The organism is Mycetocola sp. Y719 (assembly GCF_056713205.1).
Genome location: NZ_JBWYGY010000002.1, coordinates 56,468 through 511,144, shown reverse-complemented (window position 1 = coordinate 511,144; position 454,677 = coordinate 56,468). Strand labels below are relative to the sequence as shown.

Annotated in this window: 426 protein-coding genes, 2 tRNA genes, 2 pseudogenes and 1 riboswitch (2 of these 431 only partly in view); of the genes and pseudogenes, 269 read left to right on the top strand and 161 right to left on the bottom strand. The window is 66.8% G+C overall.

What is annotated here, in order from left to right; genetic code table 11:
• The 3 genes from AC1M0F_RS08745 to AC1M0F_RS08735 form a co-directional block, all read left to right on the top strand.
• On the top strand, window positions 1-138 hold the end of the coding sequence (locus tag AC1M0F_RS08745) for a DNA polymerase III subunit delta' (RefSeq protein WP_480237840.1). It extends 1,005 nt beyond the left edge of the window; only the last 138 of its 1,143 coding nucleotides appear in the window; the start codon falls outside the window, past its left edge; it ends in the stop codon at window positions 136-138.
• Window positions 139-201: 63 nt separating this feature from the next.
• Window positions 202-1,764 (top strand): alpha/beta hydrolase, encoded by a 1,563-nt coding sequence (locus AC1M0F_RS08740; protein ID WP_480237839.1) that lies wholly within the window; start codon window positions 202-204, stop codon window positions 1,762-1,764.
• Window positions 1,765-1,833: 69 nt separating this feature from the next.
• Window positions 1,834-1,909, top strand: a tRNA-Thr gene (locus tag AC1M0F_RS08735).
• Window positions 1,910-1,962: 53 nt separating this feature from the next.
• On the opposite strand, the gene AC1M0F_RS08730 is transcribed toward AC1M0F_RS08735, so the two are convergent.
• The gene (locus AC1M0F_RS08730; protein ID WP_480237838.1) at window positions 1,963-2,742 is read right to left on the bottom strand and encodes an IclR family transcriptional regulator; all 780 of its coding nucleotides are present in this window, start codon (window positions 2,740-2,742) and stop codon (window positions 1,963-1,965) included.
• 102 nt (window positions 2,743-2,844) lie between these two features.
• Between AC1M0F_RS08730 and AC1M0F_RS08725 the strand changes: the two genes are divergently transcribed.
• Genes AC1M0F_RS08725 through AC1M0F_RS08710 form a run of 4 tightly spaced genes read left to right on the top strand, consistent with a single transcriptional unit; the run spans window position 2,845 to window position 6,928 of the window.
• Window positions 2,845-4,305 (top strand): GntP family permease, encoded by a 1,461-nt coding sequence (locus AC1M0F_RS08725; protein WP_480237837.1) that lies wholly within the window; start codon window positions 2,845-2,847, stop codon window positions 4,303-4,305.
• Window positions 4,305-5,531: a CaiB/BaiF CoA transferase family protein gene (locus AC1M0F_RS08720; protein ID WP_480237836.1), complete on the top strand. Its 1,227-nt coding sequence runs from the start codon at window positions 4,305-4,307 to the stop codon at window positions 5,529-5,531. Before AC1M0F_RS08725 ends, AC1M0F_RS08720 begins: the two co-directional genes overlap by 1 nt.
• Window positions 5,528-6,439, top strand: a complete 912-nt coding sequence (locus AC1M0F_RS08715; RefSeq protein ID WP_480237835.1) for a beta/alpha barrel domain-containing protein — start codon at window positions 5,528-5,530, stop codon at window positions 6,437-6,439. Before AC1M0F_RS08720 ends, AC1M0F_RS08715 begins: the two co-directional genes overlap by 4 nt.
• Window positions 6,440-6,481: 42 nt before the next feature.
• Window positions 6,482-6,928, top strand: coding sequence for a hypothetical protein (locus AC1M0F_RS08710; protein ID WP_480237834.1), 447 nt, complete (start codon window positions 6,482-6,484; stop codon window positions 6,926-6,928).
• Between the two features lie 10 nt (window positions 6,929-6,938).
• On the opposite strand, the gene AC1M0F_RS08705 is transcribed toward AC1M0F_RS08710, so the two are convergent.
• Entirely contained in the window at window positions 6,939-7,457 is a 519-nt protein-coding gene (locus AC1M0F_RS08705; RefSeq protein WP_480237833.1) for a GNAT family N-acetyltransferase, read from the bottom strand.
• 39 nt (window positions 7,458-7,496) lie between these two features.
• Between AC1M0F_RS08705 and AC1M0F_RS08700 the strand changes: the two genes are divergently transcribed.
• Both AC1M0F_RS08700 and dacB read left to right on the top strand, forming a co-directional pair.
• Entirely contained in the window at window positions 7,497-8,483 is a 987-nt protein-coding gene (locus tag AC1M0F_RS08700; RefSeq protein WP_480237832.1) for a Gfo/Idh/MocA family protein, read from the top strand.
• A 43-nt stretch (window positions 8,484-8,526) separates the two neighbouring features.
• Window positions 8,527-10,053 (top strand): D-alanyl-D-alanine carboxypeptidase/D-alanyl-D-alanine endopeptidase, encoded by a 1,527-nt coding sequence (gene dacB, locus AC1M0F_RS08695; protein WP_480237831.1) that lies wholly within the window; start codon window positions 8,527-8,529, stop codon window positions 10,051-10,053.
• Window positions 10,054-10,071: 18 nt separating this feature from the next.
• Here the strand turns inward: dacB and map are convergent, their stop codons facing one another.
• On the bottom strand, window positions 10,072-10,845 hold the full coding sequence (gene map, locus AC1M0F_RS08690) for a type I methionyl aminopeptidase (RefSeq protein WP_480237830.1): 774 nt from the start codon (window positions 10,843-10,845) through the stop codon (window positions 10,072-10,074).
• Between the two features lie 62 nt (window positions 10,846-10,907).
• On the opposite strand from map, the gene AC1M0F_RS08685 reads away from it, so the two are divergent.
• Window positions 10,908-11,204, top strand: coding sequence for a helix-turn-helix domain-containing protein (locus AC1M0F_RS08685; RefSeq protein ID WP_480237829.1), 297 nt, complete (start codon window positions 10,908-10,910; stop codon window positions 11,202-11,204).
• Window positions 11,205-11,292: 88 nt separating this feature from the next.
• Complete coding sequence (locus tag AC1M0F_RS08680; protein WP_480237828.1) at window positions 11,293-11,895, top strand: isochorismatase family protein; 603 nt, start codon at window positions 11,293-11,295, stop codon at window positions 11,893-11,895.
• 118 nt (window positions 11,896-12,013) lie between these two features.
• Here AC1M0F_RS08680 and AC1M0F_RS08675 read toward each other — a convergent pair whose 3' ends face one another.
• The 4 genes from AC1M0F_RS08675 to AC1M0F_RS08660 are packed head-to-tail and all read right to left on the bottom strand — an operon-like array spanning window position 12,014 to window position 15,156.
• Window positions 12,014-12,790, bottom strand: coding sequence for an alpha/beta fold hydrolase (locus tag AC1M0F_RS08675; protein ID WP_480237827.1), 777 nt, complete (start codon window positions 12,788-12,790; stop codon window positions 12,014-12,016).
• Window positions 12,791-12,793: 3 nt separating this feature from the next.
• On the bottom strand, window positions 12,794-13,114 hold the full coding sequence (locus tag AC1M0F_RS08670; RefSeq protein WP_480237826.1) for a biotin/lipoyl-containing protein: 321 nt from the start codon (window positions 13,112-13,114) through the stop codon (window positions 12,794-12,796).
• Complete coding sequence (locus AC1M0F_RS08665) at window positions 13,107-14,105, bottom strand: alpha-ketoacid dehydrogenase subunit beta (protein ID WP_480238439.1); 999 nt, start codon at window positions 14,103-14,105, stop codon at window positions 13,107-13,109. Before AC1M0F_RS08665 ends, AC1M0F_RS08670 begins: the two co-directional genes overlap by 8 nt.
• Before the next feature lie 19 nt (window positions 14,106-14,124).
• Window positions 14,125-15,156 (bottom strand): thiamine pyrophosphate-dependent enzyme, encoded by a 1,032-nt coding sequence (locus AC1M0F_RS08660; protein ID WP_480237825.1) that lies wholly within the window; start codon window positions 15,154-15,156, stop codon window positions 14,125-14,127.
• A 249-nt stretch (window positions 15,157-15,405) separates the two neighbouring features.
• Between AC1M0F_RS08660 and AC1M0F_RS08655 the strand changes: the two genes are divergently transcribed.
• Together AC1M0F_RS08655 and AC1M0F_RS08650 are read left to right on the top strand one after the other, a co-directional pair.
• Entirely contained in the window at window positions 15,406-15,870 is a 465-nt protein-coding gene (locus AC1M0F_RS08655) for an Lrp/AsnC family transcriptional regulator (protein WP_480237824.1), read from the top strand.
• A 19-nt stretch (window positions 15,871-15,889) separates the two neighbouring features.
• On the top strand, window positions 15,890-16,693 hold the full coding sequence (locus tag AC1M0F_RS08650; RefSeq protein WP_480237823.1) for a TrmH family RNA methyltransferase: 804 nt from the start codon (window positions 15,890-15,892) through the stop codon (window positions 16,691-16,693).
• Between the two features lie 46 nt (window positions 16,694-16,739).
• Here the strand turns inward: AC1M0F_RS08650 and AC1M0F_RS08645 are convergent, their stop codons facing one another.
• Window positions 16,740-16,913 carry a hypothetical protein gene (locus AC1M0F_RS08645; protein WP_480237822.1) on the bottom strand — a complete coding sequence of 58 codons (174 nt, stop codon included), beginning with the start codon at window positions 16,911-16,913 and terminating at the stop codon, window positions 16,740-16,742.
• A 22-nt stretch (window positions 16,914-16,935) separates the two neighbouring features.
• On the bottom strand, window positions 16,936-18,378 hold the full coding sequence (locus tag AC1M0F_RS08640) for a helix-turn-helix domain-containing protein (RefSeq protein WP_480237821.1): 1,443 nt from the start codon (window positions 18,376-18,378) through the stop codon (window positions 16,936-16,938).
• Window positions 18,379-18,490: 112 nt separating this feature from the next.
• On the opposite strand from AC1M0F_RS08640, the gene AC1M0F_RS08635 reads away from it, so the two are divergent.
• Window positions 18,491-20,356, top strand: coding sequence for a phosphoenolpyruvate carboxykinase (GTP) (locus AC1M0F_RS08635; RefSeq protein ID WP_480237820.1), 1,866 nt, complete (start codon window positions 18,491-18,493; stop codon window positions 20,354-20,356).
• A gap of 127 nt (window positions 20,357-20,483) precedes the next feature.
• The gene (locus AC1M0F_RS08630) at window positions 20,484-20,912 is read left to right on the top strand and encodes a GNAT family N-acetyltransferase (protein ID WP_480237819.1); all 429 of its coding nucleotides are present in this window, start codon (window positions 20,484-20,486) and stop codon (window positions 20,910-20,912) included.
• 4 nt (window positions 20,913-20,916) lie between these two features.
• Here AC1M0F_RS08630 and AC1M0F_RS08625 read toward each other — a convergent pair whose 3' ends face one another.
• Both AC1M0F_RS08625 and AC1M0F_RS08620 read right to left on the bottom strand, forming a co-directional pair.
• Window positions 20,917-22,845 carry an ABC transporter ATP-binding protein gene (locus AC1M0F_RS08625; protein ID WP_480237818.1) on the bottom strand — a complete coding sequence of 643 codons (1,929 nt, stop codon included), beginning with the start codon at window positions 22,843-22,845 and terminating at the stop codon, window positions 20,917-20,919.
• Between the two features lie 29 nt (window positions 22,846-22,874).
• Window positions 22,875-23,090: a hypothetical protein gene (locus AC1M0F_RS08620; protein ID WP_480237817.1), complete on the bottom strand. Its 216-nt coding sequence runs from the start codon at window positions 23,088-23,090 to the stop codon at window positions 22,875-22,877.
• A 123-nt stretch (window positions 23,091-23,213) separates the two neighbouring features.
• Here AC1M0F_RS08620 and AC1M0F_RS08615 point away from each other — a divergent pair, with 123 nt between their 5' ends.
• From AC1M0F_RS08615 to AC1M0F_RS08585, 7 genes are all read left to right on the top strand, one after another.
• Complete coding sequence (locus AC1M0F_RS08615; RefSeq protein WP_480237816.1) at window positions 23,214-23,885, top strand: GAP family protein; 672 nt, start codon at window positions 23,214-23,216, stop codon at window positions 23,883-23,885.
• Window positions 23,886-24,083: 198 nt separating this feature from the next.
• Window positions 24,084-25,307 carry an ROK family protein gene (locus tag AC1M0F_RS08610; protein ID WP_480237815.1) on the top strand — a complete coding sequence of 408 codons (1,224 nt, stop codon included), beginning with the start codon at window positions 24,084-24,086 and terminating at the stop codon, window positions 25,305-25,307.
• A 140-nt stretch (window positions 25,308-25,447) separates the two neighbouring features.
• On the top strand, window positions 25,448-26,632 hold the full coding sequence (locus AC1M0F_RS08605; RefSeq protein ID WP_480237814.1) for a glycoside hydrolase family 76 protein: 1,185 nt from the start codon (window positions 25,448-25,450) through the stop codon (window positions 26,630-26,632).
• Window positions 26,633-26,734: 102 nt separating this feature from the next.
• Window positions 26,735-28,090: an extracellular solute-binding protein gene (locus AC1M0F_RS08600; protein ID WP_480237813.1), complete on the top strand. Its 1,356-nt coding sequence runs from the start codon at window positions 26,735-26,737 to the stop codon at window positions 28,088-28,090.
• A gap of 97 nt (window positions 28,091-28,187) precedes the next feature.
• On the top strand, window positions 28,188-29,042 hold the full coding sequence (locus tag AC1M0F_RS08595) for a carbohydrate ABC transporter permease (RefSeq protein ID WP_480237812.1): 855 nt from the start codon (window positions 28,188-28,190) through the stop codon (window positions 29,040-29,042).
• A gap of 1 nt (window position 29,043) precedes the next feature.
• Window positions 29,044-29,880: a carbohydrate ABC transporter permease gene (locus AC1M0F_RS08590; RefSeq protein ID WP_480237811.1), complete on the top strand. Its 837-nt coding sequence runs from the start codon at window positions 29,044-29,046 to the stop codon at window positions 29,878-29,880.
• 27 nt (window positions 29,881-29,907) lie between these two features.
• Entirely contained in the window at window positions 29,908-32,955 is a 3,048-nt protein-coding gene (locus AC1M0F_RS08585; protein ID WP_480237810.1) for an alpha-mannosidase, read from the top strand.
• Between the two features lie 153 nt (window positions 32,956-33,108).
• Here AC1M0F_RS08585 and AC1M0F_RS08580 read toward each other — a convergent pair whose 3' ends face one another.
• From AC1M0F_RS08580 to AC1M0F_RS08555, 6 genes are all read right to left on the bottom strand, one after another.
• The gene (locus AC1M0F_RS08580) at window positions 33,109-34,464 is read right to left on the bottom strand and encodes an MFS transporter (protein WP_480237809.1); all 1,356 of its coding nucleotides are present in this window, start codon (window positions 34,462-34,464) and stop codon (window positions 33,109-33,111) included.
• Window positions 34,465-34,616: 152 nt separating this feature from the next.
• Window positions 34,617-35,087 carry a 6,7-dimethyl-8-ribityllumazine synthase gene (gene ribH / locus AC1M0F_RS08575; protein ID WP_480237808.1) on the bottom strand — a complete coding sequence of 157 codons (471 nt, stop codon included), beginning with the start codon at window positions 35,085-35,087 and terminating at the stop codon, window positions 34,617-34,619.
• Entirely contained in the window at window positions 35,084-36,379 is a 1,296-nt protein-coding gene (ribA, locus tag AC1M0F_RS08570) for a GTP cyclohydrolase II (protein ID WP_480237807.1), read from the bottom strand. The genes ribH and ribA overlap by 4 nt, the downstream gene beginning before the upstream one ends.
• Window positions 36,376-37,035 carry a riboflavin synthase gene (locus AC1M0F_RS08565; RefSeq protein ID WP_480237806.1) on the bottom strand — a complete coding sequence of 220 codons (660 nt, stop codon included), beginning with the start codon at window positions 37,033-37,035 and terminating at the stop codon, window positions 36,376-36,378. Before AC1M0F_RS08565 ends, ribA begins: the two co-directional genes overlap by 4 nt.
• Before the next feature lie 2 nt (window positions 37,036-37,037).
• Complete coding sequence (ribD, locus tag AC1M0F_RS08560; RefSeq protein ID WP_480237805.1) at window positions 37,038-38,099, bottom strand: bifunctional diaminohydroxyphosphoribosylaminopyrimidine deaminase/5-amino-6-(5-phosphoribosylamino)uracil reductase RibD; 1,062 nt, start codon at window positions 38,097-38,099, stop codon at window positions 37,038-37,040.
• 96 nt (window positions 38,100-38,195) lie between these two features.
• Window positions 38,196-38,354, bottom strand: a riboswitch (FMN riboswitch).
• 70 nt (window positions 38,355-38,424) lie between these two features.
• Complete coding sequence (locus AC1M0F_RS08555) at window positions 38,425-39,396, bottom strand: sugar-binding transcriptional regulator (protein ID WP_480237804.1); 972 nt, start codon at window positions 39,394-39,396, stop codon at window positions 38,425-38,427.
• Window positions 39,397-39,534: 138 nt separating this feature from the next.
• Between AC1M0F_RS08555 and AC1M0F_RS08550 the strand changes: the two genes are divergently transcribed.
• The 3 genes from AC1M0F_RS08550 (at window position 39,535) to glpK (ending at window position 43,766) form a co-directional block, all read left to right on the top strand.
• Entirely contained in the window at window positions 39,535-41,274 is a 1,740-nt protein-coding gene (locus tag AC1M0F_RS08550; RefSeq protein ID WP_480237803.1) for a glycerol-3-phosphate dehydrogenase/oxidase, read from the top strand.
• Window positions 41,275-41,412: 138 nt separating this feature from the next.
• Window positions 41,413-42,174 (top strand): MIP/aquaporin family protein, encoded by a 762-nt coding sequence (locus tag AC1M0F_RS08545; RefSeq protein WP_480237802.1) that lies wholly within the window; start codon window positions 41,413-41,415, stop codon window positions 42,172-42,174.
• Window positions 42,175-42,251: 77 nt separating this feature from the next.
• Complete coding sequence (gene glpK, locus AC1M0F_RS08540; protein ID WP_480237801.1) at window positions 42,252-43,766, top strand: glycerol kinase GlpK; 1,515 nt, start codon at window positions 42,252-42,254, stop codon at window positions 43,764-43,766.
• A 162-nt stretch (window positions 43,767-43,928) separates the two neighbouring features.
• Here glpK and AC1M0F_RS08535 read toward each other — a convergent pair whose 3' ends face one another.
• The 4 genes from AC1M0F_RS08535 to AC1M0F_RS08520 form a co-directional block, all read right to left on the bottom strand.
• The gene (locus tag AC1M0F_RS08535) at window positions 43,929-44,660 is read right to left on the bottom strand and encodes an HAD family hydrolase (protein WP_480237800.1); all 732 of its coding nucleotides are present in this window, start codon (window positions 44,658-44,660) and stop codon (window positions 43,929-43,931) included.
• Window positions 44,657-45,253, bottom strand: a complete 597-nt coding sequence (locus AC1M0F_RS08530) for a GNAT family N-acetyltransferase (RefSeq protein WP_480237799.1) — start codon at window positions 45,251-45,253, stop codon at window positions 44,657-44,659. The genes AC1M0F_RS08535 and AC1M0F_RS08530 overlap by 4 nt, the downstream gene beginning before the upstream one ends.
• Before the next feature lie 25 nt (window positions 45,254-45,278).
• Complete coding sequence (gene trpS / locus AC1M0F_RS08525; RefSeq protein WP_480237798.1) at window positions 45,279-46,280, bottom strand: tryptophan--tRNA ligase; 1,002 nt, start codon at window positions 46,278-46,280, stop codon at window positions 45,279-45,281.
• 90 nt (window positions 46,281-46,370) lie between these two features.
• On the bottom strand, window positions 46,371-47,222 hold the full coding sequence (locus tag AC1M0F_RS08520) for an exodeoxyribonuclease III (RefSeq protein ID WP_480237797.1): 852 nt from the start codon (window positions 47,220-47,222) through the stop codon (window positions 46,371-46,373).
• Window positions 47,223-47,375: 153 nt separating this feature from the next.
• On the opposite strand from AC1M0F_RS08520, the gene AC1M0F_RS08515 reads away from it, so the two are divergent.
• The 7 genes from AC1M0F_RS08515 to ptsP all read left to right on the top strand — a co-directional run bounded on the left by AC1M0F_RS08515 (window position 47,376) and on the right by ptsP (window position 62,264).
• Entirely contained in the window at window positions 47,376-48,518 is a 1,143-nt protein-coding gene (locus tag AC1M0F_RS08515; RefSeq protein WP_480237796.1) for an FHA domain-containing protein, read from the top strand.
• Between the two features lie 100 nt (window positions 48,519-48,618).
• Entirely contained in the window at window positions 48,619-50,046 is a 1,428-nt protein-coding gene (locus tag AC1M0F_RS08510) for a serine/threonine-protein kinase (RefSeq protein ID WP_480237795.1), read from the top strand.
• Window positions 50,046-55,865, top strand: coding sequence for an Ig-like domain-containing protein (locus AC1M0F_RS08505; RefSeq protein ID WP_480237794.1), 5,820 nt, complete (start codon window positions 50,046-50,048; stop codon window positions 55,863-55,865). Before AC1M0F_RS08510 ends, AC1M0F_RS08505 begins: the two co-directional genes overlap by 1 nt.
• A 50-nt stretch (window positions 55,866-55,915) precedes the next feature.
• The gene (locus AC1M0F_RS08500; protein WP_480237793.1) at window positions 55,916-56,884 is read left to right on the top strand and encodes an AAA family ATPase; all 969 of its coding nucleotides are present in this window, start codon (window positions 55,916-55,918) and stop codon (window positions 56,882-56,884) included.
• Window positions 56,885-56,891: 7 nt separating this feature from the next.
• Window positions 56,892-58,295: a DUF58 domain-containing protein gene (locus tag AC1M0F_RS08495; protein ID WP_480237792.1), complete on the top strand. Its 1,404-nt coding sequence runs from the start codon at window positions 56,892-56,894 to the stop codon at window positions 58,293-58,295.
• Window positions 58,292-60,571 (top strand): transglutaminase TgpA family protein, encoded by a 2,280-nt coding sequence (locus AC1M0F_RS08490; RefSeq protein WP_480237791.1) that lies wholly within the window; start codon window positions 58,292-58,294, stop codon window positions 60,569-60,571. The genes AC1M0F_RS08495 and AC1M0F_RS08490 overlap by 4 nt, the downstream gene beginning before the upstream one ends.
• A gap of 58 nt (window positions 60,572-60,629) precedes the next feature.
• Entirely contained in the window at window positions 60,630-62,264 is a 1,635-nt protein-coding gene (ptsP, locus tag AC1M0F_RS08485) for a phosphoenolpyruvate--protein phosphotransferase (RefSeq protein WP_480237790.1), read from the top strand.
• Window positions 62,265-62,441: 177 nt separating this feature from the next.
• Here ptsP and AC1M0F_RS08480 read toward each other — a convergent pair whose 3' ends face one another.
• The 4 genes from AC1M0F_RS08480 to sdhC are packed head-to-tail and all read right to left on the bottom strand — an operon-like array spanning window position 62,442 to window position 65,918.
• Window positions 62,442-63,209 carry a succinate dehydrogenase iron-sulfur subunit gene (locus AC1M0F_RS08480; protein WP_480237789.1) on the bottom strand — a complete coding sequence of 256 codons (768 nt, stop codon included), beginning with the start codon at window positions 63,207-63,209 and terminating at the stop codon, window positions 62,442-62,444.
• A 1-nt stretch (window position 63,210) separates the two neighbouring features.
• On the bottom strand, window positions 63,211-65,010 hold the full coding sequence (sdhA, locus tag AC1M0F_RS08475) for a succinate dehydrogenase flavoprotein subunit (protein ID WP_480237788.1): 1,800 nt from the start codon (window positions 65,008-65,010) through the stop codon (window positions 63,211-63,213).
• A 28-nt stretch (window positions 65,011-65,038) separates the two neighbouring features.
• Window positions 65,039-65,485 carry a succinate dehydrogenase hydrophobic membrane anchor subunit gene (locus AC1M0F_RS08470; protein ID WP_480237787.1) on the bottom strand — a complete coding sequence of 149 codons (447 nt, stop codon included), beginning with the start codon at window positions 65,483-65,485 and terminating at the stop codon, window positions 65,039-65,041.
• Between the two features lie 13 nt (window positions 65,486-65,498).
• On the bottom strand, window positions 65,499-65,918 hold the full coding sequence (sdhC, locus tag AC1M0F_RS08465; RefSeq protein WP_480237786.1) for a succinate dehydrogenase, cytochrome b556 subunit: 420 nt from the start codon (window positions 65,916-65,918) through the stop codon (window positions 65,499-65,501).
• Window positions 65,919-66,107: 189 nt separating this feature from the next.
• On the opposite strand from sdhC, the gene AC1M0F_RS08460 reads away from it, so the two are divergent.
• Window positions 66,108-67,223: a mannose-1-phosphate guanylyltransferase gene (locus AC1M0F_RS08460; RefSeq protein WP_480237785.1), complete on the top strand. Its 1,116-nt coding sequence runs from the start codon at window positions 66,108-66,110 to the stop codon at window positions 67,221-67,223.
• 14 nt (window positions 67,224-67,237) lie between these two features.
• Here AC1M0F_RS08460 and AC1M0F_RS08455 read toward each other — a convergent pair whose 3' ends face one another.
• Entirely contained in the window at window positions 67,238-68,167 is a 930-nt protein-coding gene (locus tag AC1M0F_RS08455) for a 5'-3' exonuclease (RefSeq protein WP_480237784.1), read from the bottom strand.
• Window positions 68,168-68,431: 264 nt separating this feature from the next.
• On the opposite strand from AC1M0F_RS08455, the gene AC1M0F_RS08450 reads away from it, so the two are divergent.
• The 6 genes from AC1M0F_RS08450 to AC1M0F_RS08425 all read left to right on the top strand — a co-directional run bounded on the left by AC1M0F_RS08450 (window position 68,432) and on the right by AC1M0F_RS08425 (window position 75,400).
• Window positions 68,432-69,517 (top strand): BMP family lipoprotein, encoded by a 1,086-nt coding sequence (locus AC1M0F_RS08450; RefSeq protein ID WP_480237783.1) that lies wholly within the window; start codon window positions 68,432-68,434, stop codon window positions 69,515-69,517.
• An 85-nt stretch (window positions 69,518-69,602) separates the two neighbouring features.
• Window positions 69,603-71,117, top strand: a complete 1,515-nt coding sequence (locus AC1M0F_RS08445; protein WP_480237782.1) for an ABC transporter ATP-binding protein — start codon at window positions 69,603-69,605, stop codon at window positions 71,115-71,117.
• The gene (locus tag AC1M0F_RS08440) at window positions 71,114-72,388 is read left to right on the top strand and encodes an ABC transporter permease (protein WP_480237781.1); all 1,275 of its coding nucleotides are present in this window, start codon (window positions 71,114-71,116) and stop codon (window positions 72,386-72,388) included. The genes AC1M0F_RS08445 and AC1M0F_RS08440 overlap by 4 nt, the downstream gene beginning before the upstream one ends.
• Window positions 72,385-73,668: an ABC transporter permease gene (locus AC1M0F_RS08435; protein WP_480237780.1), complete on the top strand. Its 1,284-nt coding sequence runs from the start codon at window positions 72,385-72,387 to the stop codon at window positions 73,666-73,668. The genes AC1M0F_RS08440 and AC1M0F_RS08435 overlap by 4 nt, the downstream gene beginning before the upstream one ends.
• A gap of 12 nt (window positions 73,669-73,680) precedes the next feature.
• Window positions 73,681-74,106, top strand: coding sequence for a cytidine deaminase (locus tag AC1M0F_RS08430; RefSeq protein ID WP_480237779.1), 426 nt, complete (start codon window positions 73,681-73,683; stop codon window positions 74,104-74,106).
• Window positions 74,093-75,400 (top strand): thymidine phosphorylase, encoded by a 1,308-nt coding sequence (locus AC1M0F_RS08425; RefSeq protein ID WP_480237778.1) that lies wholly within the window; start codon window positions 74,093-74,095, stop codon window positions 75,398-75,400. The genes AC1M0F_RS08430 and AC1M0F_RS08425 overlap by 14 nt, the downstream gene beginning before the upstream one ends.
• A gap of 97 nt (window positions 75,401-75,497) precedes the next feature.
• Here AC1M0F_RS08425 and uriH read toward each other — a convergent pair whose 3' ends face one another.
• The gene (gene uriH, locus AC1M0F_RS08420; RefSeq protein WP_480237777.1) at window positions 75,498-76,442 is read right to left on the bottom strand and encodes a uridine-preferring nucleoside hydrolase UriH; all 945 of its coding nucleotides are present in this window, start codon (window positions 76,440-76,442) and stop codon (window positions 75,498-75,500) included.
• An 80-nt stretch (window positions 76,443-76,522) separates the two neighbouring features.
• Here uriH and AC1M0F_RS08415 point away from each other — a divergent pair, with 80 nt between their 5' ends.
• From AC1M0F_RS08415 to AC1M0F_RS08405, 3 genes are all read left to right on the top strand, one after another.
• On the top strand, window positions 76,523-77,653 hold the full coding sequence (locus tag AC1M0F_RS08415; RefSeq protein WP_480237776.1) for an adenosine deaminase: 1,131 nt from the start codon (window positions 76,523-76,525) through the stop codon (window positions 77,651-77,653).
• Between the two features lie 81 nt (window positions 77,654-77,734).
• Window positions 77,735-78,181, top strand: a complete 447-nt coding sequence (locus AC1M0F_RS08410) for a PTS sugar transporter subunit IIA (protein ID WP_480238438.1) — start codon at window positions 77,735-77,737, stop codon at window positions 78,179-78,181.
• Window positions 78,182-78,204: 23 nt separating this feature from the next.
• Window positions 78,205-78,477, top strand: coding sequence for a PTS sugar transporter subunit IIB (locus tag AC1M0F_RS08405; RefSeq protein ID WP_480237775.1), 273 nt, complete (start codon window positions 78,205-78,207; stop codon window positions 78,475-78,477).
• A 19-nt stretch (window positions 78,478-78,496) separates the two neighbouring features.
• Here the strand turns inward: AC1M0F_RS08405 and AC1M0F_RS08400 are convergent, their stop codons facing one another.
• Together AC1M0F_RS08400 and AC1M0F_RS08395 are read right to left on the bottom strand one after the other, a co-directional pair.
• Complete coding sequence (locus AC1M0F_RS08400) at window positions 78,497-80,188, bottom strand: phospho-sugar mutase (RefSeq protein ID WP_480237774.1); 1,692 nt, start codon at window positions 80,186-80,188, stop codon at window positions 78,497-78,499.
• Entirely contained in the window at window positions 80,188-81,021 is an 834-nt protein-coding gene (locus AC1M0F_RS08395) for a purine-nucleoside phosphorylase (RefSeq protein WP_480237773.1), read from the bottom strand. Before AC1M0F_RS08395 ends, AC1M0F_RS08400 begins: the two co-directional genes overlap by 1 nt.
• Before the next feature lie 170 nt (window positions 81,022-81,191).
• Here AC1M0F_RS08395 and AC1M0F_RS08390 point away from each other — a divergent pair, with 170 nt between their 5' ends.
• A complete protein-coding gene (locus tag AC1M0F_RS08390) occupies window positions 81,192-82,628 on the top strand; it encodes an NAD(P)H-quinone dehydrogenase (protein WP_480237772.1) in 1,437 nt (478 codons plus the stop codon).
• Between the two features lie 233 nt (window positions 82,629-82,861).
• Here the strand turns inward: AC1M0F_RS08390 and AC1M0F_RS08385 are convergent, their stop codons facing one another.
• Together AC1M0F_RS08385 and AC1M0F_RS08380 are read right to left on the bottom strand one after the other, a co-directional pair.
• Entirely contained in the window at window positions 82,862-84,631 is a 1,770-nt protein-coding gene (locus tag AC1M0F_RS08385; protein ID WP_480237771.1) for an acetyl/propionyl/methylcrotonyl-CoA carboxylase subunit alpha, read from the bottom strand.
• A gap of 79 nt (window positions 84,632-84,710) precedes the next feature.
• Window positions 84,711-85,358, bottom strand: a complete 648-nt coding sequence (locus AC1M0F_RS08380) for a Maf family protein (protein WP_480237770.1) — start codon at window positions 85,356-85,358, stop codon at window positions 84,711-84,713.
• Between the two features lie 75 nt (window positions 85,359-85,433).
• Here AC1M0F_RS08380 and AC1M0F_RS08375 point away from each other — a divergent pair, with 75 nt between their 5' ends.
• The 4 genes from AC1M0F_RS08375 to AC1M0F_RS08360 are packed head-to-tail and all read left to right on the top strand — an operon-like array spanning window position 85,434 to window position 89,736.
• Window positions 85,434-86,702, top strand: a complete 1,269-nt coding sequence (locus AC1M0F_RS08375) for a class I SAM-dependent RNA methyltransferase (RefSeq protein WP_480237769.1) — start codon at window positions 85,434-85,436, stop codon at window positions 86,700-86,702.
• A gap of 49 nt (window positions 86,703-86,751) precedes the next feature.
• A complete protein-coding gene (locus tag AC1M0F_RS08370; protein ID WP_480237768.1) occupies window positions 86,752-87,405 on the top strand; it encodes a response regulator in 654 nt (217 codons plus the stop codon).
• A complete protein-coding gene (locus AC1M0F_RS08365; RefSeq protein ID WP_480237767.1) occupies window positions 87,398-88,720 on the top strand; it encodes a sensor histidine kinase in 1,323 nt (440 codons plus the stop codon). The genes AC1M0F_RS08370 and AC1M0F_RS08365 overlap by 8 nt, the downstream gene beginning before the upstream one ends.
• Complete coding sequence (locus tag AC1M0F_RS08360; protein ID WP_480237766.1) at window positions 88,717-89,736, top strand: hypothetical protein; 1,020 nt, start codon at window positions 88,717-88,719, stop codon at window positions 89,734-89,736. Before AC1M0F_RS08365 ends, AC1M0F_RS08360 begins: the two co-directional genes overlap by 4 nt.
• 269 nt (window positions 89,737-90,005) lie before the next feature.
• Here AC1M0F_RS08360 and AC1M0F_RS08355 read toward each other — a convergent pair whose 3' ends face one another.
• Window positions 90,006-90,308 carry an acyl-CoA carboxylase subunit epsilon gene (locus tag AC1M0F_RS08355; RefSeq protein WP_480237765.1) on the bottom strand — a complete coding sequence of 101 codons (303 nt, stop codon included), beginning with the start codon at window positions 90,306-90,308 and terminating at the stop codon, window positions 90,006-90,008.
• The gene (locus tag AC1M0F_RS08350; protein WP_480237764.1) at window positions 90,305-91,912 is read right to left on the bottom strand and encodes an acyl-CoA carboxylase subunit beta; all 1,608 of its coding nucleotides are present in this window, start codon (window positions 91,910-91,912) and stop codon (window positions 90,305-90,307) included. The genes AC1M0F_RS08355 and AC1M0F_RS08350 overlap by 4 nt, the downstream gene beginning before the upstream one ends.
• Window positions 91,913-92,011: 99 nt before the next feature.
• Between AC1M0F_RS08350 and AC1M0F_RS08345 the strand changes: the two genes are divergently transcribed.
• Window positions 92,012-92,809: a biotin--[acetyl-CoA-carboxylase] ligase gene (locus AC1M0F_RS08345; protein ID WP_480237763.1), complete on the top strand. Its 798-nt coding sequence runs from the start codon at window positions 92,012-92,014 to the stop codon at window positions 92,807-92,809.
• 88 nt (window positions 92,810-92,897) lie between these two features.
• Window positions 92,898-93,455: a PH domain-containing protein gene (locus AC1M0F_RS08340; RefSeq protein ID WP_480237762.1), complete on the top strand. Its 558-nt coding sequence runs from the start codon at window positions 92,898-92,900 to the stop codon at window positions 93,453-93,455.
• Here the strand turns inward: AC1M0F_RS08340 and AC1M0F_RS08335 are convergent.
• Window positions 93,416-93,940, bottom strand: coding sequence for a GtrA family protein (locus AC1M0F_RS08335; protein ID WP_480237761.1), 525 nt, complete (start codon window positions 93,938-93,940; stop codon window positions 93,416-93,418). The genes AC1M0F_RS08340 and AC1M0F_RS08335 overlap by 40 nt on opposite strands.
• 152 nt (window positions 93,941-94,092) lie before the next feature.
• On the opposite strand from AC1M0F_RS08335, the gene AC1M0F_RS08330 reads away from it, so the two are divergent.
• Genes AC1M0F_RS08330 through AC1M0F_RS08315 form a run of 4 tightly spaced genes read left to right on the top strand, consistent with a single transcriptional unit; the run spans window position 94,093 to window position 99,214 of the window.
• A complete protein-coding gene (locus AC1M0F_RS08330) occupies window positions 94,093-95,226 on the top strand; it encodes a 5-(carboxyamino)imidazole ribonucleotide synthase (RefSeq protein WP_480237760.1) in 1,134 nt (377 codons plus the stop codon).
• A gap of 17 nt (window positions 95,227-95,243) precedes the next feature.
• Window positions 95,244-95,753 (top strand): 5-(carboxyamino)imidazole ribonucleotide mutase, encoded by a 510-nt coding sequence (gene purE / locus AC1M0F_RS08325; RefSeq protein ID WP_480237759.1) that lies wholly within the window; start codon window positions 95,244-95,246, stop codon window positions 95,751-95,753.
• Window positions 95,750-97,117 carry an LCP family protein gene (locus AC1M0F_RS08320; protein ID WP_480237758.1) on the top strand — a complete coding sequence of 456 codons (1,368 nt, stop codon included), beginning with the start codon at window positions 95,750-95,752 and terminating at the stop codon, window positions 97,115-97,117. The genes purE and AC1M0F_RS08320 overlap by 4 nt, the downstream gene beginning before the upstream one ends.
• A 42-nt stretch (window positions 97,118-97,159) precedes the next feature.
• Entirely contained in the window at window positions 97,160-99,214 is a 2,055-nt protein-coding gene (locus AC1M0F_RS08315) for an acyltransferase family protein (protein WP_480237757.1), read from the top strand.
• Here AC1M0F_RS08315 and AC1M0F_RS08310 read toward each other — a convergent pair.
• On the bottom strand, window positions 99,211-100,347 hold the full coding sequence (locus tag AC1M0F_RS08310; RefSeq protein ID WP_480237756.1) for a glycosyltransferase family 4 protein: 1,137 nt from the start codon (window positions 100,345-100,347) through the stop codon (window positions 99,211-99,213). The two genes, AC1M0F_RS08315 and AC1M0F_RS08310, sit on opposite strands and share 4 nt — an antisense overlap.
• 111 nt (window positions 100,348-100,458) lie before the next feature.
• On the opposite strand from AC1M0F_RS08310, the gene AC1M0F_RS08305 reads away from it, so the two are divergent.
• The 5 genes from AC1M0F_RS08305 (at window position 100,459) to AC1M0F_RS08285 (ending at window position 107,472) form a co-directional block, all read left to right on the top strand.
• Entirely contained in the window at window positions 100,459-102,549 is a 2,091-nt protein-coding gene (locus tag AC1M0F_RS08305; RefSeq protein ID WP_480237755.1) for an LGFP repeat-containing protein, read from the top strand.
• Between the two features lie 82 nt (window positions 102,550-102,631).
• Window positions 102,632-103,585 (top strand): glycosyltransferase, encoded by a 954-nt coding sequence (locus tag AC1M0F_RS08300; protein WP_480237754.1) that lies wholly within the window; start codon window positions 102,632-102,634, stop codon window positions 103,583-103,585.
• Window positions 103,582-104,445, top strand: coding sequence for a glycosyltransferase (locus AC1M0F_RS08295; RefSeq protein WP_480237753.1), 864 nt, complete (start codon window positions 103,582-103,584; stop codon window positions 104,443-104,445). The genes AC1M0F_RS08300 and AC1M0F_RS08295 overlap by 4 nt, the downstream gene beginning before the upstream one ends.
• Before the next feature lie 44 nt (window positions 104,446-104,489).
• Window positions 104,490-105,473 (top strand): UDP-glucose 4-epimerase GalE, encoded by a 984-nt coding sequence (gene galE, locus AC1M0F_RS08290; RefSeq protein WP_480237752.1) that lies wholly within the window; start codon window positions 104,490-104,492, stop codon window positions 105,471-105,473.
• A 37-nt stretch (window positions 105,474-105,510) separates the two neighbouring features.
• A complete protein-coding gene (locus tag AC1M0F_RS08285) occupies window positions 105,511-107,472 on the top strand; it encodes a DUF6541 family protein (protein WP_480237751.1) in 1,962 nt (653 codons plus the stop codon).
• 54 nt (window positions 107,473-107,526) lie between these two features.
• On the opposite strand, the gene AC1M0F_RS08280 is transcribed toward AC1M0F_RS08285, so the two are convergent.
• Window positions 107,527-107,886 carry a DUF2304 family protein gene (locus AC1M0F_RS08280; protein WP_480237750.1) on the bottom strand — a complete coding sequence of 120 codons (360 nt, stop codon included), beginning with the start codon at window positions 107,884-107,886 and terminating at the stop codon, window positions 107,527-107,529.
• Between the two features lie 10 nt (window positions 107,887-107,896).
• Window positions 107,897-108,607, bottom strand: coding sequence for a glycosyltransferase family 2 protein (locus AC1M0F_RS08275; protein WP_480237749.1), 711 nt, complete (start codon window positions 108,605-108,607; stop codon window positions 107,897-107,899).
• A gap of 72 nt (window positions 108,608-108,679) precedes the next feature.
• Between AC1M0F_RS08275 and AC1M0F_RS08270 the strand changes: the two genes are divergently transcribed.
• The 6 genes from AC1M0F_RS08270 (at window position 108,680) to AC1M0F_RS08245 (ending at window position 115,171) form a co-directional block, all read left to right on the top strand.
• Window positions 108,680-109,291: an acyltransferase gene (locus AC1M0F_RS08270; RefSeq protein WP_480237748.1), complete on the top strand. Its 612-nt coding sequence runs from the start codon at window positions 108,680-108,682 to the stop codon at window positions 109,289-109,291.
• Entirely contained in the window at window positions 109,284-110,384 is a 1,101-nt protein-coding gene (locus AC1M0F_RS08265) for a DegT/DnrJ/EryC1/StrS family aminotransferase (protein WP_480237747.1), read from the top strand. The genes AC1M0F_RS08270 and AC1M0F_RS08265 overlap by 8 nt, the downstream gene beginning before the upstream one ends.
• Window positions 110,384-111,370, top strand: coding sequence for a Gfo/Idh/MocA family oxidoreductase (locus tag AC1M0F_RS08260; RefSeq protein ID WP_480237746.1), 987 nt, complete (start codon window positions 110,384-110,386; stop codon window positions 111,368-111,370). The genes AC1M0F_RS08265 and AC1M0F_RS08260 overlap by 1 nt, the downstream gene beginning before the upstream one ends.
• A 4-nt stretch (window positions 111,371-111,374) precedes the next feature.
• Complete coding sequence (locus AC1M0F_RS08255; RefSeq protein ID WP_480237745.1) at window positions 111,375-112,529, top strand: glycosyltransferase family 4 protein; 1,155 nt, start codon at window positions 111,375-111,377, stop codon at window positions 112,527-112,529.
• Between the two features lie 2 nt (window positions 112,530-112,531).
• Window positions 112,532-113,944 (top strand): glycosyltransferase family 4 protein, encoded by a 1,413-nt coding sequence (locus AC1M0F_RS08250; protein WP_480237744.1) that lies wholly within the window; start codon window positions 112,532-112,534, stop codon window positions 113,942-113,944.
• Window positions 113,945-114,040: 96 nt separating this feature from the next.
• Window positions 114,041-115,171, top strand: coding sequence for a glycosyltransferase family protein (locus AC1M0F_RS08245; RefSeq protein ID WP_480237743.1), 1,131 nt, complete (start codon window positions 114,041-114,043; stop codon window positions 115,169-115,171).
• Between the two features lie 31 nt (window positions 115,172-115,202).
• Here AC1M0F_RS08245 and wecB read toward each other — a convergent pair whose 3' ends face one another.
• On the bottom strand, window positions 115,203-116,264 hold the full coding sequence (wecB, locus tag AC1M0F_RS08240; protein ID WP_480237742.1) for a non-hydrolyzing UDP-N-acetylglucosamine 2-epimerase: 1,062 nt from the start codon (window positions 116,262-116,264) through the stop codon (window positions 115,203-115,205).
• 105 nt (window positions 116,265-116,369) lie between these two features.
• Here wecB and AC1M0F_RS08235 point away from each other — a divergent pair, with 105 nt between their 5' ends.
• Genes AC1M0F_RS08235 through AC1M0F_RS08220 form a run of 4 tightly spaced genes read left to right on the top strand, consistent with a single transcriptional unit; the run spans window position 116,370 to window position 121,658 of the window.
• Window positions 116,370-118,151 carry an ABC transporter ATP-binding protein gene (locus AC1M0F_RS08235; protein WP_480237741.1) on the top strand — a complete coding sequence of 594 codons (1,782 nt, stop codon included), beginning with the start codon at window positions 116,370-116,372 and terminating at the stop codon, window positions 118,149-118,151.
• Between the two features lie 4 nt (window positions 118,152-118,155).
• Window positions 118,156-119,256, top strand: a complete 1,101-nt coding sequence (locus AC1M0F_RS08230; RefSeq protein ID WP_480237740.1) for a glycosyltransferase family A protein — start codon at window positions 118,156-118,158, stop codon at window positions 119,254-119,256.
• 37 nt (window positions 119,257-119,293) lie between these two features.
• Window positions 119,294-120,475, top strand: a complete 1,182-nt coding sequence (locus AC1M0F_RS08225; protein ID WP_480237739.1) for a hypothetical protein — start codon at window positions 119,294-119,296, stop codon at window positions 120,473-120,475.
• A 37-nt stretch (window positions 120,476-120,512) separates the two neighbouring features.
• The gene (locus AC1M0F_RS08220; RefSeq protein ID WP_480237738.1) at window positions 120,513-121,658 is read left to right on the top strand and encodes a glycosyltransferase; all 1,146 of its coding nucleotides are present in this window, start codon (window positions 120,513-120,515) and stop codon (window positions 121,656-121,658) included.
• On the opposite strand, the gene AC1M0F_RS08215 is transcribed toward AC1M0F_RS08220, so the two are convergent.
• Window positions 121,655-122,872: an acyltransferase family protein gene (locus tag AC1M0F_RS08215; RefSeq protein WP_480237737.1), complete on the bottom strand. Its 1,218-nt coding sequence runs from the start codon at window positions 122,870-122,872 to the stop codon at window positions 121,655-121,657. The two genes, AC1M0F_RS08220 and AC1M0F_RS08215, sit on opposite strands and share 4 nt — an antisense overlap.
• A gap of 92 nt (window positions 122,873-122,964) precedes the next feature.
• Here AC1M0F_RS08215 and AC1M0F_RS08210 point away from each other — a divergent pair, with 92 nt between their 5' ends.
• The 6 genes from AC1M0F_RS08210 to glf all read left to right on the top strand — a co-directional run bounded on the left by AC1M0F_RS08210 (window position 122,965) and on the right by glf (window position 130,449).
• Window positions 122,965-124,230, top strand: a complete 1,266-nt coding sequence (locus AC1M0F_RS08210; RefSeq protein WP_480237736.1) for a glycosyltransferase — start codon at window positions 122,965-122,967, stop codon at window positions 124,228-124,230.
• Window positions 124,227-125,309, top strand: coding sequence for a glycosyltransferase family 2 protein (locus tag AC1M0F_RS08205; RefSeq protein ID WP_480237735.1), 1,083 nt, complete (start codon window positions 124,227-124,229; stop codon window positions 125,307-125,309). The genes AC1M0F_RS08210 and AC1M0F_RS08205 overlap by 4 nt, the downstream gene beginning before the upstream one ends.
• 79 nt (window positions 125,310-125,388) lie before the next feature.
• Window positions 125,389-127,410, top strand: a complete 2,022-nt coding sequence (locus tag AC1M0F_RS08200; RefSeq protein ID WP_480237734.1) for a serine hydrolase — start codon at window positions 125,389-125,391, stop codon at window positions 127,408-127,410.
• A 26-nt stretch (window positions 127,411-127,436) separates the two neighbouring features.
• Window positions 127,437-128,738: a nucleotide sugar dehydrogenase gene (locus AC1M0F_RS08195; RefSeq protein WP_480237733.1), complete on the top strand. Its 1,302-nt coding sequence runs from the start codon at window positions 127,437-127,439 to the stop codon at window positions 128,736-128,738.
• A gap of 17 nt (window positions 128,739-128,755) precedes the next feature.
• Window positions 128,756-129,187: a hypothetical protein gene (locus AC1M0F_RS08190; RefSeq protein ID WP_480237732.1), complete on the top strand. Its 432-nt coding sequence runs from the start codon at window positions 128,756-128,758 to the stop codon at window positions 129,185-129,187.
• A 104-nt stretch (window positions 129,188-129,291) separates the two neighbouring features.
• Window positions 129,292-130,449 (top strand): UDP-galactopyranose mutase, encoded by a 1,158-nt coding sequence (glf, locus tag AC1M0F_RS08185; protein ID WP_480237731.1) that lies wholly within the window; start codon window positions 129,292-129,294, stop codon window positions 130,447-130,449.
• 63 nt (window positions 130,450-130,512) lie between these two features.
• Here the strand turns inward: glf and AC1M0F_RS08180 are convergent, their stop codons facing one another.
• From AC1M0F_RS08180 to AC1M0F_RS08150, 7 genes are all read right to left on the bottom strand, one after another.
• Window positions 130,513-132,426 (bottom strand): glycosyltransferase, encoded by a 1,914-nt coding sequence (locus AC1M0F_RS08180; RefSeq protein WP_480237730.1) that lies wholly within the window; start codon window positions 132,424-132,426, stop codon window positions 130,513-130,515.
• Window positions 132,427-132,516: 90 nt separating this feature from the next.
• Window positions 132,517-133,851 (bottom strand): O-antigen ligase family protein, encoded by a 1,335-nt coding sequence (locus AC1M0F_RS08175; protein ID WP_480237729.1) that lies wholly within the window; start codon window positions 133,849-133,851, stop codon window positions 132,517-132,519.
• Window positions 133,848-135,191 (bottom strand): O-antigen ligase family protein, encoded by a 1,344-nt coding sequence (locus AC1M0F_RS08170; RefSeq protein WP_480237728.1) that lies wholly within the window; start codon window positions 135,189-135,191, stop codon window positions 133,848-133,850. Before AC1M0F_RS08170 ends, AC1M0F_RS08175 begins: the two co-directional genes overlap by 4 nt.
• Window positions 135,188-136,420, bottom strand: coding sequence for a lipopolysaccharide biosynthesis protein (locus AC1M0F_RS08165; protein WP_480237727.1), 1,233 nt, complete (start codon window positions 136,418-136,420; stop codon window positions 135,188-135,190). Before AC1M0F_RS08165 ends, AC1M0F_RS08170 begins: the two co-directional genes overlap by 4 nt.
• A gap of 145 nt (window positions 136,421-136,565) precedes the next feature.
• Window positions 136,566-138,056, bottom strand: coding sequence for a glycosyltransferase (locus AC1M0F_RS08160; protein WP_480237726.1), 1,491 nt, complete (start codon window positions 138,054-138,056; stop codon window positions 136,566-136,568).
• 139 nt (window positions 138,057-138,195) lie between these two features.
• Window positions 138,196-139,026, bottom strand: coding sequence for an ACT domain-containing protein (locus AC1M0F_RS08155; RefSeq protein ID WP_480237725.1), 831 nt, complete (start codon window positions 139,024-139,026; stop codon window positions 138,196-138,198).
• 85 nt (window positions 139,027-139,111) lie between these two features.
• Window positions 139,112-140,290 carry an acyl-CoA dehydrogenase family protein gene (locus AC1M0F_RS08150; protein WP_480237724.1) on the bottom strand — a complete coding sequence of 393 codons (1,179 nt, stop codon included), beginning with the start codon at window positions 140,288-140,290 and terminating at the stop codon, window positions 139,112-139,114.
• Window positions 140,291-140,465: 175 nt separating this feature from the next.
• Between AC1M0F_RS08150 and manA the strand changes: the two genes are divergently transcribed.
• Window positions 140,466-141,659: a mannose-6-phosphate isomerase, class I gene (gene manA / locus AC1M0F_RS08145; protein WP_480237723.1), complete on the top strand. Its 1,194-nt coding sequence runs from the start codon at window positions 140,466-140,468 to the stop codon at window positions 141,657-141,659.
• Between the two features lie 9 nt (window positions 141,660-141,668).
• Here the strand turns inward: manA and AC1M0F_RS08140 are convergent, their stop codons facing one another.
• A complete protein-coding gene (locus tag AC1M0F_RS08140; protein WP_480237722.1) occupies window positions 141,669-142,637 on the bottom strand; it encodes a GlxA family transcriptional regulator in 969 nt (322 codons plus the stop codon).
• Window positions 142,638-142,727: 90 nt separating this feature from the next.
• Here AC1M0F_RS08140 and AC1M0F_RS08135 point away from each other — a divergent pair, with 90 nt between their 5' ends.
• The 5 genes from AC1M0F_RS08135 (at window position 142,728) to AC1M0F_RS08115 (ending at window position 149,146) form a co-directional block, all read left to right on the top strand.
• Window positions 142,728-142,898, top strand: a complete 171-nt coding sequence (locus tag AC1M0F_RS08135; RefSeq protein ID WP_480237721.1) for a hypothetical protein — start codon at window positions 142,728-142,730, stop codon at window positions 142,896-142,898.
• Between the two features lie 75 nt (window positions 142,899-142,973).
• Window positions 142,974-143,948, top strand: a complete 975-nt coding sequence (gene galE, locus AC1M0F_RS08130) for a UDP-glucose 4-epimerase GalE (RefSeq protein WP_480237720.1) — start codon at window positions 142,974-142,976, stop codon at window positions 143,946-143,948.
• Between the two features lie 211 nt (window positions 143,949-144,159).
• On the top strand, window positions 144,160-144,477 hold the full coding sequence (locus AC1M0F_RS08125; protein ID WP_480237719.1) for a WhiB family transcriptional regulator: 318 nt from the start codon (window positions 144,160-144,162) through the stop codon (window positions 144,475-144,477).
• Between the two features lie 162 nt (window positions 144,478-144,639).
• The gene (locus AC1M0F_RS08120; protein WP_480237718.1) at window positions 144,640-147,735 is read left to right on the top strand and encodes a glycosyltransferase family 2 protein; all 3,096 of its coding nucleotides are present in this window, start codon (window positions 144,640-144,642) and stop codon (window positions 147,733-147,735) included.
• Window positions 147,725-149,146 (top strand): DUF5719 family protein, encoded by a 1,422-nt coding sequence (locus AC1M0F_RS08115; protein ID WP_480237717.1) that lies wholly within the window; start codon window positions 147,725-147,727, stop codon window positions 149,144-149,146. The genes AC1M0F_RS08120 and AC1M0F_RS08115 overlap by 11 nt, the downstream gene beginning before the upstream one ends.
• 8 nt (window positions 149,147-149,154) lie before the next feature.
• On the opposite strand, the gene AC1M0F_RS08110 is transcribed toward AC1M0F_RS08115, so the two are convergent.
• Entirely contained in the window at window positions 149,155-149,595 is a 441-nt protein-coding gene (locus tag AC1M0F_RS08110) for a metallopeptidase family protein (protein ID WP_480237716.1), read from the bottom strand.
• Window positions 149,596-149,675: 80 nt separating this feature from the next.
• Here AC1M0F_RS08110 and AC1M0F_RS08105 point away from each other — a divergent pair, with 80 nt between their 5' ends.
• Together AC1M0F_RS08105 and ahcY are read left to right on the top strand one after the other, a co-directional pair.
• A complete protein-coding gene (locus AC1M0F_RS08105; protein WP_480237715.1) occupies window positions 149,676-149,897 on the top strand; it encodes a DUF3499 family protein in 222 nt (73 codons plus the stop codon).
• Between the two features lie 41 nt (window positions 149,898-149,938).
• Window positions 149,939-151,441 carry an adenosylhomocysteinase gene (gene ahcY, locus AC1M0F_RS08100; RefSeq protein WP_480237714.1) on the top strand — a complete coding sequence of 501 codons (1,503 nt, stop codon included), beginning with the start codon at window positions 149,939-149,941 and terminating at the stop codon, window positions 151,439-151,441.
• Between the two features lie 209 nt (window positions 151,442-151,650).
• Here the strand turns inward: ahcY and AC1M0F_RS08095 are convergent, their stop codons facing one another.
• Window positions 151,651-152,499, bottom strand: coding sequence for an RDD family protein (locus AC1M0F_RS08095; protein ID WP_480237713.1), 849 nt, complete (start codon window positions 152,497-152,499; stop codon window positions 151,651-151,653).
• A gap of 17 nt (window positions 152,500-152,516) precedes the next feature.
• Here AC1M0F_RS08095 and AC1M0F_RS08090 point away from each other — a divergent pair, with 17 nt between their 5' ends.
• On the top strand, window positions 152,517-153,512 hold the full coding sequence (locus AC1M0F_RS08090; RefSeq protein WP_480237712.1) for a stage II sporulation protein M: 996 nt from the start codon (window positions 152,517-152,519) through the stop codon (window positions 153,510-153,512).
• A gap of 138 nt (window positions 153,513-153,650) precedes the next feature.
• Here the strand turns inward: AC1M0F_RS08090 and AC1M0F_RS08085 are convergent.
• Window positions 153,651-154,514, bottom strand: a pseudogene (locus AC1M0F_RS08085) (DMT family transporter); the annotation flags it as partial.
• A 33-nt stretch (window positions 154,515-154,547) separates the two neighbouring features.
• Here AC1M0F_RS08085 and AC1M0F_RS08080 point away from each other — a divergent pair.
• The 3 genes from AC1M0F_RS08080 (at window position 154,548) to AC1M0F_RS08070 (ending at window position 157,205) form a co-directional block, all read left to right on the top strand.
• Window positions 154,548-155,141: a TetR/AcrR family transcriptional regulator gene (locus AC1M0F_RS08080; protein ID WP_480237711.1), complete on the top strand. Its 594-nt coding sequence runs from the start codon at window positions 154,548-154,550 to the stop codon at window positions 155,139-155,141.
• An 87-nt stretch (window positions 155,142-155,228) separates the two neighbouring features.
• On the top strand, window positions 155,229-155,666 hold the full coding sequence (locus tag AC1M0F_RS08075) for a Fur family transcriptional regulator (protein WP_480237710.1): 438 nt from the start codon (window positions 155,229-155,231) through the stop codon (window positions 155,664-155,666).
• Window positions 155,667-155,741: 75 nt separating this feature from the next.
• Window positions 155,742-157,205, top strand: coding sequence for a catalase (locus AC1M0F_RS08070; RefSeq protein ID WP_480237709.1), 1,464 nt, complete (start codon window positions 155,742-155,744; stop codon window positions 157,203-157,205).
• Window positions 157,206-157,266: 61 nt separating this feature from the next.
• Here AC1M0F_RS08070 and AC1M0F_RS08065 read toward each other — a convergent pair whose 3' ends face one another.
• From AC1M0F_RS08065 to AC1M0F_RS08045, 5 genes are all read right to left on the bottom strand, one after another.
• Complete coding sequence (locus AC1M0F_RS08065; protein ID WP_480237708.1) at window positions 157,267-158,574, bottom strand: DUF58 domain-containing protein; 1,308 nt, start codon at window positions 158,572-158,574, stop codon at window positions 157,267-157,269.
• Window positions 158,575-159,735 (bottom strand): AAA family ATPase, encoded by a 1,161-nt coding sequence (locus tag AC1M0F_RS08060; RefSeq protein WP_480237707.1) that lies wholly within the window; start codon window positions 159,733-159,735, stop codon window positions 158,575-158,577.
• A gap of 61 nt (window positions 159,736-159,796) precedes the next feature.
• Window positions 159,797-161,020, bottom strand: coding sequence for a DUF4350 domain-containing protein (locus tag AC1M0F_RS08055; protein WP_480237706.1), 1,224 nt, complete (start codon window positions 161,018-161,020; stop codon window positions 159,797-159,799).
• Window positions 161,017-161,685 (bottom strand): DUF4129 domain-containing protein, encoded by a 669-nt coding sequence (locus tag AC1M0F_RS08050; protein WP_480237705.1) that lies wholly within the window; start codon window positions 161,683-161,685, stop codon window positions 161,017-161,019. The genes AC1M0F_RS08055 and AC1M0F_RS08050 overlap by 4 nt, the downstream gene beginning before the upstream one ends.
• A complete protein-coding gene (locus tag AC1M0F_RS08045) occupies window positions 161,676-163,073 on the bottom strand; it encodes a DUF7847 domain-containing protein (protein WP_480237704.1) in 1,398 nt (465 codons plus the stop codon). Before AC1M0F_RS08045 ends, AC1M0F_RS08050 begins: the two co-directional genes overlap by 10 nt.
• 201 nt (window positions 163,074-163,274) lie before the next feature.
• Here AC1M0F_RS08045 and mtrA point away from each other — a divergent pair, with 201 nt between their 5' ends.
• From mtrA to secA, 7 genes are all read left to right on the top strand, one after another.
• Window positions 163,275-163,961, top strand: coding sequence for an MtrAB system response regulator MtrA (gene mtrA, locus AC1M0F_RS08040; protein WP_480237703.1), 687 nt, complete (start codon window positions 163,275-163,277; stop codon window positions 163,959-163,961).
• Between the two features lie 7 nt (window positions 163,962-163,968).
• Complete coding sequence (gene mtrB, locus AC1M0F_RS08035) at window positions 163,969-165,621, top strand: MtrAB system histidine kinase MtrB (RefSeq protein ID WP_480237702.1); 1,653 nt, start codon at window positions 163,969-163,971, stop codon at window positions 165,619-165,621.
• Window positions 165,618-167,303 (top strand): LpqB family beta-propeller domain-containing protein, encoded by a 1,686-nt coding sequence (locus tag AC1M0F_RS08030; RefSeq protein WP_480237701.1) that lies wholly within the window; start codon window positions 165,618-165,620, stop codon window positions 167,301-167,303. Before mtrB ends, AC1M0F_RS08030 begins: the two co-directional genes overlap by 4 nt.
• A gap of 100 nt (window positions 167,304-167,403) precedes the next feature.
• Window positions 167,404-168,174 (top strand): CYTH domain-containing protein, encoded by a 771-nt coding sequence (locus AC1M0F_RS08025; protein ID WP_480237700.1) that lies wholly within the window; start codon window positions 167,404-167,406, stop codon window positions 168,172-168,174.
• Window positions 168,175-168,275: 101 nt separating this feature from the next.
• The gene (locus AC1M0F_RS08020) at window positions 168,276-168,977 is read left to right on the top strand and encodes a ComF family protein (RefSeq protein WP_480237699.1); all 702 of its coding nucleotides are present in this window, start codon (window positions 168,276-168,278) and stop codon (window positions 168,975-168,977) included.
• A gap of 91 nt (window positions 168,978-169,068) precedes the next feature.
• Entirely contained in the window at window positions 169,069-169,731 is a 663-nt protein-coding gene (hpf, locus tag AC1M0F_RS08015) for a ribosome hibernation-promoting factor, HPF/YfiA family (protein ID WP_480237698.1), read from the top strand.
• A gap of 212 nt (window positions 169,732-169,943) precedes the next feature.
• Window positions 169,944-172,760 (top strand): preprotein translocase subunit SecA, encoded by a 2,817-nt coding sequence (gene secA, locus AC1M0F_RS08010; RefSeq protein ID WP_480237697.1) that lies wholly within the window; start codon window positions 169,944-169,946, stop codon window positions 172,758-172,760.
• A 77-nt stretch (window positions 172,761-172,837) separates the two neighbouring features.
• Here the strand turns inward: secA and AC1M0F_RS08005 are convergent, their stop codons facing one another.
• Window positions 172,838-173,290, bottom strand: a complete 453-nt coding sequence (locus AC1M0F_RS08005; RefSeq protein WP_480237696.1) for an Rv3235 family protein — start codon at window positions 173,288-173,290, stop codon at window positions 172,838-172,840.
• A gap of 282 nt (window positions 173,291-173,572) precedes the next feature.
• Here AC1M0F_RS08005 and AC1M0F_RS08000 point away from each other — a divergent pair, with 282 nt between their 5' ends.
• Window positions 173,573-174,175 carry a hypothetical protein gene (locus tag AC1M0F_RS08000; protein ID WP_480237695.1) on the top strand — a complete coding sequence of 201 codons (603 nt, stop codon included), beginning with the start codon at window positions 173,573-173,575 and terminating at the stop codon, window positions 174,173-174,175.
• A gap of 29 nt (window positions 174,176-174,204) precedes the next feature.
• On the opposite strand, the gene AC1M0F_RS07995 is transcribed toward AC1M0F_RS08000, so the two are convergent.
• Window positions 174,205-174,492 (bottom strand): helix-turn-helix domain-containing protein, encoded by a 288-nt coding sequence (locus AC1M0F_RS07995; protein WP_480237694.1) that lies wholly within the window; start codon window positions 174,490-174,492, stop codon window positions 174,205-174,207.
• 127 nt (window positions 174,493-174,619) lie between these two features.
• Here AC1M0F_RS07995 and AC1M0F_RS07990 point away from each other — a divergent pair, with 127 nt between their 5' ends.
• Genes AC1M0F_RS07990 through AC1M0F_RS07980 form a run of 3 tightly spaced genes read left to right on the top strand, consistent with a single transcriptional unit; the run spans window position 174,620 to window position 178,007 of the window.
• Window positions 174,620-175,222: a flagella basal body P-ring formation protein FlgA gene (locus AC1M0F_RS07990; RefSeq protein WP_480237693.1), complete on the top strand. Its 603-nt coding sequence runs from the start codon at window positions 174,620-174,622 to the stop codon at window positions 175,220-175,222.
• Between the two features lie 3 nt (window positions 175,223-175,225).
• On the top strand, window positions 175,226-176,464 hold the full coding sequence (locus tag AC1M0F_RS07985) for a CpaE/TadZ family protein (RefSeq protein WP_480237692.1): 1,239 nt from the start codon (window positions 175,226-175,228) through the stop codon (window positions 176,462-176,464).
• Window positions 176,465-176,513: 49 nt separating this feature from the next.
• A complete protein-coding gene (locus tag AC1M0F_RS07980) occupies window positions 176,514-178,007 on the top strand; it encodes a sensor histidine kinase (protein WP_480237691.1) in 1,494 nt (497 codons plus the stop codon).
• A 17-nt stretch (window positions 178,008-178,024) separates the two neighbouring features.
• On the opposite strand, the gene AC1M0F_RS07975 is transcribed toward AC1M0F_RS07980, so the two are convergent.
• Window positions 178,025-178,273, bottom strand: coding sequence for a WhiB family transcriptional regulator (locus AC1M0F_RS07975; RefSeq protein ID WP_090711166.1), 249 nt, complete (start codon window positions 178,271-178,273; stop codon window positions 178,025-178,027).
• A 182-nt stretch (window positions 178,274-178,455) separates the two neighbouring features.
• Here AC1M0F_RS07975 and AC1M0F_RS07970 point away from each other — a divergent pair, with 182 nt between their 5' ends.
• Window positions 178,456-178,908: a hypothetical protein gene (locus AC1M0F_RS07970; protein ID WP_480237690.1), complete on the top strand. Its 453-nt coding sequence runs from the start codon at window positions 178,456-178,458 to the stop codon at window positions 178,906-178,908.
• Here the strand turns inward: AC1M0F_RS07970 and bcp are convergent.
• The 3 genes from bcp to aroA are packed head-to-tail and all read right to left on the bottom strand — an operon-like array spanning window position 178,905 to window position 181,808.
• The gene (gene bcp / locus AC1M0F_RS07965; RefSeq protein ID WP_480237689.1) at window positions 178,905-179,378 is read right to left on the bottom strand and encodes a thioredoxin-dependent thiol peroxidase; all 474 of its coding nucleotides are present in this window, start codon (window positions 179,376-179,378) and stop codon (window positions 178,905-178,907) included. The two genes, AC1M0F_RS07970 and bcp, sit on opposite strands and share 4 nt — an antisense overlap.
• Before the next feature lie 19 nt (window positions 179,379-179,397).
• On the bottom strand, window positions 179,398-180,450 hold the full coding sequence (gene rsgA / locus AC1M0F_RS07960; RefSeq protein WP_480237688.1) for a ribosome small subunit-dependent GTPase A: 1,053 nt from the start codon (window positions 180,448-180,450) through the stop codon (window positions 179,398-179,400).
• Window positions 180,447-181,808 (bottom strand): 3-phosphoshikimate 1-carboxyvinyltransferase, encoded by a 1,362-nt coding sequence (gene aroA, locus AC1M0F_RS07955; protein ID WP_480237687.1) that lies wholly within the window; start codon window positions 181,806-181,808, stop codon window positions 180,447-180,449. The genes rsgA and aroA overlap by 4 nt, the downstream gene beginning before the upstream one ends.
• Window positions 181,809-181,855: 47 nt before the next feature.
• Here aroA and AC1M0F_RS07950 point away from each other — a divergent pair, with 47 nt between their 5' ends.
• From AC1M0F_RS07950 to AC1M0F_RS07940, 3 genes are read left to right on the top strand one after another with little or no spacing between them, the layout of a single operon-like run.
• The gene (locus AC1M0F_RS07950; RefSeq protein WP_480237686.1) at window positions 181,856-182,530 is read left to right on the top strand and encodes a sigma-70 family RNA polymerase sigma factor; all 675 of its coding nucleotides are present in this window, start codon (window positions 181,856-181,858) and stop codon (window positions 182,528-182,530) included.
• Complete coding sequence (locus AC1M0F_RS07945; protein ID WP_480237685.1) at window positions 182,527-182,769, top strand: alpha-ketoglutarate decarboxylase; 243 nt, start codon at window positions 182,527-182,529, stop codon at window positions 182,767-182,769. The genes AC1M0F_RS07950 and AC1M0F_RS07945 overlap by 4 nt, the downstream gene beginning before the upstream one ends.
• Before the next feature lie 53 nt (window positions 182,770-182,822).
• Window positions 182,823-185,069 carry an MMPL family transporter gene (locus tag AC1M0F_RS07940; RefSeq protein WP_480237684.1) on the top strand — a complete coding sequence of 749 codons (2,247 nt, stop codon included), beginning with the start codon at window positions 182,823-182,825 and terminating at the stop codon, window positions 185,067-185,069.
• Between the two features lie 8 nt (window positions 185,070-185,077).
• Here the strand turns inward: AC1M0F_RS07940 and AC1M0F_RS07935 are convergent, their stop codons facing one another.
• From AC1M0F_RS07935 to AC1M0F_RS07925, 3 genes are all read right to left on the bottom strand, one after another.
• Entirely contained in the window at window positions 185,078-186,796 is a 1,719-nt protein-coding gene (locus AC1M0F_RS07935; RefSeq protein ID WP_480237683.1) for a cation:proton antiporter, read from the bottom strand.
• Between the two features lie 50 nt (window positions 186,797-186,846).
• Window positions 186,847-187,881, bottom strand: coding sequence for an alpha/beta hydrolase (locus tag AC1M0F_RS07930; RefSeq protein WP_480237682.1), 1,035 nt, complete (start codon window positions 187,879-187,881; stop codon window positions 186,847-186,849).
• Between the two features lie 106 nt (window positions 187,882-187,987).
• Window positions 187,988-191,671 carry a multifunctional oxoglutarate decarboxylase/oxoglutarate dehydrogenase thiamine pyrophosphate-binding subunit/dihydrolipoyllysine-residue succinyltransferase subunit gene (locus tag AC1M0F_RS07925; protein ID WP_480237681.1) on the bottom strand — a complete coding sequence of 1,228 codons (3,684 nt, stop codon included), beginning with the start codon at window positions 191,669-191,671 and terminating at the stop codon, window positions 187,988-187,990.
• 134 nt (window positions 191,672-191,805) lie between these two features.
• Here AC1M0F_RS07925 and guaB1 point away from each other — a divergent pair, with 134 nt between their 5' ends.
• The 3 genes from guaB1 (at window position 191,806) to AC1M0F_RS07910 (ending at window position 195,830) form a co-directional block, all read left to right on the top strand.
• Window positions 191,806-193,245, top strand: a complete 1,440-nt coding sequence (gene guaB1, locus AC1M0F_RS07920) for a GMP reductase (protein ID WP_480237680.1) — start codon at window positions 191,806-191,808, stop codon at window positions 193,243-193,245.
• A gap of 226 nt (window positions 193,246-193,471) precedes the next feature.
• Complete coding sequence (locus tag AC1M0F_RS07915) at window positions 193,472-194,788, top strand: hemolysin family protein (protein WP_480237679.1); 1,317 nt, start codon at window positions 193,472-193,474, stop codon at window positions 194,786-194,788.
• Window positions 194,781-195,830: a hemolysin family protein gene (locus AC1M0F_RS07910; RefSeq protein ID WP_480237678.1), complete on the top strand. Its 1,050-nt coding sequence runs from the start codon at window positions 194,781-194,783 to the stop codon at window positions 195,828-195,830. The genes AC1M0F_RS07915 and AC1M0F_RS07910 overlap by 8 nt, the downstream gene beginning before the upstream one ends.
• A gap of 45 nt (window positions 195,831-195,875) precedes the next feature.
• Here the strand turns inward: AC1M0F_RS07910 and AC1M0F_RS07905 are convergent, their stop codons facing one another.
• Together AC1M0F_RS07905 and AC1M0F_RS07900 are read right to left on the bottom strand one after the other, a co-directional pair.
• Window positions 195,876-196,958, bottom strand: a complete 1,083-nt coding sequence (locus AC1M0F_RS07905) for an NADH:flavin oxidoreductase/NADH oxidase (protein ID WP_480237677.1) — start codon at window positions 196,956-196,958, stop codon at window positions 195,876-195,878.
• 2 nt (window positions 196,959-196,960) lie between these two features.
• On the bottom strand, window positions 196,961-197,584 hold the full coding sequence (locus AC1M0F_RS07900) for an HAD family hydrolase (RefSeq protein ID WP_480237676.1): 624 nt from the start codon (window positions 197,582-197,584) through the stop codon (window positions 196,961-196,963).
• A 41-nt stretch (window positions 197,585-197,625) separates the two neighbouring features.
• Here AC1M0F_RS07900 and AC1M0F_RS07895 point away from each other — a divergent pair, with 41 nt between their 5' ends.
• From AC1M0F_RS07895 to AC1M0F_RS07875, 5 genes are all read left to right on the top strand, one after another.
• Entirely contained in the window at window positions 197,626-198,477 is an 852-nt protein-coding gene (locus AC1M0F_RS07895) for an ADP-dependent NAD(P)H-hydrate dehydratase (protein WP_480237675.1), read from the top strand.
• 115 nt (window positions 198,478-198,592) lie between these two features.
• Complete coding sequence (locus AC1M0F_RS07890) at window positions 198,593-199,033, top strand: FMN-binding protein (RefSeq protein ID WP_480237674.1); 441 nt, start codon at window positions 198,593-198,595, stop codon at window positions 199,031-199,033.
• The gene (locus AC1M0F_RS07885; RefSeq protein ID WP_480237673.1) at window positions 199,023-199,904 is read left to right on the top strand and encodes an FAD:protein FMN transferase; all 882 of its coding nucleotides are present in this window, start codon (window positions 199,023-199,025) and stop codon (window positions 199,902-199,904) included. The genes AC1M0F_RS07890 and AC1M0F_RS07885 overlap by 11 nt, the downstream gene beginning before the upstream one ends.
• Window positions 199,901-201,394: a ferredoxin--NADP reductase gene (locus AC1M0F_RS07880; RefSeq protein ID WP_480237672.1), complete on the top strand. Its 1,494-nt coding sequence runs from the start codon at window positions 199,901-199,903 to the stop codon at window positions 201,392-201,394. The genes AC1M0F_RS07885 and AC1M0F_RS07880 overlap by 4 nt, the downstream gene beginning before the upstream one ends.
• Window positions 201,395-201,430: 36 nt before the next feature.
• A complete protein-coding gene (locus AC1M0F_RS07875) occupies window positions 201,431-202,702 on the top strand; it encodes a glycosyltransferase 87 family protein (RefSeq protein WP_480237671.1) in 1,272 nt (423 codons plus the stop codon).
• Here the strand turns inward: AC1M0F_RS07875 and AC1M0F_RS07870 are convergent.
• From AC1M0F_RS07870 to AC1M0F_RS07840, 7 genes are all read right to left on the bottom strand, one after another.
• A complete protein-coding gene (locus AC1M0F_RS07870) occupies window positions 202,642-202,947 on the bottom strand; it encodes a thiamine-binding protein (RefSeq protein WP_480237670.1) in 306 nt (101 codons plus the stop codon). The two genes, AC1M0F_RS07875 and AC1M0F_RS07870, sit on opposite strands and share 61 nt — an antisense overlap.
• A 27-nt stretch (window positions 202,948-202,974) precedes the next feature.
• Entirely contained in the window at window positions 202,975-203,622 is a 648-nt protein-coding gene (locus AC1M0F_RS07865; RefSeq protein WP_480237669.1) for a LuxR C-terminal-related transcriptional regulator, read from the bottom strand.
• A gap of 26 nt (window positions 203,623-203,648) precedes the next feature.
• A complete protein-coding gene (locus AC1M0F_RS07860; RefSeq protein ID WP_480237668.1) occupies window positions 203,649-204,824 on the bottom strand; it encodes a hypothetical protein in 1,176 nt (391 codons plus the stop codon).
• A complete protein-coding gene (locus AC1M0F_RS07855; protein WP_480237667.1) occupies window positions 204,821-206,017 on the bottom strand; it encodes a sensor histidine kinase in 1,197 nt (398 codons plus the stop codon). Before AC1M0F_RS07855 ends, AC1M0F_RS07860 begins: the two co-directional genes overlap by 4 nt.
• 74 nt (window positions 206,018-206,091) lie before the next feature.
• Window positions 206,092-207,324: a homoserine O-acetyltransferase MetX gene (gene metX, locus AC1M0F_RS07850; RefSeq protein WP_480237666.1), complete on the bottom strand. Its 1,233-nt coding sequence runs from the start codon at window positions 207,322-207,324 to the stop codon at window positions 206,092-206,094.
• Between the two features lie 91 nt (window positions 207,325-207,415).
• On the bottom strand, window positions 207,416-208,321 hold the full coding sequence (locus AC1M0F_RS07845) for an oxygenase MpaB family protein (RefSeq protein WP_480237665.1): 906 nt from the start codon (window positions 208,319-208,321) through the stop codon (window positions 207,416-207,418).
• 80 nt (window positions 208,322-208,401) lie between these two features.
• A complete protein-coding gene (locus tag AC1M0F_RS07840) occupies window positions 208,402-209,727 on the bottom strand; it encodes a bifunctional o-acetylhomoserine/o-acetylserine sulfhydrylase (protein ID WP_480237664.1) in 1,326 nt (441 codons plus the stop codon).
• A gap of 128 nt (window positions 209,728-209,855) precedes the next feature.
• Between AC1M0F_RS07840 and AC1M0F_RS07835 the strand changes: the two genes are divergently transcribed.
• Both AC1M0F_RS07835 and AC1M0F_RS07830 read left to right on the top strand, forming a co-directional pair.
• Complete coding sequence (locus AC1M0F_RS07835; RefSeq protein WP_480237663.1) at window positions 209,856-210,623, top strand: SDR family NAD(P)-dependent oxidoreductase; 768 nt, start codon at window positions 209,856-209,858, stop codon at window positions 210,621-210,623.
• A gap of 2 nt (window positions 210,624-210,625) precedes the next feature.
• On the top strand, window positions 210,626-211,351 hold the full coding sequence (locus tag AC1M0F_RS07830) for an aminoglycoside phosphotransferase family protein (RefSeq protein ID WP_480237662.1): 726 nt from the start codon (window positions 210,626-210,628) through the stop codon (window positions 211,349-211,351).
• A gap of 7 nt (window positions 211,352-211,358) precedes the next feature.
• On the opposite strand, the gene AC1M0F_RS07825 is transcribed toward AC1M0F_RS07830, so the two are convergent.
• Window positions 211,359-212,645 (bottom strand): GNAT family N-acetyltransferase, encoded by a 1,287-nt coding sequence (locus AC1M0F_RS07825; RefSeq protein ID WP_480237661.1) that lies wholly within the window; start codon window positions 212,643-212,645, stop codon window positions 211,359-211,361.
• Window positions 212,642-213,847 (bottom strand): benzoate/H(+) symporter BenE family transporter, encoded by a 1,206-nt coding sequence (locus tag AC1M0F_RS07820; RefSeq protein WP_480237660.1) that lies wholly within the window; start codon window positions 213,845-213,847, stop codon window positions 212,642-212,644. Before AC1M0F_RS07820 ends, AC1M0F_RS07825 begins: the two co-directional genes overlap by 4 nt.
• Window positions 213,848-213,930: 83 nt before the next feature.
• Between AC1M0F_RS07820 and AC1M0F_RS07815 the strand changes: the two genes are divergently transcribed.
• The 5 genes from AC1M0F_RS07815 to AC1M0F_RS07795 are packed head-to-tail and all read left to right on the top strand — an operon-like array spanning window position 213,931 to window position 216,897.
• Window positions 213,931-214,440, top strand: coding sequence for a phosphoribosyltransferase (locus tag AC1M0F_RS07815; RefSeq protein WP_480237659.1), 510 nt, complete (start codon window positions 213,931-213,933; stop codon window positions 214,438-214,440).
• 9 nt (window positions 214,441-214,449) lie between these two features.
• Complete coding sequence (locus tag AC1M0F_RS07810; protein ID WP_480237658.1) at window positions 214,450-215,175, top strand: Type 1 glutamine amidotransferase-like domain-containing protein; 726 nt, start codon at window positions 214,450-214,452, stop codon at window positions 215,173-215,175.
• Entirely contained in the window at window positions 215,172-215,882 is a 711-nt protein-coding gene (locus AC1M0F_RS07805) for a uracil-DNA glycosylase (RefSeq protein ID WP_480237657.1), read from the top strand. Before AC1M0F_RS07810 ends, AC1M0F_RS07805 begins: the two co-directional genes overlap by 4 nt.
• A 35-nt stretch (window positions 215,883-215,917) precedes the next feature.
• Window positions 215,918-216,496, top strand: a complete 579-nt coding sequence (locus tag AC1M0F_RS07800; protein ID WP_480237656.1) for an N-acetyltransferase family protein — start codon at window positions 215,918-215,920, stop codon at window positions 216,494-216,496.
• Window positions 216,497-216,528: 32 nt separating this feature from the next.
• Window positions 216,529-216,897 (top strand): hypothetical protein, encoded by a 369-nt coding sequence (locus tag AC1M0F_RS07795; RefSeq protein ID WP_480237655.1) that lies wholly within the window; start codon window positions 216,529-216,531, stop codon window positions 216,895-216,897.
• 66 nt (window positions 216,898-216,963) lie between these two features.
• On the opposite strand, the gene AC1M0F_RS07790 is transcribed toward AC1M0F_RS07795, so the two are convergent.
• Genes AC1M0F_RS07790 through AC1M0F_RS07780 form a run of 3 tightly spaced genes read right to left on the bottom strand, consistent with a single transcriptional unit; the run spans window position 216,964 to window position 219,013 of the window.
• Window positions 216,964-217,749, bottom strand: a complete 786-nt coding sequence (locus tag AC1M0F_RS07790) for a hypothetical protein (protein WP_480237654.1) — start codon at window positions 217,747-217,749, stop codon at window positions 216,964-216,966.
• Window positions 217,746-218,654, bottom strand: a complete 909-nt coding sequence (locus tag AC1M0F_RS07785) for an ABC transporter ATP-binding protein (protein ID WP_480237653.1) — start codon at window positions 218,652-218,654, stop codon at window positions 217,746-217,748. Before AC1M0F_RS07785 ends, AC1M0F_RS07790 begins: the two co-directional genes overlap by 4 nt.
• Window positions 218,651-219,013, bottom strand: coding sequence for a GntR family transcriptional regulator (locus AC1M0F_RS07780; protein WP_480237652.1), 363 nt, complete (start codon window positions 219,011-219,013; stop codon window positions 218,651-218,653). Before AC1M0F_RS07780 ends, AC1M0F_RS07785 begins: the two co-directional genes overlap by 4 nt.
• Before the next feature lie 105 nt (window positions 219,014-219,118).
• Between AC1M0F_RS07780 and AC1M0F_RS07775 the strand changes: the two genes are divergently transcribed.
• The 3 genes from AC1M0F_RS07775 (at window position 219,119) to AC1M0F_RS07765 (ending at window position 221,594) form a co-directional block, all read left to right on the top strand.
• Complete coding sequence (locus AC1M0F_RS07775; protein ID WP_480237651.1) at window positions 219,119-220,552, top strand: amidase; 1,434 nt, start codon at window positions 219,119-219,121, stop codon at window positions 220,550-220,552.
• Window positions 220,553-220,586: 34 nt separating this feature from the next.
• Window positions 220,587-221,048, top strand: coding sequence for a carboxymuconolactone decarboxylase family protein (locus AC1M0F_RS07770; RefSeq protein WP_480237650.1), 462 nt, complete (start codon window positions 220,587-220,589; stop codon window positions 221,046-221,048).
• A 72-nt stretch (window positions 221,049-221,120) separates the two neighbouring features.
• On the top strand, window positions 221,121-221,594 hold the full coding sequence (locus tag AC1M0F_RS07765) for an SIP domain-containing protein (protein ID WP_480237649.1): 474 nt from the start codon (window positions 221,121-221,123) through the stop codon (window positions 221,592-221,594).
• A gap of 25 nt (window positions 221,595-221,619) precedes the next feature.
• On the opposite strand, the gene AC1M0F_RS07760 is transcribed toward AC1M0F_RS07765, so the two are convergent.
• Window positions 221,620-222,192: a uridine kinase family protein gene (locus AC1M0F_RS07760; RefSeq protein ID WP_480237648.1), complete on the bottom strand. Its 573-nt coding sequence runs from the start codon at window positions 222,190-222,192 to the stop codon at window positions 221,620-221,622.
• A gap of 31 nt (window positions 222,193-222,223) precedes the next feature.
• Here AC1M0F_RS07760 and AC1M0F_RS07755 point away from each other — a divergent pair, with 31 nt between their 5' ends.
• Window positions 222,224-223,051 carry an aldo/keto reductase gene (locus AC1M0F_RS07755; protein ID WP_480237647.1) on the top strand — a complete coding sequence of 276 codons (828 nt, stop codon included), beginning with the start codon at window positions 222,224-222,226 and terminating at the stop codon, window positions 223,049-223,051.
• 7 nt (window positions 223,052-223,058) lie between these two features.
• Here the strand turns inward: AC1M0F_RS07755 and AC1M0F_RS07750 are convergent, their stop codons facing one another.
• From AC1M0F_RS07750 to AC1M0F_RS07735, 4 genes are read right to left on the bottom strand one after another with little or no spacing between them, the layout of a single operon-like run.
• Window positions 223,059-224,096 carry an LLM class flavin-dependent oxidoreductase gene (locus AC1M0F_RS07750; protein WP_480237646.1) on the bottom strand — a complete coding sequence of 346 codons (1,038 nt, stop codon included), beginning with the start codon at window positions 224,094-224,096 and terminating at the stop codon, window positions 223,059-223,061.
• A 33-nt stretch (window positions 224,097-224,129) separates the two neighbouring features.
• Window positions 224,130-224,501, bottom strand: coding sequence for a Fe-S oxidoreductase (locus AC1M0F_RS07745; RefSeq protein ID WP_480237645.1), 372 nt, complete (start codon window positions 224,499-224,501; stop codon window positions 224,130-224,132).
• Window positions 224,502-224,506: 5 nt separating this feature from the next.
• Window positions 224,507-225,931, bottom strand: coding sequence for a dihydrolipoyl dehydrogenase family protein (locus AC1M0F_RS07740; RefSeq protein ID WP_480237644.1), 1,425 nt, complete (start codon window positions 225,929-225,931; stop codon window positions 224,507-224,509).
• Window positions 225,932-225,969: 38 nt separating this feature from the next.
• Window positions 225,970-226,788 carry an arginase family protein gene (locus AC1M0F_RS07735; RefSeq protein WP_480237643.1) on the bottom strand — a complete coding sequence of 273 codons (819 nt, stop codon included), beginning with the start codon at window positions 226,786-226,788 and terminating at the stop codon, window positions 225,970-225,972.
• A 152-nt stretch (window positions 226,789-226,940) separates the two neighbouring features.
• Here AC1M0F_RS07735 and AC1M0F_RS07730 point away from each other — a divergent pair, with 152 nt between their 5' ends.
• A complete protein-coding gene (locus AC1M0F_RS07730; protein ID WP_480237642.1) occupies window positions 226,941-227,693 on the top strand; it encodes a gamma-glutamyl-gamma-aminobutyrate hydrolase family protein in 753 nt (250 codons plus the stop codon).
• A gap of 125 nt (window positions 227,694-227,818) precedes the next feature.
• Here AC1M0F_RS07730 and AC1M0F_RS07725 read toward each other — a convergent pair whose 3' ends face one another.
• Together AC1M0F_RS07725 and AC1M0F_RS07720 are read right to left on the bottom strand one after the other, a co-directional pair.
• Window positions 227,819-228,607, bottom strand: a complete 789-nt coding sequence (locus AC1M0F_RS07725; RefSeq protein WP_480237641.1) for a PspA/IM30 family protein — start codon at window positions 228,605-228,607, stop codon at window positions 227,819-227,821.
• Window positions 228,608-228,647: 40 nt separating this feature from the next.
• Window positions 228,648-230,681, bottom strand: coding sequence for a TPM domain-containing protein (locus tag AC1M0F_RS07720; protein ID WP_480237640.1), 2,034 nt, complete (start codon window positions 230,679-230,681; stop codon window positions 228,648-228,650).
• A 147-nt stretch (window positions 230,682-230,828) separates the two neighbouring features.
• Here AC1M0F_RS07720 and AC1M0F_RS07715 point away from each other — a divergent pair, with 147 nt between their 5' ends.
• Window positions 230,829-231,665, top strand: coding sequence for a DUF3097 domain-containing protein (locus tag AC1M0F_RS07715; protein WP_480237639.1), 837 nt, complete (start codon window positions 230,829-230,831; stop codon window positions 231,663-231,665).
• 105 nt (window positions 231,666-231,770) lie between these two features.
• Here AC1M0F_RS07715 and AC1M0F_RS07710 read toward each other — a convergent pair whose 3' ends face one another.
• Window positions 231,771-233,201 (bottom strand): gamma-aminobutyraldehyde dehydrogenase, encoded by a 1,431-nt coding sequence (locus tag AC1M0F_RS07710; protein ID WP_480237638.1) that lies wholly within the window; start codon window positions 233,199-233,201, stop codon window positions 231,771-231,773.
• Between the two features lie 80 nt (window positions 233,202-233,281).
• On the opposite strand from AC1M0F_RS07710, the gene AC1M0F_RS07705 reads away from it, so the two are divergent.
• Both AC1M0F_RS07705 and AC1M0F_RS07700 read left to right on the top strand, forming a co-directional pair.
• Window positions 233,282-234,655, top strand: a complete 1,374-nt coding sequence (locus tag AC1M0F_RS07705; protein WP_480237637.1) for an aspartate aminotransferase family protein — start codon at window positions 233,282-233,284, stop codon at window positions 234,653-234,655.
• A gap of 48 nt (window positions 234,656-234,703) precedes the next feature.
• A complete protein-coding gene (locus AC1M0F_RS07700; protein ID WP_480237636.1) occupies window positions 234,704-234,991 on the top strand; it encodes a DUF1905 domain-containing protein in 288 nt (95 codons plus the stop codon).
• A gap of 40 nt (window positions 234,992-235,031) precedes the next feature.
• Here the strand turns inward: AC1M0F_RS07700 and AC1M0F_RS07695 are convergent.
• Window positions 235,032-235,104: transfer RNA gene (locus AC1M0F_RS07695), tRNA-Arg, on the bottom strand.
• Window positions 235,105-235,202: 98 nt separating this feature from the next.
• Here AC1M0F_RS07695 and AC1M0F_RS07690 point away from each other — a divergent pair.
• Window positions 235,203-235,997, top strand: a complete 795-nt coding sequence (locus AC1M0F_RS07690; protein ID WP_480237635.1) for a transglutaminase-like domain-containing protein — start codon at window positions 235,203-235,205, stop codon at window positions 235,995-235,997.
• A 94-nt stretch (window positions 235,998-236,091) separates the two neighbouring features.
• Here the strand turns inward: AC1M0F_RS07690 and AC1M0F_RS07685 are convergent, their stop codons facing one another.
• A complete protein-coding gene (locus AC1M0F_RS07685) occupies window positions 236,092-236,715 on the bottom strand; it encodes an iron ABC transporter ATP-binding protein (RefSeq protein WP_480237634.1) in 624 nt (207 codons plus the stop codon).
• A 107-nt stretch (window positions 236,716-236,822) separates the two neighbouring features.
• Here AC1M0F_RS07685 and argS point away from each other — a divergent pair, with 107 nt between their 5' ends.
• The 8 genes from argS to prfA all read left to right on the top strand — a co-directional run bounded on the left by argS (window position 236,823) and on the right by prfA (window position 248,047).
• Window positions 236,823-238,490 (top strand): arginine--tRNA ligase, encoded by a 1,668-nt coding sequence (gene argS / locus AC1M0F_RS07680; RefSeq protein ID WP_480237633.1) that lies wholly within the window; start codon window positions 236,823-236,825, stop codon window positions 238,488-238,490.
• Window positions 238,491-238,593: 103 nt separating this feature from the next.
• Complete coding sequence (locus tag AC1M0F_RS07675; protein WP_480237632.1) at window positions 238,594-239,316, top strand: LmeA family phospholipid-binding protein; 723 nt, start codon at window positions 238,594-238,596, stop codon at window positions 239,314-239,316.
• 140 nt (window positions 239,317-239,456) lie between these two features.
• Complete coding sequence (gene lysA, locus AC1M0F_RS07670; protein WP_480237631.1) at window positions 239,457-240,860, top strand: diaminopimelate decarboxylase; 1,404 nt, start codon at window positions 239,457-239,459, stop codon at window positions 240,858-240,860.
• A complete protein-coding gene (locus tag AC1M0F_RS07665; protein ID WP_480237630.1) occupies window positions 240,857-242,164 on the top strand; it encodes a homoserine dehydrogenase in 1,308 nt (435 codons plus the stop codon). Before lysA ends, AC1M0F_RS07665 begins: the two co-directional genes overlap by 4 nt.
• Before the next feature lie 2 nt (window positions 242,165-242,166).
• Window positions 242,167-243,249 carry a threonine synthase gene (gene thrC / locus AC1M0F_RS07660; RefSeq protein ID WP_480237629.1) on the top strand — a complete coding sequence of 361 codons (1,083 nt, stop codon included), beginning with the start codon at window positions 242,167-242,169 and terminating at the stop codon, window positions 243,247-243,249.
• Window positions 243,246-244,175 carry a homoserine kinase gene (gene thrB / locus AC1M0F_RS07655; RefSeq protein ID WP_480237628.1) on the top strand — a complete coding sequence of 310 codons (930 nt, stop codon included), beginning with the start codon at window positions 243,246-243,248 and terminating at the stop codon, window positions 244,173-244,175. Before thrC ends, thrB begins: the two co-directional genes overlap by 4 nt.
• 433 nt (window positions 244,176-244,608) lie before the next feature.
• Window positions 244,609-246,852, top strand: coding sequence for a transcription termination factor Rho (gene rho, locus AC1M0F_RS07650; protein WP_480237627.1), 2,244 nt, complete (start codon window positions 244,609-244,611; stop codon window positions 246,850-246,852).
• Window positions 246,853-246,967: 115 nt separating this feature from the next.
• Window positions 246,968-248,047, top strand: coding sequence for a peptide chain release factor 1 (prfA, locus tag AC1M0F_RS07645; RefSeq protein WP_480237626.1), 1,080 nt, complete (start codon window positions 246,968-246,970; stop codon window positions 248,045-248,047).
• A 282-nt stretch (window positions 248,048-248,329) separates the two neighbouring features.
• Here prfA and epsC read toward each other — a convergent pair whose 3' ends face one another.
• Window positions 248,330-248,893: a serine O-acetyltransferase EpsC gene (epsC, locus tag AC1M0F_RS07640; RefSeq protein ID WP_480237625.1), complete on the bottom strand. Its 564-nt coding sequence runs from the start codon at window positions 248,891-248,893 to the stop codon at window positions 248,330-248,332.
• 3 nt (window positions 248,894-248,896) lie between these two features.
• Window positions 248,897-249,835 (bottom strand): cysteine synthase A, encoded by a 939-nt coding sequence (cysK, locus tag AC1M0F_RS07635; protein WP_480237624.1) that lies wholly within the window; start codon window positions 249,833-249,835, stop codon window positions 248,897-248,899.
• A gap of 176 nt (window positions 249,836-250,011) precedes the next feature.
• Here cysK and prmC point away from each other — a divergent pair, with 176 nt between their 5' ends.
• Window positions 250,012-250,884 carry a peptide chain release factor N(5)-glutamine methyltransferase gene (gene prmC / locus AC1M0F_RS07630; protein WP_480237623.1) on the top strand — a complete coding sequence of 291 codons (873 nt, stop codon included), beginning with the start codon at window positions 250,012-250,014 and terminating at the stop codon, window positions 250,882-250,884.
• A 12-nt stretch (window positions 250,885-250,896) separates the two neighbouring features.
• Here prmC and AC1M0F_RS07625 read toward each other — a convergent pair whose 3' ends face one another.
• Window positions 250,897-251,829, bottom strand: coding sequence for a TetR/AcrR family transcriptional regulator (locus tag AC1M0F_RS07625; RefSeq protein WP_480237622.1), 933 nt, complete (start codon window positions 251,827-251,829; stop codon window positions 250,897-250,899).
• Between the two features lie 117 nt (window positions 251,830-251,946).
• On the opposite strand from AC1M0F_RS07625, the gene AC1M0F_RS07620 reads away from it, so the two are divergent.
• From AC1M0F_RS07620 to AC1M0F_RS07555, 14 genes are all read left to right on the top strand, one after another.
• A complete protein-coding gene (locus AC1M0F_RS07620) occupies window positions 251,947-252,843 on the top strand; it encodes an ATP-binding cassette domain-containing protein (RefSeq protein WP_480237621.1) in 897 nt (298 codons plus the stop codon).
• Window positions 252,840-253,622: an ABC transporter permease gene (locus tag AC1M0F_RS07615; RefSeq protein ID WP_480237620.1), complete on the top strand. Its 783-nt coding sequence runs from the start codon at window positions 252,840-252,842 to the stop codon at window positions 253,620-253,622. Before AC1M0F_RS07620 ends, AC1M0F_RS07615 begins: the two co-directional genes overlap by 4 nt.
• A gap of 84 nt (window positions 253,623-253,706) precedes the next feature.
• Window positions 253,707-254,393 (top strand): L-threonylcarbamoyladenylate synthase, encoded by a 687-nt coding sequence (locus tag AC1M0F_RS07610; RefSeq protein ID WP_480237619.1) that lies wholly within the window; start codon window positions 253,707-253,709, stop codon window positions 254,391-254,393.
• Window positions 254,390-255,673: an MraY family glycosyltransferase gene (locus AC1M0F_RS07605; RefSeq protein ID WP_480237618.1), complete on the top strand. Its 1,284-nt coding sequence runs from the start codon at window positions 254,390-254,392 to the stop codon at window positions 255,671-255,673. The genes AC1M0F_RS07610 and AC1M0F_RS07605 overlap by 4 nt, the downstream gene beginning before the upstream one ends.
• Window positions 255,670-256,116 (top strand): Cg1360 family ATP-synthase-associated protein, encoded by a 447-nt coding sequence (locus tag AC1M0F_RS07600; RefSeq protein WP_480237617.1) that lies wholly within the window; start codon window positions 255,670-255,672, stop codon window positions 256,114-256,116. The genes AC1M0F_RS07605 and AC1M0F_RS07600 overlap by 4 nt, the downstream gene beginning before the upstream one ends.
• Before the next feature lie 165 nt (window positions 256,117-256,281).
• Window positions 256,282-257,079, top strand: a complete 798-nt coding sequence (gene atpB / locus AC1M0F_RS07595) for a F0F1 ATP synthase subunit A (RefSeq protein WP_480237616.1) — start codon at window positions 256,282-256,284, stop codon at window positions 257,077-257,079.
• A 47-nt stretch (window positions 257,080-257,126) separates the two neighbouring features.
• Window positions 257,127-257,363, top strand: a complete 237-nt coding sequence (atpE, locus tag AC1M0F_RS07590) for an ATP synthase F0 subunit C (protein ID WP_452041330.1) — start codon at window positions 257,127-257,129, stop codon at window positions 257,361-257,363.
• A gap of 29 nt (window positions 257,364-257,392) precedes the next feature.
• A complete protein-coding gene (locus tag AC1M0F_RS07585) occupies window positions 257,393-257,944 on the top strand; it encodes a F0F1 ATP synthase subunit B (protein ID WP_480237615.1) in 552 nt (183 codons plus the stop codon).
• Entirely contained in the window at window positions 257,944-258,738 is a 795-nt protein-coding gene (locus tag AC1M0F_RS07580; RefSeq protein ID WP_480237614.1) for a F0F1 ATP synthase subunit delta, read from the top strand. The genes AC1M0F_RS07585 and AC1M0F_RS07580 overlap by 1 nt, the downstream gene beginning before the upstream one ends.
• Window positions 258,739-258,787: 49 nt before the next feature.
• Complete coding sequence (atpA, locus tag AC1M0F_RS07575) at window positions 258,788-260,425, top strand: F0F1 ATP synthase subunit alpha (RefSeq protein WP_480237613.1); 1,638 nt, start codon at window positions 258,788-258,790, stop codon at window positions 260,423-260,425.
• A 3-nt stretch (window positions 260,426-260,428) separates the two neighbouring features.
• Entirely contained in the window at window positions 260,429-261,328 is a 900-nt protein-coding gene (locus AC1M0F_RS07570) for a F0F1 ATP synthase subunit gamma (protein ID WP_480237612.1), read from the top strand.
• A gap of 26 nt (window positions 261,329-261,354) precedes the next feature.
• Entirely contained in the window at window positions 261,355-262,821 is a 1,467-nt protein-coding gene (gene atpD / locus AC1M0F_RS07565) for a F0F1 ATP synthase subunit beta (protein ID WP_480237611.1), read from the top strand.
• 2 nt (window positions 262,822-262,823) lie between these two features.
• Window positions 262,824-263,087 (top strand): F0F1 ATP synthase subunit epsilon, encoded by a 264-nt coding sequence (locus AC1M0F_RS07560; protein ID WP_480237610.1) that lies wholly within the window; start codon window positions 262,824-262,826, stop codon window positions 263,085-263,087.
• Between the two features lie 28 nt (window positions 263,088-263,115).
• Entirely contained in the window at window positions 263,116-263,856 is a 741-nt protein-coding gene (locus tag AC1M0F_RS07555) for a YaaA family protein (RefSeq protein ID WP_480237609.1), read from the top strand.
• A gap of 13 nt (window positions 263,857-263,869) precedes the next feature.
• On the opposite strand, the gene AC1M0F_RS07550 is transcribed toward AC1M0F_RS07555, so the two are convergent.
• On the bottom strand, window positions 263,870-264,451 hold the full coding sequence (locus AC1M0F_RS07550) for a DNA-3-methyladenine glycosylase I (protein ID WP_480237608.1): 582 nt from the start codon (window positions 264,449-264,451) through the stop codon (window positions 263,870-263,872).
• 63 nt (window positions 264,452-264,514) lie between these two features.
• Window positions 264,515-265,048 carry a methylated-DNA--[protein]-cysteine S-methyltransferase gene (locus tag AC1M0F_RS07545; RefSeq protein WP_480237607.1) on the bottom strand — a complete coding sequence of 178 codons (534 nt, stop codon included), beginning with the start codon at window positions 265,046-265,048 and terminating at the stop codon, window positions 264,515-264,517.
• Window positions 265,049-265,158: 110 nt separating this feature from the next.
• Between AC1M0F_RS07545 and AC1M0F_RS07540 the strand changes: the two are divergent.
• The 7 genes and pseudogenes from AC1M0F_RS07540 to AC1M0F_RS07510 all read left to right on the top strand — a co-directional run bounded on the left by AC1M0F_RS07540 (window position 265,159) and on the right by AC1M0F_RS07510 (window position 275,617).
• Window positions 265,159-266,135, top strand: a pseudogene (locus AC1M0F_RS07540) (aldo/keto reductase).
• Between the two features lie 46 nt (window positions 266,136-266,181).
• Window positions 266,182-266,799, top strand: a complete 618-nt coding sequence (locus tag AC1M0F_RS07535) for a TetR/AcrR family transcriptional regulator (protein WP_480237606.1) — start codon at window positions 266,182-266,184, stop codon at window positions 266,797-266,799.
• A complete protein-coding gene (locus AC1M0F_RS07530) occupies window positions 266,789-268,522 on the top strand; it encodes an ABC transporter ATP-binding protein (RefSeq protein ID WP_480237605.1) in 1,734 nt (577 codons plus the stop codon). Before AC1M0F_RS07535 ends, AC1M0F_RS07530 begins: the two co-directional genes overlap by 11 nt.
• Window positions 268,519-270,489, top strand: coding sequence for an ABC transporter ATP-binding protein (locus tag AC1M0F_RS07525; protein ID WP_480237604.1), 1,971 nt, complete (start codon window positions 268,519-268,521; stop codon window positions 270,487-270,489). Before AC1M0F_RS07530 ends, AC1M0F_RS07525 begins: the two co-directional genes overlap by 4 nt.
• Window positions 270,490-270,577: 88 nt before the next feature.
• Window positions 270,578-271,723, top strand: a complete 1,146-nt coding sequence (locus tag AC1M0F_RS07520) for a DUF4192 family protein (RefSeq protein WP_480237603.1) — start codon at window positions 270,578-270,580, stop codon at window positions 271,721-271,723.
• An 80-nt stretch (window positions 271,724-271,803) separates the two neighbouring features.
• Entirely contained in the window at window positions 271,804-272,619 is an 816-nt protein-coding gene (locus AC1M0F_RS07515) for a PP2C family protein-serine/threonine phosphatase (protein WP_480237602.1), read from the top strand.
• A gap of 91 nt (window positions 272,620-272,710) precedes the next feature.
• Window positions 272,711-275,617, top strand: a complete 2,907-nt coding sequence (locus tag AC1M0F_RS07510; protein ID WP_480237601.1) for an FtsK/SpoIIIE domain-containing protein — start codon at window positions 272,711-272,713, stop codon at window positions 275,615-275,617.
• Between the two features lie 19 nt (window positions 275,618-275,636).
• Here AC1M0F_RS07510 and ald read toward each other — a convergent pair whose 3' ends face one another.
• On the bottom strand, window positions 275,637-276,749 hold the full coding sequence (gene ald, locus AC1M0F_RS07505; RefSeq protein ID WP_480237600.1) for an alanine dehydrogenase: 1,113 nt from the start codon (window positions 276,747-276,749) through the stop codon (window positions 275,637-275,639).
• A gap of 120 nt (window positions 276,750-276,869) precedes the next feature.
• A complete protein-coding gene (locus AC1M0F_RS07500; RefSeq protein WP_480237599.1) occupies window positions 276,870-277,892 on the bottom strand; it encodes an asparaginase in 1,023 nt (340 codons plus the stop codon).
• A 52-nt stretch (window positions 277,893-277,944) separates the two neighbouring features.
• Here AC1M0F_RS07500 and AC1M0F_RS07495 point away from each other — a divergent pair, with 52 nt between their 5' ends.
• The gene (locus AC1M0F_RS07495) at window positions 277,945-278,415 is read left to right on the top strand and encodes an OsmC family protein (protein WP_480238437.1); all 471 of its coding nucleotides are present in this window, start codon (window positions 277,945-277,947) and stop codon (window positions 278,413-278,415) included.
• Between the two features lie 23 nt (window positions 278,416-278,438).
• On the opposite strand, the gene AC1M0F_RS07490 is transcribed toward AC1M0F_RS07495, so the two are convergent.
• Entirely contained in the window at window positions 278,439-279,119 is a 681-nt protein-coding gene (locus AC1M0F_RS07490; protein ID WP_480238436.1) for a lysophospholipid acyltransferase family protein, read from the bottom strand.
• Window positions 279,120-279,353: 234 nt separating this feature from the next.
• Here AC1M0F_RS07490 and AC1M0F_RS07485 point away from each other — a divergent pair, with 234 nt between their 5' ends.
• Both AC1M0F_RS07485 and dxr read left to right on the top strand, forming a co-directional pair.
• A complete protein-coding gene (locus AC1M0F_RS07485) occupies window positions 279,354-280,328 on the top strand; it encodes an FKBP-type peptidyl-prolyl cis-trans isomerase (RefSeq protein WP_480237598.1) in 975 nt (324 codons plus the stop codon).
• Between the two features lie 48 nt (window positions 280,329-280,376).
• On the top strand, window positions 280,377-281,459 hold the full coding sequence (gene dxr / locus AC1M0F_RS07480) for a 1-deoxy-D-xylulose-5-phosphate reductoisomerase (protein WP_480237597.1): 1,083 nt from the start codon (window positions 280,377-280,379) through the stop codon (window positions 281,457-281,459).
• On the opposite strand, the gene AC1M0F_RS07475 is transcribed toward dxr, so the two are convergent.
• Entirely contained in the window at window positions 281,456-282,988 is a 1,533-nt protein-coding gene (locus tag AC1M0F_RS07475; RefSeq protein ID WP_480237596.1) for a Mur ligase family protein, read from the bottom strand. The genes dxr and AC1M0F_RS07475 overlap by 4 nt on opposite strands.
• Window positions 282,989-283,074: 86 nt before the next feature.
• Between AC1M0F_RS07475 and AC1M0F_RS07470 the strand changes: the two genes are divergently transcribed.
• The 4 genes from AC1M0F_RS07470 to AC1M0F_RS07455 all read left to right on the top strand — a co-directional run bounded on the left by AC1M0F_RS07470 (window position 283,075) and on the right by AC1M0F_RS07455 (window position 286,810).
• A complete protein-coding gene (locus AC1M0F_RS07470; RefSeq protein ID WP_480237595.1) occupies window positions 283,075-284,460 on the top strand; it encodes a M50 family metallopeptidase in 1,386 nt (461 codons plus the stop codon).
• A 76-nt stretch (window positions 284,461-284,536) separates the two neighbouring features.
• The gene (locus AC1M0F_RS07465; protein ID WP_480237594.1) at window positions 284,537-285,733 is read left to right on the top strand and encodes a sensor histidine kinase; all 1,197 of its coding nucleotides are present in this window, start codon (window positions 284,537-284,539) and stop codon (window positions 285,731-285,733) included.
• Entirely contained in the window at window positions 285,730-286,395 is a 666-nt protein-coding gene (locus tag AC1M0F_RS07460; protein ID WP_480237593.1) for a response regulator, read from the top strand. The genes AC1M0F_RS07465 and AC1M0F_RS07460 overlap by 4 nt, the downstream gene beginning before the upstream one ends.
• A 115-nt stretch (window positions 286,396-286,510) precedes the next feature.
• Complete coding sequence (locus tag AC1M0F_RS07455) at window positions 286,511-286,810, top strand: SHOCT domain-containing protein (RefSeq protein WP_480237592.1); 300 nt, start codon at window positions 286,511-286,513, stop codon at window positions 286,808-286,810.
• A gap of 29 nt (window positions 286,811-286,839) precedes the next feature.
• Here AC1M0F_RS07455 and AC1M0F_RS07450 read toward each other — a convergent pair whose 3' ends face one another.
• Window positions 286,840-287,112, bottom strand: a complete 273-nt coding sequence (locus AC1M0F_RS07450; protein WP_480237591.1) for a DUF2277 domain-containing protein — start codon at window positions 287,110-287,112, stop codon at window positions 286,840-286,842.
• 146 nt (window positions 287,113-287,258) lie between these two features.
• Window positions 287,259-288,641: a pyridoxal phosphate-dependent decarboxylase family protein gene (locus tag AC1M0F_RS07445; RefSeq protein WP_480237590.1), complete on the bottom strand. Its 1,383-nt coding sequence runs from the start codon at window positions 288,639-288,641 to the stop codon at window positions 287,259-287,261.
• 83 nt (window positions 288,642-288,724) lie between these two features.
• Between AC1M0F_RS07445 and AC1M0F_RS07440 the strand changes: the two genes are divergently transcribed.
• Window positions 288,725-290,767 carry a prolyl oligopeptidase family serine peptidase gene (locus AC1M0F_RS07440; RefSeq protein WP_480237589.1) on the top strand — a complete coding sequence of 681 codons (2,043 nt, stop codon included), beginning with the start codon at window positions 288,725-288,727 and terminating at the stop codon, window positions 290,765-290,767.
• Between the two features lie 2 nt (window positions 290,768-290,769).
• On the opposite strand, the gene AC1M0F_RS07435 is transcribed toward AC1M0F_RS07440, so the two are convergent.
• Window positions 290,770-291,954 (bottom strand): acetyl-CoA C-acetyltransferase, encoded by a 1,185-nt coding sequence (locus AC1M0F_RS07435; protein ID WP_480237588.1) that lies wholly within the window; start codon window positions 291,952-291,954, stop codon window positions 290,770-290,772.
• A 219-nt stretch (window positions 291,955-292,173) separates the two neighbouring features.
• On the opposite strand from AC1M0F_RS07435, the gene AC1M0F_RS07430 reads away from it, so the two are divergent.
• From AC1M0F_RS07430 to ispG, 3 genes are all read left to right on the top strand, one after another.
• Window positions 292,174-292,953, top strand: coding sequence for a CoA transferase subunit A (locus AC1M0F_RS07430; RefSeq protein ID WP_480237587.1), 780 nt, complete (start codon window positions 292,174-292,176; stop codon window positions 292,951-292,953).
• A 3-nt stretch (window positions 292,954-292,956) separates the two neighbouring features.
• The gene (locus AC1M0F_RS07425) at window positions 292,957-293,595 is read left to right on the top strand and encodes a CoA transferase subunit B (protein WP_480237586.1); all 639 of its coding nucleotides are present in this window, start codon (window positions 292,957-292,959) and stop codon (window positions 293,593-293,595) included.
• A gap of 80 nt (window positions 293,596-293,675) precedes the next feature.
• Complete coding sequence (ispG, locus tag AC1M0F_RS07420) at window positions 293,676-294,830, top strand: flavodoxin-dependent (E)-4-hydroxy-3-methylbut-2-enyl-diphosphate synthase (protein ID WP_480237585.1); 1,155 nt, start codon at window positions 293,676-293,678, stop codon at window positions 294,828-294,830.
• Window positions 294,831-295,107: 277 nt separating this feature from the next.
• Here ispG and AC1M0F_RS07415 read toward each other — a convergent pair whose 3' ends face one another.
• A complete protein-coding gene (locus AC1M0F_RS07415; RefSeq protein ID WP_480237584.1) occupies window positions 295,108-295,446 on the bottom strand; it encodes a hypothetical protein in 339 nt (112 codons plus the stop codon).
• Between the two features lie 235 nt (window positions 295,447-295,681).
• Between AC1M0F_RS07415 and AC1M0F_RS07410 the strand changes: the two genes are divergently transcribed.
• The 9 genes from AC1M0F_RS07410 (at window position 295,682) to AC1M0F_RS07370 (ending at window position 304,695) form a co-directional block, all read left to right on the top strand.
• Window positions 295,682-296,533: an SAM-dependent methyltransferase gene (locus AC1M0F_RS07410; protein WP_480237583.1), complete on the top strand. Its 852-nt coding sequence runs from the start codon at window positions 295,682-295,684 to the stop codon at window positions 296,531-296,533.
• A 246-nt stretch (window positions 296,534-296,779) separates the two neighbouring features.
• Window positions 296,780-296,971 carry a hypothetical protein gene (locus AC1M0F_RS07405; protein ID WP_480237582.1) on the top strand — a complete coding sequence of 64 codons (192 nt, stop codon included), beginning with the start codon at window positions 296,780-296,782 and terminating at the stop codon, window positions 296,969-296,971.
• 124 nt (window positions 296,972-297,095) lie between these two features.
• Entirely contained in the window at window positions 297,096-297,566 is a 471-nt protein-coding gene (locus tag AC1M0F_RS07400; RefSeq protein WP_480238460.1) for a hypothetical protein, read from the top strand.
• Between the two features lie 453 nt (window positions 297,567-298,019).
• Complete coding sequence (locus AC1M0F_RS07395; protein ID WP_480238435.1) at window positions 298,020-300,272, top strand: ATP-binding protein; 2,253 nt, start codon at window positions 298,020-298,022, stop codon at window positions 300,270-300,272.
• Complete coding sequence (locus tag AC1M0F_RS07390) at window positions 300,272-300,661, top strand: response regulator (RefSeq protein ID WP_480237581.1); 390 nt, start codon at window positions 300,272-300,274, stop codon at window positions 300,659-300,661. The genes AC1M0F_RS07395 and AC1M0F_RS07390 overlap by 1 nt, the downstream gene beginning before the upstream one ends.
• Window positions 300,651-301,787: an adenylate/guanylate cyclase domain-containing protein gene (locus AC1M0F_RS07385; RefSeq protein ID WP_480237580.1), complete on the top strand. Its 1,137-nt coding sequence runs from the start codon at window positions 300,651-300,653 to the stop codon at window positions 301,785-301,787. The genes AC1M0F_RS07390 and AC1M0F_RS07385 overlap by 11 nt, the downstream gene beginning before the upstream one ends.
• A complete protein-coding gene (locus AC1M0F_RS07380) occupies window positions 301,784-303,373 on the top strand; it encodes a peptide ligase PGM1-related protein (RefSeq protein ID WP_480237579.1) in 1,590 nt (529 codons plus the stop codon). Before AC1M0F_RS07385 ends, AC1M0F_RS07380 begins: the two co-directional genes overlap by 4 nt.
• Before the next feature lie 11 nt (window positions 303,374-303,384).
• Window positions 303,385-303,993: a histone deacetylase gene (locus AC1M0F_RS07375; protein ID WP_480237578.1), complete on the top strand. Its 609-nt coding sequence runs from the start codon at window positions 303,385-303,387 to the stop codon at window positions 303,991-303,993.
• 417 nt (window positions 303,994-304,410) lie between these two features.
• The gene (locus tag AC1M0F_RS07370; RefSeq protein ID WP_480237577.1) at window positions 304,411-304,695 is read left to right on the top strand and encodes a hypothetical protein; all 285 of its coding nucleotides are present in this window, start codon (window positions 304,411-304,413) and stop codon (window positions 304,693-304,695) included.
• Between the two features lie 116 nt (window positions 304,696-304,811).
• Here AC1M0F_RS07370 and AC1M0F_RS07365 read toward each other — a convergent pair whose 3' ends face one another.
• Window positions 304,812-306,152 (bottom strand): DUF1214 domain-containing protein, encoded by a 1,341-nt coding sequence (locus tag AC1M0F_RS07365; RefSeq protein ID WP_480237576.1) that lies wholly within the window; start codon window positions 306,150-306,152, stop codon window positions 304,812-304,814.
• A gap of 24 nt (window positions 306,153-306,176) precedes the next feature.
• Entirely contained in the window at window positions 306,177-307,586 is a 1,410-nt protein-coding gene (locus AC1M0F_RS07360; protein ID WP_480237575.1) for a DUF1214 domain-containing protein, read from the bottom strand.
• 698 nt (window positions 307,587-308,284) lie between these two features.
• On the opposite strand from AC1M0F_RS07360, the gene AC1M0F_RS07355 reads away from it, so the two are divergent.
• Window positions 308,285-308,869 (top strand): GNAT family N-acetyltransferase, encoded by a 585-nt coding sequence (locus tag AC1M0F_RS07355; protein WP_480237574.1) that lies wholly within the window; start codon window positions 308,285-308,287, stop codon window positions 308,867-308,869.
• A gap of 104 nt (window positions 308,870-308,973) precedes the next feature.
• Here the strand turns inward: AC1M0F_RS07355 and AC1M0F_RS07350 are convergent, their stop codons facing one another.
• The 4 genes from AC1M0F_RS07350 to AC1M0F_RS07335 form a co-directional block, all read right to left on the bottom strand.
• Window positions 308,974-309,621 (bottom strand): HAD-IA family hydrolase, encoded by a 648-nt coding sequence (locus AC1M0F_RS07350; protein WP_480237573.1) that lies wholly within the window; start codon window positions 309,619-309,621, stop codon window positions 308,974-308,976.
• 197 nt (window positions 309,622-309,818) lie between these two features.
• Entirely contained in the window at window positions 309,819-310,607 is a 789-nt protein-coding gene (locus AC1M0F_RS07345) for a helix-turn-helix domain-containing protein (RefSeq protein ID WP_480237572.1), read from the bottom strand.
• Window positions 310,608-310,621: 14 nt separating this feature from the next.
• Window positions 310,622-311,452 carry an alpha/beta fold hydrolase gene (locus AC1M0F_RS07340; protein ID WP_480237571.1) on the bottom strand — a complete coding sequence of 277 codons (831 nt, stop codon included), beginning with the start codon at window positions 311,450-311,452 and terminating at the stop codon, window positions 310,622-310,624.
• Between the two features lie 180 nt (window positions 311,453-311,632).
• Complete coding sequence (locus AC1M0F_RS07335) at window positions 311,633-312,088, bottom strand: SRPBCC family protein (RefSeq protein WP_480237570.1); 456 nt, start codon at window positions 312,086-312,088, stop codon at window positions 311,633-311,635.
• 116 nt (window positions 312,089-312,204) lie between these two features.
• On the opposite strand from AC1M0F_RS07335, the gene AC1M0F_RS07330 reads away from it, so the two are divergent.
• Window positions 312,205-312,585: a winged helix-turn-helix transcriptional regulator gene (locus AC1M0F_RS07330; RefSeq protein WP_480238434.1), complete on the top strand. Its 381-nt coding sequence runs from the start codon at window positions 312,205-312,207 to the stop codon at window positions 312,583-312,585.
• A 175-nt stretch (window positions 312,586-312,760) separates the two neighbouring features.
• Here the strand turns inward: AC1M0F_RS07330 and AC1M0F_RS07325 are convergent, their stop codons facing one another.
• Together AC1M0F_RS07325 and AC1M0F_RS07320 are read right to left on the bottom strand one after the other, a co-directional pair.
• Complete coding sequence (locus tag AC1M0F_RS07325; protein ID WP_480237569.1) at window positions 312,761-313,510, bottom strand: GAF domain-containing protein; 750 nt, start codon at window positions 313,508-313,510, stop codon at window positions 312,761-312,763.
• Between the two features lie 6 nt (window positions 313,511-313,516).
• Window positions 313,517-314,179 carry a GAF and ANTAR domain-containing protein gene (locus tag AC1M0F_RS07320; RefSeq protein WP_480237568.1) on the bottom strand — a complete coding sequence of 221 codons (663 nt, stop codon included), beginning with the start codon at window positions 314,177-314,179 and terminating at the stop codon, window positions 313,517-313,519.
• A 222-nt stretch (window positions 314,180-314,401) separates the two neighbouring features.
• On the opposite strand from AC1M0F_RS07320, the gene AC1M0F_RS07315 reads away from it, so the two are divergent.
• Window positions 314,402-314,677 (top strand): hypothetical protein, encoded by a 276-nt coding sequence (locus AC1M0F_RS07315; RefSeq protein ID WP_480237567.1) that lies wholly within the window; start codon window positions 314,402-314,404, stop codon window positions 314,675-314,677.
• Here AC1M0F_RS07315 and AC1M0F_RS07310 read toward each other — a convergent pair.
• Entirely contained in the window at window positions 314,652-315,017 is a 366-nt protein-coding gene (locus tag AC1M0F_RS07310; RefSeq protein ID WP_480237566.1) for a DUF7882 family protein, read from the bottom strand. The genes AC1M0F_RS07315 and AC1M0F_RS07310 overlap by 26 nt on opposite strands.
• An 877-nt stretch (window positions 315,018-315,894) precedes the next feature.
• Between AC1M0F_RS07310 and AC1M0F_RS07305 the strand changes: the two genes are divergently transcribed.
• On the top strand, window positions 315,895-316,818 hold the full coding sequence (locus AC1M0F_RS07305; protein WP_480237565.1) for a DMT family transporter: 924 nt from the start codon (window positions 315,895-315,897) through the stop codon (window positions 316,816-316,818).
• A 213-nt stretch (window positions 316,819-317,031) separates the two neighbouring features.
• Here AC1M0F_RS07305 and AC1M0F_RS07300 read toward each other — a convergent pair whose 3' ends face one another.
• Both AC1M0F_RS07300 and AC1M0F_RS07295 read right to left on the bottom strand, forming a co-directional pair.
• Window positions 317,032-317,319 carry a hypothetical protein gene (locus AC1M0F_RS07300; protein ID WP_480237564.1) on the bottom strand — a complete coding sequence of 96 codons (288 nt, stop codon included), beginning with the start codon at window positions 317,317-317,319 and terminating at the stop codon, window positions 317,032-317,034.
• 196 nt (window positions 317,320-317,515) lie between these two features.
• The gene (locus AC1M0F_RS07295; RefSeq protein WP_480237563.1) at window positions 317,516-318,028 is read right to left on the bottom strand and encodes a hypothetical protein; all 513 of its coding nucleotides are present in this window, start codon (window positions 318,026-318,028) and stop codon (window positions 317,516-317,518) included.
• Window positions 318,029-318,136: 108 nt separating this feature from the next.
• Here AC1M0F_RS07295 and AC1M0F_RS07290 point away from each other — a divergent pair, with 108 nt between their 5' ends.
• Window positions 318,137-319,048 carry a phosphotransferase gene (locus AC1M0F_RS07290; protein ID WP_480237562.1) on the top strand — a complete coding sequence of 304 codons (912 nt, stop codon included), beginning with the start codon at window positions 318,137-318,139 and terminating at the stop codon, window positions 319,046-319,048.
• A gap of 149 nt (window positions 319,049-319,197) precedes the next feature.
• On the opposite strand, the gene AC1M0F_RS07285 is transcribed toward AC1M0F_RS07290, so the two are convergent.
• Window positions 319,198-320,064 carry an alpha/beta fold hydrolase gene (locus tag AC1M0F_RS07285; protein WP_480237561.1) on the bottom strand — a complete coding sequence of 289 codons (867 nt, stop codon included), beginning with the start codon at window positions 320,062-320,064 and terminating at the stop codon, window positions 319,198-319,200.
• 217 nt (window positions 320,065-320,281) lie between these two features.
• On the opposite strand from AC1M0F_RS07285, the gene AC1M0F_RS07280 reads away from it, so the two are divergent.
• The 4 genes from AC1M0F_RS07280 (at window position 320,282) to AC1M0F_RS07265 (ending at window position 322,582) form a co-directional block, all read left to right on the top strand.
• On the top strand, window positions 320,282-320,737 hold the full coding sequence (locus AC1M0F_RS07280) for a VOC family protein (RefSeq protein WP_480237560.1): 456 nt from the start codon (window positions 320,282-320,284) through the stop codon (window positions 320,735-320,737).
• Window positions 320,738-320,863: 126 nt separating this feature from the next.
• Window positions 320,864-321,523 carry a class I SAM-dependent methyltransferase gene (locus tag AC1M0F_RS07275; RefSeq protein WP_480237559.1) on the top strand — a complete coding sequence of 220 codons (660 nt, stop codon included), beginning with the start codon at window positions 320,864-320,866 and terminating at the stop codon, window positions 321,521-321,523.
• Window positions 321,517-321,921, top strand: a complete 405-nt coding sequence (locus AC1M0F_RS07270; RefSeq protein ID WP_480237558.1) for a hypothetical protein — start codon at window positions 321,517-321,519, stop codon at window positions 321,919-321,921. Before AC1M0F_RS07275 ends, AC1M0F_RS07270 begins: the two co-directional genes overlap by 7 nt.
• A gap of 4 nt (window positions 321,922-321,925) precedes the next feature.
• Complete coding sequence (locus tag AC1M0F_RS07265; RefSeq protein ID WP_480237557.1) at window positions 321,926-322,582, top strand: hypothetical protein; 657 nt, start codon at window positions 321,926-321,928, stop codon at window positions 322,580-322,582.
• 40 nt (window positions 322,583-322,622) lie between these two features.
• Here AC1M0F_RS07265 and AC1M0F_RS07260 read toward each other — a convergent pair whose 3' ends face one another.
• A complete protein-coding gene (locus AC1M0F_RS07260) occupies window positions 322,623-323,183 on the bottom strand; it encodes a dihydrofolate reductase family protein (RefSeq protein WP_480237556.1) in 561 nt (186 codons plus the stop codon).
• A gap of 350 nt (window positions 323,184-323,533) precedes the next feature.
• Here AC1M0F_RS07260 and AC1M0F_RS07255 point away from each other — a divergent pair, with 350 nt between their 5' ends.
• A complete protein-coding gene (locus tag AC1M0F_RS07255) occupies window positions 323,534-324,358 on the top strand; it encodes a hypothetical protein (RefSeq protein ID WP_480237555.1) in 825 nt (274 codons plus the stop codon).
• A gap of 89 nt (window positions 324,359-324,447) precedes the next feature.
• Entirely contained in the window at window positions 324,448-324,675 is a 228-nt protein-coding gene (locus AC1M0F_RS07250; RefSeq protein WP_480237554.1) for an RNA-binding S4 domain-containing protein, read from the top strand.
• 12 nt (window positions 324,676-324,687) lie between these two features.
• Here the strand turns inward: AC1M0F_RS07250 and AC1M0F_RS07245 are convergent, their stop codons facing one another.
• Window positions 324,688-325,410 (bottom strand): MBL fold metallo-hydrolase, encoded by a 723-nt coding sequence (locus AC1M0F_RS07245; RefSeq protein ID WP_480237553.1) that lies wholly within the window; start codon window positions 325,408-325,410, stop codon window positions 324,688-324,690.
• Between the two features lie 53 nt (window positions 325,411-325,463).
• Here AC1M0F_RS07245 and AC1M0F_RS07240 point away from each other — a divergent pair, with 53 nt between their 5' ends.
• Complete coding sequence (locus AC1M0F_RS07240; protein WP_480237552.1) at window positions 325,464-326,006, top strand: TetR-like C-terminal domain-containing protein; 543 nt, start codon at window positions 325,464-325,466, stop codon at window positions 326,004-326,006.
• A 71-nt stretch (window positions 326,007-326,077) separates the two neighbouring features.
• Window positions 326,078-326,440: an iron chaperone gene (locus AC1M0F_RS07235; RefSeq protein WP_480237551.1), complete on the top strand. Its 363-nt coding sequence runs from the start codon at window positions 326,078-326,080 to the stop codon at window positions 326,438-326,440.
• Between the two features lie 36 nt (window positions 326,441-326,476).
• Here the strand turns inward: AC1M0F_RS07235 and pdxR are convergent, their stop codons facing one another.
• Entirely contained in the window at window positions 326,477-327,943 is a 1,467-nt protein-coding gene (gene pdxR, locus AC1M0F_RS07230; protein WP_480237550.1) for a MocR-like pyridoxine biosynthesis transcription factor PdxR, read from the bottom strand.
• 83 nt (window positions 327,944-328,026) lie between these two features.
• Here pdxR and AC1M0F_RS07225 point away from each other — a divergent pair, with 83 nt between their 5' ends.
• Genes AC1M0F_RS07225 through AC1M0F_RS07215 form a run of 3 tightly spaced genes read left to right on the top strand, consistent with a single transcriptional unit; the run spans window position 328,027 to window position 330,329 of the window.
• On the top strand, window positions 328,027-328,866 hold the full coding sequence (locus AC1M0F_RS07225; RefSeq protein WP_480237549.1) for an EamA family transporter: 840 nt from the start codon (window positions 328,027-328,029) through the stop codon (window positions 328,864-328,866).
• A 52-nt stretch (window positions 328,867-328,918) separates the two neighbouring features.
• Entirely contained in the window at window positions 328,919-329,719 is an 801-nt protein-coding gene (locus AC1M0F_RS07220; protein ID WP_480237548.1) for an MBL fold metallo-hydrolase, read from the top strand.
• A 46-nt stretch (window positions 329,720-329,765) separates the two neighbouring features.
• Window positions 329,766-330,329 (top strand): GrpB family protein, encoded by a 564-nt coding sequence (locus tag AC1M0F_RS07215; protein ID WP_480237547.1) that lies wholly within the window; start codon window positions 329,766-329,768, stop codon window positions 330,327-330,329.
• 38 nt (window positions 330,330-330,367) lie between these two features.
• Here AC1M0F_RS07215 and AC1M0F_RS07210 read toward each other — a convergent pair whose 3' ends face one another.
• The 3 genes from AC1M0F_RS07210 to AC1M0F_RS07200 are packed head-to-tail and all read right to left on the bottom strand — an operon-like array spanning window position 330,368 to window position 333,090.
• Complete coding sequence (locus AC1M0F_RS07210) at window positions 330,368-331,237, bottom strand: alanyl-tRNA editing protein (RefSeq protein WP_480237546.1); 870 nt, start codon at window positions 331,235-331,237, stop codon at window positions 330,368-330,370.
• A 36-nt stretch (window positions 331,238-331,273) separates the two neighbouring features.
• On the bottom strand, window positions 331,274-332,152 hold the full coding sequence (locus tag AC1M0F_RS07205; RefSeq protein ID WP_480237545.1) for an NAD(P)-dependent oxidoreductase: 879 nt from the start codon (window positions 332,150-332,152) through the stop codon (window positions 331,274-331,276).
• A 23-nt stretch (window positions 332,153-332,175) separates the two neighbouring features.
• Complete coding sequence (locus tag AC1M0F_RS07200) at window positions 332,176-333,090, bottom strand: SDR family NAD(P)-dependent oxidoreductase (RefSeq protein ID WP_480237544.1); 915 nt, start codon at window positions 333,088-333,090, stop codon at window positions 332,176-332,178.
• Window positions 333,091-333,217: 127 nt separating this feature from the next.
• Between AC1M0F_RS07200 and AC1M0F_RS07195 the strand changes: the two genes are divergently transcribed.
• Together AC1M0F_RS07195 and AC1M0F_RS07190 are read left to right on the top strand one after the other, a co-directional pair.
• Window positions 333,218-334,033: a helix-turn-helix transcriptional regulator gene (locus AC1M0F_RS07195; protein ID WP_480237543.1), complete on the top strand. Its 816-nt coding sequence runs from the start codon at window positions 333,218-333,220 to the stop codon at window positions 334,031-334,033.
• Window positions 334,034-334,153: 120 nt separating this feature from the next.
• A complete protein-coding gene (locus tag AC1M0F_RS07190) occupies window positions 334,154-335,173 on the top strand; it encodes a DUF808 domain-containing protein (RefSeq protein ID WP_480237542.1) in 1,020 nt (339 codons plus the stop codon).
• Here AC1M0F_RS07190 and AC1M0F_RS07185 read toward each other — a convergent pair.
• Window positions 335,170-335,667, bottom strand: a complete 498-nt coding sequence (locus AC1M0F_RS07185) for a P-loop nucleotide/nucleoside kinase family protein (protein ID WP_480237541.1) — start codon at window positions 335,665-335,667, stop codon at window positions 335,170-335,172. The two genes, AC1M0F_RS07190 and AC1M0F_RS07185, sit on opposite strands and share 4 nt — an antisense overlap.
• A 189-nt stretch (window positions 335,668-335,856) precedes the next feature.
• On the opposite strand from AC1M0F_RS07185, the gene AC1M0F_RS07180 reads away from it, so the two are divergent.
• From AC1M0F_RS07180 to AC1M0F_RS07170, 3 genes are all read left to right on the top strand, one after another.
• Entirely contained in the window at window positions 335,857-336,174 is a 318-nt protein-coding gene (locus AC1M0F_RS07180; RefSeq protein WP_480237540.1) for a hypothetical protein, read from the top strand.
• 371 nt (window positions 336,175-336,545) lie between these two features.
• Window positions 336,546-337,067, top strand: a complete 522-nt coding sequence (locus tag AC1M0F_RS07175; protein WP_480237539.1) for a hypothetical protein — start codon at window positions 336,546-336,548, stop codon at window positions 337,065-337,067.
• A gap of 32 nt (window positions 337,068-337,099) precedes the next feature.
• A complete protein-coding gene (locus AC1M0F_RS07170; protein WP_480237538.1) occupies window positions 337,100-338,260 on the top strand; it encodes a DUF1963 domain-containing protein in 1,161 nt (386 codons plus the stop codon).
• A 27-nt stretch (window positions 338,261-338,287) separates the two neighbouring features.
• On the opposite strand, the gene AC1M0F_RS07165 is transcribed toward AC1M0F_RS07170, so the two are convergent.
• From AC1M0F_RS07165 to AC1M0F_RS07150, 4 genes are all read right to left on the bottom strand, one after another.
• Entirely contained in the window at window positions 338,288-339,334 is a 1,047-nt protein-coding gene (locus tag AC1M0F_RS07165) for a hypothetical protein (protein WP_480237537.1), read from the bottom strand.
• 315 nt (window positions 339,335-339,649) lie between these two features.
• Window positions 339,650-340,087: a VOC family protein gene (locus AC1M0F_RS07160; RefSeq protein WP_480237536.1), complete on the bottom strand. Its 438-nt coding sequence runs from the start codon at window positions 340,085-340,087 to the stop codon at window positions 339,650-339,652.
• 65 nt (window positions 340,088-340,152) lie between these two features.
• Window positions 340,153-340,569: a pyridoxamine 5'-phosphate oxidase family protein gene (locus AC1M0F_RS07155; protein ID WP_480237535.1), complete on the bottom strand. Its 417-nt coding sequence runs from the start codon at window positions 340,567-340,569 to the stop codon at window positions 340,153-340,155.
• A 48-nt stretch (window positions 340,570-340,617) separates the two neighbouring features.
• Window positions 340,618-341,226 carry a hypothetical protein gene (locus AC1M0F_RS07150; protein ID WP_480237534.1) on the bottom strand — a complete coding sequence of 203 codons (609 nt, stop codon included), beginning with the start codon at window positions 341,224-341,226 and terminating at the stop codon, window positions 340,618-340,620.
• A 299-nt stretch (window positions 341,227-341,525) separates the two neighbouring features.
• On the opposite strand from AC1M0F_RS07150, the gene AC1M0F_RS07145 reads away from it, so the two are divergent.
• Entirely contained in the window at window positions 341,526-345,266 is a 3,741-nt protein-coding gene (locus tag AC1M0F_RS07145) for an SCO7613 C-terminal domain-containing membrane protein (RefSeq protein ID WP_480237533.1), read from the top strand.
• A 113-nt stretch (window positions 345,267-345,379) separates the two neighbouring features.
• On the opposite strand, the gene AC1M0F_RS07140 is transcribed toward AC1M0F_RS07145, so the two are convergent.
• The 6 genes from AC1M0F_RS07140 to AC1M0F_RS07115 all read right to left on the bottom strand — a co-directional run bounded on the left by AC1M0F_RS07140 (window position 345,380) and on the right by AC1M0F_RS07115 (window position 350,476).
• Window positions 345,380-346,102: a hypothetical protein gene (locus tag AC1M0F_RS07140; RefSeq protein ID WP_480237532.1), complete on the bottom strand. Its 723-nt coding sequence runs from the start codon at window positions 346,100-346,102 to the stop codon at window positions 345,380-345,382.
• 95 nt (window positions 346,103-346,197) lie between these two features.
• Window positions 346,198-347,124: an alpha/beta fold hydrolase gene (locus AC1M0F_RS07135; protein ID WP_480237531.1), complete on the bottom strand. Its 927-nt coding sequence runs from the start codon at window positions 347,122-347,124 to the stop codon at window positions 346,198-346,200.
• 79 nt (window positions 347,125-347,203) lie between these two features.
• Complete coding sequence (locus tag AC1M0F_RS07130) at window positions 347,204-348,070, bottom strand: AraC family transcriptional regulator (protein WP_480237530.1); 867 nt, start codon at window positions 348,068-348,070, stop codon at window positions 347,204-347,206.
• 94 nt (window positions 348,071-348,164) lie between these two features.
• A complete protein-coding gene (locus tag AC1M0F_RS07125) occupies window positions 348,165-349,250 on the bottom strand; it encodes a hypothetical protein (protein ID WP_480237529.1) in 1,086 nt (361 codons plus the stop codon).
• Window positions 349,247-350,026, bottom strand: coding sequence for an alpha/beta fold hydrolase (locus AC1M0F_RS07120; protein ID WP_480237528.1), 780 nt, complete (start codon window positions 350,024-350,026; stop codon window positions 349,247-349,249). Before AC1M0F_RS07120 ends, AC1M0F_RS07125 begins: the two co-directional genes overlap by 4 nt.
• Window positions 350,027-350,056: 30 nt before the next feature.
• Entirely contained in the window at window positions 350,057-350,476 is a 420-nt protein-coding gene (locus AC1M0F_RS07115; protein ID WP_480237527.1) for an SRPBCC family protein, read from the bottom strand.
• Between the two features lie 82 nt (window positions 350,477-350,558).
• Here AC1M0F_RS07115 and AC1M0F_RS07110 point away from each other — a divergent pair, with 82 nt between their 5' ends.
• The 13 genes from AC1M0F_RS07110 (at window position 350,559) to rbfA (ending at window position 364,207) form a co-directional block, all read left to right on the top strand.
• Window positions 350,559-351,449: a helix-turn-helix domain-containing protein gene (locus AC1M0F_RS07110; RefSeq protein ID WP_480237526.1), complete on the top strand. Its 891-nt coding sequence runs from the start codon at window positions 350,559-350,561 to the stop codon at window positions 351,447-351,449.
• Window positions 351,450-351,526: 77 nt separating this feature from the next.
• Window positions 351,527-352,576 carry an AAA family ATPase gene (locus AC1M0F_RS07105; protein WP_480237525.1) on the top strand — a complete coding sequence of 350 codons (1,050 nt, stop codon included), beginning with the start codon at window positions 351,527-351,529 and terminating at the stop codon, window positions 352,574-352,576.
• 8 nt (window positions 352,577-352,584) lie between these two features.
• Window positions 352,585-353,481 carry a DUF58 domain-containing protein gene (locus tag AC1M0F_RS07100; protein WP_480237524.1) on the top strand — a complete coding sequence of 299 codons (897 nt, stop codon included), beginning with the start codon at window positions 352,585-352,587 and terminating at the stop codon, window positions 353,479-353,481.
• Complete coding sequence (locus tag AC1M0F_RS07095; RefSeq protein ID WP_480237523.1) at window positions 353,468-353,941, top strand: hypothetical protein; 474 nt, start codon at window positions 353,468-353,470, stop codon at window positions 353,939-353,941. Before AC1M0F_RS07100 ends, AC1M0F_RS07095 begins: the two co-directional genes overlap by 14 nt.
• Window positions 353,932-354,927, top strand: coding sequence for a VWA domain-containing protein (locus AC1M0F_RS07090; protein WP_480237522.1), 996 nt, complete (start codon window positions 353,932-353,934; stop codon window positions 354,925-354,927). The genes AC1M0F_RS07095 and AC1M0F_RS07090 overlap by 10 nt, the downstream gene beginning before the upstream one ends.
• On the top strand, window positions 354,924-355,943 hold the full coding sequence (locus AC1M0F_RS07085; protein ID WP_480237521.1) for a vWA domain-containing protein: 1,020 nt from the start codon (window positions 354,924-354,926) through the stop codon (window positions 355,941-355,943). Before AC1M0F_RS07090 ends, AC1M0F_RS07085 begins: the two co-directional genes overlap by 4 nt.
• A complete protein-coding gene (locus AC1M0F_RS07080) occupies window positions 355,933-356,832 on the top strand; it encodes a hypothetical protein (RefSeq protein ID WP_480237520.1) in 900 nt (299 codons plus the stop codon). Before AC1M0F_RS07085 ends, AC1M0F_RS07080 begins: the two co-directional genes overlap by 11 nt.
• A gap of 59 nt (window positions 356,833-356,891) precedes the next feature.
• Window positions 356,892-358,658 carry a proline--tRNA ligase gene (locus AC1M0F_RS07075; RefSeq protein WP_480237519.1) on the top strand — a complete coding sequence of 589 codons (1,767 nt, stop codon included), beginning with the start codon at window positions 356,892-356,894 and terminating at the stop codon, window positions 358,656-358,658.
• 188 nt (window positions 358,659-358,846) lie between these two features.
• Window positions 358,847-359,377 (top strand): GNAT family N-acetyltransferase, encoded by a 531-nt coding sequence (locus AC1M0F_RS07070; protein ID WP_480237518.1) that lies wholly within the window; start codon window positions 358,847-358,849, stop codon window positions 359,375-359,377.
• A gap of 113 nt (window positions 359,378-359,490) precedes the next feature.
• The gene (gene nusA / locus AC1M0F_RS07065; protein WP_480237517.1) at window positions 359,491-360,480 is read left to right on the top strand and encodes a transcription termination factor NusA; all 990 of its coding nucleotides are present in this window, start codon (window positions 359,491-359,493) and stop codon (window positions 360,478-360,480) included.
• Window positions 360,407-360,784: a YlxR family protein gene (locus tag AC1M0F_RS07060; RefSeq protein WP_480237516.1), complete on the top strand. Its 378-nt coding sequence runs from the start codon at window positions 360,407-360,409 to the stop codon at window positions 360,782-360,784. Before nusA ends, AC1M0F_RS07060 begins: the two co-directional genes overlap by 74 nt.
• Before the next feature lie 83 nt (window positions 360,785-360,867).
• The gene (gene infB / locus AC1M0F_RS07055; RefSeq protein WP_480237515.1) at window positions 360,868-363,663 is read left to right on the top strand and encodes a translation initiation factor IF-2; all 2,796 of its coding nucleotides are present in this window, start codon (window positions 360,868-360,870) and stop codon (window positions 363,661-363,663) included.
• Window positions 363,664-363,766: 103 nt separating this feature from the next.
• Window positions 363,767-364,207 (top strand): 30S ribosome-binding factor RbfA, encoded by a 441-nt coding sequence (gene rbfA / locus AC1M0F_RS07050; RefSeq protein WP_480237514.1) that lies wholly within the window; start codon window positions 363,767-363,769, stop codon window positions 364,205-364,207.
• A gap of 29 nt (window positions 364,208-364,236) precedes the next feature.
• Here the strand turns inward: rbfA and AC1M0F_RS07045 are convergent, their stop codons facing one another.
• Entirely contained in the window at window positions 364,237-365,112 is an 876-nt protein-coding gene (locus AC1M0F_RS07045; RefSeq protein WP_480237513.1) for an HhH-GPD family protein, read from the bottom strand.
• Window positions 365,113-365,185: 73 nt separating this feature from the next.
• On the opposite strand from AC1M0F_RS07045, the gene AC1M0F_RS07040 reads away from it, so the two are divergent.
• Complete coding sequence (locus AC1M0F_RS07040; protein WP_480237512.1) at window positions 365,186-365,860, top strand: nucleoside/nucleotide kinase family protein; 675 nt, start codon at window positions 365,186-365,188, stop codon at window positions 365,858-365,860.
• Window positions 365,861-365,960: 100 nt separating this feature from the next.
• Here AC1M0F_RS07040 and AC1M0F_RS07035 read toward each other — a convergent pair whose 3' ends face one another.
• The gene (locus tag AC1M0F_RS07035; RefSeq protein ID WP_480237511.1) at window positions 365,961-366,959 is read right to left on the bottom strand and encodes a ketopantoate reductase family protein; all 999 of its coding nucleotides are present in this window, start codon (window positions 366,957-366,959) and stop codon (window positions 365,961-365,963) included.
• A gap of 83 nt (window positions 366,960-367,042) precedes the next feature.
• Between AC1M0F_RS07035 and truB the strand changes: the two genes are divergently transcribed.
• The 4 genes from truB to AC1M0F_RS07015 are packed head-to-tail and all read left to right on the top strand — an operon-like array spanning window position 367,043 to window position 369,762.
• Window positions 367,043-367,972: a tRNA pseudouridine(55) synthase TruB gene (gene truB / locus AC1M0F_RS07030; protein ID WP_480237510.1), complete on the top strand. Its 930-nt coding sequence runs from the start codon at window positions 367,043-367,045 to the stop codon at window positions 367,970-367,972.
• Window positions 367,969-368,337 carry a hypothetical protein gene (locus AC1M0F_RS07025; RefSeq protein WP_480237509.1) on the top strand — a complete coding sequence of 123 codons (369 nt, stop codon included), beginning with the start codon at window positions 367,969-367,971 and terminating at the stop codon, window positions 368,335-368,337. The genes truB and AC1M0F_RS07025 overlap by 4 nt, the downstream gene beginning before the upstream one ends.
• A gap of 46 nt (window positions 368,338-368,383) precedes the next feature.
• A complete protein-coding gene (locus AC1M0F_RS07020; protein WP_480237508.1) occupies window positions 368,384-368,836 on the top strand; it encodes a hypothetical protein in 453 nt (150 codons plus the stop codon).
• The gene (locus AC1M0F_RS07015) at window positions 368,833-369,762 is read left to right on the top strand and encodes a bifunctional riboflavin kinase/FAD synthetase (RefSeq protein ID WP_480237507.1); all 930 of its coding nucleotides are present in this window, start codon (window positions 368,833-368,835) and stop codon (window positions 369,760-369,762) included. The genes AC1M0F_RS07020 and AC1M0F_RS07015 overlap by 4 nt, the downstream gene beginning before the upstream one ends.
• Before the next feature lie 16 nt (window positions 369,763-369,778).
• On the opposite strand, the gene AC1M0F_RS07010 is transcribed toward AC1M0F_RS07015, so the two are convergent.
• Complete coding sequence (locus AC1M0F_RS07010) at window positions 369,779-370,456, bottom strand: maleylpyruvate isomerase family mycothiol-dependent enzyme (RefSeq protein WP_480237506.1); 678 nt, start codon at window positions 370,454-370,456, stop codon at window positions 369,779-369,781.
• Between the two features lie 63 nt (window positions 370,457-370,519).
• Between AC1M0F_RS07010 and AC1M0F_RS07005 the strand changes: the two genes are divergently transcribed.
• From AC1M0F_RS07005 to AC1M0F_RS06985, 5 genes are all read left to right on the top strand, one after another.
• Window positions 370,520-371,725: an MFS transporter gene (locus tag AC1M0F_RS07005; RefSeq protein ID WP_480237505.1), complete on the top strand. Its 1,206-nt coding sequence runs from the start codon at window positions 370,520-370,522 to the stop codon at window positions 371,723-371,725.
• Window positions 371,726-371,848: 123 nt separating this feature from the next.
• The gene (locus AC1M0F_RS07000) at window positions 371,849-372,811 is read left to right on the top strand and encodes a sugar-binding transcriptional regulator (protein WP_480237504.1); all 963 of its coding nucleotides are present in this window, start codon (window positions 371,849-371,851) and stop codon (window positions 372,809-372,811) included.
• Between the two features lie 25 nt (window positions 372,812-372,836).
• A complete protein-coding gene (deoC, locus tag AC1M0F_RS06995; protein ID WP_480237503.1) occupies window positions 372,837-373,847 on the top strand; it encodes a deoxyribose-phosphate aldolase in 1,011 nt (336 codons plus the stop codon).
• 8 nt (window positions 373,848-373,855) lie between these two features.
• Entirely contained in the window at window positions 373,856-375,376 is a 1,521-nt protein-coding gene (locus AC1M0F_RS06990; protein ID WP_480237502.1) for an aldehyde dehydrogenase family protein, read from the top strand.
• Window positions 375,373-376,233 (top strand): aldehyde dehydrogenase family protein, encoded by an 861-nt coding sequence (locus AC1M0F_RS06985; protein WP_480237501.1) that lies wholly within the window; start codon window positions 375,373-375,375, stop codon window positions 376,231-376,233. The genes AC1M0F_RS06990 and AC1M0F_RS06985 overlap by 4 nt, the downstream gene beginning before the upstream one ends.
• 243 nt (window positions 376,234-376,476) lie before the next feature.
• On the opposite strand, the gene AC1M0F_RS06980 is transcribed toward AC1M0F_RS06985, so the two are convergent.
• Both AC1M0F_RS06980 and AC1M0F_RS06975 read right to left on the bottom strand, forming a co-directional pair.
• Window positions 376,477-377,256: an ABC transporter permease gene (locus AC1M0F_RS06980; protein ID WP_480237500.1), complete on the bottom strand. Its 780-nt coding sequence runs from the start codon at window positions 377,254-377,256 to the stop codon at window positions 376,477-376,479.
• A complete protein-coding gene (locus tag AC1M0F_RS06975; RefSeq protein ID WP_480237499.1) occupies window positions 377,253-378,287 on the bottom strand; it encodes an ABC transporter ATP-binding protein in 1,035 nt (344 codons plus the stop codon). Before AC1M0F_RS06975 ends, AC1M0F_RS06980 begins: the two co-directional genes overlap by 4 nt.
• A gap of 62 nt (window positions 378,288-378,349) precedes the next feature.
• Between AC1M0F_RS06975 and AC1M0F_RS06970 the strand changes: the two genes are divergently transcribed.
• The 5 genes from AC1M0F_RS06970 to AC1M0F_RS06950 all read left to right on the top strand — a co-directional run bounded on the left by AC1M0F_RS06970 (window position 378,350) and on the right by AC1M0F_RS06950 (window position 385,579).
• Entirely contained in the window at window positions 378,350-379,315 is a 966-nt protein-coding gene (locus AC1M0F_RS06970) for a helix-turn-helix transcriptional regulator (protein ID WP_480237498.1), read from the top strand.
• A 343-nt stretch (window positions 379,316-379,658) separates the two neighbouring features.
• Complete coding sequence (locus AC1M0F_RS06965) at window positions 379,659-380,549, top strand: glycerophosphodiester phosphodiesterase (protein WP_480237497.1); 891 nt, start codon at window positions 379,659-379,661, stop codon at window positions 380,547-380,549.
• 71 nt (window positions 380,550-380,620) lie between these two features.
• The gene (locus AC1M0F_RS06960) at window positions 380,621-382,846 is read left to right on the top strand and encodes a heavy metal translocating P-type ATPase (RefSeq protein ID WP_480237496.1); all 2,226 of its coding nucleotides are present in this window, start codon (window positions 380,621-380,623) and stop codon (window positions 382,844-382,846) included.
• A gap of 187 nt (window positions 382,847-383,033) precedes the next feature.
• On the top strand, window positions 383,034-385,223 hold the full coding sequence (locus AC1M0F_RS06955; RefSeq protein WP_480237495.1) for a DEAD/DEAH box helicase: 2,190 nt from the start codon (window positions 383,034-383,036) through the stop codon (window positions 385,221-385,223).
• A 2-nt stretch (window positions 385,224-385,225) separates the two neighbouring features.
• On the top strand, window positions 385,226-385,579 hold the full coding sequence (locus AC1M0F_RS06950; protein ID WP_480237494.1) for a DUF6804 family protein: 354 nt from the start codon (window positions 385,226-385,228) through the stop codon (window positions 385,577-385,579).
• Window positions 385,580-385,650: 71 nt separating this feature from the next.
• Here the strand turns inward: AC1M0F_RS06950 and AC1M0F_RS06945 are convergent, their stop codons facing one another.
• On the bottom strand, window positions 385,651-385,869 hold the full coding sequence (locus tag AC1M0F_RS06945; protein WP_480237493.1) for a hypothetical protein: 219 nt from the start codon (window positions 385,867-385,869) through the stop codon (window positions 385,651-385,653).
• A 64-nt stretch (window positions 385,870-385,933) separates the two neighbouring features.
• Window positions 385,934-386,191, bottom strand: coding sequence for a mycoredoxin (locus AC1M0F_RS06940; protein ID WP_480237492.1), 258 nt, complete (start codon window positions 386,189-386,191; stop codon window positions 385,934-385,936).
• Between the two features lie 140 nt (window positions 386,192-386,331).
• Here AC1M0F_RS06940 and AC1M0F_RS06935 point away from each other — a divergent pair, with 140 nt between their 5' ends.
• Complete coding sequence (locus AC1M0F_RS06935) at window positions 386,332-387,360, top strand: 6-phosphofructokinase (protein ID WP_480237491.1); 1,029 nt, start codon at window positions 386,332-386,334, stop codon at window positions 387,358-387,360.
• 183 nt (window positions 387,361-387,543) lie between these two features.
• On the opposite strand, the gene AC1M0F_RS06930 is transcribed toward AC1M0F_RS06935, so the two are convergent.
• A complete protein-coding gene (locus AC1M0F_RS06930; RefSeq protein WP_480237490.1) occupies window positions 387,544-389,670 on the bottom strand; it encodes a S9 family peptidase in 2,127 nt (708 codons plus the stop codon).
• Between the two features lie 30 nt (window positions 389,671-389,700).
• On the opposite strand from AC1M0F_RS06930, the gene AC1M0F_RS06925 reads away from it, so the two are divergent.
• The 4 genes from AC1M0F_RS06925 (at window position 389,701) to AC1M0F_RS06910 (ending at window position 394,112) form a co-directional block, all read left to right on the top strand.
• Window positions 389,701-390,540, top strand: a complete 840-nt coding sequence (locus tag AC1M0F_RS06925) for an aldo/keto reductase (protein WP_480237489.1) — start codon at window positions 389,701-389,703, stop codon at window positions 390,538-390,540.
• Between the two features lie 18 nt (window positions 390,541-390,558).
• Entirely contained in the window at window positions 390,559-392,445 is a 1,887-nt protein-coding gene (locus AC1M0F_RS06920) for a DUF2207 domain-containing protein (protein WP_480237488.1), read from the top strand.
• Between the two features lie 159 nt (window positions 392,446-392,604).
• Window positions 392,605-393,780, top strand: coding sequence for an inorganic phosphate transporter (locus tag AC1M0F_RS06915; protein WP_480237487.1), 1,176 nt, complete (start codon window positions 392,605-392,607; stop codon window positions 393,778-393,780).
• Window positions 393,777-394,112, top strand: coding sequence for a peptidase (locus AC1M0F_RS06910; RefSeq protein WP_480237486.1), 336 nt, complete (start codon window positions 393,777-393,779; stop codon window positions 394,110-394,112). Before AC1M0F_RS06915 ends, AC1M0F_RS06910 begins: the two co-directional genes overlap by 4 nt.
• A 162-nt stretch (window positions 394,113-394,274) precedes the next feature.
• Here the strand turns inward: AC1M0F_RS06910 and AC1M0F_RS06905 are convergent, their stop codons facing one another.
• Window positions 394,275-395,552, bottom strand: a complete 1,278-nt coding sequence (locus AC1M0F_RS06905; RefSeq protein WP_480237485.1) for a uracil-xanthine permease family protein — start codon at window positions 395,550-395,552, stop codon at window positions 394,275-394,277.
• A 169-nt stretch (window positions 395,553-395,721) separates the two neighbouring features.
• Between AC1M0F_RS06905 and AC1M0F_RS06900 the strand changes: the two genes are divergently transcribed.
• Together AC1M0F_RS06900 and AC1M0F_RS06895 are read left to right on the top strand one after the other, a co-directional pair.
• Complete coding sequence (locus tag AC1M0F_RS06900) at window positions 395,722-397,158, top strand: NCS2 family permease (RefSeq protein ID WP_480237484.1); 1,437 nt, start codon at window positions 395,722-395,724, stop codon at window positions 397,156-397,158.
• Window positions 397,159-397,191: 33 nt separating this feature from the next.
• Entirely contained in the window at window positions 397,192-398,088 is an 897-nt protein-coding gene (locus AC1M0F_RS06895; RefSeq protein WP_480237483.1) for a phosphodiesterase, read from the top strand.
• Window positions 398,089-398,140: 52 nt separating this feature from the next.
• On the opposite strand, the gene AC1M0F_RS06890 is transcribed toward AC1M0F_RS06895, so the two are convergent.
• Entirely contained in the window at window positions 398,141-398,971 is an 831-nt protein-coding gene (locus AC1M0F_RS06890) for a hypothetical protein (protein ID WP_480237482.1), read from the bottom strand.
• A gap of 246 nt (window positions 398,972-399,217) precedes the next feature.
• Window positions 399,218-399,616 (bottom strand): DUF6855 family protein, encoded by a 399-nt coding sequence (locus tag AC1M0F_RS06885; RefSeq protein WP_480237481.1) that lies wholly within the window; start codon window positions 399,614-399,616, stop codon window positions 399,218-399,220.
• A gap of 219 nt (window positions 399,617-399,835) precedes the next feature.
• On the opposite strand from AC1M0F_RS06885, the gene AC1M0F_RS06880 reads away from it, so the two are divergent.
• The gene (locus tag AC1M0F_RS06880) at window positions 399,836-401,332 is read left to right on the top strand and encodes an aspartate ammonia-lyase (RefSeq protein WP_480238433.1); all 1,497 of its coding nucleotides are present in this window, start codon (window positions 399,836-399,838) and stop codon (window positions 401,330-401,332) included.
• A 4-nt stretch (window positions 401,333-401,336) separates the two neighbouring features.
• Here AC1M0F_RS06880 and AC1M0F_RS06875 read toward each other — a convergent pair whose 3' ends face one another.
• Window positions 401,337-402,218, bottom strand: coding sequence for a fumarylacetoacetate hydrolase family protein (locus AC1M0F_RS06875; RefSeq protein WP_480237480.1), 882 nt, complete (start codon window positions 402,216-402,218; stop codon window positions 401,337-401,339).
• Window positions 402,219-402,293: 75 nt separating this feature from the next.
• Between AC1M0F_RS06875 and AC1M0F_RS06870 the strand changes: the two genes are divergently transcribed.
• The 3 genes from AC1M0F_RS06870 (at window position 402,294) to AC1M0F_RS06860 (ending at window position 404,702) form a co-directional block, all read left to right on the top strand.
• Window positions 402,294-403,469 carry a PrsW family intramembrane metalloprotease gene (locus AC1M0F_RS06870; protein WP_480237479.1) on the top strand — a complete coding sequence of 392 codons (1,176 nt, stop codon included), beginning with the start codon at window positions 402,294-402,296 and terminating at the stop codon, window positions 403,467-403,469.
• Between the two features lie 327 nt (window positions 403,470-403,796).
• The gene (locus tag AC1M0F_RS06865) at window positions 403,797-404,171 is read left to right on the top strand and encodes an FKBP-type peptidyl-prolyl cis-trans isomerase (RefSeq protein ID WP_480237478.1); all 375 of its coding nucleotides are present in this window, start codon (window positions 403,797-403,799) and stop codon (window positions 404,169-404,171) included.
• Window positions 404,172-404,174: 3 nt separating this feature from the next.
• Window positions 404,175-404,702: an adenine phosphoribosyltransferase gene (locus AC1M0F_RS06860; protein ID WP_480237477.1), complete on the top strand. Its 528-nt coding sequence runs from the start codon at window positions 404,175-404,177 to the stop codon at window positions 404,700-404,702.
• 37 nt (window positions 404,703-404,739) lie between these two features.
• On the opposite strand, the gene AC1M0F_RS06855 is transcribed toward AC1M0F_RS06860, so the two are convergent.
• Entirely contained in the window at window positions 404,740-405,135 is a 396-nt protein-coding gene (locus AC1M0F_RS06855; protein WP_480237476.1) for a DUF1304 domain-containing protein, read from the bottom strand.
• A 10-nt stretch (window positions 405,136-405,145) separates the two neighbouring features.
• Window positions 405,146-406,369 carry a trans-sulfuration enzyme family protein gene (locus AC1M0F_RS06850; RefSeq protein ID WP_480237475.1) on the bottom strand — a complete coding sequence of 408 codons (1,224 nt, stop codon included), beginning with the start codon at window positions 406,367-406,369 and terminating at the stop codon, window positions 405,146-405,148.
• A 107-nt stretch (window positions 406,370-406,476) separates the two neighbouring features.
• Here AC1M0F_RS06850 and AC1M0F_RS06845 point away from each other — a divergent pair, with 107 nt between their 5' ends.
• From AC1M0F_RS06845 to AC1M0F_RS06835, 3 genes are all read left to right on the top strand, one after another.
• Window positions 406,477-406,956 carry an Lrp/AsnC family transcriptional regulator gene (locus AC1M0F_RS06845; RefSeq protein ID WP_090710930.1) on the top strand — a complete coding sequence of 160 codons (480 nt, stop codon included), beginning with the start codon at window positions 406,477-406,479 and terminating at the stop codon, window positions 406,954-406,956.
• Between the two features lie 89 nt (window positions 406,957-407,045).
• On the top strand, window positions 407,046-408,095 hold the full coding sequence (locus AC1M0F_RS06840) for an LLM class flavin-dependent oxidoreductase (protein WP_480237474.1): 1,050 nt from the start codon (window positions 407,046-407,048) through the stop codon (window positions 408,093-408,095).
• Between the two features lie 35 nt (window positions 408,096-408,130).
• On the top strand, window positions 408,131-409,507 hold the full coding sequence (locus AC1M0F_RS06835; RefSeq protein ID WP_480237473.1) for an MFS transporter: 1,377 nt from the start codon (window positions 408,131-408,133) through the stop codon (window positions 409,505-409,507).
• Between the two features lie 3 nt (window positions 409,508-409,510).
• Here AC1M0F_RS06835 and AC1M0F_RS06830 read toward each other — a convergent pair whose 3' ends face one another.
• Both AC1M0F_RS06830 and AC1M0F_RS06825 read right to left on the bottom strand, forming a co-directional pair.
• Complete coding sequence (locus tag AC1M0F_RS06830; protein WP_480237472.1) at window positions 409,511-409,846, bottom strand: protealysin inhibitor emfourin; 336 nt, start codon at window positions 409,844-409,846, stop codon at window positions 409,511-409,513.
• A 19-nt stretch (window positions 409,847-409,865) separates the two neighbouring features.
• Window positions 409,866-410,987 carry a M4 family metallopeptidase gene (locus AC1M0F_RS06825; RefSeq protein WP_480237471.1) on the bottom strand — a complete coding sequence of 374 codons (1,122 nt, stop codon included), beginning with the start codon at window positions 410,985-410,987 and terminating at the stop codon, window positions 409,866-409,868.
• Window positions 410,988-411,071: 84 nt separating this feature from the next.
• Between AC1M0F_RS06825 and AC1M0F_RS06820 the strand changes: the two genes are divergently transcribed.
• Window positions 411,072-411,959: an LLM class flavin-dependent oxidoreductase gene (locus tag AC1M0F_RS06820; protein ID WP_480237470.1), complete on the top strand. Its 888-nt coding sequence runs from the start codon at window positions 411,072-411,074 to the stop codon at window positions 411,957-411,959.
• A 126-nt stretch (window positions 411,960-412,085) separates the two neighbouring features.
• The gene (locus tag AC1M0F_RS06815) at window positions 412,086-412,544 is read left to right on the top strand and encodes a PaaI family thioesterase (protein ID WP_480237469.1); all 459 of its coding nucleotides are present in this window, start codon (window positions 412,086-412,088) and stop codon (window positions 412,542-412,544) included.
• 19 nt (window positions 412,545-412,563) lie between these two features.
• On the opposite strand, the gene AC1M0F_RS06810 is transcribed toward AC1M0F_RS06815, so the two are convergent.
• From AC1M0F_RS06810 to AC1M0F_RS06800, 3 genes are all read right to left on the bottom strand, one after another.
• Window positions 412,564-412,767, bottom strand: a complete 204-nt coding sequence (locus AC1M0F_RS06810; protein WP_480237468.1) for a DUF5302 domain-containing protein — start codon at window positions 412,765-412,767, stop codon at window positions 412,564-412,566.
• A gap of 81 nt (window positions 412,768-412,848) precedes the next feature.
• Window positions 412,849-413,532, bottom strand: a complete 684-nt coding sequence (locus tag AC1M0F_RS06805; RefSeq protein ID WP_480237467.1) for a hypothetical protein — start codon at window positions 413,530-413,532, stop codon at window positions 412,849-412,851.
• A gap of 125 nt (window positions 413,533-413,657) precedes the next feature.
• Window positions 413,658-414,314: a pyridoxine/pyridoxamine 5'-phosphate oxidase gene (locus AC1M0F_RS06800; protein ID WP_480237466.1), complete on the bottom strand. Its 657-nt coding sequence runs from the start codon at window positions 414,312-414,314 to the stop codon at window positions 413,658-413,660.
• Between the two features lie 181 nt (window positions 414,315-414,495).
• On the opposite strand from AC1M0F_RS06800, the gene rpsO reads away from it, so the two are divergent.
• Window positions 414,496-414,765 (top strand): 30S ribosomal protein S15, encoded by a 270-nt coding sequence (gene rpsO / locus AC1M0F_RS06795; RefSeq protein WP_196834161.1) that lies wholly within the window; start codon window positions 414,496-414,498, stop codon window positions 414,763-414,765.
• 69 nt (window positions 414,766-414,834) lie between these two features.
• Here the strand turns inward: rpsO and AC1M0F_RS06790 are convergent, their stop codons facing one another.
• Window positions 414,835-416,523: a glycoside hydrolase family 13 protein gene (locus AC1M0F_RS06790; RefSeq protein WP_480237465.1), complete on the bottom strand. Its 1,689-nt coding sequence runs from the start codon at window positions 416,521-416,523 to the stop codon at window positions 414,835-414,837.
• 88 nt (window positions 416,524-416,611) lie between these two features.
• Here AC1M0F_RS06790 and AC1M0F_RS06785 point away from each other — a divergent pair, with 88 nt between their 5' ends.
• Together AC1M0F_RS06785 and AC1M0F_RS06780 are read left to right on the top strand one after the other, a co-directional pair.
• Window positions 416,612-418,120 carry an amino acid permease gene (locus AC1M0F_RS06785; protein ID WP_480237464.1) on the top strand — a complete coding sequence of 503 codons (1,509 nt, stop codon included), beginning with the start codon at window positions 416,612-416,614 and terminating at the stop codon, window positions 418,118-418,120.
• A 4-nt stretch (window positions 418,121-418,124) separates the two neighbouring features.
• Complete coding sequence (locus AC1M0F_RS06780; protein WP_480237463.1) at window positions 418,125-418,586, top strand: VanZ family protein; 462 nt, start codon at window positions 418,125-418,127, stop codon at window positions 418,584-418,586.
• A gap of 3 nt (window positions 418,587-418,589) precedes the next feature.
• On the opposite strand, the gene AC1M0F_RS06775 is transcribed toward AC1M0F_RS06780, so the two are convergent.
• The gene (locus AC1M0F_RS06775) at window positions 418,590-419,747 is read right to left on the bottom strand and encodes an acyltransferase family protein (RefSeq protein ID WP_480237462.1); all 1,158 of its coding nucleotides are present in this window, start codon (window positions 419,745-419,747) and stop codon (window positions 418,590-418,592) included.
• Between the two features lie 144 nt (window positions 419,748-419,891).
• Between AC1M0F_RS06775 and AC1M0F_RS06770 the strand changes: the two genes are divergently transcribed.
• From AC1M0F_RS06770 to AC1M0F_RS06750, 5 genes are all read left to right on the top strand, one after another.
• Window positions 419,892-421,004: an LLM class flavin-dependent oxidoreductase gene (locus tag AC1M0F_RS06770; RefSeq protein ID WP_480237461.1), complete on the top strand. Its 1,113-nt coding sequence runs from the start codon at window positions 419,892-419,894 to the stop codon at window positions 421,002-421,004.
• The gene (locus AC1M0F_RS06765) at window positions 421,004-421,630 is read left to right on the top strand and encodes an FMN reductase (protein WP_480237460.1); all 627 of its coding nucleotides are present in this window, start codon (window positions 421,004-421,006) and stop codon (window positions 421,628-421,630) included. Before AC1M0F_RS06770 ends, AC1M0F_RS06765 begins: the two co-directional genes overlap by 1 nt.
• Before the next feature lie 91 nt (window positions 421,631-421,721).
• Window positions 421,722-421,916, top strand: a complete 195-nt coding sequence (locus AC1M0F_RS06760) for a hypothetical protein (protein ID WP_480237459.1) — start codon at window positions 421,722-421,724, stop codon at window positions 421,914-421,916.
• 53 nt (window positions 421,917-421,969) lie between these two features.
• Entirely contained in the window at window positions 421,970-423,028 is a 1,059-nt protein-coding gene (locus AC1M0F_RS06755) for an FUSC family protein (RefSeq protein WP_480237458.1), read from the top strand.
• Between the two features lie 323 nt (window positions 423,029-423,351).
• Window positions 423,352-425,625, top strand: a complete 2,274-nt coding sequence (locus AC1M0F_RS06750; RefSeq protein ID WP_480237457.1) for a polyribonucleotide nucleotidyltransferase — start codon at window positions 423,352-423,354, stop codon at window positions 425,623-425,625.
• 200 nt (window positions 425,626-425,825) lie between these two features.
• On the opposite strand, the gene AC1M0F_RS06745 is transcribed toward AC1M0F_RS06750, so the two are convergent.
• Window positions 425,826-426,296, bottom strand: coding sequence for an Lrp/AsnC family transcriptional regulator (locus AC1M0F_RS06745; protein ID WP_480237456.1), 471 nt, complete (start codon window positions 426,294-426,296; stop codon window positions 425,826-425,828).
• A 183-nt stretch (window positions 426,297-426,479) separates the two neighbouring features.
• Here AC1M0F_RS06745 and pdhA point away from each other — a divergent pair, with 183 nt between their 5' ends.
• The 5 genes from pdhA to AC1M0F_RS06720 all read left to right on the top strand — a co-directional run bounded on the left by pdhA (window position 426,480) and on the right by AC1M0F_RS06720 (window position 433,322).
• Window positions 426,480-427,634: a pyruvate dehydrogenase (acetyl-transferring) E1 component subunit alpha gene (gene pdhA / locus AC1M0F_RS06740; protein WP_480237455.1), complete on the top strand. Its 1,155-nt coding sequence runs from the start codon at window positions 426,480-426,482 to the stop codon at window positions 427,632-427,634.
• Entirely contained in the window at window positions 427,631-428,644 is a 1,014-nt protein-coding gene (locus tag AC1M0F_RS06735; RefSeq protein WP_480237454.1) for an alpha-ketoacid dehydrogenase subunit beta, read from the top strand. Before pdhA ends, AC1M0F_RS06735 begins: the two co-directional genes overlap by 4 nt.
• On the top strand, window positions 428,641-430,098 hold the full coding sequence (locus tag AC1M0F_RS06730; RefSeq protein ID WP_480237453.1) for a dihydrolipoamide acetyltransferase family protein: 1,458 nt from the start codon (window positions 428,641-428,643) through the stop codon (window positions 430,096-430,098). The genes AC1M0F_RS06735 and AC1M0F_RS06730 overlap by 4 nt, the downstream gene beginning before the upstream one ends.
• 77 nt (window positions 430,099-430,175) lie before the next feature.
• Entirely contained in the window at window positions 430,176-431,528 is a 1,353-nt protein-coding gene (locus AC1M0F_RS06725) for an MFS transporter (RefSeq protein ID WP_480237452.1), read from the top strand.
• 186 nt (window positions 431,529-431,714) lie between these two features.
• Entirely contained in the window at window positions 431,715-433,322 is a 1,608-nt protein-coding gene (locus AC1M0F_RS06720) for an ABC-F family ATP-binding cassette domain-containing protein (protein WP_480237451.1), read from the top strand.
• 3 nt (window positions 433,323-433,325) lie between these two features.
• Here the strand turns inward: AC1M0F_RS06720 and AC1M0F_RS06715 are convergent, their stop codons facing one another.
• The 4 genes from AC1M0F_RS06715 to AC1M0F_RS06700 form a co-directional block, all read right to left on the bottom strand.
• Window positions 433,326-433,688, bottom strand: a complete 363-nt coding sequence (locus AC1M0F_RS06715; RefSeq protein WP_480237450.1) for a hypothetical protein — start codon at window positions 433,686-433,688, stop codon at window positions 433,326-433,328.
• 18 nt (window positions 433,689-433,706) lie between these two features.
• Window positions 433,707-434,396: a DUF6584 family protein gene (locus AC1M0F_RS06710; protein WP_480237449.1), complete on the bottom strand. Its 690-nt coding sequence runs from the start codon at window positions 434,394-434,396 to the stop codon at window positions 433,707-433,709.
• A gap of 23 nt (window positions 434,397-434,419) precedes the next feature.
• Window positions 434,420-435,298: a carbohydrate kinase family protein gene (locus AC1M0F_RS06705; protein WP_480237448.1), complete on the bottom strand. Its 879-nt coding sequence runs from the start codon at window positions 435,296-435,298 to the stop codon at window positions 434,420-434,422.
• A gap of 61 nt (window positions 435,299-435,359) precedes the next feature.
• Window positions 435,360-435,986 (bottom strand): SACE_7040 family transcriptional regulator, encoded by a 627-nt coding sequence (locus tag AC1M0F_RS06700; RefSeq protein ID WP_480237447.1) that lies wholly within the window; start codon window positions 435,984-435,986, stop codon window positions 435,360-435,362.
• Window positions 435,987-436,219: 233 nt separating this feature from the next.
• Here AC1M0F_RS06700 and AC1M0F_RS06695 point away from each other — a divergent pair, with 233 nt between their 5' ends.
• From AC1M0F_RS06695 to AC1M0F_RS06660, 8 genes are all read left to right on the top strand, one after another.
• Entirely contained in the window at window positions 436,220-437,827 is a 1,608-nt protein-coding gene (locus AC1M0F_RS06695) for a carboxyl transferase domain-containing protein (protein ID WP_480237446.1), read from the top strand.
• A gap of 4 nt (window positions 437,828-437,831) precedes the next feature.
• Window positions 437,832-439,886: an acetyl/propionyl/methylcrotonyl-CoA carboxylase subunit alpha gene (locus AC1M0F_RS06690; RefSeq protein WP_480237445.1), complete on the top strand. Its 2,055-nt coding sequence runs from the start codon at window positions 437,832-437,834 to the stop codon at window positions 439,884-439,886.
• Window positions 439,883-441,049: an acyl-CoA dehydrogenase family protein gene (locus AC1M0F_RS06685; protein WP_480237444.1), complete on the top strand. Its 1,167-nt coding sequence runs from the start codon at window positions 439,883-439,885 to the stop codon at window positions 441,047-441,049. The genes AC1M0F_RS06690 and AC1M0F_RS06685 overlap by 4 nt, the downstream gene beginning before the upstream one ends.
• Window positions 441,050-441,094: 45 nt before the next feature.
• Window positions 441,095-441,580, top strand: coding sequence for a MaoC family dehydratase (locus AC1M0F_RS06680; RefSeq protein WP_480237443.1), 486 nt, complete (start codon window positions 441,095-441,097; stop codon window positions 441,578-441,580).
• On the top strand, window positions 441,577-442,422 hold the full coding sequence (locus AC1M0F_RS06675) for an HpcH/HpaI aldolase/citrate lyase family protein (protein WP_480237442.1): 846 nt from the start codon (window positions 441,577-441,579) through the stop codon (window positions 442,420-442,422). The genes AC1M0F_RS06680 and AC1M0F_RS06675 overlap by 4 nt, the downstream gene beginning before the upstream one ends.
• Before the next feature lie 265 nt (window positions 442,423-442,687).
• Window positions 442,688-443,635, top strand: a complete 948-nt coding sequence (locus tag AC1M0F_RS06670) for an aldo/keto reductase (protein WP_480237441.1) — start codon at window positions 442,688-442,690, stop codon at window positions 443,633-443,635.
• Between the two features lie 77 nt (window positions 443,636-443,712).
• Window positions 443,713-445,101 carry a M16 family metallopeptidase gene (locus AC1M0F_RS06665; protein ID WP_480237440.1) on the top strand — a complete coding sequence of 463 codons (1,389 nt, stop codon included), beginning with the start codon at window positions 443,713-443,715 and terminating at the stop codon, window positions 445,099-445,101.
• 5 nt (window positions 445,102-445,106) lie between these two features.
• On the top strand, window positions 445,107-445,709 hold the full coding sequence (locus AC1M0F_RS06660; RefSeq protein WP_480238432.1) for a histidine phosphatase family protein: 603 nt from the start codon (window positions 445,107-445,109) through the stop codon (window positions 445,707-445,709).
• Window positions 445,710-445,717: 8 nt separating this feature from the next.
• Here the strand turns inward: AC1M0F_RS06660 and AC1M0F_RS06655 are convergent, their stop codons facing one another.
• Entirely contained in the window at window positions 445,718-446,176 is a 459-nt protein-coding gene (locus tag AC1M0F_RS06655; RefSeq protein ID WP_480237439.1) for a GNAT family N-acetyltransferase, read from the bottom strand.
• A gap of 46 nt (window positions 446,177-446,222) precedes the next feature.
• Between AC1M0F_RS06655 and dapB the strand changes: the two genes are divergently transcribed.
• Both dapB and AC1M0F_RS06645 read left to right on the top strand, forming a co-directional pair.
• Window positions 446,223-446,963 (top strand): 4-hydroxy-tetrahydrodipicolinate reductase, encoded by a 741-nt coding sequence (dapB, locus tag AC1M0F_RS06650; RefSeq protein ID WP_480237438.1) that lies wholly within the window; start codon window positions 446,223-446,225, stop codon window positions 446,961-446,963.
• Window positions 446,960-447,400, top strand: coding sequence for a hypothetical protein (locus tag AC1M0F_RS06645; protein ID WP_480237437.1), 441 nt, complete (start codon window positions 446,960-446,962; stop codon window positions 447,398-447,400). Before dapB ends, AC1M0F_RS06645 begins: the two co-directional genes overlap by 4 nt.
• Before the next feature lie 183 nt (window positions 447,401-447,583).
• Here AC1M0F_RS06645 and AC1M0F_RS06640 read toward each other — a convergent pair whose 3' ends face one another.
• From AC1M0F_RS06640 to AC1M0F_RS06625, 4 genes are all read right to left on the bottom strand, one after another.
• The gene (locus tag AC1M0F_RS06640; RefSeq protein ID WP_480237436.1) at window positions 447,584-448,477 is read right to left on the bottom strand and encodes a TIGR01777 family oxidoreductase; all 894 of its coding nucleotides are present in this window, start codon (window positions 448,475-448,477) and stop codon (window positions 447,584-447,586) included.
• Window positions 448,478-448,505: 28 nt separating this feature from the next.
• Window positions 448,506-448,931 carry an OsmC family peroxiredoxin gene (locus AC1M0F_RS06635; RefSeq protein ID WP_480237435.1) on the bottom strand — a complete coding sequence of 142 codons (426 nt, stop codon included), beginning with the start codon at window positions 448,929-448,931 and terminating at the stop codon, window positions 448,506-448,508.
• 79 nt (window positions 448,932-449,010) lie between these two features.
• Complete coding sequence (locus AC1M0F_RS06630) at window positions 449,011-449,484, bottom strand: DUF4395 domain-containing protein (RefSeq protein ID WP_480237434.1); 474 nt, start codon at window positions 449,482-449,484, stop codon at window positions 449,011-449,013.
• Complete coding sequence (locus tag AC1M0F_RS06625) at window positions 449,471-449,950, bottom strand: TlpA family protein disulfide reductase (RefSeq protein WP_480237433.1); 480 nt, start codon at window positions 449,948-449,950, stop codon at window positions 449,471-449,473. Before AC1M0F_RS06625 ends, AC1M0F_RS06630 begins: the two co-directional genes overlap by 14 nt.
• 121 nt (window positions 449,951-450,071) lie before the next feature.
• Between AC1M0F_RS06625 and AC1M0F_RS06620 the strand changes: the two genes are divergently transcribed.
• From AC1M0F_RS06620 to AC1M0F_RS06600, 5 genes are all read left to right on the top strand, one after another.
• Window positions 450,072-450,881, top strand: coding sequence for a thymidylate synthase (locus AC1M0F_RS06620; protein WP_480237432.1), 810 nt, complete (start codon window positions 450,072-450,074; stop codon window positions 450,879-450,881).
• Window positions 450,878-451,396, top strand: a complete 519-nt coding sequence (locus AC1M0F_RS06615; protein ID WP_480237431.1) for a dihydrofolate reductase — start codon at window positions 450,878-450,880, stop codon at window positions 451,394-451,396. The genes AC1M0F_RS06620 and AC1M0F_RS06615 overlap by 4 nt, the downstream gene beginning before the upstream one ends.
• 53 nt (window positions 451,397-451,449) lie before the next feature.
• Complete coding sequence (gene dapA, locus AC1M0F_RS06610) at window positions 451,450-452,427, top strand: 4-hydroxy-tetrahydrodipicolinate synthase (protein ID WP_480237430.1); 978 nt, start codon at window positions 451,450-451,452, stop codon at window positions 452,425-452,427.
• 22 nt (window positions 452,428-452,449) lie between these two features.
• Complete coding sequence (locus tag AC1M0F_RS06605; RefSeq protein WP_480237429.1) at window positions 452,450-454,126, top strand: ribonuclease J; 1,677 nt, start codon at window positions 452,450-452,452, stop codon at window positions 454,124-454,126.
• 116 nt (window positions 454,127-454,242) lie between these two features.
• Window positions 454,243-454,677, top strand: the 5' portion of a protein-coding gene (locus tag AC1M0F_RS06600) for an N-acetyltransferase family protein (protein WP_480237428.1). It continues 57 nt past the right edge of the window; 435 of the gene's 492 nt are visible here — the first part of the coding sequence; its start codon is at window positions 454,243-454,245; the stop codon falls past the right edge of the window.

The window sequence follows — 454,677 nt, the reverse complement described above, 5'->3', positions numbered from 1 at the left end:
ACGGCAGCGGGCGAGGCAAGCACCCCGGCCGAGACGATGGCGACGATGGATGCCATCCAGGAGGCCCGCCAGCGCATCGAAGGGAACGTCGCTCCGGCGCTGGCCCTCGAATCCATGCTTGTCACAGCCATCAGATGATCTAATGGCCGTAGGCCGACGCCGCACACCACCGAGCCCCGACCACGCAGTGGAGACTATTCCGTGACCAGCCAGACCACGACCATCCGTCGACGCACCCGGATGGCCCTTCTCGCACTGTCCGCCGGGCTGGCACTCACCCTCACCGGATGCGTCACCGCGTTCTTCCCGCCCGCGAACGGGACCGCTGCGACCTCCACGCCGACCGGCGAGGACGTTGCCGAGAACCTCCGCCCGTTCTACGAGCAGCAGCTCGACTGGTCGGGCTGCGAGAACGGGATGCAGTGCGCGACTGCCACAGCACCGATGGACTGGGAGAACCCGGAAGCCGGCGAGATCGAGCTGGAACTGGTGCGAAAGCCTGCAGGCGGAAATCCGATCGGCTCCCTCCTGGTCAACCCCGGCGGCCCAGGCGCCTCCGGGTTCGAGTTCGTGTCGCAGTCGGTCGACTACGCGACCGACGCGCGGCTGCAGGACAACTTCGACGTCGTCGGCTTCGACCCTCGCGGTGTCAGCCGGTCGACCCCCGCTGAATGCCTCGACCCCGAGGAGATGGACGAGTACCTCTACGGCATCGCCGACGGTGAGCGGGGCAGCGACGAGTGGATCGCCGAAGTCACCGCGAGTGCGAAGAACTTCGGCGCGGCGTGCGCCGAGAACACCGGCGACCCCCTCGAATTCGTCGACACGGTGAGCGCAGCCCGTGACCTCGACCTGCTCCGTGCGGTCCTCGGCGACAAGAAACTCAACTACCTGGGCTACTCCTACGGAACCTTCCTCGGTGCGACATACGCCGAGCTCTACCCGGAGAAGGCGGGCCGGCTCGTCCTCGACGGCGCCATCGATCCGTCGTCGAGCAACTACGAGGTCAACGAGACACAGGCGAAGGGATTCGAGAGCGCCCTGAGCGCCTACCTCGACGACTGCATCGGCGCGAGCGACTGCCCCTTCACCGGCAGCACGGAGAAGGCGCTGACGACGATCGGTGACCTGCTGGCATCCGTGGGGGAGACGCCGATCACGAGCGGAGACGGCCGCCAGCTGGGCGCAAACACCCTGCTCACCGCCATCATCTACCCGCTGTACTCGCCGGATCAGGGCTGGCCGCTGCTCAGCGAGATGCTCGCCGACGTGATGAACGGCAACGCCGAGTACGCGCTGTCGTTCGCAGACGCCTACAACGGCCGCAACGAAGACGGCACGTACGCCGACAATTCGACCGAGGCGTTCAACGCATACAACTGCCTTGACTACACCTACGACGACGACCCGGCGCGGATGGCGGCCGAGGCCGAGCAACTGGCAGAGGCCGCACCGGTGATCGGGCCGTACTTCAGCTACGGCGACATCGGATGCTCCAACTGGCCGTACACGGACGGCGCCGAACGCGACGAGATCCACGCCGAAGGCGCCGCGCCGATCCTCGTGATCGGGACGACCAACGACCCGGCGACACCGTACATCTGGGCCGAAGCGCTCGCCGACCAGCTGGAGAGCGGCGTGCTCGTCACCTACGAGGGCGAGGGTCACACCGGCTACAACAAGGGCAGTGATTGCGTGAACGACGTGGTCGACGATTACCTCATCAGCGGCACCGTGCCCGACGCGGATCCGGAGTGTTCGTAACCACTCCGAACCTCGGGTAAGATCGATAGCTGTGCGTCGCAGCAGCCCCAGGGCAGCAGCGAATCACGCGCCGCCTTAGCTCAGTCGGCAGAGCGTTTCACTCGTAATGAAAAGGTCGTGGGTTCGATTCCCACAGGCGGCTCCATCAAACCCCCTCCCCGGAGGGGGTTTTGTGGTTCCTGCGGCCTGCTGACATTGCTAGACGGTGGCGAGGCCGGGCGTTGACGGCTTGCGACCCCCGAGGGCTGCCGTGAGGCCGTCCGCCGCAGTGACGACGGCGTCGACCATTCCCTCGCAGACTTCGCGCGGCATCCGCAGGGTCGGTCCCATCACGGTGAGAGCACCGACCAGGGCTTCGTGCGGGTCGAAGACCGGGGCGGCCAGGCCTGACGCCGACTCGAGTCGCTCGCCGACGGTGATCGCGTACCCCGCCGTCCGTGTTTCGGCGACGACCTGGCGCAGGACGGCCGGATCGGTGATGGTCACACCGGTCATCTGGGGGAGCGGGCCCGATGCGACCTCTTCGAGAAGGTCATCGTTCCAGGCCAGGATCACCCGGCCTGAGCTTCCCACGTGAAGCGGCTGCAGACGGCCCACGTACATCTCCTGCTTGAGGCCGTGACGGGTCTCGGCGAGACCGATGCAGACGCGGGTGCCCTGTTCGGCCCGGAAAAAGCACGCCGTCTCGCCGGTCTCATCGCGCAGGGCGTTCAGCTGGGGGGTGAGGATCTCGGTGAGATCGCGGCTGCGCGCCGCCGGCCCGGCCCAGTAGGCCATCCGCGCGCCGATCCGGTACTTGTCACCGGTGCGATCCAAAAATCCGTTGTCGACGAGGTTCGCGACAAGCCGGTGTGTGGTGGATGTCGGCAGCCCCGTGATCGCGCGGATCTCCGCTGCCGACCGAACGGGCTCGACGAGCGTGAACGCGTCGAGAATCGCGGCGATCTTCCCCAGCACGAGGAGGGGTTGTTCCTTCATGGCTTGATCCTATGGCTCATCGTTCCTCGAAGTCTTCCCAAATTGTGAGAACTGGCTTACGATGTGAGAAGCGCAACGAAGCGCACTCACAAGGAGGTCCTCGTGCCCGACTGGTACACACTCGGCGTCGTCGCGCTCGTGATCATCGCCGTGGTCATCGTCATCGTTCGGTTCCGCATCAATCCCGTCATCGCCCTCGGACTCGGAGCTGCCGCCATCGGCCTGCTGACCGGGCTCGGCCCCGTCGACACCGTCACGACCATGACGCAGGGGTTCGGCGACGTGATGATGGAGGCCGGACTGCTCATCGCGTGGGGGGTCCTGATCGGCGCCATGCTCAACGAGATGGGCGCGATCACGAGGCTCGTCGAGAGCCTCATGCGCGTCTTCGGCAAGCGCGGCATCCCCTATGCACTCGGGCTGTCCTTCGCGACGTATCTCCAGACGATCTTCATCGACGTCATGATCGTGATCGCGGCCCCTCTGGCGCGGCGGATCGCGCCGCGGCTGGGCAAAGCCGGCACAGGCATCATGGGCGTGACCTTCGCCGTCGGGCTCGAGGTCGGCATCGTGCTCATGGTCCCCGGCTTCGCCGCTGTCGCGCTCGCCGGACTGCTCGGCGTGCCGCTTGGCGTGATGATGCTCAGCGGATTCGCGGTCGTCGTCCCCACCGTCGTGCTGACCATCCTCATCATGGGCATCGCCTTCCGGCTCGGGTTCTGGAACCCGGAGAAGGACGAGGAGGTCATCGTCAGGGATGAGGAGGTGGAGGCGCCGGTGGCCGTCGCCGCGATGGCCGGCGAATCCGCGCCGAACCAGCCGACACCGCTCGACCGCACTCTCACCGGGACGGTTCGGACCTCGCTCGGAGGCGTTCCACGGGGCGTCGGCTCGTCCACGACAACGACGACCGAGCACGAGCGGCCTCTGATGCTGCTGTTCGCCCCGATGCTCGTCGCGCTCCTCCTGATCGCCGCACAGGCCGTCCTGACGATCGTCGGAGCAGAAGTTCCGACGATGCAGTTCCTCGGAAGCCCGGTGATCGCACTCCTGCTCGCCGTCATCGCCACCGGACTCATCGGGCGGTCAGCGATCGGCACGAAGCGCATCGAGAAGTCGCTCGTGAAGGGCTTCCAGGACGGCGGACAGATCTTCGTCCTCACCGGGATCGGCGGCTCGCTTGCCGCCGTGATCTCCGAGGGCGACCTCGGCGACGTCCTGCAGGGCTACTTCCAGGCCACCACGTTCGCGCCGCTGCTCGTCGTCTGGGCGATGGCCGCTGTGCTGCACATCGCCGTCGGGTCCGTGACCCTCTCGGCGATCACCGCCGCAGGAATCATCGCCCCCGTCGCCGCGACCATGGGGCTCAACCCGGTCCTGATCGCGCTCGCGGCAGGGGCAGGTGCGCTCTTCTGCATCCACGTGACATCCAACACGTTCTGGCTGCTCCAGACCTTCCTCGACCAGTCCGTCCGTGGCGCCCTGAAAACCGTCACTGTCGGCGTCTCCCTCGCATCGGTCATCGCGCTGAGCATGACCCTGATCCTGGCGGTGTTCCTCTGATGATCGACAATTCCCCCCTCCGCGGCATCCGCGTCGTCGAACTCGGCAACTACATCGCCGCGCCCACCGCAGGACGGATGCTCGCCGACTTCGGCGCCGACGTCATCAAGATCGAACGACCCCGCACCGGCGACGAACTCCGGCGGTGGCGCCTGTACGCCGGCGACACATCCATGCTCTACCGCACGATCAATCGGGGGAAGCGCTCACTGGTCGTCGACCTGCGCACCGAAGAGGGACGCGACATCGTGCTCGACCTCATCCGGTCCTCTGACGTCCTGCTCGAGAACTTCAGACCGGGGACGCTGGAGAAATGGGGACTGGACGACCAGACCCTCGAGGCCGCGAACCCCGATCTGATCGTCGCGCGCATCTCCGCTTTCGGGCAGACCGGCCCGCTCTCGCACCGGCCGGGATTCGCAGCGGTCGCAGAGGCCTACGGCGGATTCAGGGAACTCGTCGGAGAGCCAGGGCGACCGCCCAGCCGCACCGGGGTGTCCATCGGCGACACGATCGCGGGGATCTATGCCGCATTCGGCGTGGTGATGTCGCTGCTCGACCGGCAACGCCATTCCGAAGACCCCCAGCGTCTCTCGTTCTCGCAGAGGGCCATCGACGTCGCCCTGAACGAAGCGATGCTGTCTGTCACCGAGTCGCTGGTTCCGGACTGGGAGGCGTACGGCGTGCGGCGCGAGCGCACGGGAGGACGGATGCAGGGGATCGCCCCGTCGAACGCCTACCTGTGTGCCGACGGCAAGAGCATCGTCGTCGCCGGGAACGGCGACGCCATCTACCAGCGTTACATGACCCTGATCGGCCGTCCGGATCTCGCCGACGATCCGACGCTGCAATCGAACGAGGGTCGCTGGGCCGCCCGTGACCGGCTGGATGCCGCGATCTCGGAGTGGGCCGTCACCCGCTCCAGCGAGCACGCGCTCGAGGAACTGGATGCAGCGGGCGTACCATCAGGCCCGATCTACACGGCCGAAGACGTCGGGAGCGATTCGCAGTACGCGGCGCGCAACATGATCCAGCGGTTCGACGTCAATGACGGCGAACAGCTCCGCACCAACGTCGGGTTCCCCGGCATCGTGCCCGTCTTCGGCGGGCAATCGCAGCCGATCCGCAGCATCGGGCCGGACCTCGGAGAGCACACCCGCGAGGTCCTCTCCGAGCTGGGATGGAGTGACGACCGTATCGACACCTATGAGGAGGCAATGAGATGAGCATCGCGTACCGCGACGTCACCCTGCGTGACGGCCTGCAACTGGCAGGGAAGAATCTGCCAACCGAGCGGAAGGTCGAGCTGGTCCGCGAGCTGTTCGCGCTCGGGATCGAGCAGATCGAGGTGGGGTCGATGGCCAGGCCCGACCTGGTGCCGACGATGGCTGACACGCTCGACGTCGTTGCAGCGCTGACCGAAGAGGAACGCGCCAGGGTGTGGGTCTGGGTGGCGACACCCAGGCACGTCGAACGGGCCGCAGCGGCAGGGGCACGCAACTTCCAGTACTGCTTCTCCGCATCAGACAGCCACAATCGCGCCAACATCGGCCGCGACACCGCGACGTCCCTCGACGCGATGCCCGACGCCATCGCCGCGGCGTCAGCCGTCGACGGGAACGTGCAGCTGTGCATCGCCACGTCCTTCACCTGCCCGTTCGAAGGCGTGATCCCGATCGAGCGGTTCACGAGCATCCTCGACGACCCGCGCACGGACGGCGCCGTCGACGTCGTCGTGTGCGACACCCTCGGGCAGGCACACCCATCCGAGGTCGAGCGTCGCGTCGGGCTGGCCTCCCAACGGCGTCCAGGCCTGGGGGTCGTCTACCACGGTCACGACACCTGGGGGCTCGGAGTGACGAACGCCGCTGCCGCCGCCGACGGGGGAGCGACCGTCGTCGACGGGGCCCTCGGCGGACTCGGCGGCTGCCCGTTCGCCCCAGGCGCCTCGGGGAACACGGCAACCGAGGACCTCGTCTTCGCCTTTCGCCCGGAGTGGCTGAACCCCGGCCGGTTCGGCGAGCTCGTCCGCCTCGGCGAAGAGATCACGTCGACCCTGGACGAACCCAATCGGTCACGGTCCCGAGCCGGAGCGCGAAGCAAGGCCGAGGCATTCGAGTGGGTGATCCGCTGACGGCTCCCGCCTGATGTCGGCCGCTGCACGTACTGTCGGGGCATGCCCGACCTCTCCAACGTCACCACTCCCGTTGAATGGGTCGTCACGCACTCGGCAGCAACAGGACCGATCGCGGTCGTGCGGCGGCTCCGGCTCGGCCCGGATCGCGAGCTGTATTTCCGGGCCGTGACCTGGCACGCAGACCCGGCGCGCCGCGAGCTCGTCGGCTACTGGGGGTCGGTCGAGGAGGCCGTGCAAAATGTGTACGGGCTCTACGAGCGGTCGCTTCCACCCCAGTTCCTCATGACCGGCGGTGGCACGACGCGCGAACCACAGCCGCTGACGAAGCCGAAAGCACCGCCTGCCGTTGTGCCGCAACAGGATGCCCCGTCCCACCGGCCGATATCACCGCAGCGCGGCGGCGCTGCACGTGCGGGCACGGGACGAACGTCCGGCGCCGACGCGCGGCGCTCACCGTCGCGCGAGCTGTCACCGGCCGGCCGGTGAGCCGAACGGCTCAGCCGACAGGGAGCTCGAAGACCAGCTCGAGGCCGTCGATCTCATCCATCTGGTCGCCGACATGGACGAACGGGAACTTCGCCAGCGTGGCGAGTGACGCGGCGTTGTCCGGACTGATCGACGCCCGCAGCACACGGACATCCCGCTGCTTCCTCGCGTAATCCACGAGGAGCCGGACGATCGCCGTCGCGTAGCCGCGGCGCTGGAACTCGGGCAGCACCGAGTAGCTGAGCTCCACCATGCCGTCGGCATCGGGAGCCCCATGAAAGCCTGACCGCCCGATCACCCGCCGGTCGTCCTCCCGCGCGACGATCCAGGCCACCCACGGTTCGTCATCCGGCGTCTCCTGCAATTGCTCGAGGCGCAGCTCCCACAGCCACGTGTTCGCGTCGAGGTACTCATCGGGCAGGTCGTAACCGGTGATCCTGGACGCCTCTGCCAGGTCGCCGGCCACGAGCGCGCCCAAACCGGCGACACCGATCGGGGCGACGACGAGATCGTCGGGGTGTGCTGTCATATGTGGCCTCCGAGCCGTGGTCGCCAGTAGTCTAAACCGGTGACTACAACTGGGCTCCGCTGGGGCATTCTCGGGCCGGGCGGCATCGCCCAGGCATTCGCCAACGACCTCGTCCTCGCGGGCTTAACCGTGCAGGCGGTCGGTTCCCGCCGGATCGAGACCGCGACTGCGTTCGCGGAGAAATTCAACGTCCCGAATGTCCACTCGAGCTACGAGGCGCTCGTCGCCGACCCCGAGGTCGATGTCATCTACATCGCCACGCCGCACCCGTTCCACGCGGCGCAGGCACTCCTGGCACTCGAAGCAGGCAAGCACGTCCTCATCGAGAAGCCGTTCACGCTGAACAAGCCGGAGGCCGAAGCCGTCGTCGCCCGCGCCCAGGAACTCGGCCTCGTCGTGCTCGAAGCGATGTGGACCCGGTTCCTGCCGCACATGGCCCGGGTCCGCGAGATCCTCGCTGAAGGCACCATCGGTGAGCTCCGCTCGGTCGTCGCCGACCACACGCAGCACCTCCCGTCTGACCCGAACCACCGGCTCAATGCGCTCGAGCTCGGCGGTGGAGCGCTCCTGGACCTCGGGATCTACCCGATCTCCTTCACGAACGCGGTCTTCGGGACCCCAGCGCAGATCGCGGCATCCGCCACGTTCCGCGAGACAGGGGCTGACGCCGCCGTCGCCACGATCTTCACCTACGGCGACGACCGCATCGCCACCACGTTCTCGGCGAGCAACGCCCACGGCCCCAACGTCGCGAGCATCATCGGTTCCGAGGGTCGCATCGACATCGACGCCGTCTGGTACACCCCGACCTCGTTCACCGTCTACAACAACGCGGACGAGGTCCTCGAGACCTACACCTCGACGGTTGTCGGGCGAGGCATGCAGTTCCAGGCGATCGAACTCGAGCGTCTCGTCGCCGAGGGCCTGCTCGAAACCGATCTTCTCCCGCTCGCCGAGACGGTGTCGATCATAGGCACCCTCGACGACATCCGCCGACAGATCGGCCTGGTGTACCCGGGCGAATAGCCCGGAAGGTCACCTCGACGGGCGCACCCGGTAAAATCATCGGGTGCGCGACTCCCCCCAGGACGATCCCGCCGACGATGGGCTGACCGGTCCGTCGATCGAGGCGGATGCTCCGGCGCGCGCCGATACCCCCGCTCGCGCGACAGCGCACCGCAGGGCAGGCATCGGAGCGGTCTTCGGCAGGCGCCGCACGGCGTGGCTCGTCGTCGCCTCGGCCGCGGCCTTCGCCGTACTCGGCGGAGGAGCCGTCGCGCTCGGAGCGACGACCGTAGCGCCGGCGGCGGTGACCGCCGCCCCGACACCGACGGCCACCCCCACTCCGACCCCCACCACACCACCGCCCCGCCCGGTCTCGACGATCGAACAGGCTGCGACTCCTCTGCGGACCTGCTCGGTGGCCGGGCTGCTCGGCGACTCGAGGTTCGGCACACTGCAGGCTCAGGTGCTCAACGCGGCCGGCGGCCAGCTCATGTTCGACAGGAACGCGGGAACCGCCTCGCAGACCGCGAGCTCGATGAAGGTTCTCACGGCGGCAGCGGCGCTCAACGTCCTCGGCCCCGACTTCCGGGCATCCACCCGCGTGGTCGCGGGTGCAGAGGCAGGCACGATCGTGCTCGTCGGCGGCGGAGACCTCACCCTCTCGCGGCTGCCATCAGGCCAGGAGCCCGTGTACACCGGCGCGGCGCACCTCGACGACCTCGCCGCGAAGGCGAAGACGGCGTGGGAGGCCCGGTTCCCCGGCACCCCGATCACCCGGATCGTGCTCGACTCGACCTACTTCGGCGGCAAGACCTGGGGGGACACCTGGCCACCGACCGAGCGCGGAACCGGCTGGCTGTCGCACATCACGGCACTGCAGGTCGACGCGGACCGCGCCGACCCCCGGGTGTTCCTCTCCCGCCGTGGCGACGACCCGATCGGACGGGCGGGTTCCGCCTTCGCCCAGTACTTCAGCGGCGTCTCCATCGAACAGGGGACCGCTCCTGCCGGCGCTGCCGAACTGGCATCCGTCTCGTCACAGCCGCTGTCCGTCCTCATTCCCCAGTTCCTCATCCCCTCGGACAACTCGCTGGCCGAGATGGTCGCGAGGCATGTCGCCATCGAACTCGGCGTCGGCAACACGATCGACGCGCTCGCGACGGCGATCCCGCAGGCTTTGCAGGTCTACGGAATTCCCACGAGCGGGTTGCGGATCGCCGACGGTTCGGGGATGAGCCGGAACAACGCCGTCCCCCCGTCGTATTTCACCTCGCTCTTCCTCAAGATCAACGCCCGCGAGGGAACGCTCGGCATCATCCGCGACGGGCTGCCGGTCGCGGGCCAGTCAGGCACCCTCAATTACGCCAACCGGTTCTTCGGCGACAACGCGGTGGCGAGGGGCCATGTGCGCGCCAAGTCGGGGTCGATCTCCTCGGCATACACGCTCACCGGGATCATCGACGCTGCCGACGGTTCCACCCTGATCTTCGCGATCTTCGCAACCGGCCGCGTCGGCGCCAACGCCAGGACCGCGATCGACACCCTCACGACCGCGTTCTACCGGTGTGGGAGCAATCTCTCCAACACCTAGCTGAGCCCAGCGCCCTTCTCACGACCTCCGAAGGGTGAGGATCTCGGCTCCGTCGTCGGTGATCGCGATGGTGTGCTCACTGTGCGCCGTCCGCGAACCCGTCGCACTCCTGAGCGTCCAGCCGTCGGCATCGGTGACGAGTTCTGCGGTGTCCGCCATGACCCATGGCTCCAGCGCGAGCAACAGTCCTGGGCGCAGCGTGTATCCGCGCCCGGCGCGCCCCGTGTTCGGAACGTGCGGGTCCTGGTGCATGGTCGATCCGATGCCGTGACCGCCGAACTCGGTGTTGATCGGGTATCCCGCTTCGCTGAGGACAGCGCCGATGGCGGCGGAGATGTCGCCGATGCGTGCCCCTGGCCCTGCTGCGGCGATCCCCGCGGTCAGCGCGCGTTCCGTCGCCGCGATCAGCGCCACGCTCTCCGGGGGCCTCGAGTCGCCCACGACGAAGCTGATGGCCGAGTCTGCGGCGACCCCGCCCAGCGAGACGGCGAGGTCGAGGGTCAGCAGGTCGCCGTCGGCCAGACTGTAGTCGTGCGGCAGCCCGTGGAGCACGGCGTCGTTGACCGCGGTGCAGATGTAATGACCGAACGGCCCGCGCCCGAAGGATGGCTCGTAGTCGACGTAGCAGGACTGCGCGCCGGCCTCCACGATCATGGACTGTGCCCACCTGTCGATGTCCAGGAGGTTCGTTCCGACGGCGCTCCGGCTCTTCAGCGTCTGCAGGATGTCGGCGACCAGGGCGCCTGTCTCTCTCGCTCTGGCCAGTTCTGCGGGGTTGAGGATCTCGATCATGCGGCGCCTTTCGTTCGCCAATAACTATACCGGTCAAACTATCCCGTACTAGAATCGGAGCCATGGTCAGGTTGCCGCACACCCCAGCAGAGGTCGATCGTGGAAAGCGCCTCGGCGCCCTGCTGCGGAGCGCCAGGGGAGAGCGTTCGATGCTCGAGACCGCGCTCGATGCCGGTGTGTCGCCCGAGACCCTTCGGAAGATCGAGTCCGGCCGCGTCGCGACTCCCGCCTTTTCGACCATCGCCGCGATCGCCGACGTCCTCGGGCTCTCCCTCGACGCGGTGTGGACCGCGATCGCCGGGCCGGAGCGAGGCGCCGAACCGGCCGACGCCAACGCACACGAACGGCTGGTCTCGTAGGTCGTGCGGCTGCGTCGCTTCAGCGGGGCAGACGACGCACCGAGCGCGGCGGTACCCTGAAACGACTGCGGAAACGGGGAGGCCACTCATGACCAGGGCACTGTTCATCATCGACGTCCAGAACGATTTCACCGAGGGCGGTGCGCTGGGAGTCGACGGGGGAGCGGCGGTCGCTGCACACCTGACCGGCTACCTCGAGCGGTCAGCCGGCGATTACGCCGTGGTCATCGCGTCGCGCGACTGGCACAACGCGGAGGGCGACAACGGCGGGCACTTCGCCCCGACCGGTGAGGAACCGGACTTCCTCGACACCTGGCCGGTGCACTGCGTCGCAGGCACCGCCGGAGCGGAATACCACCCGGCCCTCGACACCTCCAGGATCACCCTGCACGTGAAGAAGGGGCAGGGTGAGCCGGCCTACTCGATCTTCGACGGGCACGTCGACGGCGGCGCGTCTGACGGCGCCACGATCACCGAGGTGCTCGACGAGCACGGCGTCACCGAGGTGGACGTTGCCGGGATCGCCACCGACTACTGCGTGCGGGCATCCGTCCTGGACGCCGTCGAACACGGCAGACACGTTCGGGTCTTCACCGATCTCATCGCCGGTGTCGCCAGGGAGACGAGCGACACCGCCATCGCCGAGATGGGTCACGCGGGCGCGGTCCTCGTCGCGAGCGACGCCGACTAACGTCCCCAACTGCGGAGAAACTCGCTGACACGGCCGTCTGACGGCCATTCCCGGTCGTCGACGCGGAAATCTCCGCAGTTCGACACGGTGCCGCCGGAACCCGACGGCGCGCAGGACGTCAGTCGAGCGAGCCGAGGAACTCGAGCGTCGCCGTCTTGAACGCCCGCGCCGACACCGTGTTGACGTGGGTGCGCCCCGGGATGGCGACGAACCGCCCATCCGCCACCCGATCCACGAGGCCGATCCCGTCCCTGGCGACGTCGTCGTTGTCGCCGGTGACGAGCAGGGTCGGCACGGCCGGAGCCTCATCCGATCGGGGGCTGACGCGCACCCCAGCGGCGAGGGCGACCAGTGCGGGCGCGTCGTTCCCCGGCGCGGCAATCATCGCCAGGAAAGACCTGGTGGCGTCATCGGCGACCGATTCCCCGCCGGCCAGGTCGGCGGATGCCGCAGCCACGTCGAACGCGAGCAGCGGCTCGGTCGCGGGGAGGCCGCCGAGGCTGAGCGACCGGACAAGCTCCGGATGCCGAACGGCGAGTTCCCAGCCCAATCGCGAGCCGAGGGAGTAGCCGAGGTAGTCCACCGGGTCGACGGCAACGCCGTCGAGAACGGCCACGAGGTCGTCGACGAGGATCCCGATCCCGTACGCGGAGGCATCCGTCGGCTTGTCGCTCTCGCCGTGGCCGCGGAGGTCGACAGTGAGAACCTGCCGTCCGTCTGCGGTCAGCCCCCTGATCCAGCCGGAGGTCTCCCAGGTCAGCGTCGATGTCGACGCGAATCCGTGCACGGCGAGGACGAGCGGGTCACCAGGCGCGCCGAACCGCCGATACGCGATGCCGACCCCGTCCGGCCGCTCGACCCTGCCGGCTTCGAACGGTTCAGCCGCGTCTGTCACTGGTCACTCCGGGGGAGCCAGCCGCACGCGGCGGGTGGCGGCCTTCTCTGCGGGCACCGTGCCGATGATCCCGGCCTCCGCGTCAGGAACGGTGAAGGTGATCAGCGGTTCGCCGACCTTCACCGTGTCGCCGTCCGTTGCGTGCAACCGCAGCACCGTGCCGCTCAGCGGCGACGGCAGCTCGACGGCCGACTTCGTCGTCTCGACCTCGACGAGAGGGGCGTTCCGCTCGACGAAGTCGCCTTCGGCGACGAGCCATTCCAGCACGGTGGCATCGATCAGGCCCTCACCGAGGTCGGGCAGCGGGAAGGAGCGCTCAGCCACGGCCGTACTCCAGAACCCGCTGCACACCGAACAGGATGCGGTCGACGTCGGGGATGTGCTCGTCCTCGAGGTCGCCGGACGGGTAGGGGACGTCGAAGCCGGTGACGCGTTCCACAGGGGCCTTCAGCTTTCCGAAGCAGTGCTGGGAGATGAGCGCGGCGAGTTCCCCGCCGAGCCCGCCGGAGAGCGGTGCTTCGTGCACGATCACGGCGCGTCCGGTGCGTCCGACGCTCTCCGCGAGTGCCGCTTCGTCGATGGGCTTCAGCCAGCGCAGGTCGAGGACCTCGAGGTCGACACCGTCCTCGGCGGCGAGCTCGGCGACCTGCAGGCACCGCGCGACCATGGCGCCCCATGCGACGAGGGTGGCGTGGCGGCCGGTCCGCGCGATCCGGGCGCCGTCGAGCTTCCCGGGCTCTGTGTCGACCTCTCCCGGGTTCCAGTAGCGCGCCTTCGGCTCCATGAAGATCACCGGGTCCTGCTCAGCGATCGAGTGCCTGAGCAGGTGATACGCCTGGTGCGGGTTCGACGGAGAGACGACCTTGAGTCCCGGCACGTGCGCGAAGTACGCCTCGAGGCTTTCGCCGTGATGTTCTGGCGCACGGATCCCGCCGAAGCTCGGCACGCGGACGGTCACCGGCATCGGCATGGTGCCTCTGCTGCGGTAGTTCATCCTCGCCAGCTGGCAGACGATCTGGTCGAACGCGGGGAAGGCGAAGCCGTCGAACTGGATCTCGGGCACCGGACGCCAGCCCGCCATCGCGAGACCGACGGCCATGCCGATGATGCCCGATTCGGCCAGCGGGGTGTCGAAGACGCGAGTGTCGCCGAAGCGCTTCTGCAGCGTGTCCGTGACCCGGAACACGCCGCCGAGTGTTCCGACATCCTCACCGAAGACGAGGACGCGCGGGTCCGCTGCCATCTCGTCGGCCAGCGCGGCATTGAGTGCCTGCTGCATCGACAGCGAACGGATGCCCGTCGGTGTCGTCGGCATGGGAGCCTCCAGAAGGGTGTCAGACACGGTCGGTCTCCTCTCGCCAGCGGCGTTCCTGCGCGGCCAGTTGTGGGGTCGATGACACGAAGACGTGCTCGAACAGATCGGAGCCGGGGCGATGGGGCTCGGCGACGAGAGCCCGGTGCAGGTCCTCGACTTTCGCGGCGACGTCGGTGTCGACCGCAGCGAACCAGCCGGCATCCGCAGCGCCGGTCGTGGTGAGCCTGTCGCGGAGCCGCTCGATCGGGTCCGGTCCAGCGGCGCGCTCGTCGTCGAGGCTGCGGTAGCGCCCGGGGTCGTCGCTCGTGGCGTGTGGGCCGCGCCGGTAAGTCATCGCCTCGAGGACGACCGGCTGCCGTGCGGAGCGAGCGTGCTCGACCGCAGTGGTCATTGCCTGGTAGACCGCCGCGACGTCGTCGCCGTCGACGGTCAGGCCAGGGATGCCGTATCCGGCTGCCCGGGCGGCGACCGATTCGCCGGCCACCTGGCGGTGCAGCGGGACGGAGAGCGCCCAGCGGTTGTTCTGCACGAAGAAGACGACGGGGGCGTCGAGCACCGCGGCGAAGTTCATGGCCTCGTGCACGTCGCCCTGCGAGCTCGCGCCGTCGCCGAGGTAGGCGACCGCGACGGCATCCTTCCCGTCGAGTGCGCGACCGAGCGCCCAGCCGACGGCGTGGAGGACGCTGCCGCCGACGACGGCCTGGATCGGCGCGAATCCGGAGGCGACCGGGTCGTAGAGCCCGCCGTTCCACAGTCCGAGGTGGTTGCCGAAGTAGCCGGGAAGGTCGACTCCCGCGGCGACGGCGACGCCGAGCTCCCGGTAGGTCGGAAAGAGGAGGTCTGCGGTGAGGTCGACGCCAAGGACGCTTCCGACCTGTGCGGCTTCCTGCCCCTTGAGTGGCGGGTAGGCGGGGAGGAGCCCTTGTCGCTGCCAGGCGACCGCGTTCGCATCGAGTGCGCGGGTGTGCACCATCAGCTCGTATGCGCGGCGCAGCAGGTCGTCGTCGACGACGCGGACGTCTGCGGGGTCCGGGAGGGGTGCTGTGGTCATGCCAGGTCCCTGCTCGTGTTCGGATCGCGCCCACCCGGGAGGGCAGGCCGACGGCACGCGACGGTGCGGTGCCGTGGAGCCGACACTAGCCTCGCGTCCGGAACCGAGCAATCCAGACCCTTGATCGCAGTCAGGTTGTACTGTTTGTGTGTATGAATGCCGGATTGACCACGCAGTCTGCCTAGTCCGGCAACAGGCTGGCTCCGACCGATCGCGCTACACTGTGCAGCGGACCCGAAGGGATGGCCCATGACCCCCGATTCTCTCGATGTGCGGCTGGTCACGTTGATGACCGAGGAGCCGAAGGTCGGCGTGCTCGAGGCGAGCAGACGACTCGGCGTTGCCAGGGCGACCGTCCAGTCCCGCCTAGACAAGCTGATCGGTTCAGGCGCGATCTCGTCGCTTGCGCCCCAGCTCGACCCCGCACGATTCGGGTTCCCCGTGACGGCGTTCGTCTCGCTCGAACTCACCCAGAGTCTCGGCGCTCCTGCCGCGAGTGAACTCGAGCAGATCCCCGAGGTGCTCGAGATCCACAGCGTCTCAGGCGCCGCCGACCTCCTGCTCCGTGTCGTGGCCCGTTCCAACGACGACCTCCAGCGCGTCCTCGACACCGTCCTCAGCGTCGAGTCTGTCGTCAGGGCGTCATCGTCGATCGCCCTGACCACGTTCCTCGATCACCGCACGCTCCCCGCGTTCGTCGAGGCCGCCGGGTAGCGCTCGGTAAACTCGCCAGGTGCCCGTTCTCGAGATCTCCGACCTCTCCGACCCGCGGCTCGCCGACTACGCCCACTCCACCGATGTCGCCCTGAAGAAGGCCAGGGGAACCGAGCACGGGCTCTACCTGGCTGAGTCCCTCCTCGTCTTCGAGCGGGCGCTCAGGGCCGGTCACCAGCCGCGCTCCGTCCTCGCCCTCGGCGCGACCGTCGACGAGGCGCTCGACCTGCTCGGTGACAGCGACGTTCCCGTCTTCGTCGGACCGGGCGAGCTTCTCGCCGAACTGACCGGCTACGTCCTCCACCGCGGCCTCATCGCGTCGATGCACCGGCCGGCCCTCCCCGATCCAGACCAGTTGCTCGAGGGCGCCCGGCGCGTCGTCATCCTCGAGAACGTCGCCGATCCCACGAACGTCGGTGCCATCTTCCGCTCGGCAGGCGCAATCGGGGCGGATGCCCTCCTCGTGACCCCGCGCTGCTCCGACCCGTTCTACCGCCGAGCCATCCGGGTGTCGATGGGCACGGTGCTCCAGGTGCCGTGGACGCGGGTCGGCGACTGGAACGACACGAGGGCGCTGCTCACCCGCCACGGTTTCCACGTCGCCGCCCTCGCGCTGACCCCGGATGCGGTCAGCCTGCGAGACGTCCATAGTGCCGACCACGACCGCCTCGCACTCGTGCTCGGGGCGGAGGGCGACGGGCTCACGGATGCCGCGATCGCAGCATCCGACAGCGTCGTGATGATTCCGATGAAGCACGGCATCGACTCACTCAATGTCGCAGCGGCGAGCGCCGTCGCGATGTGGGCGCTCGGCGCCTCTTGAGGGCGGATGCGTCCGCCTGGCCGTCTCAGGTTCTGACCGGGTCGCTTCAGTCCTCTGTGGGGTCGCTCGGCCGCACGGGGGCGTCGTCGGCGATGTCGATCCGAGTCGCGCCGTTCTCGCCCTCGCTGACCTCGATCCGCGGGGCGGCGTCTGCCTCGGTGGCATCCGGTGCGCTCGTGAGCTGGTCGTGCCGCTTCTCTTCGTGTGTCGGTTCAGCCATGACGCGACACTAGCACCGGCGATCAGCCGTCGCTGTGCCTGTCGAGGAACTCGTATACTTCGGAGTCGTCGACCCCGGGGAACGTTCCGCTGGGCAGCGGCGAGAGGATGTGGGCGTGCAGCCTGGCGCTCGGCCAGGCCTGGTCGCGCCAGCGCGCGGCGAGGCCGTCGGGCGGGCGGCGGCAGCACGACGGGTCCGGGCAGGTCGACACAGCCCTCGCCGTCGTCTCCCGCCCGCGGAACCACTTCGCCTGGTTGAACGGGACGCCCACCGAGATGGAGAACTCGCCGGCGCTCGTCGCTCCGGTCTGTGTCGCGCACCAGTACGTGCCAGATGGCGTGTCGGTGTACTGGTATAGCTCCGTCGTGCGGTTGGTGCGCTCGAATGCGCTCCTCGCACTCCACTTGCGGCAGACGATCTGCCCTTCGATCGCACCGGTGACGTCCATCGGCAGCGGGAGCCCGTCGTTCTCATAGCCCTTGGCGAGCGAGCCGTCCTCTGAGACCCGGAGGAAGTGCAGCGGCATGTCGAGGTGGTGCGTGGCGAGGTTCGTGAACCGCAAAGCGGCTGCCTCATGGGTGACGCCGAAGGCGTCGCGGAAGTCCTCGACGGCGAGGTTTTTGTCACGTTTGGCCTGGCTGAGGAACGCGACCGCCGCCTCCTGCGGCATGAGGCAGCACGCCGCAAAGTAGTTGATCTCGAGCCGCTGGCGGAGAAAGGCGGCGTAGCTCGTCGGACGGGTGTGCTCGAGCAGCCGGTGCGCCATGGCCTGCAGCGCCATCGAGCGGAGGCCGTGCCCACCGGGGATCGACGCGGGCGGAAGGTAGATCCGCCCGTTGGCCAGGTCAGTGACGCTGCGTGCGGAGTGGGGGAGGTCGTTGACGTAGATCAGGCTGAGCCCGAGCTGCTCGGCCATGATGCTCACGGTGCGGTGGGTGACAGCGCCACGGACGTGGCCTGCCGCCTTGATCTTCTCCTCGGCGAGGTTCTCGATCTCCGGCAGGTAGTTGTCCCGTTCGCGCATCCATTCCCGCAGCTCGGTGTTCGCACGCCTCGCCTCTTCGGGTGTGGCGATGGCCTCCGTCGCCTTGCGCTGGAGTTCCCGGTGCAGCCCGACGAGGGCGGTGAGCGCGTCGTCGGTCATGCCCTTGCTCGGTTTCACGGCCGGCAGGCCGAGTTCCGTGTAGAGCGAACTCCGCTGGGCAGATCGCAGTTCGATCTCCAGGGCCGCGCGCGGATTCGGCGGTTCGGCGGCAAGAAGGTCGGTCAGGTCGACATCGAGCGCCGACGCGATCGCCTGCAGCGCGGACAGTTTGGGTTCACGCTTCCCGTTCTCGATGAGCGAGAGCTGGCTGCCGGCGAGACCTGCCCGCTCCCCGAGCTCGTCCAGGGTCAGGGACCGCTCCGACCGGAAATGACGGATGCGATGTCCCAGCGTCGACAGATCGGACGTCGTTCGATTCATTCCTGAACAATATCGTAAGAACGGCGATTCTTAACGCCCCTCATCGTGTTATCTCTGGCGATTTATGCGTCATCGTTGACTCAAGCCACCACAGCAGAGGAGCCCAGAGGACATGAGCATCGCCGAGATCAGCCAGCACACGCACTCAGACGCGGACCACGACGCGGACGTCGTCGGAGCGCCGACCGGCGAGGCATCCGCACCGCTCTCAGCGCTGCGGGACTGGGTCGACCAGATCGCCGCGCTCGCCCAGCCTGACCGGGTTCTCTGGTGCAACGGCTCGAAGCGCGAGAGCGACCTGCTCACGAAGCAGATGGTGGCAGAGGGCAAGCTGATCAAGCTCAACCCGGAGTGGCGCCCCAACAGCTACCTGGCCCGCAGCGCCCCCAGCGACGTCGCGCGCGTCGAATCCCGCACGTTCATCTGCTCCGAACGCCAAGAGGATGCCGGGCCCACGAACAACTGGCAGTCGCCTCAATCGATGCGCGACGAGCTCGACGGTGTCTTCGCCGGCAGCATGCGCGGCCGCACGATGTACGTCGTGCCGTTCTCGATGGGTCCCATCGGCGGTCCGTTGTCCCAGCTCGGTGTCCAGGTCACCGACTCCGCATACGCCGTGCTCTCGATGGGCGTCATGACCCGCACCTCGGATGCCGTCATCGACCTCATCGCCGACGGCACGCCGTGGGTCAAGGCCGTGCACTCGGTCGGCGCCCCGCTCGCCATGGACGAGGAAGACGTGGCGTGGCCGTGCAACGAGACCAAGTACATCGTCCAGTTCCCCGAGGCCCGCGAGGTCTGGTCGTACGGCTCCGGCTACGGCGGCAACGCGATTCTGGCGAAGAAGTGCTTCGCCCTTCGCATCGCCAGCGTGATCGGCCGTGACGAAGGCTGGCTGGCCGAGCACATGCTCCTGGTGCGGATCATCTCGCCAGAGGGCAAGAAGTACCACGTGGCGGCTGCGTTCCCCTCCGCCTGCGGCAAGACCAACCTGGCGATGCTCCGCCCCACCATCCCCGGCTGGCGGGTCGAGACCCTCGGCGACGACATCGTCTGGCTGCGCCCGGGCGACGACGGCCGCATGTGGGCCATCAACCCTGAGGCCGGTTTCTTCGGAGTCGCCCCCGGCACCGGTGCATCGACGAACGTCACCGCAGTGGAGACCCTCTGGGGCAACACGATCTTCACCAATGTCGCGCTCCGCGACGACGGCGACGTGTGGTGGGAGGGACTCACCGATAAGGCGCCCGAGCACCTCATCGATTGGGAGGGCAATGACTGGACGCCGGATTCAGACCGCCCTGCCGCCCACCCGAACTCACGGTTCACCGTCGCCGCCGCCCAGTGCCCGGCGATCGCCTCGGACTGGGAAGACGCGGTCCCGCTCGACGCCATCCTGTTCGGCGGGCGTCGCGCCACGAACGTGCCCCTCGTCGTCGAGGCCACCGACTGGACCCACGGCGTGTTCATGGGTGCGACGATCTCCAGCGAGAAGACCGCTGCTGCTGAGGGCACGGTCGGCGAACTCCGCCGCGACCCCTTCGCCATGCTGCCGTTCTGCGGCTACAACATGGCCGACTACTGGGCCCACTGGCTGAGGATCGGACAGAAGCTCCGCTTCGACCGGGCGCCGCGGGTCTACCAGGTCAACTGGTTCCGCAAGGACGACGACGGCAGCTTCCTCTGGCCCGGCTTCGGCGACAACGCCCGCGTGCTCGAGTGGATCGTCCGTCGGCTCGAGGGCGAGGTCCCGGCCACCGAGACGCCGATCGGACGGATTCCCGTCACTTCGGACCTCAACCTCGACGGAACGGACGTGACCGAGGACGCGCTAGCGAAACTGTTCGCCATCGACCCGGTCTCGTGGCAGGCGGAGGCCGACCTGACCGAGCAGTTCTTCGGGCAGTTCGGTTCGAAGGTTCCGCCGGCGTTGCGCGCCGAGCTGGCGTCGCTGAGGTACCGCCTCCGCGCCGACTGAGCAGATGGCCGTCGCGAGCGGCCAGGAAGTGTTCTGAAACGACCTTGGCGGGATAGTTTCAGATCACTTCCTGGTCGCTCGCGGCGTTTCGCCGCGAGTCGTCGCCGATCCACGATTCGATCGGAGGATGGATACGCGCCGCTACGCCTTCTCCGACGATTCCACCCGCATCGACCGTGACCTCGTTCACCGCTGGCTGAGCGAGGAGTCCTACTGGGCCGAGGGGCGATCGCGCGCGGTCCAGGATGCCGCGATCGACGGGTCGAGGAACTTCGGAGTGTACGACACCGAGACCGGACGCCAGGTCGCGTACGCACGGGTGATCACAGACGGCGTGACGTTCGCCTGGCTGTGTGACGTCTTCGTGGATGCCTCCGTGCGCGGCGACGGGGTCGGCGTCGCGCTGATCGAGCAGTTGCTCGCGACCCTCGAGCCGCTCGGGCCTCGCCGCATCGTCCTGTCCACTGCTGACGCCCACGGTCTCTATGAGAAGTCGGGCTTCAGGGCCCTCGACGATCCGGCGCGCTGGATGTGGCGCCCGGGGACAGCGATCTGACGCGTCAGACCAGCAGCTGGTGCTTGGCGAGGTCGCGGTAGAGCGGCACGGATGCCACGAGCTCGGAGTGCGTTCCCGTCCCGATCACCCGGCCATGGTCGAGCACGACGATCGTGTCGCTGTCGACGACGGTCGAGAGCCGGTGCGCGATGACGATGAGCGTCCTGTTCTCGGCGACGGCGTCGATGGCCAGACGCATCTTCTGCTCGTTCACGCCGTCGAGTGAGGACGTCGACTCGTCGAGCAGCAGGATCGGCGGCGCCGCAAGGATCGCCCGCGCGATGGCCAGGCGCTGGCGCTCCCCGCCTGACAGCATGATCCCGTCCTCGCCGACGGGCGCGTCGAGTCCCTGCGGGTTCCTGTCGAGCACCTCGGTGAGGTTCACGGCGTGGAGGACCCTGATGCAGTCCTCGTCCGTGGCGTCCGGCGTCGACAGCAGGAGGTTGTCGCGCAGCGAGCCGGCGAGCACGGGGGCATCCTGTTCGACGTAGCCGATCTGCGAACGCAGGGTCGTGCGGGGCATCGTGCGGATGTCCACCCCGCCGAATCGGATCGAGCCGGCCTCAGGGTCGTAGAAGCGCTCGATCAGCCCGAGGATCGTGGACTTGCCTGCGCCTGACGGCCCGACGAGCGCAGTGCGCTGGCCCCGCGCGGCCGTGAAGCTGACTCCGCGGAGCACAGGCTCGTCCTGGCCGCCGGTGGTCCCGACCTGAGCGCTCTGATCGAGCTCGCCGGGATCGGCATCGCCGGGGACGTCGAGGGGCCCGGCCGGTGTGGCGCCATCCGCAGGTGCCTCCGGCGGCACCGCGCCTGTCGGGTAGGCGAATACGACGTCATCGAACTCGATGGCAGCAGCATCGGCCGACGCGATGCCCGGGGCGGTCACTGACGCGGCGATCGTCGCATCCGCTGAATCCTCGACAGGAAGGTCGATGATCTCCTGGATCCGCCCGAGGGCGCCGAGGGCCTGGTTCGTCGCCGAGATGGCGCCGAAGGCCTGGCCGAGGGGCATGACCATCATGAACAGGAAAAGGATGAAGGTGACGAGGCTCGCGACGGTGATGGCGCCGCTGGCCACACGGAATCCGCCGACGCCGAGGACGACGAGGAACGACACCTGAAGCGCGATCCCGGCGACAGGAACGACGAGGGCCGAGATGCGGGCGACCTGGAGTCCCATCTCCCACGCGCCGGTGGCATCCTTGTCGATGCTCGCGACCTCACGCTCGGTCGCGTTGGAGGCACGCACAGTTCTGACGGCGCTGATGGCCCGTTCGACGCTGGCGGCGAGGTCGCCGACCTTGGTCTGTGCACGCTGGCTGGCCACACGGATGCGGCCGGAGAGGAGGGTGACGACGACGATCGACACGGCGATGACGAGTGAGGTCAGGCCGAGAAGCACCGGGTCGATGATCAGCATGGCGATGAGCGCGCCGACGAAGGTGATCGTTCCGCCGACGGCCTCGATCAGGCCCTGGGTGAGGACGGCCCGGAGGAGCGTCGTGTCACTGCCGACGCGCGAGACGAGGTCGCCGGTGCGGCGGGTGTCGAACTCCGAGATCGGGAGATTCAGCATCCGTCCGACCAGGCGGCGCCTTGACGACAGGACGACGCCTTCGCCGGTGCGCTGGAGCAGGTAGTGCTGGTAACCGGCGATGACGCCTGAGATGACGACGAGGGCGATGAGTCCCCACACCAGTCCGTCCAGGGGTTCGCCCTTCTCGACGACGCCGATGACCTGGCCGACGAGGAGCGGCTGGGCCAGCGAAGCGGCGGAGCCGAGGATGCTGAGCAGGATGACGAACCAGAGCACGCGCTTGTGCTCGAACAGGTAGGGGACGAGCTGGCTGAACCGTGCCCGTGGGCCGTCGTCTGGTCGTGGTCTCGCGAACGGGGAACGACGCGGAGGGCGGGTGGAGGTGGAGGCAGACATCCGGGTCCTGACGGTGGAACGGGTGGGGGTCACTTTCGGCCATACTTCTTGTGCACGGCCTGGCGGCTGACGCCGAGGGCGAGGGCGATCAGTTGCCAGGAGGCGTTCTGGTTGCGCGCACGGCGCACGGCGACCGCTTCGACGCGATCGAGCTCTGTATGAAGTTTAGCGATCGCCCGCAGGGCCGTGTATGGGTCGTCCGACCCGGCCTCCGCGGCGAGTGTGCCGATGGTTCCTGTGCTCATGCCGTCAACCGTAGTTGACGGCATTCGCGATGTCAACTTGTGTTGACGTGGGGTCGTTAGGCAACGCCCCGCAGTGCCCGCACGATTATGCTTGGGGGCCTATCCGTTTCGAAGGAGCGCAGCATGGGTTCGATCATCGGTGACATCCTCACCAGCGCGCTCGGTATCGCCCTCAGCCCCATTCCGCTGTTCGCGGCCATCACCCTCGTGCTCTCGCCCCGCGGCAACGCGGCAGGCCTCGGCTTCCTCGGCGGCTGGCTGATCGGCGTCATCGTCCCCGTGCTCGTCATCTCGGTCCTCGCCGGTCTCCTTCCTGAGAGCTCACCGGATGCCTCGCGGCCGGTCGCAGGGACGATCCTCCTTCTGCTCGGGGCGCTCCTGCTCTCCCTCGCGCTCGGCGAATGGCGGATCCGGCCGCTACCGGGGCGGGCGCCGGTGCTTCCGCCGTGGGTCGCGGCCCTCGACTCGATGACCGTGCCGCAGGGGCTCGCGCTGGGTTTCGGCCTCGCTGCCGCCTCTCCGAAGAACCTCACCCTGGGTGTCGCAGCAGGACTCACCATCGGTGGCGCGGACTTCCGGCCGCGTGAGGTGATCGTCGTGCTCCTCGTCTTCGTGGTGATCGCCGCGTCGAGCATGCTCATCGTCGTCGTCGGTGGAATGGCCGCGGTCGAGCCGTGGCGCCGGCCGCTCCTCGAACTCAGGGACTGGCTCGGGCGGAACAGCGCGACCATCCTGACGGTGCTGTACCTCGTCCTCGGTGTCAGCCTGATCGGTGGGGGCATCAGCGCCTACTGACCGGTGTCCGCACCGCGCGATCGCGACCGCCCCGCGCGGGTGAATCGGCCCCGCGCGGGTGTTTTTTCACCCGCGCGAGGCCGGAAGACCCGCGCGAACGGCCCTGTTGCTCCGCAGAACACCGGATGCCACCGCTCCCGACGGCATACTGGTCACGTACCGGCCGCACGCGCTGGCCGTGGGCGATGAGGAGGTCGGATGAGACGGGGCACGAACGTCCACGCGCTAGGCGGGTTCAATCAGACCGTCATTCTTGACACGATTCGCCGGACCCGCGACGGCGTCAGCCGGGTCGAGATCGCACAGCAGACGGGGTTGAGCGCACAGACCGTCTCCAACGTCTCCCGCCGTCTCCTCGACGCCGGGATCGTCGTCGAGGGCGGACAGAAGATCAACGGCGTCGGCAAACCGCGCACGATTCTCCGGCTGGACCCGTCCGGATGCTTCGCCATCGGTGTGCACATCGACCCCGCCGTGATCACATACGTCATCCTCGACCTCGACGGCCGTGTCGTCGCCAGCGCGTCGACTCGAACGCCGTCCGATGTGAGTCCCGAGCGCGTGATCGACGGGATGAGCGAATCCATCGAGTCCCTCATCGTGGACTCAGGCGTGGAGCGCGCCCGCATCCTCGGAGTGGGGATCGCGGCGCCGGGACCCGTCGACCTGGACAGGGGAGTGGTGCTCGACCCCCCGCTGCTCGAGGGCTGGCACGTCGTGGCCCTCCGGGACGCTCTCGCCGAGGCCACCGGTTTCCTCGTCCTGCTCGAGAAGGATGTGACGGCCGCGGCGGTCGCCGAATTGTGGACGAGCAAGGCGCACGAACGCGACGACTTCATGTTCTTCTACTACGGCACGGGGGTCGGCGTCGGCCTCGCCCTCGGGCACGAGGTCGTTCGGGGAGCGACGAAGAACTCGGGAGACGCCGGGCACATCATCGTCGACGCCGACGGGCCCGTGTGCTCCTCATGCGGGCGCCGCGGATGCCTCGGCGACTCGATCATGCCCAGGCGGCTCGTCGACCTCGCCGTGGCCCGTGGTGTGCTCGCCGCGGCAGACGGTCCGCTCAGCGTCGACGACGGGCTCGCGCAGCTCGCGACCCTCGCCGCAGAAGGCGACGCGGGCGCCACACGCATCCTCGACGAGGTAGCCGACCGGGTGGCCGTCGCCGTCGTGACGATCGCCAACCTTCTCGACCTCGACCGGGTCGTCTTCGGCGGGCCGTACTGGACCCAGGTGGCCGGTGTGTTGCTGCCCCGGCTTCCCGAACTGATCAACACATCGAAGGCCCTCGTCACGACGCATCCCGTCGCCGTGGGCGAGTCGACGGGCGGCGACGACGTCGCGGCGATCGGGGCCGCATGTCTGGTGCTCGACAACGTCCTCTCGCCGCGGCCTTCTGCGCTTCTCATCTCCGGTTGACCTCCTGAGGCGACCCACCCCGTCCGGGGGACGGAGGAAAAGGCTTGACATTAATAAATCCATACGATTTATTTATACGAGACACGCGGCCACCGGCACTGACGCCAGGACGGGACGCGTTCGGAATCAAAGGAGAATCCGTGAAAATCTCGCGCCCAGTCACGACCGCGGTCGCTGCCGCCGTCCTCGTCCTCATCAGTCCTCTCACCCCAGCAGGCGCCACGCCTGGAGGGCACCCCGGTTCCGACGACAACAACACGGTGAAACGCGCCGCTGCATCCCTCGACGCGATGGAGACCTACCTGGCGGCCGATGACGGCTCCGGCCTGTACCACGAGCAGTACCCGTTCGAGTCGGGCGACAACCCGTACTCGTACGAGTGGCCGTTCTCCCAGGCGCACATCGCCATCGCCGACCTCGCCAACCTGCCCGGTGCCCACGGCCGGGCGTACGACAAGCCGCTCGCGGTCGCCGCAGCCGCCCAGGAACATTATTGGGACGCTGACGGAGGATCGACCGGTCTGCCCGGATACGCGTCATACCCCGTCGGCGAGTACGGCAACGGCGGCGACTACTTCTACGACGACAACCTCTGGGTCGGGCTCCTCGACGCTCAGCGGTACCTGACCGACGGAGACGAGTTCGCGCTTGAGCGTGCCGAGCAGATCTTCGAGCTCACCGTTTCCGGTTGGGACACCGACACCAGCCACGCGAACCCCGGCGGCGTCTTCTGGACGCAGGCCCCGTGGAGCACAGACAGGAACACGGTCTCGACCATGCCTGCCGCCCAGCTCGGACTGCGGCTCCACGAGATCACCGGCGAGAAGCACTACCTCGACTGGGCGCTGCGGATGTACGAATGGACGAACACCTACCTGCAGCGGCCGGACGGGCTCTACAACGATCACATGAGCCTCGACGGCACCATCGAATCGACGGTCTGGTCCTACAACCAGGGCGTGCCGATCGGCGTCAACGTGCTGCTCTACGAAGCGACGGGGGATCGTGGCTACCTGACCGAAGCCAAGAGGATCGCCAGCGCGGCCGAAGCGTTCTACGCCGACGGACGTCTGGAAGCCCAGCCGGCATTCTTCAACTCGATCTACTTCAAGAACCTGCTGCTGCTCGAGTCGGTGACAGGCGGATCCCACTACCGCGGCGCGATGAAGGACTACGCCGACCACGTCTGGGAGACCAACCGCGACGCGGCGACAGGCCTGTTCTCGTTCGACGGGGAGACCACCCAATTGCTCGACCAGGCGGCCATGGTGCAGATCTACGCCGTGCTCGGCTGGGCTCCCAGCCAGTGGCGCAACCTGTACTGACCACGTCAGAGACCTTTCCATTTCGACCACGTTCCATTCAGGCACCACCCGCTCGAGCCGGCACCGACGCCGGTCCGAGCGGCCAGGATCACAGGAGAATCGATGAAGAAATCACTGTTCACGATCGTCGCAGTCAGCGCCGTCGCGGCGCTCGCCCTGACCGGATGTTCGGCAGGCGGTTCAGAAGGCGACGGCAAGACCGTCAAGGTCGCCTACCAGAAGTTCGGCAACTTCACGCAGCTCGATGCCCACATGAAAGAGGTCAAAAAGACCTTCGAAGCGGAGAACGAGGGGCTCACGGTCGAGCTCGTCCCGATCGAAGCACAGCAGAACGACTACTTCACGAAGCTTGCGCTGATGAACCAGTCGGCAGCGACGGCACCGGATGTGATGTACGAAGACACGTTCATGGTGCAGTCGGATGCGGACGCCGGCTACCTCGCGCCGCTCGACAAGTACACCGAGGACTGGTCCGACTGGGACATGTTCTACGACAACGCCAAGGCAGCCGGCCTGGGCAGCGACGGCAAGACGTACGGCATCCCGATGGGAACAGACACACGCGCTCTCTGGTACAACAAGGACCTGTTCGCACAGGCAGGTCTGGACGTGCCGTGGGAGCCGAAGACGTGGGCGGACGTGCTCGACGCGGCGAGGACCGTCAAGTCCGAGCTGCCGGACGTGATCCCGCTCAATGTCTACTCGGGCAAGGCCCAGGGTGAAGCCGCTGCGATGCAGGGCTTCGAGATGCTGCTCTACGGCACGGACGACACCCTGTACGACACCGATGAGAAGAAGTGGGTCACCGGCTCGCAGGGCTTCGAGGACTCCCTGACCTTCATCGGGGACCTCTACCAGGGCGGCCTCGGCCCGACCCCGGAGCAGGCACTCGACAAGAACGTCGGCACCGTCGTGTCGAACGAATGGTTCCCGCAGGGCAAGCTCGCCATCAGCCTCGACGGATCGTGGCAGAGCGGCACCTGGCTGGAAAGCGGAACCTCACCGTGGCCCGAGTGGAGCGACGTGCTCGGCCAGGCTCCGATGCCCACCCAGGACGGCCAGGAGCCCGGCGCGACGAGCATGTCAGGCGGCTGGACCCTCGCCATGGGATCCAAGTCGGCAAACAAGGATGCCGCGTGGGACTTCATCGCCATGGCCCTCAACAAGGACAACTCGCAGGCGTACGATGTGGCCGCCAGCCAGATCGCCGTGCGGAGCGATGTCTCCGAGGACCCGGAATACCAGGGCGCGAACCCCACCTTCGGCTTCTTCTCGGAGATCGTCGAGGTGACGCACTTCCGACCGGCCACGAGTGACTACGGCAAGATCTCCAACGAGATCACGATCGCCATGGAAGCGGTCATGACCGGCCAGCAGAGTCCGGCGGATGCTGCCGCAGCGTACGACAAGGCGGTCGTCGGCATCGTGGGCGACGAGAACACGACGAGTTCGAAGTAACCCGGTGGCCACGCTCAACCCGGCGCGGCCCACGGAACGACCCGGACGGGGCGACCAGCCCCGTCCGGTTCGGCCGAGGAGAACCGCCCGTCGATCGATGATCCGCAGCATCCCGCTGCTGCCGGCGATCGTCCTCCTGACGATCTTCCTGCTCGGCCCCGTGATTAGTTCCTTCTACGGATCGCTCACGGATGCCTCACTGTCGGGGGCCGCCGCGCAGAACTCGTCCTTCGTCGGCTTCGACAACTACATCGAGTTGTTCGCCGATCCGGACTTTCCCAAGTCGGTGATGCTGACCCTGGTCTTCCTGGTCGCATCGGCGATCATCGGGCAGAACGTCCTCGGCCTGGGGCTCGCCATCCTGATGCGCTCGGGGAACCGCCTCGTGCGCGGTCTCGTCGGAACGTTCGTTGTGACCGCGTGGGTCCTGCCGGAGATCGTGGCATCCTTCGCGGCGTATGCGTTTTTCAACGACACAGGAACGCTCAACAGCATGCTCGCAGGTCTCGGGATCGATGGGCCGAACTGGCTGTACACCTTCCCGATGATCTCCGTGATCCTCGCCAACATCTGGCGCGGGACCGCGTTCTCGATGCTCGTCTACTCGGCGGCGCTGCAGGACGTGCCGACCGAGATCACCGAATCGGCCGAGGTCGACGGAGCGCGCGGCTGGCAGAGGCTCGCATTCATCACCCTGCCGATGATCCGTCGGAGCATCTCGACGAACCTCATGCTGACGACACTGCAGACACTGTCCGTGTTCACGCTGATCTTCGTGATGACGGGCGGAGGGCCTGGCACGGACAGCTCCACCCTCCCGATCCTCGCCTATCAGGAGGCGTTCAAGTTCGGCGAGCTCGGCTTCGGCACCGCGATAGCGACGATCCTGCTGCTCGTCGGCGCCGCATTCTCGCTCGCATACATCCGAGCCCTCAAACCGGAGGTGGACTGAAATGGGACTGACTTCACCGAGCAGGAAAAGCCTGCGCGCCGTATCGAACAGCGTGCTCGTCCTCATCACGATCGCCTTCGCCCTCCCGCTCGTCTGGCTGGTGCTGGCATCCGTCGACACGACGGCGACGCTGTCGATCGCGCTCCCCGAACGATTCTCGCTGCAGAATTTCATCGACGTGATGACACCGGAGAAGGCGTTCATCCCGCTGCTCAACTCCCTCGTGCTGTCCGCCGGATGTGCGATCATCACCGTGGTCGTCGCCGTGCTGGCCGCGTACCCGCTGTCGCGCTACCGGATGCGAATCAACAAGCCGTTCCTGTACGGGGTTCTCTTCGGCACCTGCCTGCCCATCACGGCCATGATGGTGCCGGTGTACAGCCTGTTCGTGGCGTTCAACCTCATCGACTCGACGGCGGGGACGATCCTGTTCCTGGCCGCGACGAGCCTGCCGATGGCCATCTACATGACGAAGAACTTCATGGACGGCGTCCCCGTGAGCCTCGAGGAGGCGGCCTGGATGGACGGCGCCTCGATGATGTCTACCCTCACCAGGATCGTCGTCCCCCTGATGCGACCCGGGATCGCCGTGGTCTTCATCTTCGTGTTCATCGGGGCGTGGGGGAACTTCTTCGTCCCCTTCGTTCTGCTGCTCTCCCCGGACAAACAACCGGCAGCGGTGAGCATCTTCTCGTTCTTCGGGCAGTACGGCACGGTCGCATACGGCCAGCTCGCCGCGTTTTCCCTTCTCTACTCCGTACCGGTGATCGGCCTGTACGTCATCGTCTCGCGCCTTCTCGGCGGTTCGTCGGCTCTCGCCGGCGCCGTCAAGGGCTGATCGTCACGAACAACCAAGGAGCACCATATGCACAAGAATTCCACCCTGGTCCGAGCCCGCATCGAACGGTTCATCGACGAGCGCGTGCGCCCGGCCCTCTACCGCGACTCGGTCGGGCTGGACCTTCGGGCGTGGGAGATTCCCGACGAGCCGGTTCCGTTCGCGGATGCCATCGAGAACGACTTCGAACCGTTCGAGACAGGGCGGACCTGGGGCAAGCCGTGGGGAACGACGTGGTTCCACGTCACCGGCACCGTCCCGGCCGGCTGGGCGGAGATCATGACCGACGGCTTCGACGGCAGGGTGGAACTCGTCATCGACCTCGGCTTCCTCTCCGGCCAGGCCGGATTCCAGGCCGAGGGACTGGTCTTCAGCCCCGACGGTCACATCCTCAAGGCGATCGAACCGTTCAACAACTACGTGCCGCTCACCGTCGGGCCGGGCGAGAAGATCGACATCTACATCGAGGCGGCATCCAACCCGGATGTCGGCAGCGACTGGAGCTTCAGGCCCACGTCGGTCGGGGACAAGGCGACGGCGGGGACCGACCCGATCTACCGGCTCCGCCGTGTGGACGTCGCCCTCCTGGACACGGCGGTCTGGGAACTGGACAGGGATCTCTGGACCCTGACAGGACTCGTCGACGAGCTCAGCGCCGATCTGCCTCGGCACGCCGAGATCCTGCGCGCGCTGGAGAACGTCGTCGACGGGATGGACCCGGACGACATCAGCGGGACGGCGCTTGAGGGCAGGGCCATCCTCGCTCCCGTCCTCTCCCAGCCCGCATACGCCAGCGCCCACCGGGTCATCGCTGTCGGCCACGCCCACATCGATTCCGCCTGGTTGTGGCCTCTGCGCGAGACGATCCGCAAGTGTGCGCGCACGTTCTCGAATGTGCTCGACCTGATGGACCAGGACCCGGACTTCGTATTCGCCTGCTCGTCCGCCCAGCAGTACTCGTGGATGAAGCAGCACTACCCCGACCTGTTCGAACGGATCCGGGTTCGGGCGGTCGAGGGCCGGTTCGTCCCTGTCGGCGGCATGTGGGTCGAATCGGACACGAACATGCCGGGAGGCGAAGCGCTGGCCAGGCAGCTCCTCGCAGGCAAGTCGTTCTTCATGCGGGAGTTCGGCGTCGAACCTCTCGAGGTGTGGCTGCCGGACTCGTTCGGCTACACCGGCGCGCTTCCGCAGATCGTGGCGGCCGCCGGGTCCAGGTACTTCCTCACCCAGAAGACCAGCTGGAACGAGACGAACCTCATGCCGCACCACACCTTCTCGTGGGAGGGCATCGACGGGTCACGGGTGTTCACCCACTTCCCGCCCGTCGACACCTACAACTCCATTCTGTCCGGGCAGGAACTGGCCAAGGCCGAGCGCCAGTACTCGGAGAAGGGCGCGTCGAACGTGTCCCTCGTCCCGTTCGGGTACGGCAACGGAGGGGGCGGCCCGACCCGGGAGATGCTCGCCGCTGCCAGCAGGCTCGGCTCCCTCGAGGGGTCGCCGACCGTCGAACTGGCGACACCGCTCGCCTTCTTCGAAGAGGCCGAACGCGACTATCCGAACCCGCCGGTGTGGTCTGGTGAGCTCTACCTCGAGTTCCACCGCGGCACGTACACCTCCCAGGCGAAGACCAAGCAGGGCAATCGGAGAAGCGAGCACCTCCTTCGGGAAGCGGAACTCTGGGCTGCGACAGCCGCCGTGCGCACCGGCGCCGAGTACCCGTACGAGAAACTCGCCGATGCGTGGCACACCGTCCTGCTCCTGCAGTTCCACGACATCCTCCCCGGCAGTTCGATCGCGTGGGTGCACCAGCAGGCGGAGTCCAGCTACGCGGCAGTGGCGGAGCAGCTCGAGGCGATCATCGCCGATGCCATCGCGGCACTCGGCGGACGCGGGCCGGCCACCGGGGCGGATGCCGTCGGCTACAACGCCTCCCCGTTCGCCGTGTCAGGCGTGCCAGCGCTGTCTGCCGGGCGGATCGTGAACAGCGGAACCGTCACAGCGGAGGAGCGCGACGGCGGGTTCGTCCTCGCCAACGGCGTGGTCACCGTCACCATCGACCGCGATGGTCTCCTCACCTCACTCCTGCACGAGGGAACCGGCCGGAACGCCATCCCCGACGGGCAGTCAGGAAACCTCCTGCAGCTGTTCAGGGACACCCCGACCCAATGGGATGCCTGGGACCTCGACGACCACTACCAGCGGTCGGGCACCGACCTGCGCGCGGCCGAGTCCGTCGAGCTGAGCCACATCGACGACGCGCGCGCCGTCGTCCGTGTCGTGCGCCGGTTCGGGGGGTCGACGGTCGAGCAGCTGCTGTCGCTCGACGGCGACTCCTCTGCGGTCGACATCGTCACGACGGTCGACTGGCACGAACGGCAGAAGCTCCTCAAGCTGGCGTTCCCGCTCGACGTGCACGCCGACCGGGCCGCGTCAGAGATCCAGTACGGCCACATCTACCGTCCCACCCACATGAACACGTCGTGGGATGCCGCCAGGTTCGAGACCTGTGCGCACCGCTGGGTGCACGTCGGCGAGCCCGGGTTCGGTGTGACGGTGGCCAACGACTCGACCTACGGTCACGACATCACCCGGAAAGCGAGCCAGGGAGGCGGCACGTTCACCCTGGTGCGGCAGTCCCTGCTGCGGGCGCCGGTGTTCCCCGACCCGACCGCCGACCAGGGCAGGCATGTGCTCCGCACCTCGCTGAAGATCGGCGAGGACATCCTCGACGCGGCAGACGAGGGGTACCGGCTGAACCTCCCGCTGCGCATCGTCGAGGGGTCGGCGTCATCGCCCCTCGTCGTGAGCGGCTCCCCGGCGATCGTGGTCGAGTCCGTGAAGCTCGCCGAGGACCGCTCAGGCGACCTCATCGTGCGGGTCTACGAGGCGAGGGGCGCGAGGGGCTCAGGAGCCATCACCGTCGACGGGTCGGTCGGCCGGGTCGTCGAGACGGACCTGCTGGAGCGCGAGATCGCCGAACCGACAGCACTCGCCGGGGTCGACGGCGCTACCGCGACCCTGCGGGTGCGTCCGTTCCAGATCGTCACCCTCCGGGTGTCGCTCGACTAGTGGCGCGGGTGAATCGGCTTCGCGCGGGTGTCTATTCACCCGCGCGGGGCCGAAAGACCCGCGCGAGGCGCCCATCGCTCAGGCATGGCGCAGAAAAACGGATGCCGTCCAGCAATCACCTCGCTGGACGGCATCCGTTTTCGGTTCGACGACCTAGCGGTTGATGTCGATGTCCTTCGTTTCCTTGCTGATGATCAGCGCGGTGAGCGTGATGAGGCCCATCACAGCGAGGTAGACGCCGACGAGGACGGGGCTGCCGTCAGCGACGGCCCACAGCCACACGGCGATGAACGGCGCAACCGCGGCACCGAGGATCGACGACACGTTGTACGAGATTCCCGAGCCGGTGTAACGGACGTTCGTCGGGAACAGTTCGGGCAGCAGCGCGCCCATCGGTCCGAAGGTCATGCCCATCAGGCTGAAGCCGATGATGAGCCACGCCATCACGCCGATGAAGCCGGCACCGAGCAGCGGCACCCAGAGCAGACCGAACACGATGATGCCGGAGGTGACGATGATGAGCGTCTTGCGACGGCCGAACTTGTCAGCCCACGGACCGGACAGGAGCGTGAAGATTCCGAAGAACACGACACCGGCGATCAGCATGAGCACGAAGGTGTTGTAGCTGTAGCCGAGGCCGGGCTGCTGGCCCTCTGCCGGCTCGATGGGCGCACGGCCGTAGCTCAGCGAGAACGTGGTCATCAGGTAGAACAGCACGTACGTGGCGAGCATGAAGAAGGTGCCGAGGATGAGCTCGCGCCAGTTGCTCTTGAAGACGAGCTTCAGGGGAAGCTTGACGACCTTGCCTGCCTTCACCGTGTTGGTGAATGCGTCGCTCTCGACGAGCCTGAGGCGAACCCACAGGCCGACGATGACCATGACGGCCGAGAACAGGAACGGGATGCGCCAGCCCCAGTCGAGGAACTCGTCTGACGGACGCGACGGGTCGTCTGAGGGCAGGGCGAACGCGATGATCAGGAACAGGCCGTTGGCGATGATGAAACCGATCGGGGCGCCGAGCTGGGGGAAGGTGCCGTACCAGGCACGCTTGCCGGCAGGGGCGTTCTCCGTGGCCACCAGGGCTGCACCACTCCACTCGCCGCCGAGCGCGAAGCCCTGGGCGAGACGGAGGATCACGAGCAGCAGCGGGGCGAACCAGCCGATGACGAGGTACGTGGGGAGCAGACCGATGAGGAAGGTCGCGATCCCCATCGTGAGCAACGCGGCGACAAGGGTGGTCTTGCGCCCGACCTTGTCGCCGAGGTGCCCGAAGAACACAGCGCCGAGGGGGCGTGCGACCATCGCGGCGCCGAAGATGGCGAACGACGACAGCAATGCCGTCGTCTCGTTCCCCGGCGGGAAGAAGAGGTGAGGGAAGACGAGCACTGCGGCCGTGGCGTAGACGTAGAAGTCATAGAACTCGATGGTCGTCCCGATGAGGGACGCGAGGATGACCCGTGACTTCGGGTTGGCCGGGGCCGTTGGGGGTGTTGTGGCAGTGAGTGACATGGCGCTTTCTGAAACGGACAAACAGGAAGCCCTCGGATGCCGGCTGGCCGGTCACGTCTGCCACCCCGAAGACAGGAAAAATCGTGCGTGTCCGCTTGTGGCAGACCAACACACCTTACGCCGGGTTCACCCGGCGGCAAAAAGGGATCAGGTCAGACGCGCAGTTCCCGCAGGAGGACCGCCGTGGCGACGGCGGCCTCAGCTGCTTCGCGTCCCTTGTCCTCTTTCGAGCCGGGGAGCCCGGCACGGTCGAGCCCCTGCTGCTCATCATCGAGGGTGAGCACGCCGAAACCGACGGGCTTGCCGGTCTGGATGGTGACCTGCGTGAGGCCGCTCGTCGCGGCATCCGACACGTACTCGAAGTGCGGTGTGCCACCGCGGATGATGACGCCGAGAGCGACGACGGCGTCCGCGCCAGCATCGAGTGCGGCCTTCGCAGCGACCGGCAGCTCGAAACTGCCCGGCACGCGTACCAGCCGGTGGGATGCCCCTGAGTCGTTGAGTGCGGCGGTCGCCCCGGCGATCAGGCCGTTGCTGATCTCCTCGTGCCACGTTCCCGCGATGACGACGATGTCGAGTCCCGTTCCGTCGACGTGGAGTTCGGGTGATCCCTGACCGCTCATGATGTTGTCCTGCTTTCCTGGCCTGCGGCCGTAATCGCCGTCGGGGTGAATTCGTGCCCCATCCGGTCGCGTTTTGTTTCGAGATACGACTCGTTGAAGGCGCCGACGCCGACGACGAGCGGAACACGTTCGCTGACGCGCACCCCGTACTCCTCGAGCTGGCGGACCTTCTCCGGGTTGTTGGTGAGCAGCCGGATCTCTTCGAGACCGAGGTCCTGGAGGATGGCCGTCGCTGCGAGGTAGTTCCTGGCGTCTGCGGGGAGCCCGAGAGCCAGGTTGGCGTCGAGGGTGTCGAGCCCGTCCTCCTGCAGCCGGTACGCCCTGAGCTTGTTGATCAGGCCGATGCCGCGCCCTTCGTGCCCTCGGAGGTAGATGACCACACCTCCGTGTCGCTGCACGGCGTCGAGCGCCGTGTCGAGCTGCGGACCGCACTCGCACTTGAGTGAGCCGAACGCCTCACCGGTCAGGCACTCCGAGTGCACGCGGACGACGGCGCCCGGGCCGTGGATGTCCCCGGCGATGATCGCGACGTGGTCCGCCCCGGTGTTCCTGTCGCGGTAGGCCCGGATCGTGAACGTACCGTGCGTGGTGGGAACCTTGGTCTCCACTTCGAACAGCACGGGGGAGGACTGGGCGATGTCGTCGATGCTCTTCCGCGTGCCCGAGCAGGTGTCAGACGCTTCAGGGTGGGTGTTGATGTACTCGATGAGTGCGGCGATGGTGATCACCGGCAGGCCGTCGCGCTCGCCGAGGGCGATGAGCCCAGGCAGGCGCATCATGTCGCCGTTGTCGTCGATGACCTCGCAGATGGCGCCGACAGGGGTCAGCCCGGCGAGCTTCATCAGGTCGACCGCCGCTTCGGTGTGACCTGGGCGCTGCCGGACGCCGCCGTCGACGGCCCGGAGCGGGACGATGTGGCCGGGGCGGATGAGCTGTGAGGGGACCGCCTGCGGGTTGCCGAGGGCGCGCAGGGTGTGCGCGCGGTCGGCGGCGCTGATTCCCGTCGTGATCCGGTCGGCGGCGTCGACGGTGATCGTGTACGCCGTGTGACGCAGGTCCTGGCTGTCGCTGACCATGATCGGCAGTTCCAGCCGGTCGGCGATCTCGTTCGTCATCGGGGCGCAGATGTATCCGCTCGTGTTCCTCACCGTCCAGGCGACCCAGTCGCGGGTGGCCAGTTCGGCGGAGAGGATGACGTCACCCTCGTTCTCGCGGCCTTCATCGTCGGCGACGAGCACCGGTTTGCCCTGACGGAGCGCCTCGAGCGCCTCGGGGATCGTTGCGATGCTCATGCGTCGCTCCTTCCGCCGGCGGACTGTTCCGCCGGAATCCATTTCTGCGCCGCCTGCATCGCGAGCATACGCTCGACGTGCCTGGCCAGGATGTCCGTTTCGATGTTGACCCGGTCGCCGACGCTCCGCTGCCCCAGCGTCGTCGCGACAAGGGTCTCGGGAATGAGGGAGACCTCGAACCACTGCTCTGGCGCGGTCGCAGGCGAGACGGCACTCACTGTGAGGGAGATGCCGTCGACGGCGATCGATCCCTTGTCGGTGACGAGCCTGGCAAGGTCGTCGGCGATGCTGAACCGCACGACGCGCCACGCGCTCCCCTCGGTGATGGCGAGGATCGTCGCCGTTCCGTCGATGTGCCCCTGGACGATATGGCCACCGAGCCGGTCACCGACTTCGGCGGCCCGCTCCAGGTTGACCCGTCGTCCTGGCGCGACGCCGTCGAGTGTCGACATGTCGAGGGTCTGGGCCATCACGTCTACGGTGAACGAGTCCGGCGTCTGGTCGACGACGGTGAGGCAGACGCCCGAGACGGAGATCGAGTCTCCGTGCCTGGCCCCCGTCACGGCCAGCGGACCGCGAACGGTGATGCGTGCGGCGTCCGCGGTGCGGTCGACCTGGGTGACCTCGCCGATCTCCTCGATGATTCCGGTGAACATGATCAGTGGTGTCCTTTCGGCCTGGCGACGATGAGCATGTCGTCGCCGAGAGTGTGCACGCCATCGACGGCGAGCCGCCTGGCGTCGGAGATGGAGCCGACGCCGATGTCGGTGAGAGCGGTGCGCGGGCCGCCGAGCAGGGCGGGCGCGAGGTAGATGAGGTATTCGTCGACGAGGCCGGCAGCGATGAAGGAGCTGATCAGCGTCGGGCCACCCTCGAGGAACAGCGAACGGATGCCGCGGGCGTGCAGGTCGGCGAGGTCGGCAGCGAGGTCGTCACCGGTGAATCGGAGCACCGGGCGCGGGTGCCCGTGCAGAGTCGCGGTGTCGGGCAGCTCGCGGTGACCGAACACGACGGGGACGGGCTGGGCCGGGTAGAGCGAGCCCGTCGCGGTTCTGGCCGTCAGGGAGGGGTCGTCGCTGTAGACAGTTCCTGTGCCCACTCCGATGGCGTCCGCGGCGGCGCGGCGCGAGTGCACGTCTGCGCGGGCGTCCGGCCCGGTGACCCACTGGCTGCTGCCGTCGGCCGCGGCGGCGCGGCCGTCGAGGCTCTGGGCCCACTTAGCGGTGACGAGCGGTCGCCCGAGTCTGGCCGTGACGAGCCAGTCGCCGAGCAACGCTTCGCCGGCAGCGCGCAGGACACCGGGGAGGACATGGACGCCAGCCGCACGGAGGCGATCCGCCCCTCCCCGCGATCGCTCGCCAGGGTCGTCGACCGCGTAGACGACGCGCGCGACACCTGCGTCGATGAGGGCCTGGGCGCATGGCCCCGTCCTGCCGGTGTGGTTGCAGGGTTCGAGCGTGACGACCGCTGTCGCCCCAGCCGCCTGGCCGGGGGAGAGGGAGGTCAGGGCGTCGACCTCGGCGTGCGGTGTCCCTGCCCCGCGGTGCCAGCCTTCGGCGAGCACCGTGCCGACGCTGTCGAGGATCACACAGCCGACCTGCGGGTTCACGCCCCTGGCCGGTCCGTTGTGGGCGAGCTGGAAAGCGCGACGCATGGCGTCACTGAGCACGTCGGCGTCAGGCGCGCCTGTCTGTGCCTCGCTCGTGTCGCTCACACCCATTGGATCTCTTCTCGTCGGGGAACGAGCTCCGGGGTGTCGCGATCGGCGCGAGCGCCGTCGACGATCGCGCTGCAGGCATCCGAAGATTCTGCGACGCGCGTGCTGCCTCCCATCCGGACTCGGGCCGCACAGCTTTCGCCACACAACCCATAACCGTCGGTACCGGAATTCCACCGGTTCAATCGCGTGCATTGCTGCGTGCGACTCGCGGACTATCACCGCCGGTTCGGACTCTCACCGACCCCGGAGCACGTTTCGTTGTTCTATCGTATGGCCAACGCGTCAGGGCGCGCAGTATTCCTGCGTATTGTGACAGGCGTCAGGATCAGGCCGCGAGGATCTTTCGCGCGGTGCCGGAATCGACGATCAGGTCGGTGACCAGGCCGGCGGCCAGCGCCCCCCTGAGGCTCTGCAGTTTGCTCTCGCCCGACACGACGCACACCCGGCGGGCGATGCCGCGCAGCACGTCGAGGCTCGGCCCGCTCGAGCGTTCGTTCAGGGGGATGCCGTCCGTCGAGCCGTCCTCCCGGTAGAACACTGTCGCGATGTCGCCGACGGCGCCGGTCGAGCGCAGCTGGGCGAAGTCGTCGTCGTCGAGGTAGCCGCCGATGTAGACGTGGCTGGGGACGCCTGCGAACGGCGACCCGAGACCGAAGACGATCACGTCGAGCGTCTTCTGCATCTCGACGACCCGGCTGATGCTGCGCTCACGCCAGAGCGCTGCCTTCGTGTCGGGGTCGTCGAACACGGCGGGCACCGGGAATTGCTGGACGGTCGCGCCGTACGCCGAGCCGAATCGCTGCAGGATCTCGCTGGCGTAGAGGATGCCAGTCGTGCGGGGGTTCGCCGCACCGTTGAGCTGGACGATCGTGGAGTTGTGCGTCGCCTTCGCCAGCAGGTGGCGTGAGAGGGCGCTCATCGTCGAGCCCCATGCGACGCCCATCGACATGTTCGAGTCGAAGAAGCCGCCGAGAATCCGTGCAGCCGAGAGCGCGACGCGGTCGAGCCGGTCGACGTCGCTCGTCAGGTCGGGGACCGGGACGACATGGGCGGTGACGCCGAACCGTGTCCGCAGATCACCCTCGAGCTGCCGGGGCATGTCGAGGGGTGAGCGCACCTGGATCTCGACGAGCCCGGTCTCCCTGGCATGGCCGAGCAGGCGGGAGACCGACGACCGGGAGGTGTGGAGCTCGTGCGCGATGGCATCCATCGTCAGGTCCTGCAGGTAGTACAACTGGGCGGCGGTGAGGGCGTCCCTGGTCTTGGGATTGAGGTGAGCGGCGGCTGAGGGATTCATGTGACTCCTTGCACGTTTGTGCAGTGGGTTTGCACGTTGGTGAATATACCCCAAGAATCGCAGAACACGAGAAAGTACGCGATCCGGATGCCGGTGGCCCAGCCACGACACCGGTCAGCAGACAGGAGCATCAGGGCAATGAAGCAGCCAGCACAGCAGCCGGGAAACCGCCGCGCATCCGTCGAGTCCCTCACCAGCCGCCCCGGCGCCAGCGTTCTCGTCATCGGCGGAGGCATCAACGGCCTCGCCGCTTTCCGCGACCTCGCGCTCCAGGGCGTCGATGTCGCCCTCGTCGAGCGCGGTGACTACTGTTCAGGAGCTTCGGCCGCATCGAGCCACATGATCCACGGAGGCATCCGTTACCTCGAAAACGGCGAGTTCCGGCTCGTCAAGGAATCGGTGACCGAACGCAACGGCCTGCTGAAGATCGCACCGCACTACGTGAAGCCGCTACAGACGACGGTGCCGATCTTCTCCACGTTCTCCGGCATCATCTCTGCTCCGCTCCGGTTCCTCACCCACAAGCAGGGCAAGCCGCAGGAACGCGGCGCCCTGCTCATCAAGGCAGGGCTCGTGCTGTACGACTCCTTCTCGCGTGACGGCGGCTCGGTTCCGCGTCACCGCTTCGTGGGGAAGAAGAAAGCGCTGACGGCACTGCCCCAGCTGAACAGCGACCTCAAGTACACCGCCACATACTTCGACGCCTCCGTGCACGACCCCGAGCGCCTCGCTCTCGACGTGCTCCGAGACGGGCTCGACGCCGGTCCGCACGCTCGAGCGGCGAACTACGTCGAAGCCGTCGATTTCGACGGCGGTGCCGTCCGGCTGCGCGATGGCGTGACCGGAGACGAGTTCTCCTTCACCGCAGACGTCGTCATCAACGCGTCAGGGCCGTGGACGGACCTCACGAACGACGCGCTGGGCCAGTCGAGCGCGCTCATGGGCGGTACGAAGGGCTCGCACATCGTGCTCGACAACGCCGAGCTGCTCGCTGCGACCGGCGGCCGCGAGATCTTCTTCGAGCACGAGGACGGCCGCATCGTGCTGATCTACCCGCTCAAGGGCAAGGTCATGGTCGGCACGACGGACATCGACGCCGATCCGAGAGAGCCGGCCATCTGCACCGAAGAGGAAGTGGACTACTTCTTCGACCTCGTGAAGCACGTCTTCCCCGCGATCTCGGTCGACCGCGGCGACATCGTCTACCGGTTCAGCGGCATCCGCCCGCTGCCTGGCCACGGTGACCTCGAACCCGGCTTCGTCTCCCGTGACTACCGGATCGTGCCCACCCCGCTCGGTGACGGGACGATGCTCAGCCTCGTCGGCGGCAAGTGGACGACGTTCAGGGCGCTCGCCGAACACCTCTCCACCGAGACCCTCGACCTGCTCGGCCGCAAGAGGACGGTCTCGACCGTCGGGATGCCGATCGGTGGAGGAGCAGGCTACCCGTCATCTGACGCCGCACTCCAGGTCTGGCTCGCCGACAACTCCCGTGAGGTGGGCAGCGCTCGCGCGCTGCAGCTGCTCGAGCGGTACGGCACGCGCGCCACCGGCCTCATCGAGGAGCTCGCCGAGGCCGGGGACACCCGGCTGGATGCCGCGCCCGACTACAGCAGGCAGGAGATCGCCAGGCTCATCAGGACCGAGCACGTCGTGCACCTGCTCGACCTGCTCCAGCGCCGGACGAGCATCGCGTTCACCGGGGGAGCATCGACGGCGGTGCTCGAGGAGCTCGCCGGGATCCTCGCCGACGCCCTCGGCTGGGCGGAAGAAGAGGCGCTTGCAGAAGTCGATGCGGCGGCGACGATCCTCCGAACTGTGCACGGCGTGCAGCTCGAACCGCGCTCAGTGGGTGTCGCGGCGCAAAACGGCCAGTGAACAGGGCAATACCTGCACGCATTCTCACCTGACCCTCTTGTTTCGCTGTGAGAAAGCTCGATACGTTTCACAGGGGATTGAAAATCCATCACCGGCCGGGGCGTCAGAACCCGGGCCTGCACACCAAGGAAGGTCAACGTGGACGTAACTTTAGGCTCTATCTTTCTCTCGGAGGTCGTCGGAACGGCTCTCCTCATCCTGCTCGGTGGTGGCGTCGTCGCCAACGTCGTGCTGGCGAAATCGAAAGGCTTCAACGGCGGCTGGCTCCTGATCACCTTCGGGTGGGGTCTTGCTGTCTACGTCGGTGTGATCGCCGCGTACGTGTCGGGGGCGCACCTGAACCCGGCCGTCACTCTCGGGCTGGTCACAGCGGGGACCGAGGAGTTCAAGCCGGGCATCCCGGTCGACTTCGCCTCGACGTTCACCTACTTCGGCGGTGAGATGCTGGGTGCCTTCATCGGTGCTGTCCTCGTCTTCCTGACGTACAAGAAGCACTTCGACGAGTCAGAGGATGCCGGTGCGAAGCTCGCCGTGTTCTCCACAGGTCCGGCCATCCGCACATACGGCTGGAACCTTCTGACGGAGTTCGTGGGCACGTTCGTCCTCGTCTTCATCGTCCTGGCCTTCGGACGACAGGGTGACGCAGGCGGCCTCGCTGCCCTCGGCGCACTGCCGGTGGCACTGCTCGTTATCGCGATCGGTATCTCACTCGGTGGGCCGACCGGTTACGCGATCAACCCTGCACGTGACCTCGCCCCCCGTATCGCGCACGCCCTCCTCCCGATCAAGGGCAAGGGAACAAGCGACTGGAGCTACTCCTGGGTCCCGGTCATCGGACCGCTGCTCGGAGGTGCCGTCGCCGGCTGGGCCTCCATCGCCCTCCTTCCCGTCCTCGGCTGACCCATCGATGCCGGCGGCCTCGTGCTGCCGGCACCTCACCTCTGTGAACCACCGCACTGCCAACAAAGGAGTTACTCATGGCGGATTACGTCATCGCAATCGACCAGGGAACGACCAGTTCCCGGGCCATCGTGTTCGACAAGGCCGGATCGATCATCTCGACCGGGCAGCTCGAGCACGAGCAGATCTTCCCGAAGGCCGGCTGGGTCGAGCATGACCCCGCCGAAATCTGGAACAACACCCGTGAGGTCATCGGCCAGGCACTCTCGAAGGCCAGCCTGACCCGGCACGACATCGCTGCCATCGGCATCACCAACCAGCGTGAGACCGCTGTGGTGTGGGACAAGACCACCGGCAAGCCGGTGTACAACGCGATCGTCTGGCAGGACACGCGCACCCAGTCGATCGTCGACCGTCTCGCCGCAGACGGAGGTGTCGAGCGGTTCAAGCCCAAGGTCGGGCTCCCGCTGGCGACCTACTTCTCCGGCACGAAGATCGTCTGGATCCTCGAGAACGTCGACGGCGCCAGGGAGAAGGCCGAAGCCGGCGACCTGCTGTTCGGAACGACGGACAGCTGGGTGCTCTGGAACCTCACCGGCGGCACCGACGGCGGCGTCCACGTCACCGACGTCACCAACGCCAGCCGGACGCTGTTCATGGACCTCGAAACGCTCCAGTGGGACGACGAGATCCTCTCGGTGTTCAACGTGCCGAAGTCGATGCTCCCCGAGATCAAGTCCTCGAGTGAGGTCTACGGCCACGCGCACAGCTCGAGCCTGCTCCGCGAGACTCCGATCGCCGGCATCCTCGGAGACCAGCAGGCCGCGACGTTCGGTCAGGCCGCATTCGACACCGGTGAGTCGAAGAACACGTACGGCACGGGTAACTTCCTCATCTTCAACACGGGGGAGGAGATCGTCCACTCGAAGAACGGCCTGCTCACGACGCTGGGCTACAAGCTGGGCGACGCGAAGCCGCACTACGCCCTCGAGGGCTCGATCGCCGTGACCGGTTCGCTCATCCAGTGGCTGCGTGACAACCTCGGCATCATCAATTCGGCTCCAGAGGTCGAGACGCTCGCCACGACCGTGGACGACAACGGCGGGGTTTACATCGTCCCGGCGTTCTCCGGATTGTTCGCTCCGTACTGGCGCCCCGAGGCCCGCGGCGTCATCGTCGGTCTGACCCGGTTCGTCAACAAGGGACACATCGCCAGGGCCGCACTGGAAGCCACGGCGTTCCAGACCCGCGAGGTGCTCGACGCCGTCAACGCCGACTCCGGTGTCGACCTGACCGAGCTCAAGGTCGACGGCGGCATGGTCGCGAACGACGCCCTCATGCAGTTCCAGGCCGACATCCTCAACGTCCCGGTCGTCCGACCGGTCGTCGCGGAGACCACGGCACTCGGAGCGGCGTACGCGGCAGGCCTCGCGGTCGGCTTCTGGGCCAACCTCGACGACCTGCGCGGCAACTGGCAGGAAGACAAGCGCTGGACGCCGTCCATGTCAGACGAAGATCGCGACCGCCAGATGCGGCTGTGGAAGAAGGCCGTGTCGAAGTCGTTCGACTGGGTCGACGAGGACGTTTCGTAACACACAGGCAGTGCACTGACGGGTCCGTCCTCTTCCGAGGGCGGGCCCGTCGGCGTGTGCGGCGGGGCCGGGCGTCGATCGGTCCGGAAGGGCCGTCCACACCGGTGCGCCGTGACCCTTCAGGACCGACCGATCCATCGGGTGACTCTTGGGGACCGATCGCTACAGTTCGGCGAGCGTGGCGATGGTCCGCACGCCGGACTCCCCGGCGAGCTCGAGTGGGTCCGTCGTGCTCGCGCCGTGGCCGACCGCACCTGGCACGACCTCGTCGCCGAAACGGTTGAGCCACACACCGGTCAGTCCGGCGGATGCCGCGCCGACGGCATCCGTCAGCAGCCGGTCGCCGACGTACACGGCGTCGACCGGCCCGACCCCGAAGAGCGCGCAGGCGTGTTCGAAGATCCGCGGATCCGGCTTGGCGACGCCGAGCGAACCTGAGGCGACCACGTGCTCGAAACGGTCGGTGAGCCCTGTGCGCTCGAGCTTCACCCGCTGGTAGTCCAGTTCGCCGTTGGTGATCACGCCGAGCCGCCATCCGGCATCCGCCAGCCGATCGAGGCAGGGGAGCGCGTCGTCGAAAAGCTCCCACGCTCCCCGGTAGTTCTCGAAGTAGCTGTCGAACCAGAGGTCGGCTTCGACGTCGGCGAGGGTGACGCCGTGGGCGGCCGCGAAATCGAGTGCCCGTGCGCGCCGCTGACCGGCGAAACTCAGCTCGCCGGCGAGGTAGCGGTGGTAGTGCCGGTCCTCGAGCTCGTGCCACAGCGCAACGGAGCGTTCCTGATCCTCGACGACGAAGTCGTCGAGACCGCCGACGTATTCGACGATGCCGCGCGAGACCGCCCCGCGATGATCGAGCAGCGTGTCGTCGAGGTCGAAGAGGGCGAGCCGCGTCACCGCGCGAGCGCCTCGGGTGGCCAGCCCTGTGCGGGGCCGGGGCGATCGGCCGGTCGGAGTTCGGCGCGGTGGCTCGACGGGAACTGGCCGAAGTGCTCGATTTCGCTGCGTCCGGTCCCGGTGAAGCGGAAGCCGACCCGCTGGGCGACGACCGCTGACCCGACGTTGCCGACCATGGCTTCCCAGAGGATGGTCTTGTTCGGTGCGTGATCGCGGAAGGTCCACTGGTTGGTGAACACCCAGTCGGCGATCGCGCCGACGGCCTCTGGCGTGTAACCCTTGCCACGCCAGGGAGCGCCGAGCCAGTAGCCGACCATCGCCTGGGTGTCGTTCCAGTCACGCATGGCCACGACGCCGAGGATCGTGGGCTCTTCCTTACGGCGGAGCGCCCAGGTGAGTTCACGGCCGCTCGCCCAGCCGGGCTTGACCAGCTTCGAGATGAACCCTTCGGCATCGGCGAGCGAATACGGCTGCGGCACTGTCGTGAACTGCTGGATCAGCGGGTCCTGGCAGTAGGCGTAGATGTACGGGATGTCCCGTTCGTTCGGCGCGTCGAGAATCAAACGGTCGGTTTCGAGACGCACGACATCCATGCGCTCAGCTTACCGGCGGGCGGGCCTACGGACGGAGCAGGCCGATTCGCTCATACGCGACGGCCAGCGTCTTCTCCGCGACCTCGTTCGCCTTCGCCGCGTTCACGGCGAGAATCCGGTCGAGCTCTGCCGGGTCGTCGAGCAACTCGAGAGTGCGCGCACGAATCGGCTCGAAGACGGCGTTGACGGCCTCGACGACGCCCTTCTTCAGGTCGCCGTATCCACGGCCGGCGTACTCGTCCACGATCGCGTCGATGGTCCACCCCGACATGGCCGAGAAGACGGTGAGCAGGTTCGAGACGCCCGGCTTGGTCTCACGGTCGAATCGGATGCTTGCGTCGTCGTCGGTGACCGCCCGCATGATCTTCTTCTGGTTGACCTTCGGGTCGTCGAGGAGCTTGATGAGGCCGGCTTCACTCTCGGCAGACTTCGACATCTTCGCGGTGGGGTGCTGCAGGTCGTAGATCTTCGCCGTCTCCTTGAGGATGACCGGCTCCGGCATGGTGAAGGTCTCCCCGAACCGGCTGTTGAACCGGCCGGTGAGGTCACGGGTCAGCTCCAGGTGCTGGCGCTGGTCTTCCCCGACCGGAACGGCGTTGGTCTGGTACAGCAGGATGTCAGCGGCCATGAGCACGGGGTAGGTGAACAGGCCGACCGTCGTGGAGTCGGCCCCGAATCGCGCCGACTTGTCCTTGAACTGGGTCATCCGGCCGGCCTCGCCGAAGCCGGTGATGTTGTTCAGCACCCAGGACAGCTGGGTGTGAGCCGGAACGTGCGACTGCACGAAGAGCGCACTCTTCGACGGGTCGATGCCTGCGGCGATGTACTGCGCTGCCGTTGACCGCGTCCGCGCACGGAGCTCATCCGGGTTCGGTGAACTGGTCAGGGCGTGCAGGTCGACGACGCAGTAGTACGCGTCGTACTCCTCCTGCAGGGCGACCCACTGCTGGAGCGCACCGACGAAGTTGCCGAGGTGGAGCGAATCGTTCGAGGGCTGCATTCCCGAGAACAGGACGGGCTTGGTCATGAGGTGATCCTTCTCTCGCAGCGTGAAGGCGGCGAAGCGGTGAATTCGAGTGGATGTTTCGGCGAGTGCGGGCGACCGCCTCGTGGCGTCTCAGATCGCGTAGTCGACGACGACGGGGGCGTGGTCCGACCAGCGTTCGTCATGGCTGGCTGCCCGGTCGACACGGTAGTCGACGACGGTGGCGGCAAGGGCGGGTGTGGCGACCTGGTAGTCGAGTCGCCAGCCCGTGCCCGTGTCGAACGCGCGCCCACGCTGCGACCACCAGGTGTACGGCCCGTCGACCTCTCCGGCCCACCTGCGGCCGACGTCGACCCAGCCGAGTCCGGTGCCGACGGAGCCGTCGACGCCCGTGACCGGCTCGCCCTCGGCTCCGAAGAAACGGTCGAAGTACGCGCGTTCCCGGGGGAGGAAGCCGGCGTTCTTGACATTGCCCTTCCAGTTCTTGATATCGAGTTCGCGGTGCCCGACGTTGAGGTCGCCGAGGACGACCGCGTACCCGGAGTGTGCGGCAAGCTCCGGCAGCCGTTCGGTCATGGCGTCGAGGAACTTGTACTTCTCGACCTGCTTGGGGGTGTCGACCGAACCGGAGTGCACGTAGGTCGAGACGACGGTGACGATCGAGCCGTTGACCTCATAGTCCGCCTCCAGCCAGCGCCCGGCGCTGTCGAAGTCGACGGGGCCCAGTTCGACCCGGTGAATGGAGGCCTTCGCGCGGCTGAGAATGGCGACGCCCGCCCGGCCCTTCGCCGTTGCGGGGTCGTGCAGGATGTCCCAGTCCGGACCGAACAGCCCCTCGAGGTCGCTCGTGGCTGCACGGACCTCCTGCAGGGCCAGGATGTCGATGTCCGAAGCATCGAGCCAGTCGCCCATGCCCTTCCGGAAGGCCGCGCGAACCCCGTTGGTGTTGACGGAGGCGATTCGGAGAGGTGCGGCAGAAGACATGAATCCAAGCTTAGATCAGGGCACCGACGCCCGTTCGGCGAGCTGGAATCGCAAACGGGTCGCCCAAAACGGGGGCAGAGGGCAGAATAGGACGACAGGCGCGACGCCCCTTCTTCAGGGGAACTCGCCTGCACCGCATTTTCGAGGGGCACCGTGAACACTGCAGAGCGCGACCAGCCGTCCACCTATCGCTACGCGATGACGAATTCAGGCACTCCCTGGATCTACATCGTCAGTCAGAAGTTCCTGATCGCACTGCGGACGCCGTCTGAGCCGGCGATCGTCGAACGGCTCTGGTCGATGGTCCAGTCGGCCCAGACGACGTTCGACGACACGCTGCGTGCCATCCCGAACTCGTCAGGGGGCCAGCCGGCATCCTTCGTCGCCCTCGAGCGCGACGGCGAGAGCCAGGCGACTCTGAAGCTTCTGGTGCACGGGGACGCGGTCGTCGACGCCCACGCTGACGGCGCCTGGACGAGGATCACGAGCGGCGACCAGCCGTGGCGCCGAGACGAACTGAGCGGCGTCGAGGCCGTGGCAGCAGGGGGGCTCACTGGCGAACCCGGTGCCCCGGTCTCCGGTGTCTCGTTCCCGCTCGGGTCGGGGGTGATCGTCGCCAACCGGATCGACTGGGTGGCGGACGCGCAGCAGGCCGCAGCAGCTCCCGTTACGGATGTCGCCACTCCCGTCTCCCCGTTCGCCCCTCCAGCCGCCGCCGCACCTGCCGCTGCACCGGCGATGACCCACGCCCCTGCGAGCCATTTCCATCCGTCCCCGGCCGAGACCAACACGATCATCAGGCCGCCGGTGCAGCGCGTCCGCCCTGAAGACGACCCGGCCATGCGTCACGACGGCGAGACGGTGCTCCGCAGGGACATCGCGCCACCGATCCAGGACGAGACCGTCCTCAGGGAAGCCCCGCTCGTCGCCAACGACCCGAAGACCCTGCTCTACGGGTTCCGGATCAACGGCGGTCAGGCCTATCCGCTCGACGCCGTCCACTACTTCGGCAGGAACCCGCGGCAGCCGCGCATCCCGTTGCCTGACCCCTCCCGTCTCGTACCCGTGGTCTCCGGGTCGAAGTCTGTCTCCGCCACCCACCTGGAGATCAAGCAGATCGGTGATTCCATCGTCGCCACCGACCTCAAATCCACGAACGGAACCTCGGTGATCCCGCCGCAGGGCCACTGGCGCCGCCTGCGTCAGGGGGAGTCGGTCGTGGTCATCCCCGGCACATTCATCGACATCGGAGACGGTAACGTCATCGAGATTTTGCCCCCCTGGCCGGGGGCATAGCGCCCTCGCGCTTTTGTCTACAATGGGGAAGGTTGGGGGATCGGGCGATTCTCTGCACTCGAAACCTTTCCCTCTCGTCGATCAGTGAAGGGAGAGCCCAGTGACCCGACGTCTGCCATCGCAGCCGCCTCAACTGCCCGGCTTCTCCTTCGTGCGCATCCTCGGCTCAGGGGGCTTCGCCGACGTGTTCCTGTACGAGCAGGACAACCCACGTCGCCAGGTGGCCGTCAAGGTGATGCTGAGCGAATACGTGAACGCGGACGTCAGGCGGATGTTCCAGGCCGAGGCGGACCTGATGGCCCAGCTCAGCGCGCATCCGGCGATCCTCACCGTCTATCAATCGGGTGTTGCGGCAGACGGGCGGCCGTACCTCGTCATGGAGTTGTGTTCGTCGGCGATCGGTCAGCGATACCGCGAAGAACCCCTGTCGGTTTCCGAGGCGCTCCGCATCGGGATCAAGATCGCCAGCGCCACGGAGACCGCGCACCGCGCCGGTGTCCTGCACCGTGATATCAAGCCGTCGAACATCCTCATGACCGCATACGGCAATCCCGTTCTCAGCGACTTCGGCATCGCGGGGACAGTGGGAGAGTCGACGCCAGACGAGACGGTCGGGATGTCGATCCCCTGGTCGGCGCCCGAGGTTCTGCACAGCCAGACGAACGGCACCGTGCCCAGCGAGGTCTGGTCGCTCGGCGCCACGATCTACTCTCTGCTCGCCGGTCGTGCACCGTTCGAGATCCCCTGGCAGAACAACTCGTCCGCAGACCTCATCGCGCGGTCGAGCAAGGGGAAGCCACAGCCGATCGGGAGGGAAGACGTTCCCGAACGACTCGAGAACCTGCTCGCCCGGGCGATGTCCAGGCGACCGGAGGCAAGGCAGCAGTCCGCGATGGAACTCATCCGCGAGCTGCAGTCGGTTGAGGCTGATCTCGGACTGCCGCCGACACAGCCGGACGTCGCCGTCGATGACTGGGCGTTCACGGCCGTGCACGACGCAGGCGACCGGACCAGGGTCAACCCGATCCGCACCGTCGAGCCCGGGCGCAGGCGCAGGAAGACCCCTGACGACGCTGCCAGGCAGCCCGGCGCCACCCGTGTGGCCGTGGCCGAGCAGGCCACGCCGCTCAGTGACCGCAGCGGCGTGAGAAAGGGCCAGCCGCTCGGCCGGCCGTTCGTGCTGGCCATCGTCGCCTGTTCGGCGCTCATCGTGCTGCTCGCCGTGACCACCGTCTTCGTCGTCCTGCGGCTGGCTCCGGAGAACAGCATCCCGACCGTCGTCGACATCGCGGCCGAGGTCCAGGACTCGAGCGTGCAGTTCACCTGGGCAGACCCCGGCCTCGAGGAGACGGACTCGTACGAGATCCGTCCGGAGGGCGGGACCACGAGTATCCAGCGTGCCGCTGAGTTCACCGTCGACGGTGAGGCGGGCGAGCAGGTCTGCCTGACCGTCCTGGTGAACCGTGAGGGCAAGCTCGGCCCGCCGAGTGCCGAGAAATGCGTCGACATCCCCGAGGGCTCCGGCTGATGTCCTGGTTCCGCTCCCGGCGCCAGCTCCTCGCCACCCTGACGAGCGGCACGGCGATCTGTGCGCTCATCGCCACGGTCGCCGTCATCTCCACCGGGTACAGGGCCCAGCAGCTCGACCTCGGTGACGGCGCCGTGTGGGTGGTGAACGAATCCCGGCAGGCAGTCGGGCGGGCGAACACCCAGGTCTTCGAACTCAATGCGGGCATCACAGCCGGCTCCGCGCGCCTGGACATCCTTCAGGAGGGCGAAGCAGTGCTCGTCTTCGACGCGGGTCAGAGCTCGATCGACATCATCGACCCGGCGACGGCAGCCATTCTCGAGAGCGTGCCGCTCCCGCCTGGCACGACCGATGTGAGCCTCGCAGAGGGGCGGGTGACCATCGCAGGGGACGGTGATTTCTGGCTGGTGTCCGTCGAAGACCTGGCGACCTTCGACGCGGAATCGGACCCGACACTGTCACTCGGCTCAGGTGCGATCGGGTCGGTGAACCCGTCAGGAGACCTCTTCGTCTTCTCGCCGGACGAATCAGAGATCTACCGCATCGGACCGGATGAGGACACCGTCGGCGACACCACATCGGTGGATGTCGGCGAAGATTCGGAGCAGTTCCAGCTCAGCTCGGTCGGCTCGGATCCCGTGGTTCTCGACGAATCGGCTGGCCGGGTGATCGTCCGCGGAAAAGCCGTCGACCTCCCTGGTGCCGTCGATCCCGTCCTGCCCCAGCCCTCCGCGGATGGTTCAGCCGTGCTCGTCGGCATCGACGGCGGGCTGCTCTCCGTTCCGCTCTCAGGCGGCGAACCGACTGAGACCGTGACCGATGTCTCAGGCCTTCCTTCCCGCCCGGTCACCGTCGCCGACTGCGACTACGCCGCGTGGGAGGACGGCACGGTCTTCGAACGGTGCGAAGGACAGACCAGGCGGTCGACGGTCGACGCCACGGGCGGCGCCGACCTCGAGTTCCGGAGGAACGGCACTCATCTCCTCCTCAACGACTCCGTCGGAGGAGCATCCTGGGCGGTCCAGGCCGACAACCAGCTCATCGACAACTGGGATGAACTCCTCGACGTCGAGGAGGATGAACAGGAGGTCGACGACAATCAGGAGGACACGCCGCCGGAATACGAGCAGACGCAGTTGCCGCCGACGGCCGTCCCCGATGCCTTCGGGGCGCGCCCTGGCAAGACCTCCCCGCTGCCCGTTCTCCTGAACGACATCGATCCCAACGGCGACGTGCTGATGATCAGCAGGTTCACCGAGCTCGACGAGACCGAGGGGCGGCTCGAGCTCGTCAACAACGCCCAACAGCTTCAGGTCACCCTGACACCGGATGCCGCAGGCGAGCTCACGTTCGATTACACGATCACCGATGGTCGCGGCGGCACATCGACGGCGACAGTGACCCTTACCGTCAGACAACCAGGGGAGAACGGGCCGCCGGCGCAGATCCGCAAGTCGAAGGCCTCAGTGAACGCCGGAGGCCGCCTCACCGCGCAGACGCTCGGGGACTGGGTCGACCCGGACGGAGATCCGTTCTACCTCACCCAGGCGGGCGTGCCTGCGCCTGACACGGTCCAGTACACGCCGGACGGGACGATCATCTACACCGACGCGGGTCTGGGCGGCACGCTCAAGCAGATCGGGCTGACCGTCTCGGACGGCGTCGCAGAAGGGGCAGGCGGGTTCGCCGTCACGGTGTACCCCACAGGAGAAGTCCCGATCATCGCCGAGCCGTTCCCCGTGCTCGCGTATGCCGGCCAGGAGGTCGTCGTCTCGCCGCTGCCGCACGTGCGCGGCGGATCGGGACCGCTCCGTCTCGCGAACGTCCCGGCCAAGGAAGGCGCGACCATCACCGCGGACTACGACGGCGGCACCTTCCGGTTCGTCAGCACAGAAGTGCGCACGCACTACCTGGAGTACTCGGTCACAGACGGCAACCGCACCCAGACCGGTACGGTCCGGATCGACGTGATCACGCCGCCTGACGCAGGAGAACCTCCCGTCACCGTGCTGCACACCGTCTACATCCGTGAGCAGAGCACCGAGCGGGTCGACGTGCTCGCCGGCGACTTCGACCCCGCAGGCGGTGTCCTCGTCGTCACCGGTTTCACCAACGTCCCCAGAGACTCCGGCCTGCGGGTCGAGATCCTCGAGCAGCGGATCCTCCGCGTCAGCCTGACCACTCCGCTCGACGTGCCGGTGTCGTTCAACTACAGCGTCTCCAACGGCACGGCCGAATCGCAGGGAACGGTGACGGTGATCGAGATCCCGACGCCGATCGTCCGGCAGCCCCCTGTCGCCTACCCGGACTCCGTGTCCGTGCGGGTCGGCGACGCGATCGACATCCCCGTCCTCGCGAACGACACCCACCCGGACGGCGACACCCTGAGCCTCGACCCGAAGCTCAGCAAGAACCTGCCTGACGGCGCAGGATTGCTCTTCACCTCCGGTCGCGTCCTCCGCTACCTGGCGCCGGAGATGCCGGGAAACTTCACGGCCACGTACCGGACCGCCGCCCCTGACGGCCAATGGGCGGATGCGCAGGTGACACTCAACGTCCGCGAGGTGGATGCCGCGTCGAACGCGGCCCCCGTGCCGAAGACGGTCACCGCCCGTGTCCTCAGCGGGGAGCGGGTCCGCGTCACCATTCCTCTCTCAGGCATCGACCCTGACGGCGACTCCGTCCAGCTCATCGGACAGGCCTCCAACCCGGACAAAGGTGCGGTCGTCGGCGCAGGCGAGGACTGGTTCGACTACGAGGCCGGTGCGTACTCGACGGGCACGGACACCTTCACGTACACCGTCATCGACGCGCTCGGCAGCCAGGCCGTCGGAACGGTACGCATCGGTATCAGCGGCAAGCTCGACGGCTCGCGCGTCCCGATCGCCGTCGCCGACGAACTGATCACCAGGCCTGACAGGACTGTTGCGGTGCAGGTCCTGGCCAACGACTCAGATCCTGACGGCGGCCCGCTCACCGTCACATCCGTCGAACCGACCACCGACGGTGCGACAGCGGTCATCGACGGCGAGCTCGTGCGGGTCACCGTGCCGAGCGCCGAGGGTCGTTTCGGGTTCGTCTACGAGATCGAGAACCAGTGGGGAAACACCTCGACCAACTTCATCACGGTCATCACCAGGGACGATGCCCCGCTGGCCCGTCCGGTCGCCGGGGACGTCGTGCTCACGCTCGACGACATTCTCGAGCGGTCGACCATCGACGTCAACGTGCTGTCACGGGTGTTCTGGGCAGACGGCGACGTGTCGAAGCTGCGCGTCTCGCTGCCGATCCCCGACGGGGACGCCGAGGTCACCTCGAACAAACGGGTTCGGGTGTCCGTGACGAACGATTCGCAGATCGTCCCGTTCCGGGTCACCCGACCGGACGACGACAGCGTGAGCGCCATCGCCTTCATCTGGGTGCCCGGGCTCGACGACGCGCTCCCGCAGCTGCGCGCAGGAATCCGGCCGATCAGCGTCGTCAGTGGCGAGCCGGTGACGATCGACATCAACGACTACGTCGTCGCGGTCGGGAACAGGGATGTCCGGTTGACGGATGCTGCCAAGGTTCGTGCCTCCCACTCCAACGGCAGTGAGCTGGTCAGCGACAGCGACACCATCGTCTACACGAGTGCCGAGCGCTACTTCGGGCCGGCTTCCGTCTCATTCGAGGTGACGGACGGCTCGAGCGCCTCCGACCCGAACGGCAGGATCGCGACGATCGTCCTGCCGATCGACGTGACCCCTCGGGACAACCAGCCACCGGTCTTCGCCGGAGGCGTCATCGATTTCGAACCCGGTCAGAACAAGGTCATCGAACTGCCCAGGCTCACGACGTATCCGTACGACGACGACATCGACGAACTGGTCTACACGATCCTCGAGCCGCGCCCCGCGGGATTCAGCGCCAGCATCTCGGGACAGAAACTGACGCTCACGGCCGACGAGACGGCGCCGATCGGTGCGAAGCCCGGGATCATCATCGGTGTCCGCGACGCGGTCAATGAGGGTGATGCCGGGCGGATCGTCCTCAACGTCGTGCCGTCGACCCGCCCGCTTGCCGTGCCCGCCACGGACAGCGAGGTGGTTCGCCGGGGGACGACGACGGTGATCGACGTCCTGGCCAATGACCAGGCCACCAACCCGTTCCCGTCGACCCCGCTGCGTGTCGTCTCCGTCAGGGGACTCGGCGGCGCGCTTCCTGCGGGCGTCTCCGTGACGCCGAGCGCTGACAACAGGCGATTGAGCGTCACAGTGTCCCAGGATGCCGCCGCCGCCGACACGACACTCCAGTACGAGGTGGCGGATGCGACGGAGGATCCGTCGAGGAACGCGTGGGGCACGGTGCAGATCTCGGTCCAGGACCGCCCGGACCCGGTCACGAACGTGAGGGTGACCGGATTCGACAACCGGTCGGTGACCCTCGCGTGGGAGCCTGGGGCCGCGAACAACTCGCCGCTCACCGGCTTCACCGTCGAGATGACCGGAGCCGGCGGCGAGTCCCTCGGCTCGACCGCGTGTTCGACGACGACGTGTGAGATCCGCACACCGGGCAACGGAAGCGACAACGCCGTCCGCCTCCAGGTCACGGCATCCAACGCGATCGGTACGTCAGACGCGCAGCGGCTCCCAGACGCCGTGTGGAGCGACGTCATCCCCCCAGCGCCGACCGGGCTGTCCGCCGCACCGCTCGACGGCGGACTGCGGTTGAGCTGGAACGCCGTCTCCGCCGGTGAAGGCAGCTCGGTGAAACGGTACGCGATCACCGTCGGCGGAGTGTCGCGGGGGGAGGTCGGAACCAACATCTGCTCAGCTTCCCGCTGCTCCCTCGACGTCTCAGGGCTGACGAACGGCACGACGGTTCCGTTCTCGATCTCGGCCAGGAACGACGCCTATCCGGCCCTGTCGACCTGGAATTCGGCGTCAGGAGAGGGCGTGCCGTACGGCCCGCCGCGCGCGGGCACCATCTCGGTGAGCGGAGACTCGGCGAACGGTGCCGTCGCCGTCAGCTGGGGCGCATTCACGGCCAACGGCGACGCCATCGGCGGCTACTACGTCCAGATGCTCAGCTCGAACGCTGCGCCGTCGCCGTGCACGGTGTCGTCGCCCGCCCCTGGCTCGCCGAGCCCGCCCGGCGGCGCGAACGCCCTCGAGACCAGACTCGTCGGGGGTGGAACGACGAGCACGACATTCACGGGCCTGAACGAAGGGAACAGTTCGTACTACTTCATCGTCTGGGGCTACAACCGTGCAGGATGCGTCTCGACGGAGATCAGCGGCGTGACGCTTCGTCCCACGCCGACTCCTGTGACGGACGTCATCGGGTCGATGGAGCGGATCAACTCATCAACTGAGTACGACTACGTCGTCTCGGGAATCGCGTCAGGAAGCGCAGGTTTCTACCAGATCAGTCCGGCGGACGCCGACTCGTGGACCAATTTCTCGGGCACCGGAGTGCCCCGCTCGATCTTGAACCTGTCGTTCGGCCAGACGGTGTCGTTCGATGTGCGCGCCTGCAACGACTGGGGAGGGCTCGTCCTCTGTACCAGCCCGTACAGGCAAACCGCAGGCGGTGTCTCGGTCAGCCTCGTGCCGCAGGGCCTCAACTGGGATGCCGCGACGGCGACCTGGACCTGGACCGCCGATCCGCCCAACGGCGCCGCCTATCCGGCGAGCTACAGCTGCGCCGCCGTGAACGATCCGACGATCATCGGAGTCGCCACGCCCAACTCGTGCAGCCTCAGCGCGGTCCCCGCGGACGGACAGGCGTCCATCACCGTCGCTGTCAATGGGCAGTCCCACTCCTATTTCGCGCCATGATGGTCTCACACAGTCCACTGACAGCGAACCGACCGGGGAAGGCCCGATAGATGACGATGACGCCCGAACAGGCAACCTGGTTCGCCGGGGTCTGCGACCAGCTCGTTGAGAACGTCGAGCAGGTGCTCCTCGGCAAGAACCACGTCATCAGGCTGTCGTTCACCGCCCTGCTCAGCCGCGGCCACCTGTTGCTCGAGGACGTCCCTGGCACAGGCAAGACCTCTCTCGCCCGAGCCATGGCCGAGAGCATCGCCGGGACCGCGAGCCGCGTGCAGTTCACGCCCGACCTGCTGCCCGGCGACATCACCGGCGTCAGCATCTACGACCAGCGCAGTGGAGAGTTCGCCTTCCACCGCGGGCCGATCTTCGCGAACATCGTGCTCGCCGACGAGATCAACCGGGCCAGCCCGAAGACCCAGTCCGCCCTGCTCGAAGTGATGGAGGAGCAGCACGTCACCGTCGACGGCATCACGCACCCCGTTGGCTCGCCGTTCATGGTCATCGCCACCCAGAACCCGATCGAGCAGGCAGGTACGTACCGCCTGCCCGAAGCGCAGCTCGACCGATTCATCATGAAGACGTCCATCGGCTACCCCGACCACCAGTCGACGATTCGCATCCTCGAGGGTTCAGACTCGACCGGGGACGGCACGATCTCGCCTGTGGCCTCCGCGAGCACCATCACGGAGATGACGCGACTGGCCACGACCGTCCACGTCGACGCCTCCATCAACGACTACGTCGCCCGCATCATCGACGGCACGAGGACGGCGACGGAGATCCGCCTCGGCGCCAGCGTGCGCGGCGCGCTCGCGCTCATCCGCACGTCGAAGACGCTCGCGGCAGCATCCGGCCGCCCCTTCGTGATCCCCGACGACGTGAAGGCGCTCGCCGACACGGTGCTCTCCCACCGCCTCATCCTCGACCCCGAAGCAGAGTTCGACGGTGTCAACCCGTCGAACGTCATCGCCCAGGTCCTCATCGACACCCCGCCTCCCACCGACAGCCGGGTGGCATAGGCCCGAGATGGTCAAGAAGAGCATCTCTGGCGGGACGACGACACGAAGGAACGGCTCCCGCCTGACCCGTGCCGAGTCGCAGACGGTGCTCGGCGAAACCCAGCTCAACAACGCGAGAACCAGGCTTGTCGGGTCGCGGGAAGGGGCGCTCGCCGACGTCGTCGTGGCTGTCGTCCGATTCTGGCGGCGGGTCCGCCGTGGCGCCGGCGCCTGGTGGGCTGCGGTCGCCTCCGTCGTGACGCCACTGGGCTGGGGAATCGTCGCGACCGTCGCCATCACCTTTGCCGCCGGGTACGGTCTCGGCTGGCTCGAACTCGTCGCGGTCGGCTGGGCCGGCCTGCTCGTGATCCTCGCCGCCGCCCTGTTCCTCATCGGCAGGACCTCCCACGACGCGTCGCTCAGCGTCCCGGTGAACCGTGTCGTTGCCGGTGAAAGCGCCGTCGGACAGCTCACAGTGACGAACCCGACCCGCAGACTCCTCACCGGCACGCGGATCGAGGTCCCCGTCGGTGAGGGCCTCGCAGACTTCCAGATCCCCGGCCTGGTCGCCGGCGAGACCTACGAGGACGTGTTCACCGTGCCGGCGCTGCATCGCGGGGTGATCCCCGTCGGCCCGGTTCGTGCCGTCCGGGCCGACCCGATCGGCCTGGTCCGCCGGGAACGCGAATGGGACGAGCGGATCGACCTGTTCGTCCACCCGCGCACGATCTCGGTTCCGAGCATGAGCACAGGGTTCGTGCGAGACCTCGAGGGCAACCCGACACGGGACCTCACGGCGAGCGACGTGTCGTTCCATGCTCTCCGCGAGTACATGCCTGGCGACGAACTGCGCAGCATCCACTGGAAAAGCACGGCGAAGACCGGGCAGTACATGGTTCGCCAGTTCGAGGAGACCAGGCGCAGCCACCTCATGCTCGCCCTCAGCCTCGCCGACGAGGATTACGCCGGAGACGAGGACTTCGAGATGGCGGTGAGCGTCATCGGGTCCATCGGGGTGCGCGCCATCCGTGACGCCAGGACGATCTCGGTCGTCGCCAGCGAATCCACGCCCGAGTTCGCCACGAGGCGACTCCTCGCCGTGAAAGAGCTCACGTCGGTGTCCGGGTCACGGCTCCTCGACGACCTCAGCCGCGTCGACCGGTCCGGCACCGCCCTCGGACTCGGCGACCTGGCCAGGGTGGCCGCGGACTCCATCGCCGGCATCTCGCTCGCCTTCCTGGTCTGCGGGTCGACCGTGAGCGTCACGACGCTGCGCCACGCGGCCCAGCACTTCCCCGCCGGCGTCGAAGTGGTCGCGATCCTCTGCGATCCGGATGCCGTTCCGAGTTTCAAACAGGCCGGCGGCCTCACCGTGCTCACGATCGGGTACCTGGAAGACCTTCAGCAGTCGATGGCCAGGGTGACGGCATGACGACGAAGACCAGGGCAGGTTCCGTCATCGTGACCGTGATCTTCACGATCGCCTCCGTCGCCGTGGCGTCGAGCGTGTGGTGGCCGGTCTACCAGTCGCCACCTTTCATCACCCTCGCCGTTTCCGCGATCCTCCTCGGCGTCGCGGTGGCGCTCATCGGCTGGTTGTTCCGGCTCCACGGCGTTTTCGTCATCGCACTCACCGTCCTGGTCTACCTGCTCGCCGGGGTGCCACTGGCGATGCCCGACCGGATGACGGCCGGCATCCTGCCGCCGCCTGACGCCTTCCTGGACCTCGTGAGAGGAACCGCCGAGTCATGGAAGCAGCTCGTCACGATCCTCGTCCCCGTCGGGTCGTACCAGACCCTGCTGATCCCCGCCCTCATCTCCATCCTCGGCACGACGGTGATCACGTTGTCCGTCGCGCTGCGTGCCCGGTATCCCGAATGGGCTGTCCTGTGGCCGATCATCCTCCTGGTGGTCGGAATCACCTTCGGCCGCGACGACTCGTGGTACCCGCTCGCGATCGGCCTGAGCCTTCTCGTGATCACGCTCGGCTGGCTGATCTGGCTCCGCGGCGCGCGCCACAGAGAACACTTGCGGCAGCACGCCAGCGCCGTAGCAAGCGTCGCGCCGTCGCGGCGGGAGCGCCGCCGTGCCGCGCTGGTCGGTGCTGTGAGCGCGGGGCTCATCCTCGCAGTGGCGACCACCGGCGGTGCCGTCCTCGCCACAGCGCTTCCGGCGGAGAACGACAGGAACGTGATCCGCAGCCACATCGAACAACCGTTCAACCCCCGTGACTACCCGAGTCCGCTCTCCGCGTTCCGGCGGTACCTGCTGCCTGACGTCGTCAACGAACCGCAGTTCACGGTCACAGGGATGCCCCAGGACGGTCGGATCCGCATCGCCACGCTGGACACGTACGACGGCGTCGTCTACAGCGTCGGCAGTGCGGAAACCGCAAGCGCTTCAGGCACGTTTGTCCGGGTGCCGTACCGCCTCGAGCAGGCCGCGCGGGGGGAGCGCGTGTCGCTCTCCGTTGCGATCGACGGCTACACGGGTGTGTGGGTACCCGGGGCCGGGCATCTCGCCGAGATGCAGTTCACCGGTGAGAACAGGGACGCGCTGTCCGCCAGGTTCTTCTACAACGACCTCACCGGGACCAGCGCCGTCGTCGAGGGCCTTGTCGTCGGTGACGGTTACCGGATGACGTCGGTCGTCACCCCGACGCCGTCGACGTTCCAGCTCGCCGAGATCGCGCCGGGAACAGCGGAGCTTCCTCCGATCGACGACCTCCCCGCCGTCATCCGCGACAAGCTCGACACCTACACCGAGGGCATCACGGCTCCGGGGGAGCAGCTCGTGGCGATGCTCGACGGACTTCGCAACGACGGCTACATCAGCCACGGAATCGGCGTAGACGAACCACCCAGCCGCTCGGGCCACGGCATCGACCGGATCGAGGAACTGCTCACAGACAAGCCGATGATCGGCGACGCCGAGCAGTACGCGGTGACCGCCGCCCTGATGGCCAGGCAGCTCGGCTTCCCCGCGCGCGTCGTCGTCGGTTTCCTCGCTCCTGAGCCCACGGCGACCGTCACATTCACCGGTGGGGACATCAGCGCCTGGATCGAAGTGCAGGACTCGACCGGTCGGTGGCTGACGGCAGACCCTGTGCCCGCGCTGCGGGAGATCCCCGAAGAGGAGCCGGAGGATCCGCTGAAGGTCTCCCGTCCGCCCGCGATCGTCCAGCCTCCCGTGGAGGAAGACGACGAAGAGATCGAGCAGGCTCCGCCCGCAGACAGCGACCAGAACGACGACGCGGCCGAGAACCCGCTGCTGGCGACCCTGCTTCTCGTCGCCCAGATCGCGGGTGTCACGCTCCTCGTCCTGGCCGTGATCGCTGCCCCTTTCCTCGCCGTGATGGCGGCCAAGCTGCGTCGCAGGGCGCTGCGCAGGAAGAGACCCCACCCGGCCGACCGGATCCGAGGCGGCTGGCAGGAGTTCGCGGACTCGGCCGTCGACTACGGCATCGAACCACCTCCGTCGGCGACGCGCAGGGAGGTGGCGGCGACCGTCGGAGGCAAGCGCGCCATTGCGCTGGCATCCGTCGCCGACCGGGCGACGTTCTCGACCGAGCGGCCGAGCCACGAAGACGCCGACCGGGTCTGGGCGGCCGTCGACGACCTCAGGCGCTCGCTCGGCGCAGGGCGGACGAGGCGGCAGAGGTTCCGCGCGGCGAGTTCGCTCCGGTCGCTCCGGATCAACAGGCACTAGATCGGACGCGGCCGGTACCGGTCGCGATAGGGTCGAGGTCAATCCGGAAGGAGACCCCATGCGGTTACAGGGAGTCGGCGTCGGTCGCGGCGTCGCACACGGCCCGGTGATCCGGATGCCTGATCCGATCCCCGAACCGGGAACGGGTCACCGGACCGCGGAAGCAGACGCGGAATTCGATCGCGCAGCCGGGGCGCTTCAGGAGGTCGCCGCCGACCTCGCCGAGCGTGCAGACCTCGCAGGAGGAGAAGCTAAGGGTGTCCTCGACGCGCAGTCGATGATGGCGCAGGACCCCGCTCTCCTCGACGACGTTCGCTCGCGGATCTCGACGGGGCGCACCGCCGAACGGGCGGTCTTCGAGGCGTTTCACGGTTTCCAGCAGATGCTCATCTCGATGGGCGGCTACATGGCCGAGCGCGCCGCCGACCTCGGCGACGTCTCGCAGCGCACCATCGCGAGGCTGCAGGGGGTCGCTGCGCCCGGCGTTCCCGATGTCGATCATCCGTTCGTCCTGGTCTGCCACGACCTCGCCCCCGCTGACACCGCATCGCTCGACCTCAGCAAAGTGCTCGGCCTCGTCACCATCGGGGGAGGACCGACGTCGCACACCGCGATCCTCGCCCGCTCGCAGGCCATCGTCGCCGTCGTCGGTGTGACGGATGCCGCGTCGATCTCCGAGGGGACGGTCATCCTCGTCGACGCGTCGGACGGAAGTGTGATCGTCGAGCCGACCGACGAGGAGGTGGCGGCAGCACAGCAGCGCCTCGCCGCACGGCGCGTCGAGGTGCCGATCGGGCCGGGGAAACTGTCTGACGGCACCGAGATCCCCCTGCTGGCGAACATCGGCAGCCCGGCGGACACAGCCGCTGCGCTGCTTCATGGGGCTGAGGGAGTCGGGCTCTTCCGCACCGAGTTCATGTTCCTCGGTTCGGACGCCGCGCCGACCATCGCCGAGCAGCAGGAACAGTACCGGAACGTGTTCACGGCGTTCGCTGGCAAGAAGGTGGTCGTCCGCACCCTCGACGCCGGCTCGGACAAACCGCTCTCGTTCCTGGCCACCGGCCACGAGGATAACCCAGCGCTCGGGTTGCGAGGGCTCCGTGCCACGCGCGCCAATGAGGCGATCCTCCGGGATCAGCTCACCGCCATCGTCGCTGCCGAGGCGGAGACAGGCGCCGAGGTATCCGTCATGGCGCCGATGGTGGCCGACGCGGGCGAGACCGAGTACTTCGTCACCCTCGCCAGGTCGCTCGGCGTGAAGACCGCCGGCGTGATGGCCGAGATCCCATCGTGTGCTCTCATGGCCGGTCAGGTGCTCGGCATCGCCGACTTCGTGTCGATCGGGACCAACGACCTCACCCAGTACACGCTCGCCGCCGACCGCCTGCTGGGTTCGGTCGCGTCGTACCAGGACCCGTGGCACCCGGCCGTTCTCCGGCTCGTCAAGCTGCTCGGCGACGCCGGCATCCAGTCGGGACGGCCGGTCGGGGTGTGCGGCGAGGCGGCCGCGGATCCGCTGCTGGCCGTCGTGCTCGTCGGCCTCGGTGCGACGAGCCTGTCGATGGCCCCCTCTGCCCTCGCCGAGGTGCGGACGGAACTGCGCCAGCACACACTCGAGCACGCGCGTGCACTCGCTGTCCGTGCGCTGGACGCCTCGAGCCCGGCCGAAGCGCGGGCCGCCGCCCGCGACTGACGCCTCGGGCTCCGGTCGCTGTCGAGTCGTCCCGAACGGCTGTTGTGGGGCACCTCGAACGCCGCTCCAGGACCACTCGATCGGGCGAACGACCCTTCGGGACCGATCGACCCGCCCCGTCACGCACGAACCCCTCGCTCCCGGAGGAGCGAGGGGTTCGGAGCACGCGGCCGGGCCTTACGGCTTGCCGCGCATGATCGCCTGCTTCACCTCGGCGATCGCCTGCGTGACCTGGATGCCGCGCGGGCAGGCATCCGTGCAGTTGAAGGTCGTGCGGCAACGCCAGACGCCTTCCTTGTCGTTGAGGATGTCGAGGCGCACCTTGGCAGCGTCGTCACGCGAGTCGAAGATGAAGCGGTGAGCGTTGACGATGGCGGCAGGGCCGAAGTACTGGCCGTCTGTCCAGAACACCGGGCACGAAGAGGTGCAGGCCGCGCAGAGGATGCACTTGGTGGTGTCGTCGAACCGGGCGCGGTCGGCGACGGACTGGATCCGCTCCTTGCCCGCACCGGGCTTCGAAGACGGGATGAGGAACGGCTGGACCTCGCGGAAGGACTCGAAGAACGGGTCCATGTCGACGATGAGGTCCTTCTCCAGCGGCAGGCCCTTGATGGCTTCGACGTAGATCGGCTTCGAGATGTCGAGGTCCTTGATCAGCGTCTTGCAGGCGAGGCGGTTGCGGCCGTTGATGCGCATCGCGTCCGAACCGCAGATGCCGTGCGCACAGGAGCGGCGGAAGGTCAGCGACCCGTCCTGCTCCCACTTGATCTTGTGCAAGGCGTCGAGGATGCGGTCGGTGGCGTACATCTCGACGTCGTAGTCGACCCACTTGGGCTGCTCGTCGACCTCCGGGTTGAACCGGCGGATGATGAGGGTGACCGTGAACGACTCGATGACCTCGGGGGCGGGAGCGGGGGCTGCCGCGTCCAGTGTGGCTGTCGACATCTCAGTACTTCCTCTCCATCGGCTGGTAGCGGGTCATCACGACGGGCTTCCAGTCCAGGCGGATGTGATCGGCGGCGTCAGAGGACTGCGCGTCTCCGGTCAGGTACGCCATCGTGTGCTTCATGTAGTTCTCGTCATCGCGGTCGGGGAAGTCGTCACGCATGTGACCACCGCGGCTTTCCTTGCGGTTACGGGCGGAGTAGACGACGACCTCGGCGAGGTCGAGCAGGAACCCGAGCTCGACGGCCTCGAGCAGGTCTGTGTTGTACCGGCGGCCCTTGTCCTGCACCGAGATGTTCCGGTAGCGGTCCCGCAGCAGGTGGATGGTCTCGGTGACCTCTGCGAGGGACTCGTCCGTACGGAAGACCTGGGCCTTCATGTCCATCTGTTCCTGGAGCTCACGACGGAGAACGGCGATGCGCTCGGTCCCGGTGTTCGACCGGATGCCTTCGATCGCTTCGCGGACCTCCCTGGCCGGGTCCTCGGGCAGCGGGAGGAACTCGGCGGTCTGCACGTATTTGACGGCGTTGTTGCCTGCGCGTTTGCCGAACACGTTGATGTCCAGCAGGGAGTTGGTACCGAGACGGTTGGAACCGTGGACGGAGACGCATGCGCACTCGCCTGCGGCATAGAGCCCGGGCACCACCGTCGTGTTGTCGCGGAGGACCTCGGCGTTGACGTTGGTGGGGATGCCACCCATCGCGTAATGCGCCGTCGGCATCACGGGGACCGGCTCCGTCACCGGGTCGACACCGAGGTAGGTTCGGGCGAACTCGGTGATGTCAGGCAGCTTGGTCTCGAGGACCTCGGCGCCGAGGTGGGTGCAGTCGAGGTAGACGTAGTCCTTGTTCGGGCCGGCACCGCGTCCCTCGGCGACCTCCTTGACCATGCAGCGGGCGACGATGTCTCGAGGCGCGAGGTCCTTGATCGTGGGGGCGTAGCGCTCCATGAACCGCTCGCCGCTGGCGTTGCGGAGGATCGCTCCCTCGCCGCGGGCGCCTTCGGTGAGCAGGATGCCGAGACCGGCCAGGCCGGTCGGGTGGAACTGGAAGAACTCCATGTCCTCGAGGGGGAGCTTCTTGCGCCAGATGATGCCGACGCCGTCACCGGTGAGGGTGTGCGCGTTCGAGGTCGTCTTGTAGATCTTGCCGAAGCCGCCGGTGGCGAAGATGATCGCCTTCGAGTGGAAGACGTGGAGCTCACCGGTCGACAGCTCGTATGCGACGACGCCCGCCGGCTGTTCGACACCGTCGACCACGCTCATGACCACGTCGAGCACGTAGAACTCGTTGAAGAAGTTGATGCCGAGGCGCACGCAGTTCTGGAACAGCGTCTGGAGGATCATGTGGCCGGTGCGGTCGGCCGCGTAGCAGGCGCGGCGGACGGGGGCCTTGCCGTGGTCGGAGGTGTGACCGCCGAACCGTCGCTGGTCGATCTTGCCCTCAGGTGTCCGGTTGAACGGAAGGCCCATGTTCTCGAGGTCGATGACCGCGTCGATGGCTTCCTTGGCGAGGATCTCGGCCGCATCCTGGTCGACGAGGTAGTCGCCGCCCTTGACGGTGTCGAAGGTGTGCCACTCCCAGCTGTCCTCTTCGACGTTGGCGAGGGCTGCGGCCATGCCGCCCTGGGCCGCGCCGGTGTGGGAGCGGGTCGGGTACAGCTTCGAGATCACCGCGGTCTTCGCGCCGGGTCCGGCCTCGATGGCCGCGCGCATCCCTGCGCCTCCTGCCCCAACGATCACGATGTCGAACTGGTGGTAGTGAACTCCGTCGATGATCGTGGAGTCGTTTTCTACAGTCACAGATGCTTCCAAAATATTCAGTTGGTCGTTACGCAGCGCAGAACGAGGGGAGGAGGTCGGCGGGCTGTCCGGCCGGGCACGGGTCGAAGGTGAAGACGACGAGGGTGCCGAGGATGATGAGGATCGCGACGGCCGCGAAGATCGCCGCCTTGAGCGCCAGCCTGAGTTTCGGTCCCCTGGCGTAGTCGTTGACCAGGGTACGCATGCCGTTGCCGCCGTGGATGAGGGCGAGCCACAGCATCGTGACGTCCCACACCTTCCAGAACGGGTCAGACCACTTTCCGCCCACGAAGGCGAAGTCGATGGCCTTCACGCCTTCACCGACGACGAGGTTCACGAACAGGTGGCCGAAGATCAGCACGACGAGGACGACGCCGGAGACGCGCATGTAGATCCAGCCCCACTTCTCCCAGTTCACGCCCTTCTTGCGAGCGGGGCGAACGGGGCTGCGGGGAGTGTCGAGAGTTGCAGACATGGTGCTTCCCCTCCTAGTGGCTGAAGACGTTGATGAGGTGCCGTGGCACGAAAGCGATCATCGTGATGACCCAGAGGGCGATCACGATGTAGAACATGGCCTTCTGGTAGCGGGTGCCCTTCGACCAGAAGTCGATGAGGATGATCCGCAGGCCGTTGAAGGCGTGGAAGACGATGGCGCCGACGAGTGCGACCTCACCGAGGCCCATGATCGGCGTCTGGTAGGTGCCGATCACGGCGTTGTACGCCTCCGGCGAGACCCGGACCAGTGCCGTGTCGAGGATGTGCACCAGGAGAAAGAAGAAAATGGCGACACCGGTGATGCGGTGCAATACCCAGGACCACATTCCCTCGCGGCCCCGGTACAGCGTCCCGGCTGGGCGAGGGGAGGTCGTGGAGTCCAACGGTGGTGTCCTTGCAGTCTTCACTGACAACGAACGGCCCTCCCTGCTTGAAGCGTTCTCGACCGCCGGTCGCAGCGATCGTGCGTCACAAACGGCGCGTTTGTTCAGTCTACGGGCCCGAACCGCCTGCCCGCCGGTAAGGACAGCCTAAGTATCTTGACGTCGAGAGACCTGCTCCGTTTCCCGTTCCCGACCGGCCCTGCCGGTACTCTGAGGGGCATGACCAGTCCTCTCGAACGCTTCTACAGCGTGATCCCCGCCGGCGGCATCGGATCCCGGCTCTGGCCGCTGTCCAGGGCGGACGCGCCGAAATTCCTGCACGACCTCACCGGGTCCGGCAGCACACTGCTCAGGGCCACCTGGGACCGACTCGCCCCCCTCTCGGGCGAACAGCGGATCATGGTCGTGACCGGCAGGGCCCACCGGGCGGCCGTCGAGTCGCAGTTGCCGGACCTCGCCGACCACAACGTCGTGCTCGAGAGCGACCCGCGTGACTCATCGGCGGCGATCGGACTGGCCGCCGCCATTCTCGTGAATCGCGAACCGGATGTCATCATCGGCTCGTTCGCTGCCGACCACGTGATCCGCGGCGACCGGCTGTTCAGGGCCGCGGTGACCCAGGCGGTCGCGGTGGCAGACGCCGGGTACATCACGGCGATCGGGATCCAGCCCACCGAGCCGGCCATCGGCTTCGGCTACATCCACTGCGGTTCTCCGCTCGCGGTGACGGGAGCGGACTCGGCTTTGCTCGTCGACTCGTTCGTCGAGAAGCCGAACCTCGTGACCGCCAAGAAGTACGTGTCAGGGGGAACGCACCTCTGGAACGCAGGCATGTTCATCAGCAGGGCGGACGTCCTCCTCCAGGAGCTGCGGCGCAATCAGCCGGACCTCCACGACGGGCTCGTCGAACTGGCATCCGTGTGGGACGACCCGGCGAAGCGCGGCCCCGCTGTCGACAGGATCTGGCCGACTCTCACCAAGATCGCCATCGACTACTCAGTCGCCGAACCCGCTGCTGCTGCTGGCAGGCTGGCCGTCGTTCCCGGCCACTTCGACTGGGACGACGTCGGGGACTTCGCGTCCCTCGCCAAACTGAACTCCGGTGGTCGCAAAACCGACCTCGCCATTCTCGGCGAGAACGCCCGCGTGCTATCCGATGCCTCGAGCGGCATCGTGGTCAGCCAGAGCAACCGCGTGATCAGCCTGATCGGCGTGAAGGACATCGTCGTGGTCGACACCCCCGATGCGCTGCTCGTGACGACGAGCGCCAACGCGCAGCGGGTGAAGAGCGTCGTCGACGCACTCAAGCTCTCCGGCAGGGACGACGTCCTCTAGGGCTCGACGGCGGGTCACACGTCGTTGCCGAGCGCACGGAGGGCGCGATCGGCGGCTCCGCCGAGCCCGAGGTCCGCGGACAGCCGGCGGGCCTCGCCAAGCGCATCGGAGGACAACGGGCGGATCTGCGTGTCGGTCTGCGGAAGGTCGAGGGTGCGGACGACCTCGACCACCGTCGGGGCGACGGCGAGGTAGTCGGCGGCGCCCCGGATCTTCGCGCGGAATGCCTGGGACATCTCGGCATCCGGATCCGACGCCGCGGAGATGATGGCGTCGAGGGTCCCGAACGTCCCGAGCAGACTCGCGGCCGTCTTGTCGCCGATGCCGGCGACGCCGGGGAGCCCGTCAGAGGTGTCACCCCGAAGCGCGGCGAAATCGGCGTACTGGGCGGCCGTCACCCCGTACTTCTCGAGGACGACGCTCTCGGTCAGGACCTCGAGCTTGCTCATTCCCCTGGCGGTATAGATGACGCGGACGCCGCTGTCGTCGTCGATGAGCTGGAAGAGATCACGGTCGCCTGTGACGACGTCCACAGGGATGCTCGATTGGGAGGCGAAACTGCCGATCACGTCGTCCGCCTCGTGGTGCGCGGCGCCGACCACGGTGACGCCGAACGCGGTGAGCATCCGGCGGATGAGGGGGATCTGCGCCACGAGGAGGTCAGGGGTCTCCTCGATGTCCGGTCCGTCCGCCATGACCCGTTCCACCCGGTGCTGCTTATAGCTGGGGATGAGGTCGACCCGCCACTGGGGGCGCCAGTCGTCATCCCAGCAGGCGATGAGGTGCGTCGGCTCATAGTCGGTGACCAGCCTGGCGATGAAATCGCAGAGTCCGCGAACGGCGTTGATCGGCGTGCCGTCGGGCGACTTCAGCGTGTCAGGCAGGCCGTGAAATGCGCGGAAGTACAGCGAAGCGGTGTCGAGGAGCATCAGTCGCTCATTCATGAGTCGATCATGGCACGCCGCTCGAACGCCCGGGGTGCTCTCATGCGGACCATCGTGCTCATCCGAGCAGACGCGCTTCTGAGCGATGCTCATGAGAGCGGACGCCTGATGTAACGCGATGCTTCCCTCTAGGCTCGCGTCGAACAGCTATGTAACGCTTCTGTTTCGAGAGTCATCCACAGCGTCGTGGCCTTCGTAACATTCGGTAACGTATGCCCATACCCGCCCTCGCGAGTCCCGCAGGGCTGCATCCTGGAGGTCACATTGACAATCAATACCCGTAAGGTCGCTTTCGCCGGCCTTGCCACTGCAGGCGTCATCGCCCTGCTTGCCGGCTGTGGACAGGCTCCAGCCAGCAACGGAGATCCCACAGAGGCAGCTCCCGACTTCCTCCCATGCATCGTCTCAGACGCTGGTGGGTTCGATGACAAGTCCTTCAACCAGTCCAGCTACGAGGGCATGGTCCAGGCCGCTGAAGAGCTCGGCGTGGAGATGAAGGAAGTGGAGTCAGACACCGAGGACGACTACGCACCGAACATCACCAGCCTCGTCGACCAGGGCTGCGACCTGATCGCGACCATCGGCTTCGCGCTTGCTGACGCAACAGCAGCGGCAGCTGAAGAGAACCCCGACGTCAACTTCATCATGCTCGACGACAGCTCGATCGAGGCAGACAACGTCAAGCCGATCATCTACGACACGGCCCAGGCCGCGTTCCTGGCCGGCTACGCCGCTGCTGACTTCTCGACGACCGGTGTCGTCGGAACCTTCGGTGGCATGCAGTTCCCGACCGTCACCATCTTCATGGACGGGTTCGCTGACGGCGTCGCGTACTACAACGAGCAGAAGGATGCCGCTGTCAAGGTCGTCGGCTGGGATGTCGCAGGCCAGACCGGTTCATTCACCGGTGGCTTCGAAGCCAACGACACCGCCAAGCAGCTCGCAACGACGCTCATCGGACAGGACGCAGACGTGCTCCTCCCGGTCGGTGGACCGATCTTCCTCAGCGCCATCGAGGCCATCGCGGACTCCGGCAAGGAAATCGCCATGATCGGTGTCGACGCCGACCTGTACGAGACGGCAGATTCGGGCCAGGAGCTGTTCCTGACCTCCATCCTCAAGCAGATGAAGTCCGGCGTCTACGACGTCGTCATCGCTGCTGGCGAGGGTGACTTCGACGCCACCCCGTACGTGGGCACGCTCGAGAACGACGGTGTCGGAATCGCTCCGTTCCACGACTTCGAGGACAAGGTCAACGACACCCTGCAGGCTGAACTCGACGAGATCAAGGCCGGCATCATCGACGGATCCATCGAGGTCACCTCGCCGTCGTCGCCTGCGGCCGAGTAACACCTCTCGACGTCAACCCGTAAACAGATTCGGGGAGACCGGCTACGGCTGGTCTCCCCGAACTGTTGGAACGTAGGATTCACCCATGAAGCTCGAACTTCGCGGCATCACCAAACGATTCGGTGCGCTGGTTGCCAACGACCACATCGACCTGACCATCCAGCCCGGCGAGATCCACTGCCTGCTCGGCGAGAACGGTGCAGGCAAGTCCACCCTGATGAACGTCCTCTACGGCCTCTACCAGGCCGAGGAAGGTGACGTCCTGCTCGACGACGTCGTCCAGCACTTCGCGGGACCGGGCGACGCCATGCGTGCAGGCATCGGCATGGTGCACCAGCACTTCATGCTCATTCCCGTCTTCACGGTCGCCGAGAACGTCATGCTCGGACACGAGCAGACGGGCTTCGCCGGCAAGCTCGACCTCGATGCTGCTCGCGCAAAGGTGCGCGAGATTTCCGCGAGGTTCGGATTCCACGTCGACCCTGATGCCCTCGTCGGCGACCTTCCGGTCGGCGTGCAGCAGCGCGTCGAGATCATCAAGGCGCTCTCCCGCGACGCCCGCGTCCTCGTCTTCGACGAGCCGACCGCCGTGCTCACCCCGCAAGAGACCGACGAGCTCATGGCCATCATGCGCCAGCTCAAGGAGGACGGAACCTCCATCGTCTTCATCACCCACAAACTGCGCGAGGTGAGGGAAGTCGCCGACCGGATCACGGTCATCCGCCTCGGCAAGGTCGTGGGGGAGGCATCCCCGACGGCATCCAATTCGGAACTGGCCGCACTCATGGTCGGTCGCGCCGTCGAGCTCACCGTCCACAAAGAGGTGGCGGTCCCCGGCGCAGCCAGTCTCATCGTCAAGAACCTCGACGTCGTCGACCCGCTCGGGCTGAAGGTCGTCAACAACGTCAGTTTCGAAGTTCGCGAAGGCGAGATCCTCGCCATCGCCGGCGTCCAGGGCAACGGCCAGACGGAGCTCACCGAGGCGATCATGGGCCTTCAGCCACGCGTCTCGGGTGAGATCAGCCTCAACGGCGAACCGCTCACCGGACTCAGCGTGCGTAAGATCCTCAACGCCGGGGTCGGCTTCGTTCCAGAGGACCGCACCGAGGACGGCCTCGTCGGCGAGTTCACCATCGCCGAGAACCTCATGCTCGACCGCTCGGACCGGCCGCCCTTCGTCCGAAACGGCAACCTGCAGCTCGGCTACCTCGCCGAGTTCGCGCAGGAGAAGAAGGACGAGTTCGACATCCGGGCCGAATCGATCAGCACCCGCGCCGGGCGGCTCTCCGGGGGCAACCAGCAGAAGGTCGTGCTCGCACGGGAACTGAGCCGTGAGCTCAAGCTGTTCGTCGCGTCGCAACCCACACGGGGAATCGACGTCGGCTCGATCGAATTCGTTCACAAGAGGATGGTCGCGACGCGGGATGCAGGAATCCCCGTCGTCGTCGTCTCCACAGAGCTCGATGAAGTCGTCGCGCTCGCAGACAGGATTGCAGTGATGTACAGAGGATCTATCGTCGGAATCGTTCCGGGGGACACCCCCAGGGACGTCCTCGGACTCATGATGGCCGGCGAGCACCCGAGCGGAGCCGCCGCGTGAGCGACACGACGGCGACGACGGCTCCGTCGGGCAACGAGCCGAAGCGGGCACCCGACCAGGAGGAGGTGCCTCGCAGCAACCAGATCATCTCCGACATCCTCAACGGCAACCTGATCATCTCGGTCCTCGCGGTGATCTTCGCCCTGCTGATCGGCGCTGTCCTGATCGCGGTCACCAACGAAGACGTCCAGACGGCATCCGGATACTTCTTCGCAGCCCCTGGTGACACGCTCGCCGCCATCTGGAATGCGGTGTCCGGAGCGTACGGCGCGTTGTTCCAGGGCGCGATCTTCAACTTCCGTCGCGACAACTTCCTCGACGCCATCAAACCGCTGACGGAGACCCTCACCTTCGCGACGCCGCTGATCGCCGCTGCGCTCGGTATCGGCATCGCCTTCCGCGTCGGACTGTTCAACATCGGTGGTCGAGGACAGATGCTCATCGCCGCCGCGTGCGCCGGGTGGGTCGGTTTCTCCTTCGAACTCCCGTGGGGGGTCCACCTCGTCGTCGCCCTCATCGCCGGAATCATCGGCGGTGCCCTGTGGGGTGGCATCGTCGGGCTGCTCAAGGCCCGCACAGGCGCCCACGAGGTCATCCTGACGATCATGCTGAACTACGTGGCGTTCTACCTCATCTCCTGGATGCTGCGGACCCCTGGCCTCCTGCAGGCGCCGGATTCGGTCAACCCGAAGTCGCCGCCGATGATGGAGACGGCGATTCTGCCTGACATCCTCGGACCCCGGTACAACCTCCACCTCGGCTTCCTGCTCGTCATCGCTGCGACGATCTACGCGTGGTGGCTGCTCAACCGGTCGAGCCTCGGCTTCCAGTTCAGGGCCGTCGGTGAGAACCCGAACGCCGCCCGCGTCGCCGGTATCAACGTGAAGAACACCTACGTCTACGCGATGCTCATCTCCGGTGGCCTCGTCGGCCTCGCCGGGGTGATGCAGGTGCTCGGAACGGTGACCACCGGCTTCTCCGCCGGCATCGACGCCGGCATCGGCTTCGACGCCATCACCGTCGCCCTGCTCGGCCGGAGCAAACCGTGGGGCATCTTCGCCGCGGGAGTCCTGTTCGGTGCGTTCAAGGCCGGTGGGTTCGCCATGCAGGCGGCCGAAGGCATCCCGATCGACATCGTCACCGTCGTGCAGTCGCTCATCGTCCTCTTCATCGCAGCGCCGCCGCTCATCCGTGCCGTGTTCTTCCTGCCGAAGCAGGGCCGAACCCGCAGAGCGCTGCCGAGCGTCTCGAAGGAGGTGGAGGCGAAGTGACCACCACCACGACCGCATCCGAGTCCATCTCTGCCAGCCTCGAATCGGCAACGATCAAGAGTTGGAAGGCGCCGATCGCGTACGCGATCTTCTCCCTGATCGCGATCATCCTCTTCGTCGTCAACGGACGGGACGGCATCAGCCGGTTCCGTCTCTCCAACGAATCTGATGTCATCCAGCTGCCGCCCATCGACAACCCGACCCGGGTCACCTGCATCATCGTGGTCGTCATCCTCATCGCCATCACCGCGTACGCGACCTGGCTGGCCAGCCAGGCGAAGCGCATCCCGTTGTGGCTGACGATTCTCTTCGCCATCGCGTTCATGTGGGGGTTCCTCACCTGGGCCGCAGCAGGCGAGACCATTCCGATCACCGGGCTGCTGCTCGGAACCGTCGCGCTCAGCGCACCGCTGATCTTCGGATCGCTCGGCGGCGTGATCTCCGAACGTGTCGGTGTGGTGAACGTCGCGATCGAGGGCCAACTCCTCGCCGGGGCGTTCCTCTCGGCGTTCGTCGCATCGCTGACCGGCAACCCCTGGGTGGGCCTCGTCGCCGCGATGGTCGCCGGTGTGCTCGTGAGCTTCCTGCTCGCCGTCTTCTCGATCAAGTACGTCGTCGACCAGGTCATCGTGGGTGTCGTGCTCAACGTACTCGTCGCCGGGCTGACGAGCTTCCTCTATTCGACGGTGCTGACGAGCAACACCCCGCTGTTCAACTCGCCGCCCCGTTTCCCGAGGATCAGCATCCCGATCCTCAGCGAGATCCCCATCATCGGGCCCGTGCTGTTCAACCAGACCGTCATCATCTACTTCATGTACGTCGCGGTCTTCGTGGTCTGGTGGGCGCTGTTCCACACCAAGTGGGGCCTGCGGCTCCGCTCGGTCGGCGAGCACCCCCAGGCCGCTGACACGGTCGGCATCAGGGTCAACCCCACCCGGTTCTGGAACGTCGCCCTCGCCGGCGCGATCGCCGGGTTCGGCGGTGCGTACTTCACGCTGGGTTCCGTCGGAGGCTTCACCAAGGAGATGACGGCCGGTGCCGGGTTCATCGCACTCGCCGCGGTCATCTTCGGCCGGTGGGATCCGATCCGGGCGACCCTTGCCGCGCTTCTGTTCGGCTTCGCGACGAACCTGCAGAACGTCCTCGGTGCCATCGGTTCCGGTGTTCCGAGCGAGTTCCTGCTGATGCTGCCGTACGTCGTGACCATCTTCGCGGTCGCCGGGCTCGTCGGATACGTCCGCGGCCCTGCGGCATCCGGCAAACCGTACATCAAGTCATAAGGGGCGAGTGTGATGGGTGATTCAATCGACTGGGGCGCGCTGCGAGAAGCGGCGACGGATGCCATGGCGAAGGCATACGTGCCGTACTCGAAGTTCCCCGTCGGGGCGGCCGCGATCGTCACCGACGGACGGATCATCGCCGGGTGCAACGTCGAGAACGCCAGCTACGGCCTGACCCTGTGCGCCGAGTGCGCCCTCGTCTCAGCCCTGCACATGTCAGGGGGCGGGCAGCTCGTCGCGTTCACGTGTGTCGACGGCGAGGGCAACACGCTCATGCCGTGCGGCCGCTGCCGTCAGCTGCTCTTCGAGCACGCGGTGCCTGGGATGCTCCTCGAGACCGTGTCAGGCATCCGCACCATCGACGAGGTCCTCCCGGACGCCTTCGGCCCCCGCACGCTCAACGAATACGCAGGGGTACCCAGCGATGACCGCATCTGACGCCGCACTCGAACCGTTCGACGCCGTCGACCTCATCCGCACCAAGCGCGACAAGGGCGAGCTGTCGACCGACGAGGTCAACTGGCTGATCGACGCGTACACGCGCGAATACGTGGGAAACGAGCAGATGGCGGCGATGGCCATGGCCATCCTGCTCAACGGGATGAGCCGTCGCGAGATCCGCGACATGACGCTTGCCATGATCGCCTCCGGCGAGACCATGGACTTCTCCACCCTCGGCAAGACCACCGTCGACAAGCACTCCACCGGCGGTGTCGGCGACAAGATCACCCTCCCGCTCATGCCGCTCGTGGCATCCTTCGGTGTGGCCGTCCCTCAGCTCTCCGGCCGCGGTCTCGGGCACACCGGTGGAACCCTCGACAAGCTCGAGTCGATCCCCGGCTGGCGCGCCGACCTCTCCAACGAGGAGATGTTCGACATCCTCCGTGACGTCGGCGGTGTGATCTGCGCAGCGGGCGCAGGGCTGGCTCCGGCGGACAAACGTCTGTACGCGCTGCGCGACATCACCGGAACGGTCGAGGCGATCCCGCTCATCGCGTCATCGATCATGTCGAAGAAGATCGCCGAGGGCACGAGTGCGCTGGTGCTCGACGTGAAGTTCGGCTCGGGCGCGTTCATGAAGGACTATGCCAAGGCCGAAGAGCTCGCACGCACCATGGTGTCGCTCGGGCAGGATGCCGGGGTGAAGACCTCAGCGCTGCTCACGAACATGAGTGTGCCGCTCGGCCTCGCGATCGGCAACGCCAACGAGGTGCGCGAGTCGGTGGAAGTGCTCGCCGGTGGCGGACCTTCCGACATCGTGGAACTCACTGTCGCGCTCGCGCGGGAGATGCTCACCCTGGCCGGGCTGCCGGACGCCGACGTCGAGGAAGCCCTCGCGGATGGACGTGCCATGGACACCTGGCGCCGGTCGATCCAGGCGCAGGGTGGCGACCCGGATGCCGAACTTCCGGTCGCGCGCGAAACCCACACGGTGACGGCTGACGCCGACGGGGTGCTGGTGCGACAGGAGGCGTTGCCGTTCGGCATCGCCGCGTGGCGCCTCGGTGCCGGCCGTGCGCGCGCGCAGGACCCGGTGCTCCACGCTTCAGGTGTCGATCTGCATGCGAAGCCCGGCGACACCGTGCGCGCTGGTCAACCGCTGTTCACCCTTTCGGCCGACGATGCAGGTCGTTTCCCGCGGGCGCTCGAGGCGATCGAGGGCGCGTACGAGATCGCGGCGCCCGGTACCGCGTTCACGCCCGAGCCGCTGGTGCGCGCCCGCATCCAGTAGGCACGCGTACCGTCCCGTTCATCCGTCACCATGAAGCGGTTTGCGGCGGTGTTCTCGACATTTGCGACGGATGAACGCCCGCCCGCAGCATCAGTCGCTACGCCGGGTCGCCCACGCGCACCAGCGCGTCGACCACGAGATCCCAGAACCGCTCCACGTCGAGCCCGACCGCGACCTGGGTGGTGCAGTCAGCCGGCGCAGGAGCACGGAAGTCCGCCACCGTCATACCGAGCGTGAGCGATCCCGAGAGTTCGACATCGAGGGGCACCCGGCGCACCTGCAGCACCGACGGGTCGATCACGTACGCCACAGCGCACGCGTCGTGCACAGGGGGAGCGTCGAAGCCCTGCACCTCGCGGTAGGTCTCGGCGAAGAAATCCAGCAGTTCACCGACGAAGCGGGCCGGAGCGGTGCCGATCGCAGCGATGCGCTCGACGACGTCCTGGGTTGCCAGCGCCTGATGGGTGACGTCGAGTCCGACCATGGTCAGCGGCCAGCTCTCGTTGAAGACGACGTGCGCAGCTTCGGGGTCGATGACGATGTTGAACTCCGCCACGGCCGACCAGTTCCCGGTGCTGTACCCGCCGCCCATCAGGACGACCTCCTTCACCCGGCCGACGATCCGCGGCTCCTTCCTGGCTGCAAGGGCGATGTTCGTCAGCGCGCCCGTCGGCACCAGCGTGACAGTGCCTGCAGGGCGTTCCATGATCGTGTCGATGATGAGGTCGACGGCGTGACGCTGATCGAGCTCGAGCACCGGTTCGGGCAGCACCGGCCCGTCGAGCCCCGACTCACCGTGGATCGACGGGGCCGTCCTCAGCTCGCGAACCAGCGGGCGGGCGCATCCAGCAGCGAACGGGATGCCGGTGATCCCGGCGACACGGGCGACCGAGAGCGCGTTCCTGGTCACCTTCTCGAGCGTCTGGTTGCCCATCACCGTGGTGACGCCGAGCAGTTCGATGTCAGGATTTCCGTGGGCGAGCAGCAGGGCGATCGCGTCGTCGTGGCCGGGATCGCAGTCGAGCAGGATGGGAGTCGGCATTGCCCAAGCCTAGATCGCGACGGGCGCGAACGGATGCCCCGACCAGTGCGCGGCACGGGGCTGAGCGGTAGTCTTGGCGGGTGACTTCTGAGAACCAGTACCAGCTTCCCAACGGCGTCGACATCGCCGCTCTGCCGAAGATCTCGCTGCACGATCACCTCGACGGAGGCGTGCGCCCACAGACCATCATCGAACTCGCGGATGCCGTCGGCGTCGACGTCCCAGAGCCGGATGCCGGACGGCTCGCCGCCTGGTTCCTCGCCCAGTGCGATGCCGGAAACCTGGTCGACTATCTCAAGACGTTCGACCTCACCACGGCCGTCATGCAGACCGAGGAAGGACTCGCCCGCGTTGCCCGCGAGTTCGTGCAAGACCTCGCGGCCGACGGCGTCATCTACGGTGAAGTCCGCTGGGCGCCCGAGCAGCACCTGGCCCGTGGCCTCAGCCTCGACCAGGTCGTCGAAGCCGTGCAGGAAGGCATCGACCAGGGAATGGAAGACGCCGAACGCGCCGGCCGCGGCATCCAGGTCGGGCAGCTGGTCACCGCGATGAGGCACGCCGACCGTGGGCTCGAGATTGCCGAGCTGGCCGTCCGCCACCGCGGGAACGGCGTCGTCGGCTTCGACATCGCCGGCGCCGAAGCCGGCTTCCCGGCCAGCCGTCACCGCGTCGCCTTCGACTTCCTCGCCCAGGAATACTTCCCGGTCACCGTCCACGCCGGCGAGGCCGACGGCGTCGACTCGATCAAGAGCGCGCTCTTCGACGGCCGGGCCCTGCGCCTCGGACACGGCGTGCGCATCGCCGAGGACATCACCGTCGAACGCAGCGACGACGAGGGCACATACGTCTCCCTCGGTCCTGTGGCCCAGTGGGTGAAGGACCGCGAGATCGCCCTCGAGCTGAGCCCGTCGTCGAACCTGCAGACCGGGGCGATCGCGGCGTGGGGAACCGACCTCGTCGACCACCCGTTCGACCTGCTCTACCAGCTCGGATTCAAGACCACGGTCAACGTCGACAACCGCACGATGAGCGGCACGTCGCTGACCCGCGAACTCAGCCTGCTCGCGGATGCATTCGCCTATGACATCGACGACCTCGAGGTGTTCCAGCAGAATGCGGCGAGTGCCGCGTTCCTGCCCCTGGAGGACCGGGAGGAACTCGCCGAGATCATTTCGGCAGGCTTCGAGGATGCCGAGAGTTACCGCCCCTGACCTGCGCGGCGATCGGGGGAGAACATGGAGCCGATACGCTGAAGCCGGTTGACCACCCCCACCCTTCGAAGTGAGACCACGATGTCCCTGCCCCCTCTTCCGGATTCCGCCATCGAGCTCGGCGCGACCGCGTCGGACTGGCGTGAAGCGGTCCGGCTCGCCGGCGCCGCACTCGTGCGAAGCGGGGCGACCCAGGACGCATACACCGAGCGGATGATCCAGGTCATCGACGAGTTCGGCGCGTACATCGTGATCGCACCGGGCCTGGCGCTCGCACACGCGCGGCCGGGCGCCGACGTGACGCGTGAGGGGCTCTCCGTCGTCACACTCGCCGAACCCGTCGCCTTCGGGCACCCGCACAACGACCCGGTGAGCGTCGTCCTCGGACTCGCCGTCACCACCCCGGAGTCGCACGTGACCTCCGTGGCGGACCTCGCCAACGTCTTCAACGACCGGGAGGCGATCCCGGCCGTCGCATCAGCCGCAACCCCTGACGACGTCCGCCGCGTGCTCAACGCGACTGAATAGTCAGCAACGAGCCGGGAGACCCCATGAAAATCGTCGCCATCTGCGGTGCCGGTGTCGGAACATCCGGCATCCTCAAGGTCAACGCCGAACGTGTGCTCCAGCGACTCGAGATCGAAGCGGACGTGACGGCGTCCGACGTCGCGGGCCTCGCCGCCGCCGCTGCTGACGCGCAGGTCATCCTGACGTCGCCCGAGCTGGTCGACAAGATCGGCAAGACCTTCGCCGACATCGTCGTCATCAACAATTACTTCGACCTCGAAGAGATCACCGAAAAGCTCGAGCGCGCCCTGGGTTGACGCCTCACGTCGCCGGGTGTCAGGCGGTCGCCGTCGCAGCGATCTCCTGCAACTCGGCCTTGACGGCAGCGAGGACATCCGAGGCCTCGCCCCGCTGCTCGATCGGGCGGTGCACGTCCAGATAGAACTTGATCTTCGGTTCGGTGCCGCTCGGCCGCGCCATCACGCGTGAGCCGTCCTCGAGCCGGAACCGGAGAGCATCCGTCGGAGGAAGGTCACCGGACCCGTCGCGCAGGTCGTCGATGCCGGAGACGGCGATACCGCCGAGGCTCTCGAGCGGCTCCGCCCTCAGGTGGGCCATGATCGCCGCGATGTCGTACAGGTCGGTGACCCGCAGCGAGAGCTGGTCGCTGGCGAAGTAGCCGAACTTCTCTGCGAACGCCTCGAGCACGCGCTCGATGGTGATGTTCTGCGCCTTGAAGAAGCAGGTCATGGCGAGGAAGTCGATGGCTGCGGAGATGCCGTCCTTGTCGCGGACAGTCCCCGGATTGACGAGGTAGCCGAGTGCCTCCTCGTAGCCGAAGATCAGGTTCGGCACACGGGAGACCCACTTGAAACCGGTGAGCGTCTCGACGAAGTCCAGCTCGTACTCCCTGGCGACGGCGGCGAGGGCCGGGGAAGACACGATCGAGCAGGCGAGCACGCCGCCGGGCTTCGGCTGTTCGGCGTTGAGGACGGCTGCGCGCCAGCCGAGGATGGCACCGACCTCGTTGCCGGAGAGCTGCCGGTACCCCTCCGGATGCGACGCGTCAGGGACCGCGATCGAGAGCCGGTCGGCGTCGGGGTCGTTGGCGACGATGAGCTCGGCGCCGGTCTCACGTGCGAGAGCGTACGAGAGGTCGAGCGCGCCTGGCTCTTCCGGGTTGGGGAACGCCACGGTCGGGAAGTCCGGGTCTGGTTCCTGCTGCTCGCGCACCGAGTGCGGGAGGGTGAGACCGGCCTTCGTGGCGACGCGGGAGAACGTCTCCCAGCCGACACCGTGCATGGCCGTGTAGACCACGTTGAGCTCGACCGGTTCAACCGGGATGCTCGCCACCGTCGCGTCGACGTATGCGTCGACGACGTCGTCGCCCGCCGTGGCGTATTCGGTGCTCCTGGCCAGTTCGAGGACGTTGCCCGAGGTGGCCACGCGCGAGATGTGGGCCTCGATCTCTGCGTCGGCGGGGGACACGATCTGGGAACCCTGGTCGGCGCCGCCGAGGTACACCTTGTATCCGTTGTCTGCGGGCGGGTTGTGACTCGCGGTGACCATCACGCCGGCGGAGGCGTCGAGGTGGCGGACCGCGAAGGCGAGCACAGGTGTCGGAAGCAGGCGGGGAAGCAGGATCGCGCGGATGCCGGCGCCCGCCATGATCTCGGCGGTGTCCGTCGCGAAGACCCGCGAGTTCCTCCGGCCGTCGTAGCCGATGACGACACTGGGCGTGACCCCAGGCTCGCGCTCGAGCAGGAACGCGGCGAGACCGGCGGCGGCCTGCGAGACGAGCACGCGGTTCATCCGGGCGGATCCCGCTTCGATACGACCGCGGAGCCCTGCGGTCCCGAACTCGAGGCGGGTGTCGAACCGGCTGTGCAATTCGTCGAGGGCCGGTTCACTGCCGCCCTGGGCATCCCGGATGAGTGTTCCGAGTTCGTCCCTGGTCTCCGGGTCCGGGTCCTGGTCCAGCCAGGCCTGGGCCACGGTGAGGATGTGGCCGGCTCCGGCGTCGTTCATCACAGTGCTGCCACGATCCGGGCCAGGAGCGCGCTGATCACCGGTTCGGCGTCGCGGCCGGCCTCGAGGACCTCCTGGTGGCTCAGCGGCGTCGACTGGATGCCCGCCGCGAGGTTGGTGATGAGTGAGAGGCCGAGGACCTCCATGCCCGCCTGCCGCGCGGCGATCGCCTCGAGCGCGGTCGACATGCCGACGATGTGGCCTCCGATCGTCTTCGCCATCTGCACCTCGGCCGGGGTCTCGTAGTGCGGCCCGCGGAACTGGCAGTACACACCCTCATCGAGGGTGGCGTCGATGCTGTGGGCCAGCGCCCGCAGGCGGGACGAGTACAGGTCGGTGAGGTCGATGAAGGTCGCGCCCTCGAGCGGTGAATCGGCGGTGAGGTTGATGTGGTCGCTGATCAGGACAGGGGTGCCAGGAGCCCAGGTCTCCTTGATGCCGCCAGCACCGTTGGTGAGGATCATCGTCGTGGCGCCAGCGGCCGCAGCGGTCCGCACGCTGTGCACGACCCTGCGCACGCCGTGGCCTTCGTAGTAGTGGGTGCGTGCGCCGATGACGAGGGCGCGCTTACCGCTCGGCAGGAGCACGGACCGGAGCGTGCCGACGTGACCCTCGAGGGCCGGGCGGGAGAATCCCTCGATCTCGTGTGCGGGGATCGTTGCCGTCGTCTCACCGATCAGCTCAGCGGCCTTGCCCCAGCCTGAACCGAGGGTGAGGGCGATCTCGTGGCGTTCGACGCCGGTCTTCTCGGCGATCTGGGCGGCAGCGCGCTGCGCGATGGCGAAGGGATCGGCGGAACGATCGTCGAGCGGGTTTCCTGGAGCGTCTGACATTCCCCCATCATATTTGCCGCGCAGCTGCGGGGACGGGAATTCGAACGGATGCCTGCGACGGGCAACATCTGAGCACGACGCGACGCTGTTGTCCCGGATCCGCGCGCTCATGCGGATCTGCCGACCGTCCGCGTTTTGGTGACGGTGTTCCGGGCTGCGACAATGGAGCAATGACCTACGAGTTCGAGCGCAAACAACGGATCGCTGTACTCGGAGGTGGCCCCGGCGGCTATGAGGCCGCCCTCGCGGGCGCACAGCTCGGCGCCGACGTCACGCTCATCGAGCGCACCGGTGTCGGTGGAGCAGCCGTCATCACCGACGTCGTGCCGTCGAAGACCCTCATCGCCACCGCCGAAGCCACCAACGCCGTCCGCGGCGCCAGCGAGCTCGGCGTCCAGTTCTTCGCCCGGAGTGCAGACGGGAAGCCGGTCAAGCCTGAGGTCACCGTCAACCTCGCCGCCGTCAACAAGCGGCTGCTCGGCCTTGCCCGCCAGCAGTCCGAGGACATGCGCTCCAACCTCGAGCAGGCCGGTGTGAGGATCGTCAACGGCGACGGCCGACTCGACGGCCGCGACGCCGTCATCGTGTCGACCGAAGCAGGTGGCCGCGGAACAGACTTCGACCGCGTCGAGGCAGACACCATCGTCGTCTCCGTCGGCGGCAGCCCCCGCCAGCTCCCGTCGGCCATGCCGGACGGCGAACGCATCCTCAGCTGGACCCAGCTCTACAACCTCAAGGCCTGCCCCGAGCACCTCATCGTCGTCGGTTCCGGCGTCACCGGCGCCGAGTTCGCCTCCGCCTACCGGGCGCTCGGCTCTGAAGTCACCCTTATTTCCAGCCGCGACCAGGTCCTGCCTGGGGAGGACGCCGACGCCGCAGCGGTGATCGAGAAGGTCTTCAAACGGCAGGGCATGACCGTGCTCTCGAAGTCGCGAGCGTCGAGCGTCGTGCGCACAGAGAACGGCGTCGTCGCCACGCTCTCCGACGGCAGGACCGTCGAAGGAAGCCACTGCCTCATGGCCGTCGGCGCCATTCCGAACACGGCAGGCATCGGGCTGGAAGAGGCCGGCGTGCAGATGACAGAGTCCGGTCACATCCGGGTCAACCGTGTCGCCCGCACGTCGATCCCCAACATCTACGCCGCCGGCGACTGCACGACCTTCATGCCGCTGGCATCCGTCGCGTCGATGCAGGGACGCTCAGCGATCTTCCACGCCATGGGCGACGCCGTGAACCCCACCGAGCTGCGCAACGTCGCGGCGAACATCTTCACCCAGCCGGAGATCGCCACGGTCGGCTGGACCCAGAAGCAGATCGAGGACGGCATCGCCCAGGGCGTGATCTACAAACTGCCGCTCAAGTCGAACCCGCGGGCCAAGATGCTCGGCATCAAGGATGGCTTCGTCAAGCTCTTCGCCCGCACCGGCTCCGGCACGGTCATCGGAGGCGTCATCGTGGCGCCGAAGGCCAGCGAGCTCATCTTCCCCCTCGCGATCGCCGTCGAGCACCGGCTCAACGTCGACGAGATCGCGCGAGCGTTCGCCGTGTACCCGTCGCTGACCGGCAGCATCACGGATGCCGCGAAAGCGATGCACATCGTCAACTGACGTCGCGTCTGCCGTGGCGGCCGTATGTCGCTGGGGGTTCGTCCGTCGCAACTGTCGACCCGTGGGTCCAGGAACCGGCATATGCGACGGATGACCGCCCACAGCGCTGTTCGGATGAACGCCGGTGTCGGTTTCATGTGTCACGAAGCGCGCCGAACGGGTCGCGTCACCGCCGTTGGTGACAGATGAGCGCGACCGCCGGCATCCGCCGACCGAACGTGATGGGGCGCCGGCTACGCCGAGGTGATCGTCAGCAGCTGGTGCCCGCTCGACACGGTCGCGCCGACGTCGGCGTTCACGTTGCCGATGGTGCCGTCCTTGTGGGCGGTGATGGGCTGTTCCATCTTCATCGCCTCGAGCACGACCACGAGGTCGCCCTTGACGACTTCCTGGCCGTCGATCACAGCGAGCTTCACGATCGTGGCCTGCATCGGCGATGCGACTGCGTCGCCCGTCGCCGAGCTGACCGTTCCCGATCCGCCGTGCCGTTTCGGAGCGGGGGCGAGCGCGCGTCCCGTACCGCCGACGCCGGGGATGAGACTCGTGGGGAGGCTCACTTCGATGCGCTTGCCTTCGACCTCGACGACGACGCTGTGCCGTGTGGTCGATGCCTTCGGGCCGTCGAACTCGCCGTCCCAGGGCTCGATGTCGTTGTCGAACTCGGTCTCGATCCAGCGCGTGTAGATGCCGAACACGCCGTTCTCAGCGGTGAAGGCAGGGTCGCGCACGATCTTGCGGTGGAACGGGATCACGGTGGGAAGGCCGGAGACCTCGAACTCGTCGAGGGCACGGCGGGAGCGCTCGAGCGCCTGCTCGCGGTCCGCGCCGGTGACGATGATCTTGCCGAGCAGCGAATCGAACGCACCAGAGATCTCGTCGCCGGCGGTGACGCCGGAGTCGAGGCGGATGCCTGGACCGCCGAAAGTCTTGAACACGTGGATCGGTCCCGGCTGGGGGAGAAAGCCGCGACCCGGGTCTTCACCGTTGATGCGGAACTCGATCGAGTGGCCCTGCGGGATGGGGTCTTCATAGTCGAGGATGCCGCCCTCGGCGAGCCTGAACTGTTCGCGCACGAGGTCGAGCCCGGTGATCTCCTCTGAGACCGGGTGTTCGACCTGCAGCCGGGTGTTGACCTCGAGGAAGGAGACGGTGCCGTCCTTGCCGATGAGGAACTCGCAGGTCCCTGCGCCGACGTAGCCGACCTCTTTGAGGATCGCCTTCGAGGCGCTGTACAGCAGGTCGTTCTGTTCGTCGGTCAGGAACGGCGCGGGCGCCTCCTCGACGAGCTTCTGGTGTCTGCGCTGCAGGGAGCAGTCGCGCGTGGAGACCACGACGACATTCCCGTCGACGTCTGCCAGGCACTGCGTCTCGACGTGGCGCGGCTGGTCGAGGTACTTCTCCACGAAGCACTCGCCGCGACCGAAGGCGGCGATGGCCTCCCTGGTGGCCGAGTCGAACGCCTCGGCGACCTCGTCACGTTCGCGGGCGATCTTGAGGCCGCGGCCCCCGCCACCGAATGCCGCCTTGATGGCGACGGGAAGGCCGTGCTCATCGACGAACGCGAGCACTTCTTCGGCTCCTGAGACGGGGTTGAGAGTGCCAGGGGCGAGCGGGGCTCCGACCTTCTGGGCCACGTGGCGTGCTGAGACCTTGTCGCCGAGCTTCTCGATCGCTTCTGGCGACGGTCCGATCCAGATCAGCCCCGACGCGATCACGGCACGGGCGAAGTCGGCGTTCTCGGCGAGGAAGCCGTAGCCGGGGTGGATGGCGTCTGCGCCTGAGCGGCGGGCGATCGACAGGATCTTGTCGATGACGAGGTAGGTGTCAGCGCTCGTCGAGCCGTCGAGCGCGTACGCTTCGTCGGCCAGCTTCGCGTGCATGGCGTCACGGTCCTGGTCGGCGTAGACGGCGACCGAGCCGATCCCGCTGTCGCGCGCTGCGCGGATCACTCGGACGGCTATTTCGCCCCGATTGGCAATGAGGACCTTGGATATACGCGACACAGTTCCCTAGCCTATTGCCCACAGCCGCGAGGTTTTTGGTCGGTGCCCACAGAAATGCCCGGAGAAGCACTGCGGATGCCTACAACGCGCCGCCGCGGTTCCACAGTGCGGTCCACTCGAATCCGAGTTGCCTGACGAGTGTGCGGAGGGTGGGGAGCGACAGCCCGACCACCGTCGATGGGTCGCCGGAGATGTGCTCGATGAACGGGGCGCCGAGGCTGTCGATGGTGAACGCCCCTGCCACCTGCAGCGGTTCGCCCGTGGCGATGTACGCGTCGAGCTCGGCATCGGTGATGTCGCCGGCGAACGTGACATCCGCCCATGCGACAGCGCCGACGGCACCCCCTGCGCTGCCGTCCGCACGGTGTTCGATCAGCCAGTGCCCCGAGTAGAGGCGTCCCGTCCTCCCGCGTTGCGTCTGCCAGCGGTCGCGCGCGGCCTCAGCGGTATGCGGCTTGCCGTAGATCACTCCGTCGACCACGAACACGGAGTCGCCGCCGAGGATCAGGCCGTCCGCGCCGTCGAGGTCTCGCCACACCGACTCCGCCTTCGCCTGAGCCAGCAGGGCGACAGTGTCCTCAGGGCTGAGCGCGGAACCGGCAGCGGATTCGGCCGCCGCAACGGCGGCGTCCTCATCCACGTGCGACGGCACGATCACCGGTTCGATCCCGCTCTGGCGCAGCAGCATGAGGCGGGCGGGAGAGGTGGAGGCGAGGTAGAGCTGCAACTTCGGTCCCTTCGGCGGTGCCGGCCGGCACGACAGGCGCGAGCGAGCGGCGCACATCCGTGGGACGATTCAAGGGTGAATGCGCAATCCAACACCCCAGCAGATGTCGAGCTCGAGATAACCAACGTAGCCCACGGCGGTGTCTTCGTTTCGCGGCTCGACGGCCGCGTGGTCTTCGTGGCGGACACCCTGCCGGGGGAGCGCGTCAGGGCGAGGATCACGGAGAGTTCGAAAAAGAGTTTCTGGCGTGCCGAGACCATCGAAGTCCTGGATGCCTCGCCGCACCGGCAGTCCCATGTCTGGGCGTCGTCGTCCATCGACGTCGCCCCCGCCGACCGGGCAGGCGGCGCCGAGTTCGGGCACATCGAGCTGTCGCACCAGCGTGAACTCAAGCGCCAGGTGCTCGCCGACTCGCTGCAGCGGTTCGCCGGAGTCGAGAGCGGCGTCGTGGTCGAGGCCGCGCCAGGTGACGACGACCGCGACGGCCTGGCCTGGCGGACCCGGGTCAGCCTGCACGTCGACGAGGACGGCAACGTCGGCCCGTACGCCGCCCGCAGCCACAAGGTGATCAAGGTCGGCGACCTTCCGCTCGCCACAGACGAGGTGGCATCCGCCGCCCCGCTCGACCAGCGCTTCCGCGGTGCCGAATCCGTGGACATCATCTCGCCGAGCAGCACGAACAGCGCCAGGATCGTCGTCCGTGAGCCGGTGAAGAAGGGCGTGAGCCCGGCGAACAGGCGTGAGCAGACCATCATCGAGCGGGTCGGCGACCGCGACTTCTTCCTCGACGAGGGCGGGTTCTGGCAGGTCCACCGCTCTGCGGCCGAGCTCTTGACCTCGCTCGTGCAGTCCACCGTCGACGAAGCACTCTTCGACCCCCGGGCAGCCAACCTCGACCTGTACGGCGGCGTCGGCCTCCTCGCGGCGGCCATCGGCGACAAGTTCGGCAGCACGACGAGGATCACGAGCGTCGAGTCGTCGGTCCGCGCGACCGACCACGCCGCCGAGAACCTCTCCGACTGGGTCGGGGCACAGAGCATCACCGCCCGGGTCGACTCCTACCTGAGGGGCCTCGTGGCGCAGTCCAGCGCCGCTGAGCGCTCGAGACTCGCCGCTGGGACCGTCGTCCTCGACCCGCCGCGCTCAGGCGCAGGCAAGGAGGTCGTGGCCAGCCTGGCCGAGCTCGGCCCGGCCCAACTGGTCTACGTCGCCTGCGACCCCGTCGCCCTGTCTCGTGACATCGGGCTCCTCGCCGCTGAGGGCTACCAACTCAGGAGCATCCGTGCGTTCGACCTGTTCCCGCACACGCACCACATCGAGTCGATCGCGTTGTTGACCCGATGATCGCGTCGCGACGACCGAAACCGTCCGTGCAGCGCCTACGATGGGCACTGTGGTGCGCATAGCGGTTATCGATGATCATGAGTCCGTCCGGATGGGCCTGACGGCCGTCTGCGAGTCTGCGGGGCACACCGTGGCGCACAGCGTCTCGACTGTGCAGGAGTTCGTCACCGAAGCGGGCGGCGTTCCGTGTGACGTCGTCGTGCTCGACCTCAACCTCGGCGACGGCAGCAACATCACCGACAACGTGCGGGCCGTCCACGGCTCAGGGTCTGCCGTCCTCATCCACAGCATCGCCGACAGGGTCGCCTCGGTCCGTGAGGCGCTCGCCGCAGGTGCAGCAGGTGTCATCCCGAAGAGCGCGCCGACGGATGCCGTCGTGGCCGCCATCGAGACCGTCGCCAGCGGTGAGGCGCTGAACAATCTGGAATGGGCGAGTGCGATCGACGCGGACGGCGACTTCAGTCGGGCCCAGCTCGGCCGTCGCGAACGCGACGTCCTGCACCTGTACGCGTCAGGTCTCCCGATGAAGGACGTCGCCGTCCAACTCGGCATCGCGCCATCGACGGTGAAGGAATACCTCGACCGTATCCGCGGGAAGTACGTCGAGATCGGGCGCCCAGCACCGACCAAGGTCGACCTGCTGCGCCGCGCCGTCGAAGACGGCATCCTTCCCGAACTCAACCCCGGCACGGGCGATGACTAACCAGCCGCGGTCCGGCGCGATCTTCTCGCCGATCCCGCGTGGTCCTGTCCTCGACAACCTCGACCGCGTCGCGCGCGATGCCGCGCACACGCAGCCCAGGTTCAGCGTCGCCAGGATCGAACGGCTGATCGCCAGGTCGATCAGCCTGATGGCCTTGGTTTTCGGTGCACAGACGCTGAGCATCGCACTCGGGAGCGGCGTCGTCGTGCCAGAACCGCTCGGTACGGTCTACCTGCTCACCCTGCTCGGGCTTCTCGTCATCGTCATCCTCACCGGCATCGTGGATGCCCGCGTGCAGCGCGTGGCCAACATCGTCTTCGCCGTCACCTACCTCGTCGCCGTCGCGCTGTGGCCCGTCGTCACGGCGGGGGCCGGTGCGGATTCCAAGGCCGAACCGTGGACCTGGTACCTCTGTGCGATCGCCTGCGGCTGCATCTCGCAGGCCGTCCGGCCCTGGCTGGCGGCCACGTACATCGTGATCACGCCTGCCGTCTACGGCGTGGCCCGGGTGATCGACGGCGAAGGGAACATCACCCACCTCGACATCGCCGTGCAGGATGCGCTCTACGGCACGATGATCGGGCTCGTCATCATGGTGCTCATCACCATGTTCCGCCGCGCGGCGCGAACCGTCGACGAGGCACGCTCAGCGGCGTTCGCCCGCTATGACGAGGCGGTCAGGCAGCACGCGCTCGAAGCAGAGCGGATCGAGGTGGACGCGCTCGTCCACGACACCGTCCTCGCCTCGCTTCAGGCGGCGGACCGCGCCTCCACACCTGAGCAGGCCCGTGCGGCCGTCGCGATGGCCAGCGACGCCATCAGCCGCCTCGCCGCGCTCGACTCCCCGCCGGCAGGACCGGCGCCGGCGATCACCGTCGGCTGGGTCGTCGACCTCCTCCGGCAGCACGCCGAGCACCTCGAAGCACCGTTCGACGTCACCGTGATCGGGCCGATCGATCGCGAAGTGCCGTTCCGCGTCGCCGAGAGCCTCTACCTGGCCGCTGCCCAGGCCATGACCAACAGCGTGCAGCACGCAGGCGAACCGGACACCCGCAGCGTGACCGTCGAGGTCGGCGGCGACCGGGTCGTACACGTGTGCGTGAGCGACGACGGCATCGGCTTCGACCGCGGGGCCGTCGACGCCGACCGGCTCGGTCTCCGCGTCTCGATCATCGAGCGCGTTCTCGCCGTCGGCGGTTCGGTCGACCTCCGTTCCTCGCCGGGAGCAGGGACGACGATCAGCATCCGCTGGGCCGACGACCCGGCCTCAGGGCAGGACGTCCTCGAGACGACTGGAGGGGTGACGGCACCGTGATCTCCCTCAACAGGTACACCATGATCGCCCTCGCTGCGGCGTTCTCGTTCTACCACGTCGTCCGTGGCTTGCTGACGCTGCCGCAGGCGGAGTCTCCGTGGCCGAGCCTCGCGGCCATGGTGCTGTACCTGGCCGCGACAGTGATCGCCCTCTGGCCGTCCAGCCCGACGGCGATGCCTCCATGGCTCGCCGCCTTCTGCCTGGCGACAGCGGTGTCAGTGCCCCTGCTCGTCACCAGCCAGCTCGACCCATCCGTCAACAACGGATACGCGACCTGGCACGTCTCCGCCATCGGCACCCTGATGACCATCACCGTGGTGCGCAGGCAGGAACTCGTCGGCTGGATCGGCGTCATCTTCCTCACCGTCCAGTCGGTCGTCTGGTGCGGGCTCGGCACGTCGATGGAGATCGGCGTCACCGGGAGCCTCATGTGGGTCTTCGTGGCCGGCGTCCTCACTCGGTCCCTCGCGAAGGTCGGGCACGACGCCCAGACGCTTACCGTGGCCGAGCAGGAGGCCGCGAAGTGGCAGGCGGCCCAGGATGCGCACGAGCAGGAGAGGCGCACACGTCTCGAGCAGACCGGCAAGCGCGCACTTCCCATCCTCCGCGACATCATCCTCGCCGGCGGAGAGCTCAGCGAGGCACAGCGGATCGAATGCCGTGTGCTCGAAGCAGGGCTCCGGGACGAGATCAGGGGCAGGCGGCTGCTGAACGACCGGGTCAGGAACAGCGTCCTCGCAGCCAGACGCCGCGGCACCGCGGTGAGCATGCTCGATGAAGGCACCCTCGACCACATGTCCGAGGACGAGCTCGATGTCGTCCTCGGCAAGGTTGCCGATGCAGTGGACCGCACAGAGGCGGACCGGATGATCGTCAGGACCGCCCCGGCCGACTCCGACGTTGCGGTCACCCTGGTTGCGCTGAGCGCGTCGACCGACCCGGATGAGCCTGGCGACGCGGTCCGGTTGTGGCTGGAGATCCCGCGGGAGACCAGCGACGCCGCCATCCGTCGCTGACACCCACGTCGCTATCCGCCGTCGACGGCACCGAGCTCTCGCCCTGATACAGGAAAAGACAAAGGGAAAGGGCCGGTTCTTGTCGAACCGGCCCTGTGAAGCCCCGGGTCAGAGCAGTAACCCGAATAATGCCCTGACCCGCCCCCAAACGCCGCTGCTACCCTAATCGAGCGAATCGTTTGGTGGTGTAACCCTCAAAGAGAGACACCTTGCGGTTTTATTCTGGAGGCATTGCACCCCGGCCGCTAGTCGTCTCTTTGGGGGACCGGTCAGACGGAGAAGTTCCGCCACCGTCCTGCGCCTGCGGTGAGCGGTGAGCGCATCGTGCGCTGGCTCCTCTGCCAGGCCGAAGGGCCATCGGACGGAACGGCCTCCGAACGGCCCGCCTCCTCGACGACGGCTGCGGTCAGCACCGCGGTCACGGCCGCGATCTCCTCGGGGGTCGGGGAGCCGCGGAGGATGCGGACGTTCACGCCGTGCTCTGCCGTCTCGTCCGTAGTGAACAGCCCGGTACGGACCGGCGCCGCCGCATGCCGCCTCGCGCGTCGCGGGAGCGGTTCCTGCCCGGTCACAGCGGGATGTTCCCGTGCTTCTTGGGCGGAAGGCTGGCGCGCTTGCCCTTGAGCGAACGCAGTGCCTTGATGATGGCGACGCGGGTCGCTGCCGGCTCGATCACGCCGTCGAGCTCACCGCGCTCTGCGGCGAGGAACGGGCTGGCGACGTTGTAGGTGTACTCGTTGGCCAGCTTGGTCCGAACGGCGGCGACGTCCTCGCCTGCGGCCTCAGCGCGCTTGATCTCGCCGCGGTACAGGATGTTGACCGCTCCCTGGCCGCCCATCACCGCGATCTCCGCTGTCGGCCAGGCCAGGTTGATGTCGGCGCCGAGTTGCTTGGAGCCCATGACGATGTACGCCCCACCGTAGGCCTTGCGCAGGATGACGGTGACGAGCGGCACTGTGGCCTCGGCGTAGGCGTAGAGGAGCTTCGCGCCGCGGCGGATCACGCCTGTCCATTCCTGGTCGGTGCCTGGCAGGTAACCGGGGACGTCGACGAGGGTGAGGATCGGGATGCTGAATGCGTCGCAGAACCGCACGAAGCGGGACGCCTTCTCACCGGCCTCGATGTTGAGGGTACCGGCCATGGCGTTCGGCTGGTTGGCGATGATGCCGACGGTGCGGCCCTCGACCCTGGCGAAGCCGATGACGATGTTCGGGGCGAACAGCGGCTGGACCTCGAGGAAGTCGCCGTGGTCGACGACGTGCTCGATCACCGTGGTGACGTCGTATGGCTGGTTCGGCGAGTCGGGGATGATCGTGTTCAGCTTGCGATCGGCATCCGTCGTCTCCAGCTCGACCTCGCTCTCGTAGACCGGGAGCTCTGCGAGGTTGTTGTCTGGAAGGAAGCCGATGAGCGTACGTGCGTAATCGAGGGCGTCCGACTCGTCGCTGGCGAGGTAGTGCGCGACTCCCGACCGGGTGTTGTGGGTGAGCGCGCCTCCGAGCTCCTCCATGCCGACGTCTTCGCCGGTGACGGTCTTGATCACGTCCGGGCCGGTGACGAACATCTGGCTGGTCTTGTCGACCATGATCACGAAGTCGGTGAGGGCGGGGGAGTACACGGCGCCACCGGCTGCGGGGCCCATGATGATCGAGATCTGCGGGATGACTCCCGATGCGGCGGTGTTGCGGCGGAAGATCTCGCCGTACTTGCCGAGGGCGACGACGCCCTCCTGGATCCGGGCGCCGCCAGAGTCGAGCATGCCGATGATCGGGACGCCGGTCTTCAGGGCGTGGTCCATGATCTTGATGATCTTCTCGCCGGCGACCTCGCCGAGCGATCCGCCGAAGATGGTGAAGTCCTGCGAGTAGACGGCGACCTGGCGGCCGTGGATGGTGCCGGTGCCCGTGACGACGGCATCGCCGTACGGCCGGGACTTCTCCATGCCGAAGGCGTGCGTGCGGTGCCGGACGAACTCGTCCAGTTCGACGAAGCTGCCCGGATCGAGGAGCTCGGCGATCCGCTCCCTCGCGGTCATCTTGCCCTTGGCGTGCTGCTTGGCGATGGCGGCGTCCCCTGAGGCCGTCACGGCTTCGTGGTATCGCTGCTTCAGATCGGCCAGCTTCCCGGCGGTCGTGTACAGGTCGGGGGCGTCGGGCGTAGCTGCGTCTTCGGTCACTTATTCACTCTACTGTGCAGGGATACTGGCATACCGTTGGCGGATGCCTACAAGGAGGTCGTCGGCACCTTGTGGAATTACGGCGCGTATCGTGGTGCCATGACTGTCGAGTTCCCCCGTTCTTCCGCCGTCGCCTCCCGCCTCGTCGTGCTGTCCGAGACCCCGTCCACCAATGACGTGCTCGTCGCAGCTGCCGCAGATCCGGATGCGTGGCCGGACTTCTCCGTCGTCGTCACCGACAATCAGACCGCCGGCCGTGGTCGTCTCGGTCGGTCGTGGGTGAGCCCGCCAAGCACGACGCTCGCCGTCTCCGTCCTCGTCCGGGCGGATGCCTCGCTTCGGATCGACGCGCTCGGCTGGCTTCCGCTCGCCGCCGGGCTCGCGATGACCCGCGCCGTGCGGGAATCCCTCCCCGCGAGCGACGGTGTCTGGCTGAAGTGGCCGAATGACGTGCTCGTCGACGGACGGAAGATCTGCGGTGTGCTCAGCGAGCTCGTCGTCGGCGAGACGCCCAGCGTCGTCGTGGGCGCCGGAGTGAACCTCAGCATGACCGAGGATCAGCTGCCTGTCCCGACCGCGACCTCGCTCGCCGTTGCCGGGGCGGAGCATCCGGACGCCGACCTCGTGCTGGAGACCTACCTCAGAGAGTTCCGCGGCCTGCTCGACGCCTTCCGCGCCGCGGGCGGGGACGCTCAGGCCAGCGGACTGCAGGCGGCCGTCACCGAGGCGTGCGGCACGATCGGTGCGAGGGTCAGCGTCGAACTCCCCGGCGGCAACGTGCTCGCGGGGATGGCCCGCGGTATCGACGTCTCCGGACGGATCGTCGTCCAGGCCGACGGGTCCCCGGATCTCACGCCGATCTCGGCCGGTGACATCACCCACCTCCGTTCGCGGTAGCCGGCTGGGCTCGCGGATGCCGCGATCAGAACGCCGGGAGGCGGCGGTGCGGTCGGTCGCCCGGCATGGCCGGTGGTAGGAATGAAGCATGGTCGAGTACCCGAGCGCTCCGTCGAGCCTGCCTCATGACGGCCAGCGATCCGTTGTCCCCACCGAACGAGTGGTCGCTCGACTGCGCCCCAACGCCCGCGCCCTGTTCTGGCCGGCTCTCCTGCTGATCGTGCTTCCCGGCGTCGCCGTCTACGGCATCAGCCTGTTCTCCGAGACCTGGCAGCACATCGCGATCGTCGCGGGGGCCGCTGCGCTCTTCGTCCTGCTCGTGCTCTTCCCATACATCTTCTGGCTCAACCACCGCTGCACCATCACGACCAGGCGGGTGATCGCGCGTCGCGGGTTCTTCGTCCGGGAGCGCAGGGAGATCTTCCACAGCCGCGGCTACCACGTCACGCTCAAGCGCACGTGGCTGCAGAGCGCGTTCCGCTCGGGCGACATCGTGATCAGTTCGGGGGTGGAGAAGCCGCTCGTCCTCCGCGACCTCCCCGGAGCGGACCAGGTGCTCGACACCCTGCAGGATCTGATCGAGAAGAACCAGGTGGTCCTCGGGAATCAGGCCGGTTCGCTCGGAACGGTGACCACCGCGTTCTGACCCGCCCGAACGCCTCCCGTGTCTGGCGACAGTTGCCTGCCCGGTGCGAACACCCAGTAGCGGTAGAGCGTGAACCGGAAGACGGCGCCGAGGCCGAGCCCGATGACGTTCGCCGAGATGTTGTCTGCGAGAACGGACGTGAAGCCGAGCCCGTAGTGCGACAGCCACAGGCAGCCCAGGCCGATCCCCATCCCGGCTAGCGACACCGCGAAGAACTCGACACCCTCCCTGGCGGTGTTCGACTGGCGCTCGCCGGAGAAGGTCCAGTAGCGGTTCCCCAGCCAGTTGGTGACGATCGCGAGCAGCGTGGAGATGATCTTCGCGATGAGTGGACCCGTATGCACGTTTTCGGGCGAGAGCAGGGTCAGCCGGAGCGCGTTGAAGACCATCAGGTCGACGAGCAGCCCGGCGGCGCCGACGATACCGAACTGGATCGCCTGGGTCATGAGGCGTCGCGCGCGGCCGGGCGGCGCGGTTCGGGTCATGTCCTGCTCCGGTTCGGAAGGGGCTCGAGTGGATGCCGGTGCGCCGTGCGCGAGGATAGGCTGGCGTACGCAGTTTATGCGACTCTCCGGTGGTTCCCGCTGGGAGTTCCCTGCGCTGCAGAAGTGACATCTACCGCTGGGAGGCGACGGCCGTGGTCCGTGTTGGAGTGATTGGCGGCGGACAGCTCGCCCGGATGATGATCCCGGCAGCGGTGAACCTCGGCATCGAACTCCGTGTGCTCGCCGAGGCGGACGGCATGGCCGCCCAGCTCGCAGCGACAGGCGTCGGCGACTATCACGACGCCGACACCGTGCTCCGGTTCGCCGAGGACGTCGACGTCATCACCTTCGACCACGAGCACGTTCCACAGGACGTTCTCCGCCGTCTCGTCGACGCCGGCGTCGCCGTCCACCCCGGACCTGACGCACTGCTCTACGCGCAGGACAAACTGCTCATGCGCCAGAAGCTCAGCGACCTCGGCCTGCCCGTCCCCGTCTGGGCCCGTGTCGAGACGCCGGACGAGCTGCAGGCGTTCCTCGACGACAACGGCGGACGTGCCGTGGTGAAGACCCCACGGGGCGGATACGACGGCAAGGGCGTCAGGGTCGTCTCATCCGCCCGCGACGCGGACGACTGGTTCACGGTCCTCGCCGAGAACGGAGCGGGTGACGCCCTGCTCGTCGAGGAACTCGTCGACTTCCGCCGTGAACTGGCCCAGCTGGCCGCACGCCGGCCGTCGGGCGAGCTCGTGCTCTGGCCGGTCGTCGAGTCCGTCCAGCGCGACGGAGTCTGCGCCGAGGTCATCGCCCCCGCGCCCGGCTCCGTGGGGCGTGTCGCCGAGGTGGCTGCCCAGATCGCCACAGACGTCGCAGGGGGGCTCGGTGTCACCGGGGTCTTCGCCGTCGAACTGTTCGAGACGACCGACGACAGGCTCCTCGTCAACGAACTCGCCATGCGGCCGCACAACTCGGGGCACTGGACCCAGGACGGGTCGACCACGAGCCAGTTCGAGCAGCACCTGCGGGCCGTGCTCGACCTCCCGCTCGGTGCGACAGGATGCTGCGAACCGCACACCGTGATGGTCAACATTCTCGGAGGGCCGGTCGGGGGCGCGCTCGCCGACCGGTACGCGAGCGCGATGGAGTTCCATCCGACGGCGAAGATCCACAACTACGGCAAGGACCCCAGGCCGGGGCGCAAGGTCGGCCACGTCAACGCGAGCGGCCGCGACCTCGACGTGGTCGCCTATGAAGCGCGCGCCGCAGCGGCGTTTTTTCAGGACTGACATTTAGCATGGGCTTCATGCCATTTCACGATTCTCCGCGCCCTCTTGTCGGCGTCGTCATGGGCAGCGACTCCGACTGGTCGGTGATGGCTGCCGCCAGCGAGGTCCTCTCCGAATTCGGGGTCGGCCACGAGGTCGAGGTCGTGAGTGCGCACCGTACGCCGGAGAAGATGATCGCGTACGGTCGGGATGCCGAGTCGCGCGGACTGAAGGTGATCATCGCCGGAGCAGGCGGTGCCGCCCACCTGCCAGGGATGCTGGCATCCGTCACCACTCTTCCCGTCGTCGGCGTGCCTGTGCCGCTGGCGAAGCTCGACGGCCTCGACTCCCTGCTCTCCATCGTGCAGATGCCGGCGGGCGTGCCTGTCGCCACGGTGTCGATCGGCGGGGCCAGGAACGCCGGCCTGCTCGCCGTGAAGATCCTCGCAACCGCCGACCGTGAGCTCACGGTCAGGCTGGCGGACTTCTCGTCCGCGCTCGCCGCGCAGGTCGACGAGAAGAATCGCGCCCTCAAGTCCACCCTATGAGCGTCTACGCGGCCAGTCCGATCCGCCATCCGGACCTCAAGGCCACCGCACTGATGACCAGGCGTGCCTGGTGGCTCGTCACCCTCAACTTCCTCATCCCCGGCTCGGTCCAGGTGCTCGCAGGCAACCGCCGCCTCGGCCGGCTCGGACTCGCCGCCACCCTGTTCATGTGGCTTCTCGGCATCCTCGCCGTTCTGGCCTGGTTCCTCTGGCGGACGGCAGCGCTCACCATCGTGACCAACTCGTGGGTGCTCACCGGCGTCCAGCTGCTCCTGGCGGCGTACGCGGTGCTCTGGCTCGTGCTCACCATCGACACGCTCAGGCTGGTCCGGATCGTCCGCGCGGCGCCTGGCGCACGATTCTGGATCGCGGCGTGCACCGTTCTGCTCCTCGTCGTCTCCGTCGGCACGGCGACGGCAGGGGCCTACTACGCGGGAATCACCCGCGGTACCCTGCAGTCCATCTTCGGGAACGGGGCATCCGTTCCCCCCGTCGACGGCCGATACAACATCCTCCTTCTCGGCGCAGACGCCGGACCGGACCGTGAGGGACTCCGCCCCGACAGCATCTCCGTGGTGTCTCTTGACGCTGAGACCGGCCGGATGACGATGATCGGCCTGCCCCGCGACATGCGGAACGTGCCGTTCTCGGAAGACTCCCCGATGGCAGAGCTCTACCCGAACGGCTACCGGGAGTGCGACGTGAGCGCGTGCAAGCTCAACTCCATCTACACCGAGGCGGATCTGCGCCACAAGGATCTGTACCCCGATGCCGCGTCGAAGACGTCGAGCGCGGGTGTCGAAGCGACGAAGGAAGCAGCCGAGGGCATCACCGGGCTCGAGATCCAGTACTACGCGCTCATCGACATGCAGGGCTTCAGTGCCCTGATCGATGCGCTCGGCGGAGTGGAGATCACCGTGAAGAAACGACTGCCGATCGGTGGGGACGAGAACCTCCAGGGGGTCGACGAGTGGATCGAACCCGGGACGAGGACCCTCAACGGGTATTACGCCCAGTGGTACGCCCGGTCGAGGCACAACACGAGCGACTACGACCGGATGGCGCGGCAGCGTGAACTGCAGGCCGCGATCCTCGACCAGTTCACCCCGGCGAACGTGCTCTCGAAGTTCCAGGCCATCGCGCAGGCCGGAACCCAGGTGATGCGCACAGACATCCCGCAGGACATGCTCGGCTATTTCGGCAACCTCGCGATGAAGTCGAAGGAACAGCCGACGAGTTCGGTCGAGCTCACCCCGGCGAACGGCATCATCCCCGACGAACGCGACTTCGACGACTTCGACGCGATCCGCGCCCTCATCCGGGCAGACCTCTACCCGCCGACATCGACGCCGACCCCGAAATAGTGCGGACAGGGGAGCACAGCTGCCCCGTCTAAACTTCTTGTCGTGTCACTGAAAGAAACCGTGGAGCCCCGCCACAGCGAGAGCGTCCCCGGATTCCGCCCGGTGAGGTTCCGCCCGGACATCCAGGGCCTCAGGGCAGTGGCCGTCCTGCTGGTCGTCCTCTACCACGCGCACCTCCCTGGTCTGTCCGGCGGGTACATCGGTGTCGACGTCTTCTTCGTGATCTCCGGGTTCCTGATCACAGCGCACCTGCTCGGCTCGATCGCCGGGCGCGGGCGCGTGGATTTCGGTGACTTCTATGCACGGAGGATCCGGCGGATCCTCCCCGCATCATTCGCGGTGCTCGTGCTGTCGACGGTGGCAGCCCTGGTCTTCATCCCACCGCTGATCCTGACGCCGGTTCTCAAGGACGCTCTCGCGACCGCGCTGTACGTGCCCAACTTCCAGTTCGCCACCCGCAGCGTCGACTACCTGTCGGACCCGAACCCGTCCATCTTCCAGCACTACTGGTCCCTCGGAGTCGAGGAACAGTTCTACCTGCTCTGGCCCGCCGTCCTCGTCGTCGCTTTCCTGCTCATGCGGAAGTCGAACAGGGGCATCCTGATCGCACTCGCTTCGACCTTCGTCCTGTCGCTCATCCTGTGCGTGTGGCTGACGGCGCGCGCCCAGCCGTGGGCGTTCTTCATGATGCCCACTCGTGCGTGGGAGTTCGCACTCGGCGGGCTGATCGCGTACGCCGTGACCTCCACCAGGATCAGGATGCCCGCGCGCGCGAGCGGGATTCTGGGCTGGCTGGGACTCGCCGGTGTCGTGGCCTGCGGCGTGCTCTACGACGACACCACCGTCTTCCCAGGCACAGCGGTGATCCTCCCTGTGGTGGCAACGGGGATGGTCATCCTCGCCGGCTCGGCGCCGACCGGCCGCTGGACGGCAAGCTCGGCGCTCAGCGTCAGGCCCATGGTGTTCATCGGGGCTCTGTCCTATTCCATGTACCTCGTCCACTGGCCGCTGCTCATGATCCCGCAGATCGCCCTGAGCGACCAGGAGGAACTGCCACTGGCGTTGACCCTTCTGCTCGGGCTTGCGAGCCTTCCGCTGGCCTGGCTTCTCTACCGCTTCGTCGAGAATCCGGCGCGCACCTGGAAGCCGCTCACTTCCAGGCCCCCTCGCGCCACCCTTTTCGCCGCGCTTGCGACCACTCTCGTCGTCGTCGTCCTGTTGGTGGGAGCCGCGCGGGCCGTCGACGCCCTGCCGCTGCAGGCCGGCCGGAGTGCGCCCACCCTCGACGTCTCCGCCGGACTCGATGCCACGACATTCGTCCCGGACAACCTCCGTCCGAGTCTGCGGGAGGCGAGCTCAGACAACCCCGAGATCTACGCCAGCGGATGCCACCTCTCCGAAACGGAGACAGACGTCACCGGCTGCACGGTCGGGACCGAGGCGGCGCCTCTCAGCGTCGCTCTCTTCGGGGACTCGCACGCAGCGCAGTGGTATCCGGCCTTCGCCGACCTCGCCGAGCGCGGCGACATCCTGCTCACCAGCCACACGAAGAGTTCCTGCCCGTCCGCGATCACGCCGACAGGGGTCCCCGAACTGCCGTACCCGGAGTGTGGGCAGTGGCGCGACGGCGTCATCGACGCTCTGGTGGCCGATCCGCCAGACATCGTCGTCCTGTCCAATTTCGCCGTGAGTGTCGGTGACCCTGATGAGGACTCGTTCGCCCCGATGTGGCGCGACTCGATGCGGGCCACGATCGCGGCCCTGTCGCCGACGTTACGAGTCATCGTCATCGGGGACACCCCCCACTTCGACATCGCCCCGTCGACGTGTCTTTCAGGGCATACCGGGGATGCGCTCGCGTGCGCCGGAAGCCAGGAGACCTCGTTGTGGCCGGCGGTCGGCCAGGCGGAACGGGACGCGGCTCAGGACGGAGGCGGGGTGTATCTCGACCTCAACGGGTATCTCTGTGACGAAACCGCGTGCCCGGTCATCCTGGGGGATGTCCTCGTCTACCGCGACAGTCACCACCTGAGCGCGACGTTCTCGACGGCGCTCGGGACGGAGATCCTCCCCTACCTGCAGGAGTCCGTTCGCTAGAGGTCGGCGTGGAGCGCCCAGACCCGTTCGGCTGAATCCCGCCAGCTGAACGCGCGGGCGCGGTCCTGTCCCGCGATCCGCAACCGCGACGCGCTCGAGCCGTCCTCGAGGATCGACGCGATCGCTGCGGTGAGGCGTTCCGGATAGCCCTTCCCGCCCCGCTCGACAGCGACACCTGCACCGCCGGCGACCTCGACGAGCGCAGGATCGTCCGAGTGCACAACGGGAGTCCCGAACGTGAACGCCTCGATCAGGGGCAGTCCGAAGCCCTCATGGAGGCTCGGATAGACGAAGACGCTCGCCCGGTCGAGGACGACGGCGAGGTCCGCGTCCGACAGGTACCCCAGTGCCCTCACGCGTCCCTCGGGGAGCCCCGCCTCGTCTGCGACGGCCGCGAGGGACAGCTCACCCCACGAGTCAGGACCGAGGACCAAGAGGGGGATGTCCGGTGCTCCCGGCTGCCCGAGTCCGGTGATCAGCGGTGTCAGCCCCCTGCGGGGATCGAGGGTTCCGACGGAGAGGACGTACTCCGCGGGCAGGTCGAGACTTGCCGCCCGTTCGTCGGCATCCGCAGGCAGTGTCAGATCGGATGCCACTGCGCCCGAGATCACCCGGATCCGGTCGCCGAAATCGATGATGTCGGCGAGCTGCTCGGCGACGGCGTGCGTGGGAACGACGATCGCATCAGCGTGCTTCCGTGCCCGCTTCGCCATCGCCTTGTGCCAGGCCACGCTCGTCGGAGTCAGCGACTTCGGGTGGGTCCAGGCGAGGGTGTCGTGGATGGTGACGACGATCTGGGTCTGGTCGAACTCCCGCTCGTGCTTGCGCAGCGGGGCAAGGAGGCTGGGGGAGTGGATCATGCCCGTGCCGAGCGTCGGGACGATGCCGAGTTGCCAGGCCGCCGCCAGCTCGCGGCGGGGGAGAGTCGTCCGGTGCAACTGGGTCAGCCCGGGAAGAGCCTCCTCGATGAGCGAGATCTTCTCTGGTCCAAGCGCGGACACGATCCCTTCCACCGTGCAGCCGCGTGGGGCCGTCTGGACGAGGGCACGGGCCAGTTCTTCGGCGTACCGCGAGATTCCGTTCGGGACCGGCGTTATCATCTGATCGACCACCATCCGCAGCGTCGTTGCCATTGCAGAACCGCCTCTTTCTTCGTGTTGTTCGCCTGTACCAATCTATGCGACACGACGTACCACCCTTTCCGGGGAGCGCGCGGATGCATACATGCACATACGATAGGGACCATGTCTGGGGTAAGAGGGATCTCTCGCGCGCGCGCGACCGCGTTATTCATCGTCGGCCTGCTCGTGGCCGCGATCTTCGTGGCGGCTCCACACCCTCAGTCCCAGACTCCCTCAGCTTCAGCCGCCGGATTCAGCGCGGGCAACATCATCGACGATGCGGTCTTCTACAACGATGCGGCCATGACCGAGGCAGGCATCCAGTCCTTCCTCACCACGAAGGGTGCCTCCTGCAAGGTCGGGGCACTCTGCCTGAAGAGCTACAAGGCAGCGAGCTACGACCGCCCAGCCGACGCCATGTGCTCGGCATATTCGGGCGCTACGTCTGAGACCGCCGCCAGGATCATCTACAAGGTCGCCAAAGCCTGCGGGATCAACCCACAGGTCTTCATGGTGATGCTGGAGAAGGAACAGGGGCTGGTCACGACCACCAACCCGACCACGGGCAAGTACCGGATCGCCATGGGCTACGGTTGCCCGGACACCGCCCCGTGCGACACCCAGTACTACGGATTCTTCAACCAGGTCTACAAGGCGGGGTCACAGCTGATCCGTTACACCAACCCGCCGGGGACATCGAAGTACTTCACCTGGTTCGGGCCGGGCAAGACCGTTCCGATCCAGTGGCACCCCAACGCATCCTGTGGCTCAGGCAACGTCTACGTCGCCAACAAGGCGACGGCGAGCCTCTACTACTACACGCCGTACCAGCCGAACGCCGCTGCCATCCGCGCCGGTTCCGGCACCGGGGACAAGTGCTCCGCATACGGCAACAGGAACTTCTTCAACTATTTCACGTCGTGGTTCGGATCCACGCGCGGCACCGGTGTGCACGCGAGCCTCGCCGCGTACTACGACAAGAACGCGACAGTGCTCGGCCAGCCGGTCGAACCCGCCAAGACCTATGGCGACGGCGGCATGGGCCAGCGATTCACCAACTACTGGGTGTACCGGACTCCGTCTGGCGTCATCACCAAGACGACAGGCCGGATCGGACGTGACCACGCGGACGCAGGCGGAGGCGCCGGGCCTCTCGGGTACCCGACCGGCGAGTACACGTACTACTCCAGCGGCGCCAGGAGCCAGACGTTCGAGAACGGCACCTATTACTGGACCGAGGCGACCGGCGCCATCTTCACCACAGGACTCATCCGCGCCGCGCACGACGCGCTCGGAGGGGCAGACGGCTCACTCGGCCTCCCCACAGGCGCATACGGAACTGTCGCGACCATCGGGCGGACCCAGACGTTCGAGAACGGCACCATGTACTGGTCGCCGACGACCGGGGCGCGTGTGACCACCGGCGTGATCGGTAGGAACTACGAAGCGCTCGGCGGCCCGTCAGGCGCGCTCGGATTCCCCGCAGGAGACTACGGCGTCGCGCCGGACGACGGACGAAGCCAGGTGTTCGAGAAGGGGACCTACTACTGGTCTACCGGGAACGGCGCCCACTTCATGCTCAGCGAGTTCAACGAGGGCTATGAGAGCCAGGGCGGTGTCACCGGACCGTACGGGTACCCGACAAGCGCTGCGAAGTCCTACGCAGGAGGGGGCTTCGGCCAGAACCTCGAGGCGGGAAGCGTCTACTGGTCGCCGGCAACCGGAGCGCGGCTGACAACAGGGAAGATCGGTGCGGCATACACCGCCCTCGGCGGTCCGAGCGGTCTGCTGGGCTACCCGACAGGCGACTACACCTACCGCAAGGACGGCGGCCGATCGCAGCAGTTCCAGAAGGGCATCATCTACTGGTCGTCCGCGACAGGGTCGCAGTACATGCTCACCGACATCGCCACCGGCTACGCGAAGCTCACTGGCACAGGTGGAACGTACGGATATCCGACGCAGTCGACCGTCGTCCACCCTGGGGGGTTCTCGCAGAAGCTCCAGGCCGGCGTCGCCTATTGGACGAGCTCGGCGGGCCTCAGGCTGACCACAGGGAAGATCGGCGCTGCATACACGGCGCTCGGCGGCCCGACCGGTTCGCTGGGATACCCGACGGGCGATTACCTCGCCAACGCCGACGGCACACGCTCGCAGAAGTTCCAGAACGGCACGCTGTACTGGTCGGCTGCCCGCGGCGTCTGGCGAGGCTGAGGCTGACCCACAGGTCACCCGCTCCGGGAGGGGCGGGTAAACTGGCGTGTGGCCGCGACGGCGGCCCGGGGAGGAACACAGGGTGCGCAGTCGTCAGGTAGTTGCGGTTGTCGTCGCCTACAACCGTCGCGACCTCCTCATCGAGGTCCTGGCCGGGTTGCACTCCCAGTCGCGTGTCCCGGATGCCATCGTCGTCGTCGACAATGCATCCAGCGACGACTCTGCGGCCGTCGTCCGTGAGGTGGCACCGACGGCGACACTCATCGAACTCTCCACCAACACCGGAGGCGCAGGCGGTTTCGCGGTCGGGATGGCCGCGGCGATCGCACGTCACGACCCCGACTGGGTCTGGGTGATGGACGACGACACCATCCCGGAGCCGGACGCACTCGGTTCCCTGCTCGACGCCGTCGAACGCTACGACAGCGACGACCTGTGCGCCGTCGGGTCGCGGGTGGTGTGGACCAACGGTGTCGAGCACCCGATGAACACGCCGCGCCGCAACCCGTTCGCCGGGCGCAGGGAGAAGGACCTGGCGTCGCGTATCGACGCGGTCGCCGTGCGCTCGCTGTCGTTCGTCTCGTCGATGTACCGTGCAGACGCCATCATCCGACGCGGTTTCCCCGTCGTCGACTACTTCCTCTGGAACGACGACTTCGAGTTCAGCGCCAGGCTGCTTCGCCACGGGGTGGGGTTGAGCGTTCCTGCGAGTCGTGTCGTCCACAAGACGAAGGCGCTGGCGTCGACCGATGTCGACCCCGGCCCGCGATTCCGACTCGAAGTCCGCAACAAGGTGTGGCTGTTCCGGAAATCGCCCGCGCTCAGCGTGGGGGAGAAGATCCTCTACATCGGTGCTTCAGCGTTGCGCTGGGCCAGGACGTTCCGGCTGTCACAGGACAGGCGGACACTCCGGGCAGGGCTCTCCTCCGGGTTGAAGGAAGGTTTCGGCCGGAACCCGCGCCCGAACACCGAGGTCCTCGCCGGCGCAGGCGTGCCGGATGACATTCTCGCCGTTCTCGGGCGTCGGCACGCATGACCGGCACGGACACCCCGCAGCGCCCCGCCCCGTTCTCTCTTCTCCTGCCCGTCTACGAGAAGGACGAACCTGAGCATTTCGCCAGGGCATTCTCGAGCTCGGTCGCCGCGCAGACCCTCCCACCGGACGAGGTCGTCCTCGTCCAGGACGGAGCGGTGCCTGAGGCCCTCGAGGCGGCGGTGGCGAGCGCCATCGCCTCGACGAACGTCCCGGTCGTCCACCTCCGGATCCCTGAACGCGGCGGCCTCGCGAACGCGCTCACCGCCGGCCTCGCCGCGTGTTCGTTCGACATCGTGGCGCGCATGGACGCGGACGACGTCTCCCTGTCGAGCCGGTTCGAACGCCAGCTGGCGAAGGTGCACGAAGGCTTCGACCTCGTCGGAACCGGCATGCTCGAATTCGCCGATGACACGAGTGCTGTCATCGGTCGCAGAACCCCTCCGACCGGCGCAGACGCGATCGCGAAGTATGCGCGGTTCCACGACCCGTTCAACCACCCCACCGTGATGTACCGCCGCGCCGCCGTCGAACGGGCGGGCGGGTACGAGGACATCGGCCTGATGGAGGACTACTGGCTGTTCGCCCGAATGATCCACTCCGGTGCGCGCGTCGACAACCTTCCTGACGCTCTGCTGATGTACAGGGTCGGCGCAGGCGCGTACTCGAGGCGAGGCGGGCGCAAGCAGTTCGAAGCCGAGTTGAACCTCCAGCGCGCCCTCCGCACCATCCGTTTCACGACCAGGGCACAGTTCTGCCGCAACCTCGCCGTCCGTGGCCTCTATCGCTTCGTTCCTGTGCGCATTCGGACCGTTCTGTACCGCCGCCTGATCGCCCGCGGTTTCAGCGACGACGGCGCCTGAGGGTCCTTCGGACTCTCCCAGAAGCCGACTACTACTATTGACGGGTGTCAGTTCTCGTTACCGGCGGCGCCGGATACATCGGTAGTCACGTCGTCCGGCTCCTCCTGGAGAGGAACGAAGACGTTGTCGTCGTCGACAGCCTCGCCAACGGCGACCCCACACGGATCGGCAACGTCCCGCTCGGTGTGATCGATCTGGCCGGAGACGACGCCCCTCGTGCTCTCCGCGCGTTCATCGACGAGAACGAGGTCACCGCGCTCGTCCACCTCGCGGCACTGAAGCAGGCCGGGCAGTCCGTCGAACAGCCGGCCCGGTACTACCGGGAGAACGTCGGCGGCCTGGCGAACGTCCTCTCCGCCCTCGAGGGCACGGCCGTCGACAGGGTGGTCTTCTCGTCCTCCGCAGCGGTGTACGGCAACCCAGAAACGTCGCCTGTTTCCGAGGACACGCCACCCCGGCCCATCAACCCATACGGGGAGACCAAACTCGCCGGAGAATGGCTCGTGGCGGCCGCCGGGCACGCTCTGGGCATCAACACGGCCAGCCTGCGCTACTTCAACGTCGCAGGAGCGGGGTGGCGCGACCTCGGTGACACCATGCCGATGAACCTCCTCACACTCGCCATCGACGCCGTTCACCGCGGCGAGCAGCCCCGCGTCTTCGGGCACGACTACGACACACCGGACGGCACAGGCGTCAGGGACTACGTGCATGTGCTCGACCTGGCCGACGCCCACATCGCCGCACTCGATCACCTGGCGGCAGCTCCCGAGCGATCAACGGTGCTGAACGTCGGAACGGGCGAAGGGGCGAGCGTGCTCGACGTCCTCACCCAGCTCTCCACGGCATCGGGGAGCGTGTTCACCCCGCTTCTGATGGACCGCAGGCCGGGTGACCCTGCTGCCGTCGTCGCCGACGTGTCACGGATGAGCGTCGAGCTCGGCTGGCGCGCCCGACTGAGCCTGGCGGACATGGTGACATCCGCGTGGGATGCCTCGGTATTCACCCGGCAGGGTCAGCAGTCATGATCGTCAGGCCATTGCGTGCGACAGCCGAGATGACGAGGTGAGCTGGCTTCTCGCCCTCCCGGTGCTCGTCGTCGCCGTCGGAGTTCTCTACCTGCCCGGCCTTGCGTTGCTGTTCGCGGCCGGCGCGCGCGGGTTCCTGCTGTACGTGGCCGCCCCCGCCGTGTCCGTCGCGGTGATCGCCGTCCTCGGCATCGCGTTCCCCTTCGTGAACCTGGCCTGGTCCGTCCCCGCTGTGCTTCTGGCCATCGCCGTGCTCGGAGTCGTCGTCGCCATTGCCCGCCGCCTCCTCGCCGGCACATGGACACGCCCGCGCGTCCAGCGCAACGCCGTCACCACCGGCTGGACGGTGGCGGCACTCGTTGTCGCCGCCCTCGTGATCACCGTCCAGCTGATCGTGGTCTTCGGCGAACCGGGAAACATGTCGCAGACCTTCGACGCCGCGTTCCACCTCAACGGCACCAAGTTCATCCTCGACACGGCGAACGCGTCGTCGTTCCATCTCAGCGGACTGATCCTGCCGGAGGGCACATCGAGCTTCTACCCGGCCGCGTGGCACGGCGTCGTGTCGCTCGTGTCTGCATCGTCGGGCGGGAGCGTCCTCGTCGCCGCCAACATGGTGAACATCGTCGTCGCCGCCGGTGCGTGGCCGGCCGGAGTCATGGCGTTGACCCGCGTCGTCGCGCCGGGAAGCCGCGTCGCCATCGCCGCCGCAGGCATCGTCAGCGCCGCCCTCCCCGGATTCCCACTGCTTCCGCTCGACTACGGCGTGTTGTACCCGTACTTCCTCGCTCTCGCTTTCATCCCCCTGGCCCTCGCCCTCGCGCTGTCGTTCACCCGGCTGGCCTCGTTCCCGTCAGAGGAGCCGGCTCTGCTCCGCGCCCTGGCGCTCGCGGCAACGGTCGCGGCCATGGGACTTGCACAATCCGCGGCGGTGTTCGCGTGGGCGGCGATGCTGGTCCCCGTGCTCATCGCGGTGGTGATCCGTCTCTGGCGGAACCATCCGTCGCCGCGGATCCGATGGACGGCGGTTCTTGCCGGTGCACTCGCCGTCGGCGTCCTCGCAGTCGCCTGGTACGTCATCGGCCGGCTCGGGAACACGGCTCCGTGGGATGCATACGCGACCCCGTTCTACGCCCTGGTCGAGCTGTTCAGCAACTCACGGGAGGGAGCGGCGCCTGCAGTGGTTGTCAGCGTCCTCACCCTCATCGGCCTCGTGTCTGTCGTGCGAGGCGGACGATGGTGGATCGCGGGGATGTGGGCCGTCGCGGCCATCCTCTTCATCGTCTCCGCTTCCCTGCCGTACGGTGACCTGCGCAACGTCGCCATCGGCCTCTTCTACAAGGACCCGCCGCGGCTGACAGCCCTCCTCGCCACGATTTCGGCCCCGATCGCTGTGCTCGGAGTGGTCGCGGTCTGGAACTTCGCCGTGAAACGGCTCTCGCCTGAGCTCAACGCCAGGCTCCGCGCAGGCAAGGCGTCCGTGATCGCCCCTGTGATCGCCGGCGCGCTGCTCTTGGCCACCACCCAGGCCGGAATGCAGGCCGCAGTGGCCGAGGCACAGCCGAAGTACGCCATGACGGAGTGGTCGCCGATCCTGTCGATCGATGAACGCACCCTCCTCGAACGACTCCACGAGAACGTCCCTGAGGATGCCGTCGTCGCCGGGAACCCCTGGACCGGTGCGTCGCTGGCTTACGTCGTCGGCGACCGGCACGTCCTCAACCCTCACTTCAACGTGTCAGCGGAGCCGTCACACGTTCTCATCAACATGCACCTCAACGAGGCGGCAACCGACCCAGCCGTCTGCGAGGCCGTCAGGGAACTCGGCGTCGGATACGTCCTCGATTTCGGCGTGTACACGAGGGACGCCGGCGGAGTGCTCTCCTTCGACAGCACGACCAACTACCGGGGCCTCCTCGATCTCGCTGACTCAGGGGTCGTGGAGGAGATCGACCGCGAGGGCGACAAGGTCCTCTACCGGATCACGGCCTGCGACTAGGGACCGCGTCGTTCCTCCGGCACGGACCCCTGGGGACGACGGATGCGGCCGGTCTCAGCGCCGGTCGTCCTGACCTGCTGCTGCGTCTTCCATCCGCGCCTCAGCGAGGGCGATCTCACGGGCGAGCCTGGTCAGTTTGCGGTCCAGCTGCACATTGCGACGGTACGTCGTCGACACGTAGATCAGGAACGCGAGCACGAAGCCGTAGAGCAGGAGGTCCGTGCCTCTGCCGACTCCGACGAGGTTGGCCACCCAGGTGAGCCACTGCGGGAAGATGATGGACCCGATCGCGACGACGACGAAAGCCGCGAGGAACAGACGGCGCAGCGCCAGGTGGCTGTCGCGTCCGGACGGACGGGTGAGGAAGAGGCCGACGACGACGACGCCGACGACGAGAATGATCTGGATCCACATGGTCTTCGTCCTAACGCACGAGAAGGTCGACGAGGATGTTGACCGAGTTCAGCACTGACTGGCCCTTCCCCTTCGAATAGTCGGTGTAGAGGAGTTCGACCGGGTACTCCTCCCACGGCAGCTTCGTCCTGCCCAGCTGGAACACGATCTCCGTGGCGTGGGCCATCCTGTCCTGCTGCAGGTCGACGAGCCTCGCGGCATCCGTCCGGATGACGCGCAGGCCGTTGTGTGCGTCGGTGAGGCGGAGTCCCGTGGTGCGGTTCGTCACCCAGACCGCGGTCTTCAGGATGACCTTCTTCAGCCAGCCCGGCTGTGTGCGGTCGTCGAGGAAACGGGAACCGAAGATGATGGCAGCGTCGTGCTCGCGAGCCGCGCGGAGCATCCCCTCGGCGTCCTCGATCCGGTGCTGGCCGTCGGCGTCGAACGTGACGATGTACCGCGCGTCGGGTTTCTGCGCCACATAGGAGAGGCCGGTCTGCAGCGCTGCCCCCTGGCCGAGGTTGACCGGGTGTCTCAGTACCCGTGCCCCGGCCGCTGCGGCGACCGCCGCTGAGCCGTCCGTGCTGCCGTCGTCGATGCACACGACATGCACGAAGCGTTCGAGCAGTTCGGTGACGACGCGACCAATGACGGTGGCCTCGTTGTAGAGCGGGATGATGATCCACGCCCCGAAGTCCCGTTCGACGGCAACGTCAGGCTCGTTCGAAGCGTCGGGGGTCATACGCCCATTGTGACAGAACGTTATAGTCTTGGTGCGCACCAGCCGTCGACAGAATGTGTGCGAGGAGCCCACTTGAGTATTCACCCCAACGCCCGAATCGTGCCGTCGGCAGACGTCTCCGAGCAGGCGGACATCGGCGAAGGGAGTTCCGTCTGGCACCTGGCGCAGGTTCGCGAGGACGCGAAACTCGGCCGCAACTGCATCATCGGCCGTGGGGCGTACATCGGGACGGGCGTCGAGCTGGGCGACAACTGCAAGGTCCAGAACTACGCGCTCGTCTACGAGCCCGCGAAGCTCGGCAACGGCGTGTTCATCGGACCCGCCGTCGTGCTGACAAACGACACATACCCCCGCGCCATCAACCCGGACGGCTCACAGAAGAGCGCGCACGACTGGGAGCCTGTCGGTGTCACCATCCGCGAGGGTGCAGCGATCGGCGCACGCGCCGTCTGCGTCGCCCCCGTCACCATCGGCGCCTGGTCCACCATCGCCGCAGGCGCCGTCGTCACCCGTGACGTCCCCGACTTCGCGCTCATGGCGGGAGTTCCCGCCAAACGCATCGGCTGGGTCGGCAAAGCCGGCCTCCGCCTGACCGAAACGGATGCCGGCTGGCAGTGCCCGGAGACCTCGGCACTGTACGAAGAAATCGACGGCACACTCAGAGAGGTAGTCGCACATGACTAAGCCCTTTATCCCCCCGGCAAAGCCGATCATCGGAGACGAGGAACGCGAGGCCGTCGACCGCGTCCTCCGCTCGGGCATGGTCGCCCAGGGCCCTGAGGTCGCCCGGTTCGAGAGCGAATTCGCCGACGTCATGGTGCAGGGCAGGGCGAGCGTCGCCGTCAACTCCGGCACCTCCGGCCTCCACCTCGGCCTCCTGGCCGCAGGCGTCGGCGCCGGTGACGAGGTCATCGTGCCGTCGTTCACCTTCGCCGCAACGGCGAACTCCGTCGCACTCACCGGTGCGACCCCGGTCTTCGTCGACATCGAACCCGCGCAGTTCACACTCGACCCGGTCGCGGTCGAAGCAGCCATCACGAGCCGCACCAAGGCGATCATGCCTGTGCACCTCTACGGCCACCCCGCCCACCTAACCGAGCTCTCCGCTCTCGCCGAGAAGTACGAACTCGACCTCTACGAGGACGCGGCACAGGCCCACGGTGCAGAGCTGGATGGCAGGCGCGTCGGAACCTTCGGTCGGTTCGGGATGTTCAGCCTGTACCCGACGAAGAACATGACCAGTGGTGAAGGCGGCATGGTCACCTGCGACAGCGAGGAGTTCGTCCGCCGGGTGAAGCTGTTCAGGAACCAGGGCATGGAGACCCAGTACCAGAACGAGGTCGTCGGGCTCAACAACCGGATGACAGACATCCACGCCGCCATCGGCCGCGTCCAGCTGACCAAGGTCGGCGCGTGGACGACGACGAGGCAGCAGAACGCCGCGTTCCTCGACGCGAACCTCGAGGGCGTCACCGTGCCCCCTGTCGCCCCGGGCGCCGTGCACGTGTACCACCAGTACACGATCCGTGTCCCCGAGGACCGCGACGGCTTCGTCACGGCGCTCAAAGAGGAGTACGCGGTCGGAAGCGGCGTCTACTACCCGGTGCCGAACCACCGCCTCCCTTCGCTCACCCACTTCGCCCCAGGTCTCGATCTCCCCGAGACCGAGAAGGCCGCTGCAGAGGTCGTGTCGCTGCCCGTTCACCCCTCACTGTCCCAGGACGACCTGGCTCGCATCGTCGAAGCCGTCAACGCCGTCGCGAAGGCCGGCGCATAGTGGCCGAGTTGCGGGTCGGGCTCCTCGGAGTCGGCCAGATGGGCCGCCACCATGCCAGGGTTCTCCGTGAGCTTCCCGGTGTCGACCTCGTCGCCATCGCCGACCCGGGCGGGGACCCGCACGGTGTCGCCGGATCGCTCGACGTCCTTCCCGACATCGACGCGCTCATCGCGACGGGCATCGACATGGCCGTCGTCGCCGTTCCGACCGCGTTCCACGAGGCCGCGGCGCTGACCCTCGCCGAGGCCGGCGTGCACACCCTCGTCGAGAAGCCGATCGCGCACTCCGTCGAGGCCGGACGACGGATGGTCGACGCGTTCAAGGCCAAGGGCCTCGTCGGCGCCGTCGGGCACATCGAGCGTTTCAACCCTGCGCTGCAGGAACTCCGCCGCCGTATCGCCGCAGGGGACGTCGGTGAGGTCTACCAGATCGCCACCCGTCGTCAGGGGCCGTTCCCGTCGCGCATCGCCGACGTCGGCGTCGCCAAGGACCTCGGCTCCCACGACGTCGACCTCACGGCCTGGGTGGCCCAGTCGCCGCACAAGACGATCTTCGCGCAGACGATGCACAAGAGCGGCAGGGCGTACGAGGACATGATCCTCGCCACCGGTCGGCTCGAGAACGGCATCATCGTGAACCATGTCGTCAACTGGCTCAGCCCGATGAAAGAACGCGTCACCATCGTCACCGGTGAGCGCGGCGCCTACGTGGCCGACACGAACAGCGGCGATCTGACCTTCTACGCCAACGGCACCTTCCCGACCGAATGGGAATACGTCTCCGCGTTCAGGGGCGTCTCCGAAGGAGACGTCACCCGATTCGCCCTCAACAAGAGGGAGCCGTTGCGGGTGGAGCACGAGGCATTCCGTGACGCCGTGCTCGGCTTGCGCACTGACGTCGTCACCATGGAGGAGGGCCTCCGCACGCTCGCCGTCGTCGAGGGCGTCATCGAGTCTGCCCAGACGGGGAAGTCTGTCGAGTTCTAGGGCGATGCGCGTCACGATCGCGAGTCGGATATTCTCACCGGAGCCGGCCGCCGCGTCATTCCGGTTGGCCGCCCTCGCTGACGCTCTCGACGCCTCAGGGCACGAGGTCACGGTCACGACCACGTCTACCAGGTCGGCGGAGGCGTCCTCGACCCGTCCGGGCGTACGGGTCAGGCGCTTCCCCGTGCTCCGCGATCGTGACGGGTATGTCAGGGGCTACCTCCAGTACCTGAGCTTCGACGTCCCGCTCGCGTTCCGGCTGTTGTTCGGCAGACGCGCGGATGTGTACGTGAGCGAACCGCCCCCGACGACGGGGATCGTGGTCCGTGTCGTGGCAGCGCTCCGGCGGGCGCCATACGTGTACTACGCCGCCGATGTCTGGTCGGATGCCGCTGAGTCGACCGGCGCTCCGCGCGCAGTCGTCCGGCTGCTGCGCGTCGTCGAGTCGCACGTCCTGCGTCACGCGAGCCGGGTGATCGCCGTGAGCACCGGTGTCGCCGGCCGGGTGGAAGAACTCTCGGGACACAACCGCACGGTCGTCGTCCCGAACGGGATCGACACCGCCATCTTCGCGCCGGCCGGTGCCGATTCCCGCCCCGCGCCTGTCGTCATCTACGCGGGGACGACATCCGAATGGCAAGGCGCAGACATCTTCGTCCGCGCGATGCCGGAGGTTCGACGCCGTGTCCCCGACGCGACCCTGGTCTTCCTGGGCCAGGGGAGTGCGTGGGACGCCCTGCAGGAGCTCGCCGCCGACGTCGCCCCCGGGCTCGTCGAATTCAGGGACGTCGTCGCTCCCGAACGCGCGGCCGAGCAGCTCCGGTCGGCCAGGGTCGCCGCCGTCAGCCTGAAACCGGGGCAGGGCTACGATTTCGCCATCCCCACCAAGATCTTCGCGGCCGTCGCGTGCGGGACCCCTGTGCTGTTCTGCGGGCCGGGCCCGGCAGGCGGGATCATCGGCTCCGCCGATCTGGGCCTCGCCGTCGACTACGAGGTCGCCGCCGTCGCCGATGCCCTCACCACCATGCTCGGCGGCACCAGGACCTGGGACCCCGATCGCCTCGCGAGCTGGTCCAGGAAGAACGCCTCGCTGGAGACCGCAGGGACTCTCGCGGCGCAAGCCGTGTCCGCTGCGCGCACACGAAGGGTCGGGAACTGACCATGGGAACATACAGCAACGAATCACTTCCGACGATCGACGGCAGGCGTCCGCGGATCGCGTTCGTCGTCTACAACGACACCTACGCGGACACCCGCGTGCTGAAGATCGCTGCGACGGCTGCCGAGGCGGGGGCGGATGTGCGGATCTTCGCTTTCTCCTCCAGAACCGGCCATTTCGGCCCCGGCCTGGAGACAGGGCCCGTCGAGATCGACCGGGTCCCGCTCCGTGAAATCGCCCACCTCCTGACGCGATGGGGTCTGTCTGCGCGCCGCCTCCTCGGACGACCGGTCCCCACATACACGCCGACGGGGGCGCATCCGGAGCAGGAGACCACCGCCACGGTCACCCCGGCCTCGCCGAAACCCACGCCCACGTCGGCGCCGCGGCCTGCAGCAGGCAAGGGGGCAAAAGGGCTGGCCATCGACCTGTGGCGCCGCGCCGACGCCACGATCAAACAGGGGTCGTTCTGGATGCGGGCGAGTTCCCACATGACCAGCTGGCGTCCTGACGTCATCCACGCCCACGACGCCAACACCCTCATCGCCGCGCTGTCCGTCGGACGCCGCCTGTCGGTGCCCTATGTGTACGACTCGCATGAACTGTGGACCGAGCGCAACATCAGCGCGGACCGTCCCGTCGCCAAACGTTTCGAGCGGCTCTACGAACGTGTTGGCGCGAAACGAGCCGCCGCCGTCGTCACGGTCTCTCCCAGCATCGCCGACTGGCTGAAGTCCCGCTTCCGCCTGCGCGACCAGCCGGTGCTCGTGCGGAACATCCCGGTCTTCACCGGGAGCGTCCCCGAGCCTCAGGACGGTCGCCTGCGGGAACTGGCCGGCCTCGGATCCGGGGACCGAGTCCTGGCCTACTGCGGCGGAATCACGACGAACCGCGGGATCGAAGAGACGATCGAAGCCCTGCCGCTCCTGCCAGATGACGTGCACTTCGTCCTGCTCGGGTTCGGATCGGAGATCTACCGGGCCGGTCTCGACGCGCGGGTCGCCGAGCTCGGACTCGCCGGCAGGGTCCACTTCGTTGGCGCTGTGCCGTCGAACGAGGTCTCGGCCGCCCTCGCCGACGCCGACGTCTCGCTCGTCCTGACCCGACCGGCGTGTCTGAGCTACGAGTACTCACTGCCGAACAAACTCTTCGAGTCCATCCAGGCCGGCATCCCCATCGTGGCGACAGACATCGTCGATGCGGCGCGTCTCGTGCGCCACTACGACGTCGGTGAGGTCGTCGCGACCGAGATGCCCGCCAGCGAACTGGCCGCCGCGATCACATCCGCCCTGTCATCCACGAGCGAACGGCGAACCGCGATCCGCCTGGCGGCGCCCGAGCTCACCTGGCAGGGTGAATCGGAACGCCTGCTGCGGTTGTACGGTTCGCTGATCGAGCGTCGGCGCGATCGCTGAACCCGGCCGGGGCGAGTGACTCTGACGCTGCCGCGCCGCCGGCTGTGACGAGCGCCGGTGCACGCGACGGCCGGAAAGAAATGCGAAACTTGGGTCGTGCCTTCAGCAACCAAGCTCCTCATCCTGTCGTTCTCTCCGATCGCGACCGACGCCCGCGTCCTCAAACAGGTCGAACGGTTCGCCTCGACCTACTCGGTGACGACGTGCGGCTACGGGCCGAGGCCGGACGGCGTCGACGAGCACATCCAGATCCCCGATGAGGTGCCGGCCAACGATCTGAACGGCCGGCTGATCACCCTTCACCTCTACTCCCGCGCCTACTGGAGCCTCGGCGCCGTCACGTGGGCCAGGAAGGCGCTGGCCGGCCGTCCGTTCGACGTGATCCTGGCGAACGACGTCGAAACCGTGCCCCTGGCGCTGCATCTCGCCCCCGCGCGTGGTGTCCACGCAGACCTGCACGAGTACAGCCCCCGCCTCCATGCCGAATTCGAGGGCTGGCTCCGCCGGATCGCCCCGTATTACGAATGGCTCTGCAAACGGTACGTCAGCAAGGCCCAGTCCTGGACGACGGTCGGCGAGGGGCTGGCGAAGGAGTACGAGCGGAATTTCGGCTTCCGGCCGCTGCTGGTGACGAACGCCGCTCCGTTCGCCGACGTCGCCCCGCAGCCGGTCGGGGAGCCGATTCGCCTTGTGCACAGCGGGGCGGCGCTGCGGAAACGGAACATCCACACCCTCATCGCAGCGGTCAGCGGGTCGCCGGCGGACGTGACCCTCGACCTGTACCTCACCGCGAACGATCCCGCGTACCTCGCCGAACTGCGGCAGGGCGCAGACGAGTCCGACCGGATCACGCTGCACGACCCAGTGCCCTATTCGGACCTGGTGAGAACTCTGAACGCGTTCGACGTCGGAGTGCATTTCCTGCCGCCGGTGAACTTCAACAACGAGTGGGCGCTCCCCAACAAGATGTTCGACTACGTCCAGGCCCGCCTGGGAATCGTGGTCGGGCCCTCGGCCGAGATGGCGAAGTACGTCGACCGCTTCGAGCTCGGCGCCGTCGCAACTGACTTCTCGATCGACGCACTGCGAGCGGCGATCGCCGGACTGACCGTCGACTCCGTTTCGGCCTACAAGGCGAATGCAGACGCGGCCGCCCGTGAGCTGTCCGCAGGACCGCAGGTGGATGTGTGGGACGGCTGCATCGCCAGGCTCGCCGGCCGGGCCTGACCGCCCGCCGGAACCGCCCGGGTGCCTGCGGTCAGTTCGCGATCAGGTAGTCGATCGTCCTCGTGGCCGCATCGCCGTCGCCGTACGGGGTCGCATCGGTCTCGGCAGGGCGGGGGCGTGTCGCTGCCGCGGCGATCTCGTCCTTCGTGTTCGCGAGGACGTTCCAGCCGAGTTCGACCGTTTCGACCCATTCGGTCTCGGTCCTCACCGTCGTGCACGGGACACGGAGAAGGAATGCCTCTTTCTGGAGCCCACCGGAATCGGTGATCACTCCGCGGCTCGATGCCACAGCCGCGATGAGGTCCGGGTAGGCGAGCGGGGCGTGGGCGAGGAGTGAACCGGCCGTGAGGTCGATGCCGTGTTCGGCCGCCTTCGCCACGACACGCGGGTGAGCGAGCAGCACCACGCGGTGCTCGAGCGCTGCCAGCCCGTCGACGATCTGCCTGAGGCGCGCGGGGTCGTCGGTGTTCTCCGCACGGTGGATCGTCGCGACGTGGAACTCGCCGGGTGTGAGCCCGAGCTCGGCGACGAGTTCAGACGGCTTCCCGGCGATCTCGTCCCGGATGAGCAGAAGGACATCGGTCATGACGTCGCCGACGACGACGGTGCGGTCGCGCAGGCCCTCGTTCGCCAGGTGCTCGGCCGCGACCGTGGTCGGAGCGAAGAGCACGTCTGCGGCGTGGTCGGTGAGGACGCGGTTGTGCTCCTCGGGCATCTGCCGGTTGAACGACCGCAACCCGGCCTCGAGGTGAGCCAGCTTGAAGTGCAGCTTGACGGCGCTGAGCGCGGCGGCCACCGTCGAGTTCGTGTCGCCGTACACGAGGACCCAGTCCGGCTGCTCCTCCTCGAAGACGGCGTCGAGGGCTGCGAGCATCGCGCCCGTCTGGACACCGTGGGACCCGGAACCGATCCCGAGGTGGACGTCAGGCGCGGGGATCCCGAGGTCCTGGAAGAAGACGTCGGACAGCATCGGGTCGTAGTGCTGGCCGGTGTGGACGATCACGTGGTCGACGCCTGCCAGTGTGGCCGCCTTGGCGATGGGAGCGAGCTTCACGAACTGCGGGCGGGCCCCGACGACACTGATTATCTTCACGAGGAGTCATCTTAGTTCGTCGCCACCCGGCGGGTGTCTGGCCTGACCGGGCGATCAGGGAACTGTGGGATCATGGGATTTCGATCCCCCGAAGGTAGACGATCCGTGAAACTCCTCTGGCAGACCCTGAAACAACTCTTGCCGCTGCTGCCACCCCGAGCCCGCCGCTTCCTGTCGATATACGTCATCCTCTCGTCGGCCCTTGCGCTGCTCGACGTCGCTGCGATCGGCCTGCTCGCCCTCTCGATGGCGGCGATGGTGCAGTCGGATCCTGTGACACTGCCGGTCGTCGGCACGATCGACCAGTCTGGGTACGTGTGGATCCTCGTGGCCGTGTCCGGCCTGATCATCCTCAAGTCGGGCCTGAGCGTGCTGCTCCAGTGGCGCGCCACCAGACGCTTCGCCAAGTACGAGCTCGAGATCGGCGACCGCCTCTTCGGGGCGTACATCCAGGCCCCGTGGACGGAACGGCTGCAGAGGAACACCTCCCAGCTGGTCAGGATGGCGGACGTCGGGATCGCCGCAGTGGTCGCCGGATTCCTCCTGCCCGTCCTCAGCCTCCCCACACTCTTCACGACGTCGATCTCGGTCCTCGTCGTCATCGTGATCGCTCAGCCGGTCACGGCCCTTGTCACGGTGGTCTACCTGGGCCTCATCGCGTTCCTGCTCTACTTCTGGGTGTCCAGGAAATCGGTGGAGGCCGGCCGGGTGAACCGTGACTACTCGTTCAAGGTGGCGAGCCTGATGACCGACATGGTGTCAGCGCTCAAGGAGATCACGCTGCGCAACAAGGCCGGAGAGGTCGCCGGTGTGATCCACTCGAACCGGCTGCACACCACGCGCGCGCGGGCGAATCTCAGCTTCCTCGGTGCGGTGCCGAAGTTCGTGCTGGAGTCAGCACTCGTCGGCGGGTTCATCCTCGTCGGCGGCGTCGCCTACTTCTCCGGCGGGATGGCCGGCGCGTTCGCGGCGGTGGCACTGTTCGCGGTCGCCGGGTTCCGGCTGGTCCCTTCGCTCACCGGGTTCCAGTCCGTGATCACCCAGACCCACTCGAACATCCCCCAGGTCAAGGCAGTGATGGGCGACATCCACAAGGCTGAGGGCTACCTCGAGCGCGGTGAGCGCATCGGCCACGATCCTCTTCAGGGCGAACCGCGACTGCTCGAGCTCCGGGATGTGGCCTTCACCTACCCGGGAGGGGACCGGCCCGCCGTCAACGGGATCGACCTGACGATCCCGATGGGAAGCACAGTCGGTCTCGTCGGATCGTCCGGGGCCGGGAAATCCACCCTCGTCGACATCCTCCTCGGCCTGCTCGTCCCTTCGGAAGGCGACATCCTCATCGACGGTGTGCCGCTCGAGGGTGTGCTCGCCGACTGGCGGTCCCGCGTCGGCTACGTCCCCCAGGACGTCGCCCTCTTCGACGGCACCGTGGCCGAGAACGTCGCACTGTCCTGGACAGGCGACTACGACAGGACCCGCGTGCGTGAGGCACTGGAACGAGCACAGCTCTGGGAAGTGGTCTCCTCTCGGGCGGGCGGGATCGACGCCAGGGTCGGTGAACGCGGGATGTCTCTGTCCGGCGGGCAGCGGCAGCGGCTCGGAATCGCCCGTGCCCTGTACAGCGACCCGCTCATCCTCGTCCTCGACGAGGCGACGAGCGCTCTCGACACCAAGACGGAGTCAGACGTGTCGATCGCGATCAGGGAGCTGAGGGGACAGGTGACGATCATCTCCGTGGCTCACCGGCTCTCCACCATCCGCGACAACGACCAGGTCGTCTTCATGCGTGACGGGCGGATCGTCACCAACGGCACGTTCGCCGAGGTCGTCCGTGATGTCGAGGACTTCTCGGTGCAGGCGCGGCTCGCAGGCCTTGTCGACTAGCGCGGTGAACGACGCCCAGGCGCCGGCCGTTCCCGTGCTCGTCGACGTCATCGTTCCCGTCCACGACGTCACCCGCCCGATCAGGCGGACGGTGGAGTCCATCCTGGACGGGACACCGGCAGGGCAGGTCCGTGTCCTCGTCATCTGCCACAACATCCCGACAGCGGGAATCGAAGCCCAGTTGACCGGCATGCTCGAGTCCGGTGATGTCGAACTCATTCACTTCGTCGACGGCATCAGGAGCCCTGCTGGACCGTTCAACCACGGACTCACGGTCGCGACCGCACCGCACGTGTCGATCATGGGATCAGACGACTTCCTCGAGCCGGGTGCCATGGCCGCCTGGATCGCGCACGTGGCCGGGAGCAACCCGGATGCTGCGCTCGTCCCGCTCCGTCACCAGCACGGCGAGCTCCTGAGGAATCCGCTGACCCGGTGGCACCGCTCGACCCATCTCGACCCGGTCAAGGACCGGCTGTTCTACCGCACGGCCCCGCTCGGCCTGCTGCGCCTCGACGTCGTGCGCAGGCTGGGGCTCGAGTTCACGGCAGGGATGCCGGTGGGCAAGGACATGGCATTCAGCGCCCGCATGTGGACGGCAGGCGCGCGCATCGACTACCTCAGGACGGCTCCCGCTTACGTGATCGGAGCCGACGCGGAATCCCGGGTGACGACACAGGCACGCCCGATCCGCGAGGCGATGGCCGCCGTGCTCGACCTCGTCGGCCGTGACTGGGTGGCGGCGTCTTCGCCACAGGTACGACGATCCCTCGTGACGAAGCTCCTGCGCATCCACGTTCTCGGGGCGGCCATCACCCGGTCCAGCGCCGGGGCATGGGGTCCTGACGACGTCGCAGACCTCCGGTCGAGTGCCAGCGCTGTTGCCGGTCACTCCCCGTCGGCGGTCGCCCCGCTGTCCCGCGCCGACCGTGCCCTGCTCGATGCGGTTCTCGATTCCCGGTCGACCGTCGAGTCGCTGGTGTCGGCGACCGAGCGGCATCGGACGGCGTCGCGCCTGGACCACATCCTCACCCGAAACCCGTTCAGGATGCTCGCCCGCGAGTCCAATCTGACGCGTTTCCTGCTTTACCGGCTCGACCGATGAGGCAGAATGCAACCACAGGAGAGAGGGAGGGCCGATAGTGCTGCCGCCAGTGGTCCTCCGGGTCCTCAGCTTCCTGACGCGACGCGTCCCTGATCGCGTGCTCGTCGCCGTCCTGCCCGGGCGGTACCGGTTCGACGTGTCGAAGGTACCCGTTCCGACCGTCGGCCCTGACACGACGATCCGCCTGTACATCGCCCCGGTCAACTGGGCAGGACAGGGCTGGCAGTGGGCCCGCGCCGCAGAGCGTCTGCCGGGGGTCGGGGCCGTGAGCATGGCGTACCGACTCGACACCGACTTCGGTTTCCCGGTGGACGTCTCGGTCCCCGTCGGCGCGTTCGTGCTCTCCGGCCGATGGCAACGCGAGCAGAAACGCTCCGTCCTCGCGTCGTTCACCCACGTCATCATCGAGGCTGAGCGACACCTCTTCGGGCGCGTCTACGACCAGAGCGTCGCCGAACAGGCACGGGACATTCAGCGCTCAGGGCTGAAGCTGGCCATGCTCTGCCATGGGAGCGACATCCGGCTCCCCAGCAGGCACGCCGCAGCGAACCCGTGGTCCCCGTTCGCCGACTCCCGGTATCCGGACACGGCAGTCCTCGAGAAGCAGGCGCAGGCGAACCGTGCCGTGCTCGACGCGGTCGACGCACCGGTGTTCGTGTCGACGCCGGACCTTCTCATGGACGTCCCTGAGGGGCAATGGCTTCCTGTCGTGGTCGACACGGCCGCATGGCACAACGACGCAGGGCTGCTCGAGTCCGAGCGGCCGAGGGTCGTCCACGCGCCCAGCAAGGGTGTCCTCAAGGGGTCGGATCTCATCGATCCGGTGCTCGGGAGGCTCGCGGACGAAGGACTGATCGAGTACCACCGCGTCCAGGGCGTCCCTGCGGCCGAGATGCCCGGTATCTACCGCGGTGCTGACATCGTCCTCGACCAGTTCCGGATCGGCTCGTTCGGAGTCGCCGCGTGTGAGGCCATGGCGGCCGGGCGGATCGTGGTCGGCCATGTCACCGACCAGTCACGGGCGTACGTGCAGGCACAGACCGGGCTGGAGCTTCCCATCGTCGAGGCGACCGCCGACTCGATCGAGGCCGTGATCCGCGACATCTGTGCGGATCCCGCCCGGTACCGTCCGATCGGGGAACAGGGCAGGACCTACGTGGACACCGTCCACGACGGCCGGTTCTCCGCCGACGTCCTCAGCACCTTCCTCCAGAACTGATCGTGACGATCGCCACCGACTCCGAAAGAACCGTGAGATGAGTTCAGCACCCAAGCTCCTGATCCTGTCGTTCTCGCCGATCGACGGCGACGCCAGGGTCCTCAAGCAGGTCCGCCACTTCGTCGGCAGCTACGACGTCACCACGTGCGGATACGGGGACGCGCCCGATGGCGTGACCAGGCACATCCGGATCCCTGACGACCAGCCGCAGAATGATTTCTTCCCCCCGACACTGGCACTGAGGCTCTTCAACGCGACGTACTGGCGCACAAGCGCGGTCGCGTGGTGCACGAAGAACCTCCCGGCGGGGGAGTGGGATGTCGTTCTCGCGAACGACGTTGAGACGGTACCTCTCGCCCTGACGCTGAAAGCCAGGCACGGCGTCCACGCCGACCTTCACGAGTACACGCCGAAGCTGCGGACCGAGAACCCGCGCTGGATGCGCTGGCTGGCCCCGTACTACCGCTGGTTGTGCAGGCGTTACGTGTCGAAGGCGAGTTCGTGGACCACGGTGGGCCAGGGGCTTGCCGGCCAGTATCAGGCCGACTTCGGCTTCCTGCCCGGTGTGGTGACGAACGCAGCGCCGTACTGGGAACTTCCGGCATCGGAAGCCACGACACCGTTGCGTCTCGTCCACAGCGGGGCTGGCCTGCGCAACCGCAAACTCGAGATCATGCTCGAGGCCGTTGCGCTCACTCAGACCAGACCCACGCTTGACCTGTACCTGACCGCGAACGACCCGGCATACATCGAGGAACTGCGGACGCGTGGCGCGGCCATCGGAGGGATCCGGGTGAACGAACCCGTGCCGTACGACGAGCTGATCCCGACACTCAACCGATTCGATGTCGGGGTGTTCGTCCTTCCTCCTGTGAACTTCAGCTACCGGTGGGCACTGCCCAACAAGATCTTCGACTTCGTCCAGGCGCGCCTGGCGATCGTGGTCGGGCCGTCTCCGGAGATGGAGTCCATCGTGCGAGACAACGGACTCGGCATCGTCGCGACGGATTTCACGGCGCAGGCGCTCGCCGATGCACTCGACGCGCTCACCGTCGAGTCGGTCTCAGGGTTCAAAGCGGCGTCGACCAGGACGGCCGCCGTCCTCAACGCAGACAGCCAGGTCGCCATCTGGGACACGGCGATCGCCGACCTCATCGGCCGACGTGAGAGAACGAACGGCTAGGCCTTCGGGCCGGACGGCGTGCTTCCCGCCGGAGTCGCCTCGGCGGGCTCGTCGATCGCCTTCAGGGCGCGACGCTCGAGCCTGCGGTCCCACCACGACCGCAGGAAGCGTTCGCACGGACGCTCGACCAGGTAGTGCAGGGCGGCGGCAGCGGCGACGGTGACGACGAGTAGGGCCGCGTACCAGAGGAGGTTTCCCCAGCCCTTCGGCTGCTGTCCGACGACGGCCAGAAGCGCGTAGATGACGGTCGCGTGCACGAGGTAGAAGGCGTACGACCACTCACCGAGCAGGACGAAAGGACGCCACCGCATGATCGAACGCTTCCCGGTGATGTCGCTCCACGCGACGGCGGCGATCGTGACGGCGCAGGTCAGGATGATCCACTCGTTCGCAGTCGCGCGGAAGAAGTCGACAACGGAGTTTCCCGACCAGCGGATCGAGAGTGCGAAGAAGGCGATCAGCGCGCCGGCGCCGAGGTAGCACCACACCGGTGAGAGGCGGACCCGCCACCCCGCGAGCATTGCCCTGGCGATGCCCATCCCGATCACGAACTCGCTCAGGCGAACGACCGGCAGCGGAGCCTGGGCCAGCCAGGAAGAGGGGAAAGCCATCACACCGAAGCGGTAGAGGAAGGCAACGGCGACGACGCCGCCGACGAGAAGAAGCGAGCCCTTGACCTGAAGGCGGCCGAAGACGCGGTTGATCGCCGGGTGGAGGGCGTAGAAGAACGCCTCGCAGGTGAGCGTCCACGCGGCCGGGTTGCCGGAGAAGAGGATGACAGGGTCGCGTGACCAGCCCTGCAGCAGGACGAAGGACAGCGCGAGGATGCCGACGTTCACCGGCTTGACCCACCACTCGTCCGCGGCGGGGGAGAAGCTGTAGAAGACCGGGATGGCGAGCAGCAGCGCGATGAAATGCGACGGGTAGATCCTGGCGAAGCGACGCCAGTAGAACGTCGACGTCGCCGTTCCCGGGCGGGCCGACCAGGTCAGGACGAAGCCGGAGAGGACGAAGAAGAACGTGACGCCGTATGAGCCGAAACTCAGCGCGTATGCGCCGGGGAGCGGCGCGATGTTCGTCATGTGGTGCGCGAACACCGCGAAGGCGGCGAACCACCGCAGGCCGGTGAGGGAATCCAGGCGGGGCGGGCGGGCGATCGCGCCGGGCGCGGGCGCGACCGACGGCATCCGTCCTGTCTTCTGGTCACCCGTCACAGGAAGCCATTGTAAACGCTGAACCTGCGGCTTCCGTCCGTGTCCACGGTGCGGCTACCGAAGGGTGCCCGCGTCCGCCGATAATGGAGTGGATGATCTCCACGGTGATTTCGCAGTTCACATCCGCGCGAGCGGCCTGGTCGCGACCGCTGCGGCGAATCGCCGGGGCGCTGCTCGCCCTCGCTCCTGAACGCTACGAGATGCGCCTGAACCCCGCGAAGTTCGGCTTTCGCGAGGAGGACATCCCCTCGCCGCCCGACCAGCCTTCGGCTGACATCCGGCTCTATGTCGCTCCGGTGAACTTCGCAGGACAGGGCTACGCCTGGGCACGATCCGCCGAACTCCTCCCAGGGGTGGGCGCCGTGAGCATGCAGTACCGGTCGGAGCGGAACTACGGATTCCCGATCGACAACCCTGTGCCCGTCGAAGTCTTCACCAGGTCGGGCCGGTGGCAGGCGGCACAGCATGAGGCCGTGACCAGGGGGTTCACCCACGTCCTCATCGAAGCCGAGCGGAGCATCTTCGGCTCCCTCTTCGACACGTCGCCCGCCCGGGAGATCGCCGACCTCAGAGAAAGGGGCATCGCCGTGGCGATGGTGTCGCACGGCAGTGACCTGCGACTGCCGAGCCGGCACGCCGAACGTGACGAGTGGTCGCCGTTCCGTGACAGCGAGTGGGACCTCGTCCCGGCGCTCGAGGAGCAGGCGCTGAGCAACCGGGCGCTCCTCGCCGAGATCGGGGCGCCCGTCTACGTGTCCACGCCCGACCTTCTGCGCGATTTCCCTGCCGGCAGATGGCTGCCTGTCGTGATCGACCCGGCGGTGTGGGCAGCGGCGGACGGCGTCCTGGTTCGTGAGCGACCCGTCGTCGCCCATGTCCCCAGCAGCCCGACGATGAAGGGTTCCGCCCTGATCGACCCGATCCTCCGCGACCTGCATGATGCCGGAATCATCGAATATCTCCGGATGGAGGGAGTGCAGGCCCACCTCATGCCTGACCTGTACAAACGCGCAGACGTCGTCCTGGACCAGTTCCGGCTCGGACTCTACGGGGTCGCCGCCTGCGAAGCCCTCGCAGCAGGACGAATCGTCCTCGGGCATGTGGACGAGTTCTCACGGGAACACGTCCTCCGCACGACCGGCTTCCGCCTCCCGGTCGTCGAAGCCACGCCGGCGACCATCAGGGACGTGATCCTCGACGTGCTCGAGCGGCGCGCGCACTATCGCTCGATCGCCAGGGACGGCGTCGAATTCGTCCGCCAGGTCCACGACGGTCGGGCATCGGCACGGGAACTCCGGCGATTCCTGCGCCCGGAGGCCGAAGGCGGCGAACCGTGGGCTGATACCGTCGACGGGTGAGCTCGAATCCCGATGTCGACGTGGTGATCCCCGTCCACGACCCGCGACGACCGATCTCCAGGGCCGTGGGCTCGATCCTCGACCACAACCGGGCGGCGTTCCGGGTCACCGTCGTCTGCCACAACACTCCGGCAGCGGGCATCCGTGCCGGGCTCGCCGGGCATGTCGACGACCCGCGGCTGCGCCTGCTCGAACTGCACGACGGGATCCACAGCCCGACCGGTCCGTTCAATCTCGGGCTGGATTCGGCGACGGCGCGGTTCACCTCGGTGATGGGATCGGACGACGAACTCGAGCCTGGCGCCATCGACTCCTGGCTGGCGCTCGCCGACCGGGATCACGCCGCCGTCGTAGTCCCCAGGCTTCGTCATGCGGGTGGAAGAGACGTCCCGACGCCACCGGTGCGTCCTGGCCGGAGAAGGAATCTCGACGGGGTGAAGGACAGGCTGTCGTATCGGAGCGCGCCGCTCGGGCTCGTGTCGACGCAGGAGTTCGGGGCCGAGCGCTTCGTTGCTGGACTCGGCTCAGGTGAAGACGTCGCCTACGTCACCGCCGTCTGGTTCGGCGGACTCCCGATCAGCTTCGACCGACACGGACCCGCGTACCTGATCCACAGCGACGCGGGCGACAGGGTGACAATGGGGGTCAAGCCGGTCAGTGCCGACGTGGCATTCATGCGGCTCCTCGTCGAGGATTCGCGGTTCGCGAACCTCTCGGCAGGGCAGAGACTCGCCCTGGTGATCAAGCTGCTCAGGATTCACATCTTCGGAATCGTCACCAATCGACCGAGTCCGGCCGGGTGGACACAGTCCGATCGGCTCGACCTCGCCGAGATGACCCGGGCTCTCCTGGCGGTCGCCCCGGCGGCGGCAGGCATCCTGTCCAGGGCCGACGGGCGACTTCTCGATGCCATCCAGGACCCGACGGCATCGACGCAGCGACTCATCGACCTGGGCCAAGCGCGTCGGCACTTCGTCCGCCCCGGGTCACTCCTCCCTGGCGACCTGCGTCACTTTTTCTCCAGGGAGGCGCCGTTGCGGATGATCACGGCGTCTGCACTGGTCCGCGGGCTGCGCTGATCCAGCCCCCTACGGGCGCTCAATTCCCCCAAACGGGGGGTGCATGCTAGTCTCCGCTGAGGTGACGAGGGAGCCACGAATGGCAGCGGTAAGCGAAGACACGGCAAATCCACAGACGGAAGCAGCACGGCGACCACGGGGTCTGATCAGCTCGGTCCTGGCGTCGGTGATCGTTCTCGGTCTGCTCGCAACCGCCCAGACCGCGAGTGCTGCGCCAGCTTCGCCCCGAGCCGCTGCGGCGACGACTCCGACCGTTTCACGGGTCGGCGGTGCCGATCGCACGGCCAGTGCGATCGCCGTCTCGAAGGCGACCTATGCGACCGGAGCCCCTGTGGTGTACCTCGGTTCGTCCGTCACCTTCGCAGACAACTTCGTCGCAGGGCCGGTCGCAGCCGCTGCCGGGGCGCCGTTGCTCCTGTCGACCCAGACATCCATCTCGACGCCCACCGTCACGGAGATCCGCCGGCTCAAAGCCACGAAGATCGTCGTCGTCGGTGACACATCGAAGATCAGCGACGCCGTCGTGCAGGCGCTGCGGGCGAACGTTGCCCCTGACGTGACACGCATCGGGTCCGCAGAGGCATACGCATCGGCGAGGGCCATCGTGGCGAGCGGTTTCAAGACGGCACAGACCGCAATTCTGGTCTCCGGACGGACCTGGCTCGGCGTCGTCCCGGCCATGGGCGCGGCAGGGCAGCTGAAGCAGCCCCTCATCCCGGTCGATGGCAGCAGTGCGGCTCTCGACCAGGCGACCAGGAACCAGCTCGTCGCGCTCGGAGTGACGCGGGTGATCCTCGTCGGTGGCACCTCCACCATCTCTGCGGGCATCGAGACAGCGCTCCGCGGTTTCATCCCGACCGTGAACAGGGCTGACGGCGCCGACCAGTACTCGGCCGCGATCAGCCTGAACACCCTGCTCTACCCGACAGCGGCCCGCGCCTATCTCGCCAGCGGTGCGAACTACGCGGATGCCCTCGGCGTCGCCTCCCTGGTGGCCGCCCAGCCCGGCCCGGTCTACCCGTCCCAGGCCGGATGCGTCCCCGACGCCGTCAAAGCCGACATCACCGGCAGGTCGGCGGCCCAGACCGTGACCCTTGTCGGAGGCACCGGAACCCTGGGCGCAGGCGTCGCCGGACTCGTCGCCTGCTCCACGGCGAACTCCCAGACCAAGGCCGCGTCCGAAAAGGCGCTGGTGAACAAGCTGAACGCGGCCATGCCCGGCCTGCCCGGTGGGTACAACGTCTCGGCATTCGAAGCGGGAGGGCTCAAGCGGGCCGTCAGCGTCCGCGGCGGCAACACCGCCGAACCGGCGAGCAGCATCAAGCTGTTCGCTGCATACGCGGCCATGAAGAGGATCGACCAGGGCCGTCTGTACTATTCGACGAAGCTGGCGTCCGGGTACACCCTCGCCCAGTGCCTGCGCGCAATGATCCACATCTCGGACAACTACTGCCACAGTGACATCATCGGGCTGATCGGGGCCAACACGATGAACGCGATGTTCGCCGCAGAGGGCTACTCGGGAACGCACTACGCGGGGAACTGGAAGGGCAAGTACTACTCGTACAAGACCAGCACAACGAACGATCTCACGACGCTGCTCCTCCGCCTCAACTCAGGCACGCTGCTCAGCGCTGCGAGCTCGGCGTACATGCTCAAGCTGATGAAAGAACAGATCTGGCGCTCACGCATCGGGTCGAGCGTTCCGCCCGGTGTCGGAATCGCGACCAAACCCGGTGAGCTGTGGGTGTCGTCGGGGATGACCCAGATCGACGCCGGTCTCGTGTACGCGCCCGGCGGCACATACTCGGTCGTCATCATCGGCTACAAAGGAGCGACGAAAGCAGGGGTCGCCGCACTCTCCCGGATCGTCTACGAACACTTCAACGGCAAGATCTCGCGTGTGGCGACGTTCCCTGTCGAAAACATGCGCGTGACGAAGACCACCGTGGCCAGGACGACGGCGGGCGGGCGAGCCGCCTTCACGATCGCGGCTGGGTCCAACGTCGAAGCGCTCGACAGCGTCAGGCTCTGGTACCGCGTCACCTCGAACGGACGGACAGGCTACGTCTCGAGCCTCGACCTCGGGAACCGGTACTGACCGCGAAGGCACATAGGATTGAGTCCATGCGTATTGCGGTAGTTGCCCTCGGAAAAATCGGCCTTCCCCTCGCGGTCCAGTTCGCGGACGCGGGGCACGAGGTCATCGGAGTCGACGTCAACCCGTCGGCCGTCGACCTCGTCAACCAGGGGATCGAGCCGTTCCCCGGGGAAGACCACCTGCAGGAGAAGCTCTCCGAGCTGGTCCCAGCCGGCCGTCTCCGCGCCACGACGAACTACGCCGAAGCCATCCCGGGGGCTGACGCCGTCGTGCTCGTCGTCCCCCTGTTCGTCAACGACGAGACCTGGGCCCCCGATTTCGCGTGGATGGATGCCGCGACCCGCTCACTCGCCGAACACCTCACCCCCGGAACCCTCGTCTCCTACGAGACCACACTTCCTGTCGGCACGACGAGGACCAGGTGGAAGCCCATGCTCGAGGAAGGGTCTGGCCTCGTCGAGGGGACCGACTTCCACCTCGTCTTCTCGCCGGAGCGTGTCCTCACCGGCCGCGTCTTCGCCGACCTGAAGAAATACCCGAAGCTCGTCGGTGGCCTCAGCCCCGAAGGCGCAGCCCGCGCCACCGAGTTCTACAACGCGGTCCTCACCTTCGACGAGCGAGCCGACCTTCCGCGGCCGAACGGCGTCTGGGACCTCGGTTCTGCTGAGGCCGCTGAGATGGCCAAGCTCGCCGAGACCACGTACCGCGATGTCAACATCGGACTCGCCAACCAGTTCGCGATCTTCGCCGACCAGGTCGGCATCGACGTCTACTCGGTCATCGACGCGTGCAACTCGCAGCCATACAGCCACATCCACCGCCCGGGCATCGCCGTCGGGGGACACTGTATCCCCGTGTACCCGCGCCTCTACCTCTCCACGGACGAGAACGCCGAGATCGTCCGCACGGCCAGGACGCTGAACGCGTCGATGCCTGAACGCGTCGTCGGCCAGGCAGCGAATGTCCTCGGCGACCTGACGGGCCTGCGTGCCGTCGTCCTCGGTGCCGCCTACCGCGGCGGAGTCAAGGAGACCGCGTTCTCCGGTGTGTTCCCGACCGTCGAGGCGCTGGCGTCCCGCGGCGCGACCGTGCTTGTGCATGACCCGCTGTACACGGATGAGGAGCTCGCCCGGTTCGGGTTCACGCCGTACGCGGTCGGCGAGGCGGTCGACCTGGCCATCGTCCAGGCCGACCACGCTGAATACAAGGCACTCACGGCCGCCGACCTTCCCGGCATCCGCCTTCTCGTCGACGGTCGTAACTCCACCAGCCCCGAGGCATGGGTCGGGACTCCCCGGCTCGTCATCGGCGGCGGCGGAGCACAATAGGGGAACGGGGTCACGCCGTGAGGAACGTCAGGACATTCTCGATCGCAGGGCTCCTGCTGATCGCCGCACTGGCGGTCACGGCATGCTCGAGCCCGGCGCCTGAGCCCACCAGGACCTCGACGATCCCGCGGGGCTCGACGACGACGCCGACACCGACAAGCACGGCGACCACCCCTCCGGCGACCTCGACGCCCGCGGAGTGGACGCCTGTCGCGCTCACCGAGGTGTGCGTCGACTTCCAGGCGACCTGGGCCGAGGAGAACGGTTACGAGCCGGCCGACTTCGACTGGGACTCGCCAGGCACAACGCAGCTGAACGGCGGCCTCTGGTACGTCTTCCTCGCCGGCACGTTCACCCCGACGGGCTCAGACGCGGTACCGGCCGAGTTCTCCTGCGCCATCTCAGGTACGCCGGACGCGCCCGTTATCGAAGAGTCACCCAACGAGTAGCAGAACCGGTCCCTGAGCCGCCCGCGTTCGGCTCCCGGCTGTCCGATTGTTAGGCTGGGGCTTTGACCGCGCGCCCGCGCACTGATCCGCTGAGGAGCCCCCACGTGAATGCAGACCTCGTCATCGTCGGATCGGGGTTCTTCGGCCTCACCATCGCGGAGCGCGCAGCAGAGCTCGGACGCCGGGTCGTGGTCATCGACCGCAGGAACCACATCGGCGGTAACGCCTACAGCGCCGCGGACCCGGAGACAGGGATCGAGGTGCACCAGTACGGCGCCCACCTCTTCCACACGTCGAACCCGGTGGTGTGGGAGTACGTCAACAGGTTCACGGCGTTCACGAACTACGAGCACAAGGTCTACACCAACCACAAGGGCGTCGTGTACCCGCTGCCGGTGAACCTCGGCACCATCAACCAGTTCTTCTCAGCCGCGTACTCGCCGGGCGAGGCACGCGCCCTGATCGCCGAGCAGGCATCCGAATTCGATTCGAAGACCGCGGCCAACCTCGAGGAGAAGGGCATCTCCCTGATCGGGCGCCCGCTCTACGAGGCGTTCATCCGCGACTACACGGCCAAGCAGTGGCAGACAGACCCGACCGACCTCCCCGCCGAGGTCATCTCGCGGCTGCCCGTGCGGTACAACTACGACAACCGGTACTTCAGCGACACCTGGGAAGGCCTCCCGGTCGACGGCTACACGGCGTGGATCGAGCGGATGGCAGACCACAAGAACATCGAGGTCAGGCTCGACACTGACTTCTTCGACGAGTCCCAACCGATCAACAAGGCCGCCGTCGTCGGGCAGGTCCCTGTCGTCTACACCGGACCTGTCGACAGGTACTTCGACTACTCGGCAGGAGAGCTGTCCTGGCGCACCCTCGACTTCGAGCAGGAGGTGCTGCCGATCGGGGACTATCAGGGCACCCCCGTGATGAACTACGCCGACGCCGACGTGCCGTACACGCGCATCCACGAGTTCAGGCACTTCCACCCCGAGCGGGACAACTACCCGACCGACAAGACGATCATCATGCGGGAGTTCTCCCGATTCGCCACGAGGGACGACGAGCCGTACTACCCGGTGAACACCGCGGACGATCGCGCAGGCCTGTTGGCCTACCGCGACCTGCAGGCGGGGGAGAAGGACGTCTGGTTCGGCGGACGCCTCGGCACATACCAGTACCTCGACATGCACATGGCCATCGGGTCGGCGCTGTCGATGTGGAACAACAAGCTCTCAGCAGCCCTCGGCGGCGCGTAACGCAGGAAACCGCGCCGGGCTGAGTTTCGCCCGGCGCGGTTTCGCGTGTGTTCCGAGTACGTCCTACTTCTCGAAGGTCTTCCGCCACTCGTCGACGGACGTGATCGTCGGCAGGGCGTTCTTGTACTGGCGCGACAGCTCGTCCCATTTGTCGCCGATCTCCTTGTGCAGGCGGATGCTCTCGCGCAGCATCCGACGGAAGGCACGGCGGTCACGGGTGTACCAGACCTTGCCTGACCCGTCAGCGGTCGAGACGAGGGCGCTGTCGAAGGCGGGTGAGCGGAACCAGGTCGCATCGCGTTTCGACAGCTCCACCTGGGGCCGGTCCCTGTCACGTTCGCTCGGGTCTGTGAGCCAGTGCCTGGCGACCATCCTGGCCGTGAACGCGACCAGGGGGACACCACGGGGTCCCTTGGCCTGCTGGGTGCCTGACGGAGCCTCGTAGACCTGTTTGCCCTGGTTCGTGATCGGTGTCTCGTCGTCGGTGCGGAGCACCTGCTTCTCCCGGAACGACCCGGCCTCCTTGCGCAGGACGGCGAGCTGGGTCGGCATCGTGGCGTGGAGGTGGTCGGGGCCGGAGAGGATGTCGACGAGGGCCTGGTGCCGCAGGCTGACGGCGTAGTACTGCATCGACAGGAGGTGTTTGAGATCCCAGCGCCTGCTGTCCTTGAGGAGCTTGCCGCCGCGCTTGTGGCGCGAGTGGAGCAGGGCGGCCACGAAGCGGTTGCGGGCGTGGAAGTAGGCCTGCCAGTCGATGGCGTCGTCCTTGTCGATCCACGAGACGTGCCAGAGTGCTGCACCGGGGAAGCTCACGGTCGGGAAGCCGTGCTCACGGGCGCGGAGGCTGTACTCGGCGTCGTCCCACTTGATGAAGGCCGGCAACGAGAGGCCGACCTTGCGGATCACGGCGGTCGGGATGAGGCAGAACCACCAGCCGTTGTAGTCCGAGTCCATCCGGGCGTGGAGCATCCGGGTCTGCCTGAGGTTCGACACGCGGAAGTCGTGCGGGAAGTTGTCCTTGAACTGGGTCTGCCAGACGAAGGGGACCGGGTCGATGACTTCGGCGAACGCGTGCATCACTGGTCGGTCGAGCAGGTCGAACATGTGCCCGCCGACGATCGTCGGACGGCGGCTGTGCCTGGCGAACCGCAGCGCGCGCAGGATGCTCTCCGGCTCCACTTTCACGTCGTCGTCGAGGAGCAGCACGTAGTCGCTCTCCGGGCGGTCGAGGGTCTCTGCCATCGACCGGGCGAATCCGCCTGAACCGCCGAGGTTCGACTGGGTGATGATCTCGAGCTTGTCGCCGAGTCGCGAGGCGAGCTCAGGGTACGCCGCTTCGTCAGCGACCCGCTGGTCGCCCTGGTCGACGATGAAGATGCGGTCGATCTCACGGAGCAGTTCGGCGCTCGACTCGAGGGTCGCCAGCGTCTCGACGCAGTAGTCCGGTTTGTTGAACGTCGTGATGCCGAGGGAGACCTTGCCCGTGGTGACCTCGGGGGCGTCCGTCGCCCACGTGCCGTGCTCGAGGATGACGGGCTCGTTCTCGGCGACGATGTCGAACCAGTACCACCCGCCGTCCCCGAAGGACGTGACGGGCAGGTCGACGACGGTCTCGGACGTACCGCTGACGGCACGCGATGTCACGCTCTGCTGGATCCCCTGCGAATTGGAGCGGAACACCAGGACGGTGCCCTCCCCGGTCGTCGTCACGGTCAGGCGGACCGAGCGGACGTTCGACCAGTGCTGCCAGTACGAGGCGGGGAATGCGTTGAAGTAGCTCGCGAACGAGATACGGCGTCCGGCGGGGATGCGCATGCTCGACCGGGAGAGGACGTCCTCGATGTGCGCGTTCTCACTGATCCTGACGGTCTCCCCGCCGATCTGCGTCCACGTCTCCGGGTCCGCATAGAGCGGCAGGACGTCGGGGTCGCCATCGGTGGAGAAGACGACGTTTTGCAGGGTGGACCAGCCAGTCACGATTTTTTCGACTCCGTGTTCGTTGCAGTTGATCGAGATACCGTTCGACGCGTTGCGCCTCGACGAGCCTAGTCGCAGCACCTGTGAGGGTCAGTCGAGAGTCTCAGGGTGCGAGGCGCCCGGCCCCTGCGCCTGGGGCGGTTTCTCGGGCAGCCTGGACCGCCAGCTCATGCCCTGTGACCCCTTCACCGCGCAGATCACGAGGAGGAGCCAGCCGGACTCGCTGAGCAGGAAGCTCTCGGTCATACCGGTGGCGAGGAGCGCGACGAGGACGAGGGCCGGCCAGGCGTACACCGTGCTGCGGCGGTTGGATGCGAGCAGCCAACTGCGGAGAAACGCGAAGCCGCAGAGCAGGACGAAGGCGAAGATTCCGACGAGACCGACCTGCAGGTACACGTCGAGGTACGCGTTGAGCGCAGAGGTGTGCTCGCGGCCGACGGTCCAGATGATGTAGTTGAACGGCGGCTCGTCGGTCTGCCAGCTGCCGGTCCAGCCCCAGCCCTCGAGCGGATGGATCTGGATGTAGTTCCACACGCTCAGCCACAGCCGGTAGCGCACCTCGAACTCGCTGCCGGCGTTGAGGAGGTCGATGATGCGGGTGCGGAGCAGGTAGACGACGATGAGCGAGATCGAGCCGACGGCGAGGAGTGCCCCCTGGAGCAGGCGGCGTGCCTCAGGGCGGGCCCGCCTGAGGCCGTAGAGCGCCGCCGAAGCCACAGCGAGGACGAGGACCACGATGAGCGTCACTGGCGAACCGCTGAACAGCAGGCAGAGCACGGCGATCGTGATCGAATACCTGGCGACCGGTTTGGGCACGGATCGCGTGCGCCATTCGATGACGAAGGTGACGAGGGCGATGGAGGTGACCATCCCGAGCAGGTTGCGGGTCTCGAACAGGCCCTGGATCGGCCCGCCGTTCGCGAGCAGCCCCTCGATTCCGAGGAAGCCGATCGGCTGGTCGAAGATGATGCCACTCGCGACCTCGAGCGCGAGCGATGCCGTCAGCAGCACACGCAGGACGGCGCCCGTCGTGCGCACGATCTGGATGAGGTCCCTGGTGAGGGCGACGGTGAGGCCGAGGAACGCGTAGACGGCGAGGTTGAAGGCGCCCTCGAGAGAGTCGGTCGGGTACCCGCTCCACGCCACGGACACGGCACACCACGCGATGAACGCGATGATCGACAGCGGCAGCAGACCGTGCCAGTCCAGGTACTGCCTCCTGGCGATGAGAACGACGGCGGCGCCGACGACCAGGGTGACGAGCATGGCGACGAGGCCGGGAGTTCCGATGACCCTGCGGATCGCAGGCGCCCCGAACGCCACACCGATGATGCACCAGGCGAGGGCCTGCGCCACGGGCGCTGAACCCATGGTCTTCTCGATCGCGGCTAACCGGTGCGCAGGGAGTCCGCGGCCGGTGCTCATCGCCTGGTTGCCCTGGCGGAGGGAACAGCGACCCTCTGCTGTTTGGTGACCACGGCAAGCAGAACGAGCAGGACCCAGCCGGATTCGATGAGGATGCGGCTCTCGGCGAGGCTCTGGACCAGCAGGACCGTCATCAGGAGGATCGGAAGGAGCGACAGCGGCGAGTAGGGGAGCGAATCATCGAGACCGGCGCGGGGACGGTCGACGGCGGCGAACCAGGACCGCCAGGTCACACTCACGAGAAGAGCGGCGAAGAGGACGAGCCCGACGATGCCGAGCTGGAACCAGACGTCCAGCCAGGCGTTGTGCGCGTGCAGCTGCAGCACCCCGCGGCGGACGACGAGGTCGGTGAACGGCTCTGCCCACGGCACCCAGGGACTCGAGTATCCCCAGCCGAACCACGGCCGTTCTGCCGCGGCGCCGATCACGGTCTGCCAGATGTCGAGGCGGCCGGTGAGGTCGTCGCTCTTCCCGAACAGGCCGAGCACCTGCTCGCTGAACAGTGCGACGCCCGCTGCTGCCGCGACCACGACGCCGGCGAAGGCCAGGTAGACGGGCGTGCGCCCGGCCGGCGTGCCGGCGTTGCGGATGAGCAGGGCCGCCGCGAGCACGAGCACGACCACGACAGCGGCGATGATCATCGTGCTCGACCGGGTGAGGGCGAACACGGCGGCGGCGATAATGAGCCAGGGGATCGCCGACCGGCGGCGTACGGTCCCTGCCGCCCACTGCAGGCTGAACACGATCAGGCCGAACAGGGCGATGATGCCGAGCAGGTTCGAGTTTCCGAGGATGCCCTGGATCTTGCCGCCGTCGAAGAGCAGGTTGCGCGACCAGAAGGCCAGGAGAGGGGGGTCATCCCCGAAATCCACCCAGAACGGCAGCACCCGATCCCGGACCACGATCGACACCCAGAGCTCGAAGAGCAGGGAGAGCGCCAGGACCCACTTGATGGCGTTGGAGAACATCCTGACGACCTCGGGCCAGTCGTAGGCGAGGGCGAGGAAGACACCGACGATCGTGCACAGCAGCATGCCGGTCAGGGTGAACACGCTCGCGCCGGGGTATGCGGACCAGGCGATCGAGAGGATGGCGAACCCGATGAACGCGACAAGTGCCTTCGGAACCAGGCGGCGGTCCCCACGTGGCTTGAGGATCACGACCATGGTCAGGCACGCCGCGACCACGACGAAGCACACGGCGACGAAGCCCCACAGGCCGAGCAGGTGTCTGACGGCGTCGCCGGCCAGCGCGACGAAGAGGGCGAGGGTACCGATGCCTGACGCCCACAGTCGCGGCGTCGAGAGCGCTTCGGGAGGCGCGACGGTCGGCGAGGTCATGCAGTCAGGGTATCGCGCTGCCAGAGGAACGGCCGAAGCTTCGCCAGCTGGACGACGAGGACGACGATCTCGGACACGGCGAGTCCTGCGGCGATACCCGGCGTCCCGAAGAGGAGCATGAGCGGCACGAGGAGGATCGCGCCGCTGATCGCGCCGGCGATCGTGCTCGTCGCCAGCGCCCTGGTCAGACCGAACGCCGTGAGGCAGGCGAAGCCGGTGATCTGGGAGACGAGCATGGCGCCGAGCGCGACGCCGAGGGGGATCGAGAGCGCGTACGAGATCGCCAGTCCGCTGCCGGAGAAGAGGACGACGATCCACGGGGTGGCCACCGCGAAGGCGAGGCCGCCCAGGATGCCGGTGGCGACGGCGATCCTGATGACCACGCGTGACCGGCGGGCCTGGTCGCCGAGGTCCTTCGACGGTACGTAGCTCTGCGCCACCTGCACCATCGGTCGGGTCGCCATGAGGGCGAACCGCATGAGCCGCTCGGCAAGGGCGTATGCCGCCGTGGCCTGGGTGCCGGCGAACGCGCCGACGATGAGGATCGGGAGGTTGACATAGACGGCACTCGTCGCGGACATGGCGACGGCGGCCGACTGGCCGGACAACCGGCGGAACGCGCTGCGCGGCGAGAAGTCACGTACCCAGCCCGGATAGCGCTTCGCGATGCTCGCCGTGCTCAGCGCGATGGCCGTGACCGAGCCGAGGCCCTGCACCACGATGAACCAGAGCGCGTCGTTGGTCACGAAGAGCAGGCCGGCTCCCGCAAGCGTGCCGATGCTCTTCGGGATCGTGTCGAGCACGAAATATCGCCCGGGGCTGGCCTCGCCGACGAAGAACCAGGCACCGGACAGCGCGGCGACGAGCCCGGTGACGACGGTCATCGCTGCGATCAGGCGATAGTTGGTGCTGAACAGGAGCGCGACGACGATCGTCGGCGGAAGCACGACGAGCAGCAGCCAGCACCTGCTGACGAGGGAGTCGAGGTAGAAACGGCCCCGCGACTCGGGCGGCAGGCTCGCCACCTCGGTCGGTCCCGTCACCCCCCAGCCGAAGACGACGAGGACGTACGCGAACCCGGCGACGCCTTGGGCGACCGCGATCTCAGCCCACGCCGCCTCGCCGGCGAGGATGATGATGGCCGGCAGGACGGCGATGCTGATGATGCCGCTGATGATGACGGATGCCCCGTAACCGCCCGTGAAACTCAGCAGGCGCCGCCGGCTCACCACGGTGTTCTCACAGCATCCACGCCATTCTGGCCGCAGCGGCCGGGCTCGACAATGGGGCGGCATCCGCCTCGGGTCGTCGCAAGTATAGGCGAGCGCGGCTGTACGGACCGCCGTGCGCAGCCGGTCGGCCTGACGTGTCGCCTCAGCCCCGTCCTGCGGCCTCGCCCGACCGGTTCGACCGCTGCCGCAGGAGCCGCACGCGTCTGGCGATTCCGCGCCGGAGGCGGAATGTGACCGCGCGGACGGGAGCGGCAGGCGGGTTCCCTCTCCCGACGGCGGCACGGTCGATCTCCCGTGCCCATCTGGCGGTGACCGCGTCGTCGGAGAAGCGGGCGGCCGTGCGCACCGCGTTGCGTCTGAGCGCGGCGACCTGCTCGGCGGGGAGCCCGATGAGGTGGTCGACGGCTGCGGTGAGGCCGGCGACGTCGCCGGCAGGGACGAGGAATCCGTTGTGCCCGTTGCGGATGATGTCGGCTGGGCCGTACGGGATGTCGTAGGCGATGGGGAGGCATCCGCTCGCCATGCTCTCGACGAGGACGAGGGGGAAGCCCTCACTCCTGGACGAGAGCAGGAGGAACGATGACCGGCCGAGTTCGCTGCTCGCGTCGGCGCGGTAGCCGTGGACGGTGATACCGGGTGCCCGGGCCGCTGCGCGCTCGACGCGGTGTCGTTCGGGCCCGTCCCCGAAGATGTCGAGAGTCGCAGGAGATGAGGCGTTCGCGACGGCGCGGACGGCATGGTCGACGCGTTTGCGTTTCTCCAGCGAGGCGAGGACGATGCCTCGCCCGGCGTCCCTTGGCGCCGGCGTCGGCCCGCCGGGAGCCATGGTCCTGCTGTTGGGGATCACGGTGAGCGGGGCGTCTGGCCCGAGGAGCTCCCTGGCGTCGTTGCGCTGGCGTTGGGTGAGGAAGACGAGCCTGTCGAACCCGTCCGGGGACCCGAACACGTCGGCGCGTGACGCCCGCACTGCCGTCCCCTCCTTGCCCTGCCGGTGTGAGGCATGGACGACGTGGAAGGTCAGGAGGCCACGGCGCCGGTAGCCGAGGAGGAACCGGGCGCTGGTTTTGCTGTCGACGATGAGAGTGGTCGGGCGGTCGTCCCTGAGACGGTCGAGCCACCAGCGGTAGAGCGAGCGGGCCTGCGTCCACCGACGGAGGGGCCGGCCGTCCCTGTCGCACCAGACGATCGAGCGGCCCCCGGTCGTTCCGCGACGGCGGACGTCACGACGGTCGGATGCGGCGAGGCTGCCGTCGAGGCGATAGTGGTCGACCTGAAGCTGGGTGGTGCCGTCATCGGCGTACCGGATCCGGGTCATCTCCCGGCCGTCACGCCATTCGGATCCGTACGCCGGGTCGACGCCGAGCGGCGTGAACACGGCGCGAGCCGCCGCATCGGCGGCGTCGGCGTCGACGGACGGGGCGTGATCCCTCAGCCAGTCCCAGAGGTTGTGCAGCCGCATGCCGTCGATGAGTTCACCTGCGGTCCGCAGCCGCTCGGCGACGGCGGGGTAGTCCGGTCGGAGGTCGAACGTGACGACGTCGACCTCGACGCCACCCAGCCTCACGAAGGCGCGGGAGCGGTGCAGGAGCGCCGCTGTCATCCCGCCGAACTGGTCGGCGATTCCCCAGCTCACCGCAAGATGGCATCCGGGGCGGAGTCGCACGCGCGCGCTCACAGGTCCCCCTCTGTGTCCTGCGGATCCGGCGGTCGCCGTCCACTCCCGAATTCTGTCAGGGCGGCATCCTGCACACCAACTGGTTGCCCCTGGCCGGTCACCTGGTGTATTCGGAGATCTCGGCGAGTTCGGCGAGCCGGTGGGCCCGAGCCGATTCGACGGGAGTGAACGGCACGCCCCTGCGGTGGAAGAGCAGGACACCCGAGGATGGCGACGGCACCTTGAGCATGGTGCCGTCCGCCAGACGCGCCCGAACTTCGGCGGAGGAGAGGCCGACAGCCGCCTGGTCGGCGCCGAGCAGTTCCGCGAGGACGCCGGGAAGGTCTGTCGGATCGCCGACGACCCGGGTGGCGAGGTTCAGCGCCCGGGTCTGGCCGTCGATGAGCGAGACGGGCGTCGTCGGCGACACGAGAACCTCGCGGCCGCCTGCGCCGAGGAGCACGGTCTCCAGGTCGTGGCCGGTGAGACCGTGGGGGGCCCCGACCACGAGATCGTCGAGCGTCCCTTCCTGGAGCGGCTGAGTCTGGATGCTGAGGATGTTCACGTCGAGACGGGCGAGGGCGCGCGTGATGCGCTGAAGGGCGCCGGGCTCGTCTGGGACGACGAGGCGGGCGCGCCAGAGCGACGGCGAGCTGTGAAGCCTCCGGTGCCTCGTCAGTTCGCCCGCGTGCAGCCAGGCACGGAGCATCCGCCTGACCGACGGTTCCGCGACCCAGATGACGAGGGCTGTCGCGCTCAGGGCCAGGACGGAGACCTTGGCCAGGTACGGCAGACCCGTCTGCAGGACGACGGCATGGACGAGCAGCTCGATCGGCAGAACCGTTGCGATGTTTGCGACGGTGAGTCTCACGCGGGGCGCCTCAGGGAGCTGTCCGCACGCCTCGCAGCGGAGATCAGCCTGTGCGGCCTTTCCGGTTCTCTGGGTCATGTTCCATAGTGACCCGCGCGCCGTTTCGGCCGCGTTTCCGTCCTGTTCCGACTGCGTGAGCGTTTCGGACGCCTGGGGGGACGGATCAGACGAATGCGGCCGTGCCTGTGATGGCGCGGCCGACGATCAGTGCATTCATCTCGCGGGTGCCCTCGTAGGAGTAGAGCGCCTCGGCGTCGGCGAAGAACCGCGCGGCCTCGTAGTCGAGCACGATGCCGTTCCCGCCCATCGACTCGCGTGCCCACGCCACCGTCTCACGCATCTTCGACGTGCAGAAGCCCTTCGCCAGGGCGGAGTGCTCGTCCTTCTGCGTGCCCTCGTCGAGCATCTGGGAGACCCGGACGCACAACGCCATCGACGCCGTGATGTTTCCGAGGCACCTGGCAAGGAGATCCTGGACGAGCTGGTGCTCGGCGATCTTCTTGCCGAACTGTTCGCGCTCCTTCGCGTATGCCACCGCTGCCTCGTACGCACCGACGGATACTCCGACGCTCGACCAGGCCACTGCCGCCCTGGTCAGGCGGAGAACCTTCGCGGTGTCCCGGAACGACCGGGAGTTCTGCAGACGCATGCTCTCGGGCACGACGACGTCCTCGAGCGTGATGTCCGCGTTCTGCACAGGGCGCAGGGCGATCTTGCGTTCGATCTTCGTTGCCGTGTAGCCGGGCGTCGAGGTGGGAACGATGAACCCCTTCACCTGGTCGTCGGCCGTGTCCTTCGCCCAGATGATCGTGATGTCGCTGAACGTCGCATTGCCGATCCAGCGCTTCGCCCCGTTGATCGTCCACGAGTCTCCCGTGCGCGTGGCCGTCGTGCGAAGACCCCTGGCGCTGTCACTGCCCGAGAGCGGTTCGGTCAGGCCGAATGCGCCGAGCACCTCACCCGACGCCATCTTCGGGAGCCATTCGTCCCGCTGCTCCTGCGAACCGCAGACGCTGATCGAGCCCATCGCGAGGCCCTCCTGCACGCCGATGAACGTGGCCATCGACGCGTCCACCCTCGCCATCTCCATGGCGGCGAGGCCGCGGAAGACGGCGGTGTTCTCGAACGGGCGGGTCTCGGGGAACGGGTAACGGGCCACGTCGGTCTCCATGAACGAGGAGATGAGGTCGTGGGGGAACTCCGCCCGCTCCCAGTAGTCGTTGATGACCGGGCGGACGGTGCCCTCCATATAGCTGCGGAGTCGCATCAGGGCGTCCTGTTCCCTCGCCGAGAGGAGTGTTTCGAATCCGTAGAAATCGCTGGCGAGGGGTTCGAACGACATGCTGGCTCCATTGCGTCTGGGATGTTCCGTGCGGAAAACTCCTTGCAGCCTAGGGATGCGCTGTTCGGCCGACAACGTCGTTGGCCGAACGGACAAGCGCGGCCGATTGCTGAACGTCGGCTCTTGTAGGGTGGCGATAACCCAGCACACCATTGACGATCGATGAGGCCTGTCCGTGTTCGTTCCCATTGCCAACACCCCCCGCGACTACGCATGGGGGTCGACCACCGCGATCGCCGGACTGCTCGGCTCGACGCCGTCCGGCTCCCCTGAAGCGGAACTGTGGCTGGGCGCACACCCGGGTTCGCCCGCGCGCATCCTTTCGCCAGGGGCAGCCGGAGGGCACGACACGCTCGCCGACTGGGTCGCCGCCGACCCGGCATCCGCCGGTCTCAGCGAACCGCGGCTGCCGTTCCTGCTCAAGCTCCTCGCCGCTGACGCCCCGCTCTCGCTGCAGGCGCACCCGTCACCGGCACAGGCCAGGGAAGGCTTCGAGCGCGAGAACGCCGCAGGGATCCCGCTCGGAGCCGCCGACCGCAACTACAGGGACGCGTTCCACAAACCGGAGCTCATCTTCGCGCTGAGCCCCACCTTCGACGCCCTCTGCGGGTTCCGTCCCGTCGCCGAGGCCGCCGCAGACGTCGACGCGCTGCTCGCCGCCCCTGGGCTCGCGGACCAGGCACGTGCCGCGCTTGCCGATTTCCGGGAGTCGCTCGACGGTGAGGATGCCGACGTCCTCCGCCGGGTGGTCGCCTCCCTGCTCGGCGACGACGTCTCCGTGCTCGTCACCGCCGTCACCGACGCCGCGGCATCCGCTGAGCTCACCCCCGCCGTCGACACGGTGAGGCTGCTCTCCGAGTTCTACCCGGGAGACCCCGGCATCGTCGTGTCCCTGCTGATCAACCGCGTCACCCTCTCCAGGGGAGAGGTCCTCTATCTGCCCGCCGGGAACATCCACGCCTACCTGCGCGGGTTCGGCGTCGAACTGATGGCAGCGAGCGACAACGTGCTCCGCGGAGGACTCACGCCGAAGCACATCGACGTGCAGGAGCTCCTCAGCGTCCTCGACTTCACGCCGCTGCCCCTGCCGTACCTCGAGTCCGCCCGCCCGTCTGACGGCGTCGAGGTCTACCGGCCTGACGTCCCCGATTTCGAGCTGGCGCACATCGTCCCTGTCGACGGCCGGCCTGCGGCGATCGACCTCCCCGGGCCGGCGATCGCCATCGCCACTGCCGGGAGCCTGAGGGTCAGCGGGGCGTCAGGCACGATCGAGCTCGGCCAGGGTGAGGCCGTATACGTCACCCCGGACGAGGTCCGGCTGACCGTCACGGGTGCCGGGGAACTCTTCGTCGCGACGACGCGCCTCTGACCGCATGGGTCAGACGGCGGTCATCGCCGGCTCTCCCGTGCAGCTGAAGGTGTTCCTGTAGGCGTTCGGTGTCGTGTGCAGCACTTTCAGGAAGTGGTGACGCATCACAGCGGACGATCCGAATCCGGCTTCAGCGGCCACCTGTTCGAGGCCGAAATCGGTCTGTTCCAGCAGATGCTGCGACCTGATCAGACGCTGGCGGTTGAGCCAGGCAGCCGGGGTGGCTCCCATCTCGGCCCGGAACCGCCTGGCGAACGTGCGCTCGGACATGTGCGCCTTCGTCGCGAGGACGTCGACGGGGAGATCGTCCGCGAGGTTCTCGAGCATCCAGGCCGTCACTCCGGCGAACGAGTCGCTCTGGCGTTCGTGGACGGGGGCCTCGATGAACTGCGCCTGCCCTCCGTCCCGCTGCGGCGGGACGACCATCCGCCTCGCGATGACGTTCGCTGCCGCTGCACCGAGTTCCTTGCGCACCAGGTGCAGGCACGCGTCGATTCCGGCCGCCGTTCCCGCTCCGGTGATGACGTGGCGGTCCTCGACGAACAGGACGTCCGGGTCGACCGTCGTCGCGGGATAGTCGCGGGTGAGCCTGTCGGTGTACATCCAGTGGGTGGTGCTTCGCCTCCCGTCGAGGATGCCGGCCTCCGCCAGTGCGAATGCTCCGCTGCAGACGCTGAGGATCCATGCCCCCCTGGCCTCTGCCGACCGGAGGACCTCGACAGTGCGGGGATCGAGCTCTCCGAAGTAGTACGCGGGTACGGCGATGAGGTCGGCGTCCTCGGCCTCGTCGAGGCCCTCGGTGACAATGATGTCGAACCCGAGTTTCGTGCGGATCGGCCCCGGTGTCGCCGCAACGATGTGGAAGTCGAACGCGGGTCCTCCCATGTCGGACCTGTCGATGCCGAAGACCTCGCAGATCACGCCGAACTCGAACGGCGCCATCTCGGGGAGTGCGATGACCACGATTTTCTTGAGCATTCCGGACGCCTCCAGCTTTGGCAGAAAAGGATCGAACAGTGGCAAGTCTGCCACTGTTGGCGGGAACTCGCAATCCATAGATTTACAGCCATGATGATGTTCATGATCCTGATAGTGGCCGCGGTCGTCTTCGCGACGATCGCCACCGTCGCCGAACTGCGACGCGACGGATTCCGCCGGATGCCCGAACGTACCTTCGGACCGGCATCGAACGAGAAGACCGACTCCCTCGGACGGCCCCTCGTGGCCGGCCTCCGCTGAGCCCCTCACCGCAGGGGAGGCGTGCTCTAGGCTCGGTGTCGGGCGTCGTCCGAGGCCCGACACCGAGGAGGAAATATGACCTGGCTGGTCACTGGAGGAGCCGGATACATCGGCGCCCACGTCGTCCGTGCGTTCGTCGAACAGGGGATGGACGTCGTCGTCCTCGACGACCTTTCCTCCGGACATGATTCCTTCCTCCCTGCAGGAGTTCCGTTCGTGCAGGGGAACATCCTCGATGGTGACGTCGTGTCCTCCGCCCTCCGCGAGCACCACGTCACCGGCGTCGTGCACGTGGCCGGCTTCAAGTACGCGGGCGTCTCTGTCCAGCGGCCGCTTCACACCTACGCGCAGAACGTGACGGGGACACTCGTCCTCCTCCAGGCCATGGCGGACGAAGGCGTCTCCAGGATCGTCTTCTCCTCCAGCGCGGCCGTGTACGGCACCCCGGACACCGACCTCGTCACCGAAGACACGGCGAAGAACCCCCAGTCGCCGTATGGGGAGTCGAAGCTGATCGGTGAGTGGATCCTCAGGGACCAGGGCGTCGCCGCCGGGCTCACCCACACGTCGCTCCGGTATTTCAACGTTGTCGGCTCCGGTTACCAGGACGTCTACGACACGAGCCCGCACAATCTGTTCCCGCTGCTCTTCGACGCGCTCCTCGACGGTCGCTCGCCGAAGATCTTCGGCGACGACTACCCGACACCGGATGGAACGTGCGTGCGCGACTACGTGCACGTCGCGGACCTGGCCCTCTCGCATGTGGCCGCCGCGAAGCGGCTGGACGCGGGCGAGCCGATCGAGGCGGTCTACAACCTCGGTTCGGGCGACGGCGTCTCTGTGGGGGAGATCATGACCGCCGTCCGCGACGTGACCGGAATCGAGTTCACGCCCGAGATGGCGCCGCGTCGCCCGGGGGATCCTGCGCGCATCGTCGCCTCAGGCGAGCTCGCTGCGCGTGACCTCGACTGGGAGATGCGGCACTCGCTCGCCGAGATGGTCGAGAGTGCGTGGCAGGCTCGCTCAACCGTCCGAGCGCCGCGAGCGTAGCTCGCGACGCGCGGAGATCGAGCGGCGGGCCACGGTTGGCCCGACAGTCGAAATCCGAAAGCGCCTCCTCTCCCGACACGCCGGTGAACGCGGGATGAACCCTCCATTGGGGGTTGAGGGTTTACCATCTGCGACTTGACGTGAGCGAACTACACGGGTGTAATTATGACTAGCGCCGCGTGGCGCACAGGCATTGAGTGGGGAGAGAGATATGTCACCTGAATATCGCTCTGGTGTTCCCGAAGACTGGTTCATTGATCCGGTCCAGTTGGGTGTGCCTGGGGTTCGCAAGGCTGTCGAAGATGACAACCCACTGGCCTGGCAGACGGATTCACTCTGCGCGCAGACGGACCCTGAAGCATTCTTCCCCGAAAAGGGCGGCTCGACGCGGGATGCCAAGCGCATCTGCACGAGTTGCGAGGTCAGGACGCAGTGCCTCGAATACGCCCTCGAGAACGACGAGCGGTTCGGCATCTGGGGTGGCCTCTCCGAGCGTGAGCGTCGCAAGCTCAAGAAGCGCGCCGTCTGAGGCCGTTCGCCCCGGCATCGCCCGAGATGGAGTCGCCGGTCCAGGCGGGATCGGCGCCTGACGCGTCGGAGCTGACGCGCTTCGCGCCGGTGGTCGTGGCGATATCGTGCCACGCCGATGCAGTCGGATGCCGAGCGTCGCACCCGACATAGTCTGGACGCGATGTCTCCCCGAGTTACCGTAATCCTTGTCGTGCATGACGGCTCCGGCCCTGCCGGCGCCGGCAGCCTTCAGGGCACCCTCGACGCGCTTGCCGCCCAGTCCAGGCAACCTGACGCCGTCATCGCCGTCGCGTGCGCCGCGCCGGCAGCCACGACGCTCGCCCTCGAGAAGGCTGCTGTCGACCGCATCGTCACATCAGGGGAGCGGTTGAACTTCGGTCAGGCCCTCACCGCCGGAATCCGCGTCATCGAGCAGCCGGAGAGCGCAGACGAGTTCCTGTGGCTGCTCGCCCAGGACACGGCACCGGAGCCGGATGCGCTCGAACGCCTGCTCGGCGCGATCGAAGTCGCGCCTTCCGTGGCCGTCGCGGGCCCGAAACTCAAGGATGCGACCGACGGGTCGACGATCGTCTCTCTCGGTGAGTCGGTGACCCCGTTGGGTGCGACCGTCTACCTGGTCGAGAACGAACTCGACCAGGGCCAGCACGACACCGTGAGCGATGTCCTCGGTGTCGCGCCAGGAGGGATGCTCGTCCGCCACACCGTGTGGGAGGAGCTCGGCGGATTCGACACCGCCTTCGGCTCGGCAGACGACGCCCTCGACTTCTGCACGAGGACACGCCTCGCAGGCCACCGTGTCACCGTCGTACCCGCTGCGACGGTTCTGACAGCTGGGGCAGGCATCGCAGGACCGTCGAGGTCCAACAGGCCCGGCGCGCGACGGAAGCGGGCCCGCCAGTCCAGGGGCGCACAGCTGTACCGCCGGCTCGTCTACGCGCCCGCTGCGGTCGTCTGGCTGCACTGGCTCACCCTCGTGCCACTCGGCATCCTGCGCGGCATCCGCCGAATCATCGGCAAGCAACCCGATCTCGTCGGCTCCGAGATCGCAGCGGCATTCCGGGTAGCGTTCAGCCCCGTCAGGGTGTTCCGCGCCAGGAGGAACCTCCGTCAGGCGAAGACTGTCGGCTGGTCGTCGCTCCAGGCGTTGCGGATCCCGTTCGGCGAGGTGAGAAGACGCCGCAGGCTCCGCCGGGAATCCGGGGCGGCCGTCTACACGATCGAACGCAGCGACCTCCGCTTCTTCACCGGTGGCGGCGGATGGCTCGTGATCGGGTCGGCCCTCGTCAGCGCCGGTCTGTTCTTCAACCTGCTCGCGGCGACCGCGGTCGAAGGAGGCACCCTCCTTCCGTTGTCCGCCGCTGTCGGCGACCTCTGGCAGCACGTCGGCTATGGCTGGCGCCAGATCGGCCTCGGCTTCACCGGCGCAGCAGACCCGTTCTCCGCCGTGCTCGCCGTTGTCGGAACGATCACCTTCTGGGACCCGTCGTACTCCCTCGTCCTCGTCACGCTGCTCGCGCTTCCGCTTGCGACCCTCGGTGGATGGTTCGCGGCCACCAGGCTCACCGAGCGCAGCGCATACCGCATGGTCGCGGCAGTGCTCTGGACCGTCGCCCCGACCTTCCTCTCCGCGCTCGTCTCGGGGCAGATCACCGGCATCCTCGTCCACCTCCTCCTTCCCTGGTTGTTCTACAGCGGTTGCGTCGCCGCCCGCTCGTGGGGCTCTGCGGCCGTGGCATCCGTCCTGCTCGCTGCGACGATCGCGATCGCGCCGTCGCTCGCGCCGGCACTCCTGGCGATCTGGCTTCTCGCGCTCATATTCGCGGGTCGTCACCTGGCTCGTGTGGTCTGGCTGATCCTGCCGACGGCTGCTCTCTTCGCACCGCTGGTCTGGCAGCAGGGCGTCGTGGGCGGCAACTGGCTCCGCCTCTTCTCCGACCCCGGCGTCGCCGTCGTCGTCGACCGCCCGACAGGCTGGCAGCTCCTGCTCGGCCTCCCGTCTGGTAACCCCGGCTGGGACGGCGTGACGGATGCCATCGGGCTGACAGGCGTGCCCGCCCACCTCCTCGTCCCGCTGCTCCTCGCACCACTCGCCGTGATGGCGCTGCTCGCCCTCTTCCTTCCGGGGAGCCAGCGGGCGGCTGTTCTGCTCTTCGTCGGGCTGCTCGGACTCGTCACGGCATTCGGCGCCACCCACCTGCTGGTCAGCATCACCGGTTCGGCACCGACCTCGATCTGGGCCGGAGCCGGACTGAGCCTGTACTGGCTCGGTCTCGTCGGCGCCGTCATCGTCGGATTCGACAGCCTCCGTCGGACGGCAGCTGTTCCTGCCCTCGTCATCGGCGTGCTCGCCGTCGTCCTTGCCGTTCCCATGGCCGCAGCCCTCCCCGCCGGCCACGGACAGATCACGGCAGGCAACGGCCGCACCCTTCCCGCATACGTGACGGCTGCCGCGGCCGCGAACCCCGCGACCCGCACCCTCACCCTCACGCCGCAGCCGGACGGCGGGATCTCCGCCCGCGTGGTCGAAGGGATCGGAGACACCCTCGACAATCAGTCGACCCTGGTGTCGACCAACCCCGCATTGACCGAAGACGACGAAGATGTGGCCGTCCTCGCCGCCAACCTCGTCTCGCAGGGCGGACTCGACCCCAGCGAACTCCTCACCGACTTCGGCGTCCAGTTCATCCTGCTCACCCCTGCCGCAACCGAACTCGGCGAGGAGGTCGCGGGGCCGGCTCAGTCGATGACCAACCGGGCGGCGACATCCCTCGACTCGAACGCTGTGCTCGCGCACGTCGGTCTCACCGACCGCGGAACGCTCTGGCGCTTCGACGGTGAGATCTCGCCACCGGCGACCCCCAATCCTGTGCCGTTCCTGTCTACCCTCGTGCTGGTCGGCCTCGCGCTGGTGTTCGGCTTCGCGTTGCTCCTGTCGATCCCGACAGCGGCATCGAGACGCGCTGCCGAAGGTCGTCCGCGCACCATCGGCAGGCGTGAAGCCGAGCCGGCGCAGCGGCTGAGCCGCGCCGAGAGGGCCGAGCAGAAGGCGGAGGCCGAGGCGGAGAAGGCAGTCGAACTCCGCGTGGCCGCCGAGTCGGAAGAGGCGGAGGAACGCGAGGCCGAGCAGGCGGTGGCCGACGAGTCCGCAGACGACGCCACCCTCGCCGCCGAGACCGCAGACCGCGACGACGACCGACAGCCTGACGCCCTTGTGCCGGGCTCACCCGCCGAAAGCGAGAACTCCCATGGCCGATAAGCGACGCATCGCCGTGACCAGCGGCCGGGTGATCAGCGGAGCGGTCGGCATCGCCGTCGCGCTCGTTTCCATCGTCGCCGTCGGACGGCTGGACCTGCCGGTCTACTCCGTCGACGCCCCGAGCTCGACGGTCACCCCGACGGCATCAGACCAGTCGCGCCTCTGCCCGGGTCCGCTGCTCCGGCAGGGCGACGACGTCGCCTCAGCCGGCGCCGCCTCCGCGTTCGGCAACCCTGGCGCCGCGATCGCGACGGACACCGCTCCCGAACAGACAGCCCTCACCGCGCCTGACAACCTGACCGGGGATCAGTTCGGGCTGCCCACGGTCGTCAGCGTCGCCAGCGAACCGGGGGAGGGCACTCCGCCGATCGCCGCGGCCCAGTCGCAGGCGTCAGCGCTCGACGACCTCAGCGGATTCGCCGCCACCGCGTGCGGTGAAGTGAGCGCTGACAGCTGGCTGGTGGGCGGATCGACCGACGTCGGGCGCACGAGCATCCTCTCGCTCAACAACCCCACGCGCGCAGACGCGGTCATCGACCTCTCATTCTTCAGCGAGACGGGTGAGATCGAAGCCCCAGGGGCAACGGGCATCATCGTCAACGCGGGCGAACAGCGCCTGTTCTCCCTCGCGAGCTTCGTGCCGGGAGTCCGCAACCCGGTCATCCGGGTGCAGACCACAGGCGGCCAGGTCTCCGCCGTGTTGCAGCAGAGCACGGTCAGGGGCATCACGCCCGAGGGAGTCGAACTCTCAGCGGCAACGACGCCTCCTGCGACCGAACAGATGATTCCGGGTGTCGTCCTCGCCGCTTCCGCACCCACGGCCGTCGGTGCGACATACGACGACCGCATCGCCGCGATCCGCATCCTCGTTCCCGGCACCGAACCCGCGAGCGTCACCCTGGACTTCGTCAGCGAACAGGGCGCTGAAGCACCGCTGCCTCTGACCTACGACTTCGAGGGCGGCATCGTCAGCGAAGTGAACCTGACGAACCTCCCGACGGGGAGCTACGCCGTGAAGATCACGTCAGACCTGCCCGTCGTCGCCGCCGCCCACACGACGGCAGCGGCAGGGGAGACCACCGACTTCGCCTGGTTCGGAGCATCCGGCCCGCTCGTCGACGACACGAAGATCGCCGTCGCACCCGGCCAGGGTCCCCGAGTGCACCTGTTCAACCCGACGGCCGACGACGCCGAGGTCGTGCTCACCGACCGGAACGGCGGCGAGACGACCCTCGACGTGCCGGCCGGATCGGCGATAGCAGCGTCGGTCCGCTCGGGGATGGCATACGACATCTCCGGCACAGACGGTCTGCACGCGCAGGTCAGCTACTGGGGGACGGCCGGATTCTCCGCATACGCCATCCAGCCGGCGAATCCGTCGGCGTCACCGGTCACCGTCTACCCGAGATAACCGCCGCGTCAGAAGTGGAAGCGATCGGGGCCCAGGTCCCACGGGTCCTTGCCGATGAGTTCGGCTGTGGCCCGGAAGACACAACTCTCGATCATCATGCGCTGGTGCAGGTCGTCGTCGCGGTGCAGCTTGCTCATCCGCTGGATGGGCAGGCGGTAGAGCACGATGCGCCGCTCGGCCGCGCTTGTCCACCACCGCGGCACCGTACCGTCCGGAAGTGCGCCCATCGGCATGGCGCCGACCTCGTAGCGGACGTTCGCGAGGTCTTCGGGCCAGGCGCTGCGGAGGAAATCGGCTGCGGCCGCGACGGTCATGTCGAACGAGTCGATGCGGTTCTTCAGTGGATCCAGGTGCGGGCCGGTCGCCGCACTCCGTTCGGAGCGCCCGTGCCGGTCGTGACGGACCGCCCGCCGAGCGTATGTGCTGCTCCGGGAAGTGCGTCTGGCCATGACGCCATCCTATTCGCCATCGGCCGTCCTCCCGGCGAGGTGCCCGGGCGAACCCCTGCGGGGCTTGTATGGTGATGAGAATGTTTGACAGGCCCTGTTCGAAAGTCGGATGCTCCCGCGACGCGGTGTCGACCCTCACCTATGACTACGGGGACTCGATGGCCGTACTCGGCCCCCTGAGCCTGTCCCGCGAGCCACACACCTACGACCTCTGCTCCATCCACGCGGAGCGGATGAGCGTGCCGCAGGGCTGGCAGGTCATCCGGCACCAGATCCTGCGCGACGTCGACTCGACCGCCTGACCCCCGGTTCACGCTCCGGCGGGGTCTGCGAGAATGAAGGCATGACGCTTACTCCGCCCGCAGCATCCGCTGTCGAATCCACGTCCGCCCTGGCTTTCCAGGTCCGCGACCTCTCGCTCGCTGAAGCCGGCCGCCACCAGATCCGGCTGGCCGAGAACGAGATGCCAGGGCTCATGGCCCTCCGCGAGGAATTCGGCACCTCGCAGCCGCTCGCCGGCGCCCGCATCGCCGGCTCCCTGCACATGACAGTCCAGACCGCTGTGCTCATCGAGACACTCGTCGCCCTCGGCGCGCAGGTGCGCTGGGCGAGCTGCAACATCTTCTCCACCCAGGACGAGGCCGCCGCGGCCATCGCCGTCGGCCCGAACGGCACCGTCGACGCCCCGGCCGGTGTGCCCGTGTTCGCCTGGAAGGGCGAGACCCTCGAGGAGTACTGGGCGTGCGCCGAGCAGATCTTCGACTGGAGCGCCGAGGCCGAAGCGGCAGGGGCCGACTGGACCGGCCCGAACATGATCCTCGACGACGGTGGCGACGCGACCCTGCTCGTCCACAACGGCAGGAAGTACGAACTGGCCGGTGCGGTGCCCGAAACCACGGACGGGGACAGCACAGAGGGCCGGGTCGTGCTCGACCTGCTCCGTCGCTCGCTTGCCGCGTCGTCCGACCGCTGGACGAAGATCGGCGCAGAGCTCATGGGTGTCACCGAGGAGACAACGACCGGCGTTCACCGCCTCTACGAACTGGCGAAGGCCGGCGAGCTTCTGTTCCCTGCGATCAACGTGAACGACTCGGTCACGAAGAGCAAGTTCGACAACAAGTACGGCATCAGGCACTCGCTCCCTGACGGCCTCAACCGCGCCACCGACGTGCTCATCGGCGGGAAGGTCGCTTTCGTCGTCGGCTACGGAGACGTCGGCAAGGGAGCGGCGGAGGCCCTCCGCGGCCAGGGAGCACGGGTGATCGTCAGCGAGGTCGACCCGATCTGCGCACTGCAGGCGGCCATGGACGGCTACCAGGTGGCACGGATCGAGAGCGTCGTCGAGCAGGTCGACATCTTCGTCACCGGAACGGGCAACCTCAGCGTCATCACCACCGAGCACATGCTCCGGATGAAGCACCAGGCCATCGTCGCGAACGTCGGCCACTTCGACAACGAGGTCGACATGGCCGGCCTCGAGTCGCTTGACGGTGCCGAGCGTGTCGAGATCAAGCCGCAGGTGCACGAGTGGCGCCTGCCTACCGGCCGGTCGATCCTCGTTCTCAGCGAGGGCCGCCTGATGAACCTCGGAAACGCCACGGGGCATCCGTCGTTCGTCATGAGCAACTCGTTCACCAATCAGGTGCTCGCGCAGATCGAGCTCTTCGTCCACCCCGAGAACTACCCGATCGGCGTCTACGTGCTGCCGAAGCACCTCGACGAGAAGGTGGCCCGCCTGCACCTCGACGCTCTCGGCGTCGAGCTCACCACCCTCACCGAGGAGCAGGCCGCATACATCGGCGTCTCCGTCGACGGCCCGTACAAGGTCGACCACTACCGGTACTAGGACCCGCCCGCCGCAACGGCGTCCTGGGGCTCAGGCCCTGCGGCGCCGTTTTCGGCTGGTGCAGAGTGTTCAATGGTCGCGATATGTCCTTATGGGTCGCGGATAGCGACCGTTTGCGTCCACTGAAGGCTGGGGACAGAAGCGCCGGACAGCACTTTGCGGCCAAAGGAGGTTCGGCCGAGACTCACCTGACTCGCCGGGCGCCGTGCCTAGCGCTCGGGGAAGTCGTGCGGGCGACCGGTCAGCACCGGCTGCACCCGGGCGAGGCGCTCGCGCTCGAGCATGTGCGCAGCGTACTCACGATCCCGCCGCTTGGCGGCGACCGCGTAGAGGAACAGCTCGGGGTCTGCGCGCGGAACAGGCGACACCCACACGGATGCCTCCACGGCGAGATCCTGGGCCAGTCGCGCCCGCGTCATCGGCGTCAGCTTCGGCGCCTGCTTGAGGAACTGGGCGATCCGACGTGACAGCCGGTCAGGCATCCGCCCAACGTCGGCCAGCTCTGCCCAGCCGGCCAGCGCAGGCGGCATGCCGAACACAGGATCGGTGTAGCGGGGCACGCGTTCCTGCTGCGCATAGGTGCCCGCCAGGAGGTCGCCGAGGCGCTTCGAGCGGCTGGACAGCAGACCGGTGAGCGCGGCGACGCCACCGAGGGTCATGTAGATCTCGAAGAAGCCGACGAGGGCGCGGATGAAGGCGTGCCTGAATCCTGTGGCGCCGCCGTCGTCGCGCACGACGCGCGCTCCGACCGCGAGTTTTCCGAGCGACCGGCCGTGGCTCAGGGTCTCGACGGCCGTCGGAACGACGACGCAGCAGAACACGATGATCGATGTGGTGAAGGCCGCTGTGGCGGACTGGTCGATGACGCCCTGGTTGGCGAGGACGAAGAGAAGCCAGAACAACAGGGCGGCGAGGAGCACGGTGGCGACGAAGTCGATGATGGTGCCTGCAGCCCGGAGGATGAAGCTCGTTGACTGCACGTCGAGAGCGACGGCTTCGCCGGTGAGGAGCTCGGAGGAGTCCGGCGTGTTCGAAAGTGTGCCGGAGGGCTCTGCCATGAATAGTATCTAAGCAGATGGATCTCGATGCATACAGCGCCGCCCACCGGGACGAGTGGGATCGCCTCGACGCCCTCGCGTCGAAGCGGTCATTGTCGGGCGCTGAAGCCGACGAACTCATCGACCGCTACCAGGCGGGCGCCACCCAGCTCTCCGCCATCAAGACGACCGCAGGCTCGACCGTGCACGGCGACCGGCTGAGCGTCAGCCTCTCCAAGGCGCGGCTGCGGTTCACCTCCGCCGGTTCGAACGTCTTCAGCCAGCTGCCACGGTTCTTCGTACTGCAGCTCCCCGCGGCGTTGTACCGATTGCGCTGGCTCACCCTCGCCGTCGCCCTCGTGACCGTCACGGTCGCCGGGCTCTGGGCGGCCTGGATCCTCGGCGACCCGCAGGTGCTCGCGAACTTCGGCAACTCCGATGAACTCCAGAAGTATGCCGACGAGGACTTCATCGACTACTACTCGGAAAACCCGGCTGCGTCGTTCGCCGGCCAGGTCTGGACCAACAACGCGTGGATCGCTGCCCAATGCATCGCGTTCGGTATCACCGGCATCTGGGTCCCGTGGGTCATCCTGCAGAACGCGCAGGGCATCGGGACATCGGCTGCCGTCCTGTTCAGCGTCGGAGAGGGCGACACGTTCTTCCTCTACATCGCACCGCACGGGATGCTCGAACTCACGGCGATCTTCGTGGCGGCGGCGGGCGGGCTGCGGATCTTCTGGGCCTGGGTGTCTCCGGGCAAGCGGACGAGGGGGCAGGCGCTCGCCGAAGACGCTCGCGCCCTCTTCACCGTGGCCATCGGGCTCATCCTCGTTCTCCTGGTCTCAGGCATCCTCGAGGGATTCGTCACTCCTCAGCCGTGGCCGTGGCCGGTGAAGATCGGGCTGGGCGCTGCGGCACTCGGTGCGTTCCTGTTCTACATGCTCGTGATCGGCCGCCGCGCGTACCGCGCGGGCGAGACCGGCGACCTCACGGCCTTCGAAGCGGGCGCCGCGCGCATCTACGCGAACTGAGCCGGGCGAGACGGCGTCGAGATGCCGGCAACGGCCGTCCGAGGTCTTGGAATGCCCCGACAGAGGACCAGCTGTGGTCTTCAGTGCGCCGCCGACCCGGCTGGCGCGGCCCGCTGAGTCCGTGGCGAGCACGACGGCGACACCGCCGCCGCACAACACGAAGCCGACGAGAGTGAGCACGGTCATCGGCTCGCCGAGGACCACCCAGCCGGCCAGGGCGGTCGCCGGCGCGACGAGGAAGAGCAGCGCGTTGAGCACGGTGATGCCCACCCGGCGCAGCAACCACCAGTACAGGCCGTATGCGATCACCGTCGGGATGAGCGCCGAAAGAACGGTCTGGAGCCAGAAGCCAGCGGATGCCGGTGGCGCCAGTGTTCCCGTGGCGGTGCCGAGCACGAGGAGGGCCACGGCCGTCACGGTGACGTGCACGGTCAGCGTGACGAGCACGGGCAGCGTCGACGGCGACCGACGGTCGAGGAACGTCGCCGCGACGAGGCACGCCATTGCCAGGCCGGGCAGCACGAAGGCCGTCGGCGGAGCATCCGAGCCGGCCATCTGCGACTGCACGACGAGAACGACACCGGAGGCGCCGACCACCAGACCCGCCCATTGAACGCCGCGAACCCTGAGCCCGAGAAGCGGCCCGACCAGGGTCGCGACCACAAGGGGCTGCACGGCATCGATCAGGGCCGTCGTGCCCGCGGTGACACCCGAGGCAATTGCCGCGTACACGAGCGCGACGTACCCGAACTGGGCGAAGAGGCCGACGACCGCCTGGCCCCGGAGCGCGCGGGGAGCGACGCTCTTCAGGGCTCCGGATGCCAGCACAATGGCGATCAGAGCCACCGCGAGCGGCACGAACCGCCAGACGAGGAGCGTCAGAACCGCGACGTCGGCGGTGGCGATGGCTGCGATGAGAAAGCCTGAACTCCACGAGGCGACGAAGAGGACCGAGGTCAGCACGGTTACGACGCGGGTGGGTATACCGATCTGTTTACTCATTGCCTGAACTATACAGGTCGGTATACTCGACGAATGGCCATCACCCCAGCTGACCTGCCTGCCCTCACTCCTGGCGCTCGTCGGGTCCTCGACGCGGCTTCCCGGCTTTTCTACGAGCGAGGGATCCACGCCGTCGGTGTCGACACAATCGCCGACGAGGCCGGGGTCACGAAGAAGACGCTGTATGACCGCTTCGGCTCGAAGGAGGCGCTCGTCGTCTCCTATCTCCAGCACAGGGACGCACGCTGGCGCGAGCATCTGGCGGCACAACTCGACCGGTCGCCGGCGGTGGGTGTCGACCGCGTGCTCGTCGTCTTCGACGCGGCGATCTCGTGGTCCGATGAGAACAGCCCCAGGGGCTGCAGTGCCATCAATGCGCGCGCCGAGATCGGCGACGGGGTCGATGGGCTGATTTTCCCGGAAGTGGTGCGCCAGAAGTCGTGGCTGCTCGACGTGTTCACAGCGTTGTGCCTGGAGGTCGGTGCCGAGCGGCCAGAGGACGTCGCCCATTCGATGATGCTGCTCTATGAGGGGGCGATCGTGACCGTCGGCATGTCGACATTCGACCATCCCTTCCACCGGGCGCGGGAGGTCGCGCACGAGATTCTCGTTCGCCGGACTCCGTGATCCCGGACGCCGCGCGGCCATCCCTGTCGACGCGCCCGGGCGCGCCGCAGTTTTGAATGACTCAAAACAACGCGATAGGGTCGGATCATGACAACGACGGAGGCGACGGAACTGCGCGAGAGCCTTCGCGCCGCCGGACTCCGCGCAACCGACCAGCGCGTCGCCGTGCTGCAGGCCCTGGGGGCAGCGCCTCATGCCGATGCCGCCGGTGTCCTCGCGGCGGTCACCCCGACGCTCCCTGACACGTCGGTGCAGGCGGTCTACGGCATCCTCGGCGCGCTGACGGATGCCGGCCTGGTGCGCCGGATCGAACCGGCCGGTTCCGCCGCCCGCTACGAGTTGCGTGTGGGGGACAACCACCATCACGTCGTCTGCACCCGGTGCGGCGCCATCGGCGACGTCGACTGCGCCGTTGGCCACGCCCCGTGCCTGACGCCGTCAGGAACATCCGGTTTCACGATTGCCACCGCCGAAGTCACCTACTGGGGTCTGTGCCCCGACTGCGCGGCCACGCCACCCGCCTGACGTCCTCTTCCGCTCCCGCGTGCATCCAGCGTGCACGGAGCTGCCTGTCCCTGCCCGAAAATCCCAAGGAGATCCATGTCCGATACCTCGTTCACCACCACAAACACCGGCACGCCGGTCCAGGCGGACTCGCAGTCGCTGACCGTCGGTGCCGATGGCGCCATCCCGCTGATCGACAGCTACCTGACCGAGAAGCTCGCCCACTTCAACAGGGAGCGAGTGCCGGAGCGCGTCGTCCACGCCAAGGGCGGCGGCGCGTTCGGAGTGTTCGAGACGACCGAGGACGTGTCACGCTTCACCCGTGCCGCGCTCTTCCAGCCGGGAGTGTCCACCGAGATGCTGGCCCGCTTCTCCACGGTGGCAGGCGAGCAGGGATCTCCTGACACCTGGCGCGACCCCCGCGGTTTCGCGCTCAAGTTCTACACCTCAGAGGGCAACTACGACCTCGTCGGGAACAACACCCCGGTGTTCTTCATCCGCGACGGCATCAAGTTCCCCGACTTCATCCACTCGCAGAAGCGCCTCCCGGGCTCGAACCTGCGCAACAATGACATGCAGTGGGACTTCTGGAGCCAGTCGCCCGAGAGCGCGCACCAGGTCACCTGGCTCATGGGCGACCGCGGCCTGCCCTCCTCGTGGCGTCACATGGACGGGTTCGGCTCGCACACCTACCAGTGGATCAACGCCGCTGGTGAGCGTTTCTGGGTGAAGTACCACTTCAAGACCAATCAGGGCATCGGCGTGCTGAGCGCCGAGCAGGCGACGGAGATCGCCGGCCAGGACGCCGACTACCACCAGCACGACCTGTACACGAACATCGCAGAGGGCAACCTCCCGAGCTGGACCATGTCCGTGCAGGTCATGCCGTACGAGGACGCCAAGACCTACCGCTTCAACCCGTTCGACGTCACGAAGGTCTGGCCGCACGCCGACTACCCGCTGATCCGGGTCGGCACGATGACGCTGAACCGCAACGCCGAGAACTACTTCGCCCAGATCGAGCAGGCCACATTCTCTCCGGCGAACTTCGTCCCCGGAATCGCGGCAAGCCCGGACAGGATGCTCCAGGCGCGGATCTTCTCCTACGCGGATGCCCACCGCTACCGCGTCGGTGTGAACCACGCCCAGCTGCCCGTCAACGCGGCGAAGAGCCCGGTGAACAGCTACTCGAAGGACGGCGCAGGCCGCATCGACTTCCCGCCGGCCGACCGTCCGGTCTACGCCCCGAACTCGTTCGGCGGACCGCACGCGGATGCTGCCCGCGCGGCCGAGTCGACCGGCTGGCAGAACGACGGTGAGCTCGTGCGCACCTCGGCGACCCTGCACCCCGAGGACGACGACTTCGGCCAGGCCGGAACGCTCTACCGTGACGTGATGGACGACGCGGCGAAGGCCCGCCTGCTCGCGCAGATCACCGGCCACGTCGGCGCCGTGCAGAACGCTGAGATCCGCGCGCGGGCCATCGCGTACTGGTCCAACGTCGACATCGAACTCGGGTCGAAGCTCGGTGCGGCTCTCGCCGCCACCAGCGTGCTCTAGGCGACACCACCACAGAGGGCCCGGCATTCGTCAGACACGGATGCCGGGCCCTTCGCGGTCGCTAGAGCCGGCCGGCCGCCTTCAGCGCGATGTAGTGGTCGGCGAGGGCTGGCGGCAGGTCGGCGGGTGCTGCGGTGACCACGTCGGCGCCGAGCTGCCTCACGGCACCTGAGACGCGCGCGATGTCGAGGAGCGCGCGTTCCGCCGCTGCGGCCAGGTAGACCTCGTCGCGGTTTCCGCGCTCCCTGCTCGCGGTGAGCGCAGTGGGGTCGGTGACGGATGCCACGACGACCGTGTGCCGTTTCGTCAGCTGGGGAAGCATCGACAGCAGCCCTGTGGATGCGCCTGGCGCGTCGACCGAGGTGAGCAGCACCACGAGCGAGTGCTGGCTCGTCACCCCGCGGACCAGCGCAGGGACCGCCGCCCAGTCCATCTCGAGCAGTTCGGGGTCGATGGTGGACATGGTGTCGACGAGCTTGGACATCAGGTCGGCCCCCGTCGCGCCCTGCACCCGGCCGCGGACCCGCCGGTCGTAGGCGATCAGGTCGACCCGGTCACCGGCTCGGGTGGCGAGCGCCGCGAGCAGCAGGGAGGACTCGAACGCCGTGTCGATCCGTGGTTCGTCGGCGACGCGGGCCGCTGAGGTCCTCCCGGTGTCGAGGACGATGACGACGCGGCGGTCGCGCTCAGGACGCCAGGTGCGCACGACGACGTCACGCCTGCGGGCGGTGGCCCGCCAGTCGATCGACCGCACGTCGTCGCCGCGCACATACTCGCGCAGCGAATCGAATTCGGTGCCCTGGCCGCGCACCATCACGCTCGTGGCTCCGTCGAGTTCCCGAAGCCGGGCCAGCCGGGACGGCAGATGCTTTCGGGCGTTGAACGGCGGGAGCACGCGGATGTGGCCGTGACTCTTCAGCGTGGCCTGCCGCGCCCACAGCCGAAGCGGGCCGAACGACCGGACGGTGACGAGCTCGACCCGGCGTTCGCCCCGGCGGAACGGGGTCAGGGGGACGGCGACCATTCGTCGTTCTCCTGCCGGGATGGTGACCCTGGTGCGGGTGACGGCTGGACCTGCCGACGGCTGCCAGGCATCCCTGACGATGCCGCGCAGGGTGCGCCTGCCCGGGTTGGCCAGGTACAGCTCGCTGGTCACGGTCTCGCCCAGCCTGGTCCGTGCCGGCACCGACCGCGAGGGCACGAGCACACGGGGGGATGCCGCGAGCAGCACGTCGAGGACGCCGAGCGCGACCGCGAAGAGCAGCCACAGCCCCAGCACGACCCCCGGCTCACCTGCCGCTGTGCCGAACACCACGACGGGAACGACGCCGACGGCGACGAGCGCGACGAACCACCCAGACACGGTCATCTAGATCGGCACCTGCACCTGCTGCATGACCGAACGGAGGATCGCGTCCGAGCCGACGCCCTCGAGCTCGGCCTCAGGGCGGAGCTGGAGGCGGTGGCGCCAGACCGGGATCACCATGGCCTGGACGTGGTCCGGGGTGACCCACGCGTAGCCGCTCAGCCACGCCCACGACTTCGCGGCCGCGAGGAGGGCTGTCGTTCCGCGGGGGCTGACGCCCATCCGCACCGACGGGCTGCGCCTGGTGGCCCTCGCGAGGTCGACGATGTAGCTGAGCACGTCTGGGCTCACACCTGTGGCTGCTGCGGCGAGCTGCGCCTCGGCCAGGTCTGCGGCGTTGAGCACGGCGGTGACGCCGGCTCCGGCAAGATCGCGGGGGTTGAAGCCCGCGGCGTGGCGACGAAGCACCTCGACTTCGAGGTCGCGTTCGGGGATGTCGAGGACGAGTTTGAGGAGGAAGCGGTCGAGCTGTGCCTCAGGGAGGGTGTACGTGCCCTCGTACTCGATCGGGTTCATGGTCGCGGCCACGACGAACGGAACAGGCAGCGGAAGGGTGACGCCGTCGGTGGAGACCTGGCGCTCCTCCATCGCTTCGAGCAGCGAGGACTGGGTCTTCGGAGGCGTTCTGTTGATCTCGTCGGCGAGCATGATGTTCGTGAACACCGGACCGCGCCTGAACTCGAACTCGCCGGTTTTCGCGTCATAGATGAGCGACCCGGTCACGTCGCCAGGCATGAGGTCCGGAGTGAACTGGACCCGCTTCGTGTCGAGGTCGAGAGCCTGGCTGAGGGTGCGGACGAGCAGCGTCTTCGCGACGCCGGGCACACCCTCGAGCAGCACGTGCCCCTTGGCGAGCAGGGCGATGATCAGGCCGGTGACGGCCGGTTCCTGGCCGACGACGGCCTTGCCGACCTCCCGGCGGACCTGCGCCAGCTTCTCACGGAGCTCCGCGATCCGCGGCGACTCCGTCTGCGGCGCTCGCCGGCGCTCAGGTGCGGCATCCTGGCGGATGGGCGCTGCGGGCGGCTGGGCCTGCGGGTAGCCCTGGCCCTGCGGGACGCCCTGGCCCTGCGGGACGCCCTGGCCCTGCGGGGGCATCTGTTGCTGGGGCGCCTGTGGGTAGCCCTGCGGATTCGGCTGGCCGTGCGGTGTCGGAGTGGTCATGTCGCGTTCTTCCGGTTCGGTCGGTGGAGGCAGGTCGGGGAGAAGAGGGAGGTTCCCGGCATCAGCGGGGTCCTGGTGGCCGAGGATCGACGGCGGCGGTGACGGCGGACTCCAGGTCGCGCAGGGCGTCGGACAACGTCAGGACGTCGCGCTCGGTCTGAGGCAGGATGTCGACGAGGATGCCACGGACTTCGGCCGGATTCCTCCCGGTGGCGGAGGCTGCGGCATCCGAAACCTCGCCTACCCCTGCCGTCCGGGGGAGTCCGAGCGTCGTTCCCAGGCGCCCGATGGTGCCGATCCTGAGCGCGTCGACGGCACGCGTGCGGGCAGCTGTGCGCTGGTAGAGGCGCGACCTGCCCTCCATCGTCTCCCCGGATGGCACCGTCACCGGCAGGTCCTCGGCCACGAGCGGGCCGAAGCGGCGGCCGCGCCAGAACATCGCGACAAGCGCGGCGATGACCAGGAGGGAGGTGACCGGGACGAGCCAGGTCGGGGTCAGGTCCTGCAGGTTGGGAGGTCCGGATGCCTCGACGTCGGCGAGTGACGGGAGGAACCAGACGAGACGGTCGGTCCCACCGAGCAGCCCGAGGGCGAGCGCGGCGTTGCCGTGCAGCACGACCTTGTCGTTGCTGACCAGGTCGGACGGTCCGAGGAGCGTGAGGCTTCCGTCGTCCTTCGGGATCGTCACGACGGCGAAGCCGCCGGTGTCCGCAGGGAAGCAGCCGTCGGCATCCGAATCAGGGGAGATGGCGAGAGTCGGACCCGGGCTGATCGTGCCTGCGCGTTCGGCGGCGCCCAGCGTGCAGGATGCCTCGTCGAGCGGGGTGCCGGCCGCCGCCACGCCCGCGGCGCTGACGCCAGGGGCGAGAGACTGGAGTTGCAGGAATGCGGGGGAGAAGATGACGACGTCTCCTGCGCGTTCGACGAGATCGGTCAGACGGGCGTCGGTGAGGTATCCGGAGGGGTCGTACAGCGCGAAGGTCGTCCCAGGCGTCTCCGCCTCGGCCAGGGCCTCGTCGTAGCCCTCTGGGATGATCACGTCGACGCCCTGCCCGCTGAGGACCTCGGCGATGGCCCTGGCGCCTGTTGGAGCCGGGCTGGCCGGGTCGAGCGGAATACTGCTGGAGGAACCGCCACGGGTGAGGACGAGGCTGACGGCGACGACGATGATGCAGACGACGGCCACTCCCACCCAGAACAGCCCGCGCCTCGCGACGGTGCGGGCCCGGGGCGTCAGCACGGTGTCGTCGTCGCGCTCGCGCGCGGGTGGGGCGATCAGCGTCATGCGACCGGCACCTGGTCGAGCGGTTCGGACGAGACCGGCGACTGCTTCTGCAGTCGGCCATCAAGGGCACGCAAACGCTCGTACTGCTCAGGTGTGCCGTCGTGGCTGAGGTATCTCACCCGGTCGAAGCCGTCAGCCGCCAGCGCCAGGTCGTCGGATTGCGAGGGGAAGGCCGTGGAGGCCCGACGGGCGAAATCGTGCGCGGTCGTCCCAGGGCTGACCAGGACGATGGTGCGTTCCGCGAGTCCTCTGGCCACCCCGCGGAACAGCTCGAGGACGGCCGTGGTCCAGTCGCCCGCGGATGCCGCCCGCGCCGCTGCAGACCTGAGCTCAGCGGCGGTGCGGCGGTCGTCGTCGCCGAACAGGCCGGACGATGGCGTGCTCTTCCTGTTGACCCGGGGAATGCCCCAGATGAGGAGCGCGACGCCGAGCGCGGCGAGGACGAGCACGACGATGGCGACGGGCAGCCAGTCGAGGGGAACGGACGCGCCTGGCTGGAACAGCCGCACCAGCCAGGCGAAGAACTCCCGGCTCAGCACGTCGAACAGGCTCGGTGTCGCCGCGGCGTACTCGGGTTTCGACAATTCTTCGAGCAGCCAGTCGCGTGCATCTGGTGCGTCTGGCACCACAGGGACGTCGAACCCGGTGCCGCTCGCTAGGCCCATGAAGTTCCCGTCGGAGGCACGGTTCCCGTCGAGTGGACCAGATACGGGTCTGCGACCGTCGTGTCGCCGGACTGGCGCGCCTCGACGAATCGGATGAGCTCGAGGTCGAGTCCCTCCTTGCGCATTCGGAGGTCGATGTAGATGAACGCGATCGTCGCCGACTGGACCACGGAGGTGATGGATGCCACGAGCAGGGTCAGCACGATCATCGCGACGTAGAGCAGGGCCGGTGCGATCCAGTCCTCGACCGTGAGCGATCCGGTCGGGTCGATCACGCTGACGGCCATCGTGTAAAGGATGCTGATCGGTGTCAGGACGATCTGAGAGACAGTGCCGATGATGAACCCGATGAGGAGCTGGATCCCGAGGGTCTTCCAGAAATAGCCGTTCGTCAGTCGCCACGACCTGCGGACGGCTGCGAAGACGCCGAGCCTCTCGAGAACGATGGCGCTGGGCACGAGCGAGAGTTTGGTGCCCAACCACCAGCCGACGACGAAGAGCGCGAGCGCGGCCAGAATGGCCACGATCACCCCGACAGCGATGAAACCCTCGCCAAGGGCGACCAGGGACCAGACGACACCGACGATGACAGCGAGGACGATCGTGAAGGCGACGAGGGCGACCAGCGTCCAGAGCAGCAGAGGCCAGAGCCTCGGCCAGGTTGCTTTCCACGCGGCACCCAGGGTCAGCTTCTCACCCAGCGTCGACCGGGCGGCCTCCGTGACGATGACGCCCTGGAGGAAGACGGTGGCTGCGATCACGAGAGGGAACGGCGCGATCGTGGCGATCAGGATGGCGACGAGACCGCCCGCCCCGACGGCTTCGACGTCCTCCGGTGCCGCGCTCGTAATCCGCGAGATGGCGAACCACGTGGCGAGTCCGATGAAGAGGAGGCTGACCACGACCGTGATGGCCTGGATGAGCAGTGCGCTCCCGAACGTGGCCTTCGGATTGCGCTTGAGAGTGAGGAACGGCGCTCCGAGCAGCGTGCCGAAACCGAGGGGCCGGAGCGGAATGAGCCCCGGTTTGGGGGGAGGCGCCCACGCGGCGGGCGCGGCGGCCCCTGGCTGTCCGACCGAGTAGCCCCACTGCGCCTGGCCGGGCTGCTGGTAGCCGTACTGGCCGTAGGCGCCCTGGGGATATTGGGGCTGCGGCGGTCCATACGTCGGTGCGGGCTGGTAAGCGGGGTACGGGTTCTGCGCGTAGGGATTCTGCGGAGGCGCCGGCGGAACCTGCGGCGCCGGGGGTGGATAGAACTCCCGGTCAGAGGCCCATTCCGTTGCGGCCTGTTGGCCAGCTTGCTCGGCCTCCCTCCTGCGGCGTTCCTCGCCGCGCGACGGGTCGCCCTCCGGCCGTGCCCAGTCCTGCCCGTTCTCGTCGGTGCTCACTCCAGCGGCTCCCTCAGGCTCGTCGACATGATGCGCTCCCTAATCGTGTCACACCCGCCCCATCCTCACCATGCGGTCGAGGTACCCGCGGCCCCGTGCGGTTCTCGGCGAACTGTCACCACGTTGCGGCTAATCTTGTGCCAGGTACCGCACGGTTGCGTCCACCAGACGCGGCCTGCACACGAATCGAGAACGAGGCGTATGAACGCACGGATCCTGGTGGTCGACGACGACACCGCCCTGGCTGAAATGATCGGCATTGTGCTCCGCACGGAGGGTTTCGACCCATCCTTCTGCGCTGACGGTTCCGGCGCGCTCGACGCGTTCCGAGAGGCCAGACCCGACCTCGTCCTGCTCGACCTCATGCTCCCGGGCATCGACGGCATCGAGGTGTGCAACCGGATCCGCAGCGAATCCGGCGTGCCCATCATCATGCTCACCGCGAAGACGGACACCTCGGATGTCGTCAAGGGGCTCGAATCCGGCGCTGACGACTACATGGTCAAGCCGTTCAACCCCAAGGAGCTCGTGGCGCGGATCCGCACCCGCCTGCGCCCGGCGTCCCCCCAGTCGCAGGACTCGCTGCAGATCGGCGACCTCACCCTCGACGTCGCAGGCCACGAGGTCAAGCGCGGCGAGAAGCGCATCAACCTGACCCCCCTCGAGTTCGATCTCCTGCTGACCCTGGCGTCGAAGCCCCAGCAGGTGTTCACCCGCGAGATGCTCCTCGAGCAGGTCTGGGGTTACCACTACAAAGCGGACACCCGCCTCGTGAACGTGCACGTCCAGCGGTTGCGCGCCAAGGTCGAAGACGACCCTGACAACCCGCGCATCGTCATGACCGTGCGCGGCGTCGGCTATCGCGCCGGCGCCGGCGCCGCCGCCTGAGGACGAGATGGCACTTGGGCAGGGCGTGTCGGGCATTCGGCTCGACAACTGGAGGACATGGCCGGCACGTGCCGTGCGTTCCTGGCGACGGTCGCTGCAGTTCCGCACCATCGTCGTCACGCTCGCCCTGTCACTCTTCGCCTTGCTCATCTCGAGCTTCTACATGTCCCTGACCATCGGCAACGACCTCTTCCAGTCACGCGTGAGCCAGGTGCAACAGGACTCCGCCCGCGCGATCGAGGCTGCGCAGAGCATCCTCGACTCCTCGAGCGACCAGGGCCGTGCAAGCACCCAGGAGCTCATGGGCGCCGCGCGTGAGGAGATCGCGCGCACGTCGTCGAGCGCCATGATCGCCGGCTACCGTGTCCCGGGGCAGGAGCCGAGCCCGACGGGTCCGCAGGACTTCGAAAACGTCAGACTCAAAGACGTCGTGAGCGACGAACTGCGCACCGTCGTGCAGGACAACCCGGACGAACAGTGGTGGCAGTCGGTGTCGCTCGCGACGGCGGACGGCAGCCGCGTTCCCGGGATCGTGGTCGGATCTCAGATCACCCTGCCAGAGGGCAGCCGGTGGGAGATTTACATCGGGTTCGACCTCAACGACACCGAACAGACGCTGCTCTTCGTCCAGCGCACCCTCTTCATCGGCGGGCTCACCCTGCTCCTGCTCGTCGGAGCAGTGGCCTGGGTGATCGTCCGCCTCGTCGCCAACCCGGTGCGGGTGGCAGCCGAGACCAGTGAGCAACTCGCGCAGGGAGACCTGGAGGTGAGGATCCCGGTGAAGGGCGAGGACGAACTCGCCACACTCGCGCGATCGTTCAACGGCATGGCCGACAGCCTCCAGTCCCAGATCAAGGAACTCGCCGACCTGTCACAGGTGCAGCAGCGCTTCGTCTCCGACGTCTCGCACGAACTGCGCACGCCGCTCACGACGATCCGGCTGGCCGGAGACGTGCTCTACGACCAGCGCTCGGACTTCCCCCCTGCGACGGCGCGCACGGCCGAGTTGCTCCATACCCAGACGCAGCGCTTCGAAGTACTGCTCGCCGACCTGCTGGAGATCAGCCGGTACGACGCAGGCTCCGTCCAGCTCGAGATCGAACCGCACAGCCTCGTTCACCTCGCCCAGGACTCGATCGATGGGATGGCCTCCCTGGCTGAGCAGAAGGGTTCGGACGTCAGGCTCGTTGCCCCTGGCGGCTATTCGAACGTCGAGATCGATCCGCGTCGCATCCGCCGCGTCGTTCGCAACCTCCTCGGCAACGCCATCGAACACGGGGAGGGCAGACCGATCGTCGTCACCGTCGACAGCAACGAGCAGGCCGTTGCGCTCTCCGTGCGTGACTACGGCCACGGGATGAGCGAGGAGGACGCCCAACGGGTCTTCGACCGCTTCTGGAGGGCCGATCCCTCCCGCAAACGAACCATCGGCGGCACCGGGCTCGGACTGGCCATCGCGCTCGAGGACGCCCAGCTGCACGGCGGAAGCCTCGAGCTGTGGTCCCGCGTGGGCGAGGGCACCTGCTTCCGTCTGACGCTGCCGCGGGTCCTGGGCGGACCCGTCACGCTCTCGCCGATTCCGCTGCCGCCCGAAGACGCCGAACCGGTCGATACCGACGGTACGGATGCCAGCCGTCGCGAGAACGGAGTCGGTGTATGAGATCACGAATTCGGGCGGCAGCAGCCGTCGCGCTCGCCGCCTCCCTCCTGCTGGCCGGCTGCGCTGGCATCCCGCAGGGCGGCGCGCCCCGGATCGGGCAGCCCGTCACCGGTGCCGAGGACCCCGAGGTCCAGTTCATCGCGAAGGGTCCTGAGGCCGGCGCGAGCCAGGAGCAGATCCTCCGGGGCTTCATCGATGCGGCCTCGAGTCCCAGGGAGGACTACGCCACGGCGCGTGAGTACCTGGCCCCTGAGATCAAGACCGTCTGGAACCCCGACCTCAACGCGATCGTCGACGAGGCCGCGCAGCGCAGCTACCTCTCGGTCGACGACACCTCGATGCAGCTCACCGTCACCCCGCTCGCCGAGGTCAACGAGGAGGGCGAGTACACCGAGTTCGCCTCGAGCACGCCGCTGATTCAGGGTTACAGTTTCACCCAGGTCAAGGGCGAGTGGCGGATCAGCGTCGCGCCCGACCGGGTCATCCTCGACCCCCAGCGGTTCAACGACGTCTTCAGTTCTTACGCCGTCACTTTCTTCGACCCGTCCTGGACCTACCTGGTGCCTGACCTCCGCTGGTTCCCGTCGAGGACGTCGACGGGAACGCGGATCGTCAAGGCGCTCCTCGACGGTCCGAGCCCTCTGCTGGCCGGCGCGGTGACCACGGCGTTCCCCGAGGGCACCACACTGACCAAGAACGCCGTCCCTGTCGTCGGCGACGTCGCCCAGATCGACCTCAGCAGCGAGGTGTTCCAGGCAGACGATGTGACGCTGCAGCGGATGCAGGCGCAATTGTCCGCCAGCCTCGCCGGGGTCTCCGCCATCAACTCCGTCAGCATCACTGTGAACAACAACACCGAGGACATCCCCGCGCTGACGGTGCCGTCGCCCCGTGTGGACCCGCGCGCCCTCGTCCTCACCGAGGAGGGCTTCGGCTTCCTCTCGAACGGCGACTCGCTCGAGAGGCTGCCGGGACTGTCTCCGCTCATCGAATCGCTCGCACCGACAGCGGTAGTCGTCAACGCCACCCACAGCCTCGCTGCGGTGCGGACAGCCGACGGGGTGTTCGCGGTGCGCGCGTCCGGTGCCGACCCGCTCCGGGTGGACTCCAGGCCGGGCCTCGTGGCACCATCGCTCGACACGTTCGGGCACATCTGGACCGTTCCGGCCTCGTCTCCGGGTGCGTTGTTCGTCTCGCGCCCAGACGGGACGCAGCGGGCCGTCCTCACCAGCTGGCCCGAGGCATCCTCGATCCTGTCGATCGCGGTCTCCAGGGACGGCACCCGGATCCTCGCGCTTGTGCGTGTCGGAGACGAGTCGCGGCTGCTCGTGGCAGGCATCCAGCGCGACGGGGACAACATCCCTGTGAGCCTCGGTGACCCGCAGTCGCTCGCCGTCGGTACCGGCACTGCCGTGACCTCCACGTGGGTGGACGACCTCACCGTCGCCACGCTCACCACGTCTCCTGACGGCTCGACGGATGTCGTCAGGCAGGTGGTCGGCGGCCAGTCCGACATTCTCGGCGGTCCTGCTGGCGCTGTGTCACTCGTCGGCGGAAGCGGGCTGCGCCAGCTGCGAGCGGTGATCTCCGGCGGAAACCTGACGGCCCTGCGCACCTCGGCCTGGCAGGTCGTCGGTTCCGGGGTCTCGCTCATCGCCACCCAGCTCGGCAATCCCGGCTGATCGCCCGGAGTCGGCTCGCGCAGTCACCCTCGACGGGTGAGGCGCGGGTTTCGGCGTCGGCGTACTCTCGAGCCGACGAGCCGGGCAGTGAGGAGTGATCATGACGAATTCACCTGGAGCCCCGAACCTGCCTGCCGACCAGATGGCTGCGTTGCTCTCCGCCCTCGAGGGATGTGACTCGGTCGAGTTGAAGGTCACCGTTCCCGACAGGGATCAGCGATCGACGATGCAGGCCCTTGAGATGGATGCGCTCGACGCCCAGATCCGGCAGGTGGTCTACTTCGACACACCGGACCTAGCGCTGAACCGGCACGGAATCATCGTGCGGGCCCGGAGGCGGACAGATGGGGACGACAGCGTGATCAAGCTGCGCCCCGTCGTCCCGAGCGAACTGTCCACCGAGCTGACGGGCGTACCGGGTTTCGGCGTCGAAGTGGATGCGATGCCAGGGGCCTTCGTGTGCTCGGCGAGCATGGGAGCAAAGAAGCGCAAAGGGAAGGTCAAGGAGGCCATCGCGGGCGGGCGCGCCATCTCCTCCCTCTTCACCAAACAGCAGCGGGCCTTTTTCGGCGACTGCGCGCCCGAGGGAGTCTCGCTCGACGACCTGTCGGTCCTCGGGCCGGTCACCGCCCTCAAGCTGAAGTACTCGCCGAGCGGCTACACCGGCAAACTCGTTGCCGAGTTGTGGTTCTACCCGGACGGCTCACGCATCCTGGAGCTGTCAACGAAGTGCGCGTCGAATGAGACCTTCGACGTGGCCGTCCGTACGAGGGCCTACCTCGAGGACCGCGGAATCGACCTGACCGGGGAGCAGCAGGCGAAGACCCGCACGGCTCTCGAGTTCTTCTCCCGGGAGATCACCACTCCCTGAGCCGGGAGTGCCCGCTCTCCACCGCCGAGGGCCGTTGCCGTCCTGTCCACAGTTTTCGCCGTCTTCTCACCTGTGGAACGGTGCCCGGGCAGCCTGTGGTGATGGCGTCGGCAGACATCAGGCTGGCGAGGGCCGCGAGAGAAGTGGTTGCTCTCCTCGTTCCCGTGGAATGTGTCGGATGCGGGGTGCCCGGCATCACCGTGTGCCCAGGATGTTCCGTCCGCATGGGCGGCCGGCTGGTGTGCCGCGAGCTCGAGCCAGGGTTCCCGGTCTGGGCGGGGACGGAGTACACGGATGTCGCCAGGCGCGCGATCCTCGCGCTCAAGAACGACCAGCGCACCGACGCGTCCTCCGCCCTCGCCCGTGTCCTCCTCCCGGCCATCGACGCTGCCATTGACTCCCTGCCGGGTGATACGGCCGCGGGTGGCGTCGTGACACTCGCTGCGCTGCCGTCGACGAGGGCAGCATTCCGGCGGCGCGGCTATCGGCCGGTGGACGTGGTCGTCGCGCGGACGGCGTTCACGCTCGAGCATCCCCTCGCCTGGCGGCGCCAGCCAGGAGATCAGATCGGACTCGGTATCGCCGCGCGGCAGGCCAATCTCTCCGGCGCTCTCCGGACGAAACGACCGGTGACCGGGCGCCGTTTCCTTCTCGTCGACGACGTCGTGACCACGGGCCAAACGCTCAGGGAAGCACGCCGCGCGGTGGTGGAGGCGGGCGGCTCGGTCATCGGCGCGGCCGTGATCGCCGCAACTCCGCGACTCTTCCTGACCGCTTCGTCACGGGCACACTTTGCTGAGTGACTTATCAGCCGTGCGGGACTACGGTGGGGGCTAAAGGCGTGAAAGGACCGCCCTGGATAGTGCGGCGGCACGCCTGATCTGGGAGGTTGACGTGGAAACAAACATTGTCGGACAAGGCCTGGGACTCACCGATCGCTTTCGCGATTATGTGGAAGAAAAGTCTGAGAAGATCGCCCACCTGTCGGACCGGGCCCTCGCATTCGAGGTCAAGGTCAGCCGTCACCACGACAAGAGCGGGAAGGCTGGAGACGATCGCGTCGAGTTGACGCTCATCGGACCGGGGCCGCTCGTGAGAGCGGAGGCCGCCGGCTCGGACAAGTACGTCGCCTTTGATCTGGCAATCGCCAAACTTCTCGAACAGGTGCGTCGGGCGAAGGATCGAAAGAAGGTCCTTCGAGGGAAACGCAGGACATCACTGTCCGAGGCAAGCGCTGCCGGGTTCAGCACCATCGATGTGCAACCGGCGGACCTCGACACGATCCGCCGCGTCGCGACGGGGGCCGTTGCGACGGTCGAGGACGAGGCGCCTGAAGACGACGAGTATTGCCCCGTCGTGATCAGGGAGAAGGTGTTCGCAGCCGAATTCATGACCGTGGACGAAGCCGTCGACAGGATGGAGCTCGTCGGGCATCCGTTCTTCCTCTTCGTCGATGCGAAGAATGACCGACCGAGCGTCGTCTACCGTCGCAAAGGCTGGGACTACGGAGTCATCGGTCTCGACGAAGACGCGGGGAACGAGAAGAAGCGCGCCTAGCAGTTCGCTGTCCAGCTCACGCGGGTGCCCGGTATCGGCACCCGCGTGAGCCGCGTTCGGGGGAGTGGATCCGCCCGGATTCAGGATGCTCACACCCCGCACCGGACTAACATAGAGACGGTCGTCGGCAGGAGCGCCGGTGACCACACCGTGCACACGGCACGGCCGCACGTCGGAAAAACGTGCCCCGAGAGCAAAGTGGAGTTCAATACGTGGCCTCAGTACTAGAGAAGGTTCTTCGCCTGGGTGAGGGCCGAGTCATCAAGAAGCTCGAGAACCTCGCAACGGCAGTCAACTCGCTCGAGCCCGACTTCGCCGACCTCACCGATGAGGAACTGCGCAACGAGACGGCCGAGCTGCGGGAGCGGCACGCCAACGGGGAGTCGCTCGACGACCTCCTGCCCGAAGCGTTCGCTGCCGTCCGCGAAGCATCCAAGCGCACGCTGGGGCTCCGCCACTTCGACGTCCAGCTGATGGGTGGCGCTGCACTCCACCTCGGCAACATCGCCGAGATGAAGACCGGTGAGGGAAAGACCCTCGTGGCCACCCTGCCCGCGTACCTCAACGCCATCGCAGGCAAGGGCGTCCACGTCGTCACGGTGAACGACTTCCTCGCCACCTACCAGTCCGAGCTCATGGGCCGCGTCTTCCGCGCCCTCGGCATGACCACCGGTGTCATCCTGGCCGGCCAGACCCCCGAGCAGCGCCGCGAACAGTACGCCGCCGACATCACGTACGGCACGAACAACGAGTTCGGCTTCGACTACCTCCGCGACAACATGGCGTGGCAGTCCAAGGACCTCGTCCAGCGCGGTCACTTCTTCGCGATCGTCGACGAGGTCGACTCGATCCTCATCGACGAGGCCAGGACGCCGCTCATCATCTCCGGACCGGCGTCAGGCGAAGCCAACCGCTGGTTCGCCGAGTTCGCCCGCCTCGCGACCGTCCTCGTCGAGGACGAGGACTACGAGGTCGACGAGAAGAAGCGCACCGTCGGTGTCCTCGAGTCCGGCATCGAGAAGGTCGAAGACTACCTCGGCATCGACAACCTGTACGAGTCTGCGAACACGCCGCTCATCTCCTTCCTCAACAACTCGATCAAGGCGCGCGCCCTGTTCAAGAAGGACAAGGACTACGTCGTCATGAACGGCGAGGTCATGATCGTCGACGAGCACACCGGACGCATCCTGATGGGACGCCGCTACAACGAGGGCATCCACCAGGCGATCGAGGCCAAGGAAGGCGTGCAGGTCAAGGCCGAGAACCAGACCCTCGCAACCGTCACGCTCCAGAACTACTTCCGCCTGTACGAGAAACTCGCCGGGATGACCGGTACGGCCGAGACCGAAGCCGCCGAGTTCATGTCGACGTACAAGCTCGGCGTCGTCCCGATCCGCACCAACAAGCCGATGCGGCGCCTCGACCAGTCCGACCTCGTCTACAAGAACGAGGAGACGAAGTTCGCCCAGGTCGTCGAGGACATCGCGGAGCGCAATGCCAAGGGGCAGCCGGTCCTGGTCGGAACGACGAGCGTGGAGAAGAGCGAATACCTCTCCCGCCTGCTCGCCAAGAAGGGCATCCGTCACGAGGTGCTCAACGCGAAGAACCACGCCCGCGAAGCCGCGATCGTCGCGCAGGCGGGCCGCCTCGGTTCGGTGACCGTCGCGACCAACATGGCCGGACGTGGGACGGACATCATGCTCGGCGGAAACGCCGAGTTCCTCGCCGTCCAGGAGATGAACCAGAAGGGCCTCAGCCCCACCGAGACGCCCGACGACTACGAGGCAGCGTGGGACGACGTCTTCACCGCGGTCAAGGAGACGGTGAACGAGGAGGCCGAGAAGGTCATCGACGCCGGCGGACTCTACGTCCTCGGAACCGAACGCCACGAGTCGCGCCGCATCGACAACCAGCTGCGCGGACGGTCGGGCCGTCAGGGCGACCCGGGTGAGAGCAGGTTCTACCTCTCGCTCACCGACGACCTCATGCGCCTCTTCAATTCCGGCGCCGCCGAAGCCCTGATGGGCCGAGGGGGAGTGCCAGACGACATGGCCATCGAGTCCAAGGTCGTCAGCCGCGCCATCCGCAGCGCACAGTCACAGGTCGAGGCTCGCAACGCCGAGATCCGCAAGAACGTGCTGAAGTACGATGACGTCCTCAACCGGCAGCGCGAGGCCATCTACGCCGACCGCCGCCACATCCTCGAGGGCGACGACCTGCACGAGCGCACCCAGAAGTTCCTCGAAGACGTGATCGACGAGGTGCTCGACGTGCACATCGGCGAAGGGAACGGCGACGACTGGGACTTCGACGCACTGTGGGTCGACCTGAAGACGCTGTACCCGATCAGCCTCACCATCGACGAGGTCGTGGCAGAGGCAGGGCAGAAGGGCAAGATCAACCGCGACTTCATGCGCCGCGAGATCCTGTCTGACGCCAGGCTCGCTTACTCCCACCGCGAGGAGCAGCTCGGGTCACCGGCCATGCGCGAACTCGAACGCCGCGTGGTGCTGCAGGTCGTCGACCGCCGCTGGCGCGACCACCTGTACGAGATGGACTACCTCAAGGACGGCATCGGCCTGCGCGCCATGGCCCAGCGCGACCCGCTGGTCGAGTACCAGCGCGAGGGCTTCAGCATGTTCCAGCAGATGATGGGCCAGATCCGCGAGGAATCCGTCGGCTACCTGTTCAACCTCGAGGTCGAGGTGAAGAAGGGCGCCACAGAGGAAGTGACGTCGGTCGAGGCCAAGGGCCTCACCCGCGACACGACCGAGGACGAGAAGCTCAGCTACTCGGCGGCCAACGAGGGTGGCGAGGTCGAGGTCCGCAACCAGAAGGGCCAGATCGAGAAGTCAGCGACCGCTCGCGCCCAGCGCGCTTCAGACGTCACGGCAGCACCGCGCACAAGCGGCACTCCGGCCCAGCCGGCACAGCCGGCCACCCGTGGAGCGTTCGGCCAGAAGGGCGACGCTCCCGCGGCCCCTGCCGGAAACCGTGCCGACCGCAGGGCCCAGGGCAAGAAGAAGTAACGCTCGACAGCCCATCACAGACACCCCTGACCGGTTCGCCGGCGGGGGTGTCTGCGTTCCTGCCCGTGGTCGAAGGGTCAGAGCACGGAGATGGCCGTAGCCCGCCAGCGCCTGTCCATGCCCTCGAGCCGGATCGCGACAGCCCGCGACCTCGTTCGCTGATGGACCATGACCACCGCTTCGATGACACCGTCCCGTGGCTCGAACGTCGTGATCCGCCCGATCCTGAGTACCGGTCGCACCGCCTGCAGCCCCTTGACCTGCCGCGCCCGCGCCGACACGACCTGACGTTTGAGCAGGTGCTTGTACACCTCCTCCGAGATCCAGCGGGCGAGCTGGTCGAGTTCCCGCGCACCGGCGAGGACCTCCATCACGCATCGCGTGAGATTCTCCAGCAGCGGTTCAGGAGGGGGAAGCTGTTCGGTGGGCGTCTTCTGCCTGCCGAAGAACTGTTCGGAATCGAAGGAGTGGTGAGGCGCGCTGCTGCCTGAATGACGGAAAGCGGGCTCGCCGGCGGACGTGGAGTTCATGCGTTGCTCCGTGGAAACGTGCGACGGAAACGACCTGGAAAGGTGGGCACGGCGACCCGGGCGGGGTCTGGAGGGCGCGACGTCGGCTGCCGGGGGCTCGGCGTATCGCTCGGTGACAGGATGCCTGTTTCGGGTCCACGCATGGCCTGCGTCAGCAGTCCCCCGTTCGGGGGCTCGTTATGCCGAGCTACTCTCCCAGCGCCTGCAGGCCCGTGTAAACCCCACGTTTTCAATCTGTGGATAACTCCCGCGCCCTGGCGACGGAGTCGCTACTCTCCATCCATGCGCTGGGACAGCCTCTTCGACGACCTCGAAAGCCAGCTCGAACATGAGCTGCACGCGGAGGAGCTCGACAGGCGTGCCGAGGAACACCGCCTCCGGGTCGGCAGGCTCACGCTCCGCGATCGGCTCCAGACGTTCGCGGGCAGCGACGGACGTCGAGACGAGGTCACCATCGAACTGGTCACAGGAGCTGTGGTCACGGTCCTCCCGCAGTCGTTCGGACGAGACTGGATGAGTGCGGACCTCGTCTCACGCGACGGAGCATCCGGGGCCTGCATCGTCCCGATCGAGGCCGTCGCAGGAGTGATCCTGCCCAAGTCGAGTCTGGCGAGGAGCCTCGACGTCCCTCCCCGTGACGAGCAGGCGCCACGTCTGGCCGATCGTATCGGTCTGCCATTCGTCCTGCGCGACCTCTGCCGGCGCCGGGTCTACGTCGAATTGCACGCCCGCTCGCGGCAGGTCGTGCACGGCGGCACGCTCGACCGTGTCGCCGGCGACCACGTCGACCTCGCCGTGCACGAGCGAGGTGCTCCCCGTCGCGAACGGAACGTCAGCCATCACCGGCTCGTGCCGATCGGAGACATCGGGCTCATCGTCCTGTGAGCCGTGCATCGCCGGTGGGACGGCGGCTCTCACACCTCGCGCGGAGGCAGGATCTTTCCGTCGGATACCTCGGGGAGGCTCGCAAGGTCGGACTCCTGCCAGAGCCCCATCCGCCTGGTCTCCTCGTACTTTCCCGCGATGTACGCCTCGAGGACGGTGCGTTCGATCCGCCAGCGGCCGGGGGTTCCGACCTGGATCGCGGGGAGTTCGGCCGTCCGGACGAGTTCGACGACGTCCGATGCCGGGATGTTGAGGATGTCCGCCGCGTCGGCCACCGTGAGGAAGCGCCCGACGGAGTCAGAAGAAACCGTATCCATGGATCCGATTATTGCGCCGGCTGTTCGCGACCGACGCGGGTGTGGATAACTTTCTCGCGTGTCGCACGAACTTGGCAGCATGGGACCACCGGCACCTGACGTGCGCGGTTCAACGGCTGGAGAGGGCATGAAGGCAACGCGATCGCGACGGTTCGGCGTCGACCCTCGTCTCGGCATCGGGGTTGGGTTGATCATCGCGTCGATCGTCGGTGTGTGGTCCGTGGTGCAGGCGGCCGACCGGTCGAGTCCCGTCTTCGTGGCGTCCTCGACGCTGTCGGTCGGCGACACGATCACCGGTGACGATCTGTCCGTGGCACACGTCCGGCTCGAATCTGCCGAGGGACGATACCTCACGACCATCCCTGACGATGGACTCGTCGTGACCCGCACGATCTTCGAAGGAGAACTCGTTCCTCGGGCGGCGGTGAGGGCGGACGCCGAGGTCCAGGTCAGTGCCGTCGTCGTCGAGTCCGCCATCGCCATCGCCGGTTCTGTGGAGCCCGGTTCGAGCGTCGACGTGTGGGCCGCCGAGCAGCAGGAGGACGGATCGTTCACGCCGCCGACCGTCATCGTGTCTGGCGCCAGTGTCGTCCGGGTGGTCGAGCAGCAGGGCCTTGTCTCGACCGGGAGCGGTGACACCGTGGAGATCCTCGTTCCGACGGGCACCGTGGCAGCGCTGCTCGCCGCACTCTCCGGTGAGAGCGCCATCTCGATCGTGCCGGCGGGCTGACCGGTGGCCGACCTGGCGTTCGCGCTCGACCGCGACGATGAAGACCGGCTGGTGGCTGCGCTCGTCGAACGGGGCCATCGGGTGGAGGCGAGGATCGGGCCCGTCGCCGACACCGCCGCCGCTCTCGAGGGCAGGCATCCGGATGTCCTCCTCGTCTCCGCCGACGCCGACCGGCTCACTCCGTCGCTCCTCGCGCTGTGCGATCGCCGCGGCATCCGGATTCTCGCCATCGCGTCGTCGTCTGCCGGGCGCAGCAACGCGGCGTCGCTCGGACTCCACGACGTCCTCGATGTCGGATGCCACGCGGATGCCGTCGACGCCGCCGTCCGTGGCGGGACGGTCGACGTGTCTCCCACCGCTGCAGTGAAGCACGGGACCATCGTCGCCGTGTGGGGCCCGGCAGGGTCGCCCGGCCGGACGACAGTCGCCGTCTCCCTTGCCACCGAACTGGCGGCTGCAGGCAACGTCGTCGCCCTCGTCGACGCAGACACCCACGGTGCCTCGATCGCCCCTGTTCTCGGCATGCTCGACGAAGCCCCCGGGTTCGCTGCCGCCTGCCGCCTCGCCGGGCAGGACGGACTCAGCCTTGCCGAACTCGATCGAATCAGGCAGCCGTACCCGGTGCACGGAGGCACGCTCAACGTGCTCACCGGCATCCCCAGGGCCTCCCGATGGCCTGAACTCAGCTCCGCCAGGGTGTCGCGGACGCTCGAGGCGTGCAGGGACTGGGCGGACTACGTGGTCGTCGACACCGGCTTCAGCCTCGAGGACGACGAAGAGATCTCGAGTGACCTGTTCGCCCCGCGAAGGAACGCCGCGACGCTCCAGGCGCTGCGGTCGGCTGACCGGATCCTCGCGGTAGCGACGGCGGACCCGATCGGGCTCGCCCGCTATCTCCGTGCATACGCCGACCTTGTCGAACTCGCCGAAGAACGCCACGTCACCACGGTCGTCAACAAGGTGCGAGCGAGCGTCGTGGGGCTCAACCCGTCCGGCCAGGTGCGCGCCACCCTCCAGCGGTTCGGCGGCATCGACGACGCCGTCCTCATCCCCGCCGATGACAAGGGCACTGATGCCGCGCTGCTGGCCGGTCGCGCGCTCCGCGACGTGAGTCCACGGTCGCAGGCACTCGCGGCCATCTCGCGCCTCGCAGCCGATCGCATCCTGCCTCCCGCGGCACCTGCCGGCCGTCGTGCCCTCCGGGGGCGACGGGTCCTCGCGCCGCTCCGGGCCGGTTCGTGAGGCGCAGGCGCACGTCCGGCGGCAGGAGCGCGCGTCGTAGACTGGACGAATGTCGACGCTCAGTGACCTTGTCCTCGCCAACGGCCGCTCCACAGACGAGGACGTCGACTGGCTGCACATGCTCGTCGGAGACGCGCAGCTCCTCGCCGACCTGGCCTTCGCCGACATCGTCGTCTGGGTTCCCACGAGGGACGGCAGTTTCATGTCGGTGTCGCACTACCGTCCGTCGAGTGCCGCCACCCTGTTCTACCGCGACTTCGTGGGCCAGCTGGTGAAACCCCAGTGGCGGACGCAGGTCACCGAGGCGTTCGAGACCGGCAGGATCATCGATTCGACCGCCCCGGACTGGTACGAGGAGACGCCGACACGGGTGCGCGCTGTCCCTGTGATGCGTCGCCTGGCCGCGACCTCGCCGGAGAACGCGACCGTGCCGATCGCCGTGCTCACCCGGCACACGAACCTCGGTGAGGCGCGCACGCCCAGCCGCCAGGAACTCACCTTCAACGAGTGCGCCAACGACCTGTTCGAGATGATCGCAACGGGCGATTTCCCGGACCTCTCCGCGCCAACAGGCCCCCGCCGCGGCGCCCCGCGGGCGTCGGACGGCCTGATCAGGCTCGACGTCGACGGCACGACCACCTTCGCCAGCCCGAACGCCCTTTCGGCCTTCAACCGGATGGGGTTCAACGACGAACTCGAGGGGGAGTCGCTCGCCGAGGTGACCACCCAGATCCTGCCGGGCAAACAGGTCATCGACGAGTCGCTGCCCCTGGTCGTCACCGGACGCGCCCCGTGGCGCACCGACATCGAAGCCCGCGGCGTCACCGTATCGCTCAGGGCCATCCCGCTCCGTCACCGCGGGGAACGCGCCGGTGCCATCGTGCTGTGTAGGGACGTGTCAGAGCTCAGGCACCAGGAACGCGAACTCATCACGAAGGACGCGACCATCCGGGAGATCCACCACCGGGTCAAGAACAACCTTCAGACGGTCGCGTCGCTCCTTCGGATCCAGGCGAGGCGCGCGCGCACCGACGAGGGCCGCGAGGCGCTCACGCAGGCCATGCGGCGGGTCGCGGCGATCGCGGTGGTCCACGACACCCTCTCGGAGGGGCTCACCCAGGACGTCAACTTCGACGAGGTGTTCGAACGCGTCCTCATGCTCATCGCCGAGGTGGCGTCGTCACACAACACCACCGTGCACCCGCGGAAAACGGGGGAGTTCGGGGTGCTCCCGAGCGCATACGCCACTCCACTCGCGCTGGCGCTCACCGAACTCGTCACCAACGCGGTCGAGCACGGCCTCGCCGGAAGGGACGGCGAAGTCGAGATCGTCGCCGACCGCTCAGGCGACGAACTGACGGTGCTCGTCCGCGACAACGGGGTCGGCCTGCAGGAAGGCAAGGTCGGCACCGGTCTCGGGACTCAGATCGTCCGGACGCTCATCCAGGGTGAATTGGGCGGCACGATCGACTGGCACACCGTGATGGGATCTGGCACAGAGGTCACCATCGAGGTTCCCCTGCGCTGGATCTCCCGCTCCTGACGGAGCGGGAACGCCGGTTAGGAAGCGCGGCGCGCGCGAGCAGCGCGACGCTTGAGAGCGCGACGCTCGTCTTCGGAGAGGCCGCCCCAGACGCCGGAATCCTGGCCGGTCTCGAGAGCGTACTGGAGGCAGATCTCGGTGACCGTGCACCGACCGCAGACGGCCTTGGCCTTGTCGATCTGGTCGACTGCCGGCCCTGTGTTGCCCACCGGGAAGAAAAGTTCCGGGTCAGCGGTGAGGCAAGCGGCTTTGTCGCGCCAGTCCATGCGGGTGCTCCTTTGAATGGGGGTAAACGACCGATATGGTCGGGAATAAGGGTCTGCCGAGTCTGAGAGAGGGCGATCACGAAAACCGGATCTGCTCACCTCTCTGTGAGCGTCGTACTCGGGCCTCAACAATCGTGACATAGTGCCACTACCAAATCAATAGTTTTGTATGGGATACACCTGTGAATAACACTGACGAAACCGGCTCGACACCTGGGGACGCTATGATTCCCGCCGGACCAGGGCGCCGCGGAGGATCCACCGCCCTCCTGGTGGTCATCGCGCTGCTCTTCGTGGAGGCACTCGCCATGGTGATCGTCGTCGGTGTGCTCGTGGTCGACATCCTGACCCTGCCGGCGTCGTCGATGGCCAGCGCCATCGCGCTGACCGTTCTCGTCGCGATCGGGGCCGTCTTCATCACTGCGGTCGCCGTCGGCGCGCTGCGCAGGCAGGGCTGGGTGCGCGGCGGAGCGGTGATCTGGCAGCTCGTTCAGCTCGCGATCGCGCTCGGAGCGTTCCAGGGCGCGTTCGCACAACCTGCCATCGGCTGGGCGATCCTCGTTCCCAGCGTTGTCGTCCTCGTCCTGCTCTTCACCCCGTCGGTGATGACGGCGATCAGGCGTGATCTGCCCTAGGCGACCTTGAGGCGCTTCCTCAGCGACGCGACGTGGCCGGTGGCCTTGACGTTGTAGAGGGCCTCGACGATCCTGCCGTCCTCGCCGATCACGAACGTGGAGCGGAGAACGCCGGTCACGATCCTGCCGTACGAGTTCTTCTCGCCGTATGCGCGGTAGGCGTTGTGGACTGTGAGGTCCTCGTCACTCAGCAGCGGGAAGGTGAGGTGGTCGCGCTCCTCGAAGGTCTTGAGGGTGGCAGGGGCGTCTTTGGAGATGCCGAGGACCGTGTACCCGGCCGCCTGCAGCGAACCGAGGTTGTCGCGGAAGTCGCAGGCCTGGGTGGTGCAACCCGGGGTCATCGCCGCCGGATAGAAGTACAGGATCACTCGTTTGCCGGCGAAGTCGGCGAGTGAGACGCTCTTCCCGTCTGCGTCTGGAAGGGTGAACGAAGGAGCCTGGTCGCCTGGGACGAGTCGCGCGTCTGTCATGGTTCCAGCCTAGGCGAGGTCAGTACTGGGCCGGCTTCATGAACGTCGCCAGCAGGCGCTGGAGCGAGTCCAGCCGTGCCGCCCCCGTGTCGCCGAGCTCACCGGCTTCCACCGCTTCCACGATGGCGCAGTCGGGCGCATCAGGCAGGTGGGTGCAGCCGCGCGGGCATCGTTCGGCCACCTCTTCGAGGTCGGAGAAGGCGCGCAGGATGTTTGCCGGGTCGATGTGACCGAGCCCGAACGAGCGGACGCCGGGGGTGTCGATCACCCAGCCGGTGCCCTTCTGGCCCTCGATCCGATACGACACCGTCGATGACGACGTGTGGCGCCCGCGTCCGGTGACAGCGTTGACGTGGCCGGTGGCCCGCTGTGCGCTGGGGACGAGGGCGTTGACCAGGGTGGATTTACCCACCCCGGAGTGGCCGACGAAGACGGTGTCGTGATCGACGAGCGCTTCGGTGATCTCGGCCAGGGGCATCCGGTCCGTCGAGCTGGTGAAGACGGTGAGGTCGAGGCCGGCGAAGTTGTGGAGGAAGTCGGTCGGATCGGCGAGGTCCGTCTTCGTGATGCAGAGGATGGGACGGATGCCTGCGTCGAGTGCGGCGATCAGGTAGCGGTCGACGAGGCGCTCACGGGGCTCGGGGTCGGCTGCGGCAACGACGACGAGCATCTGGTCGGCGTTCGCCACGATGACGCGCTCGACCTCGTCTGTGTCGTCGGCGCTTCGCCGGAGGAGCGTCGTGCGCGGAACGATCCCGACGATCCGTGCGAGCGTTCCCTCATCGCCTGACAGGTCGCCGACGACACGGACACGGTCGCCGTTGACGACGGCCTGCTTCCTGAGCTCTGAGGCGCGGGACGCGGTGATGCGGCGTTCGTCACCTGTGCCCTCGTCGAGCAGGACGGTGTACCGGCCGCGGTCGACGGCGAGGACGCGTGCCGTCTCGGCGTCGTTGTGCTCCGGGCGGGTCTTCGTGCGCGGGCGGTTGCCCTTGCGGTTCGGTCGTACGCGGATGCTCGACTCGTCGAACTCGGGTTCGTCGTCAGCCTCTCCGGTGTCCCACCAGCTCATCCGAGGACGGTCCCGGAGAGCATCGACGTCCAGAGTTCCGGGAACTGGGGCAGGGTCTTGGCCGTCGTGGCGATGTTCTCGATGACGACACCGGGAACGAGGAGCCCGACGATCGCGCCCGTCGTGGCCATCCGGTGGTCGTGATAACTGAGCCAGATCCCGCCGTGCATCGGCCGTGGTTCCACGAGGAGCCCGTCCTCCAGCTCGGTCACATTGCCGCCGAGCTTGTTCAGCTCAGACGCGAGCGCGGCGAGACGGTCGGTCTCGTGGTGGCGGATGTGCCCGATCCCCGTGATCGTCGACGGCCCGTCGGCGAACGCCGCGATGGCGACGAGAGCCGGCGCGAGTTCCCCCGCAGTCGTGAGGTCGAGGTCGATACCGGGGATGCTGTCGCCGCCGGTGACGGTGAGCCGGTCGCCGGTGAGGGTGACGGTGGCGCCGAACCGGGGCAGGATCTCGATCAGTTCTGCGCCGACCTGGGTGGTCTCGGCTGGCCAGCCCGTGATCGTGACGCTGCCGCCTGTGACGACGGCTGCCGCGAGGAACGGGGCCGCGTTGGAGAGATCGGGTTCGATGTCGACATCGAGTCCGGAGATCGTTCCCGGTTCCACTCGCCACACACCGACGGAGGGGGAGGAGACGGGGACGCCTCTGGCGGCGAGAGCTGCAACGGTCATCTCGATGTGTGGCAGGCTCGGCAGGCGCTCACCTGAGTGAGTGAGGGTGAGCCCATCGTCGAAACGGGCGGCCGCGAGCAGCAGGCCGGAAACGAACTGGCTGGAGCTCGAGGCGTCGATGGTCAGCTCGCCGCCGCCGACGCGGCCCGTTCCATGGACCGTGAACGGAAGCGAACCGCGTTTGTCGTCGTTGATGTCGACGCCGAGTTCCCGGAGCGAGGAGATCATCGTCCCCATCGGCCGTCCCCGTGCGGCCTCGTCAGCGTCGAATGTCGTCGGTCCGAGTGCAAGTGCCGCGACCGGCGGCACGAAGCGCATCACGGTTCCGGCGAGCCCGCAGTCGACGGTGGTTGACCCGGTCAGTTCGCCGGGGGTGACGAGCCAGTCGGGTCCGAAGCTGCCCGTGGCATCCGCCTCGGTGATCGTTGCGCCGAGTGCGCGGAGCGCCTCGACCATGTTCTGGCTGTCCCTGGAGTGGAGCGGGGAACGCAGAAGAGACGGCGAATCGGCGAGTGCAGCGAGAACGAGTTCGCGGTTGGTCAGCGATTTCGACCCGGGCAGGGAGACGGTTGCCGCGACCGGCTCCGTGCTCTCGGGCGCGGGCCAGGACCCGTCGCCGTCCGGCTGGTGCCGGTCGCCGTACAGGTCGAACTCCGGGGCGGAATATTTCGACTCAAGCATTGTTCTTCTAATGTATCGAGGATTTCAGGAGAAAGGGCGTGCGCCGCATGGCGACAGCAGTGCTTGAGCGACCCAGCGGAACGGTTGCGGACGTAGACTTGCCCGTGATGACCACCGTCGACGAAGCACCCACGCCCGAGCCGGAGAACGATCCGCGCGCCCTGTTCGAAGAACAGGCGCTGCCGTTCATCGACCAGCTCTATGGCGCCGCGATGCGCATGACCAAGAACCCGTCCGACGCGCAGGATCTCGTTCAGGAGACCTTCGTGAAGGCGTATGCGGCGTTCGGCCAGTTCCAGCAGGGGACGAACCTCAAGGCCTGGCTGTACCGCATCCTCACCAACACGTACATCAACATCTATCGCAAGAAGCAGCGCGAGCCGTACCAGGGCACCATCGATGACCTCGAGGACTGGCAACTGGGCGGCGCTGAATCGACCACCGCATCGAGCTCCCGGTCGGCCGAGGCCGAAGCCATCGACCACATGCCGGACAGTGCGGTGAAGGATGCCCTCCAGGCCATTCCTGAGGACTTCCGACTTGCGGTCTACCTGGCGGACGTCGAGGGCTTCGCCTACCAGGAGATCGCCGACATCATGAAATCACCCATCGGGACCGTCATGAGCCGCCTGCATCGAGGCAGGCGCATGCTGAGGGACCTGTTGGCCGACTACGCCCAGGAGCGCGGTATCGACACCGGCAGGGCAGGAGCGAAAAAATGACCGACTGCGGATGCGACAAAGCGAAACGCGACCTCGAGGAGTACCTCAGGCACGAAGTGTGCTCGACGAACGCCTCGGACATCCGGGAGCACCTCGAGCACTGCACATCGTGCCAGGAGGAGGCCCTGCTGTCGCGGACCCTCACCGAGGCCGTGCAGCGCGCCTGCAAGGAGACCGCTCCTGAAGACCTGAAGCTTCAGGTCCTGGCGAAGCTTCGGTCTGCACAGGCTGCGCATTAACTCAACCTTTTGATCGACGCGCGCGAAGCACAGTGCCGCGTAACGTCGATGGTGTGATCAAGACTCCTGCCCCCGTCCGAGACTCGCGCGTCCCCACCTGGCTGCGCGTCCTCATCCCCGTCGCCCTCATCTTCGTCTGGTTCGGACTCTTCGGGGCAGGTGGAGCGAGCTTCGGGCAGATCAGCGCCGTGAGCACGAACGACCAGTCGCAGCAGCTGCCCGCAAGCGCTGAGGCGACAAAGGTGCAGGAGCTCCAGTCGGAGTTCCGAAGCGACGACGTGATCCCCGCCCTCGTCGTCTACCAGCGCGACGGCGGCCTCACCGACGCCGACCTCGCGCAGATCGATGACGACATCGCCGCATTCGGCGACGTGGACGGTGTGCTGGCGGAGGACAGCTCACCGGCCATCGCTTCCGAAGACGGCGAAGCCGCCCAGGTGGTCCTGACCCTCGACACCGACGTGAAGGTGGCGGACACGGTCGAAGCGCTCCGCGGCATCCTCGACGAGAACGCCGTCGACGGGCTCACCAGCGCGATCACCGGACCGGCAGGACTCACCGCAGACCTCATCGGCGCCTTCGCAGGTATCGACGGGCTGCTCCTCCTTGTCGCCCTCGGAGCCGTTTTCGTCATCCTCGTCATCGTGTACCGCTCGCCCCTTCTCCCCGTGCTCGTGCTCTTCTCGAGCCTCTCCGCGCTGTGCGCGTCGATCCTGGTCGTCGTCCAGCTCGCCAGGGCCGATGTTCTGCTGCTCAGCGGGCAGACCCAGGGCATCCTGTTCATCCTCGTCATCGGCGCTGCGACGGACTATTCGCTGCTGTACATCGCGCGGTTCCGCGAGGCACTCGTCACCCAGCCGACGAAGTGGACGGCGACCTGGGCGGCACTCAAGGGCTCGTGGGAGCCGATCCTCGCCTCCGGCGGAACCGTCATCGCCGCACTGCTCCTGCTGCTCTTCTCCGACCTGAACTCCAACAAGTCACTCGGCCCCGTCGCATCCATCGGCATCGTTTTCGCTCTGCTGGCATCGCTCACTCTTCTGCCTGCGTTGCTGTTCTGGGCAGGCAGGGTCGCCTTCTGGCCCGTGCGCCCCAAGGCGCGGCCGGCGAACGACAACCCGGTCGGCGACGACAAGACCGGGTTGTGGCCGTGGCTGGCGCGACTCGTCGCCCGGCGGCCACGGGTCATCTGGATCTCGAGTGTTCTGCTCCTCGGAGTCCTCTCACTCGGGATGTTCCAGCTCAAGGCGGACGGGGTCGCCCAGAGCGAGTTCGTCCTCGGGGAATCGCAGGCTCGTGACGGCCAGGCCGTCCTCGCCGATCACTTCCCGGCCGGCTCCGGTTCGCCCACCGTGATCATCGCTCCGGAGGACACTCTCGACGAGGTCGCCGGCATCGTGCTCGGGACCGACGGCGTCGACTCGCTCACCGTGCTCTCCTCCGATTCACCGTCCGGGTCACTCCCCGTCACGGACGATGGCATACAGCCGCTCGGGCCCCCAGGGACCCCCGTTCCCGACGTGACCGTCGTCGACGGCACCGTCCTGCTGCAGGCCACCCTCGATGACGCGGGGGACTCGATCGCCGCCGAGGACGTCGTCGTCGACCTGAGGGAGCAACTCGCCGACGTGTCGACGGGGGAGTCACCCGTCCTGGTCGGCGGGACGACGGCCATCGCCCTCGACTCCAACGAGACGGCCATCCATGACAGGAACCTGCTCATCCCGCTGATCCTCGGAGCGATCACGATCATCCTCATGCTCCTGCTGAGGTCGATCGTCGCCCCGCTGCTCCTGATCGCGAGCGTCGTCCTGTCGTTCGCGGCCACCCTCGGGGTCTCCGCCTGGGTGTTCAACGGGATCTTCGAGTTCCCGGGAGCCGACCCGTCCGTCCCCCTGTTCGGATTCGTGTTCCTCGTGGCGCTGGGGGTGGATTACAACATCTTCCTGATGACGCGCGTGAGGGAGGAATCGAAGAAACACGGGACGAGGCAGGGCATCCTCCGAGGCCTCGCCGTGACCGGTGGCGTGATCACGTCTGCCGGGCTCGTCCTCGCTGCCACCTTCGCGGCGCTGGGAGTGATTCCGATCCTGTTCCTGCTCCAGATCGCCTTCATCGTGGCTTTCGGTGTGCTGCTCGACACGTTCCTCGTCCGGACCCTGCTCGTACCTGCGCTGAGTTACGACATCGGCAGGGCCATCTGGTGGCCGAGCAGGCTGTCGAACCGCCGTGCGGTACCGAAGCACCTCGACACAGGCGAACACGCCGACGAGCCGGTCCTCGCGTCGCCGCGGGGCTGACCCTGCCGTCAGTGGGTCCCGGCTCCGTCGTCGAGTTGCGCGAGCCGGGACTCCTCCAGGTCGAGGATGCCCTGCGCACGCTCCATCACGCGTGAACTGTACGCCCCGGTCGCCCTGGCGTCGAGCAGTGCGCCGCGTTCGGCCTGGAGGACCCGCTGACGCAGGGTCCTATGCTGCTGGTGCGGCCCGGGACGTCCGTCGCCCGCGTCCTCGGCGAGGGACTCGCCACGCATGATGCTGTCCTCGCGCACCCGCTCGATCACCTCGGGGCCGAACTCTCCTCCGTTCGCCTCCAGCAGGTCCGGGTTGTCGAGCGTCGACATCCCCACGGCAGAGATCTCATCGATGAGTGCGGCCAGTTCGGCGCGGTCCGCGGCCGCGTCCGTGCCGACGATCCCGAGTGCCCGGATCAGGAGAGGCAGGGTTCCGCCCTGGACCAGCAGCGTCACGACGGCGACGGTGAAGGCGATCAGGACGAGCTGGGGGCGGTAAGGGATGTCCGTGGGCAGCGACTGCGCTGCGGCGAGCGTCACCACGCCGCGCATGCCCGACCAGGCCAGTACGGCGCCGCCGCGCCAGCCGAGCCCTTCTGAGGTGAGGAAATCGACGTCCGCCCGCTTGCGGGTGACCAGCAGGCGAAAGCGTGAGAGTCGCTTGCTGTCCTGGGCGGTGTCCGAGGAGTCCAGTCGGCTGAGCATGACGTCGAGGTGCTTGCCGTGGGTCTTCGCCCGCCGCTGGTCGTGGCGGAGAAGCGCGACGAGCGGCACGACGAACACGATCCGGATGAGAATGAGCACAACGGTGGCCGCCAGGCCGATTCCCACAGCGTGCCACACACCGAGGTTGTCGTCCTGGACCTGTTCGACGAGCGACTTCAGCTCGATGCCCATCAGGAGGAAGACGCCGTTCTCGAGCACGAACTGGGCCGTGCGCCAGTTGATCCGCTCAGAGATCCGGTCCTGAGCGCTGAAGAACCTCGCACTGTTGTGCCCGGTGACCAAGCCGGCAACGACGACAGCGAGCACGCCGGACGCGCCGATCTCCTCTGCGGGGATGAACGCGAGGAACGGCACCGCGAAGGAGATCGTGGTGTTGAGCACGGGGTCATGGAGCCGGGAACGGACCCAGACCGTGACCAGCCCGACGACCAGGCCGACCACGACGGCGGCGGTGACCGCGTAGAGGAAATCGCCGGCGATCTCGGCGAGTGAGACGGCCCCTGCCGTCGCCGCGATGGCGGACCTGAGCAGGACGAGGGCGGTCGCATCGTTGACGAGACCTTCGCCCTCGAGCACGGTGACCAGCCGAGGGGGCAGACCGAGCCGCTTGCCGATCGACGTCGCCGCGACGGCATCCGGTGGGCTGATCACGGCACCGAGGGCGATCGCGGCCGGGAGGCTCAGGTCGGGAAGCAACAGGTGGAGCATGGCCCCGCTCACCAGCGCCGTGACGATGACGAGGAGCACCGACAGACCGGTGATGGCTTTGAGGTTCCTGCGGAAGTCGACGAGCGGCACGTTCACGGCCGATGAGTACAGGATCGGCGGCAGAACCACAGCGAGGATCAGCTCAGGGGGGAAGTCGAAGGCAGGAACGCCGGGAAGGAAGCTCACGACGATGCCGACGACGACGAGGATGAGCGGCGCTGACACGCCGACCTTGGGTGCGAAGCGGGCAACCACCACGATAGCGAGGAGTCCGAAGAGGCCCAGAAGCGCATACTCCATAGCTCAAGACTATGACGCTGTGGGCCCGGAATTCGCCGGAGGCAGGCCGGTCAGCCGGTCCGGCTGTCGAGGAAGGCCAGGGTTTTCGTGAGGGCGGTCTGTGCTTCGACCGAATCGAGGTGGAACTGGAACTCGTGCGGCAGTGCGGGTTCGTGGCCGGCCGGCCAGAAGAGCTCAGTGACCTCGACGCCCCTGGCCTTCAGTTCCCTGCCCATCGGCACCGACTGCAGCCAGGTCAGCCGGTCACCGTTGCCGCCGCTGATGAAGGTCGGCGGGAAATCCTGAGTCACCGCGTCGATCGTCGACATCGTTGCGCCTGCAGCGGTGTCCGACCAGTCCCTGGTGCCGGTGTACCCCCACAGGGCGATCTTGAAGCCCCACGCCGTGACGCCTGTGAGGTCAGCCATGGCGCGGAGATCGTAGACACCGCAGTGCAGAATCGTGGCGACGAGCTGGTCGCGGGAGAGCGCCGGATCGATACCCATCAGGTGCGCGTAGTCCGGGTTGGTGGTGAGCGCCGCGAGCTGGCTGGCGAGCTGGGCTCCGGCGGAGTCGCCGGCGAGAACGATCGTCGCCGGATCGACGTCGAGTTCGGCGGCGTGCGCGGTGATCCAGCCGAGGATGTCATTGAGTCCGCTCACCGCGGTCGGGTACGCGGCCTCGGGGGCGAGCGGGTAGTTCAGCCCGATCGTCGTGTACCCGTGTGAAGCAAGGATCCGCAGGTACGGCCGCACGTCGGCTGAGCTGCCGGACAACCAGGCGCCTCCGTGGATCCAGATCACCGTCGGCAGCGGGCCTGTGGAGTCTGCGGGGGAGAACCGGTCGATGCTGCTGCCGCCATCGCCGGCGGGCATCCCGATGTCCTCGACGAGAGGGGTGTCCGGGACGTGCGGTTCCATCTCGTCGACGAGGTCCCGAGCGCCCGCTTCGAAGACGCCGCGGATGAGCAGGGCAGACGGCCACGGGGTGAGCGACGCGATGAGGGCAAGCAGCAGGACGACGGCCACGGACCCCGAGATGCTGGTCGCCGCGCGCGAGTATGCCGGACCGCGTCCAAACAGCGACCGTCTCTGATCTAACGTCATGCCTACCTCCGAGAACCCAGTGTTACAGAATGGCCGGCCCGGCAGGTGCCGGAAACGGAAGACGGGCGCCGGCTGATGCCGGCGCCCGTCTTCCTGAGTGCTGTTCCTAGAAGGTCAGCGCCTCAGAGAGGAGCTTCGCCTGCTCGGCCGCGTGACGCTTGGCCGAGCCGGTCGCCGGTGATGCAGCAGCGGCGCGTGACACGACGCGGACCGAACGGCTCCCGAGGTGCTTCGACGCTTCGAGAGCGATGAACGGCCAGGCGCCCTGGTTCTCCGGCTCGTCCTGAACCCAGACCAGTTCGGCATCCGGGTAGCGGGAGGTCACGGCCTTCAGCTCGGCGATCGGCAGCGGGTAGTACTGCTCGACTCGCACGAGGGCGATGGAATCGTTCGGCTTCTTGTCGAGTTCCGAACGCAGGTCCCAGTGGATCTTCCCCGCGTGGAGGAGCACCCGCTTCACCGACGACGGGTCGGTGATGCGGGCATCGTCGATCACGGGCTCGAACTTGCCGCTGGTGAAGTCCGACACCGGGCTCGATGCCCCGCGCAGGCGCAGCATCGCCTTCGGGGTGAACACCACGAGCGGGCGGCGCGGGCGGGCGTAGGCCTGCCGGCGGAGCAGGTGGAAGTACGACGCCGGAGTCGACGGCCGTGCGACGGTCATGTTGTTCTCGGCGCAGAGCTGGAGGTAACGCTCGATCCGCGCAGACGAGTGGTCCGGCCCCTGGCCTTCGTACCCGTGCGGAAGCAGCATGACGACGCTGGAGCGCTGGCCCCACTTCTGCTCGGCACTCGAGATGAACTCGTCGATGATGGTCTGGCCGCCGTTGGCGAAGTCGCCGAACTGGGCCTCCCACAGCACGAGCGCGTCAGGGCGCTCCACCGAGTAGCCGTACTCGAAGCCGAGGACCGCGTACTCCGAGAGCAGCGAGTCGTAGATCCAGAATCTGGCCTGGTTGTCTGCGAGGTTCGCGAGCGGCAGCCACTCCTGGCCGTTGATCCTGTCATGCAGGACGGCGTGGCGCTGGACGAACGTGCCGCGGCGGGAGTCCTGACCGCTGAAGCGGACGGGCGTTCCCTCGATGACGAGCGAGCCGAACGCGAGAAGCTCGCCGAACGCCCAGTCGATGGCGCCGTTGCGGCTCATCTCGAGGCGCTTCTGCAGCAGCTGCTGCAGTTTCGGGTGCACGGTGAAGCCGGCCGGCTTGTTGTTGAAGCCGTCTCCGATCAGCTGGACGACGGCCTCGGGGACGCCGGTGGTTTCCGGTTCGCCCGAGTAGCCGTCTTCGTCCTGGTCGTCGATGATGACGGGGGTGGATGCCGTCTGCGCCGCGTGGGTCTCCATGAAGGCCCGCTCGAGGCGGTCCTGGAAGTCGCGGTGCGCTGCCTCGTACTCGTCCTCGGTGATGTCACCGCGGCCGACGAGAGCCTCGGTGTAGAGCTTGCGCACGCTGCGCTTCTGCTCGATGAGGTTGTACATCAGCGGCTGCGTCATCGACGGGTCGTCGCCCTCGTTGTGACCGCGGCGACGGTAGCAGATGAGGTCGATGACGACATCCTTCTTGAATTCCTGACGGAACTGCAGTGCCAGCTCGGCGACGCGCACGACCGATTCGGGGTCGTCGCCGTTGACGTGCCAGATCGGAGCCTGGATCGTCTTGGCCACATCGGTGGAGTACACCGAGGTGCGACCTTCGCCTGGGGGAGTGGTGAAGCCGACCTGGTTGTTCACGACGATGTGGATCGTTCCGCCGGTGCGGTAGCCGCGCAGCTGGGACAGCTGCATGGTCTCGAGCACCACACCCTGGCCGGCCATGGCCGCGTCACCGTGGACGAGGATCGGCAGGGTCGAATACGTCCCGATCGGCTGGCGGTCCTGCTTGGCACGGACGATGCCCTCGAGGACCCCGTCGACGGCTTCCAGATGGGAAGGGTTGGCCGCGAGGTAGACCGGGAGCTCCGAGCCGTCAGTGGCCCGGAAAGTCCCCTCAGTGCCGAGGTGGTACTTGACGTCACCGGAGCCGGAGTTCTTGGAGTTGTTCGTTCCCTCGAACTCCTGGAAGATCTGCCCGTAGGTCTTGCCGGCGATGTTGGTGAGAACGTTGAGCCGGCCGCGGTGGGCCATGCCGATCGCGACGCCGTCGAGACCGGACTCGGCAGCACCCTGGAGGATGGTGTCGAGCAGCGCGATGGTCGACTCGCCGCCCTCGAGGCTGAACCGCTTCTGGCCGACGTACTTCGTCTGCAGGAACGTCTCGAACGCTTCGGCTTCGTTGAGCTTGCCGAGGATGCGCATCTGCTCGTCATGACGCGGCTTGGCGTACGGCCGCTCCACCTTTTCCTGGATCCACTTGCGCTGACCTGGGTCCTGGATGTGCATGTACTCGAGCCCGATGGTGCGGCAGTACGAGTCGCGCAGGAGGCCGAGGATGTCGCGGAGCTTGGACTGGCGCTTGTCGCCGAAACCTCCGGTGACGAACTCGCGGTCGAGATCCCAGAAGGTGAGGCCGTGGTTGAGGATGTCGAGGTCGGGGTGCGAACGCTGCACGTACTCGAGCGGGTCAACATCGGCCATCAGGTGGCCGCGGACACGGAACGAGTTGATCAGTTCCTGCACCCGCGCGGTCTTGTTGACGGTGTCGCTGAGGTCGACCGAGATGTCCGGTGCCCAGTGGATCGGGTCGTAGGGGATCCGCAGCGCGGCGAAGATGTCCTGGTAGAACGTCTTCGACCCGATGAGGTTCTCGTGGACCTTCTTGAGGAACTCGCCCGAACCAGCGCCCTGGATGACGCGGTGGTCGTATGTCGAGGTGAGCGTGATCGTCTTGCCGATGGCCAGCTCGACGAGCGTGTGCTCGCTCGCACCCTGGAACTCGGCCGGGTAGTCGAGGGCCCCTGCACCGATGATGCAGCCCTGGCCCTTCATCAGGCGGGGAACCGAGTGCTCGGTGCCGATTCCGCCCGGGTTGGTCAGCGACACCGAAGCGCCCTTGAAGTCGTCTGCGGTGAGCTTGTTGCTGCGCGCCCGGGTGACGAGGTCCTCGTACGCCGCGAGGTATTCGCTGAAGGTCAGCGTCTCGGCGTGCTTGATCGCCGGAACGAGAAGAGCACGGGTGCCGTCAGGCTTCGGGATGTCGATCGCGATGCCGAGTCCGATGTGCGCGGGGGAGACCACGCTGGGCTTGCCGTCGACGACGTCGTAGAAGACGTTCTGGCTCGGGAACTCTTTGAGCGCCTGGATGAGTGCCCAGCCGATGAGGTGCGTGAAGCTGACCTTGCCGCCGCGGGCACGTTTGAGGTGATTGTTGATGACGATGCGGTTGTCGATCATCAGCTTCGCGGGGATCGTCCGAACGCTCGTCGCCGTCGGGACGGTCAGACTGGCATCCATGTTCGTCGCGAGCGACTTCGCCATACCTCGCAGTGGTGCGACCGTATCGACCGGTTCGGCGGTGTCGGCCGATGTCTCCGCCTGAGTCGGTTTCGCCGGTGCCTTGCGCGGGGCATCGGCGGGAATCGGAGCGGCCTTCGGCTGGACCGACGTCGTCTTCGCGACCGGCTGTGAGCCGATCACGGGGATCGGGGCAGTGATGGGATGAGCCGGGATCTCACCGGTCGACTTGTCGCCCTTGACAGGTTGATAGCTCTCGAGGATCGGCCACCAGGACTTATCCACCGAGTTCTTGTCGACGATGTACTGCTCGTACATTTCGTCGACGAGCCATTCATTGGCTCCGAATTCTCCCGACGAACCGTCGTCAGTTCCCACTCCGGTCAACTGGCTTGACACCGCCAGACCACCACTCTCTTACGTCGATGTGAGTACGACAACGACATCCGTGGGAAGCGTTGCCAGATCCGTGTTCAAGCCTAATCCCTTAAGCGGAAGCTGCGGCCCGCTTGCGTGATGGGTAGCGTGGTCGTATGGAGTTCTACGGAGACGCACCGACTTTCGATCTCACATACTCGGACGTGTTCCTCGTCCCGTCCCGATCGGGTGTGTCGAGCCGCCTCGACGTGTCGCTCGCGCCGGGGGACGGCACAGGGGCGAAGCTCCCGATCGTGTCGGCCAACATGAACTCGGTCACCGGCCCGCGGCTCGCCGCGACGCTCGCCAGGCGCGGAGGACTCGGGGTCCTTCCCCAGGACATGCCGCTGCAGCGACTGGATGCCGCAATCCGCTGGGTGAAGGAGCGTCCGGTCGAATTCGACATCCCGATCGAACTGGGCAGGGAAGCCACGGTGGCAGAGGCGCTCTCCCTCCTCCCCGCTCTGGCCGGCCACGGCATCGTTATCACGGAGGCCGACGGCGGATACGCCGGGTGTCTCCACGCCACGGACCTGGAGCACGCCCTCCCCGACGCCAGGCTGGGCGATCTGCTGCACGGGTCCCTCGCTTCGATCGACGCCGAAGACGTCACCGACCCGCGTGCCGCATTCGACCTGCTCGTCGCCGCCGACCTCGATTTCGCCCCCGTGCTCCGCCACGGGAAGCTCGTCGGCACGCTGAGCCGCACATCTGCGCTCCGTTCGACGCTCTACTCGCCGTCCGTCGACGCATCCGGCCGCCTGCTCGTGGCCGCCGCCATCGGCATCAACGGCGATGTCGCGTCCAAGGCCCGCGCGCTCGCCGCTGCCGGGGTCGACACCCTCGTCATCGACACGGCGCACGGACACCAGGAGGGGATGCTGCGCGCACTCGCAACGGTGAAGGGGCTCGGGCTCGGGATTCCACTCGTCGCAGGCAACGTCGTAACGGCAAGCGGCGTCTCCGACCTCGTCGCCGCCGGCGCCGACATCGTCAAGGTGGGCGTCGGCCCTGGAGCCATGTGCACCACTCGCATGATGACCGCGGTCGGGCGCCCGCAGTTCTCGGCCGTGCTCGAGACCGCAGAGACCGCGCGCGACCTCGGTGCCCACGTCTGGGCGGACGGCGGCGTGCGCTACCCGCGCGACGTCGCACTCGCACTCGCCGCAGGGGCCGCGTCTGTGATGATCGGCTCCTGGTTCGCGGGGACGGTCGAAGCCCCCGGCATCCTGAAGACGGATGCGTCCGGCCGGCTGTTCAAGGAGAGCTGGGGCATGGCGTCCACGAAGGCGGTGCAGGAACGTTTCGGCAGGCTCGACCCCTACGAGCTCGCGAGGAAGACACTGTTCGCCGAGGGGATCTCGTCGTCGAAGATCTACCTCGACCCCGCCCGTCCGTCGCTCGAGGACCTTCTCGACATGATCATCTCGGGGGTGCGGTCGTCGTTCACCTACGCCGGCGCGGCGTCGCTCGCCGAGTTCAGGGAGCGAGCACTCGTCGGCCTGCAGTCGGCATCCGGCTACGAAGAGGGCAAGGCGCTGCCGGTGTCCTGGTAACGGTCGCGCTGCACCGCCCCTGCTTCGCGCGGGTCTTTCGGCCCCGCGCGGGTGTTTTTCCACCCGCGCGAAGCCGATTCACCCGCGTGAACGCGGTGCCCGGCGCCCGCCCGTGCAGCGAACCCCCACTCGGTGCTGCGTATAATTGACCGCACAATGGACGACCCCCCTCCTGCCAGTTCGCCCGAAGCCCATCAACCCGTCTCGCCTGTGCGGGAGTTGACCCATGTTTGAGTGGATCCTCCTCGGTGTCGGCCTGGCGCTGACTGTCGGCACCGGCCTCTTCGTCGCCAGCGAGTTCGCTCTCGTCAACCTCGACCGATCCGAACTCGAAGCCCGACAGGCGAAGGGGGAGACCAGGCTCGGCATGACCATCGCCGCGCTGAAGATCACCTCGACGCACCTGTCGAGCGCCCAGCTCGGCATCACGCTGACCACCCTGCTCACCGGTTACACGATGGAGCCGGCCATCTCCACGCTCCTCACCCCGCCGCTCACGGCTCTCGGGATCCCCGAGGGAGCGGTCACACCGATCGCCGTGACCGTCGCGATCACCGTGGCCACCCTGCTGTCGATGATCATCGGCGAGCTGGTTCCGAAGAACTTCGCCCTCGCGCTCCCTGTGCAGACCGCGAAACTCGTCATCCCGTTCCAGACCGTGTTCACGACGGTGTTCAAGCCCGCGATCGTCGTCCTCAACGGCAGCGCCAACGGCATCCTGCGTTCGATGGGCATCGAGCCGAAGGAAGAGCTGTCCGGCGCCCGCACCGCAGAGGAGCTGTCCAGCCTCGTCCGACGTAGCGCTGGAGCAGGAACGCTGGAGAGCGACACCGCGACCCTGCTCAACCGGACCCTCCAGTTCGCGAACCACACGGCGGACGACGTCATGACGCCGCGGCCACGAGTCGAGTCCGTCCGCCGCAACGAATCCGCGCAGGTCGTCGTCGACCGTGCCCGCACAACGGGTTACTCGCGTTTCCCGGTGATCGACGAGGACGCGGATGACGTCGTCGGTCTCGTCCACGTCAAGCAGGCCATCGCGGTCCCCCGTAACAGGCGGGCGGATGTTCCGGTCTCGGCCCTGCAGTACGACATCGTCCGCGTGCCTGAGACCATGCGGCTCGACGCGCTCCTCGAGGAACTGAGGGGCCGGGGCTACCAGATGGCCGTCGTCGTCGACGAATACGGCGGAACCGCAGGCATCGTCACCCTCGAGGACCTCGTCGAGGAACTCGTCGGTGAGGTCGCAGACGAGCACGACCGCACCCGCGCCGGTGTCGTGAAGACGCTGGGCTCGATCGCATTCCCCGGAAGCCTGCGCCCGGATGAACTGCTGGAACGCACGGCGATCACCGTGCCTGAGGACGGACCGTACGAGACCGTCGCCGGCTTCGTGATGAGCGAACTCGGTCGACTTCCGCTGATCGGCGACGAGGTGTCGATCGACTCGGGCACGTTGCGCGTCGAACGCCTCGACGGTCGCAGGATCGACCGCATCCGCTTCACCCCCCACCCCGCCGAGGAGGGCGAAGACGATGAGTGATTGGGCAGGAATCGCCTGGCTGTTCGTGCTGCTCGCCGGCAATGCGTTCTTCGTCGGCGCCGAGTTCGCGGTGATCTCGGCCAAGCGGTCGCAGATCGAGCCGCTCGCCGAGCAGGGCAAGCGGAGCGCCATCACTGCGCTCTGGGCCATGGAGCACGCCACCCTCATGCTGGCGACCAGCCAGCTGGGCATCACGGTGTGCTCGCTGCTCATCCTCAACGTGTCCGAGCCGGCCATTCACCACCTCCTCGAGGTGCCGTTGCAGGTCACCGGCCTGCCGGAGGAAGCGGTCGGCACGATCGCGTTCATCATCACGCTGCTGCTCGTGTCGTATCTCCACGTCGTCTTCGGTGAGATGGTGCCGAAGAACCTGTCGTTCTCGCTGCCTGACCGGGCGGTGCTGCTGCTCGCCCCTCCTCTCGTCTTCGTCGCGCGCGTCTTCAAGCCGGTGATCTGGTCGCTCAACGCGGTCGCGAACGCGGTTCTGAGACTGTTCGGGGTCGAACCGAAGGACGAGGCCACGTCGACGTTCACCCTCGACGAAGTCGCGAACATCGTCAACCAGTCCACGAAGGAGGGTCTGCTGCTCGATTCGACCGGCGCCCTTCTCGCGGCGTTCGAGTTCACGAACAAGACCGTGATCGACGTCGCGATCCCGGTGGACAAGCTCGTCACGCTGCCGGCGGACACCACGCCTGCGCAGGTCGAGCGTGCCGTCGCCAAGCACGGGTTCTCGCGATACGTCGTCGTCGACGCCGACGGCCTGCCGAGCGGCTACCTGCACCTCAAGGACATCCTGCGGCTCGAGTCGACCGCCGAGGCCGGCGATGAGGACAAGCCGGTGCCAGCGAAGCGTATCCGTCAGCTCGTGTCGATCTTCCAGGACACCGACCTCGAGGACGCCCTCGCCATCATGCGCCGCTCCGGGGCGCACCTGGCGCGCGCGTTCAACACCGAGGGGGAGACCACCGGTGTGCTGTTCCTCGAGGACATCATCGAGGAACTGGTCGGCGAAGTTCAGGATGCCACGCAGCGCCGCTGAGCACGACGGCGTGTCCCGTCCGCGACGCGGACGGGACACGCCGGCTCAGGCCGTGTCGCGGTAGGGCGCCCGACGGTACTGCCCCGGCGTGGGGTCCTGGGCCTCCAGCAGCGCGGCAGCGCGGAGGGCGAAGTGCGGGTCGCGAAGCGCCTCCCGCGCGATCATGACCGCGTCGGCGCGACCCGAACGGACGATGTCCTCGGCCTCGAGCGGGTCCGTGATGAGCCCGACCGCCGAGACCCTCACCTGGGCGTTGTCCTTGACGGACGAGGCGAACGGCACCTGGTAGCCGGGTGAGAGCGGGATCTGCGCTCCGGCGACCGCGCCGCCGGTGGAGATGTCGAAGAAGTCGACGCCGGCATCCTCCGCCCAGCCGGCGACCGTGGCCGTGTCGACCTCGTTCCAACCCCCCTCGACCCAGTCGGTCGCCGAGAACCGGACCATGAGAACCGTCTCGCCGATGACGGCACGCACGGCCTCGATCACGCGGAGGAGAAAGCGGGCCCGGTTCTCCAGTGACCCGCCGTAGGCGTCGGTGCGCGTGTTGACGAGCGGCGTGAGGAACTGGTGCAGCAGGTAGCCGTGGGCCGCGTGCAGTTCGATCACGTCGAATCCGGCGTTCACCGCGCGGGTCGCTGCCACGGCGAACGCCGCCACGATCTCATCGATCCCGGCCTCGTCGAGGGCGATAGGAGCGGCGAAGTCGCCGAACGCCGCGTCGGTGGGTCCGACGGTCTGCCAGCCCCCGTCCGACACCGGCACGCTGCCGCGCCTGTCGGTGCCCCACGGGGCGAACGTCGAAGCCTTCCGACCGGCGTGGGCGAGCTGGATGCCGGCCGCTGAGCCCTGGCCGCGGATGAAACGGACGACGCGTTCCCACGCCGCCGCCTGCTCGTCGTTCCAGATCCCGGTGTCCTGCGGTGAGATGCGGCCGTCAGGGGTGACCGCCGTCGCCTCAGCGAAGATCAGCCCGGCGCCGCCGATGGCGAACTGGCCGAGGTGGACGAGCTGCCAGTCGGTGGGGATGCCGTCTTCCGCCTCGACGGAGTACTGGCACATCGGGGAGATCCAGAGGCGGTTGCGCAGCGTCAGGGCGCGCAAGGTCAACGGTTCGAAGAGGGCGGACATTGTTACTCCTGGTCGGCGTGCGTTGTGAGGAAGGCGCGGAGCCCGGCGGCATCCGTGAACACGTGCCCGGTGACGCCGAGCGCCTCGGCACCCTCGACGTTGGTGGCTTTGTTGTCGATGAAGATGAGCTGGTCGGGGGTGACGCCGAGTTCGGCAGCGACCTCGAGATAGATGTCGGCGGACGGTTTGAGCTTGCCCATCTCGGCGCTCACGAACATGCGCTCGAAGAACCGGGCCATGGGGCCGCCGCGCAGGTAACCGCCGTACTCCTCGGCCGCGTTCGAGAGCAGAGCCACGCGCGTGCCTCCGTCGTGGAGTTCGGCGATGATGTCGAAGACCTGCGTATCGATCGACAGCCAGCTGCGGTAGTCGGTGATCCAGAGCTGGTGGATGTGCGAATCGGACCAGTCGGTTCCGAGGTCGTCTGCGATCCGTCTCCAGTAGTCGTGGGTGGACAGGCGCCCATGATCGAGGGCGTCCCTGTGCCTCCAGTACGCCGGCCAGAATGGCTCGGCGTCGACCCCTGCGGCATGTTCGACGGCGGTGCGGTCCGCATCGCTCGGCGACCGCGAGATGACTTCCCCGTAGTCGAACACGACTACACGCCCTGGGATCCGAATCGCCATGAATACCGCCCTCCTGCCAGAATTCAACCTATCGTGAAGGGATGGAGAATCTTCCCGGAGCACACCGGATGCCGTGGGGCGAGCGAGATGCGGCAGCGTGCATCGCGGTTCCGACAGTTGCCAGCGACAAATACAGCCGCGGCGTCCTCGGCGTCGTCACCGGTTCGAGCGCATTCCCCGGTGCTGCCGTTCTCGGTGTCGAGGCCGCGGCGAGGACCGGACTCGGCATGATCAGGTACCTCGGCGATGCCACAGAAGCGGTCATCGCCAGACGCCCCGAGGTGGTGTCCGCTCCGGGGCGCGTTCAGGCCTGGCTGATCGGTTCTGGCACCGACTCACAGGACCTCGGGCTGCTCGGCGCGCTGTTCTCGGACGCCCTGGCGTCGAGCCAGCCCGTCGTCGCCGATGCCGGGGCGCTCGAGAGTGTCGCGCTCGCTCCGCGCCCAGGGGTGATCGTCACACCGCACTACCGCGAATTGTCGAGGATGCTGGCCGCTGCGGGGACGACCGTGGACGTGGCTGACATCGCTGCGGCGCCCGACCGCTGGGCGGCGCGGGCGGCACGTCAGCTGGGCGTCACGGTGCTGCTCAAAGGCTCGACCACGTGGGTCGCAGAACCGGACGGCCAGGTGCTCTCCGTGTCGATCGCCCCTCCATGGACGGCGACGGCGGGCTCGGGAGACGTGCTGGGCGGAATCCTCGGTGCGCTCCTCGCCACGCACACCGATGCGGCGGCGGAGCCCGGCATGACCGCGCGGCTCGCCGCAAGCGCTGCGGTGATCCACGGGCTGGCGGCCTCGATCGCGTCGCGCGGAGGGCCGATCGTCGCGCTCGACATCGCCGAGCGGGTTCCGGATGCCGTCAGGCGGCTTCTCAGCGCCGAACCGGCGTGACCCTGGTTTCACAGGCTCCTCACAGCCGCCGCAACGAAGAGCTTGTGACACACGGGTTAGCGTTGCCAACGGCAGCCGTTGAGACGGTGCTCAGTCACCGGGAAGAGGACAGGCAATGCAGATTCGAACGAGACAGAACGTTGCGGCGGCACTCGCCGGTATCGCCATGATCGGTGGACTGGCCGGATGCGCCACCTCCGGATCCTCGGGCGAGGAGCCGTCGGGGTCGACGGACGCCGGACAGGAGCCGACGACGACCACCGACTACGCGGACGGCGAATACACGGCGACAGGGAACTACCAGTCCCCGGGCGGAGAGGAATCGGTCACCGTCACCCTCAGCCTCGAGGACAACACGATCTCCGACCTGGAGGTGACCGGTTCAGGCGGCACCCCGAACGCGAAGAAATTCCAGGGTGAGTTCATCGGCGGCATCGACGAGCTCGCCGTCGGCAAGAACATCGACGAGCTCAACGTGTCGAAGGTCGCGGGCTCGTCGCTCACCAGCGGCGGCTTCAACGACGCGATCGAGCAGATCAGGGAAGATGCCAGCTGAGACGGCCAGGACGGCGGTTCCGATGGTCTTCGAGGCCATCGGAACCCGCTGGCAGATCGACTCGGCTGAACCGATCGGGCAGGGTCTCTCCTCCGACATCCTGGACCGCATCGCCGCCTTCGACCTGACCTGGTCGCGGTTCCGCTCCGATTCGGCGGTGGCGCAGATCGCCGCGTCTCCCGGGGCACGGGACCTCGGCTCCGACGCGCCGCCGCTCTTCGCTCTCTACGAGCGTCTCAGCCGTGCGACGGCCGGCGCCGTGTCTCCGTTCGTGGGCGACGCACTCAACCGGCTCGGCTACGACGCGGCCTATTCGCTGCGCGCCTCGGACGGACCGCGCACAGGTGCGCCCGTCTGGGATGACATCGCCAGCCTCGACGGCACGGTGCTGCACACGACCAGCGCCGTCACCATCGACATCGGCGCTGTCGGGAAGGGCTACCTGGTCGACCTCGTCGCCGGCCTTCTTCACGCGGCGGGTCACTCGGCGTTCACCGTCGACGCGTCAGGGGACATCGCGCACAGGGGCGCCCCGATCCGGGTCGCCCTCGAGCATCCGTTCGACGCGACACGGGCCGTCGGCGTCGTCACCCTCACCGACGGAGCGCTCTGCGCATCGGCCACGAACCGCCGGGCGTGGGGGAACGGACTTCACCACGTGATCGACGGACGGACGGGGTCGCCGGTGGACACGGTCGTCGCAACCTGGGCTCTCGCCGACGACACCGCGGTCGCCGACGGGGTCGCCACCGCACTCTTCTTCGCCGCACCGGCGGAGCTCGCAGCCACGTTCGGCGCCGAGGGCGTCCGGATCTTCACCGACGGGCGCATCGAGCGATCGCCCGGTTTCCCCGGGGAGCTCTTCCGATGAAACGCCGTTTCGACATCGCGATCGGCCGGGTGACGATGTACCGGCTGGTCAGCGTCTGGCTGGGGATCCTCGTCGTCGTCAGCCTGGTCCTGTCCGCGACAGGGGTGCTCTTCTTCACCCCTCTCGAGCTCTTCGCCGGACTCGCCGTCGCCGTCGGCGTGAGCGTGATCTCGAACCGGCTCGTCGCGCCGCTGTTCCGGGTGACGGCCCACACCGAATCGGCGATCATCACCGGACTGCTGCTGTTCTTCATCTTCCGGCCGAGCCTCGAACCCCTCGAGCTCCTCGCCACCGCCGTCGCCGCCCTCGTGGCGACCGCGTCCAAATATGTCGTGGCAGTGCGGGGCAGACACCTGTTCAACCCGGCGGCCTTCGGCACCGTTCTCGTCGGCGTCACCGGGCTCGGCGTGTCGTACTGGTGGGTGGGCAGTACCGCCATGCTCCCGGCGGTGGCGATCGCCGCATTCTTCGTGCTCTACCGCACGCGGCGCTTCGCACTGGCCGGTGTGTTCGTCCTCGTCAGCGTCGCCGTGATCGTGTCCCAGCTCCTGGGGAACGGGATGTCGCTCGGCGCAGCCCTCGCGACACCGTTCACCTCGTATCCCGTCGTCTTCTTCGCCGCGTTCATGCTGACCGAACCGCTCACGCTCCCACCGAGGCGGTGGCAGCAGCTCGCCGAGGCCGTCGTCGTCGGTGTGCTGTTCGCCATCCCGTACGCCATCGGCCCGCTCTTCGCCACACCCGAGCTCGCCCTCGTCGTCGGGAATCTGCTCGCCTTCCTCGCCGGCCAGCGCCGCGGCATCCGCCTGGTCCTCGAATCGCGCACCCGGCTGACACCGTCGGCCGTGGAGTTGCGGTTCCGTCCGTCGGCGGAACTCCGGTTCACCGCAGGCCAGTACCTCGAGCTCTCCGTCCCGCACCGCGGTGCCGACTCGAGGGGAGACCGCCGGATGTTCAGCATCGTGACGGCACCGGTCGACAGGACGGTGGCGATCGCGTACAGGGAGAATGACCCCGGGAGTTCGTTCAAGACCGCCCTCGGCCGGATCGAACCGGGGGCGAGCATCAGGGCTACAGGGATCTGGGGTGACTTCACCCTGCCACGGGATGCGGCGACACCGCTGGTCCTCGTCGCCGCGGGGATCGGGATCACCCCATTCCTCAGCCAGTTGTCCGACCTGGGCAGGCGCAGCGAACGACGGGACCTCGTGCTCGTCTACGCGGTCGCGGGACCAACGGAGATCGCATATCGGACGGAACTCGAACTGCTCGGCGTGCCGGTCTTCGTGGCCTCCCAGGAGCCCCCACGCGACCTCCCTGCCGGCTGGACCTGGCTCGGCCCCGGACGGCTGACGGCTGAACGGCTCACCGAGGCCATCCCCGACCTGCGTGAGCGGACCGCGTTGATCTCCGGTCCGCCCGGCCTGGTCGACACCCTGCGGCCCGTGCTCGGCCGCCGGGCGAAGACAGACTACTTCTCGGGCTACTGACCTGGGCCTCCGGCGCACCCGCCTAGGATGAGTGCGGTGAGCAGGCGAATCGGCATCTGGGCGGCGTTCGTCGTCGTGCACGCCGTTCTCGCGTGGATCTGCCTCGGCCTCCCCGGCACCGGAATCGGCGACTACGCCATCGGTCTGCCGCTCGGCGACGTCACCCTGGTCTACCGGCCGTGGATCGAGCAGGCGCTCTCCGGCGGCCCGATCGTCGGCATCACCGAGTCATGGGTGTACCCCGCGCTAGCGATCGTGCCGATGCTCGCGGCAATGGGCCTCGGCCCGGATCTCTACGGCCAGCTCTGGCTGGCGCTCGTCACCGTCTTCAACGCTGCGGCGTTCGCCCTGCTGCTCGGCTCAGGGGCCTCACGCCGCCGGGAGCTCGCGGCCTGGTGGTGGCTCGCGTTCACCGCCCTGCTCGGGCCGATCGCGCTGGCGAGGATCGACTCGATCACCGTGCCGATCGCGGTCGTGGCCCTGCTCCTCGTCGCACGCCACCCGACGGTCGGCGGGGTTTTGCTCGCTGTCGCCACCTGGATGAAGGTGTGGCCGGCCGCCCTCATCGGGGCACTGCTCGTCAGCTCACGACAGCGGATCGCGATCCTGCTGGCCGGGGCGGTGACGAGCGCGATCATCGCGGCCGCCGTGTTCGTGCTCGGTGGAGGGCAACACCTGTTCGGGTTCGTCACCGAACAGACCGGTCGCGGGCTGCAGATCGAGGCGCCGGTGTCGACGCCGTATCTCTGGCTCGCCTCTGCCGCCAGCCCCGGCAGCTTCGTGTACTACGACCAGCGGATCCTCACCTTCCAGGTCAGCGGCCCTGGCGTGGGTACGGCGATCGCACTGATGACGCCACTCCTCGCGCTTGCCGTCGCCGGGACCGTCCTCGCCGGCATCCTCGCGACGCGGAGGGGAGCATCGTTGGTCCGGCTGTTCCCGTCGCTCGCCCTTGCCCTGGTTCTCGTGCTGATCGTCTTCAACAAGGTGGGGTCACCGCAGTTCCAGGTCTGGCTGATCGCACCGGTGATCATCGGGATCGTCCACAGGGGCAGGCGCTTCGCCTGGCCGGCCGGGCTCGCCCTCGCCCTGGCGGCGCTGACCCAGATGTTCTACCCCTACCTGTACGGGGCGCTCCTGACGGCCGCGCCCGCCATGGTGTTCGTGCTCACGCTGCGGAACGTCGGGTTGCTCGTCCTGCTCGGCTGGGCGCTCGCCGACGTGTGGCGGGCGGGCACCAGAGCGGCTCAGTCGTCGCCGAGTGCCGCTTCTAGCCGGTCGACCTTGGCGGTCAGTTCTCCGGAGTAGCCGGGGCGGATGTCCGCTTTGAGGACGAGCGACACCCGTGACCCGTACTGGCCGACCGCGTCGGTCGCGCGCCGGATGACGTCGAACACCTCGTCCCAGTCGCCCTCGATAGTCGTGAACATGGCGTCGGTGTGGTTGGGCAGGCCGGAATCTCTGACGATGCGGACAGCGGCGGCGACGGCGTCATGCACCGATGCGTCGGCGCGGCCGGTACCTGAGGGGGCGACGGAGAAGGAGACGAGCATGTGCCCATCCTCCCACTCGCTGCGCTGTCAGTCGAGGATGATGCCGTCGAGGATGGCGCGCTTGCGGAGCGCGACCTTGGTGCCGACGTCGAACCCGGAGGCGCGGTACTTCTCGCGGATGCGCTTGAGGTAGCTCTTCGCGGTCTCTTCGGAGATGCCGAGCTCGTAAGCGACGCTCTTCACAGGTTCACCGGCGGCGTACAGCGCCATCACACGGCGCTCCTGTGCGCTGAGCTTCGGCGAGCCGGTCGTTGTGGCGTTGAGCGCGATGTCGAGTTCGTGCGAGATGAATGACTCACCGGCGAATGCGGAACGAATGGCCTCGACGATCATCGTCGGGTCCTCGGTCTTGACGAGGTAGCCGAGGGCGCCGGATGCGAGAGCCTCACGCACGACGGCGGGATCCGAGTATGTGCTCATGAGCACGGTCTTCACCCCGGTGGTCTTGAGGATGGAGAGCTTCAGGGACACCGGGATGTTGTCCTTGAGGTCGAGGTCGAGCAGCACCACGTCGACCGGGAACTCGGAATGCGTGAGCAGTTCCGGCCAGGTCGGCACGGCAGCGACCATGCGGATGTCGGTGGCGGCGCCACGAATCCATTCCGTCAGTGCTCCGAGGAGCATCTTATGATCGTCGACGATGGCGAGACGAATTGGACTGTCAGCGCTGCTCATGTGGTTCCCCTCTATGCGCCCGTGGTCTAGTGATCGATCGGACTGTCGACCGTGCACTCGATGACGACCATCAGGGCGCTCGGCGTCGTGGTATCAACATACCGCCCTGCGCGGCTCAAATGCTGCCAAGTGGCAGGTTCGACGTCGACGCGCCGCATGCCTTTGGCTTCGATCTGGATCGGGAAGCGCAGGCGCGGCTTGCCGCCGACGGTCGTGGCCACGGACGGCCCGAGCGTCACGATGGCGCGTCTTGCCGTGCGCTGCTCGCCGTACATCAGCAGCCAGAGGGCAGACAGCAGGCCGTCGCGCTGGCGCTGGTCGAGCAGCGCGGCGAGTGCCTGTTCATCGCGGAGCTCGACCGATACCGAGAGGAAATCCGACTCGGCGATTGCGTGGTGCAGCCAGGTGTAGTTCCGGCCGGCGATGAGGTGCCGGCGAAGCACGGTGGAGAGTTCGCCTGCGCGTTCGGCGCGGTCCGGGCCGAGCGGAAGCGGTTCACGGCCGGATGCGATGTCATCGAAGAGCTGCTCCACCTCGAGGTCGACGCTTGCGAGTTCCTCGGACTCGAGCATGCTCACTCCGAACGCCGGAGCCATGACCGTCGACTGGATGAGCACCCGGTCCAGCGCCATGAGGACCATCCGGCGATAGGAGCTGACGATGATGCAGGCGATCAGCGGAGGCATGATCGCGAGCGCCGTCAGCAGGAGCTCCGTCCCGCCGTTCAGCGGGTCGGTGTTCTGCCCGGTGATGAAGGTGGCGGCGATGGCGAGTCCGAGGGCGCCGGCCGCGAGCGCGACATCCCAGACCGAACGGAGCGTCACGATTCCGAGCAGGGCGCCGCCCGCCCCGATCGCCGCTGTGGGGTACAGCCCTGCCTCGCTCTGTCCCCACACCGCGACGAGATCGAGCGTCACCACGATCGCGAGGCAGAGGATGAGCAGGGCGAAGGAGAGGTCGCCGAGGAGGTAACCGTTGGCGCGCACGGTGACGACGATGACCACGGATGCCGTGAGCAGCAGGATCCACGCGCCCGCGTTGAGCATCGGCGCCTGGTATTCGGTCAGGTGCTGGCTGTACCGCCACAGCGAATTGAGCATGATGACGCCGCCGGCGATGGCGAGCGATGTTCCCAGCTGGCTCGTCCCCAGCGTGGCGCGTGCGGATGCGGTGCGGTCCGGCCTGTCCCTGACGTCGGTCATTTCGGCATCTCCAGTACGACGGTCGTTCCGGCACTCGGTGCGCTGAAGACGCGCACACTTCCACCCGAGTCGCGGACCCTGGCGACGACGGAGTCGGCGAAGCCCAGTTTTCCGTGGGGGACGGTTGCCGGGTCGAAGCCGCTCCCGGCATCCGTCACCACACCTCGGACGATCTCGCCGTCGTCGCTCAGGGTGACGTGGGCCTCGCTCACTCCCGAGTGCCTGCGCACGTTCTCCAGGCACTCCGAAAGGGCGAGGATGAACGCTTCGAGTTTCTTCCCCGGCAGGCCGATCTGGCCCGAGCCGTGCCAGTCGATGTCGAGCCCCATCGATCCGAAACGCCCCTTGAGCGCCTCGAGGGTCCCGCCGAGCGCGAGTTCGGCGGTGTTCGTGAGCGTGTATTCCCCTGAGGAGCGGGGCTGGGGCGTCTCGCCGAGGCGCAGACGTTTGAGCAGGAGACCGTCGGACTCGGCCTGCGAGCGGAGCGCGGCGGCGGGAACGCCGACACCGGAGTGGGCGAGCAGGGTGAGGGTGGCGAGGACCGTGTCGTGCAGCAGTCGTGCGTCCCTGTGGCGTTGCGCCTCGGTCTCGCTCGCACGCCGCTCGACGTTGTGTGCACGGCCGATGCTCGAGATCCGGCGCATCACCCGCGGGAAGCTGGACCGCAGCCACGTGCCGAAGAGCGTCGAGACCACCCAGCCGCAGAGGACGAAGAGGAGCAGTGTGCTCGTGCGCGGGTTGTTCCCGATGCTGAGGAGGAGCAGGTAACCCATCGTGGCGACGAAGGCGAGGATGAGGCAGAGGAACTGGCCCCATGACGACACGAGGATGGTGGCCATCGAGCCGATTCCCCACGCGCCGATCGCGGCGATGGCCGATCCGGTCGCGACGTTGAGCTGACCTCCGGCAGGCATGTAGATGGCCGCGATGAGACAGAGACCGATCGAGAACGCGAGGATCATCCAGAGCGGGTGCGGTCGGTGGGTCATCAGCAGCTGGGTCACGGCGAGGGCGGCGAGCAACGCGAGGCAGAGGACCGTGTTCGGCAGGGGCATGGCTCCCGGTATCGACACGCAGATCGCGGCGACGATCGTCCCCGTCAGGGCGAACAGGCGCGTGGTGCGGTACAGCAGACGCGCCAACTGCCACGAGAAGCGGTCACGCTCCTCCGGGCTCAGTCGGGACGGGCTCACGACACCGCCCACCGGGCGGCGCGCGCATCGTTGTCGCTGCCGGTCATGTCGAGCAGTCTATGGCGATCGGCCGCTCAGGAGAGGGAAGCGGCTCGCCGGTCGGCTGTGTCCAGCAGGCGCCGCAGGTGGCTGCTGACGGCGTCAGCCTCGATGAGGAAGCCGTCGTGTCCGTAGTCCGACGTGATGACCGCCGGCTGGGTCCCGTCGATGTTGTGACGGATGCCGCTGGCGATCGTCTCCTGTCCTTCAAGGGGGAACAGCCGGTCGGAGTCGATTCCCAGGACGAGGGTGGTCGCCGTGACCCGGTCAAGCGCGGCGTCGATCCCGCCCCGGCCCCTGCCGATGTCGTGCGAGTTCATGGCCTCGACGAGGGTGATGTAGCTGTTCGCGTCGAACCGCCTCGTGAACTTGTTGCCGTGGAAGTCGATGTACGACTCGACCGCGTAACGCCCCCCGTCCCCCTGCGGGCTGAGCGCCGACTGCCATGTCCTGCCGAACCGGGCGTTGAGTTCGGACGGGCTGCGATAGTTCAGCAGCGCCATCCGTCGGGCGAGGGCGAGTCCGCGGTGGGGACCGTCGCCGTCCTGCGCGTCGTAGTAGTGCCCGCCCGCGAAGAGCGGATCCATCCGGATCGCCTCGATCTGCACCGAGTTCAGTGCGATCTGGTCGGCCGTTGTGTGGGGAGGTGCGGCGAGCACGGCCAGTCGTGACACCCGGTCCGGGAAGCCGACGGCCCACTCGAGCGCGTGCATGCCCCCCACAGAACCGCCGACGACAGCGGCCCAGCGGTCGATGCCGAGCAGGTCGGAGAGGAGCACCTGTGCGGCGACCTGGTCCCGGATGGTCGTGTACGGGAACCGGGACGCCCATTCGGAGCCGTCTGGGGCGAACGAGGCGGGGCCGGTCGAACCCTGGCAGCCGCCGAGCATGTTCGGGGTGACCACGAACCATTCGTTCGTGTCGATGGCGAGGCCGGGCCCGACGATGGCGCCCCACCAGCCCCCTGTGGCATGTCCGTTGCCTGGCTCCCCGATGACATGGCTGTCGCCGGTGAGTGCGTGGGTGATGAGGACGGCGTTGTCTCGCTCAGGGTTGAGCGTGCCGTGAGTCTCGTAGGCGATCCGCACGTGCGGCAGGCTGCCGCCGCTCTCGAAGTCGAAGGAGCCGAGGTCGGCGAACAGCCGGGAGCCGGCGGGGTCACCGTCGCGCCAGGCCCCTGTCGCCGGTGGCTTCCCCAGCAGGTGCCGTGCGAGTTCTTCGGTGATGAAGCTCGACGGGACCGTGTCTTCGGGTGTCTGCCAGTCCATGCATCCATTCTGTCTGCTGGATCACGCGTCGTGGCCTGTGTTACAAGGTGGCGACGAAAGAAGGGTGGCTGACAGGCTGTCGTCACACGGCTCAGCGCGGGGGAGCGGTCGAACGCAACCGGGCGATCCGTCTGCGCGCGGCGTCCTCGGAGGTCGACGACCCGCCGAGGACGCGGCGAACGGCGCCCAGGACAAGGCCTGTCGCCCCGACCACGGGGAGCCGGGAACGGCGGAGTCCGAGCAGATCCCTGTACTCAGGGGGAATCGATGCGACGGCGCCGGCGAACATGATCCGGTAGGCAGGCATCATGGAGCGGCGAAGAGGCGGGTTCCGAATGAACCGGACTGCCTCGGCGACCCGTTCGTCGTGCTGCAGGATGCCGGCATCCCGGTACGCCGCCAGCGCGGCTGTGAGTTCGATCGCCGACCGTGGCGGGTCAGGGACACCGACGAGTTCGCCCGCCCGCGCCCACTCGTCGACGTACGCGTCCGCGCCGCCCGGGATCGGACCGCCCCAGAGGGTGTGGCAGGCCAGGAAGGAGTCGGTGAAGACGATGTGCACCCAGCTGAGCAGGTCCGGGTCGCCGGCCGAGTATGGGTGCACCGTTCCCGTCGTGTCCGTGTAGGTGCCGGAGACCCTGCCGTGGAAGCTGCCGACCCTGGCGGACTCCCGCTCGGCCGTCGCCGTGTCGGCGAACGTGACGGTGATGAGCCATTGGATGGTGCCGGAGAGCCGGCCGAGCGGGTCTTCCCTGTACCTCGACCAGTCGTGCACCCCTGCCATCGCCCCGGGGTGCAGGGTCTGGAGGAGCAGGGCGCGAATGCCGGCGACCATGGTGGCCAGTCCGCCGTGGACCGCCCACGACGCTGAGCCCGGACCGAAGAATCCCTCGTCGGAGCCGTGCTCGATGGCGTCGACCCAGCGCGGTTTGCCGTCGCTCGAGCCGGACAGGGTGGTGAGCAGGTGCGAACGCCAGGTGTCGGTGATCCTGCTCATGCACGAATCGTAACCCGCCGACTGTGCAGATGCCTGTGGCGGCCCACGAATGGGCCGCCACAGGGTGCCGTCTCAGAGCGCTAGCCGCGGGCGGCGACGACCACGGCGCGAGCGGCCGCGAGTCCCTGCTCGAGGTCTGCCTTGAGGTCTGCCACGTTCTCGAGGCCGACCGAGAGGCGCACCAGACCGGGCGTGACGCCGGTGGTCAGCTGCTGCTCAGGGGTGAGCTGCGAGTGCGTCGTCGACGCAGGGTGGATGACGAGCGAGCGCACGTCGCCGATGTTCGCCAGGTGGGAGAACAGCGAGAGGGTGTCGACGAGCTCGCGGCCGGCATCGACGCCGCCCTTGAGCTCGAACGACAGCACGGCGCCGACGCCCTTGGGCGCGTATTTGTTGGCTGCCGCGTACCACGGGCTCGACGGAAGTCCTGAGTAGTTCACGCTGGCGATGTCCGGGTGGTTGTCGAGCCACTCAGCGATCTCCTGCGCGTTCTGCACATGACGTTCGATCCGCAGCGACAGGGTCTCGATGCCCTGGATGAGTTGCCAGGCGCTCGCAGGGGCGATCGCAGAGCCGAGGTCGCGAAGCAGCTGCACGCGGGCCTTGATGATGTAGGCGAGGCTGTCGCCGACCGCTGTGGTGTAGCTGGCGCCGTGGTAGGACGGGTCTGGCTCGGTCAGCCCGGGGAACTTCTCGACGTTCTTCGACCATTCGAAGGTACCGCCGTCGACGATGACGCCGCCGATGACTGTTCCGTGACCGCCGAGGAACTTCGTGGCGGAGTGGACGATAATGTCCGCACCGTGCTCGAAGGGGCGGATGAGGTACGGCGTGGCGATCGTGTTGTCGACGATGAGCGGGATGCCGGCCTCGTGCGCGATCCCGGAGACGAGGGAGATGTCGAGGATGTTGATCCGCGGGTTGCCGATGGTCTCGGCGAAGAAGGCCTTGGTGTTCGGGCGGATGGCGCGGTGCCACTCGTCCGAGTCGTCCTGGTCTTCGACGAAGGTGGTTTCGATGCCGAGCTTGGCGAGGGTGTACTTGAAGAGGTTGTACGTGCCGCCGTAGATCGAGGACGACGAGACGATATGGTCACCGGCCTGGGCGATGTTGAGGATCGCGATGGTGGATGCCGCCTGGCCCGAGGCGAGGAGGAGGGCGCCTGTGCCCCCTTCGAGCGCCGCGACGCGCTCTTCGACGACGGCCTGTGTCGGGTTCTGGATGCGGGTGTAGATGTTGCCGAACTCCGCCAGGGCGAAGAGGTTCTTGGCGTGGTCCGCGCTGTCGAAGACGTAGCTCGTCGTCTGGTAGATCGGTGTGGCACGGGCCTTCGTGGTCGGGTCGGGAGCCGCACCCGAGTGGATCTGTTTGGTTTCGAACTGCCAGGTGGAGTTGGAATCGGCCATGATAGCCCCCTCGTTTCGGGTCGGGTCAAGAGATTGCGGAAGATCGTTGCCCTCACGCTATGGCGGTTCAGTCGACATCTCAATGCGTCCGGAAATATGACGTAACGCACGCGCAATAGGCTTGTGGCATGAGTGCACAGCGCGTGGTCGTGACCGGGGCGAGTTCGGGGATCGGTGCCGCCACGGTGCGGCTGTTCCGGTCGAGGGGATGGGACGTCGTCGGGGTCGCCCGCAGGGCTGACCGTCTCGAGGCGCTCGCAGCAGAGACCGGCGCCGAGGTGGTCGTCGCCGACCTGACCGTGCAGGCGGATGTGGACAGGCTGCGCGACGTGGTCGCGGCATCAGGAGGGGCGAACGCGCTCGTCAGCAACGCCGGAGGTGCATTCGGCATGGACTCGGTCGAAGCCAGTGACACCGACGACTGGGCCAGGATGTATGACATCAACGTGCTCGGGACGAAGCGTGTGATTTCGGCCCTGCTCCCGATCCTTCGCCAGGCGGATGCCGCGTCGATCGTCGGCATCACGTCGATCGCCGGGTCGGTGGCGTACGAGGGCGGCGGCGGGTACAACGCCGCGAAGTTCGCGCAGCGGGCCCTCCTGCAGGTGCTCAGGCTCGAACTCGCCGGCGAACCGATCCGCGTCATCGAGGTGGCACCGGGGATGGTGCGCACGGACGAGTTCTCCCTCGTCCGGTTCGGCGGGGACCAGGCCAGGGCGGACGCCGTCTACGACAACGTCCCTGACCCGCTCAGCGCTGACGACATCGCCGAAGCCATCGTGCACGCGGTCGAGCTTCCCTCCCACGTGAACATCGACTCGATCACCGTGAAGCCGGTCGCGCAGGCGGCACCTCACAAGGTGATCCGCGGCGACCTGAGGATGAAGAGCGACTGATCATGGACGGGTTCCTCCCTGGCGGAAACATGAACGCGGTGCAGCGTGTGGGGAACACCGTGCGCAGGACGGCCGGGCCGTGGACCCCGACCGTGCACCGCTACCTCGGCTATCTCGCCAGGAACGGCGTGGACTGGGCTCCGACGCCGCTCGGCATCGAGGGAGACGTCGAGATCCTCAGTTTCGTCGAGGGGAACGTTCCCCTGTATCCGCTGCCTCATTTCGTCTGGGATGACGCCGTGCTCGTCGACGGAGCGCACAAGCTGCGTCAGCTGCACGACGCGTCGATCGGGTTCGCCGTCGACGGGGCGATCTGGCAGTCGCCGACGAAGATCCCGTCCGAGGTCATCTGTCATAACGATTTCGCGCCGCACAACCTCGCCTTCAATGACGAAGGGGCGATCACGGGCGCGATCGACTTCGACATGTGCTCGCCGGGGCCCAGGCTGTGGGACATCGCCTACTTCGCCACACGCGCCTGCCCGCTGACGGCTGACATCCCTGACGGCGCCCCTGGGCAGAACCAGATGCGCAGGCGGATCGAGATCGTCCTCGACGCGTACGGCTCACACGATTCATGGCGCGACGTCGTCCGGGTCGCGGTGACACGACTCCACGACCTCGCTGAGATGTCGGTCGAGAAGGCCGACGAGCTGTTCAAACCGCACCTGAGGGCTGAGGCCGTCGCCTACGAGCGGGACGCCGGTCACCTCGCAGCCCTGCTCTGACCCGGGCTCAGAACGGAGTGATTCCGTACACCGGCTGGTCCGGCGCCAGCAGGGTGCGCATGGTCGCGACGGCTCCCTCCGTGTGCTCACGCAATTGCCCGGCAGCTGCCAGGACGAGCGGGTCTGCGCCGCCGAGGTAGAGCGAGCCGAGGACCCATGCGTCGAGTTCCAGATCCGGGCGTGCCGCATCGTCGCGGATGACGCGCGCTGTGGCATCCGACACGGTGAGCCGGAACACGCCTGCCGCGTAGCCGAGTTCGTCTGTCACGCGCAGGACGACGTCGCCGTCAGACGAGTACGGCCTCGCCTCGAGGGCGCGGGGTACGTCGAGGATCCGCATCCAGAGCCAGTCGTCGACGCTGCCGACGGTGATCCGCCGTGGATCGTCGAGCGCCCAGGCGAGAGGGTCGTCGATGCGTCCCATGTTCCAGGTCACCGTGTCGACGAGGTCGATCGAGGCGAGGTAGTGCCACAGCCCGACGGCCGCATTGTCGTCGGCGGCGACGAAGTCGACCACCTTCACCGCGCGCTTCTCAGACTCCCAGCCGGTGAAGCGGTACGAGACATAGCCGTCGATCTCGCCGTCGCCGTCATAGTGCAGAGCGGCACGGATGCTGCGGTCTTCCTGACCGTCCGAATCGAACTTCCCGGTGATGTGATGCCAGATGCCGACGTGGCGGTCGACCGAGCCGGTCTGCCGAGCGTGGAACCGCGCGAAGACCTGCGGACCGATCGCCTCGAGCTCGCGGGCATCGATCCAGTCGCAGGTGCCGCTCGGTACCGTGAGCAGGCGGAATCCGGCGTCTGTGGACACCGTGATCGATCGGTGCCACACGGCCGGCCCGAAACCGAAACGGCGATAGATGCTGGCCTCAGACGCCGTGAGCGCCGCGATGGCGTATCCGTTCGCGCTCGCCGTGGCCAGATCGTCCGTCATCATCCGGCGCAGCAGTCCTCGCCTGCGGTGGGTCGGCCGGACGGTCACGGATGAGATGAGGTGGGCTGGGAGCATCGTCCCGCCCCCGACGTTGATCGTCTTCTCGAACGACGCGAATGTGGCGACGGGGTATTCGGCCGGGAGCGAGGCGTCCCTGCGGTGCTTCGCGTATGCGCCGGTCAGGGTCTGACTATCGGTGACGAGGCCCTCTGACACCCGGGACAGTGACTCGTCGGTGTATTTCTTCGCGTGGAAGCCCTGGGCGTCTGCCTGGAGCCACCCGCGGGTCTCAGCGTTGACCTCACGGCCGGATGCGTCGAACGTGCGGAATTCGTAGGAATCGTCGATTGTGGTCACGCGTGAACCTTACGCCGGAGGACGAGCAGAATCACAGCACCGACCAGCAGCCCCCAGAAGGCGCTGCCGACGCCGAGGACGACGATGCCCGAGGCGACGACGAGGAACGTGGCGACGGCCGCGACCCGGGAATGCGGGTCGTCGAGTGCTCCTGTCAGGGAGGCGATGAGGGCGCCGAGGACGGCGAGCCCGGCGACGGCCGTGATGATGATCGGAGGGGATGCCGCGACGAGCGCGGTGGCTACGCCGGCGCCGAGGCCCAGCACGAGGTAGGCGACGCCCGCCGTGAACGAGGCGATCCAGCGCTTCGCCTTGTCGGGGTGCGCCTCCGGACTGGCCATGAGGGCCGCTGTGATCGCGGCGAGGTTGATGACGTGGCCGCCGAACAGTGCGCCGACCCCTGACGCGGCGCCCGAGCCGACGAGCGCGGTCCTGGTCGGCACGGTGTAGCCGAAGGTCGACATGACGACGACGCCTGGCACGTTCTGCCCGGCCATGGTCACCACGAAGAGCGGGACGCCGAGGCTGAGGATGACTGCGGGTTCGAAGACCGGGGCGACGAAAACCAGCTGAGGGGCGAGCGTCGCCGTCGCCATCCAGTCCGTCCCTGCGCTGATCGCGATCGCGACGACGGCGACCGCCATGGCGCCTGGCACGGCCCAGCGAGGAGCAAACCGGTACAGCACGAGCCAGGTGATCACGATCGGAAGCGCGAGGAGGGGAAGTTCGATCGACGCCTGGATCGGGGCCAGGCAGATGGGGAAGAGGATACCGGCGAGCATCGCGGATGCCAGCGGCTTCGGGATGCGCGTCATCGCGTTCGCGAGTGGCGGCCAGAGCCCGCACAACACGATGAGCAGCGCGCAGACGACGAAGGCGCCCACGGCGGCGGCGAAACTCGTCGTGCCGGAGCCGGCGGCGAGCAGCAGTGCGGCGCCAGGGGTCGACCAGGCGAAGGAGAGCGGGATGCGCAGCAGCCAGGTCAGGATGACACTGAGGATCCCGACGACGAGGCAGAGGGCGAGGAGCCCGGACGAGGCCTGGGCTTCGGTCGCGCCGACCGCCTGGAGCCCGGCGATGACGAGAGCGAACGATGTGGCGAACCCGGTGATGGCCGCGACGATCCCGGCGGAGATGGGCTGGATGATGGCGGAGTCCTCTGTGCGGAGCGGTCGCGGGTGACCGGCAGGCCACGACATCATCTTGGCGGCACGCGCGCCCCGGTGCCAATTCCGGCCCTCAGGATGGAGCCGGATGGAGCCGGATAGAGCTGTAGCGTGATTCCATGACGATCCCCACACCCACCGAACTCCCCGCATCCTTTCCACCTGAGCGGGAAGTCCTCGGCTGGGAGGAATTCGGCCAGGCCTCCAGGGACATGGCCTCGGAGGTCGTCGCAAGCGGTTTCGCCGTCGATATCGTCGTCGCCGTCGCCCGCGGTGGACTGCTGCTCGCCGGCTCGATCGCCTACGCCCTCGGCACGAAGAACTGCGGAAGCATCAACGTCGAGTTCTACACCGACGTCGACGAGCGTCTGCCGGAACCGGTGCTGCACCCTCCGCTGCTCGATGCGCCGGCGCTGACGGGCAAAAACGTCCTGCTCGTCGACGACGTCTCCGATTCCGGTCGAACTCTCGCCATGGTCGTCGACCTGCTGTCGGAACACGGTGCCACGGTGCGCACGCTCACCCTCTACTCCAAACCACGGACCGTCCTCGTGCCCGACTATGTCTGGCGGGACACGGACAAGTGGATCACCTTCCCGTGGTCGGCGCTCCCGCCGCTCACTGTCTAGGCTCGAACCATGAGCGTGCATCTGGTCGGCGGCGGTTGGTCCGCATCGAACGACGGGGCGGTTTACGCTCCATTCCTGGCCGAAGCGGCTGAACGGGCGGCTGCAGCCGGCTTCGAGGGCCCCCCGCGGATCGCCGTTGTCGTGGTGCGTGACGGCGACGGTGCGGATCACGCGGAAAGGCTCATCGCTGCGGCCGCACCTGGCGGCGCTTTCGAGCCCGTCGTCAGCGCATTCGGTCACGGCGACCCGGCCACGACCGCTGCGCTCGCCGACGTGCACGGGATCCTGATCGGGGGAGGGCTGACCCCCGCATACCTCGAGGCCCTGCGGCCGATCTTCGGTGAGATCAGGCGTCAGGTCGCGGCCGGGGTGCCGTACCTCGGTTTCTCAGCAGGGTCGATGATCGCCGCCGAGCACGCCGTTGTGGGCGGATGGCGGATCGGCGGGGTCGAAGTGAGCCCTGAGGACGGTTCAGAGGATCTCGACGAAGTGACCGTAGAGAACGGGATCGGGCTGATCGACATCTCGGTCGACGTCCATGCCGTGCAGTGGGGCAACCTCTCCCGGCTGATCGCGGCGACGGAAGCCGGCCTCGTCGCCGGCGGGATCGCGATCGACGAGAACACGGCATTCATCGTCGGCGAAGGCGCGCTCCGCGCCGTCGGCACCGGCAATGTCTGGCAGATCCTCCCCACCGAGGCGGGGGTTCGCGTCTCCTCGCTGGCCGGCGGATGACCTCGTCGCTCGACCTGGCCTCGCTGGCGGCATCCGGTCGCATCGATGCAGGCTGGGCCGCGGCACTCGCACCGGTTCAACCCCGGCTCGACGCGATCGCCGGTGAGCTCGCGGCCGAGACGGCGCGAGGCGAGCACGTGCTTCCGGCCGGGGAGAACATCCTCCGCGCCTTCGCGGCTCCGCTCGACGACGTGCGCGTGCTCATCGTGGGGCAGGATCCGTACCCCACCCCAGGCCATCCGATCGGCCTCTCCTTCGCCGCTGACGAGCATGTCCGTCCGTTGCCGCGGAGCCTCGCGAACATCTTCAGGGAGCTCGCCGACGATCTCGGTACTCCTCCGCCGGCTTCCGGTGACCTCAGCGCCTGGACCGGACGAGGCGTGCTGCTTCTCAACCGGGTTCTCACGGTTCGCGCTGGGGAGGCCGGATCGCACCGCGGCATCGGCTGGGAGGCGGTCACCGACCTCGCCATCCGCACCCTCGTCGGGCGTGGCACCCCACTTGTCGCCATCCTCTGGGGGAAGGACGCCCAGTCGCTGGCGCCGCTGCTCGGTGACACCCCGATCGTGGCGAGCGCGCATCCCAGCCCGCTCTCGGCATCCCGCGGATTCTTCGGATCGGCGCCGTTCTCGCGAGCCAACGAGCTTCTCGAGGCGCAGGGCGCAGTACCGGTGGACTGGAGCCTCGAATCGGCTCGCCTCTGGTGAGGATCGCTGACAGCGCGGTCGTCTACGCTTGAGCCGTGCTTGAAGAGGAATACCAGCCCCGTAGACAGTTGCCACCCCACCTGCGGAAGAAACCCGAGCCTGAGGCGCCGTTCCAGTATTCGATCCGCGACGCCGAGCTGGCCGACCTGCCGCACATCCGCGAGATCTACAACTATTACGTCGCCAACAGCGTCGTGACCTTCGATGAAGACAAGATGTCCCTGGCGAAGTGGAAGTCAAAGTTCGCGCACCTGCAGAAGCTCGGCATGCCGTTCATCGTCGCCGAGTCGCCGAACAAGGTGATCCTCGGCTACGCGCTCGTCTCGCCGTGGAAGGAGAAGCGCGCGTACCGTTTCACTGTCGAGAACTCGATCTACCTCGGCCCGGCCTCGACCGGGAAGGGACTCGGGCGGGTCCTGCTCAGCGAGCTGATCGACAGGTCGAAGGCTGCCGGTCTCAAGGAGATCCTCGCGGTGATCAGCGACAAGGGCGCCGAAGCGTCCATCGCCCTCCACGAGTCGTTCGGTTTCACCGAGATCGGGCGGATGGGCCGGGTCGGGTTCAAGTTCGAACGCTGGCTCGGAACGGTTCTGCTGCAGAAATCGCTCAAATAACGGATGCCGGCAGGCTGCGATAGCGTGTCGGCATGCCGAAAACCGCTCCACACGACCGTCCGGCCAGAAACACCGTCCTTCGCTCGTACGCGGGGGAGATCCACGCCGATCCCTCGACTGTCTACGCCGCGATCAAACGGCGGCTGACCCCTCCTGACCCTGATGTGACCGGTTTCACGGCCGATGACGCCGAGCGCCTGCTGATCATTCAAGGCGGCTGGTGGTACCGGGGTGAGTACCGCGTGCTGCCGACACCTGGCGGGGCACGGATCGAGCACGAACTCGTCAACGTTGCCCAGACGGCGCACTGGGCAGGACCGATCACCGGCAGGAAATCCATCGCGCAGTCCGCACACGTCTTCGGCCGGCTGCTGACCGAACTGGCTGCGGAACTCGAGTAGAAAAGGGCCGGGGAGCTTCCGCTCTCCCGGCCCGTCTCTGTCCTGTATTGGTCAGCGTTGCATGGGTCAGCCCCTCGAGGTGGCCCTGCTGAGGATGAAGTACCCGGCGACGGCTGAGATCACCGTCGGGATGAGCATCCACGCGACGACCCCGGATGGGCCCGACGCGACGAACCACTCGCCGACGAGCGGCCAGCTTCCCGTCAGTGTGATCAGGGCGAGCAGGGCGACGACGAGGACGATGCTGATCGCGGCTGCGATGAGCAGGCCGTTCGTGCGCCAGCGCATGAAGATCGTGCCACTCACCGCCCCGATGAAGGAGAAGAACAGCAGGGCAACGGTGAAGATGAAGAAGCGCTGCCAGACCGGTCCGGCCCCGAAGTAGAACGACGTGAACATGTGTCCTCCGACGCCCCAGCCATTCGTCCACTCTTCGAGGTACGAGAGGGTGGTCAGGATGGCCCCGTACGCCGAGGAGAGCACGACGAAGGCCAGCGAGGACCCGAGGTAGAACTCGCGCCGGCTGAGGCTGAGCCCCAGCGCGTATGCGAACGTCGCATTCATCGACTGCACGCCGATGACGAGCATGTAGACGAAGATGAAGAAGGATGCCCCGCTCCACTGGGTACCGTCCATCGCGTCCTGCCGGTCTGAGGCGCCGACGCTGGAGCTGATGATCCACCAGATCGCGAAGTTGACGAGCCAGATGAAGAACAGGATCATCAGCGGGGTCCAGTAGACGGTCCACGGGTTGACGAAGTTGAGCCGTGCGGCGTTCCAGATGCGAGTCATGCGATGGGGGTGTCCTGCCTCGGTCAGGGGAGCCGTTGTCGTGAGAGCTGTCGTGGTCATGAGTGGTTCTCGAATTCCTTCTCGGTGACGTTCGTCCGTCGGACGATCAGTTGCTGGAGCGAGACCGGCGAGAGCTCGAGTCCGGCCTGCGCTGCCGCCTTCCGCTCGTCGGCATTGAGGCGCCCGACCGTGACGGACGAGAGGCCGCCGATGCCGTCACGGTGGAGCACGTCGCGTCCGCTGACGAACGCGTCGACAGCCCCCCGCATCCCGACGACGGTCGTCGCCGAGCCGCGGAGCGATTCGGCGGGCTCGTCGATGATGATCGAGCCCTGGTCGATGACGATCACGTGCTCGAGGAGCTGGGCGACCTCGTCGATCAGGTGCGTGGAGAGGACGACGGTGCGTGGATGCTCCGCGTAATCCTCGAGGAGGCGGTCGTAGAAGAGTTGGCGCGCCACGGCATCCAGCCCGAGGTACGGTTCATCGAAGAATGTCAGCGGAGCCCTGGACGCGAGCCCGACGATCACGCCGACAGCGGAGAGCTGCCCGCGGGAGAGCTTCTTGATCCGGCGATTCACCGGGAGGCGGAACTCCTCGATGAGCTGTTCGGCGAACTCCGCGTCCCAGTTCTCGAAGAACCACGGCGCGCTCGCGAACACATGCCTGGGCTGGAAATCGTCGGGGTAGCGCTGGCTCTCCTTGATGAACGAGATGCGGCTGAGGACGCTGGCGTTCTCAGCGGGCGATTCCCCGAACACCCTGACCGTTCCTGAGGTGGCGAAGTCCTGTCCGGTGAGCACCTGCATGACTGTCGTCTTGCCTGCACCGTTCCGGCCGAGGAGTCCGGTAATCGTGTTCGGCTGGATGTCGAAGCTGGCATCGTTCACCGCGACGACTTTGCCGAAACGCTTGGTGAGACCGTCGACGCTGATCACGGGACTGGGGGCGGATGAGGTGGTCATGCTGTGACGCCTTCCTTTGAGATCATTTCAGTGAGTTGGTCCGGATCGATTCCGAGTTTTGCCGCCTCAGCGATCAGCGGGCGAATGAACTCGTCGCGGAACCGGGTCGTGCGGGCGGAAATGAGTCGGGCGCGGGCGCCCTCGGCGACGAACATGCCGATCCCTCTCTTCTTGTACAGAATTCCGTCGTCGACAAGTCGGTTGACCCCCTTGCCGGCTGTGGCTGGATTGATGCGGTAGAACGCGGCGAACTCGTTGGTCGACGGCACCTGGCTCTCCTCCGCGATCGAGCCCGCGATGATGTCGTTCTCGATCTGTTCGGCGATCTGAAGGAAGATCGGTTTGCCTTCGTCGATCACGGCACCTCCGGGTTATGTGGTTCATTACTTCACTAACTAACCAACATTGTTTCGTTCCGTTTGTCAAGACCCCCACCGAAATCCCGTCGGGCATAGGCTCGACGAGTGACCGAACTGCATGAACTCAGCGCCCTCGACCAGTGGCTCGCCCTTCAGCGCGGGGAGGTCTCACCTGCCGAGCTGACCGCCCACTACCTCGAGAGGATCGAGAGGCTCGACCCGGAGCTGGGTGCCTTCGTCACCGTGACAGCGGACGCCGCCATGCGACGGGCCCAGGATCTGGAGCAGACGGTTCCGCGGACGACCGCGCTGTGGGGACTGGCGATCGGGGACAAGGACCTCACCATGCGGCGCGGCGTCGCGACCGGCTTCGGCTCGCGCGCGTTCGCGGGCACGATTTCACCCCGCTCAGACGAAATCGTCGAGGTGCTCGACGGCGCAGGCGCGATCAGCGTCGGCAAGACCAACACCCCCGAGTTTGGGATGCACGGCTACACCGAGTCCCTCGTCGCGCCGCCCGCAAGGAACCCCTGGGATCTGAACCTCGGCGCAGGCGGGTCGAGCGGGGGAGCGGCCGCGGCTGTCGCTGCCCGACTGCTGCCGTTCGCCCCTGGGAGTGACGGCGGCGGCTCGATCCGGATTCCGGCGGCAGCGTGCGGGCTGGTCGGCATCAAACCCTCCCGTGGCCTCGTGCCTGCCGGTTCAGGCATCGACACGATCGGCGGCCTGGGCGTGAAGGGTCCGATCGCGCGGAGCGTGACGGATGCCGCCCTGCTGCTCGACGCCATGATCGGCAGACGCAACGGCCGCATCGATCATCACTTCGCCCTCCGCGCGCCTGACGAGAACGACGGTGACCTGCTCGGCGCCGCTGTGCGCGGAGAGGGGCGGTTCTCGATCGGAGTGCTCGCGAACTCGCCGTTCGAGGACGGGATGGACATCCGGGTCGCACCGGAGGCATCCGCTGCCGTGAGCATGGCCCTGGCGCACCTCGGAGCCATGGGACACGGGATCGACGACGTCCGTCTCGATCACGACGGCGTCTACCTTGACGCCTTCCGCCGGCTCTGGCGGATCTCGGCGGCGACGATCCCGGTCGACGACGACAGGCTGGACCTGCTCGAGCCGGTAACCAGGCACCTCGTGCGGTCCGGGCGCGAACTCGGCGCCCGCGACGTCGCCGAGACGCTGACGACGCTCACGAACTTCGAGCGGAGCGTCATCGCTCAGTTCGCCAGCTTCGACGCGGTGATCACTCCGACGCTGGGCCAGACGCCGCGGCCGATCGGCTGGTTCGACGCCGAGGACGCCGATCTCAACTTCATCCAGCAATGCCAGTACTCACCGTTCACGTCCTTCGTGAACGTCGCTGGGCTCCCGGCGATCTCCCTGCCTGTGGGCGAGACCGCGGACGGGCTGCCGATGGGAGTGCAGCTGATCGGCCGCCCCGGTGGCGAGTCGACCCTGCTGTCCCTGGGCAGTCAGCTGGAGCGTCGCATCCGCTGGCAGCTGCGGACGCCGCCGATCGCAGCCCGCTGACCCCGGCAGCCGGGCGATGGCCCACAATGGATGCATGACGACTGCCGCCCGCGTGCACCTCTCCAAGACCCGTCCGACCGCATACGCCAAGCTCGCGGCGCTCTCGGCCGAGGTCGGCCAGCTCGCCCGCGAGGCCGGGATCGAGCCGCTGCTCTCGGAGCTGGTGCAGATGCGGGCGTCGCAGATCAACGCCTGTGCGTACTGCCTCCGGGTGCACACGAAGAAAGCCCTGTCGCTCGGCGAGACGGCGGAACGGCTGACCGTTCTTTCGGCCTGGCGGGAGGCCGGGCTGTACTCCGAGAGGGAGCGTGCCGCCCTGGCGCTGACCGAGGCGATCACCCTCGTGTCTGAGGGGCATGTGACAGATGACGTCTACGCGGCGACGCGTGAGGTGTTCGACGAGGTCGAGTTCGCGACGCTGAGCTGGATCATCGTCTCGATCAACGCCTTCAACCGCATCGCAGTGACCAGCAGGTACATCGTCGATCCCGTGTGAGGCTGGGAGCAGACTGGGCAGTCGGCGGTCGTCTGGCGAATTCAGGTAAGGCTTGCCTATACTGGAGGGGAGATGACCGTACAGACCCGCACCGACCACTCCGGTCACAGAGCCAACGAGGCGAACCACAAGCATCGCGTCCAGTTCCTCATCGCCGGTGACGAATCGGCGCTCCCGGAACTCGAAGCCATGCTTGCCACGCTCCCGCTCTGTGCGACCGGACGTGTCTTCGTCGAGGTCGGATCCGAGGATGAGATCGGTGCCCTGCACGTTCCTCCGCGCATGACGGTCACCTGGTTGCCTCGGTCGAGGCGATCAGGCGCCCCTGGCACCGGGCGCACATGCGCGCCGGGCGAAGCCGTCTCCCGCGCCGTCCGTGCCTGGGCCGGCGAGATGCTGTGCGAGAACCCGGAAGAGATCCACGTCTGGCTCGGTGGTCACTACCGCGGCGTCGCCGAGGAACACGATTACCTCACCGGCGGACTCGGGGTGTCTGACGAGGTCATCCAGACCCCACCGGCGTACCGCCTCAGCACCTCGCGCTGACCTTCCTCCCGTGCCCGTGGTTCGGTCAGGGCAGTGCGCGCTCACCTGAGACGATGAGGTCGGCCCGGTCCCGCGTGCCGTCGTCGCGGAAGAATTCGTCTTCCTCGGCCATCCAGGTCTCCCAGAGTGCACGATGGCTCTCACCGTCACGCTCGATTCCGCGGCCGAGTCGCAGACCGGCCGGTGCGTCGACCCAGATCGAATAGGTCAGGCTGTCCGCTGCCGCCCGGCGGCAGGAGGTGACGCCTTCGACGATGACGACGGGTGCCCACTCGAGGGTTCTCCACTCGCCGAGGCTGGTGCCCAACTCGTCGCCCGCCCAGTCCCGTACCTGCCAGTGTGCCGGTCGTCCGGCCAGGAGCGGTTGGAGCACCTGCGCCTCGAACCGGGGCCACCAGCCGGAGAAGTCCGACCAGGACACGAAGTCGTCGATCTGGATGAGCGGTGCGTCGAGGGCCGACGCGACGCGTGCCGCCAGTGTGCTTTTTCCTGAGCCAGATGGGCCGTCGACTCCGACGATGCGGATGCCACGGACCGCTGGCGCGTCGAGGACGTCCTGCGCGATCCGGGCGACGGGATCGGTGACTGCTGCGTCCATGGCGCCAGCCTAACGAGCCGATAATGGAGTCATGGCATCCGAGATCCCAGCGCGCACACTCAACGACGGCCACACCATCCCGCAGCTCGGGCTGGGGGTGTACAAGGTGGCCGATCGCATCGCGGCGGATGTCGTCGCCACCGCCATCGACGCCGGCTACCGTCACATCGACACGGCGACGCTGTACGCCAACGAGAAGGCCGTCGGGGACGGCATCCGTCGTTCGGGGGTCGATCGGAGCGATCTCTTCGTGACGACGAAGGTCTGGAACGCCGACCACGGTTTCGACAGCACGCTCCGGGCATTCGACCACAGCATGGAGCTGCTCGGTCTCGACGTCCTCGACCTCTACCTGATCCACTGGCCGGCGCCGGCGCAGGACCGGTACGTCGACACCTGGCGGGCGCTCGAACGGCTCAGGGCCGATGGCCGCGTGGCGTCGATCGGGGTGAGCAACTTCCACCCGCACCACCTCGAGCGCCTGTTCGCCGAAACAGAGATCGTGCCGGCGGTCAACCAGATCGAGCTCCACCCGTGGCTGCCGCAGCGCGAGGCGAGGGAGTTCCACGACGCGAGAGGCATCGTCACAGAGGCGTGGTCACCGCTGGCGAGGGGCGGGATCCTCGGCAACCCCACACTCGACCTCATCGCCGCGAAGCACGGCGTCAGCGTTGCGCAGGTCGTGATCCGCTGGCACCTGCAGTTGGGCAACGTCGTGATCCCGAAGTCGGCGACGCCGTCGCGCATCGTCGAGAACATCGACGTCTTCGGTTTCGAGCTCGACGAGACCGACATTGCAGGGATCGCCACACTCGAGTCCGGCGAGCGGACCGGCCGCGACCCCGACGACCTCGACTGAGCGTCGGCTAGCCGATAGCGGCGCGTACCTGAGGCATGACATCTGAGGCGAGCAGCTCGATCGAGCGCATCACGAGGGCGTGAGGCAGCCCAGACCAGTCCATCTGCAGGGCATGCCGGTCGTACGCCAGATGTCCGTGAAGGGCGATGATCTTGTCGGCCACCTCGTTCGGGCTGCCCGCGAAGATCGCGCCGCGCCTGGCGGTCTGGCTGTCGTAACCGAGCCGGCTCGGCGCGGTGAACCCACGCTCGGCGGCGATCTTGGTCATCGACGTGCGCCAGTACGGGTAGAACGTGTCCTTCGCCTCCTGGCTCGTGGCGGCGAGAAAGCCGGGACCGGAGACGGCGACCTTGAGGGCGGATGCCTCATGCCCGGCTTTCTCGCCCGCCTCACGGTAGAGCTTCGCGAGCGGCGCGAACTGCTCGGGGTATCCGCCGATGATCGCGTAGTTGATCGGAAGGCCGAGGTACCCGGCACGCATCGACGATTCGGGGTTGCCGCCGGTGGCGATCCAGATGTCGAGCTTCTCCCCGTGGGGGCGGGGGAGGATGAGTGCGTCGTCTAGTGCGGGGCGGAATCGACCATTCCAGCTGACCCGCTCATGGTCGTTGAGTTCGAGCAGAAGCCCGAGCTTCTCCTCGTAGAGCTCGTCGTAGTCGGCGAGGTTCGCCCCGAACAGCGGGAACGACTCGATGAACGAGCCGCGCCCTGCGGCGATCTCCGCGCGGCCTCCGCTCAGCAGGTCGATCGTCGCGAACTGCTGGAAGACACGCACGGGGTCTTCGGTCGACAGCACGGTGACGGCGCTGGAAAGCCGGATGCTCTTCGTCACGGTCGCCGCTGCGGCCAGCACGGTCGCCGGCGAGCTGATCGAGTACTCCGGCCGGTGGTGCTCGCCGATACCGAACCAGTCCAGGCCTGCATCGTCCGCCAGTCGAATCCGCTCGATCGTCTCACGCAGTTGCTGCCCGGGGGAGACAAGCTTCCCCGTCGCGGGGTCAGTGGGGATGTCACCGAAGCTGTAAACGCCTAATTCCATACTCATGAATACAACCGGTGCATCGTTCCTATTCCCTCGCTACCTGCCGCGACCGCCGGGCGACCGGATGTAGCCGCCCTTTTCAAGGCCGGCCTCGATCTCGAACCGGTTCTTCAGCGGGTTCCGCCCGGCGACGAAGTAGAGCAGGGGGAACAGCATGCCGTAGCGCTGCCACTGCCGTTTGTGAATCGCCTCGTGCTCGAGGACGTCATCCGAGACATTCGACCGGGTCAGGTAGCACCCGCCGACGCAGGAACCGCCGCGCCCGAACGTCCAGTTCGGCATCCCGGTGAACACCCAGAGCCCGTTCCGTCGTTCGACCCTCCCCGTCGACCAGATCGACCCCCAGACCAGTCCGACCAGGTTCGCGTAGAGGTAGCCGAGCCTGCTCAGCGGAGAGTCGACGAGCATCCGCTTCAACGGTCGTTCCGGTACGTCTCGAGCAGCCGCAGCCAGATTTCGCTCATCGTCGGGAAGGCGGGGACGGCGTGCCAGAGCCGCGTCAGGGGGACCTCGCCCACGACGGCGATCGTCGCGGAGTGGAGGAGCTCTCCCACGTCCTGGCCGACAAAGGTCACACCGAGGAGCACGCCGCGGTCCTCGTCGACGACAGCCCTGGCGGCGCCCTCGTAGTCGTCCGAGTGCAGCCCGGCACCGGTCACCCCGGCGAAGTCATAGTCGACGACGCGCGTCCGGTATCCCGCCTTCTCTGCTGCGGCAGCAGTCAGGCCGACCGATGCGACCTGCGGGTCGGTGAAGATGACACTCGGGACGCGTTCGTGGTCTGCGGATGCTGCGTGGTCGCCCCACGGTTCGGCCTCCGACTCGTCTCCTGCCGCACGCGCGCCGATGACGGTGCCCGCCGCGCGGCCCTGGTATTTGCCCTGGTGGGTGAGCAGCACGCGATGGTTCACGTCGCCGACGGCGTAGAGCCAGCCGCCGTCGACGCCCCTGACCCGGAGGGAATCATCGACATCGAGCCAGGAGCCGGGCGTGAGACCGATCGTCTCGAGGCCCAGGTCGGAGGTCCGTGGGGTCCTGCCTGTCGCGACGAGCACCTCGGCCGCTGTCACCGTCTCACCTGAATCAAGCTCGATAACCACATCGTCGCCTGTGCGCTCGACCCCGACGGGTGAGCCGTGGAGCACTGTCGCGCCCGCTGCGCGGAGACTCTTCGTGACGGCTTCACCGGCGATGTCCTCGAGGCCGGTCAGCATCCCGCTTCGGGCGATCACGGTGACCGTCGACCCGAGTGCGGTGTAGAGCGTCGCCATCTCGGCGGCAACCACTCCTCCGCCGATGACCGCGAGTGATGCGGGGACGTTCTTCACACCCGTGGCGTTCCTGCTCGTCCACGGCGAGGCATCCTTCAGCCCGGGGATGTTGGGGATCAGCGCAGCCGAGCCGGTGGCCACGGCGACGGCGTGCCGTGCCGTGAGGGTCACGAACTCGCCGTTCGGACCGGTCACCTCGACTTTCCGCACCCCGGCGAGCCGCCCGTGGCCGCGCACGAGCGCGATACCCGTCTGCTCCAGCCACGGCAGTGAACCTGAATCGTCCCAGTCGCTGACCCAGTAGTCGCGTCTCTTCAGGACGGCGTCGACGTCGAGGTCACCTGACACGGCCTGCTTCGCGCCGTTGACGCGCCTGGCGGCATCCACGGCGGCAGGAGGACGGAGCAGCGCTTTCGACGGAACACACGCCCAGAACGAGCAGTCTCCTCCGACGAGTTCGCTCTCCACGATCACACAGGAGAGTCCGGCTTTGGTGGCGTAGTCGGCGACGTTCTCTCCGACGGGTCCAGCACCCAGAACGATGAGGTCATACTCGGTATCGGTCATTGTTCGAGGCTAGGGCCACCCCGGGGTGGTGGGAAAGGTCAGCGGGCGAGAGCGCCGAGAATTCTCAGGATGGTTCCGAGATCGTCGATGGCATGCGCCGAGCTCGCGGGGGCGAATCCCGTGATGCCTGCTCCTGCAAGTGCGAATCCGGCCTTGACGGCGCCGATCAGCTCGATCAGGTGCGCGGCAGGAAGTCCGAACGGCTCCGCCCAGTCGGTTCCGGCGATGTCGGCAGGGTCGAGCACGTCGAGGTCGACGTGGATGTAGACCCTGGTGGCTCCGGATGCTGTGACCGCGTCGAGAAGGGCGGCAGGCGTCAGCTCGTCGACGGACAGCATTGTGATGGGGGAGCCGTCGAGGAACTCCTGCTCGGGACCGTCGATGTCGCGGGCTCCGAGCACGAGGAGCCGGCCGGGGGCGAGCGGGTTCCTGGCTGCGAGGTCGGGCACGCCCTCGCCGGTGAGAGCACGCAGCACCATGCCGTCGAATGATCCGGACGGCGACTCGTCAGGTGTGTTGAGGTCGGGGTGGGCGTCGAACCAGAGCACGCAGGTGTCGTCGCTCGTCGACAGCACGTGATCGACGGCGGCGAGTTCCACCGAGCATCCGCCACCGATCGTGATCACGGGGGCGGTCGCGGAACGGAGCGCGGCGTCCTGCCGTTCGCGGATGATCTTCAGCGAGGACAACCGGTGAACGCCGGTGTCGAGTGACTCTCCGGCCTCGATCGGGACGTCGACGACGACGGTGGCCGAAGAGGGAAGGTCCCCGCGGATCGCCTCAGCTCCATCGATGAGCCGCATCGCGCGGGACGAACCGGAACCTTGCCACGCGGGCACAACCACGAAAGTCGCCATCCCCCAAGTATCCGGTTTTTGAGCAGCTCGCGCGACGTGCGGACGGCCATGCCAGGCACGACTGTTGCGGCCTGTTGCATCTGGCGTGGCAGGCGGGCCATCCGCAGTGCAGAATGGTCCAAGCGCAGCACCGCGACAGGGAGGAGGCCGGGATGACCGAGAACACCCACGGCCGCCGTCTCGTCATGGTCGAGGTGACCGCCCAGCGTGACCACTCGCCGGCGTACGACGCCTATGTTCGCACCATGATCGACCGGGCGGCCGCTGACGCGCGCGACTCCGGCTGGGACGTCACGCAGCTCTCCGCCGCGGACCTCGGCGTCGACGGTCTCCTTCACGCCGCCGATGACGCCGATGCGGTCGTCATCATGGGAGGCGAAGACATCGATCCCCAGTTCTACGACGGCGAACGCGGCTACGAGGGCGAGGGCTACCACTTCGAGGTGGCGGATGCCGCCCAGATCCAGCTCGTCAGGGTCGCCGCATCCAGACGGATTCCCGTGCTCGGCATCTGCCGCGGCCACCAGATCATCAATGTGGCCCTCGGCGGAACTCTCCTGCAGCACGTCGACGCGTCAGGGCACCGCAACATCGACCTCCCCGTCGAGTACGCGCTCGTGGAGCATCCGGTTCGCCTGCTGCCCGGAAGCGGACTCGGCGAACGCTACGGCCGCGATCACCTTGTGGTGCAGAGTGCCCACCACCAGGTCGTCGACCGCCTCGGCTTCGGCCTCCGTGCCGTGGGCTGGGCACACGACGGACACATCGAGGCGATCGAGCACGACACACTCCCGATCACCGGCGTGCAGTGGCACCCGGAGGCTCTCCTCGCTCCGGCCGGTCAGCTTCTCGTGCTCCTCGACTCCCTCGCCGCGCAGGCGGACACGGTCCTCGAACGCGCCTGACCACCTCCGTCAACGGCGGCCAACCGACGGCATCCCGTCTGTAGAAACAGAAACGGGAGAAGGATGCCGCTTTCGCAGCGTGTCCTTCTCCCGCGTCTGGGTCCCGGGCGGTCAGCCCGGTCGCATTACTCGTTCGGCGTGTACGGCGCGCCCTGTGTCGCTTCGACGGCGTGCGGTGCCGGCTTAGCCGTGACGGCGGCTGAGCCACCGGACTTCAGGGCGGCGAGACGGGCCTCGACCTCGGTGAGCTCACCGATGTCCTCGAGGGACTCGAACTGCGCGTCGAGGCTGGACGCCGCGAGTTCCTGCTGGCCGCGGACCTTCGCCTCTTCCCGGCGGATCTTGTCTTCGAACCGGCTGACCTCGCTGGTCGGGTCGAGGATGTCGATGCTCTTGACGGCGTCGGCCACCTTCTTCTGGGCCTCCGCGGTCTTCGCACGGGCGAGGAGCTCGCTCCTTTTGCTCTTCAGCTGCTCGAGCTTGCCCTTCATGCCGTTGAGGCCGTTCTTGAGCTGCTCGACGACCTGCGACTGCGAGGCGATCTGCGGCTCGGCCTGGCGGGCCTCGCCCTCGGAAGCGATCTGGCGCTGCAGGGCGATCTTCGCGAGGTTGTCGAACTTGTCTGCGTCAGCGGTGTTGCCCGCCGTGCGGTACTCATCGGCCTTGCGGCTGGCGGCGAGGGCCTTGTTGCCCCAGTCGCTCGCTGCACGGACGTCCTCTGCGTGGTCCTCCTCGAGCAGTCGCAGGTTGCCGATGGTCTCGGCGATGGCGCTTTCGGCATCAGCGATGCTGTTGGTGTAGTCACGCACCATCTGGTCCAGCATCAGCTGGGGGTCTTCCGCCTGGTCGATGAGCGCGTTGATGTTCGCCTTCGCCAGCTGGGCGATGCGCCCGAAGATCGATTGCTTGGCCATGATTCTTCCTCTCGATCGGTATCTGTGTCTTCGGTGGCCGTCAGAACCGGCCACCTCCCCGCCGGGAGCGCGTACCGCTCCCGCCGAAACTTCCTGCGCTGCGGCCACTGCTGCGACCGCCGCCGAACCCGCCGCCTCCGCCGCCGAATCCGCCGAACCCCCCGCTCGAGCGGCCGCCGCCTCCGAGCACCGAGTTGATGATGATGCCGCCGAGGATGGCGCCCATCATGCCGTTGCCAGACTGCTGCTGTCCGCCGCCCATCATGCCGCCGAAGCCGCCCTGCTGCATACCGAAGCCGGACACGTCGGACTGGGCCGAGTCGATGGCGGCGCGGGCCAGCTGGTCGGCCGTCTGTGCGCTCGCGAGCGCCGCTACGGGGTCGGATGCCGCGAGCTGCTGTGCCTGAACAAGGTTGCGTCCCGCCTCGGCGAGCCGGGTTCGTGCGTCGGCGCCGACGGCTCCGCGCCTGGCGGTGATGTAATCCTCAGCGGCGGAGACCACTGCGCCTGCGGACGAGAGTGCCTGCCCGAGCTGGGACTGGGCTCGCTGCGACCGCGCCTGGGCGTCGCGGACCTGCTGCAGGATCCCGTCGATCGAGGTGTTCGCGGCCTCGAGCCGTGCGAGCAACTCGCCGGGGGCGTGCTGGCCTGCGGCTCGCTTCTGCTCCACCTCGGAGACGACTGCGTCGGTGGCGGCGATCACGTTCACGAGGGAGCCGTCCGGGTCCGGCTGGGACCGTGCCAGCTGCAGGTCGTTCCTGAGATCGGTGACGACAGCGGTGATCGACCGGTCTGCTGTATCGAGGTCTGCCCCGAGCTTGTCGATGGCGTCGAGCAGGAGTCCGGCCTGGTCGATGGCCTCCTCAGCGGCACGGATGTCCACGGCAGCGCCGGCGAGGTCCCCTGCGGCGATGTCCGCGTCAGCGGCGGCGAGCGTCTGGTCGGCGAAGAGGAGCCGTTCGGCCGACTGCTCGAGGTTGTCGGCGACGGTGCTCAGTGAGGTGGCGGCGTATCGGCTGGACAGCGACTGCAGAGTTTCGGCGGCAACGGTGGACCGCGAACCGACCTGTTGCCGCTCGGTGCGCAGCGCAGCGACGGCTGCGGGCGCGTTCTGCTCCAGTTTGCGCAGCTCGTCGAAGGCGTCGGCCTCGCGGTCGAGGGCTGAGTTCGCGTCAATGCAGAGGCGGACGATCTCGGCGTTCCAGGCGCGGACCTGCTGCTCGCTGTCCGGTGCAGCGTCGGTGAGCTGCTGGCGGATCGTGAACGCTTGCGAGAGGTTGTCCTTCGCCGTGGCGATCGCCGTCCGGAACGCCGCGACGGTCTCTTCGCCGTACTGCGCGACGGCGAAGCCGAGCTCTTCCTCGCTGGTCTTCACGGCGTCGTCGGTGGCGACGAGCGCGCTGCCCGCCTGGCGTTCGAGGTCGACGGTCGAGACCGCTGCAAGCTCCGCCGGCTCGCCGGCACGGGGATCCACGGCGGGTTTCCGGCGGCGCAACACGACGACGATCACGATGATGCCGATCACAACGGCGACGCCGATGATGATCCAGATGATCGAGTTCGAGCCTTCGCCGTCAGCTGACGCCGTCACGTCCTCGCCTGCGATGGCGTTTCCGAGCCCGCTGGCGGCGGCGATCGCGGCGCCCGCCCAGTCGTCTTCCCTCAGTTGCGGCTGGACGAGTTGCTGTTCGATCTCCCCGAGCTGCTCCTCGGTCACCGGTCCGTCGCTCGCGCCGGAGAGGTAGTAACTGCGCTGGTCGACAGCGACCGCCAGCAGGTACTGTGCCGGCCCGAGGCCGTTCGCCTCAGCGGTGCCGTTCGCCCAGTCGCCTGCGTCGCTGGGGTTGGTGAACTCGTCGACGTAGACGACCCACAGGTCGGCCCCGCTGTCGGCGTTGAGGGTGTCGATGGCGGCGTCGATCTCGCTGACGTCCCCTGACGAGAGAACGCCCGCATCGTCGAGCACCCGGTCAGACCCGAGTTCGACAGGATCGGCGGCCAGCGCGGCTGCAGGATTCCCCAGCACGATCGCGGCGCTCACTGCCGCAATCGCCCAGAATGAGCGTGCCCGCATCTGCCCGCCTTCTGTTCGTCGGTGGAGGTACGATCCCGAGTCTAGGGTTGCCTGGCTGAATGCGTCCAGAGAGTCGGAGGGGCCTTGCGTGCGGCGACTGCGCGTGGCATCCGGACGACGCAACAGACGGCGACTACCGTAGCCCGGGTGAGTTACGACCCCTACGGATCCGATGTGCTGGCGACGAACTGGCGCGCCAGCAAGACCCCGCCACCCGCCGAGCACGAGGCGCTCGCGGATCTCGTCGTAGAGGAGACCGCGACGGGCTGGTGCGGTGCCGTCACCGGCATCGAAGGCAAGACCGTGCAACTCGAGGACAGGCACGGCAAGCGCCGGGTTTTCCCGCTCGGCCCCGGGTTCCTCCTCGACGGGAAGCCGGTCATCCTCGTCGCGCCGAGAAAGAAGGCCGGCGCCCAGACCCGAACGGCATCCGGTTCGTTCGCGGTCGCGGACTCGCGTGCCCGCGTCGCCCTTCCGTCGCGGATCTACGTCGAAGGGCGACACGACGCCGAGCTCGTGGAGAAGGTCTGGGGCGACGACCTGCGGGTCGAGGGTGTCGTCGTCGAATACCTCGGCGGCATCGATGACCTCGCCGCGATCATCGCGGACTTCGCTCCGACCCCGAAGCGCCGGGTGGGCGTTCTCGTCGACCACCTCGTGCCGGGGTCGAAGGAGAGCCGGATCGCGGATGCCGTAATGCGCGGCAACCACGGAGGGAACGTCCTCGTCGTCGGGCACCCATACATCGACGTCTGGCAGTCGGTGAAGCCGGAACGCGTCGGGCTGAAGACCTGGCCGGACATTCCCCGGTCGATCGAGTGGAAGAAGGGGATCTGCGGTGCACTGGGGCTGCCGAACGAGAGTCAGGCCGACATCGCCAGGGCGTGGCAGGCCATCCTCCGACGGGTGAGGACGTACTCGGACCTCGAACCGGCGTTCCTCGGCCGCGTCGAGGAACTCATCGACTTCGTCACGGCGCCGTAGCGCTGACAGCATCCGTACGATTCACAGGAGATCGCACGATGAACAGGATGATTCGCCCGATCTTCTCCTGACAACCGTCCGATCTCCTGTTTTCGTGCCGGGGTGTCAGGTTCCGATGTACGACATCACGTGCTTGATGCGCGTGTAGTCCTCGAAGCCGTAGAGCGACAGGTCCTTGCCGTATCCGGAGTGCCCGAATCCGCCGTGCGGCATCTCGGCCACGATCGGGATGTGCGTGTTGATCCAGACGCAACCGAAGTCGAGCTTCTTCGCTGCGCGCATCGCCCTGCCGTGGTCGGTGGTCCACACGGACGAGGCCAGGCCATACCTCACGCCGTTGGCCAGACGGAGGGCCTCGGCCTCGTCGGTGAACGACTGAACGGTGATGACCGGACCGAAGATCTCCTCCTGGACGGCCTCGTCCCGTTGCCGCAGCCCGGAGACGACGGTGGCCTCGACGAAGTAGCCCGGGCGGTCGATGCGGCGACCGCCGAGTTCGACAGACGCGTGGTCGGGCAGCCGGTCGAGCATGCCGGTGACCCGGCCCAGCTGTGCGGCGTTGTTGACAGGGCCGAACAGGACGTCCTCATCCGGGGCGCCCGTCGTGGCATCCTCCCTGGCGCACGCGGTCAGGGCGGCGACGAAGTCGTCGTGGACGGATGCCTGCACGAGCACACGCGTCGCCGCCGTGCAGTCCTGGCCGGCGTTGAAGTAGCCGGCAGCGACGATCCCGCGTGCTGCCTTCTCGAGGTCGGCGTCGTCGTAGACGATGACCGGCGCCTTGCCGCCGAGTTCGAGGTGCACACGCTTCAGGTCGGCGGCAGCGGATGCGGCCACCTCCATTCCTGCACGCACCGAACCGGTGATTGACACCATCGCCGGGATCGGATGCTCCACCATGGCGGCCCCGGTGGACCTGTCACCGGTGACGACGTTGAACACGCCTGGAGGAAGGAACTCTGCGGCCAGTTCTGCCAGCAGCAGCGTCGACGCCGGCGTCGTGTCCGATGGTTTCAGGACGATCGTGTTGCCGGCGGCGAGCGCTGGCGCGAATTTCCAGGTCGCCATGTTGAGCGGGTAGTTCCACGGCGTGACCTGACCGATGACACCGATCGGTTCCCTCCGCACGTACGAGGTGTGATCGGTGAGGTACTCGCCGGCGCTGAGCCCGCCGAGGGTGCGGGCCGCCCCGGCGAAGAACCGGATCTGGTCGGCGGACATGAGAATCTCGTCCGCGATGAGGTTCTTCAGCGGTTTACCGGTGTCCCGCGACTCGACGGCGGCGAACTCCCCGGCCCGTTCCGTCAGCGCGTTGGCGATCCGGAGTAGCGCGCGCTGGCGCTCCGACGGGGTCGTCTCACCCCACGACTCGAACGCCACCGCGGCTGCTTCGTATGCGAGCCCCACATCACGTGCGCTCGACACCGGGCTGGTCGCATAGACCTCGCCCGTCGACGGGTCGATGATGTCGAGGCGACCGTCGCCGTCGGCATCCGTTCGCCGGCCGGAAATGAAATTCTGCAGGTGCGTGGTCATTTCGCTGTCTCTTTCCTCGGGGGAGGGACGGGGAGTAGCCTCAGCGTAATCCGCAGGGCCGCGACAGAGGGAGCACCGAGATGACCGACGACGGGACCGAACTCCGGAGGAAGGCCCACGATCACCTGTGGATGCACTTCACCGACCAGACGCGGATGGATCGCGAGCCGGGGATCCCGATCATCACCCGCGGCGAAGGGCACCACATCTTCGACGACAGGGGCAAGCGCTACATCGACGGGCTGTCCGGGCTGTTCGTGGTGAACGCCGGCCACGGCAGGAAGCGACTGGCTGAGACGGCCGCGCGGCAGGCGGAACAGCTCGCGTTCTTCCCGCTCTGGTCCTTCGCGCACCCGGCCGCGATCGAGCTCGCGGAACGCCTCGCCGGCCACGCGCCAGGCGACCTCAATCGCGTGTTCTTCTCCACGAGCGGGGGAGAGGCGGTCGAGACGGCTTTCAAGCTCGCGAAGCAGTTCTGGAAGCTGCGCGGCAAGCCGGGGAAACACAAGGTCATCTCGCGGGCCGTCGCGTACCACGGCACGCCGCAGGGGGCGCTGGCGATCACCGGCATCCCCGCGATGAAGGAGATGTTCGAACCGGTGACGCCCGGCGGGTTCCGGGTGCCGAACACGAACTTCTACCGGGCCCCCGAGCACGGCGATGACCTCGAAGCGTTCGGGCTGTGGGCGGCGAACCGGGTCGAGGAGCAGATTCTCTTCGAGGGCGCCGACACGGTCGCGGCGGTCTTCCTCGAGCCGGTGCAGAACTCCGGCGGATGTTTCCCCCCACCTCCCGGATACTTCGCCAGGGTGCGCGAGATCTGCGACCAGTACGACGTTCTGCTCGTCAGCGACGAGGTGATCTGCGCGTTCGGGCGGATCGGTGAGATCTTCGCCTGCAACGCCTACGGATACGTGCCGGACATGATCACGTGCGCGAAAGGCATGACGAGCGGATACTCGCCGATCGGCGCGACGATCATCTCTGACCGCATCTACGAGCCCTTCGCGAACGGTGAGGCGTATTTTCCCCACGGCTACACCTTCGGCGGGCACCCGGTGTCGGCGGCGGTCGCCCTCGACAACCTCGACATCTTCGACGAGGAGGACCTCTGCGGGAACGTCCGTGCGAACAGTGATGCGTTCCGGTCGACCCTCGAGAAACTGCTCGACCTGCCCATCGTCGGTGACGTGCGTGGAGACGGCTACTTCTTCGGGATCGAACTCGTGCGAGACAAGGCGACGAAGGAGACGCTGTCAGGGCCGGAATCCGAGTACCTGCTCAAGGGCGTCATCTCCAACGGCCTGTTCGAGAACGGTCTCTACTGCCGTGCAGATGACCGCGGTGATCCGGTGATCCAGCTGGCACCACCCCTCACCGTCGGTCCTGCCGTGTTCGACGAGATGGAGCAGATCCTCCGTGGGGTGCTTACAGACGCGTGGTCGAAGCTGTAACCGACAACGACGGATGCCGTGAGACGGCCGGCTCGGTAGCGTGGGCTCATGACCCCTGAACCCCGGACCCTCGATCACACCTTCACGGCACCCATCGGTGTCGACGTGAAAGGCGAGGTGTGGTCGTGCGTCGAGATGCCCGGTTCTGTCGACTACTTCGGCACGGGCAAGTCGGTCAGGGTGGTCGCAACCGTCGACGGTCAGCCCGTCACAGCGGCGTTCATGCCCACGGGGACCGGCGGGCACATGCTGTCGATCAGCGCGAAACTGCGCAAGCTGATCGGCAAGGACATCGGCGACCAGGTCACCGTGCATCTCAGTGAACGACTCAGCTGAGCGAGCGGAATGACTGCTCGCTGCGTGACTGGAAAAAGTGTGCCCTCGACAGGATTCGAACCTGCGACCTACGGTACCGGAAACCGACGCTCTATCCCCTGAGCTACGAAGGCGTATAAAACAAAACTATCAGAATTCAGAGGGTCCCAATCCCCTCGGAAGAGCCTCGGCCGGTGACGGATGCCGCGCCGCGGCATGTGAGGATGGTCGAATGCATCGCACCGTTTCGGCCCACCTCGAATTCCGCCTCGGCGGCTCCAGCGATGTCATCCTGTCTATTGCTGTCGCCGCGGGAACGCCGATCCTCTCTGAGACCCTGTCGATCCGTTCATCCAACGGAACGATCACTCCCATCGAGCTCACCGACAGGCACGGGTCGAGGCTGCACCGGTTCACCGGGCACGCAGGCGGGCACGAGATCCACTACCACGCCGTCGTTGCCGGGCAGCGGCCGGCGGAACCGGCCAGCCCGCTCGATCACATCCTGTACCTGCGCCCCAGCCGCTACGCCGAGTCGGACAAACTGTTCCGCTCAGCGCGCGACCTGTTCGGCGGACTGCACGGTCAGGTGCTGCTCGACGCCGTCGCGTCGTACGTTCACGACAACCTGAGTTACGTGCCCGGGTCGAGCGATGTCGGCGACAGCGCCGCAACGACGTTCGCATCCAGGCAGGGCGTCTGCCGCGACTACGCACACCTGGTCATCGCGCTCCTTCGCGCCTGCGACATGCCCGCCCGCATGGTCTCGGCATACGCGCCTGGGCTCAAGCCGATGGACTTCCACGCGCTCGCCGAAGCGTGGGTCGACGGTCGCTGGCAGATCGTGGATGCCACCCGGCTGGCACCGCGGCAGTCGCTCGTCCGCATCGCCACCGGCCGCGACGCATCCGACATCGCGTTCCTGACCAACCATTTCGCGAACCTCACGCTCGACCGTGTCGAGGTGGGTGCCGTCGCCCAGATGCTGCCGATGGACGACCAGCGCACGCCGGTGCTCCTGGCCTGACGGCGTTCACGCGGGTGTTCCGGCCCTGCGCGGGTGTTTGTTCACCCGCTCGAAGCCGAATCGCCCGCGCTACGGCACCGGGCGCCGCGTCGCGCTACGCGGGAAGGTGCGCGATCGCTGCTTCGGCGAGCTGTTCGGCGTCGCCTGGCTCGAAGAATGCGACCGAGCGCATGGTCACCCAGTACGAGCCGCTGAAGACCTGGGCCTCGCCCTGGGAGCCGATGACGATGAAGTAGCCCTCCACAGGGGGAGCGCCGTAGGTCGGGACCTGCTGGCTCTCGGTGACCGCGAGGTTCTTCAGCGCGGTCAGCTCGTCGTCGGAGAGCTTGGCGACGCCGACGTCGATGGTCTCGTTGCTCGAGTTGTTGACCCACTGGCAGGTGAGTCCGTTCATGCCGGCGATCTGCCCCGCTTTGCTGTCCGCGGCGGGTTTGCCGTCCTCGACGAGGCTGACGTTCGGGTTGAACGCGTACATGTCGTCAGGCGTGAGCAGAGCGTCGCAGGTCGTGTCGACCTTCTGGCTGACGATCGTGTCGCTCGTGGGCTCCGGGGTCGGCGTGCCGCTCGGTGTCGAGCTCTGGCTCGGTTTCGGGGTCGGGCTCGAGGATGCCGCAGGGGCGTCGGCTGGGGCGCAGCCGGAGAACAGGAACGCACCGATGAGGACGGCGCCGATGGCGAGCGGGCGTGACGTGCGGGAGCGAAGCGACGAGGAGGCCATGTACATCTCTCTGTGTTGGATGCTCCGACGATAGCAAGAGCAATATGCCGGCCCGTGCCGCCCACCCGGGTCGGGGCGAATTCGCGGCTGCGGATAGAATCGAGCGCGTGACTCCTGACGACCTTGCCGCTGCCCTGTTCGATCTCGTCGTTCCGCTTGCCGAGAGCCGACGCGCGGGCGCCGGCGCCGAGATCAGCCGTGACGACGTCATCCTCGAACGTCCGAGGAATCGCGATCACGGTGACTGGTCGTCGAACGTCGCCATGCGCATCGCCAAACGCCTGGGCGCGAACCCGCGTGAGCTGGCGACAGACCTGGCCGCTGGCCTTGCCGCCGTCCCCGGTGTGGCGACAGCCGAGGTCGCTGGACCCGGCTTCCTCAACGTCCGACTCGATGCCGCGGCCGCCGGAGCGCTCGCGCAGGTGATCGTCGACGCCGGGGCCGTCTACGGGCACAACGAGTCGCTCGCCGGGCAGAGCATCAACCTCGAGTTCGTGTCGGCGAACCCGACGGGCCCGCTCCACATCGGTCACACCCGCTGGGCCGCACTCGGCGACTCGCTCGCCCGCGTGCTCAGGGCATCCGGTGCCACCATCGCCAGCGAGTACTACATCAACGACGCCGGAAGCCAGATGGACACCTTCGGCGCCAGCGTGCTCGCCGCGATCAAGGGGGAGCCGACGCCCGAGGGCGGGTACCCCGGCGCCTACATCGCGGAACTGGGCCGCCAGGTGCTCGAGATCGAACCAGGCCTGCTCGACCTGCCCGCCGACGAGGCGCTCGCGACCGCGCGTGAGCTCGCCTACAAGCTCCAGCTGGTCGAGATCGAGAAGTCCCTGGCCTCCTTCAACGTGCATTTCGATGTCTGGTTCTCCGAGCGCGAACTCCACGCCAAAGACCCCGCCACCGGCCGGAGCGCCATCGACAGCGCCGTCGACCGCCTCCGTGAGCAGGGTCACGTCTTCGACGAGGACGACGCTGTGTGGGTGCGCACGACCGATTTCGGGGATGACAAGGATCGCGTCATCCGCCGCGGCAACAACATCTACACCTACTTCGCCGCGGATGCCGCCTATTACCTGTCGAAGTCCGATCGCGGTTTCGCCCACAAGATCTATCTGCTCGGCGCCGACCACCACGGCTACGTCCACCGTCTCAAGGCACTCGCCGGTGCCGCAGGAGACAACCCGGACACCGACATCGAGATCCTCATCGGCCAGCTGGTCAGTGTGAACGGCGCGAAGCTGTCCAAGCGCGCAGGCAACATCATCGAACTCGACGACCTCCAGGCATGGATCGGGACGGATGCCCTCCGCTATTCGCTCGCGCGCTACCCGGCGGACTCGCCCCTCACGCTCGACCCCGAACAGCTGAAGAAGCGCAGCAACGACAACCCCGTCTTCTACGTGCAGTACGCCCACGCGCGCACCCGCTCCGTGGCGAGGAACGCCGAGACGGCAGGTGTCGACAGGAGCGTATTCGCCCCTGAACTGCTCGACCACGAAACCGAGTCGGCACTGCTCGGCGCGCTGCAGGAGTTCCCGCGCATCGTCGCCCAGGCTGCCGAACTGCGTGAACCGCACCGCGTGGCCAGGTACATCGAAGAGGTCGCGGGCCTCTACCACCGCTGGTACGACAACTGCCGGGTGATCCCGCTCGGTGAGGAACCGATCGGCGACGTGCACCGCACCCGGTTGTGGCTCAACGACGCCACCAGCCAGGTCATCCGCAACGGTCTCGCCCTGGTCGGCGTCTCGGCACCCGAGCGGATGTGACGTGACGTCGCAGGAGGCTAACGGCTGGGCTCAGCTGAGCCGGGGTTCCGATGACCACAGCGAGCCTCGTCGCAGATCGGCGGGCAGGCGGTGGCTCACCGCCATGATCGTGCTGGTCGTCGCCCTGCTCGTCGTCGTCGGCGGTGCGTTCCTCGCGGAGTCGGTCGCGCGCGGATTCACCGAGGATGCGGTCGCCGCGGCCGTCGAAGCCAACCTCCCGTCGAACGTGGAGGCGACCGTCGACGTCGACATCGCCGGGGACTGGGTGATCCTGCAGCTGCTCAGCGGCCGGATGCAGGACGTCACGATCACCTCGGACGATGCCGTCTTCGAGGGCATCCCCGTCGACCAAGTCACGGTCACGGCATCCGGAGTTCCGATCGACCTCAAGTCGGCAGTTGATTCGATCGACGCAACAGCGACACTCGACCAGGCAGCGCTCAACGAGCTGCTCGCCCTCCCGGGCAACGACCCCGAGCTGGTTCTCGGTGAAGGAACCGTCGGATACGAGGACTCGACGACGGTGTTCGGTTTCAGCGTCGGGTACCTCATCACCGCCGCCCTCACACCGGACGGAACCGATGTCCTCCTCACGCCCGAGGGCGCAGAAGTCACCTCATCGGCAGGGAGCCTCGACGTCTCCGGGATCGTGGATCGTCTTCTGGGCTCTGAACCGGTCCGCGTCTGCGTGGCCGACCGGCTGCCCGTCGGCGTCACCATCTCCGGGATCGACGTGGCCGGTGGGCAGGCCGCGCTGAGCCTGGCCGCGTCCGACTTCACCCTCTCTGGCTCGTCACTCAGGTCGACGGGGGAGTGCCCCGAGTAGGGCGCGAGACGCCGGTGGATTCCGTGGCCCGCATACGCCGCGTGCCACAATTCGACTGCGGCTTCTGAGTTCTCGGTAGAATTCATTACGTCTCCACCGCTCACCCGCGCGGTACGTCCCCCGCACGATTGGTTCCTGCCGTGGCTTCTCACCCACTCGCCCCGTCGTGGCTGCGCCTGCCGGACGACGCGAACGCCCTGCAGGAGTCGGTCTGGTCCCGGAACGCGACTCGGACGGCGACCGGCGAAATCGCCGTCGCAGGAGTGGCCGCCTCTGACCTCGCCGCACAGTTCGGGACCCCTGTCTACGTCGTCGACGAGGCGGATGCCCGTTCCCGCGCAGCGGACGTCCTCGCGGCCTTCCAGCGTGAATTCGCCGCGGTCGGCAGCACGGCGACCGTGTATTACGCCGGAAAAGCGTTCCTCTGCACCGAGGTTGCCCGCTGGGTGACCGAGGCAGGCCTCAACATCGACGTGTGCTCCGGCGGTGAACTCGCCGTCGCCCTGGCCGCAGGAGTCGACGCGTCGCGCCTCGGCCTGCACGGCAACAACAAGTCGGTGGCAGAGATCGACAGGGCCGTCGGCGCAGGCATCGGCGCGATCGTGATCGACAGCCTCCAGGAGATCCCCCGGGTCGCCGAAGCTGCAGCGCGTCACGGCCGCACACAGTCCGTCCGGCTCAGGGTCAACAGCGGAGTGCACGCGCACACCCATGAGTTCCTGGCCACGGCGCACGAAGACCAGAAATTCGGTCTTCCCCTCGAACACGCCGCTGACGCCGTCGCGATCATCAGGGGTTTCGACTCGCTCCACTTCCTCGGCCTGCACTGCCACATCGGATCGCAGATCTTCGGCTCTGACGGTTTCGCCGAGTCAGCCGCCCGGCTGCTGTCCGTCCACCGCGACCTTCTGGCCGGCGGCGCTGTGCCCGAACTCAACCTGGGGGGCGGCTTCGGCATCGCGTACACCGCGGCAGACGACCCGACCCCGATCGACGAACTCGCCCGCGAGATCGCCGGGATCGTGGCATCCGAATGCTCACGTCTCGACATCGACGTGCCGCACGTGGCCTTCGAACCAGGCCGCGTCGTCATCGGCCCGAGCACGTTCACGCTCTACGAGGTGGGAACGACGAAAGACGTCGAGGTCCAGACGGATGCCGGGACGTCCGCCGTCCGCCGTTACGTCAGCGTCGACGGGGGAATGAGCGACAACGCGAGGCCGGCGCTGTACGGTGCGGACTATTCGGTGCGACTGGCCGGCAGAACCTCCGACGTGGCCCCCGCGCTCATCCGCCTCGCAGGCAAGCACTGCGAATCAGGCGACATCCTCGTCAACGCCGACTATCTTCCCGGCGACGTGACGCCGGGAGACCTCGTCGCCGTCCCGGCGACGGGCGCGTACTGCTGGTCGCTGGCGAGCAACTACAACTACCTGGGGCGCCCGCCGGTCGTCGCTGTCCGTGACGGCGTCGCACGCGTGATCGTCCGCGGCGAAACCGAGTCCGACCTACTGGCGCGAGACGCCGGATTGGATGCACGATGATCGAATACCGCACTGTCCGAGTGGCTCTGCTCGGGGCCGGATCCGTCGGATCGCAGGTGGCCAGACTCCTCCTCGCCAACGGCGACGAACTGGCAGCCCGCGCAGGGGCGAAGCTCGAACTGGTCGGTATCGCCGTGCGCGACATCGACGCGGAGCGCGACGTCGATCTCCCGCGTGAACTCCTGACGACGGATGCCGAATCCCTCGTCGTCGGCGCCGACATCGTGATCGAGCTGATCGGCGGCATCGAGCCCGCCCGCTCGCTCATCCTGCAGGCCATCAACGCAGGAGCGGACGTCGTCACCGGCAACAAGGCGCTCCTCGCCGCACACGGCCCTGAACTCTTCTACGCCACCGAACAGGTCGGCGCTGAGATCTACTACGAGGCGGCCGTCGCCGCTGCCATCCCGATCATCCGGCCGCTGCGCGACAGCCTCGCCGGAGACAACGTCAAGCGGATCCTTGCGATCGTCAACGGCTCGACCAACTTCATCCTCGACCGGATGGACCGTTTCGGCGACAGCATGGAGGACGCCCAGAAGACGGCGTTCGAGCTCGGCTTCCTCGAGGCGGACCCCACCCTCGATGTCGACGGGTACGACGCCGCCCAGAAGGCCACCATCCTGGCCAGCCTCGCCTTCCACAGCACCGTCCCGGCTGACGGCGTCTTCCGCGAGGGCATCGCAGACATCACGCCGGCGCAGATCGAAGCGGCCCGCAAGTCCGGTCATGTCATCAAGCTCCTGGCCATCGCCGAGCGCATCACGACCGAAGATGGGACCGAGGGCATCTCCGCCCGCGTGTATCCGGCGCTCGTCGCGCGTGAGCATCCTCTCGCCGCTGTCCACGGTGGGAACAACGCCGTGTTCGTCGAAGCGGAGGCCGCAGGGCCGCTCATGTTCTACGGCGCAGGCGCCGGCGGGGTCCAGACCGCATCGGCCGTGCTCGGAGACCTCGTCTCCGCCGCGCGCCGACACGTGGCAGGCGGCCCTGGGCTGGGCGAGTCCACCCACGCAGACCTTCCCCTGCTGCCCATCGGCGCCGTGATCACGAAGTACCAGATCACCCTCCTGGTGAGCGACCTGCAGGGTGTTCTCGCCGAGGTCGCGTCGATCTTCGCGTCGGGCGGCGTCTCGGTGGAGACCGTCGAACAGACGGTCGACCCGGACGAAGACGGAACGGCGTTCCTCGTGATCGGCACACATGCCGCGCGGGAGCACGCCCTCCAGGCCACCGTCGCCGCCCTGAAGGCGAGCGACGTTGTCGATTCAGTTGTCAGTGTTCTACGAGTTGAAGGAGCCTAGAAATGGCCAAGCAGTGGCGCGGAGTTCTGCACGAGTATGCAGACCGTCTCGACGTGACGGACAAGACACCGATCATCAGCCTCGGTGAGGGCGGAACACCGCTCATCTACGCGGCCGCGCTTTCGGCGCGCACCGGGGCGAAGGTGTGGGTCAAGTACGAGGGCATGAACCCGACGGGTTCGTTCAAGGACCGCGGCATGACCATGGCCGTGTCGAAGGCCGTCGAGGCCGGCGCCAAAGCCGTCATCTGCGCGTCGACAGGCAACACGTCGGCATCCGCCGCCGCGTACGCCACCCACGCGGGGATCACCGCTGCCGTCCTCGTGCCCGAGGGCAAGATCGCCATGGGCAAGCTGGCGCAGGCCATCGCGCACAACGCCCAGCTGATCCAGGTGCAGGGCAACTTCGACGACTGTCTCGACATCGCTCGTGAGCTCTCCGCGAACTACCCGGTCCACCTCGTGAACTCGGTCAACAACGACAGGATCGAAGGCCAGAAGACCGCGGCATTCGAGGTCGTCGAAGTCCTCGAGGATGCACCGGACTTCCACTTCATCCCTGTCGGCAACGCCGGCAACTACACCGCGTACACCCGCGGCTACACCGAAGAACTGCAGCGCGGCGTCAGCACGAAACTGCCCCGGATGTTCGGGTTCCAGGCTGCAGGAAGCGCACCGCTCGTCACCGGCAGCGTCGTGAAGAACCCTGAGACGGTCGCGAGCGCCATCCGTATCGGCAACCCGGCATCATGGGAGCTCGCGCTCACCGCGAGGGAAGCCACGAATGGCTATTTCGGAGCGATCGAGGACGACATGATCCTCGCCGCCCAGCGCATCCTCTCGGCCGAGGTCGGCATCTTCGTCGAACCGGCATCCGCGATCAGCGTCGCCGGGCTGCTCGAGCGTGCTGAGGCCGGCGAGGTTCCCGCCGGGTCCACCGTCGTGCTCACCGTCACCGGCCACGGCCTCAAGGACCCGCAGTGGGCCCTTCGCAACGCAGAAGGCGGCGAGATCGCCCCGACCATCGTCCCCGTCGACGTCAGCGAAGTTGCGAGCGTTCTCGGGCTGGTCAAGGGCACGGCGTGAGCCTGACGGGCCGGTCAGTCACTGTCCGCGTTCCGGCCACCTCGGCCAACCTCGGCCCGGGGTTCGACACCCTCGGGCTGGCGCTCAGCGTCTACGACGAGGTCACCGTCACGGTGAGGGACGAGCCGGGGGCCTTCGTCGACGTCCGCGGCATCGGCGCAGGCGTCGTGCCGACGGATGAGTCGAACCTCGTGGTCAGTTCGCTCGCGTACACCTTCGAGGCCATGGGCCAGCCGGTACCAGGCGTCGACCTCGTCGCGAACAACGTCATCCCTCACGGCCGCGGGCTCGGTTCGTCGGGGGCTGCGGTCGTGGCGGGCATCGTCGCGGCCAAGGGCCTGCTCCAAGGCATCGTCGAGATCGACTCGGACACGCTCCTGCGCATCGCCACCGAGCTGGAGGGGCATCCGGACAACGTCGCCCCTGCCCTGTTCGGCGGTCTCACGATCGCGTGGCTCGAACCGACCGGCCCGCAGCACAAGAAGCTCATGGTCCATCGCGGCGTCGCGCCGCTGATCTTCGTTCCGCAGCACACCCTGTCGACGAAGCTCGCCAGGAGCCTGCAGCCGGTCAGCGTGCCGCACGAGGATGCCGTCTTCAACGTGTCCCGTTCCGCCCTGCTGATCGCTGCGCTCACCCAGAGCCCCGAACTCCTGTTCGCCGGCACCGAGGACAAACTGCACCAGAGCTACCGTGCAGCAGCCATGCCTGAGACCGACCGGCTCGTCGCCCTGCTGCGTGCACGCGGCTATGCGGCCGTCGTCTCAGGGGCCGGTCCGTCGATTCTCGTCCTCGCCGACGGCCCCGGTCGCAGGCTGGATGCCGCCGAACTGGTCGCAACGGAGTCGGAGTCGCCCTGGGAGGCGATGTTCCTGGCCGTGGACGTGAAGGGCGCGTCCCTTTACTCGTCGCGAAGCGACGAGTAGGGACGCGAAAGGCGGCAGCCCTAACCAAGGCAACCTCGAAAACGAGACGGCGACCCGCAACCATCTCGTGACCCCGGCAGCCCGAGCTATGGCAATCTCGACAACGAGACGGCGACCCCCGACCACGTCGTGACGTAATCAGCATCGACGCGAGACGCCTGAACTGGGGCCACGACGCGCCCGTTCGCTCGGTGCTGCGGCGTCGTGCAGTAGTGGTAGAGTTGACCCGATCCCGACAGGCAACGCCGAACAGGCAAATCTGGCCTTCGGGTGATTTCTGCAAACCCAACGCCATCGCCGACAGCATTGTGTATCTGTGCTCTGAGGTACACACGGCGTGTAGGGCGCGAGTCAATCTGACGGACTCTCCTGCACACGCGATGAGCTCTCCTGACGCGCATGCCGCGGTTCAGGGGGAAGGAACCCACTCTCAGTGACAAACGTCAACATCCGTATCGATACGGAATCAGGCGCAAACCTGACATCCCTCAAGGTCTCAGACCTGCAGCTGCTCGCCAGCCGATGGGGGATTCAGGGCGCATCCAAACTTCGCAAGGGGGAACTCGTGGAGAAAATTTCTGAGGCTCAGGCCGCAGCCGATGTCGACGGGGCAACGCTGCCCGGCACCCTCGACGTGGAACTGCCGTTCGACGCGCCTGCCGAGGCCTCCGCCCCGGCTGACGCAGCGACTCCAGTGGAGGCGCCGGCTGTCGTTGCCGAGCAGCCCCTCGCCGAAGCTCCTGCCGTCGAAGCTCCCGTGGCCGAGGCTCCCGTGGTCAGGAAGCGTGCGCCGCGTCGTGCGACCACGCAGTCCGCCAAGGAAGCAGCCCCGGTTGCTGCGGCCGGTCACATCAACTCCGACGGCGCAGCCCAGATCCCGGATGCCCCGGTCGCGGATGCTCCAGCGCAGGCCGCCGACACATCCGACACATCCGCTACGACCGACTCGACCGTCGACGGCGAACAGGCCGTGGCCGATGAAGCCCCGCAGCGGCCGAAGAAGAACAACCGTCGCGGACGCGGTGCCAAGGCCGACCGTGCGGAAAGCACAGACGACCAGGCCGAGGCGGCACCGGCAGAAGCCGAGACCGTCGACGCCGGCGAGTCCGACGACTCCTCCCAGGAGCCCCGTCAGGGCCGTGGCCGTGGCCGCAACCGCAACCGCAACTCCAACGCCGACCAGGCGCAGGCATCCGACGAGAAGGCCGCTCAGAACGACCGCGGCCAGAACGAGCGCGGCCAGAACGAGCGTGGACAGAACGAGCGCGGCCAGAACGAGCGCCGTAACAACGACCGCCAGACCGACCGTCAGCCCGATCGCCAGGAGCGCCCCGACCGTCAGCCGGAACGCGGCGACAGCGACCGTTCAGGCAACGACCGCAACCAGCAGCGCGACCAGCAGGACGAGGGTGGCCGTAACGGCCGCAACCGGTACCGCGACCGCAAGCGCCGCGGAGGCCAGGACAGCGCCGATTTCGAGCCGGAGATCTCCGACGACGACGTGCTTCTGCCCGTCGCCGGCATCCTCGACGTCCTCGACAACTACGCCTTCGTGCGTACCTCCGGCTACCTGCCGGGCTCGAACGACGTCTACGTCTCGCTCGGGCAGGTCAAGAAGTACAACCTGCGCAAGGGCGACGCCGTGGTCGGAGCGATCCGCCAGCCGCGTGAGAACGACACCAACGCACGCCAGAAGTACAACGCCATCGTCAAGGTCGACTCCGTCAACGGCCAGACCGTCGACGAAGCAGCCGCTCGCGTGGAGTTCGGCAAGCTCACCCCGCTCTACCCGCAGGACCGCCTGCGTCTCGAGACGGAGCCGGGCAAGCTCACGCAGCGCATCATCGACCTGATCGCCCCGATCGGCAAGGGCCAGCGCGGCCTCATCGTCGCGCCGCCCAAGGCCGGCAAGACGATCGTCCTTCAGCAGATCGCCAACGCCATCTCGATCAACAACCCTGAGGTCCACCTCATGGTCGTTCTCGTCGACGAGCGTCCTGAAGAAGTCACCGACATGCAGCGCACGGTGAAGGGTGAGGTCATCGCCTCCACCTTCGACCGTCCGGCAGAGGACCACACCACGGTCGCCGAACTCGCCATCGAGCGCGCCAAGCGCCTGGTCGAGCTCGGACACGACGTCGTCGTGCTGCTCGACTCGATCACCCGCCTGGGCCGCGCATACAACCTGGCAGCGCCGACCTCCGGACGCATCCTGTCCGGCGGTGTCGACGCATCCGCCCTGTACCCGCCGAAGCGTTTCTTCGGTGCGGCGCGCAACATCGAGAACGGTGGCTCGCTCACCATCCTCGCCACTGCGCTCGTCGAGACCGGGTCCAAGATGGACGAGGTCATCTTCGAAGAGTTCAAGGGGACCGGTAACTCCGAGCTCCGTCTGTCGCGCCAGCTGGCCGACAAGCGCATCTTCCCCGCCGTCGACGTCAACGCATCGTCGACGCGTCGCGAGGAGATGCTGCTCGGTGCCGATGAGGTCCGGGTCACCTGGAAGCTGCGTCGTGCCCTCGCCGGTCTCGACCAGCAGCAGGCACTCGAGGTCGTCCTGGGCAAGCTCAAGGAGACCCAGTCCAACGTCGAGTTCCTCGTCCAGATGCAGAAGTCGATGCCGGCACCCGTTGCGGGCACCGGTCACAGCCACGGCCACGAGCGCGACCACCGCTAGCTGAGCTGACGAACCCGTTTGCTCCGGCAGGCACCCATCGGGGTGACCGGCCGGAGCAGGCGGGTTTTCTCATTGGTCAGGTGGCAGGATGAAAATCGCAAAGGACGGATAGACAATGTTTGAATCGGTACAGGTGCTGATCGATGAGCACAAGGACCTCCAGGAACAGCTCGCCGACCCAGCGGTCCACGCGGACCCCGCGAGGTCGAAGAAGATCAACAGGCGCTATGCCGAACTCTCCAAGATCATCGCGGCGCACAACGCGTGGCTCGAGGTGCAGGACGACCTCGCTGCTGCCCGTGAGCTGGCGAAGGAAGACGACGCGTTCGCCGCCGAAGTCCCCGGCCTCGAAGAAGGATTGGCCACAGCACAGGAGAAGCTGCGTCGTCTGCTGATTCCGCGCGACCCTGACGACGGGCGCGACGTCATCATGGAGATCAAGGGTGGCGAGGGTGGAGCCGAGAGCGCACTGTTCGCGGCCGACCTGCTCCGGATGTACCTGCACTATGCCGAGTCCAAGGGCTGGAAGACGGAACTCCTCGAGCGGACCGAGAGCGATCTCGGCGGCTACAAGGACGTCCAGGTCGCCATCAAGTCGAACGCCACGGATCCCTCGCAGGGCGTCTGGGCGCACCTCAAGTACGAGGGTGGCGTGCACCGGGTGCAGCGCGTGCCGGCGACCGAGTCGCAGGGACGCATCCACACCTCGACCACCGGAGTGCTCGTCTTCCCCGAGGTCGACGCCCCCGAAGAGGTCGAGATCAGCCAGAACGACCTGAAGATCGACGTCTACCGCTCCAGCGGCCCCGGCGGCCAGTCGGTGAACACGACGGACTCCGCGGTGCGCATCACCCACCTCCCCACGGGGATCGTCGTGGCGATGCAGAACGAGAAGAGCCAACTGCAGAACCGGGAAGCCGGCATGCGTGTGCTTCGCGCCCGCATCCTCGCCCGCAAGCAGGAGGAGCAGGCGGAGCTCGACAGCGCCAAGCGCAAGACACAGATCCGCACGATGGACCGGTCGGAGCGCATCCGCACGTACAACTTCCCCGAGAACCGGATCGCCGATCACCGCACCGGCTACAAGGCGTACAACCTCGACGCCGTGATCAACGGAGCGCTCGATCCGCTGATCGAATCGGCCATCCGTGCCGACGAAGAGGCGCGTCTCGCCGACATCGGCGACCAGGGCTAGGTCGCACTCTGACGCACGAAAGCCGGTCGCCCTCGGGGTGGCCGGCTTTCTGGTTCATCCGTCGCGTGACCGCACCGCTTCGTTGGTCGCAAACGGTCGTTAAGGCGCGGGCTTACCCGCCGTACGCGACCAATGAACGCCGAAACGGATGCCGGGTGGCGGCTTCGACGACGGCATCCCTACATCCGTCGTATGTGCCGGTTTTGACGCCGGTTTCCCGGCATTCGCGACGGATGACCCTGTCCGCGCCGAACCCGACGCCCACCCCGCTTCGCCAACAGGTCAGATGTGGTACTCCGGGTCGGTGAGCCCGTAGGTCTTGCCAGGCTCACGCGGCCGCGCGATGGCGGGAATCCCGACCAGCAGCGACAGCGGCGGCGCATCCTTGGTGACAACGGCGTTCGCGCCGACGATGCTTCCTGCACCGACAGTGATCGGGCCGATGATCTTCGCCCCAGCTCCCACTTGCACGCCGTTCCCCAGCGTCGGATGCCGCTTCTCCCTGCCCCGTGACTTCCCGCCGAGCGTGACGCTGTGGTACAGCATCACGTCGTCGCCGATCTCCGCCGTCTCGCCGATGACGACACCCATGCCGTGGTCGATGAAGAACCGCCGGCCGATGACGGCACCCGGGTGGATCTCGACGCCGGTGAGGAAACGGGTGAACTGCGACAGCAGACGCGCAGGCATCCGGGCGCCTGTCGTCCAGAGGCGATGGGTCAGCCGGTACGCCCAGATGGCGTGCAGGCCGGAGTAGGTGATGAAGATCTCCACCGAACCGCGCGCGGCAGGATCGTGCACGCGCGCGGCGGTGATGTCTTCCCGGATTCGGGAGAGAGCCGACATGTCTTAGTCGGCGAGATCTGACCAGAGGGGCGTCGAGATGTACCGCTCTCCGGTGTCGCAGACGATCGCGACGATTCGCTTGCCCGCGTTCTCGGGGCGCTTCGCCAGCTCCGTGGCAGCCCAGATGATCGCGCCGGACGAGATCCCGGCGAGGATGCCCTCCTCGGCCGCGAGTCGCTTGGCGACCTTGATCGAGTTCTCGAAGGTGACGTCGATGACCTCGTCGTACACGGTGGTGTCGAGGATCTCGGGGATGAAGTTCGCCCCGATGCCCTGGATCTTGTGCGGGCCAGGCGCGCCGCCGTTGAGGATGGGGGAGTCGATCGGTTCGACGGCGACGACGGTCACTTCGGGCTTGCGCTGCTTGAGAACCTGCCCGACACCCGTGATCGTTCCGCCAGTGCCGACGCCGGCGACGAAGATGTCGATGTCACCGTCGGTGTCGCGCCAGATCTCCTCAGCGGTGGTCTTGCGGTGGATCTCGGCGTTCGCCTCGTTCGCGAACTGCTTCGCGAGGATGGCGCCAGGAGTGGCTTCGACGATCTCTTCTGCCCGGGCGACAGCGCCCTTCATGCCGAGCCCGGGCTCGGTGAGCACCAGTTCGGCGCCGAATGCACGCAGAAGAACGCGCCGCTCGGAGCTCATGGATGCCGGCATCGTGAGGATGACCTTGTAGCCGCGCGCGGCTCCGACGAGGGCGAGGGCGATGCCCGTGTTACCACTCGTTCCTTCGACGATCGTCCCGCCCGGCTTCAGCGCGCCTGCGGCCTCCGCGGCGTCGACGATGGCGACGCCGAGGCGGTCCTTCACGCTCGAACCGGGGTTGTAGTACTCCAGTTTCGCGAGCACCGTGGCTCCTGCGCCATCGGTCACCCGGTTCAGCTGGACCAGTGGGGTGTTGCCGAACGCCTCGGTGATATTGGCGTAGATCTTTCCAGCCACGTATATGCTCCTTGGGTTATGGTCTGCGTCTGGCGCAGTCGTCGGGGTAACAGCTTATTCCCGCTCCAACCGGGATGTCTCCTCGCACATTCCGGATGTCACGGGATTCGGCTGCGGGTAGGCTCGATTCCCGGCGGTGTCTCCCTCCCGCTCTCCCCAGACAGGCAGGCCACTCCATGACCGCGATGACCGCGACAGTCGGCGCCCTTGTGAGCCACACCGGCGAGGTGCTGGCGAGGGCCGGCGTCCCGAGCCCGGACGTCGACGCCGAACTTCTCGTCGGCCACGTCCTCGGCCTCGGCAGGGGTGAGGTGCAGGCGGCAGGACTCACAGGACGCCCGGTTTCCGAACAGGACGCGGCCACGATCGCACTCCTCACCGACCGGCGCGCCCAGCGAGAGCCGCTCCAGCACATCCTCGGCCGTGCCGCTTTCCGCTCCCTCGATCTTGCCGTCGGGCCGGGCGTTTTCGTACCCAGGCCGGAGACCGAGCAGGTCGTTCAGTTCGCGATCGACGCACTCAGATCGATGCCGGACCCGGAGCCGATCGGCATCGACCTCGGCACCGGTTCGGGCGCCATCGCCCTCGCGATGGCCACAGAGGTCCCGAATGCCCTCATCTACGCGGCCGAGAACTCGGTCGAGGCGTTCTTGTGGGCCCGGCAGAACTTCACCGAGACGGCAGCAGCGAACGCGACACTCGTGTTCGAGGACCTGGCCGGGGCGTTTCCTGAGCTGGACGGGAAGGCATCCGTCGTCATCTCGAACCCGCCGTACGTGCCTGATGCCGCGATTCCTCGCGACCCGGAGGTGCGCTTCTACGACCCGGCCGCAGCGCTCTACGGGGGAGAGGACGGACTCGACGTCGTCCGCCAGCTGTCCGGAACGGCCGCGAGGCTCCTCCGCCCGGGTGGCACCCTCGTCATCGAACACGGAGAGCTGCAGGGTCAGGCGATCCGTGACATCCTCACGGCCGACGGCTGGCGCGCCGCCGCGACCTTCAGGGACCTGACTCAGCGCGACCGCACGACGACAGCCGTTCGGAGCTAACAGCAAAGCCCGCTACCCGCGCTCTGCGGCCTTCGCTCCGCGTTCCCTGGCTTTCGCGATAGCTTCGCGCTCACGCCTGCGCGCTTCGCGAAGTTTCACCTCGGCATCGTGCCTCAGCCGCGCCGCTTCGCGGACGGCCCTGTCCTTCGGGAAGTGATCGTCGGCCATGGAGTGCTCGCTGCGAGGAACGGCGTCTGCTCCTGGCTCGGCCATCACGGCCTCGATCCCGTCGAGAATCGCCTGCAGCCCGAACCGGAACGGGTCCTCACCGCTCTCAGGCCCCATCGCCCCTGCTGCGAGTGCCCGATGCACGGCCGGGAATCGGTCGGGGGTGGCCAGTGAGGCGAGAATGCGTTCCTCGAGGCGGTCGAACTCCTCCGACGCGATGCCCGCCTTGACGCTCGCCTCCACGTAGCCGCGCTCGATGCTCGCCTGCCAGCGGGAGTGACCGGTGACGGCGAGAGCGGCCGCAAGTCTTTGGTGCTCCGACAGCGGCGTGTCCGCGAGCGACTCGAGGGCGGCGTCCATCCACGAGAGGTTGTTGGGCGTCATCGGGATGCCGGTGATCGGGATGTCGAGGAGCCACGGGTGGGCGGCGTAGGTCGCTATCGCGTGCGCATGCCAGGCAGACATGGCCTCCCTCCAGCCCTCAGGTGCATCATCGGCGGCAGAGGGAACCCCGGTCCCGTGCTCCTGCATCAGGAGGATCAGATCGTCCTTGGCGCTCACGTATCGGTAGAGAGACATCGTCGTGAAACCCAGCTTCGCAGCGACGCTCGACATCGATACGGATGCGAGGCCCCCGGCGTCGGCAATCTCGATGGCCGCGTCGACGATCCCCTCGATGCTCAACTCACGCTTGGGCCCGCGCTGGGGATTGGTGGCGACACCCCAGGCCAGGGCGATGCCGCGCGGCAGTTCGGGTCCGTCGTCCTCGATGTCCATCGGCTTCCATTCTGATCGGGCTTGACGACCATCCTAGGACTGTGTATATGTTAAACAGTAACGTATGTGCCATAAACAGTTTACGCCGCAGACCGGCGAGACGGAAGGATTTTTCCCATGAAGACCGCCATCGAGATGCAGGGGGTGAGCAAGTCCTTCGGCTCACTTCACGTCCTCGACGCCATCGACCTCGCCGTCCCAGAGGGCACCATCTTCGCCCTCCTCGGCCCGAATGGTGCCGGAAAGACGACGATGATCAACATCCTGGCCACCCTCGTGGCCCCGGACTCGGGATCCGCCACCGTCGCCGGTCACGACGTCGTCGGTGCGAAGACGGCGGTCAAGCGGGCGATCAGCCTGACCGGCCAGTCCGTCGCCGTCGACGAGGTCCTGACGGGCGATGAGAATCTGCGGATGATGTCCAGGCTGTGGGGTCTCTCCCGCAGGGAGTCCGCGCACAGGTCCGCAGAACTCCTCGACACCTTCGGCCTCCAGACCGCAGGGCGCAAACCGGTGAAGACCTACTCGGGAGGCATGCGCAGGCGGCTCGACCTGGCCCTCAGCCTGATCGGGATGCCCGCTGTGCTGTTCCTCGACGAACCCACGACTGGCCTCGACACCAGGAGCCGTCGTGAACTGTGGTCGCTGATCCGGGACCTGCGGACCGCAGGAACAACCGTCTTCCTCACGACCCAGTACCTCGAGGAAGCCGACGAGCTGGCCGACCACATCGCCCTCCTCTCGACCGGGCGGATCGTCGCCGACGGGTCGCCGGCCGAGCTCAAGGCGCGGGTCGGGGGAGAGGTCGTCGAACTGCGTTCGCCCGACGACGTCGTTCTTCGGTCAGTGCCCACCGATGGTTCAGCGGACGGACTCCGCGCCGCCATCGATCAACTCGATGTCGACGCCGGCCCAGGGTGCACGATCGGACTCCGATCGCCGAGCCTCGACGACGTCTTTCTCCAGCTCACCGATCGGGATGGAATCGCCCAGGCTGCCCGGGTGCGGTCATGACCGCGGTCACGGCGTCACGCCGGGTCTCCTGGGGCGTCAGTGAGATCACGTTCATCGACAGGAGCCTCAGGCGGTCGATCCGCAACGTCGACGCGCTGCTCATGGCGATCCTGCTCCCCGTGCTGCTCATGTTCATGTTCACGTTCGTCTTCGGAGGGTCGATTGATCCCTCGGGCGACTACGTCAACTACGTCGTCCCCGGCATCATCCTCCTCTGCGCCGGTTTCGGCGCCTCATCGACCGCCGTCGACGTCGCGACGGACATGACGACCGGCATCATCGACCGTTTCCGCACCCTCCCGATCCCAGCCACAGCCGTGCTCACCGGCCACGTCGTCGCGAGCCTCATCCGCAACCTGGTCGCGACTGCCGTCGTCGTCGGCGTCGCACTCGCCGTCGGCTTCCGGCCGACGGGCGGGTTCCTGGAGTGGGTGGGTGCGATCGCGATCGTGTCGTTGTACATCCTCGCGATCACCTGGCTCTTCGCGGCCATCGGACTCGCTGCGTCCAGTCCGGAGGCGGCGAACGGGTACGGCTTCATCCTGCTGTTCCTGCCGTACCTGTCGAGCGCGTTCGTCGAGGTCGACACCCTTCCGGCCTGGCTCGGCCCGCTGGCCGAGCATCAGCCCATCACTCCGATCATCGAGACGATCCGCAGCCTGCTGATGGGGACGCCGATGGGAGACAGCGCCCTCCTCGCTGTCGGCTGGTGCCTCCTCATCCTGGGGATCGCGATCGGATGGGGGACCTGGCTGTTCCGCCGCAAGGGTGCACGATGACGACGGGCGGCGGTCGGTATCGATACGGTCTCCGACCGCCCGTTTGCGGCATCCTCCCACCGGCCCCGGGATAGAATCGGCGGGATGTCTCGCCTCTTCGACTGCTCCCAGGATTCCGACCTCCTCACCGGTATGCGTCTCGCGCGCGCCGCCGTCCGCAGGGGCGAACTCGTCGTCATACCCACCGACACCGTCTACGGCGTCGCTGCGGACGCATTCTCGCCGCAGGCCGTCCAGAGGCTGCTCGACGCGAAGGGTCGCACGCGCCAGTCGCCTCCGCCCGTCCTCGTGCCCGGCATCGCAACGCTCGAGGCCCTCGCGGCCGAGGTCCCCGACGCCGTACGGAAACTCGTCGACGCGTTCTGGCCGGGTGGCCTCACCATCGTGCTGCCCGCCCAGCCCTCGCTGGCCTGGGACCTCGGCGACACCGACGGCACGGTCGCCGTCCGGATGCCAGACAACCGCATCGCACTCGAGCTGCTCGAGGAGACCGGACCGCTCGCGGTGTCGAGTGCCAACCTCACCGGCAAGCCCGCGGCGACCACGGCAGCAGAAGCCCTCGACATGCTCGGCGATTCGGTCGACACCTACCTCGACGGCGGTCAGAGCCAGTCCACCGCGTCGACGATCGTGGATGCCACCGCTCTCGTCGCTCCGGACGGCAAGGTGACCATCCTCCGCGAAGGCGCCATCAGCCGCGAGCAGCTCCACGAGATCCTCGGCGACCTGCTCGAAGACCCGCCGGCTGAGGACGGTGCGTCGACGGCATGATCCTCTATGCCCTCATCGCGGCGGCCACGGCACTGATCACCTTCCTGCTGTCCATCGTCGTCTACAAGCTGGCGCTCCGGTACAAGCTCTACCCGAAGATCCGCGAACGGGATGTCCACACCCGACCGACGCCCCGCCTCGGCGGTGTGGCGATGTTCGGCGGGGTCGTCGCCGCGTTCGGACTCGCCTATCTGATCTCGAGGGTCACCCCGTTCTTCGAGCAGACGTTCAACCCGCCCGGATCGATCCTCGCCATCCTCGGCGCCTCGCTCCTCATCGTCGTCATCGGCATCGCCGACGACATCTGGGACCTGGACTGGATGATCAAGCTCGCCGGGCAGTTCATGGCCGCTGGTCTCATCGCCTGGCTCGGCGTGCAGATCTACTCGCTGCCGATCGGCGGCCTCACGGTCGGGTCATCGTGGATGTCGGCGGCTCTGGCGGTTTTTGCCATCGTCCTCGTCATGAACGCGGTGAACTTCATCGACGGACTCGACGGCCTCGTCGCCGGTGTCGGACTGATCGCCAACGGCGTCTTCCTCGTCTACGGCTACCTGCTCGTGCGCGACCTCGGCCAGTCGACCTACTTCAACCTCTCCCTGCTCATCTCCGCGGTGCTTGTGGGCGCGTGCGCCGGTTTCCTGCCGCTCAACTGGCACCCGGCCAAGATGTTCATGGGCGACGCCGGGGCGCTCCTGGTCGGGCTTCTGATGGCCACGTCTGCTGTCGCGATCACCGGCCAGATAGATCCGTCTGCGCTCAATGCGGACCCGACCGGCGGCGGGGGAGTCGGCCGCAGCGAGCTGCTCGGTGCGTTCATCCCGATCATCCTGCCATTCGCGATCCTCATCGTTCCGTTGCTCGACTTCGCACTGGCCGTCTTCCGCCGGCTGCGTGCCGGGAAATCCCCGTTCAGTGCCGATCGGATGCACCTGCACCACCGCCTGCTCGACATGGGACACTCCCACCTGCACGCCGTGCTCATCTTCTACGCGTGGACGACCGTCATCGCGCTGTCCTGCCTGATGTTCTTCGTGTTCCAGCCCTATTGGATCGCGCTCGGGTTCCTCCTCGTCGGCGTCGTGGCGTGCACGATCGTCACTCTCGCCCCGCTCGGCCGCCGGAAGGCAGCCGAGGTCACCGCCCAGACCGCGCCAGAGGGCTCAGGGACCGCAGATTCGCTCGCGGTGTACGACCCTCTCGACGAGGCCTCGGACGAACGGGACCCTGACGCCCCAGTACCCGACCCGCTCCCCGTAACGAACAAGGACCCCAGATGAAGTCTGCAGCCATCTTCCGAGCCAGCCTCAAGTGGGGCGGCCTCCTGTCGCTCGCCCTGGCTGTGATCGGGGGCACGCTCGGCTACCTGGTCGACGGCAACCGAGGGCTTGTCAGCGCACTGATCGGCACCGCAATGGCCGTCGTGTTCCTCGGGATCACCGCCGCGAGCATCCTGTTCGCCAACCGCTGGTTCGGCACCGACCTGTTCGTCCCGATCTTCTTCGGCGTCGTCATGGGTGGCTGGCTGGTCAAGTTCGTGCTCTTCCTCGTGCTGGCCGTTGTACTCAGGGAACAGCCATGGATCAACACCACAGTGCTGTTCCTCAGCGTCATCGCTGGGGTCATCGTGTCCCTCGTCGTCGACGTCATCATCGTGTCGAAGTCACGCATGCCGTATGCCAGTGACGTGACCCTTCCCGGGGATGGCAAGCCCTCCAATTAACTTGGGTCTGGATTCGTCCGGTCGGCCATCATTTGATAGTGTTATCGGAGATTCCCCGCCCGAACATGTCGCAAGAAGTATGTGCGTCGGGCACTTCCCACCGTTCGTCGTCGCGAGAGCTTCGCTTCACGCCCGAAACAGGAGAGCGCGCTGTTAGCTAACGCTGTGAACTTACTGGTTCAGACCTCAACCGACGACGGGACCTTCCACGGGCCGTCGATCAACGAATTCTTCCCGGACATCATTCTGTTCGAGGGCACCGGATTCGACGTCAACCGGATCATGCTGATCCGCCTCCTGGCGGTCATCGCCCTGGTCATCGTGTTCTGGCTCGGCACCCGCAACATGAGGGTCGTTCCGGGCAAATTCCAGAGCCTCATCGAGATGGCCCTCGACTTCGTACGCGTCAACATCGCCGAGGACCTCCTCGGCAAGGTCGACGGAAAGCGGTTCCTGCCGATCCTCACCACGATGTTCTTCATGATCTTCACCATGAACATCACGGGCATCATCCCCGGCCTCAACATCGCGGGAACGTCTGTCATCGGTGTGCCGCTCGTGCTCGCGTTGATCTCATACGTGACCTTCATCTACGCCGGTATCAAGAAGAGCCCGGGCAAGTTCTTCAAGAACTCCCTCTTCCCCGCCGGCGTGCCGTGGCCTGTCTACATCATCGTGACCCCGATCGAGTTCATCTCGACGTTCATCATCCGGCCGGTGACGCTGACCCTTCGACTCCTGATGAACATGGTCGTCGGCCACCTCCTGCTCGTCCTGTTCTTCGCGGCGACCCAGTTCTTCGTGTTCACGCTCGGTGGCTGGTTCATCGCCCTCGGCGCGGTCACCTTCGCCTTCGGCTTCGCTTTCACCCTGTTCGAAATCCTGGTCGCACTGCTCCAGGCTTATGTCTTCACCCTGCTCACCGCGGTTTACATCCAGCTCGCGGTAGCTGAAGAGCACTAACAAGAGCCGGCATCCGCCTGCTCTTACATCACGGAAGGAAACATCACGTGGACGCAACAACCGTTCTCGCCGAGATCAACGGAAACATCGCGACGGTCGGTTACGGTCTCGCAGCGATCGGCCCCGCCATCGGCGTCGGCATCGTCGTCGGAAAGACCATCGAGGGTGTCGCCCGCCAGCCTGAGCTGGCCGGCCGACTGCAGGTCCTGATGTGGATCGGTATCGCCTTCACCGAGGCACTCGCCTTCATCGGTATCGCCACCTACTTCATCTTCCAGCCCTAGACCTCTTTCACCCCTCGTAAGGAGGCAAGATGCTTCACGCACTCGTTGCGGCGGCTGAAGAGGGCGCTACCAAGAACCCTCTGATCCCCGAGTTTTACGACATCTTCTGGTCGGCGGTGTGTTTCGTCATCCTCTTGGCGCTCTTCTGGAAGCTCGTTCTTCCGAAGATGCAGGTCATGCTCGACGAGCGTTCTGCGGCCATTGAGGGCAACATCGCCAAGGCCGACGAAGCACAGCGCCAGGCCGAGGCCGCGCTCGAGCAGTACACCGCTCAGCTCGCCGAAGCCCGCCAGGAGGCCGGCAAGATCCGTGAGTCCGCCCGCGAGGACGGCAAGCAGATTGTCGCCGAAGCGCGGAGCCAGGCCACGATCGAAGCCCAGCGCGTCACCGTGAGCGCCCAGGCACAGATCGAGGCCGAACGTCAGGCAGCACTCGTCTCGCTTCGCAGCGAAGTGGGCACGCTCGCGATCGACCTCGCAGGCAACGTCATCGGTGAGACTCTCGCGGACGACGCGAAGGCCACGGCCATCGTCGACCGGTTCCTCGCCGACCTCGAAGCTTCGGAGAAGGCAAAAAACTAATGGGAAGCGCAACTCGGGAAGCACTGGCTTCGTCGAAGAAGGCTCTGTCCGACCTCGGCACGACCGACCTGACCACGGCCAGCGAACTCTTCGCTGCCGGTCGGGTCGTCGGCGACTCCGGCCAGCTTCGCTCGCTGCTGGCCGACCCGTCTGCTGAGAGTTCGGCCAAGGGTGCGGTCATCGACCGTGTCTTCGGCTCACGGCTCGGTGCCCAGGCCGTCGGACTTCTTCGGGACCTCGCCGGTGCGCGCTGGTCAAGCGCCGACGATCTTCTCGGCGGTATCGAGGAACTCGGTCTTCGGGCAGCGGCTCTCTCCGCAGGTCCGGATGCCCGCCTCGAGGCTCAGCTCTTCTCATTCGGCCAGGTCGTCTCCTCCGATGCGGAACTCGAGCTCGCGCTCGGCTCCAAGCTCGGAGCCCAGGACGCCAAGGCTGCGCTGGTGGACAGCCTGCTCAACGGCAAGGGTTCACCCGAAAGCGTCGAGATCGTCAAGCACCTGGTGTTGCAGCCTCGCGGCCGTCGCATCGGTGAACTGCTTCGCCACGCGGCATCCGTCGTCGCAGACCAGAACGGCTTTATCGTCGCGACGGTCACCAGCGCAACACCCCTCGGACCGGTCCAGCTCGATCGCCTCGAGAAAGGCCTCGCCGCGCAGTACGGGCGGGCAGTCCGGCTCAACCAGGTTGTCGACCCCGCCGTCATCGGAGGCCTGCGCGTGCAGGTCGGCGACGACGTCATCGACGGCAGCATCTCCTCGCGCCTCGGCGAACTCAGACTTCAGCTTGCTGGCTAACGCCAGTACAACGTAGGGGACACACGTCCCCACACAGATAGGGAAGAAGATGGCAGAACTTACGATCAGCCCCGACGAGATCCGGGATGCTCTCAAGGACTTCGTCACGGCTTACGAGCCGGGTAAGGCGACCACCACCGAGGTCGGTTACGTCACCGACGCCGGTGACGGCATCGCCCACGTTGAGGGACTGCCAGGCGTGATGGCCAACGAGCTCATCCGCTTCGCCGACGGCACCCTGGGCCTCGCCCAGAACCTCGAGGAAGACGAGATCGGTGTCGTCGTCCTCGGTGAGTTCGGCGGAATCGTCGAGGGCATGGAAGTCACTCGCACCGGGGAGGTGCTCTCGACCCCGGTCGGTGACGCATTCCTCGGCCGCGTGGTCGACCCGCTCGGCGCGCCGATCGACGGTCTCGGTGAGATCAAGGCAGAAGGCCGCCGCGCCCTGGAGCTCCAGGCTCCTGGCGTGATGCAGCGTAAGAGCGTGCACGAGCCCATGCAGACCGGAATCAAGGCCATCGACGCCATGATCCCGATCGGTCGCGGCCAGCGCCAGCTCATCATCGGTGACCGCCAGACCGGCAAGTCGGCGATCGCGATCGACACCATCATCAACCAGAAGGCCAACTGGGACTCCGGCGACGTCAACAAGCAGGTCCGCTGCATCTACGTCGCCATCGGTCAGAAGGGCTCGACGATCGCGGCTGTGAAGGGCGCGCTCGAAGAGGCCGGCGCCATGGAGTACACGACCATCGTCGCCGCTCCTGCGTCCGACCCTGCCGGCTTCAAGTACCTCGCACCGTACACGGGCTCGGCCATCGGCCAGCACTGGATGTACGGCGGCAAGCACGTCCTCATCGTCTTCGACGACCTGTCCAAGCAGGCTGAGGCCTACCGCGCCGTTTCGCTCCTCCTCCGTCGTCCGCCGGGACGCGAGGCATACCCGGGTGACGTGTTCTACCTGCACTCCCGCCTGCTCGAGCGTTGCGCCAAGCTGTCCGACGAGCTCGGTGCCGGATCGATGACCGGTCTTCCGCTCATCGAGACGAAGGCGAACGACGTCTCGGCCTACATCCCGACCAACGTGATCTCGATCACCGACGGCCAGATCTTCCTGCAGTCCGACCTGTTCAACGCCAACCAGCGTCCGGCAGTCGACGTGGGTATCTCGGTCTCGCGAGTCGGTGGTGACGCCCAGGTGAAGAGCATCAAGAAGGTTTCAGGAACCCTGAAGCTGGAGCTCGCCCAGTACCGCTCGCTTGAGGCGTTCGCAATGTTCGCGTCCGACCTCGACCCGGCCAGCCGCCGCCAGCTCGCTCGCGGCGCTCGGTTGACGGAGCTGCTGCGCCAGCCGCAGTACTCGCCGTTCCCCGTGGAGAACCAGGTCGTCTCGATCTGGGCCGGTACGAAGGGCAAGCTCGATGAGGTTCCGGTCGAGGACATCCTGCGGTTCGAGAGCGAACTGCACGACTACCTCGCCCGCAACACCCAGGTGCTGACGAAGCTGCGCGACACCAACGTGCTCGACGACGACACCGTCTCCGAGCTCGATGCTGCTGTCGACAAGTTCAAGCTGGAGTTCCAGACCGGCGAGGGCAAGCCCCTCAACGGACCGGGCTCAGAGCAGTTCACCGAGCTTCCGGCCGAGGATGTCAACCAGGAAAAGATCGTCAAGGGACGTCGATAAGTAATGGGCGCACAACTTCGGGTCTATACGCAGAAGATCAAGTCTGCGCAGACGACCAAGAAGATCACCAAGGCGATGGAACTCATCGCCGCCTCGCGCATCGCGAAAGCGCAAGCGCGGGTAGCGGCATCAGGTCCATACTCCCGGGCGATCACCCGCGCGGTGTCAGCCGTGGCGACGTATTCAAACGTCGACCACGTGCTGACCACCGAGCCGGAGACGATCGAGCGGGCAGCCGTCGTGATCTTCGCGTCCGACCGCGGCCTCGCCGGCGCGTTCAACTCGCAGGTCCTGCGTGAAGCAAACGAACTCGCCGAGCTGCTCCGCAGCCAGGGCAAGGACGTCGTGTTCTACCTCATCGGTCGCAAGGCCGTCGGGTACTTCACCTTCCGCAAGCGCGCGAGCGAAGGCCAGTGGGTCGGCGAGAGCGAGAACCCGACCTTTACCATGGCTCAGGAGATCAGCGCTGCGCTTCTCGAGAAGTTCATCGTGGATGCATCCGAAGGCGGTGTCGACGAGATCCACATCGTGTACAACCGCCTCGTCAGCATGATGAGCCAGGTCCCCGAGGTCGTGCGACTGCTTCCCCTCGAGGTCGTCGAAGGTGTCGAAGAACCGGACGACAAGACGGTTCTGCCGCTGTACGAGTTCGAACCGGATGCCGAGAGCGTGCTTGACGCGCTGCTGCCCGTCTACATCGAGAGCCGTATCTTCAACGCCCTGCTCCAGTCCGCTGCTGCGAAGCACGCGGCCACGCAGAAGGCGATGAGCTCGGCCAGCGAGAACGCGGACAAGCTCATCACCGACTACACGCGGCTCCGCAACAACGCGCGTCAGGCCGAGATTACCCAGCAGATTTCCGAGATTGTCGGCGGCGCAGACGCACTGTCGTCCGCCAAGTAACGCGATTACGAAGAGAGAAGAAGAGCATGACAGACATTGCCACCGCTCAGGACACGACGAGTGAGGTGAAGGCCGGCGCAACCGGCCGTGTCGCCCGCGTCACCGGTCCGGTTGTTGACATCGAGTTCCCGCACGACGCGATCCCCGGTATCTACAACGCCCTGAAGACGACCGTCAACATGGCCGGCGAGACCCAGGTCATCACACTCGAGGTCGCACAGCACCTCGGTGACGACCTCATCCGCGCCATCGCGTTGAACCCGACCGACGGACTCGTCCGCGGCCAGGAAGTGACCGACTCCGGCTCGCCCATCACCGTGCCCGTCGGCGACGTCACCAAGGGCAAGGTCTTCAACGTCATCGGAGAGGTCCTCAACGCCGAGCCCGGCGAGAAGATCGAGATCACCGAGCGTTGGCCGATCCACCGCAAGCCTCCGGCATTCGACCAGCTCGAGTCGAAGACCGAGCTCTTCGAGACCGGCATCAAGTCGATCGACCTCCTCACCCCGTACGTCCTGGGTGGAAAGATCGGACTCTTCGGTGGTGCAGGTGTCGGCAAGACCGTCCTCATCCAGGAAATGATCCAGCGCGTCGCTTCCGACCACGGTGGTGTCTCGGTGTTCGCCGGTGTCGGTGAGCGTACCCGTGAGGGCAACGACCTCATCCACGAAATGGAAGAAGCGGGCGTCTTCGACAAGACCGCCCTCGTCTTCGGCCAGATGGACGAGCCGCCAGGAACGCGACTCCGCGTCGCCCTCTCGGCACTCACGATGGCGGAGTACTTCCGCGACGTGCAGAAGCAGGACGTGCTGTTGTTCATCGACAACATCTTCCGCTTCACGCAGGCAGGTTCCGAGGTCTCCACCCTTCTCGGTCGTATGCCGTCCGCCGTGGGTTACCAGCCGAACCTCGCCGACGAGATGGGTATCCTCCAGGAGCGCATCACCTCGACCCGTGGCCACTCGATCACGTCACTGCAGGCCATCTACGTTCCTGCTGACGACTACACCGACCCCGCTCCGGCGACGACGTTCGCGCACCTCGATGCGACCACCGAACTGTCGCGTGAGATCGCGTCGAAGGGCCTCTACCCGGCCATCGACCCGCTCACGTCGACCAGCCGCATCCTCGACCCGCGTTACATCGGTGATGACCACTACAACACCGCCGTCCGGGTCAAGGCGATCCTTCAGAAGAACAAGGAACTCCAGGAGATCATCGCGATCCTCGGTGTCGACGAGCTGAGCGAAGAAGACAAGATCACGGTCGCCCGTGCACGTCGCATCCAGCAGTTCCTCTCGCAGAACACCTACATGGCGAAGAAGTTCACCGGTGTCGAGGGTTCGACCGTTCCGCTCAAGGAGACCATCGAGTCCTTCTCGGCGATCGCCAGTGGCGAGTTCGACCACGTTGCCGAGCAGGCGTTCTTCAACGTCGGTGGCATCAACGACGTCGAAGAGCGTTGGGCTCAGATCCAGAAGGAGAACGGCTAGTCATGGCATCGCTGCAGGTCAGTGTTGTCGGGGCGGACCAGGAAGTCTGGTCAGGCACCGCTTCGATGGTCATCGCCCGCACGGTCGAGGGAGAGATCGGTATTCTCCCCGGCCACGAGCCGATGCTTGCCATTCTCGCCGAGGGTGAGGTCCGTGTGACCGCTGAGAACGGTCAGAAGATCGTCGCGACAGCGGCCGACGGATTCCTGTCGGTCGAGAACAACACCGTGACAGTCGTGGCCGGCAACGCCAGCCTCGTCAAGTAATTCCGCCGCAAGGCAACCGCAACGCCCCGTGCTGATTCTGCTCCCTCCGTCTGAGACGAAGCGAGCAGGCGGCACGGGGCGTTCGCTGTCCCTCGACCGGTTGCGGTTCCCCGGGCTCACCGAGGCACGGCGTTCGCTTGCCGACGACGTTGCCGCTCTTTCGCTCGACACGGATGCCGCCGTCGCGGCTCTGAAGCTGGGGCCGAAGCAGCGCGGAGAAGCCGAGTCGAACCGGATCCTGTGGGAGTCTCCCACCCTGCCTGCACTCGACAGGTACACCGGCGTCCTCTTCGACGCGCTCGACGCGGCATCCCTGTCCGAACCGGCGCGGGCGTTCGCCGGGAGGCACCTGGTGATCCACGCGGCGCTGTTCGGCCCGGTCGGCGCCCTCGATCCGATTCCGGCGTACCGGCTGTCGCACGACTCCCGCGTGCCCGGGCGCCCACTCAAACGCCACTGGCGCACGGCCGTCGCGGCATCACTCGCCGAGGAGCCAGGGCTCGTGCTCGACCTGCGCTCCGAAGCGTACGTCGCGCTCGGCCCCGCCCCTGATGGATCACATTTCCTCCGCGTCCTCACCGAAGGCGCCGGTGGAGCGCGTCGGGCCCTCAACCACTTCAACAAGAAGGCGAAGGGTGAGTTCACGAGGGCCATCCTCGAGGCCGGAATCGTGTTCACGACCGCCGACGAACTCCTCGACTGGGCTCCGACGACCGGTTTCCGGCTGGAACGTCACTCAGACGGCAGCGAGCTCGCACTGATCGTCTGATCACGCCGCGCTCTCAGGCGGTGGCTCGCCAGCACCCGGAGACGTGGTCGTCGACGAGACCGGCCGACTGCATGAGCGCGTACATGGTCGTCGGTCCGACGAACCGGTAGCCGCGTTTCCGCAACGTTGCGCTTAGCGCAGACGACTCAGGGGTGATCGCCGGGATGTCATTCAGCTGCTCGGGTCGTGGCCGCCGCGCCTCAGGCTGGAAGCTCCAGACCAGGTCGGAGAGGCTCTCCCCGAGCTCCCTGGTGACCCTCGCGTTGCCGATGACCGCCTCGATCTTTCCCCTGTGCCTGATGATCGCGGCATCCTGGACGAGCCGTTCGACGTCGTCAGGCGTCATGGCTGCGACGGTGTCGATGTCGAAGCCGGCGAAGGCTGCGCGGAAGGCCGGGCGCCGCCTGAGGATAGTGATCCACGAGAGACCGGCCTGGAAGCCCTCGAGGCTGATCTTCTCGAACACGGCCTGGTCGCCGACGAGCGGTGTACCCCATTCCTCGTCGTGATACCGGACGTACTCGGGGTCGGAGCCGACCCAGGCGCAACGGGCCCGGGAATCGGCACCGGCGATCACGGAGGGGGAGGTGGTCACAGGTGCATCCTTCGATGTCAGGGGGCCGGACGACCCCGACGTCGTCAGGATAGCCGAGTCCGGTCACCGGTAGGGGATGCCTTCGTGTTCGAGCAGCCAGTGCTTGGCCGCCACCCCACTGCCCTGGCTGTAGCCGACGACGCGGCCGCCGCTGGAGAGGACGCGGTGGCAGGGGATGAGCAGGGGAGCGGGGTTGGCGCGTATTGCTCCGCCGACCGCGCGACCGGCGATGCCGAGCCCGGCATCGTGGCCGAGTCGGCCGTAGGTCGTCGCCTCGCCGAACGGGACGGTGCCGAGAGCAGTCCAGATGCTCTGCTGGAATTCCGTTCCCTCGACGGACAGGGGAACGTCGAAGCGTCTCCTGCCGCCGTCGAAGTACTCAGCCAGCTGCTCGGCGGCGCGGACGAGCACGTCGACGGAGGACTCGCGGTAGCCGTCTCGCGGCAGCCTGCCGTCGCGTTCGATCCGCAGGCCGGTCACAGAGGTCCCGTCACTCGTGAGCTCGATCCTCCCGAGCGGACTGGGAACGCGGATGAGGCCGACGGGCCGGTCGAAGAGGGTGGGTTGGGGTTCTCGGGTCTGGGCGCGTGTCGTCATGCAGAGACGGTACGACCGAACGCGGCACGCGCACCGGATGACGCCAGAGCTGTGGGCATCCGGTTCATGCCGGTCGCGCTGTGGAGGAGCCGCGGCGCTAGCCTTGGGAGATGGCAGAAATCGAATACCGCACACTCGGCACCAGCGGCCTCCGCGTCTCGACGATCGGACTCGGCTGCAACAACTTCGGGCGGCTCGGTACCGCCAGCGAGAGCCAGGAGGGGACGAACGCCGTCATCTCCGCAGCCATCGACGCCGGCGTGACACTGTTCGACACCGCCGACATGTACGGCAAGGAGCCCGGCCTCAGCGAGACCCTCATGGGCAAGGCACTCAAGAGGCGCAGGGACTCCGTCGTACTGGCGACCAAGTTCGGCCACGCCGGTGCCGAGGTCGGGATCGAGGGCTGGGGAGCCAAAGGGTCGAGGCGGTACGTCCGACTGGCCGTCGAAGCATCGCTTCGGCGCCTCCAGACCGACTGGATCGACCTGTACCAGCTGCACACGCCGGACCCGGTGACGCCGATCGAGGAGACCCTTTCGGCGCTGCACGACCTGATCACAGAGGGCAAGGTGCGCTACATCGGCCACTCCAACCTCGCCGGATGGCAGGTGGCCGAGGCCGACCTCACCGCCGAGCTCCCGGACACCCGAAGTTCATCTCCTCGCAGAACGAGTTCAGCCTCCTCGTGCGGGACGCCGAACGCGAGGTACTCCCTGCGGTACGGCACTTCGGCCTCGGATTCCTGCCTTACTTCCCGCTGTACAACGGCCTGTTCAGCGGCAAGTTCAGCCGCGACGGCGGCCCGGCTGACTCGCGCATCATGCGTCAGCGCAGCCATCTGCTCGAGAGCGCGCCGTGGGACGCGATCGAGTCGTTCCAGGCCTTCTGCGACGAGCGCGGCATCACCATGCTTCAGGCCACGTTCGCCTGGCTGCTCGCCCAGCCGGCCCTGACGAGCGTGATCGCCGGAGCGACGAGGCCAGAGCAGATCCTGCAGAATGCGGATGCCGCGACGGCGTGGCATCCGTCGGCAGACGAACTCGAGACGATCACCGCTCTGTTCGCTCCCCGCGAAGAGGAGTAACGCTCCCGGGGTAATGAGTGAGCGCTCACTCCGTTACGATTGCGGGGTGACCACAACCCCTTCATCCGTGCTCCCAGGCCGGGCGGCGCCGCTGTCTCCCGACGACAGGCGATCGATGATCATCGACGCCGTGCTTCCGCTGCTGCTCGAGAACGGGAGCAGCGTCACCTCTCGCCAGATCGCCGAGGCAGCCGGCGTTGCCGAGGGCACCATCTTCCGTGCGTTCGGCGACAAGGAGAGCCTTCTCAAGGCGGCTGTCACCCGCTACCTCGACCCGGCGCCGCTGCTCAGGGAACTGGATGCCATCGACTCCGGCCTCCCGCTCGACGCGAAGATCCGCCTCATCCTCGGCGCGCTCCGCCATCGTTTCACCGGGGTGTTCGCCGTGATGTCGACGCTCCGCGAGGAGGACCGCCCCGCACCGGTCTCGATGCGCGACGACATCGCCGAGCGGGTCGCGGCCGCCCTCGGCGCAGACCAGGAGAAGCTCGGCTGGAGCGCCGCGCAGGTCGCCCAGCTTGCGCGACTCCTCGCCTTCGCCAGCTCATTCCCGCTGCTCACCGCAGGCAGCGCTTTCACCGACGACGAACTGACCGAGTTCATTCTGCACGGCATCGTCGGTTCACCCGACACCGGCACCACCAGGGACACCCATGCTCGCTAAACTCACCGGACGCTACCTGAAGCCGCACTGGCCGCTTCTCGTCGGCGTCATCGTCTTCCAGCTGGCGCAGTCGATCGCGTCGCTGTATCTCCCGACGCTCAACGCCGACATCATCGACAACGGGGTGGCCACCGGCGACACCGAATACATCATGCGGGTCGGCATGATGATGCTCGGGATCACGCTCGTCCAGGTGCTCTGCGCCATCGTGGCCGTGTACTTCGGCGCGAAAGCGGCGATGGCACTCGGGCGAGACCTCCGCCAGGCGGTCTTCGACCGCGTCTCCGAGTTCTCGGAACGTGAAGTGTCGTCGTTCGGCGCCCCTTCGCTCATCACGAGGAGCACCAACGACGTCCAGCAGGTGCAGATGCTCGTGCTGATGACCGCGACGCTCATGGTCTCGGCGCCGATTCTCGCCATCGGCGGTGTCGTGCTCGCGCTCGGACTCGACCTCCAGCTGTCGTGGCTGATGGCCGTCGCCATCCCCGTGCTCCTTATCGCCGTCGGGCTCATCATCGTGCGCATGATCCCGCTGTTCCAGTCGATGCAGCGCCGGATCGACCGGATCAACCAGGTCATGCGGGAGCAGCTCACCGGCATCCGCGTCGTCCGTGCGTTCGTCCGTGAGGACGTCGAGACCACCCGGTTCGAGAAGGCCAACGACGAGTTGACCGATGTCGGACTCCGCACCGGCCGTCTGATGGCGATCATGTTCCCGATCGTCATGCTCGTGCTCAACGTCTCGAGCATCGCCGTGCTCTGGTTCGGAGCGTTCCGCGTCGAGGAAGGCTCCATGCAGGTCGGCACGGTGATGGCGTTCCTGCAGTACCTCATGCAGATTCTCATGGCCGTGATGATGGCGACCTTCATGGCTGTCATGATTCCGCGCGCGGCCGTCAGCGCCGACCGGATCGGAGAGGTGCTCGATACCGACTCCTCGGTGCGCCAGCCCTCATCGCCTGTCGTCACCCTGGACACTGCAGGGAGCATCGTCTTCGACGGGGTTTCGTTCTCCTACCCGGGGGCGGACCAGCCTGTGCTGAGGAACCTGTCCTTCGCCATCCAGCCCGGGACGACGACGGCGATCATCGGTTCGACCGGAGCGGGGAAGACCACACTGGTCAACCTGCTGCCCCGGCTGTTCGACGCGACCGCCGGCCGGGTGCTCGTCGACGGCGTCTCCGTCGCGGAGACGGATCAGGATCTGCTCTGGTCGAAGATCGGCATCGTGCCGCAGAAGCCCTACCTGTTCTCGGGCACCGTCGCATCGAACCTCAGGTACGGGAAGCCCGGCGCCAGCGACGACGAACTCTGGCACGCACTCGAGGTCGCACAGGCCAAAGACTTCGTCGAGGCGCTCCAGGACGGCCTCGACGCGCCGATCTCACAGGGCGGATCGAACGTCTCCGGCGGTCAGCGCCAGCGGCTCGCGATCGCGCGGGCACTCGTCAAGCGCCCCGAGATCTACGTCTTCGATGACTCGTTCTCCGCCCTCGACCTCGCGACGGATGCCAGGCTCCGCGCGGCGCTCGCACGGGACGTCGGCGACGCCACCCTCGTGATCGTCGCCCAGAGGGTGTCGTCGATTCTCGGTGCAGACCAGATCCTCGTGCTCGAAGACGGCGCGATCGTCGGGCTCGGCACTCACGACGAGTTGCTCGAGCGCTCGACCACGTACCGCGAGATCGTGGAATCACAGCTCACCACAGAGGAAGCATCATGAGCGACACAGAGACCGAGACCGAAAACCGCGTCCCCGCTCGCCCACCGCGCGGCGGCGGACCGTTCGGTGGCGCAGGGATGCCGGCCGAGAAGTCGATGAACTTCGGGCCGAGCGCCAAGCGGCTGATGAAGCGCCTGCAGCCCGAGTGGCTCCCTCTCGTGGCCGTGACGATCCTCGCGGTGATCAGTGTCACGTTTTCGGTGATCGGCCCGCGCATCCTCGGTGACGCCACGAACATCATCTTCGAGGGCGCGATCTCGGCGAACCTGCCCGCGGGCGCGACCCAGGATCAGATCGTCGACGGTCTCCGTGCCGACGGTCAGGCCCAACAGGCAGACATGCTCGCCGGCATGAACCTCGACCCCGGGTCAGGGATCGACTTCGAGGCGCTCTCGCGGGTGCTGTTGCTCGTACTCGCCATCTACGCTCTGGCGTTCCTGTTCGGCTGGATCCAGGCGCTCGTGCTCAACGGCGTGGTCCAGCGGACCATGTACCGGCTCCGCGAGGACGTCGAGACGAAGGTGAACAAGCTTCCGCTGTCGTACTTCGACAAGATGCCGCGCGGTGAGCTGCTCAGCCGGGTCACCAACGACATCGACAACATCTCGCAGACGCTCCAGCAGACCCTCAGCCAGGTCCTCGTGTCGCTGCTGACGGTGGTCGGCGTGCTCGGGATGATGTTCTCCATCTCACCCCTCCTTGCCGTGATCGCCCTTGTCACCATCCCGCTCACCGTGCTCATCACCGCGGTGATCGCGAAACGGTCGCAGAAGAAGTTCGTCGCCCAGTGGGCACACACCGGTGAGCTGAACGCGCAGATCGAGGAGATGTACTCCGGACACGCCATCGTGAAGGTGTTCGGTCGGTCGCGCGAGGTCGGCAAGCGATTCCAGGAGAAGAACGACGAGCTGTACCAGGCGAGTTTCGGCGCCCAGTTCATTTCCGGCATCATCATGCCGTCGATGATGTTCGTCGGGAACCTCGTCTACGTGGCCATCGCCGTCGTCGGTGGCCTGCAGGTCGCCACGGGGGCCCTGAGCCTCGGCAGCGTGCAGGCGTTCATCCAGTACTCGCGCCAGTTCACCCAGCCGCTCACGCAGCTCGGATCGATGGCCAACCTGCTCCAGTCGGGTGTGGCATCCGCCGAACGCGTCTTCGAGCTCTTCGACGCCGACGAGCAGTCGCCTGACCCCGCAGTGCCGGTGACGCCGACAGACGATGTCGGACGGCTCGTGTTCGAGAACGTGTCGTTCAGCTACTCGCCCGAGAAGCCGCTCATCCAGGACCTCGACCTCGTCGCAGAGCCGGGCCACACGATCGCGATCGTCGGTCCGACCGGCGCGGGGAAGACGACCCTGGTCAACCTGATCATGCGCTTCTACGAGCTCGACGGCGGCCGCATCACGCTCGACGGCGTCGACATCGCCCAGATGACGAGGCTCGACCTCCGCAGCAGGATCGGCATGGTGCTCCAGGACACCTGGCTGTTCGGCGGCACGATCCGCGACAACATCGCGTACGGGCGACCGGATGCCACGGAGGACGAGATCCTCGCCGCTGCCCGCGCCACCTATGTCGACCGGTTCGTGCACTCCCTCCCGGATGGGTACGACACCGTGCTCGACGACGAAGCGTCGAACGTCTCAGCGGGTGAGAAGCAGCTGCTCACCATCGCGCGCGCGTTCCTCGCCCAGCCGAGCGTGCTCATCCTGGACGAGGCCACGAGCTCGGTGGACACCAGGACCGAGGTCCTCGTCCAGAAGGCGATGTCGACCCTCCGACAGGATCGGACGAGTTTCGTCATCGCTCACCGGCTCTCCACCATCCGGGACGCGGACCTGATCCTCGTCATGGAATCGGGGCGGATCGTCGAGCAGGGCAGCCACGACGGGCTGCTCGCCCAGGGCGGCGCGTATTACAACCTGTACAACTCGCAGTTCGCAGCACCGGTCAACGACGAGGTGTAGTCCTCCACAGTCCGGGCCGACCGGACGGTTCTCCACAGCGGAGGGCCACCGGTCGGCGACCGGGCACCGGGGGAGCAGACTCCCGGGCATGACCACGATCATCCGAACTCATGACGCCCAGGATTTTCTCGCCCTCGTCCCGCACCTGACCGGCTTCCGGCCGCGGGAGAGCATCGTCCTCGTGGCGTTTCGGGGCAACAGGACCTGCGGGGCCCTCCGTTGCGACCTGCCGTCGGAGGTGTCGTCGCCTGCGGTCCGTCGACGGGCGGCGAACACGATGCTCGGAATGATCTGCCGCATCCCCGACGTCGACGCCCTCGTACCCGTCATCTACACGGACGACTCATTCGAGACCGGCGAGGGGATGCCGCGCGACGCCGTCGTCCGTAGTGTGCTGGATCGCGCACGGGACTGCGGCTTCCTGGTCCGCGACGCCCTGTGCGTCGCCGCCGACGGCTGGGGGAGTTACCTCGACGACGACTGCCCTCGCGCCGGGCGAGCCCTGGCGCTCATCACCACCTCGCCGGCCCACCGGACGCTCGCGGACAACGTCGAGCGGACAGAACTCGTGGACGTCGATGCCGAATCCACCCTGCCGACGGCGGATTTCGAATCGAGGGAAATGACGGCGAAGCGGTACACCGAGCTCGACGCGCTCAGGGGCTCTCCTGAGCTTGCCCCCGCACTTCTGTTCGACGAGAACTTCTCCGGAGACGTCGTCGACCTCGCAGACCGGCTGGTCGTGGGCGATCCGACTGCCCGTGACGCCGCGCTTCTGGCGTTCGTCGTTCAGGCCCCTGCGGTCCGCGACGAGGTCCTGCTCACCTGGGCATGGGGAGTCGGGTTCGGGGTCAGGGTCATGGAGATGAACGACAGGCATGGCCGGGGCGAAGACATCAGCGACCTGCCTGGCGCGATGGCCCTCGGCGGATTCGGGATGCCCCGGCCCGATCCAGGACGGCTCCGGTCGGCGATCCGGCTGCTCCGCCACACCGCAGCTCGTGTCCCGAGGCGGGCGACACCGCCCCTGCTCACCATGATCGCCTGGTGCCACTGGGCGCTCGGCGCAGGCACAATCGCCGGCCGTTGGGTCGACCAGGCGCGTGCGGTGGACAGCGCATACGGGCTGGCTGAATTGCTCGACCTGATGCTCCAGTCCGGCCGCCTCCCCGACTGGGCGTGGGAGGTGCCACCGGATGCCACAAACGGCGTCGCAATCACCGCCGGACGGTAAGCCGCGACGCGCCACATCCGCAACGCCGGTATTATCGACGCAACGGCTCTGCACCGTGGGGGCTCCGAAAGGACGATTGCGTGACCGGCATCAACGTGAGTACCGATTCGCGTGTTGTCGACGTGCCCGGCGGACTGGCACTGGAACTGTCATGGGCCTCGGTCACCGACACCGGCCGCAAACGCCAGGTCAACCAGGACGCCCTGATCGTCGACTACCCGATCTTCGCCGTCGCCGACGGAATGGGCGGACACGACGCGGGCGAAGTCGCCAGCGCCGCAGTGATCGCCCGCCTTGCGGAACGCGTTGCCTCGGGGGAGACCGTCGACAGGGATGCTGTCGAAACCGCGCTCCGTGCGGCCGTGGGCGACATGCTCGAGCAGGTCGGCAAGTCGGATCTCGGCACAGGGACCACCGTGACCGGGATCGTCTTCGGATTCACCGGCCCTGAGGCCGATGTCCCGGCGTGGACGGTCTTCAACATCGGCGACTCGCGCGTGTACCGGCTGCTCGGTGACGAACTCATCCAGGTGACGCTCGACCACTCGGTGGTCCAGGAACTGATCTCGATCGGCGCGATCACTCCTGACGAAGCCGAATCCCACCCGCACGGCAACGTGATCACCCGCGCCGTCGGGTTCTCCGACGACCCGCTTCCCGACTACACCGACATCCTGTCCACCGACCGGGCGCGCTGGCTGGTCTGCTCAGACGGGCTGACCAAGGAACTCACCGACTTCGGCCTGCGTCATTTCCTCATGCAGGCAGCGTCCCCTGAGGATGCCGTCAGGAGCCTCGTCGATGCGGCTCTCGAAAACGGCGGGCGCGACAATGTGAGCGCCATCGTCCTCGACGAACTCCTTATCGACACCAGCGAGACCGCCGTTCTCGACTGACCGGTCCTCCACCGGGGCGGCCACATCACACGCGCTTCCACCGGCACAGTCGATTCGGTTGGAACGTCCGCGCACCTGCTGTGCTGGGTGAATGCACGAGCCCATCGACGAGCCGATCACCGTTCCGGCCGAACCGGTAGCGGGCGCGGGGTCACCGTTCCCGATCGTGGCGAGTCTCGCCCCTGTCGTGGCATCCGTCGTCATCTGGTCGTTCACGCGCTCGCCGTTCGTCCTCGCGTTCGCCGCGCTCGGTCCTGTCGTCGCCATCGCGGGCGTTGTGGACAACCGCTGGTCCACCCGTCGTCGGCTCCGTGCTGAGACGACCGCCTACGGGTTGGAACTCGCCAGGCTCACGACTCTCGTGGGCGAGAGACACGCTGACGAGCGCCGGTCCAGGCGGGCTGCCGCCAGGGGAGCGCGCCTCGTCCTCGACGCCGCGGGGGAGCCGTCCGGCGCAGCGGGATTCGGCCGCTGGCGTGCTCCGGAAGACCGCAAGACCATCGTCGTCGTCGGTTACGGCGAGCAGCCGAGCGGCGTCCGTATCGACGGACCGCCCGGAAACGACACGGCGAGGGTGAAACGGCTGGCCGCCCGAGTCTCCGATGTCCCGGTCGGCATCGACGCCTCGGCGGGGATCGGAATCGTCGGACCAGCCGTCGTCGCGCGCGCATTCGCCAGGGGGCTGCTCGTCCAGCTGTGCACTGCCGCCGGCCCCGATGATCTCGCCGTCGTCGACGTGCCGGACGGCTGGGACTGGACCCGTCCACTTCCGCACCGCAGCGCACGGACGGCGGCCACGAGCGTGCGGGTCGTTGAGAGGTCTGCTGCTGCCGGGCCGCTCGGCGCCGCCGACCGGGCCGAGGTCCTGCTCGTCCTCGCCGACCGTCTCGACCTGATCCCCACGCGCTGCTCACACCTCATCGAGTTCACCGGGGTCGCGGCGGCGCTGCTTCACCGGACGACCGCTGCCGGGCGGCCAGACACGACCGAGGTCATCGTCGACCTCGTGTCAGAGGCCGAGGCCGCCCGGTTCGCCGAGGAACTCGCCGACCATGCCCGCCACGCCGGCGCAGGGACGGCCGGCGATGCCCTGCCACTGTCGATCGGGCTCGCCGAGGCGTCAGTCGACGCGTCGCCGCCCTCCTCGACCGCGTCCCTGTCTGCGGTGATCGGCAGTTCCGGCCGGAGTGCAGTGCTCGTCGACCTCGTTGCGCACGGCCCCCATGCGATCGTCGGAGGCACGACGGGCAGCGGCAAAAGCGAATTGCTCGTCACCTGGGTCACCAGCCTGGCCGATCGACATCCGCCCGACGTCGTGACGCTGTTGCTCGTCGACTTCAAGGGAGGCGCTGCCTTCGATCCGCTGCGTCGCCTTCCGCACGTGGTGGGCGTGGTCACAGACCTCGACGCCGTCTCGGCGGCGAGGGCGCTCGAAAGCCTTCGTGCCGAAGTGCGCTTCAGGGAACGTCGCCTGCGCGACGCCGGCGCCAGGGACATCGCGGCTCTGCCGTCACTGCCCCGCCTGGTCATCGTGGTCGACGAGTTCGCCGCGATGCTCGACGGCTACCCGGACCTCCATGCCCTCTTCGTCGACGTCGCGGCCCGCGGAAGGTCGCTGGGCATGCACCTCGTCCTCTGCACCCAGCGTCCTGCGGGGGTTGTGAGGGACTCCTTGCTTGCCAACTGCGGACTCCGGATGTCGCTGCGGGTCACGAACCGCGCTGACAGCACCGCCGTCCTCGGCACGGACGACGCGGCATTCCTGCCCGCGACGATCCCGGGCAGGCTTTCGCTCGCCGCGCAAGACGGCATCGTCACCGTCCAGGTGGCGTCGACCTCGGAGCGTGACCTTCACCGGGCAGCGGGGCGCTGGCCGCCTCCGGCTGAGCGACGACGGCCGTGGCTCGACCCGCTTCCTGCGCGCGTGGAGCGGGGAGGCCTCGCCATGGCGGGGGAGGGCATCCGCCTCGGTCTCGCCGACCACCCGGCCGAGCAGCGACAGGACACCGCCGTGTGGCATCCGGGAGTCGACGGCAGTCTCCTCGTGATTGGAAGGGCTCGCACGGGGAAAACCACCCTCCTCGACACGATCGAGGCTGAGGCCGCTCGCATCGGCTCGTTCCTGGTCGAACGGATCGGGTCTGACGCCGAGCTGGCCTGGGACGTGATCCATTCGCTCGCCGCAGGTTTGCCCACCCGAACCGCGGATGCGGGCGATCTGCTCCTCCTCGTCGACGACCTCGACTCCCTCCTCGCCGGCATCGACCCCGACGACGCCATCGAACTCCGCGACGGGATTCTTGCCCTGCTGCGGGACGGCCCCCGGAGGTCGGTGTGGCTGGCGATCACGATGCAGCGACTGGCCGGGCCGACCGGTGCTCTGGGAGGGTTCGTCGGGTCCACCGTGCTGCTGGGCACCGCCAACCGGCAGGAGCACCTGCTCGCGGGCGGCGAGAGTGCGGGCTGGGTCGAGGGCCGTCGCGCCGGCAGCGCCCTCTGGCGGGGTGTCTCCGTCCAACTGTGCGCACCTGAAGTCCAGCCTGGTCCGCCCCGCCACGCCGCGAGTCGCACCGTGGCGCCCGTCGACTGGCGGGGCAGCGCCATCAGCCTGGTCGTGTCGAGCGCACCGGCGCGCCGGGTCGAGGAGATCCTCGCGGAGAACGCCGCCGATCCGTCCAAGGTGCCCGTCCGCGTGGCCGCCCTCGCCGACGTCGCTTCCGGACGGATCACCGTCGCCGATGTCCGCCGGCCGGGAGGAGGAGCGGTCGTCATCGTCGGCGACAGCGACCAGTGGCAGGCGCACTGGTCGCTCCTCACCGCATTGCGCGAGAACGCCAGGATCATCGTCGACGGCTGTTCACCTGCCGAGTTCCGTGCCATCACGCGGATCAGGTCACGTCCACCTCTGCTGGACCGGGTGCAGGGGCGGGCCTGGTCCTGCTCGCCGGGCGGCGAGGTGACGCGAGTGAGCCTGGACCCGGTGTCGGGTCGCAGATGACGGATGCCGGGAGGGTCGCTCAGCCCAGTGGTGACGTCTCCTCGTGGCTGAGACCGTGGGCCGAAGCGACCGGTGCGCTGTACACGGAACCGCCGTGCACGTTGAGGCCGAGGGCGAGAGCGGGATCCGCGGCCAGGGCACTCTTCCACCCGGCGTTCGCGATCGCACGGACATAGGGGAGGGTCGCGTTCGTCAGCGCGTACGTCGACGTGTGCGGGACGGCACCCGGCATGTTCCCGACGCAGTAGAACACGGAGCCGTGCACCGTGAACGTCGGGTCGGCGTGGGTGGTCGGGTGGGAGTCCTCGAAGCAGCCGCCCTGGTCGACGGAGATGTCTACGAGCACACTGCCCGGCTTCATCTTGGCCACGAGCGCGTTGCTGACGAGCTTCGGCGTCTGCGCTCCGGCGATCAGGACGGAACCGATGACGAGGTCGGCGCTCACGAGCGAGTGCTCGATCTCGAACGCGTTGCTGGCAATCGTCTTGATCCGGCCCGCGTAGAGGGCGTCGAGTTCGCGGAGCCTGGCGATGTTGGTGTCGAGCACGGTGACGTCAGCGCCGAGACCGACAGCGACGGCAGCGGCGTTCGTGCCTGCGACACCTCCGCCGAGCACCGTGACCCGGGCGGGAGAGGTTCCAGGGACGCCGGGGACGAGGAGACCGGGGCCGCCGTTCGGCTTGAGCATGGTGTTCGCGCCGACGATCGTGGCCAGCCGTCCGGCCACCTCGCTCATCGGGGCGAGGAGGGGGAGCGAGCGGTTCGACAGCTGAACGGTCTCGTAGGCGATGGCGGTCACGCCCGAGTCGATCAGTGCCCGCGTCAGGTCGGGCTCGGCGGCGAGGTGGAGGTACGTGAACAGGACGAGGCCGTCGCGGAAGTGCCCGTACTCGGCGGCTATCGGCTCCTTCACCTTGAGGAGCAGTTCGGCGCGCGCCCACGTGGTCTCGGCATCCGGAAGGATCGTCGCACCTGCTGCGGCATAGGCGTCGTCGGGGATCGAGGATCCGGCGCCTGCACCGGTTTCGATGAAGACCTCGTGGCCGTGAACGGTGAGTTCGTGGACTCCTGCGGGCGTGATGGCCACGCGGAATTCGTTGTTCTTGACTTCGCGGGGGACGGCGACTCTCATGGTGCTCCTTATTCCGTGCCGTTCCGGATGGGGACGGCACACAGGGGAATGCTTCGCACCCCTGTAGGAGTCGCGACAGCACTGTCAGCGGGCACGGATGCCCGCCACCAGCCTATCGAGTCAGGAGAGTTCGAGCAGCGGGGAGACGCGAATCTCCCCGACGGTGCGGTCCCCGCCTGTGACCGACAGTCTGAGGTCGGGCAGCACCGAGTCGACGACGTCACGCTCGAGCGCGCCGGCGTCCACGAGCAGGCTGAGGCCGACGAGAGTCGCGGCGCGGAGGCTGCCGTCGAGCATCTTCAGGGCGACGGTTGTTCCGTCAGGGGCTGCCATCACCATGACGCCTTCGGCCCCGAGCTTTGCGAACACGCCGAGCCGGTCGATGACGACGGTGTTGGCGCGACCCGCCCCGTCGATCGCCCAGCCGTTCTCGAGCACGGCCTGGCAGAGGATGCCGGCGTTGCGGTAGATCGCGAACGGGGACGTGGGCGATGAAGTGCGGATGCGCCCGATCCCGCGGGCGAGACCGGCGAGCGACAACGCCTGAACCGGTGTGCCGCAGCCGTCGACGCCGGTGTGGACGGGGCGTTCACCGGTGAAACGCTCGAGAACGTCCCGGACCTGGACCTGCATCGGGTGGTCGTTCTCGAGGTAGGTCTCGATCGGCCAGCCGTTGGTGACGCAGGCGAGCAGCATGGCCGCATGCTTGCCCGAACAGTTCATGTAGATGGGCGACGCTCCGCCGTTGTCGCGGACGAGTTCGTCGCGCGCGGTCGCGTCGAGCGGCCAGTCCGCCGGGCATTGCAGCGCGATCTCGGTCAACCCGGCCTGGGCGAGGATGCTTCTGACGACGGAGACGTGGCGCTGCGTGCCCGCGTGGCTCGCCGTGGCGAGCACGGCGGCCGCACCGCGCAGGCCGACGCCGGCGTTCATGACCGCGATCGCCTGGAACGGTTTCAGCGAGGAACGGCCGTAGACGGGTGCGGCGGTGTTCCCGAGCGAGCGGATCACGTCGGCGTGCTGGTCGAGCACGATCGCCGATCCGGAGTGCCTGGACTCGACGAAACCACTGCGGGTGACGACCGCGAGTTCGACGGCGCTCGCCGTGGTGAAAGTCTCGACAAGGTCAGGTGCAGTAGTCACCGGACAAGGCTAGCCGCTGATCCGAGCGGCGGCATGACAAACTGGGCTCATGTTGTTGGGCGAACACGAGTACACCGTCGCTGTCGAGTGGCACGGCAACCGCGGCACGGGCACGAGCGGCTACCGCGACTACAGTCGGGAACTCGTCGTCAGCGCCGAGGGGAAGCATCCGCTCGAAGGGTCGGCCGACAAACCGTTTCGGGGAGACCCGGCCAGGTGGAACCCCGAGGAACTGCTCCTCGCCGCCCTCGCCCAGTGCCACCTGCTCTCCTACCTCCACGTCGCCGTGACCGTCGGCGTCGTCGTGACCGCATACGAAGACGACGCGAACGGCACCATGGTCGAGGACGGGAAGGGCGGTGGCGCGTTCACCGAGGTGGTCCTCCGCCCCAGGGTCACCGTTGCCGACGCGTCCATGGTGGATGCCGCCCTCGCCGCGCACGGCAGGGCCAACGAGCTCTGCTTCATCGCGAACTCGGTGAACTTCGCGGTGCGCCACGAACCGGAGATCATCGTCGCCTGACGGCGATCGGATGCCTCAGGGAGTCAAAGCCGCTCGCGCTGGAAGACGGCGCGTTTGAGCTTCTCCATCGTGTCTGCAGGGGGAGTCTCGTTGTAGGAATCCGCGCGTTCCTGGTCGGTGAGCGCGTGGATGGCGTTCATGATCTCGTCCGTGGCCGCTCGCCTGGCCCTGCCGCTCGTCGCGGCACCGTGGTGGCTGAGGTCGAGGGGTTCGCCGAAGACGACGGTGACCCGCTTCAGCCGCGGAACGGTGCTTCCGACCGGCATGAGCTCATCCGTCCCGATGAGTCCGACGGGAACCACGGGCGAGCCGGTGGAGAGGGCAAGCCAGGCCACACCGGTGCGACCTTTGTACAGCCGGCCGTCGAGCGAGCGTGTGCCCTCGGGGTAGATGGCGAACGCGCTCTCGGTCTCGAGAATGCGTTTGCCCGCATCGAGGGCTTCCTGTGCGGCAGCGCCTGCGCCGCGTTCGACGGCGACAGCGCCGATCGACGTGAAGAAGGTGCGGGAGACCCAGCCCTTCAGGCCCGACCCGTCGAAATAGCTGGACTTCGCCAGGAACTGCACCCGACGCGGTGCGACGACCGGGATCGCGATGCTGTCGATGAACGACAGGTGGTTGCTGGCGAGGATGACCCGACCGGATGCCGGAACGTTCGAACGGCCGAGGATCCTGGGCCGGTAGACGAGGCGGACGATCGGCATGAGCACCGCGCGGCCGAGGTGATAGACCAGCCCGGGCGAGGCCGTTTCGCCACGCTCATCGACGGTGATTTCGCTGTTTGACACAAAGGATGAGAGTAGTGCCTGTCGTATTCCTCCTTGCGTATGGGGCAGCGGCCGTGCGACTGCCGGTGCGCGTTGAGGCCGTTCGCAGGTAATTCGAGGGCTCGTGAGGCAGACTGGCCTTCTCCCACTCCTCTGTGAAAGCGATTCTCTGTGCGCACTTCCCTTCCTCTTCTCCTCGTTGCCGCTGCAGCGTCCGCGCTCGTGCTGTCGGGCTGCTCGACCCCTGAGCCGGCCTCGACCGAAGAACCGGCGGCGCTCAGTTGCGAAGACACGAAGAGCGGCGCTGCGGTCGACTCCGTGAAAGTGACCGGCGATTTCGGCGCCAAGCCGACCGTCGACTTCACGGCACCGCTGAGTGTGAAGAGTTCCGAACGACAGATCGTCATCGAGGGCGACGGGGACGAAGTCCAGCCGGCAGACAGCGTCGCCGTCGAACTGACCCTGTTCAACGCGACCAGCGGCGACCAGCTCGCACAGACCAGGTACGACGGACTCGGCCCGCAGCAGATCGTCGTCGACGACACGACCGGCATCCTGCCGGGCATCGTCAGGACGATCGAGTGCGTCAACGTCGGATCACGAGTCGTCACCGTTGTGGCGCCTGCTGACGGCTTCGGCGACGCAGGCTCCACCGAGGCAGGCGTTGCAGGCACCGATTCGCTTCTGCTCGTCGCCGACGTGCTGAGCATCATGCCTGAAAAGGCCACCGGCGTCGACCAGGAGCCTGTCGCCGGCCTGCCCACCGTCGAACTGGCGAAGAACGGCAAGCCAACCGTCACCCTTCCCGAAGGTGACGCGCCTGCCGAACTGCAGCTCGCCACGCTGAAGCAGGGTGACGGTGAACTCGTCGTCGAGGGCGACACCGTCGCGGTCCAGTACCAGGGCACCAACTGGCGCACCGGCGAGGTCTTCGACCAGAGCTGGGGCAAGTCCCCGGCCAGTTTCCAGACGACAGGCGTCGTTCCCGGCTTCTCCAAGGCGCTTGTCGGCCAGGCCGTCGGGTCGCAGGTTATCGTCGTCGTCCCGCCCGCCGAGGGCTACGGTGAGGCCGGCCAGCCAGACGCGGGCATCGAAGGCACCGACACGCTCGTCTTCGTCGTCGACATCCTCGCCACCACCCGGTAGTCCGGGCTGTCCCGGTGGCGAACCGGATGCCGCGGCTAAGCTGACGGGGTGCGTCGCGTTCTCATTCTTGGATCAACCGGCTCGATCGGAACCCAGGCCCTGGATGTCATCAGGGCCAATCCCACCCGATTCGAGGTGGTGGGGCTGTCCGCGAACGCGAACAGGGAACTCCTCGCCGAACAGGCTGCCGAGTTCTCGGTCGACGACACCGCGATCGGTGCCGCCGAGTGCGAGCAGCTCGTCCGGGCTGTCGAGGCGGATGTCGTCCTCAACGGCATCACCGGCTCCGTCGGTCTCGGCCCCACCCTGGCCGCGCTCGAGACCGGCAGGACGCTCGCGCTCGCGAACAAGGAGTCGCTCATCGTCGGCGGCGACCTCGTCACCCGCGTCGCGAAGCCCGGTCAGATCGTCCCCGTCGATTCCGAACACTCCGCCATCGCCCAGGCCCTCAGGGCAGGGACCAGCCGTGAGGTCCGCCGCCTCGTCCTGACGGCATCCGGTGGCCCGTTCCGGGGGAGGACCCGCCAGTCGCTGGCGAAGGTCACGCCTGCCGAGGCGCTGGCCCACCCCACCTGGAACATGGGACCCGTCGTGACGACCAACTCGGCCACCCTCGTCAACAAGGGGCTCGAAGTGATCGAGGCGCACCTGCTTTTCGACGTGCCATACGAGCGCATCGACGTGGTCGTGCACCCGCAGTCGATCGTGCACTCCATGGTCGAGTTCATCGACGGTTCGACACTCGCCCAGGCGTCGCCGCCTGACATGCGGCTGCCGATCTCGCTCGGCCTCGACTGGCCGAACCGCGTCGCCGGTGTGGGGCGGCCGCTCGACTGGACGGCCCAGCAGAGCTGGACGTTCGAGCCTCTCGACTCGATTGCTTTCCCCGCCGTCGACCTCGCCAAGACGGTCGGCCGCGCGGGCGGAACGTACCCAGCTGTGTTCAACGCCGCGAACGAACAGGCCGTGGCCGCCTTCCACGAGGGCAGGATCGGCTTCCTCGACATCGTCGACACGGTCAGGCGGGTCGTCGAAGAGCACGAACAGCAGGGCGAACTCAGCCTCGCCAGCCTCGCCGACGCCGAGCGTGAGGCGCGTGCCCACGCCGACCGCGTGATCGCAGCGGTCTAAGCGGCGGTCCAGCCCGCCTCGGCCAGCGCGGCCCGAGTCTCGTCGAGCACCGAGAACGGCACCTTGACCCCGGCGACCTCGCGGTACTCCTTCTCGGCCAGTCCGGCCCAGAGGATCGTGTCAGCGGCCGTCGCCTCGCGCACGGCGGCCCTGATGGCCTCCTCAGGTGCGGCGATCTCGCGGATGTCCCCGCCTGGTTTGGCCGCGCGGGCCCCATCGAGCACCGCTTCACGGATGAGGGCGGGGTCTTCGGAGCGGGGCTGGTGATCGGTGATGATGAGCAGGTCGCTGCCGAGGGCGGCTTCCCTGCCCATCTCCGGGCGCTTGAGCTGGTCGCGGTCACCGTTGGCCCCGGCGATCATGATCACGCGCCCCCTGGTGAGGTGGCGCACGGCTTCGAGGGTTTTGGCGAAGGCATCAGGGGTGTGTCCGGAGTCGACGTACACCGCCGGCCCGTCGACGACAGGCACCTGCACGGCCCGGCCGGGGAGGTGTGCGGTGATCCCGCCGTCGCGACGCAGTGCCGAATCGATTTCGGCGAGGGCGATGCCGGACTCGACCAGCATGGCGATCGCGAGCCCGCCGTTGGCGGCCATGTGCCTGCCGATCACGGGCACCCGCGTCGAGATCTCCGCCCGGTCGGCTTCCCGGATGAGCGTGAACGACGTGAAGGACGGGTCCTCTTCGTCGATCCTCACGGTCCAGTCGGCCGCGGTCCCGGGGAGGGAGGTGATCGTGGTCACCGGGATCCCGGCCCGTGCCGCGACGGTGAGGCCGGCAGGAGTGTCGAGCGACACGACGGCGCGCTTGGCGTGTTCGGGGGTGAAGAAGGAGAGCTTCGCGGCGAAGTAGTCGTCCATGCTTGCGTAGTCGTCGAGGTGGTCCTGGCTGAGGTTGGTGAAGGCGGCGACATCGAAGACGAGGCCGTCGACGCGGTGCCGGGTGAGGGCGTGCGCGCTGACCTCGATGATCGCGGCTTCGACGCCGGACTCCTGCATCCGGGCGAGGAGGGCGTGCAATTCAGGCGACTCAGGAGTCGTCAGCGAACTGGCGACCACCTCCCGTCCGATCCGGCGTTCAGCGGTCGAACTGAGTCCTGTCGTCTTGCCCAGCTGCCGCAGGATCGAGTCGAGGAAATGTGCGGTGGAGGTCTTGCCGTTCGTGCCGGTCATGCCGAACACCGGTGGAGCGTTCGTGTCTGTGCCATAGAGCCAGGCGGCCATCGCCCCGATGACGAGGCGCGGCGACTCGACGGTCGCGAGCACAGGAACACCTGACCCGGTCGCAGCGACGAGTCCCTCGGCATCCGTGAGGATCGCGACAGCGCCCCTCGCGACCGCATCGCGCGCGAACGACGCCCCGTGGAACGTCACCCCAGGCACGCCGACGTAGAGGTCACCGGGCCGGACGTCTCTCGAGTCCATGGTGATACCGGTGAGGGTCACCGCCGGCAGCTCTTCGTGCAGAGCCAGCGAGAACCGGTCCGCGAAGGCGGCGAGGGACGTGGGTCTGGGGTGTTCGGGGCGCACAGCCCCATGTTCTCACAGGGGGAACGGAGCATCCCTCACAGCCGGCCGACAGCAACCGTACAGAGCCGCGCTGTATCGTGAGCAGCGTGGAATCCGCCCTTCTGTACATCCTCGGCATCCTGATCATTCTGGTCGGGATCGCCGTGTCGATCGGCCTGCACGAAATCGGTCACCTCGTGCCCGCGAAGCTGTTCGGCGTCAAGGTCACGCAGTACATGATCGGGTTCGGCAAGACCCTCTGGTCGAAGAAGAAGGGCGACACCGAGTACGGCATCAAGGCCATTCCGCTCGGGGGCTACATCTCCATGATCGGGATGTATCCGCCGGCGAAGGACGGAACGGCACGCGAATCGACGACCGGTTTCCTTCAGACCCTCAGCAACGAGCGTCCGGCGAAATCCGAGTCCCGCGGTGACGGGTTCTTCCGCACCCTCGTGCAGGATGCCAGGGAGGCCAGCGCAGACACCGTCGGCGACGGAGAAGACGACCGCACGTTCTACCGGCTTCCGGTCTGGAAGCGCATCATCATCATGCTCGGCGGACCGACCATGAACCTGCTCCTGGCCATCGTGCTGTTCGCGATCGTGCTGATGGGGTTCGGCGTCCCGCAGTCCACGACCACCGTCGCGACCGTGAGCGAGTGCGTCCTTCCCGCCACGAGCGAGCAGACGACCTGCGCCGACGACGACCCGCTCGCCCCAGGGGCGGCAGCAGGCCTGAAACCCGGCGACACCATCCTCTCGATCGACGGAACCGCCGTCGGTTCCTGGACCGATGCCACCGAGATCATCCGGACGTCACCGGGCCGGGATCTCACCGTCGTGATCTCGCGCGACGGTGCTGAGAGCACCATCGTCATCACCCCCCTGCTCACCGAACGCTACGTCCTCGACGCAGAAGGCAAGCCGGTGACGGATGCCTCGGGCGACCAGGTCACCGAGGACGTCGGGTTCGTCGGCATCGGATCGCAGCAGGCGTTGGTGCCGGAGCCCGCGACCGCGGTCCTGCCCGCCGTCGGGGAGAACATCGGCAGCGTCGCGAACATGATCCTCAACCTGCCCGACCGTCTGATCGGCATCGCGAACGCCGCGTTCGGCCCGGGGGAACGCGACCCGAACGGCCCGATCAGCGTTGTCGGTGTCGGCCGGATCGCTGGCGAGGTGGTGAGCCTCGAAGAGGTCCCCGTCGCCAGCAAGGTCCAGACCGTCCTCGGCATCCTCGGCTCGCTGAACATCGCGCTGTTCGTCTTCAACCTCGTTCCCCTGCTCCCTCTCGACGGTGGACACGTCGCCGCAGCTCTCTGGGAAGCGATCCGTCGCGGGTTCGCCCGTCTGTTCAACCGTCCAGACCCCGGTCCGGTCGACGCGGCGAAGCTGATGCCCCTCACCTTCGTCGTCGTCATCGTGCTCGGAGGCATGAGCGCGCTGCTGATCTTCGCCGACATCGTGAAGCCGGTCAGCCTCTTCGGCTGAGCCGTACTCCGCGAGGAGTACTCGCAGACGCCGGGCGGTGGATGGCGGTCCGTGAACTTCTCACTACTCTTGAGGGATGCTCCCCGCGGCGGTCGACCCTGAACACGGCGACCCGTTTGCCCGGTGGGGCGGCCGGCCGCCGTTCCGTGGGCTGCCGCCCGCCGCTCGGCTCTGGCTTCCCGTCCTGCTCTCGTTTCTCGTGCAGGTGCCCCCGACGGCCTTTTTTCTCTGGCGGACCGAGCCCGACACGACGGGTGCTCTCGCCGCCCTGAGCATCGCCGTCGCGGCAGCAGGGCCGATCGCGCTGCTCGGCGCCCGCCGATTCCCCGGCCTCGTGGCGGCCGTCGTGACCGCGGCTGCCGTCGCCGACCTTCTCCTGCCACCCGAGTTCGGCCCGCCGTACCTGGCCTTCGCCTTCGCCATCGTGCTCGGCATCGTTCGGGGTGCGCGCGTCTGGGTCTACAGCTCCGTCGCCGTCGGCTGGGTCGCCGCAGTGACGCTGGGGTCCCTGCTCGGCACCGACTGGCATCCGGTTCGGATCGCCGTGGCGACGGCGGGGATCGCCCTGCTGCTCGCCGTCGCCGAACGAGTGCGCCAGCGCCGCGACCGGATCGGCGAAGCCAGGCGCAGGGCCGTCGAGCACCGCCAGTCGGTCGAGCAGGCCGAGCGGATGCGGATCGCCCGTGAACTGCACGATGTGCTCGCGCATTCGCTCTCGCAGATCAACGTGCAGGCTGGTGTCGGTCTCCACCTCATGGACACCGAGCCGGAGCGGGCCCGTGAAGCGCTCGCGAACATCAAGTCGGCGAGCAAGACGGCACTCGACGAAGTCAGGGGAGTGCTCGCGTTCCTCCGGGCAGACAGCGTCGACGCGGCGTCGCTCGCGCCACAGCCCGACCTCGCCAGGATCCCTGACATCGTCGAGTCCATGCGCGCGCAGGGACTCGACGTCGAGTACACGGCGAACCTCGACAGCGTGCCGTCCGCTGCCGTCCAGCTCGCGCTGTTCCGCATCGTCCAGGAGAGCCTCACCAATGTGCTCCGCCACGCCCAGGCCAGCAGGGCGGAGGTGCGCCTGGACGAGACCGCGGGCACGATCCGCCTGACCATCGCCGACAACGGCAGGGGAGCGGTCGACCCGTTCCGCGGCGACACGGGCAACGGCATCCTCGGGATGACCGAACGTGCCGAACTGCTCGGAGGGACCCTCGTCACGGGGAACGGCACCGACGGGGGATTCCTCGTCACTGCCACGCTGCCGGGGACCTCATGATCCGTGTCGTGATCGCGGACGACCAGCAGCTCATCCGGGCCGGGTTCCGTGCGCTGCTCCAGGCCGAACCCGACATCGAGGTCGTCGGCGAGGCGGCGACAGGGGCGGATGCCGTTGCGAGCATCAGGGAGCATCGCCCGGACGTCGCGCTGATGGACATCCGGATGCCTGACGGTGACGGCCTGTGGGCGACGGAGCAGATCACGGCGGACCCGGCGCTCGCCGGAACCAGGATCGTCGTCGTCACGACCTTCGAACTCGACGAGTACGTCGCCCAGGCGATCGCCGCAGGCGCGAGCGGATTCCTCGTGAAAGACACGGAACCGGTCGAGCTGATCAGGTCGGTGAGGATCGCCGCTGCGGGCGACGCGCTCCTCTCACCGAGCGTGACCAGGCGGCTCCTCGAGCGGATCTCCGGCCGGCTCCACTCGACGGTGACCCCCCAGCTCCTCGACGCCCTCACCGACAGGGAACGCGAGGTGATGGTCCTCGTCGCCGCGGGTCTTTCCAACGAGGAGATCGGCGCCCGGCTGTTCCTCAGCCCGCTCACCGCGAAGACGCATGTCTCCCGCATCCTCACGAAGCTCGGTGCCCGTGACCGGGTGCAACTCGTCGTGCTCGCCTACGAAAGCGGGCTCGTGGCGCCTGGCTTCACCGCCTGACGTCGTCCGAGCGGAGTACGCCGGATTCGTCCCCCCGGCAGATTCCCGCGAGCCGCCCAGCGTCGATGCTTGGGCTGACGGTTCCGGTGGAACCGACGAACGAAGGGACACTTTCATGATCAGCACACTCGCATCACCGGCGCTCGCGACGGTCGCCATGCACCCGGGCTGGGGGCCAGGCTTCGGCTGGTGGTTCTTCCTGATCCCGGTCTTCTGGATCCTCGTGTTCGCGCTGCTCTTCGCCTTCCTCGGGCGACGCTGGCGCCGGTCGGCACCTCCGTGGACCGCTGCGCACAGCCCGGGCAGAAGCGCTGAGAGCACCCTGGCCGAACGCTTCGCGCAGGGCGACATCGACGAGACCGAATACCGGGCACGCCTCGAGGTGATCAGGACGAACAACCCCTCCGGCCGCTAGGGGTTTGCCCGCGCGGACCCGACAGCGGGTTACGCGCGGGCGAACCGCGCCAGCGAACGGGCCTTGGCCTTCTCAGCCTCGACATCGCGGTCCTTCGGCGGCGCCGTCGTCACGAGGTCCTCGAGCAGATGCCTCGTGACGTGGGCGATCTCGGCGACCGCGAGGTTGAAAGCATCCTCGTTGGCCTTCGACGGTTTCGTCGACCCGCTGACCTTGCGGACGAACTGGAGAGCGGCGGCGTGCACCTCATCGTCGGTGGCAGCCGGCTCGAAATTATGGAGCGTATGGATGTTTCGGCACATGGCCCCAGATTAACCGCCGCTGGTCCGATGCGGAAGAGGTATTACCCCACGCCCGACAGGAGCAGACATCCGAGAAAGCGGTTTTCCTCCTGTTGAGCGTGCGCGGGCACACATTTCTCCTGTCGGACGCGCATCGGCCGGTCGGATCAGGCGGTCGCGGCCATCGCGCGCTCGACGGCCGCGATCGACGTCGCGATGTCTGCGGCATCCGTCGACCAGTTGCTCACCGAGATCCTGAGGATGTCGCGACCCTGCCACCGGGACCCGCTCATCCACACGTCGCCGTCGGCGATGAGTGCCTGGGTGACAGCCCGGGTGCGCTCGTCGCTGCCGAAACTGAGGCAGACCTGGGTGAACACGACGTCGTTGAGCACCTCGACTCCGTCCAGCGCCGACAGCCCATCTGCGAGTTCACGCGCTGTCGCGGCGAGACGTTCGACGAGGGCGATGGTGCCTGAGCGTCCGAGTGACTTCAGCGCTGCCCAGGTCGGGATGCCACGGGCACGGCGCGACATCTCCGGCACTCTCTCGAAAGGATCGCCGACGGCGTCGTCGTGGAGAAGGTAGTCGGTGTGGGCGCCGAAGGCCGACCGCAGCAGATGCGGTTTCGCAACGATCGCGAGGCCGCAGTCATACGGCACATTGAGCGTCTTGTGTGCGTCAGTCGCCCAGGAATCCGCCAACTCCAAGCCGTCGAGAGCACTGTCGTATCGCGGGCTGACCGCGGCCCAGAGACCGAACGCACCGTCGACGTGCACCCACGCGCCGTGCCTGTGCGCGACCTCGATGGCCTCGCGCATCGGATCGAAGGCACCTGAGTGAAGGTTGCCGGCCTGGAGACAGACGATCACAGGACCATCCACCGTGGCGAACGCAGCCTCGAGCGCGTCGGGTCGGAGCCTGCCCTGGTCGTCCGCTGCGACCGCGGTGGGGGAGCCGAGACCGAGGTAGCGAAGGGCCAGGTCCACGGACGTGTGCCGTTCGTCACCGACGAGCACCGTCACCCGAGGCGCGCCGGTGAGTCCGTCGACGTTGACGTCCCAGCCGGCGTCGGCGAGGACGCTGGCCCTCCCGGCGGCGAGTCCCACGAAATTCGCAACGGTCGCGCCCGTGGTGAATCCCACCCCTGAACCCGGGGGGAGCTTGAGCAGGTCGAGGAGCCATCGCCCCGCGGCCTCCTCGATCGCGGCGGTCGCTGGAGTGGCGTTCCGCATCCCGGTGTTCTGGTCCCAGGCACTGACCATCCAGTCGGCTGCAAGTGCGGCGGGGAGAGTCCCGCCCATCACCCAGCCGTAGAACCGTCCGGAGGGGATCCCCATCAGACCCGGTTCGGCGAGCGCGGCGAGTTCATCGACCACTTCGGCGGGATCCGTCGGTGCGTCGGGGAGGGGACCGCTCGTGTGGGCCGCGACCTCGTCCACCGTCGATCGCGGTGCGATCGGCCGGGTGGGCAGCGATGACAGCCACTCGAGGGAGTGGGCGTGAGCCCGGTCGAGGGCGGCGCGATACGCCTGAGATTCCGCAGACACACCCGAAGAGTAGACCTGAATCGCCGCAGCGCAACAGCCCCCACCGACGCCATGCCCGATGCTTCGCCTCCTAGGCTGGGACCATGACCGTCGACGAACACGACCCCTACCTCTGGCTCGAAGACATCGACGGCGAGACGGCCCTCGACTGGGTCCGCGCACGGAACGACCAAACTCTTGGCGGGCTGGCCGCCTCAGACGCGTTCGAGCGCACCGAAGAGGCCATCCGTGGCGTGCTCGACTCGGACGCGAAACTGCCCCTGGTCCAGAAGGTCGGCGACTTCTACTACAACTTCTGGACGGATGCCGGGCACCAGCGCGGCCTCTGGCGGCGGACGACGCTCGATGAATACCGCTCGCCGCAGCCCGCCTGGGAGACCGTCCTCGACATCGACGCACTGAACGCCGCAGAGGGCGAAGACTGGGTCTGGCACGGCGCCAGTGTTCTCAGGCCCGACTATCGCAAGGCCCTCATCGACCTGTCCCACGGTGGATCGGATGCGGATGTCACGCGCGAGTTCGACCTCGAGACGTTCCGGTTCGTGCCGCCGGAGGAGGGTGGCTTCTTCCGTCCCGAGTCCAAGGGTGGGCTCGGCTGGATCGACGATGACACCGTCTTCCTGTCCTCAGCGCTCGGCGAGGGGGCGCTGACCTCGTCCGGCTATCCGCGGACCGCCAGAAGATGGAAGCGGGGGACACCGATCGAGTCCGCCGAGACCGTGTTCGAGGGCGAGGTCTCGGATGTGTCCGTGCGCGCGTTCCGCAGTCACACGCCCGGCTACATCCGTGACTTCTTCTGGCGCGCGACCACGTTCTACACGTCAGAGGTGTTCGTCCTCGTCGACGGCATCCCCACACGCATCGAGGTTCCCGACTCGGCGGAGATCGGGTACTCGAGGCAGTGGCTGCTGATCGAACTCCGCGACGACTGGACACCGGACGGCGTGACCTACCGAGCCGGGTCGCTGCTCGCTGCCGACTTCGAGGGCTTCCTCGCGGGCGACCGCTCGTTCGAGCTCGTCTTCGAGCCGACACCGACGACGTCGCTCTCCGGCGCGACCTGGACTCGCGACCACCTCGTCCTCACCGTCCTCGACGACGTGAAGAGCCGCATCCGCGTGCTCACACCGACGGATGCCGCGTGGCAGCGCAGCGAGTTCCCCGGCGCGCCCGAGTTCGGTACCGTCCAGGTGTCGGCGGTCGACCCGGACGAGAACGACCTCGTCTGGGTCGTGGCCACCGATTACCTCACCCCGACCACGCTGTCGATCGCGACGGTCGGACAGGCCGGCGCGCTCCCCATCCCGCTGAAGTCTCAGCCCGCCTTCTTCGACCCGGCCGGGCTGACGATCGAGCAGCAGTTCGCGGAATCCGAGGACGGCACGAGGGTTCCGTACTTCCTCGTCCACCGGGAGGATGCCGCCTTCGACGGGTCGACACCGACCCTGTTGTACGGCTACGGCGGTTTTGAGATCTCGCTGACGCCCGGCTATTCGGGAACGATCGGCCGGGCCTGGCTGGAGCAGGGCGGAGCGTACGCGGTCGCGAACATCCGCGGCGGTGGCGAATACGGACCGACCTGGCACCAGGCCGCCCTCAAGAAGAACAGGCACCGCGCATACGAGGACTTCGCCGCCGTCGCCCGTGACCTCATCGCCAGGGGCGTCACGTCGCCAGCCCATCTCGGCGTCCAGGGCGGCTCGAACGGCGGCCTGCTCACCGGCAACATGCTCACCGGGTACCCCGAACTGTTCGGTGCTGTTGTGATCCAGGTGCCGTTGCTCGACATGAAGCGGTACTCGAAGCTCCTGGCCGGGGCGTCGTGGATGGCCGAGTACGGCGACCCGGACGATCCCGACCAATGGGAGTACCTGCGGACGTTCTCGCCGTACCACCTCGTCGAGGACGGAAAGCAGTACCCGCCCGTGCTCCTGACCACGTCGACACGCGACGACCGGGTGCACCCAGGGCACGCACGCAAGATGGCGGCGAGGCTGATCGACGCGGGCGCCGACGTCACCTACTACGAGAACATCGAGGGCGGGCACGGGGGAGCGGCGACGAACGCGCAGGCCGCCCGCATGTCGGCGCTGGCCTGGCGTTTTCTCGCCGAACGTCTGGCCTGATCTCAGCGGGAGAGCAGCACAGCGTCGCCTTGGCCGCCGCCACCACAGAGAGCAGCGGCAGCCTTACCCGAGCCCCGCCGCGACAGCTCGAGCGCGGCGTGGAGCACGAGCCGGGCACCTGAAGCGCCGATCGGGTGACCGAGCGCGATCGCACCGCCGTGGATGTTGACCTTCTCGGGGTCGAGCTCCAGGTCGCGCATCGACTGCACGCTGACGGCTGCGAACGCCTCGTTGATCTCGATCAGGTCGAGGTCGGATGCCGCCCAGCCTGCTTTGTCGAGGGCGGCGGCGATGGCGCGTGACGGCTGCGAGTGCAGCGAGTTGTCGGGGCCGGCGACGGATCCGGATGCTCCGACGACGGCGAGCCACGACAGCCCGCGTTCCTCGGCCCAGGACCGGCGCGCCAGGATGAGGGCGCAGGCACCATCGCTGAGCGGTGACGAGTTGCCCGCCGTGATCGTGCCGTCCTTGTCGAAGGCGGGCCGCAGGCCGCCGAGGGACTCGACCGTCGAATCGCCGCGCACTCCTTCGTCGGTGGTGAGCACGGTCGCTTCGCCGCGACGCGAAGGAACGGTGACCGGGGTGATCTCCCCGTCGAACAGGCCGGATGCCTGCGCGGCTGCCGCCCGCTGGTGTGAGCCGGCGGCGACGGCATCCTGATCCGAACGCTCGATGCCGAGGGGGCCGTTGTGGCGCTCGGTCGAGATGCCCATCGAGTCGCCGTCGAAGGCGTCGGTGAGTCCGTCGAACGCGGCGGTGTCGATGAGCGTCACCTCGCCGTACTTGTAGCCCTTGCGTGACGCGGGCAGCACGTGCGGGGCGTTGGTCATCGACTCCTGTCCTCCGGCGACGACGACGGATGCTTCACCGGTACGGATGAGACGGGCTGCGTCCACGACGGCGTGGATCCCGGAGAGGCAGACCTTGTTGACGGTCACGGCGGGAACGTTCCAGCCGATGCCTGCGGCGCGTGCGGTCTGGCGGGCCGGGTTCTGCCCGGCGCCGGCCTGGAGGACCTGGCCGAAGACCACGGCGTCGATGTCATCGACGTCGACACCCGAGCGTTCGATGGCCGACCGCAGGGCGATCGCCCCGAGTTCGACGGCGCTGAAACCTGCAAGCTGTCCGAGCAGGCGACCCTGAGGGGTCCGCGCACCGGCCAGGATGACTACATCGTCTGAACTCATTGTTTTCTCGACTCCTTCGTCGTTTCCGCACTGGTCTGCACGGTGAACATGCTTCTTCCAGCTTGCCACGGATTCGGACGGTTTCCCCCGGCCCGGTCGCACCCGCAGCCCTGATTCCACCGATAGGTTTGTAGGCGCGAGGCACCGGCGCCAGAAGCACCGCGCCTCGCGACTCCGCGTCCGCAGAACGGCGGATCGGGCAGCGATGGAGGTGCGACGGTGACTTTGGACAAGACAGTGGCAAGCGCGGCCGAGGCGATGGCGGACATCGCCAGCGGTTCGTCGATCGCGGTGGGAGGCTTCGGGTTGTGTGGCAACCCGATAATCCTGATCCAGGCCCTTCTCGACCAGGGGAGCGATGACCTCTCGATCGTCAGCAACAACTGCGGCGTCGACGACTGGGGCCTCGGCGTTCTTCTCGCCAACCGCCGCATCCGCAAGATGACGTCGTCGTACGTCGGTGAGAACAAAGAGTTCGAGCGCCAGTTCCTCTCCGGCGAGCTCGAAGTCGAGCTCACGCCGCAGGGCACCCTCGCCGAGAAGCTCCGCGCAGGCGGCGCGGGCATCGGAGCGTTCTTCACCCAGACCGGCGTCGGCACACAGGTCGCCGAAGGCGGGCTGCCTCGACGCTACGACGGATCCGGTGGCGTCGCCATCGCGTCTCCGGCGAAGGATGTGCGCAACTTCACGGTGCGCGGCGAGGAGAAGCCCTTCGTGCTCGAAGAGGCGATCGCCACCGACTTCGCTCTTGTGCACGCCAAACGCGGTGACCGGCACGGCAACCTCGTCTTCGACAAGTCCGCCCGCAACTTCTCGCCGCTCGCGGCGATGGCCGGCCGGATCTGCATCGCCCAGGTCGAGGAACTCGTCGAACCGGGGGAGATCGACCCTGACGCCGTTCACCTGCCTGGTGTCTTCGTGCACCGCGTCGTGCTCGTCGGACCCGACATCGAGAAACGCATCGAACGACGAACCGTTCGCACAACGGAAGGTGCCTGACCCATGGCTCTCACCCGCAACGAGATGGCCGCACGCGCCGCCCTCGAGCTGACCGACGGCGCATACGTCAACCTCGGCATCGGCCTGCCGACCCTGGTGCCGAACTACGTGCCTGACGACATCACCGTCACACTGCAGTCGGAGAACGGCATCCTCGGTGTCGGACCGTATCCGACTGAGGATGCCGTCGATCCTGACCTCATCAACGCGGGCAAGGAGACCGTCACCACCCTCCCCGGCACGTCTTTCTTCGACTCGGCGCTGAGCTTCGCGATGATCCGCGGCGGCAAGATCGACGCCGCCATCCTCGGGGCCATGCAGGTCTCCGCGACCGGTGACCTCGCGAACTGGATGATCCCCGGCAAGGTCGTCAAGGGCCCAGGCGGAGCGATGGACCTCGTCCACGGCGCCGGGCGCGTCATTGTCCTGATGGAGCACGTGGCCAGGGACGGCTCCGCCAAGATCGTGAACGACTGCTCGCTGCCGCTCACCGGCCGGGCCGTCGTTCACCGCATCATCACCGACCTCGCCGTGATCGACGTCACCCCTGACGGTCTCGTGCTCGTCGAAGTGGCGCCGGGCGTCACGATCGATGAGGTCATCGCTGCCACCGAACCGCCGCTCAGAGTCGCAATCGGCTGACCCATGTCGCACGTTCGGGCGCCGAAACAGGTGCCCGGGCGTGCGGCAAGCGTTCAGGGGTCCCGGCGTAGGATGGCATCGTGCCAGCAGTTAATTTGGGAATGCCCAAGGTCCCCGAAGTCCTCGCTCCACGGCGTAAGACCCGTCAGATCAAGGTCGGCAAGGTCCTCGTCGGGGGTGACGCGCAGATCAGCGTCCAGTCGATGACGACGACGCCGACGCCGAACATCAACGCGACCCTCCAGCAGATCGCCGAGCTGACGGCATCCGGCTGTGACATCGTCCGCGTGGCGGTGCCGAGCCGTGACGACGCCGAGGCGCTGCCGATCATCGCGAAGAAGAGCCAGATCCCGGTCATCGCCGACATCCACTTCCAGCCGAACTACGTCTACGCGGCGATCGACGCCGGCTGTGCCGCCGTGCGCGTCAACCCCGGCAACATCCGGAAGTTCGACGACCAGATCGCCGAGATCGCCCGCAGGGCCAAGGCCGCAGACGTGTCGATCCGCATCGGTGTCAACGCCGGTTCACTCGACCCGCGACTGCTGCAGAAGTACGGCAAGGCTACGCCGGAGGCGCTCGTCGAGAGTGCCGTCTGGGAAGCCAGCCTCTTCGAGGAGCACGACTTCCACGACTTCAAGATCTCGGTCAAGCACAACGACCCCATCGTCATGGTGAAGGCCTACCGTCTGCTTGCCGAGCGCGGTGACTGGCCGTTGCACCTCGGCGTGACCGAGGCCGGGCCGTCGTTCCAGGGCACGATCAAGAGCGCGACCGCGTTCGGCATCCTGCTCTCTGAGGGCATCGGTGACACGATCCGGGTCTCGCTCAGTGCGCCGCCCGCCGAAGAGGTGAAGGTCGGTCTGCAGATCCTGCAGTCGCTCAACCTGCGTGAGCGCAAGCTCGAGATCGTCTCCTGCCCGAGCTGTGGCCGTGCGCAGGTCGACGTCTACAAGCTGGCCAACGATGTGACGGATGGTCTCGAAGGCATGACCGTTCCCCTTCGCGTCGCGGTGATGGGATGTGTCGTCAACGGTCCAGGCGAAGCACGCGAAGCAGACCTCGGTGTTGCAAGCGGCAACGGCAAGGGCCAGATCTTCGTCAAGGGTGAGGTCATCAAGACCGTCCCAGAGTCCGAGATCGTCGCCACGCTGATCGAGGAGGCCAACCGCCTCGCGGCCGAGATGCCGGCGAGCGACACTACCGTGGGCGCGCCGGTGGTCAGCGTCAGCTGATCGCACCCTGAGGCTCGCTCCGGTCTAGCGGTTTCGCGCGCCATCGAGCGCCGGAACTAAATTGCGCTGCGCGAGGGCGGAGCGTAAAGCGCCCCTTTGTGCGAATGCAACGCGGGCGGGTCATGCGGGAACGTAGCCGGCGAGGTTCGTCATGGCACCCGTAGCTGTTCGGATGTGTCCGCAGAGGGTCCGGCTTACGAACGCTGGTGGCTCGCTGTGATCGCTGAGCGGCGATGTTGGCCTCCGCGAGACGTCAGGGTCGAGGTAGATAAGGTTCCTATTTGTATCGCCTTGAACCTTTCGGCCGCCGTCGCCACCAGGGTCGTTGACGCAACTCGGCCTGCGCGTGGGCGAGCAGGAGTTGAGTCTCGCGAAGAAGTTCTAGCGACGTCTCTTGAATTTCTCGCGACGCATCCGTCGCCGCCACTGCCTTCTCTGCCGCACGGCGGGGCAGGAGAAATTCGATAAGAAGCGTTGCTGCGGTGCCGAGCAAGACGCCTGACAGCACCAGTAGGAATTGCGCCATGGATGGCATCTCGGGAACGGTCCAGCGGACGACGAAGCCGTAAGCGATTGCGGGGAGGCGAGCTATCCGCTGATCCAGGTTGTCAGCCACCCATGGACCTTTGGGACGAAGGGAGAATTGCACGACCGCGACCCTTCCGATGTCGTTTAGGAGGACAGACATCGTTTGCTGGTCAGGGGGTCTGCGATGCCGTTCTGCGGTCGAGTGGACACCTCTTTAGGGCACAGGCCAGACCCTCCCTCCTGCCGGAGGAGGGCAGGTGACGGGGTGGTGGGAGCAAGCGCTTACTTGACGGCTCCCCGAAATCCGCGCAGGATTTGTGTCCATGGGCGAGTCGCACGAGGAAATGCTTCGTCACTACGAGCCGGGCGGACTTCTGGCGCGAATCGTGGCGGGGTTGCAAGCTCTCGGCAAGGACCTGGACTCGGTCACGCACGAAGATCTCGCGCCGGCCGACGAGTTTCACTCCGCGGGACGTTCGGCCACGCGCGCATTGGTGGAGCTTGCAAAGATTCCGCCAGGATCGCGAGTGCTCGACGTGGGCAGCGGGTTGGGTGGCCCGGCGCGTTACCTCGCCGCAACTTTGGGTTGCGACGTGACAGGCATCGATCTCTCGCCTGAATTCTGCGGGGTGGCCAACGCCCTTTCTCGGATGACGCGGTTGTCCGATCGCACCCGCTTTCAGGCGGGTGATGCCCTGGAGCTTCCGTTCGCCGCGTCCAGCTTCGACGTGGTGTGGACGATACAAATGCAGATGAACATCCGGGACAAGCGCCGCCTGTATTCCGGAATCGCCCGGGTACTCAGGCCGGGCGGGCTGTTCGTCTGCCAGGAAATCTGCGCGGGGAACGGCGAGCCGATTGAGCTTCCGGTCCCATGGGCGAGCCGCCCCAACCAGAGCCATCTGGCCGATGCGGAATCCCTCCGCGGGTTGATCCGCGGTGCAGGTCTCCTGGAGCGCACCTGGCGCGACATTACCGCCGACATCGTGGCGGCGCGCAAGGCACAGCAGGCGAAGGCGCAAGCGTCGGGTGCGAGCGGCTCCAGCGCCCCTCCTCCGCTTGGAATGCATCTCGTGCTGGGAGAACAGGCAGCCGTCAAGATGAGTAACTCCGGGCGCAACACCGACGCCGGGCGCACGGTGTTCATCCAGGGCGTATTCGACAAGCCTGGCTAGTGGTCCGATCCGCTGATCCCACTGGAAAACTCTGTCGAAAGCACGGGCGCGGCGAATCTCCATTGATCGTCCGGCTTATGGGCGTTCGATACGGTTTAACGGCGGTTGCGCGCCGCATCCTGTGCCATTCGCTTCGCTACTAGCGCTCGTGGCCGCGCCGGGTCAGGGTGTACCGTCACGGTCATTGCCTCACTTGTGCAGCAACGCATGGCGATAGAAAGGCACCGGAGTTTCGGCGTCTTTTTCGTGAGCATCGGCATCATTTTCGCGGTGATCCTGGTCATCGGTGGGGTGGTCACCTCTTGGAGTTGGAACCCGTGGATTCAGATCGTGCTGGTGGTTTTATGGAGCGCGATGGGGCTCTTCTCTCTCCGCCGCTATCGTCGGGAGATAGCGGTCTTCATCGCCGAGCACGGTGCCGACGCAGGGAAACGTTAGAGCCAGGAGGCACCGGTAGAAGACCCCCGTCAGACGCTCCCGTCAGACGTTTCTGAATAGGTACGGAATCGAAGTCGGTTTGTTTTATGCGCTCGAGTCGCCGCTGGCCGATAGCCTTCGACGGGTGACGACTGATCAGGAGCCGGAGACCACCAAAAACGACAAGGTCGTTTGGACGATCGGGCTGGGCTTCTCCGTCTGGGCCCTGGTCACTTTCTTCGTGCTGTTCCGCTGGTGGGGGATGCGGAGAAGCGGTATGTACGAAGCGTGCGGACACCACATCTACGCCAGCCGGCCGGGCGTCGATCTCCGCGACAATCCCGGTGGATACTACGTCGACGGGGAGCAGGTGTTCATCCCGTTTGGAATCAGGTGCACGTTCGAGACGACCGATCCGGCCAACCCGTACGTGGCGTTCTACGACTATGGAACGCTTCCATTGGCCATCGCATTTGTGGCGCTCCTTGCCGCGCTTGTTGCGGTCGTCCTCTTCAGACGACGATGGGCTCGCGGATCACCAACGAGGACGAGGTCGCCGGAGTCGACACCATCGTTCACGGCGAAGAGGGATACGCACTCGAGACCGTGTACCTAGCGGTGCAGGGCGGTGGGAGAGATCCCACACCGCCCCATTCCCGTGTCCTGATGGCCTCTGAACGTCAAGGATCCGCTTGCCAGGGTGCGATGGTGGCGACGACGAATGGATTCCTGGCTCGGATCGGGCGGATGCTTCTGGGCACGCCGCGGACGCCGGCCCTGGCTGGTCGCAATCACGGAGGACGATTCGCCAGGTCGGTTCGGCGCCGACGCGACGACCGAGATCGACCTGGACGGCTCAGGACCGTGCACGTCGGGTAATCGCATAGAAGTCCGCCCGCCCCGTTCGTCGTCATTCCCATGCCGATCGGTGCGTCACGGAGCCGCCGCTGAGCGATTCGAACCCATTGCGCACCCTGCAGGTCGCGAGGACAATGACCCCTGCAGTCGCTTATGCCCCCGGTTTCTAGAGAGGGAGGCCACCATCAGCGAGCAAGGTCGCCCGGTGAGCATGGAGGAGTTCCGAAGCCTCCAGCGTGACTATACCGACGCCACCGAGCAGTTCGCCGCGATGAACGAGGTGTTGACCACGCTCGGCAGGTCGGCGTCCGACCCGGACGCCGTGCTCGACACCGTCGTGGAGAGCGCCCGCAGGCTCTGCTTGGCGGCGGCCGGCCAGATCTACCTCCTCGACGGAGACCGATTCGTGCTCTCGTCCTCCGTCGGCCTCACCGGCGAGTTCCTGAGCTACGTAGCCGCCCACCCGCTCAAACTCGACCGGAAAACTATTGTCGGGCGTGTGACCCTGGACCGCAAGATCAACCAGGTGCCCGATGCGCTCATCGACCCCGAGTACGGCCGCCAGGACCTCCAGGCGATCGGCGGATACCGCACCCTCATCTCGGCCCCTATGATGCTCGACGACGAAGTGGTCGGCACGCTCTCGCTCTTCCGCACAGAGGTCGAGCCATTCGACGACCGGGCCATGGCGCTGCTGGCGGCGTTCGCCGCGCAGGCCGCGATCGTTGTGAGGAACGTGCACCTGGTACGCGCGCTCGAAGAGCGGGGTCTCGAGCTCGCCCGACGGGTCGAGCAGCTCGAGGCGCTGAGCGAGGTCGGCGGTGTCGTCAGCTCGAGCCTGGTCCTGGACGAGGTGCTCTCGAACATCATCATGAACGCCGTCCGCTTCTCCGGCTGTGACGGTGGCTCGATGATGGAGTACGTCGAGGAGGAGCGCTGCTTCTCGGTGCGGAGCGCCTACGCGAGCAGCGCGGGACTCCTGGCCGCGTTGCGCGCGACCCGGATCGAGTTGGAGACCACCCTCGTCGGCCGGTCCGCAATGGAGGGACACCCTATCGCCGTGGCCGACCTCGAAATCGTCGAGCTGGACCCGCACCTGAAAGTGCTGTACGACGATGGCTGGCGATCCGTTCTCGCGGTACCCGTGCTCCGCGGTGCGCAGATCCTCGGAGCACTCGTCGTGCGACGCAAGACTCCCGGAGACTTCTCGAACGAGACGATCGAATTCCTCGAGACCTTCGCGAGCCAGTCGGCGCTGGCCGTGTGGAACGCCCGCCTGTTCCGGGAGCTCGAGACCAAGTCCGCAGAGCTCCAGGTCGTCAGCCAGCACAAGTCCGAGTTCCTCGCCAGCATGTCGCACGAACTCCGCACACCGTTGAACGCGGTCATCGGCTTCTCCGAAGTGCTGCTGGAGCGGATGTTCGGCGACCTCAATGAACGCCAGGACGAGTACCTCCACGACATCCTCGGTTCCGGGAGACACCTGCTCGAACTGCTCAACGACATCCTCGACCTCTCCAAGGTCGAGGCCGGACGCATGGAACTCGCCTCGTCACCGTTCTCGATCCACTCGGCCCTGGAGTACGGGATCTCCATGGTGCGGGAACGCGCAGCCCTCCACGCCATCGACGTGACCCTCGACGTCGAACCGGGACTGGCCACCATCGACTCGGACGAACTCCGCTTCAAGCAGGTGCTCCTCAACCTCCTGAGCAACGCAGTGAAGTTCACGGCTGACGGCGGCCACGTCGAAGTGGCCGCCCGTCACGTCGGGCCCGATCTCACGATCGCCGTCACGGACAACGGGACCGGCATCCCACCCGAGGACCGGGAACGCATCTTCGAGTCGTTCCAGCAGGGTCGACGCGGTGCGGGACGGGAGGAGGGGACCGGCCTCGGCCTCACCCTGTGCCGGAGGATCGTCTCGCTCCTCGGCGGCAGAATGTGGCTCGAGACGGAGGTCGGGGTGGGCAGCACCTTCGGCTTCACCGTTCCGATGAGCGGTGCGGTGGAGGAGCATCCGGCGGCGCACGTCGACACGACGCACCTCCCGGTCGTGGTCGTCATCGACGACGACCGGGCATCCCTCGACCTGATGACGGCGTACCTCGAAGGGCTCGGCGTCCAGGTGCTCCTCGCCCGCGACGGGCAGGAGGGACTCGATCTGATCCGCGCCGTCGGACCGGCCGCAGTCGTCCTCGACATCCGACTGCCGGGGATGGATGGCTGGGAAGTGCTCACCCGGATGCGTGAAGACGAGGCCACGCGGGCGGTACCCGTGATCGTCGTCTCGATCCTCGACGAGAAGGCGCGCGGCATCAGGCTCGGTGCGACGGACTACCTGATCAAGCCCGTGAGCCGGGATGCGCTCGTCGGCGCACTGCGGCGGTCGGGAGGACTGCATCCCGAGTCACCAACGGCACCAGGCGGTCGCGAGGCCGTACCGTCGAAGGGAGCGCTCTGATGTCCGGTCATCGCATCCTCGTGGTGGAGGACAACCCGCTCAACCTCAAGCTCGTTCGGGACGTGCTGACCGCATTCGGCTATGAGGTGGTGGAGGCGCAGTCCGGCGAAGAGGGGGTGGCGCTCGCCGGAACCTGTTCTCCCGACCTGGTGCTTATGGATCTTCAGTTGCCGGGTATCGACGGCTACGAAGCGCTCCGACTGCTCCGACAGGATCCCGGATTCGGCGATGTTCCGGTGGTCGCCGTCACCGCGTTCGCCATGACGACGGACCGGGAGCGAACCTCCCGTGAGGGCTTCGACGGCTACCTCGGCAAGCCGATCAGTGTGCGGGATCTGCCCGACCAAGTCAGCGGCTTCCTGGGAAAAGGGCGATCCGATGGCAGCTAACGCCATCACCATCCTCGCCGTGGATGACCTGCCCCAGAACCTCAGGCTGCTCGATGCCGTCCTCAGCCCCCGCGGCTATCGGCTGCTCACGGCGACGTCCGGCGAGGAGGCACTCGCGATGCTGCCGACATCAGGTGCCGACCTCGTGCTCCTCGACATCGTGATGCCGGGGCTCGACGGCTATGAGGTCTGTCGCCGCATCCGGAGCAGCCCGGGCTTCGAATTCCTGCCGGTGGTGATGATCACGGCGAGCGGCGACCAGGAGAAGCTCAGCGCCATCGAGGCCGGAGCGGATGACTTCGTGAGCAAGCCGTTCAACCAGGGCGAACTACTCGCTCGCATCGCCTCTTTGGCCAAGGTCAAGCGCTACCAGGACACCATCGAACGGCAGGCGGCGGAGCTCACCCGGTGGAACCTCGAGCTTGAGGCCCGCGTCAGCGCCCAGGTGGATGAGCTCCAGAAGGTCAACCGGCTGCGCCGCTTCCTGTCGCCTCAGCTGGTGGATCTGGTGATCGACTCCGGCGACGAGGCATTCCTCGGCAGCCATCGTCGCGAGATCGTCGTTGTCTTCTGCGACCTCAGGGGATTCACTCCCTTCGCCGAGGCGAGCGAGCCGGAAGAGGTGATGGGAGTCCTCGCCGAGTATCACGCCGCGCTCGGCGCGTTGATTCACGATTACGAGGGCACCCTGGAACGCTTCACGGGCGATGGGCTGATGGTGTTCTTCAACGACCCGCTGCCCTGCGACGACGCGGCCGAACGCGCTGTCTCGATGGCTGTCGCGATGCGGGATCGGGTCGCCGACCTAGCTGCGGGATGGAGCAGGCAGGGCAACGACCTCGGTTTCGGCGTCGGTATCGCCCAGGGCTTCGCCACGCTCGGCCGAATCGGCTTCGAGGGGCGGTTCGACTACGCCGCGATCGGGAGCGTGACCAATCTGGCAGCACGCCTCTGTGCAGAAGCCGGCCCCGGGCAGATCCTCGTCGCCCAGCGGGTGTTCTCGGCCGCAGAGGGCGTGGCATCCGGCAACCCGGTGGGCGAACTCGAGTTGAGGGGCTTCAGCCGTCCGATCCGGGCATTCGAGGTCACCGGTATCGATGAGACGAAGGCAGAAGTGAGCACATGACGAGACTCGAGAGCGCGGCGGTGGCCCGCGCGGCCACGACCTTGGCCGACCTCGATGGCGAAGCCCGCGGGGCCCGGTTCCGAATGCTGCAGGAGCGCATGGGATCGGTGTGGAATTCGATGAAGCTCGACTTCGACGACGAGTCGGTCATTGTCGTGCCGTCGGTCACGCTGAGCACGGCAGTTCCGGGCAGCGGCAGCATGGCTCAGGCGTTCGAAGAGCGCTTCCTATTCCTCCTCCTGCTGCTGCGCCAGCCGAGGCTGCGGATGGTCTACGTGACCTCGATGCCCATCGATCAGCGGATCATCGAGTACTACCTCGCGCTGCTTCCCGGAGTCATTCCGAGTCATGCCCTGGCCAGGCTCTCGATGGTGTCTGTGGGCGATTCGTCTCCTCGACCGTTGAGCGAGAAGCTGCTCGAGCGGCCCAGGATGCTCGCCAGGATCGCCGCGCTGGTCCCGAACCGGGCGCACAGCCACCTGATCCCGTACAACACGACCGAGCTCGAACGTGACATTGCCCTCACCCTCGGCGTCCCGATGTACGGTGCAGACCCGCGCCTGTCCGGTCTCGGAACCAAGACCGGCTGCCGGAGGCTTTTCGGCGAGGTCGGCGTGCCGTATCCGCTCGGCGCCGAGGATCTGCACGGTCTCGACGATGTCGTCGACGCGATCGGAGAACTTCTGACCAGGCGACCGGGTATGAGCCAGGTGATCGTGAAACTCAATGATGGAGTCTCCGGTGCCGGCAATGCGCTCGTCGATCTCGTCGGGATCGCAGATCTCCCAGCGCCGGACCGACGCGCGACGATCGCAGAACGCGTCAGGGGGATGCAGTTGGAGTCGCCGGACACTCCGTTCGAGGCTTACGTGGCCAAGCTCGAATCCGACGGCGGCATCGTGGAGGAACGTATCATCGGCGAGGATCTGCTGAGCCCGAGCGTGCAATTGCGCGCGTTGCCGGACGGCACCGTCGAACTCCTCTCCACACACGATCAACTCCTTGGCGGGGCCAGTGGCCAGAGCTATCTGGGATGTACCTTTCCGGCCGATCCGGCTTACTCGCGACTGATCAGCGAGCCGGCGATGGCGATCGGAGAGCGGCTAGCGGCCGAGGGGGTGCTCGGGCGGTTCGCGGTCGACTTCGTAGTGGTGCGGGACGCGGCGGGCGAATGGTCCGCGTTCGCGATCGAGCTCAATCTGCGCAAGGGCGGTACGACGCATCCGTTCCTGACACTCCAGTTCCTGACCGATGGCCGGTACGACCAGGAATCGGGTCGGTACGTCACCCCGGATGGCGCCGAGAAGCACCTCGTCGCCACAGATCATCTCGAGGCGGTCGAGCTGCGGGGACTCTCGGTCGGCGACCTGTTCGACGTCGTCGCCAGGCACGGTCTCCACTTCGATCAGTCGCGCCAGTCAGGCATCATCTTCCACATGATCAGCTGCATCACCGAGCACGGCCGTGTCGGGATGACGGCAGTCGGTGACACGCCGGCGCAGGCGATGGAACTGTACGAGCGCGCGCGACGCGTGCTGTTGGACGAAGCCACGGTCGGAGGCATGGAGAGTACACTCCCGGAGTAGAGGGAGGCTCCATGGATCGGCTCTGGTACGTCGCGTACGGCACGAACCTGAGTCTTGCCCGCTTCCGGTGCTACATCGTCGGTGGACGACCTGTCGGCGGATCTCGCACCTATCCCGGGTGTCGCGACCGGACCGAACCCGGTGGCGACGTCGACCTGGACATCCCGGGTGCGCTCTGCTTCACCGGTCGTTCGAGCGTTTGGGGTGGCGGCATGGCGGTCTACGATGCACAAGCGCAGGGAATGGTGGCTGGCCGGGCGTACCTCCTAGCCGGGCAGCAGTTGGCGGATGTGCTCGCGCAGGAGACGCGCCAGCACCCTGGAGTCGACCTCGATCTCTCTGCCCTGCATCGCGCCGGGCGACTGGCAGTCGGGCCCGGTCGCTATCAGACCCTGATTCGTGTAGGCACCCGTGCGCGCCTCCCGGTGGTGACTTTCACGAGCGCCGCGGCGGGGGAGCGGGACCTCGTAGCACCCGCCGAGTCCTATCTGCGCGTGATGGCGGCTGGACTGCGTGAGTCGCGGAACTGGTCACCCGCGCGCATCGGCGCCTACCTGGCCGGGATCGCGGGAGCCGAACGGGCCTGGACGTCCGCCGCGATCGAGGCGATCGCCGCGTAGGTGGACCGCTGAGGTCCGGTGGCAACGCGAGCGCGGCATAGCCGGCGGCGCTTGTGCGGTTAGGGATCGCTAGGGCGACGCGGGCTGTCCCGCTGAGGGTTCGGCTATCCGACTGACGCGCCCTGTCCACAGGCCAGGCTAGTGGCTAGGACGGCTTGCTCATCGATCCCCGCGATCCGGATGTCGAGCGCCGCAAGGGCAGCGCTCGACAGGTCACCACCGATGCAGAATGTCCGGGCGTTCCAAAATCGCGTTCGGTAGCACAGTATGTGATCAGCTTCCATCCCCATGCAGTTTCGTCGCAGGAAACGTAGCTTTGGTGTCGCGAAGATCTTGCAGCTCCAGCCCGGACCCCGTTGTGTGCAGCGTTTCCGACTTTGCGCGGACTTCATCCGCCCATCCAACGAAAGCGAAACTATGTCTAACAACGCACGCACCTCCAACCAGAACGTCACCACGACCCGTCGTGCTGTCGAATCTAAAGCAGCCTTCAAGACCACCGAGTTCTACGTGTGGCTCATTGTGTCTGTTGCAATCCTCATCGCGGCAGCAGTCACCGACAACGGCGATGACGGCCAGGGTTTCGGAGCAGACCACGCCTGGCAGTACGTCGCTTTCGTCACAGTTGGCTACCTGATCAGCCGCGGCCTCGCGAAGTCCGGTACGCGCGGACACGAGGACAACGACAACAACGGCCACTAGGCAGCTTTTGCCGCAGCGAAGGCCGTTCTCCGATCTGGGGGACGGCCTTCGCCGCGATCGCGTCATCCGTGGCATCGGGGACCGACGCCATCTGCCCTCGACCGACGGACGCTGGGCTACGCGATGGGGACGACGTCGGTCAGGGCCCACTGCTTGGTCATGACTTCTCGGCCGACACCATAGAACCGGAACATGAGCTCGAAGCCGGCGGAGTCACCCGTTTCGATCGTGTTGGCCTCCTGACCGGGTTCGGCGTGGGGCGCGAAGTAGACATCGACAGTGCCGTCCTCGTTGGTAACCAGGCCGGGCGTCTGCGATGAGACCGAATACTTCGTGTTGCCGCGAATGAAGGCGTGCGTTCCGGCGTCGTACATGGTCACCGACCAGAACTGTGAGACGGGCACCTCGGCGGGCACTCGCATCCGGTATCTGGCAGTAGATGAGAAGATTTCGCCGACGCTGTCGCGGAGGTTCACGAGGTAGAACTGGCCGATCCCCAATCGCCGAATCCCGATGAAGGCCATGTGATAGATGACCCCGCGGTTCAGATAGGGGTAACCCTCGGGGTGAGCGTCAAAGCCGTCGCGTTGGCTGTCGGTGAAGTCGGATCGGCCGGGGAAGAACCATTGCGCCCCGTCGAAGAAGGGGTCGAAGCTTCGCTCGTACTCGGCTTTCAGCCAGGCGTGCGCCTCGCCGATCGCATCCTCGAGCAGCCCGATTTGCTCGGGGGTGGGTTCGAACGGCTCGCCCTTGCGGATGCCGATCGACCCGAGCATCTGCTCGAAGGGCCGGTCGCGCGCGAGCAGTGGTTCGTCCTGGATGACACGGTGCAGCAACTCGTAAAAGCGCAGGTCGTATGGGATGGTCGTGTCGACCACGTCGCCCTGCAAGTCCCGCGCCGCCGTTTCAGGCGGATTGTCGGCATCGGCGAGAGGATAGACGCGGATGCGTCGGCATAGCTCGAGCCCCTTGTCGAGCGCCTCTTGGGTACCCTCGGCGAGCACAGAACGCAGCAGCGCGTAGCTGCCGTAGGTTTCACAGGGCAGGGCGATGTAGCCGTCGGGCACGGGCTCATCCCATCCCGGCGGCAGGATGACGTACTTGCCGCCGCGGCCCTCGTCGACGCCGAAGTGGCCGACGTCCTCGAGCGGCACCTGCCAGAGGCTGCATACTGACCCGTTGAGCGCCTGTCCGTCGCTCTCGCCCGGGATTTCGACCACGACTGGCCCCTCGTGGGTGTCGAAGAACGCTATGTAGTAGATGAGGTCGGGGTTTGGGGTGAGCGTCTGGTTGCGCCAGTCGAGCAGCTTCGACCAGTAGACGAACTCATTCGTCGCACCCTCGGTCAGTGTCTCGCGCATCAGCTGGTAGTTGACAGCGGCCATCCCCCAGATCGCGGTCTCAACCGCGTGGCGATGCCTGCCGCGGGCAAGCACATCGGTGTGTGCGTACGTCATGATCTGCTCCTCCGATCGCTTCGTTTACGCCGTGACGGCAGTGGCCGGTGGATCGAGTTCGAAGTCGCCGGGGCGCCAGCTTCCGTCGAAGGCTCCCTCGGTGGGGCCGTAGATGCGGAAATAGACGAACCATCCCGCCCCCGGAACTGTGCGCACCCAGCGGTCTTCCGCGCCATCGGGCGCAGTCGGCCCGAAGTGAAGAGTGACCTCGTCACCATCGAGATGCTCGCCGAGCTCGAACAGGGACCGCAGGGCGGCGTTGCCCTGTTCGGTGGCGATCTGGCTGCGGGTCTGCGCGTCGTATACAGTGACGCTCCAGAACAGCTTTGCCGGGACCGGCAAGGGCACAGCCAGCGAATAGGTTGAACCGCCGTCGAGATAGACGCCGTTGCTGTCGCGGGCGCCGAACCAGTACACCGACCCGCCGCCCGCCTGCCGGCGGAACATCGCGGGCGACGTCGCTATGGCCTGATAGAACCAGGTCTCCCGCGCTGTGACGTCAAGGCGGCCATCGAGCTGGAACGACGCGTTCTCCGGGCGAAGGCTCACCCACTCCCACTGCCGGTCGGACCACGCCACCCGGTCACCACGGCGGTCGGCCAGCGACTGCACCCGCAGCTGTGCGTCGGCCTCGGCCGCGGCGCGGGCGAGGATGCTGACCGTGCGCTCATCCGTGGGGAGCGGCTCGCCGGGGCGGATGTCGAGCACCGCGAGGTCGGCGAGGTAGCCGTCGTCGGCGGCGGTCGTTCCTTCCTCGGTGATATAGCGGAGGAGGGTCTTCCAATAGTCACCGCTGGCCTGTACTCGATTCGGGCTGGTGTCCTGCGGCTTGCCCGACAGGTCGATCCACTCGGCCTCGTCCCACGGTGAAGACGGGTCGAGTGGCGCCACGCGGGTTTGCTTCATCAGCGCGACTGCCCGATCGACATCGCCATCAAGAGGCACTGCACGGAGCCCGGCGATCACGTGTCTGGTCGTTGCTCGCACAACGAAGGCACCATCGACGTCGAGATCCGCGGCATCCGCGTCGCGGGGCAGGATGACGTAGCGGCCACCTTCCCCGTGGTCCGCACCGGGGATGCCCATGTCGGCGATCCACGACTGATCTGCGTTCAGAATTGCGCCAAGCATGGGGCCGGCCGGCACGTCGACGACGAGCGGGCCGTCACTGAGGTCGAGGATGACCGACGCGTAGGGCGTGTCAGAGTTGAGCGTGAGCCCGCGCTGCTCCGGCCGGGTGTCCATCGTGCCGAACACTCGGTTGGGCACGATGCCGATCGCGAGGTTGCCGTCGAGGAGCGTGTAACCCGAGACGGCGGGAAAGAAGTGCTTGTAGGCGCTGATCGCGCGGATGAGGTCGGCGGCGTCATAAGCGGCCTCGATGGTCGCGGGCGTCGGGAAGCCCTTCGGGAACTCGTACTCGTCGTCGATCATCGTTCTTCCCCCGGTCGTTCGTCATCTGAAATCACGGCCTCCCAGTCCCGGGCGACACTCGCGACAGTGCAACCGCGAACATCCGCAGCCCTCAGCGAAGCCCCCATCGCCCCACCCGTCCCGACATCCATGGTCCAGCACTAGGGAACCACGCAACGGGCCCAGGAGGGAAGAGTTGGCCGCGATTCTGACATACGACTTCGCGTAGCACGCGGAGACGGTTCACCAGGATGTCGCCCATGTGTCCGACCAGAATCGACTGGCCCTTCCCGCTGAGGGTTAGAGACAACGTTCGCGCTGAGGGTTCGTCCAGCAGTAATGGGCGCTCGGCGACACCAGGCGTCTGATTCTCGAAGCAAAACCTGCGGGGGAGAGGGGGCTCGACGGGCTGCAGTGCGTCGTCGCTGTATTGCGAGGGCGCTCTTCGAGTCACCAGCTTTGGTTGATGTCTGGTACTTCGAGCGGGACACGCTTCAGCTCATCGACCCCACGGTACTTGCGTTGCGCTCGCGGTCCGTCTTGCGGGCGATTACCTGGTTTCCGCGTTCGCGTTAGTGGAGACCGCTTCATGCGGTACTCAGGTGCTGAATTTTCTTGAAGAAGCGTTCGGTATCAGATTTACTGGTTGGCACGCGTAAGGAGGCACGCTTCCTGACCTTCTTGAACTCGTTCCCCTACAACGCCGGAGGATGGGCTGGATGACTTCACACGTGACCAAACCGCTCACTCCCGAAACCTTCCCGGCGTGGCTGGCGCTCGCGCAGAAGCACAACGGAGTCTGGGGCGGGTGCTATTGCTCGTATTTCCATGACGACACGGAGCACACCATCAAGAGCGAGTACGACGGGCCGACGTTCAAACAGAGGCTCGTGGCGGAGGGCGTCGCGCACGCCGCGCTCGTCTTCGACGGCGACGACGCGATCGGGTGGTGCGAGTACGGCAGCCCGGTCGAACTGCCGCGCATCTACCACCGCAGGGAGTACGACGCAGGGGAGACCGCGCCGGCGCCGTGGCGCATCACATGCTTCTTCGTCGACCGCGACCACCGACGTTCGGGCGTGGCGCGGGAGGCGCTGGATGGCGCGCTCGAGCTGATCGCGCGGGCTGGCGGTGGCGAGGTGGTTTCGTTCCCCAACGAACTCGCGCCGGGCAAGAGGACGTCGTCCTCGTTTCTCCACAACGGCACGAGGGCCATGTTCGAGAAGGCGGGATTCACGTTCGAGCGTCACATTGGCAAGAACAAGACCGTGATGCGTAAGACTATCCCGCCGACCCGCGGCTGATGCCTTGTTCACGCGGGCCGGCGGCGACGTCAGGCCCACTCGCGGCGCCTTCGGCCGCCGCCGGGCTGCCCGCCGGCTGATGGTTCCGCCAGGTGGGATGATCTTCACGGGTGCGTCTCGACGCGAATGCCCGTATCGGTTGCAGCGATTGTGCAGTAGGTCAGATCGGGAATCACAGCATGGGCAGAACCCAGGACGTCTGGAGACTGCGACGTGGCGACTGCCAGTACCCTCGCGCCTGAGGCAAGGCCCGCCACGAGGCCGGCTGGCGCGTCTTCGATGACGAGGCAATTTGACGGGGTCCGACCCAGCGCAGCCGCGGCTTTCATATAGCCTTCCGGATCCGGTTTGCCGTGGGTCACGTCTTCAGCGGCGATCAAGACCGGAGGGATCGGCAGTCCGGCGACGGTAAGTCGCGCGCGCATAAGCTCCTGCGATCCAGAGGTAACGGCAGCCCACCGGTCCGGTGGCAGCTTCATCAGCAGGTCCAGCACGGCAGGTAGTGCGACGACGCCATCTAGATCGTCCAGTTCCAGCTGAGTGAGTTCTGCAGCGCCGGCCGCGCACTCAGATGCGGGGAGGAACTCGGCAACGGTGTCCTCCGTCCTTCGGCCGTGGCACACCGCAAGAATCGCGTTGACGTCCAGTCCGTGCCTGGACGCCCAGGTGTTCCACGTCCGCTCGACCACTGGCGTGGAGTCCACGAGAGTGCCATCGATATCGAACAGAAGTGCTTCCACGTCAAACTGCATGGTTCGACGGTATCGTTGGCAAATCCACCGCTGTCGGAGCTCAACGCGAAAGGCGTGAATGGATCGCTGATTCGTGGAGAAATCAGGCGATGCGCATGCCAATCACACGCAGCGTCGGTTTGTGCCCGCTGAGGGTTCCTTGCGAGAGTTACGAGGGTTATAAAGCTCGCGATCCGCCTCACCGAATGGAGCCTCGCTTAGCGATCGCCTTGGATTCGCGTCGCCGGAACTTTTTCGAGCCGCGTCCAGCCACGCCACCCGCGTTCCTCGAGGATCGCCAGCAGCCGTCGAGCGACCGGTGCAGACTCGGTCATGGCCGCGTCCAGCAGCGCCAAGAGCGGATCCGTCTGATCGCCGCCAATTTCAAGTTCACCGCTCTGAACAGCGCGGATGCGGAGTTGCTCGACGAGGTCGGCGAGTTCGACAACTCGCGGATCGTCCGCCGACCAATCAGGCGCAGAGCCGAGGAGGCGATAGAGCCGCGTCATATCAGGGTCCTGGTCTAGATGGCGGTTCTTCTCGGCGATCACGGAGTCGATGATTTGCGGATACTGCGCGGCGAGCATGATCCAGGCATCCCTTTCGAGCTCGATGTACGCCTCGCCGATACCGAGCGCGCGCAGCCGGTTCAGGTAGTCCACGACGCTCTGGGGGAGGGTCAGGTGATCGCCGGCGGCAAGCGTGGCGATTCGCTTGCGGTTGTTCTGGAGGCGACGGATGTCGGCGCTCAAGGCATGGTCGATCTCTTCGACAGCACGAGTGAACTCATCCGGGCCGGCGACGAGGAGCTCCTGCACTCGCGCAAGTGGCACACCCGCATCCGCCAGCACGCGGATGCGGATCAGCCGCACGACGGCGGCTGCGTCGTAGTTGCGGTAGCCGGAGTGGTCGCGTCCGGGCTCGGCGAGTAGGCCGATCTGGTGGTAGTGACGGACTGTGCGCACCGTCACTCCGGCGTACGACGCCAGTTGGCTGATCGTGAGCATGGCTCCATCCTGCCTCAATGGGCGACGCTGCGGACCGCCTCGGCGACTGCGCGATAGTCCTTGCGGAGGATCGCGCCGTGATTGCTTGCGACCTTCGCGTGGATCGTGATGTGTGGGTTGCGGTCGGCCACCGCGGGCACGCTCGCGCGGATCTTCTCCTGCCCATCGCCTTTGCTACCGAACGACGTTCCGGACGCGAGGACGTATCGGGTCGGGACGGTGATCCCATCCATCACCGGACCGAGTTCCCGTTCGCGCGCGAGCTTGCCCACCTCGATGTTGCATTCGGCCATCTCCGGCGCGGTCATCCGAGGCGTCAGTCCGGTCACGCGGAGTGGCACCATCAGCCACCGCATCCGCCGGAAGATCTTCCGGATGCCCTGCTCCATCTCATCGGTGAGCCAGTCGTTTGGCTGCGCACCGTCGACGAGCACTGCGCCGATCGCCCGGTTCGGATTGCGACTCGCCCAGTGCGCGGCGACGAACGCGCCGTACGACCACCCGACCACGAGGGTTCGCTCGATGCCCCGAGCGTCGAGCACGGCATCGACATCGCGGACGCTTGCCTCGAAGGAATAGTCCGCGGAACGCCCCGACTTCCGCCCGCGGGCTCGCTCGTCGTAGGTGAGGTGCCGCCACCCCGGCCCCAACTCGCCGATGACCCGCCGCCAGTATCCCTGGGTGGCGAACTGTCCGTTGAGGTAAACCACGGGCGGCCCTGAGCCCCCTGAATCGGTGACGGCAAGAGCGGTGTCTTCCACTGGCACCATGCCGGTCCAGGGCTGGGTCGTGCTGATCGTGGATGTCACCACTCGCCCTCTGCGTCGTGTTGCCTTCTGCGTCATGCCATCCAGCGTGCAGGGTTGACGCAACGTCAGGGTCAAGCCGTCAGAGTGCGAAACCCGCGAGTTCCTCTTTGGACCACTCAAACTCGTGTATCTCGACCTGCCTCTCACACGGGCATACAGGAATCAAGCTTTCGAGTACGCCTCACGCAGCACAGCGTTCGCGGAACTCGCGAACGCCTACAAAGATCGCGACAGAAAGAGACGTGCGAGCTTGTCCAGACACTCGTCGAGGCCGGCTTGCGACATGTCCCGGGCCCCCTGGTCGGTGTAACCGTACTCGGTTACACTCACTTGGCTGTGGCTGTCTTCGAGTCGTTCGAACGTGACTACATGTGGGACGGCGTCGGGCACACCGCCCGGGATGCCAGCGTCGGCAGGGCTGATGTTTCGTCCATCGGCGGTGGAGAACCGCATGTCGTATTCGAGCCGATTTGGCGGGTCTACCAACGTGTATGTCCAGGTGTTGTACATCTCGGCGCCGCCGAATTCCGCAGGGGCCCGCATCGCGATGAGGGAGACGCCGCCGCTTCTGACATCGAGATCCGCGACCGGACAGGTGAACCCGGCAGGCCCCCACCACTGCTTGACCAAACTGGGCTCGGTCCAGGCCGCATAGGCCGCTTCAACCGGCACCGGGAACACCCTCGTAGACCGGACCTCGAATGTCGGATGGGAGCTGCTCATAGCCTGCCCTTTTCAGTATGATATTCGTAGTGAAATGACGCTATCACTACGAGTATGTCCGCGACATCGTCTACTTCGGCAAGCGCTCCTTCAAGGGATTCCTGGCCGCCGAAGAGCGCATTGCCCCGAGCGTGCTGGCAGCCCGGCTCGCTCAGCTTGAAGACAACGCCATCCTCAGCCGGGCCCCCGACCCCACCGATTCCCGACGGATCGTCTACAGCCTCACCGAGCGCGGTCTCGCGCTCATCCCCGTCCTGCTCGAGATCGCTCACTGGAGCGCCCAAATCGACCCCGACACTGACGCGCCGCCTGAATGGATCGCAGTCGTCGATCACCACAAGGCAGCCATGACCGACCTGATAATCAATACCGTCCGCGACGGTGGCAGCATCTTCGGCGGCGGCGACAGTGTGATCGCCTCTCTGCCGACTTCACGAGGAACATAGGGGGTCGGGTGGGCCGCTGCGCGAAGAGACTGCCGTTTGGATCGTCCGCCCCGGCGCCGGGGCCACGATCCCGGGCTGTGGGGGCGCCGATGAATTCAGATCCACGTATATTCACGTTGGCCTGGAGGTGATGACAGCGAGAGGGGTGTTCTGCGGTCCTGTGGACGGGACCTGGTCAGCTGGAGACGATTTCGGATGTCGTTATTGTGCGGCGGGTGATGGCTTCAGAGACGCGGCGGAGAGTGGTGCCGTTCGCACGCGCGTAGCGCCGGAGCGAGTTGAAGGCCTCTGTCATCGTGAGATTTTCTGTATCAGCGAGCACCCCTTTGGCCTGTTCGATGAGGATGCGGGTATCCAGGGCGAGGTGCAACTGTTCGGTGATTGCGAACGGTGTCCGGAAGTTGCGTTCGTGAAGGACGCCAAGGACTGCGAGGTCGGCCAGTGCTTGTGCGACGCTTCCGTCCTCTTCGGAAGTCGGGCCAGGCTGGGAGTGCAGAAGGTTCATCACCCCAACCACGTCGTTCCGTAGTCGCATCGGAACGGCGTAGGTGGCGCGGAATCCCTGCTCGAGGGCCGTCCGATGGAACCTGGGCCACTTCTCCGCCACTTTTTCGATGTCTGCAACGGTGACCGGCGCAGCAGTGTTGTAGCAATCGAAGCACGGTCCTTCGCCCGCGGCGATGATGATGGTTTCGACCAATTCCGCTTCTTCGCTGGTGGAGGCGACCAGCTCGAGATCCCCGGCGGCATCCGCCAATAGGATGCCGCCGGCTTCGACGCCGAGGATATCGGTGCAGGCGTTCAGAAGTGTCGACAGGAGATCGACGATGTCGTACTCGTTCATCAGCGCGTCGGCCATCGCGATGAAGGCCGCGTTGATCTTCGCTTCCCGCGTTTTCTCGCTCACCATGTGTTCTTTGCTCATCTGAGATCAGTCCCTCGATATTGAAAAGTCGAGCCGTCGGTCCACCACGTCACGAGCGACCTCGCGAAGGCTGACGCCGTTGGAAAAGGCGTACGCGCGCATTCGAGCCAACGCATCGGACGCCGTGATATCGAGCTGGCTGAGTACCATCCCGGTAGCTTGATGCACTTCACGCCGCATTTCGATCGGCGCGGTCTCGTCGGACTCCTCGCCGTCGGCGAGTGCGATCGCCCGGCGGAGTGCCTGGCCTGCGACCGCGCGGCCGAGTGAGCGGCCGACGTCGCGGGCTTCAATGTCCAGGGCGCCGGGGGTGTCCCTGTAACAGAGTGCGGCGCCCACGCAGGCGGCGCCGAGGGTCAGCGGAAAAAGGAAGACAGCAGCCACTTGAAGGTCTTGGGCGCGGGCGAGGAATAACGGCCATCGGTCAGCGGTCGCGACCTCGGGAATCAACACAGGTCGCGCGGCGGCGACGCAGTCGAAGAGCGGTCCTTCGCCCAGGTCAAGGTGGGCTTCCTCGAGTTGGGCGGCGGTGTCATCACTCGCGTGAATAACCAGAGCCTTCTCGTCTCGGTTGAAGACAGAGATGGCCACACCGCTGATTGGTAGCAGGTCGAGGAAGGGGGCGGAGAGTCTTCGTCCCAGATCTGATGTTGCTTGCGCGGCGTTCAAGATGCCCCCGTCACAACACGTTCCAGCTCTCGGGGCAGGCTGGTGACTGTGTCAAGACAGAAGGTATCTTTTGCACTCGCGGGATTGCAGGAGTAAGCAGGGCGAAAGCACGCAAGGCGAACTTCGGTGGAGCCGTGGACGTAGCAAGCCGAACGAGGGATCGCAAACCGTGCGTTCTGTTGCCGATTCGACGTATCGTTACGACTGAGAAAGGCGGCTGCCATGATCATCACCACTCTCGCGATCGGCGACCGACGTTTTCGCTTGGTGCAGGATGCCGACGTCTCCGATTTGGAAGACGAGCTGGTAGCGGCAATGCGCGCCGGTGGGGGAACGGTGTCTATTCCTGCAGCAGGCGCCCACTCCGTCCGCGCCATCGTCACGCCCGGGTTGCCGGTGCTCTTTGAATCGTCGGAGGAGTACGAGATCGGTATTCCGAACTTCGACGACGATATCTCCTACGAGAGCTATGTCAACGACTACCGGCAAGATCTTTGACCTCTACGGCTTGTGCACCAACGAAAGTTAGGGGTTGCGGGACGGCGTGCGCCGTCTCGGGTTCCGCCAGGAGGACGAGCCCACCCGGGGTGTACGCGCGTTCCGCGAGCCTATCGACCCACGCTCGATTGAGGGCAGGCATCTCGTTCGTCGTGTAGTCGTATCGCAGAGACAACGTGGGGTGCAACCAGATGGTTGTTCGTCCACCGTCCCTCGCCGGCCAACTGAAGTAGAACGACTCGCCCCGGCGCAGTTTGGAACCGATCACGATTTGAAGGTGCGCCAACGTGCGGTCGTCGAACTCGATGGGGCTGCCGCCGTCGTACAAAAGAGTACCCATAGCTATCTCCCGGAATGTTTGTTTACACGTCCCAGGGTCCGGGGGATCAGCTATTGCGATCCTACGGTGACCGAGAAGAAGGCGCCACCTTTCTCTGAGGCTGGGGTCTCGTGGATGAACTGGGGTCAATACTTCAGGTACCAAGACCCAACTCGATGGCTGCCGACTTGGTGAGTCCTCGAGGGCCCCACTTAGACGCGGTGTGCGCGTGCAGGCCAGCCTGGCCCTGCGGCGCCGATCTAGTGTTTTCTCCCACGAGTGTCGTAGAAAGACCCGGGTCGAACGGTTGCACGTCGGACGTAAGTGTGCGAAAGTACAAATTGGCAACCGGTTTCCAAAAGGGAACGCCGGCCCGAGGAGGACAAATTTCAATGGCGAAAATCGGCGTACAGGCAACGATGGCCCTTTCGAGACTCTTCGGTAGTTGAGGGAGATCGGCAGCCATGCCGTGCAGATCTCGCAGATCCCGATGAGATTGGCCAGTACCTCCTGGTCGAGCAGGACGAGCAGTACGGCCGCACCCCGCTCGAGTGCCTGCAGACCTCATATGACATGGTCGCGCTCGACTACGCCGACCTCTTCTAAGGCGCCAAGGCGCCACGCCTGCCCCTGCGCCCTCGCCGAAACTCATTGCGTCGCGACAAACCGCCCAGGCACAACAAACAGAAGGAACCGCAATATGGCAGTCGCAATAACCGTCTGCAGGGCGAGCGAGGATGCCGCGATGCTTGTGCGCAGCGGTACGCCCGCCTTGGTCGTTCCTGGGCTCGCCACCGCCTTCCCGGCGGGCTATTAAGTGCAGCAGGTTGTCAGTATTCCAGTGGTTCAGCGGCCTAGATCGGCAGCACGTGCACTGGCTACGGGAATCCCTCTGGCCGTGACCGCAGGTCTAACGCTGCCACTGCAGGCCCGGATCAACGGCGAACTGGGACAACGACTACAGGATCCGCTCTTGGCAGGGTTGTTTAGCTTCAGCGGTGCCGCCTTGATCATGGCCGCTGTCACAGTATTGCTACCCGCTGGACGTGCCGCCTTCGGGAAACTCCTCTCCGGCACCCGCGAGGGCACCGTTCCCTGGTACTTCCACGGTGCTGGCATCCTTGGCGCGTACTTCATCTTTGCCCAGACAAGCTTTGTCGCAAGCGTCGGGATCGCGATCTATACGGTGGCGGTCGTGACTGGCCAGACGGTCAGCGGACTAGCCGTAGACCGGCTCGGTATTGGCCCCGGCGGCAAACGGGCGATAACCACGATGCGTGTACTCGGTTTGATACTCACGGTGAGCGCGGTGGCCTGGGCGGTGTCCCCTCGACTCTCGGACATGCCGAATCCCGAAGGAATGCTGGTCCCGCTCGCACTGGTTGTCCTAGCCGCGATTCTGATGACGTTTCAGCACGCCGTGAACGGCAGGATCGCTGCGCAGGTCCACTCGCCAATCCCGGGAACCCTGGTTAACTATGTGGTCGGCAGTGTCGGGCTGGCGTTCATTTGGGTGCTGAGTCTGGCACTCACCGGCGGGATGCCCACACTTCCGCCCGAGCCCTGGCTATACACCGGCGGCGCGCTTGGATGCATCAACCTCGTCCTGAGCGCCTTGTTGATTCGGCATATCGGCGTGCTGCTCACGGGGCTGAGCATGATCGCCGGCCAGCTGATCGGAGCCCTGCTCATGGACTGGCTGCTGCCGGTGGCGGGCAGCGCAATCTATCCGCAAACCATATTCGGCACACTGCTCGTACTGGTCGCCATCGTCATCACCGCACTGCCCGGGTCAGCACTGCGCAAGTTCTGGCGGCTGTGACGATCGCTTCCGCACGCGGCGCGGCATTCCGACTTCACAACCGTGCCGGACACTTCACGACTTCACGCAGCTGGATGCAATAGGTGGGATCTGTCAATCCGAGGCGTGACGACCCCTTGGCTAGGTCGATGGTTGAAGGCAGAACACCTCGTCCCTCAAAGGCTCGACTTCGAGCGACGAGGTTGTCGGCGGCCTTGTCCTGGCCTAGTACGCCTAGCTCGCTGGCTCGGCTTCCGGGTCGGCTCGTCTTCGCAGGCGACGGATGAGGAGTCCCGCTGTCCCGAAGGCGCAGAGTGCAGCGGCGAGCACCAGCCCACAATTCATGCCGAACGTGAACCATGTAGGCAGATCCACCTCGCCACGTTCGACGTCTATGAGTGCCGTCGTCCAGTCCGTCGTCGCAGCGACTGTGAAAACGGCGGTGGGTACGAAGACGACCAGGGTCGTTGTGGAGATGACCAGCCAGACGATTACATTGACCAGTGAGAGTTCGCGAGGCACGACAGAGAGCCTACGGCCGAACTAGCCCCTGGGTCGCTCCGGCCCGAACCGCAGCTCGAGGAACCCACCGCAGAAGGGGGCCCGCTGAGCGAAGTGCAATCAGAGGTGAAGTGCTCGGCGATCGCCTGGGCGACGCGGGCTGTCCGGCTGAGGTTCCAATAGAGGGTGTCTCTCGAGCGGCGTAAGGAGGCTCAATTCAATGCCAGTACGTCGAGCTCAGCAGACGAGTGACGATTACGGGGGCGCCGTTCATTCGCGCTGACAGCGTCTGGGCTTGGCCCACCGCGTGGCCGATCGACTGGTCGAGGCCCAGCCTCAAATGCTTCCACGTGTCGCCTTCGGTTACGGCATCGAAGCCGGCTGCGTCCATCGGGACGCTCGGTTTGTAGCGACTACTCCACAGTCGCACGAGTGCGCCCTCGAAGATGACGGCGCGTTTTTCGAGAAGCTGCAGGTTTGTGTAGCCCATCGGAATTGATTTGCCAGGTTGGTCAGGGTGAAATCCGCCGAGGATAGTAGGCGATATGCCGCTGTTGGTCTCATAGAGACGAGCAGTCTCCGAGTGCTCGGTGTCGAACGCCGAAGGGGCGTCAGCCAACCAGTCGCTGTAGTAAATGCAGGTGCGCAAGTTCACGTCGATCTGCGGAAGTTTCTCCGCTCGCCATTCGGTTTCGTCCCTGATGGACAGGATTGGCGGCGCGGATGTCATTGTCACAGTCAACACCACAGGCCGGCCCCGCTGGACGTTCTCGCTGGGGGTTCCTGATGGGTTCCCGGCGCGGATAGGTGGCAAGCCTGCTGACGCTACCGTAGGTGTGTGGAGATATTGGCGCTCGCTACTTCGATCGTGCGGTCGTTGGGGATCAGCGCGGCTGAAACGTCCGCACTGCCGGGTGGAAATCAAAACCACGTCGTGCGTGTGAACGGGGACGGCCGCGATCTTGTCGTTCGGTTCTCGAAGGTCAGCGACCAGGTTGCCGATCCATTCGACGTCGAAGCGTGGTGCCTGCGAGCCGCAGCGACTGCCGGGATCCCCAGTTCTCCGATGGTCGCGAGGGGATGGCTGGATGGCCTCTCGTATCTCGTCGTCGACTATGTCGAAGGGAGCACTGCGTCGGCGAGTGATCCGGGCGCGTGGAGATCGATCGGCGGATTCGCCTCAGTGCTTTCCAAACTCGATGTGGCCGGTGCTCCAGAGGCGTTGTTCTCGCGCTTCGGGCGTGACCTTGACGCTGCGTGGCTGGCCCACCTCGACTACAACAGAGCAGCGCTCACCGAGGCCGACGAACTGGTGGCCCTCGGCCTCTACCGCCCCGACGAGCGCGCACGACTCCTCCGCATGCTGGACTCGCTTCAACAACGTTCACTTCCGCAAGGACTTATTCACGGCGACATGTCCACGCGGAATCTCCTGGGCGGCGAGCGATACACCCTCATTGACTGGGGCGCGGCGACAGTCGGTCCGGTCGTCTGGGGTGATCTCGAGCGGATCCATCGCTGGAAGCTGCTGGAGGATGCAGAGTCCGCTGTGAGCGAGGTGGCCTGGGCCAATGTGCTCGAGGGAAGTGGACTCACGGATTCGGAAGCCACGACGGTTGTGCGTGAACTGACGGTTTTGCAGGCCTTGGACGTCATCCGATGGGCGCTCGAGGTGCGACCCGATCGGCTGTCAGCGCTCATCCCGCAATCGACGGCGCTGCTCAGGGGAGCGTTGAACTCCAGCGGCTGATGGGGCTGGCCACCATGCGATGCTCTTTAGGCCGTCGACATGCTGAAGCCCGCCAGACACCGTCATCGTCAGTGAGACGTTGCGGGACGATTCCGAGGCGTGAACGATGGCAGCTACCGCCCTACCTACGGCCGGGAATCATGTTTGCCTCAGGGCCGGTTCAATACCTCGCGAAGTTTAGCGGCGAAGGCCTCAGGCTGGCCGGCGTAACCGAACTCGCCACCCATGAAACCACCGTGGTGGCTGGGGAAGACCGTCGCCTGCTGGCCGAGCTGTTCGGCCAACGCGATCGCGGTCCGACCGGTATAGACCTTCACGGACTCCTCCCCGACCGCGACCACGATCCGGGTCGGCGCCGCCTTCAGGGCCTCAAGATCTGGCTGGTAGAGGGGCACCGCCCAGGAGCGGTCCGACAGCAGCGGGTCCTCCCGTGTGCCGTCGTCCTCCGTTGGCATCCCGAACGCGGCCGGCTCGGGCGCGGGTTGGGCGAGGTGCTCATCCGTCACCTCGCCCTCCCACGAGGTCATCGCGATGAACGCGGCCATTCCGGCTCCCCAACCCTTGTCCTGGTACACCTGGGTGTATGCAGCCCGGGCCCGCTGCACAGCTTCCGCATCTGGCAACACGCAGTCGATCGGCGGCTCGTGTGCGACCAGGGTCGACACATCATCCGGGTACGCCGTGACCAGCGCGAGCGCGCTCACCGCACCGCCGCTGCTGGCAAGCATGTCCACCGGACCGGCGCCCAGCGCCTGGATAATCGCGTGGATGTCCTCGGCCTGGGTCTCCGGCTCGTTCGTGACCCCGCCATCCTTCCGTTTGCTCCGGCCCAAGCCGCGCGGGTCGTACGTCACGACGGTGCGGTCCTCGAACAACTTCACCTGGGCCTGGAACCCGCTCGCGTCCATCGGCTGACCGATCATCACCAGCGGTGGGCGGCTATCCGTGGTCGGCAGTGGCCCGTGCACGTCATAGACCAAGTCGACCTCTGGTAGTTCGAGGGTGTGTTGAGTCACGGGCGGCCTCTCCTCCGTAGCAAGAATCTCACCGCATAGTACGTCGCGGCATCCACAGCGCGCTACCGAATCCCCGCCTGAACGTATACTTTGTGCCGCTGAAGGTCCCCGCTGAGGGTCCGCAAAGGGGGGAGGATAACCGCACCGAGTAATTCACGGCGCCCGTCACGAATTCGGCATACTGCCCGACATCGACGTGCGTCCCGAGGGTGTCGTCGTGCGCATCCCGTACCGGGGTCTGGAAGGCATCCCCATTGCCGCTGTAGATTTTGCGGCCGCCGTATCCGAGGTAGCAGCCGGACTGCTGCTGGCCGCCGATCCGTCGCTCGCGCAGTCGATCGGCATTTACGTCGCCCAGCATTCCCAGACCGACGTGCGACCGTTCTTCACGGCCGCACTGGGCTACGAACCGTACGGCGACACGGATGCCGTCGATCCGCTGCGCTGCGGGCCGCAGCTCGCCTTCAACCCGATCACTGACGACACTCCGGCGAGAGGCCGCACGCACTTCGACGTCTTTGTGCCGGCCGATCAGGCACAGGCACGAGTGAACGCCGCGCTCGCCGCCGGAGGACGGCTTGCTGACGATTCGCACGCTCCCGACTGGTGGTCGCTCGCGTCGCCCGACAACCACGGCGTGGACATCGCCTCCTGGACCGATACCGACGACTGACTCACGCTGGCACTCTCGTCGCGCGGGGCGGACGGGTTGGGTACTGTGCCGGATGTGCGGGACGATTCTGTCGCGCAGGTCGACTGCGCATCGGTGGCAGGGATGATGCGCGGCTAGGTTGGTTGCATGCTGACGGATGCAGTGCGGCGCGCTTACGGCGAGAGAGCAGGCGAATACACGGAGGTACTCGGCTCGCTCTCCGCGATGGCGGAAGAGGATCAGGATCTCATCTCAGGTTGGGCTCGTGATATCGACGGCCCGACGATCGACGCCGGATGCGGCCCCGGCCACTGGACAAAGTTCGTGCATGACCACGGGGTGGCTGCCGAAGGCATCGACATGGTGAGTGAGTTCATCGATCATGCAACTGCCCGATTTCCTGAGGTTCCATTTCGAGTCGCAACGCTCGAAGCGCTGCCAGCTGACGACGGTGCACTGGCCGCGATCCTCTCGTGGTACTCGCTCATCCACACCCCGCCGCATGATGTACCGGCGGTGCTCAGCGAGTTCGCCCGATGCATCGAACCGGACGGATCACTTCTTCTCGGCTTCTTCGAGGGTGAGCAAATCACAGCGTTCGACCACGCCGTCGTGACGGCGTACTTCTGGCCGGTCCCGCTTTTGCAAGATGAGTTGACCGCCGCCGGCTTCGAGATCGTCGAGACGCACACCCGAGCCGATCCTGGCAAGCGGCCGCACGCGGCGATCATCGCCCGCCGCCGCCGCTCGTTGTCACTCAGAGGGTTCGACTACCCGCAGCGTCAGAGCGGTCAGGGGAATTGCTGATTCCCGTCACATTCGACCAGATCGATGACTTGTTCTTCCCAATGGATGAAGCAAGCTGCAGCGGCGGCGCGTTCACCGTCTGGGGCTACGTCGAGGGCACAGAATTCGGGGCTCGCCGCCCAGTCGCGAGGTACCGAATCCTGCTTCGGATCTCTGACGCCATCAGCTTCACGTGGGACGCCACGGGTGGCACCGGCGACCTGATTCTGGAGAGCATTCATGAGTCCGACAACGAAGTCCGCATGACAGGGGGCATCCCAGGACAGTTGCACGTCACCACCCGAGGAAAACCGCACGTCCAGTTCCTCATCGAAGAGACGCCCTACGAAGAGCGTCGACGATTCCGTTGGGTGAGTTTGCCTCAGGCGACATCGCGCGCGTCCCGGCCGATATGGTGACGTCATGACCCAGCCGGCCGACCTGTCACCAGCGCATGACGGAGAAGGTGTCTCTTCGAACCCCGTACAGACGCCGACTGACTCGACGTGGACGTGGCGGAAGACTGTGCTCGTTTACGCCGCGACCGTGGTCCCAGTCGCCGCGCTGTCGGCTTTCGTGGTGGTCATCCCGATGTTCGCAGCGTTCGGCCTGATTCTCATCGCAGTCCCGTACACGACGTTCGTGACATACATGCTCGTGCGTCTTCGCCGGGCAGCAGCCGCGGAGGTAGCCTCATCGGCGCCGAGCATTGATCCGGCGGCCGCCGGGTTCGCGACGGTATGGCAGCGATTCTCACTCATTAACGCGGGTGCGCTCGGCCTTGTCGGCGTTGTCGCCCTTGCGACCATGAACTCGGGTTCAGGTCTCATTTTCGTCGCAATGGAACTCCTGGCCGTGCTCTCCGTCATGGAGATCGTGGTCAACATCCCTTGGATTTACGGACGACAAACCGCCATCGCCGAAGCGCACGCCATCCGGGCTCGTGTCGCCTCAGCGCGGATCATCATTTTCAATCGGAGGCTCAGTTGGTGTATCTGGTATGCCGGCAGCATCCTTGCCGTTGTCATCGTCGTCAACTACGCCGTGACCATGATCGCTGCGGAAACCGCGTCGATCTAGGAGAGCGCGTACGGATCGGGACCTGATGAGGGTCCACCCCTCACTCGCGGGGCCGGTATCGCAAGGCGACCGCGCCCGACCGGAACTCGTGGCGATCCACGAGCTCTAACTGGATGCGCTCCCGCAGACCGGCGAGCAACGTCGGCCCGTGTCCGGCAAGGACCGGCTGAACGACGAATTCATACTCGTCGATCAAACCCAGATCTGCCAACGCCAGGGGGAGGGTCACGCCACCGACCCACAGGCCCTCGCCCGGCTCCTGCTTGAGCCGCTGAACCGTTTGCGCCACGCCGCCGTCGACCAACTCAGCATTCCAGTCGACCCCGCTCAGCGTGCTTGACACGACGTACTTTTTTGCCCGGTCGATAGTCTCGGCGAATGGGATCTCCCATTCATCCATCCAGTCGGGCCACATGCTCGTGGCCGGCTTCCGCCACGCCGATTCCATCATCTCGTAGGTCACCCGGCCGAACAGCAGGGCATCGGCTCGTTCCATCTCAGCGGTCCAGTAGCGCATCGACTCCTCGTCAGGGGGAAGCCCCGCCTCGTGATGGCAGCAGCCGTCGAGCGTGACGTTGATCGAGTATCGAAGTGGTCTCATCGGGTTCCTCCCTGTGATGCGCGCAGCGCGTTTCACGGATCGTACTCCGAGAGGCTTCGCTCTGGGGCCTCTCTCCGGAAGGAGCGTCCGATCACGTCAGATCACCGAGGGTCGTCGCGATGGCTCACCGACCGCTGTGAACCGTCGTGCAACGCAAGAAGACGTCCGTTCGGCACATAGACAGGGTAGGGATTCAGTGCCAGGCGCGCCTCCCGTCGCGAATCAATGAAGGACAACCATGAACGAGAACATCCTCTGGTCGATCGCCTGTTCAAGTGGCCTCGCGCAACGCCGACGGGGTCGGGACGAGCCACTGTCCGCGGCCCGCCGGCGCTGAGTAGGATCACGACATGCGACGACAGTCAGAGCGGGGAGTATCCCCTCGAAGGGCACGGCATCGCTCGGCCGTCGCGTTCACGATTCCGGCCGCTCTCAGCGTCCTCCTGCTCGCGGCGTGCGCTTCGGCCGGTCCGCCACCCGCTGCGGAACGCGCCACGGTGAAGGAGCCGGCGAGCAGCAACAATTCCGACGAGATGCTCATGTGCCGAGGCACTCCCGTGCCAGCGCAGGCGCTGACCACACCGAGGCCGGCTACCGAGCTTCCGGCCGAGGTGGTGGCTGTGCTTGAAGACCCGCTGGTTGGCATCGAAGAGCCACTCTCCGAATGGTTGATCGCACACGAGAGCGCAGAGCTCGTGATCGTCATGCACGAGCTCGAAGAGCCCCTAGATATGGGTGCAGGGGACATCAGTTCATACGCACTGATCACGATCGGCGCGGGCGCAGAACAGGCACTTCCTCTCGAGGTGCCATGGGGGCTTCAGCGATCAACGAATTGCACACCGACGATTGATCTCGGTTCGTTCACCGAGGCTGGAGTGACGCTCGACCCGGATGCACCGCCTCAGAGTGGAGACGAACGAATCGCGCTGCTCGTCAGTGAGCACGACTGCAACTCGGGCCAGCCGGCGACCGGTCGGATCGAGCTCATCGAACTCGTCGAGACCGCGACCACCGTCGAACTCGTCATCGGAGTTCGCCCGAATACGGGCGGAATCCGAACCTGCCAGTCGAATCCGCCGACACCGTTCACCGTCGACCTCGAGCAGCCACTTGCTGAGCGCATGATCCTGAATGCCGCCGTCGCTCCGGCGCGTGAGGTTACCTGGCCGTAGTAGGTAGTTGCGGCGGATGCTCCGCTGAGGGTTGGTGTTCAGCCGATGATCGGCTCAGGGGCGAGCATCGGGCCGACTAAGATTCGGGGATGACGAATCCGGCTCAGATCGACGATGTCGCGATCGGTGGTGAGGTCATTCGACTCGGGCAGTTCCTGAAATTCGCTGGCCTCTTCGATTCCGGCGGAGACGTGAAAGAGGCCATTCTCGACGGCCTCGTGGCCGTGAACGGCGAGGTCGATCGCCGACGCGGAAGGCAGCTGCAGCTCGGAGACGTCGTCAGCTTCTACGGGCGCGGAGCCCGCGTCTGCCCCTGAAATTGCGACGCGCTACGTCGCCTTGCGCGCCGCGGCCTCGACGGCGGCGACCGCGGCCTCGACGCCGGATTTCCATGGAGCCCCATGGCCGGGCAGAACCCACGTCGCACCGGTGCCAACGATGGCACGCAGCGACGTGATCGCCTCGTCCGGCTCATCGGTGAACGGTGCAGGCTGGGGGCCAGTCTCGCCAGTGAGCACGTGGCGAGTTGTGAGACCGTCGCCAACGAATACGGCATCCGCGATGGGGACGTACACAGCGATGCTCCCTTCGGAATGCCCGGGCATCCCGATGATCTGCGGGGAGCCGGGAAGATCAAGTGTCTCGCCATCTCGCACCTCGACGACCTCGGTAAGCCAGGTTGTTCGGATCCCGCCCTTGCGGAGCGAGTAAGCCGCAAACCCGAGCAATGGGCCCCAACGCATCGACTGCTTCGCGGTTGCGGGCTTCGAGCCGCCCTTCGCTCGGCCCGCGTCGCCCGGGTGAATGTAGACGGGCACTCCGTGGTCGCGGCGTAGCCGTTCGGCGAATCCGACGTGGTCAGAATCGCCGTGCGTCAGGATCACCCCTTTGATGTCATCGAGCGTGCGGCCTGCCGAGTTGAGTTCAGCGAGCAAGTCGCGCCAGTGGCCGGCGAGACCCGCGTCGATGACGGTCACGCCCTCCGGGGTGATGACGAGGTATGCCGCAACGATGTCGTTGCCAATGCGGTGGAGGAAATTGTCGAGTTGCATGTTGGCTATTGTACGTAGCCATCATGGCTACTGTCAATAGCTATACTGGTGCTATGCCTACTCCGGACAAGACCTCTCTCGACGCCATTGTGCTGGCCGCCCGCCACCTTCTCGAAGAAGAAGGGCTGGGAGGGCTCACGATGCAGGCCATCGCGCATCGCGTGGGAGTGCGCGCCCCCTCTCTCTACAAGCGCGTGCAAAGCCGGGATGAACTCATCCAGCTTGTGGCCGAGGCGAGCCTGACCGACCTGGCCCATCGCCTGAATTCCGTACGGGATCTCGTGGAACTCGCGAACCGGTTCCGTGCCTTCGGCCACGAGCATCCCGCTGCCTTTCAGCTGATCATGTCGCCCGGGGCCGGAACTCCGGTTGCACGGCCCGAGTTCGGGGCCGCGGCGAGTCAGGCCGTCCTCCACCTGGCAGGCGCACTCGCCGGTTCGGAAAACGCGCTCGAAGCTGCACGAACCCTCACCGCGTGGGCCGCCGGCTTTGTCAGCATGGAACTGAACGGTGGCTTCAATCTCGGAGGAAATATCGAGCATGCATGGGAGTTCGGCGTGACGAGGATCGTCGAGGCGATCACAGCGGCCACATGACGAACAGGCCCCTATCTCGCACCCGATGTCAGGACGGAACGCCCCACGGTGGCCACAGTTAAACTCATGTCATGGCTGAGAAAGCGAGGAGCGTCGAAGAGTATCTCAATGCACTCGACCCCGCGTATCGGGCAGAACTCGAACGGATTCGCGCGCTTGTAACGGAACTCGTGCCAGATACCGAAGAGACCATGAGCTACGGAATGCCGACCCTCAAGTACAAGAACCGGGCGCTGGTGTACTTCACGGCGTCAAAAAGGCACATGAGTTTTTACCCGTCGTCCTGGGCGATCGAGGAGATGAAGGACCAGCTCAAGGACTACAAGACCAGCGAACACGCGATCCAATTCACGCTGGACAAGACCCTGCCGAATCGTCTGATCGAGGATCTCGTTCGCATCCATGTGCGTGAGATCGACGCCAACAGACAATAGGCACCCATTCGTCAGTGTTCCGCCCAGCGGCGGCAGCTACGAGGGCGTGATTGTGGTCTCGGCGCGAACCGCGTCGGCAAGAACGCGAGTGCCGCGGCGAATCTGGTCTTCGGAGGTGTTGCCGAAGCCGAGCACGAGCGCCGGCGGGAGTGCTGGCGACTCGGTCTCAGTGTTTGCGGTCGTGAGTCGATAGTGGCTGAGAGGGTTGACGCGGACCCCCATCGTCGCCGCACGCGCCGCTATCGCTCGCTCCGATGACCCGGGGGGCAGAGAGAGAAGTGCATGGCATCCGGCCAGCAGCCCGTGAAGCCGTCCCGGTCCGAAGTGGAGTTCGACCTCGGATGCCAGCGCGTCACGGCGGGCGCGGTAGATCTCCCGCATCCGTCGCAGATGGCGGTCGAAACGGCCCGATTCCATGAGCAGGGCCAGCGCTTCCTGGTCCAGGCCGGGAGCCCCTCGACTGCTCAGCCTCTTCTCCTCGATGATCCCTCCAACGAACTGGGGAGGCGCGAGCACCCATCCCAGCCGGATGGCGGGCGCGAGGGTTTTGCTGACAGATCCGAGTGCGATCACCCGGCCAGAGGCAAGTCCCTGCAGCGACCCGATGGGCTGACGGTCGTATCTGAACTCGGCGTCGTAATCGTCCTCGAGGATCACCCCGTCGACCTCGTCGGCCCACGCGATCAGCTCGCGTCGCCGGGATGGATCGAGTGCGACACCCGTTGGGCATTGGTGGGCCGGTGTCACCAGCACCGCCCGAGCCCCGCTCGCGCGAAGACGGTCAACATCGAGGCCGAGGTCGTCGACGGAAACCGGCACGACGTCGAGGCCGGCGCGCTGCGCGATCACGTCATGCTCGCGCGGCCCCGGATTCTCCAGCCCGATGCGCCGGATACCGTGCCGTGCGAGCGCTGCGAGGGCGAAGGTCAGCCCTTGCCGAAAACCCGAGACGATCACGGCGTCGTCCACGCCGGCGCAACCTGACCGCACGCGGCGATGGTAGGCGGTGACGACCGCCCGCAAATGGCTCGATCCCGCCAGATCCTCGTCGCCCAACTCCGCGGTTGGAAGGGTGCGTGTCGCCTCGGATACCGCCCAGCTCCAGTCGGTCAATGGCACCGAACCGAGGTCGGGGACGCCGTACTCGAAATTGATCTCTACCAACCGGGATGATCCGGCTTTCCCCGGGAGAGGGCCGGGGGCGGCTTCCCCGGGCGATCTTCCGGATGACGACTGGATCGCCGCCACGCGAGTGCCGGAACCGACGACCGACTCGACGTAACCTTCGGCGAGCAACTGCTCGTAGGCATCAACAACCGTGCCACGTGAGACGCCGAGCAACTCGGCCAGGCGCCGGGTCGACGGCAGGCGCTCCCCGGAGCCGAGGCGCTGATCACGGATCGCCGACCGCAACTGATCCTGGATCTGACTCCCCACCGCCCCTGCTTCGCGATCAAGTGTCACGAGCAGGTCCGGGCCGCTCCGTGCCCATTTCACCGTCATGGTTCCATTAGACCAAATGGTCCATTCTTTGGGTACCTGAGCGGATCTGTTGACCAGTCCGCCTCAACGTCAGACTCGATCCCATGAGCATCGGCATTCTCCTGGCGCTTGCGTCAGCCCTGGCGTATGGTGCCTCGGACTTCATCGGCGGGGTCGCGTCGCGCCGCTATTCCACATGGCAGGTTGTGCTGGTCGGGCAAAGTGCGGGTGCGCTCGTGATGCTCGTGGCCGGGCTGGCGCTGCCGGCTCGCCCGGCGATGCTGGACTTCGCCTGGGCGCTCCTTGCTGGCGGAGGCTCAGCGACCGGGAGCATCTTCCTTTACCGCGGCCTCGCTCGCGGGCGGATGGGTCTCGTCGCCCCGATCTCAGCCGTCGGGGCGGCAGTGCTGCCGGTACTGGCGGGGGTCGCCTTCGGTGAACGCCCCGGTTGGCTGGTCTGGGCGGGCATGTGTGTCGCGCTGCCAGGCATCTGGCTCGTCTCCTACGATCTCTCTCCACACCCGCGCACCGACGCGCGAGCAGCACTGATCGACGGGACACTCGCGGGGGTGGGTTTCGGGATTCTCTTCATCGCGCTGGCGCAGATCGGCGATGACGCAGGTCTGCTGCCGCTCGCCGCCAATCAGTCGATCGGAGCCGTTCTGACGATCATCACGGCCGCGAGTCTCGGACAGGTCTGGCGGCCTACGCCTGGAGTGCTCGGCTGGGGGAGCGCGTCCGGGGTGCTTGGCGCACTGGGCACCCTGGCTTTCCTGATCGCGGTTGGAGCGATCAATCTCGGAATCGCTTCCGTTCTCGCATCCCTCTACCCAGCCGTCACCGTGGCGCTCGCGGCCGGCTTCCTCGGGGAGCGGATCGGGATCGCTCAACGTGCAGGGATCGGTATCTGCACGATCGCGGTCGCCGCTATCGCGCTGGGCTGAAGACCGATGCGCCCGAACCATATCCCCTGAAACCACAGAAGGAAGGAACCCCATGTTCACGCAGATCGCAGAGGGCGTTTTCACGCACGAGAGCGAGTTCATTCACAGCAATTCCGTGGTCGTCGAGGGCCAGGATGGGGTGCTGCTCATCGACCCCGGGATCACAGCGGATGAAATGGAATCCCTGGCGGACGAACTCCGCAGGCTCGGCAAACCCGTCGTTGCGGGTTTCGCCACGCATCCAGACTGGGACCACGCGCTCTGGCACGCGAACTTCGGAGATGTGCCACGGTACGGCACCGCCCGGTGTGCGGCAGCCCTCTGCGATCTGCTGTCACACCCGGACTGGAAAGCGCAGGTAGCCGGGATGCTCCCGCCGGAGTACGCGGAGGCGATTCCGATGGACCTGTTCGGACGGATCACCGCGCTGCCCGCCGGAGCGAGCCGGGTTCCGTGGGATGGGCCCACGGTCCGGATCCTCGAGCACCAGGCCCACGCGCCGGGCCATGCAGCGCTCGTCGTCGAGGAGCGCGGAGTTCTCGTCGCCGGCGACATGCTCTCCGACATCCTGATCCCGTTCCTCGACCTCGATGCGTCAGACCCGATCGACGATTACGCCGCCGCACTGCAAATGTTCGAGGGACTGGCAGGCGATGTCGTCGCTGTCGTTCCCGGCCACGGATCCGTCGCCGGTCCCGATCAACTGCGGGCGCGAATCGAACAGGATCGCGCCTACCTTCGTGCTTTGCGAGACGGTGCTGACAGTACGGATTCGCGGGTCGGCCCGTTGGCGCCGTTGGAATGGTTGGCCGACGTCCACGAATGGCAACTGCAGAGGCTTCGACAACGCTGAACGAGCCGCCGGAGGAGAGGCACGTCCCCGGTGCGAGGATATCCTCGTGAAGAAAAGCAGCGGTGCGCGCCGGCCAGACGTTTCCGAGGTGGACCTGGTGGGCGGCCCGGAACCCCTCGAGCTCGAACTCCACCCCTATGACGAGCGATGGGTCGGACTCTATCGGGATCACCGACGCCGGATCCTGGACGCTCTCGCGGCAGCAAATGTCGGCGGCGAACACATCGGCTCCACCTCCGTTCCCGGGCTGGCGGCGAAACCGATCATCGACATCGTGGTCACCGTCGACGACATCACCGCCGAAGAGGACTACCTCGACGCTTTGCTGGTCTCCGGATACGAACTGCGGGTCCGCGAACCGGGGCACCGTCTCGTGCGTACGCCTGCCCGCGACGTTCACGTGCACATCTATGAGCAGGGCGATCCAGCGGTGGACGACTATCTGCTGCTCCGGGACTGGCTGCGCTCCAACGCAGACGATCGTGGTCTATACGAGGGCACGAAGAGGTCGCTGCTCCGTGACCGATGGGACGACATGAACGCCTACGCGGACGCCAAGACCGACGTCATCCTCGAGATCAAGGCGCGAGCGCGAGCAGCTCGACTGTAGCGATCGGGTGGGGCTGTTGAGACTTCGAGCAGGTGGTTTCAGCTCGGGGTCGCAACCGTTTCCATGGTCAATTCGAATCCACCGTCGATCTCGCGGGTGGTAAGCGAGGTGACGATGCTTGCGAGCTCGGTGATGTCGCGGATGTGGGTGCCACCGCAGGGGATGTCGGTGCGGCCGGTGGGGAGTTCGCACACCCAGGTGCGTCGGGCCGAGAGCGCGTCATTGTCTCGTTCGATTCGTACAGGTCCGCCGGACGCGATCCAGTCCGAGAGTTGAGCATTGACGCGCTCTGCGACCACGGAGGGATAAGCCAGGGCGATGGGCGAGAAGCCTTTGCGGCGCAGGGACTTGCCGATGCGGTAGGTGTCGGTGGACCGGTGCGGGTGTATGCGTGAGCTCTGTATCGCCAGCGCGTCGAAGGCCGGGTTTCCCAACCCGTCGGTTGGCGCGGTCTTGGTCCAGGCCGCTGCCAGCGCCGCATCGAGCGCGAGCGATGCGAGGTGGCAGGCGGTGTGTGCAGCGGAAAGCGACGCACGGTAGTCCTGGTCGACGGCGATCTGAACGGAATCGCCGATCGCCGGCGGCGGCCCTTCGGTGATGTGAGCAACGACGAAGGTCCAGCCGTCCGTTCCCGTGCGGACGGGCAGGTCCGCTGCAAGATGAAGTCGGCCGTCATGAATGCCGCCAGTGACCGCATCCACAATGGGCTGTTGCCCGTGGGTCGTGGTGAGGATGCCGCGGTCAGCGGGTTGATCCGGCCACGCGGTATCGACCGGGTGAAATGCGGTCCTGTCGAGGATGACCGCTGAGCGCCCCCCTGGCAGTGCCTCGATGTGCAGCACGGTCCCCGTGGAGGTGGTCGCCCCGTCCGGGTAGGTGACGATCGTGTCAAATGTCGGGAGGGCCATGCTTTTCCGTTCGTCGATGTATGCACGTCGATTCTGTCACTCTCGCCTCGAGTGCTCCGCCTGGGTCGGGAGCACACTCAGGAGCTCGGTCACCGCGATCAGGCCGTCCGCGCCGGCAAGACCACGGTTTCGCAGGTCCGTGACGTCGGCGCCCAGGCGACCCAGTGCGTCGGCGAAGTGCTCGATGTCTTTGCGCATGAGCCCCTGGAGGTGCGGCGCGAGAGCTGGGGTGATCTGCGTCCCGAGCGCCTGGATGATGAAGCTGCCTCCACTGCTCGTCGCGAGAAGCCGCTGGAGCGCGGCCACGTCGATTCCGGTGCTGTGTGCCATCGCGAAGACCTGCTCCGCGTTCCTCAGGTTGGTCATGGTCAGGGCGTTGTTCAGCAGCTTGGCCTGCTGTCCGGCACCTGAGGCGCCCATGAAGACGACGGAGTCGGAAAATGTGTCGAACACCGGCTCGGCGGCGGTGAAAGCGTCGTGGTCCCCGCCGACGATCGTGGTCAGGCTTCGCGCTTCCGCGCCTGGGCCGCCTCCACTGACCGGGGCATCGAGGAATGCGATGTCGCGGTCAGCGGCCAGGGCTGCGAAGCGTCGGGCGGTCTGCGGGTCTCCGGTGCCGTGGTTGACGACGATCGACCCGGGGCGCATCGCGTTGAGGAGGCCTCCGTCGGTGAGTATCCCTTCGACATCGGCATCGTCGCGGAGGACGAGCAAGACGATGTCGGATGCCGCGCCAAGGGCAGCGGGGGAGGGATCAACGGTGTGCGGCGATCCGGCGACCGCATCAAGCGACGCCGACCGCCGCGCCCAGACGCGGAGTGGGAACGGGGAGTCGGCGACGGCGCGGGCCATGGGGGCGCCTTGATCGCCGAGTCCGATGAATCCGACGACGGGAGCGGTTGTTGGCGTGTTCATGTCGGGCCTTTCGTGTGAGGGGTTCAGAGGGTGATGAGCTGGAGCGACTGCTCCCACAGGCGGTCGGCGTTACCAGGGTCGAGCGCGTAGAACGCGACCCCTGACATCCATCCGTTCCCGTCCTGCACGGTGATCGCCTCATTGCTGTCTTCGAAGTAGCGTCCGCTGATGTCGTGAAGGAACGGTGATGTCGCGACGAAGAGCGTTGTGGCCGCTCCCTGTTCGATCGTCTTCCGGCCGGCCGGCGGCGTCTTCAGGCCGCCGGTGTGCTTCTGCAGATTGGTGGCGATGGCTCCTGGCATGACCGCGTTCACGGTAATGCCGTCTCCTGCCCAGCGAGTACGGGCCGCGGCGCCGAACAGGATGGACGCTGTCTTGGACTGTCCGTACGCCGCCAGCGGATCGTAGGGACGGAATCTGAAGTTCAGGTCATCGAAGACGACCGGTGAGATGAGATGACCGCTGGAACTGACCGACACAACGCGGGCACCATGGGCGGCCGCGAGTGACGGGTACAGGCCCAGCGCCAGCGCGAACGGGCCCAGGTAGTTGGTCATGAACTGCAGTTCGACCCCGTCTGCGGTTCGTTCCTCTGGCGTGGCCATGACTCCGGCATTGTTGATGAGCAGGTGCAGCGGGCCGGTCCAGTCTGAAACGAAGGTGCGGACTGAGCTGAGGTCGGAGACGTCGAGCTGAAGCGCCCGCACGTCGGGGTTGCCGGTTGAAGATGTGATCTCCTCGGCAGTTCGTTCGCCGGCGCCGACATTTCTGACGGCGAGGGTGACGTCGGCGCCCCTGAGCGCCAGGACTCGGGCTGTTTCGACACCGATGCCGGATGAGGCGCCGGTGACGATTGCTCGTTGTCCCCGGAGGTCGATGCCTTCGGTGACGTCTTCGGCGGTTGAGGTGAATCCGAAATCGGATGTGATGCGGGTCATGTGCTTCTCCTTCTGTTGCCTGATGGAACAGCGAGAATTCGGCATCCATACCGGCAGTCGTGGGTGAGCGGGTACTGGTAGTGGCACGGTCAGGACAGCGACTTGCTGCGCGAGTAGCATGAGGGGCATGGCCAGCGGGGGTAACCGGATCGGTGACTTCCTCCGCGCGCGTCGCGAGCAGATCACCCCGACCGATGTGGGGATCCGCGCGACGACCCGGCGTCGAGTGCCCGGGTTGCGTCGTGAAGAGGTCGCGATGTTGGCAGGGATCAGCAGTGAGTACTACCTGCGCCTCGAACAAGGCCGCGAACGGCATCCGTCGGAGTCGGTCATCGCCGGTCTGGCCCGTGCGCTCCAGCTCGACGACGACGCGACCGTCCATCTCTTCGCCCTTGCCCGACCGTTCGTTCGGCCGAGGAGCGCGAAGGCCGACAACGTCGCGGTGGGACTCCGGCAATTGCTCTATCTGTGGACGTCCACGCCCGCATACGTTCAAAGCCGGACACTCGACGTGCTGGCGTCAAACGAGATGGCACGGGCCCTGTCGCCAATATTCACCCCAGGTGTCAATCTGGTGCGGGCAGCGTTCCTGGACCCTGACGTGAGATCGCTGTACCGCGACTGGAGCCGGATGACGGAAACAACTGTGGCCGGGCTGCGGGCGCAGCAGGGTGCTGACAACGATGACCCGACGCTCGGTGCACTCGTGAGTGAGCTGGTCGTTCAAAGTCCGGAGTTCGCCTCGTTGTGGGCAAGACACGACGTGCGTCCCAAGGCCGCAGGGCGATCCCTCCTCTTGCATCCGGTTGTGGGGGAACTCGACCTCCTGTACGAAAAGCTCTCAGTAGGGGAACGCGACACCGGGCAAGTGGTCGTGATCTATCACGCCGACCCGGGCTCAGATTCCGAAACGCGCCTCGCCCTTTTGAGGGCCGACGCCTAGGAAGCGCTGACGCACGGCAGTCGGTCGAGGGCCGGCCGGCCACCTTATACTTTTGAGCATGCCAATCACGCGAGGCATCCTCGCTCAACCGTCCACCCGTGAGCACTCCGGGAGCGCCCGGTGAGCGGCGGACTCGTCGCCCTGCTGGACGACGTCGCAGCCCTGGTCCGCATCGCCGCCGCCTCCGTCGACGATGTCGCGGCAGGAGCTGCCAAGGCGGGGGTCAAGGCCGCCGGCGTGGTCATCGACGACGCGGCGGTCACTCCGCAGTACGTGTCAGGGGCTGACCCATCCCGCGAACTGCCGATGATCAAAAGGATCTTCTGGGGCTCGCTCCGGAACAAGCTGCTGATCATCCTGCCGGCTTTGCTCCTCATCAGCGCGTTCATCCCGTGGGTCATCCCGTTCATTCTCATGCTGGGTGGCACGTATCTCTGCTACGAGGGTGCCGAAAAGGTCTGGCACAAGCTCCGCGGCCACTCCGCGGCGGAGAAGGCGCCGGCGGTCGAACGGGGCCCAGAGGCGGAGGCCAAGGTCACGAAGGGCGCCATCACCACCGACTTCATCCTGTCCTGCGAGATCATGGTGATCGCGATGAATGAGGTGGCCGACGAGTCCTTGTGGGCCCGGGCCATCATCCTGGTCGTCGTCGCGGTGGCGATCACGATAGCCGTCTACGGTGCTGTCGCGCTCATCGTCAAGATGGACGATTTCGGCCTTCACCTGACCACGAAAGACTCTGCGGGCGCCAAGCGCTTCGGCGAACTGCTGGTCAGGGGGATGCCCGCGGTCCTGGCAGCGATCACCTTTATCGGGACGATCGCCATGCTGTGGGTGGGTGGTCACATCATGCTTCAGGGTGCCCACGACCTCGGTTGGCACCTGCCGTACGACCTGGTCCATGTCCTCGAGGGGCCTTTCGCCGGCATCCCGGTGGTGGGCGGATTCCTGGCGTGGCTCGTCAACACCCTGTGCTCGGCCGTCCTCGGACTCGCCTGGGGTCTCATCGTCATGGCCATCCTGCATCCGCTGCTGAAAGTGCTGCCATTCGGCAAGGAGAAGGGCGGGCACGAAGAGGGCGACCTCCGCGCGGCACTCGCCGGTGATCGTCCGGCGAAACGCGACGTCGAATCTCCCTAACGGTGCACGATCGTTCGATCGAACAGGGATAGCTCGTCCTCGTCGGGTTGTTGGAACCGGGGCAAACAGTCCTCCAGGAGTGCTTTGCTTATCGGTACCGTTCCGTGTGTGGAGACGGCATTGCGGGCTTCGAGCCGCCGCCAGAGCTCATCGAACGGAACGTCGAAGTAGTGCATTTCGGTAACGGCGTCGAGCGCTTTCGCGAGTTGGCGGAGCGCATCTCGTTCTTCTCGTTTCCACGTCCCGTCTTCCAGAATGACGCTCTGCCCGTGCTCGAGCAGTTCTTTCCAGAGCGAGTTCAGCCGCATCTGCAGGTTGTCGCGCATCTGATCGAAGTAGTCGACACCTAGATCCGCCATCCATTCATCCGTACTGAACCGGATGGCACCCGTCTCTCGTTCTCTGTCGCGTGCAACCGTGGTTTTACCGGATCCTGGCAGGCCACAGAAGAGGATGAGGAGGGGGCGTTGCGCCGCGTTGTCTCGGGCATCCATGCTTTCTCCGGGTCTCATGCTCTTATCGTGAAGCGTCCCTGGGCATTGGTTGTCCGAGGGTCGCGTGCGGTCGATCGTAGCCGTCGCGGTCTTCCGGCGACTGTTCTCGAGTTGATCTATCCCACTCCTGGTTCACTCGAGTCGTCGGAGGGGGTTACGCGCAGCCGGAGAGTAGCTGATGATGAGCCCATGAACCTCCAAGTTCTCACCTGCGGCACGCGCGGGACGTTCCGGATCGTCACCGCCTCCGGGTCCGAGTACGTCCTCGTCAACGAAGAGGACCAGCCAGTGACGCTCACCCGAATCCCGGGCGAGCGTCCGGATTCAGAACAACTCGCGGGGGACCGGGCAGCAATGCCGGTGGCCGACTTCGATACTGTCCGTGTCGGCGAAGAGGCAACGTTCCGGCTCCAACCGGAGAACCGGAAGAGCAAACCGGTGAGCAGGATCACCTCCGTTGTCGTCGAGCTCGTTCATATTGAGGCGGCAAGCGAGCGGACCCTCTGACATCGTTCGGATGACGCTCGTGGATTCCCTAAAACCACCGTCGCGGTCGCAACACTCCTACCTCAGTAAAGGGGGCAACGCGTTTCCCGCCGACGGTTCTGGCTGACGGTATGTTGAGAAAGCTGACCGACGCCTCAGCGCGATCGCGCCCGGCGCCAGAGGCACGAACTTGCGCCGCTCATGTACACCGCGGATGAGGCGAGCGCCCGTCCGGCACCGATCCGAAGGTAGAGAGCATGACAACGAAGATGTGGCGGGGCGTCTTGTGGATGCTTGGGGTCGGCTTCGCGGGAATGTTGCTCTCCACGTTTATACCCGGACGAGGTCGCAGCGGCCTCACCGTGGAACAGCGTATTGAAATCTGGCAAACCGTGACCGGTCCGACCGTCCTCGCCGTGCTCGCGCTCGCAGCCGTCACCATAAGGGTGTTGTCGCGTTTGCGAGCACGGAAAGCACGGCGAACGTGGCAGCTCATGGGTGAGGAGCGGCCATTCGACACGAGGTACCTGGTGTTCGTGTACCAGCGAACCCGTCATGACCTCGAACGTCTCGGTTGGCGTCTCAACGGACCTGGATTCGCGCCTGTGCCGATCATTGGTGTTGCCTTCGGCACGGACATCACCTTCTGGGAGGCCGGCTACCCCGAACCGACGCTGAGGCTCAGCTATGCAGACATCCACGGCATCGCGTTCACTGAGGAGGCCGGCGACTGGCCCCGCCCGGCCCTGGCGATCCAGTTGGACGGTGACTCGGAACCTTCTCGTTCCCGCCGTGAGGCGATAAGACGGCGCGACCTCATCCTCAGTCTCCGCGACGCCGACCGTGACAGCGTCAGCGAGGACGAGCAGCGGCTCCTGCTTCGGCAGGTGGAAGCGAAGGCGATCCATTCATGATGCGACGTGAGACCAAATGAGGAGAGGCAATCTTGAGTTTTGACCTGCGATCCATCGATGCGCCAGCGTGGCAGAAGGTGCTCGATATCGAAGGGGAGAAGCGCGCGCTCGGCGACGACTGGCTGGCGATCCCCACCGGCAAATGGAACCGGCTGATCGGTCGTCTCCACGCCGCAATGGATCGGGCGGTACGGGAACCGGATGTTCTCGACCTTCTGCGTGCTGCCGTTCCAGACATCACGGATCGGGCCGATCGGGACCTGGTCTACCTGGTGATTGCGCCACTTGTGGTGTGGCAAGCGGAGGACGTCGACACGGTCAGGGACGACCCACGCGTCGGGCTGACATCCGAGGAACTCACCGGGGCGCCGGCACTGTACCTGGCTGAGAATTCGGCCGGCGATCTCGAGGACATCTACGGATGGGACCTCGAGGATGAGCGGGATCACGACGAGCCGTTCCGGAACCTGTCCCGCATCGGAGGCACGCCCTCTCGAGTGATCGACCCGCGGTCGCCCGAAGACGCGTTCCTCCTTCAGATCGACTTCCGCGGTATCCCTAAAGACTATTCGGGCGATCCTCGACTCCTGCAGCTGCTCCAGATCGCGGGCGTCCCGGGCGACGGTCTGCTCCAGGTGTTCCACACGACGACCGGTGACTCCCGCACCGATCCGGATGTTCCGGGTGGAGGAGCGACGCTTCGATATCTACCGGAACCCAGCCTCGCAAAGCGCCTGCCGCTCGATCTGGACGCCGAATGCGCGGTCTACCCTCCGACGCGAGCCCAGGCGAGTTTTGGGCTCAGTTTCAGGAACGGACCGGTCATGACGGATCGCTCCGCGGAGGCCGTGGTCGAGTTGCAAAGCCTCGCCGACATCTGGGCGCGCAATGGCAACTTCAGCGAGGAGTTCGAGGCATCCACCGATCCGTTCACGCGGACCGAGCTGCCGGCTACGCGGATGTTCGGAGTCCAGGGCTACGACTTCGACCTGCCCGATGAGGATGTCGACCTGCTCAAGCGAGAGCTACCACTCGTCGGAGACGACCGACACGTTCTGATGTTGAACATCACTGGCGAGCACAGCTTCGACTCGGTCTTTGGCGATGGCGGACGACTCGAGATCTGGATCCGTGACACCGATCTCCGCGCCGCCCGCTTCGAATCCGTGGTCTCCTTCATCCGCAGCACCTGACTCTCTATCGGGTCCAGCGTTGAGACCTCAGTCGGGGTGATTGATCCGGTCGCCGCCCCACGTCAGATCGGCGTCGATGCGAATGGGGAATACCTCAAGGCCTGGCGTCTGCACGAGTTCCCGTATGAGCTCCGTCGTGCCTGCAACGAGCGTCGAGTCGAAGTCGATCTCGGTGGCGAGCACCCACGAGTGATCGTCCGGCCAGATGATGCTGGGCGACTGCGACCACCGGTTCCCATCGATCCACGGCGCCCGGTCGGGCCAGGCAGGGTCCGCAAAACTGTTCGCGCCCGCTTCGAACAGGATGTAGTGCCGCCCCGAGTCTCCATGCAGATCGAAATGTGGACCGGAAGCGACTTCGGGGGAGAGCAGCCCAGTCCCTGGCACCGGATCATTGAGGTCCGGCCGCCGAAGAGCCCTGATCTGGTATCTCGCCCGGGCGAGTCCGCGCCGGGTCGCCGCAGCCAGTCGGTCACGAAACGACGGAGAGGCGAGCGGCGCAGCAGTTCCGTCGGGGTAATCGTCAGGCCATCCGGCCATTGGCTCGACAGCGAGGTACCTGACCCCGCCAGAACTCACGAGCCCGCCCCATCCCTCCCAGATCGCAGCGACACCGGAATCCGGAGTCGTCGTGTGGCGAGCGAGAACTTCCGACGCCGCCGCGAGCGACAATGTGTCAAGACAGCCTTCGGCCGGGCTGTCATAGGACCATCCATCCGCGGCGATCCCGCCAACATCCCCATAGTCGCCCCGCACGAGCCGCGCGTACTGCGCCTCTGCGTGCAACGTGGTGTTGAACGATGCCGCGGCATCGGCCCATGTAGCCCGCTCGGTCTCGAGCAAATCATCGTGGTCTTCGATGACTCCCAGACCGTCGTAGAACGTATCGCGATCAACGCCATGCCAGGACTTTGTGGCACGCGGGCGATCGCGTTCGACAGGATGGAATATCCGCGCATATGCCTCGAAGCCGCGTGGAACAACGGAGAGGATGCTGCCAAACGGCTCATCCTCCATCGGCCGGAGCCACTCGCCCCGCGCAAGATCAGGCACCCATTCGAATTGTTCTGGCATGCGCCAATCATGGTCTATTCGCAGAGCCACGCCTCGCGTCACCTGGGCGAAACCGGTTCCGCTGAGCGGTTCCTGTTCACGAATTCGCAACCGTTCTGTCGCTCGACCGGTAGTGTCCTGATATGGCTACCTTGGGCTACCTGATCGCGAATGTCGCTATGGCCGCGATCACGTTCCTGGCGTTGAGGTTCCTCGTCACGTGGAAGCCGCGGTCATCCAGGCGGTCGCCGCTCGACTGACGACCTCGTCGACACCTTCGACAGTGGCAGGGTGACGTCGACACTGGATTTCAGACAGGGGTCGCCGATTCAGCCGTCAGTCCTTCTGCAGTTCCTCCGCGAGCATCACGATGATGCCGCTGGGGCCTCGGACGTATGACAGCTTGTAGACGTCCTGATAGTTCGCCACGCCCCGTAGCGGATAGCATCCGTGCTTCGCCGCAATGGCCAGGGCTTCGTCGATGTTGTCGACCGAGAACGCGACGCGGTGCATGCCGATCTCGTTGGGAAGAGTCGGGTTCGTTTCGATCGCGTCGGGATGGATGTACTCGAAGAGCTCCAGCTGGCCGTGGCCGTCTGGCGTTTGAAGCATCGCGATTTTGGCGTGGTTGCCGTCAAGCCCGACGGCAGTGTCGGCCCACTCGCCGCTGACCGTGTCACGGCCGATGACGGTGAGGCCGAGGTCGGTGAAAAAGGCGATTGTTGCTTCGAGGTCGCGAACGGCGATGCCGACGTTCTCCAGTTTGATGGGCATGCGTTGCAGGCTACCAAGCCCGGACTGCTGAGCTCCAGTGTGGCCGAGCAGGCCGCAAGCCGATCTCAACCGGCCGTTATGAAGCCTGGCGAGACGAGGAAACGATCGATCTCGATTCGGAGGGCGACCCGGGATGGGTTGGGTCGAGGTTCGCGGTAGCGCGCCGAGTAGCGGTCGACGGCGCGGGCGACGGAGATCTCATCGGACAGGACCTGTGCGGTGCCCTCGATCGTCGACCAGTGGCGCCCGCTTACCTGGCTGGCTGCGATCCTGCCGTCGGCGGAGATGTGGGTCACCTTGTGCGAGCCTTTGTTCGTGATCACCCAAGCGCACTGTTCGTCCAGGTCCAAAGCGACACCGACCGGGACAAGGTGCGGCCGACCGTCGGCGCGAACGGAGGCGAGAGTGCACAGATGCCGCTCGGTCCAGAAGTTCAGGAGGAGCGAAGGGAAGTCCGTCCAATCGGGTTTCCACGAAGTCACTCGTCCATTGTCGCAGGTGGTCGGATGCCGCTCAGGACGTTCGCGCGATCACCCCTCGCGAAGACGCACGCCTGAACTCTTCAGCTCGAGCTGGGCGAGGGCACGCATGACGCCCTCGTCGCCGCGCCGCCAAGCGCCCATCGCATCCGGATCAATCGTCGAGAGAGTCGAGAGCTCCTGGGTGGCGAGTGCCCGCAAAGCGAGCAGGTCGATGCCAGCTCCAGATCGGACTGCCACTTTGGCCTGCCCAGCTTTTCGCGCGAACCGGATGCGTGGGATGAGCCAGAGCAGGAGGATCATGATGATCGGCAGGGCGGCGATCCCGACGCCGAGGCCAGTGGCGAGCTGATTGACGGCGACCTGCTGGCTCTGCCCGGCGGCCTCGAGTGCACCACCGGCACCGCTCGCGTCGTCGAAAGGTGCCCGGATCCCACCGCCGATGAGCGGAATTCCGCCGAGGGTGTCGCCGACCTCGGTCATGGTTTCCTCGAAGCCCGCGCCCGCCTCCTCCATCTGCACGCCGAACGCGGCGAGATTCTCGACGAGCAGGTAGACGGTCACGCCGAGCCACACCCACGCGCCTATCAGGATGATTGCGAGCACGTCGCCGATGATCTGGCGGGTTCTGCGAGGGCCGAAGTCCGAGTACAAAGTCATCTCCTCATGATGTCAGCGACGATCGGGCCCGTTTCAACGGGTTCGTCCGCGCGTGGTTGCTGTGCTCGGCATCACGGCCTACCGAGTCGCCTTCAGGCGTACGACCGTCCCGTCGGTTAGTGCCGAACCACCCCACCTCTGGGACGCGCGCGCGACGCCATGGCTCTGTAACGTCGGTGGTTCTGTCGCCTGCGCTGACTCTGCCGGCAAGAAGACCTCCCTACCTGTCAGGAGCCAACGATGGACAACGAAACCCGGACCATGAGGTCGGCCTCCGCAGGCACCGCGGTGACCGAGGCGTGACCATCCCGCAGGTAGTGCAGCCCTGGAGCAACGTCGCGATCAGCATCCTCCTGGACACCAGATCGTGCCCGGTATGTCAGGCAGACGCGTTGGTTGCTCGGCGCTGCCACAACTGCGGCGTCGAACTGACCGAGGACCTGGCGCTCGAACTCTGGGACGCTTCGAGGGCGGCCGCGCAGGCGCTATATGCACGTCAGGACGTGCTCAACCGGGTCACTCGTCCCGAAGTTGCACAGGCACCGGTCCGTCCAGCGCAGACACTGGGACCGCAAGCACCAGGGCAACCCGGCGCACCGGCGAGCGCGGCACCCCGATCCAGCGCGACGGTGCAGTCCGTGCTGGCCGTCGCGGGTGCAGGACTGTTCGCGGTCTCCGCGATCGTCTTCACCTTCTTCAACCCCGACCTCACCGATCGCGCACTCCGCAGCGTGATCGTCGGCCTGATCACCATGCTCTTCCTCGGCGGTGCGTGGTTGCTTGCTCGCCGCAAACTCCAGTTCTCGGCGGAGGCCGTCGGCGGACTCGGGATGGTCTTCGTCGCCCTCGATGTCTACGCGTTCTCCGAACTCGCGCCGATCGGGGTCAGCGAGTGGGCGTTCGCCGCGGTTGGAACGCTCGTCAGCGGCGCCGTGATGGTGTTCGTGGCGACGCGAGCTCGCATCCGGAGCTGGCTGTGGATCTCGCTCGTCGCGCTCTCCGTCGTTCCCGCCATGCTGGGATACGCGGGCGGAAACACACTGGCATCCACCCTCGGTCACCTGGGAGTGGCGTTCGCGGCGCTCGCCGTGATGGCGGCGATACCCCGGTTCGCGCCGCGGTTCGATGGGCGCCTGCGGTCGGAGGAAATGACGATCTCGACGCTGCAGGTCGTCGCGACCCTGATCGTGGTTGCCCAGATGTGGTTCATCGAATTTGCCACGACGACCGAATTCTGGCTGACGATCGCCGCTCTGCTGGCCGCGGTCGCGGTGCTCGCCGTGTTCGCGACGCGCAACCTCGCCAGGACGTTCTGGAGCGCTTTGAGCGGAGCGGCCGGCATGGCCGCCGCCGTCAGTCTGCCGTTCGCCCTCGACCTCGGAGCACATGATGCGTCCGTGTGGTACCCCGCCATCACGCCCGCGGCCGGGGCTGCCGCGCTGCTCGCACTGAACGCCCTTGCTCCGCGATCGCGCACCCTCAGACGGCGGCCGTTCCTCCGCGGCGTCTTCGCGGTCATCGGCGTGGTCGCGTTCTCGACCGCTTTCCTCGCGACGTCGATCGCGGCCGCTACGGTGATCGGCTCGCTCAGCCGCGTCGATCTGAGCGAGAACGTCATCCTCCCTCCCAACGGTGATCTCGCCGTTGTGCTCGGCCTCGTCGCCCTGTCGGCAGGCTTCGGAGCGCTCTCGGTGATCACCAGGCGCACCGGCCCTGCCCCGATGGATGTCCCGCAGCGCTACTCTGCCTCCCCGAAGCTGCCGGAATCGACCGGTTCGCTGGCGCTCTGGCTTGCCGCCCTCGCCGGGCTGACCTTCGCCTGCCTTGCCGTCTTCCCCCTGTGGCTGCGTATCACGATCGCCCTGGGTCTTGCCGTGGCGACAAGCATCGCACTCCTCACTGTTCCCCGAATCCGGGATGCCTCGCTGAGGATGCGGCTGCCACTCGCTGTCGGCAGCCACTTCGCGGTACTGCTGGGCGTTGCGTGTTCCCTGGCGGACGATGCAGTCATTGTTTGGGCAGGTGTCGCGGTCGTCGCCACCATCGCCGTCGTCGCGCGGACCATCCCGTCGCAGGAGCGGTTCGTGCACGTCGGTGCAGGCTACGCATACGCGCTGTTCGTCTTCGCGACGGCGCTCGACCAACTCGGCGTCGGCACCATCCCCCTGCTCTGCCTCACCACATCGCTCGCCTCGGTCGGTGCGATCGCGGCAACCTTCCTCCGATGGGTCGCCCCTCGGTCGTGGTACGCGATCCTGGCCGTCACCGCCGTGCCATTCCTGATCGGGGTCGTGCAGGTGATCTTCGAGCGCAGCGGCTGGACGGCGCTCTCGACTGCCCTTATCTTCCTGCTCGCCCTGACGCTACTCGTGACCCGCCGCGCCGGGCTCGGAGTCGCGCTCCGCGCCATCGCCGCCGGTCTCCTCGTTCCGTCGCTCGCTGTCGTCGTGGTCTGCCTCGGAGCACAGGTGCTCCTCAGCAGCGCTTCTCCGGTGACGCTTCCGGTGATCGCCACCATCGTCGCCGTCGTGTTGCCCAGCACCGGCCTGATCGCCTCGGTCCTGACCAAGCGCGGCATCGTGCCCCGTGATGCGTCGGCTGCCCGGATCGCGATCGAAGCCTCCACTCTGCTCACGGGCGCGATCGCTGTCCTGCTGGCGCTGGTCCGCGACGCGGCTGGTCTGCCGACCACCTTCATCGTGCTGGTCATCCTCGGGCTTGGCGCAGCGGCGACCTCATTCTGGGCGAAGCGCCGCTACGGGTGGTGGGTCGCCGCAGCCGCGTTCACGGGTGCGCTCTGGTGCCTCTGGGCCCTCGCCGGTATCGACGTCCTCGAACCGTATCTGCTCCCACCGAGCCTGGCTGCCGCGACGATCGGCCTGATCCTCACGGCGCGCGGCTCAGGCGCCGTGCCGCTCTATGCGACCGGACTCCTCATGGCCGTCGCGCCGATCCTCGTGGTCCTGGCGGTGTCCGGCTCGGAAGCCAACGCGCTCGCACACTGGCGTGGGTATGGGCTCGTCGCTGCATCGTGGTTCCTTCTCGGACTCGGCCTGCTGCTCGGCAGGGGCACTTCCGAGCGCGCCGGATTGTTGCGCGCTCTGCGCGTGCCGACACTGGCGATCGCGATCGCGGCCGGTGCGGCGGGTGCGATTCAGGGCGTTCGATTCGGGATCGGCGCTGACACGATCATGACCGGCGGCGTACCCCTCATCCTGATCTGCTCCGCCGTCGGCATGGCGGGCGCGCTGCCGGCGGCCGCTGCCGCGAGGGGCATCCGCTCGGCCGCCGAGGTTGGATCACGGTTGGCCCGCACCCGTTGGTTGTATGCGCCCGGTGCGTTGTACGTCGCGGTCGCGACGTGGACGGCGATCGAGCGCGACTGGTTCACCATCTGGGCGATGTGGTCGCTCATGCTCGCGTACCTCGTCATCGTCGTCGTCATCGCCTGGCGGTTGCGCACCCGACCGACCAGTCTGCCGCCGGTGTGGTTCACCTTCGCGATCGCGTTCGTCACCGCGATCGTGGCGTGGAGTCCACGAGATCTGCGTGTCGAATGGTTCTCGCTGCCGCTTGGCCTCTTCCTGCTCGCTGCAGGCGCCGTTGTTTTGGATGCTGCGCGCCGGCATCCGGGTAGCGATCGTTGGCGGGGCGGCACGGTGGACAGCTGGCCGGCAGGCTGGAGCGGCTCATGGCCTCTGCTTGCCCCGGGCATCGTGACGATGATGTTGGCATCCGTCATCGCGACCTTCACCGATCCGCTGACCTGGCGGGCGATCCTCGTGATCGTGATCGCGCTCATCGCCATCCTCGTCGGCTCGAGTCTCAAGCTCGCGGCGCCGTTCCTGATCGGCATCGTCGTGCTTCCGGTCGAAAACGTGCTCGTGTTCCTCGTGCAGATCGGCCGGGGGATCGAGTCGATGCCGTGGTGGATCACCCTCGCGGTCGTCGGCGCCGTGCTTCTTATCATCGCCGTCACCTATGAGCGCCGAGCAGGCGAGGAGAACAGCATCACTGATCGGCTGAGGGACCTGCGCTGAGCGCACCCAGGCAGGACTTCCTAGCTCGCTCCTGGCAGCTCGAGGTCCTTCTCGGCAATGAAGATCCGCTTCGATGCGAAGGCGCTCGGCGTGCGTCCCCGAACGTAGTCGGCTCAGCGCGCGGAGATCGAGCCATACGGCCAGACCACCCAATCGGTGGCCAGGCGTGGTTTGACAGTCCACGCTGGTGGCGTGAGACCCTGACGCGTGCATTCCCAGCCGATCGCAGTGGCGAGCAGGGTGTCGAACCTCTGATCCGCCGTCGTCCCCGGCTCGACGAGGAAGTCCTCGACGCGTTCGGGAGGGGTTCTCCGGAAATCGGAGATGGTCTGCGCGAGGTAGCGGACCGCGTACTTCTCGTCTGAGCGCACAAGTCCCCAACGAATATGCTCCGCGGCTTCGCGCGCACTCAGCCGACTGTGGTCGGTCTCCGATGGGTCTGCAGGTGACTCCGGCACATCGAGCGCGAGGAACGCCAGCCCGTCGAGGCGACGGCTCAAGGACCAGTCGAGTACGGCGGTTGGGGTCCGGACCGAGATCACGATGGTGTCGCCATCGCCGACGATCTCATGCGGCTTCGCAATCCGACGAGATCCCGCGAGGGTGCTGGAGATGGGAACAACCAGCGCATCCATGATCAGTCGACCGCGACGAATGCCCCAATCGCCCACAAGCCACTCCGTGCTGAGCCCCGGTTGGGTACCGGACACAACGCGCAGCCCACAGACGAAGCGACGGCGGTTGCGCTTGAATGCGTCGGTTCCTACCTCGATCGCGGCACCCGCAAAGAAACCGATGACCTCAAACACGACGTAGACGACAAACCGCCCAATCATCGGAGCGCACCACGATGTGACCAGGTCTCGGTGAACGCTCGTCGGTGTGGCATTCCGCCATCGTAGGGCTAAGTCAGGGTTCCGCATGGTCTCCGTCAGAACGGATCGCTCGCCGCGGGCGACACCGAGGCGAAGAACTCGACGATGAGTGTCGAGGTGGGGCCGGGTGCTTCGTCGGCGACATAGTGTCCGGCATCTTCGACGAGCGCGAGGCGCACGTCGGCGCCGAAAGCGCTTGGATCTGCGAAGACCTTGCGTGTGACGTGTGGAGGAAATCCGACGTCATCGGTGCCGAAGACGAACAGGGACGGCATGGCGAATCGGTCGTGCCGGTAGGTCCCGCGGATGATCCGGCCGAGTTCGGGAAGGACCATCCGTCGACACAAGGGCGCCGCGGCCCGCGAGAGTTCGGGATCTCGCAACAACGAGACGTAGAAATCGACGACGTCCGGATCCATCCGTTGCGCCGAGAACTGTGAGAACAGGTGGCGCGGCAGGCGTCCCGCCCGCAGGAGGGCAGGCCCGATGCCCGGGATCGCGAGAGCCTCCTGGTGCCAGAGGTGCCGCATGCCGGGAGTCATGTCGAACGAGAACGTCATCTGTGGCGGCGGTACCGACAACATGACCTGCGCAGAGAACCGTTCGGGGGAGTCGAGGGTGAGCTGGAAGGCGCTGATCGCGCCCATGTCGTGGCTCACGAGTCGCACCCGGTCCAACCCGAGCGCATCGAGCAGGGCGATGACGTCCTCCGCGCGGCGCGTCCGCGTGATCGTATCGAGGGGCAGGTCGCTCCATCCCTCGCCCCTCAGATCCGGCGCGATGGCCCGGTACCCGGCCGCGGCCAGCGCAGGCATGAGGTCGCGCCACTCCCACCACGTCTGCGCGAATCCCGACAGCAGCAGCACCGGGTCGCCTGTGCCCAGGGTGGCGACATGCATCCGTCCGTCCGCCAGGGCCACGAATTCGTGATCGACGCCGTCGACGACCGGCATTGCGGGTCTGGCTGTCATTGTGGTGGTCATGTCGCACCTCCTCGACACTGACTGTTTGTCGTGCGCCTAGGATACGCTCAATACCACTACGTTTGTAGTGGTATTTTATTCAGGCGCGTTCGATGGGCAGCCACAACTCGGTGGTCGCGGTGCTGAAGTCGGCGGCGCGCTCGAGCACGGCCACCATCGACGGACCCGGCCTCAGCCGCCAAGGGTTGGATGGGAACCAGTCAGTGGCGGTGGCGGCCCACGTGGATTGCAGCGCCGCGGGGTATTGCCCTGCCGAGCGGAAGACCGCCCACGCACCGGATGCGACGTCGATCGTCTCGAGATCGTCGGGCACCGGCGTTCCGTCACTGACGGCGACGCCGTGCAGGTACGTCAGCTCGCTGCCCTCGGCGTAGTCGGGGTCGACGTCTGCGCTCACTTGGAGCAGCCCCGCCGGCTCGGTGTTGCTCAGCGCCTTGAGCCGAACGTGTTCCGTATCTGGCAACGAGGCAATGTGCGCCTGGATGTGCGGGTTGGGGCCGTTGTGGATCAGCGGTACGCGAGCGGCGTGGCCGATGAGCCGAAAGGCCGGTCGATCTGCGATACGAGTTTCCATCGTGGTGTTCCCTTCTACGGTCAGGCGGAACCTGAGCTGTGGTTGTGTTCGAAGGGGGCCACCGTCCCGACGGGCATCACCGGCGCTGACGCCGTGCACCGCCCGGAAGGCGCGGTTGAAGGCCTCGGTGGAGCCGTAGCCGAAGCGCACCGCTGTCGCCAGCAGGTCGCGACCGTCGATGACTTCAGCGGCCGCGACGGTCATCCGCCGCCGCCGGATGTACTCGGACAACGGCATGCCGGCCAGAGACGAGAACATTCGGCGCACGTGATACTCGGTCGTGCCGAGGCCGCTCGTCAGGCCGGCGATGTCGATGTCTTCGGTGAGGTGTTCCTCGACGAAATCGACGACTCGATTCAGAACTGCGATCACGTTTTCCTCCTTCGGCCTCCAGACTGCTCGTCGATCCACACTCTCGCCCGACTTTTGCGGTTCGATCCGGTCGCGCCGCTTGGGCGCGCGCCTGTCACCGGTTGCGAGCGTGCCATTCCCGGCTCGACAAAGTCCGCGGAGGCTGCCAACCGCTGGTGTCCTTCTCAATGAGGCACCCGCGGGGCAGGTAGAAGTCTGGTTCGTTCCGTCGAATTCCGAGCGCTCGACAGTACGAATTCATCCGAGCTAGGGTGAACCGTTCCGGGATCCGCTTCGCTTCGTAGGCAGACTGGTCCTCGAATTCCAGCGGCTCTCCGTAAAGGTCCCACCGCCATCGGGATTGGAACGAGGTCTGGATGCTGCGGGTGGAGTCGTCTGCATTCCTCAACCAGAACGCACAGTCACCGAAGCTGACCACTGAACCGTCACGGACCGTGTGGGGTGAGTAACTCGTTCTGAGGCTTCGGCATCGGAGTCTGCGCCCGACGACATCGTGTGTACCGATGTCGCTGCCTTGACTGAAGATCGCCGTCCAGTTCGACCGGGTCTGCACCAGAATCTGCTTCCACGACGGCATCGCCCAGGGTTCCAGCGCCTCGAGCATCGTCGGCAGGATCCCGTCCAGCCGCGTGGACGTGCGGCCGCCGAGTTCTGCCACCCACGCGGTCGCTTCGTCGACAACAGCGTCGAAGGGAGCGTCGACGAACCAGATCGTCCCGGCGAACGCAGCCAGCGATCCGTCGAAGAGGTCCTCGGAGACGGGAACCGGAGCCGCTGAGGGCTCCGGTCCCACGGCACTCTGCAACGCGGCGGCAACAGCGTCGGCTGCCTGTCCGTCCGGCATCGAGTCCACCAACACTCGCAGCTCCGGAACCAACGCGGCCGGCACACCGATCCACCTCAGCACACCCGCGGCGTCCTCGATCCGTTCATCGTCCTGGCTGGCCAACTCGTGCTCCACCCATGCCAGCGAACCGACTCCTCGAGCGACCAGGCCCCAACACGCGCGGGCCCGAGCGTGATGCTCACCGTCCGAGAGAGCGCGGGCGTGCGCTCGGGCGTAGTCGTCGACCGAACCGGCGAAATCTGACAGCTCCAGCTCTCGCCCGGCATCCGACCCCGCCGCAACATCCTGGGGGAGACGGTCCAGAATGCGCCCGGCACCGGTGTCGCCGCTCATCGTGTCCGATCCAGCCACTCACCGATGAGGGCGCCGAACAGTCCGGGTCTCTCATGCATGAGTGCGTGGCCGGCACCCTCGACGACCGCGAGGGAAGCGTGCGGATACCGATCGAGCAGATCCGTCGAGTCCGCGTACCCGACAGCCGAGTCGCGTCGCCCTGCAACGATGAGGGTCGGCGCCAGGAACTCATTCGATCCGACGTCCACGGCCCAGCCGGAGAAGATACGCTCCAGGTCGGCTTCGGCAGCGAGCGCCGTGCCGGGAACCACGTGATCGAGGTAGCGACGTGCGGTCTCCCGGGTGCGCACGACGAAGTACTCATCGAAACCCGCGTGATGTTCGAGGGGGAGGTCATCGTAGGCGTCGGGGTCCTGCCGGGTCACGCTGTGGTCTGGGACACTCTGCGATGTCTCGCCGATCGGGCAGATCGCGGCCAGACCGAGCACCCCGTCCGGTTTCGCCGCGGCAAGTCCTCGGGCAAGGTAGGCGCCGTATGAGTGCCCGACCAGCAGCACAGGTCCAGCGCCCAGGCGGTCGAGGAACTTTGCGAGCAGTGTGATCACATCGGTGTTGCTCGAAAGACCGTCCGCGGTGGAGCGGCCCATCCCCGGCAGATCCGGAAAGATGCGGCGGTATCCCGTGCTCGGTATCACTGCTTCCAGTGCCGCCTCGATTTCGCGGTGATCGACCCCGGCACCGTGCAGCGCCACGAGGGGGGTTCCATCACCGTGCTCGACGTAATGGACCAGAACTCCGTCGATCTGACATTCCATAGTCCGTCATCGTAGCGACCACGCGCCCACTCAGCGCGACTCGATGAATGCCTTCAGCCTGGCCAGCTGCACACCGTCCTCCTTGGCGATCGCCGAACGGATCACCTTGCCCATCAGCTTCATCGGTCCGCTGGTCTCTACGTCGGCCACGAGCGAGACGGCGGTACCGTCACCCGCCGGTTCCAGAGCATAGGTGTAGTCGGCGAGCACGCCAGGCATCGTGCTCGACATGGTGATGAGCCTGCCGGGTTCGAGCGCGGTCACCGTGGAGGTTCGGTCTTTACCGCGGGCGGTGAAGGTGAGTTCTGTGCCGACCGCGATATCGCCGGCCGCACGCATGTCGCTGACCCCTGGCATCCATTTCGATGCCGTCGACCAGTCGGTCAGCGTCTTCCAGACGTCGTTGGGTGACGCCTGGATCCTTGTGTCGTCACGAAAAGCTTGAGGCATGATGCATCCCTTCTTCGCTTGAACACTAGGAGTCAGGGCCATTGCACCGATTGGATAATCTTTACCCGCACAGAGGAGCCCGATGGAATTTCTGCAACGCACACCGAGCGGAGCTCTCGACGGCGTCGTGCGCTCGCTCTGGCTGGTGCGCGGGCCGGTGCAGCAGAGCCGTGAACGCATCTTCCCGATGCCGTTCGCCCATCTGATCGTCAATCTTTCCGGTCCGTACCGAGCGACCGACCCGCTGAACGGCGTAGCATCCGAGCCCCTGACGGCTGTGTTCTGCAGTGGGCTGCAGTCGCACTTCACGCTGAGCGAGAATCCGAAGACGGTGTTCAACCTCGGTGCCGTCATCGAACCGGATGCCGTCGGCCGGCTGGGCCTGGAACCGTCGGTGATCACGGGCAGAGTGGTGAACGTCGAATCCGTCCTGCCCGAAGTCGCGCGGGTGCGCGGGAGCGCCCTGGCTGCGGAAGATCTCGATGGGGATCTCGACACGGCCGCAGGCGCCCTCCTCGATCACGGGGGAAGGGCACTCGATCGACCGGGGCACGGGAGCGAGGCGCTGCTGGACGCCCTCGACGCCGCTCTCGTGCGGTCATTGCGCGGCACCGCGCCCGATCCCGTCGTCCGGCGCGCCGTCGCGGTGCTCAGCGAACATCCGTCCCGCTCCGTCGCATCGGTCGCTACGGAATTCGGCCTGTCCCACAAGAGCCTCATCGAGCGATTCCGCCGGGCAACGGGCGTCACCCCGAAGTTCTTCGCGACGGTCGTCCGGTTCCACCGCCTCATCGACGAGCTTCCGCTCGGCGACGACGTGCCCTGGGCAGAACTCGCGGCGGCGACCGGTTATTACGACCAGTCCCACGTCATCCGCGCCTTCAAGACGTTCACCGGTTTCACGCCGCAGGACTACTACCGCATCGCTCGCACGCACGGTCGGGAGTCGGCCCGGTTCGTTCCCGTCGATTGACCGCAAGACAGTGCGCGAATTCCCAGCGGAGCGGGGGATTCGGTCGATTAGACTGACCGAATCGTGGGTGGGCACCGATGCCCGACTGCCACGCGACTTCCGGGGAGAAGCCCGCTGTGACCTTGACTGCCGAACCGAACACGCCCGTCCAGCCGGCCGAATTGTCGCGAGCCCACGACATCCTCACCACGATCGTCCGTGCATACGGCACGAAGGTCGTCGGGCAGACCAGCCTGCGCACCAGTCTCCTCGTCGCCCTGATGACCGGCGGGCACGTGCTGCTGGAAAGCGTGCCTGGCCTGGCCAAGACGACTGCTGCTGAGGCCATCGCCGAATCGGTGCAGGCCAGGTTCAAGCGCATCCAGTGCACACCAGACTTGCTGCCGTCCGACATCATCGGAACTCAGATCTACGACCCGGGAACAGGGCGGTTCGACACCCAGCTGGGGCCTGTCCACGCCAACTTCGTCCTGCTCGATGAGATCAACCGGTCGAGCGCGAAGACCCAGTCGGCCATGCTCGAGGCGATGCAGGAACGCCAGACCTCCATCGGCGGGGTGAACTACCCGCTCCCGCAGCCGTTCCTCGTGCTCGCCACACAGAACCCGATCGAGCAGGAGGGCACCTACCACCTGCCCGAAGCGCAACTCGACAGGTTCCTGATCAAGGAGATCCTCGCCTACCCGAGCCTCACCGATGAGGCAGAGATCGTGCGCCGCGTCAACGCCGGGGTCTACGACTCGCAGGCGACCGAGCTGCCCCATGCGTCGATCGACGATGTCCTCTTCCTGCAGGCCCTGGTCAGGAGGGTCTACCTCGACCCGTCGATCCTCAACTACATCGTCCAGGCGGTCTTCGTGTCGCGGAACGCGGCACAGTACCTTCCACCAACGCTGGCCGGGTACATCCAGTACGGCGCCAGCCCCAGGGCATCGATCGCCTTCAGCGCCGTGGCCAGGGCGCTCGCCCTCCTCAACGGCCGCGACCACGTCATCCCTGAGGACGTCAAGTTCTTCCGCCACCAGGTCCTCAGGCACCGCCTCATCCTCGGCTTCGAAGCGGCCGCAGACAACGTGGAACCTGACACCATCATCGACGCGATCTTCGCGGCGATCTCCGTTCCGTAGGAATCGACGTGGACGAGCTGCTCCACCGGGTCAAGACACGACTCTTCATTCGCGCACACCGCAAGGTTCGCGGGCTTCTCGACGGCGAGTACGTCTCTCTGTTCCACGGCAAGAGCCTCGATTTCGACGATCTCCGCGCCTACACGCCTGGCGACGACGTCAAGGACATCGACTGGAAGGCCACGGCTCGGGTCGGTTCGCCGTTGACGAAGCGGTACATCGCGGCCAGGAAACACGCCGTCCTCCTCGTCGTCGACACCGGCAGGGACTTCGCGGCGATGGCGGCGGGTGGCACGACGAAACGGGACGTCGCGGTCCTCGCCGCCGGGGTGATCGGGTATCTGGCGGTCCGGCACGGCGACCACGTCGGACTCGTGGCCGGTGACGCCGACACGACAGAGCATGTCGCACTCCGGGGAACCGAATCGCACCTCGAGCGGATTCTCGGCGTCATTCACCGCCGCACCACCCTCGCCGCGGGCCCGAGTCGCCTCCTCAGCCAGCTCGAGTTCGTGAGACGCACCTTCCGCAGGCGGATGATCCTGGTCGTGATCGCAGACGACGGCGCCATCGACGCCGAGCGCACAGAGGAGCTCCGGTTGCTCCGCCTGCTGCATGCCCAGCACGAGATCCTCTGGGTCACGGTGGGGGATGCCGACCCGACGCTCGAGGAATATTCCGAACGCGACATGTTCGACGTGGCGGACGGCCGGGAGCTCCCGCCGTTCCTCCGCAGAGACAGCGCCCTTCGCGCGGACTTCGCCACGGCGGTCGCCACGCGCACAGCGGCATCCGCAGACCTGCTCGACCGGATCGGCATCTCCAGCTGCCGCGTGGCCGGCGACGACGATGTCGTGCCAGGGCTGTTCCGCCTGTTGGAGGTGCACAACCATGCCCGGCGTTGACGGCTACTTCCCGCCCACGTCGTACGATCCGATCTGGGCGATGCTCGGGGTCGTGATCCTCGTCCTGGTCGCCCTCTGGTACGTGTTCGTCTGGTGGTGGTCGAGGCGTAAGCACCGGATGCCGCCGCGTCAGCCCGAGACGAATCCGATCCTCGAGGCCGGGCGGTTGAAGGACAAGTACTACGACCTCATCGAGGAGGTCGAAGAGGCCTGGCGCCGCGACGAACTCACCACGCGGGCCGCCCATCAGAAGCTCGGCACCCTCGTGCGGTTCTTCGTCTTCGAATCGAGCGGCCGGAAAGCGCAGGTGATGACGCTCGAGGACCTCAACCAGGCGAACCTCCGCTCGGTCGCCGACGCCGTCGAACTGTACTACCCGGCCGAGTTCGCACCACTCGACCAGGGTGACGTGCCGCATTCGGCCGGCATAGCGCGTGAGGTGGTGGGCACGTGGAACTGATCTACTGGTGGCTGCCGATCGTCTGGCTCGTCCTCATCGCGGGCGTCGTCGCCTTCGCGCTGTGGCTGCGTGCCCGCAGACACGCCAGGACCGGTGCCGATGCCGTGCCCCTGGCGCACTCCGAGCGGCTCACCGAACTTCCCGCATACCGCGCAGCGCTCGCGCGCTATCGCGCCACCCTGTACGGCGCCGTCGCCGTGCTGTCGATCGTCCTGATCGCGGCGGTCGTGATGAGTTCGCGGCTGGTCAGCATCAGCACCTACCAGCCCGAGATGCGCAACCGTGACATCGTGCTGTGTCTCGACGTGTCCGGCTCGATGATCGACTACGACGCAGCGATCGTGCGAACCTTCCGCGACCTCGTCGACGAGTTCGACGGCGAACGGATCGGCCTCGTCCTGTTCAACGCTTCCGCGGTGACCTACTTCCCGCTGACGAGCGACTACACCTTCGTCCACGAGCAGCTGGAGTACCTCGAGAACGACCTGTCATCGCCGCTGTCCGACTACGAGTTCATCAACGGGACCCTGCTCGGCGAGGGCTCGTCGCTCATCGGCGACGGTCTCGGGTCCTGCGTCATGCGTTTCGACGACATCGAAGCCGAGCGCTCACGATCCGTGGTCCTTGCCACGGACAACTACGTGGCCGGCGAACCGATCCTCACCCTGCCTGAGGCCGGCGAGTTCGCCAGGGACCGGAACGTGCGGGTCTACGGGATCAACCCGGGCGACGTGTCAAGCAAGGACTACATCGCCGAATTCGCCACAGAGATGGAAGAGGTCGTGCTTGCCACGGACGGCGGCTACTACGCACTCGCTGACCCGTCGGCGATCCCGTCCATCGTCGACGGCATCGAGCAGCAGCAGACCACGCGACTCACGGGCGAGCCGATCCTGGTTCGCACGGACGAGCCCACCTGGCCGTTCCTGATCGGACTAGCCGGCACGATTCTGATCATGTATTTCGGATGGAGGCTCAAGCGATGACGTTCTCGCCGATCCTCCCCGTCGGGATGCTCGTGGTCGTGCTCGGTGCACTCGCCCTCTTCGCGATCGTGCAATTCGCGCGGGCACCGCGCAAGCAGGGCGCCTGGCACTGGCTCCTGCGGCTCGGTATGGTGATCCTGCTGTTCGGGCTGGCGCTGCGCCCCGGCCTCCCGACGAACCTGCACCCGCCAACGGCATCCGGCGACGTCGATGTCTACTTCGTCGTCGACACCACGAGCAGCATGGCCGCCGAGGACTACGGAACGGCACAGGAGCCGAGGCTCGTCGGCGTCAGAGCCGACCTCGAAGCGATCACCACCGAACTTCTCGGCGCACGGTTCTCGCTGATCACCTTCGATGCCGAAACGGTGCAGAGGATTCCGCTCACCACCGACACGTCCGCGGTGGTGTCCGGTGTCAAGGCGCTGAACCAGGAAGTGACGGTCTACTCAGGGGGCAGCAGCATCTCCGCCCCCGTGGACTTCATCGCGGACCGGCTCGCCCTGGACGCTGAGACCAATCCAGACAGGACGCGGGTGCTGTTCTACCTCGGCGACGGTGAGCAGACGGTCGCCGAAGCCCCCGGCACGTTCGAGCCCGTCTCCGAGTTCATCGACGAGGGAGCCGTGCTCGGCTACGGGACCGAGGAAGGCGGTCGAATGAGGCAGTTCAGCGGCTACGACTCTGCTGACGCCGACCTTCCGTACATCACATGGTTCAGCGACTCGGGCGAGCAAGAGGCGATCTCCCGCATCGATGAGACCGCCCTTGCGGGCATCGCAGGCGAACTCGGCGTCGACTACCTGCACCGCGACGCGGGGGAGCCGATCACACCGGTGGTAGCCGGGGTCACCGTCGGAGACGTGCAGGCCGGGACCGACCCTGTCGTGAGCACTCCCGAGTTCTACTGGATCTTCGCCATCGGGCTCGGGATGCTGGCGCTCATAGAGATCGCGGTGCTCGCCGGGGCACTTCGCGACCTCCGCCGGCTGGAAGGGGTCCGCCGTGCTGGTTAAGTCGAAGGCACCCGTCGCGCGCACCCGCCGCCGGATGCTCCTGTTCTCGTTGCCCGTCGTGCTCCTCGCCCTGTTCATCGCCTGGAAACTGATCAGTATGCCGGTGCTCGCTGGGCGTGCCATCGACGCATACGACCGCGAGCAATTCGAGCAGAGTGCCGAATCGTCGGATGCCCTGATGTTCCTCAACGTCGTCGAGGACTGGATCCCGTACTTCAACCGCGGAACGGCATTCGCCGCAGGCGAGTCCTATTCGCAGGCGACAGACGACCTTGCGAAGGCTCTGGAGCGTGCGCCGGAGGACCGCCGCTGCGACGTGCGGGTGAACCTCGCTCTCGCCTGGGAGCTACAGGGCGACGCCTACTTCGCCGCCGGTTATTTCGCCGGGGCGGCCTCACTGTACGAGACGGCGAAGGCCGTCATCGATGCCGGCGCAGATGAGGGCTGTTTCGAGCAGCAGCCTCCGCCAGAAGAAGAACAGCCGCCGCCGCCAGAGGAGGAGCAGCCCGACCCGGATGAGCAGGAGCAACCTCCGACGGACGGCCAGAACCCCGACGACCAGCAGCAGCCCCCGCAGGACGGTCAGGAGCCACCTGACGAGCAGGCGGATCCACAGCAGCCTGACGGGCCAGAGGGTACTGAGGAGAAGCTCGAGCAGGCCGATCAGCGGCTCACCGAGAAACTTCGGGAGAGCGGGCTGCAGCGCGAGCAGCAGCAGGACGACGATGGCGATCCTTCGACACCTGACGAGGAGGAGGAGCAGGGCGACGGCGGCAAGGTCGACGAGCTGAGGGACAAGGGCGATGAAGCCGAACAGGAGCGCCAGAACCAGGACTCGAACCAGCGCGGCCAGGACAACAGCCCCGACTACGTCGAGAAGCCGTGGTGACGGCACCCGCCTGACCTGCTGCGGCGGGATGCCGCTCTCCTCGGCGATAGCATGGACGAATGGTTACGCGCCTCACCAACTTCTTCCTCAAGACCCTCCGTGAAGACCCCGCCGACGCCGAGGTGATCAGCCACCGGCTCCTCGTGCGTGCGGGCTACATCCGGCGACAGGCCCCAGGCATCTTCGCCTGGCTGCCGCTCGGTCTGCGGGTGAAAGCCAGGATCGAACGCATCATCCGCGAGGAGATGACGAACGCCGGTGCCCACGAGGTGCATTTCCCTGCGCTGCTCCCGCGCGAACCCTACGAAGTCACCGGTCGGTGGGACGAGTACGGCGACGGGCTGTTCAGGCTGAAGGACCGCAAGGGCAGCGACATGCTCCTCGCCCCGACGCACGAAGAGGTCTTCACCCTGCTGGTCAAGGACCTGTACTCGTCGTACAAGGACCTGCCGCTCTCGATCTACCAGATCCAGGACAAGTACCGTGACGAGGCACGTCCCCGCGCCGGCCTGCTGCGTGGCCGCGAGTTCACCATGAAGGACGCATACTCCTTCGACTACACGGATGCGGGACTCGACGCCAGCTACCAGTCGCAGCGCGACGCGTACGAGCGGATCTTTGCCCGTCTCGGTCTCGAGTACGTCATCGTCAACGCGGATGCCGGTGCGATGGGCGGCTCGAAGAGCGAAGAGTTCCTGCACCCCACCACCGTCGGAGAGGACACCTTCGTCCGTTCGGCCGGCGGCTACGCAGCCAACGTCGAAGCCTGGGTGACAGAGGTGCCTCCGGCGATCGCCATCGAGGGCCAGGCGGCCGCCATCGTGCACGACACCCCGAACACGCCAACCATCCAGACCCTCGTCGACCTCGCCAACGCCGAGCACCCGCGAGTAGACGGTGTCGCGTGGACCGCTGCGGACACCCTCAAGAACGTCGTGCTTGCCCTGAACCACCTCGACGGCAGCCGCGAGCTCGTCATCATCGGACTCCCCGGCGACCGTGACGTCGACCTCAAGCGCGCCGAGGTCGCCTTCGCCCCCGCCGAGATCGAGGCGGCCACCGAGGCGGACTTCGCGAAGCATCCTGGACTCGTCAAGGGCTACATCGGACCCTGGAGCGATGCCGGACCTGTGCTCGGCGAGAAGTCGACCACAGGCATCCGTTTCCTCCTCGACCCTCGCGTCGTCGACGGCACCAGCTGGATCACCGGCGCCAACGCCGACGGCAGGCACGTCTTCGGACTCGTGGCCGGTCGCGATTTCGTCGGCGACGGCGTCGTCGAAGCCGCGAACGTGCGTGCAGGCGACCCCGCACCTGACGGTTCGGGCCCCGTCGAACTCGCCCGCGGCATGGAGATCGGTCACGTCTTCCAGCTCGGTCGCAAGTATGCCGAATCGCTCGGGCTCAAGGTGCTCGACGAGAACGGCAAGCTCGTCACGGTCACCATGGGGTCGTACGGCATCGGCGTCACCCGCATCCTCGCGATCATCGCCGAGCTGAACAACGACGACAAGGGCCTGATCTGGCCTGCGACCGTCGCCCCGTTCGACGTGTACGTCGTGGCCACGGGCCGTGACGCCGCCGTCTTCGAAGCGGCGGACACGGTCGTTGCACAGCTGGAGGAGGCCGGGTTCGACGTCCTCTACGACGACCGCCCCAAGGTGTCCCCAGGCGTGAAGTTCGGCGACGCCGAACTGATCGGCATCCCGAAGATCGTGATCGCCGGCCGTGGAGTCGCAGACGGTCTCGTCGAACTCTGGGACCGCCGCACCGGCGAGCGCACCCCGGTGCCGATCGCCGAAGCTGCCGCCGCGCTCAAGGGCTGACGCCTCTCGTTCCTGAGTTGACCCGAAACGCTGTCCGCCGACCTGGCGGGCAGCGTTTCGGGTCGGTTCGGCCACTTTTCTCGGGGACGGCGCGACCTGCCGGCCGGCGGTGGACGGCATCCGGAGCCATCGGTAACCTGTGAGCCGGGGGCCACCGCCGGCCCGCGCAGCTGAGCGAAGGGGGCATCGTGCTCCAGGGAGACCAGATCCACCTCAGGCTGGTCCGCGAGACGGACCTCGAGCGCATGTACGACTTCCACGAAGACATTCGAAACCGTGGCGAGTTCTACCCGATCGGGGTCTCTGCCTGGCCGACGTTCCGGGAACGCTATCAGAAGACGGGCTTCTGGGAGCCGAAGGAAGGCACCCTGATCATCGCCGGCGACGGTGATGCCATGCTCGGTCACATCGAGTTCTTCGCGACAGTCGACTACCTCGACGAGATCGAGCTCGGCTACATCCTCTATTCGAGCGAGTATGCCGGCCGGGGGATCGCCACCGAGGCGGTGCGGCTGCTCAGCGGTTACCTGTTCGGTCGAACGAAGGTGAACAGGCTCCGCCTCGTCATCCATCCGGACAACAAGGCATCCAGGCGGGTGGCGGAGAAGTCCGGCTTCACCTTCGAAAGCGTGGCTAGGGGCGCGTGGTACCACCAGGGCCGCAATCACGACGTGGAGATCTGGGCGCTGCTTCGAGCGGATAATTCTCGGGGCACCTGATGGTTGCAGGTGCCGTGGCCCGAGTGGTGACGGATGCCGGCGAGGTCGGGTAAGTTAGTAGATCGATCCGCCAATGTTTGCGTGGCGGTGGCAGCTGAATAGAGGGGTACCCGGTGGACATCGATCTCAACGTACTGAAGATGATGGAGCGGGAGAAAGAGATCCCATTCGATGAGCTCGTCGAGATCATCGAACAGGCCATTCGCACCGCGTATGTGAAGAGCCAGACCGAACCGGGCGAAGCCGAGCCCGACGTGCGCGTCGAACTCGACCGCAAGACCGGCCACGTCGCCGTCCTCGTTCCTGAACTCGACGATGAAGGCGTTGTCATCGGTGAAGCCGAATCGACTCCTGAAGACTTCGGGCGCATCGCCGCTTTCGCTGCCAAGCAGGTCATCAACCAGCGCCTGCGCGACCTTGCAGACGACGCGATCCTCGGCGAGTTCAAGGGCCGTGAAGGCGACATCGTCGCCGGTGTCGTGCAGCAGGGTCCCAACCCGCGCATGGTCCACATCGACCTCGGAACGATCGAGGGCATCATGCCCCCCGAGGAGCAGGTCCCTGGCGAGGAGTACCGCCACGGTGCGCGCATCCGCGTCTACGTCACGAGCGTCTCCAAGGGGATGAAGGGACCGCAGATCACACTCTCGCGCACCCACCCGTCGCTCGTCCGCAAGCTGTTCGCACTCGAGGTTCCCGAGATCGCGTCAGGCGTCGTCGAGATCGTCTCGCTCGCCCGCGAAGCCGGCCACCGCACCAAAATCGCCGTCCGAGCCAACGACCCGAGCGTCAATGCCAAGGGCGCCTGCATCGGTGAACTCGGTCGCCGCGTGCGCGCCGTCACCGAAGAACTCGGCGCCGAGAAGATCGACATCGTCGACTACTCGCCGAACCTGGCCACGTTCGTGGCGAACGCGCTGTCGCCGGCCAAGGTGACCAGCTCGTTCATCCTCGACGAGTCGACGAAGGCCGTCCGCGCGCTCGTCCCCGACTACCAGCTGTCCCTGGCGATCGGCAAGGAGGGCCAGAATGCCCGCCTCGCCGCGAAGCTCACCGGCGCGAAGATCGACATCCAGCCCGACTCGATCCTCGAAGACAACTGACACCATCCGGGGAGAAGAGGGACCGATTTCGCGGGGTGCTAGGATGGAACCTGTTAGAACGTGCGTCGGATGCCGCACGCGCGCCGACAGATCCTCCCTGCTGAGGGTCGTCGCCCGGGAATCGGAACTCGTGGTGGACACCACCGCGACGTTACCCGGTCGAGGGGCGTGGCTGCATCCGCAAATCCAGTGTTACCAACTCGCAGCGAAGCGGCGGGCCTTCGGGCGTGCCCTTCGACACAGCGGGAACCTCGACACGGCAGCACTAGAAAATTCAGTACGAGAGAACAGGCTGAACGGCTAATGGACAACTAATGAGCGGCTCGAAATGAGACCCGTCCGTAACTAACGGTCTGCCCTGTCTGGGTGGACCCAGACAGGAGAATTGTGGCTGGAAAACCACGCGTACACGAGATCGCTTCCGAGCTCGGTGTCGACAGCAAGGTAGCCCTTGCGAAACTGAAGGAATTGGGCGAGTTCGTCAAGTCGCCCTCTTCGACCATTGAACCCCCCGTTGCACGGAAGCTTCGTGCTGCCCTCGAGGCAGACGGCGCCAAGCCCGCTGCCGCAGGCGACGGCGCACCCGCAGCGAAAACCGCGGCAAAGTCAACTGCCAAGCCGGGCTCACGCCCCACTCCGGCACCTGCACCCGCTCCGGCACCCGCACCAGCAGCTCCGGCCGCCCCTGAGGCGCCGGCAGCTGAGGCGCCCGCCGCTCCTGCTGCCGCGGAGAAGACCGAGGCTCCGGCTCCGGCCGCTGCCGAGGCTCCTGCCGCCGCACCCGCAGAAGCCGGTACGGATGACAAGGCAGCCTCACCAGGCGGACCCCGTCCAGGCGCACCTCGTCCGGGCAACAACCCGTTCGCCAGTGCGCAGGGCATGGGCCAGCGCCCGACCGGTACGCCGCGTCCGGGCAACAACCCGTTCGCGAGTGCACAGGGCATGGGCCAGCGCCCGGCCTCACCCACCCCGAGCAACATTCCTCGTCCGCAGGCACCCCGGCCAGGGGCACCCCGTCCAGGCGCACCGCGTCCGGGTGGACCCGGCCAGGGCCAGCGTCCAGGCGGTGGCGGTTTCCAGCGTCCAGGCGGCGCAGGCCGTCCGGCCGGCGGCGGCTTCCAGCGCCCAGGCGGCGCTGCAGGCGGCGGCTTCCAGCGCCCAGGCGGCGCACCTGCCGGTGCACCCGGCTCGAACTTCGGTCCGAACCGCCCCGCAGGTGGCGGCGGTCGTGGCCGTGGCCCCGGCGGTGGAACCGCTGGAGCGTTCGGTCGCGGTGGCGGCAAGAGCAAGTCGCGCAAGTCGAAGCGGGCCAAGAGGCAGGAATTCGAGCTCAGGGAAGCTCCGTCGCTTGGCGGCGTGAGCGTTCCCCGTGGTGACGGTACGACCATCGTCCGTCTCCGCCGCGGAGCATCCATCTCGGACTTCGCCGACAAGATCGACGCCAGCCCCGGAAACCTCGTCACCGTGCTGTTCCACCTCGGTGAGATGGCCACGGCGACTGAGTCCCTCGACGAGGCGACCTTCGGCATCCTCGGTGAAGAACTGGGCTACCGGATCCTCATCGTGTCTCCCGAGGAAGAAGATCGCGAGCTTCTCGAAGGCTTCGACATCGACCTCGACCAGGAGCTCGAAGACGAAACCGACGAAGAACTCGAAGCGCGTCCCCCCGTTGTCACGGTCATGGGTCACGTCGACCACGGTAAGACCCGACTGCTCGACGCGATCCGGAACGCGAACGTCGTCGCGGGCGAAGCGGGTGGCATCACCCAGCACATCGGTGCCTACCAGGTGCACGCCGAGCACGAAGGCGTCGACCGCGCCATCACCTTCATCGACACACCTGGTCACGAGGCGTTCACCGCCATGCGTGCACGTGGTGCGCAGGTCACCGACATCGCGATCCTCGTGGTCGCAGCAGATGACGGCATCATGCCGCAGACGATTGAGGCGCTCAACCACGCACAGGCCGCCAACGTGCCGATCGTGGTCGCAGTGAACAAGATCGACAAGGACGACGCCAACCCGCAGAAGGTGCGCCAGCAGCTCACCGAATACGGACTGGTCGCCGAAGAGTACGGCGGAGACGTCATGTTCGTCGACGTGTCTGCGCGGAACAACATCGGTATCGAGCAGCTGCTCGACGCCGTGCTGCTCACCGCTGACGCCGGACTCGACATGCGCGCCAACCCGAACAAGGACGCACGCGGTGTCGCCATCGAGGCGAAGCTCGACAAGGGACGCGGTGCTGTTGCAACCGTGCTCATCCAGTCGGGAACGCTGAAGGTCGGAGACCCTATCGTCGCCGGTACCGCTTACGGTCGCGTTCGCGCCATGGCAGACGAGAACGGCGACGCCGTCGAGTTCGCCACGCCGTCCCGCCCGGTCCAGGTGCAGGGTCTGTCTTCGGTGCCTCGCGCCGGTGACACGTTCCTCGTCACGGATGATGACCGCACCGCACGCCAGATCGCTGAAAAGCGTGAAGCAGCGGAGCGCAACGCCCAGCTGGCCAAGTCCCGCAAGCGCATCAGCCTCGAGGACTTCACCCGTGCACTCGAAGAGGGCAAGGTCGAATCGCTCAACCTCATCATCAAGGGTGACGTCTCCGGTGCCGTCGAGGCACTCGAGGAGTCGCTGCTCAAGATCGAGGTCGACGATTCGGTTCAGCTCCGGATCATCCACCGCGGTGTCGGCGCGATCACCGAGTCGGACGTCAACCTGGCGACCATCGACAACGCGATCATCATCGGCTTCAACGTGCGCCCAGACCCGAAGGCTCGGGAACGTGCCGCTCGCGAAGGCGTGGACATCCGGTTCTACTCGGTCATCTACAACGCCATCGACGATGTGGAAGCAAGCCTCACCGGCATGCTCAAGCCCGAGTACGAAGAAGTCCAGTCCGGTGTCGCCGAGATCCGCGAGGTGTTCCGCTCCTCCAAGTTCGGCAACATCGCCGGTGTCATCGTCCGCTCCGGCACGATCACGAGGAACGCTCGTGCCCGTGTCATCCGCGACGGTGTCGTGGTCGGGGACAACCTTGCCATCGAGTCGCTGCGTCGTTTCAAGGACGACGTCACCGAGGTTCGGACGGACTTCGAAGCCGGTATCGGCCTCGGCAAGTTCAACGACATCCAGATCGGTGACGAGATCGAGACCACTGAGATGAAAGAGAAGCCGCGCGTCTAGGCTCTCGTCGACTGCGGCAGCCTCTTCGGAGGCTGCCGTCGTCGGCTCCCGGTGATGAATTTCCCACGGACCCGACCCGGGTCCCTGGCCGAAGGAGAAAATCATGGGCGAGAACCCACGAGCACGCAAACTGGCTGACCGTATCCAGGAGATCATCGCGAAGCGCATCGAGCGCGGGATGCGTGACCCCCGGCTCGGTTTCGTCACCATCACAGATGTCCGGGTCACCGGCGACCTCCAGCACGCCAGCATCTTCTACACGGTGTACGGCTCCGACGAGGAACGCGCCGACTCGGCTGCTGCTCTCGAAGCAGCCAAGGGGATGTTCCGCAGCGAGGTCGGCAAGAACATCACGGCCCGGCTGACCCCGAGCCTCGAGTTCATCCACGACGCTCTCCCGGAGAACGCCAAGCACCTGGACGAGCTCCTCGCGCAGGCGCGTGAGCGCGATGAGTCCATCGAGGCGCTCAAGTCGACGGCCACATATGCCGGCGACGAGGACCCGTACGTCAAGCCGCGCGTCATCGCGGACGACGAAGACTAGGACACAGACCGACAGGGCTGCGTGCCGCCTCAGGGCAGCACGTAGCCCTGTTTCTGTTCCACGGCCAGCCCGTCGGAGACGAGACCCGCCAGCGCCCGGTCGCGCTGGGCGGCATCCGGCCAGAGCGAATCGATCTCCAGTCTCGTCACCGGCACGTGGGCGGCGCGCAGTTCGGCCATGATGAGCCCTCGTACGTGCCTGTCGCTTCCTTCGTACTTCTTCTGCACGGCCTTCCGCTTTCCCTCGAACGCCGGGTAACCGGCGAGCCGCCACGCGCAGGCATCCGCGATCGGGCACGCCTCGCAGCGGGGGGCCCGCGCCGTGCAGACGATCGCTCCGAGCTCCATGATCCCGGCGTTGAACGCGTGTGCCTCCACGAGATCGTCGGGCAGCAGCGACTCCAGGGCCGCGAGGTCGCGCCGGGCGGACGGCGGCCCTGGCTCACCGTCCCCGTCGACGGCCCTGGCGAGCACTCGCCGCGTGTTGGTGTCGACGACCGGATGCCGGTGGCCGTACGCGAACACGTCGACGGCCCTCGCTGTGTAGTCGCCGACCCCGGTGAGCGAGAGGAGGTCTTCGACGTCGTGCGGCACGACTCCGCCGTACCGCTCGGTGACCTCGACGGCCGCCCGGTGCAGCCACAGCGCACGGCGCGGGTAGCCGAGGTTGGCCCAGGCGCGCACGGCCTCCCCGGCAGGCACCGCTGCGAGGTCGGCCGGCGTCGGCCAGCGTCGGAGCCACTCTTCGAGCCGGGGGATGACCCGGGCGACCGGCGTCTGCTGCAGCATGAACTCGGACACCAGGGTCCCCCAGGCGGGGAAACCGGGTCGGCGCCAGGGCAGGTCGCGGCCGTTCTCGGCGAACCAGCCGATGATCCGGGTGGCGAGGGCTGGCGTGGTGCGCATCGGATCCAGCGTAGGCGACACCGGGCGGTGCTTTCACTTCAGCCGCGAATTCCTGCGGAGTAGGCTCGGGAACATGAGACTTGTCACCACGCCGCGGGTCGACCTCCTGCGCGACCTTCGGACGGAGATCACCCACAACTACCGCGTCGGACGGGTCATCATCGCGGTCGACGGGAGAAGCGGCTCAGGCACGGCCGGGTTCGCAGACGATCTCGCCGAGGTGTTCCGCGAAGAGGATCATGCGGTGTTCCGGGCCACGATCGATGACTTCCACCGGCCACGGGAGGAGCGCTACGCCCGGGGCCGCGACTCGGCCGACGGGTATTACAACGACTCGTTCGACTACTCCCTCTTCAAACGCGCGCTCATCGAGCCGTTCCGGATGGCGGGAAGCACCGGGTTCCAGCTCGTCGGCTTCGACGAGGAACGGAACGTCGGCGAGGAGATGCGCTGGGTCACCGGTCCGAAGGACGCGTTCCTCATCGTCGACGGCGTCTTCCTCCACAGACCCGAGTTGCGCGGACTGTGGCACTACTCGATCTGGCTCGAGGTCCCTGCCGCCGAGGCCTACCAGAGGCTGCAGAAGTCCATCCGGGTCGATCCGCGACCGGATGCCGCATCCAACGCACGCTACGTCGGCGGGCAGGCCATCTATCAGGCCGATTCAGGCCCGCGCACCAGGGCGTCCATCGCCATCGACAACACCGACGAGTCGCATCCGTCGCGGTTGTACCTCGACAGCTGCTGACGGCCAGGCATTCCCGGCGCACTCACCTGTTTCGGACGCACTCACCCCGCGTATCGGGTGAGCAGGTCCGGAAAGAGTGAGTACGTAGGAGATCGGCGGGTCAGCGGGGGAGTCGAGCCAGGACCTCGGCCGGCATCAGGAACCGGCCGGACTCCTCGACCTCGTGCACGAGTGCTGTAAGAGTCGCGTTGACCGGTGCGTTTCGCCCGGCCAGCCTGGCCTCCCTCACGACGGCGCCGTTGAGATAGTCGATCTCGGTGCGCTGCCCGCGCTTGAGCGACTGCAGCGTCGAACCCGGATTCGGCACAGGGCCCATCCTCGCCTTGAACAGGGCCGGCAGCACCTGGCCGATGACGAGGGGGAGTCGGGCGAACAGCCGAAGGCGACGGTCTCCGAGTCCCTGCAGGGCACCGAAACGGATGCCGCGGAGCACGCCGGCACGGACGGCCTCCCGCATGCTCCTGGTCATCACGAGACGCAGCCTGGTGTCGCCGATGACCTCCTGCGCGCTCAGACCGGTGATCGCAGGCAGGGCGTTGATCTGGTTCACCACGAGCTTGGTCCACTGGGCCCCGACGAAGTTTCCGATCGCCCGCAGCCGGAGTGCCTCGCCGAGTTCCGCCTCCCAGCGCAGCACCTCGTCGTCGGGCTCGCCCGTACCGCGGCCGATGTAAGTGGTTGCCGGTGTGGTCACCGTCACCGACCCCGGCTCGAGGTAGGACGCGGCGATGATCGACAGGGCACCGAAGCACGACGAGTCCGGGAGCGCGGCGGCCGCAGTCGCCACCCCGTCGAGGCCGTTCTGGACGACGAGGACCGGCGCGCCGCCGATGCTGTCGCCGTGCTCGGCCAGTGCCGTTGAGGAGTCCTGGGCCTTCACGCAGAGGAGCACGAGGTCCGCCTGGGTGGTGAGGCGCTGTGCGGCCACGAGCCGGGTCGTCTGCCAGTCCCCGAATCCTCCGGAGAGCGTCAGACCGGATGCCTGCACGGCCTCGAGTTGCGCCCCGCGGGCGACCAGGGTCACATCGTGGCCCGCCCGGTCCAGCAGGGCGGCGAAGGTGCAGCCGAGTGCTCCGGCTCCGATCACGGCGATTCGCATTCCGCCAGCCTACGATCCTCGAGGCAGCCGCGGCGTCCGATCCGCTGTGGGAAGATGGTCTGTCGGCCGGCAAGAGGAGTGCAGTGAGTTCCGGAATCCTGCTCGTGGACAAGCCCCAGGGAATCACCAGTCATGACGTGGTCGCGCGTACCCGTCGGCTGGCGGGGACGCGACGCGTCGGCCACGCCGGCACCCTCGACCCGATGGCCACCGGTCTGCTCATCCTCGGCGTCAACTCGTCGACCCGTCTGCTGACGTATCTTGTCGGGCAGGACAAGGAGTACCTCGCGACCATCCGTCTCGGCCAGACGACGACGACAGACGACGCCGAGGGCGACACCGTCACGACGGCGGATCCGGATGCCGTCGCTGGGGTCAGCCACGACGCGATCACGTCAGGTGTCGCGGCCCTGACCGGTCCGATCAGCCAGGTGCCCTCGAGCGTCAGCGCCATCAAGGTCGACGGCAAACGTGCATACGCCCTGGTCCGCTCGGGCGAAGACGTCGTACTCAAGCCTCGCCCGGTGACGGTGTCGACCTTCGAAGTCCTCAGACGGACGGATGCCGCAGGCACGATCGACCTGGACGTGAGGGTCGAATGCTCGTCCGGGACGTACATCCGCGCGCTCGCCAGGGACCTCGGCGCCTCGCTCGGAGTGGGCGGGCACCTCACCGCGCTGCGCCGCACGCGGATCGGACCGTTCGAAGTGACGGACGCCCCACGGCTCGAGGACCTCGACGTCGCGACCAGCCTCATCGGACCGGCAGACGCGGCATCCGTCATCTTCCCCGCAGTCGCGCTCACCGAGACCCAGGCGATCGACCTCGGGCACGGAAAACGGATCGACGCCGACGGTCTCGGCAACATCGGCGAGCCCGGAGCCGACGGCCTGTATGCGGCGGTCGCCCCCGACCACCGGCTCGTCGGGCTGCTGCGGGTGACGGACGGTGTCGCCAAGAGCGCCGTGAACTTCCCCGCAGACGAGGCCGCGTCTGACAAGGCCGCGCGATGATCGAGTGGTTCACGACCATCCAGGTCGTCGTCGCCGTCCTCGCCGGCCTGCTCTGCCTCTCACTCGGTTTCGCGGGGCGCAAACCCAGCGACCTCAGCCTCGGAGCGCTCGCCCTGGTCGAACTCCTGCTGATCGTCCAGCTGGTGGTCGCCATCGTCTCGCCCGCTGCGGGCAACGAGCCGGTGGGCAACGTGCTCGAGTTCTACACCTACCTGGTCTCGGCGGTGATCCTGCCGATCGCGGCCGGGTTCTGGGCGCTCGTCGATCGCAGCAGGTGGAGCACGGTGATCCTCGGAACCGCGGCGCTGGCCATCGCCGTCATGGTCTACCGGATGCAGCAGATCTGGACGACACCGACGCCGTGACAGGCGGACCTGAGGCAGTCCCGATGGCGAATACACTGGTGTGGTCATGACGAAATCTCCTGCGACGACAGACTCAACCACCAAGACCGTGGCACGACCCGCGCGTATCTCGGGCATCGGCAGGGTACTCGTCGTCGTCTACGGCATCCTCGCCCTCGCCGCCACCGGCCGCTCCTTCGTTCAGATCGTCAGCCGTTACTCCGAGGCGCCCGTCGCCTACGCGCTGTCCGCGCTCGCCGCCGTCGTGTACATCGTCGCAACGATCGCGCTCGTCCGGAGCGGCTCCGGCTGGTACCGCGTCGCCTGGATCACCATCGGTTTCGAGTTGGTCGGCGTCCTCGTCATCGGCATGCTCAGCATCCTGGACCCGGAGCTCTTCCCGCATGACACCGTGTGGTCCTACTTCGGCCGCGGCTACCTCTTCATTCCGCTGGTACTGCCGATCCTCGGCCTGTGGTGGCTGGCCAGGCACCGCCCGGCATCCGGTGCCGCTGCATGATCACGTTTTCGAGGCCGGCCGACGTCCCAGATGATTTCGGCCCATCGGCGGTGACCATCGGCAAATTCGACGGCGTGCATGCCGGTCATCGCGCCGTCATCAGCCGACTGCGCGAGGCGGCTGGGGAGCAGGGGCTCCGCTCGGTCGTCGTGACCTTCGACCGCCATCCGCTCGCCCTGCTTGCGCCCGAGAAATGCCCTGCTGCGCTCGTCGGACCGGAGCAGAAGATCGACCTGCTCGCCGGCACCGGGGTCGATGCGACCCTCATCCTCGCTTTCGATCGCGCCCTCTCGCTGCAGAGCCCCGAGGATTTCGTGACGACCATCCTCGTCGACGCGCTGCACGCCAGGCTCGTCCTCGTCGGAAGCGACTTCCGGTTCGGCCATCGCGGCGCTGGGGATGTCGCCCTGCTGACCGAGCTCGGTCGCCGGCACGGCTTCGATGTGGAGATCGTCGGCGACGTCATGCCGAGGGACGGACGGAGGGTCTCGTCGACCTGGATCCGTGAACTCCTCGCCGACGGCCGTGTCTCCGACGCCGCGGTGCTCCTCGGCCACGCCCCCGCCGTGCGCGGGATGGTCGTCCACGGTGCGAAACGCGGCCGCGAGCTCGGCTACCCCACCGCGAACCTCTCCCCGGATTCCGACGGCCTCATCCCCGCTGACGGCGTATACGCCGGCTGGCTGAAGGTCGGCCAGGCCAGGTATCCGGCGGCGATCTCGGTCGGCAACAACCCGACCTTCGACGGCGTGGCCCAGAAGCAGGTCGAGGCCTACGTGCTCGACGAGGAGATCGATCTCTACGACCAGGTCGTCGAGGTCCAATTCGTCGAACGGATCCGCGGCATGGTGGCGTTCACCGGTATCGAGCCTCTGATCGTCCAGATGGGCGATGACGTCGAACGCGTGCGCCAGTTGCTCTCCTGAGTCGGGCCGAGCAGTCCTACGCGAGCCCGGGTGTCGGTGCCGGCGCAAAGATGGCCGATCGCTGAGGTGGCTGCATCGCCTTCCTGCCGTTGAGGAACAGGATGATGCTCGCGGCATCCGCCACGATCTCCGACCCGGTTCCGACTCGCCAGCCGGCGTCGGCCGCAACGAGGGTGCGGTGCCGCAGCAAAGCCCTGGTGTGCCGTGACGCGGTGACCGCGCTGATCGTCGCGACCTCGTAGGTGGTCTCGGCACTGAACGGCAGGCGGACGTCCAGGGGGTGGAGCGCGTCGTAACCGTGGACGACGGCTTCGACGAGTTCGCCGGGGTTGCGCCGACCGCGACCGGCGGCCTTGTCCCTCGCCACGGCCCGCAGCCTGCGCCTCAGATCGTCCGTGCCGCCGCTGTCCGCGATGCCGCGGGCGATGTCATCGAACGACGCCATCGGGTTCAGGTGGCGCCCGGTCACAGACGCGCGCACGACATCGCCGGCGAGCTTCAGCGATGGAGTGCCCACCCGCCAGACCAGGTGGGCGATCGCATCCTTCACGCTCCAGCCGTCGCACATGCTCGGGGTCGTCCACTGTGAGGCGGTGAGGCGGTCGAGGCCGTCGCAGACGATGTCGAGTGCGTCGGCGATCCGTTCACCGCGCGCAGAGGCGGAGCGATCTGAGCGTGAACCGGGGGCAGACATGCCCCCACCATACGCGGGTCCGCTCGAGGCGGTCGAGCGCCATGAGCGGCCTAAGCTTGACGGGTGACTGCCGCCGAACGCCCCCTTCTCGCCGGGCGCGTCCTGGCCTTCGTCGGCATCATCCTCGTCGCGGCGAACCTCCGCGCGGCCGTCAGCGCTCTCTCGCCCATCCTCGGGCGCGTCTCCGCCGAGATCCCGCTGAGCGCTGTGGCGATCGGCGTCCTCGGCGCCCTCCCGCCGATCTGCTTCGCCGTCTTCGGCATCGTCACCCCGATGCTCGTCCGTCGGGCCCGCCTGGAACCCGTGCTGATCGCGGCGCTCGCGGCGATCTTCGCCGGGCACCTGATCCGCAGCACCGCAGGGAACGTCGGCATCCTCCTCCTCGGGAGTGCCGTCACGTTCGCCGGGCTCGGCATCGGCAACGTTCTCCTGCCGCCGCTCGTGAAGAAGTACTTCCCTGACCGGATCGCCCTCCTCACCACCCTCTACGTGACCATGCTCTCCGTGAGCGCGTTCATCCCGCCCCTGATCGTCGTCCCCGTCGCGGATGCCGCAGGCTGGCGCGTGTCGCTGGGAATGTGGGCGGTCGTCAGCCTTGTCGCGGTGATCCCATGGATCAGTGCGCTGGTGCATGGGCGTCGGAACGGCGACAGGAGCGTCGTCGAGGAGGCGCGCTCGGATGTCGTCCGCGGGCTCTGGCGCTCGCCGCTCGCCTGGGCGCTCACCGCGGCATTCGCCGTCTCCTCGATGAGCGCGTACGCGATGTTCGCCTGGCTCCCCGTGATGTTGCAGGACATCGCCGGGATGGACGAGGCGACCGCGGGCGCAATGCTGTCCGTCTTCGCGCTCATGGGATTCCCGGCCGGCCTGCTCATCCCCGTGCTCGCCAGCAGGATGAAGAACGTCGCGCTCCTGGTCTATCTCGCCGTCTGCCTGTTCGTCGCCGGGTACCTCGGCCTGCTCTTCTTCCCCGCGACAGCGACCATCGTGTGGGTGGCGCTCATCGGTCTCGGACCGCTCCTCTTCCCGCTCGCCCTCGTACTGATCAACCTGCGGACACGGACGCATGACGGAGCCATCGCGCTCAGCAGCTTCGTGCAGAGCGTCGGCTATTTCGTCGGCGCGCTCGGGCCCCTCGTGGTCGGAATCGTGCACGAGGTGACCGGCGGATGGACGGTGCCGCTTCTCATCCTTCTCGTGCTCGCTCTGGCCGTCACCGCCGCCGGGCCCGTCCTCGCCCGCGGAGGCAAGCTCGAAGACGGAGCCTGACGGCCCAACATCCGGGGGAGCGGGTGTCGTCCTCCTGCTCATATGAGCAGGAACCCCTACGAGTGTTGATATGAGCACGGCCTCCACCTACGCTGGAACACGACCAGGGTGAAGGGAAAAGCGTTGACGACGATCGATAACGACGAACTGCTCTCCATCCGCGCAGCCGAGCTGTATTACGACGAGAACAAGACGCAGGACGAAGTCGGAGCGATCCTCAAGCTCACCCGATGGAAGGTCGGTCGCCTCCTTGCGTCCGCCAAGGAGAAGGGCTTCATCCGCATCGAGATCGTGCACCCGCGTGCTCGCCGGCTCACCCTCGAGCGCACCCTCACCGAACGTTTCGGTCTCTCCGATGCCATCGTGGTGCCGACAGCAGGCACCAACGGAGCCGACGACCTCCGCGCCCGCGCCGCTCAGGGCGCAGCCGATTACCTGGCGAGTCTCCGACCCGTTCCCCGCACCCTCGGCATCAGCTGGGGTCGCACGCTGCACGACGTCGCCGAGCACCTCGCAGAGGACTGGGCGACCGGCGTGAACGTCGTCCAGATCAACGGAGGTGTCAGCGTCAACCAGCGCGCGGGAACCGCTGCCGCCACGGCCTTCGAGATCGCACGGAAAGCATCCGGCCAGGCCACTCTGCTGCCGAGCCCGGCGATCCTCGAACGTCTGGAAACCAAGCAGAGCATCGAAGCCGACCGCACGGTGGCCGGAGTGCTCAGCATGGCGGCGAACGCCTCGGCCTACCTCTACAGCGCCGGTGTCGCCGGCGCCGACTCCGCCCTCGTCGAGAGCGGATACCTCACAGGGGCCGACGTCGACGAACTCGTTCGACGTGGTGCCGTCGGGGACGTCGTCGGCCGGTACATCGACGCCGCAGGGATGATCGTCGACCCGTCGTTGAACGAGCGAACCGTCGGTATGAGCCTCGACACTCTCCGTAACGCCCAGACGAGCATCGCGGTCATCGCGGGCGAAGGAAAACACGCCGTCGCCCGCGCCGTCGTCACCAGCGGGCTCTGCACCGTACTCGTCACCGACGAGGGCACGGCCCTCGATCTGCTGAATCCCGAATTTTCGGCCTGAACCGGCCACCGCACAGGAGGAATCCATGACAGACACCCAGAAGGCCGTGGTTCCACGGCCGACGGCGCTCGAACTCTTCGACGGCCCCGTCACCGACGCGAGCCTGCGACGCTACCTCGAGGGCATCCCCGGGGTCGACGCCGTCGGCCTCGAGCAGCGCGCAGCCGGCCTCGGCACGCGCTCGATCAAGACCACATCGAAGAAGTGGGCGCTCGACACGATCATCGAACTCATCGACCTGACCACGCTCGAGGGTGCCGACACCCCGGGCAAGGTACGGTCGCTCGTCGCCAAGGCGGTCACGCCGGACGCCTCCGACCCGTCGACCCCGAGGGTCGCCGCGGTCTGCGTGTACGGCGACATGGTCCCGTATGCCGTCGACGCGCTCGGCTCCCACCACTCAGCAGGCACCGACTCGGGTATCAACGTCGCCGCTGTGGCGACGGCGTTCCCGTCCGGAAGGGCCTCGCTGGCGATCAAGCTCAGCGACACCGCGGATGCCGTCGACGCCGGTGCAGACGAGATCGACATGGTCATCGACCGCGGCGCGTTCCTCTCCGGCCGCTACGGCCAGGTCTACGACGAGATCGTCGCCGTCAAGGAGGCCTGCCGCCGATCAGACGGCAGCTACGCCCACCTCAAGGTGATCCTCGAGACCGGCGAGCTCAACACCTACGACAACGTCCGCCGCGCATCCTGGCTCTCGATCCTCGCCGGTGGCGACTTCATCAAGACCTCCACAGGAAAGGTCGCCCCTGCGGCCACCCTCCCGGTCACGCTCCTCATGCTCGAAGTCGTGCGCGACTGGCACCGCCTCACCGGAGAGAAGATCGGCGTCAAGCCGGCCGGAGGCATCCGCACCTCGAAGGATGCAATCAAATACCTCGTGACCGTCGCCGAGACCGTCGGAGAGGAGTGGCTGCAGCCGCACCTGTTCCGGTTCGGCGCGTCGAGCCTCTTGAACGACGTCCTGCTCCAGCGGCAGAAGATGACGACCGGGCACTACTCCGGCGCCGACTACGTCACGATCGATTAAGGATGACCATGAGCTTTCTCAACTACGCACCAGCACCGGAATCGACCGCGATCCTCAACCTGAGGAGCGAGTACGGCCTGTTCATCAACGGTGAATTCGTCGACGGACACGGGACCCCGTTCCAGACCATCTCCCCGGCCACCGAGAAGACGATCGCCACGATCGCCTCGGCCAACGACGAAGACGTGGATCGCGCCGTCGCCGCCGCACGCAAGGCGTACGACAAGACCTGGTCCAGGATGTCCGGCGCCGACCGTGGCAAGTACCTGTTCCGCATCGCCCGCCTCGTCCAGGAGCGCGCCCGTGAACTCGCCGTGGCCGAGAGCCTCGACAACGGCAAGCCGATCAAGGAGAGCCGCGACGTCGACGTGCCGCTCGTCGCCGCCTGGTTCTTCTACTACGCCGGCTGGGCCGACAAGCTCGACTACGCCGGTGCAGGCGCAGGCCCCGCTTCGCTCGGCGTCGCAGGCCAGATCATCCCGTGGAACTTCCCGCTGCTCATGCTGGCGTGGAAGATTGCGCCTGCGCTCGCTGCCGGAAACACCGTGGTGCTGAAGCCGGCCGAGACGACACCGCTCACCGCGCTGCTCTTCGCCGAGATCCTCCAGCAGGCAGACCTCCCGCCCGGTGTGGTCAACATCATCACCGGTGCCGGCGCAACCGGATCCGCGCTCGTCAACCACACCGATGTCAACAAGATCGCGTTCACCGGATCCACGAATGTCGGCCGGGGCATCGCGAAGGCGATCGCAGGCACGGACAAGCGGGTCACCCTCGAACTCGGCGGAAAGGCCGCGAACATCGTCTTCGATGACGCGCCCATCGACCAGGCCATCGAGGGAATCGTCAACGGGATCTTCTTCAACCAGGGCCATGTCTGCTGCGCAGGCTCGCGTCTCCTCGTGCAGGAGAACATTCACGACGAGGTCGTCGACCGGCTCAAGGAACGCCTGTCGACCCTCCGCCTGGGAGACCCGCTCGACAAGAACACCGACATCGGCGCGATCAACTCGGCCGCCCAGCTCGAGCGCATCAAGACGCTCAGTGACGTCGGAGAGGCCGAGGGCGCCGAACGGTGGAGCCCCGACTGCGTGCTGCCGACAGACGGCTTCTGGTTCGCGCCGACCATCTTCACGAACGTGTCGACCAGTCACCGGATCGCCCGTGAGGAGGTGTTCGGGCCTGTGCTGTCCGTGCTGACCTTCCGTACGCCGGCCGAGGCCATCGCCAAGGCCAACAACACTCCGTACGGCCTGTCTGCTGGTATCTGGAGTGACAAGGGCAGCCGTATCCTCGCGGTGGCAGACAAGCTCCGCGCCGGCGTGATCTGGGCGAACACCTTCAACCGCTTCGACCCGGCCAGCCCGTTCGGCGGGTACAAAGAGTCCGGCTACGGCCGTGAGGGCGGTCGTCACGGACTCGCCGCGTACCTGAAGCCGGCCGGAACGCCGCGCGCCGTCACGGCAGCTCCGGCAGCCGACGTCACCGAAACCGCAACGATCACGAAGAAGAAGGGGAGCGACAAATGAGCCGCCTCGCCGTTCCCAAGACCTACAAGCTCTACATCGGCGGAAAGTTCCCCCGTTCGGAGTCTGGCCGCACCTACGAAGTGGTGACGAAGAAGGGCGCGTTCCTCGCGAACGCAGCCAAGGCATCCCGCAAGGATGCCCGTGACGCGGTCCTCTCCGCCCGCGGCGCCCTGTCCGGCTGGGCGAACGCCACCGCGTACAACCGCGGCCAGGTGCTCTACCGCATCGCCGAACTTCTCGAGGGTCGTCGTGCGCAGTTCATCGACGAGATCGTCCAGTCTGAGGGCGTCTCGACCGCCGCAGCAACACGTCAGGTCGACGAAGCCATCGACCGCTGGGTCTGGTACGCCGGATGGGCAGACAAGTACGTCCAGGTCACCGGCAACGCGAACCCGGTCTCCGGCCCGTACTTCAACCTCTCCGTACCCGAGCCGACCGGTGTCGTCGCCATCGTCGCCCCGCAGGACTCGTCGCTGCTCGGCCTCGTCAGCGTCGTCGCTCCTGCGCTGGTCGCCGGCAACACCGTCGTGGTGCTCGCATCCGAGCGGCTGCCCCTCTCGGCGATCAGCCTCTCAGAGGTGCTCGCGACGAGCGACGTCCCCGGCGGTGTCGTGAACATCCTCACGGGATCATCGGCCGAAGTCGCACCGTGGCTGGCGTCGCACGCCGACGTCAACGCCATCGACCTGACCGGCGCAGCTGCGCTCGACTGGGTCGACCTCGAGATCGCCGCAGCTGAGACACTCAAGCGGGTGCTCCGCCCAGAGGGTGGAACCGACCTGGCGGCGCCGAGCCTCGACCGGATCACGGCGTTGACAGAGACGAAGACCGTCTGGCACACGAAGAGCCTGATCTAGTTTTGCTGGGGTGTGTGGGGCTGAGGAGTGTCTGCTCCTCAGCTCAGACATTGAGTGGTCGGGCTGACGAGTGTCCGCTCCTCAGCTCAGACATTGAGCGTGTAGCGGGCCCTCCGGCCGCGGACGGCCTCCGGACCCGCTACACGCTCAAAACTCGACACCCCGCAGACACTCCTCAGCCCCACAGGTTGACGATCACACGACGTTCGCGCGGGACTCAGGGCCGACCGGTCCCTCCAGCGGTCAGTGGCTCTTCTTCATCGCCGTGATCCCGACCAGCAGACCGACGATCGCGAGAAGCGTTGCTGCCACGAACCCCGCGAGAACATCGGGTGACCCGAAGTCCCCTGCGAACAGCGCGCGAGTCGCTCCGACCACGTAGCTGATCGGGTTGAACGCCGCAGCCACCTGCATCCATTCGGGTCCCTCTTCGATGGGCAGGAGCATCCCGGACAGGATCATGAGCGGGAAGATCAGCGCCTGCTGCACCGCCCAGAACATCCAGTCCTTGGCGCGGCTGGCAAGGGCGAGGGCATAACTCAGCGCACCGAAGCCCATCCCGAAGATGGCGAGCAGCACCAGCGACACCACCAAACCGGCGACGTTGAGCTGGAACCCGAACGGGATCGTGACGAGCGCGATGACGGTCGCCTGCACGATGATCGGGACCATCTCCTTGAGCGCCCGGCCGACGAGCAGCGCCGACCGTGCGATCGGGGCGACGAGTGTGCGTTCGTGCGACCCGGTCTGCATCTCGTAGAGCAAGTTGGAGCCGGTGGCGCTGGTTCCGAACAGGGCGATCATCACGAGGATGCCTGGGACGAACCATGCGAGCACGACAGAGACCGGCTCGCCAGATGATCCGATCAGAAGCGGCCCGAACAGGCCGAGGAACACGACCGGCTGGAGCAGGCTGAAGATCAGCGAGAACGGGTCGTGCAGCACCGGCTGGAGCTCGCGCCGGAACACGTTCCAGGTGTCCCGCGCCACATGGGGTCTGGCGGGAAGGGCGATCGCGGTCATGAGGACACCTCTGCATTCTGGGGGGATGCCGACGGATCGGCGGTCGGTTCGGTCGCGCTGTCGTCGCGAAGGCTGCGCCCGGTGAGGGCCAGGAACACATCGTCGAGCGTGGGCTGGCGGAGCGCCGCAGTCACGGGCGGAAGTCCGGAGTCATCGAGGTCGCGGATGATCCGCGGAAGCACGCCTTCGCCGTGCTCGAGGGTGATCTCGAGGGTGCGCTCGTCCGCTGCCGATCGCGCCGTCCTGGTACCGGGAATCCATGACCGGACGAGGTCGTCGGCACGGGCAGCCTCGGCCGGAGAGCCGAAACCCACGCTGATGACGTCGCCGGCCAGCCTGGTCTTGAGCGCGGGCGCGGTGTCGTCGGCGATCATCCGTCCCGAGTCCATCACCATCACGCGTTCGGCGAACTGGTCGGCTTCCTCGAGGTAGTGGGTGGTCACGAAGATCGTCGTTCCGTGTTCCCGCCGGAGGGTCAGGATGTGTTGCCACAGGTTGGCCCTGCTCTGAGGGTCGAGACCGGTCGACGGCTCGTCGAGGAACAACAGTTCGGGGGAGTGGACGAGACCGAGCGCGATGTCGAGGCGTCTCTTCTGGCCTCCACTCAGCCCGAGGACCGCGCGCTTCTCCAGCCCGGCCAGGCCGAGCGACTCGATGAGCTCATCCGCCCGCTTCGCCGTCGCCGGGCGGGTCATCCCGTAGAACGCCCCCTGGTAGAGCAACTCATCCCTGACCCGGTGATTGTGGCCGCCGCTGTTTCCCTGCCCGACGTAACCGATCCGCGACCGAACGTCGGCCGGCTGCCTGAGGATGTCGAAACCCGCGACGGTCGCTGACCCCCGCGTCGGGGGAAGGAGGGTGGTGAGCATGCGGAGGCTGGTGGACTTGCCCGCACCGTTCGGGCCGAGGAACGCGACGAGCTCGCCGCGTTTCACCTCGATGTTGAGGTCGGTGACGGCGTCTGTCGTGGTCTTCTTGACCCGGAACTGCTTGCCCAGGTTCGAGGTGCTGATCATGGTGTCGTTCGTCATGAAAACAACGGTAGAAGGGAAAGAGGTCGCTTTCTGTCCTCTTTGCGAGGAAAGATGGAGGTATGTCGCAGACCACATCCCGGACCCTCGAGCTCCTCACCCTGCTCCAGACGCATCGGCACTGGCCGGGACCCGAACTGGCCGGGCGTCTCGGGGTGACCGCCAGGACCCTGCGCCGAGACATCGAACGCCTCCGTGAGCTGGGGTACAACGTCTCGGCGACCCGCGGGTCGATCGGTGGCTACCAGCTCGAGGGTGGCGCTGACATGCCGCCGCTCCTGCTCACGGACGGTGAGGCCGTCGCCCTCGCCATCGGACTTCGGTCGTACGCCTCTGAAGGCATCGCCGACGGCGAGCTGACCGCCCTGACGGCCCTGGCGAAACTGGAACAGCTGCTGCCGCCTGAGCTCCGCCGCCGGGTCAACGCGCTCGCGGACGTGCAGCCGATGCGCCGCCGCGACGTGCCACGGGTGCCTGCCGACCTGCTCGGGCAACTCGCCCTCGTCTGCCGCGACCGCGATCGCATCCGGTTCCACTACGAGGCGAGGGACGGCGTTGAGAGCGAACGGCTCGTGGAACCCCACTCGATCGTGTCGAGTTCGCGTCACTGGTTCCTCGTGGCCTGGGACGTCAACCGTTTCGACTGGCGCACGTTCCGTGTCGACCGGCTGAGCGGCCTGTTCAACACCAGGGTGCGAGGTCCTGAGCGCACACTTCCCGCCGAGGACGCTGCCGAGTTCATTCAGGCGGCGGTTGCGTCGCTGGACGAGGTTCGGCAGACAGCCGATGTCGTGATGGATATCCCTCTGGATGTCATGACCGCCCGGTTCGGTCCGTGGTCGGACGGTGCGACGTCAGCGGGACCCGAGGCGACCAGATGGCCGATCGGAGGCGAATCGTTCGAGGCGATGATCGGAGCGCTGGCGTGGATCGAGGCGGGAGTGGATTACCGGATCGAGGGGAACCCGGAGTTCGCGGCCTTCGTCCGTGAGTCAGCCGAACGGATGCTCCGCGCCGCACCCGAGTAGTCGAGGGTGCTGAGCGCCATTACATGAGCAGTCCGACATCTCGCCCAGATAACCGAGCGGAGCGATGGTGTTTGCGGGGTGTCGAGTTTTGAGCGTGTAGCGGGCCCGGAGGCCGTCCGCGGCCGGAGGGCCCGGTACGCGCTCAATGTTTGAGCTGAGGAGCAGACATCATCGTTCCGCGTCCCCGCTCAATGTTTGAGCTGAGGAGCAGACACCATCGCTCCGCGACACATCCACCCCCGTTCTGGGGTTCCATGCCGAAAAGAGAAAGGTAACGAAACGGTAACGGCACCCCCTAGAGTGAATCCACACCAATTTCTGCCCGAAAAGGAACAGGTGGTCGATGACGACACCCAGCACGCGCCCAGCGGGGATCTACCCGCTCGGCGCCAGTTTCTGCGCGGCCGTTGCCATCGTGGTCCTGCTCATCCTCAACCCGGCCAGCACTCCCGTGTACGCCACAGACATGTTCGGAGAGCTCCGGAATCCCGGCGACCCGTCCTTCGTCGCCGGCCATCGCGGAGACCGGTCGACGGCGCCGGAGAACACGCTCGCCGCGCTCGGCCGGGCGATCGACTCGCCGCTCGAATTCGTCGAGACCGACGTGTCCCGCTCCAGTGACGGCGTGCCCGTGCTCTTCCACGACAGGAACGTCGGCCGGACCACGGATGGCAGTGGTCCCGTTGCCGAGAAGACCCTCGCTGAGTTGAAGGCACTGGATGCCGGCTCCTGGTACTCCAGCGACTTCGCAGGGGAGCGGATCCCCACCCTTGAAGAGTTCCTCGCCGTCCTCGCGCCGAGCGGCAAGAAGGCCCTGCTCGAGCTCAAGGGGTACTGGTCAGTCGACGACCTCGGTGTGGTCACCGATCTGCTCACCAGCTATGAACTCGGCGACAGGGTCATCTTCATGAGCTTCAACCTCGGTTCGCTGTCGAGCGCAGCGGCCCTGGCGCCCGCCACGCCGCGCGTCGCCATCGTCCGCTCGCTGCCCGACGATGTCGTCGCATTCGCCAGGTCCTTCCGGGTGATCGGGGTCGTCACGCCGGCGCAGGCGATCGAGAATAGGCCGGATGTCGTTGATGCGATGCACGCAGCAGGACTGGGTGTGATGGTGTACACGCTCAACTCGACCGAGACCTGGGCGCAGGCGCGCGCATTGGGCGTCGACGGCATCATCACGGACAAGCCGTCGAAGCTCGACCGATGGCTTGCGGACACCGCCCCTGGAACCTGACGCGATTTGTCCACGATACCCCCTAGGGGTATCGTGGACAGCGTGCGCCCGATGGGCGCGGGAGGGGCGTCATGACCGGGAACACCGCAACACTCGACATCGCCGGTATGACCTGCGCGAGCTGCGTCTCCCGGGTGGAGAAGCGCCTCACACGGTTGGACGGGGTCACGGCGGAGGTCAACCTCGCGACCGAGAAGGCACACGTCAGTTTCCCGGACGCCGTGTCCACCGATCAACTCGTCGCCGCGGTCGAATCGGCCGGGTATGTCGCCACGATCGAACCCGCGAAGGTGTCGCCGCCGGCCGATCCTCCCGTTCTGGTCGCCACAACGCCGCTGCGCACCCGGCTGATCATCAGCGCTCTCCTCAGTCTTCCGGTAGTCGTCCTCGCCATGGTCCCTGCGTGGCAGTTCGATAACTGGCAGTGGCTGTCGCTTACCCTGGCCGCGCCGGTCGTCGTGTGGGGTGGGTATCCGTTCCACCGCGCGACCTGGGTCAATCTCCGGCACGGCGCGCTCACCATGGACACCCTCATCACCATGGGCACGGGTGCAGCATTCCTCTGGTCGGTGTGGGCGCTCTTCTTCGGCATGGCCGGGATGCCGGGGGCGACCCACGAGTTCCGGCTGTTCACTCCAGACGCGGATGCGACATCCGCCATCTACCTCGAAGTCGCCGCCGGGGTCACCGTCTTCCTGCTGCTCGGCCGATACATCGAGCAGCGCTCGAAGCGCACGGCCGGGCAGGCGCTGCGCGCGCTCCTGGAGCTCGGCGCGAAGGACGTCACGGTGCTGCGGCCGGGGACGGCTCTCCAGGACGCCGCCGAGAAGACGATCCCCGTCGACGAGCTCGCCGTCGGCGACGTCTTCCTCGTGCGTCCGGGGGAGCGGATCGCCACGGACGGCATCGTCGAGTCGGGCAGCGCTGCCGTCGACGTGAGCATGCTGACCGGCGAATCCGTGCCCGTCGATGTGACCGCAGGCGACCACGTCACCGGGGCGACCGTCGCCGGCGGTGGGCGGCTCGTTGTGCGGGCGACCCGCGTCGGGAGCGACACGAAGCTCGCGCAGATGGCCAGACTCGTCGAAGCCGCCCAGCTGGGGAAGGGCAGGGTGCAGCGGCTGGCCGACCGCATCTCGGCGATTTTCGTACCGATCGTCATCGGCCTGGCCGTTGTCGTGCTCGCGGCATGGGTGATCACCGGCAACCCGCTGTCCTCCGGGTTCACTGCCGCCGTCGCCGTCCTCATCATCGCCTGCCCGTGTGCGCTGGGCCTGGCGACGCCTGTCGCGCTGCTCGTGGGCACCAGTCGCGGCGCGCAGTCCGGCATCCTCATCACCGGGCCGGAGGCGCTCGAACGAGTCAGGGGGATCGACGTCATCGTCCTCGACAAGACCGGAACGGTCACAACGGGAGCGATGACGCTCGTGAACATCACCACGACAGATGCTGCCGCGCTCTCCCGTGCGGCTTCGCTTGAGGCGGCGTCCGAGCATCCGATCGCCCGCGCCATCGTCGCGGGGGCAGGCGAGCTCCCGTTGTCGCCGGTAGCCGGATTCGTCGCGGTGGCAGGACTCGGAGTCACCGGGACCGTCGACGGCTTCGATGTCGTCGCCGGTAGGCCCCGATTCGCCGCGGCGCACGGTTGCGTGATGCCCGGTCCTCTCGCCGATGCGGTGTCGGTCGCCGAGGCCCGTGGCGCCACTGCCGTCGTGGTCGGCTGGGACGGCGAGGTGCGCGGTGTCTTCGAGGTGTCCGACCGGGTCAAGGCCGGAGCGCGCGAGGCCGTCGACCGGTTGCGGGCACTCGGCCTCACCCCTGTCCTGCTCACGGGCGACAACGAGCGCGCGGCGCAGCGTGTCGCCTCGGAGGTCGGCATCGACCGGGTCGTCTCAGGCGTGCTGCCCGAACAGAAGGTGGAGGAGATCCTCCGGCTGCGGTCGACAGGTTCGCGGGTCGCCATGGTGGGCGATGGCGTCAACGACGCGGCCGCTCTGGCCACCGCAGACCTCGGCATCGCGATGGGAACAGGGACGGATGCCGCCATCTCGGCCGCGGACATCACCCTCGTCCGCGGTGACGTCGGCGGTGTCGCCGACGCGGTCGAGCTGTCGCGCAGGACGCTCGGCACGATCCACGGCAACCTGTTCTGGGCCTTCGCATACAACGTCGCCGCTCTTCCGCTCGCCGCGTTCGGGCTGCTCAACCCGATGGTGGCCGGAGCGGCCATGGCGTTCTCGAGCGTCTTCGTGGTGCTCAACAGTCTCAGGCTCAGGCGATTCCGGGCGGGTGCCTGAACCGGCCCACCACGCCGACAGCGAAAGGCACAGGGAACTCCGGCGCTGATGCCCTAGAATGGCTGTGCGCCCGCTTTTCCCGGTGTGTCGATCCGCAAGTACCCTCCGCGTTGATCGGCCATCGATCCAGCGCCCGCATGTCTCGGCCACCGGCATCCGCCTGGCCATTCGACTGCTCAGGAGGAGCATGCCGTACACCGGTACACGCCGTTCATCCGGCCGCCAGACGACCCGTGGATCATCCCAGTCCCGCGGGTCACAGTCACGCGGCTCAGGCTCACGTCACGACGACGAAGCCCCGATCATCCCGATCCTCGCCCGCAAGGTGCGTGAGGTCGAAGCGAAGGCCCAGAAGGGCAAAGTCGGACCGACCAACCGGACCAAGTTCCAGGTCATCGCCTTCCTCGTGCGCGAGGAACGCGCCAAGGTCAAGGCGGACAAAGAGCTCAGCGACGCGTCGCGCGTCGAACTGCTCAAGCGCCTCGACGGTGTCGCCACGATCCTGGCCAAGACCGCGGCGAGGGATACCTCCCTCATCACCCTGCTTGAAGCGGATGCCGCGACGACGCCGGTCGCGCAGAAGCTCCGCCGGGACTGGCTGATCGAGTCAGGGGCCGAGCTCAGCCCGGACGAACTCATCATCACCACGAACAAGCCCGCCGTCGAACAGGTCGTGCCTGCCGAACTCGCCGAGAAGCAGGTCATCCCGCAGTCCGTGAAATCGCGGCTCCTCGCGAACCCCTTCCTCGCCCCGGACCTCGACCAGCCGGCCCCGCCGCCGCCCGTCCGCGGGCGCCTCGGCAACTGGGAGCTCATGGGCCCGCTGTACAAGGCATTCGAGCAGGGCTCAGGCGGCCGTGCGGCCAGCATGGACCTGCCTGAGGCGCCGAAGATCGACCGGCTCTCGCCGAAGAACCTCGAGATCATGCGCCACCAGGCGCGCTTCGTCGAAGCCGTGCGCGAGGGTCACCGAACGTTCCTGCTCGCCGACGAGCCCGGACTCGGAAAGACCGCGCAGTCGGTCCTGGCCGCATCGGTCGCGAACGCGTACCCACTCCTGGCCGTCGTCCCCAACGTCGTCAAGATGAACTGGGCACGTGAGGTCGAACGCTGGACGCCGAACCGCCGCGCCACCGTCGTGCACGGTGACGGGCGTGACCTCGACGCCTTCGCCGATGTCGTGATCGTGAACTACGAAGTCCTGGACCGCCACCTGGCCTGGCTCGGAACCCTCGGGTTCAAAGGCATGGTCGTCGACGAAGCGCATTTCATCAAGAACCTGCACTCCCAGCGTTCACAGCACGTTCTGTCGCTGGCCTCGCGCATCCGCAAGCAGACCCCCGGCGGCAATCCGCTGCTGATGGCGCTCACCGGAACCCCGCTGATCAACGACGTCGAGGACTTCAACGCCATCTGGCAGTTCCTCGGCTGGACCAAGGGCGACAAGCCCGAACCTGCGCTGATGGAGAAGCTCGAGGAGACCGGGCTCACGCCTGCTGAGCGGGAGTTCTATCCTGAGGCTCGCAGTGCGGTAATCGACATGGGCATCGTCCGCCGTCGCAAGATCGACGTGGCCAAGGACCTTCCGTCCAAGATGATCGCAGACATGCCCGTCGAACTCGACGACGACCTCGGTCGGTCCATCCGCGATGCAGAGCGCGAGCTCGGCGCGCGCCTGCTGGCCAAGTACCGCAGGATCATCGAGGCTCGCGGCGAACGCGCGTCGTTCGCCGGAGCGCCGGACACCGACATCATGCGGCTCGTCGCCCAGGGCGAACTCGACGAGGCGAAGGCCTCTGGTGGTGCCGAGAACGTGTTCACCATGGTGCGCAAGATCGGTCAGGCCAAGGCCGTGCTGGCATCCGACTACACGGCGCAGCTCGCCCACTCGGTCGGCAAGGTCGTCTTCTTCGCCAAGCACATCGACGTCATGGACACGGCCGAGCAGGTCTTCGCCGGTCGTGGACTCCGCACCGTATCGATTCGCGGCGACCAGTCCACACCGGCACGCCAGCTGGCCATCGACGCGTTCAACAACGATCCGGATGTCGCGGTCGCAGTGTGTTCTCTCACCGCAGCCGGCGTCGGCCTCAACCTGCAGGCGGCATCCAACGTCGTCCTCGCAGAACTCAGCTGGACGGCCGCCGAGCAGACCCAGGCCATCGACCGGGTGCACCGCATCGGTCAGGACGAGCCGGTGACCGCCTGGCGGATCATCGCCGCACATACGATCGACGCGAAGATCGCCGAGCTCATCGACAGCAAGCACGGCCTGGCTGCTCGCGCTCTCGACGGCAGCGACCAGGACATCACGTCAAGCGACTCCGTCCAGCTCAACGCGCTCATCGGACTGCTGCGCGACGCGCTGGAGGCGTAGTCGTGGCTGCGGCGCCCCCGAAGCCGGCGTTCACGCGCCCGGCGCTTGCCCCTGCCATCATTGCGGCGATCGTCCTGATGGCCGGGGTCGCGTTTCTCGACAGCACCTGGTTCATCGTCGTGCACTTCGTCGTGACGATCCTGACGGCGGTCATCGCCTGGTTCGCCATCCAGGCGGGCACATGGTGGTGGCTTCTCGCGCTCGTGCCGATCATCGTGCTGTGGAATCCCGTGCTGCCACTCGGCCTGAGCGGACCGGGCTGGTTCTCGGCACAGCTGATCGCCCCGATCTTCCTCGTGGCAGCCGGTGTGATGATCCGGGTGCCCACGCCGGAAGCCGAGCGCGCGCGGCGCTGACGTCTGGCGCTGCACATCCGGCCGAGTGCCGTTGAACCTGCAGCGCTCGACGGAACCTGCAGCCGTTGGGGCTAAGCGCCCGGTTCGGCGGTGAGTTCCTCGGCTTCTGCCGGAGTGTCAGCCTTTACCGAAGGGTCGTCGGCGACCTTGTCTGCGTGTTCGCCCGTGTCGTCAGCGACGGTTTCGCCGCCCGCGGGGTCGTCGGCGATGATGTCGGCGTCCTGCGGGACGGAAAAATCAGTGAGCGGATCGTTGCTGGCGCTGTTCTGGCTGTCGGTCTCGTTGGTCATGCTTCGAGGCTACGCCTCGCATGTGAATACCGCTCCACCCCTTGCATTCGGGATGCGCAGGCGGTCAGACGCCGAGGGCTGCCTTCACAGCGATGAGCGACGGGTTGGTCGCTGTCGATCCGTCCGGGAAGACGACGGTCGGGACTGTCTGGTTTCCACCGTTGACGCTCGCGACGTAGTCGGCCGTTCCCGGGACCTCTTCGATGTTGACCTCGGTGTAGCCGATCCCCGCCTTGTCGAGCTGGGACTTCAGGCGGTTGCAGTAGCCGCACCAGGTCGTCGAGAACATCGTGATCGTGCCGTCAGCGGGGACGAAATTCATAGGAAAGCAGCCTTCTCGGGGGTGTCGGGATCCGACGTGGACGGGGTCGGCCAACGAAGGGCCGGGTCTCACGCTATTCTCGATGCAGCAACGACGCTGCTCTTTTCATTCCCCCAAGCTCCAGTACGAGGAATCAACCTATGAGAATTGGTGTGCTCACCAGCGGCGGCGACTGCCCCGGACTGAATGCCGTCATCCGCGGCGCTGTGCTGAAAGGCACAAAGATCCACAACCAGGAGTTCGTGGGAATCCGCGACGGCTGGAAGGGTGTCGTCGAAGGTCTGACCATGCCGCTCGACCGGCACAGCGTCCGCGGGCTCGGCAAGCAGGGCGGCACCGTCCTCGGCACCAGTCGCACCAACCCGTTCGACGGCCCACACGGCGGACCCGAGAACATCCAGGCGACGCTCGACCGTCTGGGCATCAACGCCCTGATCGCCATCGGAGGCGAAGGCACCCTGGCCGCGGCGAAGCGGCTGACGGATGCCGGCCTCAAGATCGTCGGGGTTCCCAAGACGATCGACAACGACCTCGACGCCACCGACTACTCGTTCGGCTTCGACACGGCCGTGGAGATCGCCACGGAAGCCATCGACAGGCTCCGCACGACGGGGGAGTCCCACCGTCGGTGCATGGTCGTCGAAGTGATGGGTCGCCACGTCGGCTGGATCGCGCTCCACGCCGGCATGGCCGCTGGCGCCCACGCCATCCTCATTCCCGAGCAGCCGCAGTCCCTCGATCAGATCTGCGAATGGGCCAAGAGCGTCGGCGACCGCGGACGCGCACCCGTCATCGTCGTGTCAGAGGGCTTCACCCTCGACACCATGGAGACCGCACACTCCGAGAAGGGTCTCGACGCGTTCAACCGTCCACGCCTCGGAGGCATCGCAGACCTGCTCGCGCCGATCATCGAAGAGCGCACCGGCATCGAGTCGCGAGCCACCGTGCTCGGTCACCTCCAGCGCGGTGGCGTCCCTAGCGCGTACGACCGGGTTCTCGCCACCCGCCTCGGTATGGCGGCCATCGACTCCGTCATGAAGCAGGAGTGGGGCACCATGGTCTCGCTTCGTGGCACGGAACTGGTCAACGTGCCGTTCGCTGACGCGTTGGGCGGGTTGAAGACTGTGCCACAGGCACGATACGACGAAGCCGCGATTCTCTTTGGCTAAAGGGCCGCAGTCACGTTCGTGAGATTGCCTGGTTCGGGGCTGCCGCCTTTCACACGGCTGCGCCGTGTGCAGGCACGATATGACGAAGCCGCGATCCTCTTTGGTTGACGCGAAGCGTCAACAAAGGCGGTAGCCAGTCCCAAGGCAATCTGCGAAACAGGACTGCTACCCCCAGCCATCTCGTCAGCCCGGGCTCTGTGCCAGCCCGAGCGTGTCCAACACCCACGCAAGCTCGTAGGCACGCTCGCGCCAGGCGTTGTACCTGCCGCTCACTCCACCGTGCCCTGCGCTCATCTCCACTTTGAGCTGCACCGGGGCGTCCACCTCCCGGAGGCGGGCGACCCATTTCGCGGGCTCAACGTAGAGCACCCGGGTGTCGTTGATGCTCGTCACCGCGAGGATGCGTGGGTACGTCACGTCATCGCGGACGTTTTCGTACGGTGAGTACGACTTCATGTACGCGTAGACGTCAGGATCCTCGAGCGGGTTGCCCCACTCGTCCCACTCGATGACGGTGAGAGGAAGCTCCGGATCGAGGATGCTCGTGAGCGGATCCACGAAAGGGACCTCGGCGAGGATTCCCGCGAAGAGCTCGGGCGCGAGGTTGGCGACGGCGCCCATCAGAAGGCCGCCGGCGCTGCCGCCCTCGGCGACCATGGCATCCGTCGTCGTGTACCCCGCGTCGACGAGGTGACGGGCGCACGCCACGAAATCGGAGAACGTGTTCTTCTTCGTCAGCGTCTTTCCGCTCTCGTACCAGACGCGGCCGAGTTCGCCGCCCCCTCGAACGTGTGCGATCGCGAAGGTCACGCCGCGGTCGAGGAGACTGAGCCTGGCGATCGACATCGCCGGGTCCATGCTTGCCTCGTACGAGCCGTAGCCGTAGAGCACGAGGGGTGCTGGGCCCGTCGATCCGCGCTTCCAGACCAGCGAGATCGGAACCCGCGTGCCGTCGTCCGCTGTGGCCCATTCCCGCTTCTGCTCGTAGTCCTCCGCCGAGTACCCGCCGAGCACCGGTTGCTGCTTGAGCAGGGTCAGCGACCGGTCGGCGACATCGAGGTCGAACACGGTCGCGGGCGTGACGAGGGACCCGAACGACAGCCGGACGTTCGGCTGGTGCCACTCCGGATTCGAGCCGGGGCCGACGGTGTACAGCGGTTCGTCGAAGCCGACCTCGTCGATGCTGATGGCCTCAGGCGACGGAACTCCGTCCAGCCCGGCGATGGCCAGGCGGCTGAGCCCGTCGCGACGGTACCCGAAGACGAGGTGCCCGGCGAAGGCCTCCACGTCTTCGAGCCTCACGTCGTCGCTGTGCGCGCGCACGACGGTGGCGTCCTGCGGTCCGGTGCCCATGGCATCCGGGGAGACGGCGACGAGCTCGAAGTTCGGTGCCCCGTCGTTGTGCAGCACGAGCAGCCAGTCGCGCCCGTCGATGACGGCGTGTTCGACCGAGTACTCGACGTCGTCCTGCCGCGGCCAGACGACCCGCGGCTCGGACTCGGGGGATTCGGCGTCGATGAGGTGCCATTCGCTTGTGACGCTCGACCCGGCGACGACCACGATATAGCGCGAGCTGCGGGTCACGCCCACTCCCAGCCAGAAACGCTCGTCCGGTTCGGTGAACACGACGACGTCCTCCTCGCGCGCCGTTCCGATACGGTGTCGCCACACGGTGTCAGGGCGCCACGACTCGTCGACGGTCGTGTAGAAGACGAACTCGCCGTCGGGTGAGAACGCCGCGCCATGAGAGGTGTTCTCGATCTCGTCGGGGAGATTCTCTCCGGTGGCCAGGTCCCGCACTCGGAGAATGAACCGTTCGTCGCCGCGGACATCGACGGCGTAGGCCAGACGTGAACCGTCGCGGGAGACGTCGTATGAGCCGATGGAGAAGAAATCGTGGCCGGCGGCCTCGAGGTTTCCGTCGAGGAGGATCTGTTCCCCTGCGACCGGTGTGCCCGGTTCCAGGGCCGGGGGAGTCCAGTCGTCGGGGCCGGTGATCGGAGCCCGGCAGTGCACCCCGTACTCCTGCCCCTCGATGCTCCTGCCGTAGTACCACCACTCGCCTTCGCGCACAGGAACGCTGAGGTCCGTCTCGAGGGTACGGTTCTTGATCTCCCCGAAGATGGTTTCCCGCAGGCCGGAGAGGTGCGCGTTCTGTTCCTCGGTCCAGGCGTTCTCCGCGGTGAGGTGAGCGACGACCTCGTCGCTGTCCTTCTCCCGCAGCCACTCGTAGTTGTCGATCACGGTGTCGCCGTGGTGGATTCTCTCGGTCGGGTGCATCGCCGCGCGGGGAGGGGTGGGGAGGGCCATGCTCCAACGCTACCGGCGTAGGGTCGAAGCATGAGCACACTTTCATCGCGCAAACTGAATGACGGCCAGTCGATCCCCGCCATCGGGTTCGGCACGTACCCGATGAAGGGCGATGAGGCGACGGATGCCGTGCGCTCCGCTCTCGACATCGGCTACCGGCTGATCGACACCGCCGTCAACTACGGCAACGAAGATGCCGTCGGCCGCGCCATCGCGTCGACCGACGTTCCCCGCAACGAGATCGTCCTCACCACGAAGCTGCCGGGGCGCGACCACGGATATGACGCCACCATGCGCTCGTTCGACGCCTCGAGCGCTGCGCTCGGCGTCGACCAGATCGACCTCTACCTGATCCACTGGCCGAACCCGAGTGTCGGGCGCTATGCCGACTCGTGGAAGGCCATGGTCCAGCTCAAGAAGGACCACCGGGTCCGCTCGATCGGTGTCTCCAACTTCACCCGTGAGTTCCTGCAGAGGCTCGGCGCCGAGACCGGGGTGCTCCCCGCGGTCAATCAGGTCGAGCTGCACCCGTACTTCCCTCAGGAGGGGCTGCTCGAGTTCCACGCCGAACACGGGATCGTCACCGAGGCGTGGAGCCCGCTCGGCAAGCGTGCGGCGCCGTACGAGGAACCGGTCGTAGGAGAGATCGCATCGGCCCACGGGATCACCCCGAGCCAGGTGGTACTCCTCTGGCACCAGCAGCGTGGGGTCGTCCCGATCCCGAAATCGGGGAACCCTGAACGCCAGCGGGCGAACTTCGATCTTCCGAAGGTTGCGCTGACCGATGACGAACTCTCGGCGATCACCGGCCTCGGTCGTGCGGACGGACGGTTGTTCGGCGGAGACCCGAACACACACGAGGAAATGTAGTCCTCGTAGGCTGGGGTCATGACGCCCCAGCCTGGACCTGTTCCCCGCTCGACGCAGCGACGCATCGGAGGCATGGCTGCCGTCATTGCAGCTCTCCTCATCACTGCGGCCATGGCACTGCCGTCAGCGGCCCACGCCGGAGGCATCCGCTCCGACGTCTCCGACTTCACCTTCAGTTCGTTCGAGGGCGAGTACACCCTCGGCCGGGACGCCGACGGGCACTCGACGCTCAGGGCCGTCGAGACGTTCGTGGCAGAGTTCCCCGAGTTCGACCAGAACAAAGGCATCATCCGGGCCATCCCGGAGGGCTACCTCGGCGTGAACCTGCACACCGAGATCGTCTCGGTGACGGATGCCGACGGCAACCCGGTCCCGTTCGACGACTCCGAGACGGAGGACGGCTTCATCCAACTCGCCCTCGGCACGGACGACTACGTGCGCGGCAGCCAGACGTACGTGATCGAGTACACCCAGCGCGACGCCGTCAGGGCGTTCGCGGACACCGAGGCGGACGAGTTCTACTGGGACGCCCCCGGCACCGGCTGGGAGCAGCCGTTCGCCGCGGCGCAGATGCGGGTCGTCGTGCCCGAGGAACTCTCCGGAGAGCTGACAGGAGAAGCCGCGTGCTATTCGGGTGAGCAGGGGTCTGACACCACCTGCGAGCTCTCCACCACGACGGAGGACGGCGCGACGGAGTTCGCCTCACCCGAGATGCCGCTCGGCCCAGGCGGGAACATCTCGCTGGCCATCGGATTCGAACCGGGCACCTTCGTCACCCCGGAGATCCCGTCCACGTGGCCCGCGTTCACCGTCGTGCCTGCCGGACTCGCCGGTCTCGGAATTCTCTCGCTCCTCGGCGCCGTCATCGCGCGGCGACGGGCCACACGTGACGCCGCCGGTCGGGGCATCATCGTTCCCCAGTACACGGTGCCGAAGGGTCTCGACATCTTCGTGGCCGCCGACCTGATCGGCAAGACCGCGCGGGCCATGCCCGCACTCATCCTCAGCCTCGCCGTGCGACGCAACCTCCGCATCATCGACGAGGGCGAATCGTCGTCGATGTTCTCGTCGAAGCGGGAGTACCGGCTCCAATTCCTCACCGACGCGGGAGCATCAGCTGCTGACAGGGGAGTGCTCGACGAGCTGTTCGGCGAGAATCGCAGGGCAGGCGAGGTGAAGGACCTCAGCGCGACCGACACCGAGCTGGCGAAAGCGGTACAGGCGCTCGCTGCCGGAGCGCCCCAGGCATCCGTCGACGCCGGGTATCGGGTGAAGAGGCGCGTGCCAGGCGCGGGCTGGTACCTCGCGATCGCCGCAGTGGTGTTCATCGCGGTCATGGCCCTGTTCATCGCGTCCGTTGCGAACTACGGCGCCAACGCCTGGGTGGTGCTCGCTCTCATCGTCAGCATCGCTGCGGTGGTGTGCACGATCATCGCCGTCCTCCCACGGAAGGCGCTCACCGACAGTGGGGTCGAGGTGCGGGACTACCTGCTCGGGCTGCGGGAGTACCTCGCGCTCGCCGAGGCGGACCGGATCGCCATGCTCCAGAGCCCGACCGGAGCGGAGCGCGTGAGCGTCGACGACATCGTGAACCCCGGCGACACCGTCCAGATGGTCGCCTTCTACGAAAAGCTCCTGCCGTTCGCCGTTCTCTGGGGCGTCGACAAGGAGTGGTCAGAGGAACTCGGCCGGTACTACGAACGGGCGGGGAGTGATCCGGACTGGTACTTCAGCCGTTCGGGCTTCTCGTCATACGCCTTCGCGTCGTCGATGGGAGCGTTCTCGACCTCGTCCGGATCGTCGACACCGTGGTCGGCCAGCGCGACGGCCAGCACCTCGGGCGGGTCGGGCGGGGGCGGGTTCTCGGGTGGCGGCGGCGGGGGAGGCGGCGGAGGAGGACGCTGACGATTTCCTGCAAAACGGGTGTCAAGTTGACGCATCAGGCGAGGGGTGTAAGTATCAGTGTGGCCGCCTCAACTGGCAACCCTGCATCCATGAACTCCCGGTGAATTTCTTCCGGGCAGACGTGTGCGCCGGGGAGTCCCGACTCAGAGAACTATGCCGGTGGATATCACCCTCATTATCGTGCTCGTCATTGCACTAGCCCTTTTCTTCGACTTCACCAACGGATTCCACGACACCGCAAATGCGATGGCGACCCCCATCGCAACGGGCGCCATGAAGCCGAAAGTCGCCGTCGGACTCGCAGCAATCCTCAACCTCATCGGCGCCTTCCTGTCGACTGAAGTCGCCAAGACCATCTCGGGCGGCATCATCAAGGAGGGCGACGAGGGTGTCCTGATCACCCCTGAGCTCATCTTCGCCGGCCTCATCGGCGCGATCGTCTGGAACATGCTGACGTGGCTGCTCGGACTCCCGTCCAGTTCGTCGCACGCGCTCTTCGGCGGGCTCATCGGAGCTGCGCTCGTCGGGTTCGGAATCGGCGCCATCGACTTCGGCGTTCTGTTGTCGAAGGTCATCCTCCCTGCCGTGCTCGCGCCGCTCACAGCGGGCCTCATCGCTTTCGTCGCCACGAAACTCGCCTACGGCATCACCCGCCGATACGACAACAAGCCAGACGGCCGCTCGGGATTCAGGTACGGGCAGATCTTCTCGTCCTCCCTGGTCGCCCTCGCGCACGGCACCAACGACGCGCAGAAGACGATGGGTGTCATCACCCTGGCCCTCATCTCGGTCGGCCTGCTGGCGCCGGACTCCGGTCCACCGTTCTGGGTCGTCGTCGTCTGTGCCGTCGCCATCGCCCTCGGCACTTACGTCGGCGGCTGGCGCATCATCAAGACACTCGGTACAGGCCTCACCGACGTGAAGCCCGCGCAGGGCTTCGCGGCCGAGACCAGCACGGCAGCAACCATCCTCGCGTCCAGCCACCTCGGATTCGCGCTCTCGACCACCCAGGTCGCCTCAGGTTCGGTGATCGGTTCAGGCGTCGGCCGCCGCGGCTCGACCGTGAGGTGGAAGACGGCAGGCAAGATCCTCGTCGGCTGGCTGTTCACCCTGCCCGCGGCCGGTCTGGTCGGTGCGCTCGCGGCTTTCGTGGCCAGTCTCGGCACCTGGGGAATCATCGTGGATGCCGTCGTCGGTGTCAGCGTGATCCTCTTCATCTTCCTGTGGTCCCGTCGCGACCAGGTCGGCCACCACAACGTCGTCAGCGAGGTCGCAGCGTCAGGCGAGGCCGTCGTCATGGCCGCTGAACCCGAAACGAAGAAGGTGACCAAATGATCGACTGGTGGGCCTTCGTCATCGTCTTCGTCGTCGCAATGGTCGGAACCGTTGTGGTCGTCGGCTTCTTCGCACTCGGACTCCGACTCCTCGTCGTCGCGGGCCGCGTCCCCGTCGTGAGCCCCGCCACGTTCACAGACGCCATCACAGTGCTCACCGCTGCTGAGATCAAGTCCGCTGCGAAGAAGGCTGCAAAAGCGGCGCGCAAGAACCCACTCACTCCGATGCAGAAGCGCTTCGCACTCGGTGGGGCCTACACGTGCTTCACGATCTGCGCGCTGGCCGTGCTGTACGGCATCTACCTCATCGTCCCTGCGCTCAGCGGAAGCTGAGTCCATCAGGACGAACAGAAAGCGGCGCGCGACCATCAGGGTCACGCGCCGCTTCTCGTTGGCCGCGTTCACGCCGTGTGCGGCCTGGCTGTTCCGGACGCACTCACCGGGTACGCGATGTGAGTACGTCCGGAACCGGTGAGGAGACCGGATGCCGCAGCGTCAGTCGGTTCCGCGGATCCGGCCGAGCACGTTCATCACGTGGTAGATCACGATCGCGGCGACCGTTCCGAGCGCGATGCCGTTGAAGATCACGTCCCCGGTCTGCCAGGTGTAGTTGGCGATGCCGATGATGAGCGCCGTGGCCGCCGTGAACTGGTTTTTCGGCTTCGAGAAGTCGACCTTGTTGTCGAGCCAGATCTTCACGCCGATGATGCCGATGAGCCCGTAAAGCGCTGTGGTCACTCCGCCGAGCACGCCTGCGGGGATCGTGTTGATCACTGCGCCGACCTTGGGGGAGAGTCCGAGGAGGATGGCGAAGATCGCGGCGATCCAGTACGCGGCCGTCGAGTAGACACGGGTCGCCGCCATCACACCGATGTTCTCGCCGTACGTGGTCGTCGCCGAGCCGCCACCGAAGCCCGCGATCACCGTCGCGAGTCCGTCGGCGAAGAGGCCGCGGCCGGTCAGGGCGTTGATCGACTGGTCGTCGGTCATCTGGGCTACTCCTCGGATGTGCCCGACGTTCTCGGCGATCAGCACGAGGACGACCGGAAGGAACGCGGGAAGCAGAGCCCAGAGAGCCGGGTTCGTGAACGGGTTGGCCGGGCTGTTGAACTCGGGCAGCCCGATCCACGCCGCCTCACCGACGGCGTCGAACGTCACCTCACCGAACAGGACGGCGGCGACGTATCCGACGACGACACCCACGAGGATCGACATCCGGCCGAGGATGCCGCGGAAGAGAACGGATGCCAGCACCACGGCCGCGAGGGTGATGGTCGCCGTGAGTGGCGCCTTCTGGAAGTTGTTCCACGCGGCAGGGCCGAGATTGAACCCGATGAGTGCCACGATGGCGCCGGAGACGACCGGGGGCATCAGTGCGTTGATCCAGCCGATCCCGGTGACCTGGACGAGCAGGCCGACGAGGGCGAGGAGAATGCCGACAACGACGATGCCGAAGAGGGCGCTGCCCATTCCCTGGGCGGTCGTCGCGACGGTGATCGGTGCGATGAAAGCGAACGAGGAACCGAGGTAGCTCGGCAGGCGGTTCTGGGTGATGAGGAGGAAGAGGATCGTCCCGAGGCCCGAGAACAGGAGTGTCGTCGACGGCGGGAAGCCGGTGAGGATCGGCACAAGGAACGTCGCACCGAACATGGCGACGACGTGCTGGGCACCGAGCCCGACCATCCTCGACCAGGTCAGGCGTTCGGCTGGGCCGACCACTTCGAGGGCTCCGACGTTCTTACCGTCGCCGTGCAGTTTCCAGGGCAGGGCCATTCGTGCTTCTTTCGTGACAGGGGAGAGGACGGGAGTCCTCCGTTACCGTACCGACAATCGCGAGTGCGCGCCGACGGGCATCCAGCGGGCAATATGCTTGAACCTTGCGCATCGCGTGAGCATCCGCGGGCGACATCCACCACCACTTTTCCCTTCGGAGGGTCCCCGAGTGACATCGACAGCTGCGCCGACAATCAAGAACCGGATCGACGGATTCTTCGAGATCACCAAACGGGGCTCGACGTTCGGCGGTGAAGTGCGCGGCGGCCTGGTCACATTCGTGGCAATGGCCTACATCGTCATCCTCAACCCGATCATCCTGTCGAGCGGTGTCGACGTCGACGGGAACTCCCTCGGTTTCGCGCAGCTGTCCGCGGTCACCGCGCTAACCGCTGGCGTCATGACGATCCTCTTCGGCGTCATCGCCCGACTCCCGTTCGCCTTCGCGGCCGGCCTCGGCATCAACTCGTTCCTCGCGTTCAGCGTCGTCGGTCAGGTCACGTGGCAGGAGGCCATGGGCCTCGTCGTGATCAACGGCCTCCTCATCGTCCTGCTCGCGGCCACCGGCCTCCGACGCCTGATCTTCGAGGCCGTTCCGATCCAGCTGAAGATCGCGATCACCGTCGGCATCGGCCTGTTCATCGCGTTCATCGGGTTCGTCAACGCCGGACTCGTCACCTCGACGGGGCAGGCGTCGCCTCCAGTCGGCCTGGGCACCGACGGGTCGGTCGCCACGATGCCGACGATCATCTTCATCCTCACCCTGCTGATCACCGGCGTGCTCGTCGCCCGCAAGGTGAAGGGCGCGCTGCTCATCGGCATCCTGGTCGGCACCGTCCTCGCTCTCATCGCCGAGGCGATCTTCCCGGTCGGTGCCTCGAACGGTGGCGAGAATCCTGGCGGCTGGAGCCTCTCCGTTCCCGCACTGCCCAGCCAGATCTTCAGCGTCCCTGACCTCAGCCTGATCGGCCAGTTCAGCTTCGGCAGCTTCGAGCGGATCGGCGTGCTCGCGGCCCTCATGCTCGTCTTCACCCTGGTGTTCACGAACTTCTTCGACGCCATGGGCACGATGACCGGCCTCAGCAAGGAAGCCGGCCTGGCCGACGAGAAGGGCAACTTCCCGCGGCTGAAGTCCGCGCTGATCGTCGAGGGTGTCGGTGCCGTCGCCGGTGGCGCCGCGTCCGCGTCGTCGAACACGGTCTTCATCGAGTCCGGTGCCGGAATCGGTGAAGGAGCGCGCACCGGTTTCGCCAACCTCGTCACAGGCATCCTCTTCGTCCTCGCCATGTTCCTCACACCGCTCACGAGCATCGTGCCGAGCGAAGTCGCCTCGGCGGCTCTCGTCATCGTCGGTGCGCTGATGATGTCGCAGATCAGGGATATCGAGTGGACCGAGTTCTCCACGGCGCTTCCCGTGTTCCTGACCGTGACGGTCATGCCGCTGACCTACTCGATCGCCAACGGTATCGGTGCCGGGTTCATCGCCTGGGTGGTGCTCCGCTCGCTCAGCGGCAAGGCCCGCGGGATCAGCCCCCTGCTCTGGGTCGTCGCGGCCGGCTTCCTCATCTACTTCGCGCGCGGGCCGATCGAGGCGCTGTTCGGCTGAGCCACCATCGGTGGTGCTGGCTAGGCTGGGCCCATGTCCGTTCAGCTTGGTCAGTATCCGCCCGCTCGCCAGGTGCTGGTGCACCTGAGTGATACCCATTTCCTCGCCGGGGGAGCACTGCTCCACGGCGGCGTGACCACCGAATCCAACCTCGAACGGGCGCTCCTGCAGGTCGAGGCCACCGGCATCCGGCCGTCTGCCCTCGTCTTCACCGGTGACCTCACCGATCTCGGCGAACCTGATGCGTACACCAGGCTCCGCGATCGCGTCGAACCGGTCGCTGAGCGGCTCGGCGCCGAACTCATCTGGCTGATGGGAAATCACGACGAGCGCGGACCGATGCGGCAGGGGCTGCTACGCGAGGCGCCGTCGGACGGCCCTGTCGACCGGGTCTGGGACCTCGGAGGGCTCCGATTCATCGGGCTCGACTCGAGCGTCCCCGGGTTCCACCACGGCGAACTGGACGACGCGCAGCTGGACTGGCTCGCTGCCGAGCTCGCGACGCCGGCGGAGTTCGGAACGATCGTCGGCCTCCATCACCCGCCTGCCCCGGCCCCGCAGCCGTTGTTCGACCTGCTGGAGCTCCGCGACCAGCCCCGCCTGGCATCCGTTCTCGTGGGCACCGACGTCAGGGCCGTCCTCGCCGGGCACCTCCACTACGCGATGCACGCGATGTTCGCCGGGATTCCCGTGTCCGTCGCCGCGGCCACGTGCTACACGATGAACCTCTCGAACCCGCCGAGGGCGACGAACGGGATGAACGGTGGGCAGTCGTACAACCTCGTGCACGTCTACGACGACCGGATCACCCATTCGGTCGTGCCGATCGGCGACTTCCAGACCGCCGACAACTTCACTGAGGAGTTCATCGCCGAGATGGAGGCGCTGAGCCCTGAGGAGCGGGTCGAGGCCTTCTCGCGCAAACGCTGAGTCTGCCGTCGAGAATGCAGTAGTGGCGCAAAAGGCGCGAGTTTTCGAACCACTACTGCACTCTCGATTCGCACAAAGCGATTACTCGACGGGCGCGGGTGAGGAACGCCAGGGGAGCGACGTAGAGATCGTCGCTCGTCACGCGAACGACCCTCCAACCGTGCGCGTCAAATCGTTCCCGGCGGGCGATGTCGATGCGGAACTGGGCGGGACTCGTCCGGTGGTAGTCGCCTTCGTACTCGAAGAGCAGTCTGAGGGCCCGGTATTGGAGGTCGGGCTTTCCCAGTCTCTCGCCTGTCGCGGAGTAGATCGGCTGGTTCACAACGGGCTCGGGCAAACCATCTGCGACGAGGAGCAGCCTCAGGTGCGACTCCGGCCGTGAGTCGACACCGGTGCGGATCCGGCTCACCGCCCACAACAGCTTCGCGCGGCCCCGTGCGCCTGGCGCGGCATCGACAGCGGTCCGCAGCTGGTCGAGCGTGGCCAGCGGCGGCTCCCGACCTCCGGTCAGAACACGTCCGGAAACCAGGAAGTCGCCGACCGCAACGAGGTCTTCCCGGTTCAACACGGACGCGAGGTGGAGCCAGGTCTCGACAGGATCTGTGACGGGCAGACTAGCGGCTGTCCATAGAGCTCGGTGAAGGGCGAATCGGTGGCCCAGGATGCCGCGGACGCGCGGTGGCTGCCTGCCTGAGGGAACGGTCACATGGAGTCGCTGGTCATTCTCGAGCTCACGCGGGAGCGGCATCCGATAGATCAGGGCTGCAGTGACGAGACAGAACGCATCGCCGGGTCGCAGGCGCGGGGCGAATTCCAGGCACCGGTCGATGATCGACGCCGGCTCAGGGCCGACGATGCGGATGCCACGGTAAGGCGCGCGCACGTCCCTCCCACGGAGGCGACCGCGGGACAGCCCGCACGCGTCAGACACGCGAAAGGCGGCCCCTTGTCGATCGGGTGGGATGGGCACCGAGCGAGGCATGGCGACCACCCTGCCACGTCATTGTCCGCGTGTGGCGTTATCCACAACTTCGCGCAGTGGGGACGGCCGGGTCAGGCCGAGAGTGCAGTAGTGGCGTAAAAGGCGCGAGCTTTCGAGCCACTGCTGCACTCTCGGTTCGAGCGATCGCTAGCGAGCCGGGAGCGCGCGGACGGAGTTGTTTCGAGGGGTGTGGGTGAGTTCGACGAGCCCCAGCTTTTCGAGCAGCGGGGGCAGATACATGCCGAACCGTCCACGGTAACCCTTACGGAGCCCGTACCAGCCTCCGACCGGATTGGACTCTGAACGGCCCCACGCCTCCACGGTCCCGGCTGCGGCGGGTTTCGACTCATCGGCGGCACCGAGCGGCACCCAGTCACCCTGTTCGACGAGCCAGGCGTAGAGATCGTCGATCGCCCTGGCCTGGTAGGTCAGCCGAGTCGAGCCGACCTGGCAGACCAACTCGTCACCCGAGACGTACATCTCGTAGGTCGATGATCCCGGCGCGGTGGTGAGCTTCCAGGGGGTCTCTGCTGTTCCTTCGGTCATGGTCTTCGGAGACTACTCTTCCCCGGTGGCGGCGTCACGGCGACAGACTGGCTCGCTCTTGCGCGCTGCATGCCAGTCTGGCCACCCCGCCGCCCTGACGGACGGAGTAAAGTCGATACCGTCCCGCCACAAGCATCGACAGGCAATGGAGCCACAGTGAGACTCATCACGCCCGCCAACCGCGGACTCGAGGTAGAACCACAGGAACAGGGGTCACACGTGACGTCACAAGGCAGAACCCGGACCGAGACGGATTCGCTCGGGTCCATGGAGATTCCTGCAGACGCCTACTGGGGTATCCACACCGCCAGGGCGCTCGAGAACTTCCCCATCTCGAAGAGGCCCATCTCGGTTTACCCGGCCCTCCTCGTCGCCATCGCCAGCGTGAAGCAGGCTGCCGCCAGGACCAACGTCGAGCTCGGCGTGCTCGGCGCCGAGAAGGGCGACCTCATCGACAGGGCCTGCCAGCGGATCATCGACGGCGAGTTCCACGAGGAGTTCGTCGTCGGCGTCATCCAGGGCGGTGCGGGAACGTCGACCAACATGAACGCGAATGAGGTCATCACCAACATCGCCCTCGAACTCGCCGGGCGCGAGAAGGGCGACTACGGCTACATCTCGCCGATCGACCACACCAACCGCAGCCAGTCCACGAACGACGTCTACCCGACCGCCATCAAGATCGCCCTGTCGTTCTCGCTGCAGACGTTGCTCGACGAACTCGCTCTCCTGCAGGATGCGTTCTCCCGCAAGTCCGCCGAGTTCAGGCACGTCCTCAAGGTGGGCAGGACCCAGCTGCAGGACGCCGTCCCGATGACGCTCGGACAGGAATTCCACGGCTTCGCCACGACCCTGGGCGAAGACCACGCGAGGCTGCTCGAGACCCGGTGGCTGCTCGCGGAGATCAACCTCGGCGCAACAGCCATCGGAACGGGGATCACCGCCGATCCCCGCTACGCGTCTGCTGTGGTCGCCCACCTCAACAGGATCACTGGTCTCTCCTGCGAGACCGCCCCCGACCTGATCGAGTCGACGAGCGACGCCGGTGCCTTCATGTCGTTCAGCGGAACGCTCAAGCGCTCGGCCATCAAACTGTCGAAGATCTGCAACGACCTGCGCCTGCTCTCCAGCGGCCCGCAAGCCGGGTTCGGGGAGATCAACCTCCCGGCCGTCCAGGCCGGATCCAGCATCATGCCCGGGAAGGTCAACCCGGTCATCCCCGAAGTGGTCAACCAGGTCGCGTTCTCGGTCGTCGGCGCCGACATGACCGTCACCATGGCAGCAGAGGCCGGCCAGCTCCAGCTGAACGCCTTCGAACCGGTCATCGCGCACTCACTCATGCAGAGCATCACGTGGATGGCCCAGGCCTGCCACACGCTCCGCACCAACTGCATCGACGGCATCACGGCAAACGAAGAGCGGCTTGAAACGATGGTCGGTTCCTCCGTCGGCGTCATCACCGCCCTGACCCCGTTCATCGGCTACTCGGCAGCAGCTGCCCTCGCCAAGACGGCTTTGCTCACCCGCAGGAACATCGCCGACCTCGTCGTCGAGTCCGAGCTGATGACGCGGGAAGAGGTCACGCGCCAGCTGTCTCCAGCACGCCTCTCCGGGCTGGAGACGATCACCACAGCTATCCCGATCATCGACGGGACCGTCGACGAGAGCACGGACGGTCAGGTACGGACGAGCCTGGAAGGCAGCGGACAGCCCTGACGACTCAGGTGAGTCGGCAGTGGGTGGTCAGTTCGCCGATGCCCTCGACCGACACCGTCACCGTGGAGCGGTCGCGGAGGAACACCTGCGGGTCACGTGAATATCCGGCTCCACCCGGGCTCCCTGTCGATATCAGGGTGCCCGGCTGGAGCGTCGCCGAACGGGACAGGTAGGAGATGAGCGTCGGTACCGACCGGATCATCATCGCCGTCGACGAATCCTGCATGAGGTGACCGTCGAGCACCGTCGAGATGTGCAGCTTCTGCGGGTCTGCGATCTCGTCACGCGTGACGACGACGGGACCGGTCGGAGTGAAGCCGTCGAACGACTTGCACCTCGACCACTGGGCCTCCGAATACTGGATGTCGCGGGCCGTGATGTCGTTGACGACGGTGTACCCGAAGACGTAGTCCAGGGCATCCTCAACCGAGACGTCCTTCGCCGGCTTTCCGATGATCACGCCGAGTTCGGCCTCGTAGTCGATGGACTCGCTGAGCGACCGGGGCCAGATGGTGGTTCCATCGTGACCGGCCAGGGAGTTCGGCCAGAGCGAGAAGACCGTCGGGGCCGAGTCCGCCTTGAGGTTGAGTTCAGCGGAGTGCGCTGAGTAGTTGAGGCCGATGGCGATGATCTGCGGCGGCCGGAGCACAGCGGATGCGAACCGCAGGTCGGCAAGAGGCGTGAGGCCGACACCCTGCGCCAGAGCGGCGTGGGTGAGGCTGCGCACCCGGGTGAGTTCGTCGTCTCCGCGTTCGATCAGTTGCTGCAGGGAGGCGGGCGCATCGTCGAGGATTTCGTCGAGAAACAGGGCTCCGTTCCCGTTCACAATCGCCAGGCGGACAGGGGAGCCGGTGTTCTCCTCGTCGACGAGGTGTGCGAATCTCACTTCTCTAGGCTATCCGACCGCCCGGTCGCCGCGGGACGGCGCTCTTTCGGCCCGATCTGCCACTACTCTGATCGGATGTCGCCATCGCCCAACGAGTACTCGTCGCCCCAGCACGCGCCACAGCCGGCGCAGCCGGTCTGGTCCCGGACAGTGAAACCGTCGTCGACCGGGACAGTCCTCGGCGTCATCGCCGTCGGCATCCTGAGCCTCATTCTGGTGGCAGTCTTCGCTTACCTCGTCGTGTTCCTCGGCCCCGGCGCCGTTGCTGCCGGTTTCGTGGCCGCCCTTCTTCCCCTCGCCGTCGTGCTCGCCGCAGTGGCATGGATCGACAGGTGGGAACCCGAACCGCGCCTGGCACTCCTGTTCGCGTTCCTCTGGGGTGCTGCGGCGTCTGTGGCCATCGCTCTCGTCGTCGACCTCGGCGTCCAGATCGCCGCCATGATCGCCGGCGGGGAGGGGTCAGGCGACCTCATCCAGGCGACGGTGCAGGCTCCGATCGTCGAAGAGACCGCGAAGGGCGTCGGGCTGCTCATCCTGTTCTTCGTGGCGCGCAAACACTTCTCCGGGCCGGTCGACGGGCTCGTCTACGCGGCAGTCGTCGCCGCCGGTTTCGCCTTCACCGAGAACATCCAGTATTTCGGCCTCGCGCTCGCCGACGGCGGCGTCGAGCAACTCGGCGCGACGTTCTTCCTCCGCGCGGTCATGTCGCCCTTCGCCCACGTCACCTTCACAGCCCTCACCGGACTCGCCCTCGGGCTGGCTGCCAGGCGTCACGCCGGGCTCGGAGCCGTCGGCTACTTCTTCGTGGGGCTGGTGGGCGCCATCCTGCTGCACGCGCTCTGGAACGGCTCGACGTTCGTCGTCACATCGCTCGAGTCGTACGCCTCCTATTACGTCATCGTGCAGGTGCCGATCTTCGTTGTGCTCCTCGTCATGACGGTCCTCGTGCGGCGGCACGAGATCCGTCTGACCGTGGCGCGGCTGAACGACTACGCGGCGGCGGGCTGGTTCACCCCTGGAGAGGTGCAGATGCTCGCGACCTGGCCGGGCCGGCGCCAGGCACGTGCGTGGGCCCGCACGCTCCCAGGCGATCGGGGGACCGCCATGGCGGACTTCACGAGGGATGCCACCCGCCTCGCGATGACCAGGCAGCGGATGATCACCGGCAGGAACGAACTCGTCCACCGCGCATCCGAGCAGGAACTTCTCGCCGCCGTCGTCGACGCCAGGCGACGGCTCCTGACACCGTAGCGCGGCGAAGCGGCCCGTTAACAGACTCATCGCCCTGTGCCGCGGCATTGCCTGCAGGTCGACGGGGCGATGAGTTGTACTGCGTCCAGCATGCACCCGGGTCGCCGTGAGCGCAAGGTTTTTCCGGGCGGCGACGGCATCAGCTGAGCCGGGTCTGGTCGAGCGTCCTGGAGCCGACAGCCTGCACGATGCGGTCCAGTCGTTGCCACACCGACGGCTGGAGCAGGTCGAACGTTCGTGGAGTAGACGAACATCCAGTCGTCGACGAACTCGAGCCTGGTGGCGACTGACTTTGACGCGTGGGCGGTGAGAGGGTTGGATGGACCCATGACCGAATCGCAGAACACCAAGCCCGAAATCGACGCGCCAGAGGGTCCAGCCCCCGTAGAGCTCGAGGTCGTCGACCTCATCGTCGGCGAGGGCGACGAGGCACAGGCCTCCTCCACCGTCAACGTTCACTACCTCGGCGTCTCTTACGACTCCGGCGACGAGTTCGACTCCTCATGGAGCCGCGGCGAGTCGATCAACTTCCCGCTTCGCAACCTCATCGCCGGCTGGCAGGAAGGCATCCCCGGCATGAAGGTCGGCGGACGCCGCAAGCTCACCGTCCCGCCGCACCTGGCTTACGGTGCTGCAGGCGGCAACCACCCGCTCTCCGGCCAGACGCTGATCTTCGTCATCGACCTGCTCGGAGTGAAGTAACGCTTGAGCGTCTCAGAGCTCGTTCTTGAACTGAGCGACACGATCCCGGACTTTCCGAAGCCCGGGATCGTGTTTCGTGACCTGACCCCGGTCTTCGCCGATGCGGATGCCTTCCGCGCGGTGATCGACGACCTCGCGTCCCGCTTCGCCGGGCGTTTCGACGCGGTCGCCGGAGTGGAGGCGCGCGGATTCCTCCTCGGCGCCGCCCTGGCATACGCGGCTCACGTCCCACTCGCCGCCGTCCGCAAGGCGGGGAAGCTCCCCGGTGAGGTCCTCAGCGAGGACTACGCCCTCGAATACGGATCCGCAACCCTCGAGATCCGTCCGGGGCAGCTCGCCGCAGGTACCCGCGTTCTCGTCGTCGACGACATCCTGGCAACGGGCGGCAGCTGCGGCGCGGCGGCCAGGCTTGTCGAACGCTGCGGTTACACCGTTACAGGCATCGGTCTCGTGCTCGAACTGCAGGGACTCGGCGGCCGGGAGAGACTGTCCGGGTACGACGTCCAGGCGATCGTGGCCGAACCGGCCTGACGGGCACCCGGCGCCGGTCGACGAACGCCGGTCGGACTCAGTGGTCGATGGTCCAGCTCCAGATGTAGAGCACGATCGTGATGAGCGGGAAGAAGCCCTGCAGTGCGGCCGCCCGGATGCGTCCCGGCCCGCTCGTCACGAGCACGATGGCGGCCGCGAGCATGCACGAGACCGAGAACAGCCCGAGGGCGAAGCCGGCATCCGTCCAACCGATGCCGTAGAGCACCGCGCCGACGAGGGCTCCGATTGCGAGGAACAGGTTGTAGTACCCCTGGTTGTACGCGAACACCCTGGTGGTTTCGGCCTCCTCCTGGCTCCGCAGGCCGAAGCGCTTCCAGATCGTCGGCCGGGTCCAGGCCAGCGACTCCCAGTAGAAGATGAGCACGTGGATCGCTGCTGACAGCGTCGCGGCGATGGTGATGAGGATGACCATGCGGCCGAGCCTATTGGCCGCCTGACCCGTTCGCCAGCATTGCCGGGCGGATGTCTGCGGCCGCCGCGGCCTCCAGCGCTCCGTTCAGGTCGGACATCAGGTCCTCGATGTGCTCGAGCCCGATCGACAGCCGCACGATCCCGGCACCGGGGCGCGCCTCTTCGGCCACGGGCCGGTGGGTCAGCGATGCCGGATGCTGAACGAGCGAGTCGACGCCGCCGAGCGACACGGCGTGGGTGACGAGCCGGCAGGCCTCGGTGAACGCCTTCGCGGCGGCGAAACTGCCGAGGTCGAGGGCGAGGATCGATCCGGGTCCTGCGAGCTGCCGCCCGATCAGGTTCTCCGGGTCGCGGCCGGCGAGGCCCGGGTACAGCACGTCGAGCACAGCGGGGTGGCCGTGGAGCTGGGCGGCGACCAGTGCCGCGGTCTCCTGCTGTGCGCGCACCCGCACCGGCAGTGTCCGCAGACCCCGGTGGAGCAGGTAGGCGGCGAACGGATGCAACAGGCCGCCGGTGAGCGCGCGAACCTGGCGGAGCCGGTTCATCCAGTGTTCGGGTCCGGCGATAACGCCACCCATGACATCCCCGTGCCCGCCGAGAAACTTCGTGGCGCTGTGCATCACCAGAGTCGCGCCGTGCCTGATCGGCTGCTGCAGCACGGGGGAGGCGAAGGTGTTGTCGACCATCACGGGGATGCCGCCGGCCTGCGCGACGACGGCGGCGATGTCGACCAGCTCGAGCGTCGGATTCGCTGGGGACTCGAGGATGATCAGTCCGGTGTCTGCACGGATGGCGCCCGCCACGTCACCGGGGTCGACCCAGCTGACCGTCGTTCCGAGAAAACCCGATTCGAGGACGTGGTCCGTGCCGCCGTACAGGGGCCGCAGCGCCACGACGTGGCCGGTGCCTGCGCGCACGCAGGCGATGAGAACGGCGGAGAGTGCTGCCATCCCCGTGCTGAACGCGACAGCGGCTTCTGCGCCCTCGAGGGCGGCAAGTGACTGCTCGAAGCGCGCCACTCCCGGCTGCCAGAGTCGCTGGTACACGGCGCTCGACCCGTCTTCGATCGGATGTCCCGTCGCGAGGTTTTCGTAGGACTCGCCACCTGATTCGATTCCGCCGAGGGGGTTCGTCGTGGAAAAATCGATAGGGGGAACGTGCGATCCCTGGTCTCGGAGTCCGGACATCCCGCCGTGGACAGCGAGCGTTTCGAAGCGTGCGTCATCATTGAGCATGTCCGAATCTCAGCAGATTCTTCGATCGACTACAAGAGATGTAACAGGTACTATAGGTTCACCGGCAATATACCGAAGATGATTCGTCATCGTTAAGGAATGCAGTCATGGAACCGAAGAAGCCCCAACTCGACAGTACCGACCGCGCGCTTCTCCGGGCACTATCGGCCAACGCGAGGGCGTCCGGATCGCAACTGGCCACCGACCTCGGCCTCGCCGAATCCACGGTCTCGCTTCGCCTCCGGCGGCTGCACCAGTCCGGCCACATCACCGGATATCACGCCGACATCGACCTCGCCGTGCTCGGCGCGCCGCTGCAGGCCCTCATCGCCGTCCAGCTGGCCCAGCACAACCGTGCGGACATCCAGAAGTTCCGCAGGGAGGCGCCGACCTGGCCCGGAGTCCTGTCGATGTTCCACATGGGTGGACGAGACGACTACCTGATGCATGTCGCCGCACGGAGCACAGCCGACCTGCGCGAATTCGTCGTGCAGTACCTCACCGGCCACCCCGCGGTCGCCCACACCGAGACGAACCTCGTCTTCGAGCACGCGGCAGGCACCGGCTGGCAGCAGTTGCTCGCCTGACCGAAGAGGCTGGGTCGATCCGACCGGATGCTCCCGGGCGGGAATGCGGCGGACGGGAAGTGGCTTGGACTTCTCGAAAGGTTGTGTGTGTGAAACTCTCTGTTCTTGATCTCGTCCCTGTCCGTTCCCGGCAGACCTCCGCTGAGGCCCTGGCCGCATCGATCGGCCTGGCCCGTGCCGCCGATGACCTCGGCTTCGAGCGCTACTGGGTCGCCGAGCATCACAACATGCCATCGGTGGCGTCGACGAACCCCGCCGTCATCATCGGCATCCTCGCAGCGCACACGTCGCGCATCCGTGTCGGTTCAGGCGGCGTGATGCTTCCGAACCACGCGCCGCTCGTCGTCGCCGAACAGTTCGCCATCCTCGAAGCAGCGACGCCGGGGCGCATCGATCTCGGCCTCGGCCGTGCACCGGGCAGCGACCCCGTTGTGACAGCGGTGCTCAACCGCTCCGGAGCGACCAGCGACGTCAACAGCTTCCCGAACTACGTCAGTGACATCATCACTCTTCTCGGTGACGAGGGCGCGACGGTGCGTCTGACGAGCGGTGACGAATACCAGCTGCGGGCGACACCGGCGGCGACGACCACACCCGTCGTTTGGCTGCTGGGTTCGAGCGATTATTCGGCGACCCTCGCCGCGTCGCTCGGACTTCCGTACGTCTTCGCCCACCATTTCGCGGGCGCTGGCGCCGAACGGGCGCTGGAGATCTACAGGAGCCAGTTCCGTCCCTCTTACCTGCTCGACGCACCGCGCACTTTCGTCACTGCCAACGTGGTCGCAGCGCCGACGGCATCCGAAGCGCGTGCCCTGGCCCTGCCGAACCTCCAGCACATGGCGCGCCTGCGCACGAACGAGAAACTCGGGCGACTGGCCACGGTCGAAGAGGCCGCAGCGACGACCATGACCGGGTTGCAGGACGAGTTCATCGCCGCGTCGCTCGACAGCTGGATCATCGACGAGCCCGTCGCCGCGGCCGGCCGCGTGCGCGAGCTCGCGAAGCGCTTCGACGTGGACGAGGTCATGGTGTCGCCCGGTGCGTCCGCATATGACGCCGATCCGACCGACCGTGCGCCGGGACGGGTGCAGACACTCGAGCTCCTCGCCGCGCAGTTCGCCGGCGACACGCCGTCCTGACGCACCACCGCACGCACACGCGACAGAATAAGCAGATGAACGAACCAGCATCTCCCCGCTCACGGCTGGAACGACTTGACGCCCTGCCGTTCACCCGTGAGCACCGCAAGCTGCTCGTCGGCTCCGGCATGGGCTGGGCACTCGACGCCATGGATGTCGGGTTGATCTCGTTCGTGCTCGCCCAGCTCGCGGTGACCTGGAGCCTGACAGGACCCGAGCTGAGCTGGGTCGCTTCGTCCGGTTTCATCGGCATGGCTATCGGCGCGAGCCTCGGCGGTCTCCTCGCCGACCGGCTCGGCCGGCGGCAGGTGTTCGCCATCACCCTCCTCATCTTCGGCATCGCCACGGGCGCGTCTGCGCTCTCGTGGTCCGTAGGTGTGCTCATCGCCCTGCGCTTCGTCGTCGGCCTCGGCCTCGGTGCTGAACTTCCCGTGGCGTCGACGCTTGTCTCGGAGTTCGCGCCTCCTCGGATCCGCGGCCGGATCATCGTGCTGCTCGAAGCGTTCTGGGCCGTCGGCTGGACGCTCGCAGCGATCATCGGATTCGTCGTCGTCCCATCCAGCGCTGAAGGCTGGCGCTGGGCGCTGGCCATCGGCGCTGTTCCCGCGCTGTACGCCGCGTTCATCCGGTTCGGGCTGCCTGAGTCCGTCCGCTTCCTTGAATCCAGGGGCCGGACCGCTGAGGCGGAGGCGACCGTCCAGCGGTTCGAGCGTTCGGCCGGCGTCACGCCGCCCGAACAGCCGGTCGCGCCGGAGGTCGCGGTCGCGTCCAAACCCCGTCTGAGCGCCGGACGCCAGGTATCCGCGTTGTGGGCGCGCCCGCACCGCCTGCAGACCGCGGCCCTCTGGGTCGTCTGGTTCTGTGTCAATTTCTCGTACTACGGGGCATTCGTCTGGTTGCCGACGATCCTGGTGGCATCCGGATTCTCCCTGGTCCGTTCGTTCGGCTACACCCTCATCATCACGCTCGCTCAACTGCCCGGATACCTCGTCGCCGCATGGCTGGTGGAGAAGTGGGGGAGGAACAAGACCCTGGCGCTGTTCCTCACCGGTTCGGCCGTCTCCGCTGTGCTGTTCGGCCAGGCCGGGCTGGAATGGCAGGTGATCGGCGCAGGCATGCTGCTGTCGTTCTTCAACCTCGGCGCATGGGGCGCGCTCTACGCTGTGACGCCAGAGCTGTACCCGACCGAGCTGCGGGCCACCGGCTCCGGCTGGGCCGCGGGGATCGGCCGGATCGCCTCGATCATCGCCCCGCTCGCCGTGCCGCTGCTCACCGGTGTCGGCGGCAACGTGCTGCTGTTCAGCGTCTTCGCCGCCTTCTTCCTCATCGCAGCGGTCGCAGCGCTCACCCTCGCCGACAAGCGTGGGAAGTCGCTCGAAGAGTTCGTCCCGCCAGAGGTGGCCAGGGTCTGACGCTCACTTCTCCGGCGGCGTGAACGGATGCGCCGGGCGCAGGTCGCGTTTCTGCTCGTCACGTTCACGGACCCGGTCGACGAGTTCCCGCCATGGGCCGGTGAGGTCCTGTTCGGGAATGACCGCTTCGCGCGGCTCCGGGATGACCGATTCGTACGGTTCGCAGTTGATCCGGTACAGGTACCTGTCGGGCTGCGGAGCGTCCTGAGGGACGTCGTCCCACGGCAGGTTTCCGAGCAGAACGAGCCAGGCCTCTTCGTCCGGTTCCTTCTCCACGTACACCTGCCAGCGGCGAGGGATGCCGGCGAATCCGCCGCTTCGGGTCACGGTCACCTTCATGACCGCGATCGTACTCTGCTCAGCCCGTGACGCCTACCGCCTGCCAGGCCGACCTGACGGCATCCGCCTCGGCGGAGGTGTCGCCGTAGATCCGCTCGGCGACGACCGTCGTGGCCTCGGCGAAGCCACGGAAATCGGTGGTGGCCTTGATATCGCCGGTGAGGGTCTCGTACCAGATCCGCCCTGCGGCCTCCCATGCCTTGCCACCGATCGCGGTCGCCGCGAGGTAGAACGCATGGTTCGGGATGCCGGAGTTCAGGTGGACGCCTCCGTTGTCGTCGTCGGTTTCGACGTAGTCCTTCATGTGGCCGGGCTGCGGGTCCTTCCCGAGGACGTCGTCGTCATACGCCGTCCCTGGGGCCTTCATCGACCGCAGCGCCGTTCCTTCGACCTCGTCGGTGAAGATCCCCTCGCCGATCAGCCAGCTCGCCTGCGTCACGTCCTGACCGAGTGTGTACTGCTCGACGAGGGCGCCGAAGACGTCTGACACGGATTCGTTGAGCGCACCAGACTGGCCCGAGTAGACGAGGTTCGCTGTGTATTGCGTGACCCCGTGGGTCAGTTCGTGCCCGATGACGCTGAGCGAGCGGGTGAACCCGGCGAAGACCTGGCCGTCACCGTCGCCGAAGACCATACGGCCGCCATCCCAGAATGCGTTGTCGTACGCGTCGCCGTAGTGAACGGTGGCGTGGAGGGGGAGGCCGTTGGCATCGATGGAGGCCCGGTCGAAGACGTCCCAGTAGAGCGCGTGGGTGTCTCCGAGCCCGTCGTAGGCCTCGTTGACGGTGGCGTCTGACACGGCGGGCTCGCCTTCGCTGCGCACGAGGCGACCGGGCAGCGTCTCGGTGTTCCCGGCATCCGAGATGGCGCGTTCCGGCAGCGACGGGTCGGCGTTCGGTGACGGCTTCGGCGCGACCACGGGAGGGCGCATCGTGGTCGGTTCACCCGGCCGAATGGAGTGGTACGGGTGCGCACTCTCGAGTGCGCGCTGCGCAGCACGACGGGCGTGATCCAGCCGGGGATCCTCGATGGTGGCGAGGTGGGCGAGCAGGTAGGGCGGCACGATGAAACAGCGGTGCGAGCCCTCGGGCGGGGCAGGGATGCCTGGTGCGGTCGGAGTCGGGAGCTGTCGCGTTGTCATGTCGGAAGTCTGTCATCGCCCCCTGACACGGGGGGTACTTTTCTGACGGCGCGGCGGCATCCGGGCCACCCGTAGACTCGGCGCATGCGATGTGGAATCACGATCCTCCCTCAGGACCCCTGGCGCGAGGCGCAGCGGAAATGGGTGGCCGCCGAAGAGTACGGTTTCGACGCCGCCTGGACCTACGACCACCTGTCATGGCGGACCCTGGCCGACGAGCCGTGGCACGCGACGATCCCGACACTCACGGCTGCGGCCGTCGTCACGAGCACCATCTCGCTCGGTGTCATCGTCTCGTCACCGAACTTCAGGGATCCTGTGCCGTTCGCGAAGGACGTCGCAACGCTCGACGAGATCTCGGGCGGACGTTTCCGGCTCGGGATCGGGCCAGGGGGCACCGGGTTCGACGCCTTCGTTCTCGGCTACCGTGAGCTGTCGCCGCGGGAACGGCATGAGCGTTTCGCCGAGTTCGTTTCGGGGCTCGATCTCCTGCTCCGCCACGAACTACCGGGCAGCGGCGGCGTCAGCTTCGACGGCGACTGGTTCACGGCCGTCAACGCCCGCATGGTCGGAACGCCGGCGCAGCAGCCGCGGGTCCCTTTCGTCGTGGCCGCGAACGGGCCGAAGGGCATGCGCGTCGCGGCTGAGTACGGGCAGGGCTGGGTGACCACCGGGCGGGACGGAGCAGAGGGCGAGGAATGGTGGGACTCGGTGGCTGAGCTCGCCGACCGGTTCGAGGACGCAGCAGGGTCGGTCGGCACAGACCCGCTCGCGCTTGATCGCTACCTCATGATCGACTCCGGTGGCGCGTATGCGCTCGAGAGCATCGGTCGGTTCGACGACACGGTCGGCAGGGCAGGCGAGCTCGGCTTCACCGACGTGATCACCCACTGGCCTCGCGCCGACGGCCTCTACGCCGGCTCGGAGGACATCCTCGCCGACGTGGCGGCCCGGCTGCCCGGTCTGCGCTGAACGCACGGGGAACAGGAGATTTCACGATCTGCAGGACCAAACCCCGGTTTTCCTCCTGCGAATCGTGCGATCTCCTGCTGACCGCCCGGCGGCATCCGGCGCCGGCGGCATCCGTAAGCTGAACGGATGAACCTTCTCGACGACGCATCACTGCACGGACTCTCCGGCATCGAACAATTGCAGGCACTGATCGCGTCGGGGACGCGCCCGGCGATCGGCGACGCACTCGATTTCGACCTCGTCGAAGTGGCGAAGGGCTTTGCAGCGTTCGAGGGCGTGCCCGGCCCGGCCGTGATGAATCTCGTCGGCACCGTGCACGGCGGATTCGCCGCGACCCTCCTCGACTCCGCGTGCGGCGCAGCTGTGCACACCCGGATCTCCCCGACGCAGGCCTACACCACGCTCGAACTGAAGACGTCGTACCACCGTCCGATGACCGCCGAGACCGGGCGCGTCAGGGCAGAGGCGTCCCTCATCTCGTTCGGCCGAAGGGCGGCATTCGCGTCTGCGGCGCTGACGGATGCCGCCGGTCACGTGATCGCGACGGCGACGTCGACGCTTCTCGTCTTCGAACGCGCGGTCTGACCCGCAGCTGATGCTGGCGTTACCCGCTCTTCCTGCGGAATTCCCGCTGGTGCGAGGCCGGGCCGTGCGCGGCGTGGATCGAGGATTCTCCGTCGAGGTGATCCGTACCCTTGCCCTGCGACTGCGCCTTCTTGCGCTCGAGGGCCTCGCGGAACTTCCGCTTCGTCTCTTCCGCCTTGAGGGCGTCGTCGTCGGCGTCTGGTGCTGGTTTCTCGGAACTCATCATCGTCCTCATGATCTGTCGGATGGCGTCCCAGTTTAGAACGTGACCCCCTTCGTCCGTCGAGTAGCGTCACTGCATCCGTCAGGCCGAGAACCCGATCGCTCCGAGCACGTCCTCGAGGGCGGATGCCACGGCCGCCGGCTCCGTGAGCATGAGCAGGTGACCTCCTGGGAGCACACGCACCGGCCAATTCTTCTCCTCGGCGACCCGACGCTCACGGGCATAGGTGTCGCCGAACGCGACGTACCCGCTCGGGCGTCGCATCCAGCCGTCGGGTACCGGCATCCGTTCGGCGAAGTACGACAGGGGCAACCGCGACTGTTCGGCTTCGACGCGCTCGCGGGTCTCCGTATCGGGGAACAGCTCGGCCAGCCGCGCGTCCTCCCACCAGCCGCTCCACGGAGGAAGAATGCCGTCGTCATCGGCCAGCCGGGACAGCATCCCATAGTGTGCGGGCTCAGCCAGGGGTACGTGTCCGGCGGCAGGTGGCAGGCCGGCATCGACGAACACGTGTCCAACGACGCAGCGGTGCTCGCCGAGTGCTGGGACGAACAGGCCGGCGTTGCTGTGCGGGACGAGGAGGTAGTCGGCGTCGGGCGGCAGCGCGCGTTCCCAGGTGGCGAGCACGTCGCGGTAGCTCGTGACGTCGTCGAACCGGGGGAGTCCGGCAACGTCCCATCCCCGTGAGGAGAGAAGGACCCCGACCTCTCGCCATGCCGCTGGGCCGAGCAACGGGCTCGGCAGCAGCACCAGCGTCACGCTCATGCCGGCACCCTACGCCTCGGTCGCTCGTCGCGCACGCTCGACAGGAGATCCGATCAGCGAATGTGCTGTGACTCCTGTCGGGTGTGACGGCCCGACAATTTCTCCTGTCGGGCGAGCGACGCTGATCACGGCCAGAGGAGCCCGCGCTCCCAGGCTTTCCCGTGCAGCCTGTACTGCAGGCGCACGTGCGCCCGGTCGGCGGAAGCCTGCCAGAACTCGACCAGGTCAGCGGCCACCGCCCACGTGTTCCACGTGCGGGCGACGAGTGACGGATCCGCGTCGACGAGCGCGGATGCTGCGCCGTACGCCTCCCGGTAGTCCTCGAGCGAGGCCAGGGGTTCGCTCTGGTGCCCGACGAATGCGGCGGCACGTGAACCTGCCGGGCGGGCGAGGAAATCGGCTTCACCGTCGGCGCGTGACTGTTTGCGCACGGGCCCGCTGACCCGCACCTGCCGGCCGACGGCCGGCCAGAAGAAGGTGAGGGCGGCGAACGGGTTCGCACCGAGGTCGCGGGCTTTCGGGCCGTCGTCGCGGGACGCGAAGATCCAGCCGTGCTCGTCGATCCCCTTGAGGATGAGCATTCGTGCCGACACCCGTCCGTCCGGTCCGCTGGTGGAGAGCGTCATGGCGTGCGGCGCAGGCGCACCGGCCTCGATCGCGTCGGCCAGCCACTCGGCGAACAGGTCTGCCGGATGCTCGGGCGCCGCCTCGGTGTCGAAGGTCCGGAGCTCGTCGGGGAAGACGGGAAGGGCTCGGAGGAGGCCCGTGAGATCGTGCGACATGGCATCCTTTCGGCCGGCAGCCGTACGGGAGACCTTTCACGGCTGAACGGCTTCACCCTAGCGCCGACCGGGCAGGCGAAACCTGCTAAACTCTTGAGGTTGCCGTCTAACGGCCGCGGATAAAGAGAGCCTGCACACTCTGTGACGGGCACCGCGCAACGAGAGAAAAGGGGATCAACCTATGGCACTTGAAGGCGAAGCCAAGAAGGCGATCATCGAAGCGTACGCAACTCACCCCGGTGACACCGGATCCCCAGAGGTCCAGGTCGCAGTGATGACCCAGCGGATCAAGGATCTCACCGAGCACCTCAAAGAGCACAAGCACGACCACCACTCGCGTCGTGGACTGCTTCTGCTTGTTGGTCAGCGTCGCCGTCTTCTCGGCTACCTGGCTGATGTCGACATCAACCGTTACCGCTCGCTCATCGAGCGTCTCGGACTGCGTCGCTAATTCAGTCTGTACGAAACGGGCCGTTCACCTCGAGGTGAACGGCCCGTTTTCTTTGCGCGGATGCCGCGGTCAGAGCCGGTAGAGACGGGCCTCCCACGGCCGCAACGGCAGGTCGCCGCCGACCGTGTAGTTGCCGAGCACGAGTTCGGCGCCATCGAGGTCGACAGGCAGGTCACCGTCGAACGGCTCGTCCGAGACGTTCGCCACGACGGCGAGGGTCTCCGTCGCCGACCGGCGCGTGAACGCATACAGCGTCGGATGCGTCGGCGCCAGCAGTTCGAATTCGCCGAGCGCGACCGTGTCGTTCTCGTGCCTGAGCGCGATCAGCCGGCGGTAGAAGTCGAACACGCTCGCGCCGGAGGCACGGTCCGCCTCGGCGTTGAGCTCCGGGTAATTGGGGTTCAGGGCGATCCACGGTGTGCCCGTCGTGAAGCCGGCGTGCTCGGAATCGTTCCACTGCATCGGGGTGCGGGCGTTGTCCCTTCCGCGGGAGTGGATGCCGTCGAGCACGCTCGACGGCGCCTGGTCGAAGTCTTCGACCGCTTCGCGGTAGTGGTTGAGGGATTCGATGTCCCGGTAGTGCTCGATCGACTCGAACCGCACGTTGGTCATGCCGATCTCCTCGCCCTGGTAGATGTACGGCGTCCCGCGGTGGAGGTGCAGCACCAGCGCCCACAGTGTCGCGGACTCGACCCGGAACTCCCGATCGTTCCCGAACCGCGACACGAGCCGGGGCTGGTCGTGGTTGTTGAGGTAGAGACTGTTCCAGCCCCGTTCTGCCAGGCCGGTCTGCCACCTGGCGAGGTTCGTCTTCAGCGCGACGAAGTCCAGCGGGATCGCGTCGAACTTTGACCTGCCGGAGTCGAGCGAGACATGCTCGAACTGGAACACCATGTCGACCTCGGCACGAGCCGGGTCGGTGAACAGAACAGCATCCTCGATGCTGACCCCTGGCATCTCTCCAACGGTGAGGTACTGACCCGACCGGCCGGCGAACACCTCGCGGTGCATCTCCTGGAGGAAGTCGTGGATCTGCGGCCCCATGGTGAAGCCGAGACCGGTGCCGCGATCCGGTCCGTCGATGAGTTCGGTCTTCTTGGCGATGAGGTTGATGACGTCCATCCTGAAGCCGTCGACGCCACGGTCCAGCCACCGGCGCATCATCGCGTATACGGCCTGCCTCACCTCGGGATTCTCCCAGTTGAGGTCGGGCTGCTGCTTCGCGAAGAGGTGCAGGTAGTACTCGCCGCTTGCCTCGTCGAGCGTCCAGGCAGGACCGGAGAAGGCGCTCGTCCAGCTGTTCGGCAGGCCGCCGTCCGCGCGCGGCTTCCTCCACCAGTACCAGTCCCGTTTCGGGTTGTCTGTCGACGACGCCGACTCCCGGAACCACTCGTGTTCGTCGCTCGTGTGGTTGACCACGAGATCCATGACGATCCTGATGCCACGGTCGTGGGAGTCAGCGACCAGCCGGTCGAACTCGGCCAGGTCGCCGAACACCGGATCGATGTCCTCGTAGTCGCGGATGTCGTACCCGTTGTCGTGCTGGGGCGACGGGTACACCGGCGAGAGCCAGATCACGTCGACGCCGAGCTCGGCCAGGTAATCGAGTTTCGACCGGATGCCGCCGAGGTCACCGATCCCGTCGCCGTTGGAGTCCGCGAAGCTGCGTGGATACACCTGGTACACCACGGCTCGCGTCCACCAGGGTGCTGCACTTGCGGTGCGTGCCTCTGTCACATTCGTTGTGGCATCCGTCATGCCTCGATCCTCTCATCCTCGACGCGGAGCCCGTGATCTGGCATCCTCGGAACGTGCCCCATTCGGGTCACAGGTCGGAAGGATGACGATGAGTCTCTGGCGCACGAAGAGTATCGAGGATTCCCTCGCAGACTCGCATCTGGAACACCGCAGTCTCAAACGCACACTCGGCACCTGGGACCTCATGGTCATGGGCGTCGCGGTCGCGGTCGGCGCTGGAATCTTCTCGGTCGGCGCACGGGCAGCAGGCGACTACGCCGGACCGTCGGTCAGCCTCGCGTTCGTGCTCGCCGCGATCACCTGTGCATTGGCGATCATGTGTTACGCCGAGTTCGCCTCGACGATCCCCGTCGCCGGATCGGCATACACGTTCACGTACGCGACGCTCGGCGAACTCCTCGCGTGGATCATCGGCTGGGACCTCATCCTCGAAATGCTCACCGCTGCCGCCGTGATCGCGAAGTACTGGGGCATCTACCTCTCGCTCGTCTTCGACCTGTGGGGCTGGGACGTCCCCGATACCATCAACCTGCTCGGGCTGCAGGTCAGCTGGGGCCCGTTCGTCATCGTCGCCATCTTCACCACCCTGCTCGTGCTCGGCACACAGCTTTCCGCCCGCGTCGGTGCGGTGTTCACGATCATCAAGGTCGCCATCGTCGTGTTCGTCATCGTCGTCGGCGCCTTCTTCATCAAGGTGGAGAACTACACCCCGTTCATCCCCCCGGCGCAGCCCACAGAAGGCGGAGCGAGCGACGTCTGGGCCCAGTCCCTGTTCGCGTTCATGACCGGAGCTGCCCCTGCGCAGTACGGGATCTTCGGGCTCCTGGCAGGTGCGTCCCTCGTCTTCTTCGCCTTCATCGGATTCGACGTCGTCGCCACGAGCGCCGAGGAAGTGAAGAACCCACAGAAGAACCTGCCTCGCGGGATCTTCGGCGGGCTCGCCATCGTCACCGTCCTGTACATCGGGGTCAGCCTCGTGCTCACCGGTATGGTTCCATACACGACGCTGGCCGAAGCCGAGGATCCGTCGCTCGCAACGGCCTTCGTGGCCGTCGGCGCGGACTGGGCAGCCCAGGTCATCTCGGTCGGCATCCTCGCCGGTCTCACCACCGTGATCATGGTGCTGCTGCTCGGCCTCGCGCGAGTGCTCTTCGCGATGAGCCGCGACGGCCTCCTTCCCCGCTCGCTCAGTGTGACAAGCGACAAGCGCCATACCCCGGTGCGGATCCAGATCATCACCGGTGTGGCCGTCGCACTCCTCGCCGGGCTGACGGACGTCGGCGTGCTCGAGGAGATGATCAACATCGGCACGCTGAGTGCTTTCGTGCTCGTGAGCATCGCTGTCGTCGTGCTGCGGAAGAAGCGCCCAGACCTGAAGCGTGCCTTCAGGGTCCCGTGGTCGCCGTTCCTGCCGATCCTGTCTGCGGCGCTCTGCATCTGGCTCATGCTCAACCTGACGACGCTGACCTGGGTCCGATTCCTCGTCTGGCTCGCGCTGGGCCTGATCATCTACTTCGCTTACGGACGCAGGCATTCGGTTCTCGGACAGCAGCAGAAGGCCGACGCGGCTGAAGCTCAGAAATCTGCGGCACACTAGGGGGATGTTCCATCGGCACCCGGTACTCAGCCTCTTCACCCTTGTGTACCTGGCGTTCGTCGGCTGGGTCACGCTCGGCCCCCAGCCCATCGACGAGGACTCGAACGGCTTCATCTTCCGCGCTCTGGAGTTCTTCGACAGCCATTCGGCGACGGCCTGGATCAGCTACAACAACCTCGAGTTCGCCGCCAACATCGCGATGTTCTTTCCGATCGGGCTGTTCCTGCTCCTGCTTCTCGGCCGACGCCTGTGGTGGCTGGCGATGGCACTCGGCTTCGGGCTCACGGTCGCAATCGAGCTGGCCCAGGTCTTCATCCCTACGCGGGTGTCCGACCCACGAGACATCGTCGCCAACACCTGCGGAGCGGTACTCGGAGTGCTCATCGGCCTCGCGCTTACCGCCCGCAAGGCGCGCTCGATCCGAATGGCAGCCGCGGCCCGGCGCCCGGTCGGCGCAACCCGCTGAGCCCTAGCGGTACGACGGGGGAGCGGGCGGCACAGGCCGCTCGGGCGCGCGGTCTCGTTGCGCGCCAGTGGGGTCTCGCCTGGATGGCCCTGGGGGTGCGTCCTTGTGATCGGCGAAGATCCATTTCGGCTTCGGCTCGACGAGCGGCCGGAACAGCCTGCGCACCGGACGACTTGACAGCACGACCGAAATGACGACGGCGAAGATCAGCATTCCGATGAGCCAGATCTCGGGGTACTCCTCTCCGCGGAGAACACCGGTCTCGCGAAGTGGATAGAGCACGAAACTGTGCAGCAGGTACACGTACATCGTGTACTGCCCCAAGGTCGTCATCCAGGTCTGCCGACGGGGCAGAAGCACGAAGAACGCGGCACTGAGCAGGACGGCGAGAACGATGAGGGCGAGCCGAACGCCGCCGGACCACAACTGGTCCCCACCGAGCCCGGAATAGGACTGGTCGTAGAAGAACCAGTAGCGCAGGTCGATCTTGCGCCAGAGGTCGACGAACACCACCAGGACGGCTGCCCAGGCGAGCATGAACAGGATCGCAGCACCCCGGATCAGCCAGGTCTGCCGTTCGGCCACGCGCCACTTGTCGATGATCTTCCAGCGGTGCAACTGCCAGCCCAGAACGAAATACGGCAGGATGCCGAGGGTGCGGGCCAGGGAGAAGGTGCTGTCGACGTTGTTGAGGTATCCGACACCGACGGAGATGACGAGTGCCCAGGCCAGCGGCCACCGCAGCAGGGCCAGGTAGGGCAGAACCAGCCGGAAGATGCCGAGCGCCAGCAGGAACCACAGTGTCCAGCTCGGCTGGGTCGGGTTGAGTTCCCGTTTCCCTTCGACGAGGAACTGGACGAGAGTCCAGATGGACTCCATGATCACGTAGGGGAGGATGATGTCCGTGATCACACGCTTCATCTGGCGGATGCCGGGTGGGGCGCTCTTCGTGAAGTACCCGCTGACGATCGCGAACGCTGGCATGTGGAAGGCGTAGATCCACAGGTAGACGACCAGGGCGGCATCCGAGTCGTAGGTGATGCGCTGGATGCCGTGGCCCATGACGACGAGCACGATGCAGGCGAAACGCGCGTTGTCCCAGAACGGGACCCTCGGTTTCGGGATCGACCCCGTGTGGTGTCCCTGCAGTTCAGCGCTCATTCATGCTCCCTCGTGGCCGGTGGTGCGGACACCAGCCTATTCTGCGAACATTTGCTGTGCGTGTGGAATAGATCAGGCACGACCCCCGTTGCACCAGATATCCATTCACATGAATGGATATGAAAACTCTGCTGGAAGGCGATCATGCAGTTCGGAATCTTCAGCGTCGGGGACATCACCACCGACCCCACCACCGGTCACACTCCTACCGACGCGTCGCGCCTGCAGGACATCCTGACCATCGCACAGCACGCGGAGGATGTGGGACTCGACGTGTTCGCAATGGGCGAGCACCACAACCCGCCGTTCTTCCCCTCCAGCCCTGTCGCGATCAACAGCTACCTCGCCGCGAAGACGTCGAAGATCATCCTGTCGACCGCAACGACGCTGATCACCACGAACGACCCCGTGCGCATCGCCGAGGAATACGCCATGCTGCAGCACCTGTCTGGTGGTCGCATGGACCTCACCCTCGGCCGGGGAAACACCGGCCCGGTCTACCCGTGGTTCGGAGAGGACATCCGCCAGGGTATCCCGCTCGCGCTCGAGAAGTACGCCCTCCTCCGCCGGCTCTGGCGTGAAGACGTCGTCGACTGGGAAGGCGAGTTCCGCACGCCGCTGCAGGGCTTCACCTCGACACCCCGTCCGCTCGACGGTGTCGCCCCCTTCGTCTGGCATGGCTCGATCCGCAGCCCCGAGATTGCCGAACAGGCCGCGTTCTACGGCGACGGCTTCTTCTCCAACCACATCTTCTGGCCGGCATCCCACACGCAGAAGATGGTGGCGTTCTACCGCCAGCGTTTCGAGCACTACGGGCACGGTCGCGCCGACCAGGCCATCGTCGGACTCGGCGGACAGGTCTTCATGCGCAAGAACTCGCAGGATGCCGTTCGGGAGTTCCGCCCCTACTTCGACAACGCACCTGTGTACGGCCACGGTCCGAGCCTCGAGGACTTCACGTCCCAGACTCCGCTCACCGTCGGCAGCCCGCAGGAAGTCATCGACAAGACCCTCGGTTTCCGCGACTACGTCGGCGACTACCAGCGTCAGTTGTTCCTGATGGACCACGCCGGCCTGCCCGTCAAGACCGTTCTCGAGCAGCTCGACCTGCTCGGAGGAGAAGTCGTCCCCGTGCTGCGCCGTGAGTTCGCGAAGAACCGCCCGGCAGATGTGCCAGACGCCCCCACCCACCAGTCTCTCAAGGCCGTCGCCGCGACGGCCCCGGCAGAAGCACTCGTCGAATCAGAGGTGAAGTAATGACCACACGCAAGCTCGCCGTCGTCTCCGCCGGACTCAGCCAGCCGTCATCCACCCGGATGCTCGGCGACCGGCTCGCAGACGCGACAGTCGCCAGGCTGGAGGAGCAGGGTGTCGAGGTCGAGGTGACCACGGTGGAACTGCGGGATGTCGCCCAGGACATCATGAACAACATGCTGACTGGTTTCGCCAGTCCGAAGCTCGAGGCGGTCATCGACGCGGTGACCGGTGCGGACGGACTCATCGCCGTCACTCCGATCTTCACCACGAGCTACAGCGGACTGTTCAAGTCGTTCTTCGACATCCTCGACAACCGTTCGCTGACCGACATGCCTGTTCTCATCGGTGCGACGGCAGGCACCGCGCGTCATTCGCTGGCCCTGGACTATGCGATTCGCCCGATGTTCACCTACCTGCACGCGGTGGTCGCCCCGACGAGCGTCTTCGCGGCATCCGAGGACTGGGGAAGCGGAGCGGACAGGATCAAGACGCTTCCCGACCGGATCGACCGGGCCGCAGGCGAACTCGTGCCACTGATGATCGCTTCTGACCGATCCAGCCAGGTGCGCGACCCGTTCGGCTTCGACGCGGCGTTGAGCCCGGTCGGCGGTTTCCAGCCGAGCTAGCCGGCCAGACGATCCACGAAGCCGCTCCAGTGACCACTGGGGCGGCTTCGTCGTGTCAGCGACCGTGCCAGACATGTGCTCAACTGGAGCAATGAAGTCTTCGACGAAAACCCTGATCATCGGCATCGTTGTCGTGATCCTCGCCGTGATCGCTGCCTCCTGGATCGTGAACATCGCGCTCGCTTTCCTCGGTGCCGTGATCAAGTTCGTGCTGATCGCCGGAGTCGCGCTCGTGCTCATCGTGGCCGCATGGGCCTGGTGGTCCAGGTCACGCGCGAACGACTGAGCTCCCTGCGCCGCGGTTAGGCTGGATGCCGGAGACTCCTGGAGGGGAAGCGCATGGATGACCGGGGCCTGACTCGCAGCCTCGTCTCCTTCGCACCCTCTGCACGGCGCTGGCCGATGGGCGTCCAGGCCGGCCTGGCCATGGCCATCCCGGTCATCGTCTTCACCCTTCTCGGCGACACCGGGCTGGGGCTCCAGGCGTCGATGGGCGCATTCACGGCGCTCTACTGCGGAGCGCTCAGCCGAACCGACCGGATCAGGGTCCTTCCGCTGGTCGGTGCGGGGTTCGTGGTCAGCGCCGCAGCGGGCGCTGCGCTGTCGTTCTCGCCAGTGACCCTGGCGCTCGGGCTCATCGTGGTCGGCCTGGTCGCCATCGTCCTCGCGCAGGGTTTCCGCCTGGGGCCGCCAGGTCCGATGATGTTCACGCTCGTCTACGGTGCCGCGGGTCTGATCACCGGGCCGGCTGCGTTCGGCGGTGCCGGACTCGACCGGCTCACCCTCGTTGCCCTCGTCGCGGGCGGGACGACGCTGGCCTATCTCCTCGTGATCGCACCGCTCGTCGTTCCGAGTGTCCGACGCCGGCATGGGCAGGCAACGCCGCTCAGGACGCTCTTTCCCGGACTGCGCTTCGACACAGTGTCCCGCGTGGTCATCGCCAGGATGTCGGCGGCACTCATCCTCTCCGTCGCTGTCGGCGCCCTGTTCGGCGCACACCACGGGTACTGGATCACGGCGTCGGCGCTCGCCATCCTCAGCGTCGGGCACAGTCTGCGTGCGCCGGTCATCCGGGGGGTCCACCGGGTGCTCGGATCGCTGGTCGGCTGCCTGGCCTTCTTGCTGTTGTCGTGGTGGTCGCCCGCCGGAGTGGTGCTCGGTCTGGTGCTCGGCACGATGCAGCTCGTGATCGAGATCGTGGTCACCCGCCACTACGCGCTCGCGCTCGTGCTCATCACGCCCCTCGCCCTGACGATCGGCACCGCGGCCGCCAACGTCGACCCGCTCGACGTGGTGGGGGAGCGCATTCTCGACACCCTCCTCGGAGCGGCCATCGCCGCCGTCGTGCTCACGGCGAGCTGGCTCCTCAGACGCGGGGTGAAGGATGCCGCCGGGTAGCGGCATCCGTTCACCCGATGGACACGCGGAACGGGTGCCTTCACAGGCTCAAAAACGCCCGCTCTGCTAGGCTTTACTGGGTTCGATAGCAATATCGAGTCCACATCAACGGAGCAGGCCGGCAGGAAGCTGGTCCTCGGTGGTGAATTTCTCTCGCGTCGGCACCCCGGCGTTCCCCCTCGCGGTGCACAGGCATCCGGCGTTCAGAGCGGTTTTCTACTGGAGATCAGCCAGACCGAATCGGTCTGAGAATTTACTGCCTGTTCCTGCTCCTCGCAGAGCGTGCGCCCACACGGGGCAGCGCTAAACGTAAGGAGAGACCTATGGAAGGTCCAGAAATCAAGTTCGCCGAGGCAGTCCTCGACAACGGCAAGTTCGGCAAGCGCACGGTCCGGTTCGAAGCCGGCCGCCTCGCACAGCAGGCACAGGGTGCCATCGCTGCCTACCTCGATGAAGAAACCATGCTGCTGTCGGCCACGAGCGCCGGCAAGCACCCGAAAGACCAGTTCGACTTCTTCCCCCTCACGGTGGACGTCGAGGAGCGCAGCTACGCTGCAGGCAAGATCCCCGGATCGTTCTTCCGCCGCGAAGGCCGTCCGTCGACCGAGGCCATCCTCGTCTGCCGTCTGATCGACCGCCCGCTGCGCCCGTCATTCGTGACCGGCCTGCGCAACGAGGTTCAGATCGTCATCACCGTCCTGAGCATCGCTCCTGACGAGTTCTACGACGCTCTCGCCATCAACGCGGCATCCATGTCGACGCAGATCTCGGGACTTCCGTTCTCGGGTCCGATCGCCGGCATCCGCCTCGCGCTCATCAACGGCCAGTGGGTTGCATTCCCGAAGGCATCACAGCTTGCTGACGCCGTCTTCGACCTCACGGTCGCCGGCCGCCTCGTCACCGACGAGAACGGCAACGAAGACATCGCCATCATGATGGTCGAGGCCGAAGCCACCGAAGGTGCGTGGAACCTCATCCAGGGCGGCGCCGTCAAGCCGAACGAAGATGTCGTCGCCGAGGGCCTCGACGCTGCGAAGCCGTTCCTCCTCCAGCTGGTCAAGGCTCAGTCCGAGCTCGCTGCCCAGTCGGCCAAGGAAGTTCGCGACTACCCGGTCTTCCTTCCGTACACGGACGAGACCTTCGCCGCTGTCTCCGAGCTGGCCAAGACCGAGCTCGCCTCGATCTACCAGATCGCCGACAAGATCGAGCGCCAGAACGCCGACGACGAGCTCAAGGACCGCGTCAAGACCGCGATCGCTGAGAAGGTCGAAGCGGGCGAACTGTCCGCTGACGCCAACAACCAGGTGTCTGCCGCGTACAAGTCGGTCACGAAGAAGATCGTGCGCGACCGCATCCTCACCGAGGGCGTCCGCATGGACGGCCGCGGCCTTGCGGACATCCGTCCGCTCGACGCCGAAGTTCAGGTCATTCCTCGCGTGCACGGTTCGGCGATCTTCCAGCGCGGAGAGACCCAGATCCTGGGTGTCACCACGCTGAACATGCTCAAGATGGAGCAGCAGATCGACTCGCTGAGCCCGATCACGAAGAAGCGTTACCTGCACCACTACAACTTCCCGCCGTACTCCACCGGTGAGACCGGACGCGTCGGTTCGCCGAAGCGTCGCGAGATCGGGCACGGCTTCCTGGCCGAGCGCGCCCTCGTCCCGGTTCTGCCGAGCCGCGAGGAATTCCCCTACGCCATCCGCCAGGTGTCCGAGGCTCTCGGTTCCAACGGTTCGACGTCGATGGGTTCTGTCTGTGCTTCGACCCTGTCGCTGCTCAACGCCGGTGTGCCGCTGCGCGCCCCGGTCGCCGGCATCGCCATGGGCCTCGTCTCCGATGAGGTCGACGGCCAGACCCGCTACGCGGCGCTGACCGACATCCTCGGTGCGGAAGACGCACTCGGCGACATGGACTTCAAGGTTGCAGGTACCTCTGAGTTCGTCACCGCGATCCAGCTCGACACGAAGCTCGACGGCATCCCCGCCTCCGTGCTGAAGGCCGCGCTGACCCAGGCCAAGGAGGCTCGCACCACGATCCTCTCCGTCCTGAACGCCGCGATCGACGCTCCGGATGAAATGGCACCGACCGCGCCTCGCGTGATCAGCGTCAACATCCCCGTCGACAAGATCGGCGAGCTGATCGGCCCCAAGGGCAAGACGATCAACGCCATCCAGGACGAGACCGGCGCAGACATCTCGATCGAAGAAGACGGCACCGTGTACATCGGCGCCGTCGATGGTCCTTCGGCCGAGGCCGCTCGCGCCCAGGTCAACGCGATCGCCAATCCGACCAACCCTGAGGTCGGCGAGCAGTTCCTCGGAACTGTCGTGAAGATCGCCACATTCGGCGCCTTCATCTCGCTGCTCCCGGGCAAGGACGGCCTGCTGCACATCTCCGAGGTGCGCAAGCTCGCCGGTGGCAAGCGTGTCGAGAACGTCGAAGACGTGCTCGGCGTCGGCCAGAAGATCCTCGTGCAGATCACGAAGATCGACGACCGTGGCAAGCTCTCGCTCGAGCCTGTCATCGCTGAGTCGGCTGACACCAACGGTCGCGAGTCCGAGCGCGTGCACGCTGACGCGCCCGCTGAGGGCTAAACACCCACGCTGACAACGGATGCCCCGCCTCGAGAAATCGAGGCGGGGCATCCGTCGTTAATGCGGGGCCGTCAGTGGTGCGCGTGACCGTCGAGTCGCCACGAACCGCCGTTAGTGGCCTCGAGTTGCCACAGTGCGTCCCTTACGACGTCGGCGGAGGACCATTTGTGGCAAGTCGGTCGTGCATCGGGGTCGGGGCGTCAGACGTCCTGGCCACGCTCGAGCAGCGGGCGTGCCCGAAACGGGATCAGCTCGCCCATCGCGAGCGAGGTCTCCGCCCGTTCCACACCGTCGCACTCGAGGATGAGCCCGGTGATCCTGAACAGGTCGTCGGCATCCGTGCACACCACCCGGATGAGAAGATCGCTCGTCCCGCTGAGCCCGTGCGCCTGCACGATCTCAGGAATCGAGCTCAGTTCGTCGACGATCGCACCGAGTTTGTGCTGCTGCAGATGCACCGAGATGAACGCGGTCAGCGGGTAGCCGAGGGCGACCGGATTGATCCGCCGGTCGAACGGATGCAGCACCGTCGAGGCGTCGAGCGCGGTCATCCGGGCCTGCACGGTGTTGCGCGAGAGCCCGAGCTTTTCGGCGAGGGCGACGATGGTCGAGCGGGGGTCCTCGGTCAGCGCAAGGAGGAGGCGCGTGTCGGTGCGATCGAGCTTGTGCATAGTGCCCGACCTTAGCAGGCCGGAATCCCTCTGGATAGAGCAGAATGTGCAGTCCTCGTGAGGATGGTTGTGCGCATTGGGTATCCGGCGTACCTTCGGAAGTACTTCTGGCAACGGCGCCAGATGCTGTGGGCTGCTGCGATCCAGCCGCCCGCAGTGCACGAGAGAAAGTTGCGTGTAATTGTGTCCACAACCCACGAAGACACTCGAACCGCCTCGCTGACCAACGCATCCGACCCGGATCTGCACCCAGGCCAGCTTGAAGACATTGTCCAGTTGATCTGCCCTGAGGGCGATCGCACCGCGAGCCCCGGCTTCGACCCGTGGGTGGCCGACGTCTCCGATGACCAGCTCATCGACCTCTACGAGGACATGACCGTCATCCGTCGCATCGACACCGAAGCGACAGCCCTGCAGCGCCAGGGTGAACTCGCCCTGTGGGCACCGCTGCTCGGCCAGGAGGCCGCTCAGATCGGATCGGGCCGTGCCCTCCGCAGCGACGACTTCGTGTTCTCCAGCTACCGCGAGAACGGTGTCGCATACACGCGCGGCGTCGACCTCGGCGACATGCTCAAGGTCTGGAGGGGCATCGCCTCATCCGGCTGGGACCCCTACGCCATCGGCATGGCAACCCCCGCCGTCATCATCGGGGCGCAGAGCCTCCACGCCACCGGCTACGCCCTCGGTTGCAAGCACGACGGCGTCGACTCGGTCTCCATCGCCTACTTCGGTGACGGCGCCACCAGCCAGGGTGATGTCAACGAGGCGATGATCTTCGCCTCGAGCTTCCAGGCGCCCGTGATCTTCTTCTGCCAGAACAACCAGTGGGCGATCTCGGAGCCGGTCACGCTCCAGGCGCAGCGGCACATCTCCGACCGTGCTCCCGGTTTCGGCATCCCGAGCATCCGCGTCGACGGCAACGACGTCCTCGCGGTCATGGCTGCGACGCGGGTCGCACTCGACCGCGCGCGCCGCGGGGGAGGACCGACCTTCATCGAGGCCGTCACCTACCGCATGGGCCCGCACACCACCTCGGACGACCCCAAGCGCTACCGCCCGGCCGCCGACCTTGAGGAGTGGGGCCGCAAGGACCCGATCGCCCGGCTCGGCCGGCTGCTCGAGAGCCGTGGCGTGCTCACCGATGAGGTCACCAAGCGGGTGCAGGACAAAGCGGATGCCGTCGCCCGCGACATGCGTGCAGCCTGCATCGCCCTCGACAAGGAAGTCGACCCCATGATCGTGTTCGACGACGTCTACACCGAGCCGCACTCCGGTCTCGAGCGCCAGAAGAGCCAGTACGCGGCCTACCTCGCGTCGTTCGAAGGGAACGCATCATGACCGTGATGTCTCTGGGAGGCGCCCTCAACTCCGGGCTGCGGCGTGCCCTGGCCGACGACGACAAAGTCGTGCTCATCGGCGAGGACATCGGCAAGCTCGGCGGTGTGTTCCGCGTCACCGACAAGCTCCAGGAAGAGTTCGGGCCACGTCGAGTCATCGACGCGCCCCTCGCCGAAGCCGGCATCATCGGCACGGCGGTCGGCCTCGCCTTCCGTGGCTACCGGCCGGTCTGCGAGATCCAGTTCGACGGTTTCATCTACCCCGGCTTCGACCAGATCGTCGCGCAGGTCGCGAAACTGCACTATCGCACCCGCGGCAAGGTCAAGATGCCGATCACCATCCGTGTGCCCTTCGGCGGCGGAATCGGTGCTGTGGAGCACCACTCCGAATCCCCGGAGGCGTACTTCGCCCACACGGCCGGACTCCGGGTGATCTCCTGCTCCAACCCGCAGGATGCCCACACGATGATCCAGCAGGCGATCGCCTGCGACGACCCGGTCCTGTTCTTCGAACCGAAGCGCCGGTACTGGCTCAAGGGCGAGGTGGATGAGGACCCGGGCGCGAACGCACTGCCGATGGGCAGCGCCCGTGTCGCTCGCGAAGGCACCGACGTGACCCTCGCTGCGTACGGACCACTCGTTCCCACCGCTCTGGATGCCGCGGCTGCGGCCGCAGACGACGGAATCTCCATCGAGGTCATCGATCTCCGCTCGCTCTCCCCGATCGACTTCACCACTGTGGAGAAGTCCGTGCGCAAGACCGGCCGCCTCGTCATCACCCACGAAGCCGCCCAGTCCGGCGGGATCGGCGCAGAAGTCGCCGCGGCGGTCACCGAGCGCTGCTTCGACTGGCTCGAGGCTGCTCCGGCCCGCGTCACCGGCTTCGACACCCCGTACCCGCCTGCCGCGCTGGAGGAGGCGTTCCTTCCTGACCTCGACCGCCTGCTCGACGCCGTCGACCGGGTCATGGGCCGCCGGAACTCCCTGACCGGATGGAAGGCGACCGCATGAGCGCGAAACAATTCGCCCTCCCCGACCTCGGCGAGGGTCTGACCGAATCGGAGATCGTGGCGTGGAAGGTCGCCGTCGGCGACACCGTCACGCTCAACCAGATCATCGCCGAAGTCGAGACCGCCAAGGCCCTCGTGGAGCTGCCCTCGCCGTTCGCCGGAGTCGTCTCGCACCTCTTCGCCGACGAGGGCACCACTGTGCAGGTGGGGGACCCGATCGTCGAGTTCGACGTCGACGGCGGCGAGACGGAGAACGCGCCGAGCACGCCGGTGTCCGAGGCAGCAGCCGACGCCGCAGCTGACGGTGTCCCCGCCACGCTCGACGCAGCGTTGTCGCCCACGACACCGGCACCCGCTGAACGTCAGGCCGTCCTCGTCGGGTATGGTCCCAAGATCGAAGGCGGAGCCCGCCCGGTCCGTCGGGCGCGCGGCTGGGCTGGTGACGCGTCTGCCGATGCCAGGCACGCGACTGACGAGACCCCGGACGTCCAAAGCGCGGATGCCGCGATCAGCCACACGGAGCCTGCGGCTCACGCTGCCCCCTCGAGTCCGGTTGTCGAGGACGTGCGCGAGCGTCCACGGTCAACGCCTCCGGTGCGAAAGCTGGCACGGGACCTGGGAATCGACCTGACTCGGGTCGACGGCACAGGGGAGGGCGGACTCATCACCCGCGATGACGTCAATCGTGCCGCCGCCGGCTCGACAACATCCGTCGAACAGCCTGCGGACACGCAATCCGAGGTCGTTGCGAGCCGCGAGGCGACCCGCACCCCGATCAAGGGCGTGCGCAAGGCGACCGCACAGGCGATGGTGCGTTCGGCCTTCACTGCGCCGCACGTCACCGAGTTCCTCACTGTCGATGTGACGGCGGGAATGGATCTCGTCCGGTCGCTCACGAAGAAGTCCGCCTTCGCCGGAAAGCGGATCACCGTGCTGAGCCTCGTGGCCAAGGCCGTGTTGCTCGCTGCGGCTCGGACGCCGTCGGTGAACTCGCACTGGGACGACGACGCGCAGGAGATCGTCCAGTACGGTCACGTGAACCTCGGTATCGCAGCAGCCACAGGCCGTGGCCTCATCGTGCCGAACATCAAGGACGCGGACACCCTGAGCCTTGTGGAACTCGCGGACGCCCTCGTCGAGCTGGTGGATGACGCTCGCTCGGGCACGACAAGCCCGCGCAGCCTCACCGGCGGGACGATCACGATCACCAACGTCGGCGTCTTCGGTGTCGATGCGGGCACGCCGATCCTCAACCCGGGGGAGGCCGCCATTCTTGCGATGGGTGCCGTCAGGCGGATGCCGTGGGAGTACCAGGGCGAGATCGCGTTGCGCGAAGTGATGACACTCAGCCTGTCGTTCGACCACCGCCTGGTGGATGGCGAGCAGGGGTCGCGATTCCTCGTCGACGTCGGAACGATCCTGAGCGACCCGGGGATGGTCCTGACGATGGTGTGAGGCGGGGGGCATAACGGTCGACTCCGTCTGCGTGACGACCCGATGCCGATGTCTGAGGGCTCCATTAGCATCGAAGAATGCCGGAGATCGATTCGGATGCGACGCCCTCACGGCCCGTCTCGTGGGTGCGCCTGCCACGTGCGCTGAAGCCCTTTCGCCTCGGCCAGTACCGCCTGCTCGCCGGCGCACTGACGCTGTCGCTGCTCGGCGCCGGTATGTGGATCGTCGCCGTGGTCTGGCAGGTCATCGACCTCGGTGGAGGCCCGGCGGAATTGTCGATCGTCGCGACCGGGAACGCGATCGGGATGCTCGTCGCAGTCCTGTTCGGCGGTGTGCTCGCCGACCGTGTGCCGCAGCGCAACATCCTCGTCGTCGTCGAGGCGACAAAGACCGTGTCGATCGCCAGCGCGGCCGTCCTCGCCCTGACGGGCACCCTTGAGCTCTGGCACCTCGTCGTGATCACGCTGATCCTCGGGCTGGCCGACGGGTTCTTCTACCCGGCATACTCGGCCCTGCTCCCGTCGATCCTGCCCGCAGACGATTTGCTGGCCGCGAACGGGGTCGAGGGGATGCTTCGCCCCACCATCATGCAGGCGGCCGGGCCGGCGCTGGCGAGTGCCGCGATCGCCGTCTACTCGCCCGGGCTCGCGTTCGCTCTTGTGGCCGGCGCGCAGTTCCTGGCGGTCTGCGGGCTGTTCCTCATCCACGTGACACCGGTGAGACGTGACACCGGAGAGCCGCAGCATCCACTCCGTGCTCTCAGGTCCGACCTCCGCGAGGGGTTCGTCTACATGTGGAAGACGCCGTGGCTGCTCGGCACATTGCTCTTCGCCTGTCTCCTGATCCTCGTGCTCATGGGCCCGATCGAAGTTCTCCTGCCGTTCGCTGTACGAGACCAGACCGGGGGAGGTCCCGGAGCGTTCGCTCTCGCGCTCGCCGCTTTCGGGATCGGTGGCGCGATCGGTTCCCTCGTCGTGGCATCCATGCGGCTGCCGAGGCGATACCTGACGATCATGAATCTGCTGTGGGGCGCCGGCTGCATCCCTCTTGTCATCATCGGCTTCACCTCGCAGCTCTGGCTCATGGTCGTCGCGCTCTTCATCGTCGGGTTCACGTTCTCGGCCGCGACGGTGATCTGGGGCACACTGCTGCAGCGGCGGGTGCCACCCGCGCTGCTCGGCCGGGTTTCCAGCCTCGACTTCTTCGTGTCGCTGGCGCTCATGCCCATCTCGATGGCGCTCGCCGGCCCGGTCGGTGAGGCGATCGGCCTGGCCCCGGCCTTCGTGGCAGCCGGTGCGATTCCCGTGGTCCTTGCGGTGGCGACGATCCTGATCTTCAAGCTCCCGGAGGACGAGATCCGGCACCCACTCGACCCCGTCGATGACGCCCCCGCTGAGCTGGATGTCTCCGAAACGGATGCGGCCGACTGAGTGGGAGCTCGCCGCTGCGCTTGCGAACGACGGCATCCCGTGTCACAATTTCTACTTCTTGTTCCCGACGTTAGGTGATTGCTGTGGACATCTTCGGTTCCGCGCCGCTTCCCGCGCGCTGACGACCGTCGATTCGCCTCACCTGGCTCCGGTATTCAGCGCGACCGCTGAATACTTCGGAGTCTTATGTTTACGCACACCCAGTCATCCGTCACCCTGACCGACCTCGGTCTCCGCTGGCCCGACGGCGAAACGGCCCTGTCCGGGATCTCGGGCAGCTTCGGATCCGGTCGCACCGGACTCGTCGGTACCAACGGGTCAGGAAAGTCGACGCTGCTGCGCCTCATCGCCGGGCAGCTCGTTCCGACATCCGGCCGCATCGTCACCGCCGGTGACGTCGGCTACCTGCCCCAGACGCTCACCCTGCGCGTCGATTCCACTGTCGCCGATCTTCTCGGCATCAGCGGCAAGCTCTCCTCGCTGCGAGCCATCGAATCCGGCGACGTGTCCGAGCATCATTTCGAGGTGCTCGGCGACGACTGGGACATCGAAACGCGAGCGGATGTCGTCCTGCGCGAGATCGGGCTGTCGGCCGCCGACCTCGATCGTCGCGTGAGCCAGATCTCCGGCGGAGAGGTGATGCTCGTGGCGACGGCAGGCCTGCGTCTCCGGCGCACAGCCATCACCCTGCTCGACGAGCCGACGAACAACCTTGATCGGGAGGCCCGCGGGCGTCTGGCCGGATTGGTCTCGTCGTGGTCGGGCACGCTGATCGTGGTGAGCCACGATGTGTCGCTGCTCGAGCAAATGGACGAGACCGCCGAACTCTACGGGGGAGAGCTGTCGGTGTTCGGGGGCCCGTACAGCGAATGGCGGGCGCATCTCGAGCAGGAACAAGGCGCGGCCCAGCGTGCGGCGCGAGCCGCCGAGCAGTCCGTGAGAGTCGAGAAGCGCCAGCGGATCGAAGCCGAGTCGAAGATCGCGACGCGGGCGCGGATGGGGCAGAAGGCCTACGAGAACAAGCGTGCGCCGAAGATCGTCATGAACAATCGCCGGTCAGAGGCGCAGGTGTCCGCGGCAAAGCTCCGCGCAGGAATGGACGCCGACGTGAGATCCGCACAGGCCGCGCTGGCTCTGGCCGAGTCCCGGGTTCGTGACGACGACCAGATCAGGCTCGATCTGCCCGACCCGGATGTCGCACCCGGCCGCATGATCGCCGAACTGCGGGCCGCCAACCGCACCGTCATCCTTCAGGGACCGGAGCGAGTCGCGATCGTCGGGCCGAACGGAGTCGGCAAGACGACCCTGCTCGAAGGCCTCGTCCACGACCGGATGCCGCGACAGGGAGCGGTGGAAACACGGCGGCTCACCGACCGGGTGGGCTACCTTCCTCAGCGCCTCGACGGCCTCGACGAGCAGTCGAGCGTTCTCGAGAACGTGCAGGCTGCGGCGCCGGAGCTGGCCCCAGGCATCCTGCGCAATCGACTCGCTCGCTTCCTGCTTCGGGGCGACAGCGTGCACCGCCCGGTGCACACACTCTCGGGTGGCGAACGGTTCCGTGTCTCACTTGCGCGTCTGCTCTTCGCTGATCCGCCTGCGCAGCTGCTGGTGCTCGACGAGCCGACGAACAACCTTGACCTCCAGAGCGTCGACCAGCTCGTGGACGCCCTGCTGAGCTACCGCGGTGCCGTGCTTCTTGTCAGTCACGACGACGCGTTCCTGAAGCGGCTCCAGCTCGATACCGTCCTCGAACTCAAAATCGACGGGGAGCTCACCGAGATCGAACTCGACTGACGTTCAGTCCGATTCGCTGTCGCCGTGGTGCGACCGTCGCGCGCGTTGCTCGTCGGCCATGATCAGCGCGAGACCGACGATCGCCACCACGGCGACGGCGAGAAGCAGCATGCCGAACCAGTTCCAGAACGTGGCGAAGATCACGTCGGCGAACAGGATGAGCAGCGTTGTGAGCACGGCGACACCGGCGAGAATGCCGAGGGCCACGTTCACGCGATGCCGGCTCAGCGATCCGCTGCGGAACGTCGACCCGGAGACCCGGTCCAGGTTGGGGACCAGCACCTCGACCGCCGGGTGGACCGGCTCGGTCGACGGCACACCGGTCGGCTGTGCCGTCGGTCGGGCCTCGTCATCGCTGCGCGCCATGAGGCCATGGTAACCAGATCAGGACGTGACAAGGTCGAGGAATCCCAGGACGCAGGTCGCCGTGAGAAGCACGCCTCCGATTCCGCTCCACAGAGTCGTGATCCATTTCCGATCGGCCGCGGCCGCAGCCGACATCGCGAGGAGGGAGAAACTTGCCAGCGTCCCGCATGCCACACCGATGATCTGGGCAAGGCCCCGCGGATCGCCAAGCTGGAAGGCAGTGGAGAAATACACGGCAAGCACGCCGAGTATCGAGACCAGAGCGAAGAAGACCCATCCGGTTCCGGCCATGTCGGTGAAAACGTCACTCCGCTCGCTTGCCCTCGAGAGTGCCTCGAAGCCCCGACTTTCGCGGTAGGCGTTCATCGGACCCTCCAAAACCTGCTCGAGATCCGGGAAACCATTCGTGGTCGCCGGCAGCACAAGAAAAGCCCTGACATCATCATCGGCCACAGCTGAAGCAACGAGAAGCCTGGCCAGTCGGTCTTTCTCGAGCGGAGTCGTCCAGCCCTCGATCGAGACGCCCCATCGTCCCGCTTGATCGGGGCAGCCCAACTCCCGGTAGAACTCCGCAAGCGTGCGGCGAAGAGATACTTCGTCGGGTTCCGCCCTGACTGCCGTCTTTAAAGATTCGAGGGCGCCCCGTCGCTTGCCGGCATGCCACAGCCTATGGGCACGCTCGACCTTCGCGGCGGATTCTTCTCGCATTGAGCGCAACCCGCGATCGTCATTCATTCGGCTTCGCCCATCTGTGTTCGGATTACGGCATCCAGTGCCGGCGTCAGATGCCGTGACCCCAGAGCGACGGATGCCTGCAGCGCACCCGCCGACAGGGCATCCTCGATCGAAGCCCCGCCAAGGTGTGCGGCCAGGAAACCGGCGAAGAACGCGTCCCCGGCGCCGTTGGTGTCCACGATCATCTCGACCGGAGCAGCTGGAACCCGGTGAACAGCCAACTCGTCGTCGACCGCCATCGCTCCGTCTGCGCCGAGCGTGCACACGACGAGCCTGGCTCCACCGGCGATACACCCGCGCATGAACTCGAGTGGGTCTCGGAGGCCGTCCGCGTTCATGAAGATGTATGAGGCCGCGTCGATGAACGGCTGGTGGAACGGGTTCACGCCGTCGTAGTCATGGATGTCCGTCCAGACTTCGATCCCGGCGTTCCGCACCGGTTCGATCAGCGCGAGCGACGATTCCGCCAGGTCGAGCACGGCGATGTCCGAACTCGTCGCGAGCTCGATGGCCGAAGCCCGGTCTACGCGCGGTGTGGGCGTGCTCAGGTAGATGGACAGTCGCTCCCCGGCAGGCGTCATGAGGTTGAGGTGGCGCTCCGACGCCCCGTCGGCATCCTCGGCGACGAAAGTCAGCCCGGCGCCCACGAGCGTCGCCAGGATGCGCTCGCCGACGGCATCCTGAGCGACGAGGGTGTGTAGCACGACATCGCACCCGAGAGCTGAGAGGTTCAGCGCCTTGCCCGCGGATGTTCCCCCGAGCGTCTCGTACGAACCCCGCGCGAACAGGGTATGCGCCCGAGCGGCCGGAAGCTCGTCGACAGAGACGAGCTGGTTCCAGGACACGGGGCCGGAGACGAGGATGCGCGGTGACATGCCACCATCCAAGCGGTCGGAGGGTGAGAAACGTGCCCGACCCGCAGGAGGAGCGGCGGGATTACCGGAGTGCGGCCAGCGCCATTCGTTCGAGAACGTCGCGGAGCGCGTCGTGGGGGAGCTCATGGCCGCTGTACGGCGTCGAGTTCATCAGCCCGAACGTCGCGTGTGCTCGGATCCTGAGAACGGCGACGTCCACGCCGGGCTGCATCCGCTGGAGGATGCCGACCCACAGTTCCACATAGCGGCGCTGGAGGGTTCTGACGGTGTGGCGGTCGTCGTCGGAGAGACTGTCGAGGTCGCGATCCTGCACGCGGATCACGTCCGGGTTCGCGAGCGCGAAACGCACATGGAATTCGACCAGAGCCCGCAGTGCGAGTTCGCCGCCTGGGGCTCGGGTGACGACCTCGGTGCCGCCGTGGAGGAGTTCGCGGCTCACATCGATGAGGATCGCTGCGAGGAGCGCCTGCTTGCTCTCGAAGTGCCGGTATACGGCAGGGCCGCTCATGCCGACCGCAGACCCGAGGTCTTCGATCGAGACGCCGTTGAACCCGCGATCGGCGAAGTGCCGTGCTGCGGCGCTCAGAAGTGCTTCGCGGCGCTGTGCCTTGGCCTCGCTCCTGCCCAGGCGAAGTGATGAGGTGTCGTCGGTGTCGTGTCGTGATGCGAGCTGGGTGTCATCGGCCATGGCGTCCTCCATTGGAAGCGAAGCGGGACGGTGTGGGGTGAATTCATCGTGACGATGACGTCAGTTAGTGCATCGTAACCGACCCGACCCACGTCCTCAAGTCGGGTATCGGGATGCGTCACGCCGCCCGTCGCTGTCGTGCTGGACTTTCCAGTTAGCTCGTACTAACCTTATCGTCAGTTAGTGACGCCTAACCGAGTTGGTCAGCGTCCTCGAGCGCACAAGGAATGTCAATGCAGACACTGATCTCGTCGGTCTCTCCGTCGAGCGATTCGTTCGCGCGTAACGACGAGGAGCAACGCAAGCTCGTCGCCGACCTGCGTGAACGCCTCGCTGTCGCCGCCCAGGGCGGTCCCGAGAAAGCTCGCCACCGCCACGTCTCCCGCGGCAAACTCCTGCCGAGGGAGCGGATCGACGAACTCCTCGACGAGGGCAGCCCGTTCCTCGAAATCGCGCCCCTCGCCGCGACGGGCATGTACCACGACGCCAGTCCGGGAGCCGGAGTGATCGCAGGTATCGGCCTCGTCCACGGTCGCCAGGTCCTCGTGATCTCGAACGACGCCACGGTCAAAGGCGGCACGTACTACCCGCTCACCGTGAAGAAGCACCTCCGCGCCCAGGAGATCGCCCTCGAGAACCGGCTCCCATGCATCTACCTCGTCGACTCCGGTGGCGCGTTCCTGCCCATGCAGGACGAGGTGTTCCCCGACCGCGACCACTTCGGCCGCATCTTCTACAACCAGGCCCAGCTCTCCGCACGGAAGATCCCCCAGATCGCGGCCGTTCTCGGCTCGTGCACCGCCGGCGGTGCCTACGTCCCGGCGATGAGCGACGAAACCGTCATCGTGCGCGAGCAGGGCACGATCTTCCTCGGCGGCCCTCCGCTGGTCAAGGCGGCCATCGGCGAGATCGTCACCGCGGAGGAACTCGGTGGAGGTGACGTTCACGCCCGGGTCTCCGGCGTCACCGACCACCTCGCCGAAGACGACGCCCACGCCCTCTCGATCGTGCGCGACATCGTCTCGACGCTGCCGCCGGCATCCGAACCGGACTGGTCGATCGTCGAGAGCCGCGAACCGCTCGTCCCGATCGATGAGCTCTACGGGGCCGTTCCGACCGACGTGCAGGCCCCGTACGACGTGCGAGAAGTCATCGCGCGTCTCGTCGACGCGAGTGAGTTCCACGAGTTCAAGAAGGAGTACGGCACCACCCTCGTCACCGGCTTCGCCCGACTGCACGGCCACTCGGTCGGCATCGTCGCCAACAACGGCGTGCTGTTCTCTGAATCCGCACAGAAGGGAGCGCACTTCATCGAACTGTGCGACCAACGCGGCATCCCCCTAATCTTCCTCCAGAACATCTCCGGCTTCATGGTCGGCCGGGACTACGAGGCGGGCGGCATCGCCAAACACGGCGCCAAGATGGTCACGGCCGTCGCCACCACACGCGTGCCCAAGCTCACCGTCGTCATCGGAGGATCGTTCGGCGCGGGCAACTACTCGATGTGCGGCAGGGCATACTCGCCCCGATTCCTCTGGATGTGGCCGGCTTCCCGGATTTCCGTCATGGGCGGACCCCAGGCCGCAGGCGTCCTCGCTACGGTGAAGCGTGAACAGCACGAACGTGCGGGCACCGAGTGGTCGGCCGAGGACGAGGAGACGTTCAAGACCCCGATCCGCGAACAGTTCGAACACCAGGGCAGCCCCTATTACTCGACCGCCAGGCTGTGGGACGACGGCGTCATCGACCCGGCGGACACCCGCACCCTCCTCGGTCTCGCACTCGACGTGTGTGCCAACGCCCCGTTGCCCGACTCGGCCTTCGGCCTGTTCAGGATGTGACCAGATGACCGACATCGACACCCCACCGTTCGGCACCGTCCTCATCGCCAATCGCGGCGAGATCGCCTGCCGTGTCATTCGCACTCTCCGTACACTGGGCATCCGTTCGGTCGCCGTGTACAGCGAAGCAGACCGTGACGCGAAGCATGTGACGGATGCCGACAGCGCGATCCGCATCGGCCCGGCCTCTGCCGCGAAGAGCTACCTCGACATCGCGGCCGTGATCGGCGCGGCCAGGGCGAGCGGTGCAGACGCGATCCACCCCGGCTACGGCTTCCTGTCCGAGAACGCCGCCTTCGCGAGGGCGTGCGACGACGCAGGGATCGTATTCATCGGCCCCGGCGTCGACGCGCTCGAGGTCATGGGCGACAAGATCCGGTCGAAGAACCATGTGGCCGCGAGCGGTGTACCCGTCATCCCGGGCGACTCCCGGCCAGGGTTGAGCAACGCCGACCTCGCCGAAGCCGCCACCGCGGTCGGATATCCGCTGCTCATCAAGCCGTCAGCAGGCGGAGGAGGGAAGGGTATGCACGCCGTGCACGACCCGGCCGACCTCGACGCTGCGCTCGTCACGGCGCGACGGGTCGCGTCTGCCGCCTTCGGCGACGACACCCTCTTCCTCGAGCGGCTGATCCCGAGTCCCCGGCACATCGAAGTCCAGCTTCTGGCTGACAGCCACGGCACCGTCATCCATCTCGGCGAACGTGAATGTTCCCTGCAGCGCCGCCACCAGAAGGTCATCGAAGAGGCACCGTCTCCGTTGCTCGACGCGGACACCCGCCGTCGGATCGGCGAGGCGGCCTGTCGTGTCGCCGAGAGCGTCGGATACACCGGAGCGGGCACTGTCGAGTTCCTCGTGTCGGCTGAGCGCCCCGACGAGTTCTTCTTCATGGAGATGAACACGCGGCTCCAGGTGGAGCACCCCGTCACCGAGCAGGTCACCGGCCTCGACCTGGTGGCGGAACAGGTACGCATCGCCGCCGGGCAGCCACTCTCCATCGCCCAGTCCGACGTCACGCTCACCGGCCACGCCATAGAAGCGCGGGTGTACGCGGAGAACCCCGAGCGCCGCTTCCTGCCGGCGACAGGCACCGTCGTCGAACTGCAGGAGCCGGCAGGAGCGGGGATCCGCGTCGACAGCTCCCTTCGGCAGGGACTCGTCATCGGCAGCGACTACGACCCGATGCTCGCCAAGGTCATCGCGCACGGCGCCGACCGAGCAGAGGCTCTCCGCCGCCTCGACCGGGCGCTCGCCGAAACCACTGTGCTCGGCGTTCGCACCAACATCGAGTACCTGCGACTCCTCCTCGCCGACGACGCCGTGCGAGCGGGCGACCTCGACACGTCCCTCATCGATCGTCGGCTGCCTGACCTCCGCTTTCGGCGACCCACAGACGAGCTCCTCGCCGCTGCCGCCCTCCTGTTGCATGCAGAACGCGAAGCGGCGTCGACCGGTTCGCCCTGGTCCCGGCCGAGCGGCTGGCGGCTGGGGAATCCGCGGCCGACGAGGTACACGTTCGCACTCGACGGAGGCGAGACCGCGACGGCCTCCGTCCTCTGGGGCCCGGAAACGGCATCCGTTCGCGTCAACGACGGTGAGGCACAGGGGGCGTCGCTCCGGGCCGTCGACGGCATCGTCCACGCATTCAGCTGGGGGAGCGGCACTCGGATGCTCCGCCTCGTGCACGCCGGGACATCCGTCTGGGTGTCCGACTCCGGGTACACCGTCGAGCTGCCCGTTCTCACCAGGGCCGACCGGCTGGCCGCCAGGCTCGCGCTCATCTCCCGGGCCGCCTCCCCGCACAGCCCCGAGGTGCGCTCACCGATGCCGGGCACCGTCATCAGTGTGGACGTCACCACCGGGTCGACGGTCGACGCAGGCAGCACGCTCGTCGTCGTCGAGGCCATGAAGATGGAGCACAAACTCACGGCGAGCGTCGCCGGTGAGGTCACCATCCACGTCGCCGCCGGTGACCTCGTGAAGCTCGACCAGCTCGTCGCCACCCTCGTCCCGACCACTCAGCCAGAACTCTCGACTGTCGAAGGAGACACCGAATGAACACCGAACTCACCGAAGCCCACCAGAAGATCGTCGACGAGGTCAGGGACTTCGCCACAACCGTCGTGGCACCCGCCGCATACTCCTACGACACCGAACGTCGGCTGCCGATGGAGATCATCGCCCAGATGGGCGAGATGGGCCTGTTCGGTCTGCCGTTCCCCGCCGAGTACGGCGGCCAGGGCCAGGACTACTTCGCCCTCTGCCTCGCGGTCGAAGAGCTCGGCCGGGTCGACCAGTCCATCGGAGTCACCCTCGAAGCCGGTGTCGGCCTCGGCGCGATGCCCGTCTACCGGTTCGGTACGGACGCGCAGCGCGAGCAGTTCCTGCCGATGCTGGCGAAGGGCGAGGCGCTCGCCGGGTTCGGCCTCACGGAGGCGGAGGCAGGATCAGACGCGTCCGCCACGAAGACCAACGCCCACCTGGAGAACGGCGAATGGGTCATCAACGGCACGAAGCAGTTCATCACCAACTCCGGCACGCCGATCACCCGGCTCGTCACGATCACTGCCGTGACCGGTGAGAGCGAGCGGGCAGACGGAAGCGCCAAGAAGGAGCTCTCGACGATCCTCGTCCCGACGCCGATCGACGGTTTCACGGTCGAGCCCGCCTACGACAAGGTCGGCTGGCACACCTCGGACACCCACCCGCTCACCCTGAAGAACGTGCGGGTTCCCGAGGCCAACCTGCTGGGCGAGCGTGGCCGCGGCTACGCCAACTTCCTCAAGATCCTCGACGAAGGACGCATCGCGTTCGCCGCGCTCTGCACCGGCGCCGCCCAGGGCTGCGTCGACGAAGCGGTCCGGTACGCCTCGACGCGAAACGTCTTCGGCAAGAACATCGGCTCCCACCAGTACGTCGCTTTCAAGATCGCACGGATGGAAGCCCGCGCGACCGCTGCGAGGATGGCGTACTACCACGCAGCATCGCTTCTCCTGGCAGGCAAACCATTCAAGAAGGAAGCCTCCATCGCGAAGCTCGTCGGCAGCGAGGCGGCCATGGACAACGCCAGGGACGCCACCCAGATCTGGGGCGGGTACGGCTACCTCAACGAGAACACCGTTGCGCGTCACTACCGCGACTCGAAGATCCTCGAGATCGGCGAGGGCACGAGCGAAGTGCAGCTGATGATCATCGCCAGGGAGCTGGGCTTCGAGGCCTAGGCTGTGGCGAGGGAAGGGCTGGACGTGTCTGGAGAAGGAGAGTCCATGGCTGGCGAGCGCAGGCGGATCGAGCAGCGTGGTCTGTATTTCGAGGAGTTCGACCTCGATGCGGTCTACCTCCATCGCCCCGGCCGCACGGTGACCGAGGCGGACAACGTGTTCTTCACGACCATGACGATGAACACGCAGTCGCTTCATCTCGACGCGGCGTGGAGCGAAACGCAACCGTTCGGCCAGCGACTGGTGAACTCGATGTTCACCCTGTCGACGGTGGTCGGCGCGTCGGTTGCCCAGCTCAGCCAGGGCACGATCGTCGCGAACCTCGGTTTCGAGGAGGTCAGGTTTCCTGCGCCGCTCTTCCACGGGGACACGCTGTACTCCGAGACGGTGGTCCGCGCCAAGCGTCTTTCGGGCTCGCGCCCAGGTCAGGGCATCGTCACGTTCGAGCACACCGGACGCAACCAGGACGACGTCGTCGTGGTGACAGCCGTGCGGAACACGCTGATCTGGTGCAAGGACGCCGCACCGTGACCGACTTCGACCTCGGCCCAGCCCTGCTGTTCTGTCCGGCAGACCGCCCCGACCGGTATGAGAAGGCCGCGGCGCGGGCGGATGCCGTCATCCTCGACCTCGAGGACGCCGTCCTTCCCGCTGACCGGGCCGCCGCGCGGCGTGCGGTCGCCGAGCATCCGCTCGACCCGGCGACGACTATCGTGCGGCTCAACCCGGCGGGGACCGACGACTTCCACGCTGATCTCGCCGCGCTGGCTCCCACCGGCTATCGCACGGTCATGCTCGCCAAGACCGAAAGCGCTGCAGACGTGGATGCCGTCGGCATCGGTTTCCGCGTGATCGGACTGTGCGAGACGGCGCGCGGCGTGCTCGCCGCGCAGGAGATCGCCGCCCATCCGTCCACCGTCGCCCTGATGTGGGGAGCCGAGGACCTCGTCGCCTCGCTCGGGGGCACGGCGAGTCGGCGCGCCGACGGGCGTTATCGTCCGCTCGCCGTCCATGCCCGCTCGGCCGTCCTCCTTGCCGCAGGTGCCGGCGGCGTCGCGGCCATCGATTCGGTCTACCTCGACATCGCCGATCTCGCCGGTCTCGCCGACGAAGTCCATGATGCGTCCGCCTCCGGCTTCGCCGCGACGGCGTGCATCCACCCGGGCCAGGTCGCGACGATCCGCGCCGGATACGCCCCGACGGCGGCGGAGATCGCGGACGCGACAGCGGTCCTGGCGGCGGCGGAAAACGCCGCGGGCGTGTTCCGTTTCGATGGGCGGATGGTCGATGAACCGGTGCTCAGGAACGCCCGTTCGGTGATCCGCCGGGCTCGTCGTGCGGACGCCAGGAACCTGGATACCAAATCGTTATGAACTATTTGCTTCGCTGACGCCGGTGCGGTCAGTCGGTGTCGGTCCTCTGGCATATTCTGGCCACAGGTGCGGGGGCGCTGAGTCTCTCGCATCCCGCGAAATTACGGGCGAAGTGGGTGATCGGATGTCGAGGATGATGCCTCGCCTGTTCGCAGCAGACCAGCCCGATGCCGGCCCCTCAGACGACAGTCGTCCGCAGTCCCCGCGGCGCGCGGCGCGGCCGGTGAGCCCGCCGGAGGAACACCCATCGTCACCGATCCCGGTCATGGGCGACAGCGCAGGTCTCGGCACCGCTATCAGGCGACCGCTCGGAGAGACCGACCTCAGCGTCTTCCCGCTCGCCCTTGGCACGAGTGTCTTCGGCTGGACGGCACAGGTCGACGCCAGCGCCGCGATCCTCAACCGCTACTACGACTTCGGCGGCAACTTCATCGACACGGCAGACAGCTACTCGGCCGGTCGAAGCGAACACATCATCGGCCAGTGGATGGCGCGCAGGGGCAATCGCGACCAGATCGTGCTCGCCACCAAGGTGGGCAACCACCCCGACAACCCCGGCCTCGGCCCCGTCAGCATGGTGCGGGCCGTCGAGGCGAGCCTCGAGCGACTGCAGACCGACCACATCGACCTGCTCTACTTCCACCTCGACGACCGCTCGGTTCCGCTCGAAGACAGCCTCGGCACAGCACAGTGGCTGATCGAGACCGGCAAGGTGCGCCACCTGGGTGCGTCGAACTTCAGCGCCGAACGTCTCGTCGAAGCCCGCATCCTCAGCGCGGCCGGCTACCCGCGGCTCGAAGCGCTCGAAACCCACTACAGCCTGCTGCACCGCCAGCCGTTCGAAGGTGACCTCGGGCTCGTCAGCCGCGGTCAGCGGCTCGGCGTCATGCCCTACTTCGCGCTCGAGAACGGTTTCCTCACCGGAAAGTACCGATCCAGGTCCGACCTCGACGGTTCAACTCGCGGTGCGAGGGTTGCGCGTCACCTCAACCGCGGCGGACTCCGGGTGCTGCACGCCCTCGACGGCGTCGCTGCCGAGCACAACGCCCCCGTCGCATCGATCGCACTGGCGTGGCTGCTGGCGAAACCAGGGGTCGTCGCCCCGGTTGCGAGCGCGTCGCAGGCCGACCAGATCGACGCCCTCGTGGCATCCCCGGCCATCCGCCTCACCCGTGGCCAGCTCGTCGAGCTCGAACGCGCCGCTCGCGTCTGACGCGACCGCGCCGATCAGGGCGCAAGCCCCCGGACGGGCGTGCGACAGTGTCGTCCCTCTGCCGTAGGGTGGAAGGGATGAACGGCGCCATTGACCTTCCGCTCGATGTTGCCGAGCTGTCCTTTGCTGCATCCGGCGATGCACTCGTCCGCCGGACGGTGTTGCCGAGCGGCGTTCGAATCCTCAGCGAACACGTCCCGGGCAGCCGCAGCGCGACGCTCGGTTACTGGGTCGCTGTCGGATCCCGCGACGAGCTGCCCGCAACGCCGGCCATCGGCGCATCGCCTGCCCGAGAGTCCGGCTACGGTTCCACCCATTTTCTCGAGCACCTGCTTTTCAAGGGAACCCCGACGCGAACCTCCCTCGACATCGCGATCGCCTTCGACTCGGTCGGCGGAGAGCACAACGCGCTCACCGCCAAGGAGCACACCTGCTACTACGCGAAGGTGCGCGACCGCGACCTGGCCATGGCGGTCGACGTGATCGCCGACATGCTGACCTCGTCCCTCCTCGACCCGACGGAATTCGAAACCGAACGCGGCGTCATCCTCGAAGAGCTGGCGATGGCTGAGGACGACCCGGCAGACGTCGCGAGCCAGAACCTCTTCGAGGCCGTCCTCGGCGACCATGCCCTCGGGCGACCGATCGGCGGCACACCGGAAACCATCAGGCAGGCGACGCGCGACGCCGTCCACGCGCACTACCGCGAGAACTACCGTCCTCAGGACCTCGTCATCACTGCGGCAGGGGCTGTCGACCACGACGCCCTCGTCGCCGACGTCACCCATGCACTCGTCGCGGCCGGCTGGGACCTCTCGGTGACGGCGCGTCCGGTCGAACGTCGCGGCCTGGACGAATCGACCGTCACCAGGCGGTCTCACCTCTCGGTCGAGACCCGACCGATCGAACAGGTTCACGTGCTGATCGGATTCCCGGGCCTCGCGGCATCCGACGACCGACGGCTGACCATGGGAGTGCTCAACTCCATCCTCGGCGGCGGGATGTCGTCGCGGCTGTTCCAGGAGATCCGCGAGAAGCGCGGGCTGGCCTACTCGGTGTACTCCTTCGGTGCGTCGTACTCAGACGCCGGAGTCTTCGGGCTCTACGGGGCATGCTCCCCGGCGAAGGCCCGCCAGGTCGCCGACCTCATGCTGTCCGAGCTGCGTCGGCTGGCAGCAGACGGCGTGACCGACGAAGAACTCGCGCGCGCCAACGGCCAGCTGTCCGGAGCATCCGCCCTCGCACTCGAAGATTCCGATACCCGGATGTCCCGGCTCGGCCGCGCCGAGATCACCCTCGGTGAATTCATCGACCTCGACGAGAGCCTTCGCAGGCTCGCGCTGGTCACCGCCGCCGAGGTCCAGGCACTCGCCGCGGACCTCGTCTCCCGCCCTCTCTCCCTCGCCGCCGTCGGAGCCGTCGATGATGACGTGTTCGCCGGATTCGGCGAGGACCACCAGGAGTGACTCTCGTGTCCCAGTACATCTATCTCGTCCGCCACGGTGAGCAGCAGGACGCCCAGCACGGTATGGGCGACGGCCCGCTCTCCGCCCGCGGACGGCGCCAGGCCCAGTTCCTCGCCGAACGCATCGGCGGTCTCCCGATGACCGCGGCCTATCACTCCCCGCTGCAGCGTGCGTCGGAGACGGCTCGCATCATCGGTGAACGGATGCCGTCGATCGAGTCGCAGCCCAGCGCCCTCCTGATGGACTGTGTCCCGACCGGGCGCACCCCGGAGATGCCGTCGTCGTACGCGCCGTTCTTCGGGTCGGTGACCGAGGCCGAGATCGATGCGGGAGCCGCCCAGATGTCCGACGCTGTCTCCGAGTTCCTTGCTCCGCGCAAGGGTGACCGCCACGACCTGCTCATCACCCACAACTTCGTCATCGCCTGGTTCGTGCGCGAGGTCCTCGGCGCCCCGGCGTGGCGGTGGATGACTCTCGACCAGGCGCACTGCGGCCTCACCATCATCCAGCGCAAGCCCGGCCGGCCCTGGACGCTGCTCACCCACAACGACCTCGGCCACCTGCCGATGGAAGTGCGAACAGGCCTGCCAGACCCGCTCCTGGTCTGAGACCGGCGTCAGAGAACGAGTTCCTTGCGGTACCAGTTCGTGGCGTTCGGGTTGTCGTTGTACGGCTCGACGCTGGCGTAGCCCATCGACTGGTACAGCCCTCCGGCGGCAGTGAGCGTGGCGTTCGTGTCGAGCACCACCTCTGTGGCCCCGAACTCGATCGCACGCCGTTCCAGGTCGGCGAGGAGTTCACGGCCCCAGCCCTTGCCGCGCGTCTCCGGGCGGAGGAAGAGGTGCTTCACCTCGTAGCGTTCGGGGCTCAGACGGCGGATGCCGCCGCACCCGACGGCGCGATCGCCGTCATGAACGAGAACGAAGACTCCAGCGGGCGGATCGAACTGTTCGGCAGCCGGGAACGAGATGGAGTACTCGCCGCCGACGAAGCTCAACTCGCGGCTGTGGAAATACTCCCAGAGGAGTTCCTGCGCGGTCGGGTCGGTGACGGGGGCTGTGGTGAAATCGGGCACCTGTCCAGCCTAAACCGACGGCGCTGGCGGCCTGTAGATTGGGAGCATGGGAACGAGCGTGGCAGTGGTCGGGGCAAGCGGCACGATGGGGCAGTTGTTCACACGGCTGATCGATGAGTCCCAGGGGTTCGAGGTGATCGCCAGGCTCGGTTCGTCCAGTGCTCTCGAGGAGATGGACGGCGCGGACATCGTCGTGGATGTGACCGCCCCCGCGGTCTCGCAAAAGGTCGTCTCCCACGCCATTCGTGCCGGCGCCAACGTGCTCGTCGGCACCTCGGGCTGGTCGCGTGAGCGACTCGCGGCGCTCAAGACCGAACTCGCGGACCGCGACAGCGGAGTTCTCGTCATCCCCAACTTCTCGCTCGGCTCGGTGCTCGGCACGACGCTCGCGACCATCGCCGGCCGGTTCTTCGACTCGATCGAGATCGTCGAAGCGCACAAGGCGACCAAGATCGATTCGCCGAGCGGCACCGCCGTGCGCACGGCCGAGCTCATCGGCGAGGCCAGGTCGGGTCTCGGGCCTGTCGAAGCACCGCACACCGACCAGCGGGCCCGCGGCCAGCAAGTGTCGAGCATCCCGATCCACAGCCTCAGGCTCGCCGGCATCGTCGCCCGCCAGGAAGTCGTGTTCGGCGGCACGGGGGAGACCCTCTCGATCACCCACAACACGATCGATGCGAGCTCGTACGAGCAGGGCATCCTGCTCGCGCTCGAGGCCGCCCGCACGGCGACCGGCCTGACCGTCGGCCTGGAGAACCTGATGGACCTCGGGATCTCCCGCGCATGACCACTCGGATCGGCGTGGCCGTGATGGCCGTCCTGCTCGTGATGTACCTCGTGCTCGTCGGCGACCGCGCGGTGAAGTTCCTGCTCACGGGTGAGCCCGTCGCGATCGTGATCGGTGCGGCGCTGATCGTTTTGCCGATCATCGGCGGTTGGGCGCTGGTCCGTGAGCTGCTGTTCGGGGTCAGGGCAGAGAAGCTCGGCCGCATCCTCGAATCCGAGAACGCGCTCCCGGCAGATGAGCTCCCGTTGCGCCCGAGCGGACGCCCCGAGCGCGACTCGGTCGACGCTGTGTTCCCGGAGTACCGCGCAGCCGTCGAGGCCGCACCGGAGGACTGGAGGGCGTGGTACCGACTCGGTCTCGCCTACGACGGCGCCGGTGACCGCAGGCGCGCCCGCGAGGCGATCCGCGAGGCGATCAGGCTCAACTCGGCGTCCTGACCCGCCGCTGAGCGCCCTGCCGCGGACGTGCGGTCGGTCCCAAGGGTCGTTCATGCCGTGCGCGAGTAACCCCTTGGGCGAAGTCGATCCCGACGTGGCATCCGCAGCCGTCGCGTCGAGTCACCTCGAACGGCTGTTCGTCATGCGTCTGAAGCGCGTTTTGCGGCTACTTGGCGCCCGCGATCAGCGCCCTCGGATCAACGCCGCGTCGACGGCCTTCTCCACGGTGCGGTGCGTGAAGACGAACCCGTCGCCGAGGAGCCGCGCCGGCTGCGGGTGCTGATCCACCAGCAGCAGGTCGCGTGCCGCATCGCCGAGGGCAGCCGTCACCGCGAACGCAGGAACCGGGAGGAAGAAGGGTCGGTTCAGCCTCATGGCGAGGTGACGCATCAGATCGTTGGCCGATGCAGCGGTCGGCCCCGTGACGTTGACCGGTCCGGCGAGTGTCCCGTCGAGAAGGTGCACGAGCGCCCTCGTCTCGTCGACAAGACTCACCCACGGCCACAGCTGTTCGCCGCCACCGAGGGGCCCGCTGAGCCCGGCGCGGGTGAGGAGCAGCAACGGCTTGAGCACGCCGTCCGTCGCCACGACGATGCCGCTGCGCGCGATCACGACGCGGGTGACGTCGTCGGCGCGACGCGCGGTGCGTTCCCACTCGGCGGTGACGTCGCTGAGGAACCCCGTTCCGCGCGCGCTGTCCTCGGTGAGAGTCTCATGCGGACGCGACCCGTAATAGCCGGCAGCGGATGAGCTGATGAACACCTCGGGAGGCACGGCTGCGGCGCGGATCGCCGTGACGAGCGTGCTCGTCGCCGCAACCCGGGATGCGAGGATCTCGCGTTTGTACCCCGGCGTCCACGGCAGGCGCCCGATCGAGGCACCGGAGAAGTTGACGACGGCTGTGGCACCGTCGAGCGCAGTCGGGTCGATGGTGCGCGACGCCGGATCCCAGAGAACGTCGCCCGGCCCGGGGTTCTTCCGAACCAGGCGGACCACCTCGTCGCCCCTCGCACGAAGTTCCTCGGTGAGCGCGGTTCCGATCAGGCCGGACGCACCGGCGATGACGACGCGCTTCACGGCGTCCGTCCGCCGATCGTGAGCGGCATCAGGCGAGGCTCGCCTCGATCGTGATCGGGATGCCCGCGAGTGCCTGCGACACCGGGCACGACGCCTTCGCCTCTGTGGCGATGCGCTCGAAATCCTCTTCGCTGATGCCAGGGACCCTCGCGCTCACGAGCAGGTGACTGCCCGTGATGCCGGTGCCGGGCTGGAACGTGACGGCCGCGGTGGTCTGGATGCTCTCGGGCGGGTTGCCTGCCTCGGTGAGCATGTTCGAGAACTGCATGCTGAAGCAGGCGGAGTGCGCCGCCCCGAGCAGTTCCTCGGGGGTGGTGACGCTTTCGGAGCCTTCGGCGCGGGCCTTCCAGTTCACCGGCAGGCTCGCTGCTTTCGAGGAGTCGAGTGAGACCGTTCCCTCGCCCTCGAAAAGTGTTCCGTTCCAGACGGTCGTTGCTTCGCTGGTTGCAGCCATGGCATCCTCCATACTCGCGTGCGGGCCTGTCGCCGCACGCCGAGCCTAACGGTTCACCCTGGCGTTATCACCCTCGGATTCAGGGTGCGACCGGCGTGCGGCCGAGCACCCCTGCACGAACGAGAAGCAGGTAGACCTGGCACCCGATGCAGTATCCGAAGACCGAGTTGAGGAACGCGGCGATGAAGGCGACGGATGCGGCGACGACGAGAGCGCCGGGAACAGACAGCAGATGCAGAACGAGACCGAGCGCGGTGACGGCGAAGCCGATGCACTGCGCGAAGGTCGGCGGGCGTGGGTCCTCGAGCTCGTCCTGGGCAGACAGCCGCGGCCGGACCAGCCACGCGAACAGCACACCGTACGGATGACGACGGATGCCGGCGAACGCGCCCCACGCGAACAGTGCGGTCACCAGCAGGTACAGCACGAGCGTCACCGTCGAGGCGCCGACGAGTCCGGCGAAAACGATCGCGGCCAGGAGGACCGCAGTGATGGCTGCGCCGAAACGCGGGCCCCGCGGATCGATGCCGCGGCTGGGGTCAGTGCTGGACATGGCTGCTCCTGGAAAGACGTGCGGGGCTGTGAGGACTGGAGGGAACGGGAGCGAGGACCGCTTCGATGGCGGAACGCTGGGGTACCCCGGCGCTGCGGGCGATCTGGCGACCGGCGGCGTCGAGAACGAGCACCGTGGGCGTCTGGGTGACCCGGAACCGGGCGGCGAGGTCCTGTCTGGAGGTGAGGTCGACGACAGCGACGTCGACGCCGCCGACTCCTGAGGCGACCGTGCGCAGCATCCGCTCGGTCGACGGGCACCGGGAGCAGAATTCGGTACTGAACTGTATGAGGGTCGCCCGGTCGCCGAATGCCACGTTTCCGTCGAAGTCGGCCGGTGTGAACGCGTCGTCGTCCGTGTCGGTTGCCCGCACGACCCTGCCGTCTCGACGACGCCAGAGCACGCCGGCGAGAGTGGACACGCCGACGAGGCCGGCGAGGGCCACAGCGGCGAGAAGGGGATCCATTCCCACACTGTATGAATCGCCCGAGCCCGGCGGCCCCGTGTGACAAAGAATGACGGACGCGCCGGGGGAGTCGACAGGGTGAGGGGGCGCAAAGCGCGATCACTCGGTTAGCCTTGGAGCCATGGCTGCGACGATCCCCACCCCGTACGAGGACCTCCTGCGCGACACCCTCGAGAACGGCACGCGCAAGACCGACCGGACGGGAACGGGTACGACCAGCGTGTTCGGCCGCCAGCTCCGGTTCGACCTCTCAGAGGGTTTCCCGCTCATCACCACCAAGCGGGTGCATTTCAAATCGATCGCGTACGAACTGCTCTGGTTCCTCCGGGGCGAGAGCAACGTCGGCTGGCTTCGGGAGAACGGTGTCACCATCTGGGACGAGTGGGCGGATGCCGACGGCGAACTCGGTCCTGTCTACGGCGTTCAGTGGCGCTCATGGCCGACAGCGGGCGGCGACACGATCGACCAGATCTCCGACGTCATCGAAGCCATCAAGACCACCCCTGATTCCCGCCGCCTGATCGTGTCGGCCTGGAATCCGGCAGACATCCCCGACATGGCCCTCGCGCCGTGCCACGCCCTGTTCCAGTTCTATGTGGCCGACGGCAAACTGTCCTGCCAGCTCTACCAGCGCAGCGCCGACCTCTTCCTCGGCGTCCCGTTCAACATCGCCAGCTACGCACTGCTCACCCATCTCGTCGCCGAACAGGCCGGCCTCCAGGTCGGCGACTTCGTCTGGACCGGCGGCGACTGCCACATCTACGACAACCATGTCGAGCAGGTCACCGAACAGCTGCGCCGCGACCCCTACCCGGCCCCGCAGCTCAGGATCACGTCGCACCCAGACGACATCTTCGGCTACGCGTTCGACGACCTCGTCGTCGAGAACTACCAGCACCACCCGGCCATCAAGGCGCCGGTAGCGGTATGAGCCTCCCGCGGATCGGGCTGGTCTGGGCGGAGGCCGCCAACGGCACGATCGGCAACGCCGGTGTGCTTCCCTGGCACCTGCCCGAGGACCTCGCGCACTTCAAGGCCGTGACGCTCGGCAGTCCGGTCGTGATGGGCCGCAAGACCTGGGACTCGCTTCCCGAACGATTCCGCCCGCTCCCCGGACGGCGAAACATCGTCGTCACCAGGCAGCAGGACTGGCGCGCGGACGGCGTCGAGACCGCCGATTCGATCGCGGCCGCCCTCGCGATCGCCGGTGAGGGTGCTGCAGGCGACGACGTGGTCTGGGTGATCGGGGGAGCGGAAGTCTTCTCGGCGGTCATCGACATCGCACAGCGTCTCGAGGTCACCACGATCCGCGAACCCATCGAGGGGGATGCCGTCGCTCCGGCCATCACCGAGAGGTGGCGTCTGGTCTCGACCGACCCCGTCGAGGGCTGGCACACGTCCGCCAAGGGAATCGAGTACCGGTTCCTCCGCTACGAATCCGACTGACGGGTCGGGACCGATGGGGCGCGCAGCCCCCGGCAACCGGTACCCTGATACCTGTGTCTAACGTCGTGAATCCCTTCGGTCAGGTCCTCGTAGCGCTCGTCACCCCCTTCACCGCCGACGGTGAAGTCGACTGGCCTGGCGTCGAGAAGCACATGGACGACGTGATCAACGCGGGTGCAGACGGCATCGTCGTCACCGGCACGACCGGCGAGACCTCCACGCTCACCGACCCGGAGAAACTGCGCCTCGTCGAGGTCGGCAAGTCCGTCTCGGCCGGGCGGGCGAAGATCATCACGGGCGGCGGATCCAACGAGACCGCCCACGCCATCGACCTCTATCGACAGAGCGAAAGAGCCGGCGCCGACGGTGTCATGATCGTCACGCCGTACTACAACAAGCCGACGCAGGCGGGCATCCTCACCCACTTCCGGATGATCGCGGATGCCACAGACCTCCCTGTCATCCTCTACGACATCCCCGGCCGCACGGGCGTGCCGATCAGGTACGAGACCATCCTCCGCGCGGCCAAGCACCCGAACATCCTCGCGGTGAAAGACGCCAAGGGCGACTTCTCCGAAGTGAGCCGCGTGCTCAATCAGACCGACCTGCTCTACTTTTCAGGCGACGACGCCAACGCCCTGCCGCACCTCTCCATCGGTGCGGCCGGTCTCATCGGCGTCACAGCCAACATCGCCGCAAAGCCGTACCGCCAGATGGTCGACGCCGTCAACGCCGGCGACCTGGCAACGGCGACAGCAGCACACATGCAGCTCGAGCCTCTCGTCCGTGCCGTCATGACGCACGTGCCTGGAACCGTGGCCGCCAAGTACATCCTGCACGGGCTCGGCCGCATCGCCAGTCCGCGCGTCCGACTCCCGCTCGTCGGCCCTGAAGAGTGGGAAGCAGCCCAGATCGAGGACGAAATCGACCTCGTCAAGGACATCCCGGGAGTGGACTTCTCCAACTTCCGTCCAGACCGCAACGCGGCAGCCGGTGGCGCTCTGCCACAGGTGCACGGCACCACCCGCTGACGCACACATCCAAGGAGGGCATATGCCCACAACTATTTTCAATCCGCCTGCCCTGAAAAAGGGAACGCTCCGCGTCATCCCGATCGGAGGCCTCGGCGAAATCGGCCGGAACATGACCATGTTCGAGATCGACGGCAAGATCCTCATCGTCGACTGCGGTGTGCTGTTCCCTGAGGAGCACCAGCCCGGCGTCGACCTGATCCTGCCCGACTTCACTCCGATCAAGGATCGTCTCGATGACGTCGTCGGAGTCGTTCTGACCCACGGTCACGAAGACCACATCGGAGCGGTTCCGTACCTGCTCCGCCTCCGCAAGGACATCCCGCTGATCGGGTCCGGCCTCACGCTCGCACTCGTCGAGGCAAAGCTCAAAGAGCACCGCATCCAGCCATACAGCCTCACCGTCGCCGAGGGCCAGAAAGAACAGCTCGGTCCATTCGACCTCGAATTCGTTGCCGTGAACCACTCGATCCCGGATGCTCTCGCCGTGGCGATCAAGACGTCGGCGGGCACCGTCCTCGCGACGGGTGACTTCAAGATGGACCAGCTCCCGCTCGACGGGCGGCTCACAGACCTCCGTGAGTTCGCACGGCTCGGCAAGGAGGGCGTCGACCTCTTCCTCGTCGACTCCACCAACGCAGACGTTCCCGGATTCACACCACTGGAGCGCTCCATCGGCCCGGTCCTCGAGCAGGTCATCTCCAAAGCCCCTCGCCGTGTGATCGTCGCGAGTTTCTCCAGCCACGTGCACCGCGTGCAGCAGGTGCTCGACGCTGCTCACGCCAATGGCCGCCGGGTCGCATTGCTTGGTCGCTCGATGGTGCGCAACATGACCATCGCCGCGGACCTCGGCTACCTCAAGGTGCCCGAGAACGTCCTCATCGACTACAAGAAGGCCAAGGACATCCCAGACGACAAGATCGTCTACATGTCGACCGGGTCGCAGGGCGAGCCGATGGCCGTCCTCAGCCGGATGGCGAACATGGATCACGCCATCGAGGTAGGAGACGGCGACACCGTCATCCTGGCGTCGAGCCAGATTCCCGGCAACGAGAACGCCATCTACCGTGTCATCGACGGCCTCACGAAGCTCGGTGCGAACGTCGTGCACAAGGGCAACGCCAAGGTCCACGTCTCCGGCCACGCCGCCGCAGGCGAGCTCCTCTACTGCTACAACATCATCAAGCCGAAGAACGTCCTCCCCGTCCACGGTGAGTACCGGCACCTCGTCGCGAATGCAAAGCTCGCCATCGACACCGGCATCCCCGAGGAGAACACCATCCTCGCCGAAGACGGCACGGTGATCGACCTCAAAGACGGTGAAGCGCGTGTCGTCGGCCAGCTCGACCTCGGTTTCGTCTACGTCGACGGCTCCAGCGTCGGTGAGATCACCGACGCCGACCTCAAGGACCGCCGGATCCTCGGCGAAGAGGGCTTCATCTCGATCATCGTCGTGGTCGAAGCCCAGACCGGCAAGGTGATCGTCGGACCGGAGATCCACGCCAAGGGGTTCGCTGAAGACGACCGCGTGTTCGACGGCGTCAAGCCCAAGATCGAGCAGGCGCTTGCGGATGCCGCACGCAACGGCGTACGTGACCCGCACGCACTGTCGCAGATCGTTCGGCGCACCGTCGGCCGGTGGGTCAACACGTCATACCGCCGCCGTCCGATGATCGTCCCGCTCGTCATCGAGGCGTAGTCGGTCTGAGCTCTTGAGTTGCCCGGATTCGCGGGTTCCGGCCCGTCCGGACCCGTGAGACCGGGCAACTCGCGTTTGTTCATCCGGTCGAAACACGCGAGGCGTAGCATCGCGACATGGCCCGGTTCACACTTCGGGAGGCGACAGGCAGCGACGCACGCTTTCTCGGTGACATGCTCTTCGAGGCATCCGAATGGATGCCGACGCGGACGCGATCGCGCGTCGACGTGCTCGCAGGGCCGACGACCGCGAAGTACATCTCGGGGTGGAAACGACCGGGCGACGCAGGCACGATCGCCGTCGACTCCGCAGGCACGCCGATCGGTGCCTGCTGGTACCGACTGCTCCCGGCGCACGACCCAGGCTACGGATTCGTCGCGCCTGGCGTGCCCGAGCTGACGCTCGGTGTCGTCGCCGTGTGGCGGGCGCAGGGCGTCGGCCGTGCGCTCCTCGAGGCCGTCGTGTCGCAGGCCAGGTCGGCAGGTCACACTCGCATCAGTCTCAGCGTCGAACGTGCCAACCATGCGAGACGCCTCTACGTCAGCGAAGGT

Excerpts from the sequence above, each read along its gene's own strand:
- purE (WP_480237759.1), top strand. The coding sequence starts at position 95,244 with ATGCCATTTCACGATTCTCCGCGCCCTCTTGTCGGCGTCGTCATGGGC.
- AC1M0F_RS08645 (WP_480237822.1), bottom strand. The coding sequence starts at position 16,913 with ATGGCTGAACCGACACACGAAGAGAAGCGGCACGACCAGCTCACGAGC.
- AC1M0F_RS08090 (WP_480237712.1), top strand. The coding sequence starts at position 152,517 with ATGGATCTCGATGCATACAGCGCCGCCCACCGGGACGAGTGGGATCGC.
- AC1M0F_RS08105 (WP_480237715.1), top strand. The coding sequence starts at position 149,676 with ATGTTTGACAGGCCCTGTTCGAAAGTCGGATGCTCCCGCGACGCGGTG.
- AC1M0F_RS07180 (WP_480237540.1), top strand. The coding sequence starts at position 335,857 with ATGAACCTCCAAGTTCTCACCTGCGGCACGCGCGGGACGTTCCGGATC.
- ribA (WP_480237807.1), bottom strand. The coding sequence starts at position 36,379 with ATGAGCATCGCAACGATCCCCGAGGCGCTCGAGGCGCTCCGTCAGGGC.
- AC1M0F_RS08395 (WP_480237773.1), bottom strand. The coding sequence starts at position 81,021 with ATGTCAGACGCTCCAGGAAACCCGCTCGACGATCGTTCCGCCGATCCC.
- AC1M0F_RS08410 (WP_480238438.1), top strand. The coding sequence starts at position 77,735 with ATGTCCCTGCCCCCTCTTCCGGATTCCGCCATCGAGCTCGGCGCGACC.
- AC1M0F_RS07950 (WP_480237686.1), top strand. The coding sequence starts at position 181,856 with ATGGCGACAGCAGTGCTTGAGCGACCCAGCGGAACGGTTGCGGACGTA.
- AC1M0F_RS07345 (WP_480237572.1), bottom strand. The coding sequence starts at position 310,607 with ATGCTCACGATCAGCCAACTGGCGTCGTACGCCGGAGTGACGGTGCGC.
- bcp (WP_480237689.1), bottom strand. The coding sequence starts at position 179,378 with ATGACAGACGCGCGACTCGTCCCAGGCGACCAGGCTCCTTCGTTCACC.
- AC1M0F_RS07140 (WP_480237532.1), bottom strand. The coding sequence starts at position 346,102 with ATGATTGGGCGGTTTGTCGTCTACGTCGTGTTTGAGGTCATCGGTTTC.
- AC1M0F_RS07545 (WP_480237607.1), bottom strand. The coding sequence starts at position 265,048 with ATGACGACACGCGCCCAGACCCGAGAACCCCAACCCACCCTCTTCGAC.
- AC1M0F_RS08115 (WP_480237717.1), top strand. The coding sequence starts at position 147,725 with ATGGCCGATAAGCGACGCATCGCCGTGACCAGCGGCCGGGTGATCAGC.
- AC1M0F_RS08055 (WP_480237706.1), bottom strand. The coding sequence starts at position 161,020 with ATGACGCTGATCGCCCCACCCGCGCGCGAGCGCGACGACGACACCGTG.
- AC1M0F_RS08335 (WP_480237761.1), bottom strand. The coding sequence starts at position 93,940 with ATGACCCGAACCGCGCCGCCCGGCCGCGCGCGACGCCTCATGACCCAG.
- AC1M0F_RS07570 (WP_480237612.1), top strand. The coding sequence starts at position 260,429 with ATGGGCGCACAACTTCGGGTCTATACGCAGAAGATCAAGTCTGCGCAG.
- AC1M0F_RS07125 (WP_480237529.1), bottom strand. The coding sequence starts at position 349,250 with ATGAGCGGCGACACCGGTGCCGGGCGCATTCTGGACCGTCTCCCCCAG.
- AC1M0F_RS06730 (WP_480237453.1), top strand. The coding sequence starts at position 428,641 with ATGAGCGCGAAACAATTCGCCCTCCCCGACCTCGGCGAGGGTCTGACC.
- AC1M0F_RS06865 (WP_480237478.1), top strand. The coding sequence starts at position 403,797 with ATGACCGAATCGCAGAACACCAAGCCCGAAATCGACGCGCCAGAGGGT.
- AC1M0F_RS06895 (WP_480237483.1), top strand. The coding sequence starts at position 397,192 with ATGTCCGTTCAGCTTGGTCAGTATCCGCCCGCTCGCCAGGTGCTGGTG.
- AC1M0F_RS08425 (WP_480237778.1), top strand. The coding sequence starts at position 74,093 with ATGACCGCATCTGACGCCGCACTCGAACCGTTCGACGCCGTCGACCTC.
- AC1M0F_RS06705 (WP_480237448.1), bottom strand. The coding sequence starts at position 435,298 with ATGTCACCGCGCATCCTCGTCTCCGGCCCCGTGTCCTGGAACCAGCTC.
- AC1M0F_RS08365 (WP_480237767.1), top strand. The coding sequence starts at position 87,398 with ATGACTAACCAGCCGCGGTCCGGCGCGATCTTCTCGCCGATCCCGCGT.
- AC1M0F_RS06960 (WP_480237496.1), top strand. The coding sequence starts at position 380,621 with ATGACCGGGAACACCGCAACACTCGACATCGCCGGTATGACCTGCGCG.
- AC1M0F_RS07250 (WP_480237554.1), top strand. The coding sequence starts at position 324,448 with ATGACGAATCCGGCTCAGATCGACGATGTCGCGATCGGTGGTGAGGTC.
- AC1M0F_RS08495 (WP_480237792.1), top strand. The coding sequence starts at position 56,892 with ATGGTCAAGAAGAGCATCTCTGGCGGGACGACGACACGAAGGAACGGC.
- AC1M0F_RS06635 (WP_480237435.1), bottom strand. The coding sequence starts at position 448,931 with ATGGCTGCAACCAGCGAAGCAACGACCGTCTGGAACGGAACACTTTTC.
- map (WP_480237830.1), bottom strand. The coding sequence starts at position 10,845 with ATGATCGAGATCCTCAACCCCGCAGAACTGGCCAGAGCGAGAGAGACA.
- AC1M0F_RS06820 (WP_480237470.1), top strand. The coding sequence starts at position 411,072 with ATGCGATGTGGAATCACGATCCTCCCTCAGGACCCCTGGCGCGAGGCG.
- AC1M0F_RS07990 (WP_480237693.1), top strand. The coding sequence starts at position 174,620 with ATGAAGGCAACGCGATCGCGACGGTTCGGCGTCGACCCTCGTCTCGGC.
- AC1M0F_RS06905 (WP_480237485.1), bottom strand. The coding sequence starts at position 395,552 with ATGGCCCTGCCCTGGAAACTGCACGGCGACGGTAAGAACGTCGGAGCC.
- AC1M0F_RS06630 (WP_480237434.1), bottom strand. The coding sequence starts at position 449,484 with ATGTCCAGCACTGACCCCAGCCGCGGCATCGATCCGCGGGGCCCGCGT.
- AC1M0F_RS07830 (WP_480237662.1), top strand. The coding sequence starts at position 210,626 with ATGGACGGGTTCCTCCCTGGCGGAAACATGAACGCGGTGCAGCGTGTG.
- AC1M0F_RS07835 (WP_480237663.1), top strand. The coding sequence starts at position 209,856 with ATGAGTGCACAGCGCGTGGTCGTGACCGGGGCGAGTTCGGGGATCGGT.
- AC1M0F_RS07615 (WP_480237620.1), top strand. The coding sequence starts at position 252,840 with ATGACCGCGGTCACGGCGTCACGCCGGGTCTCCTGGGGCGTCAGTGAG.
- AC1M0F_RS08445 (WP_480237782.1), top strand. The coding sequence starts at position 69,603 with ATGAAGCTCGAACTTCGCGGCATCACCAAACGATTCGGTGCGCTGGTT.
- AC1M0F_RS07195 (WP_480237543.1), top strand. The coding sequence starts at position 333,218 with ATGGCCAGCGGGGGTAACCGGATCGGTGACTTCCTCCGCGCGCGTCGC.
- AC1M0F_RS06930 (WP_480237490.1), bottom strand. The coding sequence starts at position 389,670 with ATGGCCCTCCCCACCCCTCCCCGCGCGGCGATGCACCCGACCGAGAGA.
- AC1M0F_RS08200 (WP_480237734.1), top strand. The coding sequence starts at position 125,389 with ATGGCAGCGGTAAGCGAAGACACGGCAAATCCACAGACGGAAGCAGCA.
- epsC (WP_480237625.1), bottom strand. The coding sequence starts at position 248,893 with ATGTCGGCTCTCTCCCGAATCCGGGAAGACATCACCGCCGCGCGCGTG.
- AC1M0F_RS06885 (WP_480237481.1), bottom strand. The coding sequence starts at position 399,616 with ATGACCGAAGGAACAGCAGAGACCCCCTGGAAGCTCACCACCGCGCCG.
- AC1M0F_RS07210 (WP_480237546.1), bottom strand. The coding sequence starts at position 331,237 with ATGGCCCTCCCGACATTTGACACGATCGTCACCTACCCGGACGGGGCG.
- AC1M0F_RS08705 (WP_480237833.1), bottom strand. The coding sequence starts at position 7,457 with ATGACAGCACACCCCGACGATCTCGTCGTCGCCCCGATCGGTGTCGCC.
- trpS (WP_480237798.1), bottom strand. The coding sequence starts at position 46,280 with ATGACCAAGCCCGTCCTGTTCTCGGGAATGCAGCCCTCGAACGATTCG.
- AC1M0F_RS07365 (WP_480237576.1), bottom strand. The coding sequence starts at position 306,152 with ATGACGTACGCACACACCGATGTGCTTGCCCGCGGCAGGCATCGCCAC.
- AC1M0F_RS07225 (WP_480237549.1), top strand. The coding sequence starts at position 328,027 with ATGAGCATCGGCATTCTCCTGGCGCTTGCGTCAGCCCTGGCGTATGGT.
- guaB1 (WP_480237680.1), top strand. The coding sequence starts at position 191,806 with ATGGAGTTCTACGGAGACGCACCGACTTTCGATCTCACATACTCGGAC.
- AC1M0F_RS06620 (WP_480237432.1), top strand. The coding sequence starts at position 450,072 with ATGGCTGCGACGATCCCCACCCCGTACGAGGACCTCCTGCGCGACACC.
- atpD (WP_480237611.1), top strand. The coding sequence starts at position 261,355 with ATGACAGACATTGCCACCGCTCAGGACACGACGAGTGAGGTGAAGGCC.
- aroA (WP_480237687.1), bottom strand. The coding sequence starts at position 181,808 with ATGCTTGAGTCGAAATATTCCGCCCCGGAGTTCGACCTGTACGGCGAC.
- AC1M0F_RS08630 (WP_480237819.1), top strand. The coding sequence starts at position 20,484 with ATGGATACGCGCCGCTACGCCTTCTCCGACGATTCCACCCGCATCGAC.
- AC1M0F_RS08590 (WP_480237811.1), top strand. The coding sequence starts at position 29,044 with ATGGGACTGACTTCACCGAGCAGGAAAAGCCTGCGCGCCGTATCGAAC.
- AC1M0F_RS08405 (WP_480237775.1), top strand. The coding sequence starts at position 78,205 with ATGAAAATCGTCGCCATCTGCGGTGCCGGTGTCGGAACATCCGGCATC.
- AC1M0F_RS07700 (WP_480237636.1), top strand. The coding sequence starts at position 234,704 with ATGACCCCTGAACCCCGGACCCTCGATCACACCTTCACGGCACCCATC.
- AC1M0F_RS07455 (WP_480237592.1), top strand. The coding sequence starts at position 286,511 with ATGATCAGCACACTCGCATCACCGGCGCTCGCGACGGTCGCCATGCAC.
- ald (WP_480237600.1), bottom strand. The coding sequence starts at position 276,749 with ATGAGAGTCGCCGTCCCCCGCGAAGTCAAGAACAACGAATTCCGCGTG.
- AC1M0F_RS08320 (WP_480237758.1), top strand. The coding sequence starts at position 95,750 with ATGAGCGTCTACGCGGCCAGTCCGATCCGCCATCCGGACCTCAAGGCC.
- AC1M0F_RS06920 (WP_480237488.1), top strand. The coding sequence starts at position 390,559 with ATGACGCCCCAGCCTGGACCTGTTCCCCGCTCGACGCAGCGACGCATC.
- AC1M0F_RS06785 (WP_480237464.1), top strand. The coding sequence starts at position 416,612 with ATGAGTCTCTGGCGCACGAAGAGTATCGAGGATTCCCTCGCAGACTCG.
- AC1M0F_RS07905 (WP_480237677.1), bottom strand. The coding sequence starts at position 196,958 with ATGTCCGCCCTCTTCGAACCGTTGACCTTGCGCGCCCTGACGCTGCGC.
- AC1M0F_RS06670 (WP_480237441.1), top strand. The coding sequence starts at position 442,688 with ATGGGCGACAGCGCAGGTCTCGGCACCGCTATCAGGCGACCGCTCGGA.
- galE (WP_480237720.1), top strand. The coding sequence starts at position 142,974 with ATGACCTGGCTGGTCACTGGAGGAGCCGGATACATCGGCGCCCACGTC.
- AC1M0F_RS07020 (WP_480237508.1), top strand. The coding sequence starts at position 368,384 with ATGACGAAATCTCCTGCGACGACAGACTCAACCACCAAGACCGTGGCA.
- AC1M0F_RS07060 (WP_480237516.1), top strand. The coding sequence starts at position 360,407 with ATGCCCGCCTCGCCGCGAAGCTCACCGGCGCGAAGATCGACATCCAGC.
- AC1M0F_RS06975 (WP_480237499.1), bottom strand. The coding sequence starts at position 378,287 with ATGACGAACGACACCATGATCAGCACCTCGAACCTGGGCAAGCAGTTC.
- AC1M0F_RS07840 (WP_480237664.1), bottom strand. The coding sequence starts at position 209,727 with ATGGCCGATTCCAACTCCACCTGGCAGTTCGAAACCAAACAGATCCAC.
- prfA (WP_480237626.1), top strand. The coding sequence starts at position 246,968 with ATGTTTGAATCGGTACAGGTGCTGATCGATGAGCACAAGGACCTCCAG.
- AC1M0F_RS06955 (WP_480237495.1), top strand. The coding sequence starts at position 383,034 with ATGCCGTACACCGGTACACGCCGTTCATCCGGCCGCCAGACGACCCGT.
- AC1M0F_RS08075 (WP_480237710.1), top strand. The coding sequence starts at position 155,229 with ATGACAACGACGGAGGCGACGGAACTGCGCGAGAGCCTTCGCGCCGCC.
- pdxR (WP_480237550.1), bottom strand. The coding sequence starts at position 327,943 with ATGACGGTGAAATGGGCACGGAGCGGCCCGGACCTGCTCGTGACACTT.
- mtrB (WP_480237702.1), top strand. The coding sequence starts at position 163,969 with ATGGCACTTGGGCAGGGCGTGTCGGGCATTCGGCTCGACAACTGGAGG.
- AC1M0F_RS08620 (WP_480237817.1), bottom strand. The coding sequence starts at position 23,090 with ATGAGCACAGGAACCATCGGCACACTCGCCGCGGAGGCCGGGTCGGAC.
- AC1M0F_RS06845 (WP_090710930.1), top strand. The coding sequence starts at position 406,477 with ATGGAACCGAAGAAGCCCCAACTCGACAGTACCGACCGCGCGCTTCTC.
- uriH (WP_480237777.1), bottom strand. The coding sequence starts at position 76,442 with ATGCCGACTCCCATCCTGCTCGACTGCGATCCCGGCCACGACGACGCG.
- AC1M0F_RS06990 (WP_480237502.1), top strand. The coding sequence starts at position 373,856 with ATGAGCTTTCTCAACTACGCACCAGCACCGGAATCGACCGCGATCCTC.
- AC1M0F_RS07380 (WP_480237579.1), top strand. The coding sequence starts at position 301,784 with ATGACGAGACTCGAGAGCGCGGCGGTGGCCCGCGCGGCCACGACCTTG.
- AC1M0F_RS06925 (WP_480237489.1), top strand. The coding sequence starts at position 389,701 with ATGAGCACACTTTCATCGCGCAAACTGAATGACGGCCAGTCGATCCCC.
- AC1M0F_RS07745 (WP_480237645.1), bottom strand. The coding sequence starts at position 224,501 with ATGCTCGTCGACTCTCCGCTGAGCAGGCTCGGCTACCTCTACGCGAAC.
- AC1M0F_RS08025 (WP_480237700.1), top strand. The coding sequence starts at position 167,404 with ATGACGAATTCACCTGGAGCCCCGAACCTGCCTGCCGACCAGATGGCT.
- AC1M0F_RS07510 (WP_480237601.1), top strand. The coding sequence starts at position 272,711 with ATGCACGAGCCCATCGACGAGCCGATCACCGTTCCGGCCGAACCGGTA.
- AC1M0F_RS06775 (WP_480237462.1), bottom strand. The coding sequence starts at position 419,747 with ATGAGCGCTGAACTGCAGGGACACCACACGGGGTCGATCCCGAAACCG.
- AC1M0F_RS06805 (WP_480237467.1), bottom strand. The coding sequence starts at position 413,532 with ATGAGCGTGACGCTGGTGCTGCTGCCGAGCCCGTTGCTCGGCCCAGCG.
- AC1M0F_RS07915 (WP_480237679.1), top strand. The coding sequence starts at position 193,472 with ATGTTTGAGTGGATCCTCCTCGGTGTCGGCCTGGCGCTGACTGTCGGC.
- AC1M0F_RS06690 (WP_480237445.1), top strand. The coding sequence starts at position 437,832 with ATGACCGACATCGACACCCCACCGTTCGGCACCGTCCTCATCGCCAAT.
- AC1M0F_RS08505 (WP_480237794.1), top strand. The coding sequence starts at position 50,046 with ATGTCCTGGTTCCGCTCCCGGCGCCAGCTCCTCGCCACCCTGACGAGC.
- AC1M0F_RS07815 (WP_480237659.1), top strand. The coding sequence starts at position 213,931 with ATGACGATCCCCACACCCACCGAACTCCCCGCATCCTTTCCACCTGAG.
- AC1M0F_RS07245 (WP_480237553.1), bottom strand. The coding sequence starts at position 325,410 with ATGCAACTCGACAATTTCCTCCACCGCATTGGCAACGACATCGTTGCG.
- AC1M0F_RS07755 (WP_480237647.1), top strand. The coding sequence starts at position 222,224 with ATGGCATCCGAGATCCCAGCGCGCACACTCAACGACGGCCACACCATC.
- AC1M0F_RS07340 (WP_480237571.1), bottom strand. The coding sequence starts at position 311,452 with ATGACGCAGAAGGCAACACGACGCAGAGGGCGAGTGGTGACATCCACG.
- rsgA (WP_480237688.1), bottom strand. The coding sequence starts at position 180,450 with ATGAGCTGGTGGGACACCGGAGAGGCTGACGACGAACCCGAGTTCGAC.
- AC1M0F_RS08715 (WP_480237835.1), top strand. The coding sequence starts at position 5,528 with ATGAGCATCGCGTACCGCGACGTCACCCTGCGTGACGGCCTGCAACTG.
- AC1M0F_RS08615 (WP_480237816.1), top strand. The coding sequence starts at position 23,214 with ATGGGTTCGATCATCGGTGACATCCTCACCAGCGCGCTCGGTATCGCC.
- ribD (WP_480237805.1), bottom strand. The coding sequence starts at position 38,099 with ATGGGTGTGAGCGACACGAGCGAGGCACAGACAGGCGCGCCTGACGCC.
- AC1M0F_RS06980 (WP_480237500.1), bottom strand. The coding sequence starts at position 377,256 with ATGACCGCGATCGCCCTTCCCGCCAGACCCCATGTGGCGCGGGACACC.
- AC1M0F_RS07620 (WP_480237621.1), top strand. The coding sequence starts at position 251,947 with ATGAAGACCGCCATCGAGATGCAGGGGGTGAGCAAGTCCTTCGGCTCA.
- AC1M0F_RS06755 (WP_480237458.1), top strand. The coding sequence starts at position 421,970 with ATGGATGACCGGGGCCTGACTCGCAGCCTCGTCTCCTTCGCACCCTCT.
- AC1M0F_RS06940 (WP_480237492.1), bottom strand. The coding sequence starts at position 386,191 with ATGAATTTCGTCCCCGCTGACGGCACGATCACGATGTTCTCGACGACC.
- AC1M0F_RS06945 (WP_480237493.1), bottom strand. The coding sequence starts at position 385,869 with ATGACCAACGAGACCGACAGCCAGAACAGCGCCAGCAACGATCCGCTC.
- AC1M0F_RS07220 (WP_480237548.1), top strand. The coding sequence starts at position 328,919 with ATGTTCACGCAGATCGCAGAGGGCGTTTTCACGCACGAGAGCGAGTTC.
- AC1M0F_RS07165 (WP_480237537.1), bottom strand. The coding sequence starts at position 339,334 with ATGCCAGAACAATTCGAATGGGTGCCTGATCTTGCGCGGGGCGAGTGG.
- AC1M0F_RS08400 (WP_480237774.1), bottom strand. The coding sequence starts at position 80,188 with ATGAACGACGCCGGAGCCGGCCACATCCTCACCGTGGCCCAGGCCTGG.
- deoC (WP_480237503.1), top strand. The coding sequence starts at position 372,837 with ATGACAGACACCCAGAAGGCCGTGGTTCCACGGCCGACGGCGCTCGAA.
- AC1M0F_RS06725 (WP_480237452.1), top strand. The coding sequence starts at position 430,176 with ATGCCGGAGATCGATTCGGATGCGACGCCCTCACGGCCCGTCTCGTGG.
- AC1M0F_RS06750 (WP_480237457.1), top strand. The coding sequence starts at position 423,352 with ATGGAAGGTCCAGAAATCAAGTTCGCCGAGGCAGTCCTCGACAACGGC.
- mtrA (WP_480237703.1), top strand. The coding sequence starts at position 163,275 with ATGAACGCACGGATCCTGGTGGTCGACGACGACACCGCCCTGGCTGAA.
- AC1M0F_RS06685 (WP_480237444.1), top strand. The coding sequence starts at position 439,883 with ATGAACACCGAACTCACCGAAGCCCACCAGAAGATCGTCGACGAGGTC.
- AC1M0F_RS06935 (WP_480237491.1), top strand. The coding sequence starts at position 386,332 with ATGAGAATTGGTGTGCTCACCAGCGGCGGCGACTGCCCCGGACTGAAT.
- AC1M0F_RS07075 (WP_480237519.1), top strand. The coding sequence starts at position 356,892 with ATGGTTACGCGCCTCACCAACTTCTTCCTCAAGACCCTCCGTGAAGAC.
- AC1M0F_RS07605 (WP_480237618.1), top strand. The coding sequence starts at position 254,390 with ATGATCCTCTATGCCCTCATCGCGGCGGCCACGGCACTGATCACCTTC.
- AC1M0F_RS07095 (WP_480237523.1), top strand. The coding sequence starts at position 353,468 with ATGCCCGGCGTTGACGGCTACTTCCCGCCCACGTCGTACGATCCGATC.
- AC1M0F_RS07275 (WP_480237559.1), top strand. The coding sequence starts at position 320,864 with ATGCTGACGGATGCAGTGCGGCGCGCTTACGGCGAGAGAGCAGGCGAA.
- AC1M0F_RS07820 (WP_480237660.1), bottom strand. The coding sequence starts at position 213,847 with ATGATGTCGTGGCCTGCCGGTCACCCGCGACCGCTCCGCACAGAGGAC.
- AC1M0F_RS07625 (WP_480237622.1), bottom strand. The coding sequence starts at position 251,829 with ATGGACATCGAGGACGACGGACCCGAACTGCCGCGCGGCATCGCCCTG.
- AC1M0F_RS06765 (WP_480237460.1), top strand. The coding sequence starts at position 421,004 with ATGACCACACGCAAGCTCGCCGTCGTCTCCGCCGGACTCAGCCAGCCG.
- AC1M0F_RS08490 (WP_480237791.1), top strand. The coding sequence starts at position 58,292 with ATGACGACGAAGACCAGGGCAGGTTCCGTCATCGTGACCGTGATCTTC.
- AC1M0F_RS08500 (WP_480237793.1), top strand. The coding sequence starts at position 55,916 with ATGACGATGACGCCCGAACAGGCAACCTGGTTCGCCGGGGTCTGCGAC.
- AC1M0F_RS07580 (WP_480237614.1), top strand. The coding sequence starts at position 257,944 with ATGGGAAGCGCAACTCGGGAAGCACTGGCTTCGTCGAAGAAGGCTCTG.
- AC1M0F_RS06645 (WP_480237437.1), top strand. The coding sequence starts at position 446,960 with ATGACCACTCGGATCGGCGTGGCCGTGATGGCCGTCCTGCTCGTGATG.
- AC1M0F_RS06800 (WP_480237466.1), bottom strand. The coding sequence starts at position 414,314 with ATGTCGCACGATCTCACGGGCCTCCTCCGAGCCCTTCCCGTCTTCCCC.
- AC1M0F_RS06715 (WP_480237450.1), bottom strand. The coding sequence starts at position 433,688 with ATGGCGCGCAGCGATGACGAGGCCCGACCGACGGCACAGCCGACCGGT.
- AC1M0F_RS07765 (WP_480237649.1), top strand. The coding sequence starts at position 221,121 with ATGACCGTACAGACCCGCACCGACCACTCCGGTCACAGAGCCAACGAG.
- AC1M0F_RS07360 (WP_480237575.1), bottom strand. The coding sequence starts at position 307,586 with ATGATCGACGACGAGTACGAGTTCCCGAAGGGCTTCCCGACGCCCGCG.
- atpA (WP_480237613.1), top strand. The coding sequence starts at position 258,788 with ATGGCAGAACTTACGATCAGCCCCGACGAGATCCGGGATGCTCTCAAG.
- AC1M0F_RS08140 (WP_480237722.1), bottom strand. The coding sequence starts at position 142,637 with ATGCTCAAGAAAATCGTGGTCATCGCACTCCCCGAGATGGCGCCGTTC.
- AC1M0F_RS08470 (WP_480237787.1), bottom strand. The coding sequence starts at position 65,485 with ATGTCTGCAACTCTCGACACTCCCCGCAGCCCCGTTCGCCCCGCTCGC.
- AC1M0F_RS07045 (WP_480237513.1), bottom strand. The coding sequence starts at position 365,112 with ATGCGCACCACGCCAGCCCTCGCCACCCGGATCATCGGCTGGTTCGCC.
- AC1M0F_RS07730 (WP_480237642.1), top strand. The coding sequence starts at position 226,941 with ATGACCGAGAACACCCACGGCCGCCGTCTCGTCATGGTCGAGGTGACC.
- AC1M0F_RS07110 (WP_480237526.1), top strand. The coding sequence starts at position 350,559 with ATGGAATTTCTGCAACGCACACCGAGCGGAGCTCTCGACGGCGTCGTG.
- AC1M0F_RS08020 (WP_480237699.1), top strand. The coding sequence starts at position 168,276 with ATGGCGTCGGCAGACATCAGGCTGGCGAGGGCCGCGAGAGAAGTGGTT.
- AC1M0F_RS08195 (WP_480237733.1), top strand. The coding sequence starts at position 127,437 with ATGCGTATTGCGGTAGTTGCCCTCGGAAAAATCGGCCTTCCCCTCGCG.
- AC1M0F_RS07675 (WP_480237632.1), top strand. The coding sequence starts at position 238,594 with ATGATCGTGCTGGTCGTCGCCCTGCTCGTCGTCGTCGGCGGTGCGTTC.
- AC1M0F_RS06870 (WP_480237479.1), top strand. The coding sequence starts at position 402,294 with ATGTCGCCATCGCCCAACGAGTACTCGTCGCCCCAGCACGCGCCACAG.
- rpsO (WP_196834161.1), top strand. The coding sequence starts at position 414,496 with ATGGCACTTGAAGGCGAAGCCAAGAAGGCGATCATCGAAGCGTACGCA.
- AC1M0F_RS07740 (WP_480237644.1), bottom strand. The coding sequence starts at position 225,931 with ATGACCGATACCGAGTATGACCTCATCGTTCTGGGTGCTGGACCCGTC.
- AC1M0F_RS08640 (WP_480237821.1), bottom strand. The coding sequence starts at position 18,378 with ATGAATCGAACGACGTCCGATCTGTCGACGCTGGGACATCGCATCCGT.
- AC1M0F_RS08685 (WP_480237829.1), top strand. The coding sequence starts at position 10,908 with ATGGTCAGGTTGCCGCACACCCCAGCAGAGGTCGATCGTGGAAAGCGC.
- AC1M0F_RS07910 (WP_480237678.1), top strand. The coding sequence starts at position 194,781 with ATGAGTGATTGGGCAGGAATCGCCTGGCTGTTCGTGCTGCTCGCCGGC.
- AC1M0F_RS07265 (WP_480237557.1), top strand. The coding sequence starts at position 321,926 with ATGACCCAGCCGGCCGACCTGTCACCAGCGCATGACGGAGAAGGTGTC.
- AC1M0F_RS08550 (WP_480237803.1), top strand. The coding sequence starts at position 39,535 with ATGAAGCAGCCAGCACAGCAGCCGGGAAACCGCCGCGCATCCGTCGAG.
- AC1M0F_RS07010 (WP_480237506.1), bottom strand. The coding sequence starts at position 370,456 with ATGTCTGCCCCCGGTTCACGCTCAGATCGCTCCGCCTCTGCGCGCGGT.
- AC1M0F_RS06695 (WP_480237446.1), top strand. The coding sequence starts at position 436,220 with ATGCAGACACTGATCTCGTCGGTCTCTCCGTCGAGCGATTCGTTCGCG.
- AC1M0F_RS08595 (WP_480237812.1), top strand. The coding sequence starts at position 28,188 with ATGATCCGCAGCATCCCGCTGCTGCCGGCGATCGTCCTCCTGACGATC.
- AC1M0F_RS08065 (WP_480237708.1), bottom strand. The coding sequence starts at position 158,574 with ATGACCGTGTCTGGGTGGTTCGTCGCGCTCGTCGCCGTCGGCGTCGTT.
- AC1M0F_RS06615 (WP_480237431.1), top strand. The coding sequence starts at position 450,878 with ATGAGCCTCCCGCGGATCGGGCTGGTCTGGGCGGAGGCCGCCAACGGC.
- rbfA (WP_480237514.1), top strand. The coding sequence starts at position 363,767 with ATGGGCGAGAACCCACGAGCACGCAAACTGGCTGACCGTATCCAGGAG.
- AC1M0F_RS08150 (WP_480237724.1), bottom strand. The coding sequence starts at position 140,290 with ATGTCGTTCGAACCCCTCGCCAGCGATTTCTACGGATTCGAAACACTC.
- AC1M0F_RS08095 (WP_480237713.1), bottom strand. The coding sequence starts at position 152,499 with ATGGCAGAGCCCTCCGGCACACTTTCGAACACGCCGGACTCCTCCGAG.
- AC1M0F_RS08665 (WP_480238439.1), bottom strand. The coding sequence starts at position 14,105 with ATGCCGACGACACCGACGGGCATCCGTTCGCTGTCGATGCAGCAGGCA.
- AC1M0F_RS08610 (WP_480237815.1), top strand. The coding sequence starts at position 24,084 with ATGAGACGGGGCACGAACGTCCACGCGCTAGGCGGGTTCAATCAGACC.
- AC1M0F_RS07015 (WP_480237507.1), top strand. The coding sequence starts at position 368,833 with ATGATCACGTTTTCGAGGCCGGCCGACGTCCCAGATGATTTCGGCCCA.
- AC1M0F_RS07690 (WP_480237635.1), top strand. The coding sequence starts at position 235,203 with ATGCATCGCACCGTTTCGGCCCACCTCGAATTCCGCCTCGGCGGCTCC.
- AC1M0F_RS08070 (WP_480237709.1), top strand. The coding sequence starts at position 155,742 with ATGTCCGATACCTCGTTCACCACCACAAACACCGGCACGCCGGTCCAG.
- AC1M0F_RS08680 (WP_480237828.1), top strand. The coding sequence starts at position 11,293 with ATGACCAGGGCACTGTTCATCATCGACGTCCAGAACGATTTCACCGAG.
- AC1M0F_RS08480 (WP_480237789.1), bottom strand. The coding sequence starts at position 63,209 with ATGTCGACAGCCACACTGGACGCGGCAGCCCCCGCTCCCGCCCCCGAG.
- AC1M0F_RS07750 (WP_480237646.1), bottom strand. The coding sequence starts at position 224,096 with ATGAGTATGGAATTAGGCGTTTACAGCTTCGGTGACATCCCCACTGAC.
- AC1M0F_RS07935 (WP_480237683.1), bottom strand. The coding sequence starts at position 186,796 with ATGGAGTATGCGCTTCTGGGCCTCTTCGGACTCCTCGCTATCGTGGTG.
- AC1M0F_RS08005 (WP_480237696.1), bottom strand. The coding sequence starts at position 173,290 with ATGAACTCCACGTCCGCCGGCGAGCCCGCTTTCCGTCATTCAGGCAGC.
- glpK (WP_480237801.1), top strand. The coding sequence starts at position 42,252 with ATGGCGGATTACGTCATCGCAATCGACCAGGGAACGACCAGTTCCCGG.
- AC1M0F_RS06745 (WP_480237456.1), bottom strand. The coding sequence starts at position 426,296 with ATGCACAAGCTCGATCGCACCGACACGCGCCTCCTCCTTGCGCTGACC.
- AC1M0F_RS07860 (WP_480237668.1), bottom strand. The coding sequence starts at position 204,824 with ATGACCGACGTCAGGGACAGGCCGGACCGCACCGCATCCGCACGCGCC.
- AC1M0F_RS07865 (WP_480237669.1), bottom strand. The coding sequence starts at position 203,622 with ATGAGCAGCGCTGACAGTCCAATTCGTCTCGCCATCGTCGACGATCAT.
- AC1M0F_RS07975 (WP_090711166.1), bottom strand. The coding sequence starts at position 178,273 with ATGGACTGGCGCGACAAAGCCGCTTGCCTCACCGCTGACCCGGAACTT.
- AC1M0F_RS07450 (WP_480237591.1), bottom strand. The coding sequence starts at position 287,112 with ATGTGCCGAAACATCCATACGCTCCATAATTTCGAGCCGGCTGCCACC.
- AC1M0F_RS07185 (WP_480237541.1), bottom strand. The coding sequence starts at position 335,667 with ATGGATGCCCGAGACAACGCGGCGCAACGCCCCCTCCTCATCCTCTTC.
- AC1M0F_RS07525 (WP_480237604.1), top strand. The coding sequence starts at position 268,519 with ATGAGCGACACAGAGACCGAGACCGAAAACCGCGTCCCCGCTCGCCCA.
- AC1M0F_RS07260 (WP_480237556.1), bottom strand. The coding sequence starts at position 323,183 with ATGAGACCACTTCGATACTCGATCAACGTCACGCTCGACGGCTGCTGC.
- AC1M0F_RS07465 (WP_480237594.1), top strand. The coding sequence starts at position 284,537 with ATGCTCCCCGCGGCGGTCGACCCTGAACACGGCGACCCGTTTGCCCGG.
- AC1M0F_RS07160 (WP_480237536.1), bottom strand. The coding sequence starts at position 340,087 with ATGCCCATCAAACTGGAGAACGTCGGCATCGCCGTTCGCGACCTCGAA.
- AC1M0F_RS07610 (WP_480237619.1), top strand. The coding sequence starts at position 253,707 with ATGTCTCGCCTCTTCGACTGCTCCCAGGATTCCGACCTCCTCACCGGT.
- AC1M0F_RS07200 (WP_480237544.1), bottom strand. The coding sequence starts at position 333,090 with ATGACCCGCATCACATCCGATTTCGGATTCACCTCAACCGCCGAAGAC.
- AC1M0F_RS06810 (WP_480237468.1), bottom strand. The coding sequence starts at position 412,767 with ATGAGTTCCGAGAAACCAGCACCAGACGCCGACGACGACGCCCTCAAG.
- AC1M0F_RS06680 (WP_480237443.1), top strand. The coding sequence starts at position 441,095 with ATGGCTGGCGAGCGCAGGCGGATCGAGCAGCGTGGTCTGTATTTCGAG.
- AC1M0F_RS07900 (WP_480237676.1), bottom strand. The coding sequence starts at position 197,584 with ATGGCGATTCGGATCCCAGGGCGTGTAGTCGTGTTCGACTACGGGGAA.
- AC1M0F_RS07150 (WP_480237534.1), bottom strand. The coding sequence starts at position 341,226 with ATGACTTTGTACTCGGACTTCGGCCCTCGCAGAACCCGCCAGATCATC.
- AC1M0F_RS08720 (WP_480237836.1), top strand. The coding sequence starts at position 4,305 with ATGATCGACAATTCCCCCCTCCGCGGCATCCGCGTCGTCGAACTCGGC.
- AC1M0F_RS07880 (WP_480237672.1), top strand. The coding sequence starts at position 199,901 with ATGAAACGCCGTTTCGACATCGCGATCGGCCGGGTGACGATGTACCGG.
- AC1M0F_RS07085 (WP_480237521.1), top strand. The coding sequence starts at position 354,924 with ATGACGTTCTCGCCGATCCTCCCCGTCGGGATGCTCGTGGTCGTGCTC.
- AC1M0F_RS08060 (WP_480237707.1), bottom strand. The coding sequence starts at position 159,735 with ATGACCACTCCGACACCGCACGGCCAGCCGAATCCGCAGGGCTACCCA.
- AC1M0F_RS08280 (WP_480237750.1), bottom strand. The coding sequence starts at position 107,886 with ATGTGGATCCAGATCATTCTCGTCGTCGGCGTCGTCGTCGTCGGCCTC.
- AC1M0F_RS07105 (WP_480237525.1), top strand. The coding sequence starts at position 351,527 with ATGCCCGACTGCCACGCGACTTCCGGGGAGAAGCCCGCTGTGACCTTG.
- AC1M0F_RS06815 (WP_480237469.1), top strand. The coding sequence starts at position 412,086 with ATGAACCTTCTCGACGACGCATCACTGCACGGACTCTCCGGCATCGAA.
- AC1M0F_RS08565 (WP_480237806.1), bottom strand. The coding sequence starts at position 37,035 with ATGTTCACCGGAATCATCGAGGAGATCGGCGAGGTCACCCAGGTCGAC.
- AC1M0F_RS07350 (WP_480237573.1), bottom strand. The coding sequence starts at position 309,621 with ATGCAGTTTGACGTGGAAGCACTTCTGTTCGATATCGATGGCACTCTC.
- AC1M0F_RS08030 (WP_480237701.1), top strand. The coding sequence starts at position 165,618 with ATGAGATCACGAATTCGGGCGGCAGCAGCCGTCGCGCTCGCCGCCTCC.
- AC1M0F_RS06700 (WP_480237447.1), bottom strand. The coding sequence starts at position 435,986 with ATGGCCGATGACACCCAGCTCGCATCACGACACGACACCGACGACACC.
- AC1M0F_RS08155 (WP_480237725.1), bottom strand. The coding sequence starts at position 139,026 with ATGACCCAGAGAACCGGAAAGGCCGCACAGGCTGATCTCCGCTGCGAG.
- AC1M0F_RS07310 (WP_480237566.1), bottom strand. The coding sequence starts at position 315,017 with ATGGGTACTCTTTTGTACGACGGCGGCAGCCCCATCGAGTTCGACGAC.
- AC1M0F_RS07720 (WP_480237640.1), bottom strand. The coding sequence starts at position 230,681 with ATGCGGGCACGCTCATTCTGGGCGATTGCGGCAGTGAGCGCCGCGATC.
- AC1M0F_RS07355 (WP_480237574.1), top strand. The coding sequence starts at position 308,285 with ATGACTTCACACGTGACCAAACCGCTCACTCCCGAAACCTTCCCGGCG.
- AC1M0F_RS08430 (WP_480237779.1), top strand. The coding sequence starts at position 73,681 with ATGGGTGATTCAATCGACTGGGGCGCGCTGCGAGAAGCGGCGACGGAT.
- AC1M0F_RS08460 (WP_480237785.1), top strand. The coding sequence starts at position 66,108 with ATGACCAGTCCTCTCGAACGCTTCTACAGCGTGATCCCCGCCGGCGGC.
- AC1M0F_RS08455 (WP_480237784.1), bottom strand. The coding sequence starts at position 68,167 with ATGAATGAGCGACTGATGCTCCTCGACACCGCTTCGCTGTACTTCCGC.
- AC1M0F_RS08250 (WP_480237744.1), top strand. The coding sequence starts at position 112,532 with ATGGGAACATACAGCAACGAATCACTTCCGACGATCGACGGCAGGCGT.
- AC1M0F_RS06855 (WP_480237476.1), bottom strand. The coding sequence starts at position 405,135 with ATGGTCATCCTCATCACCATCGCCGCGACGCTGTCAGCAGCGATCCAC.
- AC1M0F_RS07560 (WP_480237610.1), top strand. The coding sequence starts at position 262,824 with ATGGCATCGCTGCAGGTCAGTGTTGTCGGGGCGGACCAGGAAGTCTGG.
- AC1M0F_RS06720 (WP_480237451.1), top strand. The coding sequence starts at position 431,715 with ATGTTTACGCACACCCAGTCATCCGTCACCCTGACCGACCTCGGTCTC.
- AC1M0F_RS07205 (WP_480237545.1), bottom strand. The coding sequence starts at position 332,152 with ATGAACACGCCAACAACCGCTCCCGTCGTCGGATTCATCGGACTCGGC.
- AC1M0F_RS08255 (WP_480237745.1), top strand. The coding sequence starts at position 111,375 with ATGCGCGTCACGATCGCGAGTCGGATATTCTCACCGGAGCCGGCCGCC.
- AC1M0F_RS06665 (WP_480237440.1), top strand. The coding sequence starts at position 443,713 with ATGAACGGCGCCATTGACCTTCCGCTCGATGTTGCCGAGCTGTCCTTT.
- AC1M0F_RS07240 (WP_480237552.1), top strand. The coding sequence starts at position 325,464 with ATGCCTACTCCGGACAAGACCTCTCTCGACGCCATTGTGCTGGCCGCC.
- AC1M0F_RS06910 (WP_480237486.1), top strand. The coding sequence starts at position 393,777 with ATGATCGACTGGTGGGCCTTCGTCATCGTCTTCGTCGTCGCAATGGTC.
- AC1M0F_RS07395 (WP_480238435.1), top strand. The coding sequence starts at position 298,020 with ATGGAGGAGTTCCGAAGCCTCCAGCGTGACTATACCGACGCCACCGAG.
- AC1M0F_RS08000 (WP_480237695.1), top strand. The coding sequence starts at position 173,573 with ATGCGCTGGGACAGCCTCTTCGACGACCTCGAAAGCCAGCTCGAACAT.
- AC1M0F_RS06780 (WP_480237463.1), top strand. The coding sequence starts at position 418,125 with ATGTTCCATCGGCACCCGGTACTCAGCCTCTTCACCCTTGTGTACCTG.
- dapB (WP_480237438.1), top strand. The coding sequence starts at position 446,223 with ATGGGAACGAGCGTGGCAGTGGTCGGGGCAAGCGGCACGATGGGGCAG.
- AC1M0F_RS07685 (WP_480237634.1), bottom strand. The coding sequence starts at position 236,715 with ATGGCCTCCTCGTCGCTTCGCTCCCGCACGTCACGCCCGCTCGCCATC.
- AC1M0F_RS08625 (WP_480237818.1), bottom strand. The coding sequence starts at position 22,845 with ATGTCTGCCTCCACCTCCACCCGCCCTCCGCGTCGTTCCCCGTTCGCG.
- AC1M0F_RS08125 (WP_480237719.1), top strand. The coding sequence starts at position 144,160 with ATGTCACCTGAATATCGCTCTGGTGTTCCCGAAGACTGGTTCATTGAT.
- AC1M0F_RS07805 (WP_480237657.1), top strand. The coding sequence starts at position 215,172 with ATGACCTCGTCGCTCGACCTGGCCTCGCTGGCGGCATCCGGTCGCATC.
- AC1M0F_RS06835 (WP_480237473.1), top strand. The coding sequence starts at position 408,131 with ATGAACGAACCAGCATCTCCCCGCTCACGGCTGGAACGACTTGACGCC.
- AC1M0F_RS08390 (WP_480237772.1), top strand. The coding sequence starts at position 81,192 with ATGACCTACGAGTTCGAGCGCAAACAACGGATCGCTGTACTCGGAGGT.
- AC1M0F_RS06830 (WP_480237472.1), bottom strand. The coding sequence starts at position 409,846 with ATGAAGGTGACCGTGACCCGAAGCGGCGGATTCGCCGGCATCCCTCGC.
- AC1M0F_RS07375 (WP_480237578.1), top strand. The coding sequence starts at position 303,385 with ATGGATCGGCTCTGGTACGTCGCGTACGGCACGAACCTGAGTCTTGCC.
- AC1M0F_RS07425 (WP_480237586.1), top strand. The coding sequence starts at position 292,957 with ATGGCTCTCACCCGCAACGAGATGGCCGCACGCGCCGCCCTCGAGCTG.
- AC1M0F_RS08050 (WP_480237705.1), bottom strand. The coding sequence starts at position 161,685 with ATGGGCCTAGCGAGCGGCACCGGGTTCGACGTCCCTGTGGTGCCAGAC.
- AC1M0F_RS06965 (WP_480237497.1), top strand. The coding sequence starts at position 379,659 with ATGACGACACCCAGCACGCGCCCAGCGGGGATCTACCCGCTCGGCGCC.
- AC1M0F_RS08340 (WP_480237762.1), top strand. The coding sequence starts at position 92,898 with ATGGTCGAGTACCCGAGCGCTCCGTCGAGCCTGCCTCATGACGGCCAG.
- AC1M0F_RS07945 (WP_480237685.1), top strand. The coding sequence starts at position 182,527 with ATGACCGACTGCGGATGCGACAAAGCGAAACGCGACCTCGAGGAGTAC.
- AC1M0F_RS07890 (WP_480237674.1), top strand. The coding sequence starts at position 198,593 with ATGCAGATTCGAACGAGACAGAACGTTGCGGCGGCACTCGCCGGTATC.
- AC1M0F_RS06825 (WP_480237471.1), bottom strand. The coding sequence starts at position 410,987 with ATGACAACGCGACAGCTCCCGACTCCGACCGCACCAGGCATCCCTGCC.
- AC1M0F_RS08120 (WP_480237718.1), top strand. The coding sequence starts at position 144,640 with ATGTCTCCCCGAGTTACCGTAATCCTTGTCGTGCATGACGGCTCCGGC.
- AC1M0F_RS08265 (WP_480237747.1), top strand. The coding sequence starts at position 109,284 with ATGACTAAGCCCTTTATCCCCCCGGCAAAGCCGATCATCGGAGACGAG.
- AC1M0F_RS07460 (WP_480237593.1), top strand. The coding sequence starts at position 285,730 with ATGATCCGTGTCGTGATCGCGGACGACCAGCAGCTCATCCGGGCCGGG.
- AC1M0F_RS07885 (WP_480237673.1), top strand. The coding sequence starts at position 199,023 with ATGCCAGCTGAGACGGCCAGGACGGCGGTTCCGATGGTCTTCGAGGCC.
- AC1M0F_RS08555 (WP_480237804.1), bottom strand. The coding sequence starts at position 39,396 with ATGAATCCCTCAGCCGCCGCTCACCTCAATCCCAAGACCAGGGACGCC.
- AC1M0F_RS07295 (WP_480237563.1), bottom strand. The coding sequence starts at position 318,028 with ATGACATCCGCGCCGCCAATCCTGTCCATCAGGGACGAAACCGAATGG.
- AC1M0F_RS07385 (WP_480237580.1), top strand. The coding sequence starts at position 300,651 with ATGGCAGCTAACGCCATCACCATCCTCGCCGTGGATGACCTGCCCCAG.
- AC1M0F_RS08710 (WP_480237834.1), top strand. The coding sequence starts at position 6,482 with ATGCCCGACCTCTCCAACGTCACCACTCCCGTTGAATGGGTCGTCACG.
- AC1M0F_RS07255 (WP_480237555.1), top strand. The coding sequence starts at position 323,534 with ATGCGACGACAGTCAGAGCGGGGAGTATCCCCTCGAAGGGCACGGCAT.
- AC1M0F_RS08310 (WP_480237756.1), bottom strand. The coding sequence starts at position 100,347 with ATGGCAACGACGCTGCGGATGGTGGTCGATCAGATGATAACGCCGGTC.
- AC1M0F_RS07845 (WP_480237665.1), bottom strand. The coding sequence starts at position 208,321 with ATGAGCAGGATCACCGACACCTGGCGTTCGCACCTGCTCACCACCCTG.
- AC1M0F_RS07705 (WP_480237637.1), top strand. The coding sequence starts at position 233,282 with ATGACCGACGACGGGACCGAACTCCGGAGGAAGGCCCACGATCACCTG.
- AC1M0F_RS07435 (WP_480237588.1), bottom strand. The coding sequence starts at position 291,954 with ATGAGTTCAGACGATGTAGTCATCCTGGCCGGTGCGCGGACCCCTCAG.
- AC1M0F_RS06605 (WP_480237429.1), top strand. The coding sequence starts at position 452,450 with ATGCCCACAACTATTTTCAATCCGCCTGCCCTGAAAAAGGGAACGCTC.
- AC1M0F_RS08275 (WP_480237749.1), bottom strand. The coding sequence starts at position 108,607 with ATGACCCCCGACGCTTCGAACGAGCCTGACGTTGCCGTCGAACGGGAC.
- AC1M0F_RS07025 (WP_480237509.1), top strand. The coding sequence starts at position 367,969 with ATGATCGAGTGGTTCACGACCATCCAGGTCGTCGTCGCCGTCCTCGCC.
- AC1M0F_RS07120 (WP_480237528.1), bottom strand. The coding sequence starts at position 350,026 with ATGGAATGTCAGATCGACGGAGTTCTGGTCCATTACGTCGAGCACGGT.
- AC1M0F_RS08580 (WP_480237809.1), bottom strand. The coding sequence starts at position 34,464 with ATGTCACTCACTGCCACAACACCCCCAACGGCCCCGGCCAACCCGAAG.
- AC1M0F_RS06850 (WP_480237475.1), bottom strand. The coding sequence starts at position 406,369 with ATGCTCAATGATGACGCACGCTTCGAAACGCTCGCTGTCCACGGCGGG.
- AC1M0F_RS06735 (WP_480237454.1), top strand. The coding sequence starts at position 427,631 with ATGACCGTGATGTCTCTGGGAGGCGCCCTCAACTCCGGGCTGCGGCGT.
- AC1M0F_RS07115 (WP_480237527.1), bottom strand. The coding sequence starts at position 350,476 with ATGCCTCAAGCTTTTCGTGACGACACAAGGATCCAGGCGTCACCCAAC.
- AC1M0F_RS07870 (WP_480237670.1), bottom strand. The coding sequence starts at position 202,947 with ATGCTCGTCTCCTTCTCCGTCGCCCCCTCAGGTACCGGCCGCGCCGAC.
- AC1M0F_RS08170 (WP_480237728.1), bottom strand. The coding sequence starts at position 135,191 with ATGACCTCGCCGACCGTCGCGCCTCCCGAAGCGCTCTCGACGCCGCGA.
- AC1M0F_RS07795 (WP_480237655.1), top strand. The coding sequence starts at position 216,529 with ATGCCGAAAACCGCTCCACACGACCGTCCGGCCAGAAACACCGTCCTT.
- AC1M0F_RS07410 (WP_480237583.1), top strand. The coding sequence starts at position 295,682 with ATGGGCGAGTCGCACGAGGAAATGCTTCGTCACTACGAGCCGGGCGGA.
- AC1M0F_RS06970 (WP_480237498.1), top strand. The coding sequence starts at position 378,350 with ATGTCGCAGACCACATCCCGGACCCTCGAGCTCCTCACCCTGCTCCAG.
- AC1M0F_RS08135 (WP_480237721.1), top strand. The coding sequence starts at position 142,728 with ATGATGATGTTCATGATCCTGATAGTGGCCGCGGTCGTCTTCGCGACG.
- AC1M0F_RS07520 (WP_480237603.1), top strand. The coding sequence starts at position 270,578 with ATGACCACGATCATCCGAACTCATGACGCCCAGGATTTTCTCGCCCTC.
- AC1M0F_RS08295 (WP_480237753.1), top strand. The coding sequence starts at position 103,582 with ATGACCGGCACGGACACCCCGCAGCGCCCCGCCCCGTTCTCTCTTCTC.
- AC1M0F_RS06770 (WP_480237461.1), top strand. The coding sequence starts at position 419,892 with ATGCAGTTCGGAATCTTCAGCGTCGGGGACATCACCACCGACCCCACC.
- AC1M0F_RS07490 (WP_480238436.1), bottom strand. The coding sequence starts at position 279,119 with ATGCCGATCGTCCGCCTCGTCTACCGGCCCAGGATCCTCGGCCGTTCG.
- AC1M0F_RS07600 (WP_480237617.1), top strand. The coding sequence starts at position 255,670 with ATGAAGTCTGCAGCCATCTTCCGAGCCAGCCTCAAGTGGGGCGGCCTC.
- AC1M0F_RS08730 (WP_480237838.1), bottom strand. The coding sequence starts at position 2,742 with ATGAAGGAACAACCCCTCCTCGTGCTGGGGAAGATCGCCGCGATTCTC.
- AC1M0F_RS07995 (WP_480237694.1), bottom strand. The coding sequence starts at position 174,492 with ATGGATACGGTTTCTTCTGACTCCGTCGGGCGCTTCCTCACGGTGGCC.
- AC1M0F_RS07770 (WP_480237650.1), top strand. The coding sequence starts at position 220,587 with ATGACGACTGCCGCCCGCGTGCACCTCTCCAAGACCCGTCCGACCGCA.
- AC1M0F_RS07930 (WP_480237682.1), bottom strand. The coding sequence starts at position 187,881 with ATGACGTTAGATCAGAGACGGTCGCTGTTTGGACGCGGTCCGGCATAC.
- ribH (WP_480237808.1), bottom strand. The coding sequence starts at position 35,087 with ATGAGCGGTCAGGGATCACCCGAACTCCACGTCGACGGAACGGGACTC.
- AC1M0F_RS07710 (WP_480237638.1), bottom strand. The coding sequence starts at position 233,201 with ATGACCACGCACCTGCAGAATTTCATTTCCGGCCGGCGAACGGATGCC.
- AC1M0F_RS08600 (WP_480237813.1), top strand. The coding sequence starts at position 26,735 with ATGAAGAAATCACTGTTCACGATCGTCGCAGTCAGCGCCGTCGCGGCG.
- AC1M0F_RS07440 (WP_480237589.1), top strand. The coding sequence starts at position 288,725 with ATGACCGTCGACGAACACGACCCCTACCTCTGGCTCGAAGACATCGAC.
- AC1M0F_RS08305 (WP_480237755.1), top strand. The coding sequence starts at position 100,459 with ATGTCTGGGGTAAGAGGGATCTCTCGCGCGCGCGCGACCGCGTTATTC.
- AC1M0F_RS07735 (WP_480237643.1), bottom strand. The coding sequence starts at position 226,788 with ATGGCGACTTTCGTGGTTGTGCCCGCGTGGCAAGGTTCCGGTTCGTCC.
- AC1M0F_RS08635 (WP_480237820.1), top strand. The coding sequence starts at position 18,491 with ATGAGCATCGCCGAGATCAGCCAGCACACGCACTCAGACGCGGACCAC.
- AC1M0F_RS07585 (WP_480237615.1), top strand. The coding sequence starts at position 257,393 with ATGCTTCACGCACTCGTTGCGGCGGCTGAAGAGGGCGCTACCAAGAAC.
- AC1M0F_RS07390 (WP_480237581.1), top strand. The coding sequence starts at position 300,272 with ATGTCCGGTCATCGCATCCTCGTGGTGGAGGACAACCCGCTCAACCTC.
- ahcY (WP_480237714.1), top strand. The coding sequence starts at position 149,939 with ATGACGCTTACTCCGCCCGCAGCATCCGCTGTCGAATCCACGTCCGCC.
- AC1M0F_RS06790 (WP_480237465.1), bottom strand. The coding sequence starts at position 416,523 with ATGACGGATGCCACAACGAATGTGACAGAGGCACGCACCGCAAGTGCA.
- AC1M0F_RS08210 (WP_480237736.1), top strand. The coding sequence starts at position 122,965 with ATGATCTCCACGGTGATTTCGCAGTTCACATCCGCGCGAGCGGCCTGG.
- AC1M0F_RS08660 (WP_480237825.1), bottom strand. The coding sequence starts at position 15,156 with ATGACCACAGCACCCCTCCCGGACCCCGCAGACGTCCGCGTCGTCGAC.
- AC1M0F_RS07790 (WP_480237654.1), bottom strand. The coding sequence starts at position 217,749 with ATGACCACGACAGCTCTCACGACAACGGCTCCCCTGACCGAGGCAGGA.
- AC1M0F_RS08520 (WP_480237797.1), bottom strand. The coding sequence starts at position 47,222 with ATGTCTTCTGCCGCACCTCTCCGAATCGCCTCCGTCAACACCAACGGG.
- AC1M0F_RS08175 (WP_480237729.1), bottom strand. The coding sequence starts at position 133,851 with ATGAGCACCGGCCGCGGACTCCCTGCGCACCGGTTAGCCGCGATCGAG.
- prmC (WP_480237623.1), top strand. The coding sequence starts at position 250,012 with ATGACCGCGATGACCGCGACAGTCGGCGCCCTTGTGAGCCACACCGGC.
- AC1M0F_RS07530 (WP_480237605.1), top strand. The coding sequence starts at position 266,789 with ATGCTCGCTAAACTCACCGGACGCTACCTGAAGCCGCACTGGCCGCTT.
- AC1M0F_RS08345 (WP_480237763.1), top strand. The coding sequence starts at position 92,012 with ATGACTGTCGAGTTCCCCCGTTCTTCCGCCGTCGCCTCCCGCCTCGTC.
- AC1M0F_RS07980 (WP_480237691.1), top strand. The coding sequence starts at position 176,514 with ATGTCGACGCTCAGTGACCTTGTCCTCGCCAACGGCCGCTCCACAGAC.
- AC1M0F_RS07325 (WP_480237569.1), bottom strand. The coding sequence starts at position 313,510 with ATGAGCAAAGAACACATGGTGAGCGAGAAAACGCGGGAAGCGAAGATC.
- AC1M0F_RS07370 (WP_480237577.1), top strand. The coding sequence starts at position 304,411 with ATGTCTAACAACGCACGCACCTCCAACCAGAACGTCACCACGACCCGT.
- metX (WP_480237666.1), bottom strand. The coding sequence starts at position 207,324 with ATGGACTGGCAGACACCCGAAGACACGGTCCCGTCGAGCTTCATCACC.
- AC1M0F_RS07235 (WP_480237551.1), top strand. The coding sequence starts at position 326,078 with ATGGCTGAGAAAGCGAGGAGCGTCGAAGAGTATCTCAATGCACTCGAC.
- AC1M0F_RS07785 (WP_480237653.1), bottom strand. The coding sequence starts at position 218,654 with ATGACCACCTCATCCGCCCCCAGTCCCGTGATCAGCGTCGACGGTCTC.
- AC1M0F_RS08080 (WP_480237711.1), top strand. The coding sequence starts at position 154,548 with ATGGCCATCACCCCAGCTGACCTGCCTGCCCTCACTCCTGGCGCTCGT.
- AC1M0F_RS06985 (WP_480237501.1), top strand. The coding sequence starts at position 375,373 with ATGAGCCGCCTCGCCGTTCCCAAGACCTACAAGCTCTACATCGGCGGA.
- AC1M0F_RS07760 (WP_480237648.1), bottom strand. The coding sequence starts at position 222,192 with ATGGACGCAGCAGTCACCGATCCCGTCGCCCGGATCGCGCAGGACGTC.
- AC1M0F_RS07725 (WP_480237641.1), bottom strand. The coding sequence starts at position 228,607 with ATGGCCAAGCAATCGATCTTCGGGCGCATCGCCCAGCTGGCGAAGGCG.
- AC1M0F_RS08110 (WP_480237716.1), bottom strand. The coding sequence starts at position 149,595 with ATGGCCAGACGCACTTCCCGGAGCAGCACATACGCTCGGCGGGCGGTC.
- AC1M0F_RS08220 (WP_480237738.1), top strand. The coding sequence starts at position 120,513 with ATGAGTTCAGCACCCAAGCTCCTGATCCTGTCGTTCTCGCCGATCGAC.
- AC1M0F_RS07040 (WP_480237512.1), top strand. The coding sequence starts at position 365,186 with ATGAGACTTGTCACCACGCCGCGGGTCGACCTCCTGCGCGACCTTCGG.
- AC1M0F_RS06760 (WP_480237459.1), top strand. The coding sequence starts at position 421,722 with ATGAAGTCTTCGACGAAAACCCTGATCATCGGCATCGTTGTCGTGATC.
- AC1M0F_RS08585 (WP_480237810.1), top strand. The coding sequence starts at position 29,908 with ATGCACAAGAATTCCACCCTGGTCCGAGCCCGCATCGAACGGTTCATC.
- AC1M0F_RS07315 (WP_480237567.1), top strand. The coding sequence starts at position 314,402 with ATGATCATCACCACTCTCGCGATCGGCGACCGACGTTTTCGCTTGGTG.
- AC1M0F_RS07135 (WP_480237531.1), bottom strand. The coding sequence starts at position 347,124 with ATGACCACCACAATGACAGCCAGACCCGCAATGCCGGTCGTCGACGGC.
- ptsP (WP_480237790.1), top strand. The coding sequence starts at position 60,630 with ATGCGGTTACAGGGAGTCGGCGTCGGTCGCGGCGTCGCACACGGCCCG.
- AC1M0F_RS08655 (WP_480237824.1), top strand. The coding sequence starts at position 15,406 with ATGACCCCCGATTCTCTCGATGTGCGGCTGGTCACGTTGATGACCGAG.
- AC1M0F_RS07035 (WP_480237511.1), bottom strand. The coding sequence starts at position 366,959 with ATGCGAATCGCCGTGATCGGAGCCGGAGCACTCGGCTGCACCTTCGCC.
- AC1M0F_RS07665 (WP_480237630.1), top strand. The coding sequence starts at position 240,857 with ATGATCGAATACCGCACTGTCCGAGTGGCTCTGCTCGGGGCCGGATCC.
- AC1M0F_RS08530 (WP_480237799.1), bottom strand. The coding sequence starts at position 45,253 with ATGGATGTCGTGCGTCTCGAAACCGACCGTTTGATTCTCGACGCGCCG.
- AC1M0F_RS06625 (WP_480237433.1), bottom strand. The coding sequence starts at position 449,950 with ATGGATCCCCTTCTCGCCGCTGTGGCCCTCGCCGGCCTCGTCGGCGTG.
- AC1M0F_RS06710 (WP_480237449.1), bottom strand. The coding sequence starts at position 434,396 with ATGCGAGAAGAATCCGCCGCGAAGGTCGAGCGTGCCCATAGGCTGTGG.
- AC1M0F_RS07895 (WP_480237675.1), top strand. The coding sequence starts at position 197,626 with ATGGAGAATCTTCCCGGAGCACACCGGATGCCGTGGGGCGAGCGAGAT.
- AC1M0F_RS07810 (WP_480237658.1), top strand. The coding sequence starts at position 214,450 with ATGAGCGTGCATCTGGTCGGCGGCGGTTGGTCCGCATCGAACGACGGG.
- thrC (WP_480237629.1), top strand. The coding sequence starts at position 242,167 with ATGGCCAAGCAGTGGCGCGGAGTTCTGCACGAGTATGCAGACCGTCTC.